We start from the raw sequence: 461,373 nt of genomic DNA, 5'->3' as shown, positions 1-461,373 counted from the left end.
TGCGTCATATTCCCCCTCAACAAATTCCCAAAAGAAGGGCTGACCTTGTTATTCTCACCCCTCACCTTCATCCCTCTTTTCCTCTTTATCCTTTGTTATTGATCGAATGTAAAGCTGTCCCTCTCACAGATAAAGCTATGCGCCAAGTCGTAGGTTATAATCAATTTCTTAAAGCTTGTTTTATTGGATTGGCAAATCAAGACGAAAAAAGACTTGGTTGGTACGATCCTCAACAAAAAGATTATCAAGCTATTACAAATATTTTTTCTTACCCTTCTCTTCTGCAGCAAGCAAAATTATCCCTTATCGATCCGAACCATAATAAATTAATATTTGATCCTTCGGAACTAATAAAATGAGCAGATGAAAATTAAGCTTTAGAAAGATTTTGTGGGAATAATGGCGACGATTCAAAAGGCCCGTTGAATCTGGGGACCCGGCCCGAGCAGATGAAATTCTATTCAACAAACATCCCATACTAACTTGAATTTTTTAACCGTAATAAATAAAAATATATTTTCTTTTTGTTCCAGCTAGATAACTAACTTTATCCATCCCTTGTTCAACAAACTGAAAATTGTTCATTTAAGTGATGGAATTGAAATCAATACCTTTACTGGTTTTTTACTATTTAAAAATTTTTTTTCAACTACCAATTGATAAGAGCATTTCTCTTTTTAACTTTAATTACATATTTAATTTTACTAAAATTGATTGTATATAATATAATTAAAAACTATTTAGCTAATTTAAAGGATAATTATGCATATTTATAATACAAGATTTAATCCTAGTAATTTCATTGCCAATACGAATATTCATACTTACTATCGATCGAACAATCGTTTAAAATTTTCTGAACGAATTAGTTTATTATGCAAAAAAATTTTTCAGTCCTCCCTGCACCCATTCTTTACCTATATCAATAGAGATCAATTTCAGTCTCAATGGAGAGAGATTTTTTGGGGGCGAAAGGAGATTGTTATTTCTAAAAGAACTCGCACTCAGGAAACTTTTGATAATCCTAAGGATGAAAACAAACTCTTAGTAACTTCTTTAGCTGCCATAGAAGAAATTGGGACATCCACAATTCAACCTTCCAATCCTCTGCCTTTCCCCCAAGAAGAATTTAAACTGAGCTTTCAGGATGAAACATCTCTAATCATCCCTAGTTCCCAACTATCTTTGTTAATGGAAAAATCGCCCTATTTTAAGAGTCTCTGGTCGGGAAATTTTCAAGAAACTCTTCGAGATCCTCTTACTTTGACACAAAAAGAGTTTATTCATCTGCTTAACTGCCTAATGGATGCTAATTTTAAAGTTTCTGAGGAAGATATCCCTTCTTTCATTCAACTAGCCGATTATTATCAACTGACGGAAGTTGTGAAGAATTTAGGGGAGCAGTTGCTTGACATATATAAATCCAAGAAATTTGAGCTATTTAATTCTAGCGAAGATAGCCTAGTGGAATTAAAAGAAGTTTTAAATTTTGCGCGGCAATATCAATTAAACACTTTAAAAAATTATTTAGAACTCACAGTTGTGAGTTCATTATTAAACCAGACTTCCCAATTAACGGAATTTGAAAAAATTTTAAAGCATTTCTCAAATGAGATAGAAAGACTCGATTTTTTAGAGAATGATTATTTGACTGACACCCATCTCTTAGTTTTAAAAAATTGTAAAAATTTAAAAGAACTTTATCTTCAAAGATGCCACAATCTCACGGATGCTGGATTAGCACATTTAGCCCCCTTACTGGCTTTGCAACATTTAGATTTAAGTGAATGCAATAATCTTACTGATGCTGGATTAGCGCATTTAACTCCCTTAATGGCTTTACAGCATTTAAACTTGAGCTATTGTAAGAATCTCACTGACGCTGGATTAGCACATTTGACACCTTTAGTGGCTTTGCAGTATTTAGATCTAAGTGGATGCGATAATCTCACGGATGCTGGATTAGCGCATTTAACTCCCTTAATGGCTTTGCAGCATTTAGGTCTGAGTGCATGCGATAAGCTCACTGACGCTGGCTTAGCGCATTTGACACCCTTAGTAGCTTTACAGTATTTAAGTTTGAATGGATGCGATAAGCTTACTGACGTTGGATTAGCGCATTTGACACCTTTAGTGGCTTTAACGCATTTAAATCTGAGTTGGTGCGATAAGCTCACCGATGCAGGATTAGCACATTTAACTCCCTTGGTGGCTTTACAGCATTTGAACCTGCGTTGGTGCCGTAAGCTCACGGACGCCGGATTAGCGCATTTGACTCCCTTAGTGGCTCTGCAGCATTTAGATCTAAATAGATGCCCTAAGCTCACGGACGCTGGATTAGCGCATTTGACTTCCTTAGTAAATTTACGGCATTTAAACTTGAGCTATTGTAGAAAGCTTACTGACGTTGGATTAGCACATTTAACTCCCTTGGTGGCTTTACAGCATTTGAATCTAAGTTGTTGCCGTAAGCTCACGGACGCCGGATTAGCGCATTTAGCCTCCTTGCTGGCTTTACAGCATTTAGATCTAAGTGGATGCGATAAGCTCACTGATGCTGTGCTGGAATAACGCATTTGACTCCCTTAGTGGCTTTACAACATTTGAATGAGATTATGCCCTAACCACACGTGCTGGAATAACGCATTTTACAACTTTGGCTTTAAAGCGTTTGGACCCGCGTTGGTACAAAAAATCCCAGTGACATTAGATACAAAAATATTATTCGCTCTGAAAAAGCTAATAAAATTTTAAAATTACTAGTGCTGAGCGGTGAGTAAAACGCGCAATCGTAATGGACAAAGTATATTCCTATTTTGCTAGGTTAGAAACGTTGTTTACGTGTTTTGAATGCTTGAAATACCACATGTAATCTATTTTATTCTTTAAGAAGCAAGGAAGATTATATTGATCTAAAATGCAACGAAAACGCCTTAGCTCTTGCTTGTACCCCCTCTTTACATTTATTTTTCGTTACTGCTGATTAACTCATGAATTAAATTTAAACCCACCGTAGAATTAGTATGGATTTTTTAACCGTCATAGTTAAAGTATATTTGCTTTTTGCTCCAGCTGGATAAATAACTTTATCCATTTTTTGTTCAACAAACTGAAGATTAGTTATTTAAGTGACGAAATTAGATATTTCTTTGCGGATTTTTCATATTTGAACAAAATTCCTTCAACCATCGATCGAGCAATTTTCATTTAAATCTAATTGCCTATTTTAATTTCACTAATATTGATTGTATTATATAGCTAAAAATTATTTAGCTAATTTGGGGGATAATTATGTATATTCATAATCCAAATTTTCATCAACCTACTCTCAATGCCAATGCAGACATTCACTTTTACTATCCATCAAACGATTGTTTAAAATTTTCTAAACGAATAAATTTATTATGCAAAACAATTTTTCAGTCCTTCCTGAACCTATTCTTTAACTATATCAATAGAGATCAGCTTCAATCTCAATGGAGAGAGATCTTTTGGGGGCGAAAAGAGATTGCCACAACTCGTCCAGAATCTAGTGTATCTTTATCAAGCTCGACTCAAACTCCAGTTTTTGTCCTCCCTTCTTCAGAAAAGGCTCGCACTCAGGAAACTATTGATAATTCTAAGGACGAAAACAAACCCTTAGTAAATTCTTTAGTTGCCATAGAAGAAATTGAGGCACCCACAATTCAACCTTCCAATCCTTCGCCTTTTTCCCAAGAGAAATTTAAACTAAGCTTTCAGGATGGAACTTCTCTAATTATCCATATTTCTCAACTATCTTTGTTAAGGGAAAAATCACCCTATTTTAACTGTCTTTGGTCGGGAAATTTTCAAGAAACTCTTCGAGAATCTCTCGCTTTGACGCAAAAAGAGTTTACTAAACTGCTCAATTGCCTGGATGACGATTTTAAAGTTCCTTTGAAAAAGATCTGTTCTTTCATTCAACTGACCAATTATTATCAACTGACAGAAGTTGTGAAAAATTTAGAAAAACAGCTGCTTGATGCATACAAATCAGATAAATTTGAGCTATTTAACTTCCATGAAGACAACCTAATAGAATTAAAAAAACTTTTAAATTTTGCGCAACAATATCAATTAAATACTTTAAAAAATTACTTAGAGCTCACAGTTGTGAGTGCATTATTAAACCAGACTTCTCATTTAACAGAATTTGAAAAAATTTTAAACCACTTTTCAAATGAGATAGAAGCACTTAATTTTTCAAAGAATGCTCATTTGACTGATGCTCAACTCTTAACGTTAAAAAATTGTAAAAATTTAAAAGTGCTTCAACTTCAAGCATGCCACAATTTTACCGATGCTGGATTAGCACACTTGACTCCCTTAATGGCTTTACAGCATTTAAACTTGAGCTATTGTAAAAATCTCACTGACGCTGGATTAGCACATTTAGCTCCCTTAGTGGTTTTACAACATTTAAATTTATCTAGTTGCCATAATCTCACGGATGCAGGCTTAGCGCATTTGACACCTTTAGTGGCTTTAACGCATTTAAATCTGAGTTGGTGCAATAAACTCACCGATGCAGGATTAGCACATTTAACTCCCTTAGTGGCTTTAACGCATTTAGATTTGCGTGAATGCGATAAGCTTACTAATAGAGGATTAGCGCATTTGGCGCTCTTATTGACTTTACAATATTTAGATCTGAACTATTGTAGAAATCTTACTGACGCTGGATTAGCGCACTTGTCATCCTTAGTTGCTTTACAGCATTTAAAGCTATGTTGTTGCGTTAGTCTCACTGATGCTGGATTAGCGCATTTGGCTCCCTTAGTGGCTTTAACGCATTTGGATCTGAGTTGGTGCTTTAATATCACTGACGCTGGATTAGCGCATTTGACTCCCTTAGTGACTTTACAGCATTTAGGTCTGAGCGGGTGCCGTAGACTCACTGATGTGGGATTAGCACATTTGACTCGCTTAGTGGCTTTACAGCATTTAGGTTTGAATAGATGCGATAATCTCACTGATGCTGGATTAGCGCATTTGACTCCCTTAATAAATTTACAGCATTTAGATCTGAGTGAGTGTCGTAAACTCACTAACGCTGGGTTAGCGCATTTGACACCTTTGGTGGCTTTACAGCGTTTAGATCTGCGTTGCTGCAATAAGCTCACTGGCGCTAGATTAGCGCATTTTAAATTCCTAGTAGCTAAACCACATTTGGATCTGCGTTGGTACAAAAACTCTTAAAATGCTAAATACAGAAATATTATTCGCTTTTCTAAAGCAAATAAAATTACAGATTTCCTAGTGATGTCTAAAGAATAAGGTTTCCATTCTTAGCCAGTAAAGTGTATTCTCCATTTTGCTAGATTAGAAAGAGTTATTTACATATTTTGAATGTTTGAAATACCACATTTAATCTATTTTATCCTTTAAGAAGCAATGAAGATCATATTGATCTAAAATGCAACGAAAACGCCTTAGCTCTTGCTTGTATCCCCTCTTTACATTTATTTTTCGTTATTGCTGATTAACTCATGAATTAGATTTAAACCCACCGTAGAATTAGTATGGATTTTTTAACCGTCATAGTTAAAGTATATTTGCTTTTTGCTCCAGCTGGATAAATAACTTTATCCATTTTTTGTTCAACAAACTGAAGACTGTTCATTTAAATATGAAATTGGAACCAATTTCTTTGCTGTTTTTTCCTATTTGAATAAAATCTTTTCAACTATCGATCGATAAGAGCAATTCTCTTTTTAACTTTAATTACATATATAATTTCATTAATATTGCAATATTTTTTATATATAATATAATTAAAAATTATCCAAATAATTTGGAGGGTAATTATGCATATTCATAATCCAAGTTTTAATCGGCAAACTCTCATTGCCAATGCAGATACTCACCTCTACTATCGATCGAATGATCATTTAAGGTTTTCTGAACGAATAAATTTATTATGCAAAACAATTTTTCAGAACTTTCTGAACCTATTCTTTAACTATATCAATAGAGATCAGCTTCAATCTCAATGGAGAGAGATCTTTTGGGGGCGAAAAGAGATTGCCACAACTCGTCCAGAATCTAGTGTATCTTTATCAAGCTCGACTCAAACTTCAGTTTTTGTCCTCCCTTCTTCAGAAAAGGCTCGCACTCAGGAAACTATTGATAATTCTAAGGACGAAAACAAACCCTTAGTAAATTCTTTAGCTGGCATAGAAGAAATTGAGGCATCCACAATTCAACCTTCTAATCCTTTGCCTTTTCCCCAAGAAGAATTTAAACTGAGCTTTCTGGATAAAACATCTCTAAACATCTCTAGCTCTCAACTATCTTTGTTAATGGAAAAATCGCTCTATTTTAAGAGCCTTTGGTCAGGAAATTTCAAAGAAACTCTTCGAGATCCTCTCACTTTGACACAAAAAGAGTTTATTCATCTGCTTAATTGCCTGTTAGATGCTAATTATAAAGTTCCTTTAAAAAAAATTTGTTCTTTCATTCAATTAGCCGACTATTATCAACTGACAGAGGTTGTGAAGAATTTAGAACAACGGTTGCTTGACGCATATAAATCCAAGAAATTTGAGCTATTTAACTCTAGCGAAGATAGCTTAGTGAAATTAAAAGAACTTTTAAATTTTGCGCAGCAATACCAATTAAACACTTTAAAAAATTATTTAGAACTCACAGTGGTAAGTTCATTATTAAACCAGGCTTCTCATTTAACAGAATTTGAAAAAATTATAAATTACTTTGCAAATGCAATAGAAGGGCTCAATTTTTCAGAATATGCTTATCTAACAGATATTCATCTCTTAGCATTAAAAAGCTGGGAGCTTACTGACGCTAGATTAGCGCATTTGGCTCCCTTAGTAAATTTACGGCATTTAAATCTGAGTGGGGACATGTCCAATCTCACGGATGCTGGATTAGCGCATTTGACACCCTTAGTCAATTTACAGCATCTGAATCTGCACTGGTGCGATAAGCTCACTGACGATGGATTGGCGCATTTGAGGTCCTTAGTAAATTTACAGCATCTGAATCTGCACTGTTGCAATAAGCTCACTGACGCTGGATTGGCGCATTTGAGGCCCTTAGTCAATTTACAGCATTTAAATCTGAGCAAGTGCCCTAAGCTCACTGATGCTGGATTGGCGCATTTGACACCTTTAGTCAATTTACAGCATTTAGATCTAAGTTGGTGCCCACTGAATTTCACCGGCGCTGGATTAGCGTATTTGGCTCCCTTAATAGATCTACAGTATTTAAATTTATGTTGCTGCAATGAGCTCACTGACATTGGATTAATGCATTTGACACCCTTAGTCAATTTACAGCATTTAGATCTGAGTGGATGCGATAATCTCACTGACGCTGGATTAATGCATTTGACATCCTTAGTAAATTTACAGCATCTGAATCTGCGTTGTTGCGATAATCTCACTAAAACTGGATTAATGCATTTGACTTCCTTAGTAAATTTACGGCAGTTAGTTCTGAGTTGGTACTCGCCCGATCTCAATGAAGCTGGATTAGCGCATTTAATTCCCCACTTTGAGGCTTCACAGCCTTGGGACGACCTTTATCATTACAGACATCTTCTTCAAGCTAAATTAGCATATACTAGCTTTTTACGTAGAGGACAGTGGGGTTTGCCTACATTGATAAGAAAACACTCGATGCCTCTGAATTAGCGCATTTTAAATTCCTAGTAGATAAATCACATTTAGGTTTGTGTTGGCACAAAAACTCTTAATGATGCAGAATACAGAAGTATTATTCCCTCAGAAAAAGCTAATAAAATTTAAATAGCAAAAGTCCTCTGCACGATTTAAAACATTTATTTTCCACAACCCATGTTTGGCATGACATGAGAGGTCAAAATGGATTTAATCAACTTTTATTATCGTTTAGATGATTTCTTGAAAGTCCTTTGAGCAAAAATGGGATAAACACCTAATTGATCCTGGCAAGACAAAGCGAAGGCCCTAATCTGAATGATCAATTCCAGAGAGGGTGACAATTGTTATTTTATTTCATCAATCGAATGATCGAGTATTTAAGCACTTTTATGGTTATCTTACTAAATACTTAGTTAAAAAATTTCCAAACTTAATGAGTACTAGCCACTTTGTTTATTTAAAGAAGAACTTTTTTGTTCCTCTATTTGCTTTTCTTCTGGACAAAAGAGGAGAAATCACAGGAATTGTTTTTATTGATTCTATATCGATAGATATTTGCCATAATAAACGCATTAAACGGAAAATGATCAATTAAAAAATATTTTTCAATTTGAACAGACACGCCACAGAAACGCCGAAAATTTTTTAATTAATTATTAGCCAGGATTACCCGCCTATACTCATCAACCTAAAAAGCCATCTATAAACTTAGCAGAGCAGCATTGCCTGTTGTTAATGGCTGCCTAAAAACCCAAAATTCAGTTTATTAACCTCCTTCAATTGAATAAGCAATTACTTAAAATCAAAGATTCATAGATGACAGGGCAAAAAATAGTTTACTTATGAAGATTTGATTTAAAATCTTACTGATCGAAAACGTAAGCGATTCCTTTTCGTCTACCCCAAGCTACCAGAAAATCATCCAAAGCATATGTGACATGGGTTAACTCATTTGTAGAAAACGCTGGATCTATACAAAATACTTCTTGTTTTTTTGAATCATACCCTTTCACCACTAATAAGTGTCCTGACTCATAAGGAAGAGCACTGCCTTTTAATGGTCCTTTTACGCTTACTACAACAGGATATCCTTTACGTAATTGATCAACAATTTGGTTAAAATTTGTAAAGCGAGCTACAAAGCAATTCCAAGGATTTCCGAGTTTGTGGGAAGCTTGTGCAGTGTTTAAAATCCAGCTCCCATATATATCGAATGCAGAGTCTATAACGGTATCTGCAAATTCAAGCGGTGAGAGATTCAAAGAATTTGATAAAAACCGTATTACAGCAGTTGTAGAAGTTGGCGAGCATAAACGCAAGTGACGTTCATCGGGTAAAGTAATTTGAGAAAGTCCAGCAATTTCTAAGTTAATGAATATATTTTCGAAAGCGGTTGCAATAACTTTATGTGTAGTATGATCTGTAGCAGAAATATGCAACGTTCTAAATTGCTCTAAAGAAGCATTATCTTTCGCTATTACACGAATTCGGAATCCGTTCGCTTTATTGCCTTTTAGAACCTCAACAATATTTTGACAGACTTGTAAGTTTGCTTTAGATAATTTTTTTTTAAATGTATATTGATCATGGGCACCCCAAAACGCATAATCAAGCCATGGAGACCATTCTTTAATAAACAAACTTACTTGAATTAAGTATGACCCCTCTACTGGCCTTTTTGCATCCCAAGATACAATTAATTCATCAAAAGAATTTAATAGCATTTCTTCCCAAACAAAAATATCTTGTTTTTTCTCCGTTACCAAAAGAGATCGATGCATTAATTCATTGGTATAAACTGAGGAAGTTAATAGTATCATTAAAATTGACCAAAAAAAAATATTTTTCATCAAAAGCCTTGCATTCTAAAAATAAAAAACAAAATTAAAATATATATAAAACTATAGGGTTATATATATATTTTGAACTTCTTTTTGTTATCTTAAAACTTTTTTAAGTATACGTTTAGGTGGAATTCATGGGTCGAAAGGGAATAGAAAAACATTTCAGATAAAAGAAAATACAGAATTTTAAAATAGAAAGTGTTTTTTTACGTTTTTAAGAAGAATCAATTTTTTAAAAAATTGATTAGAAATGCCCTGCTCTATGAATATCTATAAAAATTCTCCGATGTGCTTTAATTATTGAAAAAAGGCTTGTATATAATAGGGTAAGGTAGGCTTTTATTAAGTATTCCCGAGATGGCGTTCTTCAGCAAAAATTTTTTATCATTCTGGCTTTCAAAAAATTCTCAGATTTGAAGAATACGGGTAACTAAGTTTATGAAGTACTGGTGTTTGTTATAAAGTGTCCTTCTTGTCTATAAATTAAATTCCTATATTCTGCACAGCTTCGTAATTTATTAACGCGACTAGAGCATTGATTAATCTCTATCAAAAAATGAACAAAAGGCATCCATAAATGATGTGCATAGCTTTTAAAAACCGTCCTCATTTGATAGAAGAACGTTTTAAGTCGATTTAATCTAAAATGGATTCACACATTAAAGTTTGCCTTGTTAGAATGAAGAATTAACTAAAGGCTTAAACTATCTCTAACCTTGGTAAAAAACTTCTTGTTTTCAGGTATAGTTATTTTAATCGCTGGCATAGCTGAAAAATGTTACCGTCAACATCTGTAAATGTTTGCAACTTAACCTCACCTGGTATTTCAATAATTCCATCAATCAGGTTGACTTGTTTGTGTTCTAATTCTTCACGCGCTTTTTCAATATTATCCACTGTAATTGTTACAATTGCATTAGTTCCAGGCTTATAGCCAAAATCAGCATTAGCCTGAGCTAGGCCTAAACGTGCTCCTTCCTTGCCTGAAAGCTCGGCCCATCCAAAATGTTCATTAAACTCACGAAGTTCAAAACCCATAATTTCTGTGTAAAATTTAATAGCACTATTAATATTCGAGACAGTAATCCACGCGAGCTGCATACCAATAGGGTTCATAATATTTCCTTTAAAATTTTTTGAGCTTAAAAAAACCGAATGTTTCTTAAGAAACATTCGGTTAGGGATTTGCCGATGACCGGACTCGAACCAGCACTCTATTGCTAGAAGTAGATTTTGAGTCTACCGCGTCTACCATTCCGCCACATCGGCAAATATTGATGTTAATATCATACATATCTGCTCAATTTTGTCAAAAGAATTACCATCGATGAAAATTACCGAATGCTTGACTCCATGAATAATGCACTTTTTGTTTAGTTTCCCAGTCGTAGCGAACTTGCACACAGAGATAAGGGTAAGAATGACGATTATCGAAGTCTCTTCCTTCACTTTTTTTTATCAACTTTAAAAAAATCTCTTGATTGTACCATGGTTTGGTAGAAACCTTACTGTCTCCTTTTTCATAACGTTTAAATTCTTGAAAATCTTTTAACCCCTTATATTTAGGCATCTCTTGATAATAATTCAAAATCAATTCAATAATCTTTTCAGGCTGATACTCAAGCCCTTGAACGTAAAAATCGACTTCTGCACCAATGAGATGTTTATTAAATTGATACGAGGGAGAAGAATCCACATACACATTATGATCAGGGCAGCAATGACCACATGTAATTACAACTCGTTTATTTGTTTTAACCTGAATGTAATTTAATAAATCAATTAAGATAGGATAAATAAATTCTTTTTGATTTTTAAGAGGAAGACTATGTTTTTGTGGACCCCCACAATCATAATAACGGACTAGTTCTTTTTCTTTTTGAACTAGACGTACAGGATTTAAACTCGTTCCTTTACAACGAAAAAAATCTTTAGTAATTTTTGGATAAGCACCAGATTGATTTTCTTCCCAAGGATAGGTTTTACGTTTAACAAAAATCATTGGTTCAACTTGAATCTGAGAATCTTCGTGGTGACGATAAATATATTCTCCAGTTAATGAAGAAGGAGTAGCTGTGGATTTAGAGGAAGAAGAACAACTAGTAAGAAAAATAAAAAAAATAACCAGAAATTTTAAGGGTAATAGATTTAACTTATTAGCTATGATAACTTGAAACATATGACAATTTGCCCATTTATTTTTGGAATTTGTTATTATATCATTTTTAAAATAAACACTTCTCAAGAAGGTAAATTTCAGTAGATTTATGAATTGGATTCAACATTATCAACTTTTTTTATTTGATTTCGATGGACTTCTGGTCAATACCGAAATTTTACACTTTCAAGCCTATCAAAAAATGTGTGAACAAAGAGGATTTAAAATTACTTGGAGTTTTGAGCAATATTCAGGATTTGCACACCACCATGCCAATGGCTTAAGGGATGCTATATACGCTCAATTTCCAGCCCTTTATCAGCAAGAACCTGAGTGGAACATTTTATATGAAGAAAAGAAAAAAGCTTTTATGAAACTTTTACAAGAAGGCCGTGTACAATTAATGCCAGGTGTTAGCGATCTTTTACTGGCATTAAAAGAAGCTAATATTAATCGGTGTGTCGTTACTCATTCTGCTTTTCAACTTATTAAAACTATTCGAGAACAAAACCCTATTTTAAACTCCATTCCTTATTGGATAACAAGAGAAGATTATATTCACCCCAAACCTGACCCACAGTGTTATTTAACCGCTATCGAAAGATATGCTGAAAAAGAAGATAAAGTAATCGGTTTTGAAGACAGCCCAAGAGGATTAAATGCTCTTTTACAAACACAAGCGAAAGCTGTTTTAGTTTGCCCTCCTAATTCCCCTTACTTAAATGAAGTATTAGCTCCGGAATTAAGCTATTACCCAAATTTTAATACGATTACAGAAAATAATCATCCTTAAAAAAATTAAAATTAATCCAAACATCCATTTTCATTTTCGTAAAAAACTTGAATAAGAAAAAGTCCTTCAGGTGGAGCAGCAAGGCTTGCCTGACGACGATTTTTAGCAGCAAAAATCTGATTAATTTCTTCTATAGCTCTTTTATGTGAAGCAACATCCATTAAAGTTCCAACGATGTTTCTTACCATCTTATACAAAAATCCATCCCCTTCAAATTCTAATCGAAGGCCTCCTTCGTTTGGTTTGATATCTAAACGATAAAGAGTTCTTACTGGATTTTTAGCTGCAGTTCCTCTGTGAGCTTCATTAGCAAATGAGGTAAAATCATGAGTGCCCGTAAATAAAATAGCCGCTTTTTTTAATATATTTACATCTATTTTTCTTTGGAAATGCCAGCTATATAAACGTTGAAAAGGGTCCATCACTTTATTTAAATGCAAATAATAATGATATTCTTTTCGAATTGCACTGTACTGCGAATGAAACCGAGGTGAAACAGGCTCAACTGCTTTAATACGAATATCGCGCGGCAATAATCCATTTAAGGAAACGTGAAGGCGTGATAGATCGATATAGTCTTGAAAATGAAAATGAGCTACTTGCCCTTTGGCATGAACTCCAGCATCCGTGCGTCCTGAACCTACCAAAACAACTTTTTCTTTTTTTAAAAGAATGCAAAGAGCTTCTTGAATTTTTTGTTGGATGGAAGAAGCATTAGGTTGGATTTGCCATCCACTGTAGTTCGTTCCATCGTAAGCTATCGTTAATTTATAGCAATGCATGATTTTTTAAAATACTTTGAGCGATCAGAAGATCTTCTGGTGTTGTAATTTTAATATTAAGATAAGATCCCTCAACCACTTTGACTGGTTTATCTATTAATTCCACTAAGGAAACATCATCACTTACAGTTAATTCATTTTTTTGAGCAACAGAAAAACCGTCATAAAGAAGTTTTAGCCTCACAATTTGAGGTGTTTGCATTTCCCAAAGAAATGCGCGATTTGGAGTATTGACGATAAATTGCTTTTCTTCACAAATCTTAATCGTCGCTTTTACTCGTACACCCAATACAGCAGCCCCCCATTTTTCCGCTTCCGCAACAGTTTGTCTAATCCGATCGATTTCAATAAAAGGACGGGCAGAATCATGGATACAAACCAAGGGATTGCCAGCTATTAATTTAATTCCATTCCATAAAGAATCTTGTCTACGCAATCCTGGTCTCGCAAAAATAAGAGGCTTATTCAACTTATAGACTGTAAAAAGTTGTTCGTATTGAGGTTCGCAAACAACAATCATTTGCTCAATTTCAGGCATTGAAGCCAATTTCTCAAAGCTATGTAAAGCAATAGGTTTTTCTTGAATAGTTAGATATTGTTTGGGAATAAGATTTTTCATTCTGGTTCCCATTCCACCAGCTAAAAGAACAACTGTAAAAGGAATTAGTTGATGTTCCATCTTATCCTTGTTTTAAAGTCATCAAAGTCAACTCAGGCGTAGCAAACCAACGAAAATGGATAACACTACCAATTCCACGATTGATGTAAGCCCATTTTTTATCCACGATTTTAAGCCCTCGCTTATATTTTTTGTTCTCAAGTTGAGTAAATTTACTCCAAAAAAATGGAAGGTTAACCTGACCTCCATGCGTATGGCCTACTAATATAAGATCTCCGGGATATTTTTTAAGGATTTCAATTGTATCTGGATGATGAGAAAGGATAACACCTGGATACGCCTTATTGTATTTCCGAAAAGCTTTTTCAGGATCAAAGCGACCCAAAGAATACTCGCCGAGACCACAAATATTCAATTGCTTATTCTTGTGAGAAATAGTTATTGTTTCATTATCGAGCATTTGAAAAGGAGTTTCTTTCAGCAGTTCGCAAAGCTCTGCATGAATTAGGGTTGATTTTGCAGCGTCAGTCACCTTTCCTGTTAAGCGAATAGAACTCAATAAACGTCCAAACCCTTTTCCGATATTTGAAGAAGAGGAAGGATATTCCACATCATAATCCCCTTTTTCATTTATGGTCACAAAGCGGTCATAATCATGATTACCAAAAATGGTAAAGCAACCCAGGGGAGCCTGTAATTGATTTAAAAAAAATTTTAATTGTTCTTTCTTTTCGATTTTTGAACGGCATATCCAGTCTCCCGTAAAAACAATAATATCGGGTTTCAATCGTTTAATTTTATTAATTAACTTTTTTTCTAATCTTTTTGAAAATAAGTTGTTCCAGTGTAGATCACTAAATTGAAGAATAGTCAGCCCACTTAAAGACGAAGGAAGATTAGCAATAGGCAATGTCAACTTTGAAACACCTAATAATTGTGGTTCAATAAAGCGAGGCCAAATTCCTATAATAGACACGATACACCAGAAATCCCAAAGCCATTCACTCCATGTCTTTTTAGTATTCATAACCATTCCATAAACATCGCTTAAAATTATTCTATGATTTTGCCTAATTGAAATTTCGCTATTATAGCGGGGAATGGAAAATAAATAAAAGGTAGACTAAGTAAAAAATGCGTCTGTAAATTTATGTTTACAGACGCATGATTAATTTACTTAAAGCTAAAAAGGATGACCGGAACCAAACAAATTTTATTGTTTAGTACTAGACATTTCAGGTTCTTTTAAATGCTTGGCAATTTTGCTAGTCATTTTAAACATATCAATTGATTGATCTGATCCCAATACTTTACCAAGTTTGGCATCGGGATTGATATTACGTTTATTGGTTTGATCTTGTAATTTATTTTTTTTGATATAATCCCATACACGTTTGGTCACTTCAGTTCTTGGCATAGGGCCATTTCCAACGATTTCAGCAAGAACTTCGCTAACTTGCACGGGTCTCATAAACGCAGAATTTTTTTTGTCTTTAGTATCTTTTGTCATCCTAAATCTCCTTTGATATTGATGAACACTATTAAATGAGACACTGAGTCATCTTATTCGAATTCTTTTATTATCTCTGTTGGATTTTCTAGTCAAAACATTTTGTTTAGCAAGAATAAAAATCCAAAATGCAGATTAAAAAAGTACTTTAACAGAAAACAAAGATCCTTAGATACTCAAAACAAAAGAATTTTACTGTTAAATGGCAAGTCTCTCTTCTATTTTGATTTATAGGCCTCTTCTAATCAATAAATAATTTTTAACATGGTATAAAATTTATAATTAGGGCATCCTTTCACGTTTCATTGTTAAGATCTGATCGGAATAGGGTTTTAGAAGGTATATTGTTGGAGCAAAATGAGTGTAAATTTAGAGCAGCAAATTCGAGATTTGCAATATTTGGTAACCAAACTGCAAAAAACGCAATCGACATTTGAAAAAAATCAAATCTTCAATAACCTTTCAGTTGTCATTGATTTTCTTCAAGCAAACCCTGCCCTAAAAAAAATGATAAATACCTTAAGTCCTGAGGGAGAATGTGCACTCAAATCTTTGATCGCGATCGGTCAAGGCCCTATTATTCTCCGCGATTTCATTGACCAAGATGAAAAATGTCTTAATCTATTGAAAAAATTGATGCACCAACTTGTTAGGATTGATGAATTTTATGCTTATATGGGAGGAATTGCTGGTTATCATTTAACAATCTTATCCATGATTTCTTCTCAAAAAACAAAAAAAAATCCCATTCTCAACAACGTTAATTATATTAAGCCAGAAGGACTTTATTTAGGTAAAGAAACACCCCTAGTTAAACAAATGATTACAACAGGGATAGAAAATCTAGATAAAATTGCTGAAATTTACCCAGTGGGTGGAGCGGGAGATCGGCTTAATCTTATTGACGAAACTACCTCAACTCCACTTCCCGCAGCTGTTTTACCTTTTTTAGGGAAAACACTACTAGAAGGATTAATCAGAGATTTACAAGCAAGAGAATATCTTTACTTTAAACTTTACAATCGGCAAATCCAAACGCCTATCGCCATGATGACCTCAATGGAAAAAAATAATCATGCGCATATTTTAGACATTTGCCAACATTCAAACTGGTTCGGTAGATCTGCGGAACTCTTTCATTTTTTTATTCAACCTCTTGTTCCTGTTGTTACAGAAGAAGGAAATTGGTCTTTATCAGCTCTCTTAACTTTAAACTTGAAACCTGGAGGACACGGAGTCATCTGGAAGTTAGCTGAAGAACAAGGAGTGTTTGCTTGGCTACATGAAATCGGAATTCATCAAGCATTAGTCAGACAAATCAATAACCCCCTAGCTAGTGTGGATAACTCAATCTTTGGTTTAATCGGCATTGGCTGTAAAAAGAAAAAAGCTTTTGGTTTTCTTTCTTGCGAGCGCTTACTTAATAGTGCCGAAGGCACAAACGTTGTTATTGAAACCTACTACCCAGACTTTTTTGAATATCGCTTAACGAATATAGAATATACAGATTTTACTTTACGTGGCATCGGGGAAGAACCTGCTGAAAAAGGAAGTTCTTTTTCGATCTACCCCACAAATACCAATATTTTATTTGTCCATATTCCCGCTATACAAGATGCATTAAGGCTCTGCCCCATTCCCGGACAATTAATTAATATGAAAGCTAAGGTTCCTTATATAGATGCACAGGGAATTATTTCTCAAATTTCTGGTGGAAGACTTGAATCGACCATGCAAAATATTGCCGATTACATGATGGATCGCTTTCCGAACCCATTATCAAAGGAAAGCTTAAAAAAAGAATTAAAGACCTTTATCGTATTTAACGATCGCTGTAAAACCATTTCTACAACAAAAAACACTTATAAACCTGCAGAATCGCCTATTTCCACTCCTGAAAATGCTTACTATGATGTTTTATTAAATAATCAAAGATTATTAGCATCCTATTGTCAAATCACAGTCCCTCCTGAGCAATTTTTTGAAGATCAACTTCAAAATGGACCTTCTTGCCTATTTCTCTTTCATCCTGCATTAGGTCCTCTTTATTCTATTATTCAACAAAAAATAAGCTTTGGACGTCTCTCAAAAGGTTCGGAGCTCCAAATCGAATTAGCAGAAGTAGATTTAAAACAAATTGATCTTGAAGGAAGTTTAATTCTTGAATCTTCTACACCACTTGGACAGTATAATGAACAAGGTATTCTCCATTACGGTAAAGAACCCCGCTGCTCCCTTCATCATGTGACAATTAGAAATCGAGGAATTGATTTTCAAAACACACAACAATTTTGGAAAAATGATCTGGTTAGGCATGAATGTATGAAAGTGGTTTTGAAAGAAGGGGCAGAGTTTTATGCTGAGCATCTTACAATAGTTGGGAATCAATGTTTTGAAGTTCCTGCTCATCATCGTTTAACTTTGAAATCGACTTCTGGAAATAATTGGATCGAAGAATTGACTCCAATCCAACAACCAACTTGGACATGGCTTTACCAAATCGATTCGAACAATACCATCCAACTCACTAAAAAATTTAACTCAAATTTTTAGATTTTCAGCTTGAACTTGGGCTTGGTAAAGCAATGGAGTAGGTCACGTTTTGGTTCATCTTGCTTACTGCTAATTGAACATTTTCTAAAGCTTTTTTTAAATCAGTATATTCTTTTTGATAAGTGTTTAAATCTTGTTCTGTTTTCTCGATTAAACTTTTAATAAATAATTCATATCTAGGAAGCCTTTGGACCATTGTAACAGCTATCGATTCGAAATGATTATTCAACTCTTCTTTTAGTTTATCGTTCAATTTTTCTTTCAATTTATTCGAGGGAAGCTTTCTCAAACAACTCAAATAGCGATTATAATAATGAGGAACGTTAATAAATGTTTGATAATTTAACCCCATCAAAATTCCTATAATCGTTTGAAAATTTGATTTGGTTTGAGATTTGTGTTGTAAAGCTTGAATGAAAAATTCAGAATAAAGCTTCAGTTTGTGAGCTTCCCCTAACAAATTCTCTAAAACTTGTTTGATTTGCAGTTCTGATTTATCAAGAAATTTAAAAAATTTTCCTTGGTGTACAATCATTTCTCTTAAATTTTCTAGTTTTTCTAAATTTCCAAAAAAGGTTTGTTCTGTCTCTATGATTTCTAAAAGAATTGAAGCGATTGCTTCATTCTTCTCTTCGATGGCAATGATGGGACTAGTTTTTTCAACCTCAGATTTTTTTATTGGTATTATTTGTAAACAGGTAGAAGAGGGAGTGTTTTTTATATTTTTTTCTTTCTTTATACTTGATCCAAAAAAAATAGGCAGAGAATCAGATCTTGCCTTTCTTGTATGAATGGGCGAACTATCATTTTCCAATTCACTTTTGGAAATTTGCTCTATTACAGGCTCTTTATTTGAATCTTTCCTAATAAGACCAGGCATAATTTTGTCACCAATTTGTTCTTGCACAAGTTTGACTCGACTCTGTTGCAAACTCGGTGATGAGTGAGTGGAAGAGGAGGAAACTGATCTTCCTTGTAATTCGCCTGTTGGGTTCGATGCTCTGTCAAAATTGACATTCTCAATGAGATTTAAGCTTTTGACTTCTTGCGATGGATGCATTTTTAACCTATTATTTTATTAAAAATAGTTTAAATTAATTTTATATTTTAAATTAAAAAAAATAAATTTTTCAATACAAAACAACCAATAAAAATAATAGTTTATTCACTATAAATATTTTTGTTTTTAAAAAATTCAAAAAAAGATATGGTTATTATTTTTTAAATGCGGCCATGGCGGAATTGGTAGACGCGCTAGATTCAGGTTCTAGTCGGGGTAACTCGGTGGATGTTCGAGTCATCTTGGCCGCAATTCTTTATTCATTCAGATATCTATTGTTCTTTTACCCCATGCAATTCGCTTGAAATGTTTCCTTAAATCCATTAAATTTGATTCTCTCCCAACCATTTTGGAAATCAATCATCTATGCATTGCCACAATTTAAACAATATCCGCAATTTCTCAATCATTGCTCATATAGATCACGGAAAATCTACGCTTGCTGATCGTCTACTAGAGTTAACTAATACAGTTGCTGCCCGCGATATGCAAGAGCAATTGTTAGATGACATGGATCTGGAAAGAGAAAGAGGCATTACGATCAAAGCCCACCCTGTCACAATGTATTATAAAGGGAATGATGGGCAAACTTATCAAATTAACCTCATTGACACTCCAGGCCACGTTGACTTTACTTATGAAGTTTCGCGTTCTTTAGCGGCCTGTGAAGGAGCCATCCTTGTTGTTGATGCAGGTCAAGGCGTGCAAGCACAGAGCCTAGCCAACGTACATTTAGCTTTGGAAAGAAATCTAGAAATTGTTCCTGTTATCAACAAAATTGATCTTCCAGCAGCCGATGTAGAAGGAGTGCGTAAACAAATCGAAGATGTGATTGGATTAGATGCCTCAGATGCAATTGGTTGTTCCGCAAAATCTGGTTTAGGTGTCAAAGATGTTCTTGAGAGAATTCTCACAGCAGTACCTCCTCCCCAAGAGCCAAAAGACAATTTATTAAGAGCGCTTGTTTTTGACTCTCACTATGATGTTTATCGAGGTGTCATGGTTTATATTCGTGTCATGAGTGGAGAAATCAAGCGGGGCTCTCTCATTAAAATGATGGCCACCAACAAAAACTTTGAAGTATTAGAAGTGGGAATGTTTACCCCTAAAGAAAAACCTGTTGAACAACTCCGACCCGGAGAAGTCGGTTATATGATTGCCAATATCAAAACCCCTTCTGATGTCAAAATTGGCGATACCATTACTCTGCAAAAATATCCTGCCCCTGAAGCACTTCCAGGTTTTAAAATCATTTCTCCCGTAGTCTTTGCAGGAATCTATCCCATTGACGCAACGGAATTTGAAGGGCTCAGAGATGCATTAGGTAAGCTTCAATTGAATGATTCTGCTTTGCATATTGAGCAAGAAAGTAGTACAGCACTTGGTTTTGGTTTTCGATGTGGATTCCTTGGGTTGCTACACTTAGAGATAGTTTTTGAGCGAATTCAAAGAGAATTTAACATTGATATTATTTCTACAGCTCCTAGTGTCATTTATCGTTTTACACTTGATGATGGAGTAGTCAAAACTGTTGACAACCCCGCTCATTACCCAGATCCCACATTTATTCGAATGGTCGAAGAACCGTGGGTAAAATGTCACATCATGATTCCATCCGAATATTTAGGAGCTATCATGAACCTAGGAATGGATAAACGAGGAGTCTGCACGAAAACAGAGACCATGGATGCTCGTAGATTATTATTAACATATCGTCTTCCTCTCAATGAAATCATTACAGACTTTAATGACAAGTTAAAATCGATTACGAAAGGTTATGGATCTTTTGATTATGAATTTGATTGCTATGAACCAAGTGAAATAATCAAACTTGAAATTCGTGTTAATGAAGAACCTGTTGATGCCTTTTCTTGCTTAGTACACAGAACTAAAGCAGAGAGTAAAGGACGAGCTATCTGTGCTAAATTAGTTGAAGTTATTCCCATGCAGCTCTTTAAGGTTCCTATTCAAGCAGCTATTGGCGGAAAAGTTGTGGCGCGAGAAACAATTCGAGCAATCACCAAAAATGTCACAGCAAAATGCTACGGGGGAGACATTTCTCGTAAACGTAAATTATGGGAAAAGCAAAAAAAGGGTAAAAAACGGATGAAGGAAATCGGAAAAGTAAACATTCCTCAAAGTGCCTTTATGGAAGTATTAAAAGCTGGAGATTAATTTTGGAGAGTTGGCAAAAGATAAATCTATTCGATCAAATCCATTTACGTTATTCTTTTGCAAATTTCTAGAGGGTCTATGTTGATTGATCACGCTGTTATACCATTGCAAGAAAGTTCTAGCTATTTCTTGCCATCGCAACTAGAGAGTTTAAATTTTTCTCGTATCCCACAACACATCGCCATTATTCCTGACGGCAATCGACGTTGGGCAAGAAAACGATTATCCAGCTCAAATGAAGGACACCGAGAAGGAGCTGATATTTTAATGGAAACCGTTAAAGCAGCAAAGGAACTTGGAATTAAAGCAATTACATTCTATACATTTTCTACTGAAAACTGGTCTCGTTCATTTGATGAAATTTCTGCTCTCATGCTTTTATTTGCCTCTTATCTAAGCGAACAATGTGATTCAATGATTCAAAATGGAATTAAATTAGAAACCATCGGTGAGCTTGATCCTCTTCCTGAATTTTTAAAAGACACTTTGAAGGAAACAAAAAAAGCTACTTGTGCATGTGATCAAATTGATTTAATTCTTGCTATGAACTACGGTTCTCGCAATGAACTACAACGGGCTTTTACGAGGATATTAGATGAAGTCGAACAGGGAAATTTGAAAAAAGAAGAAGTGAACGAAACAACTATCGCTCAATATTTAGACACCCATCAATGGCCAGATCCTGAGCTATTAATTCGAACAAGTGGTGAAATGAGAATTAGTAATTTTCTTCTTTGGCAAATTTCTTATACAGAAATTTATATTGCACCTGTCCTTTGGCCAGATTTTACTCCTAATCATCTTCTGGAAGCCATTGTCGATTATCAAAAAAGAGAAAGAAGATGGGGAGGCGTATAAATTGGCAAATCAGTTTAAACAACGAGTTGTCACAAGCAGCGTGACTATTTTCTTAGTCATTATCTCGATTTATTTTTCTCATGTTCCTTACTTTAAACCTATTTTTGTATTACTTAATGCAGCAATTATCTCATTGGCTCTTCTCGAGTATTATCAATTGGCACATTATAAAGGATTTCAACCTTTAAATTTATTAGGTGTGGGAACAACAACAGCTTATGTCATCAGCAGTTTTTACGCTGGACAAGAACCCAATTTATCTGATCTTCCTCTTTTTGTTTTATTAGGCTGTCTTCTACTATTTTTTTTAGCCTATTTTAATAAACAGTTAGAACCCTTAGGTAATATTGCTGTCAACCTATTCGGAATTGGCTATGTCGTCATCCCTTTGACATGTGCTTTGCAAATCAATTATTTTTCATCTCCTCATATAACTGATGGACGTTTGTGGCTCGCCTATGCACTTGCTGTTACCAAAATGACAGATGTTGGTGGATATATAAGCGGAAAAATTTTCGGAAAAATCAAATTAGCTTCTCATATTAGCCCCAAAAAAACTATCGAAGGTTCCATTGGAGGTTTAATATTGTCTCTTTTGACTAGCCTAGCTTTTTATTATTTTGTATTCCCTTTTAAACATCCAATCTCCTTTTGGCAAAGTATATGGCTAGGAATAGTCATCAGTGTACTTTCTCAATTCGGAGACTTATCTGAATCCATCTTAAAGAGAGACGCTGGGGTCAAAGATAGCAGTCAACTACCGGGTTTAGGGGGCATCCTTGATATGACAGATTCTCTTGTTTTTACCTTGCCTTTAGTGTATCTTTGGCTAAAAGTTTCATGACATGAGTAAAATCTTTCCTCTATAATATGAGGATATTAAATATGAGAAATTTATGATCATTACTATTGATGGACCTGTTGCAACAGGAAAAAGTACAATTGCAAAAAAACTTGCGGAATCTATTGGTTTTATTTTTTTTGATACAGGCGCTATGTACCGTGCTCTTACATTTGGAATCTTAAAAAATCAAATTGATCTTTCCGATCCTGACACTCTTCAAAACTATCTTGACCACTTTCAATTTGATATCAAAGTGATTCATCATGACAGGCATTATTTTGTTGATAAAGAAGATGTCTCCAAGCTTATTCGCGGAAAAGAAGTCACTTCATCTGTTTCTAAAGTCTCTGCCATTAAAGCTGTTCGAGAAAAACTCATGGCAATTCAACGCGAGCTTGCGGAGGGGGTAAATGCTGTGTTTGAAGGTCGCGATATGGGAACTGTTGTTTTTCCTAATGCGAACATCAAAATTTTTCTGACTGGACGCAATGATGTGCGTGCGAAAAGACGGTATGATGAATTAACCTCAAAATTCCCCGAGGAAACAAAAGAACTTACTTTAGAAAAATGTTTGGAAGAAATCACTAAACGAGATAACTATGATTCTACTCGTGAATATTCTCCTTTATGCCAAGCAGAAGACGCTTTTGTTATCGATACTTCTGATTTAAGCATCGATGAGGTTGTTTATAAGATATTAGAATATAAAGACACCATTAAGACGAAACGGCCAAGTTAGACTTTTAACACAAAATGAATCCATTATATAGATTTTCCAATTTTATCCTTCGGTTAGGCTTTCGCTTTTTTTACCATTTTCGATTATTTGGAAAAGAAAATTTACCGACTGGCAAATCCATTTTAGCTCCTAATCACACCTCTCTTATGGATCCTCCTTTGATGATGCGAACAACTTGGCCCGAAGAGGTTCATTTTTTAGCTCATACCCATTTATTTACTTTTTTTTCAAAAACGCTTTTAAAAGCATTTAATGCTCATCCCACTAAAGACCTACATTCCTTTCGAGTCTTACAACAACTTCTTTGCCAAGACAAAAAAGTTGTTATTTTTCCCGAAGGAGGGATTTCTAGAACAGGAGAATTGATCCCTTTTCATACAGGACTTGCTAGACTTGCTCTTCGTACGCGCTCTCCCATTATACCCACATACATTTCAGGAACATTCCAAGCTTGGCCAAGAACACATTCTTTTCCTAGCTTTGGACACCCCATTGTTTGTGTATTTGGAAAGCCGATTGCTATAGAACCTTTTCTTAAATCGAATGCTAAAGAAGCTAGCCAAGAATTGACAACAGTCGTCAGACACAAAATTGAAGCTCTCAAACAATGGTCTGACAATGGCTGTATAGGAAACATTCCTAGCTAAAATTCATAGGATTAAGCGTTGTACGAACCTGAACTCACCTTTCCACCGGTGCCTGACCAATCTGTATGAAAATATTGTCCTCGAGCCCGATCTCCTCGTTCATAGGTATGAGCCCCAAAGAAATCTCTTTGAGCTTGTAAGAGATTGGCAGGTAATTTTGCTGTGCGATAACCATCGTAAAACACCAAGGCAGTATTAAAACAAGGAGTGGCAATTCCAAGCTCAACTGATTTAGAAACGACTTTTCTCCACCCTTTTTGCCGCTTTTGAATTTCTTGAAGAAAGTATTCATCAAGAAGTAAACTCTTGAGGTTTGGATTTAGTTTAAATGCTTCTTTAATTTTGCCCAAAAATTGACTGCGGATAATACATCCACCACGCCACATTAAGGCAATTGCCCCATAATTAAGCTGCCATTTATATTCTGCTGCCGCTTGTTGCATTAACATAAAACCTTGAGTATAACTAATGATTTTTGAGGAATAAAGAGCTTCTCGAATTGCTTGAATAAACTCTTCCCTATTTCCTTCAAATTTGGCATCAGGCCCTTTCAATAACTCGCTTGCAGCTACCCGTTCATCTTTTAAAGCAGACAAACATCTTGCAAAAACTGCCTCTCCAATTAATGTTAAAGGCATTCCTAAATCCAATGCATTAATCACTGTCCATTTTCCTGTGCCTTTTTGACCTGCAACGTCTAAAATTTTATCTACAAGTGGTTTTCCGTCTTCATCATTCACTTTAAATATTTTCGAAGTGATTTCGATTAAATAGCTATCCAAATCTCCTTTATTCCAATCTGCAAACACCTGATATAATTCGTTTTGATTAAGATGAAGAGCTTCTTTCAACAAATAATAAGCTTCTGAAATCAGCTGCATGTCGCCATATTCGATCCCATTATGAACCATTTTAACGTAATGCCCAGCTCCTTGATCGCCTACCCAATCACAACAAGGTTCCCCTTCAACTTTAGCACTGATGGATTGAAAAATTTCTTTAATATGTGGCCATCCCTCAGGATTTCCTCCAGGCATAATAGAAGGACCATGACGAGCTCCCTCCTCTCCTCCAGAAATTCCCGTTCCAATAAAAATAATTCCTTTTTCTTTCAAACTATTACAACGGCGATTTGTGTCTGTAAATAAGCTATTTCCTCCATCGATAAGTATGTCACCTTTTTCAAGATAAGGAAGACATTGCTCAATAAAATTATCGACAGGTTCACCTGCTTTAACCATTAGCATCACACGGCGTGGCCGTTTCAACTGACTAATCAAATCTTTTAATGAATGAGCCCCAATGACTTTTGTGCCTTTTGCTGGCCCATCTAAAAATTCATCTACCTTGGAAGTTGTCCTATTATAAACAGCAACCGTGTATCCATGATCGTTCATATTAAGAACGAGATTTTGTCCCATTACGGCTAGACCGATTAAACCAATATCTGCTTGTGTCATGTGCATGTCCTTCGTTAAGAGGTTATTAATGCGGATTTTGAATAATAAAAGATTAAAAAGATAATGTTTTTTGCCATCCAATTCTATTTAATAAAAGTGATAGAGGCTTAAGCAATTAATAAAAAGGTACAACCAAATCCTATCTGTTTCAAAATAATTTAAAATCTTAACACCTATTTTGACAACATACGCAAGGTAAAATTACCCATCGAAGGAAAAATTGCTTTTTTTGGTTTTTTTTTGATTAAAAACCTTTATTAAATTTTTGAATATACTTTTCACAAGTTTTTTATTTACAATCAATTAAAAAAATATCCTGATGTTCCTTAATTCTATTAGCAAGGATATTTATCTTAATTTATGAAAAATGATAAACTGCTTTGACATTTGCTAATGTGAAGAACATTCAGAGCTGAGTAATTTTTTTGACTTTTACATTTGAATATTGGATTAAATGTTTTCCATTATGTTCTCGTAGCTCAGGTGGATAGAGCGGTTGCCTCCTAAGCAACAGGCCGCGCGTTCGAGTCGCGCCGAGGACAATTCATCAAGGAGAATTACTTCAGTTTGATCAAATCTGCTTCACACAAACTTTTTAACCACTTATGCTTGGTTTTATCGTCAATATACGAATTTTTTCTCGAATAAGCAATCCGATACAAACCTCGTGGAGTTCTAATAAGTCTGACAATTTCATTTTCAAACTGATTCGTTTTATTAAGAGGGATAAAAGACTCATAAATTACATCATTATCTGTCACCTGTATAGGAGTCAATTTAGCCTTGCCCCCATAATTTTTTCTCATCAATTCTTTAACAGCATTCATACTGCTCAAGGCTGTTTTAAAATCTCGATTTAATATTTTTTTGGACATAAACGAAATAGTAAAAATTTGCGACCAATGAGTAACAGTTTCATTTAATGGGACAGACTCAATAATATACTCGTCAATACTCACCTGATGATTATCTATTTTCCAATAGTTCCTCTCTTCTTTTGGTAAATGAATACTGTATAACTCTTGAAAAGTCGAAAATAAGTTTTTTAAGGATTGAATAGCTTTTTCATTTCCTTGCAATGCCGCTTGTGAAATCCAGTATAGAGAGGTAAGAGAATTTCTTTCGACTTTCAAGCCTATTTGATACATCTTTCCTAAAGTCAGTTGAGCCTCAACTTGGCCTTGCTCCGCCGCTATTTCAAGCCATTCAACGCCTTTAAGACAATCCTCTTTTTCGCCATTCATTAATAACATGCCAAGCTTGTACTGGGCGTTCATATCCCCTTCAAGAGCTAAAGAAGTTAATCTTTCTTGAAGTGTTTCCCGAATAGGCAAATTAGCCGTTTTATTCAAATTTTTTTCTTCTAAAAACCCTTGTGAAGCACTAACTAGCCAGCTGTAAGACAATGTAAATAAAATAAGTAACTTATTGAAAGAAAATGACATCATTGACTCCTTTAATTAGGATAAAATGAGAATCTAATTATTAATCGATTAAAATTTAGAGAATTAAAAATAACAATGATTCACTTGCAATGAATAATTACTCAACTAAAAAAGCAATTTTAATCCGGTCAAAAGAGATCAATTGTATGACTTAAATTTGAGATAGGGGTCTCTAAAGTTAAACGCTTAGCTAGTTTTTTAAATTTTTTTGGTGCACTGATCTCTTTTTTATTTTCAGTTTTGCCTATTCTTCTGACATATTCGTCAATTCCCTTGGCGATGCCCAAAGCAATTTTTTTTAGATAGGCCGGATCTTTTAATTTTTTTAATTCTTCTTCATTTGTAACAAAGCCTCCTTCAATTAGCACTGCAGGCATATTCGTCTCACGAATGACAGCGAAATTTCCATGCTTAACTCCACGAGATTTAGCTTCTGTTTCTGTTAAAACAGTTTGTAAAATGAGTTGAGCTAACCGTTTAGATTTACGTGCGCGTTCTTTATCATCAGATTGATAAAAAAAGACTTCTACCCCTTGAGCTTCGCTACTAGGAGCTGAGTTATAATGGACGCTGACAAACAAAGTAGGTTTCCGTTTATTAGCTATTTGCGCTCGTTTATCTAATGAAATAAATTTATCGTTCTCGCGCGTCATAAATATCTGATATCCAAGTTGCTGCAAATAACTACAAACAAATTTCGCAGTGACTAAATTCAACGATTTTTCTTGATACCGAGGTTTAGAAATAGATTGAGTCCCCACATCATGCCCTCCATGACCAGGATCAATCACAATAAAAGCTTTTTTTATGAGAAGTGGCTTACTAATGCATTCTAACACTTCTTTAGAATAAAGTTGCTTAATAGGATTAGTCTTAGGCAAAGGAAAATTAGCTTTATAAGGTGGTTGAGCGTATAGTGTATGGCCAATTAATATTAGACTGAAATTCAACCATTGTATAATACGAAACATGCATGTCTCTTAAAAAAAATTAAGTAAATCATTTATTTTGCTGCAGACATATCTCAGCAGCAACTTTTGCATCATCAAACTCAATAATTTGATGAGATAAAATTTGATAAGTTTCATGCCCTTTCCCAGCAATCAAAATCATATCACCTGGTGAGGCGATTTCAATGGCTTTTTGAATAGCCGCTCTTCTGTCTATTTCTACAATAAAAGAATTTGGATTAACAAAACCTGTTACAATTTCTTGGCAAATACTTATGGGGTTCTCTGAGCGAGGATTATCTGAAGTAACGATGCTTAAATCAGAATATTGCTCTGAGGCTATTGCCATTTTAGGCCTTTTACTGGGATCTCTATCGCCTCCACAACCAAATATTGTTAAAAGACGTCCCTTTTTAATTTCGGAAAGTGTTTTTAAAACATTACTTAACGCATCGTCGGTATGAGCAAAGTCAATGTAAATATCTAGCTCTAAATTATTTAAAACTTTTTCTAAACGCCCTTTCACATTGGGAATACATGCCATTTTTTCTACTATTTCTTTCAAAGGAATATTTTGAGTCAGCAATACACCTATCGCGGCTAAGCAGTTATAAATATTAAATCGACCTAAAAGAGGCCAAAAACATTCAATTGTTTGTCCTTGATAAGTCAAATTAATAGATGTTCCTTGCGAACTTAATTTAATATGACTTGCTTGTAAATCAGCCGGCTTATCTATTCCGTAAGTCAGGCGATGAGCTTGACATCCTTTGACTATTTGTTCGCACCATGGATCGTCAATATTCACAATTGCCCATTTTTCATTTCTTTTTTTGGTCGGTTGCTCACCCAATCCCTCAAATAAACAATTTTTAGCTGCACAATAATTTTCCATTGTCAAATGGTAATCCAAATGATCGAGAGTTAAATTGGAAAACACTGCAACATCAAAATCAATATATTCTACTCTTTTTTGAATAAGGGCATGTGAAGTCACTTCCATTACAGCGGATTTTGTACCTGACAAAGACATTTCATAAAGCATTTTATGATTTTCAATAACGTCAGGGGTTGTTCGTGTTGCCTGGTATCGATGAGATCCAACGATATATTCAATTGTTCCAATCAAACCACAAGGACCGTGAAAAAGATCTAAAAGATATTTAATAATAAAAGATATGGTTGTTTTACCATTTGTCCCTGTTATTCCTACCATAAATAACTCTTCAGAGCTATTTTGATAGTAATCGCGCGCTAAAATAGATTCGATTTCGTTAGGATTGGGATGAATAATTTGCACAACTTTTTTTAGGCAAGGATCAAAAAGATCTGTTAAGATCGCACATGCTCCTGATTGAATAGCTTCTTTTATATAGGAGTTGCCATCAAACATTTTTCCTTTTTTAGCAATAAATAGATTTCCTGGACTAAGGGATTTGGAGTTAGCTGTCAATCCAGTCAACAACACTTCTTGGGAGCCTTTAAACTGGCAGGATTCAATGTTTCTAAACAATTCTTTTAACTTCATTTTAAACGCTATGCCCTAATTTTCGGAGATGTTATTCCATTTCTTATATATTTCTTGCAATCTTCTCGTTTCATTCATCCAACTGGCCTTTTCCGGATTGCTTCTTGGATCTCCATAAGGATAGCCGTAAGGATCATCTGGAGGAATTCCAAGATAAGCAAGAGAACGCGTTGCAATTTCTCGGAAAACATTTGCTGTGCAATTACCTCCATTATGATTTTTTCCCACTCCTGGAATGTAACCATATTCTGGCTCATCCATCGTCACAACTAAAACAAAAGCAGGGTGTACAGCAGGAGTAAAACCAGCAAGAGTAGGGCAATATAAACGCTCCGAATAAACACCATCAATGATTTTCTTGGCAGTACTAGTTTTACATACTTCCGTATAACCAGGCACATCTGCTTTGATAGCTGTCCCTCCAGGCTTTGTCACATAACGCATAGATTGGACAACTCGTTTAACAATATCCTCTTCTAATACTCGCGGAAATTGTGCAATTCGTTCTTTCTTTGTGTGATCGACTAAAATTTGCGTTTGAGCATTACGATCTTTTTTAACAATTTGTCGAATGATCGTAGGTTTGACTAGAAATCCCCCATTTGCCAACACAGAATAAGCTCGAAGAATTTGAATGCTATTGACTTGAATATTATGCCCTATTGCTAATGAAAAAGGAGTAGGTAAAGACCATTCCAAAGCTCCACTTGGATGATACTTCCCCGGTGTAGGTAAAATCCCAGGACTTTCCGCAGGTAGCTCGATAAAAGTTTTTTGACCAAATCCAAATAATTGTTGAAGTTGTCTGCGGTACCACTCATTGCCAAGTCTACCCACGATCTTTTCTGCTAATCGACCCATATAGATGTTTGACGATTTTTGCATTCCCATATCCATATTCAAAAAGTAATGTACTCGCGTGTCTGAAATAGGCTTAGATCGCCCAGGAAAACGACCGTTACTGGTTGCTATTTTTTCTTCGGGAAAAAAAAGCTCTTTTTCTCCTTTTTGTCTTAATACTTGATTGGCTTTTAAAGCTAAAGCGATTGTAAAAGGTTTGAAGATTGATCCAGGCTCATTTGCATCTGTTACAGCTTTCACTTTCGTATGTTCAATGAGTTGAGGATCATTAAAAAACTGTTGGTAATCAGGAGGATTAAAAAACGGATATTGAGCTAAAGCAAGAATTTCCCCGGTGCGAGGATCCATCATCGCAGCCCAGCCCCCTTTGGCTTTACATCTTTTGACACCTTTTTCCACTTCTTCTTCTGCAATAGCTTGTAAGCAAGAATTAATTGTTAAGTAAATATCCGCACCGTGTTCCGGATAATCAATAACTTCCCCTGTTTCTAAAGAATTTCGAGGAGAGCGCATTAAACGTCTTTTTCCTTGTTTTCCCTGCAGATAGGAATTAAAAAAAAGTTCTAAACCTCCTGTTGGAAGCGCTTGGCGAGTTTTTTCATCTTTTTGGTTTTGGATAGTATGTAAAACATTACCTAAAACTTTCCCATAAGGATACGAACGTTGATAATCTTTAATGAAAAAAAGAGCATTCCGAGGAATTTTATGTATTTTAGCGTATCCTTGCCACCATTTAAGCAAATTTTGATGCGTTTCTTTATCGAGCCACATAGCCAATTTTCGACTCCGACTTGATTTGTCTAACTGCTTTTGTAAATGGAATTTTTCAGAAATTGAAATATCAAGAAAAGCCATTAAATGGTCGGCGATTTCCTCTTTTAGCGGAATCGGAATTGATTCTGGATCAGCATATAAATGAAATTTTGGAACATCGATCACAAAGGGTTGTGGAATAGCGGGATGATTTTTTTTAATAAAGGGATTAGAATAAAAACTTCCTCTAATAAAAGGTTCTTTAACAATAAAAAAATGCTGCTTTTGAGCCTGAATAGCCCACTTTTTTCCTTCTAAAATTTGAATATGGTAAAATTGAATAATTAGAAAAGAAAACAAAATAAAAATAAATAGCGCCACATAAAGAAGGCGCCTTTTTTCAGAAGAGTTGGGAATTTTTTTTAAAGTCATGTTATTAATGAATTTCTATAATACTTTCTTCAGGGATCAATAGAACATCGGTTAAGGGAGGGTATTTCAGATGTCCAAATTCCGGTTTATTGGCCAACTCCATTAAATGAACAGGGCTTTCAAATCTTTCAATAGCATAATAAAGTTCTGCATTTTTTTCCTGAACCTCTTTTAGCTCTTTCGTAACTATAGGAATTGATAATCGCAATTCAGTCAACTCATTCAATTTATCGATATATTTATAAAGAGTTAATCCAGCAAAGAAAATACAAATCCATAACCTAATTAGAAGACCCATTTGTTATCCTACCCTTCCAATTTTTCAGCAATTCGAAATTTAGCACTCCGACTACGCGGATTTTCTTTAATTTCTTTTTCATGGGGGCAAATTGGTTTTCGATTCACAAGTTTCGCTACAGGTTTTTTATCACGAAATAAACCACTTCCTAAACCTGTCGTTTCCCATTTATCACTGGCCGCCAATCGCAATTCATTTTTGACAATACGATCTTCTAAACTATGAAAGCTAATCACAGCGACTCGTCCACCAGGTTTTAAATAGTCAAATGTTTTCGAAACTAACTGCTCTAATACATCTAATTCTCTATTCACACAAATACGCAAAGCTTGAAAAATGAGAGTAAGCGGATTAATCCCTTTTTTGGGATTCCAAGCAAAAGCAGGTTTGAGAAGATTAGCTAAATCTGTTGTCGTCAAAATCTGTTTTACCTGCCTTGCCTGCACGATTGTACGAGCTGCTAAACGCCATTTTTTTTCTTCTCCGTAATCACGAAAAATTTTTCCTAAATCATGTTCTGACCAGGTATTGACAATATCAGCGGCAGTTAGCTTACCTTCAGGATTCATACGCATATCTAAAGGGCCATCTTTAGAAAAACTAAACCCCCTTTCTGGCTGATCAAGCTGCATTGAAGAAACACCTAAATCAACCAAAAGCCCATCCATGGAAGAAAAACCAATTTCTTTTAAAAAAATATCAAACTGAGAAAAATTTCCTTGTTTTAAGAGAATTTTCTGTTTCCATTTCTCAAGTCTTTTATTTGCAATATTTAAAGCATTGGGATCTTGATCAATCCCTAGATAGAGCTCAATTTCTGGATGATGTTCAAGGATTGCTTCTGCATGTCCACCAGCTCCTAACGTTCCATCTATAAATACTTTCAATTGAACAGGTTGGAATGCTTCAATCACCTCTTCTAATAAAACGGATCGGTGGGGATAAAAAGGAATAGGCATAGTTACACTTGTAAATTTAACATAAACATTATAATTAAGGTTCTATTAGAAGATCAACGAAACCCCTTAACTTCTTCAAATTTATTTGCTAATAATCTACTTTTAAGGACAAAAACTCAGCAAATGTTACTCTGAATTTATACCATTTTACTAATAAATATTAGTATTGTTAAAATAAAATTAACGATTAATTCATATTTAAGGACTGATACTCATGACAACTATCGACCAATTAGATATTGGAATTTATGTCCAATATGCTAGACGCACGCAGTTGATTGAGCAAATTAATCAGCAATATCATTTAGATGAAGCATCATCTATTCCCCCACAAATTTTACTCGTCGATATTTATCCTAAACTATCTGAAATGGATTTGTTATTAGGAATTGTACCTATTCAAACTCCTTGGGCTTACTTTTTTCCCCCACCTCGCTTTCGCTTTCAACGTCGCTCTCCTTTTGGTTTTTTTCGAGTAGCGCCTAGCCTAGGTTCTTTTGAAAAAGAAGATGAGGACGAACGCAAGCTAGAAGAAGTCGAATGCGAAACCGAAGAAGATTTAAAAGAAAAAAAAGCGATTAAGAGTTGCTTTGATCAAATTGATAAGATTAATAATTGGTTAAGTTTTATTGTTGGTCGAGTTGGACAGTTCTTACAAGGATAAACATGGGCAAAATTAATTGGCTAAATAAACTTGGCTGGACTGAAGAACACATTGAAGATTTACGTTATACGGGTTACTCTTATGTGAGACAGGGCAAGTACAATATTGCCTTAGCTTTTTTTGAAGCATTAAATGTCTTGGATCCCGAAAGTGCTTATGATGCACAAACACTTGGTGCCATTTTTTTAGAACTGAATGAACCTGCCAAGGCTCTTAAATCTCTAGATAGAGCCCTCAAATTAGAAACTGATCACGGCCCTACTCTCCTCAATTTAGCTAAAGCTTTTTTTATGCTAGGAAAAATAGAAGAAGCTTTAAAGCTCTCTCATATTTTAAAAAATGAACCTGATCCCTCTATCTCTAATGTTGCTAAAGCTCTTATTTTAGCCTATAGCTAAAATGACAAATAGCAAGACAAAATAACATAATTAACTACTAGATTTTTTTTAAGTCATTAACTTCACAATATTTAAAAATAAAAATTTTAAGTAAGCTCACTCGCCAATTAGAAATAAAACCAAATTTAAATAATTTATTTTAAAATTGATTTGAGTATCTCGCAGATTCGATCTACATCCTTCGTGGTTAGCTCTGGATAAAGAGGTAATGTTAAAGTTTGTTTATAATAAGCTTCCATATTTGGAAAAAGGTTTTGCCAATCTTGATTGCGATTTTTAAAAATAGGATGTCTATATAAAGGAATATAATGAACCTGCGTTCCAATTCCCTGCTGTTTCAACTTTTCCATTACACTTTCACGTGTTGTCTGATAGGCTTCAAAATCGATTTGAATGACAAATAAATGAAACGCCGTTATGTCATCTTGAGAATTTGTGAATAGCTTTAAATGAAGGAAGTCTTTTAGAGCTTGGCGGTAATGCTGAATGAGAAGGCGACGTTTTTCCACAAAAGCTTTCAACCTTTTTAATTGGCTAAGACCCAAAGCCCCTTGCAAGCTTGTTACATTAAAATTCCCTGTAATCGCATGAACTTCATAATAGCCGGGCATTTGCGCATTTAAAAGGTAAGGGTTCTCTCGCTCAATTCCATTATCTCGAAATAAAAGTAAACGATGATAAAGGCCAGGGTCATTAGTTGTCACCATTCCCCCTTCCCCTGTTGTGATTGTTTTAGTTGGATGAAAACTAAAAATAGTCATATTACTGTAAACACAACTTCCCACTTTTTCTCCACTGGGATAAAAAGACCCAATGGCATGAGCAGCATCTTCAATCACAACGGCATTAGGTTGGCAAATCAAATAATCCAAAGCCTGCATATCGACTGCAAGGCCTGAAAAATGGACGGGAACAACAATAAAACGTCCACGACTAAGTTGGATGCTAGACATTTTTTTGATTTGAGAGAGATCTAAATTTCCTGTTTCTCTGTCAATGTCGGTAAAATGAATTTGTAATTTTTGCTGTAAAGGAATTCCAACAGTTGCAATAAAGGTATTGGGCGAAGAAATCACATAATCATAAGGTTGTAATTCGGCTGCAAAATAAGCAGCCATAAGCGCGGCTGTTCCATTAGTGAAGGCAACTGCATAACGCACATTACAATCATTTGCTATCGCTTCTTCAAAAGCTTTAACAGGAGGGCCTCGAGTAATTGCATCTTCTTTCAAGGCATTCATTACACTCTCAATATCTTCTTGCTCGATAGTCTGTTTTGCATAAGGAATAAATGAAAATTTCGTCATAGTTGTCGTTTCCTAGCTGAACTGATTTGATGATCTGCTTGAATTTTAAGTTTTTTTCTTTATTGCATCTGCTTTTTAAACTCTTAATCCAAAATTCATAGAATCAAGATGCCAAAAGAAGAATTGTGGAAAAAGCAAAAATTGATCGTTAAAATTTTATTTTAATCTCTTTTATACCACTCATTAGTCCCTCATTTTTCCTTTAACGTCCTAGTTGTGGAAAAACTAAAAAAATATTTTACACTCCAATTTTTAGGTTTATCAAAGAGATTTTTTTCTTTCCTGCCTGTCATTTTGATAATCAACGGTTTACTTATAAAATGGAATAGACCATCAAGAAAATTACTTGCCAGCTAAGATTAGCTCATGGTAAATTCTTTCATGAAATCACCCCAGAATGTGCTGTGGAAACGTTGTTCATAACTTTTTTAAGGAACAAAAATATGCTAACTAGCGAAACACAAAATGTCTGGACACAGTTTTTACAATTTGTAAAAACACGCTGTTCACCAGCCGCTTTTGGAAACTGGTTAGCTCCTATTCGAGTGATTGATTGTTCGACGGAAGAAGTCACTCTAGAAATTCCAAATATTTTTGTACAAGAATATTTGCTCTCGAATTATAAAAAAGATTTATGTGCGTTTTTGCCAGTCGATATGTCAGGTGAACCTGCCATTCGATTTATTATTGCTCCACCGCAAAAAAAAATCATTCCACCCAACCATTTTTCTATTTCTTCTTCTCAAAAAGAAGAGCAGTCGCCCAATTCTGATGTTAAACTCAATAATAATTACCGTTTTGAAAATTTTATTGAAGGTCCAACTAATCAATTTGTCAAATCTGCTGCAATGGGAGTTGCTTTACGTCCAGGCCAATCATATAATCCTCTTTTTATTCACGGAGGAGTGGGATTAGGTAAAACACATATTTTACATAGTATTGGACATTATATTAAAGAAAATCACAAGAAGTTGCGCGTACAATGCATTACGACAGAAGCTTTTATCAATGATTTAGTAGATAGCTTAAGAAATAAATCTGTCGATCGAATGAAAAAATTCTATCGATCAGAAATTGATGTATTGCTTGTGGACGATATTCAATTTTTACAAAACCGATTAAATTTTGAAGAAGAGTTATCCTATACTTTTGAAGCTTTAAAAAATAAAGGAGCTCAAATTGTTATCACAAGTGATAAACCTCCTTCTCTTTTAAAGCTTTCGGAACGAACAATTGGAAAAATGGAAGGGGGTCTTGTAGCTCATATGGGAATTCCCGAACTCGAAACTCGGGTAGCCATTTTACAGTATAAGGCTGAGCAAAAAGGTCTACATATTCCTCATAAAGTAGCTTTTTTTATTGCTGAACATATTCATAATAACGTTCGGCAATTAGAAGGAGCAATTAACCGATTAAGCGCACATTGTCGTCTTCTCGACTTAAATATTACAGAAGAACTTGTTTCGCGAACTCTACGTGAAATGTTGCAACAAGCTCCCAGAGAAAAAATCTCTGTTGAACAAATTCTTAAAAGTGTCGCTGCTGTATTTCAAGTTCGCGTCAGTGATTTAAGAGGATCAACTCGGACAAAAGATATCGCTCTTCCTCGTCAAGTCGCTATGTATTTAGCTAAAGAAATGATCAACGAATCTTTAATCATGTTAGGAGCGTCTTTTGGCAAAACTCACTCAACAATTCTGCATGCTTGCAAAAACATTGAGAAAAAAGTCGCTAGTGATGAAACCTTACGACGCCAAATTGGCATGGTACGTCGAAATATTGAATCTTAATTATTAGTTAATTTTAATGATTTCTTACAATATTCATACACTTATATAAACGAACTAAAGATAGACATTAAATGCGTTATCTCTAAAATAAAAGCTACATTTGTTGTCATCCATCAATTTAGTGAATGTTTGATCATCCATTAAAGATAAGCTAATCATCTAGATTTTGGATTTATATATTCGAAATCATTTAAGTTTTTGTTCACTTGAATTTTTAGACTTTAGCGAGTTCATTATGTATCGACTATTAAAAAATAGAACTAAAAAAACTGGCCTCTCCCCCGGATCTTTAATTCCCATAGGAGAAAAACCGCCCCACGAAATTAAACTTTCCATCATTGAATATTCTGAATCAGAGTTTATTGAAAAAGAAAACGTATCTATAGAGGAATGTTTAGATCATCTTACAACTCCTAATATGACTTGGATTCAAGTGTTTGGCGTTTATGATCCTGCCAGCATTGCGTCGATTGGCAAACGTTTTGATTTACACGCACTTATCCAAGAAGATATTCTTAATACTTCTCAACGCCCAAAACTTGATATCTACCAAGACCAAGTTTTCATTGTTGCAAGATTTTTAAAATATAATCAACGAGATCATCAAATCCAAGACGAGCAAGTCAGTCTTATTTTTGGACAAAATTTACTCATTTCTTTTTTAGAACAAGATAAAGATGTTTTTACTTCTGTTAAAGAAAGACTTCGACAAGGTAACATTCGCATACGCAAACAAAAGGCAGATTATTTGGCTTATGCTTTGTTAGATACTATTGTGGACCATTATTTCATCGTTTTAGAAAAAATTGATACCAATTTAGATCATTTAGAAGAAGAACTTGTCCGTTCTCCAAAACCTGGTACTTTACAAAGCATTCAGCGAGCTAAACAAGAAATAGCTGTTTTGAAAAGATCTATTTGGCCTATGCGGGAGGTAGTTAATCGTTTTCAACGTATTGAACCTCCGTTAGTCAATGCGCATACACAAATTTTCTTAAAAGATGTCTATGATCATATTATTCAAAACAATGATATCATTGAAGGGTTTCGTGATGTAGTCTCAGGAATGTTAGATATTTATTTGTCTAACATCAATATTCGCTCAAATGAGATCATGAAAGTTTTGACAATTGTTTCCACAATTTTTGTTCCTTTAACGTTTATTTCAAGCATCTATGGAATGAATTTTGATAGCATGCCAGAATTACATTATCCATTTGGATATCCGTTGATTATGTTGTTCATGCTAACTTTGAGCTTATTGATGTTGCATTACTTCCGACAAAAAAAATGGATTTAATCATAAACAGTTGTACGACAAAAAGTTAAAGCATAAAGAGAACCAGGAAAACCTTCACTTAAAGCCTCCGCACATTTATGAAGAGTTGTTCCTGTTGTCATGACATCATCGATGAGTAACACCCTCTTATCCTGAATCTGAAACGTTTTTTTCAACTTGAATACTTGTTTAAGCTGTTTTCTTTGTCCTAAATTCAAAGAGGCTTGTCCGTAATTACCCGAAGTATATTTAAGACAATTGAAAAGAGGGATGTGAAGAATTTTTGCCATTTCTTCAGCTAATAAAAAACTTTGATTATATCCTCTTTTTAACCAATGAGAAAAAGACATAGGAACAGGGATTACGATATCAGGCAATGGCCACTTTAATCGATCAAATTGAGTCATTAAAAATGCTGCCATCCCCTTCGCCAAATGAGGTTGATTTCCATATTTTAATTGTTTGACAAGCGTTTGAGCTGGACCAAAATAATCAAAAGCTGAAGCTTGGCGTAAAAAAAGTGAAGGAAAAGCCTTACATCTTTCACATTTATGCACGAAGGTATTATTTTTTAAATCAAAACAAATGGGGCATCTTTCTTGGGGATTAATCAATTCTAATAGAGAAGCACAAGCATAACAAAAAACAGCTTGGCTAGGTTGTAAACTTTCTTTACAATATAAACAGGTAGCGGGAAAAACAAAATGGATCCAGGATTTTTTAATCTCCTGCCACCAATACATTTTTATTCCTCTGCCTGATTCAAAACATGACGATTTTTTCGATAATGATTTAAATCAATTTTTGCAGGATCAAATATTTCTCCTATCCATTCATTATAATTGTTTGCGAGGTAAGAAGAAATAGAATAATAATAGTCTGGGTACTTTTTTTTGATCCATTGATCAATCTTCCAAGCGACCTGCTCTAAATCTTTTTTATAAAATTTTCGTTGCTTAATCAGATCATCCCGTGTCAATTTGCCGGCATCTAAATGAAAAGGGTTTTCTCCAATAAATCCTGTGTTATCGATCACAGAATGATCTCGATCATAAATCCCTTTTTGATACTCTTGCATATACATAGTAAAAATTTTTGAGATAGCTTGTTTTGCCTTTTCTTGATTTCCTTGTTCTAATAAACTCGTTAGATGATTACCAAGTGTCTCCCCTTTACGTTGAATTAAAAAAGCGACAGAATCTAAATCTACTTTATGAATAATCCCCATTTTATCCTCGAGAGTTACCTTATAATTCAAAAAATTTGTAGGTAATAAATGGAGATAAATTAAACCTGATTCAAGTTTGTTTTGTTGATATGCAATATCATAACCATTAAACACACTCATCAATTTTTTTTGCTTGCGCTGAAGATAAAGCTGTTTGTAGTGATTAAAAGGTGGTAAGGAAGGAAGAAGTTTTACTAAAAAATGTGGTTTAAAATTTTTAAATTTAAAAAATTTTAGAACATATTGGTGATCTGCACTAACAAAGGCATAAGACTGAGCTCCTTTGCCAAGATAAGTATATTTTTGATCTAATATAGCTTTCAAAGACTTTTTTTCATGTTCCGATAAATTGGATGTCTTCCAGAAAGGTGTAAAATCTAACTGATGAGTGATATGAGCAATTCGAAAACCATCAGTTAAAGAATTGTAAAAGTAGATTCCAAGAAAGCTGAGAAGGAAAATTAAAAAGACAACAAACCATTTATTTAAAAACATTTATTTTCTCTATTAAATTTTATTTATTTTTGTTTTGCAAAATTATAAACGAAATTTAATTTTATTAAATATTTATTTACCAAACAAAGCTGCAGCTCCTTTTTTTGAAGTTTTTGCTTGCTTTTGCAAAGAATAGGTTGGCTTTTTTAGATTCCCTTGAACAGAGACAGTAAATAATTCAGCAATTTTAAAAATCAGATTATATTGTTTCATTCGAATCAAAATAGATAATTTTCCATCCAAATCTATCCAGGAAGGCCTTTCATGATTAACCAAGTAAAATTTAGATCCTCTTCCTTCGCTATAAACATCTTTAAGTCGAGTCAAATAAAGGCGATTGCCGTACATCTTAAAGAAAATTGTTCCGTTCACTGGGTTTAATACCTGTGGATCTAAACCGAGTCTTAAGATGATCTCAGCTGGAATTGCTAAAAGAGGAGTATGAACAACATTTTTAGGTGATGAATTCAGAAAATGAAAACGACCTTCGGCTTGCCAAGTTGAGACATCACCTAAGTAACCTTGAAATCCTTCTAAATCTAATCTTTTGACTAACAAAGATTTAAATTTATGTGCAAATGTCACTGTTTGTACTTCTTCTTTTAACAAAGCCGGTTTGAAATTTTTTACAGACAGTTGAGGAAGGCAAAATTGCCACACATTATTTTTATTTTGAAATACTGTTAACTTGGAGCATTGAAAAATACCTGCAGGATCTTCTATGCGAAATTGACTGATTTCTAATTTTTTAGGTTGATAGTTAATGATGGCTTCAACTTGCTTAAAAATAAATCCTTTTAAAATCGCTTCATCAGCAGTTAGTTTCCCTTGAAAATAAAATGACTCTAATAAAGATGGGCCTCCTTTTTTATTTAACCAATAATGACCAACCATTTTATACTGAGGGCCCAGCATAAGTTTTTGGATTTTTTTAGATATATCATAAGTTAGTAAAGGATCGATTAAGTTAAAATTTAAGCCAATTGTTCCTTTTAGAGCAAACCATTGCGAAGAAGACTCTTCACAAACTTCTACAAGGTTTACATCTAATCCACAAAAATGTCCCTTTATTTTTTGAATATGAAATTCTTTGTTTTTATTTCGATTCCAAGAAATTTTCAAAGGGAAACAAGTCACTTTTTCATCAACGAAAAAACATTCTCCTTGATTAAGCTTTGGCCAAACAGCCGTCCCTTTAATTTGAAATGCACATCTCTCTTGTTGGGTGTCTGCGGAAAATGTCAACAAGTTGTTATCAATTATAAATTGAGTATTTTTTAAATCATATAACTGGCTATTTAAGAAATAAGCCCCATTTTCTAGATTCACTTGAAATTTTTGACGAGAAGGGCTCATTTTAAAAGCACATTTCCCAACTAAATTGCCTTCTTGCTTACAATTTGATAGCAGTTCTAAACTATTTTCCTCGATAAAATCAGGAAAATGACGATATAAAATGGCAGAAAGTTCTTTCAAAGTCTGAGAAGGAAAAAGAAAATCACACTGTTCGCATGTCCAATCTTTTTTTATTGGATTGAAATAAAGCATTTTAAAATTACATTCAGCCAATTGTCGAAATTGTCGATTCAAGTTGATAGGAAGTTCGTGAATGAGAATTTCATTTTCTTCTAAAAAATCGATCTGAATCGGTCGATTAATTTCAAAAGAACAATTACGAACAGAAAGTGCTCTTGCCGTGCCTTTTAAATATCCCATCATCGAATGACAATATGAGTCAGATAGAAGATCGAACTTAAGCTTTCCTTTTAGCTGTAACTGTCCTCGAGGGTTCCAATTAATAGCAAAATTTTTACAAATAGACCATTGCTCTATTCTTTCTAAATTAAGCTCTAATAAGTTCACTTGAAGATTTAACAACCCCTTATCAGGAATAAATTCTCCTTCTAAACCCAAAACGGTGGATTCAGAATCATTTAATCCAAAAAAATTAATTTTCCATCTGTCCTCTAGTTGTAAAAAATCAACAGATAAATGGATATTATCCCATTGAATTTGATCAATGGTCCATCGCCGGTTAGCTAACTTTCCTGCCAGAAAAGCTTTATGAACTGGACGAGAGATAGAATGTATAGAATTACTTTCTAGTTGATAAGAAAAGCTATTTTCTGACTTATCATAATGCCAACTAAAATCTGCTACCCCTTCGACAGGTTCTAATTGATCTATTTTAGCAATGAAAGAAGCTGGTAAAAAAAACAATCCTGATTTTTTAAATAAACATAAATTTTTTATAAGGGGATGAATTTTAAAATGAGATGCAAACTCAAAAGAAGATAAATGTCCCTCTGATGAAAATTCACATTGAAATTTTTCTGGGTAAATATGACCCAAATGCGATAAATCAGGATTGATAACAATCTGTTTACCTCCCCCTATTGTTTCTCGAGTGATAGCAACTAAACGGGCTAGTTCATCTTGCTCTTTTTTCACACAAATGTCTAAATCAATATCAATATAGGATTTATTTAAATTTTTTAGAGAGAGATGATGCCCGTTTAAATCGCATTCTTGAACTACTTTTGGTCTTCCAATGAGTAATGTCCCTTGAATATCAGAGAGAGTTAAACAAGATTCAGAATGCAAATAATCTACATCAGCATAAAGTCCTTTTAAAGATAAATTTTCTTTTTCGAAAGGAAAATACCCATCTAGTAAAGCTCCATTAGCTCTTGCAAATAGATGATAATCATTTGGGAAAAATTCAAATTTTAAAAATAATCCTTCCCCTTTCCCTATTAATTCTCCATCAATTCTCATTTTTGTAACAGGGGAAGAAATATGAAGCATTTCTAAAACATGCTGTATTTGAGAAATTTTACCACTGAAAATCGGACAATGAATTTTTAAATTAAATACTTCTGGGGCTGGATCTTCATAATCTAATGCCAAACAGCCAGCGAATTGAATATCCTGACACTCTCCTTCTAAAGAATGAATATGAATTGTTTGATTTTTAAATAAGACCTTACCTTGGATATTGTCAAAATGTAGCCCAGTATTTTTGTCTAAATAGGTAGCACATCGAACAGGAAGCATTCCTCGATGATGTAACGACCTGAAATTGAGCTCATGAAAACCTAAAAGTTTTCCAGGGACCGATGAATGTAATTGCTTAGATTCAATTAATAAATTTTCATTTTCAATCACTAATTGATCGATATCATAATTAATTGTCAGAAATTCTTGATTAATAGAACCTTTGACTTCAGCATTTCCTCTTACTTCTACAGAAGCTGGCTTGAATATAAAAGGCGCAACATATTCTTCAAGATCGACATTATGAGCATAAAACCAACCAAGCGGGGCAAATTCCCGTTCAGGATAATCAGCAATTTTTTTTAATTCTCCTCCAAAATGAATAAGCTGCGCATTTTCAGGGTTTTTCTGCCAAATGTTAGCAATACCTGTTAAATCGACATTTGAAGCTTGTTTCTTGATATCAGCTACAATAGCTAACTGATGATGATTTAAATGATTGTGAATTCCTTGTTTCAAATGTTGAGGAAAAAATTTTGCTAGATCTTGCATTTCTCCATTTAAATTGATTTTAATAAGGTTCTCCTCTTCTCCCCACTCAATATCCATGTCTCCTTGAAGACCTGCAAATTGCAGGGATGCCAAAGCATGAGGAATAAGCCCTTTGACTACTTTTAAATGTGTCTGAATAGACGTCAAAGAAGGAACTTGATCTAAACCTAATAATTGAATATTTCCATTATCAATATGCAATTCGGTATTAATGGTTCGCCATATTTCTGGGACCAAGGGCTGAATAGATCCATTACCTTTTGCATGTTTCAGAGAAAATTCAGCATTAAAATTAGAAAGTTTAAACTTCAAATCATCTACTTGAAGATGGTTAAATTGAATGTTTTCTAGATTTTTTTTAATGAGATGTGCTTCAAGAGTAGCCTGAAAAATCCCACTTTTTAATTCAATATTTGAAAGTTTAGGCCAGTACATACTCAAAATTCTTTGTATGAAACCAAACTCCACATGCGAAAGATTTGTTAACTTAATTTCAATTTTTTTAGGATCTTGAGATAATTCATCCAAAAAAAAATAGACATGACCTTCTTGTTGGCTGGGAGAACGACAAAATAAATCCAGCTTGAAATTTAGGTGGCGTCGGGAATTTAAATTCGCTTCACCAATGAGATTGAAATCACATTGTTCTTGTTGATAAAGACCATTCGCTTTTAAATCAACAACCATTTTTTCTAAACTATCGATAGAGATACGCCCTAGAATGTGGTTTATAGACCAATTGTCAATCTGCTTTGACTGGTAATTTAAGTGAGCGGGCTTTAAAAACTCAACATGACCAACGGTTGTTAAGACGTCTTCCTCTTTATTAGGATGACTATTTTTTTCTAGATGTAACCAGGCTCGTTGAATATTTCCTTTTAAATTAGCTGTAATGTCTGTAAACGCTAATTGATCAATATACAAATCTCCTGTTAAGTAAGGACGTGAATAAGGAACAAAAATTGCTTCTATTTTTCCATCTAAAATTCCTGAGCAGACTTGCCAATGATTCAATCCTTTCCATACCGTCTTAGCTAAAGAAAATAAACTAGTCGCCTCAATTTCATGACATTGCAAGTTAATTTGCATGAAATTTGAGTGATTTAAAGTTTCTAAAATTAAATAGTTATTATTTTTTTCTGAATCTTGAAAATAAGCTTTAACATATCCACCGTCTTTTTGATTGAATGCTAAATCAAATTGCATTTGATGCGTTAATTGAGAAGAGTTCCAAATCAAAGCTCCTTGATTAATCTTCAGATTTGCTTGGAGATTAATCCAGGTTGTTTTTTCAGTCCATGAACGCAATCGAGATAATTGGTTATCTTGTTTTTCTTTTAACCTATAATTTGGTTGATCCAGAGTGATAAAAAAATTAACTTGTCTATTCCAAAGATCTAAATTGTAATCTAAGACCATTTTATCAGCTGAAAACTGATCGTCTTCTGTATGTAACTCAAGCAAAACAATTTGATTTTTATGTAAAATAAATTTTTTAAACTGAAGCGGGGTTTCAAAATAACGCGCAGAATAATTTTGAATCATCCATTTTAAAATGGATGATTCAATCGTTTGATAAAACAAAACTATCCCTACCACACAAGCGACGAATGTAATAAGGCAGACTTTTTTAAACATACTTTAAAACTCAAAAACTTAGAATTTTCCAAAAAGGAAAACTTGCGTTCAAGTGACTGAAAAAAAGGTTATTGTAACTTATTTACCACTAACACTCAATAGAGCTTGATCAAATGCAGGAAACAATTGTTTACAAAAGATAAAAAAATTGAAGGGAAAGTTCACATTCCATATTGTTGAATGTAATAGCAAATAGCAACAGCAAAGAAAGCATATGAATTTACCACCAAAAAAATTGGTTATTGGTCCTCACACAGTTTGTCTAAGTTGGAATGAAAATTTACCAGTTGTTAAATATCAGAATCGAATTTATCCTCACATCTGGCTTTTAGTGGAAGCATTACCCGAACTTTCAGACCCTCTCCATTTAGTTTCTTTTGCACAACTTTCAAACTTTTTGTGGAAAGGAGGAGAGTTTGAATATATTGAATGTATTAAAACATATCAAAATAGTTACAAAGAGCGCATTGGACTCGAACGCGCTCAACCCACTATTTTTTTTGAACATCGCTTAACAGATTATAAAATCTTTGATGTTTCTATCATGCACAAACCTAAAATTGAATCGAATCAACTTGTTTATTTTGCTTATCAAGTTTCCACAGGTCTTCCGTATAGAGTCGTCTGCCCTTTTCCTTATAAATCTACCACCGCAACTATCCACTATCAAATTTTGCCTATTATTGAATAAATTCATCCCAAAAATAAATTTCCATCATTCAAAAATTTTAACAAATAAGAATTTTTAAAGATTTTTTACGATCTAATATAACACGAAAAATAATCGTTACAATTTTCGTATTGCTGTTCATTATTTTTTTATTTGCAAGATCCAGCTAATTTGATAGCCTGACACAAAGTACAATAGAAGTTTTGAAACTCAAAACACACCAATGTATGCAATCTAAAAACAATTTTTATACTTATATTGTTAAAGATTAGAAGGATGCGCGAATGCTAAGACGACTGTTAGATTATCAACTTTCTTTGACCGAAAAAGGAAAACCCCTACATAAGTTACGTCCTTTAATTGAAGCGACAGATACCTTTTTATACGAAGCTCCTTTAAATACGAAGAAAGGACCTCATATCCGCGATGCAGTAGATATTAAGCGTTGGATGATGATCGTCATTTTTTCTCTCATTCCTTGTCTCTTAGTGGCAATTTGGAATACAGGTTTGCAAAATTTCATTTATACAAGTGGTGATTTTAAACTGATGAATGAATATTTATCAGGATCTAATTCTTTACAAGGCTACATAGACTTCGCTTTGAAAGATAATCGTTTTTTAACCATTATCAAAATAGGGCTGACAACATTACTTCCCATTATCCTTATTTCATATGCCGTGGGTGGATTATGTGAAGCTTTATTTGCTATTCTAAGAGGTCATGAAATCACAGAAGGACTTCTAGTCACGGGTATTCTATACGCATTAATCCTTCCTCCTACAATCCCTTATTGGATGGTGGCAGTCGGGGTAGCAGCAGGAGTCATTTTAGGAAAAGAAGTCTTTGGTGGTTCGGGTATGAATATCGTAAATCCCGCTCTTGCTTGCCGAGCTTTTTTATTCTTCACCTTTCCTGGAAAAATGTCCGGTGATGTTTGGGTTGGAACAAATCCTACATTGGTACGTGAAAGTTTACTTAAAATGAATCATGATGCTCACACAGGAAGTTTAGATGGCTATAGTCAAGCGACTCATCTTGCTCGATTTAATGTAACTCCAGAGATCAAACGCATTCATGTAGACGCCATTGCTTCCAATGATTTAGGAAATCAAGTCCATTCCTTCCCTATCATTGAAAAACAATTTAATCAATGGAAAGAAGTCGGACAACATCAAGCCACTTTAACACAACTCGAATCTGATCAACTTAGACAATTTGTTACATCCCCTCTTCAGGATGGAGGATTAGGATTAGCATCAGGAAATTATGAAGATGCCTATCATTTTGCCTCCTTAAACTACGGTCTTGGACATAATAGTGACTGGCATTGCTTTTTAGGTGATAAATTAGGTTGCATGGGAGAAACCTCTGTTTTCGCCTGCATTTTAGGAGCTATTCTCCTAATTTGGACAGGAGTAGGTTCTTGGCGTACTATGGTAGGTATGACATTGGGAGCTTTTATGACAGCATTACTCTTTGAATTTGGTACACGTCTATTAGGAGCTGAGGGAGGAGCATGGAATCCAGCTGCTTTTACATTTCCGGCCTATAAACATTTGCTTTTAGGTGGATTAGCTTTTGGGATCGTTTTCATGGCTACAGACCCTGTATCTTCGCCTTCTAGAAAGTTAGCTAAATGGATTTATGGAGCATTTGCTGGAATGATTGCCATTGTCATTCGAACTATTAATCCCGCTTATCCTGAAGGAGTTATGCTAGCGATCTTAATGGCTAACGTATTTGCTCCCTTAATCGATTATTATGTAGTCCAATATGAAAGGAACAGGAGTTTACGACGTGTCAGAGCCTAATCAAAAACTTCGAATGAGCCAAAATCAATATACGCTCATTTTCATGGTTATCTTAAGTTTGGTCTGTGCATTGATCTTGTCAGTACTAGCTAGTTCTTTAAAAGGCCCTCAAGAACTTTCTAAAGAATTAGATCGAAGCAAACAAATGCTTATTGCTGCTCGAATCATTAGCCCTTATGGATATTTTTTAATACAAAACGAGAAAGGTGAATTTCTTCCTGCTAAATTCGTAACAGGAGGAAGTTTAGAACAAATTGATCGCGAAATCATCCCTACTGGAGAACAGATTTTAGAAATTTATAAAAATCGCATTCAACCGTTTTTAACTAATTCTAAAGGGGAAATAACAACTTTCCAAGAAGCTAAAATTGACGAATCTCAATATGTGGCTCAATACCGTAAAACAGGATACTATAGACAACCATGGAAATTGATTTACAAAATTTTCCCCAACAAAAAAAATTCTAAAGATATAGATGAAAACTCTCCGATTGAAGGTTATGTAATTCCGGTGAACGGAATGGGACTTTGGGATGCAATTTATGGCTATTTAGCCATTAAGCCAGACGGAAATACAGTCATTGGAATTTCTTGGTATGATCAAAAAGAAACTCCTGGTTTAGGAGCAAATATTGCGGATGCTCCTTGGCAAAGCCAATTTCCAGGTAAGCACATTTTTCAAGAAAGTGCTGATGGAAAAACAGATTTTCAAACCGCAACACTTGGAATTACTGTTGTTAAAGGAAAAGTCAGCGAAGTCCTGGGAAATTCGCCCAAAGCTTTAAGTGCAGTAGATGGTATGGCTGGAGCCACACTAACCGGTAATGGAGTTACAAACGCATATAAAAATGTCTTAGCAGCTTACAGGCCTTTTTTAATTAAATCTCAAGATAAATTTGCTAAAATTCAATCACAATAAAGGGAATTCATGAGCCAGCCCGAACCTCCAGTTTCGAGTTATTTTACCTCGCAAATTTGGTCTAGTAACCAAGTTTTAGTAGCTGTTTTGGGAATTTGTTCTGCCTTAGCGATTACCAATCGATTAAGTGTTGCCATTACGATGGGGCTTTCAGTATCATTTGTCACAGCTTTTTCCTCTCTTTTTGTTTCCTTACTGAGAAAAATTACTCCAGACAGTGTTCGCATGATCGTTCAATTAGCAATTATTTCCGTTTTTGTCATTATTATTGATCAGTTTTTACAAGCTTATTTTTTTGGTATTTCTAAAGTTTTAAGTGTATTTGTTGGATTAATTATTACAAATTGCATTGTGATGGGAAGAACAGAAGGAATGGCGAAAAATGTAGGGCCTTTAGCAGCTTTTTTAGACGGGTTAGGTGCTGGAACGGGCTATGCCATTGTCTTATTCATTATTGCTTTTATTAGAGAATTATTTGGATTTGGCCAACTATTTGGTTATCAAGTTATCCCTCAATCATGGTATGCCACAGCAGCAAATCCTGACGGCTATGAAAACTTTGTTCTAATGGTTAGTCCTCCGGCAGCTTTTTTTCTGATCGGTGGTCTCATTTACGTATCTAAAAAAATGCAAGGTAATGCTTAATACCATTTATTGAAAAGAGGAGACTTTGTCATGTGGATGGGACCCTACAGCGTGCTAAACCTTTTTGGTTTGTTATTACAAGCTGTATTTATTGAGAACTTTTTACTTGTCAATTTCTTAGGAATGTGTACCTATTTAGCCTGTTCTAATAAGCTAAAAACAGCTAATGGATTGGGTATCGCTGTTGTTTTTGTATTGACAGTTTCTGGAGTTTTAAATTGGTTTGTGCATCGTTTTGTGACAGGCCCGGGAGCTTTAACCTGGCTAAGTGCATTCGGAATAGATAGTTCTCAAGTCAATCTCGGTTTTTTGGAGTTTCTACTATTTATCTCTGTGATTGCAGGTTTTACACAAATCCTCGAAATCATCATTGAAAAAGTCTCTCCCGCCCTTTATATGTCGCTTGGACTCTATCTTCCTCTCATTGCAGTCAATTGTGCGATTTTAGGAGCTTGCTTATTTGCAGTGACTCGAGATTATCCTTTTTTCCCTAACCTTATTTACGTCTTTGGTTCAGCTGTAGGCTGGTGGCTTGCCATTGCTTTGATTGCAGCTATTCGAGAAAAAATAGCGATATCTAATGTGGTTCCCGAATTAAAAGGAATGGGGATTACTTTTATCATGTCAGGATTAATGTCTATGGCATTTATGGGGTTTACTGGTATCAAGCTTGCTGATCCTTCGCCACCAGAAGCTACTTCTGAACAACCTTTAAAAGAATTGGCGTTATCGGATGATTCTTCCTCTCAGGAAACATTGACGTTAAGCAAATAAGAATTATCTTAAAAACAGTCCAAAGGATTATTCGTCATTTTTTACAAAAAATTGCCTAAATATTCTTTCAAATTATGCCGAAGGCAAAAGTTTTCATCATAAGAGCTACTTTGTAAGTAACGCTTCTTTTAAAGCTTTTTTTAAATAAATTTAGTTTCTTGCTCCGTAATAGACGGAATGCCGAAAACGCTATGAGATCCAGCCAGAAGCAATTAATAATGCTGCTAGAGGATCTATCGATTTATCGTAAGCTTTTTTATAACAAGCATACCATCCTTCATAAAACCAAAACATCTTGCCAAAGTACCAATTAAATTGATTTTCTGCAGAACCGTCAAAGAAATGAATTTTATATAAAAATTATGATTTTAATAAAAAAATGCACATCAAATTTTTGTTATTAAAAAATATTTAATTAATTTAATCTGTTTTTTGCAGGTTTTGACTTTATTCCGCCTAAAAGTAAAATGCTTCTTAAGTTAGCTAACTGTTAAACTTAAAAACATTTAAGCTTGACTACAAAAAAATGACCAATTTTTACAATGTCCAAAATTAATTGGAGGAAATTATGATAAATAATGTTTTTAACTCTTTTATAGAGCTTTGTAAAGATTTTCAGGTTAGTGAACAAAGTCTTTCTTCCGTTTCCGATTCAGTTGCAGAAGAAGCAGGTCAAAAATTTTTTAAAAACATTGGTTCTCCTTCTTGTCATTATCAAGCAAAATTTCTGAGCGAAATATCAGCTCAAATTCCTACCCACCTTAGCTTAAGCCTTTATAAATTTTATTTTTATCAAATTAAAGATATTTCTGATCCAACAGATCCTACGATATTAATACAACTTAATCAAATTACTCAACTTGCCGATAAAGCAATTCACGATTATCAAGAATGCATTAAATTAATGGAAAAGGGCATGGGCCGAGAAATGTTTAGATTTTTACCAATGTCAATGTTAAATTATTTGTATGGACCTGAATTTGTGAAAATAACGATTGAATCAGACCTAAATTGTCAATTGGAAGAATTGATAGACCTCTTTATAAGTCATGTGCCTGAAACGAAGTTGGAAAATTTTCGCTTAGTCATCCAAAAAATGCGTAACATTGATTTACCATTTGATTTATATGCTATAGATGATTGTGAGCAGAAAACGCGAACGATAATCCCCGTTGAAATTTTTGCGAGAGTTCATCATCGTGCAATAGAAGACATAAAGCGTTTATTTCAACACCACACTGATAATTTCTTAGAAAAAGTTTTAATTGCCAGAGATTTAGAGACAATCGAGCTTTTCCAAAAAAATACAGAAAGAGTTAAAAGCTTATGAATAATATCAATTCTTGTGATTCTAGCACTATTGTTGAGCCTTGCTACACTTGTAAACGTTTTGAATTTGATGATCCAAAAGATTATCAAAAACAATTGATCCGAACAATTATCCGGGTACTCGTACCTATTGATAGAATAGGTAAATGGAGTTGGTATTTGGTCAAAATATATAGCATTGCCCGACCTATCTTTAAAATCTTATTTCAAATATTTGAATTTATCAACCGATGTGCTTGTTTGTTAGCAAAAGGGCTTATCTCAATAAAAACTAAATTAGTCGGAATCGATCTCCATATACATTTATTTACAGTTGTTAACGTTCAACAACCTTGTTGTTCACACATAGCACATCGTTATACCGAAAATGCTTTATCAGTTTAGACAAAAAATGATATCTATTCTAAGGTAAAATATTGTTTCCCCTATTTTCATCTTTTTGATGATAAAAAGTGTATACTAATAAAATTTAACCAAGCTAAAAACTGCTTTGACATTTGTCAAAAAAACCTTTGAATTTTATAAGTATTTTTTTTTCCGTAGTCGATTACGATAAAATTCATTCCTTTATTTTTCATTTCATCCAAGCCTTACTTCTGAAAAACACCGTAAAAAGCTTTGCAGCTAACAAATTAATCGCCTTCTTGTTTAACCACTAAGATTTTTCAAGCCTTACTTGCTTTTATAGTTAATTGAATTTAATCGTGCATATAGATATAGTTTGAGTTAAAAAGTTATGGCATATTCCAAAGTTTTAAGGCAAAAAGCACTCAACTATTTAGAAACTGGACATTCTGCAAAAGAAGTCAGACAAGTTTTCGGTATAGCGTTAAGAACAGTGTTTAACTGGCTGAAACGCCAAAGAAATGGATGTTTAGAAGATAAACCAAGAAAAAGACACCCCATTAAAATTGATAATGACCAACTAAAGAGCTATATTAAAAAATATCCTGATAGTTATTTGAAAGAGATAGCGAAAGAATTTAATGTAGATCCTTCCTCTATATTCTATGCTTGTAAAAGGCTTAAAATCACTTTAAAAAAAGGCCTTATTTTACAAAGAAAGAGATTAGAAAAAACGTGAGGAGTTTAAAAAAGAATTAGAAAAGATAGCAGAAGAAGATTGTGTTTATCTTGATGAAAGTGGAATCAATGAGTATCTACAACGTCTTGAAGTTTTCTGGGCAAATTTTAAACAATTAGCCCGGTTAAGTTTAAACAAATTATCAAACCTTGCAAAAGCCAATAATTATTCTTTTTGTCAAATATGCACTTACGTGCACAATTAAATTCAATTACATATAATTTAAATTATTCTCTTCTTTGTGCAATTTCTGGCTAATTTTGAACCTCAGTTTTCGTTTTTAGCATTTGTGCTTCATTACAAAATTGCAGTAAATGAAATGACTGAGCATTTATTCAAAATAGTTTTCATTCAAGATTCGTTTAGAGTTAATCGTAGTGAACCAACTTCTTTCTAGTTTTTAATGATTTATTCTTTTGAATAATTTTTTTTCTGAGCTGTTTCGCTTTGTTTGATTAAATAGCATGGATTTTTTCATTATATTATTTTTTTTATAATGCAATACTATAGAGAAAAAACCCCTTTTTAGAATATTTGAAAGATGCTTTTTATATTAAAATGGTAATTTAAATAAAAAAATGCGCATCATTTTTTTTTATTAAAAAATATTTGATTAATCTAATCTGTTTTCTGCAGGTTTTGATTTTACTGCGGATAAAAGTAAAATGCTTTTTAAATTTGATAACAGTTAAAATAAAAAAGACATTTAAGCTTAGCTCAAAAAAAACGTTGAATTTTAAATTAGTAAATAGAGGAGGTAATTATGACAATCAATCTTTGTATCGATTTTTGTAACTCGTATATAGAGCTTTGTAAAGATGTTCAAATCGATGAATCAGGCTTTCCTTCCTCCCCTCCTTCTACGGTCGACGCTGCCGCACAGAAATTTTTCAATAAAATAGGTTCCCCACCCTCTTCTTTTTGTAAAATGAAATTTTTGGCTGATATATCGACGCAACTTCCCATCTACCTTAGTTTTGGCCTTTACAAATTTTATTTTTATCAATGCAAAGAAATTTCCTACTTAAAAGATGTTAACGCATTATCAATACAACTTGACAAAACTAAACAAATTGCGGATAAAGCTATTAAAGAGTACCAAGAATGTATTAAATTAGTGGAAACAGGCGTGTATAGAGAGCTACTCAATTTTTTTCCAGCTTTTATGTTAGATTGTTTTTATGGAAAGGAATTTGTAAACCTAACAACAATAATCGAAGCAGATTTACTTCCTTCGCCAAAGGAATATGCGAATTACTTTCTTAATCAACTACCTAAAACAAAGCTAGAAAATTTCCGTTTAGTCTCCGAAAAAGAACGTAATATTGGTTTAACATATGACTCATGGACTATCATTGATAGTGAACAAAAGAGCGAAATAACAATACCAGCTGAAATTTTTGCGAAAGTTCATTATCGTGCGATGAAAGATATACCTGATCTCTTTCGTCAATATGCTGATACTCCCTTTTATCAAAATTTGGTTGACAATCATTTTAAAACATGGGAAATTTTGAAAATTCATCGTAAAAGGGTAGAAGCGTATGAACAACATCAATCCATATAGTTCTAACACTATACCCCCTGATTCCCTATCACCACAACTATCAAATCTTATAGTTTTTAAAAGACCTCGCTTGAATCAGGAAATTGCTCAAGAAAAACTTCTTTTGTTAAAGTTAGTCACTATTTCCCAACCTATCTTCGAAATTTGCCGTGCTAACCAAGAAATTGCTCAAGAAAAACCTTTTTGGTTAAAGATAATCGCTATTGCCCAGCCTATTTTTAAAATCTTATTTCAAATATTTGAATTTATCAACCGATGCGTCTGTTTCTTGGCAAAAGGGCTTATTTCAATGAAAACTAAATTAACAGGAATTGATCTCCATATTCATTTATTTACAGTCGTTAATGTTCAACAACCTTGTTGTTTACACATGATAAATCGTTATTCCGAAAATGCTTTGTCAGTTTAGGCAAAAAAATGATATCTATTCTAAGATAAAATATTGTTTCCTCTATTTCCATCTTTTTGAGGATGGGAAAAAGCATATTATTAGACTGTAATCATTTAACCTTTTTGACGCGCATGAAAATAGCGCTTAAACCTCATAAGCATTTTTTCTTTATTTTTATAAACCCAATATCCTGGAACTGGAAATACCCTTTGAAATATCGCACTTTTTGTTGATCTCTTCCATTAATCGCTTAAATTTTTCTGCTTCTTGAATCCAATATTTCAATTTGTGTCTTTGTTTTAGTTCTTTTACATTTTTTCAAATTCCTTGCACATCTTACTTTGGCTAGCTGATTTGATTACTTGTGTATCCCTTCTATTTCTTCTTGTGTAAGCTCTTTGCCAGCTTTAAATGCTTGTGCAAGCTAGTTGTCGTCTTGCCTAAGTACTCTAGTTTCTTGTTTGATAATTTCCATTTCCTCATAGCAGCTTTGGCTAAGGGCAATAAAATCAGCATCAATCCAAAACTCAGGTTATTTATCGTGTCAAAATCGTGTTTTGTATAGTAAGTTTATCTTGGATAACTCAAAACTAAATTAGTTTGTCTGAAATCAAATCTTATGACTTTAGAACAAATTTTTTATTTTAACGAATATAACAAGTATTTAGAAAAAATTGGATTTGTTTGCTGAAAATAAAAGGAATTAGTGTAAAGGTTTTATTTATAGGTTGCAAAAATGATTGAGGAGTGTAAATAAAATTTTGTTTTTCCCATCTTTCTTAAACTTCGAATAAAGCAAAAAAACTTTCTTTTGTATTCAAAAAAAATTATTTACAAACCGATTTTTTAATAAACAAGCTTTAAATCAACAGAATCTCACCCAAAATCCTTAAATCTTGAAAGGTTTTGATGAGCAATTAACAAATCTTCAACACGGCAAAAATGATAAAATTTTCTGTCGAATAAATTCTTAATCTCAATCTATTTTGTTGAAGAAATTAATTAACAAGAGTATGCCTTTCTTATTCGGAATGACGCGCTTGAAAACTCGGGTTGAATAAATAGAGAGGATAGATGTTCTCCAAATTCGTTAAAATTTTAGCATCATATCCTTTTTTTATATTCTTCGTGTTGAAAACTTTTGGATTTCCTACTCTTTCATTTTTACACGCCGAAGTAGATGAAAATAGGGAAAGCAATCTCCCCATTTTAGACTTGAATCAGGCCGTATATCGCGTTTTAACCGCTTCACCTTCTCTACAAATTGCCAAAAAAGAATCCTCTGCTAAATACTCTTCAGTTAAACAAGCCCAGCTCGCTCCTAGTCCCGTTCTGAGCTATGAAGTCGAAAACTTCTCTGGTCGACGCACCTGGAAAGGTTGGAATCATCGAGAAGAGAGCTATATTTGGTCTCAATTATTTGAAACTGGGGATAAACGGCAAATACGAACGCAAGCTGCATCTTATCGCTATTACGCAGCTATGGTGGGTTATGATATTTCAAAACTTGTCCTGCTAAACCGTCTTCATCGCGCTTTCATACAAGTAGCTGCCAACCAGGAACTTTTAAAAAACGCAATTCAACAATCACAAATTGCTAAAGAAATGCTAGACATTGCCACAAAAAAAGTGGAGGCTGGTAAAGTTTCTTTAATCCAACAAAATAAAGCACAAGTGGCTTATTCTCTAACATTAATTAACTCTGAAAAAGCTCAAATAGATTTAAAAAATGCCAAACGAAGATTATCTTTGCTTTGGGCTGAAACGTGTCCTGACTTTAAAACCGTCTTATTTCCCTTTTTTGACCTCGAAATGCCGAAAGAACTTCAAACTTACATTGAAGATCTTTGCAATCAACCAGAAATTACTCAACTGCTCTATCAATTTCAAAATGCAAAACATCATTGGCGATTGGAAAAAGCGAATCGTATTCCTGATGTGACTATGCAAGTAGGATATAAAATCAATTATGAAGAAAAAAATCAGGGATTAATTGCCGGAGTATCCATCCCTATTCCCATTTTTAACCAAAATCAAGGCAACATCTCAGAAGCCTATTTTGAAATGTTAAAAGTTGATGAACAGAAAAGATTGCTAGCCCTTACTCTCCAGTCTAAATTGTCTATTATTCATGAAGAATTTAATCGCTCTTACTTAGAAGCCCAAGAAATACAAAGCAAAACTCTTCCTTTAGCGAAACAAGCTTTTGAACTAGCGCATAAAGGATATTTAGAAGGAAAATTCGAATATTTGGACGTATTAGATGCTCAAAGAACATTGTTTGAAATCACAGAAAACTATATTCAAACATTAATCAATTACCACACCAAACGTGCCGATATGGACTATTTAAACAGTCAACTGGATTAACTTTATGAACAGAAACTCCTTCCGTTATTTTATTCTGTGTATGTTACTTTCATCAGTTCAATTATTTTCTCATTCTCAAGAAGAGCACGAAGAAAATTCTGTTTATTTGACAACAGATCAAATCAAACAACTTGGTATCAGGATAAAAAAAGCAGGAGCTGGAACCCTCTTTTTATCAATTTCTACACCCGGAAAAATTATTCTTCAACCCGATCAATTAGCTCATATCGTTCCAAAAGTTTCTGGAATTACTCGTGAGGCTAGTTATAACCTTGGTCATTTAGTCAAACGTGGAGACATAATGGCCATCTTAGAAAGTAGTGACATGGCAGACTATAAAGCGGCTTTTCTGGCTGCTTTAAGTCGCAAGAAATTAGCTCAATCGAGCTTAAAAAGAGAAAAAAAGCTTTTTCAAGAAAAAATTTCTTCAGAGCAAGATTATCTCAATGCTAAGAATGGATATGAAGAATCTTTCATTAATCTTCAGCTAGTTAAACAGAAACTGCAAGCATTTGGTTTACTTTCAAGCGAAATAGAGGAATTAGCCATCCAAAGTGAGCCTAACTTGAGACTCTACTCTATACGCTCTCCTATCGATGGAACAGTAATCATGAGGCATATTACAATAGGAGAATTCATAGAAAATACAAATATCATTTATGAAGTAGCTGATCTTTCTAAAGTATGGGTTGAAATTGGCATTTATCCTAAAGATTTGTATAAAGTGAAAGCTGGACAATCGGTTGTCGTTACAATACCTAGTGAAAATAAATTGGCGCAAGCTAGACTCATTTATGTCAGTCCTATTGTGGCAGATGAAACAATTGCAGCTAAAGCGATTGCAGAACTTGATAATCAAACAGGAGATTGGCGTCCGGGAGTTTTTGTCAAAGCTTTAATCGAAACGGATCAACTGCCCTGTCCTCTCGTAGTTCCCAATGATGCGATTCAAATGATCGATGATCAACCAATCTTATTTGTCGGTTCTAAAAACGAATTCGAAAAGCGAATTGTTCAGCTTGGTCAAAGTGATGGAAAAAATACAGAAATTCTTTCTGGCTTAAAACCTGGGGAATCCTATGTTGTAAACAAAACATTTCTATTAAAAGCTGAATTAGGAAAAAACTCAGCTGAACATGAGGATTAGGGATGATTGAAAAAATCCTTCGCTATTCCTTATATCATCCACTTAAAGTTATCCTTTTCACTTCTTTAGTAGCTTGCTATGGAATTTTTTCTTTTTTTAAATTACCCATTGATGCTGTACCTGACATTACTAATAATCAAGTTCAAATCAATACCATTTTAGGTGGTTTATCTCCTGTTCAAATAGAAAAGCAAGTCTCTTATTTGATTGAAACAGCTTTAGCAGGTATTCCTGGCCTTCAAATGACAAGATCTTTATCACGAAATGGTTTTTCTCAAGTTACAGCTATTTTTGATGATAACGTCAATATTTATTTTGCTAGGCAACAGATTAATGAAAGATTAAATGAAGCGATTAAAAATCTTCCCGAAGGTGCTGAAATTCACATGGGTCCTCTTTCTACAGGACTTGGCGAAATTTATATGTGGACAGTTGATTTTATCCCTCGTTCTAAAAAAAATGAGAATAGAAAACTCGCAGGATGGATGGTTGATGGTTCTTATCAAACCCAAGAAGGACAAATTTTAAAAAATGAAGAAGAAAAAGCTTCTTATCTGCGCACTATACAAGACTGGATCATTAAACCTCAATTGAAGAGCATCCCAGGACTAGCTGAAATTGATTCGATCGGAGGGTATGTTCTGCAATATCACATTGAGCCCAACATCGAAAAAATGATTGCATTGGGATTAAGTTTTGATAACCTTATTCAAGCCGTACAAAAAAATAATTTAAGTATTAGTCCTGGCTATATTGAAAAATTAGGAGAAGGATTACTCGTTAAATCAGATGAAAGATTAAACAATCCTAAGGAAATAGAGACAATTGTTGTTGCCACACGAGAAGGTATCCCCATTCGCATTCGAGATATTGCTGATGTAAAAATTGGGAAAGAAATGCGCACAGGAAGTGCAACTCACAATGGCAAAGAATCAGTTATTGGAACCGCTCTCATGTTAATAGGTTCTAATAGTCGCACTGTGTCTCAAGCTGTTGAACAAAAACTTTCTGAAATCGCTCGCACGCTTCCTCCAGATGTAATCATTACTCCTGTGCTCAATCGGACAAAGCTTGTTAATGCCACCATTGATACAGTTGCGAAAAACTTAAGCGAAGGAGCCATTCTTGTTATTGCGATTTTATTTGCTTTTTTAGGACATTTTCGAGCTTCATTAATTACTGCCTTAGTCATTCCTTTATCGATGTTGATGACAGCAATTGGAATGGTACACACACAAATCAGTGGCAATCTAATGAGTCTTGGTGCCATTGATTTTGGACTTATTATTGATGGAGCTGTTATTATTACAGAAAATTGTTTAAGAAGACTTTCTCTCAAAAGAAAGACCATCAATAGAGATTTAACTAAACAAGAACGAACTGAAGAGGTTTTAGCCGCAAGCCAGGAAATGATTCAACCGACCGTGATTGGACAAGCTATTATTATCACTGTTTATGTTCCTATTTTAACATTATCAGGGGTAGAAGGAAAAATGTTTTATCCGATGGCCATGACAGTAATTATGGCTTTAATTTCGGCATTTATTCTTTCCCTTACATTTGTGCCGACAATGATTTCTCTTTTTGTGAAAGGAAATATGCAAGAAAATGAAAAGGGGTTTGTTCATTTCATAAAAAAAATATATCAATCCGTTCTCGAAAAAGTGTTGCATTTTCCCTTAGCCACAACTTTGTCATCATTAATAGTTGTTTTTATCTCACTCATTCTTTTTTTCAGGCTTGGCGAAGAGTTTATTCCTACTTTAGATGAGAGAGATCTAGCCATGCATGTTATGCGTATTCCAAGCACCTCATTATCCCAGTCAACAGAAATGCAAAAGGACGTAGAAAAAACACTTCTTACACTGCCAGAAGTTTCATTCGTATTTTCTAAAACAGGAACTGCTGAAATGGCTTCTGATCCCATGCCTCCCAATGTTTCAGATACTTTTATTATTTTAAAAAAGCGAGAAGAATGGCCTAATCCGAAACTGACTAAAGAAGATTTAATTCATAAAATTGAACAATCTGTTCAATTCGTTCCTGGCAATAATTATGAATTTACACAGCCTATTGAAATGCGTTTCAATGAGTTAATTTCAGGAGTTCGCAGTGACTTAGCTGTGAAGGTATATGGAGATAATTTTTCTTTGTTGGAAAAAACGGCTGAGAATATTTTCCAAGTCTTAAAAGAAATTCCAGGAGCGGCTGATATAAAAGTGTCTCAAATGAGTGGTCTTCCGGTTTTAGATATTAAAATTGATCGAGAGACAACAAGTCGATTGGGGTTAAATGTTTCAGATATTTTAGAAGTCGTTTCTATTGCTTTAGGAGGAGGAAAAGCAGGTCAGTTATTTGAAGGAGATCGCCGATTTGATATTATTGTAAAACTTCCTGATTCATCACGAGAAGACCTTACTACAATTAGTCAACTACCCATTCCCCTAAAAATGGAATCTAAAAAAGCTTATTTTTCAAATATTTCACTTGGTGAAGTTGCTTCTTTAAATATTCAAAATAACCTCAATGAAGTCAGACGTGAAAATGGAAAACGATTTATTACCATTCAAGCCAATGTTCGAGGATCGGATCTAGGAACATTTGTAGAACAAGCGAAGCAGGAAATTCGAGACAAAGTCAAAATTCCAAGTAGTTATTGGTTAGATTGGGGCGGACAGTTTGAAAACCTCCTTTCAGCTCGCAATCGTTTATTTATAGTCATTCCAATTGCTTTAATGTTAATTTTTATTTTTCTCTATTCTGCATTTAACTCTGCCCGTTATGCTTTACTTGTTTTTACAAGCGTTCCTTTAGCATTATCAGGAGGGATTTTGGCTCTATGGATAAGAAACATGCCCTTTTCTATTTCTGCTGCAGTTGGGCTTATCGCTCTTTCTGGCATCGCTGTTTTAAATGGGCTTGTTTTAGTTACCTCAATTAATCAACTCCGCGATACTGAAAGCCACATTGAAAAAGCCATTAAAAAAGGGGCTCTTCAACGCATCCGCCCCGTTCTAATGACAGCCTTAGTCGCTTCATTTGGATTTATCCCGATGGCGTTAGCATCAGGAACGGGAGCAGAAGTGCAAAAACCTTTGGCAACTGTTGTGATTGGAGGAATCATTAGCGCTACCATTTTGACACTTTTAGTTCTTCCAGCATTATATAAACTTTTTGCAGCTAAACAACGTTACAGAGATATCAATTATGTGGAATGAACCCAAAATTTTATGGCTAATAGCAGGTACCTTATTTATTGCTGTCTTTGAATTTCTTTCATTAGGGGGCATTCACCTTCCTAAAGAAATTGCCTTACCTTTTTTTCTTACCTTCACTCTTTTTTTTGGGCGAGAAACACTTTGGCATGGTTTAAAAGCGTTATTTAATTTGAATTTTAAAAGTATTAACTTATTGATGTTCATCGCTGTTGTAGGAGCTTTCTATTTAGGCGAATATCCCGAAGGAACCATTGTTATTATTTTATTTACATTAGCAGAAAGATTAGAAGATGTGGGCATTGCAAAAAGTCAGTCTGCTATCGACTCCTTTCTCAATAAAATACCAAAAACAGTCTTCATCAAAGATCAAGAGCTCCCTATAGATATTTCTCAAGTCAAAATTGGAACAGTTGTTTTAATTAAACCGGGCCAAATGATCCCTCTAGATGGAATCGTTAAATCAGGAAGTTCCTTTGTAGATGAATCAGCGATTACAGGGGAGCCTTTGGCTAAAGATAAACGAACAGGAGATGAACTATTTGCAGGAAGTTTGAACAAACAAGGTTTTATTGAAATGGAAGTTTCTAAAACCGCATCGGATTCAACCATTGAAAAAATTCGAGAATTAACTTTTCATGCCACTAAGCACAAAGCTAAAACGCAACAATTTATTGAAATTTTTTCTCAATTTTATACCCCTTTTGTGATTTTATTAGCGACTTTTTGGACATTCTTTAACTGGCAAGTTTTGCATCAACCCTTTAATCAAGGGCTAGCAGATGCTTTAGCTCTTCTCGTTATCGCTTGTCCTTGTGCACTCGTCATTTCAACACCTATTTCTATCTTTTCTGCAATCGGCCATGCCTCTTCAAAAGGAGCTTTAATCAAAGGAGGAAAATATCTCGAAGCTATGGGGCAAGTGAATGCCATGGCAATTGATAAAACCCGAACCCTCACAAAAGGCCAGCCTATCGTCACTCATGTGATTCCTTTTGGAAATCATTCTAAAGAATTACTTTTAAGTTGTGCAGCTGGCATCGAAAAATTATCTGAACATCCTCTCGCTCAAAGTATAGTCCAAGCCGCTCAAATAGAAAATCTTACCCCACATCCTGTCGAAAACTTTGAAAGTTTTATTGGGAAAGGTGCCAAAGCGGACTGCTTGATTTGCGATGATAAACATCATTGTATCGGAAAATTGGAATTCATTTTAGAAGAACATCATTTGCCTCAAGACTTTATAGATCTCATCGATGCCTATCAAAAAAAAGGAAAAACGGTTGTTGCAGTCAGTACTCATAAAAAAGTCGAAGGGATAATTGTTCTGGAAGACGAAATCAGATCAGATAGTGCGCAATTTATTGCTGATTTAAAACAATTACAAGTTTATCCCATTATGTTAACTGGAGATCATTTAAATGTTGCTCATTCTATCGCTCAACAAGTGGGGATTCAAGTTGTTAAAGCAAATCTTCTTCCTCAGGACAAATCAAAAGCTATCGAAGAATTATTAAAAGAGTATCGCACAGTTGCCATGTTTGGGGACGGAGTCAATGATGCACCTGCACTAGCGCTTTCAAGTGTTGGTATTTCAATGAGTTCGCTTGGCAGCGATACAGCATTAGAAGCAGCCTCTATCGTCATTTTAAATGATAATTTATCTCTCATCCCTTATCTGATTAAACTTGGTCGAAAAACCCTTTCTACAATTAAAATAAATATTACTTTTGCTTTGTCCGTGAAAATTCTTTTTATTATTCTTGCTCTTTTAAGTATATCTAACTTAGCTTTAGCTATTTTTGCAGATGTTGGGGTAACATTACTTGTCATTCTGAATAGCTTGAAATTAATGAACTTTAAACCAAAATCTAGTCAGAGCTGAATGCATTCAGTTTACTAAGCCCAGATAAGGGTAAATCAATGAAAATGCTCTGGTGCTCTTAAAAATTCATTTATTATTAAAACGCTCTAAACAGAGTGTTAATAGCAAGTATAACAAAAAGAGTGATTGACTAAGAAAAAAGCAATTTTCCAATGATAACAAGCCCTAAAGGTTAGCGAGCCTCTGCTATTGAACCAAATTGCTAAAACTATTGAAATCACTCCCATGATCGCTGGTAACTGTTGTCATTATGATGGGCCTAAAGCGAACAAGACAGGCATTAAAAATAGATTCTTTGTTAGATTGATGGATGCTTAAAAAATCGTCGAAATAATTTACACGGAAACTAAAAAATTAAAAAACTTTGCGAAATGTTAAATTAATACGCGTCGATCCCGTTAAATGATGATGCCCACTTTTTAAAGGAAGAATACCATGGTAAGCCAACCGTAGTTTACCTCCCCAAACAACTACATCTCCATGTATAAGTAATAATTTTTGGAGAGGATCGGTACGATTGAATCCTCCAAATTGAAAAGTAGCAGGCAAGCCGAGTGAAACAGAAACAATAGGTGAATCCAAATCGTCTTCATCTTTGTCCTGATGAAGAGACATTTTCGCTCCGGGAACATAGCGATTAATCAAACAAGCGCTAGGAACAAAAGAAGAATAACCAGCCCTTTCAGCAGCTTCTAAAGCAAGTTCTAAAAAAAGAGGTGGAATCTTTGGCCATACAAGCCCGCTTAAAGGATCAAAGGATTGATAGCGGTAACCCGCTTCATCTGTCACCCATCCTAACAAACCACAATTTGTCATAGCGACAGATAGATCAAATCCTCCAGATGTTTTCATATGACGAAACGGTGCTAATTGAGTAATTTCCTGTACTGAAGATAACAAAGATTTGTCTATTTTTTTGGCCAAACCCGCAAACAAAATAGCACCTTGACCTAAAATCATATCTTTTCTTTGATTTTCAAATAAATCTTCTTTCATAATCATGAAAAATACATAGGTATTCAAATGTCTTTAAATATGGGTCAATGGATAGGCGTTTTATTAGGGCTTATTGTCATTGCATTGATGAGTTATACTAGTATGCGCTATTTAGTTTTCTTAATTAAAGGAAAAAGATATCGTTTAAGTCATTTGCTAAGAGGTTTCAGAGAAAAAATTTGGATGACGTTTGGTCTGGGTTTTTTATTTTTTGGACTTTACCTCGGTATTGTCCTCTTAGGATCATTCTTGATTGACCGAGAAAATGGGCAGCTATTGTTTCATTTATCTTATCAACATCCGATTGAATTCATCTATTTAGGATTGTTTATTTTTGCCACCATTTCACTTCTCATTTATCTAGTCCGCATGTTTATCAAATATCTCTATTTAACGCGAAGCAAAGGCTCATAAATCAATCAGCTTGGTGTTTTAAAATAGGCCTTTTTGCTGCTAACACTTCATCTAGACGACTAACGGATTGTTGATGAGGAGCATTTTTTACAGTTTGGGGATCTTGGTGAATCTCTGCTACGATCCTTTCTAAAATTGAAACGAATTGATCAAGAGTGTTTTTAGATTCACTTTCTGTCGGTTCAATGAGCATACACTCTTTAATAATCAAAGGGAAATAAACGGTTGGTGCATGCACGCCGTAATCTAATAAACGTTTCGCAATATCTAATGCCCTAACTCCTTTTCCTAAGTAGTTATCGGCCTGTACTACAAATTCATGCATGCAAAATTGTTCAAATGGAATGTTAAATAATTTCGAGATTCTCTTTTTTAAATAATTAGCATTGAGAACAGCTACTTCAGCAATTTTTCTTAACCCATAATGACCATGCAATTTGGCATACAAATAAGCTCTTAAATAAATAGCAAAGTTACCGTGAAAAGACGCTATTTGTCCTATGCTCATCGAATCCTTCCACTTGACCACATAATGATCATTCTCTTTTTCTACTCTTGGATTAGGAAGAAAAGGTTTTAAAAGATCTCCACAAAGAACAGGTCCAGACCCTGGACCTCCTCCACCATGAGGAGTTGAAAATGTCTTATGAAGATTGATATGCATCACATCAAATCCCATGTCTCCTGGCCGCGCAACATTTAAAATGGAATTAAGATTGGCCCCATCGTAATACAGAAAACCACCAACTTTATGAACAATTTCAGCTATCTCCTTAATTACCGAACTAAACAAACCAAGCGTATTAGGATTTGTTAACATCAGCCCTGCTGTTTTGTCTGAAACAAGACTTTTCAAATGATCAATATCTACATCCCCTTGAGCATTTGTTCTTAAAGAAATTGTTTTAAATCCCGCCATTGCTGCTGTAGCCGGATTTGTGCCGTGAGCATTATCTGGAATAAGTAATTCATTTCGTTCAAAATCCCCGTGATGTTGATGGTAGGCAGCAATCATTTGAATACCAGCAAACTCCCCTTGAGCTCCTGCATTAGGAACCAATGAACCTGCCGTCATTCCGCTGACTTTACATAACATTTGAATGAGTTCGTCAATGATTTGCAAATTACCTTGTACGGTATGATCTGGAGCTAATGGATGAACCCTAGTAAAATTAGGCAAATTTGCACACCATTCATTGATCCGAGGATTCAATTTCATCGTACAACTACCTAAAGGATAGAAATTTGTATCAATTCCCATATTACGTTTAGCAAGAACTGCAAAATGACGAGTTAAATCAATCTCAGAAACTTCAGGCAGTGGAACAGAGGTCTGTCTTAAAAACTTCTTAGGTAAAGAGAATTCTTTTAAATTTTCCCAAGAATAAGGAAGACTGTAAGCCTTTTGTTTAAATTGTGATTTTTCAAAAATGGTTTTTGTCATAACGTTTTCACAAAATGAGATTTTAAAAGAGTTCTTTACAAACTTTAATGAATTGATCCAATTGAATCTGATTTTTCGTTTCCGTTACAGCAATCAGTAAGCATGTTTTTAAAGAAGGATAATATCGTTTTAGTTCGATCCCAGGTTCAATTCCATTTAACCGAAAAAACTCTAAAACTTGATTAGAATCTTGCTTAAAATCAACAACAAACTCATTAAATGAAGCTCCTTGATTCCAAACATTAATTGTAGAAATTTTACCTAAGTGAAATTTCAAATAATTTGCTCTTTGATAATTCGTTAATGCTAATTCTTTCACACCCTCTTTGCCATACCAGAGCATTGCCACTAAACTAGCTAAAGCTGCTAAAGCTTGATTAGTACAAATATTGGAAGTCGCTTTTTCTCTTCTAATGTGCTGTTCTCGTGCTTGGAGTGTTAAAACAAAACCACGACTCCCTTGAACATCTAATGTTTCCCCAACAATCCTGCCTGGCAATTGTCTCATTAACTCTTGTTTACAAGCCATATAGCCTGCATAAGGTCCTCCAAAAGAAAGAGAAAGTCCAAATGGTTGACAATCACCTACAGCAATATCTACACCTAATTCTTTAGCTGAAGACAACAGTCCATAAGAAATAGGATTTGCACAAAGAATTGTTAAGGCTCCTTGAGATTTAGCCATTTCAGTAATAGGTTGAACATCTTCTATGCAACCAAAAAAATTGGGGGATTGTAAAAGAATCGCAGCTGTTTGATCATTTAAATACATTTTTAAAAAAGAGGCATCTAAAGTTCCTTCTTGTAGAAAAGGAACAGTAATTAATTCACAATCTTGACTTTTGAGGTATTGTTCAATAACTTTTTTATAGTGGGGATGTAAACTGTCAGAAAGGAGAATTTGTCTCCTTGTTTTATGATGTCTAAGAGACATTAAAATTGCTTCAGCACAAGCAGAAGCTCCATCATAAACAGATGCATTGGCAACATCCATTCCCGTCAATGCACATATAGCAGATTGAAATTCAAAAATAATTTGGAGCATTCCTTGAGAAGCTTCGGCCTGATAAGGAGTATAAGCAGTTAAAAATTCAGATTTACTACAGACAGCTCCCACTAAGGCTGGAATATGATGTTCATAGGCTCCGGCTCCTAAATAACTGACTAAATTAGGAAAAGTATTACGTACCGCTAATGACTCTATTAATTGAATTCCCTCATATTCAGAAAGCCCGTCATCTACGCTAGGAGCTTGCAAAATCAACGAAGAAGGAATTGATTTAAATAATTCTTCAACATTTTGAATCCCAATTTCAGTTAACATGGCTTCAATTTGAGGAGTTTTATTTGAAATAAAATCCATTTATGCTCCGTTTAACATCGCACGATAATCCTTTTCATCCATTAATAAGTCTAATTCTGAGGAATTAGATAAACGAAGTTTAAATAACCATCCTTCTTTTTCGGAAGACTGATTAATGAGTTCAGGCTGAGTAGATAAACTTTGATTCACTTCAACGATTTCTCCACTAACAGGAGAATAAACATCAGCGGCCGCTTTAGTAGACTCTAAAACCACCACCTCCTGTCCAGCAGTAACTTTTTTATGTAGAGTTGGCAGTTCAACATAAACAATATCACCGAGTTCTTTTTGCGCAAACTGCGTCACACCAATACGAGCTACATCAGTCGATTCTAAAACAACCCATTCATGAGAATCTGTATATTTCATCTGTTTTTCCTAATAAAAGGCAATTGAACCACTTCAGCGTGGCATTGTGTTTGCCGAATTTGTATTTTAATATCTTGTTTGATTTTGAGTGGTGTATCTACTAAAATTAAAGCAACGGCTTCATTTAAAGAAGGAGATATAGAACCTGAGGTAACCTCTCCAATTCTAATACCATCTTTAAAAATAGGATAGCCTTGTCTAGCGATACCAGGTTCTTTTAATTTGACCCCATATGCCATTCGCTTTATGGGTGTTGCCTCAAGGCTTTTTAAGGCTTGCTTTCCTAAAAAATCAGTTTTATCAAATTTTACTGCCCAAGCAGATACACTTTCAGTTGGGGCAATGGTATCTGATATTTCGTGCCCGTATAAAGCAAAACCCATTTCTAAACGAAGTGTATCCCTTGCTCCAAGCCCAATAGGTTCAATTCCAAAAGTTTTTCCTGTATTAAGCAGGCGATCCCATAAGGAGATTATTTGTTCATTTGTACCATAAAATTCAAATCCTCCAGCTCCGGTATAACCTGTACGCGAAAGAATCAAAGGTTGATCTAGTTCTTGGATCGACGTAAACGACATAGGTTTTAATGATAAGTTTCCTGGAAAAAGCATGTCGACTAATGGAAACGAGAAGGGTCCTTGTAAAGCAAGTATCCCAGAATTTTCAAATTGAGGTTGAATAGTCACTTGAAACTCAGCTGCCTGCTTTTGCATATGAGCTAAATCTTTTTGGCGGTTACTTGCATTTACAATGACAAAAAAATAGGTCGAAGAATGACGATAAATGATAACATCATCAATAGATCCTCCTTGAGAGTTACACCAAACAGTATAAGTAGCTGTGTTTGATCCTTTTCCCATAATGCGATTCGTGGAAAGGTAATCTAAAAAACGCTCTGCATCAGGTCCTCGAACATCGATTTTTCCCATATGAGAGACGTCAAACAACCCAACTTTTTCTCTCACAGCTTGATGCTCTGCTAAAATACCTTTGTAATGAATAGGCATGCTCCATCCAGCAAAATCAATCATTTTACCCTGAAGATTAAGGTGGCGAGAATATAAAGCAGTTTGCATTATTTTAATTTGGATTTTGGTGTTACTTAATAAGCTTTACCGATGCCCATAAAGAGGGTTGTTGATCTACTTGAAAATCTTCTGAAACAACCGAGAAGTGTTGAGAATGACCACCAACGCGATTAATTCGATAGGTAAAGCCTAAACGATCAAATTGTTTGGGATCATATCCATATAAACATTGCTTTGGAATGAAAATTTTTAATTTATATGAATCTTTCGCTAATTGTGCCTGACTATGTAGGAGTTGCGAATCACACAAAGGATGGCTATCTTCTGTTCGAAAATGCGTTTTTTCTCCACATCTATTTCCTTCTAAAGGTTCAGCAAGAAAATAAAAATGATGACAAAACCGGGTATTGAATCCTGCGGATTTCAAATCTCTTGTATCAATAAACAACTCGACACTGTCCCCTTTCGTTAAATCAGGATAGGAAGATCTTGTGTAGGGTTGGTCAACCTGGATTTGCCAAGCAATACCTTCTTCGTGCCATCCCATAGCAACTTTAGAAAACAAATACTCATGAGTTAATGATGAAGTGTCTGGTAAACCAAATGACGGCCACGTAGGCACCTGTTCTTTTTTTGCTAAGTGATGACAATCACAGGATAAAGCAAAAAACTCAATAGGATTCAAAGAAAAAGATTCATTTTCATCCATAAAACTAGAATTTCCCTTTCGTGTAAAAAAGAATCAGGAACCATCATTGTTATATGATTCCTGATTCTTAATATTTAAAAATCAGGATTTGCTAATGCTGATTCGTCTGTTGAAGTCTCTTGGGAAACTTGAAGGTAACTTAATGAAATAGCATCTTTAGCTTTAATTTTATCTAAGATGTGGTGCATTAACACTTTTTGAGCATCTATTGATAAAATGGCTTGAGCTTTTTTAGTTTGCTCAGCAATAGCAACTTCCTTTTTAGAAACATCTTCCCCTTTTTCTTTAACTTGGAAAAATGCTAAATCTCCATTAACTGGAGTGGATAAATTGGACCAAGCCGTTACAGGAAGAATAAAAGCTTCTTCTGTATTGATACCATCTTTTTGATCTTGACGAGTTAAAGAGACATTTGTCCGTTCTAATAACCATTGATCTTTTAAGGATGCAGGTTTTTGCTCTAACTCTTGGTTTTTTACATATAGAGTTGCTAATGAAGGATCTTTTTCTAGTCTCGCTTTAATATGTTGAACATAGGAGTAAAGTCGAAGAGACGCCGCTTGATCTTTACTCCAATTTGCAGTTTCCTTCTCACTAGCTAAGAGAGTTTTCTGAGCAGGTTGTAAAGCTATTAAAACCTTACTAAAATAATCGTCTGCAACTAATTCTCGAACACTTTTAAAAGGTTTCCATTCTTGATTTTCTTTTTGATAAGTGCTAGGATTTTGCTCTCTGATTGCCAAGTAATATTTTTCTAAAGCTTTCATACGTACTTCATCCATCGTTCCATCTTGATTGGCTTCTTCAAAAGTTAAAATTTCAGATTGAGGAGCACGATTTAATACTTTAATCTGGTAGTAATTTTGATTATCAGCTGTATATGCTTTCAAGTCATCCGTAGGAGCCGCCCCTAATATAGCATGATCTAGTAATTGCATAAATTCTTGGCGTTTTTCCTTCTTATCCAACCCTGTAAAAGGAATTTTACCACCAGTTGTTCGCAGTCCAACATTCATTTTTTGAGAATTCACTTTAGATAAGCCTTCAAGAATCCACTCTGGATGAGAGCGAACTATAGCCTCTTTTGCAAACCTATCGACTTTCGAACGCGTTGTTTTATCTAAGTCATCTAAAACACTAAAACGTTCTTCACGAGTGATTGCTTTTCTTAAAGCTAAATCTGGAAATTGAGCTTTAAGTATTTCCCAATTCTTATCATCAACTTCCCAACTCCATAACTCTTTAATTCCAATACGAGCCTGTAAAGCTTTTTGAGAAACTTGAGCGACCTCTAATTCGTAACGTTTTTGAACAAGTTCGGGATAAACACTTTCTACTTCTACTACATCTAAAAATTCTTCTGGAAGTGAAAGTGAATCTTTACGATCTCCTTTACCAACAATATTTAAATAGACTTCAAATTTTTGAAGCGAATCATAATTAGCAAATTTTAGAGCAGCAGGAAGACGATATAAATCAACCGTGACACTTTCATGCGAATAATTATTAATACTTGATAAGCTAACGTATCGACTAAGGCAGAGTGACCCGCATCTTGGAAATAACGACGAAATAAAAGTACCTGCCTCCAAACTTTGATTGCTCTCGCCTGATCCATATTCAAGAGGCGTAACTGCTCATTGAAATATTCTTCTGGAGAAGGTACTCCAATTGAAGGATTATTTTGATTTTGTTGATAGCTGATTTGAGTGTTGCGAATCAAATCTGCAATTGCTTCTGATTTTGTAACTTCATAACCCTGCTGTTCTGCTAAAAGCGCGGTATTAATAATAAATTCGCTAACGAGTCGAGTAAAGTAAGGGGTAAACCAATCTTCAAGTGTGTGGTAACCAAATAAAGAAAGATTTATTCGATCTAATTCTTGATCAGGAGTTAACCAGTTATATTGTTTTTCTTGATAACGCAAAACTTGCCTAAGCATTGCAGGGGAAAATTTCTTTTCTGCTAAAAACAACTTAACACGGCTATCAAAAGCTTTAGGACTCACGTTATCATGAGTCGATTGCAAAATTTTAAAATGCTCATTCATTTCAGGAGAAAAATACCCCCAAGCATTTTCAACGCTTAAAAAAGGTGCTTGTGGATGCGTGTAAAGAGTGAATTTTTTTTCTTTTTCGAGGCGCTTATTCAAGGGATCTTTCATTTCATTTTGATATGCTTCAACAAGTTCTTGCGCTAAGCCTGTTTCGAGAAAATCTTTACGAATGACTCCGTCATTGAGAAAATTGGGTCCCCAAACTCCGTTATATAAACGTTTATCTTCATTATCAGTAGCTAGAAAAATTGCCATTTCATCTACTTCAGCACGAGTAATTTCTTTCCCATCGACAGCTTTAAAAGCGACTTGTTCACGCCAGGAGTTTGTTCCAAGTGCGCTGTAGGTACCAAAAAATGAAAATGAAATAATAATTACAACTGTAATTACAAAGAAAAAATACCTTTGGTATCTCCGGAAAAAATCGAGCATAATTAAGTAACTCCAGATTTAAATCATTAGCAAAATGTGTAAGGATTGAATTTTACAGTCTCATAAAATCTGCATTGTAAAGACTTTTACAAACACAAAAAAACTGCAAATTTTTTATTCTTAAAGAGAATATATTATATCAAAAATACTCTTTCCTCTAAACAATTTTAATGTCTGAAGCAAGACAAGAAAGTTGGGATACATATATTGAAAAAATAGTAACCATTTAATTTTTCATTTTGCCTAAAATAAACCATAAAAATTAAATCAATTAAAGAAAGTTTAATTAATAAATCAGTTTGATTTAAATTATCAGAGTAAATAAAATATTTCTCATAATTAACTTTATGAGTAACAAAACAATGACATCTCTTGCAAACTTTATATCTGACAGTTGGAACAATTTCTATGAACTAAATGTCTCCTATTATCATTCTCCGGAAGTAAATATAGAAGCTAATATTGATGATTATTCTTTTGACTCTCGCGAACCTGAGCAAGCAAAGCTAGTTGCAGACATTTTAGATTTCCATCTTGAAGTCAATGGTGCTAAAATCGGAGATTTTCTAAAAAAATCCTCTATTATTACCCCTCTAGACAGATATCTGCTTAAACAAAATCAATTTGAACTTTACTCATCTTGCGATGATGTAGCAGGAGTTGTTCTTGGACATCCTCTGATTCCTAATTTTCTCATCAAACAAAATTTTTCTATCACGACTTCTTTTGCACATCAAGGATCGGGAAAAATATTTAGATTTTGTTCTGCTGCCCGCGTTCCTTTTTGGCTTTGTCGATTTAAAGACTGGCTTTCACAAGATCGAACGAAAAATATCCGAGTTCCCAATGATGTGTTAAACCCTTTACGGGTTGTAACAATGAAAAAAGCTAGACAATACATAAAAAAACAGCATCTAGATCGGATTGAAGCGTGTAAAGAATACTTATTTCGCCTTCCTGATACCGCAACAAATGCACCAATTCATAAGAAATATGTTGTCATATCAAAAAAAGTTTCTATTCTCAATCCATATGACAATATCCAAAAATTTATTGATTTAGCAAAAAACAATCCAAATGAACTAGCTGAAATTCTTAAACAAGTCTGTTTAGTTATTAAGCACACTCATCTAACAGACATGCATATCAATAATATTCGATTTGCAGGCGATGGAAGTAATAAAGTTTATATATTTGACGGCGAGCCAATTGGAGGTCTTTCAGATATTTCTGAACCAGATGTCAAGAAACTATTCAAAGGTACTGACTTCGCGTTCTTTCCTATTTTAGGTATGAGAGTTTTACAAGAATCTTTGAAAGTTGCTTTTTCTGATTATTGCTTTAAAAATAGAGACTACTATGAAGTTCAAAATATTTTTGACAAAGTGATTGATCCCATTGTTGAGTCTATTACTCAGGATAGAATCCGTTATTATACCAAAATCATTATCAGTATTATCTGCCCAGCCGTTCCTTTATTTGTTATTGCTCGCGGCATATCTAATTATGTAGTTAATCATTTCCGCACTAATGATCCCATATTTTTTTTAGCTCATGATCGCTTAGTCAATTCCATCTGAATCAAATCCCTTAGAGTTTGTCGAGCTTGCCTCAAGTCCTGAGCAGTCCAAGCTTCAGTAAGCAAACAATAAGATTGTTGTTTTATTGCACTAGTAACTTCTTGATTTTTAAGAACATTTTTTAATAATTCTTCTGGCAACAAGGCTAAAGAAAGACTTCCTTGGTGTAATAATCCTTGTTTGGTTCTTCTTTGGGCAGCGCCCCCTACTTTTTTTCCATCAATAATTAAATCGTACTGAGTAGGTTTCGCCATGCAAAATCCTTGATAATCAGCTTTATGAGATGAAATTTTAGATAAAAGCACAGGAGTCGCTTGTTTATCTTTAAAACCTGCAATTGCATGCGCAATCTGACGATTCACAAGGGCATAATTTTCTAAGGTGTTAACAGAATAACCTGGATAACTACTTGGCAATAACACAGAAAACGCGAGATCGGTTAAATGAAAAATAATCCCACCTCCAGTAGGACGGCGGGCTAAACCGATCTGATAATTTTGTAATGCCTCTAAATTCAAATATTTTTGCGGATCAATAAAATAACCGTAAGTTAAACAAGGAGCACTCCAATCATAAAGATGGAGAATAGGAAGACTTTCTTGCTGAAGATTTTTTAGTAATTCTTCATCTTTAGCCATAATGGCTTGCGGAGACAATTTGCCAGAATCAATTAGTTGCCATTCCACGAGATTAAACTCTAACGATAAACGATCGGATGTAATCGATCGTTCAATTTATCATTAAAAACATATCCTAATTGTTTAAGAAAATGAGTATGAGGATCACTTACCTGTAATTGATAATGAGAATGGTTTTGCGTATAAACAATTAGAAAATAACGATAAGCAGAATGCGCATAAAAATTACGCCAATTCACTAGAGCATTTGGATTAAAATAAATAGCATGGCCTGCTTGCCTTGAATAAATATCTATTCCTTCAATAGAGAATTGCTCTTGCGAAAAAAGCTCACCTTTTTCTCCAAGACATATCATTAAACCACAAAGGACGCCACTTACGCCACTAATCGATTCTAAACTTAGAGTTTGTTCAAGAAATTGTGCATAAATTCTTTGTTGTTTAGAACTAAATTTAGTTTGGTAATGAGCTGGAAATAACTGGTCATATCCTAAACGCAAAGGTTTTTTTTCAATTAATTCAGAAGCTATTTCAGCAAATTTTGGCTGGCAAACGATTTTTTTTAGCTCTTCATTTGATCGCCACAAATCTCTTCCTTGAGAAAATACGCATTCAGAAGAAAGAAGTTTTAGACGTTGAGGAGTCACTTTTAAACGTTCAGTCAAGACTCGATCTATTGCCCGATTGACAGTTGATACTTGTTCTTCTGATAAAAAATCTTCAAATTCTATCAAACCATTTTTTTGAAAAAAATCTCTATGTTCTTTAGCAATAGCAAATTTCATAAAATAAAATTATAATAATGAGGTAATATAATGCGTTCAATTATAAGTGACTAACTGAATCGAATAAGGCTAGCAGAAAAAAGGATTGTTGCCTAGAATACTTTACATGAATCCAATTGAACATGTAATTAGACAAGCTCCTGCCATTGAAGCCAAATTAGGCTATACTTTTAAAGATCCACAACTCCTCGTGCTTGCATTTGTACATCGTTCATTTATCAATGAAAATCGAGAAGTTAACCAACACAACGAACGTTTGGAGTTTTTAGGAGATTCTGTACTGGGTATGTTAATTTCCGATTATCTTTATTGCAAACTCCCCAAAACTCCAGAAGGACAACTTTCTTATTTACGCTCTCGCCTCGTCGAAGCCAGCTCGTGTGTGCATTACATTCAATCCCTAGATTTAAGTGGCTATTTACTACTTGGAAAAGGAGAACGCATGAATGATGGAAGAGGTAGAGAATCTATTTTGGCAGATTTATTTGAAGCTATCATTGGAGCCATTTACTTGGATGGAGGTCTCCAAGCAGCAAAGGATTTTCTTTTTAAAAACTTCCATCAGCATATTGAAATAATATTAGCGACCCCTCTACGTAATTGGAAAGCTCTATTACAAGATTATTGCCAAAAAAATTATCAACAAACCCCTCTATATCAAGTTCTACACGAATCAGGTCCTGATCATAGTAAAGTTTTTCAAATTTCTGTTTGGATTCAAGATAGAGAATTAGGTAGAGGAAAGGGAACATCCAAAAAAGAAGCTCAGCAAGCTGCCGCTGCTGATGCTCTTTCACGAGTTGAACTTCCTTAATGTTTTTCTTAAAGGTACGTTTAAATGGCTAAGCAAAAAACTGTCTGGTATTGCTCTGAATGTGGGCACAAACAACTTAAATGGTTAGGACAATGTCCTTCGTGTACAAACTGGAATACTTTTCAAGAAGAATTAGAATTATCTTCTCTTCCTAAACGTTTTGAGTCCCAAACTGCTATTACAACCCGCCCCATCAAATTGAAAGAAGTAAAACTCCAAGAAACACCACGTATTCAAACGAAGATTGGAGAATGTGACCGTTTATTAGGAGGAGGTCTTGTTCCGGGTTCGCTCACTTTAGTGGGAGGTGATCCAGGTATTGGAAAATCCACCTTGATGCTACAACTTTCTTATGCTTTAGCCAAACAAGGACTTATTGTCTTATATATTTGTGGAGAAGAGTCTGTTGATCAAACCTCTTTAAGAGCTAATCGATTGGGCATTCAAACAGATAATCTATTTTTACTTTCGGAAACCAATTTCTCTTTAATAAAATCTCAAATCGATCAACTTAACCCTGATGTTTTAATCGTCGATTCGATTCAAATCGTTTATAAAAGCGAAATTACTTCAGCTCCAGGATCGGTGACACAAGTACGTGAAACTACAACAGAGTTTATGCATTTAGCTAAAGGACGTGGAATTTCAACATTTTTAATTGGACACGTCACAAAATCTGGCGAAATTGCAGGTCCAAGAGTTTTAGAACATCTTGTGGATACGGTTCTTTACTTTGAAGGTGATAAACAACACCATTATCGAATGATTCGAGTTGTTAAAAATCGGTTTGGCCCTACAGATGAAATTGCAGTCTTCCAAATGAAACAATCAGGGCTGGTTGAAGTACCCAATCCTTCCGAAATTTTTTTAGAAGAACGAAGAAAAGATAGCATAGGATCTGTCATCATACCTACGTTAGAAGGCTCTCGCCCTATTCTTATTGAAGTACAGGCTTTAGTGACGCAAACAGTCTTTAGTACTCCTTCACGAAGATGCACAGGATTAGATCAAAATAGACTTGCTCTACTACTTGCTGTGCTTGAAAAAAGGATGGGATATCAACTTCATAAATGTGATGTTTTTGTTTCTGTCGCAGGAGGTCTAAGAATTATAGAACCTGCCATCGATCTAGGCCTTCTTTTGGCTTCGGCTTCTTCCATGCGTAATTCAATCATTGACCCTGAAACAACTGTCGTTGGAGAAGTGGGTTTGGGAGGCGAGATACGAAGCGTTTCGAGAATTGAAAGTCGACTTAAAGAAGCCATTCATATGGGATTTAGACGTTGCATTATCCCTAAAAGAAACGCTAAAGGAATTGCTGAAGATATTCTTCGAAAGATTGTGGTACAAGGCGTAGAATTTGTTGAGGAAGCGATCGATGCTTTACTCAAATAATTCCCAACCCTATTCTATCTCTGTCGGGGCTCGTTCTTCACCACTCTCACGTGCGCAAGTACAAGAGATTTTAAAAGCACTTAGATCTTTTTATCCTTCTATAGAATTTACCATTTCTTATTTCGACACAATAGGTGATCTGGATCAAAAAACTTCATTGCGAGACCTTGATAAAACCAATTTTTTTACCAAAGAAATTGATGAAGCTATTCTTCAAAAAAAGTGTCAAATTGGCATCCATTCGGCAAAAGATCTCCCTGATCCAATTCCAGATGGCCTTCAACTCATTTGTCTAACAAAAGGTGTCGACTGCAGTGATGTCTTGGTCTTGCGCGATGGAGAAACCTTACAAACTCTTCCTCCTCACTCGCGAATTGCGACTTCTTCTATAAGAAGAGAGAATATAGTCAAATTATTAAGAAACGATTTCATTTTTTTAGATTTGAGAGGCACCATTCACCAAAGACTAGCTTTGCTTGAAAAAAAACAGGCAGACGGTGTTGTGGTGGCTGAAGCTGCACTAATCCGGCTGGGTTTAACGCATTTGAATCGTATTCGCCTACCAGGAACAACGGTAGAAGGGCAAGGCCAACTGGCCATTATCGCACGAAAGGACGATGCAAAAATGCAAACTCTTTTTGCCTGCTTAGATGTGAGAAAAAATTGAGAAAAATCTTATATACAGGTTTAAATCCCGCTCATTATCACTCCACTGACCAATTAACTCATTGTCCTTTAATCAAAATTATTCCTCGCCCTTTGACTGATCCCTGCATTCAAAAAGCTTTTCGCGACTTTCACCTTTTTACGCATCTGATTTTTACTTCTAAAACGAGTATTCATCTCTTACATGATCATCTTTCTCATTTCGGTTTATCATTAGACGATTGGAAATCTAAAACTTCGATAGCTGTTGGTCAAGTCTCGGGATCTCATTTGCGAGCCCTTGGTATTCAACCTGCGCTAATTGCTAAAGAAGAAACGGCAGAGGGACTTATCATTGAATTGCATCCCCTTTCTCTTCAAAAAGCCAGCTTCTTTTGGCCCCATTCTGCCCAAGCTCGTTCTGTTTTAGTTGATTTTTTTACTGATCGTCACTTGAATTATTACGCTTGCCCTTTTTATGATACTCAATTTCGGCAACCTGAATACATCCCTTCATTAGAACAATTTGACGAGATAGTTTTTACAAGTCCTTCAACTGTTCACGCCTTTGCAAAAATATTTGGCTATTTCCCCATCGATAAAAAATATGTCACAATTGGTCCGATCACCCTACAATGCCTCCAAACTTACATACCCCAACTGAACAGTTGATTTTTGGTCATTTTTAAGTCTCATTTATTGCTTAATTTTCTCTATTTGTTCAAAATAATATTATTTTAACCAAATGCAAGTTTTGAATAAAAACTAATTTAAGCATACTAATGAAATAAACAAGTGCAAATTTCTTATTATAAGATGGTTAATTATTCCTCTCCATTAGAAAACGTTAACAACTAGCTAAATGCTTTTATAAGGAGTCCATATGAATCAACAAAAATCACAAGCTTATAAACTTCCCGATCTTTCTTATGATTTTAATGCTTTAGAGCCTGTCATTAGTGCAGAAATTATGTCTCTTCACTATACCAAACACCATCAAACTTATGTAACAAATTTAAATAAAGCTTTAGAACAGTATTTGGAAGCCGAAGCCAATAATGATTTATCTACAATGATTGCTCTTCAATCAGTCATTAAATTTAATGGAGGTGGGCATGTCAATCATTCGATTTTTTGGACGAATCTTGCTCCAAAAAATAAAGCTGGAGGAATGGCACCAGAGGGAATTTTAGCTGATGCGATTAATAAAGAGTTTGGATCTTTACAAACCCTAATTGAACAATTAAGTGCGAAAGCAATCGCTATTCAAGGCTCTGGTTGGGGTTGGCTCGGCTATGATAAAGCTAAAGATCGTTTAACTCTTGCCACTTGTGAAAACCAAGACCCCCTCTCTACAAAAGGTCTCATTCCTTTACTCGGTATCGATGTTTGGGAGCATGCTTATTATTTACAATATAAAAATGTCCGGGCTGATTACGTAAAAAATATTTGGAATATCATTAATTGGAAAAACGTAGCGGAAAGATACCAAGCTGCTAAAACTAAATAATTTTTTTAATTTTTATTGCAGTTAAATTTCTAAAAACGCTCTCCATAAAACATTCGAAAATTAGCTGAATCATTGGCTAATTTTCGAATTCATATAGAAAAGCTCTTGAGTTATACAAGATAGTTTATTAAGATAATTGAAATCATATATATATCTACCCAAATTTTCAATAAATACTATATTTCTTATAAAAATTAATTGAGATACCAACGATGGGATTATTCTCTCGGGACAAGCCAAAAATTAAAATCCAAACCACCAAAAAGGATGGGTTTAGTGGATGGTTAAAATGTACGCATTGCAATGAGCTAATCCACGCTAATGAATTAGAACAAAATAGCAACTGCTGCCCAAAATGTGATTATCACTATCGTCTTTCAACTGAAGATCGTATTAAAAGTTTAAGTAATCCTAATACTTTTAAACCGTTATTTCAAAACTTACAACCTGTTGACACTCTTAATTTTGTTGATACAGAACCCTATCCCAAAAGACTTGCAAATGCTCAGGAAAAATCGACTAGCAATGAAGCTGTTGTTGTCGGTACGTGTATGATAAATAAACATAAAATTGCTCTAGGAGTCTTAGATTTCAGCTTTATGGGCGGCTCCATGGGATCTGTTGTAGGTGAACGGCTCACTCGTCTAATTGAACATGCTTTAAAAGAAAAACTTCCTTTAATTATTGTTTCGACCTCTGGCGGAGCTCGTATGCAAGAGTCGATTCTATCTCTTATGCAAATGGCCAAAACCTCAGGAGCACTTGCCAAGTTACATGAAGCGCGTATCCCCTATATTTCTGTTTTAACGAATCCAACAACTGGGGGCGTGACAGCCTCTTTTGCTTCTTTAGGTGATATTATTGTTGCAGAACCGAATGCTTTGATTTGTTTCGCAGGTCCACGAGTTATTGAGCAAACTATCGGTCAACGACTCCCCCCAGGAGCCCAAAAATCAGAATTTTTACTTGAACATGGAATGATTGACTGTATCGTCAAACGGCCTGAACTCAAACAAAAATTGGCCGAACTTATTGACTTTTTAAAAGGAAATTTTTCTGAAGAAAATGAGCCTTCCCCCCCTCCTAAAAATTTAATTAAAAAAACTTCTCCTTTAAAAGATAAAAATTAAGTATTTTCATGACCCAATCTTATTCAAATACGTTGACTATTCCTACTCTAATTGAAAATGAAGAGCTACTTCCCTTCTATATGACTCCCGAAGCAGCAGGAGCTGATGTTAAAGCCTATTTGAAAGAGTCGCTAGAGATTCCTCCTGGACAGTCTGCGTTAATTCCCACAGGCATGCGATTGGCTATTCCTGAAGGTTATGAAATTCAAGTTCGCCCGAGAAGTGGTTTAGCATTGAAACATCAAGTGACAGTTTTAAATACTCCCGGAACAATCGATGCAGACTATCGAGGAGAGATTAAAATTATTTTAATTAATCATGGAACTAACGCATTTATTGTTGAACCTGGAATGAGAATTGCTCAATTAGTTCTAGCTCAAGTCTTACGAGCAAATTTTGTTTTATCCGAAGAATTAGAATCTACTCAACGAGGAGTGGGAGGATTTGGCCATACCGGTTAAGCCTTCTGAGATTGAACATGAAAAAAAAGCCTATTTCTAACTATCTCGATTCTAATTTGGTCGTTTTTTTAAACACTCCTACACGCAATGAAGCTTTAAGAGAGCTTGTTCATGTCGCTTATGAATCAGGCAAGTTGGATAATGAAGAATTATTCTACCAAGCAATTATTGAACGAGAAAAAATTGTTTCAACTGGTATTGGAATGGGGGCTGCTATTCCACATGCTAAACTCCCTTCCTATGATCGGTTTTTTATTGTGATTGGAATTCTTCAAAAAGCTGTCGAATGGCATGCTTTAGATGGCGGACCTGTTCGTCTTATTTTTCTGATTGGAGGACCCGATGATAAACAAACCGAATATTTACAATTATTATCTAACTTAACTCAAGCTATTAAAAATGAAGAGAGAAGAAAGAAATTATTGACTCTTTCAAATCCAAAAGAAATTATTGAATTATTTCAAGAGACTTAAAGCTTGCTAAATAAAACCATTCATTGAATAATTAGAAAAGAAATAATTTTAATTTTGTTGTAGATTTTTTTGTGCTATTCGTTGAACTAAAAATGAAAATCTACGGTTAGTTTGTTGATAAAGTTGTATGCCTAATAATAATAATCCATCAGGCAAAGCTTCTTGTGAACATAACCTAATGATTCATCTAATCTTTCTGCGAAGCTTAAAAAATCTCTTTGTCTTATATAAGTGTATAATCCGATAGATATAGTAAGAGTCTGTTTATTCCTATAAACATTCTCAAAATATTATTTAATAAATATTAAGTGAGGAAGTATGACCCAGGATTTAAAAATTAGGGATGTTGCCGATTTATTGAATGTATCAGAAACAACAATTCGTCGTTGGGTTTCAGATAGAAAAATCCCTTCTTATAGTATCAATAAACATCATTATTTTTCTCGCACTGAAATAGAAAATTGGGTGATTTCTCATAAATTCGATAAAAACCAGAGTAGTTCTCCATTTACACAATCAATCAAAACAACTGTTGCAGAAAAAAAACCTGCTACAGGTGGAAGTAAACAATTTAGTTTGTTTAGAGCGATTCATAAAGGTGATGTTCTATACAATCTATCTGGTAAAACAAAAGAAGAAATTATTCGCAAGACAATGAAAAAAACGGCTAAAAATTTAAACGTCGACGCTGAAGTCATGACTGAATTATTATTAGACCGTGAAAATATGATGCCTACCGCTCTTAATAATGGCGTTGCAATTCCTCATACAAGGGATTCTTTACACGCCCAACATGATGCCATTGTTGTTGTATTTTTAGATAAACCTCTTGAATATGGCGCCTTAGATGGTAAACCTGTCAATACATTATTTTTCTTATTTGCTGCAGATGATAAACGCCACTTACATTTATTAGCTAAAATTGCTCATTTAAGCAGCCAACCAAAAGCTTTAGAATTTTTTAAAACAAAACCCTCTAAAGATAAACTACTAGCTTTTATTAAAGATTGGGAAAGTCAAATTTCACAAATCGTTTAATTTTTAATTTCATCAAACGCTATCTTTCTTTTTAAAGGTTCCTTTCAACTAATTGAAAAGGAACCTTTTTTATTTAATAATAATTAATATTCAATTAATGTATTCTTAATTTAAATGTCACCTCATGCCAATTAACTAACTACTAAGAGTGACATTAATAAACTCAATTTTGGTTTTTTAGGCAACCACTGACAACAGGCGATGTTGTTTTTGCTAAATTTATCGATGGATTTTTAGGTTGGTAAGTATAAGCGGGCAATCCTAGCCAATCGATTAATTAAAAAATTTCCGGCATTTTTGTGGTGTGTCTGTTCAATCTGAGAAATATTTTTATCGTTTCAATAATAGCTCGTTTTCTAAGAATTTTATCTGTCAATTTCATAAATTTCTGATTCAGATTCAGATTTTATGGTCGCCAATCGTTCAAGGTTTTGTTTCAAAGGCCGCTTTGAAAGTTCTTTCGAAATAATCCCTTATCACCCAATAGCTTCTCCAAAATCCCTTTCGATAAGGTTTCGGCAATAGAGACATCAGCAACATGTCTAGTTAATTCGAAAAACCAAAATCTCTTCTTTTTCATTGATTATGAAATGTCATTTAAATCCAAAAAACATCCTGAGGCTGTTTTTCCTCTTTTGGCCAAATCTTTGAGGATCTTATTCCTTTTCATGCGTTTATAATGGCAAACATCTATCGATGGAAAATCAATAAAAGCAATTCCTGTGACTTCTCCTCTTTTGTCCAGAAGATAAGCAAATAGAGGAACAAAAAGGTTCTTCTCTAAATAAACAAAGCAACTAGTGCTTATTGAGTTTGAAAATTCTTTGCCTAAGTAATTAATAACATATTCATAAAAGTGCTTAAATATTCGATAACTTGATTGATGAAATAAAATGACAATTGTCATCATCTCTGGTATTGATAATTCAGGTTGAGGTCTTCGCTTTGTTTTGCCATGGTCAATTACCTGAGTTTCTTCGTTCTTTGGTTAAATCTTCATAAATAATTTTAAATTTTTAATTTGTTTTAGCTGTTTTTTTTGATAGTATCTTTACAACGTGAATTTTTGTTAAATCAAAGGATAGCCAAGTCATGCAAAGCACTCATCCTCTCTCATCCCTATCTTTTAGTGAACAGCCATCGAATTTTCAGTACTTAGATAGACTTGATGCAATTGCGATAGCTATCACAAAGAAAAAATATTCTCAAGCTGTCAAAGAGTTAAATGTTTTCATGGCTTATTTGCCGCCTCAGGTAGAAAAAGAGGTGCTTGAAAAAATTTATGATTACCTGTTCACGCTCATTCCCCTGATAGAGGCTCCTCAAGAGATAGAAAAAATTGTAATTCTACTGCTCAATTTGACAGCTGATTCTTGTTTTGCAGAAAACCAACAAATGCTAGCTATTGCACTAGCCAAATGGAATTATAAAAAAGGAAAACAAGAGTGGCAAGAGAATAAACAACAGACTTTTTTTATTAATGCCCTTCACTACGTAGGAAAAGCTCAAAACATCTCGGTAGCTTCCCCAGATCTTCAGCGTTTAGCATCGCGACTGTTCAAAGCCGCTTCAACATCCCTTGGCGTTTTTAAAGAGCGCTTAGAACAAGCGGTGGGAAAAAATGATAGTGAACAAGTTGTACGACTGGTCAACAATCTCAAAATACGCTTTGAACCGATTTGCTGCCCAAGTGAAAAGCATGCTTTGATTAAATTATTCTATAAACAAGTGGATGCCGTTGCCTTGTATACGGTAAAAACATGGGGGCTAGAGCGGATACAGGCAAGTGGTTTGGATACGCTGGATAAAATAATGCTCCCTTACTTAAGGGATATCCCTTCTCACACGAATTGTTTTATCACAGCTAGATATCAAGAAAAATTGAATAATTTTCGCAAAATTTTTCATAAGCACTATCAGGCAATCAATCCGCAACAATTTACGATTGAAGAGGTACGCGCTTTGCAAAGAGAAGTTTCTGCGTACTTGCTCTCTTTTCTGCACGCTTTAGTCGAGGATGCCATTGCCATTTTAGGAGATCCTCCTTGCTTGTATGATTTACGGGCTATGGGTTCCCTAGCCAAAGAAGAGATCTGCCCTTATTCAGACTTGGAATGGTGCATTCTCATTGAAGCAATTGAGTATCAACCTTACTTTGTGAAATTAGCTCACCTGTTAGAACTACAAATAATAGCCTTGGGAGAAGATCCAGCGCAAGGATTACCCGTTTTTACTTGCATCGGGGCTAAACACCGCTCTGGTTTCCATATCGATTCTGGCGGCAACCCAGCTGTTGTCACTGATCTTATTAACACATCCGATGGATTGGCTCAAATGCAAAAAAGGGAGGAGTATTCCTCAACTTCCCCTAGTAATACGCTGCGCAAAACAATTTCTTTTCACCAAAATACCCATAAGCTCTTTGAATTCTACCAAGCGCAAATGTGCATCTATCTCGATGAAAAGTTGTCGCAAGCAAAAGAAATCAGACGCAAATGTCAAACGATACAGCTGCTAACGAATCGGCTGCAAACCTATGAGGAAATTTGGTATGATCCTTTTAAAATCCCGTTTATTGATCTAAAAAAACACTACTCAGAGCTGCTTCATCACCTTTTAAATGATCTATCTCTTTACTTTGGCATGGAGGAAGCCAACACGCTCGATCTCATTGACGCGCTCGTGAAAAAGGAAATTTTCACGGCTGAAAGTGGTTATTTATTGCAAGAAGCAGTGGCAGCTGTTTACCTAAAAAGAGTGGGTCTCCATTTTACTTGTGGGGAACAAAAAGAAGAGGTTAGTCTAGAAAATTTTCTTAGTGAACAAGAGGTTCTGGCAAAAATTTATTGGCTTGTATTGCGCCCTCTTTACCGTAAACTAAAGTTTTGCCTCTCCAATCTAGACTCTCATCAACTCAACTCTGGCATTTTTAAGTTAAACTCTCATTTTCAACGCATTGAACTTTTGAAAGAAGCGTTTTATGGAGAGGAATTGCACCCCAATACAATAGAAAATCTCAAGCCCTGGATGACGCATTTCGTCCATCATCTCGTTTCTAGACAACGAGCTAAGGCGTTTGATCTGAAACAGTTTCGACTTTGGCATGATGCTTACTACCAAAGGTTTTCCCGAATCACCTTCACCGAACCTCTAAGAGAAATCTATCTTAAAGTCTTGGACAGTTATCCTTCGGAGGAAAACTTGGCTACCTTAAGTGCCGATCTTGCTTCTATTCCCAACCCAAGTGGAGTTAGACAAAGCTACCGTTTAGAAGAAGAGCAGTTCCAACAAGCAATTCTAGCCATGACAACTGATCATCCAGACGGCTCCTTCCAAGTCAAAATCCGTTGCCCGGCAGTACCCCATGCCCGGTTTCTCAAACAGGTCGTGTGTGAACAAATTTTAGAAGAAACGGGAGAGCTTAAGCGGCAGTATAAAAGTGCTCACGCTGTTGCAACTGCCTCTTATAATGGATTTCAGCTGCATTTTAAACAAAAACCGACGCATCCTCTAATGGAATATGCCATCCATGCGCTGACGGCACGCATTGCGGGGCACTTAAGCCCTCCGACTGAGCTGGCACGCTTTGAAGTCGAATTGGAAGGAAAAACAAAGATCTATCCCGTTTTAATTTCCAAAACAATACAAGGGCAGACGTTAGAAAACGTAGAACAAGAGCTAGACGTTAAGCAACTGACCTGGGCTTGCCTCTGTGCCTTATTGACACGACCTGGGGATGGTCGCTTTTCTAACTATGTCGTCGAAGAAGAGACGCAGCGCATTTTCTGTGTCGATAACGATGTTTCTTTTGTTGAGCCCGTTATTCACCATTTCGTCGGAAATAAGGTTTACTTTTCTTCCGCTCTTTTTTGTTTACATGCTAAATACCGTCTAGATCCTGAAGTATTGCAAGCTTTCCTTCGTTTAGATCCTAACCTCATCCTCAATAGTTGGCTCCAAGACTTAATCCAAAAAGATGAGGCCTACCGCACCCTTCACCTTTTTACCCCCGAAGAAGAAAAACAGTTATATGAAGAAAACTCGGAAGATCGCTTTAAGGGAACGCTTCTTTTGCGTAGCGGCACGGTGGCAAATTTACTCGTGCAATTTTATCATCTGCAAGACTGCTTACGCCATGATTTAACAAGCAAAAAGAAGCTTACAGCTATCGATCTTTTATCCTATCTTGTCAGCTTGCGTGACAGTCAAAAGCAAACCCTAGATCGCTGGGTTCATCATAAATATAAGCAAGCCGTTGCTAGCAGTTTAATTCCCAAACAAAGGCTACAAAACGCCATCAATCGCAATGTTGAAATTTCTCTCACTTCCGCCCAAGCCGATGCAGCCAGCTTTGGTAAGCCCCCGACGTTTGAAGAAATCCAACAGCGTGAAGAATACTCTCCCGAAAAAGCCCAAGTCGAGCTTTTTACGTTTACTTTAAGTCGCTATACTTCAAATATTGCATTCGGGACAAACAAAGAAGAAGAATGGATTGAAGCAGATTTTAGACAGATGGTCAAAGGGAAGACACCTGATCGAGAGCGGCAACGCTTTGTGTTAAATGGCTTAATCATTTTAATGAACAATAAAGATCCTAAACCACGAAAAATCACTCTGATGAACTGCGCCGTTTTAGATCTGACCACGTTAAAACCTTTCTTGCATGTTGAACTCGACTATTTAAATGTAAGCGGCTGCCCACTTATTAAAGTAGAAACCATCCAAGAAATCGAAAAGTACTCTCCTAACCTCAAATCGCTCTATTTAAACCGTTGCACTCAACTCCATGCGCTTGAAAAACCAAACTTTCGCTTCGCATCAACCTATTTGCAGTTTGCCAAATTAGAAGAATTGCAAATTAGAAGGTGCAAGGCACTTGTCTCGATTCAACTAGATGCTCCTCTTTTACACACCTTAAAAGCCGATAAAAATCCTCATTTAAAAATGCTCTTTTTCAAAACAACGGCTCCCTATGTCAAAGGAAGTTTTACAAGATGTCCAGCCTTAGATTTAAAAAAAGCCAAAGAAGAAGGAGTGCGTAGAGTCTTAAAAGAAATAAAAAATCTAGAAATTGACTCCGGGATATTACTCCAACTTTATATGAATGATCCTAAGTTCGCCTCTGTTAACCTCTCTAATCAGAAAATAAGTGATAGAGGAGCAGAAGTACTTGCTCATTCTCTTGCTTCCAATACGACTCTTAAGTCACTCGATCTTGACAGAAACCAAATCAGCGATAAAGGAGCCGAAGCAATTGCTCAAGCTCTTGCTTCCAATGCGGCTCTTGAGACACTCTGGCTTAACGGAAACCAAATCAGCGATAAAGGAGCCGAAGCAATTGCTCAGTCTCTTGCTTCCAATGCGGCTCTTTGGAAACTCTCTCTTAACGGAAACCAAATCAGTGATCAGGGAATGGAAGCTTTTGCTCAAGCTCTTGCTTCCAATACGATTCTTATGGATCTCTCTCTTAACGGAAACCAAATCAGTGATCAGGGAATGAAAGCTTTTGCTCAGGCTCTGGCTTCCAATACGTCTATTAGGGTACTCTCTCTTAACGAAAACCAAATCAGCGATAAGGAAATGGAAGCTTTTGCTCAAGCTCTGGCTTCCAATACGTCTATTGGGGTACTCTCTCTTAACGGAAACCAAATCAGTGATAAGGGAATGGAAGCTTTTGCTCAGGCTCTGGCTTCCAATACAACTCTTAGGACCCTTAGACTTGATAATAACCAAATCAGCGATAAGGGAATGGAAGCTTTTGCTCAGGCTCTGGCTTCCAATACGTCTATTGGGGTACTCTCTCTTAACGGAAACCAAATCAGTGATAAGGGAATAGTAGCTCTTGCTCAGGCTCTGGCTTCCAATACGATTCTTAGTGAACTCTCTCTTAACGAAAACCAAATCAGTGATCAGGGAATGGAAGCTTTTGCTCAGGCTCTGGCTTCCAATACAGCTCTTAGGGCACTTAGACTTGATAATAACCAAATCAGCGATAAGGGAATGGAAGCTTTTGCTCAGGCTCTGGCTTCCAATACGATTCTTAGTGAACTCTCTCTTAACGGAAACCAAATCAGTGATCAGGGAATGGAAGCTTTTGCTCAGGCTCTGGCTTCCAATATAACTCTTAGGGCACTTAGACTTGATAATAATCAAATCAGCGATCAGGGAATGGAAGCTTTTGCTCAAACTCTTGCTTCCAATACAACTCTTAGGGCACTTAGACTTGATAATAACCAAATTAGCGATAAAGGGATGGAAGCTTTTGCCCAGACTATGGCTTCCAATACGTCTATTAGGGTACTCTCTCTTAACGGAAATCAAATCAGCGATCAGGGAATGAAAGCTTTTGCTCAAACTCTTGTTTCCAATACGATTCTTATGGATCTCTCTCTTAACGGAAACCAAATCAGCGATAAGAGAATGAAAGCTTTTGCTCAAACTCTTGCTTCTAATACGGCTGTTGGTTGGTTCCGGCTTAATGGTCAGGTAATAATCAATAAAAGGTTATAAACAATTAATCAAGCTCTTAACTCCAAGGTAGCTGCTATTCTTGTAAATTACTATCTTAGCAATAAAAAATTTCTAACGACATATACAGTTTTTTGTGAGTACTTACATTCAAATTTTTATACAGAAAAACTCTAGGGCGATTGGTTATAGCGTTGACTTGAATTTTCATTCATTTGTGATAAAAGCATTCCTTAGACTGGCCCCTATCAAAACAAGCAATGTCTTTTGAATATGTTATTAACTACTTAGGCAAAAAATTTCCAAACTCAATGAGCACCAGTCGCTTTGTTTATTTAGAGAAGAACCTTTTGTTCCTTTATTTGCTTATTTTTTAGACAGAAGAGGAAAAATCACAGGAATTGCTTTTATTGATTTTCCGTCGATAGATGTTTGCTATAATAAACGCATGAAAAGAAGCAAAGTCTTCAAAGGTTTGGCAAAAAGAAAAAACAACTTCAGGATGATTTTTCGGATTAACTAGACATGTTGCTGATGTCTCTATTGCCAAAACTTTGTCGAAAGGGGTTTTTGGGAAACTATTGGGTGATAAGGGGGTTATTTCGAAAGAGCTTTCAAAGGGATTTTTGAAACAAGGTCTTGAACGATTGGCGACCATAAGAACTAAATCAGAAGTTCATGAAGTTGTCAGACAAAATTCTTAGAAAACGAGCTATCTTTGCAACGGTCAATGATCCATTAAAAAATATTTCTCATTGAACAGATATACCACAGAAATGCCGGAAATTTTTTAATTAATTATTGGCTGGGATTGCCCGCTTATACTCATCAACTTAAAAAGCCATCGATCAATTTAGCAGAATAACATTGCCTGTTGTCAATGGTTGCCTAAAAACCCAAAAATTCAAGTTGATAGCATTCTTTTTAAACACTTGTAACTTTAATTATTCCTATCCTATTTGGAACTTATGCTTTATCAAAATAAAATAAATTAGCTTCACGAATAAGAAACTGCAGTCTCCAAAAATCAGGCTAATAGGATTAATTTGAGGAGAGAATCGCAAGTGGACCATATTTAAATAAGAAAGTCTGATAAAGATGTTTCAAACAAGAAATATTTAATTGTATAGAGTTTCTTGAGAAGAATCAAATTCTAGGATTAACTATCTAAAAATGGATTTTACAAAAAATACTTATTTAAATGAATATCGAAACTTTAAGAGATAACTAAAAGGTCAATATTGGGGGTAAGAACTTCAGAAACTTCTTGCACAATATTACCTCTGAGCATCTGTAGCAACGTACTGTGTCGCGGCCTACCTAAAATAATTCTAGACACTTGCAGTTTTTCGGCCATATCGACAATTGAGTTAACAGGTGAAGCACTCACAACATAAAAAAATTTAATTGTCATTTCATGAGAGCTTTCTTTTGCATAATCAAAAATTCGGCAAGCCTCATGATCATCAAGCCAAGTCCGATTTTTATCTTCATCTGTCACAATTTTTTGTTCCCTAATAAACAAGATATAAAGAGGTTGCCCCTGTTTTTTGGCTTCTTGAAGAGAAAAATTTAACGTTTTGCCTATAGTTCTAACAGCGCATAAAATTGCTCCATGATGTAAAGAAGCTCGCGTATCATCAGTGTATAGTGAAGCATGCTTTAGGGTCACCTTTTTTGATGCCCACTGTTTTTGCCGATGTTCAATCACCAATGCGCGTAACACTAAACCAACAGCCATGATATAAATCGCAAAAAAGCGAGCGTTAGGTTTATCTATCAAAAGAGTGATTTCAATGATAATCATCACAAAAAATGTTAACGACATGAAACTTCTCTCCCATTTACTCATGGGAATTGTGGAATCATAAGCATTAACGCCTAAATTAGTCGCAATGGCTCCTACAAATCCCACAGCATAAAGATCCGCTAAAGCAGCAACATCATGTACAAAAATAAGAACAAACGAAGCAGCACCTGTTGCAATTAAGAGTGGAACAATAGGAACTCCAAAGGCATTAAGTTTTTGAAATACAGCAGGCATTTCTCCATCACGAGACATCACAAACATTAATGAAATCAGTGCATTAATAGCTGTATTAACCGCGGAAAGGAGCAAAATGGCAAAAGCTAAGCTAATAGCATAACCAACAAAATAACCAATCGATTCAGATCCCCATTGATTCGTTACAAAATAATTTCCCATATAACGAAGCATCGCATCACGAATATTGGTTCCATCAGGTGTCACAATATGACCATCAATAAACTGTAAATGTGGAATTGCATTCATGGCAAGGCCAAATAGGCCTGTAAAAAGACAAACTTCGATCATGACCCATAAAATAGCTTTTTTAGATGTCTGATGGACTGAAGGATGAGCATCTGTACTGCCTAAATCAAGCTTCATCACACCTGTTGTATTAGCGATGGCCTCTACACCCGATAATGCAACAATAATTCCCACAAAGCTATTCCAGTTTTTGAGAATCCCCCCTTCAAGAGGTTTGATAGAATCAATCGCATCTTTCAAAAAAGGGAGAGACAAAAGGGCTAAAATAAGAACTGTTATAAAAGTAAAAACAGCAATTCCTAAGGCAAGATTACCTGTATGGCGCGGCCCAAAAAAATTAAAAGCTCCAATGCATACAATAGAGCCGATTGCCCAATAAGCGGGATGCTCTACACCCAGGTATTCAAAACAGGATAAAGAACTTAGTCCTGCAGTAATGAGATAATCAGCAATTAAAAAAAAAGCTCCTATTAGAGCCAATACTTCCGATTTCCTTCTCGCTGAAGCATAAACTCCCCCTCCTGTGGGGCTAAATTTACAAATCGTAATATAGTTAATTCCTACAAAAGCAATTAACACACAAACAGCTAAAATCAGCCAAAATGAACTATAACCTGCTATCGCAAATGCCAATCCAATGACATAAGCTTTACTTGTTCCCCAGTCTCCATATAAGAGAGCTGCTGCTTGAAAGGGGCCAACGTTGCGAGGTCTTTTAGTAATTGATGTTTGCATGATGATATTTTATCAAGTTTAAAAAATTTTATCATAATCAAAAAAATATTGATTTGAAGTATTTTTACATTTTTAAGTTGAAAATTGCAGCTGATAAAAATTTTTACCGAAGTCTCTTTGACTGATTAGTCCTTAATGCGCTCTTTTTTAAACCTTTTCTTTCAGTTAACATGTAATCTTTAACCGTAAAAATTGATAGACTAGGATTAAAAAAATTGGTTCGTTTTAAATTATTAGCTTATTCCCCATATATTCAGCATAAAATGATAAACAGTAGGGATAAAAGCTCGCGGTTTTCCCACTTGGAGAAACCTTAATTTTTGAATAAAAAGTAAGAGAGCAAGTAGATTTTAGTGAATTCAAAGGCAAGCCTTAATGGCTTGCCTTTGCGTATAGATTCTAATGGAAGAAAGTATGAAGAAGTCGACTTAAATCATGATAAGTTAGAAAAATAAAAAATCCGATTAACAAAATGGCAAATGGAATGATCAATTTTTCTATTGTTTTAGATTTTAAGCGACGCCCTGTGATCAATTCATAAAGAGCAAAGCAAATAGTTCCTCCGTCTAATACTGGTAAAGGTAAAAGATTTAAAAAGCCTAGATTCAAGCTAATTGCTCCTAACCAAAATACTGCTTCTTTCCAACTAACCATGGAATGATCGTGGACAACTTGCACAATCCCAATCGGACCGCTCATCCATTTCGGATTTAAAGATCCTGTAAATAAAGCTTTCAGGGTATGCCAAATTTCTTCGAATACCTTGTTAAATAAAACTAAAGGATTAGGGTTGTAATTAACTGATTTATCCTTGACAGCAGGTAGTCCTAAAAGTAGTTGATTATCTCTATTTTCAAGTAAAAGTCGGGCATGGGCTCTTTTTTCAGGATCTTCAATACTTTCAATTTCTTTACGTTGCGCTTCTAATTCTGCAATAAATGCGACTTGACTTTCTTCATTTAAATCAAAATTCTTTCGCATTTTTGGTACAATTGGGTCGAGTAAATAAAGGTTTCCGATAGATTTAGGTTCATTTGTTAAACCTATTTGAGAAACAAGTTTTTCTAAATCGTTTGGGTTAAATTCTTCATCAAAAAGCTGATCAGCTAATTTCCATGAAGGAACTAAAGTAGGCTGTTTCGAACGCTCGACAATCACGTTGACTCGTTTTTGTTGTAGTCGAGATAAAATTTCAAATGAATAGCTCACTTGAATACCATCTACAGCTAAAATAATATCCCCTACTTCTAAAGGAGTTTCCAAAATTGAAAACGGATTAGAAGGAAATGCCTCTAACTCTTTTTCCTTATCGATAAATTTCACAAAACCTTCCACTACACATTCATTGTTAAGGTTGTAAGGAATCGTAAATAATTTTTGAATTTTTGTTCCGTTTAATTCTGCTTCAAATTGCCAATCGATCAATTCTTCCCTTACTTCTGAATCCAGCTTAAGTTCTTCCACACGAATTCTAGGGATACGACGCAAAAGTGTTTCTTGTCCGCGTTGGATAGTCACCAATGCCTTAGAATCATTTAAAATATGAGAAAGTTGTTGAAGGGAATAAACTGGTAAGCCATCTATCCAAACAATTCGATCGCCATATTCAATTCCGCTATATTTCATAGGAGACCCTTCTGGCAATGGATTTTCTTCCCCATTAGAGAAACGATCATACACAACATAATTAGCAGAATTCAAAATTCCGGCTGTCAAAATGTCTTTTTCAAGAGCACTAGGATGAGGATATGTTTTGACAGTATAACGAAAAGGAGTTTTTTCTTTTGTCATAAAATTGACATAATTACCAGCTATTTCAATATCACTCGTTGAAGTCATTGGGGCTGACAAATGGTCTTTTGAGCCTTGAAAAATTTGTCCGTTGTAACTTGTAATTTCATCACCAGGTCGAACTCCTTTTACATATAATTCAGATTTCGGATCTATCCAACCAATTTTACTAGTATATTCACTAAATTTTTTCTCACGCCCACCGGCCAACCAAAGAGCACTAAAGGCTAACAATGCAAATACGATGTTCACGAAAGGGCCCATAAAAGCTACTTTAATTCTATCCCATGGGCTTTTTCCAAAAAAACCATCTTGGATGTCATAAAGGTCTTTTTGATCAGAGATATCCATGCCAGCAATTTTGACATAACCTCCAAATAACAACCAACCAACTTGCCATTTGACACCATCTCTTTCCCACGAATAAATAGGTCTTCCGAAGCCAATCGAAAAAGTCTCTACTTTCATTCCCAATCGACGAGCCATATAGTAATGGCCTAATTCATGGATAAAAATCAAAAAGCTTAAGCCTAGAATAGCTAAGATCACATAAAGAATACTGACAACCATAATAATACAAACCTTATATTAAAAACGGGTTATATCAATCGAAAATATCTATTTCGTTGATATTAGTTTAGACCTTGCAGCCTCTTCCCGAGCAAGAGCATCTACTGCTAAAATCGTTTCTAAAGAATCAACCGAAATCGATGCATGTTGATCCATAAGTTTTTCTAATTGAATTCCAATATTTTTCCAGCTCAATTCCCCTTTTAAAAAACGCTCTACGAGCACTTCATTGGCAGCATTCATATAACACGGAAGAGTCCCTCCGCATTTCAATGCTTCATAAGCAAGAGCTAAACAACGGAAAGTTTTTTTATTGGGCTCAAAAAATTCTAATTTACTATTTTTCATAAAATCAAATGGCTTAAAGAGACCCGGAGCTCGGTCAGGATACGTCAGCGAATATTGAATGGGAACAATCATGTTTGGCTCGCTCATTTGAGCCAACATAGAACCGTCGCAAAATTCCACAAGACTATGAATAATACTTTGGGGATGAACAATAACATCAATTTGTTCTGGCGATACATCAAATAACCAAAATGCCTCAATAACCTCTAAACCCTTGTTCATTAAAGTTGATGAATCAATTGTGACTTTAGGCCCCATACTCCAAGTTGGATGATTTAGAGCTTGCTCAACTGTTACAGTTTCTAATTGTTCTTGAGTCCAAGTTCTAAAAGGTCCTCCAGAAGAGGTCAAAATAATACGCTGGACTGACTTAAGAGCCTCTCCATTTAAACATTGAAAAATGGCGCTATGTTCGCTATCGATCGGTAAAAGATTAATGTTTTTCTCTTTTACTAATTTCATGATTATTGCGCCGCCAGAGACGAGAGCCTCTTTATTCGCTAAACCAACATCTTTTCCTGCTTTAATGGCTTCAATAGTAGGTTGAAGCCCCATTGTCCCAGTCATAGCGGAAATAACAAGATCTGCCTCAGAATAAGAAGCAGCAGCTAATAGACCTTCCATCCCTGCCAATACCGTTTTTCCTGGCAAACGCTTTTGTAATTCATAAGCCTTAGCATTATTAAAAACAGCAATAATATCAGGACAAAATTCTTTCGATTGAGCCTCTAATAAATCAATATTTTCTCGAGCAGCAATCGCGACGACTTTAATCCGTTCTTTCAAATGGCGAGCCACTTGCAAAGTGTTTTTTCCAATTGAGCCTGTGCTACCTAAAATGGCAATATGTTTCATCTTCGATTCTTTTTTTAATATTTTGCTAGTATAGCAAGCTGTACGAAAAAGTCAATGAACCTCTCTTGTTATTTGATAATACACTACTCTGAAACAGAATGTCTCATTTTGTTATGCTGAACCCAACGAACAAACAGCCCTTGCTCAGGTGCTATGATTAAAGCAATGAGATAAATCATTAGAATTAAAGTAACGACAACGCCAGACGTGGATAAGGCTATTCCATAAACAGTTAAAATATGTCTTGTTAAAGCAACTCCTGAGAAAGCTGTTAATATGCCAATCAACACAGCATAAGCCAGCAATGTACGAAGACGATGAGTGAAAAGGCGAGCTGTTAAAACGGGACCTGTCATAAAAGCTAAAACTAAAATGACTCCAATGGCTCGAAATGCTGTAATAGAGGTAATAGAAACCTGAGCCATTAATAAATAATTGAATAAGTTTGGAGAAAAACCGAGTGCAAAAGCTAAATATGGATCAAAAGTTGTCAACTGAAAAATCTTAAAAAAAACAGTGATCAAAATAAGATTAATGATTAAAACAAGATAAACCCAATAGATGTCTTTTGAATGAAGCGCATCAGCATTACCCATGACCGCTTCTGTCCCTATATGAGCATCTCGAATTAAAACAGTCACAAGAATAACTCCTAAAGCAAAAAAACTTGTAAAAACAAGGCCTACGCTCGCATCTTCTTGTAAACCACCTGTTTTAATCAAAAACTCTGTTAGGAAAGCTGTTAAAAAACCAGTTACTAAAGAAGCAATCAACATGGCTTGCATAGTAATCAAACCATGCCCACTTGTAGATGCGGCCGAGCTAAAAAAATAAGCTAGCACAATTCCAATCAAGATTGTATGCGACAATGAATTAGCTAACATAGTCATCCGCCTGAGTACCAAAAAAGTCCCAATCAGAGCAGATGATGCTGCTACACCAGATAAAACCAAGATTTGAATTTCATCAGACACTAAATGATCGAAAGGTAATTGCCCGATTATCCCTTGCATCAGTCTAACTAGCAATTGCCAAAAAAACTCCAAAAAATTTTTATCGTGGTATGGATTATAAAATGAGGTATTAAACAACATGCATCCCTTCCTTAGATGGAATAGGTTGTCTATGAGGATCGTGCTTAGGATCATGTAAAAGTTCAGTTAATTCTTTTTCTAATTCTGGAGTTAAAATATGTTCCATTTCTTCGGCATTATGATGGACTCTTTCTGTTCGTGCCCCTAAATATTCCACTAAATAAACTTCCCATAAACGATGTAACCGTATAATTTTAGCTGCTCTTAATTGTCCATCTTGAGTCAGTTGATAAGTATTATCTCTATTAAACTGAATCCATCCATTATGTTTCATTCGATGCAAAACAAATATTAAGTATAAAGGCGAAGAAGGCTGATATTTGATTAACTGGTCAAAACGAACAACAATGTCCGGACTCAACCTCCAAATTGTTTTCAGTAAATTTTCGCATGTGCATTCATAATGAAAATAACCAATTCTAATAAGCCGGATCAGTAATCCTCGTTCGGGAGCGAATAATAAGGCTAATAAACAAATAAACGAAGCCACAATGACAATCATAGGGCCTGTTGGTAACACGAGACGTGAAGAAGGATAATAACTTGCAAGTAAATCAGTTATTTGGACAGATAGATAATTGCCCAAGAAACCGCTTAATAATCCAAAAAATCCTGAAAGAATGAGCATCATTGAAAATTTGTTTGTAAATTGTCTAGCTGCAACTGCCGGAGCGACAAGCATCGCCGACATCAAAACTACACCCACAGACCTAATTCCAATAATAACCGTCAACGTAAGTAAGATAAAAATGAGAATTTCAATTGTCCTAACGTGAATACCTAAGCTTTTTGCATATTGTCTATCAAAAGTTAAAATTTGTATTTCTTTATAAAGCCAGCTGATTATCGTAATAACGACTAGCAACAAACTCCCATAAACCATAATATGAATATCTGTCATGGTAGCGGCTTGACCATACAAATAAGTGGAGATCTGTTTATACAAAGATGTATAGGTGAATTGTACTTCACTTGTCAGCATCAACCCCACCCCAAAAAAAGTCGAAAGAACAAAACAAAGAGCTGCATCACTTGTCACTTTTATTTTTTTTTCGAGAAATTGTACGAAACCCACTCCGACTAAAGAGGTTGCAAAAGCTCCTGTTAAGGTAAACAAAGCTAAACGTAATTCATCGGTTTCTTCTACCGAAAAAAAACCTGCTAACAAAATTCCTATAATCACACCAGGATAAGATGCATGAGATAACGTTTCTCCTGCGAGAACTTGTTTTCGTAAAAAAATCACAACTCCAATCATGCTTGCCGTTAAACTCATTAACATACAACCTATCGTTGGAGCTCGTAAAACAGGATCAATGAAAAAAGAAAATGGAGAGTACACGTTATTCCTTAGCCTGAATTTTTAATCCTGTTTGTTTTTGTAACGACAGTTTTAAAGCTTCATCAAATAAAGCGTAGCTTTTCCCATAGGTGGCATGCAAATTTTGTGGAATAAAAACATCTTCGACAGGTCCACAAGTAATAAGTCTAATATTTAACATTATTACCCAATTAAAATAACTTTCTACAGTACTTAAATCATGATGAACAACAAAAACCGTTTTGCCCTTCAAACGCAGCTGTTGTAATAATTGTATAATAACGGTTTCTGTAGTTAAATCCACTCCAGCAAAAGGTTCATCCATAAAATAAATATCGGCTTCTTGCAGCAAAGCTCGGGCTAAGAACACTCTTTGCTGCTGTCCACCCGATAATTGACTAATTTGACGATCTGCATAGGCGCTCATTCCTACAATATTCAAATAATGTTCGGCTGCAATTCGATCAGCTTCCCTTGGCCGGCGCCATAAACCTAAACGTCCATAGCGTCCCATTAATACAAGTTCTTTCACAGTCACAGGAAAATCCCAATCTACAGACTCTTTTTGAGGAACGTAAGCAATCCGTTGACGAACCTGTTTTAGTGGTTGTCCAAAAAATTCTACATGTCCAGAAATAGGTTGAATTAGTCCAAGCACAGCTTTAATAAGCGTACTTTTACCTGCTCCATTTGGCCCCACAATGCCCACTAACATTCCTTGTGGAATTTTTAAAGAAATATCCCATAAAGCTGATGTTTTACCATAATTAACTGACATTTGAGTAACTTGTAAGGCTGGTAAAACAGAAACTGGGTTTGGTAAAGTTTTATTCATTCCATCACTTATCGAATGAAATATTTTCATTCATATACCTGGTTAATATTTTAGCATTATACTTAATCATTTTTAAATAACTATCTCCATCTGAACCTGGTTTCCCCATAGCGTCTCCGTATAAAGGACAGCAAGCCATTTCCACACGAAGCCCTTCTTCCTGGCCAGCTTGAACAATTTTTCGAATAGAATCCCGACTCACATTAGATTCTGGAAAAACAACAGAAATATGATTCTTTTTCAGGTAATTAATAATCATTTTAATATCTGTGACACTTAGCTGACTTTCAGGAGCAAGCCCTTCAGGGGCAGCAAATCTTTTACTCCACTCCCCTGTTTCTCTTTCATTACCTTCAGCTAAATAAGCTCTAGTAAAATAATTAAATGCATCATGGCTCGTAACCATGAAGCGTTTTTCAGCTGGAATCTGCCCTATCATTTCTTTCACTTCTTCATGAACTTTCAACATTTCTTTTTGAAATTCATTGGCGTTTTTACGAAATAGGTCGGCATGTAAAGGATCTTGCTCGCTCAATCTTTCAACAATTAAAGGAATTGTTTTCAACCATAAAGAAATATCCATCCATAGATGGGGATCTTTTTGTCCATTGACATAAATAATAGCTAAAGGATCTTGCTTCTCAACCCAGTCTCCAAGAGCATAAGCTTTAGGATTTTCAACTAAATGATAATGCAAACTAGGTCCGTGCTCCAAACCAAGCCCATTATAGAAAATCAGATGAGCAAACATTAATTTTTCATCATCTCCTTTTACTAATTGGTAAGAATGAGGATCTAATTCTCCTTGAATGAGAGTGAATGTGTCAACTCGATCACCACCGACTTTTTGTACCAAATCATTAATCATCGCTGTTGTGCTTAAAACTTTGATTTTATCATTTGCATGGATCCATTGTTGGAATTCAGCGTGCCTTTTAGAATGTGTAACTTTAGAACAGCTTATTAATGCTAATAGTCCCACGAAACTTAAAACAACAAGAAGATACTGTCTCATTCTTTCTCCATTTGCCGAAGCATTTCAAAACTATAAATTCCCATGGAACATCCTGTATTGAAGTGAATTTGTAATGCATAGCGACCCACATTGCGAATTGAAAAAGCTTTAACATCTTCCTTAACACTTGTAAGATTCAACAATCTATTCCCCTTGTTTTTATCCCGACAATTCGCACACGGACATTTTTCTTGTAATTGACTCAAGCGAAATTCCTGTTTTTTTCCATCGCTCCAAATAACTAAAAAAGTATGATTATCTTTTTGAAGAATTTGATTAATAGCGATAGGTAAATTCATATATGTTTCATTTCCTTCCAAACAAGCTCGACATTTGACAAAGTCGTATTCATTTGATTTTGGATAGATTCTACTTGTTCAACAAGCAACTGAGCTAATTGAATAAACGCTAGAGTAACAGCTTTTTCAGATTGAGAATCCATGGAGAACAAAGATTTCCCTTTATCCCCACAAGTTCCCACCAAAGGATCTAAAGGTATCTGCCCTAAACAAGGGTAGCCAGTTTCGCGAGCTAACCGCTTCCCCCCCTCTTTTCCAAATAAATAAACAGGCTCATTTGAATGGGGGTCTACATAATAACTCATATTTTCGACGATACCAACAATTGGTACTTTAACTTGATTGAACAGCGACATAGCTTTCTGCACATCTAAAAGAGCTACTTCTTGTGGTGTCGTTACCAATAAGGCCCCTGTTAAATGAGATTTTTGACTTAGAGTAATTTGAATATCACCTGTGCCAGGAGGAAAATCTATCAATAAATAGTCTAGCTCACCCCAAGCTACCTGATTAATAAACTGAGAAATTAGTCTATTGGCAATAGGTGCTCTTACAGCAGTCGCTTCTGTCTCTTTTCTAAAATAAGCCATTGAAATCATTTTAATTCCGTTGCAGAGCGCAGGTTGAATGATTTCTCCTTTTTGAGAAGGTAAGCGATCTTCAGGCAACATTTTCCTGATGGATGGACCATAAAGATCTGTATCCATGATACCTATACGATATCCCAGACCTTTTAAAGCTAGCGCTAAATTAACAGTAACAGTTGACTTTCCTACCCCCCCTTTTCCAGCTGCGATACCGATAGTCGATTTAATAGAAGCTAAAGGTGGAATAGCTTGATACATTTCTAAAGGCATAGCTTACTCCCATAAACAATCCGTTAATTAATTTTTTTTATTCAGATGATCATGAAATATAGTGTAATTCATTGAATTTTGGTTGACTAGTAAAACTTATTCTCAAATATCTGAGAGTGTTTAAAAACTTTAATATTTTTAAGTACAATTTCATTTTTTTAATTTGATCTTTCTTATTCATTCACTCAGATGATTATAGATAATTATTGCTTCTATGCTTAGTCAGGAATTATACCGTTTAATTTTGAAATTAGATTATTAGAAAAAAACAGTTTTTCTGATTAATTTATCTTGCGCAAAAATTTATAATTTCTTAAATTTTCATTAATAAATTAAAGAGAAGCAATAATTTGCTTCGATAGAGAATTTTACAAATCTATAACAGATTTTTTCGATTAACTTGACTAAGCTTCGATGACTTAATACTTGTCTTAGTCAAAAATCAATATCCAAAAATAAATTGTCTAATAAAGGCTAGATTTGTAAATATCTCTTTATTTCCCAATAAAAAAAAGCGACAATGAAGTTATTCAATAGAAAGAAGTTAATTTTTTATACTTGTTTATTTAAAAATAATTTCAACAATATTCAAAAGTTCTTAAAATGATATTATTTGTTTTTTGATTTTAAACAGCATTCTAATGAAGTTAATAAAGTGAATAACTAAGTCATTTCGAATAAAATCTTGTGAAATTAATAACATGAATTTAATAGTGAATCGCTTATTTTAAATTTCACAATTGAAGCATTGATAAATTGTAACAATTATTGTTACAAAAGGTAATTCAAAATTGCCAAAGGGCCTTGTGGCATTGGCCCGAATTTTAAACCAATATTGAGGAAAAAAATGGATAATAAACAACTCGAGCAATTAATTCAGACTGCTACAAAAAAAGTAGGTGGTAAAAAGGAAAATGATATATGTCATTATTTACCAATCGGAACCGGAGGTTACATCCACCACTTTACTATGCGAAAAATGAAAACTGAGAATCCCCAACAGTTAGCTGATATGATTAATAAATACATTATTAATAGCAGTAATCCTCAAGAAGTTACTCCAAAACCCCGTGCTGCTAGAGGCTCTCGCAAAAGAAGGGATTTATTTACTTTTTCTAAGCAAGATTTAGAAAGAATGCTTAATATGGCACGGATTGCTGGCGATAAAGAAATGGTCCGTAAATTGACGCCTAAGAAAGATTTAAGAACAGTAAAAAGAGAATTGATCTCTTCTATCCGTCACGGCAGAATCGAACCAGAACTATGGAATATGTATGTTGAAGCGATGGCTGCACAAGCCAATCTAGCTACTATTCCCTCTAATGCAGCGCCTGCATCGATCTAAAAAAACTCTCATTTTTTCTCTTTTATCAGCCCTTATTTTTGATAGGGCTGATTTTAAAATCTCATCCGCAAAAAATCAATCAAATGTTTATTATCAATAAAATTAATTTTTTTATCTTTAATAATTTATTTACTTGGAAATCATTTTGATTATTAATAAATACTTTTGATATCTTTCCGTATATCCTATTAAATCTAGGGTTTTCAAAGACAGAAGCGAAAAAAATTAAATAAAGTCATAGGTTTCGAATAAATAAAAGCAAATTTAATTTAATAATTTTTAAATCGTTTTGATATGAACTCTTATATATTAGCTATTAATATCCCCTCTTCTATTCAAAGGCAATTAGCTCAAATCTGTTATGGCATCCCTAATGTAAATTGGTTGGATTCCAATGAATTTTATTTGCAGCTTCGCTCTTTTGGACAGCTTTCTTTAGAAAAATTAGAAGAAATTCAAAAATGCTTAAATTCTCTTTTTTTTAATTCCTTTTCCTTGCAATTGAAAGAAATAGGACATGATCATTTTAAGTCTCAGCAGGGAACGATTTGGGTGGGAGCTAACCCAATTTTAGAGTTAATTGAGCTGAAAAATCAAATAAATAAGCTTCTTAAAGAGTTAAATCTTCTCCCAGAACGCCATCCAAATTTAAAAGTTTTTTTAGGTCATTATTATAAAGTTCATGCCGATAGATTGTTAGAATATTTGATGAATCACTTCTTGTTTCAAACACCTTTTTTCACGGCTACTAAATGCTCACTTCTTCTTATTAAAACAACAACAAAAAGAACTTTCATGGAAGTTATTGAAGAATACGAAGCAGCCTCGCCAGCAACAGGAGAAGATTAAAGAAGGATGTTTTAAAATCGGAGGAATTTACAAAGGAATTTAAAAAGAAAAACAAAGAGGCTTTAATAACCTCTTTGTTTTTTAGTACTTTAAGCACGTTTGACAGAAGACTCCGTATGTTGATGCTCTACTTCTTTATTATGGAAGTACAGCATAACCGGGGAAGCAATGAATAGCGAAGATAAAGTTCCTACCAAAACACCTACTGTCATCACTAGTGAAAAGGCAAAAATAGATTGCCCTCCTAATAAAACAAGTGCTAAAAGCACAAGCAAAGTTGTTCCAGATGTCATGATCGTACGACTTAATGTAACATTCAAAGCATGATTAATGATTTCTCTGAATGACAAGCGACGAAGAGTCTTCATATCTTCACGAATTCGATCGAATACAATAATCGTATCATTTAATGAATAGCCGATAATTGTCATAATTGCTCCCACGACCTGTAAATCAATTTGCACAGGAAATCCTATCGCATGGAAAAGTGCTAAAATGCCAAGTGTAATAATCACATCGTGAACGAGCCCAATTACTGCTCCAATTGCGAACTTAAACTCAAATCGGAAAGTAATATAAATTAAGATCGCTATTAATGCTGCGCCAAGTGCAATAATAGCATTATTTCGCATCGTATCAGAAAATTGTCCACTCATGATAGTCCAATTTTTCTGAAGAGTCGTTAACTGAGACTGTTGAACATCTAATCCATGAGATTGAAGCGTTTCAACAACCCAGCTCAAACGAGGATCTTTTTGATAATCAAAAGCATATTTACTATCTGGATTGATTTCAGGCATCTGATAAAAAGGATGCCCTTTTTCATCCATACTCGTTCCTAGTTGAATGCGCAATTGATTAGGTCTGCTTAATTCACGTACTTCGAAATCCCTGCGTGAAGCCCCCTTATCTAAGAAAGCATTGATAGCTTCTAAACGATAATTAGGTTTTTCTGCCTTCTCCGCAACATCTAGTGTTAGAGAGTAACCTCCAGTAAAATCCATTCCAAAAATAGTTTTACGTTCAGAAACAAGAAAATAAGTGCCTATTCCCATCACGATTAGCGAAATCACGATAGCCTTCTTAGCTTGCTTTAAGAAGTCAAAATGTGTTTCTTTCAAGAACTGGGCCATTGATAATTGCTTATGCTCAGGCTTTTTAACCCACCCAGCAAAGAAGTAGCGAGTCATAAACAAGGCTGTAAACATAGAAGAAATAATACCAATGATCAATGTCACAGCAAAGCCCTTAATTGGTCCAGAATCGAACTGAATTAAGATAATAGCTGCAATAATTGTCGTAATATTTGAGTCAATGATAGCACTAAAAGCTTTGCGGTAACCTGCTTGAATTGCGGAAGCAATCCGACCAGTCACTTTAAACTCCTCTCGGATTCTTTCAAAGACAAGAACATTTGCATCAACAGCCATTCCAATTGTTAAAACAATTCCTGCAATTCCAGGTAACGTCAAGGCTGCTCCTAAATTTTGCAATACACCCCACATAATAAAAATATTAAGCAAAACTGCACAAGAAGCAATAAAACCTGCAAAATGATAGTAGCCGATCATAGCTATCACAACTAAAGCTAAAGCGACTAAAGAAGCGACAATCCCTTTGGCTCTTTCTTCACGACCAAGTTCTGGGCTTACATTTTCTTCCGACAAAATACGTGGCGTAAAACTTAAAGAACCAGCTTTTAAATCTGCTGCAAGTTGGGTCACTTCTCGCTGAGAAAAACGACCGCTAATCGTTCCTCCATCACGAAGTGCTGCATTTAATGAAGGAGCTGTAATAATGCTACCATTAAGAATAACAGCCATTCTCCAACCACGCCCGTTAGAATAAACCTCTTTAGGTGTTCCTGCAATTTTATCTTCTGCAAATTGTGAAGTCCAATTAAAAAAATTGTCTCGAGGGCTGCCACTTGCATGCTCACCTGAATCGAAAGAGCGTTTAATTCCAAATGTTAAAATATTTCCTTGTGTTGCATCATAACCCGGTTGGATGTTTTCTAAGTTAGATCCTTCCAAAGCAAAATTATGAAAAACCACTAGTAAAGGATGTGTTTGATTATCCCACTCCGCAGAATCTCCACCTCTAAACATGGCCAGGGTTGAAAGCGACTCATCAAAGGCTTGAGTAACCACGCGATTTTTGGGATTAGCTAAACGCAATCCATTTTCATAAAGAATTTTTGCATGATCCGTTCTTGGACGCATAGTGATAGTAGATTCCTCATCTCCACCTAAATGCTGCCAAGCAATTTCGTTGATGCTTTCTATATCTCTACGATTTGTTACAACGGCTTCGTTCCAAATATCTTGTAAAAACTGATTGACAGCTCCAGCAAGGGCTGTATTTAAAGGCCCAAATTTTTCGTTGACAATATGAAAATACATTGCAGAAGCTTTTACTAATTCAGAAGCGGACAAGTTTTGAGAACCTGGAAAATCTAATAATATATTAGAATTTTCAATTCGAATCGTTCTTTCTGCTACACCCATTTTATTGATACGTGTGTAAAGTTCATTGACGGCTTGTTTGAGATCTTCTGGATTTGTCACAGTTCGACCATTTTGATCTAAAAGACCAATGCGGACTGTTTTCCCACCAGATAAGTCAAGACCCCATTTAAGAACTTTTCGATCATCTCCTCTAAAGAATTTTACTACGCTCAGTTTCAAATTTTCCCAATAAACATTTTTAGTTGGTGCTGGAACTGTGTATTTGCTTGTTAAGTTCAAATCAACTTGAGCAGCATTATAAGATTCTTTCCATTTCAGAAGGTCTTCTTGTATACGATCATCAATTTTGTTGATAGTTAACAAACGTTGCTCTACATCAGAAAAGTCTAAGACAGCAAAACGTTTACTTCCCTTGGCTTGAAAATCTTCGCGAGAAGCTTTTAAAAGAGTGCTATAATAATCATTCAATTCAAAAATATAATCTTTATTAAATTCTTTTGGTAAATTAAAGGCTGAGCCAGGATAACCAATAAAACCCATTTGCTGTAAAAGGGTATTGAGTTGGTTAAAATCTGTAGCTAAAACTTGATTTTCTTCCGCTTCTGGAGCTTCCTGATACTTCTGAACAAGAGCATCCATTCCTTTTGCGATTACATAGATTGATCCAGTTCGGAAGCCTGTAGGCGCTGCAGCTAAATACATAGCAGGAGCATAAACCACAAGACCTAGCTTTTGATCTTCTGATTTCTCTGTTTGATAATCATTATAAGAACGAATCGGATAAACATCTTTAATCAAATCTGCATGGGCTGGAGACCAAGAAAGAATAATTTGATCTGTGACTTGCTGAGCTATTTTATCTGCTAAATAGCCTAAATTGAGAGTCAAATAACTTTGACTATTTGTTAGATTATCAAAATTTATAACAAAACTTTCTTCATTAGGTTTAAATGTTTCATCTGATAAACGGGCAATACGTGCAATATCATTGATTAAATATTGGTTAATTCTGTCTTTGACAAATGCATCTTTTTCAGTTTTTCCTTCTGAAAAATGCAAAGATTGTACATCGTCATACAAATTGACTAACAATAAACCACTTTCCCAGTTAATTGTTAATCCTTTGATAAAAGGATGATAACCCGTTAAATCGACAATTTGCATTTCATGGTTGGAGTTTTGTTTTAACAACTGCTGAATATTTTCATTTGTTAAAGGCTCTTTCCCTTTTCGAAATTCTTCGTTTTCACGCATAATCGTAACAGCTGAATCCAGCGCTTGAATTTGATTATTTGAAACTGCTAGATTTTGTGCAGCTTCAGCTGAAAAATCTCCATATAAACTAGCTTGCTTTTCTTTAATTTTTTTACTAAGTGTTTCCATCTTAGCAATAAATTTAGTATTTAATCCTTCACGTTCTTTAGAGGATAGTTGAGAAAATGTTTCGTAGTAACGTTTTGTAATCGGATTATTTTTTCCTAAAATATTATCTACATCAACAATTTCTTTTGCTAATGTGATAATTATTTCGTCATAACTAGGATCATTACCTACTTCACTAGTTGTTGCAAACATTTGCAAAGCGGTTTTACTAGGTCCTGCAATTGCTAGAGCGACTTGAGTCACTCGATCATCAATAACTTCACGGTAAAGATCTGCGATTTGGTGATCATGACTATACTTTGGAGTAAATTGAAATAACTTATCCATGTCGCTCGCATCTAATCGAACAGCAACGTTACGTCGAACCAACACTTGAGTAGGATCGACATTAGCTGTGATAGAACTTAGCTCAAGCTGATTAGGTACAAATGGAATTAACGCTCCAGCTCTTGGTAAAAATCGCTTAAATAACTCAGCATCTTGTTCATTTTTAAATGAAATTTGAAATAATCCATTATTTGTTGTAACTAAATCAATAGAGATTGGTTTAATTCCTAATAAACGACAAAAAGAATATAACCATTCTTTTGAATCCACTTCTGTTTGATTCACTCTTTCCACAATCCCGGATGCAACGTGCTGTGCACGCGGAGCATCAATCGAAGATTTCAGAGGTTTCGAGTAAAAAAATAAGGTGGGGAGAATGTTATAAAGCGTAATTGCCAAGACGGCAACAATCAAATAGAATTGCCAACGCTTCTGTTTTTCCATATTTTCATGATTCCTTCTATGATTGTGAATTTCCTTTTGAAATCTATGAAAGCCTCGCCTAAATGAGGTTTTCAACTCTAACTCAAAATGAAATTAACTGTGAATGAATGTGGGACATCAAAAAGCGCCTTTACAAAGTGAAGGCTCTCTAAGACAAAGGAAAAGCATAACAAATCATTATGCATTCTGTCTACATAAAACCAATTTCATTAAACACGGATTTTACCTATAAAATGGCGAATGGAACACTGAGAGATTTAATCCATGATCTTTGCTCAATTCAAAATAGAGAATTTCGAAAATGAATTAACGATCAAGAAATAATAAACTGTTCTGGCCTATTAAAAATTTCTTACATTCTCTGAATTTAAAATAGAAAATAAAAAACCCTCCTTTTTTATAAAGGAGGGTATGAACAAGCATATTTTTAAGACATCAAATTTAGCTAGTAGCTATTTCCGATGTTTTATCAATATTTTTCTCAATATTCTGCTCAGCAGTCAATTGAGTAAATTGTTTGCTTAATGAACGGGCAGCCACAATCCAGGCAGCAATAATAACCATCAAAATCGCGCCAATATAAGGTGTAATAGTTGCTAACGTTCCAAATGCAAGTAATCCCATTTGAATAATAGATCCGCCAGATTTTCCTAAACGAGCTCCTACTACGTCAACTGCGGCTTTACCTTTTACTTTAGATTCATCATCTAAAGGAATATAAGCCATTTCTTTTGTTGGATCAAATAAAGAGTATTTAGCAGATTTGCTCATAATATTTTGAGCCGCACCAAAGATGACAGCTAAGAATAGTGGAGTAGTTCCTAAGGCAGCAATATATCCAGCTAGGTGATCTTTAAAAATCACGAATGAGAAAAAAGCAATCCCGGTGACTAATAAAACAACTGGAGTAATTAAAGCTGCAAATCCCCAACCTTTATGACGAATTACGTTACCACCAACGAATAACATCATCAAAATTGTGACGGCACCCGTCATTGTTGAGAACCATCCCATGAACGTGCTGTAATCATTTGGATTAGGATATTGAAGTTTCACCTGGCTCTTCCATGTAATTTCTACTAAGTTAATAGAAATACCGTAAGCAATAACCAATATCGCCAAACAAAGGATATACTTAGAGGTAAAGAGGAATTTGAAGCTTTCTCCAAGAGACATTTTAGCTTTTTTCTTTTTACCAGGAGCTTTTTCTTGATTTAAATCATAAAAACGTGGATCTGTTAAAACTGCACGATTAATCCACCAATAGATAGCTAAAATTGCTAATCCGGCAATGACGACCATACCCATTAAATAATTTAAAGAAATTTGCCATGCATCAACATTTGCAGGTAAATGCTTGCGAATATCTGATACATATACAATAGCAGGACCTGAAACTAAAAGTGCCAAATTAGCACCCAAACCGAAAAGGCTATAAAAACGTTTAGCTTCATTTACACGGGTAATTTGGTTAGCAAATCCCCAAAAAAGAAGAGATAATACAACGCTTCCCCAAAGTTCAGCTAAAATGTAAAAAATCGAATACATCCAGTTTTCATATGCCGCCGCAAGCCCGGTCCAACCGCCAGGTAAATAAGCTTTTAAAGCTTCAGCAGAAGCATGAGGCATTAAAACTTCTCTAGCTGGATACATGACAAAAGCAAATAAGCCGAAGAAAATGATAAAAGGTAAAAGCGTAACGTAAAATAAATTTTCTCTGCTTAGCGTATTGCTAAGCTTGGCATAAATGATCATAAAAAGGATAGCTGCAGGGACAACACCAAAAGACTTCAAAAATGGAATGGCTTCCGCACCTGCAGAGGTCACGATTAAAGTGTCTTTTGTATCTCTTAAAATTGTGTAATTGAAAGAAATAAAAAAGAACATAAAAAACATTGGAAGAAGTTTTTTAAGTTCATAACCGTGTACAGGCCAAAAGAATGCCCTCCACTTACCAAAGTCTTGTTTCGCATCTTGCGACATAGTAAAACCTCGAACTAGTTTATTGTTTGCAAATTTTTGATAATAAATTGTGAGTTTTCATAATTTTGTGTAAAAACATTACTAATGTATTCAGGATTATCAAGCCATTTATCTAAAAAAGCAAGAAAAAACTACAAACAACCTCCTTACGTATTAAAAACATTAATTGTATGGAAAATTATCTTTAATACATTGAGATAGATTAAATTATATTAAAAAAAATTTAGCTCTTATGAGAATGAAAGCTAAATTCAGTAACAGAATCATTTTTTATATCGAATTTGTGTTTCGCCCTATTTATTGATGATGAGAACTCAACGATCAAGTCATGAATAATTTTTCAAGTAATTTTTTTTAATATTCAATTACAATCTTTTAAATTTTTTTTATAAGTCATTTTTAAAATGGCAATTAATTGAATTTAGAATTTTTCGTTGTACCGTGTCGTTCTGGCAGATTAGCTAAAATTCCAGATCGAAAGGGAGCATTTTACTTGGATTTTTCAAATACTTTTTAAACCTAACTTCGTGAATTATTTTTCTCCTGCTTTAAAACGATTAACAATAAAAATAGATTAGCGGTCCATCCTTGTTTGACAACTTTTAGTCGATTTCATGTTAAATGATTTCACTTGACAAGGGAGTTTTGAAAGCTACAATGTTGAAACAGAGATCAACAGTTCATTGACAAATCTAGCTTTAGTCTTATAAATTAAAGCAAAACTAAACCTTGATGCCGCATCTCTCAGGCAGGTTAAAAAATTACTGATTTAATCTATTTATCTTTTAGACTATTGTATAGAAAATGATTTAGATGAACGAACGAGATAAGTTATATACATGTGTATTAGCCAAACTCTAACGAAAAACACTCGATTTATAGAAACGGAGCTAGATTTTAATGCATTTCACAACAAATGTCCAAGAGGATCCAATATGGGTTTATCCCCCAATGGACGAAGCATTAAAAGAAAGCATTGTTAAAGAATTTAAACTTCACCCTGTTATAGCACAAATTTTGGTTTCCAGAGGATTTACTTCTTTTCAACAAATTCACGATTATTTATATGCTAAATTACCAGAATTGCACGATCCTTTTTTAATGGCAGAAATGCCTCAAGCGGTTGAACGAGTTTGTCGTGCTATCCGTGATCATGAAAACATTCTTATCTATGGCGATAATGATGTTGATGGAATGACTGGAACTACTTTGTTGACCGAATTTCTACAAGATTTAGGCGCAAATGTTTTCTTCTATGTATCCAATAGAGGAGCGCTTCGACAAAGTTTAATCGTCGAAGCTTTAGAATATGCTCTCATTAATAATTGCAAATTACTTATTACTGTAGATTGCGGTATCACCGCTGCTGTGGAAATAGCTAAAGTAGCTGCACAAAACGTCGATGTGATTATCACTGATCACCACGAACCGACAGATAAAATTCCTCATTGTGTAGCGACTCTAAACCCAAAACTTGTTAACAACCCTTATCCGAATCGAGATTTAACAGGAGTTGGCGTCGCTTTTAAACTAGCTCACGGAATCACTAATCAACTGACATCTGAAGGAAAAATTCCTCCTTCTAAGATTGATTTGAAAAAATATTTAGACTTGGTAGCATTAGGAACTATCTCTGATATGGGTTCATTGCTTGACACAGAAAATAGAATCTTAGTTCGCTATGGTCTTCGTCAGTTGCGTAAAGGCAAACGAATGGGTCTAGCAAAACTTTTTTCTATTTGTGATGTCGATCTCAATGATTTAAATACATTTACCATAGCCTCAAAAATTGCACCTCGTTTAAACAGTTTAGGACGTATTGCTGACCCTCGTAAAGGTGTCCAAATGTTACTTGTAAAAAATGCTGATTTAGCAGAAAAGATGGCATTAGAGCTAGACCTTAATAATATCGAAAGGCAAAAAATTGAAAGAACAATGTCTTCCGATGTAGATAGTACTATCCAACAAATACCTGCTATTTTATCTAACAAAGCAATTGTAATGGTTTCTGATAAATGGCATCCAGGTGTCATTGCCATACTATCGACACGAATTTCAAAACAATACAACAGACCGACTGTGATGATTGCTATCGATAAAGGAATTGGAAAAGGTTCTATTCGCTCTATCCGCGAATTCCCCCTTCTACCAACTTTAAAAGAATGTTCAGATATTTTGATCAATTTCGGTGGACATGATTTCGCTGCAGGATTAACTATTAAAGAAGAGCATGTTGAACAATTTAAAAATCATTTTATTGCTTCGGCTAATAAAAAGCTTGCTGATACAGATGTTATGAGTAAACTTTATCTTGATGCAGAAATTAAATTTAGTGAACTAACTTTTGATTTTATTGAATCAGCAAGGCTGTTAGAGCCATATGGAAATGAAAATCCTCAACCCATTTTGTATTGCGACGCTTGGCAGACCTGGCCCCCAAAGATTGTTGGTAAAACGCATTTGAAGCTTTATTTAGAACAAGGAGATAGAGTTCTGGAAGGTGTTGCACTTGGAAAAGCAACTTATAGCCAACAACTAAGGAAAAAGAATTTAAAACTGCGCATTGCTTTTACCCCTCAAATTAACAAATCCAGTATTCAATTACTCATTCGTGATTTCAAAGTTTTAGAAGAAGTGCCTACCACTTTTACTGAATTGGAACCCACTCAATATCAAAATTTATGACCCATCTATTGACTATTCATACTCAAGTTGAGGGAGAAATTACAGCGCTTGCTTTTGGAGGTGCAGGAATTTTAAGATATCATGGATTTGTAATTTTTGTTCCTTTTACTGCTCCTGGCGATCAAATTATTTGTCGTATCATCGAAATAAAAAAATCTTTTGCAGTAGCAGAACTTGTCAAACTCAAACAACCTAGCTCTTTAAGAGTTCAGCCCCCTTGTCCATATTTTGGGAAGTGTGGAGGTTGCCAACTTCAGCATTTAAACGAACAAACACAATTAAACTATAAACTTACTGCCATCACTGACACTCTTAAACGAATTGGTCATCTTAAAGTACCTTCTGTTGAAATGAATACTGCTCAATTGAATTGGGCTTACAGGCGACATATTACCCTTCATTTAAAATCCTTTAATCAAAGTTTTCAAGCAGGTTATATAGCAACAGATCATTTTTCTCTTATTTCAATCGATACATGTCCTATTTTTAATAACCTTCATGACCCTATCATTAGCATATTACAAAAATTTATTAGTACTTTGCCTAATCCCAATCAGCAAGATGGCCGATTGACATTGTTAAAAAACCAAAATTCTCAATATATTTTATCATTTCAATTTTGTTCATTGAATGAACTTAATCGAATTCTGTTTCAAGAGGCTTTAGAAAAATATCCTATTTTTTCGGGTATTCTAGTAACTTCTCCCAAGAAACAGTGGATAATAGGTAACCCCTACTCTGAACAAAAAATTGAAAATTTAATTTTTCGGTTTACTCCTCAAGCCTTCATACAAAATCATCCTGAACAAAGCCTTTATATTTATAAAAAAATTTGTTCGTTAACGATACAACTAAAATCAAAAAAAATTTTAGATCTTTACTGTGGGTTTGGAATTACCTCTTTACTCCTTGCTAGTCAAGGACATTTCGTAACTGGCATTGAATATAATTCTGACGCCATTCGATTTGCGAAAGAAAATAGCAAGTTGAACCATTTGCCTCATGTCGAATTTCTCGAAGGAGATGTAGAAAAAATTTTACCTATTTGTTTAAAGTCTCAAAAATGTGTAGATTTAGTTATTGTCAATCCTCCAAGAATTGGCTTATCTAAATCAGTAATCAAAATATTAATGAGTGCCTTACCTGAAGACATGATTTACATCTCTTGTATGCCCTCTACTTTAGCTCGTGATTTGTCTATTTTGTGCGAAGATTTATATGAAATTCACGAGTGTACTGCGTATGATATGTTTCCACAAACTAGCCATGTCGAAACACTTGTTCATCTTAAAAAAGTATAACCTCTCAATTTTTTAAAAAAAAGAATTGAAAGGTTATAAAGTTGTTGCTCAATCAATGCATTTAGATTTTTTGAAGAAGAATGACTTAACTCAGCAATAATTCATTGCCGGCTGCTTAGAAGCTAGCTGAAATCAGCTAGCTTGACGACGATTTTTTTTCTGCATGAATTTTTCTTGATATTCTTTCATACTATCAGAATGAATAACCCATGCAGCCCCTTTTCGCTCTGCTTTCAGCAAACCAATACGAGTCGCGTAATAAATTTTTTGTGCAGGGACACTTAACAATTCCGCTACTTGATTAACAGAATAATATCCTTTTAGATTATCAAATAATAATTCACCGTTAAAAGTAGATTTCGTTCTAGAATATTTTTGACGACGGTAATCTTCTAAATCTTCTAAGCTAATTGTCCAACGAGTTGTCTCTTTAGTAGCTTTTAATTTATTTAATTTAATGGCAACATAAATAGCTTGTCTTGTTACTTTATTTAATTTAGCAGCTTCTGTAATTGAAACTACTTTTTTATCATCAGTTTTATTCTGAGACATAATATTACCTCCACAATATATTAAATATGTAATTTCCTTTTTTTTTAATAAATTTATAATTTATTTAAGGAAAAATAATCTTTACATAGTAAAGAATTTAAATCAATGATTTTAAATTATTTTTGAATCTTTTTAAATTTAATTTTAAACAAATATAAACAGATAATTAATTAATAGATTAATAAAATGAGTATAATTATGGGAATAAACGATTTTTAACAGCCAGAAATCTTAATTGGAAAACGCTCTTAATATACAAAAAGTTTTATTATTAATCAATTTATTTTTTTATTTATCTGACTCAAAAGAGGTTAGTAATAGCAAAAAAAGAAATAAGCATGAAAAATTTAAGTTCTCTCTAAAAGGATAAATTCAAATTATTGAATTTATCCTGGCTATTTTCTACAAGAATAATCATCCAAAACTCGCCTAATAATAAGTTTTTGGTTATGATTAAAACTTTATCTCCGGCTTATCTTAAAAGATTGAGGAAATTTTAATGTACAAATTTTTAATTTGTTTAATTTGTTTAACAACTTTTGTTTTGGAAGCCAAATCACCTGATTTGAGTCCTAAGGAAGTCACGTTTAAAGCAAACGAAATTATGAAAGCTCATGCTTCGCAAAAACAACTTTCCCCCACTCTTACTCGTCGAATTTTAAATAACTATTTAGAAAATTTAGATCCTAATAAAACTTACTTCATTGAATCAGATATTTATGAATGGACTCATCCAACAGATGAACTCCTCACAAACATTATTGATGATTACAATAACAGTAATTTTTCTACTTTTGAAAGTATTCATACTGCTCTAATTAAAGCTATTTTAAAACGCCGTCAACTAGAAAATAAAATAGACTATCAAAGCTTGCCTAAAAATGTTCGAGCAGAAGAATTTAAAGATATTCCATGGGTTCAGACTGAAGAAGAGCTTATTGAACGTTTAAAACGCATACGAGCTTTACAAATTGAAACTGCAGCAAAATTAAACGATCATATGAAGGAAAATGCTCTTCAAAGAATCGGCAAACGACAAGCAAAATACGAAGAAGAGGCATTAAATCCAAAAGAACAAGAAAAGCAACCTTTAATCTTATCTAACGTTTTAAAAGCCACAGCATCTGCTTTAGACGCCCATACAGCTTATTTTACACCTGGTGAGGCTGCACAATTTATGATTAATGTTCAACAGCGTTTATTCGGAATTGGCGCTCAATTGCGTGATGACATTAATGGATTTACTGTAATAAAAATTATTGAGGGTGGCCCCGCAGCCTTAGGTAAAGAACTTAAATTAAAAGATCGCATTGTTGCAGTCAATGGGGAACCTGTTGTCGGAATGGATATTACAGACGCAGTTGATTTAATTCGAGGGGAAGAACATACTCCCGTTATTTTGACAGTCATTCGAGAAACGACAAGTACTGCCGGTGAAAAAACTGAAGAAAAATTGGATGTGACTATTTTAAGAGGAGAGGTTATTTTAAAAGAAAGTCGTTTCAAAAGTTCTTACGAACCTTATGGAAATGGGATAATCGGTTATTTAAAATTATACTCTTTCTATCAGGATCGAGATAGTTCATCCGCAACAGATTTGGAAGAAGAAATTAACAAACTTAAAAAGAATCAAAACATGTTTGGTCTTATCCTTGATTTAAGGTATAATTCAGGAGGCCTTTTATCTCAAGCTGTTGCCGTAACAAGTTTATTTATTACTAAAGGGATTGTAGTCTCCATTAAAGATGAAAACGGGAAAATTCAACATTTAAGAGACTTAGATGGAACATCAACTTGGGATGGCCCACTCATTATTTTGGTGAATCGCATGAGTGCTTCAGCCTCAGAAATTGTGGCGCAAACACTACAAGACTACGGTAGAGCAATCATTGTTGGAGATGACCATACATATGGAAAGGGATCGTATCAAACATTCACTTTGACAACAACCGAACACGAACAAGTCAATCCCCAAGGGGAATATAAAGTCACAAGAGGGCGTTATTATACCGTTTCTGGTAAAACCCCCCAATTATCAGGTGTATTATCTGACATTCCTATACCAGGTGTATTATCAGAGTCAGAAATTGGAGAGAAGTACACCAAATATCCTCTTGAAAACGATCACATCAAAGCAAATTTTGATGATGATCTTTCGGATGTTCCCTTTTTACAGCGAGATAAAATTCGTAAGTTGTATAAATTTGGTCTTCAAGAGAAGTTAGACACTTATCATCCATATTTTGAAGTATTAAAAAAGAATTCTTCCAAACGCTTAGAAAATGACCCTAATTATCAAAATATGCTTAAAGAAATAAGAAAGAAGGAAAATAGTGATATAGAAAGCATGGAAGACTTTGGTCAAAATGATTTACAATTAGAAGAAGCTTATAAAATCATGAAAGACTTATTAATTATGATGCAAGAAAAAGGAATTCCTCTTATTTCTTCAAAATTATAGGAAAGTTCTTTTTAAATATAGAAACTTAATAAGATTGCAAAAAAACAAAATCGTTTATAAACATTTTATTCATTACTAAAAAGATATTTTATGCGCGTTAACAAAATTTTTGGAAATACTTTTATCATTCTTGAATTAGTTGAAAAAACCTTGAATGTTGCAGGCTACATTCCAGGCATAGGAACAGTCTCTGCTTATGTCAGAGGTGGGCTGGCGAGTATTGAAGCCGTATCAGGAATAGGTCTAACAATTATTGGATTTATTGCAAACTCTCAAGGTAATCCAGCCAGTTCTATTTATTTAACTACGGGTATCACTTTTATTGGGCATGCGCTTTTAAATGGTTTTCGCGCTTCATTTGAAAATCAGCCTTTCATTCCACTTGTCACAACCTTACCTTATGATATTGGCTCTTACTTATTGTTAGGACGTCGAGTTTTTCCATATTTGAAATAATTTTTCAGACGTTTTACACATAAGATCAATACTGAATCCATGACCAGCATTAACCCAACCTCGTTAAATTAAACAATAATGTTAATTTTTTATAGGTTGAAGCTCATTAGGTAAATATTGCGGATAAATTTTCCTAATCAAAAAAAATAAATAAAGCATGTTTTTTTAGTCTTTTAGATTTAAAAGATATCGTTTTCTCCTTATTATATTTGTAAAAAGAATTGTTAAATACAAATTCACCCACTATTTATTAAACCTTCTTATTTAGAAGGGTCACTACAGATTTTAAAGAAAAGGCCTTAGTTTTATGTCAGTTCGCGTGCGCATTGCGCCTTCTCCAACAGGTGATCCCCACGTTGGAACAGCCTATATGGCTTTGTTTAATATGATTTTTGCACGTCATTACAATGGAACATTTATTCTTCGTATTGAAGATACAGATCGGGCTCGTAGCCGACCAGAATATGAAGAAAATATTTATTCAGCCCTCAAATGGGCAAATATCCAATGGGATGAAGGCCCTGATATTGGGGGTGCTTATGGTCCTTACCGACAATCAGAAAGATTTGATATTTATAAACAATATGCTGAAGAACTTTTATCTAAAGGGAAAGCCTATAAATGTTTTTGCACTGCTGCTGAACTTGATGAAATGAGAGAATTGAGCGCTAAACAGGGTGGAAGACAAGGTTATGATAGACGTTGCAGACACCTGACTCCTGATGAGATAATTGAGAGAGAGCAAGCCGAGCTTTCGTATGTTATTCGTTTAAAAGTCCCTTTAAACGGTGAATGTGTTTATGAAGATGCGATTAAAAAACGAATGACCTTTCCTTGGGCTGATATAGACGATCAAGTTCTTCTCAAATCAGATGGTTTTCCCACCTACCACCTGGCAAACGTTGTCGATGATTATCTTATGAAAATTTCTCATGTGATTCGAGGCGATGAATGGATGAGTTCTACTCCAAAGCACATCTTGCTATATGAATCCTTTGGATGGACTCCTCCAACGTTCTTGCATATGCCTCTTTTATTAGGTAAAGATGGTAAAAAATTGTCTAAACGAAAAAATCCGACTTCCATTTTTTTTTATAGAGATAGCGGTTATTTATCCGAAGCTTTCATCAATTTCTTAACATTGATGGGCTATAGTATGACTGGCGATCAAGAAATTTATAGCTTAGATGACATTATACGAGAATTTGATTACAAGCGGATTGGCGTCTCCGGAGCTATTTTTGATGTGCAGAAGTTAGACTGGGTGAACCAACAGTACCTCATTAAAAATATTCCTGTTGAGCAACTTTGGGATAGGATCAAAGAATGGAGCTTTAACGATGAATTTATGCAACGCCTAATGCCTCTTTGCCATTCTCGCATTAAAACTTTTGGCGATTTTATGGATCTGTTTAACTTTTTATTCATCAATCATCTTCATTATAATGATGCGATATTTGTCGTTAAAGATCTATCTAAAGAACAAATTTGCTACTTGATTCAATCTTTAATTTGGCGTTTGGATGAATTAGAAAATTGGAACGGAACAGGTGTTAATCAAGCTTCCAGAGAGATTGCAGAAATATTTGGAGTCAATCATAAGAAAATTGTCATGCCAATTCTCTTTGCTAGTTTGATGAGTAAAACACAAGGTCCTCCTCTCTTTGATTCCGTCAACCTTTTAGGGAAAGATCGTACACGTGCGCGACTGCTTAAAGCGATGGAATATTTAGGAGGAATTTCAAATAAAAAAATGGCCAGCCTCAAAAAGGCCTGGCAAGAAAAAAGCGGTCAACCGCTCATGATCAAGGATTAAAAATTCTTTTAATTAATGCTGGATGAATGAGATTTAATTCAGCATTGATTTATGCAAGTATAGGAGAGATAAAATGGATATGACTGCACATGCTTTTTCTTTTTTTCAAGTGTCTTCTCAAGTCTTAGAAGGCTCCTATGGACTATTTTTACAGATCTTAAGTATTGTTCTTTTTTTACTATTTTTTAATTTTCTTATTAAAGTTGGTTTAACTAAATTAAAAAAACGTTTTTTAAGTCAAAATAAAATTTGGTCTTCTAGTTTTGTTTCAGCGATAGAAAAACCCCTTAATTATTATGCTTGGTTTGTTGCTTGTATTTGCGCTCTTGACGCAGCAATCAATCGATTTTTAGAACATCATCTTTTTAATGTACATGTCATTCTAAATCTAGGGGCAGTTTTAGCCATCGGTTGGTTTCTCTTAAGATGGAATAATAAAGTTTTACAAGACATGCTGAGTATGAGCTACCAGCACCGCATTAATCTTACTCCTGCTAAATTAGATTTGATTAGTAAGCTAGCGACTATTGTTATTATTTTTTTAACAGTTTTTCTAGCCATGGATGTTACGGGTCGCGACATGCAAACGGTGATTGCATTTGGAGGAATTGGTGGTTTAGCCATTGCTTTTGCGTCGCAACAAGCCATTGCAAATTTTTTTGGCGGAGTCATGGTCTATCTCACACAACCTTTTAGCATCGGAGAACTCATTAATATTCCTGAAAAAAAAATTGAAGGACATGTGGAAGAAATTGGTTGGTACATGACACGTATTCGGAATCTAGACAAACGACCTATTTATGTTCCCAATTCAGTTTTTACACAAACGATTGTCATTACTCCTTCTCGAATGAGTCATGAACGTTTTTTTCATACAATTGGATTGCGCTATAGTGATATCGATTCTATTAAACAAATAGTTGCTGATATCAAATTAATGCTTCTTAAGCATCCACAGGTAGATCATGAACAAAGAGTAGATGTTTATTTTGTAAGCTTTGGAGATTTTGCTTTAAATATTAGTATTTCTGCTTATATTCATTTAGGCCAGGCAGATTTCCCCAGTATTCGGCAGGATATTTTATTAAAAATTGCCGACCTTATTCGAAGTCACGGAGCCTCTATTGCTATCTCTCCACAAACTATTCAGATAGCATCCGGAATGCAATTGATTCCTAATGTGGAACCATCAAAACCATCATTATCCACTTCTTCTTAATCAACACGTACAACAAGTGAGAACTTTAGTAGTAGTAGCTATAAACAGCCAAAAAAGTTACAATTAGTCTTATATATACTCAACCACTTAATTTTTTTAATTTTATGCTAATTTTTACACCATCAAATGTTCTGTCTTTTTTAAGAGGGCCACTCGCACTGGCATTTATTGTTGATCATCCTTTTTATAGAAGTTTAGTAATCATTTTAGCCATGTTAACAGATAGCTTAGATGGATATCTTGCTCGTCGATTTCGAATGACAAGCCAGATTGGAGCTTTCTTAGACCCTTTGATGGATAAGATATTTGTTTTTACAGTTGCTCTTATATTTATGTATGAAGGGAGATTGGAGACTTGGGAAGCCTTGACCTTAATTTCGCGAGACTTCGCTGTATTATTGTTTGGGCTTTATCTAGCTATTAAAGGAAATTGGGCATTTCGATTTCGCTCTATCTGGTCTGGTAAAGTGACAACAGCTTTACAATTTTTTGTTTTATTAGCCTTAACGTTTCACTATACGATTCCTCACTTCGTATTTTATTCTTTCATTTTGCTAGGTTTTGTAGCTCTATGTGAACTATACATCGTTGAAAAAAAAGAATTAAAGATTAAAATCGCCCGTCCTATGTCCCTATAAACTAAATTAAACCAACAATTCAATTTAACATGGATAAATTCTCTTACGCACTATAAAAGTATTAAATAAATTAGCTTTTTCGAATTGCAAAAATCAAAAAGAGCAGAATAGCAATTTTCATTTATGTATAATCGAAGATTTACTTACAACAAACCTCCAATTAAATGATATTTGAAAATAAACTCATATATATAGGGATATATATATATCCACCCTTAACGCTTGTTTTTTAGTAAAATTTGCTGCACCAAAACATGATATTATTAAGATGCAGCTTTTAAGGGATGTAAAACTTGCTCTTCACTCGTTCTTGGAGTAGATTCACCAATATCTTCTCGAGCCTTTTCCCCAATAATAGCAGCAAATTGCTTACCTAATGAACGTACGCAGAGCATCCAAACAATGATAACGCCAATTAAGATCACAGCTACATAAGGAGCGCTGGAGCTAACAGTTGCAAAAATCATCAATAAACTTTGATGAATTAAGGAACCGCCCGATTTACCAAGACGAGAACCCACACCATCAATCGCAGCTTTTCCTTTCAATTTACTTTCATAATCCAGAGGGATAAAAGCCATTTCTTTTGTAGAATCAAAAACAGAATACTTACAGGCTTTACTCATGCAGACTTGAGCTGCACCAAAAAAGACGGCTATAGTTAAAGGTGTCGTTCCTGTTAATATATAAACAGGATCAGCCAAATCATTTCGAAATAGCATAAAAGCAAAAAATCCCACACTTGTGACAAGCATAATAGTCGGTGTTACTAGAGCTGTCCGTGTCCATCCAAACCGAGTAATCATTGTAGACATAAATAAGGATGTGATTGTGGCAATAATTCCGACTGCTGATGTCATGTTATTCATATAGCGATTATAATCAAGGGCTGACGAATAAAGTTGGCGAAGCTGGTCTTTCCATACAATTTCAACTAAGTTAATGACAAGATTATAAGAAATAACTAAAACTGCAATACAAATAAGATATTTAGAATTAGCGAGATAGGTAAAACTTTCTCGGATCGATAATCTTTTTTTCATTTTTTGAATGCGTTTTGCTTCATGGAATTCTTGGAATTCTGGGCCATTGAGTACATTTTTATTCATCCAACGAAAAATAACCATGGCTATCGTTCCACTTACAATTACAGCAACCATGAGAATATTTAAAGTCTGTTCCCAACTTTGATCATTAGAAAGAAGATTGGCTATGATTCCTGCTATCGTCGCGGCAAAACTTGCAATGACACCAAGCATACTATAAAAACGACGAGCTTCAGTCATTTTTGTGATTTCATTCGCAAATCCCCAAAAAAGGACAGTTAAAACAATACTGCCCCAAAGTTCACAAATTACATAAAACAAAGTAAATGACCAATTACGGAACATGGCAATTAATCCTTTAAATCCCGCTGGTAAAATCGTTTCTAAGTAATCGCATAGTTGATGAGGATGTAGTACGTCACGTAAAGGATAAAAAATATAAGTAAACGAACCAAAAAATAGCAAAAATGTAGAAATGACAATATAAAAAACTTTTTCTTGGCTAAAACGGTTAGACAACTTAGTAAAAATTAAAGTAAATAAGACTGCCGTGGGTAACAGCACCCATACTTTAATAAATGGAATAACTTCAGCCCCTGAAGCCTTAGCAGTCACAACAATAGCATCTTTAACATTGCGTAAAATACTATAGTTGAAACAAATCAAAAATAGCATCAACATCATCGGCAGCACTTTTTTGACTTCATGGCCGTGAATAGGCCAAAAAAATGCCCTCAATTTACCAAACTCTGATTCTTGTTGAGACATTTTAAACCTTTTGTTATAAAATAGTATATTATATTTTTTATTAATTCTCAACTATTTATTTAATTAATAAAAAAATAAAAAGCACATTAATAATAAATACTACTAATGTGCTTTGATTTTAAAATTATACAGCTTTCTGTTCTTTCAAAATTGTGTCTGAAAGAATATTAACAGCTCGAATAGGAGTCATCAATGTCCCAGAAGTTTCATTGTTTTCTACCTGACTTGTCAATTCATTAAATTGTTTACCTAAAACGCGAATTGCCATTGCCCAGACTAGAATTACGGCGAACAAGACGATAGCTACATAAGGGGCACTTGCATTAATTGTAGAAAACAAAAGTAGAAGGCTCTGATGAACCACAGATCCACCCGATTTTCCGAGGCGAGAACAAACTCCATCAATCGCCGCTTTTCCAACGAGTTTGGATTCAGGATTTAAAGGAACAAAACTCATTTCTTTAGTGGCATCAAATACAGAGTATTTAGCTCCTCGACTCAATATGTTTTGAGCAGTTCCAAAGAAAACCACTAAAACCAAAGGAGTTACTCCGGAAAAAGATAAGAAAATTTCGGGAGATGCCTTTTTAAGGAAGAAAAAGGAGAAAAAGCCCAAACTTGTTACAGCTAAAATGATAGGTGTAATTAAAGCAGTAGTGGTCCACCCAAATTTGCGAATCGCATTTCCTGATACGAAAAGGGAACTTAAGGTCGCTACTACCCCAATAATGGATACGATATGATTCATATATAAAGTATAATCATTAGGATCAGGATATAGCTCTCGGACTTGATGTTTCCATAAAACTTCTGTGAGGTTAATAACTAGGTTATAAGAAATAACAATAAGAGCAATACAAAGTAAGTAATTAGAGCGAAGAAGATAGGAAAAGCTTTGCTTTAGAGAAAGCTTACCTTTAGCTTCTCCTTCTGTTTTAACCGAAGAAGGATCATAAAAACGTTTATCGGTTAAGACTTCTACATTCATCCAACGAAATAAAGCTAAAACTAAAGCACCCGATAATAAAATTAAAGAAACCATCATCACTAATGATTGATACCATGGATCACTACCAAGGATTCCCAAATCGTTCTGCTTATTAAATTGACAACAGTACACAGAAGCTTGTCCTGCGAAAATACCCGAAAGATTAGCACCTACCCCAAACAGACCGTAAAATCTTTTTGCCTCACTAATTTTAGTCACTTGATTAGCAAAACCCCAAAATAAGACAAATAAAACAGTACTTCCCCAAAGTTCTGACATCACATAGAAAATAGTAAAAGTCCAGTAACGAAACATCGCAACTAGCCCTTTAAATCCAATCGGTAAAATTGTTTCAAGATAGTCAGCAGTTGCGTGAGGATGGATAATATCTCGAATAGGATAGAGAATAAAAGTGAAAATAAAAAAATAAGATAAAAAAAGAGAAGTGATAAGGTAAAAAACGATTTCTCTTGACAGGCGATTAGACAACCAAGTGAACAAAAGGGTCATTAAAATAGCTCCAGGGAACATAGCCCAAACCTTTACAAAAGGAATGACCTCAGCACCTGAAGATTTTGCAGTTATAAGTAGTGAGTCTTTTAAAGTACGTAATATGTTGTAATCAAAAGAAATAAAAAAGAATATTAACAACATTGGGATGAGTTTTTTAAGCTCATAGCGATGAACGGGCCAAAGATTGCTCCGCCATGGACTAAATTCACGGGACCCTGTTGGTGTCTGTGACATGCTAACCTTTTCTTATGATTAAGATCGGCAACTTTTTATCCTTAAGTTTCACAAATAAGGATACTCGCAAGCTTCTAACCTTTCAGTTTATTTACAGGTTAGATTCTAAATTTTCTCTTTACCTCATTTTTAGCTAAATGAAAAACCTTAGATCTAACTTTATACAGTTTTAAGCCTATTTTATCAAGCCATTTCTGATTTGCATAAAACCGTTATTTATCAATAAATTAACTTGATATAAATTATATTATTTAATAATAATAAAAACAAATTATTTATTAAACTATATTTAATTTTTGCATTAAAAATAAAAAAAATCGAAAATAAAGAAAGGGAAAATGATTTTAATGATCATTAAGAGATTTGTACAGGATAATAAAAAATAAGGAGTTTGGAAGAACTGGACAACTGGTCGTAATAGAAAGGATAGCTATATCACACCGAGAGTTAAAAATTAAACTTCTTAGCAGTGTTATATTTTTTTGACTAGCTGTAGTTCAAATAAATTCGAACTCTAAGATTTATTTATCTGATAGAGCTTCAATCCCAGGTAATTGCCCAAATTCTATATATTCTAAAGAGGCACCCCCTCCAGTTGAAAGATGGTTTATTTGTTTAGAAACCCCAGCTTGTTCTATAGCAGCTAAGGAATCCCCTCCCCCAACAATAGTAATCGCGTTGACAACAGCAAGAGTTTGAGCAATAGTTTGAGTCCCTTTAGAAAAAGCAGGAACTTCAAATACTCCTAAAGGGCCGTTCCAAAAAATCGTAGCTGCTCTGTTCAATTCTTCTTGATAAAGTTTAATAGTGTCTGGCCCAATATCTACCCCTTGATACCCATCAGGAATTCCTTCTTTAACTGAAATAATTCTCGTTTCAGTGAAGGATTCATCCATTTTTTTAGCAATGACCAAGTCTATGGGTAGTAAAAGGCGGCAGCGAGACTGTGTCTCAACACCTAACAATTCACGAGCGACAGCAACGAATTCGCTTTCGTAAAGCGAATCCCCAATAGGTATTCCTTCAGATTTGAAAAAAGTGAAAGCCATCGCTCCCCCTATTAATAAAACATCTGCTTTAGACTGTAAAGCTTCGATGACTTTAAACTTTGTGGAAATTTTTGCACCTCCTAACACTGCACAAAAAGGACGTTTAGGATTCGTTAAAGCACAACCTAGATAAGAAATTTCCTTTTCAAGTAACAAACCCGCTGCTGCACGATTGGGAAAAAATTTTGCAATTTTTGTTGTCGAAGCATGAGCACGATGAGCAGTTCCAAAAGCATCATTGATATAAACATCTCCCAACTCTGACAAAGCACTTGTAAAATTAGGTTCATCATCAGGCCTTTCTTCGCCTTTGTGAAAACGTAAATTTTCAAGCAATAAAACTTCTCCTGATTTTAGCTGACGAACCATCTGTTCAACGTCTAATCCACAACAATCTGCAGCCATTTTTACAGGCTTATTTAATAATTCTGATAAACGTTTAGCACAAGGAGCCAACGAAAATTTAGAATCAAACAAACCTTTAGGACGACCGAGATGGCTCATCAAAATAACGGCTCCTTCTTGATCTAAAACATATTGAATTGTGGGAAGAGAGGCTTGAATACGACTATCATCTGTAATCAAACCTTTTTCTAAAGGGACGTTAAAATCGACACGAATTAAGGCTTTCTTGTCTTTCAAATTTAAATCGCGAATCGATAATTTATCCTTCACCCTCACCCTCCTTAATTCATTTATGAAATGAGTTAATAACTTAAACGAAAAGTTCTGTCAAGTTTCTTATTAACAGACAAAAGACTAATGAAGAAAGTTCTATTTCTTATGATTTTCTAAGTTTTCTTTGACCATTTCAAGAAAATAAAGATGAATAGAAGGGTTGACTGTTAACTCCGGATGAAACGATGCTCCTAAATGATGCCCTTGCCGAACCAAAATAGGCTCCCCTTCATAAGAAGCAAGAATTTGCACGGGAGTTTCACTTGTTCGAATACGTGGAGCTCGAATAAAAAAAGCAGGAAAACATATTTCGTCTCCTGGTTTTAAATAAACAGACACATCCACTTGAAAAGAATCGACTTGCCGCCCAAACGCATTTCGTTCGACAGCAATATGTAACAGTCCAAGCGGCATCATTGCAGAATTTTGAACGTGAGAAGACATTAAAATAAGGCCAGCACAAGTTCCAAAAACAGGTTTATGGATCGCAAAATGAACTAATAGCTCTTTAAGATTTGTTGTTTCAAGTTGTCGCATCATCACAGTAGATTCCCCACCAGGAATAATAAGAGCATCACAAAAATCTAACTCATTTCGAGTTTTAACTTGGATCGTTTCTATACCAAGAGAATGAAGCATTTCTTGATGTTTAAAGAAATCTCCCTGTAATGCTAATATACCTATCAGCATGCTCTACCAACCTCTTTGAGCCATCAAATCTTCTCGTTTAAGTTGTCTAATATCAATCCCTTTCATCGCATCAAGAAGATCCATCGAAAATTGAGCTAATTTTTCAGGATTTTGAAAAAATGTGGTGGCCCCGACTATTGCACGAGCTCTTTTTGCAGGATCTTCTGATTTAAAAATTCCCGATCCTACAAAAACAGATTGTGCCCCTAATTGCATCATCAAAGCAGCATCTGCTGGAGTGGCAATTCCACCTGCAGCGAAATTAGGCACAGGGAGCACACCAGATTTTGCAACCATTTGGACTAAATGAAAGGGGGCACCTAATCGTTTAGCTTCTGCCATGAGTTCCGAAGAATCCATCAGCATTAAATGCCTGATTTCTCGATTAATGGCCCGCATATGTCGAACAGCTTCGACAACATTTCCTGTGCCGGCTTCCCCTTTCGTTCGAATCATTGCAGCCCCTTCACCAATTCTTCTTAAAGCTTCCCCTAAATCTCGACAACCACAAACAAAGGGAACTTTAAAAATATGTTTATCGATATGGTTTTCTTCATCAGCAGGCGTTAAAACTTCGCTTTCATCAATAAAATCAACTTGTAATGACTCTAAAATTTGTGCTTCTACAAAATGTCCAATTCGACATTTAGCCATAACAGGTATCGAAACTGTTTCTTGAATTTTCTGGATAAGTTCAGGATTTGACATGCGGGCGATTCCGCCCTGAACACGAATATCAGACGGAATTCTTTCTAAAGCCATAACGGCAACCGCCCCAGCATCCTCTGCAATTTTAGCTTGCTCTGAGTTCGTGACATCCATGATCACTCCTCCTTTCAACATCTCTGCCAAGGCAACTTTAATTTCAAATGATCCTTTTTCAGTTTGATTAAATTGTCCCATGTCTACCCCTATGCATTAAAGTTTTAAGAAAGGATTACTGGATTGATTAAACTGATTTCCATGTTTACGTCTTTTTAACTCGGTTCGTACAGAAAAAAGCAAATCTTGATCAAAATCTTTATTGCAAACCCATTGTAAATATTGCAAGGGAATTTCTTTAAGAAGCCGTCCTTTATGTTTACCAAGAGGCATTGTGTTCATCAAAATTGGCTTTGATAAAACTTCAAAAAGTTGTTCTGTAGTTCGATAACGCTTCGATAAATGTTTAAATACTTCTTTATTGACAATTACGTCACTCATGGCACGATGAGCTCCTTCAAGCGGAATATTAAAGTGCTTGCGTAAATATTCAAGAGAATTAACAGGGCTTTCTCCATAAAGTCGGGCCATTCTTAAAGTATCTAAAAATCGATTTTTTCTGATTTTGCAAGGGATGCCATGCCTTTCCGCTGCAACTGCCAGAATTTCAATATCAAATCCTACACCATGACCAATAATAATATGATCGCTAATCAATTCTAAAATTTGCGGTAGAACATGATTAATTGTCGGTTTATCTTTTACCATATCTTGAGTAATATGATGAATAGCTATAGACGTTTCAGGTATCGGACATTCAGGATTAATAAGGCTTTCCATTTGTGCATAAACTTGGTTCCCGTCAAAACACATGACAGCTACTTCAATAATACGATCTTGTTGAGGATCTAAACCAGTTGTTTCACAATCAATGCAAATAAATTTATTTTTTTCTATATCGGGCATAGTCTCTATTCTTGTTTATCTTCATCATTCAAAGCATCTTGAATCATTATCATGAGCTCTTTTCTACCCCGATTTTTAGGGACTGAATAATAAAGGTGGTGTAAATTCATTAAACTTAGCGTATCTAAGATTTTTGTCGTATTGAGCCTTAATTCTTTCTGATTAACTTTATCAATTTTCGTTAAAACTAATATAAGAGCTTTCTCGTGATAAAGAACCCACTCTAAAAATTGAATGTCTTCTTCATTAGGAATGCGTCTAATATCCAACAAAAATAAAATAAGTTTTAAACTTTCCCGACTTTCCAAATAGGAGCGAACCATGGGTCCCCATTCTTTTCTAACAGAAGGAGGCACTTTAGCATAGCCATAACCGGGCAAATCAGCGAAAGCAATCTGATCATTTAAGCTAAAAAAATTTAAAGCTTGCGTTTTACCAGGTGTGGCAGAAGTTTTCACTAGATGCTTAGCTTCAAATAAATGATTGAGTAGGCTAGATTTTCCTACATTTGATCTTCCTACAACTGCGACTTCGGGAAGAATATCACCAGACGGAGAACGGATTATAGGATAATCTTTATTCAAAATAGCAGTTTTAATAAACTTAGCCTGAACCGCCTTTTTCATTTTGTATCCTTCTCAATAATCTTAATTTCTCTGCGGTTCTCTGTTTGATGAGTTAATATCACAAATAAGCAATTAGGAGGGAGTATCGAATGAATTCGTTCAGACCATTCCACACAACAAATTCCGCCAGATTCAAAATATTCATCAAATCCCATGCTCAGAAACTCATCTACATCTTTCAAGCGATATAAATCAAAGTGGTAAACAATTTGCTTTCCCTCATAAATGTGAAGATAAGAAAAAGTTGGACTTTGCACAATATTTGGATCAAGTTGAGATGCTCCTGCAACCAAACCTTTAATAAAAGTTGTTTTGCCAGCAGCTAGATCACCAAAAAAACAGATGACAGAGTTGGCGGGCAATGTTAAACCAAAATTAAATCCAACTTCTTGTGTTTCTTCAGCAGAATTTGAATAATAGTGTATTAATGTAGACATAGAGCATCACAAATCAAATTAAGCAAACAATTCATTGCATTAATCTTCTGCTTCTACCCAACGCTCAACGTATGGCAGAAATTCATCAAACTCCGCTAATGCTTCCACAAATGATGCGATTTTATCTTCTACTAAATGTTTTTGAATAAAGGCCAAAAAGTGATCCTCAATTTTAAATTTATTTTGAATTTGTACTTCGACTAAAGACAATTTTTTCAAATAATTTCGTTTAAAGTCTTCGATCACAGCTTCTTTACTATTGAAGAGTTTCCCACTTAAAACCGAAGAGTAAACAACTTTCTTAATGGCATCTCTGCGTGATTTAGTTTTATCGATATAACTTTTGATGACCTCTGGATCTTCTGAAACAAAGAAACGTTTGACTCTCAAACCGCCAATCCTTTCAGTATTTTCTGGACATTTAGATACCCAATCGTAAATAGCATCTTGAGGGTTTGGATGCGTGTTATCTCCAAATACTTTTCCCGTGAATGGGCAAATGTAAACTTTTTTAGTTTCCTCATTAACACTTGCATGACCAAAACCAATTTTAATTTCTGTTTCATGCCAAAGTTTTCCTTCCCTTTCTAGGTTTTTGATACAATCTTCCGCACTTTGATAGATAATTTTATCTTTAGGAAAAAGTACGGGTTGTAGTTGGAATTTGCTCTCAATAAAATGCAGATAGGTATTGATTAATTCAGCTGGGCGATTTTCATCGAGAAATTGTTCTAACATTTTTTTTTGTTCATCAGTTATAACAACTTTTGTCATGAAAACCTCTACCGGAAATTTAAGATTAAAATTATACTTTTGAGCGAACTATTCTTTTCTTTATTGGTTTTAAAAAATCGGTTTTAAGCCTAATTTTAGACCAGTATGAATGAATTAAAAAAAAGATTTTTTGCGTTCATTGTATAAACTTGTGATTACTGCTAATTAGATTAGCTTGTAAAATATTATCATACAAGACAATTTTCATCTATCTCACAAGGAGAATTTGATGCAAAAAATTCGGAAAATTTAAACTTTGAATAATTAAAACTCAAGGGGTTGATAACATCTGCAAACTTTAATCTTACTTGTATGTTACCACTTAGAATTAGCTTAAAACACTATTTTAACTGTCTGCACCAAATTGATAATTTAATGCTGGTTTCTTTCATTTTTAAGGATTAGTACTCAAAATTTCGTTAGCTTCTGATTCTGCGAGCCGACTGATAATCAATTCTGACTCTAAATAAGAGATATGCATCACATCACCAGGTAAATACTGAGCATGCAAAATTGTTTTTGCTATTAATGGTGTTAATTCATTTTTAATCAATCTTTGCATAGGTCTTGCGCCCAGCGCAGGATGATATCCCTTTGTTTGAATATAGTCTACAACGAATTCATCAAAATAAACTTTAACTTTTTTTTGTTTTAAAATATTTTGCGCTAATTGATTTAACTTAATTTGGGCTATTTCTTTCATCATTTCCCGATCTAACCCTTGAAAAATGACTGGTTCAATTCGATTGTAAAATTCTGGAGTCAAAGCATTAATGAGATAAATCTCAATTGTATCAAGGGCTTTCTCATAAGAAAAAGGATGAATATTTAAGATGGCTTGGCTGGCAAGGTTTGTTGTAGCAATAAACACACAATTGCGACAATCAACCAATTCGCCGACACCACTCGTAAAATAACCTTCGTCAAATATATGTAGAAATAGAGCTCTTACTTTTGGATCAGCTTTTTCAATTTCATCTAGTAAAACAACAGCATGAGGGTTCGCTAAGATTGCATTAGAAAGAAGCCCTCCGTGTTCAGAATCTTTATAACCATTAGGAACCCCTATTAATCGATTAATTCCTACCTGAGATTCGTATTCTGACATATCAAAACGAAGTAATTTAGTTTCATCCTGAAAAAGCTGTCGTGCAAGCTCTTTAGCAAGCTCTGTTTTACCCACTCCCGTCGGACCTACATACAAAAACGAAGCAATAGGTTTATTTGGATCATTAATTCCTGCATAATAACACAATAATGCATTAGCCGTATTTTTAACAGCTTGCGACTGCCCAATCACTTTTTCTCTTAAATTATTTTCTAGTTCTAATACGTTAAAAGGAGATAAAGGTTTAGGATTGACGACTTTAGGTGTACTTGACCAAGGCCACCAAGCTTGTAAATGATCAATTTCTTGTAAAGATAAAGTTAGTTCTTTCTCTTCAGTGGTTATGGATAAATTTTCTGCTTTAATTAAAGAGACAGCTAAAAAGCTAATTACTAAAAGAATCTTTTTCATTTTTAAATCCTTTTTAATATTCAATAATTAGTTTAAACAGTTTAATTATTTTATATCAATTGATAAAAATTTAGTAAAAATCAGATTTTGAAAGGATCTTAATCATTGGATTCTCGAACGTTTTTGGATATGTGTAAGTGACTTGAGAAATAATTCTACAACAGGCATGATCATCAAATTTCTAACTTCATTTCCGAATTAACTTAAAATTATCTTAACAATTATGAATACTCTTTTATCAGTTTTAGCAAATCTTTTTCAACAAGCCACAGCTAATGCGTTTCCAGATCTTTCTGTTTTGGATCCCAATTTTCAACCTGAAATCACTCCAAGTACTCAAGAAAAATTTGGCCATTATCAATTTAATTCCGCGATGAAGCTCGCTAAGCTTCTTAAAAAAAATCCTAGACAAGTTGCAGAAGCTATTGTCAATCAATTAACCGACTCTTTGCCCCCCCTATCAAAAATCGAAATTGCGGGGCCTGGTTTTATTAACATGACTTTTTCGACAGATTTTCTTTCTAAGAATCTCGATATTTTATTACGAGATGCTCATTTTGGAATTCCTTTTCCCGAAAAACCAGAAAAAATTATTATTGATTTTTCTTCTCCCAATGTTGCCAAAGAAATGCATGTGGGACATCTTCGCTCAACAGTTATTGGAGATAGCCTCGCACGTCTATTTGAATTTCTGGGTCATCATGTTATTCGCCTCAATCACTTAGGAGATTGGGGAACAGCATTTGGAATGCTAATTGCCTATATGAAAGAAGAAGCTCCTAATGTTTTGTCCGGAGAACAAAAGACAGACTTGACTCATTTAGTGAGCTGGTATCGCTCTTCCAAAAAAAAATTTGATGAAGAACCCGAATTTAAACGTCGTGCACAACTTGAAGTAGTAGCATTGCAACAAGGTGAACAAAAAGCTCGGGAAGCTTGGCAAATGATTTGCGAAATCTCCCAAAAAGCCTACCAAGAAATCTATCAACTTTTAGATGTCAAAATCATAGATCGAGGTGAATCGTTTTACAATCCTTTTTTACCAAACATCGTCTCTGATTTAGAAAAAAAGGGATTAGTTAAAATTTCTGATGGGGCAAAATGTATTTTCTTAGAAGGGTTTCAAAATCGTGAAGGCGAAAATCTTCCTTTGATGATTCAAAAATCTGATGGGGGCTATAATTATGACACAACGGACATGGCGGCCATTTATCACCGCATTTATCATGAAAAAGGAGATCGCTTAATTTACATCACTGACGCTGGGCAAGCTACCCATTTTCAAATGATTTTTAAAGCCGCCGAAAAGGCGAAGTATCTTGACACAACACAAATTCGAGTTGACCATGTCCCCTTTGGATTGGTTTTAGGAACAGATGGCAAGAAATTTAGAACTCGCTCTGGAGAAACTGAAAAATTAATCGATCTTCTTAGGACAGCTATTAATTGCGCGGATAAAATTTTAAGTGAAAAAAATCCAGAAATGGAAGAATCGGAGAGACGTCATCTAGCCAAATCACTTGGAATCGGAGCTATTAAATACGCGGATTTGTCTTGTAATCGCGTTGGAGATTATACATTTAGTTACGATAGAATGCTTCGTTTTGAAGGAAATACGGCAGCTTTCTTAATGTATGCTTATGTGCGGATTGCTGGGATCAAACGTCGACTCAAAGCAAATCTTCCTGCTGTTTTAGAAAACACGCATATAAACTTAGAACACTCGACGGAAATTGAATTAGGGCTCCATATACTACGTTTTCATGAAACACTAAATTTAATGGCTAATGATTTACTTCCTAATCGTTTAACAGATTATCTTTATACACTCGCAGAGAAATTCAATGCTTTTTTTAGAGATTGTCGCGTGGAAGGGACCCCTCAGCAAAACACACGCCTACTTTTATGCGAAGCTACTGCCAAAGTTCTCAAACAAGGATTAACCATTCTTGGATTGACAACAGTTGATAAAATGTAGAATTGAATGACTAAAATGATAATTGAATAGGTGTTTTGTGAGCTTCTCCAGCAATCTCTCTTACATAGCGAGGTATTGCATATCCAGATAAGCGTTTGGATAGCTCTTGAATTAAAGCTGCCCCTTCTTTTTCTCCTAATTCAAAATGAGAAGCTCCTTTTACTCGATCTAATTGGTGAAGATAATAAGGAATAATTCCATGATCAGAAAGGAGCTCGCAGAGTTCTTCTAAAACCTCTATCCGGTCATTTACTCCTTTTAATAAAACTGATTGATTAAGTAGTACGCAACCTCTAAGGTGAAGAGCCTTCAAACGCTCAAAGATATCCTCATCTAATTCTAAAGGGTGGTTACAATGAATGACAAAAAATATCTGTTTAGGACAGTTTTCAATGATATTTAAAAATCCTTTATCTATTCTTTCTGGAATACCAATTGGAAAACGTGTATGGAAACGAATTCGCTTAAGATGAGAAATTCCATTTAACTCTTCGAATAATTTAGCCAAAATATCATTAGATAAAGAAAGAGGATCCCCGCCGCTTAAAATAACTTCATGAATGGATGAATCTTGCCGGATGAGGTCTAATTCTTTAAGAAAAGTCTTATCATGAGATTGATAGGAAAAATTTTGTCTAAAGCAATAACGACAATGCATAGCACAAGCACTTGTACAAACCAACAGAACACGTCCCCGATATTTGTGCAACAATTGAGCTGTGCGGCGACATTGTTCATCTCCCACAGGATCTTGAACAAAGAGATTATGATTTTCAAATTCACTTTTGAAAGGTAAAAATTGTTTTACTAGCGGATCTTCTAAACTCCCTTTTGTCATTTTTTGCGCGAGACGATAAGGAACATTAATTGCAAAGGTAGGTTTATCTAAAAGCTGTTTTCTTTGCTCAAAATTTAAAGCTAAAAAATCTGCTAAAATTTTTAAATTCGTGAAATTCTTTCTCTGGATAAGGCGCCAAGATTCTGGGGAATTCAAGTCAATAAAGCATTGGGATTTTGAAGCAATCAAGTTAAAAGTTGTTTTTACACTAATCATAGAATTGGTTAAAGAAATGTTTAAAGAAAAATATCAAAATAAAAAGGACTGCTACAAAATAGCATTTAACAATTCTAAAATAATGATTTTAAATTATCGTAAGTTTATTAGATTTTTTTAACATCCAGTGTTTGAAGACAAACTATTCATTTATTTTAATTCACCTGCAATTCGGCAAATAAAGGAAGTTTGGAGGAGTTTTCAGGCATCTCTTTTACGTTTTTTTCTTCCTCAACCAAACTGACATTGGCTCCAAGATCAGCTAATTTACCAATAAAGTTTTCGTAACCACGTTGAATAAAAGGAAGTCCTGAAATTGTACTTGTATCGTTAGCAATTAAAGCTGCCATAATATAAGCAAAACCAGCTCTTAAATCTGGAATGCGAATTTCCTTTCCAACTAATGGTGTTGCCCCTTTAATAATCGCACTATGGCTAAAACTTTGTGAAGCAAATCGACATGATTTACCACCCAGGCACTGCCTAAAAGGGGTAATATCAGCACCCATTTCTTTTAAAGTATCTGTATAGCCAAAACGATTTTCATAAACTGTCTCATGAACCACAGATGTGCCAGAAGACTGCGTTAATAAAACGACAAAGGGTTGCTGCCAATCTGTCATAAAGCCTGGGTGGACATCTGTTTCCAGATGTAAGCCTCCTTGTAAAGGTCCATCATAGAAAAATTCAATCCCATTGCTACGAACATCGAATCCTCCACCTACTTCTCGAAGCTTATTAAGAAAAGTAATCATATTCAAATGCTGAGCCCCTTCTACAAACACTTTTCCCTTTGAGCTAATCGCTGCCATACCCCAAGAAGCTGCCTCAATTCGATCTGGAATAACTGTGTGTTCGACTTCATAAAAACGGCGAGTACCTTGAATTCGAATTGTTCTATCGACATCAATTGTAATAATGGCTCCGAGTTTTTGTAAAAAGAGAATCAATTCAACAATTTCAGGTTCAATTGCAGCATTTTTAATGACAGTTACACCCCGTGCAGTGATTCCGGCTAAAATCGTATTTTCTGTCGCCCCAACTGAAGGATAAGGCAATGTGATAAGCGTTCCTTTCAAACCATTATGAGCATGCGCGAAGTAGGCCCCTTCCCGTTTCATTCCTCGATATTCAATGACTGCTCCAAGCTGCTCTAATGCTTGAATGTGAAAATCCACTGGCCGTTGTCCAATAGGACATCCTCCAGCTGTAGGAACTATAATATCTTGGTCTGTTCTTCCTAATAAAGCCCCTATCATCAAAATAGGAATGCGATTAGATCCCGAAAATCTTTGTGGAATATAGGAAGTTTTAAGTTCTTTTGTAATGACTTCCATGATTCCTGCTGCGCGATCCCATCTCACTTCCATGCCAATTTCTTGGCAAAGTGAAACTGTTACTTCAACATCCCCAATATTGGGAACATTATAAAAAGTGCATTTTTTATCAGATAAAAGAGAGGCGACCAGCAATTTGGTCATGGCATTTTTTGCTCCGGCAGCTTTGACTTGCCCTTTTAAGGGAATCCCACCTGTAATTTTTAACACATCCATCCCTATTACCTATCACTTTTTAATTGAGAACAAGCTTATATCATTTATTAGAAATAATGTCATTAATCCGAATAAAAAGGATAATAAATTATTATAAGTCAAGGTAGAAATTTTCACTTAACAAAAAATTTTCTTTTCCAAAATATGTAAATTATTTAGCCATTTTTTTTATACATATTAAATAACATCTAAAACAAGCTTTCTTTTAAAAAATTGGTAAGGAATTTTTTCCTGCTCTTTAAAAATTTCTAAAGGTAAAAGAGAAGGTTGTAAATCTTGAAGGGAGGCAAATCTTAACCGAATCGTTTGATTGGGGAACCATTTTCTTTGTAAGCGTAAAGCGACTAAAGACATTGTTTGTCGAGCATTTATTTCCACAACTGGATAAAGGTGGATTTTAGCTCCCGAATGATAGAGAAAAGCATCAATCCCTACATTTCCAAAAAAGCCTTTTTTGAATAAATCATCTAAAACTCTCTGTACAAAGTGATAATGTTCCAAAAGTTCTTTAAAAAAAATTTTAAAAAGCTTTTTTTCATCACCGGCTAAAGTTCCTAAATACATCCCTCTTTGATCGGTTTCAAAGACGGTTGAGCCTAATAATTCATGAGATCCATTTGAATGAATTACCCACTGAGAACTGAAATCAAAAAAACGCTCAAGCCAAGGTTCTGCAATAATGACTCTGCCAGCTTTCCATTCCTTTTCACAAAAATTCAATGTAGCTGGTGTTAGAGTCGATTGTTTAATCAACCGATTTCCTTTTCCAGATAATCCAAAACATGATTTGAGTACTTTTTCACCCTTAACTTGCTCAAACCACTTTTCTAACTGAACAGAATTTTCTATCAAAGCAGCTTTTGAAAGAGTAGTGTATTTAAAGCTATAAGCTTTGCTATTAATTTCTCGTATCATTTCCCAATTAATTGGAAAATGATAATAAATTTCTCTTTCTTCTGCCCAAATTTGAGTTTGCTGAGAAGCACCCCAAACTCGACCAACCTGTTTTTTAAATGCGCATTTATCTTGCCAGTTAACTAATTTGGCTAAAGGTTGATTTTTTCTCCAACTTAAATTGTGTAAATAACATAAGAATTGTTCCGATGGAAAAGTGGAAACAGCAATGAAATCATCTGAACAAGCGTATAAAAGAGGAATAAATTGAAGCTGTTGACATAAAGGGTATTGCTCCCAGTTTTGAGATATCGTTTGCCTAGGGTTAGCCAATTCAAATTCAAAATCAGTATTATTCAAATAAACAGGCATAAAATATTTCTTTTTTACTTATCATTACTTTAATTTATGGTAGCATGATAAAAGAATGTTTAAATTTTTCTCTTTCACTTTAAAGAATTCCTGTGAGAAAATTCCGTTTAATTCAAAAAATTTTATGAAATTAAAACCCTTAGCTATGTAAATTTCTGGTTATCTAAAGGAGATTTTATGACTGTGCGTACTGGTATTGGGCAAGATAGCCACCGTTTTTTACCTCAAGACTCATCTAAATTGTGCATTATTGGAGGAATTATTTTTGATGATGCCCCAGGTTTTAATGCTAATTCTGATGGAGATGTCGTATTTCATGCAATTTGTAATGCCATTACATCCTTAACAGGAATTCTTATTCTAGGAAATATCGCTGATGATTTATGTCTGAAAGATGGGATTACTGATAGTGAAATCTATTTAATCAAAGCGATGAAAACTTTAGAAAGGCAAAAAGTTACTCATGTTGCGATTACTATAGAAGGAAAAAAACCCAAATTTAAGCATCGTCTTCTTGAAATGCGCCAAAATATTGCTCGTGTCATGAACCTTGATATTACTCAGGTAGGAGTGACAGCGACTTCAGGTGAAGGATTAACCGATTTTGGATGCGGAGATGGGGTTCAAGCATTTGCTATTGTCACAACGACTGAATAATTAAAAAAATTAATTATTTTTTATGACTACTAAATTTCAAAAAAGCTTTCTATTTTTTTAAAAAAGATAATGTTTTTTGAAATGATTTTATTTCGGAGATTCTCAATGGACTGCTTCCGACATGCAAGACATTCCTATTTTTGTTTTCCGGGGCGAATCACGCATCATTTTTAGGAATGGTAGGTGGAATGGCAATTAGAGCAAGAAATGTTCATCAAATGCTCCGATATTTAAAAAATACCCTGAAACAGTCATAAAATAAAATCTTGAATCACTACTTTAAAATAGTCCCGATCAAAACGTTAATACACATCTCTTAAATATTTTTTTTGTTGCCGTAGGCGTTTCACATATTCACGAGCTTCTTGAAAATCTTTTTTACCAAATTCTTGAATAATTGCAAGGAGAGTTATCTCAACATCCTTTGCCATTCTCTCTGCATCACCACAAACAAAAAGATAAGCCCCTTCTTCAAGCCATTTAAATAACTCTTCCCCATGTTCAAACATCTTATGTTGAACATAAACTTTTTCTTCCTGATCTCTCGAAAAAACAGCATCTAATCGTAAATGTCCATGTTGTTCAAATAATCGCCAATCTTCTTCGTAAAAGAAATCTGAAGAGCGATTCCTTTCACCAAAAAACAGCCAGTGTTTTCCTTTGGTTTGGTGGTGCAGTACCCGTTCTTGTAAAAATGCCCGGAAAGGAGCAACACCTGTTCCAGGTCCAACCATGACAAGAGGAGCGTGTAAATCTTCAGGTAATCTAAAACTGTGAGAAGGCTGAATAAAAACAGGAACCTCAGGATTATGCAATTTCACTAATTCACATAGATAATGAGTACAAACTCCCCTTCTTTTATGACCATTTGTTTCATATTCTAAATGAGCAATTGTTAAGTGCACCTCTTCTCCCACATATTTCTGAGAAGAAGAAATAGAGTAAAAACGGGGTAAAAGAGGCATTAGCAAATCAGCAAGTTCTTGAGGAGTGAAATGCACTTCTACATGAAATAATAATAAATCCCAAACTTCATGTAAAGCCAAGTACGCTTTCAATGCTACTCGATTATTTTCATCTAAAAGCAGTTCTAATTGGTGTTTTTTGTCTAAATTTGTTTGCCTATTATATAACTCTTTTAAGAGTTTCTGACTTACGTCCGTGATATTTCCTTGTTTAGAAAAGAAATCTCTTAAAGAAATTGTTTCACCAGTTTGTTTTGATTGAATGTATTCCTCGCCACTGGCTCTTGCTGCAATTAATGTTTTATTAATAAGTTCTGGATCATGTTTGGGATAAACTCCAATACTATCCCCTGCTTCATAAGTCAACTGAGATCCTCGCAAATCAAGAACAAGATGTTGCGTATTTTTTTGAGATCCAGATTTTGATAGTTGGTATCGATTTCTAATCGTAGCTAAAAAAGGATTTTGTTTATTATATGTAGAATAATTCATAAAATCCTTTATTTTCTAAGAGTTTTCCAATCTTCGGCTGAAGAGGCGGGCTCACTTCTTCCACCTAAATACTTCACCAGAAAATCTTCTGCCGCAGCTGCAAATTTCAATCGATTTTCCGGCCTTGCAAAACCATGGCCTTCGTCAGGAAATAATAAATATTCAACAGGTAAGTTTTTCTCTCGCATCGCTTTAACAATTTGATCACTCTCTGACTGCTTTACCCGAGGATCATTGGCACCTTGCGCGATTAAGAGAGGTTTTTTAATTTGGTCAACTTTAAAAAGAGGGGAACATGCTTTTAAAAATTCGGCGTCTGTATCTAAATTCCCTAAACGAAGCTCCATTTTTGCTTTTAAAGGAGCCCAATAGGGAGGGAGTGTTTGCAAAAGAGTTACGAGGTTAGAAGGGCCGACGATATCAACCCCACAACAAAATTCATCAGGAGTAAATGCCAGCCCTACCAGCGTAGCATACCCACCATAACTACCTCCATAAATAGCTACTTTATGAGGATCAACATATCCTTGGTCAATCATCCATTGCTTTGCATCCAGTAGATCAGTGTGCATTTTTTTAGACCACTCTCGATTTCCCGCATTCAAATAATGTTTGCCGTATCCACTTGAGCCTCTGTAATTCAATTGCACGACAGCATAACCGCGATTAGTTAACCACTGAACAGTTGGATTTAATCCCCAAGAATCCCTTGCCCAAGGACCTCCATGAACAAGTAAAATCATTGGCAAGTTTCTAGGTTCTTTTCCAGACGGTAAAGTCAGGTAACCGTAAAGCTTCATTCCATCTCTTGCCGATAAGGAGATAGGTGACATGGCACTTAGAGTGAAATTCTCCAAGGAACTTTGAGCACTAAAAAGAAAGGTTAAAAATTTAGATTGCCTTTCATATAGATAATAACGAACAGGGCGCTGATCAGACAAAGAAGCAACAACCCACTTTTGATTGGCTAGATCTGAGTTAATAATCTTGAAAGGAGTATTTAATTTCGTTGATAATAAAGAAAAATCAATTTTGACGGCATTGTCTAAAGCTTTCCATTCAAACTTTTCCTTATCAAATCCTACTGCTTCAAGAGCATAAGTTGTTGGGTGAGTCATCAAAGTGGATAAATCGTATACGGGATCATCCACAATTAAATTTTGTTTTCCTGTCGTCAGATCAACTAATAAAAGACCTGCCGTATTTCCCTGCAAACTAGAGATTAAATAAATTGATTGATTATCAGCTGTAAAACCGTAAACTTCCCCGTTAATTTCACTAGCATCAAGTTTCAAAAATTCTTTCCAAGATTGATCTTTACCCTCTCTTGTTCTAATTAGCATTGATCCATCATCATTATAGGATTGAGCAATCCGAATACAAAGATTGTGATCTGCCACCCATCTAATGACATTTGCCTGATTTTCCGTATCAAGCTGTAAATTTCTCGTTTGCAAATCGAGACGATATACGTCAAAGAGTTGAGGATTGCGCAGGTTCAATTGTACTAACAAATCTTGGGGGAATTTAGGATCGTATTGCACAATTTCAGCTTTCACGCCTTCGTATGGAGTCAAATCTCTTGTAAGATTAGATTGAATATGCGTTTGATAAAGATGCCAATTTTCATCCCCATCTTTATCTTGCTCGTACAAAATATGGTCCCCGTCAAATTGCCATAAAAATGAGCGGATTCCTCTTTTTTTATCTGTCGTAACTTGTCTGTCTTTTTCTGCTGTTTTTAAATTTTTTAGCCAAACATTTAAAACGTTTTGTGCATCAGGCGCTAGATAAGCCAAATATTGACCATTTGGAGATAATCGAGGATTTGTTTTCTCAGGATTTCCAAATAGAAGATGTCTTGGAATTAAAGTGGTCGACTCCTGAGATGAAATTGTTGCATTTGTCATACTCCAACCAAACAAACCCACTAAAATAATTAATTTCCAAACTCTCATAAAAAACCTACTTTTTTGCATCAGAGAAATATTCTACTGCCTTGCTTGATTATACTCAACTAATTGACAAGCAAGAAAAATAGTACGAAATTTGATATCTCAAAAAAAATTTTAATTTTAGCAAGACTCCTATAAAATATAAATGTTTTAAGATTAAAAGTTTATATTTATTTACAATAATTATTCGCAAAAGTAACGTTTTAAGTGTACTTGAGCATAAAAACAAATTCCTTGTTTACTTTCCTAAAAACAGGTAATTGTTTATAACAATATTTTTTTATTTCACTCATCAACTAACAAGTAAGACAAATTATTTTATCACGTACTTGTAAAAAGGTTTGGTATTTATGCGCGACTCTATTTTTTACTCTGCTCTTAAAGCACTATTCGTCGCTTTTTGCGCTATTATTGGGATTTGTTTGGGCTTTTTGGCTATAGGAATACTGATAGGATTGTCTGGAACCTCAAAAGATAGCCAAATTAGCTTTGTGAATACAGAAGAAATTTTACCTAATGCTAAAGGTAAACGAGAAGTTGTGGCAAGTGATGCACCCGTCATTTTACAATTGAACATTGATGGAATCATTGGAACAGAAAATTTAAATACACAGACGATAAGACAGCAGCTAATCGAGTCTCGGGAAGGAGCTTATAAAAATAATCGCGTCAAAGCCCTTCTTCTTTATATTAATACGCCCGGTGGAACTGTTGCTGATGCAGATGGAATTTTCCAACTGCTCGCTGATTACAAAAAAAAATATCAAGTCCCTGTTTATGCTTACATCGATGGTTTATGTGCTTCAGGAGGTATGTATATTGCTCTTGCAGCCGACAAAATTTACGCTAGTGACATTAGTTTGATTGGAAGTGTGGGCGTTATTGCCCCTACATTTATGAATGTCACAAAATTATTGGACAAATTGGGAGTTGAAACACTTACCATTTCAGCGGGTAAAGATAAAGACGCGATGAATCCACTTCGCCCTTGGAAACCAGGGGAAGAAGACAACTATAGACAAATTATTGATTATTACTATACTCATTTTGTTGATCTTGTCTCTTCTCATCGCCCTGCTCTTTCTAAAGAAAAACTCGTAAAAGATTATGGAGCTCATGTTTTTCCTGCTCCAAATGCTGTAGAAAAAGGGTATATTGATGTAAGCGGAGCTACAATCAGTGAAACCCTCAAAGAACTATTAATGACAATTGGTATTGATAATGACCATTATCAAGTGATTAGACTTGAAAACAAAGGATGGTGGAAAGGATTGTTTTCTTCTCAGTCCTCTTTGCTGAATGGGACAATTAAACATGAAGCTTCTGTATCTCCTGTCATCAACCTTTTGTTGCAAAATCAATACCTTTACCTTTATTATCCCCAATAAATTTAAGGCACTAATGATTTATCATGGATAAACTCTATATTCTAGATGCCTCTGGCTACATTTATCGTTCTTATTTCGCGATTCGACAAATGACCAATGCCAGAGGTGAATCTACCAATGCTCTTTTTGGTTTCATCCGTTCAGTTTTAAAATTAATTAAAGATTTTAATCCAACTCATCTTGTAGCTGTTTTTGATGGACCTAACAACTCCCAAAAAAGAACAGAACTCTATCCTGCCTACAAGGCTCATCGAAAAGAGATGCCTAAAGATTTGCTTTACCAAATTTTATGGTCGCAAAGATTTTGTCAACTGATGGGGATTCCAGAATTAATGGTTCCAGGTGTTGAAGCTGATGATACAATGGGCAGCATTGCCAAATGGGCTGCAACCCTCAACACCACAGCGTATATATGTACTAGCGATAAAGATATGTGCCAACTTGTCAGCAACCAAATTTTGATTTTGAACACTTTTAAGGATAATTTAATTATTGATGCTAATGGTGTGAAAGAACAGTTTGGTGTGATGCCTGCACAAATGATTGACTACTTAGCAATAATAGGAGATGCATCCGACAACATTCCAGGCCTTACGGGCTTTGGACCTAAAACTGCTGCCGACTTACTAGAAAAATTTGGTTCATTAGATTATATTTTAGAGCATCCTTTGGAAGTTTCAGGCAAAAAAAAACAAGACACGCTAATATCTGAAAAAGAAAAAGTTTTGTTAAGTAAAAAACTTGTTATTGTCGATACAACTGTTTCCTTTCCCAACCAAGAAGATTTTTTTAAATTAACATCCCCTGCTTATCAAAGCTTAAAAGAATTTTACGCGGAAATGAATTTCTCTTCTTTAATTCGAGAGTTGGAAGCTGTAAAAAGTGGGATTAGTTTTTCAGACCTAGAGAGTCAAAATGAGGTAGTTTATCAGCTTGTTAATGATGAAGAAACCTTAGTTAACCTTATTTCCTATCTATCGCAGCAAAAAGAAATTTGTCTAGATACTGAAACAACGGATCTTCGTCCTTTAGAAGCCCAACTTGTCGGAATTGGTTTAGGTGTAGAACCCAAAAAAGCTTGGTACATTCCCTTGAACGGGCAATTAAATGGTGATTTCGTTTTAAGTCAACTTAAACCACTACTTGAAAATCCTTCAATTGGTTTTTATGGACACAATTTTAAATACGATTATCATGTTTTAAGAAATCACAATATTTCTGTTGCAAATATAAGTTTTGATACGATTTTAGCCTCTTATCTTCTCAATTCTCATAAAAGACAACATTCATTAGATCATTTGGCTCTAGAATTATTTGATAAGGTTAAAATCGCTATACAAGAATTAATCGGGAAAGGAAAAAACCAGCTTAACATGAAGAATGTGGCTTTAGATAAAATATGCCATTATTGTTGTGAAGATGTAGATTATACCATTAGACTTAAAAACATTTTGTTATCTCAATTAGAGGAGCGAAAATTAACTTCTCTTTTATTTGATTTAGAACTTCCTTTATTGTCCGTTCTTGCACAAATGGAAAGAAATGGGATTTTTATTGATACGGCTTATCTAAAACATTTATCCCAGTTTATTGGGCAAGAAATTCATTGCTTAGAACAAAATATTTATGCGTTAGCAGGAGAAATTTTTAACCTCAACTCTCCCAAACAACTCAGTCAAATTTTATTTCATAAACTCGGAATCAAACCCCCTAAAAAAATTGCCACAGGTCACTCAACAAATGCGGAAGTTCTAGAAATTCTCAAACATGTTTATCCAATTGCCGAAAAACTTCTTGAATATCGGACTTTAGAAAAACTTCGCTCAACTTATGTTAACTCATTACCCCTTCAAGTTAACGCTAAAACTGGACGTATTCACTGTAATTTTAATCAGTCTATGGCAGCAACAGGTCGACTGTCTTGCCAAGACCCAAATTTACAAAATATTCCTGTCCGCACTGAAGTCGGTCGTCAAATTAGAGAGGCATTTCGACCTGAAAAAGAAGATTGGAGCTATTTGTCAGCAGACTATTCTCAAATTGAACTTCGTTTGCTTGCTCACTTAAGCGAAGATCCTGTGCTAATCAAAGCTTTCTTATCCAATGAAGATATTCACAAATATACCGCTTCTTTAATTTTTGATGTTCCTCTTCAACAAGTTTCCTCTGAACAACGTTATCAAGCTAAAGCGGTTAATTTTGGTTTGATTTATGGACAACAAGCGTTTGGCTTAGCTCATGAACTAGGAATTGATACAAAAACTGCTGCTGCTTTTATTCAACGTTATTTTGAGCGTTATGGAAAGGTCAAAGAATTTTTAGAAGCTTGCAAACAATCAGCAAGAGAGACTGGCAAGGCTGTAACAATGTATGGGAGGGAAAGACTGCTTCCAGAAATTAGAAGTCAGAATGCCATGATTCGAGCAACAGCAGATCGATTTGCAGTAAATACCCCTATCCAAGGGACGCAAGCTGATTTGATTAAAATGGCCATGCTAAAAATCAATAAACTTCTTATACAAGAAAAGAAAAAAGGATTTATGATTTTACAAATTCATGATGAACTTATTTTTGAGGTTCCCAATCAAGAGTTAGAATCCATTTCTCATTTAGTTAAGAATACCATGGAAAATATTATAAATCTAAAGGTACCGTTGATTGTTAATATCCATATTGGCAAAAATTGGAAAGAATGTTAAAATTAAGAAAAGTAGCCATAACAGGCGGTCTTTCATGTGGTAAATCTTCAGTTTGCCGTATCTTAAAAGAACTTGGGGCTTACGCTGTAAGCGCTGACGAAATTGTCCATCACTTATTGTCATCCGATGTAAACGTTAGCCAAAAGGTTGTTGATTTATTAGGAAAATCTATTCTAAAAAACAATCAAATCCATCGTTCTTTATTAGCAGAGCGAGTTTTTCAAAATTATCGACTTTTAACCGGTTTAGAAAAAATTCTGCATCCGGCTGTGTATGGCGAAATAGAACAACAATATCAAAAACAACAGGATAGCAAAAATCAGTTTCCTTTCTTCATTGCGGAAGTTCCCCTCTTATATGAAAGTGACGGTGCAAAATTTTTTGACACTATTATTTCGGTTGTTGCTGATCCAGAAATCAGCCTTCAGAGATTCAAAACACATACTCATAAGAGTGAAAAAGAGTTTCAAAGCAGAATGGCAAGGCAGATATCGCCATTAGAAAAAGCTATTCGAGCCGACTATGTCGTCTTAAATAATGGAACTTTATCAGAACTTCAACAATCCCTGAGAGAATTATACCAAGAATTAAAAATATATATTTAACTATTAACCATTTACATTGGAGTCTTATTTTTAATGGACCCAGAGAACAAAGAGAACACTTCAGTTGATACCTCGTTGACATGTGAGGACAATTCAGTTGATAAGCAAAACCCTGAACAATATCATCAACAAATCGTTCAGGAAAGATCTCAACAACCTGAGATAATTACTAAAATTGCCGATATCCAACGGATGAATATTGATCAGCTCAATCAATATGGCAAAAAAATTGGCCTTAAACACCTTGGCTCTTTAACTAAGTCTCAGATGGTATTTGAAATTGTCAAAGCAATCTCTGAAAATCCAAATGAAGTTTTATATGGAGAAGGTGTTTTAGAAATTCTTCCAGACGGTTTCGGTTTCCTTCGTTCTCCTAACTATAATTATCTCCCTTCGGCTGAAGACATTTATGTTTCTCCTGCACAAATTCGGCGTTTTGATTTAAAAAAGGGAGATACTCTTTGTGGAACAATTCGACCACCAAAGGATAAAGAGAAATATTTTGCATTACTCAAAGTCGATAAAATCAATGGTCGACCACCAGAAAAAGCAAAAGAGCGAATCTTATTTGAAAATTTGACCCCGCTTTATCCTAATGAACGAATGGTGATGGAAACATCCAAGGAAAAGTTATCCACACGAGTATTAGACCTAGCCGCTCCTGTTGGTAAAGGTCAGAGAGGTTTAATCGTTGCTCCACCAAGATCAGGTAAAACCATTCTTTTACAAAATATTGCCAACGCGATCGCTTGTAACAATCCTGAAATTGTACTAATCGTTTTGCTTATCGATGAACGCCCCGAAGAAGTAACAGACATGCAACGTATTGTGCGCGGCGAAGTCATTTCTTCCACTTTTGATGAACCTCCTGAAAGACACGTTCAAGTCGCCGAAATGGCGATTGAAAAAGCCCGTCGCTTAGTGGAACATGGAAATGATGTTGTCATTCTTTTAGACTCGATTACTCGTTTAGCGCGCGCTTATAATACTATCCAACCACATTCTGGTAAAATCTTAACAGGTGGTATTGATGCAAATGCTTTACATAAACCTAAACGTTTCTTTGGAGCTGCTCGTAATATTGAGCAAGGCGGTTCTCTAACAATCATTGCAACGGCTTTGATCGACACAGGTTCGCGCATGGATGAAGTCATTTTTGAAGAATTCAAAGGAACTGGTAATATGGAATTAGTGCTCGATCGCCGCTTAGCTGATCGTCGCATTTATCCAGCTATTGATTTGATCAAGAGTGGAACTCGTAAAGAAGAGTTACTTTATCATCCTAATGAATTAGAAAAAATTTATCTACTTCGTCAAGCTGTTGCCGACTTAGCTCCGGGAGATGCAATGAACCTTTTATTAGGGCGCTTGAAAAAAACAGGTAGCAATGTGGAATTTCTTCTCTCCATGAAAGATTAATCTCTCAAAGGGTCTGAACTTTAACTTCAGGCCCTTTTCATAAAATTTCTCTCTACAAATAACGATTGTTTACATTCGATTTTGAAACAAAATTAATCGATGGCATTGACGACAAAAACCTGTCTTATTATGCTTTCCCATATCTCTTAACAGAAAATGGAGTGAAGTATGAGTAAAAAAGAACAGCATAACCAACCGCCTTTTTTTCGTCCCTTTTTAATTATCTTATTAATCGCTGCATCTGTTGGTGGTTGGTGGGCTTGGGAAAACAGTACATTAGTAGCAGACTGGAAAGATCGCCTTTTGCATTACGTGGATAATCAAGATATCTCAACCCTTGAATCCAAGTATTCTCCCGAACAAATTATTAATACTCATCGACAAGAACTAGTCGATAGTGATCGTAAAACACTTCAAGAACCCATTCAAAAATATTACCCCTATCTACTTTTAGATGTGAAATACACAGAAGATCAAAGGCCTCGAGAAGGAGTTGTTCTTTGGGGATTAACTAATGGAGAAATTGTTCTTAATAGTGATACATGGGAAACGACACATGGGTTTAAAGATTGCTTAGATTGTGGAGCTTCTAAAAATGATTTTAAAATTATCCAAGCTCTAGCTCGACGTCAAGGAGCTTTAACTATAGATGAACTTCAAAAAGAATTAAAAATTGAAAAAGAAATTTTTGAACCTTGGATTGAAAGCGCTAAACAAAAACATCTTATTATCCAAAAAGGACAAATTTTACAGCTTCATTTTGAAAATCCACGTTTTTTAGTCCTTCCTCAAACCAGGCTAAAACAGCAAATTGTTTCAAAACCTGTTACTAATGATCAAAAAGCTAGCAAAACTTATACACGTAATCAAATCGTCAATTTAGCTCAAGTGGCTTTTGGAAACGATTTCAAAATTAGAAATGAAAAAGAAATTTTCTTACCTGTTTACCGTTTTGAGGTCCTTAATCCAGACGGTTCAATTTCAGCATCAGAATGGAATGCTTTGACTGGCCAACCTTTTCAACCTGCTTCATTTAGTCAACGAGTGCAATAGCTAAACGGAAACTCAAAAAATTTTGATGAGTCAAACCTTGAAAAGGTTTGACTCATCATAAACGATCTTCGTTAAAATTTAATTCTAATAAATAAAAAATAGTTTTTTAAAAAAAATTTATTTTAAAACAAACTTCACCATTTATTGAATTAGCAAAGATTAATATTTCGTATTGTGCTTTTACCAAGCAAGAACTAAAACTGGACTAATACTCGATTTCTTTTTTCTGAGAAAGACGTTGTGTCATTTTTTCAATTAACTCTTGTAAACCTTCGCCATAAACAGCTGAAATTTTAAAAAGCATATCGGATGAAATAGAGAAGTTTTTTTCAAATTCTTGAATATGAGAAGGCGAATCTTCTGTATCTATTTTATTTAATACCACTAGATAAGGCCTTTCTAATAATTCAGGATTATAAGCTCCAATTTCTTCACGGAGAATTCGAAAATCATGAGAAGGGGTTCTTCCATCAATGCCTGATGCATCTAAAATAAAAATAAGAAGTTTAGTCCTTTCAATATGCCTTAGAAACTCTAATCCCAAACCTCGATTATGGCTAGCTCCTTCAATAATTCCTGGAATATCAGCAATATAAATGCGTTTATAATTATCTAGTTCAATAAATCCCAAGTTAGGTTGTAGTGTAGTAAAAGGATAGGCTGCTACTTTCACTCTTAATCCTGCTAATGAGGAAATCAAAGTTGATTTACCTGCATTTGGAAAACCAACCAATCCTACATCTGCAATTAGCTTTAGCTCCAGCTCTATGTGATGAATTTCACCAAGTGTTCCCTCTGTACAAATATTAGGAGCTTGATGAGTAGGAGTCTTAAAGCTGTCATTGCCTCTTCCTCCTCTCCCACCTTTGCAGAGCACAAATCTTTCTTTATCTTCTACAAAGTCATGTATGACTTTACCTGATTTGGCATCTTTAAGGAGAGTACCGCAAGGAACTTTCAAAATCAAATCTGTTCCATTTTTTCCCTGGCGGCAATTCCCTCCTCCATCTCCCCCACTCTGAGCTTTTAATATGCGACGATGGCGAAACCAATCCAAAGATGAAATTTGAGTATCTGCTTCTAAAATAACAGAACCTCCCCGCCCCCCATTTCCTCCAGCCGGACCACCTTTAGGAATATATTTTTCTCTACGCCATGCCACAACACCATTTCCGCCTTTGCCAGCTATCAATTCAATGATTACACGATCAACAAACATGATCCCTCTAGGAGTAACAATAAGTAATTAATATAAATTTGACAGATAAAGAAGAAAAAACAAAGAAAGTTTGAAACCTAGTTAAGCTAGGTTTCAAATCAAAAGAATCGAGAGGAGATTATGCACCAGTTTCGATTGAAATATAAGTTTTGTTAGACTTACGAAAGGCTACAACTCCATCTGCTAGAGCAAAAAGAGTATCATCTGTTCCACGGCCAACATTTTTAGCAGGATGCCATTTTGTACCGCGTTGTCTAACAAGAATGCTTCCAGCTCTAACAACTTCGCCTGAACCGACTTTGATTCCCAAACGTTTTGAATGAGAATCTCTTCCGTTACGGGTTGACCCTTGACCTTTCTTATGAGCCATGATTTCCTTCCTTTCCTTTACGCTTGCTTCCAATACCAGTTATTTTAACACGTGTATAGTGCTGGCGATGACCCCACTTACGACACTGATTATGACTAGGCTTGTATTTTAAGCTTGTCACTTTTTCCCCTTTAACTGTTCCTACCACTTCGCCGTAAACAAGAAAATTTGGAATACCCGGTTTGCCAATCTGTGTCTTCGCACCGTCAAAAGCGAATAAGACTTCTCCAAACTCAACTTGAGCGCCTGGGTCGGTATTGAGCAGTTCTACATCAATGATGTCTCCTTCTTGCACACGATACTGCTTTCCACCTGTTTTAATAATGGCGTACATTGTGAACCCCTTAACAATAAATAATCAGTCTTCTGATGTTTAAAAAATCAATAGAAAACGAAGTTTACCCTAATTATCGTTTGAAATCAATCAGAAAAAAACTTTCATCTAATTTCAACACGTTTATTATTTTTCTCTTAGCCGATCATAATATTTTAAATATTCGTCACTTACATTGCACTAGATTGCTAATGAAAAAACTAAGCTTCCGATTCTAAGTTAGTTAAAAAACATTTCCTTATCTCAATTCAACGGAATTTGCATTTTTAACAGTCAGACTCAAATTTTCTTATTTTTCATTCATTATGGCAGCCATAATATAAGTATAAAAGTCGAGAGTTGACTAATGAGTGAAATAAAGAAGAATGGCCAGAACTGGAATCGAACCAGCGACACAAGGATTTTCAGTCCTCTGCTCTACCGACTGAGCTATCTGGCCAAACTTAAAGAAAGTACTTTATTGAATGGTTGTTTTTTGTGCAACGTTTTTATACAAGTTTCTTTTCTTACCTTTTATCAAGCCTCCTGAATCTGTATCAGGAGGCTTGACACCTCTATTTTTTCTTTTCAATAGAATAGAGAACAATCATATCTTTAATTACGTTGACAGCTTCTTGCATTTGCAAATCGTCAACCCCAAAATTCTTAGCTTTTTTCCCAGTTGATAACCATTCCGACTCTTCATCCTGCTCTTCATTTTCTAGGTCGAGCGCTTTTCCTTTTAGAAATAATTGGTAGTTTTTATTATGTGCTAGTCGATATTCGCTATTTTTTCGGAGTGTGGGAATTAAATCTTTCCATTGATCAGTACGTTTCTGAATGGTTGGAACATAATATTTCAAATACCACGATTTAACATCCGGAGCGATGTCAGATAAATTGTCTTCATAAGCATCAGAAATGAAGTCGGAAGTGAGAGAGCTAGAATCTACTTCCCCAATATTTTTAAGACTCCAAGGTCCAGGAGCTATGACATCGGCTTTTACCCCATTTTTTTGAGGAGTCTTTCCAGAAACTGTATAATATTTTCCAACTGTTACTTTAAAATAAGACGTACTTTGATCATCGGTTACGGTTTGGGTTTGAATGGTCCCTTTCCCATAGGTATGCTCATCTCCAACCACAATTGCGACACCATAATCTTGTAACGCCTGAGCCACAATTTCTGCTGCAGAAGCCGTAGCTTTAGAAATCAAAACAACGAGAGGTCCATCATAAGCTATTTTTCCATCCACATCGCGATAAAAGCGCTCTTCACCAGTGGAGTACTTAGAAATAACAATGACCCCGTTAGTAATAAAAAGGCCTGCTACTTTAACAGCTTGCGAAAGAAATCCGCCACTATTTTCTCGAAGATCTAAAATCAACCCTCTTAAATTACCTTTTTTTTCTAATTCTATAATCGCGTCTCGAACATCTTTTTCACTGGAAATTCCATTTCCTTGATAAAAAGAATGAAGAGTAATTTTGCCAATAATTCCATTGCCAAAAGTTTCTTCGCTAACATCAACTCGATTATTGTTTAAAACAATTTCTTCTTTTTGAAGTTCTACTTTAAAAATTTTATCTTCTATCTCATCTTTTTTTTTTCGTTTGAAAGACAGCTCTACTTGTGCTTGTTTAGATTCATGCAACATTTCCATGACTTTATCAAAAGAAAGTTTTTCTGTTGGAATTCCATCTACCCCTAGCAAAATATCTCCTGCCTGGATAACTCCACTTTTTGCGGCTGGCCCACCCTCTAACATTCGAGATACAATAATTTTATCTCCTTGATCGCGTAAAACTAGTCCAATTCCTTGAAATTCTTTTTGCAATCGAACTTTCATGTCATAAGCTTCGTGAGTTTGATAAAAAGTCGTGTGAGAATCTAAACTACTTGCAAGGGCTTTTAAAATATGAATCGTCAATAAATTATCTTGTTGTGCGTAAGATAAAGGTTTCCCCTGATCATCTTGATAAAGATATTGATTTTCGAATTCTGTTAAATGATTTTCATAAGTTTTCAAAACAAATTCTTTTTTAGAACTTGTAGAAAGCTCTCCATGACGACTTTTATATAGGCTAATAAAATTTTCTAAATTTTCTAGCAGCCGTTTTTTTAATTCTTTTTCATCCTTAGCAAATGATCTTTCTTCAATTCTTTGAACCGAGGGCCTTGTTGTTTGAAACAAGGCTTCTTTATCTTTAATTTCTATTTCATGACGAAGTTTTTTTGAACGCTCAATAGCATTTTGAAAAACTTTGTTTATTTGCTCGAAAAATTCAAAATTGTTTTGTTTATATTGTTCCACTAATTCATCAAGTTGCTTTTGAGTTAAATGCGCATAAGGAGCTATTTCGCTCTCTAGTAGGTAAATACGTTCAGGATCGAATTGATTAATAAAAATCGCTATAGAGCTATTCAAAATTTTACTTGTCATGGTTCGCTTATCGACATGCTGGCTTAAAATCTGGCTCATGATTCGATCGATATCACTAGATTTTAATAAATCTTGCTCTCGAGCTTCTAGAGAAACTAAGATAGTCATCAAAGTTACAAACCATATCTTCAACCAATTTTTATTCATAAATAACGCTCCTTGAAACAACTATTTTTACCAAAAGGAAATGATCATTGACTTTTAATCTTATCCACTCTCAATTCAAAATTTCCAGTATATTCAAATGTGATGGATTTAAGAGATCGGCAAAAACTTTAGGCATCTTTAAAATTAGCCAAAATATCTACCAAAAGCGAGTTATGCAAGAAGTCTATTAAAACAACAATCGTTTTTTTGGAGTATTTATTAAAGTTAATTTTTATATACAAATATATAAAAAAAATTGACACTTTAAAAGTTAAAATAAAATTTTATAAATTATAAACAACAAAAAAATATTAATATTTTTATAAAAAAAATAGAGAAAATCAATTTTATAATAATAATTTAACTGATAATTTTCTTACTATAATTCATTGAAAAATCCGTAACATTTAACAGCTGGACAAACTAAAAATCCTAACTTTTTTAACTCTAATAAATTAAAAGTTATAAACTATATTACTATTAATGAAAATAATACTTATTTTATGTAATGATTTAAGAAACAAAATAAGCTTGGATTTACTGCCATTACCTTTTCACCTGAATTTCTTTTAGATGCTATAACCTCTATTCTTTAAACAAAACATATTCAAACAAAATTTAATCATCTTTCTTCATAAAATTTCCCTTAAAGAACTGCTTAATCTATAAGATTACAATGCCTGTCGCTTTGAAATCATCAAATTAGTTATCAAAAATTAAGGCTAATATTCCCAACTGTATCTAATTTTATTGAAGAAGAAATAGCTATTCAAAAACAAATTATCAAAGAATTGGAATTAATACCTGAAACAATCAGTTTAATTTATCACATATGCGAGTATTTAATAAAGTCGCGGAAGAATTTGGCATTACATTTGTAGCATTTGGGGAGATTTTTATTGGATTCGCATGCCAAAAATCTTTTATTGATTGGAATGACGATAGCGATTTGTTATTCCTTTTAGGAGAAAAAAATAGCCTATAAAATACTTAATTCGAATTTTTATGAAATCAAACCCGAAATAAAAACTTTTGAAAAGTACGGTTTAAAACTAGCTGGTTATTGGAGGAGGTTGAACATTGTGTCTCATTGATTATCCTTCGTTTGCATATCCATTTTATCCAGATAAGCCTTCAACAAGACAATTTTATTGTCCTTCTTCTGTAAATATTTTTATATCCAAAAAAAACTACATGTTCAAAGAATCGCATTCCATACAAAAGCAAATACTTTTTTAATCGGTAATGAAGTTGTAAACTTGGGAACCTTACGTAACTTTTAAACGTGAAAACCCCTAGAGACTGGATGCTGTTTAACCCAATTAAGTTGCTTATTATATATTCATTCACTTGAAGAAGTTGAAGGATTTATTAGCCATATCTAGTATTTCGTGTGGAAAACACAAGTTATTATTGTTACAAATCGCGTAGCATAGGAAAAGTTATTCGCCTCCACTTAAATTTAGAATTGATAATTATTTACTTGTCAAACATGTTAAAATTTATTTTCAATCAGGCTGTAAAAAATTTCTTAGTTACTTTTATCTTTTTTTTTATCCAATTAAGAAATGGCAGTTAATTTTTCGCTTTTAGCCAAATCTTTCACGATTAGACTTGCTACATCTAATTTTAGATACATGTTAAATGTTTAAATCAACACAATCTCAGTAGCATAAGAAATCAGATTTAGGTATTTTATTCTGCAAATACTAGAAAATATAGATTTTTGTTTATGATTCAAACTTACAATCGTTTCTCTTTAGAAAATTTTGAAGGACCCCTAGAGTTTCTCCTTTCATTGATTCAAAAAGAAGAAATCAATATTTATGATGTTTCTATTCAAGAGCTCACTCAACAATTTCTAGAAAAATTGAAAGAATGGGAAACTCATTATTTAGAAAAAGGAGCCGAATTTGTAGGAAGCGCTTCTTATTTAGTTTGGTTGAAAAGTAAAATGTTGCTACCAATTGAGGAACTTTCTTTAGAAGCAGAAACAGTTCAGGAAGATCCTCATTTTGAAATTATTCATCACCTTTTGGATTACTGTCGTTTTAAGCAAGCTGCTAAAGAACTTTCAGCCAGACAGGATAAGCAACTAGCATGCTATTTCCGGGGAACTTCAGAGAATGCGTGGAAAAAACCTTTGGGATTAAAAGATATTTCACTAGAAGAATTATCAATTTTATTTAAGGAAATGACCAAACGTGCAGAACGAGTGAAAGGAAAAATTCTAGAAGAAAATTGGCGTGTAAGTGATAAAATTCGCTTCATAAAATTACAACTACAAAAACAATCTTCTTTTCCTTTTGATTATTTATTTTTATCAGATATGCCTCGCTTAGAATTAATTGTCATCTTTTTAGCTATTTTAGAATTGATGAAAATTGGAAGTATAGGTATTGGCAAAAATCCCGAATCTCAGGTTTTGGTATATCTTAAGCAAAAGGATGATAAATGAGTAAAGAGTGGAATTTTTTTCAGGCTGAATTTGCTTTTCCTTCGTCTCGAGATCAAAAACCATCTCCTACTACTTCAACCTCTATTCATGAAAAACCAAATCTCAACGTTGAAATCTCAAATGAATATCATAAGCAAGAACCTTCTGATGATATCGAAGAAATAATTCAACTCGATCATCAAATACAACAAACCATTAAAAAAGTCATTGAAGCACTGCTTTTCACAAGTTCCGACCCTCTTCCACTATCTAAAATTCGTGAAATTACAGATACTCTTTATCCTTTACGACCTAAGCAATTAAGGCAAATTATTGATTCTTTGAGACAAGAATTCATTGCTCATCAACGTGCTTTCAAATTGGAAGAAATTTCTCAAGGTTATGTTTTGCGCACACATGAAGAATATGCCCCCTATTTAGATATTTTACATCGGCAAAAAAGAACGGAAAAAATTTCTTGTGCTGCCACTGAAGTATTGGCGATTGTTGCTTATCGACAACCTATTACAAGACCTCAAATTGACGCGATTCGAGGTGTTGATTCTTCGGGCATACTTAGTCAATTAATTGAACGTCAACTAATTGAAATGGTTGGCAAACTTGAAGCCCCAGGTCGCCCCAGTCTGTATGGAACTACTAAAGAATTTCTCAAACATTATGGCTTAAAAGATCTAAGCGAATTAGAAAAAATTAAATCATAATATTTAAGTAAATTATTTCCATAAATCTTCTTATTATTTTTTTCTAAAAATGGATGAACATTTAGATGAAGTTTAATTAAAATAATATTATTAAATTAAAACATAATATTCATTACATATTCTATTTTTATAATTTTTTAACTTTTATATAATTAATAAAAAATTAAATTGATAGCCATGTCTTTTTATTCTATCAAGCTTAATTCTATTCACACTACTTAATCCTACTCACAATAATTATTACCGGAACTTTAAAAAGTAACACCCTATGATTTATGGAAATGTGGGAGGAATGTTTACTTCTATTATTGTTGCAATCATAGAGTATATCGGTCGATCTATATCTGAAACAATTTAAAAGAGCGTAAACAAAGCAAGGCAAGCAGCAATAGCTGCAAAAGTAGAAAAAAATGAGCGTTCTCTTTTAAGTTCATCACAACAACGATCAAGGCATAAAGAAATTTTTAGAATTTCTTCCATGCTTGAACGAATGAAAAGCTAATTTTCAATTCCATCAGTTATCATTCTTTATCTTTGTCAAAAATCATTTAGTTTTCTATACTTAATGGGTATCTCTTATTAAATTGATTTTTAATGAGGGATTTTATTAACCCTATTATCAGGAGAAGGCAAACATGCCGACAATTCAACAGCTCATTCGCCAGCCACGTGCTCCGAAAAAGCGACGAAGCAAGTCACCTGCACTCCAAAAGTGCCCACAACGACGTGGTGTGTGCTTGCAAGTAAAAACAAAAACTCCAAAAAAACCAAACTCTGCTTTACGTAAAGTAGCATGGGTACGCCTTTCTACCGGTCAAGAAGTTATTGCTTACATTGGAGGGGAAGGACACAATCTCCAAGAACACAGCATTGTTCTCGTACGTGGTGGTCGTGTAAAAGATTTACCAGGGGTGCGTTATCATATTGTACGTGGTGCATTAGACTGTGCGGCTGTTAAAGACCGTAAACAAGGAAGATCCAAGTATGGGGCAAAACGTCCCAAGAGTAAGAAGTAACACTAGGATATTGCATCAATGAATATCCTGGTTCGCGATTAGCGTTTTTGCTACATAAACGCCAATCACGCGCAGGTGTTAAGGGATTAAGATCCCTGATTCCAGGTGAATCAACGAGATCTTCTATTATCAAATTAGATTTAATCGCTCATTTTTTGAGGAAATCATGTCAAGAAGACACAGTGCAGAAAAACGACCGACAGAACCTGATCCGTTATACGGCAGTACAGTTTTGTCAAAATTTATTAATAAAGTGATGGAAAGTGGTAAAAAGTCGACTGCCCGTCGCATTGTTTATAATGCTATAGAAAAATTTTCGAAGAGAATAAAAGCAGAAAATCCTCTCGAAGCATTTGAACAAGCTCTAGAAAATGCTAAACCTTCCTTAGAAGTTAAATCTCGCCGTATTGGGGGAGCCACATATCAAGTACCTATCGAAATTCCTGCTAACCGTCGTTCATCGATGGCTATGCGGTGGATTATCGGACATTCTAGAGGAAAAGCAGGCCGTTCTATGGAAGATGCTTTAGCTTCTGAACTTAGCGATTGCTATAACAACCAAGGTACGACAATTAAGAAGAAAGATGACACCCACCGCATGGCTGAAGCGAATAAAGCTTACGCCCACTATAAGTGGTAATAAGGAGACTACATGGCAAGACCTGCTAAAGAGCATCTTAAAAATTTGCGTAATATCGGGATCATGGCTCACATCGATGCTGGTAAGACGACAACCACAGAACGTATCCTTTATTACAGTGGACGTTCACATAAAATAGGTGAAGTTCATGAAGGTGCTGCAACTATGGACTGGATGGCTCAAGAACAAGAGCGTGGAATCACAATTACTTCCGCAGCCACAACCGTTTTTTGGAAAGACGCAAAAATCAATATTATCGACACGCCTGGACACGTTGACTTTACAATTGAAGTTGAACGGTCATTACGCGTTTTAGATGGATCTGTTGCGCTTTTCTGTTCTGTTTCCGGTGTAGAGCCCCAATCAGAAACAGTTTGGCGTCAAGCTGATAAATATGGTGTTCCACGTATTGCATTTGTTAATAAAATGGATCGTATGGGCGCAGATTTTTTTGATGCAGTTAAAACAATGCGTGAAAAATTACATGCAAATGCTATTCCGGTTCAGTGCCCAATCGGTGCAGAAGCTGATTTCAAAGGAATGGTTGATCTTGTAAAAATGAGGGCTTATCTTTTCCATGACGAAACTCTCGGAGCAGATTGGGATGAAACAGACATTCCAGCCGATCTCCTTGAAAAATGTAAAAAGATGAGAGCCGAGCTTTTAGAGGAACTCGCTACTCTTGATGAAGATGATGAAAACTTCATGCAAAAAGTGCTAGAAAACCCTGACTCTTTAACAGAAGATGAGATTAACGCTGCGATTCGTAAAGGCGTTTGCCAAAACAAGTTCAATCCAGTCTTGTGCGGTTCAGCTTTCAAAAATAAAGGGGTTCAACAGCTTTTAGATGCGGTTGTCGCTTGGATGCCCTCGCCCTTAGACAGAGGTCAAATCAAAGCTCACGACCTAAATACGGATGAAGAAATTCTCTTAACACCAGATGATGAACAGCCACTTGCTGCTTTAGCGTTTAAGATTATGACTGATCCTTATGTCGGCCGTTTAACTTACATTCGTATTTACAGCGGTACTTTGACAAAAGGAACGTCTTTACTTAACACCACAAAAGGTGGAGAAGAAAGAATTTCTCGTCTTCTTGAAATGCACGCAAATAAACGAGAAGAAAAAGATGAATTTCACACGGGTGATATCGCTGCTTGTATCGGTTTGAAAAAGGCGACGACTGGAGATACTCTTTGTACATCAAAAAGACCTATTTTGCTTGAAAAAATGGAGTTCCCTGAACCTGTAATTTCAATGGCTATTGAGCCAAAATCTAAAGGGGATCGGGAAAAGCTTGCAATGGCTTTATCTTCATTATCAATTGAGGACCCTACTTTCAGAGTCACAACAGATGAAGAAACAGGTCAGACGATTATCGCCGGAATGGGTGAGCTTCACTTAGAAATTTTGCACGATCGTATGAAACGTGAATTCAACGTTGAAGCTAATGTTGGTAAACCACAAGTAGCCTACAAAGAAACAATTACTATACCTGGTAGCAGCCAAACTAAGTTTGTCAAACAGTCAGGTGGTCGCGGACAATATGCGCATGTCGAGCTCGAAATCCGTCCTAATGAAAAAGGAAAAGGAAACGAGGTCGTCAGTAAAATTGTGGGTGGTGTCATTCCAAGAGAATATATTGCACCAACAATTAAAGGGATCGAGGAAGGATTATCAACAGGGGTTCTTGCCGGCTTTAATTTGGTCGATGTTCTCGTTGATATTGTCTTTGGATCTTACCACGATGTTGACTCTAACGAAATGGCGTTTAAAATTTGCGGATCGATGGCTTTAAAAGAAGCGGCTCGCAAATGTAAGCCTGTGATTTTAGAGCCTATTATGAAAGTTGATGTAACAACTCCAGAAGCTCACATGGGAGATGTTATTGGTGACTTGAATCGTCGTCGTGGACAAATTGTTGGTCAAGAAAACCATAAAGGAGCTGTGATTATTCACGCTGAAGTTCCTTTGAGTGAAATGTTTGGTTATTCGACATTGCTGCGTTCGCTCTCTTCTGGGCGTGCTACCTACGTAATGGAACCTAGCCATTTTGAGCGTGTTCCATCGAAAATTCAGGAAGAAATTATTAAGAAGTAAGAGTTTTAAGGTTATTTATGGCAAAACAAGAAAAGCAGCCTAAATCAGCAAGACAAAAAATTCGCATCAGACTGAAAGGTTATGATCAACGTCTGCTAGATCGTTCAACAGGTGACATTGTCGAGACAGCCAAGAGAACTGGTGCTGCAATAGCAGGCCCAATTCCTCTCCCTACAAGCTGTGAAAAATTTACGGTTCTCCGTTCTCCAAACATTGACCGTAAATCTCGCGAGCAATTTGAGATTCGTACGCACCGTCGCTTAATCGACATTCTCAATCCTACGAGTAAAACAATTGATGCTTTAAAAACATTGACTCTCCCTGCAGGGGTAGACATTAAAATTAAAGCTTAATCGTTTGAAGTAATTGAGTTTTCAGCTTCAGAGGCCGGATAATCCGGCCTCTTTTTTATCTTGGCTATTCATTATTCATCTGAATTTTGCCTAAAATTATCAAATTTTATTGCAAAATGATTTGAAAAAAGTGTATTTCTGGAACTCCAAAATCTATTTAACCCTCGAATCTTTAGAAATTTTCATTGTTTTGCTTAGAAGATCTATAGCTAAATTCATTATTCTGCTAGGATCTGGTTAAAATTATCTCTCAAAAATAAGCTTAATCCAGAGCGGTTCATGACTACCAAAAATACTTTTTCACAAACAAATTTGTATTATTTTCTTCGTCAATTTTTCTTATTAATCACTCTCATGGGGTTGGTCACAAGCTGTGAATCAAGACGCGTCATTGTAAATGGATTAGAAGAAAAAGAAGCTAACGAAATACTCGTTTTTCTATCCAATAAAGGAATCAATGCCAATAAAGTTCAAGCAGTTTCCGAAGGTGGTGGTGGTGCAAAAGGAGTTTTATGGAATATCAGTGTGGAAGAAGGGCAAGCTAATGAAGCGATGGCTTTATTAAATCAAGTTGGATTACCAAGAAGACGAGGACAAAACTTACTTGGTATTTTTGCTAATACCTCTCTAGTTCCTTCAGGCATGCAGGAAAAAATCCGCTATCAAGCTGGGCTTGCCGAACAAATCGCAAGTACCATCAGAAAAATCGATGGCGTACTAGATGCCGATGTTCAAATTTCTTTTCCTGATGAAGATCCACTCAATCCAAATGCACCTAAACAAAAAATCACAGCTTCCGTTTACGTCAAACATAATGGTGTTTTAGATGATCCTAATGCCCACCTAATTACACGTATAAAGCGTTTAGTTGCTGGCAGTATTAATGGTTTAGATTATGATTATGTCACTGTCATTGGTGATAAAGCCCGTTACGGAGATTCTGCCTTAGGAATAATGGGTAATCTTGGAGAAGATGATAGACAATACGTGAATGTTTGGTCAATTATTTTGGCAAAAGACTCTTTATCACGTTTTAGAATAATTTTCTTCTCCTTCACCATATCTTTGGTTGTTTTGTTATTAACACTCATTTGGCTCCTCTGGAAATTTCTTCCAGTCTTGAAAGAAACTGGTGGTTTTAAAGAATTATTATCATTTCACCCTATCCTTTTAAATAAGGCGAAAAAGAGTGATACCATCGAAGCAGAGACTTCAGAAAAACAAAAAAATGAGCAATCTAATAAAAAAGAGACAGAAGATAACACCCTAAATCAAGGAGTTGATGAAACCTAAGCGTTTCATTGATTAAAAGGATTGTTATGGATAAAAGAGGCTGGATGATGATGCGTATTTTCATCAACCGATACCATCTCAAAGGGGGAGAGATATTATTAAAATATCTTTCCACAGAAGAAGCTCAGGCTTTGCAAAGTCAAACAATTCGTTCTACTGATTTAAGCCCTCTTCTTTATCAACCTCAAAATTTGTTGAGAAGAATGCATTATTCATGGATTGCTCCCCTTCTTGAAAATTTTCCTGAACGTCTCTATCCTTTAGTTAAAGCAGCTTTAACAAGTGAACAAGCGTCAGGCCTCCAAAACGCGCAATCACTTACCCTATCAAAACCCGTTAAAACATTTATCATCAATCAACTTTATAGCTTTTTAAAAGCTGATGAGCGTCTCCCCTATGATTATCTCCCTGAGACAGATTTATCAGAGCTTGGAACCTGGAATAAAGATAAATTGACACTTTTAATTGATTTTTTGGGCTTACATGATCTTGCCGTCGAAGTTCGACATATAGTAGATAAAAATCATCTAAAAAATATTTATGCCTGTTTGACCCCAAAACAATTCTATTATCTAAAAGTTTGTTTACATCAGAAAGAAGTTTTATCGGTTCCTAAACTTGGCATAGACCCTTCTCTGAAAGATTGTACTAAACTTAAACGTATTATCCATCAAAGAGGTCTTTTCCGTTTAAGCAAAGCTTTATGTGGGCAACATCCTGATTTTATTTGGTATCTTGCTCATACCTTGGATACGGGTAGAGGAAAGCTTATCTTGAATGCTTATCAAAAAGAAAGTATTGATAAGGTTACTCCTTTTTTAAAAGGACAAGTCATCAATCTTATGAATTTTTTTAAAAGTGAGTCCATGTGAGTAAAAAGTTTTTCACCTTAATTTATGGGGAACAGATTCACGCAGCCCCCAAAACAAAGATTATCCCAAGCGAATCTTTTTCTAAACTTGCGGATGCCTCAAGTGTTTTAGAACACATTAAAGAAGACGCCGAAAAATATCGATTGCAAATCGCTAAAGAATGCGAAGAAATTAAAGAACACGCAGAAAATTCAGGCTATGAAGAGGGATTCAAAAAGTGGGCTGAACATTTAGTCAAACTGGAGAAGGAAATTGAAAAAGTTCACAAAGAATTACAGCAACTCGTTCTCCCTGTTGCATTGAAAGCAGCCAAAAAAATCGTGAGTAAAGAAATTGAACTTTCTTCTGACATTATTTTAGATATTGTAGCAAATAATTTAAAAGCCGTTACCCAACACAAACACGCAACTATCTATGTTAATAAAAAAGACCTCGATATTTTAGATAAAAACAAACCTCGCTTAAAAGAAATTTTTGAGAGTTTAGAAAGTTTATCTATTCGTCCGAGAGATGACGTCAAGCCCGGTGGATGCATTATTGAAACCGAAATAGGAATTATTAATGCTCAGCTAGATCATCGTTGGCAGGTTTTAGAAAAAGCTTTTGAAAGTTTAGTCAAAATTCCTGTAGAACAATCTCCCATAGAACCTCCCGCACAAAGTAGTTAAGGTATTTTCCATGTATAAATATAAACACATTTCCTTTAAATCCCTTCTTTGTTTGCTAGGGCTTCTCGTTTTATTTGGGCTAGCACCAGATACTGTTTATTCGCAAACTAATTCCACTTCTACTTCTCCAACGACGAGTACAACTCAATCAACAATTCCAAATTCTTCAGGAAGGTCTACAACAAGTGTCAGAACGACGCCGCGCCCCTTAAAACCTATTCCACGCCCTGCTTACAAACCAGAAAAACCAACTCCGCTAACTGACGAACAAAAGGCTTATCAAGCCACAGAGGCACAAATTAGTGAATTAAAACGACCCTCATTGATTACACAAGCTGTTTTACTATCCTTGCTTTCGCTCCTTCCCTTCATTATCATGATATTAACTTCATTTTTAAAAATTGTTGTGGTGTTGTCTTTATTAAGAACAGCTTTAGGTGTTCAACAAGCGCCTCCTAACCAAATTATCAATGGTGTGGCATTTTTATTGAGTTTATTCATCATGTATCCCACAGCAATAAAAATGTATGATGCTGCACAAACTGCTATCAATCAACCAAACGTACCCGAATCTTTTCTTTCCCCAGGCTCTTCTACTTATGTGATCGAGGTTGCTTCTGCAGCCAGCGGACCCATGAAAGAATACCTAAAACGAAATAGTTCTTCTCGCCATCAAGCTTTATTTTATAGGTTGGTGTATAGAGGTTTGCCTGAAGATTATCGTGAAACTTTAAAACCCGATGATTTTATTGTTCTTGTTCCTTCCTATATAACAGGACAATTGAAAGATGCTTTTGAAATTGGTGTGTTAATTTATATCCCATTTTTTGTAATCGATCTTGTCACCTCAAACATTCTACTGGCGATGGGAATGATGATGCTATCACCTGTGACAATTTCAATGCCTTTAAAGCTCTTTTTACTTGTGATGTTAGATGGTTGGACCATCCTCATCGAAGGCTTAGTCAAAACATTTCAATAGCGGAGTAAAAATTTATGTTTCAAAGCCAAGTGGTTCAACTTGCTTACCAAGGAATGCTATTGATTCTGATTTTATCTGCTCCTCCTATATTAGTGAGTATGTTTTTTGGAATTATTGTGGCTATCTTTCAGGCTGCCACGCAAATTCAAGAGCAAACCTTATCCTTTACAATTAAACTAGTTGCCGTGACGTTAACTTTGATGTTTCTTGGGGGGATGGCTTGGAGCCCAAATCATGTCTTTTGCCAATGACATCTTTGTTAATTTCCCTCAATGGAGTGTCCAAAGTGCTCGTTAAAGCATCAGAAACTTTTCAATTTCAGGATGTGAGCCGTCATGACCGATGACTACGTGACACTTTATATCAACACGGCTTTTTCTGTTTATGATCCGCTGGCTTTTTTTTCTTTGTTATTTCTTTTTTTTGGTCGTATGTTGCCAATCATTGCACTTGCCCCCTTTTTTGGAGCCCGAGTTCTCCCTCACCCCGTTAAAATTACGCTAGCAATTTCTTTTTTTGTAATTTTTTTACCTCAACTTATTTTTGTTACAACGACACCCATCACATTTAATCTTTTACTTGTTCTTTACTTTTTTAAAGAACTGTTTGTAGGGTTGTTGTTAGGATACCTTATCAGTATACCCTTTATCATCGTGCAAAACTGTGGAATTTTAATTGACCATCAAAGAGGAGGATCTAGTTTAATGATCAATGATCCGACGTTGCAAAATCAATCCTCCCCTTTGGGAACACTTTTTAACCTCGTTTTGATTTATCTTTTTTTTATGATCGATGGTCCTTTCATGATTTTAGATATTATTTCTCAATCCTATTCAATTTTACCTCCCGATAAATTTCTAACAGCCAAATTTTTTACAATGAATTCAAATATTGTCATTGATGTTATGAAAATAGTGGGAAAAGTCATGATCTTGAGCACCCAGCTAGCGGCTCCTGCTTTAATCATGATCCTGATGACTGACTTTTTCTTAGGAATAGCCAACCGATTGGCACCTCAAGTTCAAATTACTTTTTTAGGAATGCCTCTTAAATCACTTCTTGCTTTAGCAATTGTTTTTTTTGGTTGGCAATTATTTTTAAAACAAATAGTAGACGAAAGCTATGTTTGGGTTAATTATCTCTACAAATTGCTAGATCAGTTCCAACCCGCCTACTAAAGATAAATCCACAGCAGCTTTTTAAATTCTAAAAGAGAAATCGAAACCTTTGACTAGTTTGCTAATGCTTCAGTAAGCAAAACAATTTTATTGATTAGACTTAACTTTATCAAAGGTTATCCGGATTTTCTAATCGCGAAAATTAGTTAAAGAAGGCACTTAAAAAAACTTTACACTCTATTTCTTTTTACAATTTACGTATTAAGTTTAACCAAAGCAAAGAGTTTTAAATTCTTAAATTTTTTTTAGAAGGAAAACTAGCCTAGCTTTTCTACTTTCTCAAATGTGCTCTTAAACTGGCTTAAAGATACATTTGATGAGATAGGTTGATTAGGTAAAATATAGGCCTTGATTTCTGGATTTACTTGCAAATCTTCTAGTTTCAAAATGTCTACAAACGTAAGAATTAACTCTTCTTCATCTATTTTTTATTGAGATTTTCTATTTTTTTGAAACTTTGTTCTTTTTCCCTCCTTCCTATTCTTGATAGAATAGCGTCTTTTTTAAAAGTATTTTTTGTCGTTTACAAGCCTAAAAACTGCTTGTATAGTGACACCAAAATGAGCGGAGGTCTCTCTTAAATAGGCTATCTGGATGAGACTTAATAAACTTTAATAAAACTTCATCCTTTATTTTCTTAGGACAGGTAACTCTTATTTTCGGCGTCAAGTTTCTTTTTTTATTGAAGGTTTAAATAGATTGAAGCTGCCAAGGTTTTAAAATGCGCTAATCCAGCGTCCGTGAGCTTACGGCACCTCTCCAGGTTTAAATACTGTAAAGCGGTTAAGAGTGCCAAATGGGCTAATCCAGCGTCCGTGAGCTTACCGCACTGACTCAGATCTAAATCTTCTAAAGCCACTAAGGGTGTCAAATGCGCTAATCCAGCGCCCGTGAGCTTACTGCACCAACTCAGATTCAAATGCTGCAGAGCCACTAGAGATTTCAAATGCGCTAATCCAGCGTCCGTGAGATTACTGCAATCACTCAAGTTTAAATACTGCAAAGCCACTAAGGGTGTCAAATGCGCTAATCCAGCGTCCGTGAATTTAAAGCATCCCCTCAGATTTAAATGTTGTAAAGCCACTAAGGGAGTCAAATGCGCTAATCCAGCATCAGTGAGATTATTGCACCCATCCAGATCCAAATGCTGCAAAGCCACTAAGGGCCTCAAATGAGCTAATCCAATGTCCGTGAGATTATCACACCTTTTCAGATTTAAATGCTGCAAAGCCACTAAGGGCCTCAAATGCGCTAATCCAGCATCAGTGAGATTACTGCACCCATCCAGATCCAAATGCTGCAAAGCCACTAAGGGCCTCAAATGCGCTAATCCAACGTCCGTGAGCTTACGGCATCCCCTCATACCTAAATGTTGTAAAGCCACTAAGGGAGTCAAATGCGCTAATCCAGCGTCCGTGAGCTTACCGCACTGACTCAGATCTAAATTTTCTAAAGCCACTAAGGGAGTCAAATGCGCTAATCCAGCGCCCGTGAGCTTACCGCACACACTCAGATTTAAATGCTGTAAAGCGGTTAAGGGAGTCAAATGCGCTAATCCAGTGTCGGTGAGATTATCGCACCAACTCAGATTCAAATGCTGCAGAGCCACTAAAGATTTCAAATGCGCTAATCCAGCGTCCGTGAGCTTACAGCACCCCAGTTCTAAATGTTGTAAAGCCACTAAAGGTCTCAATGAGCTAATCCAGCATCAGTGAGATTATTGCACCCATCCAGATCCAAATGCTGCAAAGCCACTAAGGGCCTCAAATGCGCTAATCCAATGTCCGTGAGATTATCGCACCCTTTCAGATTTAAATGCTGCAAAGCCACTAAGGGCCTCAAACGCGCTAATCCAGCATCAGTGAGCTTAGCACACCCCTTCAGATCTAAATATTGTAAAGCGATTAAGAGAGTCAAATGAGCTAATCCAGCATCCGTGAGATTATCGCACTCACTCAGATTTAAATGCTTTAAAGCCTCTAAGGGTGCCAAATGCGCTAATCCTACATCCGTGAGATTGCGGCACGCTTGAAGTTGAAGCACTTTTAAATTTTTACAATTTTTTAACGTTAAAAGATGGGCATCAGTCAAATAAACATTGTCTGAAAAATGGATTGCTTCTATTTCATTTGAGAAATGGTTTAAAATTTTTTCAAATTCCGTTAACTGAGAAGTCTGGTTTAATAATGCACTCACAACTGTGAGCTCTAAATAATTTTTTAAAGTATTTAATTGATATTGTTGCGCAAAATTTAAAAGCGTTTTTAATTCTACTAAGTTGTCTTCGTAGGAGTTAAATAGCTCAAATCTCTGTGATTTATACCCATTAATTAGCTGCTCTTCTAAGCTTTTTACCACTTCTGTTAGCTCATAATAATCGGCTAGTTGAATGGAAGAAGTGATCTCTTCCAAAGGAACTTTAAAATTAGCATCCATGACACAATTAAGCAGATGCGTAAACTCCTTTTGTGTCAAAGCGAGAGGATGTTGAAGAGTTTCTTGAAAATTTCCTGACCATAGATTCTTAAAATAAAGGGATTTTTCTCTTAACATGGCTAACTGAGAATGAGAAATATTCAGAGAAGTTCCCTCTTGAAAACTTAGTTGAAGTTCTTCAGATGAAGATGAAAGATCGGGAACTTGAATCGTTGGTGCACCAGTTTCTTCTAGATTAGCCAAAGGATTGCCTAAGGAGTTATCTTCATTTCTAGGAGGATCGCTAATTACTTGAGATTGATAGTCAGAAGTGGTCATTGTATTGACAAGATAACTATAACTTAGAGTAGGAATATTCAAAGCGACCGTCCAAATGGGTTAAATAAATTTTAATTTATAGATGTTTTAACAGTATTATTTATAGATAAAAAATTATTGCAATAGTCATGAGATAAAATAGTTAGTCACATTTAAAGAAAAAAATTTACCTTTATCAATAGAGATTCATTAAAAATTAGGTAGTGCTAAATAGGTAAAGCTATTCCAATAAACTGATTTAATTGAATAGAGTAATTTTTCTAATTCAAGCAGAGAAAAACAATGAAATGTACACACTGCGGATCAGAATTTTCGCTGTTTAGAGCGTGGCAAACAAGTGGAGCGAAAACAATGAAGCTAAAATCATTAACGAACAAACAAAGAAACTTGTCAGAAAACCTCTTTTGGAAAGGGTGTCTCTACATAGAGTTTATCGATACTCAAATTTTAATTAATGATCGGCTCTGTACGCTTCGTAACAGGATCATGAAATTGTAAAACTATGGACCTTCTTAAAAAAATATAAAGACTTTAGAGGCAAAATATCTGCTACTTATACTCAGGGAGATGTTTTAGAGATTCCTTTATCTCAACTAATTGTGGATTAAACTAGCTTATTTAATTATAATTATAAAAAATACTTTACAAGTACACTTTATGTTAACGCTTTTATTCATCTAAGGAACATTTCATAATGAAATTCCCATTTTATAGAGTATTAATTTTTACCATCCTAGTAGTAGAATCGGCTTATGCTGCTCCGTGGATCATCTCTCATAGGGGTGGAGGAGAAAACTTTCCTGAAAACACACTTCTCGCTTTTTCTAAATCCATGGAAATTGGATGTGATGCCATTGAAATAGATGTACAAGTAACAAAAGATGGTGTTGTTGTCGTTTATCACCCAGAAGATTTAAAAAAATGGACAAATGGTTATGGAGCCATCTCCTCATATACTTGGGAAGAAATATCAACTCTCAATGCTGGCTACAACTATAAGCCGGAATGCGGGTATCCATTTAGAGATAAAAACTTACATATTCCAAGAATAGAAGAGGTGTTACATCATTTTCCAAAGACTTTAATCATTGTAGATATGAAGTCTTTACCTACTGAGACTCTAATCAAAGCCCTAATACGAGCAATTTCTGATGAAGAATCGATCCGGCTTATTTTTTACTCAACTAATGCCGAGCATATCGATTTATTAAACTTTTACAAAGCTCATTGGATAACGTTTGAAAAAAGAGATCTTACCCGACAAAGATTTTTAGAATTTAGCCAAACAGCTCAATCTGCTCTACCAATTGACTCAGTTTGGATGGGTTTTGAGCTTAAAAGAAAAATGATGGTTACAGAAACATTCACGCTAGGAAATGGAAATAGTACAGTAGAATTTCATTTGTGGACACCACAACTCGTTTCCTATTTAAGAAATTCTACTACGAAGTTATTTTTGGTGTTATTCGGGATTAACAAGAAGGATGAATGGGAAGAGGCCCTTACATTAAATGTAGACGCCGTATATACAGATAATCCTTGTAGAATTGTAGACATGAAAAAGAAGATCGAAAAAGTTAATTAAAAGCTGTTTTTAGATTTTCTAAACAAAAGAATCCTATCGAATACGCCTTTAGAATTTTTAGAGTAATAGTCCAAAAAGTTAAAAAAAGCAGCAGATATAGTATTTTAAAAGAAGTAGTAGTTCCTCCTCAACATTACGCCCAATTAAATATAAAAACTTCAAGCTATTCTGTTCGTGCTGAAATGACTAAATAAATTATTTTTTATCAAATAATTCAAAAACAAAGGAATAAAAATGGCAGAATTATCGCACGCTTTTAATAGTCCCTCACCATATCAACCAACACAAGTTCTTTCATATACTACAGAAGAACTTTTGCAAAAAGGTTACCTAGCTATTCCCTGCAGTACCCAAGAAGAAGCAAAACTTTGTTTAAAAATCAATGCAGTAGTAGAAACAATAAAAGAATTTTATTGGATGAATTTTCAACTAATAGGTGTAAATGTGGATAAAGAGGGAGCTATTCCACCGTTTTTTATTCATTATCCTAAAGAAAATGCCTATTATGCTCCTAAGCTGAAACATTTCGCTTTTGATAACAAATTTGCTTCTTGCCTAGATATTGTGTGTCATGAAATGACACACGCCGTGATAGCGTATCATAATCCATTACAATATAAAGGAGAATCAGGAGCGTTAGATGAAGCAATTGCGGATGTTGCTGCTATAGCGTTCAAACAATATGAGAGTACGAGTCAAAATGATTGGCAAATTGGTAATTTGCGTAACTTAAGCAAAATCCCTGAAAAATTTAAGTCTTCTCCTACATATAGCCTCGGCAATGATTTCGGCTATGTGCATGATAATAGCTTGATTATCAGCCATACATTTTATCTTGCTTCAAAAAATCTGTCTCATGATTCAACTCATTGTAAATTACTCTTTAACATTTGGTTTAAGTCGATGTTAGCTCTTGGAGATAAAACTTTTAAAGGATTTAGAGCTAAGACAATCAAAGTTGCTAATGAGAATATTCATACAGTCGGTAGGATTGTTATTAACGCTATCTCCGATGCTTGGGAACAAACCTCACCCCTTTTTCCGTAAAATGTTAACAAATTTAGTTGGTTGACTTGGGCCCTGCTAACATTCTAGACAAATGACATAAAACGTATTAAAAAATGGGAAATTAAAAAAGCTACCAACCGAGTTGACAATTTTTTTTCCATAAACAATGAACAATGACAAGCTTCCGACCCTGCTTGTTCTGATGCTTACCCTAGCTCGGTTATATAGCAAATTCAAAATCGATAATAACCATTAGTCCTCTAATGAAAACTAAAAAAAGACTTTGTAAATTTTCTTATTTTATTTTATTTTTAATTTTTTCTAATGATATACAGCTAATAAATTAGAGAATGTTACGTTGTTAGTGTTAGTTAAACAAAAACTATCTATCATGTGTCGTTGAATTTAGCCTTGAAAAGCTTCCAATGGACTCAAAAAATCTAAAGATTAAATGCTAAGTGATAGAAAAATTATTTAATTGATGATAGCTGAAACATTTATAGAACTGATAAAGTTTAGACTGTGTCATGAAGGATTTGGGCAGATAGATATTATTAGGCGTGTATCTAATTATTTTCTTTAATTTTAAAGCCAGTTTAACGTAAACAGGCTAAGATAAAAAATTGTTTTTTTATAGATCTAAACTAGGGAATTTTTTATGAACGTTACATTAAACAATGAAGGGGCACAAGAAAACAACTCTTCAATTCAAGAAAGGTTAATTTCATTAACACTTGAACCTAGTCATAATACACAACTTCATAAAAACATCCATTCTATCGTCATTTCTACAGTTCAAAAAATTGCACAAGATTATGAAGCTCGTCTTCAAGGTTATAAAAAGAATGTTAGTTGTTTAGATGGAGGTATTTGGATGCCAAATGCCTACTTTAAAGCGCTAAAAGAAAAAAACCAAATAACTCGTTTAAGAAAGATGGTTTCTAAAAATTATTTTTACCATTTTTACTCTAAAGATTTTGAGGCTATTCCCTCAGCTGATGCTATACATAAAACAGGCTTTGTCAAATGTCAAATCAGAATAAAAAAAGGTGTTAGCCCTTCAGAGGCTTTAAAATCGGCACAACGAGGTCCAACCCTAGTGGATTGTGCAACGGTCTGTCAGCTTGGTCAATACCAAGCTTTACTCGAAGTGTTAGGGGAAGAAAAATTTAATTATTTATTTGGTCATGAAACAGGAAGCCCGTTAGTTTTGTGTAGTTACGCTATAGATAATCCACTTATGCCATTCTTGACAAAATACATAATTAAAAATAGCGAAAAATGCCCAATAAACGAAGTAAAATTAGAAAAAGGCTGGCGAGTAGTTTTCAATAATGTATCGAAATACAATATAAAGCATGGAATGAGAGGCGATGCCGTATCTTTCGATGTGATTTGCCTTGACCCCACACCTGGCCAAGAAAAATTTATTGGTCTGGGGTTAAAGAGTGAAGGAATAACAGAAAAAGAGCTTGAGCAAGTCCTTATTGAAGAATACAATACTAAACCGATAGACTTAGAAGCTGTAAGTGATGAATTAGCAAATAAACTTTTTTCAGGTGGTAAACCTGTTTTTAAAATACGCTGTGATTTATCAGATTCTCAAAATCCACTTCCAGATGAAGATTATAAAAAGCAGATGGCAATTTATAGACCAGATTTATCAGAAAAAATTGTAGAAAAAAACATTGTTTACCTTAAAGAATTAAGAGAACCATTAACAATGGAAAGTGCCGCGGATGATTCAGAGTTTGGTTTTGATCCTAATTCCAGACTGGATTTCGATATGGATTTAATTCAAAGACTAGAAGAAATGACTATTCAAAACATTAAAGCTATTACCAAAAAAATTTTTAAGGACTGATTTATTTTTTTCTAACAATTACGCTACTATAATTTAAGCAAATCTCACCTACTTTTTAAGCATATAAATAAAAAAATGGTTACAAAAGGGAAAGAGCTTATTAAATCGTGTACGTAGTCGAAAATAAAAAAATTTTGTGATAATTGTTTGAGTAGTTCAATATAAAGACAATTACAAAAATTTGTCACCTGAACCCTTTTTTTAAAAGACTTTATTTTTATTAAATATAAACTATCTAAAATAGCAATGGGATGGCTAAGAAGAGAAATTATTTTTTCTTTAGTGGCTTGCGAATTAGAGGTATAAAAAGAATTTTTCTTTAATCTTGAAAACTAATTTAAAAATATGGAAAGAAGGCTCAATTACTTTTCTCCTGCTCTAGATAAACGCTCGGCAATGGTTTTCCAAAGCCCTTCTGAAGGAAAGTCCATGTCTACCCAAGCAATTTTTGCTTTCTCGAAATCGAGCTGACGTAAGACGGCATAGAGGTTTTCTGCAACCTCATGAGGGTTGGAGAGCGAACCTAGATATAAAACTCGCTTTTCAACAGGGTAGGATTTTTCTGTAAATCCCACAATAAAATCAGCTTCTGTTATCTGTTTTTGGTCCCCTAAAAATAGGGTTGCTTGAGGAGCATAATGACGGAACATTTGTCCCGGAGAAATAATTTGATCGTTTTTAACTATTTTTTGATAGATGGGCTCATAACCTAAAATAGGTTGAAAAACAGTAGCTGATAAGGCTCCTAGACGTGCTATTTCCCACTGAGAATTTCGATAATGTAAAATTGTCGATTCAACACCTTCTTGACAGGGCCCTCCATCTAAGACGGGAAAATCTAAGCCAAAATCCATTTCTACATGTTTTACATCGGTAGAAGAGGGCTTTCCTGATAAATTTGCAGAAGGCATGACCAAAGGACCAACAGCTCGGATGACATGCAAAGTTAAAGGATGAGAAGGCATTCTAAAAGCTGCTGTTGGAAGCCCTGCTCTGACAATGGAATCTACTAAATCTAATTGAATTGGAACAATGAGCGTGAGCGGACCCGGCCAAAAGGCATGGGTTAACGCGTCAAAATGGGGAGGTAGAGCGATCGCATACGCACACACATCTATAGGATTGGCAACATGAATGATCAAAGGATTTACTAGAGAGCGTCCTTTTATCTCGAAAATTTTTTTGATTGCTCCAGGGCAAGTCAGCCTAGCTGCTAACCCATAAACTGTTTCTGTCGGCATTGCGACTAATTGATTCGCTAACAATTTCTCAATCGCTTCTTCCACATTAATACGCATAAATTTTATTTTAACCGCTTAATAATATCACTTAAAGCTAAATGTAGCCGGTCAATTTCATCAGCCGTATTATAAAAAGCAAAAGATACCCGTGCTGTGGCAGGAATATTAAAAAATTGCATAACAGGTTGTGCACAATGATGTCCGGTACGAATTGCAATTCCTTTTAAATCTAAAAATGTTCCTATATCTAAAGGATGAATTTCTTCGATCACAAAACTGATTAAAGAAGTTTTGTTAACTGCTTGACCAATAATATGAAGATCTGGAATCTGCATCAATTTCTTGGTCGCATACTCTAACAGGGTATGTTCATAAGTTTGAATACGCTCTATCCCAATTTGATTAAGATAATCTAAAGCTGCCCCCAATCCCATGACCTCTGCAATCATAGGAGTGCCTGCTTCAAATTTTAGAGGAAGTTGATTATAAGTTGTTTTAACAAACGTCACTTTTTCAATCATATCTCCTCCTCCTTGATACGGAGGCATTTGATCGAGAATTTCCGCCTTACCATATAAAATACCGATGCCGGTAGGTCCCATTAGTTTATGACCTGAAAAAACAAAAAAATCTGCGTCTAAATCTTGCACATCAATTTTAAGATGAGGGGCACTTTGTGCACCGTCTACGAGAACTTTTGCCCCTGCTTCATGCGCTTTTTTAATAATTTCTTTAATGGGATTAATCGTTCCAAGAGAATTTGCCACATGAGTGATAGCGACAAGGCGAGTTTTTGGGCTTAGAAGCTTTACATACTCATCAAAAAGTAGTTCTCCCTTTTTATTCATAGGAATAACTTTTAGAACAGCTCCTCGATCTTCACATAAAATTTGCCAAGGCACAATATTTGCATGATGCTCCATGGCACTAATCAAAATTTCATCACCTGGCTTCACAAAAACCTTGCCAAAGGAATAGGCAACCATATTAATCGAATCTGTAGCGCCTCGAGTAAAAACAATTTCTTCTGTATTGGCAGCATTGATAAAACGTTGAACTTTTAAACGTGTGTCTTGATAATTTTCAGTGGAATGAATGGCTAATTCGTAAACAGCACGGTGAACAGTTCCATAATGATTCCGATAAAAATCACTCATACAATCAATAACAGCGCTCGGTTTTTGAGTTGTTGCCGCAGAATCGAAATAAATAAGAGGATGTCCATGCATCATTTTATTCAACATGGGAAAGTCTTGCCTGAGCCTGTTAACAGCAGATTTTTCTAAAGGATTCATAATCAACCTTTTGTTAGATAACGATGCGCCCTTTGAGAAATTGCTTCTTTAATAGAATTGATAGGAATCATTTCGATGACTTGTTCAGCAAAACCATAAATTAATAAATTTTTAGCAGCCATTTCAGGAAATCCACGGGTTTTCATATAAAAAAGCTGTTCTGCATCCAGTTGACCGACAGTTGCTCCATGAGAAGCTTTTACATCATCTGCAAAAATTTCTAAATTAGGTTTGCTATCTGCATGGGCATGATCACTTAATAACAAATTATTATTCAGTTGAAAAGCTTCTGTTTTTTGCGCTTTTTGTCGAACCATAATTTTTCCTTCAAAACTTGATCGACTAAAGTCGTTTAATACAGCTTTAAAAAGCTGGTAAGAGCGGCAATTTGGTGCTTGATGATCAATAAAAATGTGTGTATGTACTTCTCTTTTATCTTCTAACATCGAAATTCCATTCAGCAAAACTTCTGCATTTTCTCCAGAGAGAGAAATATGATAATCATTACGAACTGTCATTCCCCCTTCAGTAATACACACTGTCTTGAACGTCGATTGTTTTTTTAGATGTGCTCTAACGGCTTCAAAATGCCATGCCTGAACGTGCTCCTCATTCAAAATTTGCGTGTAGTGAACATATGCTTGATCTTCAACAAGAAAATCGGTGACTTGATTAATAAAATATCCATTCATGGATTTTTGATGAATAGAAGAAACAAATTTAACTTCTGCCTGAGCTCCAACACAGACATTTATTCTTGGCATCAACATCAATAATTGACCTTGCGCTTGCACCAAATGCAAAATTTGAATGGGGGTTTCGACAATAGTTTTAGGGGGAATATAAATAAACGCCCCCTGATGATGCAAAGCACTATTGATTAGAGCAAATGAGTCATTTTCTTCTTTAAGAGATTTCGACCAATAATTATTAAAAAAAGTTCCAAATGTCTGATTTGCTTCTTGTAAAGTAGAAATTATTACCTGCGAAGGTAAATTTTTTGTCTCCGAAAATTCGGAACAAAACTGACCATTGATAAAAACGAGAAATGAGTGTTGGCATTCAGGATAAACCAAAGAAGCAATTTGATCTTTAGTGATGCTCTCTTCTTTAGGAAATTCATAATTCTGAGAAAATAGATGTCTAAGCTTAATATAGCGATAAGCCTCCGACTGCTTTGTTGGTAAACCTCGCTCTAAAAATTGACTCCAAGCTTTCTGACGAGCCTTCTGCAAAGGATCTCCTTGATTAATGGCATCCAAATGCTTTTCCAATAAACTTGTAAAGATTTTTTGCTCTAGGCCCAATTCGAATGTCATGAGACAACCCCCTCTTTCGGTGATTGAACGAGCCAATCATATCCTTTACTTTCCAATTCGAGAGCAAGCTCAGGCCCACCTGATTGAACAATTTTTCCACCTAACATGACATGCACAAAATGAGGTTTAATATAATCAAGAAGCCGTTGATAATGAGTGATCAATAATAAACCCATTTCAGGATTCATTAATTGATTGACTCCTTTTGCCACAACGCGCATCGCATCAATATCTAAACCTGAGTCAGTTTCATCCAATAAAGCAAGATTTGGGTTTAAAACCGCCATTTGTAAAATTTCATTCCGTTTTTTTTCGCCGCCCGAAAAATTTTCATTTACATTACGCGATCGAAGTTCTGGCTTAATTTCCATTTGCTTCATTTTCTCGTTTAGTAACCTTTCAAATTCAGCCGTTGTCAGTTCTGATTTCCCCTCAGCTTTAAGTTTGGCATTCAAAGCAATTTGAAGAAATTGGCTATTACTAACACCAGGAATTTCAACAGGATATTGAAAACTCATAAACAAACCTAAATGAGCGCGTTCTTCAGGTTCTAACTCAAGTAAGTTCTGTCCTTTAAACCAAACTTCCCCCCCTGTTACTTCATAAGCAGGATGGCCAGCTAATACTTTTGCCAAAGTCGATTTACCTGCCCCATTTGGGCCCATAATCGCATGAATTTCTCCCGTTTTGATATGAAGATTAACCCCTTTTAAAATCGGAGTTCCCTCTACGGTTGCTGTTAATTCTTTAATTTTTAGCATGATTCATTCCTAATCTAATATCTAAAGATTTTTAATCTCTCTTTCATTCTATTTTAGCGCCAAAAGCACTTTAATAAGTAAACTGAACAGCGCAATAAATTCACTGATTATCCAACAGAATTTTCTAATTTAATTGCGAGAAGTTTTTGAGCTTCAGTCGCAAATTCTAAAGGAAGCTCTTGAATAACATCCTTGCAAAACCCATTGACAATCATATTCACAGCATTTTCTTTTGAAATTCCTCGAGATTGAAAATAAAAAAGCTGCTCTTCATTCATTTTAGAGGTAGAAGCTTCGTGCTCAACTTGACTAGAGGCATTTCCAACTTCGATGTAAGGAAAAGTATTAGCTGAGCATTTATCTCCAACCAACATCGAATCGCATTGAGTGTAATTACGCGCATTAGTTGCTCGAGGAGCTACTTTTACCAAACCTCGATAACTGTTATGAGAAAGGTCAGCTGAAATCCCCTTAGAAACAATCGTAGATTTTGTATTTTTTCCTAAATGGATCATTTTAGTTCCCGTATCAGCTTGCATTTGCCCATTAGTCAATGCGACAGAGTAAAATTCTCCAACAGAATGATCTCCTTGTAAAATACAGCTAGGATATTTCCAAGTAATTGCAGCGCCTACCTCAACTTGCGTCCAAGAAATTTTAGAGTTGACACCGGCACACCTGCCTCGTTTAGTAACGAAATTGAATACCCCACCTTCGCCTGTTTTTGGATTTCCTGAATACCAGTTTTGAACCGTTGCATATTTAATTTGCGCGTTATCAAGGGCTATTAGTTCAACGACAGCGGCATGAAGTTGATTATTAGTAAAAGCAGGTGCTGTACACCCTTCTAAATAACTCACGTAAGAGTTTTCCTCAGCAATGATCAAGGTTCGTTCAAACTGACCCGATTCCTTATCATTAATGCGAAAATAGGTAGACAACTCCATCGGACAATGAACTCCCTTTGGAATATATACAAAAGATCCATCGCTGAAAACTGCCGAATTAAGAGTAGCAAAATAATTATCCCCAATTGGAACAACACTACCAAGATATTTCTGAATGAGCTCTGGATGGGTATGCATTGCTTCTGAAATAGAGCATAAGACCACTCCCGCATCCTCTAATTTTTTCTTAAAAGTTGTTCCTATAGAAACCGAATCAAAAACCATATCAACAGCAACGTTGCTTAATCGTTTTTGTTCTTCTAGAGGAATTCCTAACCTTTCAAAAGTTTTGATAATTTCAGGATCAACTTCACTTAAATCATTTAAAACAGGTTTTTTTTTGGGAGCTGAATAATAAGTGATATCTTGATAATCAATTTTAGGATAATTAACATTTGCCCAAATTGGTTCTTCGGACTCTAACCATCGCTGATAAGCTTTCAATCGGAATTCTAATAAAAAAGCGGGCTCATTTTTTTTTGCAGATATCGCGAGGATCGTTTCTTCATTCAATCCCTTGGGAAGGCTTTCGGTTTCTATTTCTGTCACAAACCCATATTTATAATCGGATGATTCGTGACTAAATGGCGACAATTCTGCATTCATTCTGATCCTTTATTTATTTATTAAATTGTTTAATGTCATTAGATCCACAAAATGAGGTCTATTAACCTGAACTTTGGGTTATTAAGAAATTACTTCGATAAAAATAAACACAAATTTTAATTGTCTATTTCACGTAAACAAATAACAAAATTTAAAAATAAAATTTTGTTTATTTATATCTTCAATCACAATAATTATTAAGATGATTTCAATAGTATTTATCAAAGATCATAACGAATCTAAAAAGGAGTGTCAATTTGTATTTCCTTTCGGAGCCTCAAGAGTTTGACTAGAGATCAAAGATTTTAACCATCGAATATTTAAGGACTGCATATAGGTAAAAAGGAGATTTCATTCGACGGTATAGCTTCATCTCGTTGCGAGCCGATATCAATCGAAAATGACGAGCGACTTTTGTTCGATCCTTCTTCCATCCTCGGCAATGATAAGCCTTTAATTGCGGATCGAATCCTAATACCCAACCTTGTTGCCTTAATCGCACCGAAAGATCAATATCTTCTTTGTACATATAAAAAGAAGGGTCCATGATTTGATTAGGACCTAGTAGAACGGATTCCAAGGCCGAATAACGACAAAACATAAGGGCTCCGCAAAGCGCTGGTACAAATTCAAAACCCCCTTTCCAATCTTCTCGATAACGCTCTCCTTGGTAGCGATCGAACCATCTTCCATACCAACTGCGAAAAATTCCCGACGAATCGATGTTTCCTGTTTCTTGCTGAAGCTCTAAATCAAAGCCCAAAAGCCAACCTGATAATGCCGCTACTTTCTCAAATGCTTCTTTATCCATCAAGGCAAGAGCGTCTTGAATAAAGTGGGGAGTTAAAAAGGTGTCTGGGTTTAAAAACAAAAGATAGTCAGTATCACTAGGGATATAAGACAAGCCGATATTATTACCTTGGCAAAATCCGACATTGTTTTTAAGTAAACAAATTTTAACCGAAGGATCGGATAAATAATCTAATTTTAAATAAGAAGCATCTGTTGAACCACTATCAATAATCACAATCAAATCAAGCAAGCGAGTTTGTGCAAATAATGCTTTCATACACAAAGAAAGGCATTCTTGGCTATTATGTGTAACAATAATAGCAGCACAAAATTTTTTTTGGTTCAAATTCTCACTCCTTAACTCAGCCATTTTATTTGCTAAATCATATCTGAATCAACAACAATAAAAGTTACTTTGTGCTTATTATCTCGGCTCAAACGAGCATAAAAATCTAACTCTTCAACTTTTTCTTTACTGACAGAAACTGCAACAGAATTAAATAGAGGGATTAAACTCTCTGCCTCAGCGCTTATGGGGAATGCGGGGCTAACACCAATGATATAATCATATTGTTTTTGCAATTCTTGAATCAAATCTTCAAATGATTTTGAACTCAGTAACTCAGCAGAATAACGGCTCATTCCTCCTGCAACAATTTGATCTCCATAAACTGTTTTTTCAATTGAAGGGAATTCAATTTGCCCTTCCAAATATTGTAAAAGTCCATTCGAAGAAGTTTCAGCTTGACCAAAATTTAATAAAATTCGGATGATTTTTTTACCTTTTTTCACAAATAAATTAGCAAGATCTGAAGAATAATCAGGCCCCATTCCTTCTATTAAAAGTAACTTGTTGATTCTTATGGAAGATCCCTCTAAAGGAGAAACAAGAAAACTTCTTAATCGTCTTAAGGTTTCTAAATCATCATTAAAGATCATATTTTGAAAACCCTCACAATAACTAGAAGACAAAACTCCAGAAACATGGTGTCCGAGCAGTTTCAAATTATCCTGGGAAATAGTCAGCCCTTTTTTTAACGTAGATCCAAGAGTTAATCCCGCTCCGAGCATCCCACCAAATAAACTCCCCAAAAGAGCAAATGGGATTAGTTTAGGTGTCACCGGATGGACAGGAGTAACAGACAAGTCAATGGGTGCCGATTGAATCATTTCCAAGTTATGTGAAATATTTTTAGATTCCACCATTTTTGCAATTTCTTCGACAATTAATCGATTGGTTTGCAATTCTTGATCAATTTGTTGCTCTGCTACCCATTTCTGAGGTAGGCCACCCATCTCTTTATGAATATTCCTCAAATGTTGTCTAATTAACACCCTTTCTTGACGCAAGTTTTCCAAACGAGATTCAACATAATCTTTTAATGTATTTTCTAAGAGCGACATTTGTTGATGAATGAGCTCTAAACTCACGTTTTGCAAAACATAGATTTTCTCATTAATCAATTTTTTATTCAGCTCCATCAATTCAATCATTTGTTTAAGATGTAAAGTTAAAAAAGTTCGTTGCAATGCTAATTCATTCTTCAAACGTTCTTGTTCTTTGACACTCTGATTGTTTTGATCTTTTAACGTTAAGACTAAATGACTGGCTTTTTTAATCATTTCCTGACTAATTGGATCAATCAAACCGGCACTTAAAGAAGTAACTTCGAAATTTTCATTTTCCATTTGAGTAATAAAGAAAAGATTTTGCCGAATCGTAGCTTCTAAATCGATCAATCGTTTAGAATAATCTACATAAAGCTCTTCAGCAATTTTTAAATTGATTCCTTGATATTCACCCGACGAACTTTGCTGATGAGTTAATCGAGTTTGTAAAATCTTTTCATACACAGAAAATAAACGCTCTAAATTGCCTAAATAATAAAGAAAATTTTCTCTAGATTTTTGCCACTCAATAGGGTCTATGTTTTCTAAATCGTTTAACCGCTCAAACCAATTTTGAATCAAAAATCTAGGATCACTCAATAGCAAAGAAGGGCTTGGTGGTAAGTTTTGATGAAACCTATCCATTACATCTTGTAGGTCTACCATATGCTGTTGAGTTTCTTTAAGCTCATCTAATTGCTTGTCTAAAGAAAAATGAAGGCTATCCTTTTTCAGAGCTGTCTTTTTTTGCAGCTCTATTTCCAACCCATCTCGCCTTTGTTTCAAATGGCGAATTTCAGTTAATACTGTATTAATGGTTTGAGAATCCCCTTCATGGAGCCGATAACTATCATAATAAACATAGTTGCTGGATTGAACGTTCTCTAACCTTTTTAATTCCAGCTCATTAGCAAGCAATTTATCTCTATATTCATGTTGACTTTTTGCTAAAAAATCCATTTCTTTATTGGAATCTACAAATCCCGAATTGAATAGATCATCTTTTAAAAAATCTGCATGTTTCTTCATTAAATCAGCTAATTTCTCACCTAACTGGTTTTGTCTGTCTTGTAAATAATCAATTTGTATTAAAGCGAGGCGATCATGGTTTTTTTTCAAATAGTTTTGATAACATTCCATTGTGGTATTGATAAATATACTCGAACGATGACGATCACGATCCATATAGGAGAGCTTAAGAACGCCTTTATCTGTTTTAACTGTTTCAACTTCTAGTTTTTTAGACAATTCATCGCAGGTAGCAACTAAAGGTTTTACCGTTAAAAAGAAGGTTTGCGAAGGTTTAAGCTTATCAGAAACTTTTGTCAGGGTAAAGCTCAGTTGGTTTGATATAAAGGGTAATTCGAATTCTCCTTTGTTTTCAGTTATTTTTGAGTTTGAAGGAGCCTTGACATGGAATGAATCATCGTCATTTATAGTAATTGTCAAAGTTAAAGGAATTTCTCCAGAATAATTGAGAGACGATAATTGAATGGGGCAATGAATATCAGGTAAAACAGGATGAGAAGATTTAAAAAAAGCTCTTTTAAAGATTAATAAGTTATTTTTAATGTTACTTCCCCAGCCTTCCATTTCACAATCTTGCTGAAGATGGCCTTGTAAGTGCAATTTTTCGACAACATCCTGTAAAATTTTACGTGATTTAAATAAAGAACTAGCTTCGTTTTCTTGCGTGTTAGAATCACTTCCTAATAATTCAATTAATGAAGTAGAAATATTTCCAGATTTATTACTTTTTTCTCTAAATGTTGCCTCTGCATTATAAACTACAGGTCTAATCAAGGTAAAAAGAACCCCTAAAACCCCAAAAAATAGGGAAAAATACAAAATACGTTTTTTAGACCTTCGAAATAAAGATAAAATATCTGACGATGTAATAAGAAGTTTGTCATCTTTATCTGTTGTCTTACTCATTTCTAACCTAATCTACATATCTTAAAGTACTTATTATATACAAAAACAATTACTCATCTCCAAGCGATCAATTTCTAAAAAGCCTGTAAGTTCCATAAGCTGCTTGAACCCCTAAGCAGCTTGGCAGTAACTGATCAATAAACCTATTCCATTGCGTAATGGGTTTCTCAGATACATAAACCGTATCTCCTGGCATCAAGAGTAAACTATCATTAGGTAGATGAATAATGTGATTCCAAGAAAGAACGTAAATTTTAGGGTTTTGTAAATTTCCCCTAATGACTTGGATACAATCACGATTACCTGTAAAAGGAATACCTCCAGCAGAGACAAGTGCTTGTCGTAAAGACATAAAACCATAAGGAAGATTAACAGCCATCGGATGTCCTACTTCGCCCATCACCATAACTGTCGAGTCACTTGGAGCGGCAATAAAAATACGATCTCCTCCACGCATAACAATATTTTGACTCATATCCCCTAAATTCATCAATTTATAAATATCTATGGGAAGCTGCTTTCCTTCTCTCACCACATAACTTTTAAAAAAATTGGCATTATTGGGTACTTTAGCTAGTGCTAAAACTTCATATAAACGAATTTTTCCATCGACAGCAATGACAGGAGTGGCTACAGCTCCTGTGAGTTCAACTTTTCTGGAAAGTCTATTTCGATAATTCAAGAAAACTTCAACGTCTTGAATTTGTTCTTGATAGCAAAGCTGTATTTTCTGTCTAGCCTCTTCAAGCGATAAACCTGCTACTTCAACGGATGGGATATCTGGAAAATCGACCCTGCCTTCACTAACACGAAAGCCTATTGTTGCATTAATAAATTGAATAGCATCCATCACATCGCGTCGTTTCGGATGATAGATCGCAATATTCAAAATATCATCTTCAGAAATGACATCTTGATATTCTTCCATTGCATCGCAATCTAATTCCTTAACGTCTGATCCTTCCATATCCAAAATTGCCAACTTCCCCTGGCGAATTTTATAAGAATCAATCACAAATTCATCTGCACCAAACACGTCATAATTATGACAAGGTGTACTACAAGAGCTGAGAAAAAAAAGGAGGGAGAGGAGGCAAAATGCAAGATATTTCATCATAGAGGTTACAAACTTTAAAACTTTAAACTTTTAGGAGTTATCTTTCTTAGCCTATTTTATATTAAATCAAAAGCATTTTCTCTTTCTAAACCGCTTTAACCCAAGCATTTTTTGTTATGTCTTTTTATTAGTCAAAAATTATTTTAACTCATGATCGGTCATTAATCGTAAGCTCAAACTAATAAGGTGAGATAGCGAAGATATCCTTTTCAAGATTGGTGGGTTATGCTTTAATCATCAACTGACACATTTGAGTTTAGATTATATGGCACGTTTTTTTGATAAACAACTCTCTTTAATCATTCTTATCTTTTTGATGCCTCTCTTTTTTCTCCCTAAAATCAACCTCTTAACAGTTGGTTCCGAAACGGCAGGTTTGAGAATTGATGATCTATTTCTCCTTTTCTTTGGCACACTGTTAATTTGGGCTCACCTTCTTTTAGATAAACGCTTGTACATGATTGAAATTTGGGTGCTCATTTTAACTTTATTTGGCATTCTGTCATTTGCTTCTAATCGGTTTTTAATTTCGCTTGGATATCATTTTTTAGATGCAAAAATTTTTTACGCAGTCCGCCTGCTAGAATATTTTTTATTTTTCTACATTGGAACTTTGGCTTTTCGATTTCATTTGAGTAAAGGCTTTATACAAGCGTTCTTTTTATGGAATTTTTTCCTAATGACTTTACAAAAGTTAAATTTAGCAGGAGCTATCACAAATTTAGGATACGAAAAAGATGTTTCAACAAGGGTGCAAGGAATCGCCTCTTTCCCTTCCGAGATGGGATTATTACTTAATCTATTATTTTGCTACATGATATATGATGATAGCTATCGATCGAAAATCATTCAGATATTCCCTCCTTATTATCGCTATTTTCTTCGCAAAAGCTATTTATATGTTCTGTTTATCGTCATTGGCATTTTTGTGATATTTACAGGTAATCGTATTTCTCTCCTTGCCCATTTGATCTGTTTTTTAGGTAAACTCAAACAGGAAATTAATTGGAAATCGATTGGATCTTTTGTTTCTTTGACAATTGCTTTTCCTCTTTTAATGGGAATCATTATTTATATGGTGATACAAACAGATTCTATCTATAGCCGTAGCGCCAGCCTACTTTCTATAAAAAATATTCATTTAGCACAAATTGTTTGGGATAAAATTGATCTAACTCAAGATCCCATTAGCAAAAAATTGATAGAGACTGATGAATATGATATGAGCTGGTGGCTGCGCATCCATAAATGGATTTTTGTGACTAAAGCTTTTGTCAATCATCCTGAAGTTTATTTACAAGGATTAGGACCTGGATTTGCCTGGTCGGCATTAGATGGAGGAATATTAAGAATCATTGTAGAGTATGGCCTAATTGGCTCTCTACTTTTTTTCAATTTTTTTAGATCTATTTACAAAATTAACCAACAAATGAAATGGATGACAATTTCTTTACTCATCAATATGATTTTTTTTGATGCTCACCTCGCTTATAAAACAATGAGTTTTTACTTATTTGCCGCTGGTTACTGCTTTGAATCTAAGCATAATCACTCTTTAACTGCTAGCTCTACTCGTGCTAACCAGTTAAAACCTGAATTAATATTCTTTTCTTAGTGACAATCTGAGCACTTTAGTTGCCTAATGAGATAGAACAACATTTTATGTTGGGTAAAAGATAGCAATCACATAACTTCTAAACAAACCTGAAGGAATAATGCCAAGTTGGCAACTCAATAGAACTTCTTGCCCATTTTTATTTTTAGCAAGCAATCGAATTTGCGACTCGGCTGCCGTTGTAAGAGCAGCTAATCCTCTTCTCCATTCGTTCAATCCTTCTTGAATAATTTGAGCAAAATCTGAAATGAGCTTATCTGCACTCCATCCAAGCAAGGCTTTGGACTGTTGATTGGCAAATAATAATTTTTGATCTTTCTGAGAAAATACAACAATCAACCCACCTTCTTCATTTTTTAAATTGTCAAAAAGACGCCGCTGATCAATAGCATAGTTAGAAGTTGAAAATTCTCTATAACGAGTAGTTTCATTATTGTAATAATTAGCCCCAGTCATTTTTTGAGCCATATTTATACATTTTTTCAATAATGCACTAGCCTCAATTGTCGTTTTGACCCAATAACCGTTTTTAAGATCTAACGAAGGAATGATAGAAGTATGAGTGGGAAAATCATCGAAGTCTTCAATAAATGGTCCATTGGAGTTATTTTTAAACAATTCTTCTTTTTTAGAAGTATTTGATTCTGTTTCATGCAAATATAATAGAGTTTTAATTTCATAACTCAAATCATGCACCTTTGTATCAAGATGAAAAATTTGATCTTGTCTTTTTTCCATTTCGCTACGCTGATCTTCTATTGTCTGCTGTAAAAAGTTAATTTGTAATTGTTTTTGCTTTAATTGTTCTTCAGAAAAAAGTTTATAGTCTGCAAAATCTTGTTGAGTTTGCTGAGTTTGCGATATAAGGGATTGATTTTCTTCAACTAATTTTTGAATTTCAGATTGCTTAAGAGCTAATTCTTCTTCCCTTTTTCTTTGTTCATCGTTGAGGTTTTCCAGCGAATTTAATAAAGTCACCTCTTCTTTAGTTGTAAAAGAAGGAGCTTCTTCCAAAGGCACTAATGTAAATGCGGGATCCAATGCCGTCACTTTATTCTCTTTTTCAGAAGTAAAACTGCTTTGAGAAGAAAGGATCGCTGACTCTCCCTGCCACTTCGTTTTTAAGCCTATTTCCCAGTAATAAGCAAGCAAAATTAGACAAATAGATCCAATGGCAACTAGAAGAAGTCCTAAAGTAAGGATAGACCAACTTTTCTGATGGGGCATTAACCCTATGCTATAGGTAACAAAAAATAATAAAGGGAGAAGATAGAAAAAAATAACGGCTGCAGAAAAAAACTGTCGATTTGTTGTTTTAAATTTCATACTAAAAAATACGATTTCCTGATTCATTATAAATCCAACTATACACAATCGATATTAAAAGGGACATGAGACTTCTTTCCAAGCTTGTTTTGTTTGCAAAAAAATTTTCTCCTATTTTCTCTAATCATTATAGCTTCAATAAATTGATAGCAAATGATTTAATAAATATCGTTTTAAGTTGCACACTATTCTCTCCCTTGTTATGTTCTTACAATATAGAAAACAATTTCAAGTTTGTAATTGATTATTAAAAAAAATGTCTAATATTGATGCATTTTGCACCATATCAAACATTTAAATTTATTATTAAATTTCATTTTTTATAGTATTTATTTTAACTTTCCCTAATATTAAATAATCAGAAAATATGTCCGATCATGCACAATTTGACATCGTCATTGATTCCTCTGGAATTCAAAAAGAATACTTAAAAGATCTCTATCGCTATCGAGAATTACTTTATTTTTTTACGTGGAGAGATATTATTGTTCGTTATAAACAGACAGCACTTGGGATTTTATGGGCTTTATTTCGTCCTATTTTAAATATGTCTGTCTTTGCTTTAGTATTTGGCAAAATTGCTAATCTACCTTCTGACGGAGTAAATTATCCTCTATTTGTCTTGGCTGCAATGCTACCTTGGTTACTTTTTGCAGGTTGTGTGATTGATACTAGTAATACTTTAGTGAATAATGCAGCAATGATTTCCAAGGTCTATTTTCCTCGTATGATTCTACCCATTAGTAATATCCTCGTGAATTTTTGTGATTTCATTGTGACTCTCTTGCTTTTATTTATTTTATTTTTATTTTCAGGCGCATTAACGACTTGGACAATAGTACTACTTCCTATTTTTATCAGTTTGAATTTGATTCTTTGTTTAGGAATAAGCCTGTGGATGGCAGCCGTTACAGTCCGCTTTAGAGACTTTCGTTTTTTAATTCCTTTTATCGTCCAATTCGGTTTGTTCATTTCTCCGGTTGGTTATGGAAGTTTTTTAGTGCCAGAACCGTGGAGATGGCTTTATTTTCTTAATCCGATGGCAGGTATTATTGAAGGCTTCCGTTGGTGTTGTTTAGGCATATATCATACCGATCTTCCTTTAGCCTTGCTTTTATCTAGTCTGATAAACTTCATTTTGTTAATCACCGGATTTAGATATTTCCGTAAAATGGAACGTATTTTTGCAGACATTATTTGAGTAAACTATGAATATCGTTGAAATCGAGCAGTTATCTAAAAAATATTTAATTTCTCATGAAAATCAAAATCCTTACGCTTCTTTAAAAGAAATTGCTACTGATTGGTTTAAAAATTCTTTTAAACGTTTAACTTCCCCTTCAACTTCTTTTGTGGAACAGTGTGAAGAGTTTTGGGCAGTCCAAGATATCAATTTAAATATTCAGCAAGGAGATCGAATTGCTCTGCTAGGGCGGAATGGAGCGGGTAAATCAACATTACTAAAACTAATTTCGCGCATTACAGAACCTACAACAGGCAAAATCAAAATCCGAGGGCGTGTTTCGTGCTTGTTAGAAGTGGGAACAGGGTTTCATCCTGATTTAACAGGTCGAGAAAATATTTTTCTGAACGGCGCAATTATGGGAATGAGTTATCAAGAAATACAAACTAAATTTGATGAAATTGTTGATTTTGCCGAAATAGAAAAATTCTTAGATACACCAATCAAAAAATACTCTAGTGGTATGTATATGCGGCTTGGATTTGCTATTGCCGCCCACTTAAATTCTGATCTTCTAATTGTCGATGAAGTTTTAGCTGTAGGAGATGCACAATTTCAAGAAAAATGCATAAAAAAAATGAATGAAATGGGAATGCAAGGAAGTACTGTTTTATTTGTGAGTCACAGTGTGAGTTCTGTGCTTTCTCTATGCAATAAAGGAGCCTTTCTCGAAAAAGGAAGACTGAAAGCTCTGGAGCCAATTGAAACCTGCGTTAACCGCTATATCAACAGTTGTCCCGCTGCAGGACTTGAGTGGAAAGGAACCTTGGGAGATGAGCATGTTCAATTTTTTCAAACAAAATTATCCACTCCTAAATCTAGTTCGGCCCTTTTTTACCACGATGAACAAGCAATTATCAGCATCGATTTTGAAATTTTGAAAACTCAACCCGACCTTATTTTAGGAATTAGTATTTTAAATAGTCGCAATCAAATTATTGCAAGATCTCGCCTTTGCGATCATGATGAATATTACGATCTCATTTCAAAAATGGGGCGCCATCATTTAAACTACGCTTTAGATCCCAGCCTATTCCATCCTGGCGAATATCAAATCCGATTAGAATGTTCTATTTTAAACAAAAAGAAAATCCTACAAGGTGAAATTTTATTGAAATTTATTGTTTATTCTTCACAAATCCAACAATCCAAATATGAATTTGGAACTGACAAAGATGGAATTAGCTTAGGAAATCGTTGGTTCCTGTCAAAGCACTTATAAAGCCATGACTCAAGGAAGTGATCGTTTTCAATTTTTGGATGGACTCAGAGGAATAGCAGCTTTATGGGTCGTTCTCCTTCATTTTCATACGCTCATTAATGAAAGGTCTACTAATCAATTTTCTTGGGTTCTTAATCAAATATTGCCACATGGACATATAGGAGTTAACATTTTTTTTGTCTTGAGCGGTTTCGTTATAGCTTATAGCATTAGACAAAACATTATTACCTTTCCTTTCATTGCTCGTTTTTTTATTCGGAGATCTATTCGCTTAGATCCCCCGTATTGGGCAGCTTTACTCATTTTGACTGGGCTGATTTTAGCCGGACCCTTTTTCTTTCAAAGAGGGATAGAGTATGTACCTAGCTACCAGCACCTGTTTCTCAATGCTTTTTATATTCACAATTTTTTCGAGTTAAAAAGTATTTTACCTGTTGCTTGGACACTTGCCTTAGAATTTCAATTCTACTTTGTCTTCGTTTTTCTTCTTAAATCTGTACAATCTTTAAATATTCAAATGAATCATTCTGAATTCAACTATTCTACAAAATATGCAACAGGTTTATTTTGGTTTTTATTCATCTTATCCCTCATGCAGATGTCTCATATAGGATTATTTTTGGAATTACCTGGTTTTTTTCTGCCTTTCTGGTATAGCTTTTTTATTGGTTCTTTGCTTTGTTGGGCGATGTTGAGCTTAGTATCCGAATTTCAGCTTTTTTTATTCTTTACTGCCATGCTTCTTTTTTATGTGATTGGAAAAAATGAAGATATTTTGATCACTTCAGCTGTCGCTTTATCTATTCAATTATGCATAAAGAAAAATAAACTCCACAGCTACTTAAGCTCTTATCCCTTTCAATACTTAGGTAAGATTTCTTATAGCTTATACTTGACTCACTGGTGCGTCGGGACTAAATTGATCAGTCTTATTTCCTATGCTTTAAATACAGGTATTAACGAAATCCCAGCTTCTATTCTTCTTATAATGGGTACTCTCCCAAGTCTTGCGGTTGCTCACATATTTTATCATTACATTGAACAACCTTGCCTGCATTGGAGCCGAAAAATTAAATTCGAAACTATTTTTCCACTTCAGAATTTCCGAGCCACAAAAGAAAAACAAGGTCCATGAGGATGGTTCAGCTGGTCAAAATTAATATCAATACGGTTATAGCCAAAATGGTAGCAACAATTAAGTATATCTTCCCTAGTTAACCACTGACTTGTATTAGCCGGTCCCCCAATAAACGTGGACCATTTTCTAGCTGAACCATATCGATAGAGATACGTTGAGTAATTAAATCCTTCGTAAGTGGCTGAAGTCGCGGCTCCAAATCTTTTTCTTAATAAGAATTTCTTGCAATGTTCTTCTTCATAATAATGAGTCCAAACATATAACTGCGGACACTTATCTGCCATTTTGGCAAGAAGTTCAACAGGTTGTTGCATGTGATAAAGAACGCCCACAGCCAAACCCAGATCAAACTGGCCAGAAGATTGCCGCAAATATTGCATAAAATCTCCGAAGAGGAATTCAGCCCGATTTAATTTTAACACCTCTTTAACTATTAAACATCTTAAATAGGCTCTAGGATGCGCTTCAATAGAAACAATAGATTGAGCTCCTGCATTTTGTAAAATATACGTATGCCCTCCTTCAAGAGGACCTAACTCTAATACCTTTTTATTTTCAACACCTCCTAAAAGATTTATGCACCATTTGACTCCCAAGTCATCAAATAAAGGTGTTTCTCCAGCTTGAAGCTCATGAAATGGGGGTGGAAAACAAGATCGCCAATCATCAGGGAAAATATTTAAAGCATTTTGAGGATGAGGGAAAGCATCGCAGTAGCGATTAAGGCTAGATTTTTGATTTGCAAATAGGGCTTGATAAACATCTGTTATTCTATTTTGGAAATGTTTAACCCTTCTTCGTATCCCTTTAATATATCTTTTCATTATTCCTCGATGTAAGAGTCTTTCCTTTTATAGATAAAAGCCAATATAATAGTTGCCTATAATTCTTTTGTTAGCCTTTGAATGTTAAAAGATCCTAATGACAAACTTTTTCAAGCAAAAAACGAAAAATACTTTGGTAAGTTTGCTCAATTCTTCTCTTTATCCTCTTCAATAAATACTTCATTTTTTTTTGTTTTGCTTGAACTAATTGAGCTTTTTCTTTTTCTTGTGCTTTTTGGTAATAAGCGCTTGTAGAAGACGTATTACCTAAGTCGATTAAATCACCGAAGAAATAATAAGAACAATTTTTCGCTCTTTGTTTAATAAGATAAAGACAATCTTCTTTTAATTCTTGAGCGTTAATCAAGGAAAATTTTGAAAAATCAACGGGTAATGGAGACATCTTATATAAACGTAAACCATTTTGTATGTAATCAAATTGATCATAAAAAATTCCCTTTCCTTCACGATCCATATTCGTAAAATAATGAGGTAAAAACCGGAGAGCTTGTTCCGCGGCGCTCAAACGAAATTGATTATAAAGTTTGTCATGTAAAACCCAAACGACAGACCATCCCATTTTCTGATAATCGTGATTCCGTTTGCTTAATTCTTCAGCCGTAATGGGAGAATACTGAATTTCAAAAACTATTTTTTTAGATAGCCATACAACATCAGCAATACGACCAATTTCAGGCAGCCGGTATTCTAATTGGCAATCTCCTTTTGGCAAACAAGTATAGAAATGATTTTGAATATGTATGTGGATGATTCCTTTCCGATGAAGATGGCAAGCTCGATTAGGTTCTAAATGATAAAAATGGCGTTGGCGAAGCGCACCTCCTCTAGATCGCAGATGACCATTACATTCAATACATCGATAGTTTACTTTTTTATGGGCATGATAAGCATGAATAATCTCATTTTTTTCATTTAACGCATAAATTTGCATAACCACCAAGATAATTTTCATTCAAGTAAACAATTTTATCATCTAAAACTTTCATTAATTAATGGATAATCCTTGTGATAAAATAGATTTCTTGCATAACTTAACAGCTTTAGAGAAATTTCAAAGTATATTCGAGTTTAATAATTTTTTCATTATGTTCAAAATTCATGATAAAAGATTTATTAAGATATTTTTCAAAATTGATAAATTGAAAATACACCATTATTTTTAAATATGAATGTTTGATTTATTACGTTCGAATCTGAAATTTTTCGCACAACCTTGATTATTTTATCTAATGCCAAATAAGCAAATTTTATTGAGCTTAGCGAAAACTCGCTTTAAAAAGGCAAATTTGTTAAACTTACTCGTATTTCTTACTTCTTCTACTTTAGGAAAGCATGAACAAAACGAACTTCAAAAATCATTTTTCTCAACAACATCAGCAAAAAATTGATGAGCTTGTCGCTATTTCAAAAGACCAAGGTTTTATTACTTATGAGGAGATCAATGAAATTCTCCCTATGTCTTTTGATTCCGCTGATCAAATTGATCAGATCCTGATTTTCCTTAGCGGAATGGACATTCAAGTTCTTAACCAATCTGAGGTAGATCGTCAAAAAGAGCGCAAGAAAGAAGCGAAAGAATTAGAAAGCATGCCAAAAAGATCAGAAGGATCTCCTGATGACCCGGTGCGCATGTATCTTAAAGAAATGGGTTCGGTCCCTCTTTTAAGCCGGGAAGAAGAAGTTGAAATTTCTAAACGCATTGAAAAAGCTCAAGTCCAAATTGAACGCATTATTTTACGCTTTCGGTACGCAACCTCTGAAGCCATTGCTATAGCTAACTATCTTCTTACTGGTAAAGAACGATTTGATAAATCTATTACCGAAAAAGAAGTCGTGAATAAACAAGAATTCATGAATCTGCTTCCTAGAATATGTCAGTTATTAAAAGAAGAAGATCTCATTTTAGAAAGATTATTAGAGCAAATTAATGATCCTAATATCAAAAAGAATGACCGCTTAAAGCTAATTGAAGACATTGAAAAATGTCGTATCCGCATGCAAGCCTACCTACGCCGACTGCATTTAAGACACAATATCATCGACGATTTCGTCGAAGTTATTCTACGTGCTTATGATCGCTTCCTTTTCCTAGAAAAGGAAATTCAGGAACTTACACCTCGTGCGGAAAGAAATAAGTTTGCTGGTGCAAAGCTTGCCGCTGCTCAACGAAAACTCAACAAACGAGAACTTGCAGCAGGGCGATCTTTAGATGATTTCAAAAAAGATGTGAAAATGCTTCAACGCTGGATGGATAAAAGCCAAGAAGCTAAACGGGAAATGGTAGAATCTAACTTAAGGCTCGTTATTTCTATTGCTAAGAAATATACAAATCGAGGCCTTTCTTTCTTGGATCTCATTCAAGAAGGAAATATGGGGCTCATGAAAGCCGTCGAAAAATTTGAATATCGTCGCGGATACAAGTTTTCTACTTATGCAACATGGTGGATCAGACAAGCTGTCACAAGGGCTATTGCCGATCAAGCCCGTACCATCCGTATTCCTGTTCATATGATTGAAACAATTAATAAAGTCTTACGCGGCGCAAAGAAATTAATGATGGAAACTGGTCGCGAGCCAAGTCCTGAAGAATTAGCTAAAGAACTAGGAATTACTGCCGAAAGGGTGAGAGAAATCTATAAAATTGCTCAACATCCTATTTCACTTCAAGCCGAAGTGGGTGATGGAGGTGAAAGTCAATTCGGAGACTTCTTAGAAGACACGGGAGCTGATTCTCCTGCAGAAGCAACGGGTTATTCAATTTTGAAAGATAAGATGGGAGAAGTCCTCTCAACACTTAGTGATCGAGAACGAAAAGTCCTTATTCAACGATTTGGTTTATTAGATGGTAAACCTAAAACACTGGAAGAAGTAGGTGTAGAGTTTAATGTTACTCGTGAACGTATCCGCCAGATTGAAGCAAAAGCTCTACGCAAAATGCGACACCCTATCCGTTCTAAACAACTCAAAGCCTTCCTTGATTTATTAGAAGCAGAATAAATTAATATCCTCTCTTAATAAAAGAGGGGATATTTGTCTTGTAACCTTAGGCTCCATTTTTAATATGTCTCATTCTCAATTACAAAGCCGAGGTCTTCAATCAGAGAAAATTCTTTCACTTCTTAAACCTGATGGATTACTTGCTAATAGCTTAAAAGGCTTTGAATTTCGTCCCCAGCAACAGCAGATGATGACAAATATTATCGAGGCGTACAATAATGATTCGATTGCTCTCATCGAAGCTGGAACAGGAATAGGTAAAAGTCTAGCTTACTTGATTCCGGCTTTAATTTGGGCAGCACGTTTCAATGAACGCACTGTCATCTCGACCAATACCATTACTCTTCAGGAGCAGCTTTTATCAAAAGACATTCCAAACCTTTTAGACGCACTTGATTTGAATTTGAAAGCGGTACTTGTTAAAGGAATGCATAATTATCTTTGTATTCGTAAACTAGAAGATGTTCAGATGGAAATGAGCATTGTCTCTTCAGAAGAAGCCCAAGAAATTGAGAAAATTGAGGCTTGGCGCCAACAAACAGTTGATGGATCGCGCTCTTCACTTTCTTTCGCTCCGACTCATTCTGTTTGGGAGAAAGTTGGAGCAGAAAATGAAGCGTGCTCTCATCATGAATGTCCTCATTACCAGCAATGTTTCTTTTTTAAAGCTAGACGCCAAGCACAAGATGCGCACATCTTAATTGTGAATCACCACCTCTTATTTGCTGATCTTATGCGCCGAGCAGACACTGCCAATTACAGCGAAACAAGCATTCTTCCCACCTATCGCAGAATTATTTTAGATGAAGCTCATCATGTTGAAGATATTGCTACAGAATATTTTGCTTCACATTTACATCGTATTGAGTTGATGCGCACAATGGGTCGCTTAGGTTCTGAAAGGCATAGTCAACAACCAGGTAAACTTCCTATTTTAAAAGAGAAACTGCAACTTTTATATAATAAAACTCCACCGCGAGAAATTAGTCAAATCGTGATGCGCTTGACAATAGATTTACCTGCTCTTCGCCATGTCATCCATGAACAAATTAACCAAACATTTGATGCCTTTGCTCACTTTATTGAAGCGATCAAAAACCCTGCCTCTCGGTTATTAGGCGAAGAAGTGTCTTTAAATGAGCAGAAACTACGCATTTTGAACGAACATATGAACCACACAAAGTGGAAAGAGGAAATTCATCCCTCTGCTAGTCAGCTTATCGATTCTCTTAAAAACTATCGTCTAAACATTACTAATTTAGAGGCTGAACTTAAATTAATTGAAAATGAACGATTGCAAGAACAAACTAAAAGTATTCGGTTAGATATTCAAGGTCTTGCCAATCGGCTAGAAACTTCAATTTCTTTGCTTAATCACTTTATTTTGCCCCCTTCTTCACCCAATAAAGTGCGTTGGATCGAAGCTCACAAATTGAAATCTTTAATCAATGTACACTTAGTAGATGCAGATTTAGACATTTCGAAATCGCTAGCTGAATTTGTATTTAGCAAATTTCCTACCGTTATTTTATGTAGCGCGACATTAACTTCTAATCAACAATTTCAGTTTATTCGTAAGCGTTTAGGATTAACCGATAAGCACCTTCCTTATAGACAAATTGAAGAATATATTTATGATTCTCCTTTCGACTACCATAAACAAGCACTACTAGCTGTTCCCACGGATATGCCTCCCCCATCGCACCCAGATTTTAATTGGATTGCTTTTGAAAACATTTGGAAAGCTATTCAAGCTAGCCGTGGACAAGCCTTTGTCCTTTTCACCTCTTACTCTATGTTGCAACAGTGTGCGGAGAAATTATCAGCTCGTATGCATGAGCATGCATATGTCTTATTTAAACAAGGGGAAGAAGCGAGGCAGACGTTATTACATAAATTTAAAACGACAGATCGAGCCATTTTATTTGGTACAGATTCTTTCTGGGAAGGAGTGGATGTCGCTGGTGATGCACTTCGATGTGTCATTATTGTCAAACTTCCTTTTAGAGTTCCTACTGAGCCGCTCATTCAAGCACGCACAGAAGCCATTATCGAAAAAGGAGGAGAGCCATTTTTTGAATATTCCGTTCCTCAGGCAGTTGTCAAATTTAAACAAGGCTTTGGACGATTGATTCGCAATCAATGGGATCGAGGATGTATTGTCTGTTTAGATACTCGATTAGTTACAAAAGGATACGGAAAGCAATTTTTAAACAGTCTTCCTGCCTGTGAAAAAGTTTTTATTAATAGCGAGCAGTTGTGGGCAAAAATGGGAGATTTTTATCGAAAAACTTACCATTTGGTCAAACAAAATCCATTCTCCTAAGTCATCTAGGAATCAATCAGTATTAAAACTTAAGCCTTAGTGCAGCTTATATAGACTTGTTCATTGCGGTTGATGAAAATTTTATTCAATCGAACTTCAAAAAAAAGGTGGCTTATTCTGTCGATTGGATATTTTTAAAAATATACTTGAACGCTGCGGCCAAGTGCCTCAAATAATGGAAGGAGGAAAATGCAGCCCATACTATCAAAAAATCAGCGAAACTAGTTAATCGATTAAAAACTTCTATTATTAAAATAAAAAAAATTGAAATAGATTTTAAAAAATTAAATAATTTTTAACTATTAATTCATATTTTTTTTGAAATTTAATTCACTTTATTATACAATTTTTTTATTAAAAACAATTACGGAGACATAACAAAATGAATGGGCCCATCTCTTTTCAAACTAGACTGACAGGAAACCAAGCATTTTATGATCACTCTGACTACATAACATCTACTAAGGAAGACTTTAATTTCCCTCACGCTTTGTCTACTACTTATCGATGGAATGCGGAACATAAAATTATTCGAATTATTAAAGACGTTTTTTCATTAATTATTTTTCCCTTTACTATCATGCATATTATCGCCGGCAAAATAGCCCTACTTCCCGCCTCCTCTCCTACTTTACTTGAACGTTCAGAAAATTTTGCTCATAAGGTAAGAATGGCCATTGATCTCCAAAGTTCATGGAAATATAAACGTTTAACAATAAAAGTCGATGGCTATAAGATTGATGCCATGATCATGGGCCAAAAAGAAACGTTGCATAACGGAAGATGGGTGCTAGTTTCTAACGGGAATGCAGAATTTTATGAGACTAAATTGCTCGATGGACAATTCAAAAAACTTCTTTTTCAAATTAATGGTAACGCCATCTTTTTTAACTATCCGGGAGTCGGCGCCAGCTCAAATTTACCCAATAAAAATGCCATGACAAAAGCTTATCAAGCGCTCTTACGCTTTTTAGAAGATCAAGAAAAAGGAATAGCAGCCAAAGAAATTATTGGATATGGACATTCCATTGGAGCAGGAGTTCAAGCAGAAGCCTTGAAAGGCCACGCATTAAAATCAGGAATAAAATATGTCTGGGTAAAAAGCCGAACCTTTTCTGATTTAGCAACTACTGCTGGCCTCATTACCAATAAAGCCTTGGGGCTTTTAGTGAAAGTCATAGGATGGAATATTGATTGTGTAGAGTCTTCTAAAACATTACAAGCTCCCGAAATTATTCTACAAACAGCCTCTGTCGCTAATTATCAAGAATTGACGAATAGTTCAAAAATTATCTACGATGGAATCATCCCTGAAAATGCAACATTAGCTAAAGTCTTATTGGATCAAGGGTGCTCAATAAGTAAGAAACGTATTATTGGTGTCCCTGAATCGCACAATGAAGAACTAACTGAGCTTCAATATTTAGCAAATAGTATTAACCAAATGCTTGCTTAATCTTTGAGCCAATCAGGCCAATGTTAATTCGATTTGTTGATAACGCCGCATCTGATCTCGCCAATCTGCGGCTTCTTCAAATCGAAATTCTTTGGCCGCTTTTTTCATTTCTTTTTCGCATTCTTTAATTTTTAAACGCACTTCATCCAAGGTTAAATAATGATGCGCCTCTTCTGCTGCTTTAAAAATTTCTTCTTCCAGTTTGGTTGGATGAGTGACTTGATCTTCTTCAGATTCCATTAATACAGAAATTTCCCGTTTCACCGTTCGGGGTGTAATGCCATGCTGCTCATTATAACGCATTTGTAGAGCACGCCTAGATTCTGTGATTTCTAGAGTTCGTTTAATAGATTTAGTGATTTTGTCAGCATACATAATCACCCGACCTTCTGCATTTCGCGCCGCTCGACCGCAAGTTTGAATTAAAGAAGTTTCACTGCGCAAAAATCCCTCTTTATCGGCATCTAAAATAGCCACAAGAGAAACTTCAGGAATATCCAATCCTTCTCTTAAAAGATTGATTCCTACTAAAACATCGAATACCCCTAAACGCAAATCTCGAATAATTTGTACACGTTCAATTGTATCAATATCCGAATGAAGATATTTAGCTTTCACGTTTAAATCATTGAGATAAGTCGTCAATTCTTCCGAAAGCTTCTTTGTGAGTGTGGTGAGTAAAACACGCCCTCCTTTACTGACATGGGAACGGATTTCTGCTAAACAATCGTCTACCTGACCAGATGCAGGACGTATTTCAATGATGGGATCTAAAAGACCTGTCGGTCGAATTAATTGTTCGACGATCTCCCCTCCAGCTTCTTGAACTTCCCAAGCACCGGGTGTTGCAGAAACATAAACAACTTGATGAATCCGTCCGTAAACCTCTTCAAAGCGCAAAGGTCGATTATCAAAAGCAGAAGGTAACCGAAATCCAAAATCGACCAAAGTTTGCTTCCGTGCGCGATCTCCATTAAACATCGCATGGACCTGAGGAAGTGTTTGGTGAGATTCATCAATAACAAGTAAATAATCTGAAGGAAAATAATCTAATAAACACGGGGGTGGCGCACCTGGCTGACGCATGCTAAAATGACGAGAATAATTTTCGATTCCTTTACAAGTTCCCACTTCTTTTAACATTTCTAGATCGTACATTGTCCGTTGCTGAATTCGCTCTAACTCTAAATATTTTTTTTCCGTTTCATAAAATTGCCTTCGCTCATCAAGTTCTGCTCGAATAGTTTCCATCGCTTTTAACCGAATTTCTTCAGGCGTAACGTGGTGAGAACTTGGATAAATAGTAATAGAAGCGATGCGTCGTTTAACTTTACCTGTTAAGGGGTCAATTTCGCTGATCTGCTCAATCTCATCCCCAAACATTTCAACTCGAATGGCTAAATCTTCTTCATAAGCTGGAAAAATATCTAGTACATCACCTCTCACACGAAACGTTGATCGAATAAATTCGAAGTCATTTCTTTTATATTGCATTTCTACTAAATGGAGCAAAATATCATCTCGTCGTCGCATTTGTCCTTGAGAAAGTGTCAAATTCATTCCTCGATAATACTCTGGAGAGCCCAAGCCATAAATGCATGAAACTGAAGAAACAATAATTACGTCGGAACGCTCAAGGAGCGAGCGTGTCGCACTTAAACGCATTTTGTCTATCTTGTCATTAATCGACATGTCTTTTTCTATATAGGTATCTGTCCGAGGAACGTAAGCTTCCGGTTGATAATAGTCATAATAAGAAACAAAATACTCTACCGCATTGTGAGGAAAAAAAGCCTTAAATTCTTGATAAAGTTGAGCTGCTAAAGTTTTATTATGAGCCAAAATTAATGTTGGACGTTGTACCTTGGCAATCACATTCGCCATTGTAAACGTTTTTCCAGACCCTGTAATTCCCAAAAGAACTTGCGAACGTTTGTTTTGCAAAATGCTTGCCACTAGTTGATTAATGGCTTCTGGTTGATCTCCGCATGGTTCAAATTCTGTGTGTAATTGAAAAAGTTGGCTTGGATTCATAATTTCCTTAAATACCTATGCTTGGGCCCTTCTCTAAAAAATTAGAGATATTTCTAAAATAAGTGAAAATATCTATTTCGATATTTCTATACTCTCTTGATAAAATCAACAGAAAGAAACTTTAAATGGGAAAATAAAAAAATTATTTATTAGACAATAAATTTAAGGCATTTTCAAATTCAAAAGTAAGCATTTCTCTCTAATTGCCTACTTTTGCACGATGATCAAAATTTGAATTAAGGTAAATCTACTGCACAATCAAGTAAATTTGATTGTTTTCTTTTAAATTCCTGATATTTTTCATCTGTTTGATGTCGAGAAAGCTTTTCATACTTCTTATAATAGGACGCCGCCTCGTCCAATCTATTTAATTGATCTAATATATGAGCAGCCTCTAGATAGTAAGTAGATATATTCGTAGCATACCAGGTCCAAGATGTTTTTTCTTTTTCAATAATTAAAAGGAATTCATCCAAGGATTTTTCAAAGTTGTGTCTGTTTTTTAAATATTTCGCATAATCCAATCGCATGGGAATAGAATCGGGATTTAACACTAATCCTTTTTGGTAAAAAGCTTCGATTTCGTCTAATTTATTTAATTTTAGTAATTGGTTGGGAAAAATATTTTTTAAATCTAAATAAAGTTGCGCATCTGCTTTTTCCAGGGCTTGAGCTAATAAATCCGCGGATTTTTGAATTAAGAAAAATTGTTCTTCTTCTTTTAAATACTTTGACCAGTCATTGAGCATTAAACCATAACTTTTTATTAGTTGCGGTTGAGTCAGATAGGCATGTTGATAATATTCATCTTCTTTTTTAAAATAATTACAAATTTTATCTTCTTGTCCTGTTATGCTTAGCAAATTAAAATATCTACTTCGTAAACCAGAATGTTCTAAATAATTGGCTCGCATGTTGGAGTTATCCAATTCTATTTTGTAAAGCTCAATAAGAATATTTTGAATTTGAGTAAGCTTGTGTTCATCAGGATTAGCCCAATCTCTTAAATAATCCATGTAATATTCTAAAGAGTCTATTGTAGGGTATTTCTTGCAAAGTCTTTCTAAAAAGTTTTGAAGATCTTTTTGTTTATTAAGCTTTTGTAGTATCTCAATATATAAATTTTTTATGCCACTTTGCATGCATTCATCAGAAGCAGAGAGTAATCTGAAATAAATATTAGCTTTTTCCTCATCTGATTTGTCTGAAGTATATAAAAAAGTTCCATAAGATTGAAAATTCTCTACAGAAGGATATTTTTTACATTTAAATTTGTGCAAGGCTTCAACAGCAACGGTTCTATTATCGCCTCTTAAGAGACAATCTTCATAATCTTCTAACTGAGCATTCGATAGAATAGGTCGTACTTTTTCGTATAATCGAATCACTCTTTCTATCTCATTTTCATATTTTAAAATACTAATGATTCGAAAAATCGTGCTAGTATCTTGAGAATGATTTTGATCTAAACTTTCTGCATACGCTTCTAAATCGTCCCAATTTTCATTTTTTTCTAAAAGGTCCACATATTTAGCTTGGATTTTTGAAAGGTGAGGATGCAATTTTAAAATTTCTTTGCATTGTTCAATTGCTGTATTAAATTGATTTTTTTCTTCTAAAAAGCGCGCTAAAAACCATTTTAAAATGGTATTTTGTGGTTGCTCTGCTATTTTTCCTAATAAATAATTTTCACATGTTTCATCTACTTCTTCTCGTCTTATCCTGCCATTATTAATTAAAATATGGTGTAGTAAATACACATACTTGTCATACTGTATGTGATAATTTAAAGTTTTTTCCAGTTCATTCAACGCATCTTGCATTCGATCTTGGCAAGTTAACCATTCAATATATTCTTCATGAAGAAAAAAGTTGGGATTATTTTGTAAAAAAGTTTGATAATAAATTTCAATCTCCTTTTCTAGCTTCAACTCTTCTAAAGCTTCAATGTATTTTGCTCGGCTTTCTCTAGAAAGAGGTATGCCTAAATTGATCATCCTTTTATATTGTTCAACAGCCTCACTAGTTTTTTCAAAGTAGAATAAAGCTTGAGCATATTTCGTTCTTAAACATCCGTTTGTCGGCGCTAATTTGGCAGCTTTTCTAAATTGACTAAGGCATAAGTTTATTAGTTTTTCGTCAATGACATCTGCTTGTTGAATTTTGGCATATAATAAATATCCATAAGTGATTAAGTTTTGCGGATTGTCTGGTTGTCTTTTGATGGCTTTTTCAATTAACTTTACTTGTTGATTTTCATCTGAATTTTGGATAATTTCCGTGAGAAAATAATGATTATCTGAATCAATTTCAAATGCTCTCTGATATCTTTCAATAGCTTTTTCAGGCTGATGTAATTGATCGCAAGCAAATTTATACTCTTCTAAAAGAATTTGATCGCACGGTTGCAAATCCAAACCTTCTTCCAAAAAATGGAGAATTTTTTGTTGACTCGTTCTACAAGCTAAATGAGAATATGCAGCGATGCGAAGTTCAGTATTTTTAGGATTTATTGCTAAACCTTTTTGATAACGATGGATAGATTCATTAAGTGCATTTTCTGTCTCATCATGGAAGGATTTACCAAGAAGCTTTAAATTGTCAGGTTGTAAGTCTAAACCTGTTTGATAAATGACTTGAGCTTTTGCCGGGTCGATTACGGATAATAAATTTCCATAACGAAAATAAACTTCTACAGAGTCTGGACTAATCGCTAATGCTCGTTCACCATAAAATATTATTTTATCATTATTTGCATGCCAAAATTGGTTTTGCAAAAATTCTGCATACCTTAAAAGTAAATGCACGTTATTTGGCTGTTGGTCCAGACATCTTTGATAAATCTCTTGAGCCATTTCTTGAAGATATCTAGGCAATATATTTGCATAACTCGTGTGGAAGTCGATATTACTAGAATCGACTTGTGCGTTTTGGTACCAGTCCACCGCTTCTTGAGTTTGATTTAAATGCATTATCAAAAATTTCGCATATTTTAGAAGCAGAAGTGGATGATGCGGCTGCCGTTGTAAGCCTGTTTTGTAAATATCGAGTACTTCATCCCTAATTCTTTCTCCATCATCTAGCAAAGTAGATTTTGAATTTTTATAGCGTTTTATTAACAACTTTGCATACGTAATTCGCAGGTCTACATTGTCAGGATTTTTTTCTAAAGCTTTTTTGTAATCTCTTTCCGCCTCTTTATCTTCAACATCAAATTTAGCATGATTGAAAAGGAGAGTTTTACTGTTAGGCGCAAGCTTTATCCCTTCTTCATATAACTTTCGCAATTCTTTTGTGTGTTCTTCCCCTTGTTTTTTTAATACTTCCGCATATTCAACTCGCAAAGGAGCATTTTTAGGATCAATTTCTAGACATTTTTGATAGAAAAGGCCTGCTTCAAAATATCTTCCTTGCTTTTCAAGTTTCTTTGCTTCTTGCGCTAAAATGTTTGTGCCCAAAAAAGGAGGATATAGCGATGTTACTTGACTAACACCATTAAGCCCACTAACTTGTGAAGATCTACTAGTATCTTTCAAATAAATATTGGTATTTTTAGAACTATTCCAAAATTGACTCCAGGAATGGCTTAAATAAAAACGAAAAGAAGGAAATAATAAAGGTAACAATAGACAAGCAAAAGCCATAGCGGCAATTCCCTTGATGGCATAGGCTACACGCACCCATGTGGAAGAATTGGTTTTGATTTCCCCTATTTTAACATATGTATGGCCTTCATGAGTTTTTTTTGGAGGAATGACTGCCGTTTCTATTGGCTCGAATGTAAATTTCAATAATTGACTAAGATTATTAATAAACTCAGCAGGCATAAAACATCCTTAAAATATTAATAAAAATAATATTTTAATTTATAATTAATTTATTAATCAAAATATAAAAATATTAATTTTTCATATTTACATTCTTTAAGTTTTTGATCTCTTGCGACATAAAAAATTTTGCTTCAACCTCTTCTTATTAGTTACACGACTCCAGTTTGCCCGTAATTGAAAAAAAGTTGGTTTGGTTTTATAAATTCTTTACCTATTTGTTTCGAAGCTTCTAGCAATAGAAAGAAAACTTTAAGCAGAAAAAATAAGGGATGTATTCATCAGTTGATAGATTTGAAATGGTTTTGAATTTCAAAAGTAAGCAATTCTCTAATTGCCTACTTTTGAATGTTGATCAAAATTTGAATTAGGGTAAATCTGCCGCATTAGCTAGCAAATCTGATTTTTGTTTTTTAAATTCCTGATATTTTTGATCTTTATGATATAGACTAAGTTCCCCATATTTTTTATAGTAGGAAGCTGCCTCTTCAATTCTATTTAGCTGCTCTAACGTATGAGCAGCCTCCAGATAATAAATAGATATATCCCATACGTTTCTAGATGCTTTTACTTTTTCAATAATTAAAAGAAATTCAGTCAAAGCCCTTTCAAAATTTTGGTTGTCTTTTAAATATTTCGCATAGTGCGATCGCATGGGAATGGAATGGGGATTTAATGCTAGTCCTTTTCGGTAAAAGTTTTCTATTTTATCTAATTGATTTAATTTTAGTAATTGTTCTGGAAAGATATTTTTTAAATCTAAATAGAGCTGCGCATCTGCTTTTTCTAGAGCCTTGGCTAATAAATCGACCGATTTTTGAATTAATGAAAGCTTTTTTTCTCCTTTTACATGCGCTGACCAGTCAGCAAGCATTAATCCGTAATCTTTTAATAATTGTGGTTGAATGGTAGACTTACGTTCATAGTATCTATTTTCATTTTCAAAATAATTATAGAGTTGAGTTTGCTGTCCAGTTCTAATTAACAAACTAAAATAGTTTTGCCTTATTTGAGAATATTTTGAGTAATTTTCTCGAACACTGGAATCACTTAATTTTTCTTTGTAACAGTCAAGCAGCTTATTTTGAAGTTGAGTAACCTTGCGTTCATCAAAGTTAGGTTGTACTGTTAAATAATTAATATAATGCTCTAGATTGTCAATTGTAGGATATGTTTGACATAAATCCTCAAAAAATTTTTGGATTTTATCTTGTTGATTCAATTTTTCCAAGACAGAAAAATAATTTTTTTGAAGACTTTTACTCTGTATGCTTTCAGCATTAGTTCGTAATAATCTTAAATAAATTTCAGCTATTCGTTCCTCAGGTTGTTTATCAATTAGAAAACATCCGTAACTTTCCAAATTTTCTATCGTCGGATATTTTTTGCATTTAAATTCATGCAATGCTTCAAGGGTGGTTCTATCATCGTGACCTCTATAGAGAAAATTTTCATAATCATTTAACTGAGCATTTGATAAAACAAGTAATATTTTTTCATATAAGCGAATTACCCTTCCAAATTCATCTTCATCTTTAAAAATGTTGATGATTTGAACAATCATACAAACGTCTTGAGGATGATTTTGATCTAAACTTTCCGCATACACTTCTAAATCATCCCAGCTTTCTTTCTTTTCTAGAAGCTCCACATATTTAGCTTGAATTTTCGAAGCATGAGGATGTAATTTTAAAATTCCTTTGTATTCCTCCACCGCTTTATCAAACTGATTTTTTTCTTCTAAAAAGCGCGCTAAAAACCATTTTAAAATGGTATTTTGTGGTTGCTCTGCTATTTTTCCTAATAAATAATTTTCACATGTTTCATTGAATTCTTCTTGCGCTATCTTACCCCTATTACTTAGAATATCGGTTAATAGATGTATATACTTATCATACTGCATTTGATAGTTTAAAGTTTTTTCCAATTCATTCAACGCATCTTGCATTCGATTTTGGCAAATTAACCATTTAATATACTCTTCATGAAGAGAAAGATCGGAATGATTTTTTAAAAATTTTTGATAATAAACTTCAATCTTGCTTTTCTGATTCAATTTTTTTAATATTTCAAAATACTTTGCACGCATTATATCAGTAAGAGAAAGATTCAAATCTAATATCCTCTGACATTGCTCTGCTGCTTCCTCATATCTTTCTATCTGTTGTAATATTTCCGCATAAAACAATACCACATCTAGGTTTGTCGACGCCAATTTGAGAGCATTTTTAAGTTGGCTGAGACCTAAGTTTTGCATTTTTTCGTTGATGGCAGTACTTTGGCGGCTTTTCCCGATTAAAAAACCTCCATATAGGAATAAAATTGGTGGATTTTCCGGCTGTCTTTGAACGAGTTTTTCAATTAATACAAGCCTTTGATTTTCATCTATAAACTTGATGAATTTGAAAAAAAACTTATTATTATCCGAATCAATTGCAAATGCTCTTTGATACCTTTCAGCTGCCTTTTCAGGGTAATTCAATCTCTGACAAGCATTTTCATAGTTTTTTAAAAGAGTTTGATCACAGGGTTGCAAATCTAAGCCTTTTTCCAAAACAGAGAGAGATTTTGCAGGGTCTATAGAAGATAATAAATTTCCATAACGAATATAAACTTCTACAGAGTTTGGGCTAATCGCTAATGCTCGTTCACCATAAAATAATATTTCATCAACATTTATATCCTGAACACAATCTCGCAAAAACTTCGCATAACTTAAAAGTAAAAGCGCGTTACTTGGTTGTTGGTCCAGACATCTTTGATAAATCTCTTGAGCCATTTCTTGAAGATATTCAGGCAATATATTTGCATAACTCACATGAAAGTCGATATTGCTAGAATCGATTTGTGCGTTTTGATAACAGTCCACCGCTTCTTGAGTTTGATTTAGTTGCTTTATCAAAAATTCTGCATATTTTAAAAGCAGAAGTGGATGCTTCGGTTGCCGTTGTAAGCCTGATTTGTAAATATCGAGTACTTCTTCTTTAATACTCTCTCCACCATCTAGCAAATCAGATTTGGTATCTTCATAGCGTTTTATTAATAATTTTGCATAAGTAACTCTTACCTCTGCATTGTCAGAATTTTTTTCTAAAGCTTTTTTGTAATCTCTTTCCGCCTCTTCATCTTTAATGTTAAATTTAGCATGATTGAAAAGAACGGTCATATCATTAGGTAAAAGCTTTAGCCCTTCTTCATACAGCTTTCGCAATTCTTTTGTGTGTTCTTCACCTTGTTTTTTCAATACCTCCGCATATTCAACTCGCAAAGGAGCATCTTTAGGATTTCCTTCTAGAAATTTTTGATAGAAAATAGCAGTCTCGAAATACCTTCCTTGCTCTTTAAGTTTCCTTGCTTCTTGAATTGAAATGGTCGCGTTAGAAGAAGGCACATCCGTCACAGGAAGGTCAGTTATTGATTTAGCCTTATTGAGTCCACCAATTTGTGAAGATCCATTACTTTCAGTTGCAGGTAATAAGATTTCTTTTAAATAAATGCTGGTATTCTTAGAACTATTCCAAACTTGACTCCAAGAATGGCTTAAAGAAGAACGAAAAGAAGGAAATAATAAAGGAAGTAATAGACAAGCAAAAGCCAGGGTGATAATTCCCTTAATGGCATAAGCTACACGCACCCATGCGGTAGAATTGGTTTTGATTTTCCCTATTTTAACATACGTATGACCTTCATGAACTTTTTTCGGGAGATTGTCTTTATTTTCTAAATGCGAGTATGGAAGATTTAATAATTGGCTACGATCATTAATAAACTTGGCTGGCATAAAATATCCTTAAACTATTAAGATAAAATAGGAAGTTTATTTTAAGTCTAAATTATTAATCAAATTAATAATTTATTAAGATTGATAATTAGATTTTTTAGATTTTTTTAGCTTTTTTGTAAATTAAGAGTAACTTTGTTTTTTAATTTTACTTATCAGTTACCCAACTCAAGTTTGTCTGTAATTGAAAAAATAGGTTTTTGTTTTATAAATTCTTTGCCTATTTATTTCGGTAATTCTAGCAATAGAAAAAAATTTAAGCAGAAAAATAAAGCATACATTCCTTAGTTGATGAATTTGAGATGGTTTTAAAGTTTAAAGTAAGCAATGTGAAAATTGCTTACTTTTTTATGCTAATCAAAACTTGAATTAGGATAATTCTGCTGTATCGGCTAGTAACTCTGTTTTTTTATTTTTAAATTCATAAAATTTTTCCAAAGCATTTGGGTCATGGGCATCATCTTGAAGAAAATTTTCATAAATTTCTAATTGCTCATCCGATAGAATAGGCAACATTCTTTCAGATAATCGAATTACTCTGGGAACCTCATTTGCATATTTAAAAATATCCTTAATCAGATACAGAATCCGAGCATCTTGAGCTCGGTTCTGGTTCAAACTCTCTGCATATGCTTCTAAATCATCCCAGTTTCCATTCTTTTCTAAAAGCTCTACATATTTAGCTTGAATTTTCGAAGCATGAGGATGTAATTTTAAAATTTCTTTGTATTGCTCTATCGCTTTATCAAACTGATTTTTTTCTTCTAAAAAGCGCGCTAAAAACCATTTTAAAATGGCATTTTGTGGTTGCTCTGCTATTTTTCCTAATAAATAATTTTCACATGTTTCATCTATTTCTTCTCGTGTAATCCTAGCCCTATTACTTAGAATATCAGTTAGTAGGTGCATATACTTGTCATACCGCATTTGGTAATTTAAAGTTTTTTCCAGCTCATTCAGTGCATCTTGCATTCGATCTTGGGAGATTAACCATTCAATATATTCTTCATGAAGGGAGAGTTCGAAATGGTTTTGTAAAATTGTTTGATAACAAACTTCAATCTTACTTTCTTGATTCAACTTTTTTAAAGTTTCAAAATATTTTAATCGCATTTCATTAGTAAGAAAAAAATCTAAATTTATTATTTTCTGATATTGCGCTGCTGCTTCCTCATATTTTCCTAGCTCTTGTAATGCCTGAGTGTAAATGAGTATGAGAGTTATATTCATTGGATCTAATTTGAGAGCATTTTCTAATTGACTGAAAGCTAAATTTTGCATATTTTCGTCGGCAACACTATTTTGGCGACTTTTCTCGATTAAGAAATATCCGTATAGGCATAAAATTAGCGGATTTTCCGGCTGTTTTTGGATGAATTTTTCAAACATTGTAAGCTTTTGACTTTCATCTATATAATCGGTAAAATAATCGATAAATCTGAAGAAAAGCTTATTATTATCTGGATCGACTTCTAGCGCTCTTTGAAATCTTTCAACAGCCATCTGAGATTTTTGCAATTGTTTGCATTTATTTTCATAGTCTTCCAAAAGAATTTCATCGCAAGGTTGCAAATCTAAGCCTTCTTCCAAAATTAAAAGAGCTTCTTCTCTGTTACTATCCCAAATAAAATTTACATACTGTATGCGTAGTTCAGCGTTATTGGGATCTATTGCTAAAGCTTTTTGATAAATGGCTTGAGCTTTTATTGGGTCTAATCGAGATAATAAATCTCCAAAACGTAAGTGAACTTCTACGGAATCTGGGCTCTTTTCTAATGCTGTTTCACCATAAGCTATTATGTCCTCACTGGCTACCCAACAGAATTTTTCCAAAAATTCTGCAAATTTTAAGAGTAAAAACGCATGGTGCGGATATTGCTGTAAACATTTTTGATAAATTATTTGAGCTTTGATCGGATTTTTTGCACCTAATATATCTGCATAACTCATGTGAAAGTCAATATTGCTAGAATCGATTTGTGCATTTTCATAACAATCCTCTGCTTCCTGAGTTTGATTTAAATGCTTTATCAAAAATTTTGCATATTTCAGAAGTAAAATTGGATGCTTCGGTTGTTTTTTTAAACCCTCTTTATAAATATTATGCACCTCATCCTTCAAGCTATCGCCATCGTCTAGCAAAACAGATTTTGAATCTTCATAGCGTTTTATTAACAACTTTGCATACGCAATTCTTAATTCTGTGTTGTCAAGATTTGTTTCAAATGCTTGTTTGTAATCTCTTTCAGCTTCTTTATCTGCAACATCAAATTTAGCATGATTGAAAAGAATGATCATATTATTAGGTGCAAGCTTTAGTCCTTCTCTATATAGCTTCCGTAGTAAATTTTTTGCTCCTATACCTTGCTTTTTTAATACCTCTGCATATTCAACTCGCAAAGGAGCATCTTTAGGATTTACTTCTAAAGATTTTTGATAGAAAAGAGCCGCTTCAAAATATCTTCCTTGTTCTTTGAGTGTCCTTGCTTCTTGCGTTAAAATAGTTACCTTAGAGGAAGATTCATTTGTTGCAGAAGAGGCTAATAAAGCTTTTTTTAAATAAACACTTATATTTATATGGCCTTTATAAGCTATTTTCCAGGAATGGCTTAAAGAAGAGCGGAAAGAAGGTAATAATAAAGGAAGAAGGAAACAAGCAAAAACCAGGGTGGTAATTCCCTTGATAACATAGGCTACGCGCATCCATGCGGAAGAATTAGTTTTGATTTCCCCTACCTTAACGTAAGTATGACCCTTATGAGTTTTTTTTAGGAGATTGCTTCTATTTTCTAATTGTGAAAATGAAAGCTTTAATAATTGGCTACGATCATTAATAAACTCTGCTGGCATAAGGCCCCTTGAATTATTGATATAAGCAAGTAAATTTAATTTATTAACAAATAATTAATCAAATTAATAATTTATTAAGTTTTATTTAGTTATCCTTGAAGCTTTTTTTTCCGATCCCTGGCCACGCGAGAGATTTTATTCCAAGTACCCATCAACCCCATCGCGCTTCGCATTTCTTTGATTGTCGCTTGAGAAATGTCATGCATCTTTTCTGTTCCCTCATAAATAATTTCTTCAACAAGTCCCCTATCTTCTTCAAAAATTTTCCGTTTTTCGCGAATCGGATCTAAAAATTCATTAATCGCAATAATCAATTTTTCTTTTACTTCTACATCTCCTACCCGCCCTTCCCGATACCGTTTCTTAAGATCTTCAATTTCATCTTGCCGACAGTTAAACAACGTATGGTAAATAAAGACTGGATTGCCTTCTACTGTTCCTGGCATATCTGCGCGAATGCGATTCGGGTCTGTAAACATTCCTTTAACTTTTTTCTCAACAGATTTTGCATCATCTGCCAGGAAAATTGTATTTCCTGCCGATTTGCTCATTTTCCCTTTACCATCTGTTCCCACAAGAGTAGGAGTTTGACTTAATAACACTTCAGGTAAAGGAAAGACATCTCCATAAAATTGATTAAAGCGTCTCGCTATATCACGTGCAAGCTCAATGTGAGCTTCGTTATCTTTCCCGACGGGAACTAAATGAGCCTTTGGCATTAAAATATCGGCTGTTTGCAATATAGGGTAACCAATAAGACCAAATGGCATATTGTCATTATCTAGATGAGCATTTCGAGCCATTTCTTTGAGACTTGGCAAACCTATTAAACGATTAAGTGAAATGAGCATCTCAAAAATTAAATTCATCTCATAAACGGCAGGAATAGCGGACTGAAGATAAATCGTCGACTTCTTGGGATCGATTCCACACGCCAAATAGTCTATCACCATTGTCCGCACATTTTCACGAACCTGTAGAATTTCTTCTTTAGAAGGTTTTGTCGTCAACGTGTGAAGATCAGCAATAATAAAATAACATTCATAACTATCTTGTAAAGCAATTCTATTTTTTAAGGAGCCGACATAATGTCCCAAATGCAGAAGACCTGTTGGACGGTCTCCTGTTAAAATCCGTTTTTTTTCTGTCATATGATATATTCCGTTTATCCTACACTTTATTAAAAATTTCCATTCCAATCACGCCTAATGACACAAGTAATGCTAAGATTAAAGCTATTTTGCCTCCAGGAGCTTTAAAAGTTGAAGGCAATTTTAAATGATAACGTCCACGCCAAACCATTAAAATAGGAATCAAGCCAAGTAAGGTAACAACTCCAAATGCCCCAGCGTATTCTAAGGCATTTAAAAACGCCCGTGGATCTGTTAAAGTTAGAAGAAGAGGAGGAATAAATGTCAGTAAATAAAGAACAAATCTTCCTTTATTTGATTTTTGAATTTTCAATCCGTCAGATAAAAAATCTCGCAAACTCAATGAGACCCCTAAAAATGAAGTTAGAATGGCAAAAAGGGAAAACAACCTTGCTAAAAGAGAAAGTTCAGAGTGTTCAAGTAATTGACTCATTAAAGTGGCCCCATCTAAACCTTTTTCATATCCCATTAACAACCCATTTTCTCCCTGCAATGGAATAATTCCAAGTGTTAGCAATTCCCAGCTAACGTAAATCAAAAGCGGGATTGCACCGCCGATTAAAATGACATTTCTAATTTGCTTGACATCTCGTTTCAAATAGTCAGTCAGGGTAGGAATAATAATATGAAAACCAAATGAGGTTGACACAATAGGGACTGCAATCCAAAGCGCATCCCACCTTTGATGTTTTAAAAGAATCGGTTGTATATGAGATGATAAAAAGAAGACCATGCAAACATAAGTCAAAACTAATCCGCCCATCAAAATTCGATTAACATAATCTACTGAACGAGCTCCTTTATAAACAAAAAAACCAAAAATTCCCAACAAAGGAAGAGGCCCTATCCAGCTTGGCAGATTCCATTCAGTAACTTGCCTTGCAAAATCAACAATGATATGACCTCCCCCCGCTACATACGCAGTTGTCAATGTATATAAAAGGAAGAGGTAAATCATCCAACTAATCGCTTGTCCACCTCTTCCAAGCGTTTTTTTAGCCATCGTAATCAGATTAGTATGCTCTCCCATCCATAAGTTAACCTCTAACATCAAAAGGGCTGTGAAAGTCATAAAAACCCAATAAATCACAAACAGAACAATCGAAGGAATAAACCCTGCAAATCCTGTTACAATTGGAAGAGCGAGCATCCCTGCTCCTATTGTCGTTCCAGCAACAAGGAGAATACCGCCTAATAAACGATATTTATCATTGGTCATTTCGCTACATCCTGAGTATTTATTAAATAAGTTGAAGGGCCATAATCCATAGAGAAAATAGAATGACGCCAATTAAAAGTGGCCTCCCTCCGGGAACAATTTGAGGTAAGTTAATCTTTTTTGTATAACGACCTTTCCAAACCATGAGAGCCGGCAAGATACCAAAAAGAATCACGGCTCCAAATCCTCCAGCATAATTTAAAGCCGACAAAAAAATCCTAGGGTAAACTATAGAACAAATAAGTGGAGGAACTAGTACAAGTCCTGCTAAAAACATTTTACCTCCGGCAGTTTTTTGAATATTTAATCCATCTGCTAGAAAGTCAACAAAACTAATAGCTACGCTTAAAAAAGAAGTGACTATTGCAAAAAAAGCAAAACCTTGTGCAACATCGAGAATCCAAGAAATTCCTACCACATCTTTTAAAGCTTCTGTTGCTATTTCCCCTTTATCTAAAGCTTCTTTAAATTCTCCAAGAGGAACCAATCCTAAAATCAACCATTCCCAAGCTAAATAAATCACTAAAGGAATGGCGCTTCCAATCAAGATAGCCTTTAAAAGAGTTTTTCGATCGCTGTTAAGATAGGTTGTTAAACTAGGGATCAAATTATGAAACCCAAACGAAACAATAACTGCTGGAAGAACTAAAGTCGCGGCATTCCAATCTTGATGTTTTAAAAGAGAAGCATCTATATAAGGAATTCCCGTTATCATTAAACAAACATAAGTCAAAATTAACCCACACATTAAAAATCGATTAAACCAGTCAACAGCCCCAATACCTAAATAAATGAGCACTCCAAAAAGTAAGCAAAACAAAACACTTCCTAACCCTTGGGGAAAAGAGTGATTGAACCCTTGTTCAACTAAATCTGAAACTAAAGATCCACTTGCCGCTACATAAGCCACCATTAGCGAATAAAAAAGAAAAAGAAAAACAAACCAACTCACACCTTTTCCTACTTCTCCCAAAGTTTTTTCTGCCATCGTAATAATACTAATTTCTTGGCCAAACCATAAATTCACTTCTAACAACAGAAGGCCTGTGCAAACCATAAAAGCCCAACAAGTCATAAACATGGCGACACTAGGGATAAAACCAGCCATTGCGCTCAACACTGGTAAGCCTAACATTCCAGCTCCAATGCAACAACCAGCCACTAATAAGATTCCTCCTAAGAGACTTCCCTTTTGGGTTGCATAAGTTTTCATATCTACCTTGTTTATGTTTTTTATTGATCACTTTAAAAAAGAGGGAAATGCAAAAGAATGGGCATTAACGCCAAGCAAAGAAAAAGAAAGGAAAAAATGTGTACAAATGAAATAAGAGCATCATTATTGAATCGAAAATTTTTTTTATCGTTATATTAAATCACAAATGTCTACATTTTTTTTAGAATTTGGAAAAATTTTATCAAAAAGTTTGTTTTTTATCCATTTGAAACTTCTCCCTTATACCATATCAATCCTTCAATAATCGTTCGAAATTGATTAGAAGATCCATACTCAGCATGTAAAAAATAATCTCCGTTGTCTTGCTTTTCATAAACCTCAAACCCTTCAAAATTATTATTACCTTTAAACTCCCAGGCAACTGTATTGTCTTGTCGCAAACCTTTTCCGTTTACTTTTCCTGCGAATTCATTTTCAAATGAAATTTTAAAAGAATGAGGATGAATATTATAAAACGCAAAGGTATTAGTCACAGGTTCTTCAATTCCTAGCATTTCAACAATTTGTACAGCTCGAATGAAATCTATTGACTCTTGAATAATATGCCATCGTGTATAAAATTTGATAAATTCTTGCGAAGCACTAAAAGTAATTTTCCCTTCTCCTAGCCATAAACCTGGGGTAAAAATAAATTCAGGTTGAGTCATTGAACCTCTAAAATTAAAAATAAATTTGTCAGTCAAATAGTTATCATTTATTAAAACATAAACCTTCGGCTATAAATACTTTGTAAAATTCCTAAAGCCATCATCGTGGAAAGAATAGAAGAGCCACCATAAGTCACCAAAACAAGAGGTACCCCTGTAATTGGAAGAAATCCACACATCATTCCAATATTGACTAATATGTGCATCGCTAAATAAACAGTCACCCCAGCTGATAAAAGCCTCCCAAATGGATCTTTAGCAACTGCACTTACTTGAAAACTAAAATAAATCAAAGCGTAGTAAAGAACCATTAATAACAGCAATCCCAGCAAACCAAACTCTTCCCCGAAAGCTGGAAATACAGAATCTGTATAAGGGGCTGGAAGCCACCCCCTACCGCTAAACTCACTTTTTCTCCATCCCGTCCCTGTGATTCCCCCCAATGCAATAGCAGTAGCAGCCGCTTTTTGATGATGAGTGGCAGGATCAAGTCGATCGAATTGATAATCTTTTAGTACTTTTGTTGCATAAGGACGCAATGTTTCATGGGGTAGAACCCCTAAAAAAATCATTGCAACAAGACATAATCCCAGTCCTCCGCAAATTGTCATTGCTTTAATAATCGAAGGCCTTAAATCTCCAAAATAAAACATCACAAGTGTAATGGGAAATAAAACTAAAGCAGTTCCCAAATCAGGTTGTTTTAAAATGAGGATAAATGGAATTCCCACGATAATCGACGCATAAAAAGCAGTTCCCCAAGAATCGGCGACTGATCTACGTCTTTCTAAAAACCAGCTTAAAGTAATCACAACGACAAACTTCGCATACTCTGAAGGCTGAAAACTGATATTAATAAAAGGAATACGATACCAGCGATTCACTTTTTGAATCGAATCAGTAAAAAAAAGTCCTACTAAAGAAATTAATACTAAAACGTATAAAATCCAGGTCCATTCTCGTAATTTACGATAGTCAAAGCCCGCAAAAAAGAAATAAACAACAACTCCAATTGCGAACCATTGAAATTGAGATTTTACGATAGGTGTGACAAATAACTCTTCCGCATGATCTGTTGAAGGGTCAATTGTATAAGATGAGACAACTAACAAGCTGATAATCATCAGACTTAAAATAACGGGAATAACCCTAAAGTCTAATCGAGCAAGATAACGAGGACTCCACATTTAAATATCACTATATAAATCGATAAAGTAGTAAGATATCACGAAAATAGGTGAATCCACAAGGCAAATCATTTATTATGATAAAATGCTAGATTAAACATAGTTAATTTTTTGAAAATTTGTTGGCTTTTTGAGTAAAAATAATTTTATCAAAATGCTTATTCCGAATTTGCTCTATTTTTAATGATCATCTATTTTGTAAAAACCTCATGAAATCATCTTGCTTGCATTACCATTTTGAAACCATAGGTTCCACCAACACTTGGGCAAAAGAAAATGTGGATCAAATAGATCCTGAGGGTGTCACTCTCATTTCTGCATCCGAACAAACTTTAGGAAGAGGTCGCTTTAAAAGACGCTGGCAATCTCCTATTAATCTAAATATTTATGCAACTTTTTGTTTTTATATTGATTCTAATCGTTCCGATTTTGGACATCTTCCACAACTTTTAGCTTTAGCTGCCATCCAAGTTCTGGAGGATTTAAATTTTCATCCAGCTTTAAAATGGCCTAACGACATTTTGCTCAACGGAAAAAAAGTCGCGGGAATTTTATGTGAAACAATGATGTTAGAGCAAAAACGGTATATGATTAACGGCATAGGACTAAACGTTAATATGCCGACAGAGCTGCTTAACAAAATTGATCGGCCTGCCACTTCTCTTTTTAAAGAGCGAGGACATGAATTTGATCTTAATATTCTTTTAAAACAATTAGACGTCAAGTTTACAAGTTATTTATCTCATTTTCTAAAGCATGGTTTTGATGCATTTTTTCCTTCTTTTCAACTACGTTCAACCTTTAAACAAGGTCAATTTATTCAATTTAACCACAATCAAACCCTACTTGAAGGAATTTTTGAAAGTTTACATCCAGATGGCTCAGTACAAATTAAATTATTGGATGGAACTTCAAAAAAATTTTATTCTGGAGAATTTATGTTTGAAGATTTCATATAAATTTTATAAAGACATTAAAAACTAATTAAATAAAAGTTTTATTTATAATAAACAAAACAAATTTGACAATTTAGTTATTTAAGAATAAAATATTTTCTTGAAATAAGATAGATGTGACTTATGAATTTTTTTAACAGATTTGTATTCGACAGTTAGTCACATGAAAAAAAGAATTATTGGTTTAAGTGGGCAATATTATTTATCTAGAAGTTTGGTTAAAATAGCTAGCGGCAGTGCTTAATTTAGTAAAAGCGACTGTTAAAGCGGCATTTATAGAATTAATAAGTGTCAGTCTCAATTTGTATGGTCTTAAGAAACGATTTTTTTAAAATAGAACAACCAAATGAGATTACTTTAAACAAGTTTTTGTTAAATTTTTTTGTCAAAGTTGATTTGAATTAAATTATTATTAATAAAGAAATATGATGAGGTATTATGATTCAAGGGTTTTATAACACTGTAGTGGCAGATGTTGAATATTTAAAGGTTTTCTTTCAAAAAAATCCTGAGCAAAGGTCATTTGATCTGAAAGTGAATTTGATAGCACTACGTTTTTTAAGTTTAGGCTTAATGGCTGTCGGTGTAATTAGAACATATACAGCTCTAACTTCAGCTTCTCCAGCAATTTTTAGAGCTGTTAGTGGATTTTTTGTTTTTGCTATTGGACATGATTTGTTTGTCATAAGTCAAAATATGACAAAAGATGATGAAAATAAATTTGTCGGTTTTACAAATACCCTTATGAGTTCATTGAGAGATCTCGGCCATGCATTTAATGGCAATTCTCAAAGAGTTGGAGAAGGAAGGGTATCTATTTTGACACGTAGAACATTTTTCCCCTCGTTTTGGAATTGTATTCTTCAAAATTCTTTTTCTACAAATACCCAAACTTCGAGATAAATTCAATTAGGATTGAATGAAGTAGAATTTACGAAAATCCATCGCAAATTCTACTAATGGTGATGAAAAGTGGATAAGTCTGGTATTACCATAAGGCTTGCATGTAGCTTAGCCCTTATTATCTGTTGAATATAAGATAATGTTGTTCCTGTCGCCGAAAAACAAGAAGTGCAAGAACCTTGATACGCAATATGAAGTTCCCAATCATTGACTAAATCTAAAACTACTACTCCTCCAGCATCTAACTCAATATAAGGTCGTACATCTCGATCTAATACTTCTTCAATCAAATTAATTTTCTGTTTTAAAGAAAGCTCAATCCATCCAGGATACCCCCCTTCTAAAACTTCTCCAATATCCAAAGGAGTCGGAGAAGCCACATAGCTAGAAGCAAGAGGAATGTCTAAACATTTTTCTGCCGCATTTTCCATCGCCCCTAAAATAATATTTAAATGTGGTGATGCCTCTTTAGGAAAAGCTGCTTCATCGGGTTTATCTCTTACTTGTTTATCGAGGAGATCTACACTAATTCGCTTAGCTTGATCATAATTTTTACCGATCACAAGTTCACATGCAACTTCAGCAGCTCCGATAAGTGCCGATTGTCCATAAGCTTGAAATTTAGCATCAACAATAATGCCATCATCGGGGTCGACAAGCCAATATAAAATAACAGAATTACCATCTGCTAATTTTCCTTCCCGCCCTTCAATTAAACGCATCGCTCTTTCTTCTGATTGTTCTTTATTAAAAAAACCCATACATCGTGGTTTATCAATTTTAGCTAGTAACTTTTTGCTATAACGTGTCCACGGAAAACTTTGAGTGAGTGTTTGCAAAGTCATATTAAATTTTTCTCTCTGTCTCAAATAATTTATAAGAAGTTCGATTCAACTGCCAAGCACTTTCAACAACCAATTCAATAGCTCGATCAATTTCTTCCTCTGTTGTATAGCGAGATAAACTAAATGAAACGGCGCTATATGCTAAATTTTCTTCTAGGCCACAAGCGCTTAATAGTAAGCCAAGTTGTTGAAAATTTCCCCCTCCAATATTCGCATAAACTCCTTTACGATTAAGATTGAACAGTAATGCCTCATTAGCAATGCCGGGAAACAAAAGAGTTGTGCAATGAGGCAATCGTTCACATTCTTTAAAACAAATTCTGGCTTGAGGATAAGCTTTCACAATTCCTGTTTCCAACTTATGTTTGAGTCTTGCTGTCTCAGTACAAAGCAAATCACGACATTCTAAAGTTTCTTTGGCAGCATAAGCTAGAGCCACTAATGATGCCATATTTAAACCTCCAGCCCGTAGCCCAGCTTGATCAGAACCTCCAGCAATCAATGGAGAACATTTAATTCCTTGTTTAATATATAATCCCCCCGTTCCTTTGGGAGCATGAAGCTGATCTCCATTAAACGTCATAAAATCTACAGAAAGTTCATCAAACTCATAAAATAATTTACCCAATACATGCGTGGCATCTAAATGAAGACGGATGTCACGCTGTTTACAGAGCGCAATTATTTCTCCCAGTGGCTGGACAACTCCTGTCAAACCATTAGCCCAAGAAAGAGAAATCAACGCAGTACGCGGTGAAATAGCCTCGGCTAGAGCTTCTGCAGTTACAATACCATATTGATTCGATTCAATTATTTTTGCAACGCAACCTAAGGGCTCTAAGCGTGCCATTGCCATTAACGCTGGTGCTTCATCAGCATTAGAAGTTAAAAATTGATTTTTGCCACTTGGGAGCGTGACATCTCTATAAACGGAAGAAATCACCTGATTAACAGCTTCTGCTCCTGAAGAGGTCAATACAAATTGATCTGCTTCTTGAGCTCCCAAAAATGCATAAAGAATTTTATAACACTCTTTCAAGACTGGGTAAAGCTCTTGACCTTTTTGATGCGGTGCTGAGGGAAGACCCCAACGATCTGTTAAATAAGGCATCATTTGGCTAATTGATAAATCAGATGGACGACTAGTTGTACTGTTATCTAAATAAATAGGCAATTTAACCATGCTATTCTACTTTTGTTGTTTAATATATTCATCGTGATTGAAATCATAGATCACAGGCACCCCTGTTGCCAGTTCCAACTTAACGACTTGATCTGTTGTCAGCCCATCTAATTTCATGATAATCGAACGCAGGGAATTTCCGTGTGCAGCAATAAAAATATTTTTCTTCTCTTTCAAATGAGGGACAATGGTGTTTTCAAAATAAGGTATGGTCCGAGCTGCTGTCATTTGTAAACTTTCTCCATTTGGAGGGGGAACATCAAAACTTCGTCGCCAAATATGCACCTGCTCAGCTCCATATTTTTTAGCCATTTCTTCTTTATTTATTCCTTGTAATTCTCCATACATCCGCTCATTCAATTCCCAAGCACGAATGACAGGTATTGTCTGAGATTGAGATTCGGAACTATAAATACTTGCCCATTCTTCTAGTCGCCCCTCACCTGTGTGAAGAATCACAGGGACTTTACCAGATGTATGAACAGACATTGCCAACATTGCTGTCATTTGAGCACGAATTAAGGAAGAAGTAAAAATTAAATCAATAGGGTAATTTTTGATTTGTTTTCCTGCCTCTATAGCCTCTTCAATTCCTTTAAAAGACAGGGGAATGTCTACCCAACCAGTAAACAAATTTGCTAAATTCCACTGAGATTGGCCGTGACGCATCAAAATTAATTTAACCATTTACCTTTACTCCATCTAATCAAGAAATTTTCTTCCCCATTTTATTGATTTTTAATTTTTTAAGAACTATTATTAATAGTTCTTTCGTAAAAAGGAAGAAATAGAAAAAAGAATGCCATTTGAATCATAATTCATACTAATAAGAATTTACAAATTCTGCTCAAAAAATAGACGATTCAGTTTTATTCAATGTAATAGATCATTTTCTATAGGATTCATCTGAATCTAAAATTCAGATATCATCTTATTAACTATTAGTCAGGACTTTTGTGGAAACAAATCGATTAAGTAAAGTATTAGCTGCCGCAGGAATTGCTTCACGAAGAGCTTGTGAAGAATTGATTTTTCAAGGTCTCGTAAAAGTTAATGGGGAAGTCATTAAAGTTCCTCAAACAAAAGTTAATCCCGAAATCGATACAATTACTGTACGGGATGAAGTAATTAATAGAAAAGAAGACAAAGTTTACTACTTACTAAATAAACCTCCTGGTTATATCTGTTCAGCACGAAAAAGTGGTCAAACAAAAATTATATTAGATCTTTTTCAAGATGAGGACCACAGACTTTTTACTGTGGGAAGATTAGATAAAGATACGCAAGGCCTACTCATTGTCACAAATGATGGCCACTTTGCAAATCAAATTATTCACCCTTCTGCCAATATTCAAAAAGAATATTTAGCAAAAACAGATCAAGAAATTTCTCATGAACATCTGATTGCTATTGCCAATGGAACTCTTGTAGAAGGAGTATTTGTAAAACCGATTAGAGTTCAAAAAGTACGTAAAGGAACCATTAAAATCATTATTGGAGAGGGAAAAAAACGAGAAGTGAGAATGCTTTTAAGTGCTGCAGGTTTAAAAGTACAAGAGCTTACACGTATTCGACTTGGTGGTTTACATTTAGGTCGCTTGCCAATTGGAAATTGGCGTCCCTTAACTGAAACTGAAAAAAAATCTATTTTTTCTAACTAAAATACTATGAAATCAAATAAATTACCCTCTACAGATTTCGAAACAGTGATGCCGCTGCTTATTAATGCTTGGCGTCGTTTTCATAAATTATCTGGCCCAGCTGACGCTTTGCAAACAAGAGAATTTCGCAGTGTTGTCTCAGCAGTCCAAACTTTGCAAAAAGGTTTAGAAACAGGGCGGGATTTAGTTGGACAAGACTATTTTTCTAAATCAGATCTTTTAGGTGCTTATCTTCTTTATCAATGGCCCATCCATTATCAAGAAGGATTGAGCGTCATCAATGAAATTCCCCAAACTCCCGTTCGCGTCTTAGATATTGGTAGTGGGCCTGGCGCGTTTTCTTTTGCCGCTCTTCACCATGGAGCAAGAGAAGTGATTGCTTTAGACAAAAATCAGACGGCACTTCAATTAGCAGCAGACGTCTGCGGAAGATATGGTTATCCCTTAACCATACGACGACATGATCTCAAAAACGATGATTTGCCTGTGGATGGAACTTTCGATCTAATTATTGTAGGACACTGTTTAGAAGAGTTATTCCCCGACACTCAAAAAAACTGGTTTGAAGCTCAAAAAACATGGATTCACTCCCTTTTAGAACGTTTGACCCCACAAGGACATTTATTGCTTGTTGAAAGCTCTTTACTGCATTCTAATCGCCGTTTATTAAATCTTAGAGATCACCTAGTTAAAGATCAAATAACTGTGCAAGCTCCATGCGTTTGGCGTGGAGAATGTCCATCTTTACAAACTAAAAACAGCCCCTGCTATGCGCAAAGAGAGCTGGAAAAACCTTATTTATTAAAAGAAATTCAACGAGCTGCCCAAATTAACTTAGGATCACTCAAAATGTCCTACGTCATTTTTAGAAGCCCACATGTCCATTGGCCAGACTTGCCACCTAAACAATTTTATCGTATTATTAGCCCCCCTATTGAAACACGAACAGGGACTCGTTATTATTTATGTGGAACAGATGGCAAAAAAAATTTAGGAACTCACCTCACTAAGCACCCTCTAGAATCAAAAGCTTTTGAATATTTAAAAAGAGGCGAATTGATTTCTATAGATCAAGCTTTAGAAAAAGGGAATTTATTTGATATTGTCGTTGGCACTAGGATTAAAGTAGAAGCTGCTTTAAATAAACCCTTGCCTGAAGAAAATTTACAAGATATTCCTGAATAACTATAAATCTTTGCAAATTTAAAATTTTCTTAATCTAATATTTATAGATTGCCTCTATTTTTATTTTCATTTATCAAAATTTTTTTAAAAATTAATTTCCAAATGAAAAGTTTAACGGACCGACCATACGTGATGAAAAACGAAGATGGCAAAAATCAAATTCCCCCTCATTCTTTGTCTCATGTTGTTGATATCCTAAAGACTGCAATTAAGAAAATCGATATTTTTACACAACCTGAAGCGTCTAGTTTAGAAGTCAAAGAGGACGGAAGTTTAATTGCGAAGAAAAAAAACCGCCTCGAAAAATTTCTAGGGTTTGCAAAGTCTTTTATGGGGCCCTTATTGTTTGCAACAATACGCCATCAACAAGAAAAAAAACTATATGATCTCAAGCAACAAATTTTGCAAGCAAGAGACGTTTTACAAAGTCACTCCTCATTAATTGAAAAATTAAAAACTGGAGATTCCTCACAGCAAAAGCTAGCCAATTCCGCTTTAGAAGCCATCCAACGTTATAATTCAATTTTAAAAAAAGATTATAAATCTTTAGCAAGATATGACTTCTATAATTATGAGCGTAATAATCTTTTATCCGATAAAGAAATTAAAGGACAACTGATTCAATTGCCTCATACCGTTTCTATTAAATACGACGCAAGTGTTTATTCCGATAAAACTAAAACAACTTTGAAAGAATTAGGAATAGCATTTCAAGCTAACTCTTTTAAAAAAACGCATGCCGTTAAGCAAACTACGCATAAAAAAGCTGAACAATTCATGCTTGATACATTTCGCATGAAGGCGATTCGGATGATACAATCGCATCTTCCGCAATCCTATTCAACTGCTGAAATTTTACAACTCATTACTCAAAGCCCTATTAACTTGGAATTGGAAAATGATCTTGTATTAATAAGACAGCAATTAACTATAGGTCCAGGGTCTATTATTATATTATTTGGATCATTTAAGCAGTCTTCCGATTTAATGAGCATGCCTATTATTGATCATATTCAACTCTCTTCGGAATCCACACATTCCGGGTTTCCCTATCCTTCTCAACACTGTGGATGGGCGTTAATAGATGAGTTAGTGCATGCCTATACTCTGAGAACAGAGCAAATCCCCTTATATAGACAAATTGAATCTCGCAAAAAAAAACTTTCCCAACTCTTATTATTTGATCCTGATTATATTGCTAAAAGCTATCAACAATTCAAACTCAAGCGAGAAAATTTTGATAAAAATAAAGCGATTATTTTACCTTTGCATAGGCAATTACAAGAAGCTATTTTAAAAGGTTGTTTTCTATTTACCGAAAACAACAAAAAAATACTCTCCATTTTTTATGAAAAAATTCATTCGTCTGTTTCTCCTTTCGATCTTCTCACATCTCTTCAAGAAGAAATTACAAGGAAATTTATTCAATATCCAGCTAAGCTACTGGAAGACGAGTGGTTAGAAGGCAATCAAACTCTTCTTCGTAAAGGAACTCCAGCTGAAAGATTCCAACAAGCTAAGACCATCCTAGAAACAAGCCGAGAACAAATGATTTCTGATATTTCAGATTTAGAAGAAAATGACATATCAGCTTATATCCGTCTTATCGGTTCGGCGCTTGGCAAAGCCTCTCAAAATATTCTTCTACAATACTTTTCTGAAAAAATCGGTTACGCCCCTCCTATGCTTAGCGATTTTGAAAGAAAGGTTCAGCTTTGTGCGTTCGAACAATTATTAGTTTTTCTTGATGATATGGAAAAACCTATTGACCCAACTACTGATTTTATTCAAGATTTGATACAAAAAACTCAAAAAGATTTGGCAATTTTTACACAAACAATAGATGAATTACCCGCGGAAGCTTTAATTAATGAGTTAGAAATTTATTTTAATTCTAGATATAATAGTATAGTTAAATAAAACTAAAATTTATTATAAAAATAATTCTATGTTTTCTTCTAATCTAAGGAAATCCTCTTAAAAACTCTCAGCAATAATGTATTAAAACTATGGCTCAAAATCCCTTTTCCACTATACAACAGAAAATCCATTTTTTATCAATGTTAGTATATTAACTAAGACCTAAATAAATCACATTTATTATCGCGATCTAAAAATAACATCTTCCCTTCAAGTTCACCTCAAATAGAAGCTTGGAACGTATTTGCTCCTATTTCATTAATTGCTAATCAAATTTTTTCTACTAAAAGTAAACTAAATAAAACTCCTCGTTTAAGTCAGGCACATTCAAAATTTTATCTATATTGGAAGAAACCACAACTGAAAAATGTGAAGAAGAATTGCCAAAAAGAATAACCCCCACCCTTGGCAGAAAAAAGTAATAAAGAATAACTTGAAAAAATTTTATATTTCCCGACAAAACTCTTAAGAAAAAGAAAAGCGACAACTCTACTTGAAGTAAGTAAAGAAAAAAATTTATAGGTTTTCTAAAGGCAAATCAGGAGAAAAAATTACCACCTTAAATAAGGTAAAAATTATTTTTAAAAAGGAGAAATATTTATTCCTTTTTAAGAGGATATAAAGAGACTAAAAATTTCCAACGAAAATTATTAACTGCTTGATTTTGTATAAAGGTTTGCATTTCTGTTCGAGAAGAGCGTGCAAACATTCGAATTTCCGAATCTAATAAACGATAGAGGAAATGGTTAGCTACTTGTTTATTTGGCAAATAGATTTCCAATACTTTTCGACACTGGTTAATGAGGTATTGCTTGCGAAATAAACGTCCTAAAGCTAATCCAACAAAAAAAATAGGGATTAACTGCAATCCTAGCATAAAAGTTGTGGCTAAAGAGATATTAGTCATGAGAAGAGCTAAGTTTGCTACCAAAATAACACCTAAAAGCAAAATAAATAACAAACTTTCTTTTGAAGATTGCACGATAGGTCCTAAAAAACGACGTAGGCGAGAGGGAGAAGATTGATAGGCTAATATTTCTTCAAATTGCGGTTCTGTATACATCATGCGACCTACGTGAGCTAATTCATGAACCAACAATTCTTTGCGATTATAAATTCCTAGGTAATTCGACCGCTCCTTAAATTGAGCTCGTAATTGCAAAAAAGCTGCTGTAGGAGTTTGCTCGTCTAATTGAAAAATCCACGCGCAACCAGCATGCCAGGGAGCTAATTGATAGTTGTTAAAAAAAAGAGGGGGCCAATGAGGTGCTATTCCATAAATTTGCTTAGTCTCTTTGGCTGCTTCTTGCAACATAACTTGGGATGCAAGATCGCTTTCTTCAAAGGGAATATCAGGTCCGGTATTTTGAATGAGTTTTTGCTTTAAATTTTCGCAAAAAGCAACACGTTGATTAAAATTTACTTCAGATTCTTCCGGGCCAGGGATAAATCCTTCTTGATTCCATCTTTCCCAATCATTGTGTTTATTTAAGTTACTCATAAAAATTTCTTAATTTACTGTCAAAATTTTAACATTTAATTTCATAAGTTTATAATGAATAGATCGATAGAAATCAAATATCCCTTATTGAAATCCCCTTAAAAAATCACCATTGAAGAGAAAAATGACATTTTACTTGAAAGACGAGTGGCTTTATGGCAGGCTAGAACTGTTTATTTCCCAAAAATGAGCAGATTTGAGGATCCGTTATGCTAACAGATGATTATGAAGAGTTCACTGAATCGCAAATTCAAACATTAAAGCGATATGTTACCAATACATCTAGTCATGTTTTCGCATTGAGAAATTTACCCGAAGTCATTAAAGGCGCGCTTTTTTCGCGTTATTCGCGATCTAGTCTGGGATTAAGAAGTTTATTACTTAAAGAATTCATTTCTAACAATGATGAAACGGCATTTGAAGATATTGTTGGAGTAGCTTTCAAAGAAGAAGAGAAACAACAAACTCATCAAAGTGAGGCCATTAGAAAAGCGCAAGCTTTTTACGATCGAATTTTAGATGGTTATGGAGATGACTCAATTGGCGAATTAGGAGGAGCTCATCTAGCGATTGAAAATGTTTCTATGATGGCCGCTAAACTGATTGAAGACCATCGTATTGGAGGATCTCCTCTTGAAAAATCGACTCGCTATATTTATTTTGATCAAAAAGTGAATGGAGAATACCTTTTCTATCGAGAACCAATTTTAATGACTTCAGCTTATCGCGATAGTTATGTGCAAACCTGTAATATGTTATTCGATACGTATAGTCGTTTAATTCCTCCAATGACAGCTATTATTGAACAACGATTCCCCAAAGATCCCTCTATTTCTAAAACCGCTTATACAGCCGCGTTGCGAGCTAAAGTTTTAGACTGTTTACGAGGCTTACTACCTGCCGGAACCCTTACCAATATGGGAATTTACGGAAATGGTCGGTTTTTTGAACATCTTATTCACAGAATGAACTGTCAAAATTTGGCAGAATTACAAGATATCGCTAAAAGAAGTCATCAAGAGCTTTCTAAAATCATTCCTTCGTTTGTACGCCGCTCAGATCCAACCCATCGTACGCATCAAAGTTACGCCCAGTTTTTAGAAACAATGCAATCGGAACTTAGACTAATTGCCGAGCAATATCTTGGTAAATGTGATCGATCACTTCAACCCGGAGTTCGTCTGGTTTCTTCCGATCCAGAAGCTGTCACTAAGGTCGCCGCTGCTCTTCTGTTTTCACTAGGGGACAAAGGATTTGCAGACATTTGGAATCAATGTAAGCGGTTGTCCGATGAAGAGCTCGCGCGAATTTTAGATGCCGGTTGTAATGCACGTGAAAATAGGCGACAAAAATCTCCAAGAGCTCTCGAACATGCTGAATTTACTTTCGAAATCATCTCAGATTTTGGCGCTTATCGAGATTTACATAGACATCGCATTTTAACGCAAGAACGACAACTTCTTTGTTGCGACTACGGATTTTATATTCCTCCAGAAATTCAAAACACTCCTTACGAAGAAGCATATTGTCATGCACTCAACCAAGCTAAAGAAGTTTTTGATTTGATTTCAAGCGAACTTCCTGAAGAAGCTCAATATATCGTTCCAATGGCGTATAATATTCGTTGGTATTTTCATGTGAATTTGCGTGCACTTCAGTGGCTCTGCGAATTACGTTCTGCTCCAGCAGGTCATCCAAGTTATCGCCATATAGCTCAAACAATGGCTAGACTAACCTGTGAAGCCTTTCCTGCTTTCGAAAGATTTTTTAAATTTGTCGATTACGAAGGATACGAATTAGGAAGACTCGATCAAGAACAAAGAAAAATTGATAAACAACAATCTCTTCTTATTTAATCTGTGATTAAACGTAAGACTAAGTTGCAATTATTGATTGAAGTGACAAATTGAGCTAGCTCCTATTTATTATTTCAAAAATGTTTAAAAACATCCATGCACTTCGATCAAAAACTTCTCAGTTAATTTTTATTTCTATTCTTATATTTAATGATGGTAACTTACTAAATAGAATTTAAACAAAACAACTTTAAATTAATAAATTTATTTAAAATAATTATAGAAAATTTAATTATTTTTATTTAAATTTTATTTGTTTGTTTATAGATTTTTCGGGTAGTGCTAAATAGTTAAGGCTATTCTAATAAACAGATCTAATTGGATAGAGTAATTGTCCTAATTCAAGCGGAGAAAAGCAATTTATTTAAGAGGAAAGTCGGCTATAAATTTTAATTATATATGATTTCCTTTTTAATTTATAAAAATATAAACTTTAATTTTAAACTAATTTAGTTGGTTTTGTTGAGAAATAATAAAGCCAATTTTTATTGCTGCCTGAGCATTCCCTTGTTCAGTAGCAAGTTGATAATACCTTAGAACTAGTTGACTGGATTGTTCAACTTCTTGCCCCTTTTTTACAGAGTTCCAAGCTCGTATTGGGCATCTGCATCACCTTGATCGGCAGCGAGTTTAAAATATTTAAAAGCTTCTTGATCTGATTGTATAACACCTCGTCCATTGGAATATCTGACTTCGAGGTTGTATTGAGCATCTGCATCACCTTGATCGGCAGCGAGTTTAAAATATTTAAAAGCTTCTGTATCTGATTGTGTAATACCCTGCCCATTGGCATACCTGACTCCAAGCTCGTATTGGGCATCTGCATCACCTTGATCGGCAGCGAGTTTAAAATATTTAAAAGCTTCTGCATCTGATTGTGTAATACCCTGCCCATTGGCATATATGACTCCAAGATTATATTGAGCATCTGCATCACCTTGATCGGCAGCGAGTTTGTAATATTTAATAGCCTCTTGCTCTGATTGTGTAATACCCTGCCCATTGTCATATATGACTCCAAGGTTATATTGAGCAACTGCATGACCTTGATCGGCAGCGAGTTTAAAATATTTAAAAGCTTCTGTATCTGATTGTGTAATACCCCGCCCATTGGCATATATGACTCCAAGTTTATATTGAGCTTTTGCATCGCCTTGGTCTGCCAAAAGTTTAATTGGTAAAAATGAGGGAGAAGAAGAGTAAATAATTTTACTTTTTTTACCGCTCCAAAAAGACTTCCAATCTTCTCGAACATTTTCAGAAAAAAGCCCCAAGCCTAACGTACATAAAGTCTTAAAAGTTATATATATTCCAATTCCAATTCTACGCATTAAAGGGTATGTTTTTTCAAAGCTTCCTAAAAGGATATATGTTTTACCATTGTTTATTGTACTTTGGCTTAATTTTGGATCTGGGCTAGAAGAAAGAGCAAAGTAGTTGCTAGGAGCATCGCCATCTATATATTTTAATTGCATAGAATTCTATTTTTTAATTTATTAGTAAACTTTATAATATTTTGTTTTTTCTTATTAATAATAAGATATATTTACATAATATACAATTTAATTTTTATATTTAATTATAAAATTATAATTAAATATAAATTTAAGGATATTGCTAAATAGGTAAGGTTCTCAATTATCTATGGTAATCACAAATAAAATATTTTATTAACCCAATGGGATTAGTTAGCTTTTTAGAAAATAAAAGTGTTTTCCTTACAAGTCTTGCACACCTTTGTCTGAGAGTACAATTAATCTTTCAAGGTAGCTTGTCTGACCAGATGGCTTGCTAACTGGTTGATGTTGGCTCCAAGAAATGGTTTCATAATAGACATTAAATTTATCAGCGAAATAGAGAACTTATTTTTAAGGATTCAGGCAGTTTTGCAAAAAGAAGCCCGGCGGTTTTTTTATCTCGAGGATCCACTAGCCTAGCAAGCACTTGGCAATTTTTTTATGGAAGACAAGCCATAACCACTGGTCATTTTCAACTCATCGTTCTCATGACAACTGACTTGGGTATTTAAATCTTCCCTCAAGTAAATCATTGATAATGAAATTCATAAAATCTAGCAGCCATGGCATCCTTACCTCAAAAATTCTACCAACTCTATGAAGAAACACCCTTTCTCAAAGAGCTTTTCTGGCAAGTTCTTTTATTTGTTCGTTAATGTTTTTAGCTTCATTGTTTTTTAACTCTATTGATTATTAAAATACGAGGATTTATTGATCGAGATGATCCCAACTGTGAAGAATTCCTTTCATATCCTCTTTCAACATTGCATTGAGTTGCGGCTGGGTAACCATTTGCCGAAATTCTTGTCTTAAATGCTCATCTTGTAAACCTATGCAAGCTAAAGCCAAATAAGTGGAGAGGCAAGGTCTTTTTTGAATATCTTCGTTTTTTAATAAATTAAAACATGTATTTGCAACTTCAGGATTTTCTTTAAAAGCAAGTAAACCAATCGCAGCACGTTCATTATCTTCATTCAAAGGTTTCCCACAAACAACTTTTAATAAAAAAGCCTTTGCAGGATCCCCAATTGCTTTGAGCGCTCTAAGTATTTGTTCATCTGCAAAAAAATCTCCTTGACCAAGCGCTTCAAATAAAGAAATAATGGCTCGTTTATCTCCAATTTTACCTAAACATTTAACTATCAAAGAGGGTAGCAATCCATAGCCAGGAAAAATTGGATCATAAAATTGCTCATTGCCCAAACATTCAATAAGAAGAGGAACAATTTTATCTTTCTCTGCCACAATGGCATTCACTTCTTTTTCTGCTTCTTCGTCTTCAGATAAAATTAAATCAGCAATCAATCGAGGAAAACGATTTTGTTGATTTTGAATTTCATAAATAGAACGTAAATTTTGATACGCTGCTCTCGCGTCAGCCACTTTTTGCGCTTCCGATGCTGTAAAAAATAAAGCTGCTAAATTTTCTTTCATTTCAGCTTCGAGAGTTGCCAATCGTTCAATCCTCTCAATTGTAAAGTCAGGCTGAATTCCTTTTCCTTCTCCTTTATAATAATCTAACATGACAGAAAAGAGACCGCCAAAATGAGCGTCTCGATGCATCAAAATTTCATGATCCATTGCATCTACTAAAGGATAATGTTCAAATGGTTCGCCTGATTCTTGCATCATTCACCTAATTACTATTCGCTGTTAACAATTGCTTCTTTTTGATTTGCACGCATAAGAACTAAATTTGCGTTATAGCTAGATCTAACAAAAGGTCCACAATAAAGATGAGGTATTCCTATACTCAATCCATATTGTTCATATTTTTTAAATATATCAGGATGAACAAAAGATTTTACAAGGAGTTTTTGCCGATTAGGTTGTAAATACTGTCCAATGGTGACAATTTCACATCCTACCCTTTTTAAATCTAATAATGTTTCAAAAATTTCTTCTTCAGTCTCACCTAACCCCACCATTATCCCTGATTTAACCTTAAGTTGGGAGTGATATTTCTTTTGGGCAGCTTGTTCAAGTACACTTAAAGTTCTTTCATAAGTGGCTTTATGTCTAACACGTGGAGTTAAACGGCGAACTGTTTCAATATTATGATTAAAAATTTCAGGTTTAGCTTGTAAAACAAAGCTTAGAGCCTTTCGATTTCCTTCAAAATCCGAAGTTAAGACCTCAATAGTTACATCTTCATTAGTTTGCCTAATCGCCTCAATGACCTCGACGAGATGAGAACTTCCTCCATCAGACAAATCATCTCGTGCTACCATTGTGATTACAACGTGCTTTAATCCTAACTGTTGGACAGATAAAGCAACTCTCGACGGTTCACTTCGATCTAGGGGTTTAGGATTTTTTGAAAAGTCTATATCACAAAAACCACAGTTACGTGAACACTCTTTACCCATTACAAGAAATGTGGCAGTTTTTTTAGTCCAACATTCTAAGAGATTGGGACATTTAGCCTCTTCGCAAACAGTGTGTAAGCGATTTTGGTTGATGACTTGCCCAGTAATTTGAAGTTGGTTTCCTTTAGGAAGTGGCCGGTGCAACCATGAAGGAAAGCGGCCAAGCCCTACCACACCATCTCCAGTATTTTCAGGATTATCTGGTAGGATATTTAAGCGACGAGTTTTTGGAGAGTTTTCCATCACAGCAGTCCTTTAAAAATTGAATCTTATCCCTTTTTTTGCGTTTTAGGGGGTAAATGCAAGGGTAAACCTTCCCCTAGTAGTGCTGATTCTAGCCAAGCTTCCGGTAGAGTAGGATGGGCATGGATGGTTTCTGCCACACATTCCACGGTCAATTCGTTCGCAATAGCGAGAGTCATTTCTGCAATCATTACAGAGGCTTCATAACCAACAACTTGAGCGCCAAGAATCTGTCCTGATTTTTCTTCGACAACAATTTGGGCAAATCCTTCTGCCTGTAAAGCAGCTTGAGATTTTCCAAGCGCCTGAAAAGGAAAGCTCGCCAACTTAGCTTTATATCCTCTTTTCGTCGCTTCTTCAAGTGATAATCCGACTGTTGCGATTTCAGGATGAGTAAAGATTACGGAAGGAATCGCGTGATAATACATACGACTACTTTTTCCACAAATTTGGTCTGCTGCTATAAGGCCTTGGTGAGAAGCAACGTGAGCTAACCACCACTTCGATGCAATGTCCCCTACCGCGTAAATACCATCAACGTTTGTTTGCATTTTATCATTGACAGCAATCATCCCATTTTCTTGAACTAAAATACCTGCTTTGTCAAGTCCAATGTTTTTAGTATTGAGAGAACGACCTACTGCGACTAAACAACAGTCAGCAACGTAATGTTTTCCTTCTTCTACTTGAACTTGTATTCCCATCTCAACTTGTTCAATTTTTTGAACTTTTACCCCTGTTTCTACTTGAATACCTCGCTTAATAAATGCTTTTGTCAATGCTTGTGATACTTCAATAGCCTCAGACGAAATTAAACGTGGCAACAATTCTAAGATTGTCACATGGACACCAAGAGTGGCATAAAGAGAGGCAAATTCACAGCCAATGACTCCCCCTCCAACGATAATAAGTTTTTCAGGAAGAGTTTTCATGGCTAGCAGTGAGGTAGAGTCATGAATGCGTTCATAGTCAAATGGGAAAGCTGAAATATTACGCGGTTCTGATCCTGTCGCGATGATAATTTGATCGGCGGTAATACTTGTATTATCCTGACCTTTGATTTTAATTTCTCGAGGGGAAATAAATTGTCCAAATCCTTTAAAAACAGTAATTTTATTAGTTGCCATAAGCCCTTCTAAGCCTTTACGCATCCGTTCAATCACTCGGTCTTTATGGAAAGCAAGTTGAGCATAATCGATATTAACTTCACCCACATGAATTCCAAATTCTTTCGCTTCATGGATGCGATCAACAACTTCTGCTCCAGCAATTAGAGCTTTTGAAGGAATACACCCCCTATTTAAACAAGTACCACCCAATTCTTTGGCTTCAATCAATGCAACAGATTTACCTCGTTGTGCTGCTCGAATCGCAGCTGGATAGCCGCCAGGGCCTCCTCCAAGAACAGCCACATCGAATTTTTTTATTTCCATCATTCTCTCCTTCGATAAACTTGTCACTAGAGTTAAAACTTCCTAAATTTTTAATTAGCATCAACTCCAAAATGAGATGTTTAGCATATACAATTGTCAATTCAGAATCATCATACTTCTTTGAAAAATTTGGAAATAAATGCATCAAACAAGAGGAAAATAAGATCTCAAATAGTCTTTCCATATAAAAAACTTATTATTAAAATAAAATAAGGATCTAAATCTACTTCTAAGTTAATAAAAACAAAAAAAGAAAGAAAAAAAGTCTTTTAAAAGTGCATTTAAAAGACTTTTCTAAATAATAATATTAGAATTCGATTTTTCATAAAAAATAATTCTAAAAATTAGCTATTTTTGCTGTTTTCAACAATCTTTAAAGGCTAAAAACAACTTTTTTATTTACTTAAATTAAATTAAGTCAAAAAACACAATCGCCTAATTAATAACAACTTAAGTTGGATATGCAATTCTATTTAATTTGGACTTGACAAAATTTATATGAAATTTTTCTCTAATGCTTGCGTTTTGATAAAGAAAAAGATAATATGTCAATAGGTGTTTATAATCCTTCTACATGGAGATCGGAGCATCCCAATAATAAGTTAAAAAGTTAAATATTTATATAAGATTAATAGGGCGTTTTAATGAGCGCAGTACCTAAAAAAAAGTTATGTTGGAATTGTGAAGGAAATGTCGCAAAAAACGTAGATAATTGCCCCTACTGCGGAGTATATATTCACGCTGTAGATGAAGAAAACTCAGGTTGGAGACCATCTTACCACTCATCGGAAGAAGAAGAAGAAATTCCGACTCCTCTCTACCAAATCCAAGAAAATGAACAAAACGAATTTCAATCTAAGGAACAGACCGAATTAGCTGAAGGATCGTTTGTTACGATAGAAATGTCTTGGACTCTTCTCAAAAAAGACATTTTACCTACTTTATTTTTGATGTCAGGATCTATTTTTTTCTTGTTTGGAGTCGTCCTGCTTCTTTTTTCACAAGAAGGAACTCTTACCCTGCAATGGAAGAGCCATTATTGGAGTGTTTTTTTAGGTCTTAGCCTCCCTTTTATTTTTTTAGGTTGGAGATTTTTACAGACGCTGGAAAATGAGTAGTATTTCCTGAAATGACCCTCTAAATTTTATTATTTTGCAGATAATAAATCTGGATGAATTTATAAAAACTCACTCAAGCTTGATCATTAAGACCATAGGACCCACAAAGTTATGGTTGCCGGAATAATAGCCATTCCTGTGAATAAAAGTCCGTAGTACGTATAAGTTGAAAAAGTAACAGAATACCCATTCTTTTCCAAAAAACTCACTGCGACTATATTTGCTGATGCACCAACAGGAGTGATATTTCCTCCCAAACAAGTTCCAATAAATAAAGCAAACATTAAGAGAGACAAAGAAAAATCCGTATTATCCGCTACCTGTTGCACGACAGGAATCATGGCGAGAAGATAAGGGACATTGTCGACAAATGCTGATATGATTAAAGAAATAAAAATTAAAAAAAAATAAACCATCAATAGATTAGGAGGAACATGACTCACAATCCACTTTGCTAAAGCGTCCATCCACCCCTCTAAACGAACAGCTCCGACTAAAATAAATAGAGCCATCAAAAAAAAAGTTGTCTTCCAATCTAACGTCTTGAGAATCTGTTCTGTAAATACCCATTTAGGGCCTAAATGATGCCAGATCAATCCTATTATAGCCAAACCCATTGAAAAAGATCCTACCATCCAAGAAGAATCTGGATCAAAAGGAGAGCCAATAGATAATCCTACAATCAAAATCACTAACAATAACGAAGGAATCCAAGATTTCACCTTTTCGAGTTTGATCAATTCAGCAGGTTGTTTAAAATTTCTGAAAAGATAAAAAGCCAACCACAGTGTAAAAAAAGCACCCACTTGCACAATAAAAAAAATACCAGGCTTTCCTAAATAAACAAAAAAATCACCAAAAGTCATTTTCATATAAGTGCCTAAAATCATACTAGGCGGATCCCCAATCAACGTTGCTGTTCCCTGTAAATTGGAAAACATGGCTAATAAAATCAGCGGTTTTACAGGTGAAATTTTTAATTTTTCGCAAAGCGCCAAGGCAACTGGGGCAATTAACAAAACAACAGCAACATTTTCAACAAACATAGAAATAATGCTTGATAAAAGAAAAATACTAATTAAAGCGCTTCTTACTGTTTTTGAACGGTCAACTAACCATTCCGCAAACACAGCTGGGACTCGCGAATACAGAAATAACTCTGCCAAAATCAATGTCCCCATGAAAAGCCCCATAACGTTCCAGTGAATTTCATGAAAAGCCGCTAACAACCCTATTTGTTGTAAAATAATTAAAGCAGCAACGCCTATTAATGAAAACATCGCTTTATGCTGAGGAACTAAGACAAAGCTAATATAGCAGGCTACAAAGATCACCAAAGAAATCATCATGCCTCAATCAATTAAATAAAAATTTGTTATACACAAAATCACTTCTTGATTAAAACATAAATTGTCATCCGATGTTTTAAAAATACTCTTATAACCACGATTTTACTATTAAGGTATATATGATTTTATTTGAATTTGATGAAGAAACTCCCTTTTTTCCAATCAAACGTTTTAAAGAAATTCATGATATTCAAATTAATCTTCCAATCATTCAAGATGAGTTGATCGAAAATAAAGTTTGGCTCCGATGGGGTAGTGATACCTATGATCAATCAGGTCATTGTCAATTTCTAAGCGGGAATTGGACTGTTTTTCCCATCTATTTTGGGAACTATTCAGGCCACGGAATGGAAGTCAGTGCAGGCTTAACTCTAGAGCAAAGGGAACAAGTATTAGATTCTCTTCCTATCCGATTTCCTAAAACGACAGCTCTTCTAAAACATTTCCCTAGCATTAATTTCGTCGCTCTTTCAAGGCTTCATCCTCACAGCAACTTAGCCCCTCATCGACACAACAATCCTCTCTCATTTATTTGCCATTTAGGATTAATTATTCCTGCTGAAGAACAATGCGGATTAAAAGTCAAAGATCAAACCTTCATTTGGAAAAAGCCAGGTGATGGGATTGTTTTTAATGACAACTTAGAACATAGCGCTTGGAATCATTCTAATGAAGAACGTATCATTTTGTATATTGACTTCAGAAGACCGTTAGAAACATTTAAAAAATAGTTACTAAGTCCTCTTTTCCGCTTTAAATTTAATGCTGAAAGAATGGGGTCTAATGAATGCGACATCAAAAATTTGTTGAACAAATTCCTGAAAATTTATCATTTGAGGTAATTCTAACTTTTGAAAAAAACATTCTCAATGACATTCCTATTGAGGATATAGATTCCATTGATAAAATTAATAACTTTTCGAATAAAAATTTAATTTTAAACACTATATGTAATGAAAAATTAAGCTGTGATGCTCTTACTAAAAACTTATTTATTTTTAAGAAAAGGTAACAAAGAAATATTTATTGAACTTTTAAGCTTTTTAAATGCCTGTCAGGCTGATGGTTTAAAAGCACAATTGTTTTGCATTTTTTAGCTTTTTAATTCTTCTTTAAAAGTAAATCCATTAATCAACGAATACAGATTTTTTAAATAGAAAAGCTTTTTCGATTAATCGAAAAAGCTTTTCTATTTTGATGTTATACAATTTCAACCTTATTACAACATTTTTTAAATTTCTTGCCACTTCCACAGGGACAAAGATCGTTGCGACCAACACGTGGGCCTACTACGATTGGTTCAGGCTTATTCTCTTCTATCTTTGATTCTTCTTGCGTCTCTTCATCCGCTGCCATTTCTTGTGAAGGCTGCTCATTTTGTAAGTCTACAAAAAGAGAGCGATTGGTTTCTAAACGGAGGCCTGATTGAAGAAGCTGTTCCAAAGTTTGTTGAGGAGCAATAATTTCAAACCTAAACATAGAACGCGCTACTTCGGTTCTTAAATTGCGACTCAATTCATCAAATAAGGCAAAAGCTTCGTGTTTGAACTCTGTCAAAGGATCTCGCTGCCCTACCGCTCTTAATGTCACGTCAGAACGTAAGTGGTCCATACGTAAAAGATGCTCTTGCCACATTTGATCAGTTTTACGGATCATTAAATTGCGTATAGCAGTATGAGCTGGAAAAGGAGACTCTCCCATTGCAATCAAATGACCTGGAACTTTTGCATTCTCGCTTGCAATCTTTTCTTTTAAAGCCTCAACTACTTTATCGGCTGCCATTTGCTCTATTTCTTCTATCTCTAAATGTTCCTTATCAAAAAAATACTCATCAAAAGTAACAGGAAAAAGATGAAGAAGCCATTGACGATATCCTTCTGGATTCCATCCCCCTTCTTCTGAGCGACTTTTAAAAAATTGATCTGCGCCCATTGAACACACACTTTCAATAATTTCAATAGCGACCGGTTCAATATTACCAACTCCAAGGATTTCATTGCGGAAAGCATATATCTCTTGTCTTTGTTTATTCATGACATCGTCATACTCTAAAGTATGTTTACGCATAGTATAATTACGTTGTTCTACCCTTTTTTGGGCTGTTTCAATAGATTTATTAAGCATTCCCGCTGAAATAGGCTCACCCTCAGGTGGACGAAACTTTTGTAAAACACTTGTGATCCTAGGAGAAGCAAATAAACGGAGTAATGCATCTTCAAAGGAGATATAGAATTTAGAATTTCCTGGATCCCCTTGTCGCGCACAACGACCTCTTAACTGTCTATCAGTACGACGAGATTGATGACGCGTAGTTCCCATAACATACAAACCACCTAAATCGGCGACTCCTGGTTCTAACTTAATATCCGTCCCTCGACCTGCCATATTAGTTGCTATGGTTATAGCGGCACGTTTCCCTGCTTCAGCAATAATTTCAGCTTCTCGTTCGTTTTGTTTAGCATTTAAAACGGTATGCTCAAGCCCATTTTGCTTAAAAATACGAGAAAGTTTTTCAGATACTTCCACAGATTCTGTTCCTATCAAAATAGGACGCTCTTTTTCATGTACTTCTCTGACTTCTTTCAAGATAGCATTATATTTTTCTCTTTCAGTCATGTAAATTTCATCATTGAAATCAACACGTCGATTAGCTCGATGCGTAGGTATTTCTAAAACATCGAGCTTATAAATTTCTTTAAACTCATTAGCTTCTGTTGTTGCTGTTCCCGTCATCCCAGACAATTTTTCATACATGCGAAAAAAATTCTGCAAAGTAATTGTCGCATAAGTTTGCGTTTCTTTTTGAATTTCTACACCTTCTTTTGCTTCAATTGCTTGATGCAAGCCATCTGAAAAGCGTCTTCCTGGTTGAGGGCGTCCTGTATTCTCATCAATAATAACGATTTTATTATCATGAATAATGTAATCGACATCTTTTTCCATTAATAGATGAGCTCTCAACAACTGACGAAGGTTATGTGCTCTTTCTTTGCGTTTTGCGTCTTCTTCTTTAATTTGCATTTTACGAGCCATCTTAGATTCCGCATCAAGAGATAAGTCCTCGTCAACTTTGATGTATTCATCACCGATATCCATCATAATAAAGTCTTCTGGACTTCCAATTCCATTTGTATAAGTCTGCCAAGCGTTAATTCCCTTGTCAGTCAATTCATACTCATTACCTTTTTCATCAATAATCATATAAAGTTCTGCCAAAGTCTGAGTGCGCTCCTCTTTATTTTGCTCAGCATGATAATAAAGATCCCATTTATCAATAGCGGCTCGGATATCTGGATTTTCTTTTAAACGTTTGAGAATTTTATTTTGCGGTGTTCCTTTTCCAACTAACCAAAGTTTTCGATAAGCTTCTTGTTCAGACTCTTCTAACTTCTTATCTTTTTTTCCACTTCCTAATGCTTCAACTTCCTCCACTACTTTACGAGCATCAGAAGCTAATCGATTACATAAATCACGCTGTCGTCTAACAAGTTCCGCCACTCCTTCCTTTAACTCGTCGTACATTTGGCGGCTATCTGGAACTGGACCTGAAATAATTAAAGGCGTTCTAGCTTCATCAATTAAAATCGAATCCACTTCGTCGATAATTGCAAAGTAATAGCCTCGTTGAACTTGATCTTCTTTTGACATAGCCATCGAATTATCACGTAAATAGTCAAATCCAAATTCAGAAGCAGTTCCATATACGACATCGCTTTCATAAATTTCTTTACGTTTTTCGATAGCTACACTATTAGTTAAAGCGCCTGTTGTTAATCCGAGCCATCGAAGAACAGTTCCCACCCATTCACAATCTCGCTGCGCTAGATAATCATTAACTGTAATCAAATGGACTGGTTTACCAGTAAGGGCGTTTAAATATAAAGGCATCACTGCTGTTAGAGTTTTACCTTCGCCTGTGTGCATTTCTGCAATAGCTCCATTATGCATAGCGATTCCACCTAGGACTTGCACATCATAAGGAACCATATCCCAACGTTGGTTATAACCAGAAACATGAATTTCTGTTCCGTTTAAACGTCGACAAACAGCTTTAACAACCGCATAGGCCTCTGGTAAAAGCTGGTCTAACATTTCTCCATTTTTGAGACGCAGACGAAATTCAGCCGTTTTAGCTTTTAATTGTTCATCACTCAAAGATTGAAATTTCTGATCCCATTTGTTGACTTCTTCAACTTGTTTTCGGTATCTATTCAATAGGCGGTCATGAGCACTGCCGAAGATTTTTTTGAGGAATCCAAACATATCTATACATCTCTTTTAAATTGACATTGTATATAAACAAACGCTATTTTTAGTTTGATATCTCGAAAATTTCTGCTAAAAAATCAACGGTTTGTTCGATAAAAAGGAAAAGTGGTTTAAGAAGAATAGTAACAACTATTTTCAAGAACCGATTCTTTTAAGTTACCAAAAAAACTGCATTTCCAGGAGAAAAACTCAAAATTCAGGTTTTTAGATCTTAAAAATCTTTTACATCCGCTAAAGAAACATGTCTTAGCGACATAGAAAGATCAAATGAATAATAATAGAGAATAAATCTTTTCTTTCAAAGCTTTTAATCCTCTCGTAAAGACTTGTCAAATAAGGCTCTGAAGAAGTAATCTATTTTTTTTACAACCAAAGTATAAGGAGTGCTCTATGAGATCTTCTAATCCTGCTCTTGCTGGGAATCCATTTTCAGGATTTGGCATTGCGTCCAAATCCAGTGCCATGACAATTCGTGGAACAATCAACAAAACAGCTATCTTACTCCTACTAGTATTTCTTCCTGCCATCTGGGTTTGGAAAACTTTTTTTAATGCTGGACAAAATCCAGCTGCTATTCAAACTTGGATGATGGTTGGCTTGATCGGCGGATTTGTTTTATCTTTAGTCACTGTGTTTAAAAAAGAGTGGGCTCCATTATCAGCGCCCTTATATGCTATTATGGAAGGTCTATTCTTAGGAGGAATTTCAAGTATTTTTGAAACTTCTTATCCAGGAATTGTCATGCAAGCAATAAGTTTGACACTTGCTACTTTACTTGCCATGTTAGTTATTTACCAAACCGGACTAGTTAAACCAACTGAAAATTTTAAACTAGGAGTCATGGCCGCTACAGGAGGAATTGCTCTTGTTTATTTAGTCGCTATTGTCTTAGGATTTTTTGGAATCAATGTTTCTTTTATTAACGGAAGTGGTTTATTTAGCATTCTTTTTAGCTTGTTTGTCGTAGGAATTGCTGCTTTAAATTTTATTATTGATTTTGATTTCATTGAACAAGGGGCGCGAGCCAACGTTCCTAAATATATGGAATGGTATGGGGCATTTGCTTTGATGGTAACGCTTGTTTGGCTTTATATTGAAATGTTACGTTTGCTTGCTAAACTTAACGATCGTCGTTAATTCTCAATCAGTCGTCGATGTAGGCTATCTACATCGACTTACTTATAATAAAGATAGTCATAGAAATCGGCTTCATTAGTCAACAAAATACTATGATAAAATTTACAAATTGGTTGCACCGCATCTAACACCTCCTGATTTCCTATTCCAGGCATATAAATCGCATCCAAATTAGGAATGAAAGTTTGCTGCTCTAACATTTTCAAGCCAATGAGATAATCATTTATACTAAACCCCTCTTCCGAAACGCGAAAATAAATGAGGCGACGTTTAAAAAGAAGTGCTTGCACAGCGCAATATAACCCTTTACTTTGATAAGGTGGATTTCCCAGATATTTATCTAAATCTTCTAATCCTTGACAAAGATAAGCCGTGCGAAACTCTCCGCGTTCAGCCTCTCCAAATAAAACGATTGTATAAATTGTATCCATCAATTTACCTTAGAAAATCTGAAATCGATTACTATCTTGATAAAGCGCTGTCGATTCTAATTCTGCCTCAATAGCTAATAACCGATTGTACTTAGCAATTCGGTCAGATCTAGAAAGAGAACCTGTTTTGATTTGTCCTGTATTAGCCGCTACACTAATATCGGCAATGATACTATCTTCTGTTTCGCCAGATCGATGAGAAATAATACAAGCATAATTGTTAGTTTGAGCCAAACGAATTGTTTGCAGCGTTTCGGTTAGTGTTCCGATTTGATTAATTTTCACTAAAATTGCATTCCCCACACCAAGTTCAATTCCTTTTTCCAGAAATTTGGGGTTGGTGACAAAAATATCATCTCCTACAATTTGTATTTTTCGTCCTAATCTTTCAGTTAATCGTTGCCAACCACACCAATCTCCTTCAGCTAACGCATCTTCAATTGAATCAATTGGATAATTTTGACAAAGGGTTTCAAGATAGGCAATTTGCTCTTCAGCGGTTCTTTCCGCAAATACTTGATTCTTTTGTTTCTTTTTCTTTTCAAAATATTGCTTAGTAGTTTTATCATAAAATTCCGAAGCTGCACAATCCATTGCTAGAACCACTTGTTTACCAGGTTGATAACCAGCTTTTTCAATCGCTAATAAAATCAATTCTAAAGCCTCTTCATTTGAGGAAAGGTTAGGTGCAAAACCCCCTTCATCTCCAACAGCTGTCACATGCCCAGCTTTTTTAAGTATTCCTTTTAACGTGTGAAAAATTTCAGCTCCCCACCGAACCGCTTCACGAAGAGTAGAAGCTCCAACAGGTCGAATCATAAATTCTTGAAAATCAAGAGAGTTATCAGCATGAGCCCCTCCATTAATAATATTCATCATGGGACATGGTAAAAGATGGGCATGAACCCCTCCAATGTAGCGATATAAAGGGAGATTTGCTGTCAACGCTCCCGCCCGTGCTAAAGCTAGCGAAACACCTAAAATCGCGTTGGCTCCGAAATGACCTTTATTGTCTGTCCCATCAGCTTCAATTAACATCCGATCTAATCTTTCTTGATCATAGACCTGCTCTCCAACCAGAATTTGTGCAATTGGACCATTAATATTAGCAATTGCTTTTAAAACTCCTTTACCAAAGTAATAATTGAGATCCCCATCACGTAATTCTAATGCCTCATTTTCTCCTGTAGAAGCTCCAGAAGGAACAGACGCTTTAACCATGACATTTTGATCTGTAATTAGTTCAACCTCAACAGTTGGATTACCTCTAGAATCTAAAATTTCTCTTCCTTTTACAGATCTTATATATGACATAATTCCTCTTCAGTTATCTTCTAATATGCTTCTCATTACTAGTTTCCATTAATACTTGATAAGACATATAACGAACAAAAGAAATATGCTCTTCTTCAACTGCCTGACGAACCGCACACTGTTCTTCATGAGAATGGGTGCAATCGGGAAATTTACAATTTAAACCACATGCATGAATTTCAGGAAAATAACCTTCTACTTCACTTTTATCCAAATCCCATATGCCAAAACTTTTAATTCCCGGGGTATCAATACACCATCCTCCAAATTCCAATGGAATCAATTGAGTCGTTGTCGTTGTGTGAGAACCTTTTTTTGTTCGTTCAACAGTTTCCCCTACGCGCAGATCCAAACCTGTCATAGCATTAATTAAAGAAGATTTTCCTACACCAGACTGCCCAGAAAAAACAGAAGATTTTCCCAACATAGCCTGACGAAGAAGATCTAAACCTTCATTTTTAGCGGCACTAACTGAAATGACAGGTACTTTAGCTACCGCATAAGCTTTTAATAGCTCTTGATAAAGATCTTTTTCTTGTTCTCTTAATATTTGATCTTCATCATCCGCATCAAAAAGATCTACTTTATTAATCACGATTAAAGGATCCATGTTTCCTTTATGAGCAGCAATAATATATCGATCGATTAGAGAGGGTTTTAAAGGAGGATTAACCACGGAAACCGTAATAATTACTTGATCAATATTTACAGCAATTAATTGTTCTTTTCGACGAGAAAGATTGTCTGCCCGAGAAAGAATTGTTCTGCGAGGTTTTACACTGGCAATGATTCCCTCTCCTTCGTGCGTTTTCTCAAATAAAACAAAATCACCTACGGCAACAAGATTTTTAGCTTGTGTCTTATCTCGTTTAAGCAAACCTTTCAAGACACAGCTAATTCGTTCACCTTGATAATCAACTAAAATTCCTTGCGGAATAATAGAAACAACTCGTCCCTCTAGCCATTCTTGCTTACTAATTTTTTGTTGATGCCCTTTTTCAAGGTTCTTTAAATATTTTTCTTGATCTGTTTTTTTATATTTTGACCGATCTTTCGCTACCGCTAACTTTCTTTGCATGCGGCTTTCTTTACGTGGTTGGAAATAATCTTCTTCAGGATCTCTCCAATAAGAGCGATCATCATCTGCATTACTCATTCAACAATTCCAAGTTAACATGAATTTTGGATAAGGGATGACACTGTATTCTTTATCTAAAAATTCATTTGATTTAAAGCATATAATAAAATTCCGCCAGCTACTGCGACATTTAATGACTCCATTTCTCCAGACATGGGAATACAGATAGGCTCAGCAAATTTAAACACTTCTGGAGAGGGTCCATGAGCTTCATTACCCATGATCAAAATTTTTCGTTTTTTAGAGACCGTTGATTTAAGAATTTGGCCTTTCAAATCTGCAACCAACGTTTGGAAGTTACCCTGTTTCGCTAACAATTCCAATTCGTTGATATTTCCTCTTCTCAACGGGATTTTAAAATGGGCTCCCCGTGCTGATCTTAAAACTTTTTCATTGTAAGGATCGCAACTGGTAGGGAGTAAATAAATTCCGTTCCACCCAAAAGCCAGTGCTGTTCGCATCAAAGTTCCCAAATTTCCTGGATCATTAATTCCGTCTAAAACTAAAATATTTTGAGCTTGCTTAAGAGAAGAAAAAGGAGGCATTTGTATCTCTGCAATCACTCCTTCCGGAGTACTATTCCCAGAAATTTTTTTCATAATTCCCTCAGTGACTTGCCATTTTTCGAAACCTTCAAAGGTTAAATACGGAGCATAGGCCGAAGTGTAAATAATCTTTTTAACGAAAGAAAGAACTTCTCGAATTGGCTTACTTCCCTCCAAAATTAATGCTTTATGTTCTAAACGATAACGACTATTTTCCCTTAATTTAACCAAATGTTTGACAAAAGGATGTTGTAAACTAGTGATAAAATGAGGTGTCATATTTTCCATAACATTGTTTGTTTTAAAGCGTTCAATACCGTTTGCGAATCTTGATAATCATTATTAATAGCCAATTTCTCAGCTTCTGTTAAAAGTATACCCATCTGCTTACCTGCCGAAATTCCATTAGCTTGTAAAAGTGCAGAAGAAATCAAAGGTGTTTTTTGTTGAATTCGTTCAATGTGGGATTTTAACTTTTCAAAACGGTTTTTAAGTTGAATCAACAATTCATTCCCTTTATTTAAGGGAAAAGTTGCTGCAATCACTTCTACTACAATAGAGAAATCAGGATTAGCTAAAGCATGAGCCCAAGGATAAAGATCTTCCAATCCGTTTTCTTTTTCTTTTTTAATTAGCTGGTTTAAATCTTCAAAATAGTGAAGAAGCTTAAGATCACGATTTGTGACCTTAAGACGTTTAGCCACTTCTATCTTTTCTTCTCGATTCAGCCTAGGCATCAATACTATCAAATAAAAAATAGTCGCACAATTTTTAGGGAATCGTTTATAGGCTTCTACTAAATGCCTCAATTCATTAATTGGTAATCCTTTTAACTCTGGAAAAATGACATCTAATAAAGTCAATCTATGCATCTCTACAATAGCCTGATCAAAACATGGATACATAGCCATCTTTTTAAATTCTTGCCAAATTCTTTCGATCGCTACAGCTGGGAAAAGCTGCTCGGCATTTTCAAAAATAGCTTGCTGAGTTTCAAGTTCGATGGCGAATCCAAAACGCGCAGAAAAGCGAAATGCTCGTAGCATTCTTAACCGATCCTCTTGAAATCTCTCATGAGGATTTCCAATCGCTCGAATAAGATGCCTTCGAATATCCTCTTGTCCATTCACAAAATCATAAATAACTTCTTTCAAAGGATCGTAAAACATTCCGTTAATTGTAAAATCACGCCGCAAAGCGTCTTCTCGTGCTGTTGAAAGAACAATACCTGATGGGTGTCTCCCATCCACATAATCTAAATCTTTGCGAAACGTAGCCACTTCAAATTGATGGCCTTCCCAAACAACAATGACCACCCCAAAAGCAAGCCCTACCAACAACGTATTAGGGAAAATATCCATAATTTGTGCAGGAGTCGCATCTGTGGCAATATCAATATCTTCTGATGGATGTCCCATTACATAGTCTCTTACCCATCCACCAGCAAAATAAGCTGTATGTCCTGCTTTCACCAATTTAGTTACGATAATTTTAGCTTGTTTAAAAACATCCATGAGATATCTATATCTTTTAAACGTGTAAATTTAATGATTATAAAAGTATAATCATATCAAATATCAGAAATAAATCTGCAAATTCCATTCATTTAATTATTATTTTTTGAAGATCATTTTTCACTGATATTTGATCATATCAATTTAAAAGTAATTCTCAAAAATTTTTCGCTACATTGGATAACTAAAATTTTCTAAAAAAATGCGATTTTTGAATAAGATTTAAAAGTTTCTGATTTAGTTTTAAAAGGCCCATTTTCAATCGAATCAGGCAGGCTTATGGCTTCGTTACCTAAAATCCATGTTTTAACTGAACAAACTATTAATCAAATTGCTGCTGGAGAGGTTATTGAAAATCCCGCTTCGGTAGTCAAAGAATTAGTTGAAAACTCCATGGATGCTGGAGCAACAGAGATTTGCGTTGAAATACAGGGAGGAGGGCGACAACTTATCCGTATTTCTGATAACGGATGTGGAATGAGCGAAGATGACGCTCTTTTGTGTTTAGAAAGACACGCTACATCCAAAATAAAAAATGTGGACGATATTGAAAATATTCTTACTATGGGATTTAGAGGAGAAGCTATCCCTTCAATCGCTTCGATTTCGAAATTTTCACTTCTTACCACACCTCAATCAGGCGTTAGTTCAATTGATAAATTAATGCAAGGGTCTTTGACAATTGTCGAAGGTGGGCGTATTCAATCACATGGGAAAGCGACTCGTTCTCCTGGTACAACAATTGAAGTTAAATCACTTTTTTTTAATGTGCCAGTCAGACGTAAATTTCAACGCTCACCTAATTATGATACACAAGAAATCGTTAAAATTCTGACAAATTTGAGTTTAGCTTATCCAAATATTGCTTTTGAGCTAATTAGCGATCAAAAATCCATCTTGAAAATGCCTCTTATTTCAATCGATATTAATCATCAACAGCAATTATTAAAAAAAATCGAAACATTACTAGGTAAAGAATTTTCTCATTCTCTCTGCCCTCTTACTTTTTCTTCTCCTCCTTATGAAATAGAAGGCTATATTGGGCTACCTTCTATTCATAAACCCAACCGAACCAGTCAATACCTATTCATTAATCGCCGCGCTGTTTATTCTCCTCTTATTGGGGTAGCTATTCGAGAAGGATATGGAACTATGCTCGGTACAAATAGGTATCCCGTTTTTATTTTACATCTCCGCCTTCCAGGCTCACTTTTTGACGTTAATGTACACCCACAAAAAAAAGAAGTGCGCTTAAGACAGGAGCAAAAACTTAAAGAGACTTTAATCAATGCTGTTCAAAAAGCCTTAAGACAAGAAAATCCCCATCAAGCCTTTTCCGAAATGGCTAACCAAGTTCAAAATGAAACTTGCGTTTATCCTTGGTCAGCCCCCTCTTTTCAAACTCCTTTTCAGGTCAAAGAAGAGTCATGGGAATTCAAACCTAATCACAAATTTTCTACATCGATCGATGAAAACCCCACTTTTATTAAAAACATAGAAAATTTAGAGTTAAAAAATGAAACTTTTAATCCCTCTTCTTTTATCCAAACTAGGTCTCTTCCTACTAAAGAAGAACCAACTTTTTTTATTTCCCATCAACAAAAAGCGCCTAAAGTATTACAAACTTTAACAGGCTATTGTTTGTTAGATGCTTGTCAAGTAAAAGGAACATTTAATAGCAATCAAGAATTGAATGGACTTCTATTGCTCGATCAAAAACAAGCCTATTCGCGTATTAAATATGAAAAACTGCTTTTTAATCTCAAAGGAAAGCAAGCTATTCAGCAATTAATTGTCCCTCTGACGTTCCAATTTTCTATTCCAGAAACTACGTTATTAAAGACACACTTAGAAAGTTTAAATCAGTTAGGTTTTTCGATGCGTGAATTTGGAAATCAAACATTCGTGTTAGATGCTTTTCCTTCTATAATGTCTGAACAAGAAATTGAAACTTGTTTGTTAGAAATGATTCAAGATTTGTCAACTTTACAACAGAGTCAGCAACTCCAGATAAAAATAACAGAAAAGCTTGCGTTAACTGCTAGCCGTTCTTCTTTTTCTAAAAATATCCAATTATCAATCGATGAAGGTCAAGGATTAGTCGATCAACTTTTTATGTGCGATATGCCTTATCTTAGCCCCTCAGGATCTCCTATTTTTGCCTATTTTAAACTTCAAGAGCTAGCTGATTTATTTCGAAAATATTCTTATTTCCCTTCTCAAGATTCAACTTTTTAAATCTATAAAAAATAAAAAAAATTCTCCATCAAAATTTCTAAAGAAACTCCAGAATTTATATTTCGTATAAAAGGTACTTTTTAAATAGTTTTTAAAATTATAAATTTTTGATAGCTAGCTTCCAAACTCAACAGTTATGTTGAGTTTGGAGTTAAATTATAAAATCCTAATAATAGTGATTGCACAAGCTGTTGGAGGACTACCTTCCCCAACTGGAGCGATAAACTGGCCACCAGGATTAGCGACAGCTTGGATAATAAGATCTTGGCCACTTGTCGCATTCAATAAAAAATTTGTAGTCAATGGAATGGTGTCTGCTGTTAGTTCTCCACTCAATTCCCCAAAAACCTGGCTTCCTTCAACTTGGGAGCCATTAAAGGTTGCCCAAAGAGCGCATGTGGCATCCATTACATTTAGAGTAAATTGTCCTCTCACCTGAACTAAATAAATTCCTGTTTGTTTACAAGTGAACGTTGTGTTAGTTGGACGCACCCAACCATCTAAAATTGGACAAACATCAAAGCTCAAATTAACTGGAGATGGATTTACCGATTGTGTCTCTATTCCATAGGCAAAAACATAATTATTGCCAAAAGCTGGTCCACTAGCACCAGTTAATCCCGTTGCTCCTGTCAAACCTGTGGCTCCTGTCAAACCTTTAGACCCTGACATACCATCAGCTCCTGGGAAACCATCCGCTCCAGTTAATCCTGTAGCTCCTGTCAATCCTGTGGCTCCCGTTAAACCAGTTGGTCCTGTTAGACCTGCACCTTCACCTGTTGGTCCCGGAGGGCCTTGTGGACCTGTTGCTCCTTGAGGTCCAGGAGGACCTTTAGGGCATTTTTTGCTATGACAGGAATTTCTTAAAAGATTAACAACATTATCTAATGTTTTTGGATCTTTTTCCAAATTTTTAGTTAAAGATAATAACTCTAATTTTTCACATGAATTGGCATAAATAGCTTCGTGAAGAGCCAAAATGATTTTATCATCTCTTTCTAAAGTCTCAATGGAATTGGCATCAGTGACAGTTTTTACATAGATACCTTGATCTTCAATTAAATATAGACTAGTTACGCAAGGTTTATCTGACTGCTGCTTAATTTCTTTAATGACAATGTTAGTCCCTGATGGATGGTAATAGGTGATTAATTTACCATCAGGCTCATGGATAACAAAAAACTCTTCCGATTGGTTCAAAGCAGGGAAAATACCAGTATCATTGGTATACAAATCTTCATAAAAAAAATCGGTCTGCGCTTGTGCACTATTTTCTAACGGGTAAAATCCAGTAAAGAGGATCAGGATTTTGAAAAAGAATTTTTTGGTGTTCATAAAAAACTTTATTGTTGAATACATAAATGATTTATAATCAATAATTTAAAATAAATACAAAATATTTACCAGTTTTTCACTGTAGTTTTTTTTAAAAATTATTTGCAATGATTTTTTTTAAATTTAATTTTTAATGTCAGTTGCAATTAAAGCAATCCTTGGATTCTGAAAAGGTCGTTTTGAAATTAGTGCTCTTATTTTTCTTTTTCCCGAGTTTATAAACTTTCAGTTTATACAAAGAAAAGTTTCAAATGTGCTTAGTAAATTTTGATGAATTAGAGGCACTTTAAATAAAAAAGGGTTTAGATAAATTTTTATCTAAACCCTTTGAATGAAATCATTAAGATAAATGATTATTATTGGCCCACATTCCAACGAATGAAGTTTGTAACAGCTAATTCTTTGCCAACTACTTTGCTACGTTGATTTACTAAATCTGTAATGCTTAAACTATCATCTTTGATGTATTTTTGGCGCACTAAACAATTAGTATCATAGAATGCATTAATTTTTCCTTCTACGATTTTATCGACAATATTAGCAGGCTTTCCTTGAATTTGACCTTTTGCAATGTCTTTTTCACTTGTAATAATTTCTTGCGGAATTTTTTCTGGAGATAAGTAGTCAGGTGCAGTAGCCGCAATATGCATCGCAATATCTTTAGCTAAGGCTTCTTCTTGATTACTACCAGTAATTTCCACCATCGTTACAATTTTTCCGCCTAAATGCGAATAAATACCAAATGAACGCTCTGGGCTTTTCTGTAGAGTCATAATACGTTTGATCTGAATATTTTCACCAATCGTTTGAACGATTGTTGCTCTGTATTGGTCAACAGTCAAAGAAGATTCTTTTGAATACTTTTGCTGTAAAAATGCGTCTAGAGAAGAAGGATTAGTATTTGCTACTTCACGAGCAATGTTTTCAAGAAATTCTTTAAATCTTTCGTTCTTCACAACGAAATCAGTTTCAGCATTGACTTCAACAATTGCTATTGTTTTTTCATTTTCAGCTGTACCGATCATACCTTCTTTCGTTTCGCGGCCTTCTTTTTTTACTGCAGAAGCCATTCCAGCTTTACGAAGATTGGCAATTGCCAACTCCATATCACCATTTGCTTCTTCTAATGCTTCTTTACATTTTCCCATGCCAACGCCAGTGCGTTCGCGCAGTTCTTTAATCAACGCAGGAGTTACAGCCGCCATATTATTTTTCTCCTCTTGCACCACTCTTAGCTTCTTGAAAATCTTGTTCACGATACTTAGAAGATAAAGTTTCTTCTTCGGCTTCTTCAGTTTGTTCTTCTTTACTAGCATAAACTTTAATATCATTTTTCTTATCAATAATAGCTTTTGCTAATGTTTCAAGAATCAACTTAATGCTTTTTAAAGCATCATCATTACAAGCAATAACATGTTCGATTGGATCTGGGTCACAATTTGTATCGACTAATCCCATGACAGGAATACCCAATTTATTAGCTTCTGCTACCGCTAAATGTTCTTTACTTGGATCAACAACAATGACTAATCCAGGTGGTTTACGCATAGATCGTACACCGGATAAGTTTTTTTCCAATTTAATTTGATCTTTCGTTAACAAAGAAATTTCTTTTTTAGTTAAACCTTCGCCGCCAGTAGAAATTCTTTTTTCAATACGCTCTAGTTTTTTAACAGATTGGCGAATAGTTGAAAGGTTCGTAAGCATTCCACCTAACCATCTTTCGCAAACGTAAAACTCACCACATTGTTCAGATAATTCACGTAAAACAGCTTTTGCTTGTTTTTTTGTTCCGACAAATAAAATAGATTTATGCTTAGCAACAACATCTCTTACAATGTCTACTGCATTACGGATTTGTTGTAATGTTTTTGCAAGATCTATGATGTAAAGACCATTGCGTTCTTCGAAAATGAAACGCTTCATTTTCGGATTCCAACGGCTAGTTTGGTGACCAAAATGGGCCCCTGCTTCTAGCAAATCTTTAATGGAAATAGGTAGTGTTTGGTTTTTATTCTGAGCCAAGCCTTGTCCCTTTATGTTGACGACGGCATCTTGCTGATACGCAAGATTTCGGTCTTGGTTAAACATGTTTTTATTGATAAATATGGCCTCGATCGAAGCTCATAAAGATTATAATACCGGTTTGGTACGAATCTATAGCGCCTGATCAGAATCGAACTGACACTCGTAGCTTGGAAGGCTACTGTTCTACCATTGAACTACAGGCGCGTGGAATGAGCAATATTATTCCTATTTAATTATTTTTATGCAACAGGCTTTTTTCAAATTCTTATCATTAACTTAAGTTTAATTCTGATATTTCAGCTTAAGTTCCCGCCATTTTTTAATCATTTGAGCAGCTAAAGGAGCCGCTTCTTTCCCATATCCCCCATAGCGTAAATAGACGACAATAACAAGTTCTGGTTGACCGAACTCATCTTTAAAAATAAAAACATTTTTATGTTTTTCACTTTTCCCTTGGTCAAAGGCTATACTGCCAAACCAAACATGCGTATAAATGTTTGTTCCTTCTGCTAAATCTAAATCAATATTTTCTACAGATTCAGAAGTACTTGTTTTTCCAAGAAGTTGGTCTTTCATTTCAGTAAATTGTCGAATAGCTTCAGGATGCTGTTTGTAAATTCTTGTCAAACTAGAAAGATTGTCTTGGTGAGATTTCATAGCAGCGGCTTTTAATCCTTTTAAAAGCATCTGTCTAACAATTTCAGGCATAAAAATTTCTCGTTTAACTTCAGTGGCAATAATTTTTACTAAACTTTCCTGATTTTGATTAGAAATTGCTGTAAAAAGAGGAAAATCCAATCCCACTAAAGCAAAACTATTCTGATAAAGAAAATGGGGAGGGCATGAAATTTGATCATTTCCTCGCAAAGGTTCTCTACCTGCAGTCAAATGCACAATTTTAGGTTTCAAAATCTTTCCTCCATTTGCAATAGCAGCTAACATCACAGCCGTTTGCAAAGGAGTTACAACAAGAGAGTGTTGGCCTATTGCCATAGCGTATAAACCAGTTCGATTTGATTCCAGGTCAGTCGGAACCTTGCCTGAAATTTCAGCAGATAATTCAATTCCAGTACGACTTCCAAAAGAAAAAAGACGTGCTGCATCAGCCAAATCGGTGGGATGATCTAGATGTTCTGCCGCTAAAAGAGAAAAATAAGGATTGCTAGAAACTTCTAAAGCTTTGATAAGGTCTAACTTGCCTGTATGCCGATGTGCTAAACTTCGCGGTAGCCGTCCTCCTTTATACAATTGTGGAATAGGCTTCCCCTCATCTGTATAACCAATATAACGGGTATTTCCAATATGAAAAATCTCATCGATCATTGTTAAAGGATTTAAATCATGAAATGTCACAACTTTTTTATCTAGTTTTTGGTAACGTTGAGTTAACGCCGCATAAGCTGTCACTAGTTTAAATAATGATCCTTGAATTGTTGCTTGTCGATAAGCATGAGAACGAGCATATCCAAATCCATAAACTGGATAAAAAGCCATTGCTAAATGCTTTTCTAATAGCTCTTTTTGGTTTCTTAAATACCGATATTTACCAAATAGAGGACGTTTAAGCTCGTCATATGAACGCATTGTTTGTAAATAACTAACAAAATTATCCGATGCTAAGTTAGGCAATTTTTGCAAATGGTCAAATTCTTTTTTCCATTCAACAGCTTGATGAGCCCCTTGGATTAACTCTTGATGCCATTTTCGGAAATGGTCAAGATAAATCATTAAATGCGTATTTTCTGTTAAAATTTGTTTTCCATTTAAAAAAGCTTCGATTAAATCCCACTGATAGGTTAACCAAAAATTCTGAAAAAGTTTATTTTCTTCTTGATCTAAATAATCTAAATAAGGCTTTGGATAAATTTTTGCCGACTTCTCCTCTAGCCGCTTCTGTTTTAAAAAAGATTTTTCTTCGTGGATACGCCAATCTTTAAAATCGATATCATGAAATAATTCTTTTGTCATTTCTTTGACAACTGACTGAATTTTGACAAAGCTTCCCGTCCAATCTCGAAAATTGGCTAGCGATTGATCTTTAACTTCCCTTAAAAGATCTTCTGAAAAACGAGTTTCATCTAAAGCAAGCCGACATAAATCTATAAACAAAACTTTATCATAATTTTGTGAAAGCTCTTCTAAATAGGGATCTAAATCTTTTTTAATGAGCGCAGCTTCATCCTGATGTTTTTGAAAATCAATTAACAATTTTTGCTTTTCAGATAACTTTAAAATAGGCTTAAAAGCTTCATGATTTTCATCTGCATAAAGACAGTTAAATAAAGTATAAAGATTCCAGTCAGGATAAAGAGCACGCAAAGCTTCGACTGATCTTTGGAGTTGAATCGCTTGGCCAATGGTTTGCATATGGTCCATTTTAGATCTTAACAGACTCTTTGCTGGAAGAATAAAATCTAGGTACGTTTGCCAAGTTAATATTTTTTTTTCATCATAAAATGTTTGCGTCAATTGATCATAACGCTCTCTTTGCAACGGTAAAGTTTGATTCCAAAGATCAGCTAAATATACGTCATTTTCAAACCAACGATTAATGTTTTCTTTTTTTTGCTTAAAATCACCTCCTTTTCCAAATGAAATAAAATCATTAGGATCAAAACGAGGGTAAGAAGCCAATGCGATAATATCCCCAGAATAAGGTTGCATTGCCACAATAGCTCCTCCCTTTATCCAAGGCTCTTTTTGTGCAATTACTGTTTTTTTTACAGGTCCTAAAGCTGACTTACGTACTAACCTTAATTCTTCATTTTGTGCAAGTAATTGTTCGGCATACTCTTGCAATTCAGCAGAAATCGTTAAAAGTATTCTGTGACCCGACAAAGGGGTTCTTGAACCTGGGAGTTCCCACAAAAAATTTCCTCTTGAATCAGAATAGTAGTTCCGTTTGCCATAAAAACCTCTAAGATCCTCTTCATAAATACCTTCTATTCCAGTTTTACCAATATAATCATGAATCGTATAGGCTTTTTCTTCTAAATCTTTAAGTCTTTTTCGAGCATGAAAAGAGCTTGAAATACCCAAGGGTAACTCGGTTTCTATCCCTTCTTCCCGTTCACGAATAAAAGTTTGTAATCCTTTAATTTCGTGAAAAATTTTTTCATATTCTTGTTTATTAATCGCTCCCATATATCCAATAATATCAGCCCCTACTCTTCCTTTAGGATAGTATCGCTTAGATAACAAACGAGTATGTATCCCAGGCCAATCCTTTTCTAACATTTTAAGGCGATAAAATTCCGATTCGCTTATTTGCTCTTTGATGACAAAAGGAACTTGTGCATAATAAGAAGCTTTAGAGTGAATCAAATCTTCAATGCGTTCAGCATCTAAATTTAATTCAGAAGCTAGTAATTGAGCTAAATCACGAATATATATTTTTCTTTTGAAAATCTTGACTCTTTTTCCTTGTGCATTTTTTTGCCATTCAAAAGATGGAATATCTTTTAATTGAGAATAAAGAATAGTGGCTTGATACTGTGGGCGGTTAAGAGCAAGAGGAAGGTTGAATCGATCTCGTATAGTTGCTCGCGTTGCAGGTTCAATGACAACTTTTCGTTGCGGCTTTTGAGACTCTTCCAACTTTTGATCATATTGAATGACAGCTAAATTCCAAACTCTAATGATAATCAAAATCATCGCTATCAAAATACAATTCAAAATTCGATTAGCTTTAGTCGGAATATCATAATGATTAAAATCAATTCGTTTTTGACGACGAAAGCGAGACACGATTTAATCCTTAAATAAAAACGAAGATTTTAAAAATTTTGCCAAGCTTGCAAAAGTTGATTAACCTTAACTAGATCTTCGGGGAAATCTATTTCTGCACATTGATTGATTTCAATTAAGACGGGTTGAACAACTTGTCCTTTCTTTATACATTTCTCAATAGCCTTTTCAAAATAATCTTGATTTTCACAAATATTTAGAGACTCTTTTAACAAATTTAAGTCTCTTTTTTTGTAAAAATTAATGCCAAGAGCTTCCCCTTCAGGAAATTCAACTGTTTTAGAAATTTCTATAATCTGGCCGTTTTTATGAGTCCGATACTTAACTTCTTCCTCCGCTACTTTCGTACGATTCACAATCATGGCTGTTTGATCAAAATCCAGAAGAGTTTTTAGGATAGAAGGATAAAAAATAACATCTCCATTTATCCATAAAACGTCTTCATCAATTTTTTTAAGGGCTCTTGCAAGACTCTTAGCTGTGTTTTCTTGCTCGAAGTCAGGATTATAAACATACAGAAGTTCAGGAAAAATATCCATGATCTTTTCTTTCTGATAACCAACGACAATGAAAACTTGATCTAATGAAATATAGGTTTTTAAAGCATTTAATTGATACTCTAAAATTGTTTGACGATTGATTAAACGAGTTAAAGCTTTAGGATCATGTCCTTCCGAATGATCTAATCGACTTCCTTTTCCTGCTGCTAAAATTACGACTTTCATAAGGAATTTTCCATAGGCTTGACAGATGGTTGCTCTCTTGTCAACCAAGTTTCTCCCTTACGAACAACAGGCAAAATAAGTTGTGAAGGGTATTTTTCTCCCATATAAATGGTATTGTGTGCAGATTTAAATTCTCCTCTCTGGCTGCCAATTAATCCCACATTAAGATTTTTTTCGTAGCGCGGATAGTTAGAACTACTAATAGAAATTCGAATTGAATGTCCTTTCGCAAAAACTAAACTTGTGGACCATAAGTCGAGATCTACTTCAACTGGTTGGTCTGGCTTTAAGTCAATTTTTGAATCATTTTGATAACAAAATACTCCTAAACGTATACCCCCTTCTGAAATCAAAACACTTTTACCATCCGGATAAACGTCTGTAAGATGAACAACAATGTCTGAGTCTTGTTGATCTGAGGTAACAAACAATTTTGCCGATAACTTTCCCGTTATTTCTAGATCTTCCTTCAGAGGATGTGTTGTAAATACAAGGATATCCTTTCTTTTTTCAATATTTTGTTGATCTACAGGACCTGATTCTAAAAATAAATTACGCCCACCTCTAGTGGGAATAGGGTTAGTTGGGTCATACGTATAAGCTAAAAGGCCTAGAGAGGGAGGAGTTTGTTGAAGTGTGTGTTGAGAAGTTAAATAAAAAGCTGTAGCCACAGTGGGTACAGGCCATACCTCAGATGTACGCCAAATATTTCCGCTTGAAGTTGATCCATCAAATGGCCCCATCACATAATAAAGGACGGGCGGTAGAGATTCAACTTCATTTACTTCTCCCTTTAAATAATGATCAAACCAACGTTTTGGAGAAATATCCATAGGAGGATTTTCCCCTGCAACAGGGATTTTAAAATCACCGAAATGATTAGATAAAGGCCAAAAGTGTGTCCAAGGGCCAATAATTAATTTTTGTTTTCCTTTAGCCCCTTCTTCACCTTCTCGTTGTCTTGCTTCAAATGCATCTAAAGTTCCTTGTAAGAAAGTATCATACCAACCTGCGACTAACATTCCGGGGATTTTCACTCGATGGGCCATTTCAGAGGTATTTAATTGTTTCCAAAACTCGTTATAGAAAGGCCGTTGAGAAACGTAATTAAGAACACCAGTGTCACGAGCGTAATAACCAAGCCAACTTTCAGCTTGATGCTTGAGCAAAAGTCCTCCAGGAAAAAGTCCATGATGATATAAACTCGCTGCAGCTACAATAATGTATTGGCAAACCAAATGCGGAGGTTGAGTGGGAGCCAGGAGTAGTTGCGTGATTCCTACAGCTGAAGAACCCCATGTTCCAATTTTTCCATTCGTATAGGGACTTTTAGCCAGCCATTCTACCGCATCATATCCATCTTGCAATTTTCCCCATCCATCTGACAAAAAAGGAAATGTTTTTCCTTCAAGATCTAATACACTACGCGTATCTTGAATTGCAATCACATATCCTGCTTTTGCCATTGAGGCGAAACTTTTCCATGTCGAATCGCGACCAGCAGGGCTTCTAATCAAAATGCAAGGAAGATTTCGAGCTTCTGGAGTTGGCAAATAAAGATCTGTGGGAAGAGATACTCCATCTCTCATGGGAACCATGATTGTTAAATCTGGTTTAAGCTCCTCAGACCCTAAAATATTTAAAAGAAATACAAAAATACATGTATATAAACGAATCATCATCACAAGCTTGTTTTGTAGATAAATTTAAAATCTATAAATACACAAAATCTCTTGTTTAACATCAACTTTATCCAAATTAAGTTATACAAGAGATTTTATATTTTAAGGTCTAAAGTTTTCGGTTATCAGTAATCAGCAACTTACGCTTTAGCGGCAGCACGAGCGGCTAAACGAGATTTTGTGCGGCTAACTTTATTTAACTTAAAAACACCTTTTTTCGCGCATTTGTCTAAGATACTATACACTTCATCTAGTTTAGCTTTAGATAAAGTTTCATCACCTTTTACTAAAGACTCTTGAAAAGAACGTACAGCTGTTCGAACACGTGATTTGTAAATTTTGTTGTTAAGGCGCTTTTTCTTGTTTTGCAAATCGCGCTTAAGCGCTGTTGGCCGCTTTACTTTCTTTGCTGCTACTTCTTGTTTTGCCATTTTTCCTCTAAGGGTTAATAACTTTTCATTTGGAGGATTTAATTATAGGAAATGCAACTTAATTCGTCAAAGATTACTTAATTTATTCCAGAGTTGCCAGTTTAAAATTTATTGGCCAAATATAATAACTGCCTTTATAAGGAGTTAATAATGCCACAGAAACATCGAGAGATGTCTTAGTTAACCCTTTAGCTTTCTTTTCGCCATTTTTATTGAATTAATCCCAAGCTAAATCATTTTTTAGATCGCAATTCATTCCTCCTGCACTCAGAATTAAAGCTATTCTTCTTTTAGTCGGTTGTTATTAGTCAACGTTCCCCTGTTGCTGCAAAACAATATCAAAATCAAGCTTATTTTATTTGCATCCAATACTTATTAAAATATTTTTTTTAATTCATTACCTTATTTCATCTGTTTTCTCCAAATAGAAACGATAAAGCAAATAAAATAGTCGAAACTTAAAATACAATTATCTTGGAAAAAAGTTTCATTCCTAGCAAAATGATGCCCTTACTAACCTAAAAATTTAAAGAATTTATGAAATTAACTTGTCAGACCAATCTCCCGATTTTTGAAGCTTTAGCACTTCTTTCTCCGCAAAGTTCTAAAAACACTCTTCGTTCTTGGATCAAAGAAGGTCGAATTGAAGTGGATGGAATTGTTGTAAAAAATAATCATTTTGAAGTTTTAGAAGGACAAGTCATAAGCCTAAACCAAAGAAAAAAAATCGTCGGGAGTGGCATTCAAATTCTCTACGAAGATGCTGATTTGGCCATCATTTATAAACCGTCAGGACTCTTAAGTGTAGCAACAGCTTTCGAAAAGGGTGAAACTACTCACGCTTTGTTAAAAGCTCATTATAAACCTAGAAAAGTCTTTGTTGTTCATCGTTTAGATCAAGATACTTCAGGTGTCATGGTTTTTGCTTTCAACGAAAAGACTTGTAATGGGTTGAAAGATTTATTTGAAGTTCATGATATTAGCCGCTCTTATACAGCTATTGTAGAAGGTCAATTACTTTCCCCTTCGGGAACTTGGAAAAGCTATCTTTATGAAGATAGCCAATATTTCGTTCATGAAACCGAAGATGAAACCTATGGTCGTCTAGCCATTACCCACTACCGAACTTTGAAAACATTAAAAAAATATTCTTTAGTTGAACTTACTTTAGAAACAGGACGAAAAAATCAAATTCGCGTTCATTGTCAATCTGCTGGACATCCAGTTGTTGGTGATAAAAAATATGGAGCTCATACCAACCCCTTAAAAAGACTCTGTCTACATGCTCATTTATTAGCTTTTAAACATCCCATCAGTAGAAAAATCATTCGTATTGAATCCCCGATTCCCGAAGAATTTTACCGATTGATTCCCAAATGATTTTACACCGTAACCCTATTTGGATTGCATTTTTTAGTCTTATCATTATCGTTACGTTTTTTTACACAATTAATGCTATTTTAGATTTCTATCATTATCAGCGCTTGAACTGCTCCCTTCCAGCAAACGAAATTAAATGGTCAATAAAAAAAGTTAATGATGAAACATTTGTTCCCAAAGGATTTTATCAATTCACCTACAAAGGAGAAAGAATTTCAGGTTACACTTCTTTTCAACAACATTATCTCAATCCATTCGCAGCAAAAGAAGCTATTGATAGGCTAGCAAATGCTAATTTACAAGTTTGGTTTGATTCTTCAGCTCCTAATTTCTCTACTTTGGAAAAAAATTTTCCTTTCAAAAAAATTTTTTACACTCTCATTTTGTGGGTCCTTATCTTTTACTTACTTTGGCTTGACCGTCGAGTAATTTTATATAAAAATTAAATTTTTACTTTGTTAAAAAAGATTTCTTATTCATGATGCACATTTAAAAGAATCTAACCGATAGTTGTTTGCTCCATGAATATAATTAAACTAGAAAATCGAACTGAAGACGGAGAAAAACTAGAGGCTACTTTTGCTCCTGACCATGGACTAAATCTCATCAGCTTCAAAAGAGGAAATATTGAAGTCATTGAACAATCGACTTGGAATCTTTTTGAAGAGCGATTTGCTGGTTTAGGAGCATTAATTGGTCCACACTTTCATCGCCGACGAGCAGAAAGCCTTCCTAAAATTGCAGATGAAACACTTTTTCCCCACATTGGTAGAGTCAAGGCAAAAGGGACTCAAGACCCATTTTCACATGGTATTGCTCGTTATGCTCCTTGGCAAACGACATTTACTCAAACTCAATTAAATGGCCTGCTAACAGGAAAAGATCTCTGGAATGGGGTTCTTCTTTCCACATTAGAAGGACAGAATTTTAAGTTTGAATTACAAGCTGATTTAACGACGACTGGACTTTCTCTACAACTTTCTATTATTAGTGATACAAATTCCCTTGTAGGTATTCACTATTACTACTCTCTTCCCAACCATCGAGGGAAAATAACTAGTTTTGTGCAAGATAAAGTGAGAATAGAAGATTGCCTTCAATCGATTCCCTCATTTTGGTCATTTGATTTGAAACAACAATTAGTTTTTGATTTAAAAGAAGAAGCAGATTTTACTTTTAGGCCTTTCCCAGACCCTTTAATGGGAGAAATTTTATTAGAAACAGATACTTATTCTTTAAAAACACGTTATCAATCTGTTTGTGAAGAAAATTGTTGGCAACTTTATCATCCTAAAGACGCATCATTTGTGTGTATTGAACCAATTAGCTCTCAAAATCCTAAACATCCTAATTTGAACATTAGTCAGCTACAAATTTATTTAGAAATTTTACCCCTTTCTTAAGAAGATATAAGATAATAAAAACATGACTGAAAAAGAACCTACAACTACTAATCAAGATTTTTCTTCTCTTAATCTAGATCTTCTCAATAAGAAAAAAAGAAATAAAGTTTTATTAAAGATTTTTTTTGTTTTTTTATTATTAACTATTCTAACAACTATTTATTGGTATTTGTTCATCCGTTTTCATGAATCGACAGATGATGCTTATGTCAATGGTAACATTGTTAATTTGATGTCTCCTGAACAAGGAACCATTACAGCTATTTATGCAGATAATACAGATTTTGTAAAACAAGGCCAGCTACTGATAGAACTTGATCCAACACTCTATCAATTAGCTTTTGAACAAGCTCAAGTTGAGCTAGCTTTAGCTGTCAGGGAAGTTCAACAACTTTATGAAACTGTCCAACAAAAAAAAGCCGCTCTTGAATTAAAACAAGCCGATTTAAAACGAGCCCAAGAAGATTTTGAAAGTCGTAATTCCTTAAGAAATACTGAAGCTATTTCGATTGAAGATCTCAATCATGCACAAGCTAATTTAACTGTTGCACAAGCTGCAACGAACTTATCAAAACATGAATTAAATAGCGCCATTGCTGCTATAGGCTCAACATCATTGGAGAATCATCCCAATATTCAGAATAAAGAAATTGCACTGAAGCAAACCTATGTCAATTTAAAGCGATGCAAAATTTTAGCTCCCGTCTCAGGTTTTATTTCTCAAAGAAAAATACAAGTAGGAGAATGGGTCTCAACAACACGCTCTCTATTGAGTATTATTCCTCTCGATCAAATTTGGATAGATGCCAATTTCAAAGAAACAGAATTGCGTGATATTCGAATAGGACAACCCGTCACTGTTAAAAGTGACATGTATGGTTCTTCCGTGCTTTATCATGGTAAAGTATTAGGAGTATTAGCTGGAACTGGAAGTGTTTTTTCTTTAATACCTCCTCAAAATGCTACTGGAAACTGGATCAAAATTGTTCAACGTGTTCCAGTTAGAATTTCTCTTGATTCTAACGAACTTAGACAATTCCCCCTGTTTTTAGGTCTATCCACCTATGTTGTTGTCGACACGAAAAATCAACTAGGCGATCGATTAGCCTCCAATCCTGTTTACAACCCCATACTTACAACTTCTGTTTATGAAATTCCTATGCAGCCTGCTCAAGAACTTATTGATAGTATTATTCAAGCTAATTTAAACCACAAATCTTGATATGCCAGTTAAAACTTTAAGCCCAGCGGCATTAATTATTTTAACACTTGCATTAGGTCTTGGAACATTTATTCAGGTTTTAGACAGTTCAATTGCTAACGTATCAATTTCTCACATTGCCGGTGATTTAGCAGTTAGCCCTAACCAAGGAACATGGGTAATTACTTCATTTGCCATTAGCAACGGAATCGTTTTAGCTATCACAGGTTGGTTAGCAGCTCGTTTTGGACGGGTTCGTTTATTCATTTGGTCCACTAGCCTTTTTTCAATTACTTCATGGCTTTGTGGTTTGGCTTGGGATTTGAATGTACTTATTCTTTTTCGAACATTACAGGGAGCATCTGCTGGAGCTTTAATTCCTTTATCACAAGCTTTATTGTTAACAAATTATCCGGAAGAAAAAAAAGGAGTCGCACTTGGCTTTTGGTCGATGATCGTTATTGTAGCCCCTATTTTAGGACCAATTGTAGGAGGATATATTACAGATAATTATGGTTGGCCCTGGATTTTTTATATTAACATTCCCATTGGTTTTTTATCGGCTTGGATGACAGGTCTTTTAATTCAAGATCCTCCTCACGAAGGAAAATCTAAAGTTCCTCTTGACCTGACTGGTCTTTTACTTTTAACCATTGGCATTAGCTCATTGCAAGTTTTTTTAGATAAAGGGCAAGAATTAGACTGGTTAAACTCTTTGACTATTCGTGTCCTTATCGTGACTTGCGTAATCGCTTTTACAATTTTTATTCCATGGAACTATTATGCGAAACATCCAGTCATGAATTTTTCTTATTTTAGACATCGTAACTTTACAATTGGAACAATTTTGGGAGCGATAGGATTTCTCATGTTTTTTGGAAGCGCTGTCTTACTTCCCCTTTGGTTAGAAACAGAAATGGGTTACACGGCTTTTTGGGCAGGATTTGCTGTTATGCCAATTGGAATAATTCCTCTATTTTTATCTTCTACAATCGGAAAAAGTGTTAGTCGATTTGATCCAAGAATCATGACAACATTTAGTTTTATCAGTTTTGGACTAACATTCTTTTGGTTTAGTGAATTGACCCCTTCTGTCAGTTTATTTAAATTGATGCTTCCTCGCTTTTTTCAAGGAATCGGTCTCAGCTTCTTTTTTATCCCTCTTGTAACAATTTCATTGTCTCCCATTCCTAATCACGAATTAGCGGGCGCCTCAGGAATCTTTAATTTTATTCGATTAATTGCTGGAGGAGGATTCGGAACGGCTTTGTATGTTACTTTATGGGATCGTAGAGAAATTTTTCACCATAGCCGTTTAACAGAAGCAACGACAATCTATGACCCTTTAACATGGGAATTTTACGAAAATTTAAAACAATCACTTAGCTTAAGTCAACCTGAATCCAATCTTATTCTGGAAGATTTATTGTCCGCTCAATCGTATTTATTAGCTGTTAATGATGTCTTTTGGCTAACAGGATGGGTGTTCTTGGCCTGCATTCCTTTAATTTGGTTATGCAAAAAAAATACCACAAATAAAACTCAGCAAGTCGCCATGGATTAATGGGATCTCTTTCGAAAAAAAGTCTCTTCATTTAACGATCGGCGTAATTAAGCTCTATCCATCTTCGATAACTACCCGTTTGGATATTTTTTACCCATTGTTCATTTTGTATGTACCATTGAATAGTCTTATGGAGACCTTCTTCAAAACGGAGGGAAGGAGACCAGCCAAACTCATTTTTGATTTTAGAACAATCAATAGCATAACGCAAATCATGGCCAGGCCGATCTTTAACATAAGTGATGAGCTTTTCAAGTTCAGAAACTTCTATTTGCTGAGTAATTGCAATTTGTCTGATGATTTCATGTATCAAATCAATATTTCGCCATTCTGCTTCTCCACCAATATTGTAAGTTTCCCCACTTCTTCCTTTTTGAAGCAATAAGTAAAGAGCCTTAGCGTGGTCTTCTACATACAACCAATCACGCACATTAACTCCCTGTCCATAGACAGGTAAGGGTTTACGATCCAAACAGTTCAAAATCATGACTGGAATCAATTTTTCAGGGAAATGATAAGGTCCATAATTGTTACTACAATTAGAAATGCAAGTGGATAAATGATAGGTATGATGATAAGCGCGAACAAGATGGTCAGATGAAGCCTTCGAAGCCGAGTAAGGAGAGTTAGGTCGATAAGCTGTTTCTTCTGTAAAATAACCTTCTGCCCCTAATGTTCCATATACTTCATCTGTTGAAACGTGGTGAAAATGAATGTGAGGATTTTTTCTCACCACTTCTAATAAAGAAAAAGTACCTAAAATATTTGTTTCAATAAACACTTTTGGCCCTAAAATACTACGATCTACATGACTTTCTGCCGCAAAGTGAATAATTGTATCAATTGCATGCTCTTGACAGACATGTTCAATAAATGCTTCATTACAGATATTGCCTTGTTCGAAAATATAACGAGGATCGCTTGAAAGGGAAGCTAAATTTTCTAGATTTCCCGCATATGTTAAAGCATCAAAATTGATACAAGTTCCTTTAAATTCAGTTTCAGGGGCAAGTAAATAACGAATAAAAGCTGATCCAATAAAACCTGCTCCTCCAGTCACGAGAATATTTTGAACTTTTCTTGGTTGCATAATTAGCTCACCTGTTGCCTATCTTGGAAATTTTTATATATCGTCAAATAATCTTTTAATGCCTCTTGCCAGGGACGTGGTTTCCATCTAAGCACAGACTCTATTTTTTGAGTATTTAAAGTAGAATAAGCAGGTCGTTTGGCCTGTGTCGGATATTCATGAGTCATAATAGGTTCTATTTGACAATCCCTTTGAATCAATTGAAATTCCTTTCCTTGTCTATAAATCTCTTTAGCAAACTCATACCAGTTAGTTTCAGAAGAGTTAGCAAAGTGATAAATTCCCGACTTATCCAAAAATTGTAAAGCAACTTCAGCTAAATCTTGCGCATAAGTCGGTCTTCCCATCTGATCGCAAACAATCTTGATCTGTGCTTTTTCATTCATCAATCTTAACATTGTTTCAACAAAATTTTTGCCTGGTAAGCCAAATAACCAAGATGTGCGAATGACACAAGAGCGATCAAATTCATCTAAGAGTTTGATTTCTCCAGCTAATTTACTTATCCCATAAGCTCCAATGGGAGCGCAAGCATGTTCTTCGGTATAAGGCAAGTTCTCTTTTCCATCAAACACATAATCAGTCGAGAAATGAATGACATGCGCATTCTGGTGCCGAGCTGCAATTCCAAGATGGTGTGGTCCACAGGCATTGACGAGATAAGCTTGTTTGAGATCTGTTTCAGCTTTATCAACTTTTGTGTAAGCCGCACAATTGATGATATGAGTGATTTGTTCTGTTCTTACAAAATCTAAAACGGCTTCTAAATTGGTAATATCAATTTTTTTATCATCATTGGCAACAAAAGACAGTTGCCGTTTGTTTAATAAACGTTTGAAATGAGAACCAAGCATACCCGATGCGCCACATACCCAAATCTTTTTCATTTTCTAATCTCAGTTAATTGAAGCATGCTTTCACGAAAGGAAGGAGATTGTTTATCTCTTTCAGAAACTATTGGTTGCTCTATAGGCCATTGAATATTTAATTGTGAATCATTCCAACGAAAACCTTTTTCATAGAGAGGATCATAGGGAGTGCTCACTTTATACATTACATGGGCTTCTTGACTCAAAACGCAAAATCCATGCGCAAATCCCACTGGAATAAAAAGTTGATGGTGTTTTTTATCATCTAAAATAATCCCTTCCCACTGTCCAAATGTAGGAGATTCAGGACGAATATCAACAGCCACATCATAAATTTTTCCCACAGCCACTCTCACAAGTTTTGCCTGACCTGGAAAAGATTGGAAATGCATTCCACGAATGCACCCTTTTTGAGAAAAAGAATGATTATCTTGTAAAAAAGTCTCTTGAATCCCCATTTTTTGATAGAGGGGTTGCTGAAAACTTTCTAGAAAAAAACCTCTATTATCTTTAAATACGTTAGGCTTCACCAATTTTAACCCTTTAAGTTGCAAATCAATGATTTCCATAGTAAGGTCCTTTTTCTGCAATTTCCATTAAATAACGTCCGTACAAGCTTTTCCCGAGTTTTTCACCCAACAATTTTAACTGGGCTTGAGAAATAAATTTTTGATTGTAAGCAATTTCTTCTAAAGAAGCAATGCAGTGTCCTTGTCTTTGCTCAATCACCTGAACAAACTGACTTGCTTGCATAAGGCTTTCATAAGTCCCTGCATCTAACCAAGTGTATCCTCTTCCCATCACATGAACACATGCTTGATCTCTATTTAAATACTCTTGGTTGACATCTGTGATTTCTAATTCTCCTCGTGCAGAGGGTTTTAAGCCATGAGCTATGTCTACGACTTGATTATCATAAAAATAAAGACCTGTCACAGCAATAGAAGATTTCGGAATTTTAGGCTTTTCTTCGATCGACAAAATTTTACCCTGCCCATCAAATTCAACGACACCATATCTTTCAGGATCTTTTACCTCATAGCCAAATAAAGTAGCCCCCTCTTTTTTCTCTTTGGCACTTTTTAAAAGATTGCTCAAATGGCTCCCATAAAAAATATTATCTCCCAGCACCAGACAAACAGAATCCTTTCCAATAAAATCTTTACCAATAATAAAAGCTTCGGCGAGACCGTTTGGTTTTGGCTGCATCTCATAGGTAAAACGAACACCTAAGTGAGATCCATCCCCAAGCAGTCGTTTAAAAACAGGCATATCTTCTGGAGTGGAAATGATCAAGATATCTTTTATTTCGGCTAATAATAAAACTGAAAGGGGATAATAAATCATCGGTTTGTTGTAAACTGGCAGTAGCTGTTTAGTCACTCCCAATGTTAATGGATGCAGTCTTGTGCCACTTCCTCCGGCTAGAACAATTCCTTTCATATTTCTCCCTTAACAATTTCTACCGATAGTGAATGCTATTGAGCGCTTTTTGTTGCAGACGATATTAATTCAGTACCGAATTTTTAGAGTAGAAAATTCATGAATTTTAAGCTTAAGGCTGATTCAAAAAAATAACACTCATCGCAAATTAAATTTTTATGACTAAATAAACGTAAAAATTGATTGATAAAATAAGAAACCCCACAAATATAGCAAGCAGAGCCTCCCGCCAATGCCAATAATAAATTTTCTATTAGAAACTTGAGACAGGATATGCTTTTCATTTGTACCTACGGCCGCCTAATTTCAATTTTATCTGTGCTTTCAAATATGTTTGTTAGCGTGATATTCATAATCCCAACTCCCTCCTACTAAAAGAAAAATGGCAGCGATATTTTCTAAGACCTAATTAATTGATTGGGCAGTTGTTAGTTGAAACTAAAAATACTTAAATTTTCCTTTTTAAAAAAAATGATTCTTAAAAAAATTCTAAAAATTTTATGAATTTCAAAAAATAATTTGAAGAAATTTGGTCAAAAAATAAAAACAAATTAATTTTTAATAAATAATTTACGCAATGTTGATTTGATAAATTCCAATAAATGTTATGAGTCAAGTAAGACAATATGTACTCAAAAAAATTTAAATTTAAATTAAGCTTTTGCTTCAGATATTTATGACTTCATCTCCAGAACACCAACGTTTACTAGAGCATCATCAACGTCATTCGAATTGGAAAAAATGGGGGCCTTACTTAAGTGATCGTGCTTGGGGAACTGTGCGTGAAGATTATAGTGAAACCGGAAATGCGTGGAATTATTTCCCTCATGACCATGCTAGAATGCGAGCCTACCGTTGGAATGAAGATGGAATTGGAGGAATTTCGGATCGGCATCAATACGTTTGTTTTGCAGTTGCTTTGTGGAATGGAAAAGATCCGATTATTAAAGAACGTTTTTTTGGCTTAAATCCTCAAGAAGGCAATCATGGTGAAGATGTCAAAGAGTATTATTTTTACCTAGATAATACTCCGACTCATAGTTATATGAAAATGCTCTATAAATATCCACATCAAGCTTACCCGTACGAACAGCTTATTCAAGAAAATCAAAGGCGCTCTTCTCGTGATCCCGAATATGAACTAATCGATACAGGCATCTTTCAAGATAAATGCTATTTCGATGTCCAGATAGAATATGCAAAAGCAGGGCATGAAGATATTCTTATTCGTCTATCGATTACTAATCAAGCGTCTGAAGCTGCTCCTCTTTACTTATTACCGACTGTTTGGTTTCGAAATACGTGGAGTTGGGGATACCCCGAAGGTCCCATGGAAGATATACCGACGAAGCCTTTTTTATTTCAAGAACAAGAAGGCAATCGTTCGTTTATTAAAATCGAACATCCTGCTTTACGCACCTATTATCTTTATGCTCAAGACAATCCCGATTGGATTTTCACAGAAAATGATACAAACTTTGAACGTTTAATGGGAAAACCCAATCCAACACCTTATGTGAAAGATGCTTTTGACCGTTATTTAGTCCATCAAGACAAAACAGCAGTAAATCCTGCTAAAAAAGGTTCCAAAGGCGCTGCATTATATAAATCGATCCTCCCTGCCAAACATACAGAAATTTTTCACCTCCGTTTATGTAAAAATTTCCTTAAACACCCATTTGAAGGATTTAATGAGATCTTTTCATTAAGAAAACATGAAGCGGATCTTTTTTATGAACAAGTTCAAAATCAAGCCTTAGATAAAGATGCAAAAAATTTACAAAGACAGGCCTTTGCGGGACTTTTATGGTCCAAGCAACTCTATTATTATGATATTGAACAATGGTTAAGAGGAGATAAGCAAATTCCTCTGGAGCGTCAAAATGACCGTAATCAAGGTTGGATTCATCTTGTCAACTTTGATGTTATTTCAATGCCCGACAAATGGGAATATCCGTGGTATGCCAGTTGGGATCTTGGATTTCATTGTATCTCACTGGTATTGATTGATCCAGACTTTGCCAAACGTCAGCTTATTCTTATGACAAGAGAATGGTATATGCATCCGAATGGTCAACTTCCCGCTTACGAATGGAACTTTAGCGATGTCAATCCTCCCGTTCTCGCTTGGGCAGCCTGGAGGATTTATAAAATTGACGGGAAACAAACAGGAAAACCTGATCGAAATTTTCTAGAAGCCATTTTTCATAAACTTTTGCTTAATTTTACCTGGTGGGTTAATCAAAAAGATGAAAAAGGAAATAATGTTTTTCAAGGAGGCTTTCTAGGTTTAGATAACATCAGTATTTTTGACAGAAGCTCCCCTCTTAATGATGCTCGCATTGATCAAGCGGATGGAACAGCTTGGATGAGTTTTTACTGCATTTTAATGATGAAAATTTCTATCGAGCTGGCCAGAACAAATCCCGTTTATCAAGATTCTGCCACAAAGTTTTTTGAACACTTCTTACGTATCGCCAGTGCCATGATCAAACCCGAGCAAAAGGGATATTCGCTATGGTGTAATGAAGATGGTTTTTTCTATGATGCTCTTCACACAAGTAATGATGTCATTCCTTTGCGTATTCGATCATTAGTTGGTTTATTACCCATTTTAGCTGTTGAAACGATTGACCGTCGAATTCTGGATGCTTTACCCATTTACAAACAGCGATTAGAATGGTTCTTGAAAGAAAGGCCGGACTATACAAGTACACTAGCTTCAGTAGAAGAAACGAGTACAGGAGCGAGACACCTTTTATCTATTTTAGATAAAGAACGTCTTGTTCAAACTCTGGGCTATTTATTTGATGAAAACGAGTTTTTATCGGAATATGGGATTCGCTCTCTTTCTAAATATCATGAAAAGCACCCCTACTCATTAAAAATTTGGAATCAAGAACACTTTATTAGTTATCATCCCGGAGAGGCAGAATTTCGCCTTATTGCCGGAGGTAACTCCAACTGGAGAGGCCCCATCTGGTTTCCTATTAATTATCTTTTAATTGAATCATTACAAAAATTCTATCACTACTATGGAGATTCACTTAAAGTCGAATTTCCGACTGGATCGGGAAATCTCATGAACCTAGGAGAAATTTCTAAACAACTTTCTAATCGCCTTATCTCTTTATTTTTAAAACGTGCTGATGGAACGCGACCTATCTACCAAAAAAATAGCCCCTTTAATCACGAAGAGGATTGGCAGAATCTTTTTCTCTTTTTTGAATTTTTCCATGGGGATACAGGAGAAGGGCATGGAGCAAATCACCAAACAGGATGGACAGCTCTTATCGCCAAACTTTTACAACAATGCTAAACTTCTACAACAATTGGGTGAAGAAAATTAATGCTATTTTGTCAAACAATTGGCCAAACCTTCTGTTTGATCTCAACTCACTTAAACAAACATCGTACAGGTTGCGGATAAAATAGATTAAAAAATTTTAGTTTTAAAGCTTCTATAAAAAGGGTAATCGGCTAATGCTAAAAGTTCTTGATCGCCTAGACTATCCCCATAAGCATAAAGTTGATAAGTTTCTTTAGGGCCAAGGTAATTCGTAAGACGTTTAGTTTTTTCAACTCCCCAACAATTTTTTCCTTTTAATTTTCCTGTCACATTCCCTTTAGAATCTACTTCTAATGTCGAAGCAAGAATTTCTTCAAACCCATATCTTTCTGCCCAAGGACGTAAATAAAGGTCAATAGATGCGCTCACAAGAATGCAACGATGGCCTTGCCTTTGATGCCATCTTAGCCTTTCAATAGCTTGAGCGTTTAAATAAGCATCTAATTTTTTGTCTGCATAACGTTTACAAACAGCCTTAAGCTGTCGCATAGGTATACCTTTGAAAAACTGTGTTAAAATTTTTTCTTTTATTTCTTGTCTAGAAAGTTTGCCAAAAAAAAATTTTAAGAAAACGGGAGCTAATTGAATTATTTTCCATGAAGCTTGAAAAAAACCTGTCTGTTCATAAAGAAAAGGAAGCAATGAATCACGATTTGTCAATGTTTTGTCAAAATCAAAAGCTGCTACTACCGAAGGATGAATCATGAAAAACCAGAAAAGAAAGTTTTAAAATATAAACTCACAGAAATTGTCTTTAATTTTTTCCACGTTACTTTCTGTGATAAAAGTAGTATGTCTGACTATAATTGGAATTTCAAGCAAAGAAACTGTAAGAATGGCTCCTTATTCTTATACTTTATATAAAAAACAAATAGACTCGAGAAAAAAGAACAGATATAAAAAAAACAATTTAAAATAAGGAGGAATCTTTGCCATTGACGATTGACTATCTAGCTTTAGTTATCTTAGGAATTTTCCTGTTTATGGCATATTGGCTTCAGCAAAAATGGCAAACTCCTTATCTTCCTTCTTTAGCATTTTCTGATTTAGAATCAATCGATCGTTCTTCTAAACGGCGCCAATTCTCTCATTTACCCTACAGACTTTATCAATTAACCTTATTTTTTTGGTGCATAGCTTTTATAGATCCTCATTTTTTATTTATTAAAAACGATCCATTAGCACAACCCTCTTTACCAATTCCTACAGAAGGAATTGCGATTTATTTGATCGTCGATCAATCTAGTTCTATGAACGAAAAAATTTCTTCAAACAGTTTTTTTGAAAGAGGAAGGTCTTTTACTAAAATTGATCTACTTAAAGTAATGGCTGGTCAGTTTATTTTACATCGTCCTTCAGATTTAATCGGACTCGTTGCTTTTGCTAGAGTTCCTAAAATCTTATCTCCTCTGACCCTAGATCATGAACTACTTATCAATCAATTAAATGATTTAAAGGCCATCAATTCCATGGAAGAAGATGGAACAGCAATGGGCTATGCGATTTATAAAACAGCTCATTTAATTGTTGCTACAAAACATTTTGCACAAGAATTACAAAAAAAGGGTAAGCCTGCCTACGAAATTAAAAATGCTATTATGGTTGTTTTAACTGATGGGTTCCAAGATCCTAATCGATTGGATTATGGTAATCGATTACGCACAATTGAGCTTGATGAAGCCATTGCTTATGCTAAAAATGCAGGAATTCATCTTTATATTATTAATGTAGATCCAAAGTTTTCCTCCCCACAATTTGCGCCCCATAGGCGACAAATAGAGACTTTAGCAGAATCAACAGGAGGTCAACTTTATTTAGCCAATCAAGAGAAAGACTTAAAACGTGTATTTGATACTATTGATCGATTAGAAAAAAGTTCACTACCTCTGGATTCATTTAGCTCTTCCCCAGTGATTAAACATCGAGTATCGTTTTATCCTTACTTCATTGCCGCTGGATTAAGTTGTTTGTTCTTAGCTATTTTTTTAGAGAGTACTTGGTTGAGAAAATTTCCATGAATATACAAATTTTGAATAAAAAAAATGAAGATCATGTGGCATTTTTTTTTATTTCAAAACGAAATTTTGTAAAGTTTCAGTGTTTATTCAAAATTTGTGTTGAAAGAGGTGTTGATGTCTATCCGTAATCTCTTTTTTGTTTTTCCCCAAGCAAGCTTTCTAATGTTATTTTTGTTGCCTTTATTATTTTTGCAAGGTTGTCTCTTTTACTATCGACAAAAACAAACAATAGCGTTTGCTTCTGACAAAGTCTTAAAAACTTTGTTAATTCCTCGTTCAAAATTTGTCCATCTCTGCAAAATGATGATTTGCTTACTTTGTTGGCTATTTGCTTGTTTAGCTTTAATGAATCCTCAAAGCAACCTTCGCTACCTCTCTTTTGCGGGAGGAATTCCTTCACAAAAAACGATTGATTTGGCTAAACAAATTCATTCGCATGAAATTATTTTATTAGTAGACACCTCAGCTTCGATGGATGTAAAAGATAATCCAAATGGAGAAACGCGATTAGAACGTGTAAAAGATATCATGGATAACCTTATTTCTTTATTAACAGGACAAACGGTATCCCTTTATGCTTTTACCTCTACTTTAACTCCTATGGTCCCTTCAACAAACGATTATTTATTTACACGGATGATGATTAAAGGCTTATCCATTAATGAAGGAGATGTAGAAGGAACGAACTTTGAAACAGCTCTTACTTTACTCAAGAAAAAATTATTTGAACTTCCAAAAGAAAAATTATTGACATTGATTTTATTTAGTGACGGAGGTGATGAACAATTTGAAAAATTAGAAGATCCATATAAGCAAAAAGCGATTCAAAATATCTTAAGTATTTTTCCCGATTCAATTAAAGATCATTTATATTTCTTGACAGTTGGCATGGGATCATCTCAACCTCAACTTATCCCGCACGTGCTTTTTGAAGGTAAACCTGTTTATTCTAAATTAGAGCCCTTTTTGTTAGAACAACTTGCTACCCACTATCAAGGTAAATACTATCTCGCTGAATCCTGGACAAATAAAAACTTAACGGAAGAATTAAATAAACAGCTTTTAAACGAATCCGTTCGTAAACAAACCGAACCGGCTCAATCTCTCGAAAGAAAAGTTCGTCTTGCAAAACGAGACGAACTTCTATCAGATTTATATTATCAAATTCCTCTAGGAATAAGTATTCTTCTTCTTCTTTTATACTTAATTTTACCTGATGCACGGCGGCCATGAAAAAACGAATTTTTCTTCTTTATATGGGATTCTTATATTTTCAAGGATTGGAATCTAATGAATCCATTTCGCAATTGGGGAGCCAGGCAAAGGCATTTGCCGAAACACGCGATTTAAAGCAAGCAAGCCAACTTTATGAAAAGCTTTCCACACAAAGCTTACCTGATTGGCAACAAGCCCTTATTTTATACAACTGGGGAACAGTAAAAGTTCTTCAGCAAGAGTGGGAGGCTGCCCTAAAAATTTTTAATCGAATTGCCCTTTCTTCAATTTCTTCTCCCCAACTTTTACGATCTGTAACTCTCAATCGAGCTGCTGCACGTTTAGGACAAGCGAAGCTATTATCCGCACAAAATGATACAAATTCATTAGGAGAAAGACGCTACCTCATTTGGCAAAGTTTAAAAGAATTAGAAGCCGCAAAAGATATTGATTGTCGTATCCAAAAAGTTGAACAAAATCTTTCTGACTGCTTAGTAGTTCCAATAGATATTCATATTCTTCAAAATAAAGGGGTGTTAGCACTCAATCAGATTAATAAAGAGCTCAAAGATCAATTTTTTGCTAATCTTGATTTAGCTTCTTTATTGGCGATTCTGCGACAAAGTCTTGCTACAGCTCTTCATTTTTCCTTATTTTTTACTAAGCAGATAATTCCTCATGAATTTAATGCTGCTTATTTAAAATATTTTACTTTTCAAATGAAAACAATAGAACCCCTTTGGGATGGTTTAAAAAAAATTTCTTTATCTGATGATCAGCGAAAAATAATCACAATTGCTTTCGAAAACTTCACAAATGCTTTAGATGCTTCACTAAACAGCAATTGGGAAAATGTTCAGAATCACCTCCAATTTTCAGAGGATTCTCTTCAAAAATTTGCTTCGCAATCCGATTTAGAAACTCTTATATTACGCTACCGGTTAACGCTTTTAAATAGGATTGATGAAGTCATTTTAAAAGTTTTGCTAGATACACAAACTTCTTTTGATAAAAAAGATTTCCTCAAGCAATCCTCACAATTTTTAAAAAAAGCCATTGAAGAAATTCAAATTAATCGTCCTTTTATTTCCCGTTTTTATGTCATTTGTGCTTTGAGTGAGATTGAGAACTTACAAGCTGAGGAAAGTGAAGAAAGATCTTGCAAACAAATCCTTCAACAAGCTCTACAAAACGCTATCAGAGGAAATGAGCTCACACAACTTGTCACACTATCTGAAGATTTTGCAAACAAGGAAATCATGCTAAAAGATGTTCAAGCTAAGCAACATCAAGTAATTCAGCAATCCTTATCTTTTATTCCAAACGCTTTAAAAGAAGAAAAAATGAATTTTAACGCAGGAGATTCCAAAATAGCTTGTCAAAAACAACCCTGGGAACAAGTCATTCCTTTATTTGAAAATGGATTACTAGCAGCTAAGCAAACTGAAATTTGGATGAAAAGTTTTCCTTTACAATTTTTTGCTATTTTAAATGAGCAACAAAAAACCATTATTAATTGGCAACAAGCTTTAAAACTATTAGAAAATTCTCCTTCATTTTCAGAGCAAAGCCCTAATCCTAATCCAGATCCTTCTCATTCCAATAGTAAGCCAAAAACAAGTCAAGACATTCAAGAAACCCTTCGACTTCTCCAAGAAATGCAATCAAATGATCAACCCCAAAAAGGTCAATCTTCTAAAGAGAGACATTCATGGTAAAAAAATGATCAAAGCTTTATGCATTTATTTTCTTTCCTTTATGTCAACTTTATCAGCCGTAAACATAAAGGTTGAGGCTTCTATTGATTCTCAAAACAATCAAGAAAATCATCCCCTTTCAGGAATAATTAGTATTACTCATCAAATTCAAGACGAAATTGATTCTAATTCATTTCAAATAGAGGGAAAGCCTCTTTCAGTTACTTTTATTAAAAATGTAAATGTTTCTGAAGAATTACCCAAAACTATTGTATCTTTTTATCATTTCACTCTTTCTCCGCAAGCTAAAGGACTGTATGTTTTACCTCCTATTTCAGTTAAAATAAGAGATAAAATTCAAAGTAGCCCACCCAGTTCTTATGAAGTGAAAGAGCTGAAAAGTTCACTTTTAAACCCAAAAAATTCTAAATTTTCCTCTGCTTCTATACAATTAAAACGTTCCTCTGCTTCTAATGCTTTGATTTTCAAATTAGAGGCAAGTATTAAAGGCCCTACTTTACTGTATCCAGGCCAACGTACCAATTTATTTTACCGCATTTCTTATAATCAAAGTGTTGAATTAACAGAGTCTCTTCTTCCTTTCATTCATGCTGACGCCTTTAAAAAAATTGGGGATGCACATATTAGAGACTTTCAAAATGGTGAGATCACAGTGCAAGAAATTTCTCAAGAAGTGGAAGCAAACCAAATAGGAAGTTTTAAGTTAGGGCCTTCTTCAATTTCGGGTTATAGTTACCAAACTAATTTTTTCGGTAAGAAAAATTATCAACAGCCACTCCTCAAAGCGGAGGCTCCAGCTGTCTACTTGCAAGTAAAGCCCTTTCCTTTGGAAAACAAACCCTATTCTTTTAATGGAGCATTGGGTGTCGTTGATGTTAAAATCAAAATGAGAACATCTTCTGAAAGACAATTAGAAGATAAAATTTTGATAGATATGTATATTTCTGGCGTCGAAAATCTAGAAGATTTTCGACTCCCAGATTTTTATTGTCAGCCTGGATTTAGTGGTTTTTTTCAATTCAATGACCTCCCTCTGACAGGAGAAATAAAAGAATCTTCAAAATATTTTCAAATCGAACTTATTCCCGTTTCTACATTTATTAATACGATTCCTTCTTTTGAAATTTCCTCTTTCGATCCTGTAACGAGCCGCTATATCCTTAAAAGAACGGATCCTATTCCTATTGATCTTAAAACAATGCCAATGGCACCTTATCCCACAATTTCTTTGGAAAAAGAAAATGAAATCCCCAACGAAAAAATTCTGTGGAATTCTTCTTCATGGCCACTTAGCCCTCTTGAAATCAAAGATTCACAAAATTTGCCTAGATTGAGCCATAATTGGACGCAAACTCCATGGATTTTATTAGTAATTCCTTTGGGAATCAGTTGGCTAACCCTTCAATCATATTGGAAAAAATTATGGGATTTAAAGCCTAAAAAAATCAAAAAGCAAAGTTTAATTCTTTTAGAGCAAGCTTTAAAAATCAAAAAAAACTCGGAAAAAGAAATCTTGCAGTTGCTTGAAAAAGCTACTTGGTGGAAAGTATGGGAAGAAGGCATTCTCCCTATAAAAGTTACTTCTTTAGAAGATCTTTCTACTCAAGGGAAAGCCGGAAAAATGAGACAGTTTATTTACCAGTTGCAGTCTTTACAGTATGGCCCAAGTACAGGGATGGAAATAGCTGATATTAAAGTACAAGCCCAAAAATTATTAAGTTAAGCTTTGAATTCATTTATTTTAAATTGAGATGATAAGGACAAAAATGACAGATCCTCAACCTTCTGTAGATGAACGAATCCTTCTCGCTCAGGAAAGGACTCGTTTAGCTGCCGAAAGGACTTTTTTAGCATGGCTTAGGACTGGGTTAACTGGTATTGGAATAGGGATTGCAATTGCGCGATTTGTTTTTTTTCAAACTACCTCTCACCAAAAAACAGCTCATCTAATGGGACAGTTCCTTATTTTATGGGGAATTTGTATTTTTCTTTTTGCTTTAAATAGTTATCGGAAAAGTCTGAAAAAAATTGGTTTTTCAAATCCTATTTCAGACCACCCTTCATTCTTCGGTTTAGGTTTAATTACAGCAGCTTTGATTCTTTTTTCTTTCATTCTCTTTTGGATTATTATAGATAAACCATGATGTTTCTTGTAAGTTTCCTTTTCTTCTTTTTTCCTTTAGAAGCTTATCAAGAAGCCTCGCTCCAACAGGCCAATCAATACTATGAAAATGGCCTGCGAGCATCTACTTTTCAAGAAAGAAAAAACGCTTTCAATCAAGCCCTTCATTTGTATTTAAGCGTCGAAAATGCACAAGGAAGTTCTAGCAAACTTAACCAAGCGATTGCTGATACTTACTTCCAACTCGAAGAATATCCTTGGTCTATTTTGTACTATGAACGTGCTAAAGAACAAAATCCTCGCAATTCAATTATTCAAGAGCATCTTTATATTACTCAAAACAAGCTAGGATTAACACCTATGAAAAACTCTAGAATTAATGATTATTTACTCTCTTCCTATCTTTCTTTTTCTGATAAAGTCTATATGTTTTTTTACTCTTTTCTTTCTTTTGTCTTTTTTATGACAATTTTTATTTGGATTCGAACGCAATTTACTAAAATTCTTTCTTTCTTGACAGGTAGCTTAGTCTTATACAGCTTATTAAATTTAATTATTTCATTATATATTATTCCAATTTATGCTATTTTTATTACTTCTACTGGTTTATATCGCGCTCCTAGTTTGGAAGAACCTCAATTGTCTACAATACCTTTCCTTGCAGGGCAAAAAATCCAAGTTATTGATATAGCTCATCAAGGTAACTGGCTAAAAGTAATAGACGATAATCATCAAATTGGCTACGTACCCAGTCAATCAATTCGAATTATTTAAGAGCGTTTTTAATTGATTATGATGAACAATTAAAAAATGCTCTTAAAATTTAGCTTAATAAATATGAGATTTTTATTAACTGTTTTGTTATAATAAATTTGGACCTTTTCGAGTTAACAAGTTACAGCTAAGTTATTTATTATTTTATACTTAGTCTTAAAATAATCTAAAAACTTTTCATATCGAAAAATGAATCTTTTTAATTTCAATTTCTTCACATTTTAAATTAATTAATCATATGACAGCAATAGAAAGACGCGCATTATATAATCTATTACGTATGAACTGGCTTAATAATCCTCAGATGAAAGTCGATCATTGGCAAGTAGACGATTATCGCATTTTTTCAACTGAAACATTATTTGAACGATTAAAGAAATTAAACATTAATCTCGATAAAAGTAGTTTTATTGCTTATGCCGATGAGTGCGAATCGCCCGAAGATTTGACAGAACAATTAGTGGGAGATCGGGAGCTTAAAGCTCAAAACGAAGATCAGGTTTATTTATTAATTTTTGAGCTTTGGAGAAGGCTTTTAAGTGAAAAACCTTCTTTATCAATTATATGTAATGAGCTTGATCAACTCATTTATCAATATGATCAAGGAAAAGTTGAAAACTCTACGTTACTACAAGATCAACTAAATCAATTTATTACTCTTTTAGATGAAAATGCAGATCAAGGAATTCCTCCTCAAGAAGTTTTTACCGGAGTTTCTACCTATTGTGCAAATGACATTGAAACTTTCCTTTACGATTTTATTTCTGAAAGAATTGAAGAAGAAAATGAAGCTTATGCTTTAGATTTATTAGACGATTTTTCTACCTATTTAGGAACCAATAAGTGGTTTGATTTATTGCGGGCAAGACTTTCGAGTCTTTCTAATCGAAAAATCGCAACTAAACAACTTTCTCAACTTTTAGAAGATTATTTAGATAAGCAAGATCTTGAGTTTAACTTAGAGCTGCTTTCATTTATGACAGAAATTGGGGATCCATATACATTTAAAGAAGTTTTACAAAGCACGCTTCCTCTTTTGCAGACGGAAGAAGATTTTCAAGATTTTTTATTTATCTGTGCAGACTATTGTCACCGACTCGATCAAGAAAACAAAGAAAAATCTATTCATATTCTTATCCATCAACGGTCAAATAAAGAATTACTCCATCCTTTCAATTCCAATGATCCTGCTCTAAAAATTTTATTACAAATTTTTGAGTAATCATCCAAGTTTTAAATTTAATTGTGCGATCAGTCCTCAAAAATTGATTGATCACTTTTTCACAACTTTAATTTTCTTAACTGACTTATATTTAAATAATTATGATAAAATCCCTCAAAAGTTGCTAATTACTTCGCTATCAAGACTTTCAAATCATCTTACTTTTTTTTCATTTATTCGAAATGCTTCAATATCAACAGCTTAAAAAAGGCTTCAGAAGACACTCTGAATAGGTTAAAATAAATTCTGTATCTTGACTTTATAGTTGAAAAAATAGATAACAAAAGCAGTTTTACTACAACCCGTTGTAATTTTCTGAGTAAGCAACTACAAGATCTTGTATTAATAATTAAAAGAGATAGAGGACCACTATGACCAAACCAACAGCTCGAGCGATGGCTACCGCTTTACGCACTTATCATCGCCCCGTCAAAGAAGGGGATACACAACTAGAAAATTGGGATCAGGTTGTTGAACGCGTTATTTCTCACCAACGATGGTTATGGGAACGAGCACTAGGGCGCACTCTTAACGAAGCTCAAGAGGACGAATTAGAAGAAATTCGCTCTCTCATTTCAAACCGACAAATCGCACCTGCGGGCCGTACTTTGTGGTTAGGTGGGACTGAGCTAAGTCGCACGCGCGAATCTAGCATGTTTAATTGCTCATATACACATGTCGAAACAGTTTATGATGTAGTGGATGTTTTATGGTTGCTCCTTCAAGGTTGTGGTGTTGGATTTAGACCAATTACAGGAACTTTAAATGGTTTTAGAAGACCTCTTCAAGAAATCAAAGTTATTCGTTCAAATCGAACTGAAAAAGGCGGTATTCAAAATAACGTTGAAACTTATGATCCAGAAACACATATATGGACGATTAAAGTTGGAGATTCTGCCATTGCTTGGGCAAAAGCTGTCGGTAAATTGGTAGCTGGTAAATTTCCTGCTCAAACTCTTGTTCTCGATTTTTCAGAAATCCGTCCGGCGGGAACCCGTTTAAAAGGTTATGGTTGGATTTCTTCTGGAGATGAACAAATTGCTAAAGCTTTTAAAGCTATTGCGAAAATTTTATCTGATCGATCGGATCAATTATTGACCCGCATGGATATCCTCGATATTGTCAATTGGCTGGGAACTATTTTATCTAGCCGCCGCTCAGCCCAAATTGCTTTATTTGAATACGATCAACCAGAATGGGAAGATTTTGCCATCGCTAAAAAAGAATGGTGGATAAAAGGCAATGCTCATCGTCAACAATCTAATAATAGCCTTCTTTTCCGCTCAAAACCAAATCGAGAAGAATTAGAAAGAGTCTTTCAATTAATGTTGGATTCAGGAGGATCTGAACCTGGTATTATTAACGCCGCAGAAGCTGAAAGAAGAGCACCCTGGTTTAAAGGATGCAATCCTTGCGTCGAAATACTTTTGGGTAACAAAAGTTTTTGTAATTTGACAGAAGTCAACGTATTAGCTTTTAGAGGAGATAAAGTTGGATTAGAAAGAGCTCTTTACCTTGCTGGTCGTATGAACTACCGCCAAACGATGGTTAACCTACGAGACGAAATTTTACAAGAAGCTTGGCACCTTAATAATGACTTCTTACATCTTTGTGGGGTAGGATTAACTGGTGTAAGGGCACGTCCTGATTTGACAGCTTATGATTTTAAACGAATGCGTAATATTACAGTTAGTGCTGCATACAGCATGGCGAATGAACTCAATTCCCCCTTACCAAAAAATGTGACTTGTATCAAACCCAGTGGAACCATAAGCAAAATCATGGGAACAGAAGAATGGGGAGAAGTACCTGAAGGTATTCACATGCCACTTGGAAAGTATTTATTTAATAACATCACTTACTCTAAGCATGACCCTCTAGTCACAAAATTCCGCGCAGCCGGTTATACCGTTATTGAAAAACCCTATGAACCAGAATCTGTGTTAGTCAAATTTCCCGTTAAATTTGAAAATGTGCCTTTCACACGCACAACGGTGACAAGAAAAAATGGAAAAATAGAAGAAGTAGAAATCAATACCGATTCAGCTGTAGCTCAGCTAGAACTATACAGCATTCTTCAAACGACTTGGTGCGAACAAAACGTTTCGAACACCATTTCTTATGATCCCTCTGAAGTTCCCGCCATTATTGACTGGTTCATGAAAAATTGGGACTGCTACGTTGGAGTGTCATTCTTATTTAGAAACGATCCAACTAAAAATGCTGAAGATTTAGGCTATGCTTATCTGCCTCAAGAAGTTGTTACAAAAGAAGCATATGAAACGTATTGCGCAAAATTGTCAGATATTGATTACTCCGGTATTCATATTCGCGATGATGATTTAGCCGAAGCCTGTGCTAATGGCGCCTGCCCTATTCGATAATATTCTTTTAGACGATGCTGCTGCAAAACCAGCATCGTCTATCGATATATAAACAAAAGAAAGAAAAAGCCGATATTATTTTAAGTTTTAGTCTAATTTGTTTATTTTAATTGATCTTATATAAATTCAGCTAAAAGCCAGTATTTCGTATTTCAAAAAAATTGATCTTTCAAAGTTCATTCATATTTATTTGCATCTAAAATTTGCCCCAGATGGTGCCCATATCTTAATAATATTACACTCGCAAAAAACACTTGCTCACTTATTGACACTTTCAAACAGATGAATTTCAACAATTTTTAAACAGAAATAAGAACCTTTACAATAACATGCATCTCCCATCTATCTTTTGGTTATTTTTAGCTTCATCCAAAATAGAACAGCCAATTTGCTTTTTATCAATTGCGGCAAAGAGAAGAGATAAGATGTGAAAAAAATCGCTTACTTCAAGTTAATTTTTTTGGTCAAACCGAAGGTCGATTTTTTTGCCAATGGTCAGATACGTTTTTAAAACTGAAATAGTTAAAAAGGAGAAAGATCTGCTATTTTAATAGGTTTAAATTGGTGAAGATAATCACAAGCAACTAACTGATAACGGATATTGTTATGCATACCAAAAATTTCACGGTCAGCTTTAACATTGTGTAAATGCCCAAATACACAAATATTAATGTGATATTTTTCTAATAAACGACTTACCTCTGTTTCTTCTAAATTCGCTCCAATAGGAGGATAATGAGTCATGGCAATACGCAACTTTGCTTGAGAATGCATCGTTTTCAAGCTTGTTTCCAGTCGCTTTAATTCGCGTTCATAGATTTTTTGACTTTCCTCTGAATGATCTTCGTCATTAATTTTTTTGATACACGCAAAATCCTTAAAATCAATCCACTCATTAAAACTGATTCCTGGAATGTCCCAAAGGCGAGCTCCTGCAATATTTACCCCATTCCAAAAAAAACTATTATTTTGAATCAAATGACAAGAAGGGGGCAAAATCGACTGAATCTTGGATAATGATCCCCACCAATAGTCATGATTTCCTTTAAGCAATACTTTTGTCCCTGGAAGCTGACCAATCCAATCAAGGTCCAACCGAGCTTCTTCTAAGCGCATAGCCCAAGAAATATCACCTGGAATTAAAACCAAATCATTTTCAGCAACCAATTCAAGCCAAGATTGTTTAATTTTGTCAGTATATTCTTCCCATTGTGGGCCAAAGATCCTCATGTGTTTATTAGGGGCACCAAAAGGAAGATGAAGGTCAGCAATTGCCCAAATTGAGAACATATTAACCTAAAAAAATTAATCACTCACTTAAAAAATACGTTCGGTGAGTGATGAAATAGATAATATTAATTATAAAATAAATCCGTCTGGAAGGACTGATCCGCGTGGAACAACGATGATACCATCTCTAATAAAAACAAGCTCACTTTCGTAGCGAGTCAACTGTTGCTTATTAATCAACTGGACGCCTTTTCCAATACGAACATTTTTATCTATAATAGCTTTTTTGATAATACAATTTTCTCCAATCTGAGGTTCAGACGGAAGTTTACAATGATCATTTACAGGAGAAACATAATAATCATTTCCCATTAAATAAGAATCACGAATGATTGCCCCAGAACCAATGACTGTTCGCGGACCTAAAAGGCTATGAGTAATTTCGTCTGCTTCGATAATAGAGCCTTCACAGAGAATACTTTTTTGAATTTGGCAAGTAGTAAATTTAGCAGGTGGTAAATCATATCGATATGTGTAAATAGGACGTGCCTCATTGTGAAAGTTAAAAACAGGGTTGGTTTCAGTTAAAGCAAGATTGGCCTGATAAAATGTTTCAATCGTTCCGATATCTTCCCAGTACCCTGTGTAAAGATAGGCTGAGATTTTCCCAGAGGCAACTTTTGTGGGAATCAAATGTTTACCAAAATCTTCTCGAATATCTTCAGAAAGAAGCTCAACTAATGCCTTTCGTTTGAATAAATAAATTCCCATTGATCCCAAATAAACTCGTTCGCCTGTCGGCGCGACTCCTGCTTTTTCAAGAATATTCGATGGACTTCGCAATTGTTGTAATAAATCGTTATCTTGCGGCTTTTCATAAAAAGATGTAATAGAATTTTGTTCATCAACTTTTAATATTCCCATCCGTTTAGCATCTTGAGTATTGACTGGGATAGTTGCAACAACAACATCGGAATCATTTTTTTTAGCAAAATGAACCATTTCCTGAAAATCTATATTATAAAGTTGATCTCCCGATAAAATTAAAAAATATTCAAAAGGACTTTCTAAAAGATAATCAATATTTTGACGAACTGCATCAGCGGTTCCTTGAAACCAATTCTTCTTGGAAGGTTTTTGTTCTGCTGTTAAAATTTCAATAGAACCAGCGCCTGGTCCTTGCATGTATGTTTGAAAAACATGTTGATGCAAAGAAGACGAAAGAAATTGCGTCAGTAGAAATACTTTTTTGCAACCTGCATGTAAAGAATTAGAGATAGGAACATCAATGAGTCGATATTTCCCACCAAAATTAATAGCTGGCTTGCAACGTGCTAAAGTTAGGGGGTGTAAACGTGTTCCTTCTCCCCCACTTAAAATTAAACTAGCCACTTGACGCATATCAACTGATTGAGAATCAGAAGTTTCTACAACTTGAGAAGAACGCTGCCTTAACATTGTTAATGTATTCATTTTCTCGCCCATGGGGTAAAGTTCGGTCAAAAAATGAACCGTAGCATAGCTTTTATTAAAAGCAAAGACTATCAAGTTTAAATTTTTTTTTCTCTCTGTAAAAAGTAAAATAATTTCAAAAAACGAGAAATGAAAAATGTAAAAAATGTTTTTGTCTGGTATTTTATTCATCTCATATAAAACTCGTGTTTCTATAGGGAAAAAATTGACTCATCAACTATGATGACAATTTGTTTTATAATTGAGATATAGGCTGTGTTCATGTTCGATTTTTCTAAGCTAAAAGATAAAATAAGTCAGTTTTTTGCTTCTGCAAAAAGACTTTATTGGTTAGCTTTAGCAATCGTTTTAATTCTTATTTTTTCTCTTATGCGAGGGTGTTCTTCCTCAGATTTGACAAAACCCACTTACTCCATCGGTCAAGATACACAATGGTCAACTATTGATGTGATGAATAAAGAGAGACAATTATCGGCTTTCAATCTCGATTTACTTACATCAATTGCCAAAGAAGAGAGAACTCCCTTCAGTTTGCAATCTACTCCTCGAAACTTTTTGATGAGGCGACTTGAAAGTGGAGATTTAGATGGTATTATTTCAAGCCTTTCTCCTACACCAATTAATCAGTCTTTATACGCATTTTCAGAACCTTATTTTCCTTTAGGTCCTGTGCTTATTATTTCTTCGCAAAGTCCTTTGAAAGGTTGGAATGAAAAAGCGATCAAGCTCATCGGTATACAATCCGGCACATCAGATAAACTTAATTTGGAAAAAGATCCAACCATTCAACTGCGTTTATATGACAATATCTTAAATGCTTTAGCAGACTTGGATGATAGGCGAATTGATGGAGCCATCTTTCCTGCTATCCCTGCTTATGTTTATACTCAAACCTTTTATGAAGGAAAATTGAAAATTGTTACTGCTCCTCTTACAAATGAGAGTCTACGCCTGGTAGCCTTAAAAACAGAAAATGGACAAGAATTGATCAAATTATTTAATAGGGGCTTGAAAAAAATTCGAGACAATAACACTTATCAACAACTTCTTGATCGTTGGGGTTTTCTAAATGTCGAGAAAATGGATCATCAGCCTTAATCTTTATCTTTCTCTGCTATTAAAGGCTCATTTGTTTTTGCTCTTTCATTTGAATCGATAAACAATTTTTTAGTCATTTAAAAAATTCAAATTCAATATTTCCTGTATTCAACTCCAGATTAATGGCGAAATTCATAAAAAATATAAAAATATGATTAATATTTAATTTTCTATTTAGAATAAAAAAATATTAATTTTTACAAACAGAATAAATATTTGAAAATTAAACATGACAGAAGATCAATCATAGTGATTGAATATTTATGAAAAAATAAATATGCTTTGCAACTGTAAATCTAAATATATTAAAGTTTTATTTTAAAAATTCAATTATTAAGCTTAATTTTAAATAAAGTATAGGTAAAAATGTCTAGTCCTCATATTCAACCTGTGCCCCCGTCAAGTTCTAATCCTGCATCAACTTTAGATCCGAAAAGAACTTTGCCAAAAAAACCTACTGCTCCTTCAACAAAAAAAAGTGGTGGTATTTTTAATCCATTCGGCTTCAGTAAACCTTCTAGTAGCTCCAGTTCGACAACAAAAAAAGCAGAATCGATTTTTACAAATGTTAATCCAATAACTCAATCGAGTAAAGCCAGTGCTCAAAAACCTCTGGCAAATAGGCGTTCTTCTATTTCTTCAACCAAAACTGAATCAGGACCTTCTGATTTTATAGACAGAAAAGTAAAGAGAGCTTCTTCAAAACAATTACCACTGACTCAAGAAACGCAAAGTTCTGAAGTTGTTTCCTTAGAATCTGTTCAATCAGAACTCCACAACTTCGCAAAAAACTTTACCTCCACCTTATCGCTAATCAGACAAGAATTACAACAAGAAGTGGATGAGTTACCAGAAGAATTTAAAAATCGCATAAACTTTGCTACTGGCTTTGCGCTTGCGGATTCAGATAATGGCTTAGATGAAAGTAAGCTGGCCCAAAAGGTTTGGAAGCGTCTTGATAGCCAGTGGAAACAGCTTGCCAGTCACGTTAATACTTCTCAAAATTCCGCTAAAAGTCGACGGCTAAGTTTCAGCCCTGATGATGAAAGCATTAAAAAGTTAACAGAAAGCGTTTCAAGGGGAATTCCTTCAAGATCAGATGTTGCAAAAAACTTAGAAAGTATAAAAGATGAAACGCAGCATGGAAATTATATTTGCAATGTTTATTACAAGCCTTTGTGTATTGATGATCTTTCTGAAAATAGTGAGATAAACGAAGTAAATCCTGGCTATTTAACCTCTGCAAAATGCCCCACAATTACTCTATTTACCTACATGCAGCATTTACAACTAGTAGCTCAACACTTTTCTAATTTGAGTAACATACCACCAAAACCTTCTTTTAATGATAAAAATCTGAAGGACTTAATCACAAAATTTATAGAAAGTTTAAACAATAAATTCAAAAAAACACCTCGTGACATTGTCCGTTTTTGTCAACAATTGGGAAGAAGTGTTCATCTTTATGTTGAAAAACTAGAAAATACCCTTTATATCACTTATAAAGAACCTGTTAATAAAGCTGGGGCTGATTATCAGCAAATTGCAAATCGTATTCTTGAAACTATCACTAGTAATGATAAAGGAAGCTGGGATGCAGATATGCGAAGAATTTTATGCAGCTATGGATTGCATATCAAAGGACTTGCTCTACCTCCAGGATTAAATTGGGAAAAAGAATTACAAGAACACTATTTTTATTCAGATAAGCTAAATCTTCCCGATGAATTTAAAACATGGCTTAAGCAGCAATTTAATGAGAAAAACTGGGACTTCAGTGATGTCGAGAAAACATTAAGCAATCTTAAGAGCGTTCATCACAAAGTCTCTAACAGGTTAAAGAAAAGTTTGAAAACTTTCTTAACGTTATTAATGCAAGGAGTAAAATTAAATCTTCAACAACAAGAATGTATAGAGCTTTTATCTATCATGGGATCTGTAGAAAAAGAAAAAGTTAGCATTTCCACTATCTTTACAAGATTTAATGAAGTATTTAGCAAAATCTCAGAAAGCCAGAATAGTGAAATTAAAAAACTTCTCCCTTTTTTACAAATTTTAAGACAAGATATGCTCATTTCTATTCATAGAGAAACTGAGAATGCCTGGCGTTTCATTCGGGGTATAGAATCTAAACTCATTACAGACTTACCAGAATCGAATAAAAAGGTAAATATTAAATGGGACGATTTTGGAAGTAAAATATGCATTTCTCGTGACGCACAGTTAGAAGGGCATCCAGAATGTATCTTAAAATCTAGCATCACTATTTCATCAACGGAAGAAGGAGCTTGGATTGTTCTACCTAATTTAGAAATTACTTCTCCAAAAATCTCTGATATTAGCTTTAAAGAAAGATACATGGAATTAATTGTGACATTAAAAGCCATGGGTCTTCCGTATAGCGAAATCATTGCATAACCCTCACCTTATCGATGCTGAAGTTCCTTCAGCATCGATTGTGCGCTGCATAATCGTAGCGCACACGATCTAAGAGCTCTTGATCAATTGGACAAGGCTCAATTCCCCAAATCAGTGCTGCATAGTTATGAACCGAAAAATCAGTAGAAAATTTTCCCATCCCAGCAATATTATGTATGGCATATTCAGCCCACTTTTTCGGTTTTTTATATAATTCTTCCACTTTCAGCTGTGTATCATAAAAACTTTGAAGGTCTTTTAACATGAAATAGCGATCAGGAGCACCTCCGTAGTGCATTTCGATTAGTTTATGATAAAGATCACTAAATATTTGATGCTCTTCTTCTGTTTGAGCAAAAGAGCGATCTCTTAAAGCATCCACAGCTTTTTTGATTGCGGGATTATTATCATAAATTTCTTTCGAAGAATAAGAATTTGTCATTTTTAATTGGGCAATTTGCTCTGCTGTACAGCCAAAAGAAAAAGGCCACCACTCAGGAGTGACCTCTTCTTCCATTTCGATGTTGGCGCCATCTTGCGTTCCAATTGTCAATGCCCCGTTCATAGCCATTTTCATATTACCCGTTCCAGACGCTTCTGTCCCAGCTGTAGAAATTTGCTCTGAAAGATCTGATGCAGGAATAACGATTTCGGCTTTAGTTACATTGTAATTTTCTAAATAGACAATTTTTAAAAATGGTCCTACAATTGGATCCTGGTTAACTTTCCGAGCAATACAATAGATCAACCGAATAATATCTTTTGCAGTTTCATAACCAGCAGCTGCCTTTCCCCCAATCACGACCGTGCGTTTGATTCTTTGATGATTGGGATTTTGTGTGATCTCTTGATAAAGCATGATTAAGTGTAACGCATTCATAAGTTGTCTTTTATACTCATGAATTCGCTTGATTTGGACATCAAAAATTGAATCAACATCGAGGAGAGGAGGAGGAGAAATAATAATTCCATTTGCATCCCTCAAACGATTTTCTCTATTGATATATTCTATAAACTTAAATTTATTTTTCTTTTTAATCGCTAGAAATTCCAGTTGCGATTCTGGATCTGAGGCAAACTTCGCTAATTCTTTAATTGTCAAAAAATCTGTAATCCATTTGTCACCAATCCTTTGAGTAATAAATCTAGCTAATTCAGGATTACATTCCAATAACCAACGTCTTTGGGTAACCCCATTTGTAATATTAACAAACTTATCAGGAAAAAATTCATAAAAATCTTTAAAAACCGAATTTTTTAAAATCTCCGTATGAAGTTTTGCTACTCCATTGACTTTATGCGAGCCTACAATGGCTAAATTTGCCATTCGTACTTTATCATTTTCGATGATGGATAATCGTCTGATTCGTTCTTCGTCTTGAGGATAGCGACTTCTAATCGCATTACAAAAATCGAGATTGATTCGTTCTATAATTCGACATTGACGTGGAAGTAAGTAATAGAAAAGAGCTTTATCCCATTGCTCTAGCGCCTCACTCAATATCGTATGGTTCGTATAACCTGTGCAAGCCTCTGTGATTTCGACTGCTGTTTTCCAAGGTAAATCATGATCTTTAGTTAAAATGCGAACCAGCTCTGCAATGACTAGTGAGGGATGAGTATCATTGATCTGAATGCGTACTTTATCGGCAAATTGCCTTAAATTGTTATATTGCGCCAAGTGATGGCGAACAATATCCTGTAGCGAGGCTGAAACTAACAAAAATTCTTGTTTTAATCGGATCCTTTTTCCAATATCATTGTTATCACTTGGATATAATACATCAGTTAAAGTCGTATTTTCTGCTGCTTGATCAAGCCTCCCTGCATTATACTTTTGTAACAGAAAATTCCGCGGAGAATCTTTAGTAGACCATAGACGTAAGGTCACAACTGAGAAATTAGAGTTTTTGCTATAACCAACAATTGGTATATCATAAGGAAGAGCCCCTACTTCTTCAGCCTCTGTGAGGCTTAAAATTTCATCCCCATGGATATTGTACGTTGTTTGAGGTTTTCCACAAAACTTGACATGCACTCTTCTTAAATCCCGTCTAAATTCCCAAGGATTTTCATTTAAAAGCCAGCAATCGGGAGCTTCAATTTGTGCGCCATTCCAAAGTTGTTGCTCAAAAATTCCATATTGATAACGCAAACCATAAGCCTGAGCAGGATAGTGATGCGTGGCTAAAGAATCGAGTAAACAAGAGGCTAAGCGACCAAGACCGCCATTACCTAAACCAGGGTCTTCCTCTTGCTCAACAATGCTTCTTAAATTCCGATTCATTTTCTGTAAGACAAGCTTAACAACATCTTTTGAACATAAATTTGTGATATTATTCACAAAAAGTCTTCCAGGTAAGTATTCCATCGAGAGATAATAAATTTGGCGAGATTGATTTTTGGCAATTGTACGAGCTGTCGCCTGCCAATTAATCATTGTTTCTTCCCTGATCGCATAGCATAAAGCTCGATAAAATTCATTAGCATCGGCCTCTTCTGCTGTTCTTCCAATCGTACTAATTAAATAAGATTTGACTCTGCGAATTAATTCTTCAGCTAGTAAATCTATATTTACTGTACTCATGAAATCCCCCTTTCTAAAATAGAAAAATTCAAAACTAGTTACCAAAAATTTTAACTTAGCATATGATCTATTTATCAGCGAGTATTGAAGGTTTAAAAAAATGCACCGCTCTCAAAAATTTCAATTTGTCTTTTATGGAATTTTGGCTTTATTTACAGGGCTGATGATTTATGTCACCTATGTAGCTTTTACACGCCTTTCAGGTTCAGCGGGTTTAGACATGGCCCGTATTCAAAAAGTACGCTATGATTCGCTTCAAGATAAACAAACATCTATAAATGATCCTGTTTTTCTTCATCACGAACAATAATGACTTTATTTTTTACTCTTTTTCCCCTTTACTTGTTTGGAAATGTGCATTGTTTAGGAATGTGCGGTCCTTTAGTCCTGTTACTTGGAAAACATCATCATCGATATTTTTACTTCATAGGTAGAATCCTTTCTTTTAGTTTAGCAGGCTTAGTTGCAGGAGAGGCTGGAGCAGTCACTCAAATTTTTCTCAAAGACTACTATTTGGCAGAAATTATAAGTATTTTTTTTGGAGTCTTGATTATCTATTGGGGACTAAACTTGTTATTTAATTGGAATTTTTTTAAAAGTATCACGCAATGGAATTTATTACAGACAATCAATTTGACTCTTTCTCAACTGATGTTGAAAAATAATTGGAAAGCGACCTTTTTTTTTGGTTTTTTTACAGTGATGTTACCTTGCGGTCAAACCCTCGTTGTTTTTTCAGCTTGTGCTTTAACGGGAGATGCATTCATTGGCCTAGGAAATGGATTTGCCTTTGCTATTTTAACAACACCTTCGCTTGTTTTGGCTATGCATACTTATAAATTTTTTAACCAACTAAAGCAATATTCCAATATTATTTTAGGATTAAGCTCGATTTTCGTCGGAATTTTAGCTTGTTGTAGAGGATTTGCAGAACTGGGGTGGATTTCACATTTTGTCTTAAATCCTGACTCTTCACCCCTTTATCATATAGTGATTTTCTAATGAATAAAGAGCCTATTAGTTTATATATCTTCCGATTTATCTTAGGGTTTGGGTTATTCGCGTTCATGGCTATGTTGTATTGGTCATCTGCTCTGATTGAAAACCAGTTAAAATTTTTAAGACAAGACCTGATTCAAATCAAAAATGATATTTATACCGTTCGTTCTGAAACAGAAAAAATTCGTACGGATATCTTAAAAACACTTATTAATCACCCTTTAAGCCAAAACAGTTCTTCATCTGAAACAGCCAATTTCCCTTTAACAATAAACAAAAAAGCTGCGCAGGGTGAAAATCTTCTTAAAGTAGATCCTTTTTATCAAATCACCCTCCCTCGATTACTAGGACCTCAATTTACCCCGCAGGGAGTTCGCAAAGAGGCAACGTTCAGAAAACCGGATCATCTCCACCCTTTTAGCCCCTGGTTAGAAGTTTCTTCATGGAACGATCTGTGCTCTATTTCATTAGCTTCCCAAGAAGTGGGTAAATATGAAACAATGGCTCCAGAAATGGCTGAAAGAATAGAATTAAGAACTAATGAAAAAGGTCTTTCCGAGTATTGGGTATTTCTAAGGCAAGATGTATTTTGGGCTCCCCTTCAACAAAATCAATTTGCTGAAGGGATTATTTTAGCCCCTCATTTTTTACGCCGACACCCAGTCACTGCTCATGACTTTAAATTTTACTTTGACGCAATCATGAATCCATACGTGGAAGAAGCCAAAGCCGTTTCCCTTAGAATTTACTTTGGAGATATTGAAGAAATTAAAATACTCGATGATTACACTTTCATTGTGCGATGGAAAACGGAAAAAACCGTAGGAGAAAATGGAAAAGAAGAACTAAAAATGAAATATCTGTCAAAATCTTGGACAGGATCTTTATGTCCTTTAGCTTCCTTTGTTTATCAGTATTTTGCGGATGGCACAAAAATTATTGAAGAAGATAGCCACCCTAACACTTACCAAACTAATTCTATCTGGGCACAAAATTTTTCCCATCACTGGGCAAAAAATGTCATTGTCAGTTGTGGTCCGTGGTTATTCGATGGCATGACCGAAAGGGAAATACGATTCAAAAGAAATCCTGATTATTTTAATGCTTATGCTGCCCTAACCGAAGCGCTAGAATTCAAATTTAAAAACTCTCCAGATGGAATTTGGGAAGAATTTAAAACTGATTCTTTAGATTTATTTGAAATTCCTCCTAATCAGCTTGCAGAGTTAGATCGATTTTTACAAAGTGCCCCTTATGCCAAACAAAAAGAAAATGGATCGGGAATTCATCGATTGGACTATATTAGTCGAAAATATTATTACATTGGATGGAACCAAGCTAACCCCTTATTTAAAAGCAAAAAAGTTCGACAAGCTTTGACGATGGCTATTGATAGAGAACGCATTATTCGTCAAAATTTAAATGGAATGGGAATGCAAACAACGGGAACCTTTTTCCCTTTTTCTCCCTCCTATGACGCGACATTAAAACCCTATCCTTACAATATTCAAAAAGCTTTGGAATTATTAAGAGAAGATGGATGGTACGATAGTTCAGGAACGGGTGTCTTAGAAAAAGTCATTGACGGTCAACGCACCCCTTTTAAATTTACATTGACATATTTTGTCAAAAGCCCAACAAATAAATCAATTTGTGAATACATTTCGACTGCTTTAAAAGAAATTGGGATTGTTTGTAAAATTGAGGGGGTAGATGTAGCAGATTTATCTGCTATAGTGGACGATAAAAGTTTTGATGCTATTTATATGGCTTGGGCTCTTGGATCGCCTCCTGAAGATCCAAGGCAGCTGTGGTATTCAACAGGAGCCAAAGAAAAAGGCTCTTCAAATCTAATTGGTTTTGTCAATCAAGAAGTAGATCATATCATTGACAAATTAACTTTTGAATATGATGTCGAAAAACGTATTGAACTTTACCATCAATTTGATCGCATTATTTATGATGAAGCTCCCTATACATTTATTTATACTCCCAAAGAGACTCTTCTTTACCGCGATTACTTGCAAAATGTTTTCATCCCTGCTGAAAGGCAAGATTTAATCCCGGGAGCTAATGTAGGCGAACCTATTGCAAACTTATTTTGGATTAAAGATACTTCTAAAAAACAAGAAAAATACCTTGGGAACTAAAAGATGTGGAATTATGTCTTAAGACGATTTCTTCTTCTTCCACTAACCCTTTTCTTTATTGTTTTAATAAATTTTATCATTATTAATCTCGCTCCAGGTGACCCCGTTTCTTTTGCAGAAATCTCACAAGAAGGAGCCACTCGAAGAGAAGATCGATCCATAGCATGTGGTGGTGATGAACGTTATTTGCAATTTAGAGATTTCTACGGCTTAACGTTGCCTGTTTTGTTTAACAATTGGCCCTCTTTATCTCAAGATTATGTTAAACAAACATTGTGGCAGCTTGCGAATCGGAAACTGACTCCAGAAAGTTTGAATGAACTTCCCGTTAAAGATTATGATGCCATACGAGTCACTTTTGGAGATCAATCGCGTTATCTCATGTCTAAATTGATCATTATTTTAGTTGATCCCGAGACTTCAGAAAACGTTCGCAGATTAGCTTCTCATTTTTTTGTGAGAGGAGGTTCTAGGCAAGGTTATATTGGATCTAACATTAACCCTGAACAAAAAGCCTGGAATAAAAAAGTCGCTGAAGATAATCAATATCTGCGCACTCTTCTTTGGCAATCTTCTGCATCCCCTTTAGAAGTATCTAAAAAAATTAAACTCATACAAGAATGGTACGAAAAAAATAAAGCTTTTTATCGTTTAGATCCGTCAAAAGAATTATGGAAAATATTTTTTACCGAAACACGCTTCACAAGGTATATGAGTCGCATTCTTCATTTAGATTTTGGCACATTGCGTAATGATTCAAGTAAGCCTGTTCTTACCGAAGTCACGAAGCGATTTAAATATTCTTTAACCCTTTCACTTTTGCCCATGCTCATCACTTTTGTATTGTGTCAATTTTTTGGATTCATTATGGCTTATAAACACAATCAATGGATTGACTATACCCTTAATCTTATTTTTCTAGTTTTATATGCCATTCCTATTTTTGTAGTGGCTCCTTTTTTAATCGAAAAAGTTGCCTTGCACAATACATTTCCTTTTACAGATATTCCTATTCCGATTAGTGGTTTTACAAATCCCGATCGAATCTATCATCAGGAAAATTCTTATCAGCGTCTATTTGATATCATTCAACATATTGCTCTTCCAATTGTAGCGGTTATGTATGGGAGTTTAGCCGCAGAATCTCGCTTATCGCGCACAGCCGTTTTAGAAGTTTTAAGACAAGACTACATTCGAACAGCTAAAGCAAAAGGCGTACCTCCTTTTAAGATTTTATTTAAACACGTAGGACGTAATGCCGCTATTACGATTGTTACCTCATTAGCAAGCTCTCTCGGCATCTTGTTAGGAGGGTCATTAATTGTTGAAACCCTATTTGATATCAATGGTTTTGGAAAATTTTTTTATGATGCCATTATCAATAGAGATTATAATGTCATTATGTTTTCGACTTTGGCTGGATCATTTTTAACATTAATGGGCTATTTGTTAGCCGATTTAGCCTATATGTGGTTAGATCCTCGCATTACTTTAGACTGATATTTGGTATCCTTATGCATCATCATTCTTCTTACACTTATTGGCAGACTGTTTGGAAACAATTTAAACAAAATCCTCTCGCCATATTTGCTTTAATCGTTGTGTGTTTATTTTGTTTAGCGGGTATCTACGCTCCTTTTTTAGCTTCTAGTAAACCTATTGTTGTCCAATATGAAGGAAATTGGTACTTCCCTCTTTTTCGCTATCTCTTTTTTCCTGGTTTTTTCACAAAACCCCTTGATATTTTCTACAATTTACTCATTTTCACTTTACCACTTTTTATAGCCACTTGGTGTTTATTAAAAAAACGACACACTTACCGCCTATGGACTTTTATTTTTTTATGCCTTCTACAAATCATTTTGTTTTTAGGGATTTTATATCATAATGATCAAGACCCTTCAGCAAGCTTAGAACTTAATGAGAAAAGACAGCAATCTATTCAAAAACAACTCGATTTAAAAAAAGCAAATCCACTTCTAGCGCCTTCTTTTACTCCGAATTGGGAAAAAGAGTTATCGTATATGACCCCTTATGCTAGGCTTAATTTGGTTTTACGTTATCAACAAAGACTTAATCAAGATCAACGATTAAAAGCCGAAGCTCATGCATTTTTGACTGTTGAAAAAATGAAAAAAAATGAGAGTTACTCAATTGCCTCTTTATGGCAACAAGAAAAACGACACGAAAAACAAGAAATTGAAAGGCAACAAATTTTAGTCACTCAAAATCAAGCAGTTTATCCGCAGGCTAAGGCACATATAAACGCATTGATGGATAAATGTCAAACAAGCTCTCTCGATCACTTACCTTCTTGGCAAACATGTAAATACTTAACCAAAATTTCTCCTCAAGAGAAAGAGAGCTTACTAAATTCAAAAAACATTGTTGACACTTACGAACGTGCGCAAAGTCAATTGAATTATCTTCATGATAAACAAGTATGGCTTGAAAACCAAATACCCAAGCTTAAGTATGAAATTATGCCTTTATTGCGCCCTTTTCATTGGGAAGACGATGCAGGAGGAGAACAAGCTTTGAACAAACACATAAGTTGGTGGGAATTAACACGAGTCAATCGCAAAGACATGGTCGCTGCTTTAATTTTTGGTATCCGTGTTTCCCTTTCAGTGGGCCTTCTTTCTATCGTGATTGCGCTACTGATTGGAATTCCAGTTGGAGCCGTTTCAGGTTATTATGGAGGCAAAATAGATATAATCATATATCGATTAATTGAAATCTGGGAGTCAATGCCAACCTTTTTTATGTTATTAATGATTGTCGCTTTTTTACAAAATAAATCGATTTTCTTAGTGATTGCCATCATTGGTCTATTTGGATGGACAGGATTTAGCCGTTTTATTCGCGGAGAATTTTTTAGACAGAAACAACTACCATATGTCGAAGCTTGTCATGCACAAGGATTTAGTAATCGGTATATCATGTTTTCTCATCTTCTTCCCAATGCAATCCCCCCCTTACTTACTCTCGTTCCTTTTGCCATTATGGGAGCTATTACCAGCGAGACAGGGCTTTCCTTTTTAGGTTTAGGAGAAGAAGGATCTAGCTCCTGGGGAGTTTTAATGGATGAGGGACGAACTGCTTTTCCTTCTGAAAGTTATTTACTTTGGCCCCCTGCCACTTTACTTACTATTCTTCTAGTGGCAATCGCTCTTGTTGGTGACGCATTAAGGGATGCACTCGATCCTAAATTACATTCGCATGATATATAAGCTGATTCAAAAAAAATTGATAAAGAATTTCAAATTCTTTTTGAATTTTTGCTGATATTGAATAAATCACTCTAATTGTGTTATTTGTTCAAATATCTTTAACGAACAAATTAGGTACAATCGTCTTAACTAACTCAGGGTGCCTACGACTAGGGTAAAGGAACAGAAATTATTGTTGGAAATTCCTTATGCATTCCTGGATAATAATAAGCTGAAAATGTCATTGCAAGTGAACCAATCAAATGCTCTTCTCCATTAAGAACAGCAATAGCTTGATATTCTCGTAGCGTCCAATCATTTCGCACAAAATCTAAAATGGAAGGCAGTAGATGAGGGGTAGAAAAAGAAATAATCACGCTTTTACCCGGATCAATCGAAGGAAATGTTTGTTTTTCAGTCTGGAAAAGAATGCTGCCATTTTCTTTATCTAAAGGTTTTGCAAATCCATAGCACAAATAGATATCACCTTTAGGGCTTGCTTGAGATCCCTTATTTTCAACAATAACAGATAGTTGAACAGGAGTTCCTGGCTGAACTTTTTCTGAGGAATTTGGATCGATGAGTTTAGAGGCTTGGATTTGAATAGATCCTTGCAAAATTGCATCAGATATAGAATGATTCGTTTGACCATAACTATAACCAATTCTTGCGAATAAAAGTAAAGTAGCTAAAAAGCCTAGCCCTAGCTTAAATAACAAGCGCGTTGATGGTAGAGAAATTTTAGACATTTTTATCTCCTTCGATTAAACCAATTCTCTTGTCTATTTATCCAAATATTGCTTGGATCGGATAAATCAATATAATTGCTAACAAAGCTCCAATAGGAACCGTCACGATCCAAGAAACTAAAATATCACGGGTCGTTGTTAAATTAACTGCTTCAAGACCTCTAGCAAACCCCACTCCCAAAACAGCACCCACAAGCGTGTGCGTTGTTGAAATAGGTAAACCAAACCTAGAAGCAATGACAATTGTTGTAGCCGCTCCAAATTCAGCAGCAAAACCTCGACTAGCTGTTAATTCTGTAATTTTTTTTCCAATTGTCTCAATAACTCTCCACCCCCAGGTTGCTAACCCTATAACAATTCCACTTCCACCTAATGCAAGAGCCCAAGTAGGAACGGGAGCATCCACAGCAAATAAACCAGTTGTCAAAATAGCTACTGCAGCTGATAAAGGACCTATAGCATTAGCAACATCATTAGCTCCATGTGCAAAAGCCATCATACAAGCAGTCATAATTTGCAAATAAGCAAATATTTTTTCCACTTGAACATATTCAACATGTGTATGATCTGTATTAATTTTTGATTCAAAAGTTTTTGAAAGGGCCTCTACTTCTTCTAATAATAATCCTGCAGTGTATTGAGCTTCTCCAGCAGACTTCATTCTAAATCTTTGCAGATGTTTACGAACCTTTTCCAAAGAATGTAAAGCTTCAGAATTGTAAGGAACAGAGAGTTTTTCTTGGGGAATAATAGGAATTCGGCGTACTAATAAATAACTAACGAAAGAACCCATCAAGCCAATCGCAAGTGTCATCAAAATTTTACTTGTTAACGAAAATTCTACATTTAAATTATGCAGCCCTTCAAAAATAAGAACCACAGCTAGAATAATGGTAACCACAAAAACTAAAAATGGTGTTAAACGACGCGTTTCTTCCAGAGGATTTAAAGCATAAAAAATTCTTTTTCTTAAAAGAGAAAAAATATAGTAAGCAATAATCCCTCCTAAAATAGGAGAAAAAATCCAACTGGTAATAATATAACACACTTCTTTCCAGTATACGGCCTTTATCCCTCCAAAAACAGTACCAAAGCCTACAATCGCGCCAACAATTGAATGTGTCGTTGAAACAGGCCAACCAAAATAGGATGCTAATTGAAGCCACATTCCTACAGAACCTAAAGAAGCAAGCATTCCAAAAACTAGCAGTTTGGGATCATAATTAAAAACATCTGGATCAATAATCCCACTTTGCACAGTTTTAGAAACATGGGAACCAAAGAAAAAAGCGCCGCAAAATTCTAAAACAGCGGCAATCAGAACAGCTTGGCGCAAAGTTAATGAACCTGAACCAACAGATGTTCCCATAGCATTGGCAACATCATTAGCTCCTATGCTCCAAGCCATATAAAATCCGGTGATCAAAATCAAAATGAGTAGCGCAGTATCCATAACTCCTTATTGAATCTCTTACTTATTCCTTTAGCAACAAATGGTCATAAGATTTATTTCAATTCTAAAACCATTCTAACGCGATTTGCCAAGTTTTCTGAAAGGTTAGAAATTGACGCTAAACTTTCAATTAAGCGTTGCCATTGACTAAAAGTAAGATAAGTCAACGCTTCTTCGGACTGAAATATTTTTTTTAATAATTGCCTTTGAATAAGATCAACCTCATGTTCTTTTAAAGCCACGTCTTCCACCATTGCTCTAACCTTTTCAGCTTCTTTTCCTCCAAAGGAAGATTCAATCAATTCATGTAATTCATTGATAATAAGCTTAGCTCCATCAAATGTTTCAATATTTTTGAGCAAAAATTGCTTAAACTCTTCTTTAAAACTTGGTAGAATTTCTAAGGGTTTAAAAGTAGCGACTACTGCGATATCTTCAACAGTATCCGCGATACTATCTTGGATCGATAAAATATCTAATAAACTTTCACGGCCAATCGGAAGGTATAAACTTTTTGGAAGATGATTACGAATATCATTTTTCATCGTGTCAGCCTGATGCTCAATTGCCGATATTTCATTGGCAATATTCTCAATTAATGGTTGATCACGATTTTCAATTGCCTCATAAAGAAATGGCAATTGATGGACGCAACAAGCAACAGTTTCCATATGAGATTGCAAAGGGGCAAACGGAGAACGGCCAAATAAACGTAAAATCGTCAGCATAAGTGATTTTTTTCGCTTGTTAGAACAATTTAGGTCATTGAATGTAAAAGTCGGCATTGATTAAATGACTTACCTATACAAGTATAGATGATTTTGAATTCTAAATCGAGGGAAATTCCCTTTTATCAAAACTTCTAATCTCTCTCATTTATTATTTTGATAAATAATAGAATCCTCACCATTATAAACTTTTCGCAAGGCTAATATGAGGATTAATGTCTAATCAACCACCAATTTTACAAGTTCGCAATCTAACGATTCAGTTACGCAGCGGCAAAGATTGTTGGAATGTTGTCGATAGGCTTGATTTTGAACTATATTCTGGCAAAACTTTAGCGCTTGTAGGAGAATCAGGCTGTGGTAAATCAATGACAGCCCATTCTCTTCTTCGTATTTTGCCAACCCCTCCAACCTTGCCCATAAAAGGAGAAATTCTTTATCGAGGCCAAAATTTGATTCAGCTAATGGAAAAAGAGATGCGTCATATCCGAGGATCAAAAATTGCCATGGTCTTTCAAGATCCTATGAGTGCGCTAAATCCTGTTTATACCATTGGTAATCAATTAATTGAAGTAGCTTATTTTCACCTCAACCTTGATCCTGACGAGGCATGGGTACGAGCTAAAGAATCTTTAGAAGCAGTTGGAATAAACGATGCAGAAAGTAAACTTAATGCCTACCCACACCAACTATCAGGTGGACTCAAACAACGCGTAATGATTGCGATGGCGTTAATGTGTGAACCAGATATTTTAATTGCAGATGAGCCAACGACAGCTTTAGATGTCACTATTCAAGCACAAGTATTATCACTAATTCGCAATCTTCAAGAAAAAAACGGGATGGCCCTTCTTTTAATCACTCATGACATGGGTGTTGTTGCAGAAATGGCCGACGAGGTGATCGTCATGTATACAGCACAAAGTGTCGAAAAAGGGCATGTAGAAGATATTTTTTACCACAAAGCGCATCCTTATACTTTAGGTCTTTTTGAATCTAAACCTTCTTTACAAGGTAAGCAAGGTAAATTAAAGCCCATTCCCGGACAAGTACCTTCTTATAAAAAACTCCCAAAAGGGTGTCGCTTCCATCCTCGTTGCCCTTTTGTTATGGAAAAATGTCGTCAGGGAGAGGTCCTTAGTTTTTCTCTGCCAGATAACCATATAGTAAAATGTTGGTTGTATGATAGTTCTTTAGAAAGTCAAACCAAACTTAAAAATTCTCCATTGGAGAGGCCATGACAGAATTTTTACTTTGTGTCAAAGGGCTAAAAAAATATTTTCCAATCATGGCTGGTTTATTTCGAAAAGAGATTGAAGTCTTTAAAGCCGTTGATGATATTGATTTTTCAATTAAAACAGGTGAAGTATTAGGAATGGTTGGTGAATCCGGGAGCGGAAAAAGTACTGCTGCTAGAGCAGCTGTGCGACTCATAGAACCGACTGAAGGGCAAATTTTATTTTCGGGGCAATCTCTTCGAGATCTCTCTAAAAATGAACTAAAAAAAATAAGAAAAAATATTCAAATAGTTTTTCAAGATCCTTATGCCTCCTTAAATCCAAGAAAAACAATCCTTGATAGTATAGGAGAAGCTCTTTTCTATCATGGCATAGTAAAAACTAAAGAAGAACAAATTGAAAAAGTAGTGGATGTTTTACAAAAAATTGGCCTTTCTCCTGATATTATGAATAGGTACCCTCACGAATTTTCAGGAGGTCAGCAACAACGTATTTGCATTGGACGTGCGATTGCCTTGAATCCAAAATTAATTATTTGTGATGAAGCTGTTTCTGCTTTGGATGTTTCAATTCAGGCACAAATACTCAATTTACTCATCGAATTAAAAGAAACTTTAGATTTAAGCTATTTATTTATTTCTCACGATCTTTCTGTCATCAAACATATTGCTGACAACATTGTTGTGCTTTATAAAGGAAAAATAATCGAAAGTGGCTCCAATATACAAATTTTTGAAAATCCCCAAAGTACTTATACAAAAGAGCTTCTTAACGCAATTCCTAGACTTCGCCCCCGTCAATCCAAAACCAAAAATATTACTTAAGAATATCTGCGGCGTAACGCTTTAATCCTTGTCGAATAATTTGGTTCATTTCAATTTTAGAAGGATCTACAAATGTAGCCAAATCAAAATCCTCAGCATCAACTTCTAATAAACCTAATTCCACTGCAAGGTCATAATCTTCTGCTAAAACTGCTTTTACAAGATGCATAATTGAAACAGAAAGAGGATTCACTTTATCGTATAAAGTACTATCGATAAAAGCACGCTCTTCACCATGTTGACTTGTTGTAAAATCATATTCCCGTTGAGAGTTATCTAAATGACCTGATAAATACGTTTTACTAAACGTATATTTATCAATTCCTAAACGGAAGAAGTGCATAAATTCCCGCTTGATGTTTTCAGGAATAGCGCAAAACACATAATCATAATAACCAAGGAAATCTTCTGCGGATACTTGACGCCCATTTAACGGATTACCAGAAATAAACCTCACCACCCCTTTAGCAACGCGACCTGCAATCAGGGAAGAAATAGGGAATCCTTCGCGAACTTGAAAAAATCCTGTCTTACCTTCTAAAATACCTGTCCCAGCTATACTTATCACCCGATTAACCAAATATTCACCGCGAAGTAAAAAATAACCAATTGCAACAACAGTATGTACATCTAAGGTCCAAATAACATCTTGAGGAGAATAAATAGGATCAATATGTTGAATGTGTAAAGAAACATTTCCAATAGGATGAGGCCCTTCTACAGTATGCTTTTGAACACCTTCCGCATTAAAAAAAGCTGGCTCTAAATTATCTTTTTGATAAATAAGATGAACCGCTCCATTTGTTAATTTTGCTAACGTTTTTAAACCTTCTTGAAATTCTTTCTCATATCCTTTTACCTGCATGTCTGGTGGAGGAGTAAAGGGAGCTGATTCCACAGCCTTAACAAAAATACTACGAGGAATTTGCTGAGGATTTGCTAAAAAATTGAATGGTCTTTGCCGAATCCGAGCAAATAGCCCTCCTGTCATTAAAGCCCCAACAAGTTCTTCTCTAGATGCTGTATTTAAACTTAAAAGAGGATGTTTTTTAACCTCTTCGTGATTAGAAGTTTCTACCACAATATCGAGAAGTCTTCTTTTAAGCCCCCTTCGAATTTCCCGAACGACCCCTCCTGCTGGAGAAACAAAATAGCGCCCCGGTGTATCCTTATCTTCTGCTAAAGGCTGTCCTAACTTTACTTTTTCACCAACTTGAACCAATAATTTAAAACGCAAATCTTCAAAAGGATTGAAATCAAGAGCAATTTGAACAGGATTTTTCAATGCATGTGCTTCTCCACTCGCCACTAAAAGTTTAGGAATTCCTTCCGGTTTTCCTTTGATGGGAATATCTAATCCTTTAGTGATTTTTATATGGCTCATGAATTTCATTCATCCTTAAAATTCGATTAAAAAACAAAAATTAATTGAAAAATGGGTTTTAAGCAAGCGCAACGTCATACTCAATTTTTACTTTGCTTTGTCTTTACTTAAAAGTTTAACAAAATTCTTCTCTTTATAAGAGTAAAACATTCTCAGCAATATGGGAGCAATAATTGTTGTGATGGTAATGACAATAACCATTGAGGCGTAAATATCATCGTTAAAAATTTTCACATTCTTTCCAACTTCCGCAAAAATTAACCCCACCTCACCCCGTGGTATCATCGCTAATCCGACAGCCCATTTCACCCATTTAGAATCTTTAAATAATAAAAATCCTGACGCAAATTTTCCTAAAATTGCCGCTGCTAAAATCGCTAATGATAAAGACCAAATAAAGAATGAGCTCCAATCAATGGCTCGCAAATTTAAGGATAATCCAATCGTTACAAAAAAAATAGGGGTAAAAAGGTGAACAATTGGTTTCATTTGTTCTTCTACACGATGAGCAAAATGAATGTTTTGCTGCATAGAAAGAAATGGAATAAAAAATTGTCTTGAAAGGGCCAAACCCGCTGCAAACCCACCCAGTAATGCCGGTGCGCCCATTTGATGAGCAAGCCAAGCAAAGAATAAAATCAATGAAATGATAATGGTGGGAATTAATCCAGGAGTTGCACTTTTAACGTCATAATATTTAACGATTTGCGATATCAACTTAGCAGCAATCGGTGCAAGGAATAAAAATAAGAAAACTAATATAATGATTTTACTAACATTTAACAGATCTATTTCCCCACTTACAGAAAATTCATAAAGCATAGAAAGAATAATAATCCCTAATATATCATCAACAACAGCTGCTCCTAAAACGATTTGAGCTTCATCACTCGCATGCTTCTTAAGATCTGTTAATACTCTAATAGTGATCCCAATACTTGTTGCAGTTAACGTACTGGCAATGAATAAAGAAGTGAGTAAATTCAAATAAAATATATTGTAGCTAATCATAAATCCCGCGGCAAAAGGAAAAATAATCCCTCCTAATGCTACAAGAAAAGGTTTAAAACCAGTTTTAGCTAATCTTGATAAGTCAGTTTCTAAGCCAACTTCAAAAAGCAATAAAATTAAACCAATTTCTGACAAAAGTTTAATGGTGTCTGTGGGAGCAATCAATCCAAATAAACTTGGCCCTATCAAAATACCTGCAAAAAGTTCCCCTATGACAGAAGGAATATTACACCTCGAAGCAATTTCACCTAAGAAACGAGCTGCAAACAGAATGATCACTAATTGCAGAAAAAAATTTTGAATTAACACCTTTCCTCCTATTGTTTCTCCAAAAATTAGTATAATTCTTGCTTTTAAGCAATTTGCGTCTTATGCTTTTTCTTCCTATACCATTCATCAGAATAATTTATTTATTTTAGACGCACATTGATGAAAAAAATAAATTTTCATGCCCTAAATTAATCAATAGATGAAAAGTGTAAATATCACGAGTCGTTATTTCAAAGTTTATTAAGTTAAAGTAAAGTGTCAAGCCGTTTCTTCTGATTATGCTCGATTATCAAAAAATCTTATCTTCTCTTATCCCCCTTTTTCTTATCCTAACATGCTCAAACGTTTATTCTTTAGAGTTTGTTTGCGATGATCCTCAAGCTAATTTGATGGAAGATCTTGAGGTAGTGGAGTATTGGAATAGACGACAAAATGAACGCTTACCTGTGACATATAATCATCTCTTACAAGGTGGTTATTTTGCAATGCCTTCTGCAAGAATGGGACAAGAAGGCGAAATTGGTACTGGCTATGCTTGGGTTCCTCCTTATTACTCTTATAATTTACGTTTTCAGTTGGTCGACTTTTTGGAAATATCGGGAAACTACCGGGTTTTTAGAGGAGTAGATGACCCTGTATTAACACCTTTAGGATTTGGAGATTTTTCTGATAAAGGTGCTAACGTTAAACTATCTTTATTTAGCCCAGAAGCAAGTCATTATGATTTACCTGGATTAGCCATAGGAATGGAAGATTTTTTAGGAACACAAGCTTTTAAAGCTTATTATATTGTTTTAACACAGGTATTTCTTAAGAATAATCTGGAAATTAGCTTAGGTTATGGAGCTCATCGTATCCATAAATGGTTTGGGGGTATGACTTGGTTTCCTTTTAGGCAAACAAAATGGACTTATTTTCAAAACCTCGCTTTTATTTTAGAATATGACGCTATTCCTTATAAAGATGAGACGCTAGAAAGGCACCCTAAAGGGAGAATTAAACATACTCATTGGAATATCGGTATTAAATATCGCCTTTGGGATAGTATCGATTTATCCGTCTCTTATATTAGAGGAGATGCTATAGCCTTTAGTGCTTCCAGCTATTATAATTTTGGATCAACAAAAGGAATGATTCCAAAAATCTCAGATCCCCTGCCTTATAAATCACCTGTTAACACGCAAGCAATAGGAGCTTTAAGACCTGATGATGCCATCGTTCAAGATTTGACGTATGCAATGCGTGATCAAGGAATCGATTTATTAGAAGCTTGGTTAAGCAATGAACAAGAAAAACTCACATTGCGACTAAAAGTGTGCAATATGGCTTATCGAGAAGAACAACGCTTCAGAGAAAGATTATATGCTCTTCTTGGAGCATTAACACCTGAAAATATTGATGAAGTTATTGTTGTTCTTGATGCAGTCCCAGCACTTATTCAAGAATATCACTTTAACATGGAGTATATCAGACTTTACAAAGAACAAGCCATAGGTGGCTATGAATTGGGCATTTTAACCCCTATGCATGAAGTTAGTTATCCAAATCCCTTTAAATCTAAACTTCTCTTCACAAAGAAACGAGAGTGGTTTAATTTAGAATTGCTTCCTAAAGTTCATACTTTATTTGGAAGTTCGCGGGGTAAATTTAAATATGCGCTTGGTCTTACACTAGCTTTGAATGGCTTTCTTCAAAACAATGTTTACTATTCTATTAAATTTGGATATTTTGCCCTGTCCAATTTACACGATATTCATAGTGTTGATCGCTTAAACCCTTCTCAATTGATTAACGTTCGAACGGACATTATTAACTATTTTCAACAAAAATCTATCACAATCGATGAGGCTTATCTCGAAAAAATTTGGAATTGGGGTAGTGGATGGTATACCAGAATTTCATTAGGTTTGTTAGAGCAAGAGTATGGTGGTGTGGGAACAGAGTGGCTTTATTACCCTGTTAATTCTAACTGGGCGATTGGAATGGATTTTGCTATCTTAAAAAAACGTACTCCACATGGTGTCGATTTTACCAGTAAAATTCGTAAATTAGATGGGTTTACCCCTCATTATTTAAAGTTTATTGGCTCTCAATATTTCCTGAATATTTATTATGATTGGAAAAATACAGGATTAGAATTTAAGATAAGCGCTGGAAAATTCTTGGCAGATGATTTTGGAGTCCGGACTGAAATTTCCCGCTATTTTCCAAGTGGCTTGAGGATTGGCTTTTGGGCAACGTATACTAATGGTCATGATGTCATCAATGGACAAACTTATCATGACAAAGGACTTTATTTTTCTCTTCCTCTTGATATTTTTTATACAAAAAGTAGCCGCTCTAAATGGGGGTACGGAATGTCTGCTTGGCTAAGGGATATTGGTGTCAGAGCTTATACCGGAACAGAGTTATATCTTATGATCAATCAAAATCGCCAGTAGAGATAATAGATATAAGATTGCTCGAATCATCTAATTTGATTTTAGTTCAAAATTGCTTTTGAAGATTTTCAGCTACTCGACGAGCTGCGTAAGTTAAGATAAAATCCGCTCCAGCTCTTTTTATGGAAAGAAGTGATTCTTCAAATACTTTATCAGCGTCTAACCAACCATTTAATGCTGCAGCCATTACCATAGCATATTCTCCACTGACATGATAAGCACCAACAGGTAAATGCGTTTGCTCTTTAATTTTTGCTATAATATCTAAATAAGCCAAAGCTGGTTTGATCAAAATGAGATCGGCCCCTTCCTGTTCATCCAGTTGGCATTCTAGCATTGCTTCTCTTGAATTTGCGGGGTTCATCTGATAGGTTTTTTTATCTCCAAATTGAAGAACAGAGTGAAGAGCTTCTCTAAATGGAGCGTAAAATGCTGAGGCATATTTGGCTGCATAAGACAAAATACCTACTTGCTGATAACCTTCTTGATCAAGAGCGTGTCGAATATAGCCAATTCGCCCATCCATCATATCACTCGGAGCTACAACATCTGCTCCAGCTTCTGCTGCCAAGATAGACATTTGAGCTAAAATAGGTAAAGTTAGATCATTATCAATTTCCCCTTTTTCATTGGTTATTCCATCATGTCCATGACTTGTAAAAGGATCTAAAGCCACATCCATCATCACACAAAGATCGGGAAAATTTTCTTTTAAAGTTTGAATTGCTCGACAAAATAAATTTCCTGACCTAACAGCTTCTGAAGCAAAAGAATCTTTTTTGTCGCCCTCAATGTAACAAAATAGATCTACAGCGCGGATACCTAATTGATAAAGGGACTTTACTTCTTTTAACATTTCGTCGATCGAATAACGAAAAATGCCTGGCATGCTTTTAATGGCTATTTGTTGTTGTTTACCTTCTAAAACAAAAAGTGGAGCTATTAGTTGACTTGGATGTAAATGATTTTCTTGAACAAGACCCCTTATAGCGGCTGTACGTCTATTTCTTCTTGGCCTTTTAATGATATTGGATTGTAAAAAAACAGGAGGGAATGAAGAAAAAGTTTTATTTTCCATCAAAAAAACCTATAGATAAAAACGTATTAATAATTTCATGCAAAGCAACAGTTCATATATTTTCATAATTTAAATAGAGATGGTTTTAGGGATCATACCATCTTGGATAGATAAAGTAAGTTTTTTAAATTTAAAAATAAACGAATATGTGTTTTTTTTGATTTAATATTATAATAAATCCAAAGTTTAGGTTAATAATCAAGAAAATTTTTTAGGATCAAATTATGAATCTTCCCGTTTCAGTCCGGCAACAAGTGCCTTCATTCAAAGCATTTGATGAACAAAATCAACTCTTTTCTTCAACTAATTTATTGGGGCAAATTTATGTTCTATATTTTTATCCCAAAGATGATACCCCTGGCTGTACGTTGCAAGCTTGCCAATTTAGAGATATCAAAACTTCTTTCGAAAAATTTGAAACACGTATTATTGGAATTAGCCCCGATTCCTTAAAATCACATGAAAAATTTAGTCACAAGTATCAACTCAATTTTACTTTACTGAGCGATTCTTCCCATGAAATGTGTGACTTATTTGGAGTTTGGCAAGAAAAAAAAATCTTTGGTAAAACAAAAATGGGAGTTATACGATCTACTTTCATCGTAGATGCTAAAGGTTTAATAAGATGGATTGAAAGTCCTGCTCAAGTTGATGGACATGCTGAACGTGTTTTAAAGGCAATTCAAATATTAAAGAATGGTGAAATGATATGACCTCTTCTTTTCCCATTAGTGTCACTATTTTAACAAAAAATAGCCAAAAATATCTAAGAGAAGTCCTACAAGCTTTGGAAGATTTTGATGAGGTTGTAATCTGTGATACAGGGTCGCAAGATGAAACTGTTTCGCTTGCTAAACAGTTTACAAATGTCGCAATTTATCATGAACCATTTAAAGGTTTTGGACCTACGCATAATACAGCTTCAAACCTAGCTAAAAATGATTGGATTTTATCAATAGATAGTGATGAAGTTGTCACAAGAGAGTTAGCGATTGAAATTTCCGAATTACAGCTAAAATCCAAACATGTGTATTCGTTTCCCAGACGCAATGAATATCGAGGAAAATGGATTAAAGGGTGTGGATGGAGCCCAGATAGGCAAATTCGACTTTACAATAAACAAGAAACACATTTTACTAATGTTCAAGTCCATGAAGCCATTATCGCAACAGAGCTGACTCACGTTCATCTTCAATCTCCTTTGAAACACTACTCATATGATCAAATATCTGACTTTCTCTCTAAAATGCAATCCTATTCTACTTTGTTTGCAGAACAATATAAAGGACGCAAATCTTCTTCATTTGTGAAAGCCTTATCACACGGACTTTTTTCGTTTTTTAAAAGCTATATTATTAAAAGAGGCTTTTTAGATGGGCAGGAGGGATTCGAAATCAGTTTTTATAATGGCTCAACAGCCTTTTATAAATATTTAAAACTTGCTGAAATTAATCGATATCTAAAGAAAGAAGGCTCTGAAAAATGCGACGGTGACCTGAAGAAAAAGCTTTCTGCTTAAGAGACTTCGTATCTAGCCATTCCAGATCTTTTACAGGAGACATTTCTAGACAATTGAAAACACAAGGGTCTAACCTCGCTTGATAACGAGTAAAGCCGTGTTCAATAGAGGATAGTGATTGCAAAAGATGTACAGTTAAATTCCAATGCAACTTGATATTTTCTTGTAATTCTTTAAATGTAATTCCCTCTTGAGAGACTTCAAAAAAGGGAAACTCGTAAAGATCGGACATAATTTCTCCTTTTTTTCCTTTTTTTACTAAAAAATAATCCCCACATTTCACTATCGCAACAGCTCTATACAAATATTGTGTTTTAATTGCCTTCGTTTTAATAGGAAGTTTATCGCTTAATCCATGCAAATAACTTTGACAATTACTTTTTAATGGACATTCCTGACATATCGCTTTACGGCTACAAATTGTCGCTCCCAATTCAATTAAAGCCTCAGAAGATATCCAAGACTCTTCATCTGGCAAAATAGATTCTGCAAAATCCCGCAATTTTTTTATCGTGGAAGTTTTCGCGATATCTTCTTCAATTTGAAAATATCTAGCTAAAACACGTAAAACATTTCCATCAACAGCTGCTTTTTTTTGATGAAAAGCAAAACTTAAGATAGCTCCAATAGTATAAGGTCCTAGTCCTTTAATTTTTTTTAATTCCTTTTCATCTGCTGGAAGTTCACCTTGGCAATGTTCAACTAAATATTGAGCTCCTTGATGTAAATGACGCGCTCGCGAGTAATATCCAAGCCCTTCCCAAGCTTTAATTACTTCTTCTAAAGATGCTATAGCTAAAGCTTCAATAGAGGGAAATGCTTGCATCCAACGATTAAAATAGGGAATGACAACGGCAACTTGCGTTTGCTGCAGCATGACCTCAGAAATCCAAACTGCATAAGGTGTTGGATTTTGTCTCCAAGGTAGATCTCTTTTTGAAGACAGGAACCATTTTTTTAATTTTTCATTAGGGAAAGAAGAAGACATTAAAAAGAATCAAAGCTAAGTAGATTAGTGAGTGAATAAATAAATTATTGTGTTTGGAAACAATAAACAAGTAAATAAATTTTTTTTCATTTACTTGTAAAAATTGTACCATTAATAAGCAATAAACTCAAAAACAACTATTCAGGATTTTGAGAGCGTATTTTTTCTAACATAGAAGGTAATTCTTGAATTAAAGTGATCGCACGTTGGTCCCACGTATGATCTTGCATAATTTTTTCACGTCCCTTACTTGCGATTCGATTTCTCTTTTCATCATCGGATAAATAAGTGCGAATTTTTTGATTAAGTTCTTTCCATTTTCGAGGGCCAAACATTAAAATATTTTCTTCATCAACAAATTGTTCTCGAATATAAGGAGTATCTAAAGTCAACACAGCGGCTCCGCTCGCAAGACCACTAAAAATTCTTTCATGAGCACCTTGTTTGATTTCTGGGGTACAATTTAAAAGAATTTTAGATTGCTTCATTAATTCAAGAGCTTCACTAAAAGGAACAGGAGCGTGAATTTTAACATTATCTTTTTGACCTAGGTATTTCTTCCAGCCTCCGATGTGTGGTTGAGATCCGAAAATATGAACAGTTGCCCCATCAATAGCTTGGATAAGTTCTACACGACTTTTTCCTCCAACGTATACCTCTAAATCATCTAAAAGTAATTCAAAATTAATTTGCCTTGGATCAATAGCTTTACCTGCTCGCAAATGTTGATCTAAAGTTTGAATTAAGGCCTGCATATAGGATATCTGTTGCTCATTGAGTGTTAACTCCGCCGCCTCTTCTAATACCTGAATAAGTTCTGAAGGATATTTTTCCTTCCACTCTTGACGTATGGCCTCATAATCAATAAAAGAATTTAGCATTAAAACATCGTAAATTGGCTTATGTGCAAAAGAGGGGGCTGACGTTTTACTCACTGCATGAGGCAAAAAAAGAACATGCGGAACTTTAAAATCTCGAAATGTTTGACAAAAATTGCGATCAATACAACCAATAATAGTGTAAGAACTTTTAGCTAAAGAAAAAAAATGATGAGGAGCATCGGTTAAATAAGCAACGTGAGGAATTTTGATCATATCTGCTAAAAAATGTCCTTCTTCATCAGGTAACAATCCATTAAAAGATAAAGTACAATCGGGAGGATCATTTAATAATTCTTCTAAAAAAGAACGAGGATCATCTTTTTTAGCCTCAATAATCCGGCAAATAATACCTTGTCTATTTAAGGCATTATTAAGTTCTTTTAAAAAATAATTTAACACTCCGTATTGCGTCGTGATTGAAGAAAAAAGATAGACTTTTTTTAAATTCATAGTGGTTCCTCTGTCTACAACAAAATTTTGGATATTTCGAATACCTTAACTTCAATTGATTTGCTAGCCTGAATTAAGAGGTTAATCTGAAATTGAACAAGCGAAAAGAGAATTTTCAGAAAAAAATTTGAAATTTCAAATTGATCGACAAAAATTTACCCTATCAATTTTTAAAAAAGTATAAAAAGCCAATAACAATAATAATGAAAAAAGAGTATAAAACAACGCTGGAATGCTTTTTTGAAAATCTCGCTAAAATTTAGTCCCGCTTATTTAAGATCCTCAAATCCACGCTTAGCTACTGCTTCACCTAATAGGAATAAAAAAACACTCTATCTTATTGCATGGAAATCCAATTACGGCGAGCTCCAATCGTTTTGCCCCGACGCTCTCGCGTTAATTTTGAGTTTTGCTCTGTCTTCGCATTTGAAATGGAAGCTGCTTGTAAATCTTTTCCTGTTTTTAGAGTGTTCATCAATTTTTGACGGTCTCTTTGAACTTTTTCCCATTCATCCACGGTAAAATTATTGGGATTATCTAAATAAGTTTTAATCTGTTTAGAAGTCCAACCCGATTTTTGAAAAATATCATCTAGCTTTCGATCAATTTCATCATGTAAAATTTTCACCTTAGAAATCATGTTTTCCACATCTGAAAGCGTCATTTTATCGGGGTCGAATTGATCCAACTCGGTTAAAGGACTAGATTTATTTTCTAATCCAAAAAGAGTGGATTCTTTTTTTTTGCTTTTTGACTTATCTGGGAGAGCCATAATCACCTCAATGCTTGTATCAATTTATAGCTTAACATAAAAAAATTATTTGATACATAGCTCAAATCGAAAATTTGATAAAATATTTTTTTCTTAACTTTTTTTCGCACGAAAACTTCGAAATAAGAGGAAATTAAAAGATTCTTCTCTTTAGAGAAATTTAATCAAAAAGGGCATGAAATTCAAAAAAAATATTCAAAATTGAGATTATTATACTTTCAAAAGGTTTTTATAAACTAACATTGAAATTAATAAACTGAAAAGGTTATATTTGCTTCACAAATCGCTTATAAAAAATGAAAAAACAGTCTTGGACTTAGAGAATTTGAAAAATTGATTGGTTGTTCAATTTCGCTTTCATCGTTGCGATCCCAAATAGAAACTACTCTTATCTGTAAAAAGTAAAGATTTGTTTATAGTAAAAGGAATGAGAAAGCGTGTGTGTTTGATTAATATTCTCCACTCAACATCAACCATGACATCTGAAGATTCTCTTAAAATGGAGACATAACTTAAGGTTCGGTAATGGGGTATTTGAAGGAGTTTTTGACGCAAATCAATAATCGGGATTTTCATAAATTTCTCGTTTTATGGGAGGAATATTGCACAAGTGATACGGTAGATTTCGAAGAATTTAGCCAACTTTTAAAAGCAATTAAATCATCCGATTTAAGCAAACACTTTGGACAAATAATCGAAACAGCCCTCCCTCTTTGGAAAACAATAACTGACCCTGAGCAATCTTACGAAATTTTGCGATTACTCATTGACATACAAACTACCAACCATCCCACTTTAATAGATTTAACATTAGAAACCCTTCAAAAATATCATGGTAATCATCCTAAATTTCAAGAGAGATTAAAACTTGCTGGATTAAGAGACAAAGATCAATTCCAGGGGGCCATTTCTAAATATGATTTAATTAGTCACTTAGCAAAAGGTAATATGGTTTTCCATAATGCTGGCTGGGGAACAGGAGAAATCATGGATGTCTCTTTTGTTCGGGAGCATTTGGTCATTGAATTCGAAAATATTTCAGGACGTAAAGACCTCTCTTTTGCTAATGCACTTAAAACCCTAGTTCCTTTATCCCCTAAACATTTTTTAGCAAGACGTTTTGCTGACCCCGACAGTTTAGAAAAAGAAGGACGTGATAATCCTGTTAAACTTATTAAACTTCTTCTTCATGATATTGGGCCAAAGACGGCAGCAGAAATAAAAGATGAACTTTGCGTACTTGTTATCCCAGAAAAAGATTGGACAAAATGGTGGCAAGGAGCCCGTGCAAAAATTAAAAAAGACCCTATGATCGAAACCCCTGATCATTTAAGAGAACCTTTCTTGCTAAGAAAAGCTGAGTTATCCACGGAAGAACGTCTTAAAAATGCTATGCACAATAAAACAGAAGTAGATCAAATTATTCAAACTACCTATACTTTTGTGCGTGATACAGCCAATGCTTTAAAAAATACAGACACAAAAAAATCTTTGCAAACAAAACTAACAGATCTTTTAGAGCTTCCCGATCTAAGTGAAGTACAATTGTTACAAATTCATTTATTGCTTGAACAGTTTTTTGTTAATAAATCATCTACAGAAGAAATTTGTAAATTGATACAAAGCACTAAAAAAATTGAATCCCTTATCCAAGATATTGACATTGTTGCCTTTAAAAAACGTGCATTAGTTTATGTTAAAGAACAAAGATCGGATTGGCCCTCACTTTTCTTAACTTTACTTTTCGAATTACCCCAAGCTCAATTACGAGATTATTTATTAAAAGAATTAAATCAAGGTCTCACTACTAAACCAGCCTTAGAATCTAAACTCCAAGAATTGATTGATAATCCGAGCCTATCGCCAGAATTGTTTGTTTGGTATTTCCAGAAACTTCTAAGCAAAGAAGAAAATTTACCCTTTCAATCAAAGTTAGGGCTTGGCCAATTTTTTGAATCTTTCTTTATTCTGTTTAGTGCTCTAGAAAACCGACCTGAATATAGAGATCTTTCTAAAAAAATGTATTCCATGTTATCAGGGAAACGATACGCGCTTGTACGGGAACTTTTACAAGGTACAAGCTTAGAATATACGAAAGAGATTTTACTTTTAGCTTCTAAATGTCAGTCTTTAACAGATCATGATATGACAATTTTACGCTCTTTAGCAGGTGTTGTTCATCCTTCCCTCGCTTCTTCCAAACCACGCAAAGGACAAGCAAAAACAGATGATGAAGAAATTTGGACTACAGAAGAGGGATACTTAAAAATTCAAGATAGAATTCGTCAAATCGGAACAGTTGAAGTTGTAGAAAATGCGCGAGAAATTGAAGCCGCTCGAGCTCTGGGAGATTTACGCGAAAACTCTGAATTTAAATTTGCTCAAGAACGCCGCGCTAGATTACAATCAGAGTTAAAAACACTATCGGAACAATTCGGACGTGCTCGAATTATCACTCCTGATGATATTCTTACTGATGAAGTAGGAATTGGTAGTGTCATTGATTTAATTGATAGTCAAGGACAAAAAATTAGATATTCAATTTTAGGGCCTTGGGACGCAGATCCGGAAAAAAATATACTTTCTCTCAATTCAAAATTTGCACAAGCAATGATAGGAAAAAAAATTGGGGATCAGTTTCAATTTAAAGATGAAACTTTCAAAGTTTTAAGCTTACATAGTTATTTAAGGTCTTAATCTATAGTTTATCTTTTCAGTTCAGAAATTTGCAAAGATGTTATCCATTTTTGCAAATTCCTCGAATTTCTTGAATAAATCCGCCTTTGCTTAACCAAGAAAATGAGTTTATTTCTGTCATTTGGTATTAATTCTAATGCATGTTATAACTGCAGTATAAACCCAAATTTAGGTCATAACGCCAAACCCTGCTCTTCCTAACCTTAAAAAATTGGTTCCTATGGAAATTCTTCTGGCAACTACTAATTTGCATAAAATTCGTGAATTTAAAGAAATGTGCAAAGCTTTTGCTCATCTAGAAATTTTATCTCTTCATCAATTTCCAGCTTACATGTGTCCAGAAGAAGTGGGAACTAATTTTAAAGAAAACGCTATTTCTAAAGCGGAACATGCAGCTAAACACCTCAATAGATGGGTTCTTGCTGATGATTCTGGTTTAGTTGTTCCCCGGTTAAGCGGAAAACCAGGTATTTATTCTCGTCGGTTTGCTGGATTAGAGGCAACTGATGAAGAAAATCGTAAAAAACTTCTTTTAGAAATGAGACAACTAATAAATAAAGAAGATCGTACAGCTTATTATGAATGTTGTTTAGCGCTGTCTTCTCCAACTGGTTTACAAAAGTGCGTTCAGGGAATTTGTGAAGGGTTTATTCTCAATGAAGCTAGAGGACGGAATGGATTTGGATATGACTCGTTATTTGTAAAAAACGATTACGAAAAATCTTTTGCCGAGATCGACGAAGCCGTTAAAAACCGTATTTCTCATAGAAGAAAAGCTTTTGAACGACTCTCTGCATTTTTAGAAAATCTTCGGGATTAAATAAATGCATTATTATATTGATGGATACAATTTCCTTTTTAGATTAGTTCATGCTTATGAGAATTTGCAAAGTTCTCGAGAGCAATTTATTTTAGATTTAGATAAAAAAATTTCTATACTCAAAATAGATGTTTCAATTGTGTTTGATGGAACTTTTCAAGAAGGAGAAGGAACGCGTTCCCACTTCAATAACGTTGAAATTTTATTCACCGCCCAGGGAGAAACAGCAGATGAATTTATTTTAGATGCTCTTAAATATTCTTCTCAACCTCAACAAGAAATTATCATTACTTCAGATAAAAAACTGGCAAAGTTAGCCCGAAATAAACAGGCTCAAACAGAAAGCGTAGAAAATTTTATTCAATGGTTAAATAAAGCTTATAAAAATAAACTAAAGAAACTGACAAATCGCTCTAAATTTTTTAATCCAGTTACTACTCCAAAAACTTCAATTCCTTCTAATCCTTCTAATCCTAAAGTCGATCAAAAAATTGAAGGTTCAACTGATTATTATCAGCAAATTTTTGAAAACGAGTATCAAAAACTTCTAAAAAAAGAACCGGCATTGGACAAAAAAACGCCTTCAAAATCCAGAAAGCCTAAAGAAAAAGAAGACCCTTTCCCCAAAATTCCACCCCTTGCTATTGATGCTCCAACTCAAATGGAGCGATGGGAAAAAGTTTTCGAAGCAAGATTAAAACATTTTTCATATCAAGACGTCGAAAAATCCTAACAACTTTGCGGTAATTCTATGGCGTGTTATGGTAATAATAAATTTGTAAAATCGAACTAAAAGATAATGGAAAAGTTTGAAGATCATTCAATAACCAAAACTTCAGTTTAGTAAGAATTTTGATTTCATTTTGCTTGTTAGCAGATTGGACAGTCAGAAATTCAAATCTTTATAAAATAAAATGAGAGATCTTTTTTCTTGGAGATCAAGATGACATCGAAAGGATTGGTATGAAAAAAATTGGCTACCTTGGATTAGGGGCTTGGGGTTATTGCCTAGCTTCTTTACTAGCTTCAAAGGGGCATAAAGTTGTCTGTTGGACAACAAAACCTGAATTAGCAAAACATCTAACGGATACGAGAGAACATCCTCTTTTAGCAGGTCATCTATCAAAAGGAGAAATGACTTTCACAACAGATATGTCTGAAGCTTTAAAAGATGTGGATATGATTGTTGAATCAGTCACCTCTGCAGGTTTACGCTCTGTATTTGAACAAGTACGCTCTTTAGGATTACCTAATTGCCCTATTGTCATTACTTCCAAAGGGATTGAGCAAGATACAGGAATGATCCTACCAGAAGTCGTTATTGAAGTTTTAGGTGAAGAGTTTAGATCATTGATAGGTTTTTTAAGCGGTCCTAGTTTTGCACAAGAAGTCATTCGTGAACTCCCAACTTCTGTCGTTGGAACGGGTTACACGGTCGAAGTCATCCAAGAGATTTGTGAAACATTTATGACCCCTACTTTTCGAGTCTATCCTAACACTGATATTTTAGGAGTCGCATTTGGAGGAGCTTTAAAAAATATTATTGGCATTGCTTGTGGGATTTCCGATGGCCTAGCATTGGGATGCAGCTCCAAAGCAGCTTTAATGACGCGAGGTCTGCACGAAATTCGAAAATTATCCGTTGCATGTGGTTGTAAAGCAGAAACATTAAATGGGCTAGCAGGAATGGGTGATTTATGTGTGACTTGTAGTTCGCCTATTAGTCGCAATTTTCGTTTTGGTACACTTTTAGCCCAAGGGCTATCCACAGAACAAGCAAGAAATCGAATTGGTATGGTTGTAGAAGGAGCTTATACGTGTGTTTCAGCATTGCAATTAAGTAAACAACATAAAATTATCATGCCAATTTCTGAAGCCGTTTATAATATTATTCAAGGGACTATTAAACCTATTGAAGCTGTGAGTGCATTAATGAAAAGAACGATCAAAGAAGAGCATTTATAAAATCATGCAAGTCTTATCAGCCCAAGCGGTATCGGAATTAGAAAAATCAGCTATTAAGCAGGGTTTTAGTGCATTAGATTTTATGGAAAAAGCTGGATATGGGATTGCACTCGCCATTAAAGAATTTATTCTTAAACATCCTCTCATCAATCACATTGTACTTCTTTGTGGGAAAGGCAATAATGGCGGAGATGCCTACGTAGCAGGTTGTTATTTATTAAATTATGGATATAGTGTCTCATCTATTCAATTAGAATCTTTAGAAAATTGTTCTGAACTCTGTAAAAAAAATGCGCTGCGTTTTGAAAACCTTGGCGGAACGATTTCTCAGCAGATCCAATTTGACTCAAACCAGCTTCTAATCGACGGTTTATTTGGAACAGGATTCAAAGGAAAAATTCAAGAGCTTTATACAAAATTAATTGAAAAAGCCAATCAAAGTCATGCTCCTATTTTATCAATTGATATTCCTTCAGGATTGAATGGATCCACAGGAGAAATAAATGGTTTAGCCATTCGAGCGAATGAAACAATATGTCTTGGCTTCCCCAAAACAGGATTTTTTTTACAACAAGGTTGGAATGTAGTTGGTCAATTAAAATTCGTAGATTTTGGTTTGCCACTCAACGTATTTTCAAAAGAAAATGCTAGTTTTGTTTTATTAACAAAGTCTTTCATTAAAAATTTATTACCCAAACTTGTACGTAATCGGCATAAATATCAAGCTGGTTACGTCATGGGTTTAGCAGGTTCGCGCTCTATGCCTGGCGCCGCATTGCTGTCTTCTTTAGCTGCCTTAAGAGCTGGAAGTGGTATGGTACATCTGTTATATCCTGAAGACATGCGATGTGAATTAAATAATAGTCCTTATGAGTTAATTAAAACGCCTTATGCATTGGGAGACACTCAAAAAGTTTTACAGGAACTTCAAAAAGCTAAGGCCATTTTTGTCGGACCGGGTCTTGGTCTTACACAACCCATCGATCATTTACTAAGGAGTTGTTTACCTCATTTAAACGCTTCTTGTGTTCTAGATGCTGACGCTCTGACTTTATACACAAAAACTCCCTTTTTACTTCCGAAACGAACTATTTTTACTCCGCATACGGGAGAAATGCAAAAGTTACTACAAGAAACCTCTCACCTGATATTAAACGAAAACATCCTTAAAAAATGTCAGCAATATGCAGAGCAACATGACATCACTCTCATTTTAAAGGGAGCTCCAACATTTATTTTTCATCCTAATCAACCGATTTATGTTAACCCAACAGGCAATTGTGGAATGGCAACGGCTGGAAGTGGGGATGTCTTAACAGGAATTATCGCTTCTTTTCTTTCTCAAGGCTTGGAAAGCCATCAAGCAGCCCTTTTAGGAGTGTTTTTACATGGCTTAGCTGGTGATATAGCTAAAAGCAAAAGACTGACAGAAAGAGGAATGATTGCCTCTGATTTAATTGATCATTTGAATCTGGCTTATCATGCCCTTGAACAATCAGTTTAAATGGTCGATGCCGAATTCGAGTTCTTTTTCCCTGCGAAACGACACTAGGATGTAAGCAATATTAATCAAATATTAAGGTAGCTTATTAGAGAAAAATAATCTCGAATATAAACACGCGAGTTTTCAAGACACCTACAAAAGCTCATTAGATTTAAGACTTTCTGGTTACACAAAGCAAATCTAAACAACTCCTACTTACAAGACTATCCTCTTAGCTTTTACCTTTTGTTGCCCAAATTAAGATAGTAAAAACAATAATCGCTTTTTTTCAGAGTTTGTTATTGAGAGCCAAAGCTTATTGCTGGCCTTTTACTCAGTAACTATATTAATCTTCGATCGTTAATTGTTTTCCAATGCAAAGCAGACCTTGTATATCTAAAGGAACAGGTTTTAGAGATTAAATTAATATAAGTGAATTTAATTGCAATTTACAGCTTTAACAAATGAAAGCTCAATCTCCAGCAAGTTTTTATATTCACAAAACCTACCTCTCGGTAGGCTTTAAACAAAGTATTTTGTTATTCAGCATTGACTAGTTAACTTTAATTCAATACTGTGATTGCAATTGAAAATAAGTTCCATCTAAATTGCCTTTATTAAGACCTCTAGAATTTGTTTCATGCATATCGGTGAAAGGAAGGTCTACTTCTCTTTTAATGAATGCTAATTCACGGCTTTTCGTATACGGTTCAAATCGATCATTTGTCCAATCAATACCTCGGTTTTTTTGGTCAAAAGCATAAAAATGAGCACATCCGGCTTGTAACGAAATCAAACCTACATATTGTTCGTCAGCAAAACGACCGTAAAAACTTTCAAAATTGATTTTCAGATCAAGATCATCAGCTGTAAAAGGAAAATGTTCTACTTCGTAGCTAATAATAGAATTATTATTAATTCTATAAAGAAGCTCTTCAACCAATTCTACCAATAAGAGACGAGCGTCATAAACAGTTAAAAGTCTCTGAGAAGAATAATGTAAAGACAATTTTTTGATATAATCTTCATAAGATACCCACGAATCTTCTAACTCTAAATGTTTATCTATTTTCATCTTAGCCGAAAAACTAATCACAATTTTTGATAATTCTTCAGAATCAATTTTTTTTACCCAAGGACCAGTTCCTATCACTTTTGTTTGGCAACTGGTTAAAATCAAAATAGCTGTACAAACCAACCAAAGTGTTAAACGATGCATAAAAGATCCTTTTGTCTTTTCAAATTAGACTTTTCCGAAATTAATTAACGCGCTAAACGATTTTTGAGCAAATCCACCCAGAAATTTAGGTTGATATTGCAAATTAATCGAATAGAGAAAATAAAAAAATAAAAAAATGCAAATTTATATTGAATCTCAGAAATTTGAGCTAAGAGCAAGACTTTTCCTCTTGGTGAATTTCCGTATTGACATATATCGAATCGAAATAAATTGACATATAACCGGCTAACCTTATAACGACCAATCAAAAAATACTTTGATAATAAATAATGAATAAAATCCCTAATTTTTTATAAATTATAGTAGTTTTTATACCATTTCACAAATCTACAAAGGCCTTCTTCAATAGAAATTTTAGGTTGAAAGCCAAGTTGTTTCGTGCTTTCCTGGATATCAGCAAAGGTAGCAACAACGTCACCAGACTGCATGGGCAGCCATATTTTATGAGCTTCAATCCCCAGCTCTTTTTCTAACAATAACACAAAATATAATAATTCAACTGGTCTGTGATTACCTAAGTTAAAAACGCCTAATGAAATTTCAGTATCTATGGCTCCGATGGTTCCTTCCACAATATCATCCACATACGTGAAATCTCTTTGCATTTTACCTTCATTAAAAATTTCAATAGGTTTTCCTTGAACAATGGCGTTTGCAAACGAGAAATAAGCCATATCTGGCCTACCCCAAGGCCCATAAACTGTAAAAAAACGTAGCCCAATTGAAGAGATTCCAAATAGATGATGATAAGTTTTAGCCATTAATTCATTAGTTTTCTTAGTCACTCCGTATAAGCTTGCTTGTTGATCGGTACGATCTTCTAAAGAGAAAGGAACTTTCGTATTTAGGCCATAAACGGAAGACGAGGATGCGTAAATTAATTTTAAATGGGGATGAGAGCGGCAAATTTCTAGAATATTTAAAAATCCATCTACATTGGTTTTAAGATAAGTGGCCGGTTCTTGTAATGAATAACGAACACCGGCTTGTGCAGCTAAGTGGATCAAATGGGTCGTTTGATGCAATAGGATACTATTTTGCAGCTTTTCATAGTTTTGAATATCCCCTTCAATAATTTCAATGCCCAATTTTGATAACTTTAATGCTCGATCGCGTTTTAACTGGGTATCATAATAAGGATTAAAATTATCATATCCAATGATACGATCTCCTCTTTTTGCAAGTTTTTGCGCGAGGTGAAAGCCAATGAATCCGGCTATTCCTGTAATAAAAATTTGTTTTCCCATTTTAAACTTTGACAATCCTCTCCACATTATTTCTATTTATTTCTGGCTTCCAATAACGTAGTAATAACGCATTGGCGATCACAGAAACAGAGCTCATTGCCATTGTTCCTGCCGCAATCATTGGATTAAGTAGTCCAAAAGCTGCCAAAGGAATCGCAAGAACATTATAAATAAATGCTAAAAATAAATTATATTTCATTTTACGCATGGTTTGCTGGGAAAGATCTATAGCGTCCACTAAACTCATTAAATCATTTCGTATTAAAGTAATATCAGCGACTTCAATAGCAATATCGCTACCAAAGGCAAGAGCAAAACTCACATCAGCTTCTGCAAGGGCTGGAGCATCGTTAATTCCGTCTCCAATCATTCCTACTTTTCCACTATTTTTAGCTTCTCGGATAATCTGCATTTTATCGTCTGGAAGCAATTCAAACCGCGCATCTTCAATCCCCAATTTTTTTGCAATAGTTTCAGCAACATATTTTCGATCTCCAGTTAAAAGGATGGGATAAATTCCTTTCAATTTCAACAAACGAATTACTTCCATACTTTCCTTTCTTAGCTCATCCATGATGGTAATCATGCCTAATAATTGATGGTCTGTCCAAACAAAGACCAGTGATTCTCCTTGTTCTTCAAGAAGAGAAAAAGCAGGGTCGATTTCAATTCCCATTTCTTTTGCAAAGTTAGCAGAGCCTAAATAATAAACCTTTTCATCAATTGTTCCTGTAACTCCTTTTCCAATAAATGAATTAAATTCTTTGACAATTTTTAAAAGAATTCCCTCTTCTTTGGCCTCATTTAATATAGCCTTAGCTAAAGGATGGGAAGAGCAATTTTCAAGCGAAGCTGCTATTTGTAATACGTCATTTTTAAGATATTTGGCATTTGGATAGATTCCCATCACAGAAGGAATTCCTTTCGTTAAGGTACCGGTCTTATCTAAAAATAAAAATTTGATTTTTTCAGACTGCTCGATCGATGAAGCTTGTTTAAAAAATATTCCGTATTGTGCTCCAACCCCACTTGCTACCACAAGAACTGCCGGCGTGGCTAATCCTAAAACACAAGGGCATGCAATCACTAGAACAGAGACCGCATTAATCAATCCATTTGTAAAATCACCTATTAGAAATGTCCAAATTAATATCGTCAAACAACTGATTAGAAGTACGCAGGGAACGAAAACTGCAGAAATTTTATCCACAAATTTTTGAATAGGTGCTTTCGAAGATTGAGCTTTTTCTACAGCTCGAAGTATCTGAGCTAAAATTGTATCGGATCCAACTGAAGAGGCCTGCCCTTTCAAGTAACCAGTTTCATTGATTGTCGCTGCATAAAGTTTCGATCCCTGTTTCTTATAAACCGGCAAACTTTCTCCCGTTAACAAAGATTCATTGATGGAAGACTCTCCTTCTATCACCCATCCATCAACTGGAATATGATCTCCAGGACGTACCATAAAAATATCACCTACTTGAATCGAGGCAACATCAACCTCTATAATTTCACCATTTTTTTCAATACGAGCAATTTTAGGCTGTAAATGATATAAACGCTCTAGTGCTTTAGAGGTTTTTCCTTTAGTGACGGCTTCTAACCAACGTCCAAATAAAATCAATGTAATAATGAGCGCGCTACTTTCAAAATAAAAAGAGTAAGAAAGTTTTAAAAGATAAACATAAAAGCTAAATAGATAAGCCGCAGTTGATCCCAAAACAACCAAAACATCCATATTAATTTGCCAGTTTTTAAGAGCATAAAAAGAGGATCGATAAAATGTTCCTCCACACCCAAATTGTACAAGGGTGGCTAAAAAAAATTGCCATGTTGGAGGAATGGAAAAAGCATATCCTAACATCATCGCCAACATCTGAATCACAAAAGGCAAAGACAAAACAGCAGCGATCAAAAAGGTTTTAAAAGTATTTTGAATTTCTTTTTGCTTTATTCGTCTATCTTCATCTAAAGAAGGCCTAAATGAATAACTCTCATATCCCATTTTTTTTATATGCTTTTCTAGTGAGGCAAATGAAACTTTGTTTTCGTCAAAAATAATATCAGCTTGACTAGTCGAATAATCAACATGAATCTCTTGTAATCCAGAAACTTTCTTCAAACTGTTTTCAAGATTTTGCGCGCATGAAACACAGTGCATCCCTCGAATTAACAATTTTTTTTTCTCCATTCTATCCTCAGTCTTAATTAATCTTTTATTCCAAATATATCTAACAGCCGATCTAAATCATCAAGGTTATAATAATCAATAGAAATACGTCCTTTCTTACCTTTTCCTTGTATGACGACCTTTGTTCCTAAATTTTGCTGAATTTTTTCCGCCAATTGTTCTAAATAAAAATCCCTCGTAACATAGCTCAATTGTTGTTTTTTTGCTTTTTGGTTAATTCTAGCCGCCGCTTGTTCAGCTTCTCGTACATTAAGAGTGTCCCTTAAAATCAAATCATGTAATAGTTTTTGCTTATCTTCTGACTCTAAAGCAAGAATAGCTTTAGCATGCCCCATACTAATTGCCCCTTGCCAAATACTAGTTTGAATTGTCATAGGCAAAGTCAATAAACGAAGATAATTAGCCACTGTTGATCTTTTTTTACCGATTTGTTGTGAAAGGCGTTCTTGGCTAAAGTTGAAATCATCCATCAGTTGTTTAAGGGCTTTAGCTATTTCTAAAGGATTCAAATCTATGCGTTGAATATTTTCAATTAAAGCAGCTTGCGCTGATTGAGCATAAGAAGTTTTTCGAACTAAAACAGGGATAGATTTTAAACCAGCAATTTGAGAAGCTCGAAATCTTCTTTCTCCTGCAATGAGTTCATATTTTTCAGAATCCCCAAGCATACGAACAAGTGGCGGATGAATGATGCCCACCGCTTTAATGGAGTCTGCCAGCTCTTGTAGTTCCTCTTTCTTAAATTCACGCCTGGGTTGGTAAGGATTTATTTGAATTTGAGAAAGAAGCACTTCTCTCAAATCATCTCTATTTTCTTTTGTCGTCTCTTCATGCATGTTTTAATAAATTATTATAATTATAGAATTTTGAAAAAAATTATTAGTCTGAGTTTTAATATAAAGTCTTCAAACTTTGATTTGATAGGTGATAGCTAATAAAGGACTTTTAATTTTACAAGAAATAGCTGAAAAATATCATGCTTTTATTTATAGTTTTTTAATCAAAAAGATTATCTATAAGAATTTACGCTTTGCATGTGCAGAAAAGGTTGTTAACAAATTTTTTCACAACAGTTCGTTAAACAAAATTTAAACCAGTGATACTTATGAATAAAAAAACGACATTTTCTCCTTTTCAATCACCAAGCTTATCTGATGATTGGGTTGATCATCCTTTAATTTTGTGGATATCTGATCGCAAACATTTTTTTTTATGGGGATTATTGGGCTTATTTGTCGCTTTGCTTTTTATCTACCGTTTTTTATCTTTACAAACATTAAACGCTGAAAACGACTTTATACAAGCTGCGAATGCTTTTCAACAAATTGAACAAAATACAAGCTCTTCCGACATTAAAAAAACTCATATTCAAGAGCTATTAGCTATTATGGCTCGCCATCCTGAACTCCATGCTAAATATGATGGTGCTTTAGCCCAATATTTCATTATTCAAAATCAACCATCAGATGCAAAACGGTTAGCTAAATCAACGTTTGAACGAGTAAAACCTGATCAACTAAATTTATATGTAAATTACGCAAAAACCTCATTACTCATTAGTGAAGGATCTTACAAAGAAGCATTAATGCAAGCGAATGAACTACAAAAACAATTATCCCTAATTCCTGAAAATGTTGTGCTTTCTGTCTATAATCTAATTCGATTAGCCCTTTTATATGAGCAATTGGACCAAGCTTCAGAAGCAGTTGCCACTTGGGATCAATTACTCGCACTCAATCGAAATAAAGATTTTTTGGAAGCTGAACTCGTCACAACAAAATTATTTCAAGCAGGGCAAATAAATTTAGAACAATTTGTTGAAGGAAGAAAAAACCAACAAAAATCATAAATTAAAAAATTAACATTTATCAAAAACAATACTTTGGATGAAGCAAACTTGCAGATTTAATCTTTATTTGATAAATGAAAATAATAATTATTATTTTTTGTTCAGATTTGTTTTAAATTTTTATCTTTAAAGCAAAGCAGAGCAAATCCTCTTGTCTAGTTTTGGTAGATGGGAGTGGGGACCCTTGTATTTCTCAAAGAGTGGAACAACGGAGCACCAAAGGAGGTGACATTAGGCTATCATTGCTCGAAGCCACAAGTCTGGGAATTTTTTCGAAGCCATAAAAAAAATAAGACTCGTAATAAGCGAGATAAAGATCAATTTGAGAGGACGATGAGTTAGCTTTGGTGATATCAGCTATAGCTCTCTTTGTTCTGGCTAAAGATGCTAGTTGAATTAATACAATTAAGCGTCCCATAAACCAAAAAAGGAGTGTCATTCAGTGACGGCTTAAATTCGTTCTCGATTAACTACCTTTCAAAAGGTAGATGGAGAATAATTGTGAGCAATTATAACAGCTCGCTCGCGTTAGAAGATGTTCACGAATATGCAAGAGTAGATTCAGAATTAAATTTACTCGTTCCGGCGCGACATCTATCCATAGGTACTAATTCAGCAGACACTCAACCACTTTACCAAGTGGTTAAAGTCAGCGGAACTATTACCGTTTCTTTCTAGTAAAGAAAACTTGCGGCTAATCGATGATTAGCCGCTTCTTTTTTATCATTAATTTTGTAGAATTATCAATCTACATTCAAATTCTTAGCAAAAAAAAATTTAACGAAGTTTTTGATTTTCAATTAAATAAATTCGAAACGTAAGGTTAATATGTTAAACTCATCAAACTATGTCATTCAAAGCCATTGTTTAGATGATTTAAAATACTATTTAGAGTCTTTATCTTACTCAAAAGTTGTCATCATAACTCATCCTCAGTTATGGGTAATGTATGAGCAGAAAATAACGGAGCAGTTGTTTAAGCTCAGCTGGAATTTTTCCGTTTTACTGATCCCTGAAGGTGAAACGAGTAAAAGCTTAAAACAAACAACAAGATGCTGGCGACATTTTATCAAACACCAACTAGATCGATATTCTCTTGTGGTCGCTTTAGGAGGCGGTGTTATCTGTGATTTAGCGGGATTTGTAGCCTCTTGCTATATGAGAGGAATCGATACGATTTATCTTCCAACTACCCTTCTTGCCATGGTTGATGCTAGTATCGGTGGAAAAACAGGAATTAACACAAGTAAATCTAAAAATATTATAGGATCATTCCATCTACCTAAAAAAATTTTAATAGATCCTTTTACTTTAAAAACACTTTCAAAAAAGCATTATCAAGCAGGTTTTGCAGAAATTATTAAATATGGAATGATTGCCTCACCCTCACTTTTTGAATTTCTTGAAAATTCTTGGTCCCTTATAGAACAAAGAGATGAAGGATTACTCGAGATTATCATTCAACAATCATGTGCAATTAAAAAAAAATATGTTGAAGCTGATTTTAAAGATTTGGGAATAAGAGCCCAGCTGAACTACGGCCATACATTTGGTCATGTAATTGAAATGATGAGCCGTTATCAATATTTACATGGGGAAGCAGTTTCTATTGGAATGAGCTGCGCTGCTTATTTAAGTTGTCAAATGGGTTTAACAACGCAAGAAACTATGCAAAGGCAAGATGCACTTTGTCAACAAGCTCAATTACCTATTCATTTACCTCATTTTCCGCTTACACGTTTCACTTATTTAATGGCAAAAGATAAAAAGGGACGAAATGGTTCTATTAATCTCATTCTGCCTGAAAAAGTTGGTAAAGTGACACAAATTTTTGATGTAGACCCTCATTTAATAAAAAATACTCTGTCAACAAAAATGACAAAATAATAGAATTTTTTCGAAATTTTTAAAGAAAAAAAGAAAGAACTAGTCTTAACACATAAAGATTTTTCAATTTCTATTTTCAAAACAATCTAATTTTTCATTTTAAAAATAGTGGCAATGTATGAAGAATATTGAGGGAATTTGGAAGAATTAGAAGCCTTAATGATTTTGACGGATATGCCGTTAATTGGACCTGTCAAAGTGCGTTTTTTAGTAGACTATTTTGGTTCTGCAAAAAAGGCTCTTTCTGCTTCAATAACGGAACTGAGCCATTTACCCGGATTTAAACAAAAAATTTTAGATCAATGGCAAGAACACATCCGGTCTAAAAAACATTTTGCTAATCTTCAATTAGTAGAAAAATTCCACACGCATCTTATTTCTTTTAAAGATCCTTCTTACCCCAAGCAATTACAAAATATTCCTGATCATCCCCCACTTTTATACCTAAAAGGAGAATTAAAGCCTCAAGATAATCAAAGTATAACTATCATTGGGACTAGACAAGCCACTCTGTATGGATTGGAAATGGCAAAAAAACTTAGTTACGAGCTTGCCCAAGCAGGCTTTACAATCGTAAGCGGCTTAGCCAGAGGAATTGATACAGCTGCACACATAGGAGCTTTAGAAGCTGGAGGTAGAACATTAGCCATTATCGGTTCGGGATTAGCAAATATTTATCCTCAAGAAAATCATTATTTAGCTGATCAAATAGCAAAAAAAGGAGCTGTTATTTCTGAATTTTCCATGTCAACACCTCCTCACCGCAGTCATTTTCCTAAACGAAATCGTTTAGTGAGTGGAATGAGTTTAGGCACACTGTTGATAGAAGCTCCTCAAAAAAGTGGAGCAATCCTCACAATTGAAAATGCTCTTGAACAAAAAAAACATATCTGGGCTTTACCTGGAAGAGCTGACCAAGTAAATTTTCGAGGAAATCATGCCCTAATTAAAAACAAAAAAGCAATATTAGTTGAAAATATCGAAGATATAGTACAATGTCTTGATACCTTCTGTTTTACAACGCCAATTGAACAAAAACATTTAGATCTGGTGCATTTACAACAAGAAGAGATCCATTTACTACAAAAATTGCCAGTCGAAGAATTATCTATAGAAGAAATTGTTAAACGAGCTCAACTCCCTATTCAACAAGTTAATAGCTTGCTAATGAGTTTGGTCTTAAAAAAAATAATTAAAGAATTTCCTGGTAAATTTTATAAAAAAATTTAATAGAATGAAGAGACATCAAAGAGAGCTTTAGTTTTACAATAAAATTTAACATATGCTCTTCAATCACGGAGTTATGACAACATGGGTAAAGCGCTGATTATCGTCGAATCACCCGCTAAAATTAAAACGTTGAAAAAATTTCTTGGCACAAATTTTATTTTTGAGTCGTCGATCGGCCATGTTCGCGATTTACCTGAAAGAGAATTTGGAATCGATATTGAGAATGACTTCGAACCTAAATATACGATTATGCCTAACAAAGAAGAAGTCATTTCAAAGCTTTTAAAAGCAGCTAAACAGTGTGATGTCGTTTACCTTTCTCCAGATCCTGATAGAGAAGGAGAAGCTATTGCTTGGCACATTACTCAAGTTCTTCCTCCTAATACAAATATTAAAAGAGTCTCTTTCAATTCTATTACAAAAGATGCTGTTGTTAAGGCATTGGAAAATCCTAGAGAAATTGATATTGCCTTAGTAAATGCCCAACAAGCGAGACGATTATTAGATCGCATTGTGGGATATAAAATTTCCCCTTTACTCAATAGACGAATTCAACGAGGGCGAGAAAACTTCTTATCGGCTGGAAGGGTTCAGTCTGTTGCTTTAAAGTTAGTGGTGGATCGTGAAAAAGAAATTGAAGCTTTTAAACCTATCGAATATTGGAATATCGGAGCCATTTTAAAAACTAATCAAGAAGATCGCCTTTTTCGAGCTGCATTGTACTCTGTCGATGGAAAACGATTTGAGAAAGAACCCATTGAAGGAAAAGAGATTACAATTATTAACAATAAAGAAGCAGCTGACGCGATTTTAAAACGGATGAAACCCGGTCCTTATCAGGTCAAAAAAGTTGAACGTAAAGAAAAACGACGTTTTCCAGTTCCTCCTTTTATCACTTCTACTCTTCAGCAAGAAGCTAGCCGACACCACGGTTTTTCTTCCGCTCGTACGATGAACATTGCTCAAGGGCTTTATGAAGGTGTTGATCTTGGATCTGACGGACCAGAAGGTTTAATCACTTATATGCGTACAGACTCAGTTCGCATTTCTCCAGAGGCCGTTCAAGAAGCGCGCGAATTCATAAAAAAGCAATATGGTAGCGATTTTATTCCATCGGATCCTAAACAATACAGTACTCAAAAAAGCGCGCAAGATGCTCACGAAGCAATCAGGCCTGCCAGTTTGCAAAATACACCTGAAAAAGTTCAGCCATACCTAACTAAAGAACAATTTTCATTGTACCAATTGATTTGGCGACGATTTTTAGCTTCTCAAATGGTCGCTGCTATCTACGATACTGTTTCAGCTGATATTTTAGCTGGTGAAGGAATTTTACTCAGAGCGACAGGTTCGATTATCAAATTTCAGGGCTTTTTAGCTGTTTATGAAGAAAAAAATGATGACGACGAAAAAGATGATGAAAATCGAATGTTGCCTAAACTGGAAGAAGGACAAACGCTTTTCCTGCAAGAATTAACTTCCGAGCAAGCTTTCACAAGACCTCCGCCTCGTTTTACAGAAGCTTCTTTAGTAAAAGAACTAGAAAAATCGGGTATTGGAAGACCATCGACTTACGCTGCAATTATGAATAAAATTCAAAGTCGGGATTATACGGTTAAAGAAAACGGAAGGCTCAAACCCACGGAACTCGGTCAAATTATTGCTCAAATGTTAGAAACTAGTTTTCAAAAAATCATGAATATTGGCTTTACCGCAGCTATGGAAGACGATTTAGAGCGTGTAGCCGAAAATATGAAAGATTGGAAAACCCTTATTCGAGATTTTTGGGAACAATTTAACCCCACTTTGGAAATAGCTCTTAAAGAAGCATTTGTTCCTAAAGTCATGACCGAAATTGATTGCCCGAAATGTAAAATTGGCAAGCTACAAAAAGTTTGGGCTCGTTCTAAGTATTTCTTTGGATGTTCTCGTTATCCTGAATGTGATTATTCTTCCCCTGTGGAAGAAATTACATTTAATAAAGAAGATTATGCTACTGACTTTGATTGGGAGCAGCCTTGCCCTAATTGTAACTCTGAAATGAAAATTAGACACGGACGTTACGGAGCATTTTTAGGTTGTACAAAGTATCCTGAATGCAAAGGTATTATCAATATTCCTAAAAAAGGTGAGGAAGCGCTATCGCAGCAAGATCTTCCTTCTTGCCCAGCTATCGAATGCCCCGGCCATATGGTAGCTCGAAAATCTCGTTTTGGTAAAATTTTTTATTCTTGCTCGACTTTCCCCGAATGTGATGTCATTGTTAATAATTTAGAGCAGGTAGAAAATAAATATCCCAATCATCCGCGCACACCCTACGAGAAAAAAGGAAAAAAAGCTGCAGCTAAAACAGCTACTAAAGAAAAAACAAAGAAAACTGCAAAAGCTAACGCTTCAAAAGCGACTAAAAAAATCAAATCGACCCCCGATAAACCAAAGAAAGTAAGGCAAATGCCTGTTTATCAAGTTTCTCCTGAATTAAGAGGGATTATAGAGGTTTCAGAAATAACCCGTGGCGACATGACGAAAAAAGTTTGGGATTATATTAAAACACACCAACTTCAAGATACAAACAATAAACGGCTAATTATACCAGATGCCAAGCTTTCGCAAGTTTTTGGAACAACACAACCTGTAGACATGTTTAAAATGGCTACTTTATTAAGCGCTCATCTCAAAAAATAATTAAATGCCAGAAAAAGAAAACAAGAAGTTGGAGCGTAACGGAGTCGAACCGTTGACCTCAACAATGCCATTGTTGCGCTCTACCAACTGAGCTAACGCCCCAAAAGAAAAGCAATGGTAATGATCTTGTTTTTTTTGATCAAATAAATAATTATTCTTCATTTGAGTCAGCCTTTATATCGCAATTGGTTTTAAAACAAATTACATTATTCATAATGCAATGAAATTATATCTAGCATGTCGACAGTAATTTCTCATTTAAATTCATTTTTTACATTAACTGACAAGACTTTTAATTGAATTGGATATTTGCCTCAGCAAACATTTCCTAAGCTTCATCAATGGTCCACGACTTATCGTTCTCGATATGGCATTGCTCAAATAATCTTAGGGTTTGCCCTTTTTTCTATTGGAAAGGCTGGTAGTCAATTAAATTGAATACACTCAAATTATTTAGGTATTTATCAACAGACCATGTCCTTAAGTTTGTTGTACGCCAAGCCTGGTGCTTTTAATTTTTTGCGTGCGAAATTGGAAAGTCATACATGGGGAAAAATAACTTTCGCTTATGATTTTTATGGCCGCAAATTTTTGCCTGCTCTCTCCCCTCAATATGACATTCAATTAAGAACTTTTGAAAAAATCAAAAATGTGATGGATGGCCTCTATTTTATCACTTTTTTTCCTCCACGAATTTCATATCGATTTGACTAAAGTTTGCAATGAAATTCCATTTTTTCAATATTCTTTATTCATCCGATATGTTAAAGCTCTTGTATAATAAAGGTTTTTAAAAAATTCAGGAAAGTTCTGCATTCGAAGTAATTAGACATTTAGATAAACAATTGACATAGCTTTATTATGTCATTTGAGATAAGGGATCCCATGCCTTTTTTTAATAATATTTCTCTTTTGCCACCAGACCCAATTTTAAATCTTTCTATAGACTTCTCTCTTGATCAAAATCCTCAAAAAATTAATTTGAGTGCAGGAACTTATAAAACTGCAGATGGGCATTCGCTAGTTTTCACCAGTGTCCGAAAAGCAGAAATTGATCTGCTTCAAAAACATCTCAATAAAGATTATCAACCGATAGAGGGAAATAGTGTTTTCCTAAAAAATTCTTTAGAGCTGTTATTTGGTTCAGACCACGCTTTGTTTACCAATAAAAAATTTTTTGCTGTTCAAACCGTTGGAGGAACAAGCGCTTTAAGATTAGGAGGAGAGTTTTTAAATAAGCTTACTTGCCAAAAAATTTTTATTTCTCAACCATCGTGGCCAAACCACAAACAGGTTTTTGAAAAAACAGGTTTAAAAATTGATTCCTATCCTTACTTCGATTTTAATGCATACAAATTAAATTTTTCAGGGATGTGCCAAGCCATCCGCCAAATGCCAACTGGAAGCGTTATCCTTCTGCATGGTTGCTGTCACAATCCATCAGGGGTCGATCCAACTTTTGAACAATGGAAAGAGCTTTCTCAGCTTATTAAAAAACATGAACTCATTCCTTTTTTTGATATCGCTTATCAAGGATTTGGGAAAGATTTAGAACTCGATGCACAACCTATTCGGTACTTTGCTAGTGAAGGCCATGAAATGTTGATCGCTTACTCTTTTTCTAAAAATTTTGGTTTATACGGGGAACGAGTAGGTTTTTTGACTGTTGTGACATCTCAACAAAAACAAATACCATCTATAGCTAGTCAATTAAAGGTTTTAATTCGTGCTAATTACTCCAATCCTCCTCTTCAAGGAGCTCGAATTGTTTCTACAATCTTGAGTTCACCAGAATTAACCGAAGAATGGAAAATAGAATTAAAAAATATGCGTGACCGAGTTGTTGAAATGCGGAAAACATTTATTGCTTCTTTGTTAGTCAAAGGAGAAGATAAAAATTTAAACTACTTGCAACAACAAATTGGTTTATTTGGTTTTTGTGGATTAAATTATTCCCAAGTCAATCGTTTGCGGAAAGAATTTGCTATTTATATTCCTAGCGACGGACGAATCAATATTGCAGGATTAAACACTCAAAATATTGAATATGTAGTCAATGCAATTTCATCTGTTATGGAGTAGTGAAGGCTCCCGCTTACAGGTGAAAGCTTCTAAAATCCATTCTCAGGCCAACTAATCCGAAGGATAAAATATTTTGCACTGCGTTAAAATCTCTTAAAGCCTTATTTCACATTCAGGACAGCAATGCGTTCTTTCGCCCAATGTTTTTTCGATGATCGCATTGAATGCAACCTCATTTTGTATAGAAAACTGCATTTATCAAATTGGGTTTGTGGTGCCTTAGCCTGTTTTTACCGGATATAAAAGGAATTGAAATGTTTTTCGAATAATTATAAATCCATGCTACAATTTAGCTTATGAATCAGGCAACAAGTTTAAAAACAGAAAGAATATGTATTTTTCTCATGCTTGTGCATTTAGTCTTTTTAAACGGAGTAAAAGAAAACCTGCGTATCTTTGTTAACTATTCAACTAAAGTAACGATTTCTTTTTTGGTGAATAACTTAAAAGGTGTTTCTTCAAGGTTGGTTCAAAAATGAACTATCCAAACATTCAACAGGCATAATAAGATAGCGATCTTGTGGCTTCAGGCTATTTTTAAGGACATGTAAAGGAGTTACTTTTTACCGCGTTATTCGCAAAATATTGAAAAGAAATAATCTCCGAAAGTTTAAATAATGTGATTCATCTCGACCTTAAAAAATCCGAATTCCCTCACAACTTGGTGAGATAAAGACATTAAGTTGAAACAAAGGTAATCATCTTTTTTAAAGTTATAAAACGTTTATATATATATTTTTTTTTTGAGCTTTGATATTAAGTGAACAAAAAATTTGCCATTTCCTATCTTATTATCTTTATCGCTTTAATTTTTTCTCTAAGCCTTTCAAGACCGATTTCTGACAAGCTTAGAGGAGAGTCCGTCGCTCTCCTGGCTCCTTTGTGGAACAAATTACTTTATATTAAACATTTTATTTTACACCCATTTGAAGCTCCGCCTTCCAAAACAACTTTTACTCTCCAAGAAGAAAATCAAAAACTTGAACTTACAAATCAATTGTTGAATAATGATTTAAAAACTCTTTACGAACTATTAGATCAACAGCAGTCTTTACAATTTCAATTAAATAAATTAGCTACTGAATATCCTCAAGAGCTTCGAGCTTTACAAAAACAACAAGAACATACTAAACAACAATTTTTTACCAATCTTCAGTTACAAATCCAAACCAAGCCTGCTCGTGTTATATTTCGTTCTTTAGATACTTGGAACCAATCTTTGTGGATTAATGTTGGAGAATCTGATAATCCCCCAAATGATAAAATTATAGCTAAAAACAGCCCTGTGTTAGTAGGACAAACAATTGTTGGTGTCATCGATTATGTAGGAACTCACCAATCTCGCGTTCGATTAATTACAGACACAGGTCTAACCCCTTCTGTAAGAGCAGTTCGCGGTGGTGAACAAGAGCTATTCCTTGCTGAACAAATTGAATCTATTTTTATTCAATTACAACGAAAAAACACTAAAATTATTTCAAAAGAAGACTCGGATCAGATTGCTAAGTTTTTATCTCATTTAAAAACAGTTTTAAAAACTCATAAAAAGACTTGGTATCTTGCTAAAGGTCATTTACAAGGAATTAAACGACCAAATATACGAGGACAATCGTTTATTTTAAAAGGAACAGGATTTAACTATGATTTTGCTGACGAGGAGGGTAATGGAAGAGATTTAAGAACAGGTAAACCTTTGAATCAAGAAGGTACTGCTGTTCCCCTTTTAAAAATGTATGATCTTTTAGTCACAACAGGAATGGATGGAGTTTTTCCAGCAGGTTTGAAAGTAGCCACAATTAGTAAAATTCATTTACTTAAAGAGGGAGATTATTTTTATGAGATTGAAGCTATTCCTTTAAGTGTGGATTTAGAAAGTTTATCTTTAGTATTCGTCATCCCTCCCGTTGGATATATAAAAAACTTAGTTAATTAGGAACACTTGTTTTATGCAACCTTCTATAGGTATTGTTATTCCCACTTTTCAGGCCGCCAAACACCTTCCTCTCTGTTTAGGACCTCTCATCCAATCTCGCCTAAAACCACGCATTCTCATTATTGATTCTTCTTCCACAGATGAAACAATCTCTATTGCGCAAGCCATGGGTGTTGAAACACTTACTATTCCACAAACTGAGTTTAATCATGGATTAACGAGGGAAAAAGGCAGACAATTTCTCAATACAACCATAACAGTCATGATGACACAAGATGCCTATCCAACATCTGCAAGTATGTTAGAAAAATTAATTAGTCCTTTACTTCTCGGAGAAGCTTGTGTTTCTTACGCAAGGCAAATACCTCACCAGAGAGCAGGTTTTTTTGCCAGCTTTCCACGTCAATTCAATTACCCTTCAGAAGGTCATATCAGAAGCATTAAAGATGTAAAGAAATATGGAGTCTATACTTTTTTTTGTTCTAATTCTTGTGCCGCTTATTTAAACGCTGCCTTAGATGAAATTGGCGGTTTTTCACCTGTTTTATTCGGCGAAGACACAGTTGCGGTTGCACAACTCCTGCAAAGAAATCATCGAATTGCTTATGTTGCAGAAGCTGAAGTGCATCACTCGCATGACTATACACTTAAACAAGAATTTTACCGTCATTTTGATATTGGTTATGCCAGAACTTCTTACCAACATTTATTGGAAAAGGGGGGGAAAGATGCAAAACGAGGATTTCATTATTTAAAAGCCCTATTGAAGACTTTAAAACAAAAACAACCACACTTTATTCCTTATGCTCTTTTACAAACAGCAGTAAAGTTATTGGGATATCGTTGCGGCCAAGCATCTCTTTACGCCCCCCTATGGTTGAAGAAATCATTAAGCAGTCAAAAATACTATTGGAAAGAATAATGCAGACAATTTTAATCTCCAAACCTCAAATAAAACTAGTTGGAGTTAGTGTTAGAACTAGCTATAAACAAGAATTAGATAAAATGGAAAGCGCTATTTTTCCTTGTGTAAAACGCTATTTTCACGAAAAGCTTGCTGATAAAATTCTTCATAGAATAAAGCCGGGGACAACCTTTTACGTTTATACAGATTATGAAAGTGATTATAAAGGCTCTTATACCTATTTTATAGGAGAAGAAGTTCTCTTATTTGATGATCAACTATCTACAGAATTTCAAACACTACTCATTCCTATGCAGCAATATGCAAAATTTACAACGGCGCCAGCTCCCATGCCTGATGTGATTGTGAATGCATGGAATTATATCTGGAAAATGTCAGCCTCAGAGCTAGGCGGAGAGCGCCGATATAATGTAGATTTTGAAATTTATGATGAAAGAGCCACCGATCGTCAAAATATTGTTTTAGATATTTATGTGGGAATTAAACAGCTTACCTAATTTAAATATGAATACTTATTTATATAAGTGAATTAAAATTTCAAATAGATAAAAAATTAGAGGAAAACATTAAAGAATTTTTTATTCCTTTCACTTTTATTTTAATCTGAAGATATATAGCTATTCAATTGAAAAATGCTGGATTGCTAGCCTTAGTTAAAACAAGTTAAAATTTTTAAATTAAAAAATAATTTTTATTTTGCTGAAAATTACAAGATTTTCCTCATATATTTTTTTCAAATAAAATCAGTATCAAGGGCTATATGAATTTTACTTCTGCCGTTTTTCAAGATAGGCTACCAGTACAGTGGAGTACTCTATCTTCAAATATGAAAATTCTTGTTAAAGAGTTGGCAGAAACTGCAAAAGAAACTGTTAGCTTACCTTCGCTAAAAACTAAAAAAGCTTTTTTTAAAGCGATTCAAGAAAAGCAGCGCAATTTAAGAAATTCTTATCATAACAGCTTTTGGGGCCATGCTATTAAGCATTTGGAATGTTTTGAAGATTGGGAGTTTACATACCTAAATAACCCCTCCATTTATGTAGAATTCTTAAATAGTCAAAGAATTACCCATCAGGCCGCACGCACACAATTAAAAATATACGAAACTGCTCATAATATTGCTCAAATAATCCTGCAACATAGCAGTAGCTTTCAATGGAAAAAAACCTGCGCTTTACAACTGATGGTATGCGACATGTGGAATACGTTTGTTGCTTCATCTAGTTTCTGTACGGCTAGCCATTGTTTACCACCCATTGCTAAGTGGGCAGAAGATGAGATAGGTCATTGGGCACTTTTCAAGCATTCTATTAAAAAAGAGCGTGCTATTTCTATAAACGGACTAGAAGACTCTATTCCTATTGTTTCTTTTCCTTTATCTTATTCTTCTAAAGGAATATTAAGTTGGCTTGTATTAGCCCGTGAAACTGCTCACACTATTTTGGAAACAAATCCAAAAGCTAAAAAAATTTTATCAAATGCCATTAAGAAAGACATTTATCAAGCTTTGGAATATTACCCAGAGGATATAAAGAAAAATTGGGCTAACTACTGGGGTAACAGGTTTAGCGAGATCGGTGCTGATGTGATGGCTATTCTATATATGGGTCCGGCTGCTGCAATTGGCTTAATTGCATTTTTGAGATGTCATCGACCCGATCAGACTTTATCTAATAACATAGATTTAAATGATTCTCATCTGGCCGGTACTTTAAGAGGATTGCTGGTTGCTCATGCAGTCTCTTACCTAAATATCTCAGTGTTCGCAAAAACATGTTGGGTAGATTATTTACTTCATGAGGTAAAAAAGAATTTTGACAAAACAAATTGGGAGTTTGCGAATATTTGTGCTAGACAAGCAGCTAAAACAATCATGCATACTCCCATCATTGGCAATCTATCACTAAAAGATATCAAATGTTGGAGTAACGAAGATGAAAATCTTGTTGCTTACTATTTAGACGGCACAAGCTTAAGCAAAGAGTTTATTCATTATAAGGCTCCTCATATTATTGCTAGTGCTAATTTACATCTTCTTTTAAAAGTGCAGTTACATGTTTCAAATGATGGCCGAATTGGTCATATATTTAATCAAATGATTGACCATCTATACAAAAAAGGGCAAGCGCAAACAAAAAATCGAAATTGTTTAAGTTGTTCTATTACTCAAAGAGATATTTTTCCTTATTGTCCAGCACCGGCACAAGAAACAAGTCATTCCAATCCTATAGCGAAAGTTAAAAAAATCCAGGCTAAAAATGCAATAGATCCATTGATAGTTGTAGCAATAGTAGTCATATTTTTTGGAGTAATAATACTCACAGAAAATAGTAAAAAAGAGTAATAGCATAGCTGAGCAATAAATGGCTTGAGGCTCATCATGCAAAAATCAAGTTAGATTCAACCTTGCATGTAGTTAAAAAAGGTTACAGGCCGTCTCTGTTGACCTGCTCCAAAATTTAAAACATTGGGAGTAGGTCATCGCCCGCTAATTTTCTCCTTTAAAGCAAGGTCAACCTATCAAGTAAATTGGGTTTGATGCATTGAAGCAAGACCATTTTATCTAATTCGCATTTTTAATCATTTTTCAATATAGATTTTGATGTGCTAAAAAGGATTTTACTTATAAAAATGTTTAGTGACACTATTCAATCAAAGACACCTATCGCATCCTTTTTTCAAAATCAAAATTTAATCATCCTAAACAATAGGTTCTCATGCAATTGTTGGATGAAATAAATATAAAAGTTGGCAAAGAACTCTCGAGCAATGCCAATCGAATTGGAAAAACACAGAGTGTGGAAGAAAGCTGATGTAAAACGTTATCCTCTTGCCTGAATTGGCCCTCTGTCAATCAAAATCTGATTAAATTATAGGTTAAAAAAACAAATAGACACCTTTTTTAGATCTAATAGCTATTTTCTTTGGATAAGTGCTCTTATGCTAATTATAGCGCTTGAATGTCATGAATCAACGAATCTACCTGCTTTTGCCCTTATACTACTTAAGTCGTTCAGCCAATAAAACGATTCATTTCTGTGGTACAAATCAACCAACAAAAAAATTCTCTTTTACAGGTCACTTTTTGTCATTCATTATTGACTAAGTTATTCGTTAGAGTTTGACGCACGTGTCGATGCAATCCAGCATATGTTTATGAGCATTTAACAGCGAATATTTGTAAGGAAACTTTAAAAAAACTTTAGTATTCAAAAAAAATAATTAAAAACTTTAATTTATTATTAATAATATATATTAAAAAAAATTAAACAAACTTAATATTGATTTAAAATATATCATCTAATATAATTTATTGTATAGTTACATTAACAATAAGGAAATTATATGTTTGTTTTGCCATTTTTATCTAGTCCATGCGGCTATAGTCTACAAGCTTATAAAAGTACCTGTATTGAAATACCTATAATAGTAATAGACGGCCTTTTTAATCAGAAACGAGTTTATAGAGGGTCGCAAGAATATAATCAGCAAATTAAATCTTTCCCTGGATATAATATTAAAACTGAATTACAGCCATTTTTTGATCGAATAGGGATTAGACAGGATATTATCGTTATAGAAAGACTTAATCTAGGGTTCTGCGGAGCTCAAGGTACGAATTTTTTTACTAAAGGCGATGCTGTCATCTGGGTAGCTCCTAAATTTCACAAGGTAGATAAAGGTGCCTGCCATTGGGTAATGAAACATGAGGCCTGCCACATTAAAAATAACGATTGTTTCACTATGCCCTTGATACCTGCTATTTGCTCAATAGCTGCAGCCACATTTTCTGCTTTCATGATGCCTATCATTCCTGCATTATTAATAACTATGAGTGTAGGGTTTATTGCTCAAGCCATATTTTCTCAATATCGTGAAGGAAAAGCAGATGATTTAGCGATAACTGAAAGTTCTGTTGAAGAGTTGAAAGGCGGAAGAAGATTATTAATGAGTTTACAACAAACTAACTTGGAAAGCCGCACAACTATATGGAAAAAACTCGTCATCTCCTCTAGTGGTGAAAACAGATTTGATTTTTTGCATCCTTCAACTGCAAGTAGATTAAAAAAGATAGAACGTGCTTTACAACAGAAAGATGTGCAAATCGACGAAGGAGAAGAAGTAGAAAAAATTGTTAAATTAAAAAATCTAATGGTTGAAATTAATTTAAAAATAGAAAAGGAATTGAAAGAGTTAGGAACATTTGGATTAATGAAGGCAATGCAACAATAAAATTCATTATGTTTTCTCAACTAACGTCTTGTTCATCTTAAACTTTTCTCCCTTCCTCAGCAGGTAAGCTTTTACTTACGAGCTTATCTGTCCTATAACTAGTATTCTAAAAACATCGTATCAGCTAAATAGCAAGGAATTATAACATTTAATCAACAGACAGGTTTTCTGGTAAAATTAGAAACTGTTTAATAGATTAATAAACCACTTAGCCATATTTAAAAGGCCATTTTTAACAGAGTGACAGCAAAACATTCTATGATTAAACTAGCAATCGAATATAATGGTCAAAAAATTTACCCTATTTTTAACAGAAAAAATAGCCAGACAAATAGGTAAAATGCTTATTAATTTTATTGCTGCAAGAAAAAAACAGATCGGTTTTTGATATGTGAGAAGCAGTTAGGCTGGTTTATAAAAGCGATTTAACATCTCTCATTTCTTTTCTTTCTAGTTAAGTAAAGATTTAATTACAAAGCTGTAAAAGAGCTGCTGAATTTTGTAGCAACACTTTGATTTTATTCGTGTTAAGAATTAAGGTGATTATTTTTTGATCATGAGAACATAATGAAAGAAAAATTATCAAAAAATACCAGATAAACTGAAAATGAATCACTCATCTAAAATAGAATAGGTTTAATTTGTTTACAATTAACAATTTCAATTAAGGAGATTTATGATTCATTCACACATTCCTTCTCCCGAGCGATGCTATCATAGCAACCAAGATATTTCATGCAAAACAGGGCGACTTAATAAGTCTGTTTCAGCTCCTGCATTATTAGAAGCTAAAGTAAAAGCTGTCTGTAAAGATGCCTTTGCAGAATGGTTGCATATCCAAGATCCTGACATTCCAATTGAAGTATTAAATGAGCTTCCTACAGAAGAAATTGCCATTTGGCGAGTATTAGCTCCTCTGAACTCTCATAGCTTTTTTGATAAATGGCTTGATGATAAGATTAGTAATTTTTATTCCAACAAAATGGAACAAGAATTGAAAGTCATTTATCAAAAATTCAAAACGCAAAGCAATTTAAAACCAGCTACAATTGAGAGTATTGATCATTTAGCTAGGAATATTCTTAAACAATATAGTAAAATAATAGAAGTTCAAGCAACGGATGATGCTTTTTTAATGCGCTATTTTGCAAAAGAGTTAAAAATTCCTTCTGATTCCAAACTCATACGCTTAACAATTGAGCACGCTAAACCATCTATTTGCAAAATTATTAGCGAGCGACTTGGTTATCTATACAGCGACGCGCCAAGAGAATGTTTAAAAAAGATCCTTACCCATGATTATCCTGATCAAATTAATCAAGTTAGCTACTTGGTAAATATCTGGGGTAAAAACGGGCGAAAATTAGCTCCTATCTGGGACCAATAATTTCCATCTTACTAAGAGTTACCTTCTTATAGCCTCTTGACATATTAATCGCGACCAACTTGAGTCAATAATTTTAATCCATTGTATCAAAAAGTTTAGACTTTTTGCATACATGTTGAATTAGATAAAAATGCTGACTAGTTTATATTATTCCTCGGAAATATTTTTAGGATTCTTCTGCAACATTCAGGTGTAATAATTTAATCTTAATTTGAGTATTAGTCTTATCATTCATACATCTAGAAAGAGGAAAATTATAACTTTATAGCATCAAATCCAGAAATTTTTATAATATTAGGACTCATAAAATGAGGTTAAAACATGTGCGGGCGTTTTACATTGACTGCAGAGGCTATTAATCTATCCGAGCGTTTTGAAATCCCTTTGAAAGAATTCACATGGCTTCCTCGCTTTAATATAGCTCCTTCCCAATCATGCCTTACGATTTTCATAGAAAATCAACAAAGACAAATCGATTCAATGGTTTGGGGATTAATTCCCCACTGGAGCAAAGAAAAAAGATCTAATTATCAAATGATTAATGTGCGTTCTGAAACATTAAAAAGTAAACCCTCTTTCCAAAATTTATTTAAAACTAGGCGTTGCTTAATCCCTGCGGATGGTTTTTTCGAATGGAAAGCCACGAGATCAGGAAAAATTCCATTTCGAATCACGTTAAAAAATGGTGATTTATTTGCTTTTGCTGGAATATGGGACATTTGGAAGGATAAAAATGGAGAAGAAATCAAAAGCTTTGCAATTCTCACCACAGCTTCCAATTCAGTGGTGAATCCTATACATAATCGCATGCCTGTTATTCTACAAAAAACAGATGAAGCTATGTGGTTAAATTCTTCTAATCAAATTGCTCTCGAGCAAATTCTGCAGAAAACTTATCCATCGAATGAAATTATTTCGTATGAAGTTTCAAATATTGTAAATTTTTGGAAAAATGACTATCCAATTTGTATTCAGCCTATTTGATTCACGCCTGCATAAATATAATAATAAAGCAATTGTAAAATAAATTATTGTTTGCAGAAGCCCAAGCAATTTGCAGATATATTTGAAAAAGACTCTCTCAGCTCGAATCACTTTTGCTTTTACAAAAGTTTTAGTAACCTTTTGTTTATTCCTAACTTTACGCGAATAAGAGGAAAATTGTGTCAAATAAAGGGTGACGAATAAGCACCGTTATGTGGGATTTAGCAAAGTCTCAAAGATGAGGTTCATATCCGCACAATTAAGTTTTCATGAAATTAAATTTGATAAATAGGCAGCACTAAACTTTTATGACTTTTTCCAATATGCGCTCTAAGAATCCTTATTGCTGTAATAATCACAAGTAACGTAATCGTTCTCATCTTTCGTTAATGCATGTGTAATTAATTGTACAAGTAAAAAAAATCTTTGTTCATAAGCAAATTGACGTTCAACTTTTGAAATAATGGAAGATACTTTTTTTCTGACCATCTATACTCCAGTGTCCTCGATTAAATAGAGGTTATTGATCTAAATTAGAGATGTATACGAAATTTGACAAAAGCCTATCAAAATGTCTATGTGTTCAAAAGGCCTTTGTATCTTTTTCACAAGGAATGTGCCGAAAACATTGTGTTACCCTATCAATTCATTGGATCTCAAAAAGTAGCGATCCCAACGCATTTTTTAAAGTTTTGACACTAGAAGATTGACAAGGAAGACAAGAAGTTAAAGTCTCTAATTTTAACTAATCAACCCATTTGTTCCCTTCAATCAATTTAAAAGTGCCCCTGAAAAAAAGAAAGTTGGGATGAATTAAATTTTTCAAATTCAATTTATTTTTCAAAAACTCTTTGTAAATTATTTTAAGAAATTTTAATACTATGCAATAGGTACCATTAGTACTCTGTTATTCCATTTTGTTGAGCAAGTGATTAGTCCCAATAGTGTAGCAATGCTCAATCCATCTTTTAAGATTATCACGATAAAGAACTAACAAGAAAAAATAAAAGTTTATGTTTCAACTAACGGTATTTTATTGAATACATCTTTAAATTTTTAGAGTGACAGTTTAAAAAAATGGCATTTCCTCAAATTTAAGCTACGATGAATATATAAATTTTTAAGTTTACTTGGTCGTTGCTAAAAGGAACCAATAAGTTTATTTTCTATTCAATAAATCAAAGAACCAAGGAATAAAAATGGGTGCAAATTTGTCAGAAACTTATAATAATTTCTCACCTTATCAAGCAACCCTGGTTCTTTCATATTCTGAACAGGAATTTTTGCAAAAAAATGATCAAATTTTTGCTTGCAGAACCCCACAGGAAACAAAACTTTGTAGAAAAATTCAACAAACAGTAGAAATAGTAAAAAAATTTTATTGGGATACTTTTAAACTAGTCGATATAGACGAAGAAAGAATAATTCCGCCATTATTTATTTATTATCCCAAAAAAAATGCCTATTATGCTTCAAAGCTGAAGCATTTCGCTTTTAATAACGAATTTGCTTCTCAGCCAGATATTGTGTGTCATGAAATGACGCACGCTGTGATTAAACATAATAATCCACTTGACCATAAAGGAGAATCGGGAGCATTAGATGAAGCAATTGCAGATGTCGTTACTATAGAATTTAAACAAAAGGTAGGTTTAATTGATAATTTGTGGAAAATTAGTCATCTTTGTGACCTAAGCACAGAACCTGAGCCATTTAAACCTGCAAGTACGTATACTCACGAAAATGATTACGGCCATGTGCATCAAAATAGCTGGATTATCAGTCATACATTTTATCTAGCTTCAAAACAACTGAGCCATAATTCAATAGATTGTAATGAACTCTTTAAAATTTGGTTTAAGTCGATGTTAGATCTTGAAGATAAATCATTTAGGGGGTTTAGAGATATGACAATCAAAGTTGCTAGAAAAAAAATTTTTCATCGTCGTGAATTTGTTAAAGAGGCAATTATAGATGCTTGGGACCAAACCTCCCTTCTTTTCCCAAAGGAAAGATCAAATTTCCCCAGTTTAAATTATCCTGGTAAGATTTGAGAAAAATTGACCTTGAGCTGATTAAAAAAATGCCAAATCTAAGAAAATTACTAATCTAAGTTGGGAACTTGCCTTCAGTAAACAATAAATGATGCCATTTATTATAACCCAATTTTAGTGATAGCATTTTCAGCCCCCATATTTACTAACCGTTTATATCTTCTAATTATAGTTAATTTTTATGTCTCTTTTGCTTCATGATAACATGTTCAGGAACACCAACCATCGCAAAGCAACAGCGGTCGGCAAATCCAACTCTTAACCTATTTCCTGAAAATAGTTCTCTTCTGTCAACCAAAGCAACAGATTGAGAAGTCAAACTTTATTGATTAATTAGAAGAATCTATCCAATTTTATAATGCCCCTATAAACAAATTTGATAATTGCTCTGCCAAATTGTTCATTCAAACAGCTTTCTAACATACACACAGAATACTTCTAACCAGGTAAGTCATTAAATAATGATTCAATCCCTAAAAAACTGTTCATTTAGGAATAAAATTTAATAAAAAGTTTAAACTTATATAGATAAAACTATATTTCTAACTGCCATCTGTTACTTAGATAAAAGCGGTCAAACAAGTTGTTGCTGAATATATTTATCAATTTATCAGATGTTATAAGATAAAAAAAATGAGAGAGATTTAAAGCAAAAGTTAAAGCCGAAATACTTGCAATAGCCTTGATTTTTGGCACAGACTAAAAGAATAGCAAATTTTTTTTAACACGATTGGCTATAACGTAGCCTTAACAAAAAATGTTTCAAACTTTGTGAAAGTAATTATTTATAAGAAAATAACACCTAGTAACATATGCTAATCCATTTCTAGCTTGACTATTTCTCTTCATAATATAAAAATATTTTTAAAATTTTATTTACTTAATGAGTTGAGCTATGAATCCAGAATCTGTTAAAGGCAGTACTCCCTACTACCCTCTTTATCCTCAAATTCCACCCACACTATCCCCATTAAATCAAGTAAAAGATTTAGTTGAGGCGTATAAAACAAAATCTAAGACAGAAGAGAATATACTCGTCAGTGCCAAATCGCTCCTCGAAGAGATCAATCAATTAGAAGATATAGGTGTTCAACGTGAATGTTTATGTCGCCTGCTAAAATTAGAGATAAAAGAAGTACAAAATTTGATAAAACGAGGACTAGCGCTTCTTTTTAATTTTAAAACATTGACCTACGATATTCAGCATGATCAAGCTCAACAGTTAATCGAACTTGAAGCAATCGTCAGTGAAATCATGGAAGTAAAGTTAACATCTAATGAACTTAATTTGATCATTCCTATCTGCTCGATCTATCAAAATATCCTAGAGCATCTGTGGTTGCTTCCCCATCTCGAATTTGGCAATCACTGCGCTAACCTCCTTATTCAAAACAAAAACGCCATTCTAAGCAAAATGGAGCGATGGAAGGGTAGCCTTGACCAATTGGTTAGCGATGAAAAAATTGAACCGTTTATCCCAAAAAACCTAGAAAAGTCTGTTTTAAGGCTTTTCGAACCGTTACCTGAAGCATTCGCAAAAGAAATTAAGGAACAAAAATTTGCCATTCATAAAAGTGGAGAAATATCTTTAGCAATTTTAGAAATCATATCAGAATTTTACGGGAACCAGCGTGATTTTCCTCTCGCTATTTTCTATGCAGAAGTTTTTTTAAACTTTTTAATACAGGAACTTCCGAAAATATCCCAAAAAGAAGGGTTTCTTGTTAAAATCATGCAGACTCAGGGAAGACTTGCAGACTGGTATCATTCCCATAGGCAGTATCCAATGGCATTTGATCATAGTAAAAGGGTATTAGAAATAGCGCTTGAGTTGGATAATTATAATGCGATAATTATCTCTTTAAAAAAGATAGGTTATCTTTACGTAGCGCAAGGACAACATGATCTCGCGCTCTCTTTTTATCAAGGAGCTCTGTCTATAGTGCAAGCGCTACAAGACCCTGAAAATGAAAGGATGTTTTTTGATAGCTTGGCAGAAGTTTATCTTACTATCCATAATAATACAGAGGCGATTCGATGCTATCAAACTGCACTAGAATTAGCAGAAGAAAAAACTGAACAAGCTTTAATCTACTCTAAAATTGGTGGAGCCCATGCTAGGGTCAAACAGTACAAAGAAGCTGAAGAAGCTTATGAAAAAGCGCTTGAAATTCTTCCTCAAGGTAACAACCCTATTATCGCAATAAGAGTTCATCAAAACTTAGCCATATTTTTTAATAATTTTGCCCGATATGGAAAAGCTATTTACCATGTAAAAAAAATTTTAAAGCTAATCCAACATCCGTTAGTTCAATCAGTTCAAGTAGATGAATTACAAGCACAAGAAAGTAAATTTTCCGCGTTAATAACTCTTGGAAACATTTACGGTACGATGAGAGATCATACGAGACAAATCGATTATTGTACGCAAGCTGTTAAGTTCGCTGAAGAAATAGATGTTCATTTAAACAACTTGGGAATAGCATATGCCAATCTCGGCAGTGCCTATTGCGATGAGGGAAATTATTTTGAGAGCATGAAATATTATAACAAAGCATCAAAAATCTTAAAAGGTGACTCTAATCGAGCCGAATTTTTAGAAAATATTGGGCAGATACTTTTTTTCTCCGGTAAGTTTCCTGAAGCAATTAAATATTATAAAGAAGCCAATAAGATTGGTAATCAATTTACGAAAAAAAACAGCCTCCTTGTCCTAGGTATATGTTATAGTTTTCTGGGAAACAAAGAGCAGGCGATTCAATGCATTGAAAAATTTATTTGCTTATCTCAAGCCTCGGAAGATCGTCTTAGCGAAGCGTTAGGCTTTCATAATTTAGGGACAGTATATAAAAATTCTGATCTTGAGCTAGCAGAAGAGAATTATCGTAAAAGCATTTCCATTTCTGCCGCATTACATCAAGAACTTAAAAATCATCACCAGTGGCAGATCACTTTTTTTGAAGGGCAAGCAAAGACATTCTTAAGCCTCGAGAGACTTCTCCTAAAACAGGGTAAAACTGAGGAAGCCTTGCAAATCACAGATTTTAGACGTTCGCGTGTTTTAGTTTCCGCTCTGACAGAAAAATTCCAATTCCAGAAAAATAACTCTTTTTTTTCTTCTGGACTCACATCTCAAAACATGCAAGCCCTTGCTTACAAGATGAACACTTGCTTTATCGTTTACTCTTTTGCTTCCAAAGATATGGACAGCATCACTATTTGGGTTATTCCTCCTCAGGGTGAAATAACTTGCCAGCAACTGCCCTTAGGAATTTTGAAAGAAGAGTTTGAAGAAGCGACTTACGTTTTTCAAACGTTTCCTTTTATCATTGAGCCAACAGTTGCTAAAAGAAGACCTTTTCTGCGTCCGAAGAAAACGCGTAGCTCCACTACACATGCTTTTCTAGATGAGCTAACCCGAGGAGATCCCGATGAGAGTGCAAACTCTACTGTTTTGCAATCTTTTAAAGAACGCCTTTCTCTTTGGTATGAAGCCCTCATTGCGCCAATTGAATCTTATCTTCCTAAAGACCCTCAACAAGTCGTCACCATTATTCCCGATGGTTTTCTCTTTCAAACTCCCTTCGCTGCCTTCTTAGATAAAGAAGGAAAATATTTCATAGAAAAACATCCCATTTCCATTGTTCCTTCGATTGGAATACTAACTTTATTAGATGAAATTCCTAAAAAATTCTCAAAAAATTCTCTCGTCATTGGAAATCCCACAACACTCTATTCAAAAGACTCTTTACCATTTGCAGAAAAAGAAGCGCAAAAACTTGTCTCTCCTCTCCTTAAAACAGCTCCAGAAAGAATTCTTTTACAAGACAGCGCTACTGTTCAACACATTGTAGAGGGAATGCGGGATGCGCGCTGGATTCATTTTGCTTGCCATGGATCGACAAGTGCAAAGCCTGATGGAAAGCTTGATCCTCATTCCGTTTTCGAAGGTCTTTTCAAGCTTGCTCCCGACGAAAAGCATCCTCAAGGGTATCTCCATGCGCAAGAAATTGCGGCTCTTATTCTTCATTCGGACTTGGTTTTCATGAGTACATGTTTTTCTGGCAGAGGCAAGCTTCACGGGGAAGGAAGCGTTGGTCCCGTTTGGTCCTTTCTTGCCGCAGGCGCTTTGTCAACAGTCGCAACTTATTGGCGACTACCGGACAGCGATCTAACCCTTCAGATGGTTGACACATTTTATCGCCACCTTTTAGGCATAGAAGTGGAAAAACTCAATAAGGCCCAAGCTTTGCAAAAAGCCATGCTATTGGCCATTGAGCAAAAGCGAGAAAAACCTCATCTATGGGGAGCTTTTTTCTTATCGGGACTACATGAATAAATAAGAGAAAAGAATTTTTAAAATTTTATTTATCTAAGGATTGAGCTATGCACGTAGAGTCAGTTAAATTTAGCACTCCCTATTATCTTCACTATCCTCATTTGTCCACGATACCCGTATTAGATCATGTAAAGGGCTTAATTGAGGCGTATAAAACAAAATCCAATCTAGCAGAGGATATATTCGTTAATGCCAAATTGCTTCTTAAAAAAGTAATTCAATTGGAAGATATTGGTGTCAAGCGTGAATGTTTCTGTCGCTTGTTAAAATTAGGGATTGAAGAAGTACAAAATTTGATAGAACAAGAACTAGCACCTCTTTTGAATCTTGAAACAATTCTCTATGACATTCAGCATAATCAAGCTCAGCAATTAATTGAACTTGAAGAGATCGTCAGTGAAACGATTGAAGCTAAGCTAACTTCAAGTCAACTTAATTTTTTGGTTCCTGTCTGCGAAATTTATCAAAGCATCTTAGAACACCTGTGGTTGCTCCCCTATTTTGAATTTGGTAATTGCTGTTCTCACTTACTTATCCAGAATAAAGAAGTTATTTTAGGCCATATGGATCGCTGGAAGGGTAGCCTTGATCAATTGGCTGGTGAGGAAAAAATCGAACCGTCTATCCCCGAAAATTTAGAAAAGGCTATTCTACGAATTTTTGAGCCATTACCTGCAGCTATCGCAAAAGAAATCGATATGCAAAAATCTGTTATTAAAAAAAGCGAGGGAATACCTTTAACACTTTTAGAAATCATAGCAGACGTTTATCTTTCCATTGATGATAATGACGAGGCAATTTCATGTTATCAAACTGCATTGAATTTGACAGAAGATCAGTCCGCACAAGCCTGGATTTATATGGGAATTGGTCGTGCTCATGCCAACGCCCAACAACATCAGCTAGCCGAAGAGGACTATAAAAAAGCTCTTTCTTTTTGCCCACAAGTCGACGTTCTTCTTGCAATCAAAATTCATGGAAATTTAGCCGCCTTATTTAATAATTTTGGTCCATATGAAAAAGCTATTTTTCATGCTAAAGAAGCTTTAGAGCTAACAAAACATCCGTCAGTTCAAAAAAATGAATTAGATGCATTTGATAGCAAATTTGGCGTGGCAGTTCTACTTGGAAACATCTACGGTACGTTTAGAGACTATGACAGAGAAATCGATTATCAAACGCAAGCCTTAAAAATGGCTAAAAAATCAGATTTATTTTCAAATTCCTTGGGAACAGCATATAGCAACCTTGGCCGTGCCTATTGCCATAAGAAAAATTTTCCTAAAGGCATAAAATGTTATAACAAAGCATTAAAATTAACAGAAGAATCTCTTGCACAAGCTAATATTTTATTGAGTTTGGGAAATGCTTCTTTTAATTCTGGTGAATTTGAGGAAGCAATCAGAAATTATAAAAAAGTGGATAAGATTGGTAATCAAGATACAAAAAAAGCCAGCTTCCTAGGCCTAGGTCTATGCTATCAAGCGTTAGAAAACGAAGACCAGGCAATTCAATGCATTGAAAAATCTATTTGTTTATCTAAAAAGACAAAAGATCGCCGCAGCGAAGCAATAGGTTATCATAATTTAGGGATAGTATATAAAGAGTCTAATCCTGGGCTAGCAGAGGAAAAGTATCGCAGAAGTATCGCCATTTATACTTTATTACATCAAGAGCTTAAAAATCACCACCAGTGGCAGATTACCTTTTTTGAAGAGCAAGCGCTGCCTCTTTTAAATCTTGAAAGTCTTCTCTTAAAACAAGGGAAAACTGAGGAAGCCTTGCAAATCACAGACTTTAGACGCTCGCGTGCTTTAGTTTCTGCTCTTACATTAAAATTTCAAAAGGACGACGCATTGTCTTCTTTCGGACTCACAGCCCAGGAAATGCAAGCCCTTGCCCAAAAACTGAACACTTGCTTTATTATTTATTCGTTCCCTTTCGAAAGCACGGACAGCATCACTGTTTGGGTTGTACCTCCGCAGGGTGAAATAATCTGCCAGCAGCTGCCTCTTGGAATTTTGGCAGAAGAGGTTGAAGAAGCACCTTACATTTTCAAAACATTCCCTCCTATTTTTGAGCCAACAGTTGCTAAAAGAAGGCCTTTTCTTCCACCAAAAAAAACTCGCAGCCTCACTACTCATTCTCTTCTAGAGAATTTAACCCGGGGAAAATCGGGTGATCAATCGAATGCCACAGACTTACAACAAACTTTTAAAGAACGCCTTGCCCTTTGCTATGAAACACTTATTGCTCCACTTGAATCTTATTTCCCCAAAGATCCTCAACAAGTCATCACCATTATTCCCGATGGTTTTCTCGCTCAAATTCCCTTCGCTGCTTTTTTAGATAAAGAGGGAACCTATTTGATAGAAAAACATCCGATTTCCATTGTCCCTTCCGTTGGAATACTCAAATTATTGGACAAAATTCCTAAAGATTTCCCAAAAAACTCCCTCGTGATTGGCAATCCCAAAACACCTTATCCAAAAGACACAATACCATTTGCGGAAAAAGAAGCTCAAGCTATTGTCTCTCCCCTACTTAAAACATTCCCGGAAAAAATTCTCTTACAAGAAAAGGCCACAGTTCAGAGCGTTTTAGAAGGGATGCGAGATGCACGCTGGATTCATCTTGCCTGTCACGGATTGACAGGCACAAAGCCAGAAGAAAAGCTCGATCCCCATTCCGTTTTTGAAGGGCTTTTTAAGCTTGCTCCTGACGAAAGCCATTCTAGAGGCTATCTACATGCGCAAGAAATTGCGTCGCTGACCCTTCGTACAGAGCTAGTTTTTATGAGTACTTGCTTTTCTGGCAGAGGCAAGCTTCACGGAGAAGGAAGCGTCGGTCCCGTTTGGTCCTTTCTCGCAGCTGGAGCGTTGTCAACGGTCGCGACTTATTGTGAACTACAAGATAGTGATCTGACGCTTCAAATGGTCGACACGTTTTATCGCCATCTTTTAGGAATAGGAGTGGAAAAGCTAAACAAAGCCCAAGCTTTGCAAAAAGCCCTGAAAATGGCCATTGAGCAAAAACGGGAAAAACCTCATCTATGGGGAGCTTTTTTCTTATCGGGACTACATGAATAAAGATTTAGGAATTGTTAATTAATTTATATTTAGTTTATTTATTTTAATAATTTTAGATCCAATCATATTATTTTAGTTTGACTATTTACATGATTTTTTAAAATTATCTATATATTTTCATAAAACATGGAATTAAAAATATTATTAAATTTTTAATTATCAGGTAATTTTAATTAGTTAATAATATGAAAATTAACTTGTTTTTAATATTTATATTATTTAAGATTATAATTCGAAAATATTTTAACAATTTATTTATATAATTAGATAATTTATGAATATAGAATCAGTTAAATTCAGCACTCCTTACTATTCTCCTTTTTTCCAAAATTCGCAAATATCTATATTAGATCAAGTAAAAGTTTTAATTGAGGTCTATAAAACAAAATCTAGGACAGAAGAGAACATAATTACAAGTGCCAAATTGCTCTTCGAAGAAATCAATCGATTAGAAGATATTGGTATCAAGCGTGAATGCTTATGCCGACTGCTAAAATTGGAGATGGAAGAGGTTCAAAATTTGATAATCGAGGAAGTAGCAGATCTTTTTTTTATTACAACATTGTCCTATGATATTCAGCATAATCAAATTCAACAGTTAATCGATTTTGAAGAAATCCTTAGTGAAATTATGGAAGGAAAGTTAAAATCAAATGAACTTAATTTTATAATTCCTATCTGTGTGCTATATCAAAACATTCTAGAGCACTTATGGTTGCTTCCCCACCTCGAATTTAACAATTACTACTCTCACCTACTTAATCAAAATAAAGACGCCATTCTAAAGAATATGGAGCGCTGGAAAAACAGCCTTTATCAATTGGCTAGCGAGGAGAAAATTAATCGTTTTATTCCAAAAAATTTAGAAATGGCTGTTCTAAGGCTTTTTGAACCTTTACCTAAAGCTGTTGCAAAAGAGATTGAGAAACAAAAATCTAACATTCATAAAAGCGGAGAAATATCTTTAACACTTTTAGAAATCCTAGCAGATTACTATGGGAATCAACTGGATTTTAATCGCGCTATACCCTATGCAAAAATCTTTTTAAAACTTCTAATACAGAAACTTCCGAAAATATTCCATAAAGAAGAATGGATACTTGTTAAAAGTATACAAATTCATACAAATCTTGCAAATTGGAATCGACATCTTAGGCAGTATCCGATGGCTATTTATCATAGTGAAAAAGCATTAGAAATAGCCCACGAGTTATGCCATCCTTATGTAATAATTATTTCTTTAAAAGGCATAGGACTCACTTACGCAGCACAGGAACAAAGCGAGCTTGCACTTCCTTTTTTTCAGAAAGCTCAAGTTATAGCGCAAACGCTACAAGATTCTGAAGATAAAAGCCAAATTCTTAATGGTCTTGCATACGCTTACCTCTTTATTAATAAAAATGATGAGGCAATTTCATGTTTTCAAACTGCATCGAATTTGATAGATAAGAAATCCGAACAAGCCTGGATTTACTCGGGGATTGGTCATGCTCATGCTAAAGACCAACGCTATCAGCTGGCTAAAGAGACCTATCAAAAGGCACTTGAATTACTTGCACCAGATGACTTTGTTCTCGCAATAAAAATTCATGAAAGCTTAGCCATATTATTTAATCATTTTGGCCAATATGGAAAAGCTATTTCCCAGCTGGAAAAAGTCTTAGAGTTAATACAGCATCCGCCAATTCAAGTAAATGAATTAGATGCCATTGATAGTAAACTAAGAGCGTTAACAATTCTTGGAAAAATCTATAGCTCGATTGGAGATTATGCAAGAGAACTTGATTACAAAAGACAAGCTGTAAAAGTCATTGAAAAATCAATTTTATTCTCAACGTCTTTAGGAACAGCATATAACAATCTCGGCAATGCGTATAACCATGTGAAAAATTATTCTGAGAGCATAAAATACTACATCAAAGCACTGAAAATAACAGAATATGGCCCTAATCAAGCTAAATTTTTAGTGAATTTAGGACATGCTTTTAATTTTTACGGTAAGTTCGCTGAAGCGATTATATGTTATAAAAAAGCGAATAAGATTGATGACCCAGATATAAAAAAACACGGCCTCGTTGGTCTAGGTCTATGCTATGATGCCATGGGAAACACAAAAAAAGCAATTCAATGCATTGAAAAATCTATTTGTTTATCTCAAGAATCAGAAGATCGCCGCAGTGAAGCGGTAGGCTATCACTACTTAGGAGAAATATATAGAAAGTCAGACCCTAAGCTAGCAGAAGAGAATTATCGCAAAAGCATCGCCATTTCTGCCGCATTACATCAAGAGCTTAAAAATTATAACCAGTGGCAGATTACCTTTTTTGAAAAGCAAGCATTACCGCTATTAAGACTGGAGAGATTTCTCCTACAACAGAGCAAAATCGAGGAAGCTCTGCAGGTTACAGATTTTAGACGTTCCCGTGCCTTAGTCTCTGCTCTGACAGAAAAATTTAAATCCCAAAAGGATGACTCTTTAATCTCTTCTGGACTCACAGCTAAAGAAACGCAAGCTCTAGCCCAAAAGCTGAACACTTGCTTGATCGTTTATTCTCTTTCTCCTGAAGACATGAACAATATCACTGCTTGGGTTATTCCTTCTCAAGGAGAAATAATCTGCCAACAACTATCTCTTGGCAATTTAACAGAAGAGGTCAATGAAGCAACGCAGGTTTTCAAAACGTTCCCTTTTATTGTTGAGCCAACAGTTGCTAAAAGAAGACCTTTTCTGCGTCCGAAAAAAACTCGTAGTTCCGTTACGTATGCTTTTCTAGATGAGCTAACCCGAGGAGATCCCGATGAGAGTGCAAACTCTGCTGTTTTACAATCTTTTAAAGAGCGCCTTTCTCTTTGGTATGAAGCTCTCATTGCTCCACTTGAATCCTATCTTCCCAAAGACCCCCAACAAGTCGTGACTATTATTCCCGATGGATTTCTCGCTCAAATTCCCTTCGCTGCTTTTTTAGATAAAGAGGGAACCTATTTGATAGAAAAGCATCCCATTTCCATTGCTCCTTCCATGGGAATACTTAAATTATTGGATGAAATTCCTAAAGCTTTTTCAGAAAATTCTCTCGTGATTGGCAATCCCACAACATCTCCTCAGTCAAATGACACGTTACCATTTGCGGAAAAAGAGGCTCAAACCATTGTCGCTCCCCTGCTTAAAACAATTCCAGAAAGAACTCTCTTACAAGACAGCGCCACAGCCCAGCGTGTTTTAGAGGGAATGCGGGATGCGCGCTGGATTCATCTTGCCTGTCATGGCTCGACAGGGACAAAACTAGAAGAAAAGCTTGATCTTCATTCCGTTTTTGAAGGGCTTTTCAAGCTTGCTCCCGAAAAAGAGAATCCTAATGGCTATCTCCATGCGCAAGAGATTGCAGCGCTTAGACTGCGTACAGAGTTAGTTTTTATGAGTGCTTGTTTCTCTGGCAGAGGCAAGCTTCACAGGGAAGGAAGCGTTGGTCCCGTTTGGTCCTTCCTTGCCGCAGGCGCTTTGTCAACAATCGCAACTTATTGGCGACTGCCAGATAGTGACCTAACCCTTCAGATGGTTGACACATTTTATCGCCATCTTTTAGGCATAGAAGTGGAAAAACTCAATAAGGCCCAAGCCTTGCAAAAAGCCATGCTAGTGGCAATTGAGCAAAAACGAGAAAAGCCTCATTTATGGGGAGCTTTTTTCTTATCGGGACTACATGAATAAACAATTAGAAATTATTAACTAAAGAGGTTTTTATGATAGGTAATACTAATTTTCAAAGCGTAACAGATCTTCAAAGCATAACAGAAGGAGCCTATAGAATTTACGGCTGTCTGACAGATGGACAGTTTAACTATAAGAAGGCAATACAAGAGTCAAATAATCTTTATCAAGAAGGGGTCCAATTAGCCATTGCTGAAGTGAATACAAAGCCAATTATTGAAGAGATTGTCTCCCCGGTTGTCTGTACATTAAATGACATCGTTTCTTTGGGATCTACTCAACATCTAGTCTCTTTTCATCAATCCCTGAGCAAGACTTATCGTATTTTTATAGAGCTCACTTGGTATCGGTGTTGGTGTCAGGGTTCTTTGCCGACCTTAAACGAAACTCGAGACACAATCATGGAAAATTCTAAAAGGATTCTCTCTGTTTTGCCAAAAAAGGAAATTGGCGCACGATTTGAATACCGCTGTGCGGAGCAAGCAGCAAAATGTTTAGTCCCTGTTAAAAGTATTTGGAAAAAATTTTGTAACCATCTTCTTAATATTGGAGAATCGGCTGAAGGGGTCTCTTTCTTTGGAGTTATAAAAGGTTTTCAAGAGCTTAATAAAGATGTCAAAAAAGATTGGCTTCAAGCATGGTATCCCTATATTCATGAACTACGATGGCTTTCTGCAAATATTAAAACTCAAGAAGACTTTGAAAATATTATTGAAACAAAACTTGAAGAGTTTCAGGAAAAGGGAAAGAAATACACTGTCTGCTTAGCCCTCATTTTCGTAGATTTAATCAAAAATCCTGAAGTGACCGAAAATGTCCGAAAATTAGCCGCCAAAGGTCTTGCTGATCTTTTTCTTCTTAAAGACCAGGATAGATTATCAACTCTTACAGAATTCGCTTTAGAAAAATTTCCGCAGGTTAAGCTCTTTCAGAAAACTGTCAAAAATGAAGATCGCTATTGGAAAACACGTTCTTTGATTATGCAAAGCCTAGAGGAATTATCTAAAGACGATGCTCATAAGGATTATATTCAAGATACTTTAAAAAGTTTAGTTAAAGTTCAAAATGAATCTATCCATATCGAAGAAAAAAATGAAATTCAAAAAAGCCTCAAAATATTAAAAGAAGACCATGAAGAATTCCAAAAAGCGATTGAAGAAGACTTAGCAATACTAGCAGCTAAAAAAGGAAAAAAACAGCGGGGTGAAGGCGATATTGAAAAATTAGAAGCAAAGCTTGAAAATGACCTGGAGGAAAAAGGAAACGTAGAGCGCGATCTTGAAGCCATGCATTTAGTTGAAAAGGCATTAGAAGAACTTCATGAAGAAGAACAAGAATATGAAAATCGCCTTGCAGTAATTTGGAATTCATATAACCAATAATCAAAGAAGATTTACTTGAAATCTTGCCTTTTGTTTCGAGGAAATAGCTAAAGTAGTTATTTCTGAGAAGCAAAAGGAACGAAAGAGCTTTAAAAAGCAATTTCATTAAACTCTGATCGTATGCTTATGTGCCACATTTAGCAATCATCTATTCATCAAATTTGATGATTAATTTACCAAGTTATTTATCTAATCTTCTTTAAAACCAGTAACAATGATGTAACTTTATTCAAATACTTATCTATACAAGAAAAAGTTTTAGTAGGTTCTACTGTTCAATTTGTACATTGACTATTTCTCTTTATAAAATAAAAATATTTTTAAAATTTTATTTACCTGATGAGTTGAGCTATGAATGTAAAGTCAATTGAATCTAGTACTTTTTTCTACTACCCTCCTCCTTTTTCCCAAAGTCCGCCCAAACTATCCACCTTAGATCATGTAAAAAGTTTAATCGAGGCCTATAACACAAAATTCGTTACGGAAGAGAATGTAATCATCAGTGCCAAATGGCTTCTCGAGGAGATAGGTCAATTAAAAGATATTGGTGTCAAGCGTGAATGCTTATGTCGCCTGCTAAAATTAGAGATTGAAGAGATACAAAATTTGATAGGGCAAGAACTAGCACCTCTTTTTGATTTTAAAACATTTTTGTATGATATTCAACATGATCAAGCTCAACAATTAGTTCATCTTGAAAAAATTGTCAGTGAAATCATGGAATCAAAGTTAAGCTTAAATGAACTTAATTTTCTGTTTCCTATCTGCATGATATACCAAGACATCCTAGAGCATCTATGGCTACTTTCCTATCTCGAATTTGGTAATCACTGCGCTAACCTACTTATTCAAAATAGCTAGCGAGGAAAAAATTGAACCGGTTACCCCAAAAAATATAGAAAAAGCCGTTCTAAGGCTTTTTCAGTCCTTACCTGAAGCTATTGCAAAAGAAATTGAGAAACAAAAACCTATCATTCATAAAACTGGAAAAATGTCTTCAAGGATTTTAGAAATCATGATACTAGTTTGCAGCGACCAAGGAGATTTTCCTCGCGCTATTTTTCATGCAGAAGTTTTTTTAGAATTTCTAAGACAGAAACGTCCTGAAATGTCCCAAAAGGAAAAATTAATTATTAGGATCATGCAGATTCATAGAAATCTTGCAGTCTGGAATCAAATTCTTGGACAGAATCAAATTGCTATTTTTCATGAAGGAGAAGCATTGAAGGCAGCGCAGGAACTACATAATTCTCCTGCAATAATTACTTGCTTAAAAAATATAGGCTGCCTTTACGTGAAGCAAGGAAAAAATGAACTTGCGCTTCCTTTTTATCAAGAAGCTCAAGCTATAGCGCAAACGCTACAAGATCCTAAAAGTGAAAGCAAAATTCTTACTGATCTTGCAGACGCTTATCTTTCCATCGATAAAAATGATGAGGCAATTTCATGTTTTCAGGCTGCATTGAATTTGGCAGAAAATAAATTTGAACAAGCATTAATTTGTATCGGGATCGGTAACGTCCATGCTAATGACCAATGCTATCAGCTGGCTAAAGAGGCTTATCAAAAGGCACTTCATTTTTGCCCACAAGACAACGTTTTTCTCGCAATAATAATTCATGAAAAATTCGCGAACTTTTTTGACAATTTTGGCCGATATGAAAAAGCTATTTCCCATGCTGAAAAAATTTTAGAGCTAATCCAACATCCATCAGTTCAAAAAAAGGAATCAAAAGCACTTGATAGTAAGCTAAGAGCGTTAACAATTCTTGGAAACATCTATGGTACGTTTGGAGATTATGCAAGAGAACTCGACTATCATACGCAAGCTTTAGAGATCAATGAGAAACCAAATTTTTTTTCACAGTCTTTGGAAATAACATACGGCAATCTTGGTAACGCGTATGGCAATGTGAAAAATTATTCTAAAAGTATAGACTACTATAATAAAGCATTAAGAATAACAAAAGATGTCACTTTGCGGGCCAAGATTTTTTTAAATATGGCGAATGTTTGGGGTGAACTTGGTAAGTTTGATAAGACAATTGAACTGTATGAAGAAGCTAATAAAATTGGTAATCTAGAGATAAAAAGACACAGTCTTCTTGGCCTAGGTGTATGTTATGATATCATGGGAAACAAAGAGCAGGCGATCCAATGCATTGAAAAATCTATTTGCTTATCTCAAGCATCAAAAGATCGCCTTAACGAAGCGGTAGGCTATCATAACTTAGCCGAATTATATACAAAGTTTGATCTTGGTTTAGCGGAGGAGAATTATCGAAAAAGCATCGCCATTTCTGCCGCATTACATCAAGAGCTTAAAAATCATCACCAGTGGCAGATCACTTTTTTTGAAGAGCAAGCAAAGACAATTTTAAGTCTGGAAATTCTTCTCCTAAAACAGAGCAAAAACGAGGAAGCTCTGCAGGTTACAGACTTTAGACGTTCCCGTGCCTTAGTATCCGCTTTGACAGAAAAATTCCCATTTCAAAAGATTGATTCTTTGACCTCTTCTGGACTCACAGCCCGAGAAATGCAAGCTCTAGCACAAAAGCTGAATACTTGCTTTATTGTTTATTCTCTTTCTCCTGAAGACATGAACAATATCACTGCTTGGGTTATTCCTTCGCAGGGCGAAATAACCTGCCAGCAACTGCCTCTTGAAATTTTGGGAGAAGATATTAAAGAAACGACTCATGTTTTCAAAAAATTCCCTTTTATTGTTGAGCCAACAGTTGCTAAAAGAAGACCTTTTCTGCGTCCGAAAAAAACCCGTAGTTCGGCTACGTATGCTTTTCTAAATGAGTTAACTCGAGGGGATCCCGATGAGAGTGCAAACTCTGCTGTTTTGCAATCTTTCAAAGAACGCCTTTCTTTGTGGTATGAAGCTCTCATTGCTCCACTTGAATCCTATCTCCCCAAAGATCCCCAGCAAGTCATCACCATTATTCCCAATGGATTTCTCGCTCAAATTCCCTTCGCTGCTTTTTTAGATAAAGAGGGAACCTATTTGATTGAAAAACATCCCATTTCCATTGCTCCTTCCGTGGGAATACTCAAATTATTAGACGAAATTCCTAAAGATTTCTCAGAAAATTCTCTCGTCATTGGCAACCCCACGACACCTCATTTAAAAGACAAGTTACCATTGGCGAAAAAAGAAGCTCAAACCATTGTCGCTCCCCTGCTTAAAACAATTCCAGAAAGAACTCTTTTACAAGACAGCGCTGTAGCCCAGCGCGTTTTAGAGGGGATGCGGGATGCACGCTGGATTCATCTTGCCTGTCATGGCTCGACAGGCGAAAAGCCCGAAGAAAAACTCGATCCCCATTCCGTTTTTGAAGGTCTTTTCAAGCTTGCTCCCGATAAAGAGCATATTCAAGGGTATCTTCATGCGCAAGAAATTGCGACGCTTAGACTGCGTACAGAACTGGTTTTCATGAGTGCCTGTTTCTCTGGTAGAGGCAAGCTTCACGAAGAAGGAAGCGTTGGTCCCGTCTGGTCCTTTCTTGCCGCCGGCGCTTTGTCAACAATCGCAACTTATTGGCGACTGCCGGACAGTGATCTAACGCTTCAAATGGTTGAGACGTTTTATCGCCATCTTTTAGGCATAGAAGTGGAAAAACTCAATAAGGCCCAAGCCTTGCAAAAATCCATGTTAATGGCTATTAGACAAGAACGTGAACAACCTCATCTATGGGGAGCTTTTTTCTTATCGGGACTACATGAATAAATAAGAGAAAAGAATTTTTAATATTTTATTTTTAAGGAATTAACCTATGCATGTAGAGTCAGTTAAATTTAGCACTCCCTATTATCTTCACTATCCTCATTTGTCCACGATATCCATATTAGATCATGTAAAAGGTTTAATTGAGGCATATAAAACAAAATCCAATCTAGAAGAGGATATATTCGTTAATGCCAAATTGCTTCTTAAAAAAGTAATTCAATTGGAAGATATGAGTGTCAAGCGTGAATGTTTCTGTCGTCTGCTAAATTTGGAGATAGAAGAGGTTCAAAATTTAATAGCAGAGGAGGTAATGCCCCTTTTCAATCACAAAACAATTTTGTACGATATTCAGCATGATCAAGCTCAACAGTTAATCGATCTTGAAGAAATCATCAGCGAAATCATGGGAGTAAAGTTAACATCCAACGAACTTAATTTTATGATTCCTATCTGCATGCTATATCAAAGTATACTAGAGCACCTTTGGTTGCTTCCCTATCTCGAATTTGGCGATCACTGCTCTCATCTACTTATTCAAAACAAGGACTCTATTCTAAGCCATATGGAACGCTGGAAAAACAGCCTTGATCAATTGGCTAAAGAAGAAAAAATTAGTCCATTGATTCCAAAAAATTTAGAAAAGTTTGTTTTAAGGCTTTTCGAACCATTACCTGAAACTGTCACAAAAGAAATTGAGGAACAAAAATCTGCCATTCATAAAAACGAAGAAATATCTTTAACACTTTTAGAAATCATAGCAGATTTTTACGGAAACCAACGCGATTTCCCTCTTGCCATTTTCTATGCAGAAATTCTTTTAAATCTTTTAATACAGGAACTTCCGAACACATCCCAGAAAGAAGAGTTTCTTGTTAAAATCATGCAGATGCATGGAAATCTTGCAGACTGGAATCATTTCCTTAGACGGTATTCAATGGCTATTGATCATAGTGAAAGGGTATTAAAAATAGCGGTCGAATTGAGTGATCATGATGCGATATTTATTTCTTTAAAAAAGTTAGGTTACCTTTACGTAGCGCAAGGACAACATGAGCTCGCGCTTTCTTTTTATCAAGAAGCTCTGACTATAGCGCAAACGTTACAAGATTCTGAAAGTGAAAAGCAGTTTCTTGGTGCCCTTGCAGAAGTTTATACTCACATAGGTAATAATGAAGAGGTGATTCGATGTTATCAAGCTACTCTAAAACTAGCAGAAGAAAAAACTGAACAAGCTTTAATCTACTCTGGGATCGGTGAAGCCCATGCTAGGGCCAAACAGTACAAAGAAGCAGAAGAAGCCTATGGACAAGCGCTTGAAATTCTTCCTCAAGGTAACAACCCACTTATGGCAATGATAGTTCATAAAAAATTAGCCACATTTTTTAAAAATTTTGGTCGATATGGAAAAGCTATTTACCATGCAGAAAAAATTTTAGAGCTAATCCAACGTCCGTCAGTTCAAGTAGATGAATTACAAGCACAAGAAAGTAAATTTTCTGCGTTAGTAATCCTTGGAAACATTTATGGTGCGCTTGGAGATCACGCGAGAAAAATCGATTATTGTACGCAAGCGGTAAAGTTCGCTGAAAAATCAGATGTTCGTTTAAACTACTTGGGAATAGCTTATGGCAACCTCGGCAGTGCCTATTGCGATGAAGAAAATTATTCTGAGGGCATAAAATATTATAACAAAGCATCAGAAATCTTAAAAGGTGACCTTAATCAAGCCATGTTTTTTAAAAACATTGGGCAGATTCTTTTTTCTTCCGGTAGGTTTTCTGAAGCAATTGAATATTATAGAGAAGCAAATAAGATTGGTAATCAAGATACGAAAAAAGACAGTCTCCTTGGCCTAGGCATATGTTATGATGCTCTGGGAAACAAAGAGCAGGCGATTCAATACCTTGAAAAATTTATTTGCTTATCTCAAGCCTCAGAAGATCGCTTTAACGAAGCGTTAGGTTATCATAATTTAGGGATAGTATATAAAGAGACTAATCCTGAGTTAGCAGAGGAAAATTATCACAAAAGCATCGCCATTTCTGCCGCATTACATCAAGAGCTTAAAAGTCATAGTCAGTGGCAGATTACTTTTTTTGAAGAGCAAGCAAAGACACTTTTAAGCTTGGAAAATCTTCTCCTAAAACAGGAGAAAACTGACGAAGCCTTGTAAATCACAGATTTTAGACGTTCGCGTGCCTTAGTCTCTACTCTTACAAAAAAAATTCAACTTCAAAAGGAAGATTTTTTAACTTCTGGAGTCACAATCCAGGAAATGCAAGCTCTTGCCCACAAAATGAACACTTGTTTTATTCTTTACTCATTTTCTTTCGAAAATACAGATGACATTGCCACTTGGATTATTCCTTCTCAAGGCGAAATCGTTTGTCAGCAGCTTTCTCTTGGAATTTTGACAGAAGAGGTCAAAGAAGCAGCGCAGGTTTTCAAAACGTTCCCTTTTATTGTTGAGCCAACAGTTGCTAAAAGAAGACCTTTTCTGCGTCCGAAAAAAACTCGTAGTTCTGCTACGTATAATGTTCCAGATGAGTTAACTCGAGGAGATCCCGATAAGAGTGCAACCTCTGCTGTTTTGCAATCTTTTAAAGAACGCCTTTCTCTCTGGTATGAAACTTTGATTGCTCCACTTGAATCTCATCTCCCCAAAGATCCACAACAAGTCGTGACGATTATTCCCGATGGTTTTCTCGCTCAAATTCCATTCGCTGCCTTTTTAGATAAAGAGGGAAAATATTTCATAGAAAAACATCCCATTTCCATTGCCCCCTCTATTGGCATACTCAAATTATTGGATGAAATTCCTAAAGATTTCTCAGAAAATTCTCTCGTGATTGGTAATCCCACAACACCTCATCCAAAAGATTCGTTACCATTTGCGGAAAAAGAAGCTCAAGCCATTGTCGCTCCTCTGCTTAAAACAACTCCGGAAAAAACTCTCTTACAAGACAGCGCTACAGTCCAGCGCGTTTTAGAGGGGATGCGAGATGCACGCTGGATTCATCTTGTTTGTCATGGTTCGACAGGCGAAAAGCCCGAAGAAAAGCTTGATCCTCATTCCGTTTTTGAAGGTCTTTTCAAGCTTGCTCCCGAACAAAAGAATCCTAATGGCTATCTTCATGCGCAAGAAATTGCGGTGCTTAGGCTGCGTACAGAGTTGGTTTTTATGAGTGCCTGTTTCTCTGGTAGAGGCAAGCTTCACGGGGAAGGAAGCGTTGGTCCCGTCTGGTCCTTTCTTGCCGCAGGCGCTTTGTCAACGGTCGCGACTTATTGGAGACTGCCAGATAGTGATCTAACCCTTCAAATGGTCGACACGTTCTATCGCCATCTTTTAGGCATTAGAAATGGAAAAGCTAAACAAAGCCCAAGCTTTGCAAAAAGCCATGATAATGGCTATTAGACAAAAACGTGAACAACCTCATCTATGGGGAGCTTTTTTCTTATCGGGACTACATGAATAAACAATTATAAATTGTTAGTTATTTATAGTTTGCTCATTTATCTTTATGAAATAAAAATATTTTTAACAATTATTTACCTGAAGGGTTGAGCTATGAATGTAAAGTCAACTGGATACAGTACTACTTATGATTCTCTTTTTTTCCAAAGTTCGCCAATCATATCCACTTTAGATCATGTAAAAGGTTTAATTGAAGCCTATAAAACAAGTTTCACTACCGAAAAAAACATCATTATCAGTGCCAAATTGCTCATTGAAAGGATAAGTCAATTAGAAGATATTAGTATCAAAAGGGAATGTTTCTGCCAACTGTTAAAATTAGAGATGGAAGAAATACAAAATTTGATACTACAAAAGATAGTGTCTCTTTTTGATTCGGAAACATTTTACTATGATATTCAGTACAATCAAGCTCAACAGTTAATTCATCTAGAAGAAATTGTTAGTGAAATCATCGAATCGAAATTAAATTTAGGCCAAGTTAATTTTCTATTTCCTATCTGTATGATTTATCAAGACATCTTAGAGCACCTGTGGCTGCTTCCCTATCTCGAATTTGGCAATCACTGTTCTAACCTACTTATTCAAAATAAGGACTCTATTCTTAGCAATATGAAGCGATGGGTAGCAAATCTTTATCAATTGGTTAGTGAAGAAAAAATCCAGCCATTTATCCCAAAAAATGTAGAAAAGTCTGTTCTAAGGCTTTTCGAAACTTTACCTGAAAGTGTTTTAGAAGATATAAATATGCAAAAATCTATCATTAATAAAGGCAGAGAAGTACCTGCAAATTTTTTAACAGTCATGGCAGAGTTTTACGGAAGCCAAGGTGATTTTCATCGCGCTATCCTTCATACCAAAGCTTTCTTAGAAATTTTTACACAAAAAATTCCGAAAAGGTCAGAAAAGAAAGAATCACTTGTTCGTATCATGGAACTTCATGGAAAACTTGCAGATTGGAATCAACTTATTGAACGGTATCCAATGGCTATTTTTCATGGCACTGAAGCATTGAAAGTAGCGCAAGAGTTACACGTTCCTTATGCAATAATTATTTGTTTAAAAAACATAGGCTCCCTTTACGTAGCGCAAGGACGAGGCGAGCTAGCACTTCCTTTTTATAAAAAAGCTCAATCTATCACGCAAATTCTAAAAGAACCTGAAGTTGAAAATCAGATTCTTGTTGAACTTACAAAAGTTTACCTTTCCATCGGTAAAAACGATGACGCGATTCAATGTTATCAAGTTGCATTAAATTTGACAGAAGAGAAATCCAAACAAGCTTTGATTTACACTGGGATCGGTCACATCCATGCTAACGCCCAAAACTATCCGCTAGCTAAAGAGGCATATCAAATTGCCCTCAAGATTATTCCTCGAGGCGAATTTATTAAAGAAATCCAAATTCATGGAGGCTTAGCGGAATTATTTAATAATATTGGTCCATATGAAGAAGCTATTTTCCATGCTGAAAAAACTTTAGAGCTAACACAGCATTTGTCAATTCAAATAGATGAAATACAAGCATTAGATAGTAAATTTAGGGCGTTAACAGCTCTTGGAAAGATTTATAATACTTTTGGAGATTATGAGAGAGGATTTAGTTATCATACGCAAGCTTTAAAAATCGCTAAAAAATTAAACTCTTTAAAAACTCCTGGGGAATTAGAATCATTTTTAGACTGCTTGGGAACAGTATATATGAATCTCGGTAGTGCTTGTAGCAATTTAAAAAATTATCCTGAGGGAATAAAATATTATATTGAAGCATTAAAAAAAGTAAAGAAGACCTCTACGCGAGGATTGATTGTATTAAATTTGGGAGAAATTTACTTCCTCGCTAGTATGTTTGATGAGGCACTTGAACAATATAAAGAAGCCAATGCGAGTGATAATCCCGAGGTAAAAAAATCCAGCTTCAATGGTTTAGGTCTATGCTATGATGCTATGGGAAACATAAAACAGGCGATTCAATGCTTTGAAAAATTTATTTGTTTATCTAAACAGTCAGAAGATCGCCGCAGTGAAGCGGCAGGTTATTATCACTTAGGGGAACTCTATAGGAAGACTGGTACTAGGCTAGCAGAAGAGAATTATCGAAAAAGCATCGACGTTTATGCTTTATTACATCGCGAACTTAAAAATCATAGCCAGTGGCAAATTACCTTTTTTGAATTACAAGCCAAGCCACTTTTAAGGCTAGAAAGCCTTTTATTAGAACAAGGTAAAACCGATAAATCTTTACAGATTACAGACTTTAGACGTTCCCGTGCCTTGGTCTCGGCTCTTACAGAGAAATTCAAGTGCCAAAAGGACGACTCATTATCTTCCGGAGTCACAGCTCGGGAAATGCAAGATCTAGCCCAAAAGCTGAACACTTGCTTAATCATCTATTCATTTCCTTTCGAGAGCACGGATAATATTGCTGTTTGGGTTATTCCTTCTCAAGGCGAAATAACCTGTCAGCAACTATCTCTTGGCAATTTAACAGAAGAGGTCAAAGAAGCAGCGCAGGTTTTCAAAACGTTCCCTTTTATTGTTGAGCCAACAGTTGCTAAAAGAAGAACTTTTATTCGTTCGAAAAAAACTCGTAGTTCTGCTACGTATAATGTTCCAGATGAGTTAACCCGAGGAGATCCCGATAAAAGTGCAACCTCTGCTGTTTTGCAATCTTTTAAAGAACGCCTTTCTCTCTGGTATGAAACTTTGATTGCTCCACTTGAATCTCATCTCCCCAAAGATCCCCAGCAGGTCGTCACCATTATTCCTGACGGATTTCTTGCTCAAATTCCCTTCGCTGCCTTTTTAGATAAAGAGGGAAAATATTTCATAGAAAAACATCCCATTTCCATTGCCCCCTCTATTGGCATACTCAAATTATTGGATGAAATTCCTAAAGATTTCTCAGAAAATTCTCTCGTGATTGGTAATCCCACAACACCTCATCCAAAAGATTCGTTACCATTGGCGGAAAAAGAAGCTCTAACCATTGTCGCTCCTCTCCTTGCAACAACGTCAGAAAAAACTCTTTTACAAGACAGCGCCACAGCCCAGCGCATTTTAGAGGGGATGCAGGATGCGCGCTGGATTCATCTTGCCTGTCATGGTTCGACAGGCGAAAAGCCCGAAGAAAAACTCGATCCCCATTCCGTTTTTGAAGGCCTTTTTAAGCTTTCTCCCGAACAAGAGAAACCTAATGGCTATCTCCATGCGCAAGAAATTGCAGCGCTTAGATTGCGTACAGAGCTAGTTTTTATGAGTGCTTGTTTCTCTGGTAGAGGCAAGCTTCACGGGGAAGGAAGCGTTGGTCCCGTTTGGTCTTTTCTTGCTGCAGGCGCTTTATCAACGGTCGCAACTTATTGGCGACTGCCGGATAGTGATCTGACACTTCAAATGGTCGACACATTTTATCGCCATCTTTTAGGAACAGGAGTGGAAAAGCTAAATAAGGCCCAAGCTTTGCAAAAAGCCATGTTAATGGCTATTAGACAAGAACGTGAACAACCTCATCTATGGGGAGCTTTTTTCTTATCGGGACTACATGAATAAAGAAAAAAGAAATTTTACGGTATTTTGTCTAAAAATTTTACAAACTTTAAGCAGAATTTACTAATCATTATCAAATTAGATAACGAATATACCAACTTATTTACCCAGAAAGCTTTCTGCTTTATGTGTGGAGATTTTTCTAATAAGATAAACGTTAAATGCTAACGAGGTCTTCGGAAAAACAGTACATTTAGAAATAAAAACTTTATATATTTTTTAATAAAAATACATACAGAAGAACAATGCTATTCTCGAATAGTTCTAAACTAATATTCGTTAAAGGAAACAGTATGGAAACAGACAACACAAACTAAAAATTAAAATTCCATTTTACATTGGTAAATCTATATTTCTAGCAGCCGTCTCTGCTATCTAAATAGTAACAATGAAAAATCTTTTACTGGATATGATTAATAATTTTTAAAATTTTTTTCAGTAATTTTCTTTAATTCCTTCTGCATTTTTTGCTTTATTGTTAAACTTTTTATTCGATAGCCTTTAGCTTTTATCTTGACCACTAAACTTAGTTTTTCTTTTTTATACTGTTAAGCGTAGTCTTCTTTCATCAAAATATTGATGGGATCCAAGGACCATTGAGCAATGGTTGCAAAATTAAGCCTATTTCCCATTTTAACATGTTAATTTTGTTTTGAAATGTCATATTTCTTTACTTTCACACATCATTCTTTTAACGTAAAAACGCCAAAATTTAACCTCAAAATATATTTAATGATTAAAAAATAAAAAGTGGTTAGCCATTGGATGTAATGATCTAAAATTAAATGACTTAAAATTTATCTAAGGGAAATATTTATATGATGCCAATTTCTGGTGGTGCACAATTTTATTCTATCTTTAACTCTAATGAAATTAACCGGGAAATAAGGATTTATGAATATCTACAGAACCAACGCTCCCCAATAATATATTTTGTAAAAAACCTTGGTGACGCAATCTATTCCATTGTAGGAATTCATGGTTCATTTAAGGGAAATTGTTTTGCTATAGCTCCAAATCTTCTATTGACATGTCGACATTGTTTGGAAGGAGAAATTGAAATTAGAGGAATTTTTGGACCAATAGAAGTTGTTTTTGATGGATCTAACTATGGGGTAGATTTCGCCATCTTATGGATAAAAGAAGGTCGATTCAAGCCAGTCATTTTAGATTTGAACACAGGCGTAGGAGATTCGGTTCAAATATATCGCAAGTTAGAAGGTTCATCTTTAAATATGTACGCGAGGTCTTTTACTCCTGTGAGTGGACCTTATACTATGCGAGAAAATTTAGCCTCTCCTCAAACAAGTCCTGAAGAATCGGGAGCTCCTAAAATGTTTCTACAGAATGGCTATGTCCATGCTATGCACCAGGGAAATAGTGAAGGGCTAACAATGAATGCACTTTACGCAATACTTGAACAAGCACAAAAAGGAGGCGACCGTAATGCTGACTACATACTTTCAAAAATTAAAGTAGTAGATTCAAGTTATTTAAATTGGTCACCCTTAACAGTAAAACCAGGAGATATGGAAGAGGAGAAGCTAAGGATAAACGGTCATGTAAAGTTTACTGATCCAATTAAAAAACAACTAGTCATTGCTAAGTTTTTTTATACAGAAATAGGCGAAGGGAAAGGCAATAGATGGATCAGGATTCACAAGGAAGGAGTAGCAGATTCTCAAATTACTTATGCGATTTCCCCTAATCCTCATTATAATGTAGCATACAATAAGGAAGGGCAGCCTGAGTTTTATCATATATTAACAAGGGTAATAGGAAATGATTATTTATTAAATAATGTTTATCCCACTCAAAGAATTATTAAAGTATTTAAAGAAAGTTTTACCCTTATCCAAGACGTTGGATGATTTTTAACCTAACTCAACTTATAAAATTAGATTTATTGGGTTTTCATTTGCTCCGCAAACGAGAACCTACATATTTACTCTTTATTCATAATTTTTTTATCAATTTTCTAAATATCATAAGTTAGTTACAGAGCTATCAGAAGCTTTTTTTTCCTATGCGACTTCAGCCACATAGCAGCTGATTTAATAAAAATCAGACTTACCATCTTTCCAGTCATCCAGTACTATTTAATTATATTTCTCAGCTCATTCATTATGCAAAAAATAAACTGAGTAAAATTTACAAAGAAAAAGATGAAAAAAAACACCCTTGAAAGCAATCGTTAGCAATTATTTGGAGACAGGTAAACTTTAAATAATTGTAATTTGCTGATTTTGTACTCTCCATATTTTACATGAAAAAATGAAAGTTTATAATTTTTGTAAAACATCATAATCATCGTTACAAAAATTCCAAAAAAACTAATTATTTCGTGTACTTTCTCCTCTTTCTTTTCATTTTAACATAAATTAAAAAACTGCAGTTAAGAGATATAATTTGATTAGACAATTGCCATCTATTTATCATTTTTTTAAAAAAAGATTGATAAAAAAAAGGGAAAGTTTTTGTATTGCTCATATAGATATCCTTTGATAACTATGAATAAGCAGTTATATAACAATTACTTTTCTAAATTAAATTTAAAGCTTTGTTGTTTATCTAGATTAAGTAAGGTAAAGCGTAATAAAATACGGTTTTTATCTCATTTCAGAGAAACATTTTATTTTAAATTTTATAGGAGTGTTAAATATGTCAATAAATTTAAATTCTTCAATGTGTAATCCCATTGATTCTTTAAATCAACCAAAAGAAGTTGTATGGGAAGAAAATGTATGTGAAATGAATAATTGTTCTCTTACTTCCGAGAATAAAATTTCTGTCATAGCCAAGAATATGCTTCCTGTTGAAGAAGAAGTAATTTTTACATCCTTTAATTGCCCTATTACTCTCAGCCCATTTGTAGATCCGGTTGTAGATGAATGTGGACATACATTTGAACAAGAAGCAATCATGCAAATTTATAACAGAGCAATTGCAAGAGGAACTCCATTTACATGTCCTATGGACCCTAGTAAAATTCTAGATGTGAACAAACTGGTTAAAAATTATAATTTAGCTAGTGCCCAAGAAGAAGTAGAAGAATTTACTAAAAAGTATACTTCTGAAAAAAAAACCTCCCTTGAGTTAATGAAAGAACTTATGCAAGAGCATAAAATAGAAAAGCGAGAGCATAAATTAGAGATACAAAAATTACTAGAAGATCATAAAAGTTTCTTAGAAGATTTTAGACCTCTTGCACGCGACGCAAAAGAATCTTTAAATACAAGTGCTAATATTTTAAACCAGTGTTCTATTCTTAAGGATAAAAATACCATTTTGGAGAAAAAAGTTAAGAATTTTGAGACAATGAGTGCAGCAGATAGACTATTTTCATACCTTTTTCCTCGTTATAACGATGCTATTTCCACAAGAAATATAACGCTTAAAGAACAAGAGCTTCTTAATAAATCTACGATAACTGATACAGAAATTGAAGCTGAAGGAAGAAAGTTAAAAGAACTAAAAAATAAGATAGAAAAATATTATCCACCAGTAGAGACAAAATAAAAATTTTTGTTTTGGTTAATCTAAATTTGAAAAAAATTTCAAATTTAGATTAACTCAAGCTTGTCCAAACCTTGCTCAATTAGCTATGAATCATTATCAATCCATTTTTTGCCTAGAACTTGTGCCAATGTCAATCCAAATGAGAATAAAAAATTTAGGGCTATATCGTTAGTTATAACAAAGCGGACAGAACGTAATTTTTTTATGTTATTTCACAAAAGTGATTTATTTTAAAATTTAGCGAAGTATTAAATATGCCAGCACATTTAAATGATTTAATCTCCTCTTGCAGATTACTCTCCTGTAAATCACAAAGAAATTTCTAAAATCATCATTTAGTTAGTGCGCTGGAAAAATGGGCAGGTCAATTTTACTAGACCGCGATATACTGTTTTAAAACAAAATCCCTGAATTCATGAAAGAACTTATACACCAAAAACTAGAAGTAATGAAAAGATATAAAATAGAAATGAGAAAGTTAATAGCCCATCATCATAAATGATTTCTTAGAAAATCTCAAATCTACTTCATCAAAGTCAAAAGAAGTTTTTTAATGTCTGTGCTAATTCCAGTCGAAGAAACATAGACGAAAGTTATAAAGACAATTTATTCATCAAAGAATTTAACAATTCAAAAGAACATAGTGAAAAGGAACTATTTTGAGAAGGTATTCAAAGATGACTCATATAGCTTATTTTTGTTTAATCTTTTCACCATTAGTCTGCAAAAAATTCTCACTAACTATTGCTAAAAAAATATTTTTTTTAGCCTTGATTCGATGAACTTAGGCAACTTTGATATATTATCTTTGATATTAAAGATTAATGTTTTGCATTTAATCCATATCAATTTTTACTGATTCTTTAACAGCCCTATTAATCAATAAAATTAAAATTTCTTTCAAATTTAATTGGGTCTTTATTGCAATAATATTCACTCATATTTTATATTAAAAAATTAAATACATTATTTATACAATTTGGATGGTGAATTTGACTATTCATAATCTAAGGTTTACTCCTAAAATTACTTTCTCCAATCCAGCTACCTACTACTATGAATCGAATAACTGTTTAAAGTTCTCTGAACGTGTTAGTTTATTTTGCATAACAATCTTCCAGAGTTTCCTAAACCTATTTTTTGGTTATCTCAAAAAAGATCAGCTTCAAACTCCATGGAGAGAAAACTTTTGGAGCAGAAAAGAAATTACCATTCCCAAATTTATTACAAGTCGCCCTCCATCATCTGATATATCTTTAACAAGAATCCGCTCTCAGGAAACTATTAATAATCTTGAGTACGAAAACGAAGTTTTATTAGAACCTTCAAATACCCTAGAAGGAATTGAGGCATTTGCAATTCAATCTTCTAGTCTTTCACCTTTACCTCAAGTATTTAAAGTAAGATTTCAAAATAACACTTTTCTAAACATTACAAGTTCTCAAAAATCTTTGTTAATGGAAAAATCGCCCTATTTTAGGGTCCTTTGGTCGGGAAATTTTAAAGAAACTCTTCAAAATCCTCTCGTTTTGACACAAAAAGAAGAGTTTACCAGTCTACTCTTTTGTCTAATGAATGCTAATTTTAAAGTTCCTGTGGAAGACATTACTTCTTTCATTCAGCTAGCAGATTATTATCTACTGACAGATGTTGTGAAAAATTTAGAAGAACAGCTGATTGATGCCTATAAATCAGAGGAACTTGACTTATTTAATTTCAACGAAGAAAACCTAGCAAAATTAAGAGAATCCTTAAATTTCGCGCATCAATATCGCTTAAGTGCTTTAAAAAATTATTTACAGCCCATAGTTGCAAGTTTATTATTAAACCAGACGCCTCATTTAGCAGAATTTAAAAAAATTTTAAATTACTTCTCAAATGAGATAGAAAAACTCAATTTTTCAGAAAATGCCCACTTGACCGATGCCCATCTCTTAGCGTTAAAAAATTGTAAAAATTTAAAAGCACTTCATCTTCAGGCCTGCCACAATCTAACTGACGATGGATTAGCAAGTTTGACATCCTTAACAAATTTGCAATATTTGAATTTAAGCTGTTGCGATAAGCTCACCAATAAAGGATTAGCGCATTTTAAATCTTTAATAGCTTTACAGTATTTGAACCTCAGTGGATGCGCTTTTATTACTGACGCAGGATTAGCGCATTTAAAACCCTTAGTAGCTTTACAGTATTTGAACCTCAGTGGATGCGCTTTTATTACTGACGCAGGATTAGCGCATTTAAAACCCTTAGTAGCTTTACAGTATTTGAACCTCAGTGGATGCGCTTTTATTACTGACGCAGGATTAGCGCATTTGACACCCTTAGTAACTTTAAAACATTTAGATCTGAGCTGGTGCAATAGTCTCACCAATGCTGGATTAGAACGTTTAGCATCCTTAGTGGCTTTACAACATTTAAATCTGAGCGGATGCATTTATCTTACTGAAGCTGGGCTAACACATTTGACGTCCTTAACTAATTTACAGCAACTAAATTTGAATCATTGCGAACATTTCGCTGATGTTAGATTTAAGTTAACGCATTTTAGAACTTTATTAGCTAATCCAAATTTAATTTTGATTTAAAAAACCATTCTTATAACGATCTGAATTAGCACATTTGACATCCTTAAAAGCTAAACTGTATCATAGAAATAGCTAAATTATTGATGAAGTTCCTAAAGATTTTTCAAAGAATTCTCTCGTCATTGGGAATCTTACAACACCTTACCCAAAAGACACATTACCGTTTGCGAAAAAAGCTCAGGCAATTGTCCCTTCCCTCTAATTAAACAACCCAAGAAATTTTTTTTTACAAGGTAGCACCACAACCCAGCGCGTTTCAGAGGGGATGCAGGATTCGCGTTGGATCCATCTTGCCTGTCATGGTTCGACAGATGCAAAATCAAAAGAAAAACTTGATCCCCATTCTGTTTTCGAAGGACCTTCGAAGCTCGCTCCCGACAGAAGCCATTCTTATCGCGTCGCTTATTCTTTGCTAAAAAAATTGATTTAATACTCAATTACAAATTACAGCTGATTAAATTAAAAATGAAAGATTTTGTTATGCATATGCTAAAAGGTATAATCGATCGCTGCAGACAATAAAATAAATCTAATAAAATTTTATTCTTTACCTTCCTAGAAAAAGCCACTCTATTTTCGATCATAGGTTTTCTCCTTTTTTCTTTTGGATCCAATTTTAAGCTATTTTAAGGCTTAAAACAAAAATTGTTGCAGCTGCTAATACAGCTCCCCACCTATATAGCCATAACACGTTGCCTTGAGTCATTTGATTGATCCATGGTAGTTATGTTTTTGGATGCATATAAATTTATGTTTTATTAAGTTGAATTAATAAATTACACTATGTTTCATGCTAGACAGATTTCAAAGTTTACAAAAATAAAATTTATTTCGTAAATCTTTCGTGGAGGTATTTCATGTTTGTGAATAGTACCACTTCTTTATCTTTTCCCTTGCCCTTACACGCACCGCAATCACAACTTGATGACATTGCTCTATTGGTCAATGAATATCTTCAAGACCCGTCTACTAAAGAAAAAGTGATAGAAAAAGCTAGAGAAAAAATAACTTTATGGATGGAATCATCTAGAGATGAGATCGATGTTGTAAGAGAGGGACTTTGCAAGCTTCTTAAGCTTCAGATTGAAGAGTTACAATCAGAAATCATTAAGACAATATGTGCGGCGATGAGTATTGCCTTTTTCTTAGATGATATCTCTCAATTAAAAATTCGCTTTTTTATTGACTTAGAGCAAGAAGTCAGTGCTTTACTTGATACTCATGTTCATCATAAAAAAGATCGGGAAACATTGTCTTTTTTGCTAGCTCTATACCAAAATATCATTTATTGGTTAGCCTTACATGCACTTTTAATGGAAGATCCAACTTCTCAGCTTGCCATTACACAAGTGAATTTATCCACTAAGGAATGGTTCTTTTTACTTTTAAAAGAAAAAGATGAAGAATCTTTCACGATCACTGCTAAAGAAATTGCCAACACCCTAGAGCAAATTCAAAAACCTCTCTCTTCTTCTTTACTAGAAACGATAGAAAAAATGAAGTCCGAACCTAAACTCGCATTTCTCCAAATAGGCACCCTATGCACTAAAATGGGTAATTGGAAACAGGCGACTGATTGTTATAAGTATGCCCTATTAAGGTGTGAGAGTATACGACCTTTAAGACAGTATTTTTTAAATCAAATGAATAGTGAATTTTTTGCAGGTAGTAAAGATCCAAGAGCAGTTGAAACTCTATGCAAATTGTTGAAAATAGCCCAAGAAGAAAAAAAGAAAGAAAATCAAATTGATCTATATATTGCACTTGGAGAATTACATTATAAACAACAAAATGAGAAACAAGCCCAATTTGACTTTCAAAAAGCCTTGGAAGTTGCGCAATCATTAAGCAAAGATGAGCTAGTAAATACTCACAAGCTTCTTTCAACAGTTTATTTTAGAAATGGAAATTGTCCACAAGCAGCAAATTCTCTTGAACAGGTTCAATTGCTGAGTGAGGATAAAGATATAACTTTATGGACTAGGCTAGGCGTAGCGTTTATCGTTAAAGACCAATATTCAGATGCTTTGTGTTTCCTCCAAAAGGGATTAAAAATAGCCCGAAAGCAAGAAAATAATAGCCTACAGCTAGCAAAAATTCACAAAGAATTAGGAGGGTTATACATGTATTTGGGTGATTTTTCGAGGGGTAAATACCACTTTGAAAAAGCCTTAAGAAAGTTTCAATCTTCAATATTTGAAGAGAAAGAAATTCCTAACTCTTTTGGGGCCGAATTAATAGAACAACTAGCCTACATGGATAATAGCTCTGGAAAAAAGGATTTAGCAAGAGCTGGATATAGTTTTGTTTCTATGTTTCATCCCCGTGATGAAGATTCTCCAAAAACATCTTCAGATTATTATAAGAAAGGCCATTTACTTCTTTCCCAAAGAAATTTTCATGAAGCTATAAAACAATATGAAAAAGGTTTAAGACTAGATCAAGAGCATTTAGAAACGATTGATGATCAACTAACATTTGGTTTAGTTGAAGCGTGTTTGGAGGCTAAAGAACATATTAAAGCGATCGAATACCTGCAAAAAGTTATTCCTCTCTATCACGCCCAAGAAGAGCTGAGCACGAAGGCGGAAGCTCACTATAGCTTGGGGTTATTCTATATCCTTGAAAATGATTTGAATGCAGCGAAAGAGTGTTTTAAAAATAGCATCGATGACTTTTTCATTATCCAAAAGAAAATAGAATCCAATAAAGAGTGGAATATTACTTTTTTTGAACGCCAAGCCAGAGCTTATTTGGGATTAGAATTTGTTTTAATCAAGCAACAAAATAAAGGGAAAGAAGAAGCATTGAGTTTCAGCGATTTTAGACGTTCACGTACTTTGGTATCTGCTCTTACAGAAAAATACAAAGTTCAAAAAGATCACTCGTTATCTTCTTCTAGGCTAAAGTCTCAAGAAATGCAGACTTTTGCCCACAAGTTGAACACTTGCTTTATCATTTATTCTTTTGTTTCCGAAAGTACAGACCTTAAAAATGCAAGCACAGACTATATCACTGCTTGGGTTATTCCTCCTCAGGGCGAAATAACCTGCCAGCAGCTTCCTCTTGGAATTTTAACAGAAGAGGTCAAAGAAACAACGCAGGTTTTCAAAACGTTCCCTTTTATTGTTGAACCAACAGTTGCTAAAAGAAGACCTTTTATTCGTCCAAAGAAAACGCGTGGTTCCGCTACGTATACTTTTCTAGATGAGCTAACCCGAGGAGATTCCGATGAGAGTACAAACTCTGCTGTTTTGCAAACTTTTAAAGAACGCCTTTCTCTTTGGTATGAAACCCTCATTGCTCCACTTGAATCCTATCTCCCCAAAGATCCCCAACAAGTCGTGACGATTATTCCCGACGGATTTCTCGCTCAAATTCCCTTCGCTGCTTTTTTAGATAAGGAGGGAACCTATTTGATTGAAAAACATCCCATTTCCATTGCCCCTTCTATTGGCATACTCAAATTATTGGATGAAATTCCTAAAAATTTTTCAGAAAATTCTCTCGTCATTGGTAATCCTGCAACACCACATTCAAAAGACGCATTACCATTGGCGGAAAAAGAAGCTCAAACCATTGTCGCTCCTCTCCTTGCAACAACGTCAGAAAGAACTCTTTTACAAGACAACGCTACAGCCCAGCGCGCTTTAGAGGGGATGCGGGATGCGCGTTGGATTCATCTTGCCTGTCATGGGTCAACAGGTGCAAAACCAGAAGAAAAACTTGATCCTCATTCCGTTTTTGAAGGTCTTTTCAAGCTCGCTCCCGACGAAGAGCATATTCAAGGGTATCTCCATGCGCAAGAAATTGTGCCACTTACCCTTCGTACAGAATTGGTTTTCATGAGTGCCTGTTTCTCTGGCAGAGGCAAGCTTCACAGAGAAGGAAGCGTTGGTCCCGTCTGGTCCTTTCTTGCCGCAGGTGCTTTGTCAACAGTCGCAACTTATTGGCGACTGCCGGATAGCGACCTGACCCTTCAGATGGTTGACACATTTTATCGCCACCTTTTGGGTATAGAGGTAGAAAAATTAAACAAAGCCCAAGCATTGCAAAAAGCCATGCTGATGGCCATTGAACAAAAACGAGAAAAGCCTCATCTATGGGGAGCTTTTTTCTTATCGGGACTACATGAATAAATAGTTAGGAATCGTTAATTAATTTGTATTTTAGCTATTCATTTTTATTTCATAAAAATTTTAAATATTTATTTGATTATTAATAAATTTTTAGACAAACATTTATTTTAAATTGATTATTTATATAGGTATTTAAAAAAATAAATTTATTAACATTTTTTAAAAACGATGAATTAGAAAAAAAATAATAATTTATTAATTATAATCATTTTAAATTAATTCATAATATAAATATTAACTTGTTTTTATTATTTTGTTTATTTAATATTATAAATCGAAAATATTTTAACAATTTATTTATATAAGTAGATAAGTTATGAATGTAGATTCAGTTAAATTTAGCGCTCCCTACTATCTTCACTACCCTCTTTTGCCCACAATATCCCTATTAGATCATGTAAAAGGTTTAATTGAGGCGTATAAAACAAAGTCCAGTTCAGAAGAGGATATATTCTTCAGTGTTAAGTTACTCCTCGAGGAGATCAATCAATTAGAAGATATTGGTATCAAGCGCGAATGCTTATGTCGTCTGCTAAAAATAGAGAGGGAGGAGATACAAAATTTGATAGTAGAAGAGGCAATGCCCCTTTTTAACCACAAAACAATTCCCTATGACATTCAGCATAATCAAGCTCAACAATTAGTTGAACTTGAAGAGATCGTCAGTGAAATCATTGAAGCAAAGCTAACTTCAGGTCAATTTAATTTTTTGGTTCCTATCTGCGAAATTTATCAAGGCATCTTAGAACACCTTTGGTTGCTTCCCTATTTTGAATTTGGTAATCACTGTTCTCACTTACTTATCCAAAATAAAGGTGCTATTCTAAGCCATATGGAACGCTGGAAAGACAGCCTTGATCAATTAGCTAGCGAGGAAAAAATTAATCGTTTTATTCCAAAAAATTTAGAAAAGGCTGTTTTAAGGCTTTTTGAACCCTTACCCAAAGATATCGCAAAAAAAATTGAGGAAAAAAAATCTGTTATTCATGAAAGCGGAGTAATATCTTTAATGCTTTTAGACATCATGATGAAAATTTGCAGCGACCAAGGAGATTTCCCTCGCGCCATCTTCCATGCAAAAGTTTTTTTAAAAATGCTAAAACAGAAGCTTTTAGAAATATCCCAAAAGGAAGAAATACTTGTTAGAAACATCCAGAAGGGAGAAATACTTGTTGGAATTATGCATATGCATGATAAAATTGCAGGCTGGAACCAATTCCTTAAGCAGTATCCAAGGGCTATTGATCATAGCAAAAAAGCACTGCGAATAGTGAAAACATTAGGCACCCCCTATGAAATCATTACTCATTTAAAAAATATGGGTTATCTTTACATAGCGCAAGGAAAAAATAAGGACGCGATTCCTTTTTATCAAGAAGCTCTGTCTATAGCTCAAAATCTAAAGGATTCTGAAAATGAAAGTAAGATTCTTGGTTGCCTTGCAGAAATTTATTTTGTTATCGATAATAATGCAGAGGCAATTCGATATTATCAAGATGCACTGAAACTAACAGAAGAGAAATCTGAACAAGCTTTAAACTATTCTGGGATTGGTGAAGCTTATGCTAGCGCCCAACAGTATAAAGAAGCTGAAGAAGCCTATAAAAAAGCGCTTGAAATTCTTTCTCAAGTTAACAATCCTTTTTTCGCAATAATAATTCATGAAAGATTAGCCACATTTTTTAAAGGACTTGGCCGATATGAGAAAGTTATTTACCATGCTGAAAAAATTTTAGAGCTAATCCAACATCCGTCAGTTCAAGTAGATGAATTACAAGCGCAAGAAAGTAAATTTGATGCGCTAACAACTCTTGGAAACATTTATGGTACGCTTGGAGATCGTGCGAGAGAAATCGATTATTTCACGCAAGCTGTCAATTTCGCTGAAGAAATAAAAGTTCATTTAAACCACTTGGGAATAGCATATGCCAATCTCGGCAGTGCCTATTTTTATGAGGGAAATTATTTTGAGGGCATAAAGTGCTATAACAAAACATCAGAAATTTTAAAAGTTGACTCTAAACGCGCCAAGATTTTAAGAAATATGGGGCAGATACTTTTTTCCTCCGGTATGTTTTCTGAAGCAATTGAATATTATGAAGAAGCCAATAGGATTGGTAATCAAGATACGAAAAAAGACAGCCTCCTTGGCCTAGGTGCAAGTTATAATGCTCTGGGAAACAAAAAGCAGGCGATTCAAAACATTGGAAAATTTATTTGCTTATCTCAAACCTCAAAAAATAGCCTTGACGAAGCGTTAGGTTATTATAACTTGGGGTTAGTATATAAAGAGTTTGATTTTGGGCTAGCAGAAGAGAATTATTGCAAAAGCATCGAAATTTATTTTTTATTATACCGCGAACTTAAAAATCATAGCCAGTGGCAGATTACTTTTTTTGAAAAGCAAGCATTGCCGTTCTTAAGACTGGAGAGCCTTTTATTAGAACAAGCTAAAAACGAGCAAGCTCTGCAGGTTACAGACTTTAGACGCTCTCGTGCTTTAGTCTCCGCTTTGACAGAAAAATTCCAATTTCAAAAGGATGACTCTTTAATCTCTTCTGGACTCACAGCTCAAGAAATGCAAGCTTTTGCCCACAAGATGAATACTTGTTTTATCGTTTATTCGCGTTGTTTCGAAAACGCTGATAGTATTGCTGTTTGGGTTATTCCTTCGCAGGGCGAAATAACCTGCCAACAACTATTTCTTGGCAATTTGGCAGAAGAGGTCAATGAAGCAACGCAGGTTTTCAAAACGTTCCCTTTTATTGTTGAGCCAACAGTTGCTAAAAGAAGACCTTTTATTCGTCCGAAGAAAACTCGCAGTTCCGCTACATATGCTTCTCTAGATGAGCTAACCCGAGGAGTTCCCGATGAGAGTGCAAACTCTGCTGTTTTGCAATCTTTTAAAGAACGTCTTTCTCTGTGGTATGAAGCTCTCATTGCTCCACTTGAATCCTATCTCCCCAAAGATCCCCAACAAATCGTGACGATTATTCCCGACGGATTTCTCGCTCAAATTCCCTTCGCTGCTTTTTTAGATAAAGAGGGAACCTATTTGATTGAAAAACATCCGATTTCCATTGCTCCTTCCATGGGAATACTCAAATTATTAGACGAAATTCCTAAAGTTTTCTCAAAAAGCTCTCTCGTGATTGGCAACCCCAGAACACTTCATTCAAAAGACGCATTACCATTGGCGGAAAAAGAAGCTCAAACCATTGTCGCTCCTCTGCTTAAAACAACTTCAGAAAGAATTCTTTTACAAGACAGCGCTACTGTTCAACACGTTGTAGAGAGAATGCGGGATGTGCGCTGGATCCATCTTGCCTGTCACGGATTGACAGGCACAAAGCCAGAAGAAAAGCTCGATCCCCATTCAGTTTTCGAAGGGCTTTTTAAGCTAGCTCCTGACGAAAGCCATTCCAGAGGCTATCTGCATGCGCAAGAAATTGCGTCGCTGACTCTTCGTACAGAGCTAGTTTTTATGAGTGCTTGTTTCTCTGGTAGAGGCAAGCTTCACAGGGAAGGAAGCGTTGGCCCCGTTTGGTCCTTCCTTGCCGCAGGCGCTTTGTCAACGGTCGCGACTTATTGGCGTCTGCCAGATAGTGATCTAACCCTTCAAATGGTTGACACGTTTTATCGCCACCTCTTGGGCATAGGGTTGGAAAAACTAAACAAAGCCCAAGCCTTGCAAAAAGCTATGCTAGTGGGCATTGAGCAAAAACGAGACAAGCCTCATCTATGGGGGGCTTTTTTCTTATCAGGACTACATGAATAAATAATTAAAATTCCCCTAGTCAATTTATATCTTGACTATTTCTATTCATAGCATAAAAATATTTTTAAAATTTTATCATCTGAAGGGTTGAACTATGAATGTAGGGTCTCTTGAATCCATTACTTGGTACAATTTTCTTTCTTTCCAAATTTCAAAAATATCTCTTTCAGATCATATCAAAGGATTAATTGAAGCCTATAAAACAAGTTTCACTACCGAAAAAAATATCATTATCAGTGCCAAATTGCTCATTGAAAAGATAAGTCAATTAGAAGACATTAGTATCAAGAGGGAATGCTTATGTCGTTTACTAAAAATAGAGATAGAAGAAGTGCAAAATTTGATAGTAGAAGAAGCAACGTCTCTTTTTGATCTTAGAACATTTTTGTACGATATTCAGCATGATCAAGCCCAAGAGTTGATCCATCTTGAAGAAATCGTCAGTGAAATCATGGAAGTAAAGTTAAAATCCAATGAGCTTAATTTTGTAATTTCTATCTGCTCAATCTATCAAGGTATCCTAGAACATCTATGGCTACTTCCCCATCTCGAATTTGGCAATCACTGCTCTAACCTACTTGTCCAAAATAAAACTTTCATTCTAAGCCATATGAAGCAATGGAAAGGTGGCCTTGATCAATTGGCTAACGAGAAGAAAATTGAATCATTTATTCCAAAAAATTTAGAAATGGCTGTTTTAAGGCTTTTCGAACCTTTACCTGCAGCTGTCGCAAAAGACATTGAGGAACAAAAATCTGTCATTCATAAAACTGGAAAAATGTCTTCATGGATTTTAGAAATTATGATGAAAGTTTGCAGCGACCACAAAGATTTTCCTCGCGCCATTTTCCATGCAGAAGTTTTTTTGAGCCTTCTAATACAGAGACTTTCGGAAATATCTCAAAAAAAAGAGTTGCTTACTTCAATCATGAAAATTCATGAACAACTTTCAAGCTGGAATCGACTTCTTAGGCAATATTCGACGGCTATTGATCATAGTGAAAAGGCATTAAAAATAGCGCAAGAACTATGCAATCCTTATAAAGAATGTATTTATTTGAAAGATATAGGCTTCCTTTATGTGAGACTAAGAAAAAATGAGATTGCACTCTCTTTTTATCAAAAAGCTCTGTCTATAGCGCAAACGCTACAAGATCCTAAAAGTGAAAAGATGTTACTTGGTAGCCTGGCAGAAGTTTATCTTATTATTGATAATAGTACAGAAGCGATTCGATGTTATCAAGCTGCGTTAAATTTGGCAGAAGAGAAATCTGAACAAGCTTTAATCTACTCTTGGATCGGTGGAACCCATGCTAGAGTCAAAAAGTACAAAGAAGCTAAAGAGGTCTATGAAAAAGCGCTTGAAATTCTTCCTCAAATTAACAACCCTCTTATGGCAATAATAGTTCATCAAAACTTAGCCAAATTTTTTAAAAAATTTAGCCGATATGGAAAAGCTATTTACCACGCAGAAAAAATTTTAGAGCTAATCCAACATCCGTCTGTTCAAGTAGATAAATTACAAGCACAGGAAAGTAAATTTGGTGCGTTAACAATTCTTGGAAGCATCTATAATACATTTAGAGATCATGCGAGGAAAATCGATTATTATACGCAAGCTCTAAAATTTGCTGAAAAAGCAGATGTTTACTTAAACAACTTGGGATTAGCATATCTCAATCTCGGCAATGCGTATTGCGATGAGGGAAATTATTCTGAGAGCATAAAATATTATAACAAAGCATCAGAAATAATAGGTGATGACTCTAATCGAGCCGAGCTTTTAATAAATGTGGGGCAGTTTCTTTTTTCCTTAGGTTGGTTTGCTGAGGCAATTGAATTGTATGAAGAAGCCAATATGATTGGTAATCAAGATACCAAAAAAACCAGCTTTGGTAACTTAGGTCTCTGCTATAATTTGTTGGGAAATACAAAAAAGGCAATAGAATGCATTGAAGAATGTGTTTGTTTATCTCAACAGTCTGAAGATCGCCTTAACGAAGCAATGGGATACCATAACTTAGGAGAAGTATATAGCAAATATGACCTTGGGCTAGCAGAAGAGAATTATCGCAAAAGCATTTCCATTTATGCTGTATTGCATCAAGAGCTTAAAAATCATCAACAATGGCAGATCACTTTTTTTGAAGAGCAAGCAAAAACTCTTTTAAGCCTGGAGAGCCTTCTCCTAAAACAGAGCAAAATCGAGGAATCTCTACAGATTACAGATTTTAGACGCTCGCGTGCTTTGGTCTGCGCTTTGACAAAAAAATTTCAATTTCAAAAAAACGACTCATTGTCTTCTGGACTCACATCTCAAGACATGCAAACTCTTGCCCATAAGTTAAATACGTGCTTTATCCTTTATTCGTTTTCCGTCGAGAACACAGACAGCATTACAGTTTGGGTTGTACCTCCGCAGGGAGAAATAATCTGCCAGCAGCTGCCTCTTGGAATTTTGAAAGAAGAGGTTGAAGAAGCACCTTACATTTTCAAAACATTCTCTCCTATTTTTGTGCCAACAGTTGCTAAAAGAAGGGATTTTATTCCACCAAAAAAAACTCGCAGTCTCACTACTCATTCTCTTCTAGAGAATTTAACCCGGGGAAAATCGGGTGATCAATCGAATTCCCCAGATTTACAAACTTTTAAAGAACGCCTTGCACTTTGCTATGAAACACTTATTGCTCCACTTGAAGTTTATCTCCCCAAAGATCCTCAACAAGTCGTCACCATTATTCCCGATGGTTTTCTCTCTCAAATTCCTTTCGCTGCTTTTTTAGATAAAGAGGGGAAATATTTCATAGAAAAACATCCCATTTCCATTGTTCCTTCTATTGGAATACTCAAATTATTGGACGAAATTCCTAAAGAATTTTCAGAAAATTCTCTCGTCATTGGCAACCCCACGACACCTTATCCAAAAGACACGTTACCATTGGCGGAAAAAGAAGCTCAAACAATAGTCTCTCCCCTACTTAAAACATTCCCGGAAAAAATTCTCTTACGAGAAAAGGCTACAGTTCAGAGCGTTTTAGAAGGGATGCGAGATGCGCGCTGGATTCATCTTGCCTGTCACGGATTGACGGGCACAAAGCCAGAAGAAAAGCTCGATCCTCATTCCGTTTTCGAAGGGCTTTTTAAGCTGGTTCCTGACGAAAGCCATTCCAGAGGCTATCTCTATGCGCAAGAAATTGCGTCGCTGACTCTTCGTACAGAGCTGGTTTTTATGAGTACTTGCTTTTCTGGCAGAGGCAAGCTTCACAGAGAAGGAAGCGTCGGTCCCGTCTGGTCCTTTCTCGCAGCCGGAGCGTTGTCAACTGTCGCGGCTTATTGGGAACTACGAGATAGTGATCTAACTCTTCAGATGGTCGATACATTTTATCGCCACCTTTTAGGCATAGAAGTGGAAAAACTCAATAAGGCCCAGGCCTTGCAAAAAGCCATGCTGACGGCCATTGAGCAAAAACGAGACAAGCCTCATCTATGGGGGGCTTTTTTCTTATCGGGACTACATGAATAAACAAGAAAAAAATTTTAGAGCTTATTAAAAAATGGTTAATTGAATGTTTTAGAAATTATTACCTTAAGGAGGTTTTTTATGATAAATAATACTACTCTTCAAAGTTTAACTGAGGGAGCCTACAGAATTCACAGTTGTCTAAAAGATGGACAGTTTGACCATGCACAAGCGACACAAGAGGCAGATAATCTTTATCAAGAAGGAGTTCAATTAGTTATTGCTGAAGTCAATTCGAATCCTATTTTTAAAGATGTTGTTTCCCCTGTTGTCTGTAGATTAAATGAGATCGTTTCGTTAGAAGACACTCAACACTTAGCTTCTTTTCATCGATCCTTAAGTAAAGTTTATCGCCTCTTTATAGAGATCACTTGGTACCAATGTTTGCGCCAGGGTTCTTTGCCAACCTGGAACAAAACTCGCGATTCAATTATCACAAATTCTAGAAGCATTCATTCCATTTTGCCAGAAAAAGAAATTGGCACACGGTTTGAATACCGTTGTGCGGAACAAGCAGCTAAATGCTTAACAGTTGTCAAGAGTATTTGGAAGAAATATCCTAATCATATCCTTAATATTGGGGAATCAGCCGAAGGAAGTTCTTTCTTTGGAGTTATAAAAGGTTTTCAAGAGCTTAATAAAGATGTCAAAAAAGACTGGCTTCAAGCATGGTATCCCTATATTCATGAACTACGATGGCTTTCTGCAAATATTAAAACCCAAAAAGATTTTAAAAATATTATTGGAACAAGACTCAAAGACTTTCAGGACAAAGGAAAAAAATACACTGTGTGCTTAGCCCTGACCTTTGTGGATTTGATTAAAAATCCTGGTGTGACTGAAAATGTCAGAAAATTAGCCTCTGAACAGCTTGCAAACCTTTTTCTTCTTAGAGACCAGGATAGATTATCAACGCTTACAGAACGAGCTCTAGGAAAATTTCCAAATGTTAAACTTCTTCAGAAAACTGTCAAAAATGAAGATCGCTATTGGAAAACTCGTTCTCTGATTATGCAGAGTTTAGAAAAGTTAGCTGAAGATTCGGCTTATAAAGAATATATCCGGGATAGTATAAAAAGTTTAAGAGAGGTTCGAACGCATTCTATCCACGCCGAAGAAAAAGAGGAAATTCAGAAAAGTCTCAAAATATTAGAAGAAGACAAGGAAGAATTTCAGAAGGCTATTGAACAAGATGAGTCAAGCCTGGCAGCTAAAAAAGGGAAAAAGCAACGAGGCGAAGATGATATTGAAGAATTAGAAGCAAAGCTTAAAAACGACATAGAGGAAAAAGGAAATATAGAGCGCGATCTTGAAGCCATGTATTTAGTTGAAAAGGCATTAGAAGAACTTCATGATGAAGAAGAAGAGTATGAAAATCGTCTTGAAGCAATTTGGAATTCCTATAGCTAATAATTAGAAAAGATTTGCCTGAGACTTTGTCTTTTGCTTCGAGGGAATAGCTAAAGTGGTTATTTCTGAGAAGCAAAAGGATTGAAAAAGGGTGGAAAAAATAGGTTTATAAACTTAAACAATCTGCCTGTGTATAACTTTTAGCATTATCTATTCAACAAATTTGGTAATTGATTTACCAAGTTTTTATCTAACTAAACTTCTCTAATACCAGTGACAATGCTCTAGCTTCATCCAAGAAAAATATTCAGAGCTTTCTCTATCTAAATAATTAGCTATACGAGAAAAAAGTTTGGTAGATTTTGCTGTTCAAATTGTACATTGATTATTTATCTTTAATAAAAATATTTTTAACATTTTATATATCTAATGAGTTGAGTTATGAATGTAAGATCGATTGAATCCAGTAGTCAGTATAATTCTCTTTCTTTTCAAAATTCGCCAATCATATCCACATTAGATCATGTAAAAGGTTTAATTGAGGCTTATAAAACAAAATCCAAGACAGAAGAGAATATAATTACATATGCAAAATTGCGCATTGAAGAGATCGTTCAATTGGAAGATATTGGTGTTAAGCGGGAATGTTTTTGCCGACTACTAACATTGGAGATTGCAGAAATACAGTATTTGATAGTAGAAGAGGTAGCGCTTTTGTTTGATTTTAGAACGTTTTTCTATGACATTCAGCATGACCAAGCTCTACAATTAATTCAACTTGAAGGAATCCTCAGTGAAATCATTGAAGCTAAATTAAACTTAAATCAGCTTAATTTTCTGTTTCCTACTTGCATGATATACCAAGACATCCTAGAGTACCTCTGGTTGCTTCCCTATTTTGAATTTGGTAACCACTGTTCTCACTTAATTATCCAAAATAAAGACGCTATTCTAAGTCATATGGAGCGCTGGAAAGACAGCCTTGATCAATTGGCTAGCGAGGAAAAAATTAATCATTTTATTCCAAAAAATTTAGAAAAGGCTGTTTTAAGGCTTTTCGAACCCTTACCTGAAGATGTTGCAAAAGAAATTGAGGAGCAAAAATCTGTTATTCATAAAAGCGGAGAAATAACTTCAAGGATTTTAGAAATCATAGCAAATTTTTACGGAAGTCAAGGAGATTATCCTCGCGCTATCTTCCACACAACGATTATTTTGAAAATTTTAACGAAGGAATTTCCGGAAACGTTCCAAAATAGAGAAGAGCTTATTAAAGTCATGCAGATACATGGAAAACTTGCAGTCTGGAATCAAATCCTTAGGCAGTATCCAAGGGCTATTTCTCACAGCGAAATGGTATTAAAAATAGCGTACGTGTTGGGTGATCCTTATGCGATGATCATTTGTTTAAAGAAGATAGGCTCCCTTCACATGGAGCAAGGACAAAGCGAGCTCGCACTTCATTTTTATAGAAAAGCTCAAACTATCACCATAAAGCTACAAGATCCTAAAAGTGAAAGCCAAGTTCTTGTCGATCTTGCAGACGCTTATCTTGTCATTGATAAAAATGAAGAGGCAATTCAAAGTTATCAAGATGCCTTAAATCTGACAGAAGGGAGATCCGAACAAGCCCTAATCTACATTGGAATAGGCCAAGCCCATGCTAACGCTCAACGCTATCAACCAGCTAAAGAAGCATATCACAAGGCACTTGAATTTCTTCCCCAAGACAACTTGTTCCTCGGAATAAAAATTCATGAAAACTTAGCCGCCTTATTTAATGATTTTAGCCGATATGAAAAAGCTATTTCGCAGGCCGAAAAAATCTTAGAGCTAATCCGACATCCGTTATTTCAAGAAGAGAATTCGGAAGTACTTGTGCATAAATTTAATGCGTTAACAGCTGTTGGAAGCATTTATGGTGCTATTGGAGATTACAAAAAAGAACTTGAATATAAAATGCAAGCTTTAGAGATTGCTAAGAAAGTATATTTTTCTTCAGTTTTTTTGGGAATAGCATATACCAATTTAGGTAGTGCATACTGTCATATGGAAAATTATCCTGAGGGCATAAGCTACTATATCAAAGCATTAGAAATAATAGTAGAGACTCCTAAGCGAGCCAAAATTTTAGTAAATGTAGCACGAGCTTTTTATTACTTCGGTGAATTCGATGAAGCAATTAGATATTATAAAGAAGCCAATGCGATCATCGATAATCAAGAAATAAAAAAATACAGCTTTAATGGCTTAGGTCTATGCTATCGAGCGTTAGGAAACAAAGAGCAGGCAATTCAATGCATTGAAAAATCTATTTGCTTATCTCAATCATCAAAAGATCGCCTTAGCGAAGCGCAAGGGTATCATAATTTAGGAGAAGTATATAGGAAGACTGATCTTGAGCTAGCAGAAGAGAATTATCGCAAAAGTATCGAAATTTATGCTTTGTTACACCACGAGCTTAAAAATTATAGTCACTCGCAAATAACCTTTTTTGAATTGCAAGTGCTGCCACTCTTAAGATTGGAGAGCCTTCTCTTAAAGCAGAAGAGAATTGAGGAAGCTCTGCAGGTTACAGATTTTAGGCGCTCCCGTGCCTTAGTATCCTCTTTGACAGAGAAATTCCAATTTCAAAAGGTTGATTCTTTAATCTCTTCTGGACTCACAGCCCAAGAAATGCAAGCTCTTGCCCATAAGATGAAGACTTGTTTTATTGTTTATTCTTTTGCTTCCAAAAGCAAGGATAGTATCACAGCTTGGATTATTCCTCCGCAGGGCAAAATAACCTTCCAGCAGCTTCCTCTTGGAATTTTGACAAAAGAGGCCAAAGAAGCAACGCAGGTTTTCAAATCATTCCCTTTTATTGTTGAACCAACAGTTGCTAAAAGAAGAACTTTTCGTCCTCCGAAAAAAACTCGCAGCTCTACCACCCATGATTTATTGGATGAGTTGACCCGGGGAGGCGAGGATGAAGAGAATCCAGACCCTGCCATTCTAGAATCTTTTAAAGAACGCCTTTCTCTTTGGTATGAAACCCTCATTGCTCCACTTGAATCCTATCTCCCCAAAGATTCCCAGCAGGTCGTCACCATTATTCCTGACGGATTTCTCGCTCAAATTCCCTTCGCTGCTTTTTTAGATAAAGAGGGAACCTATTTGATTGAAAAACATCCGATTTCCATTGCTCCTTCCATAGGAATACTCAAATTATTGGATCAAATTCCTAAAGTTTTCTCAAAAAGCTCTCTCGTGATTGGTAATCCCAGAACACCTCAGTCAAAAGACACGTTACCATTTGCGGAAAAAGAAGCTCAAACCATTGTCGCTCCCCTGCTTAAAACAACTTCGGAAAGAACTCTCTTACAAGACAGCGCCACAGCCCAGCGCGTTTTGGAGGGGATGAAAGATGCGCATTGGATTCATCTTGCTTGTCATGGCTCGACAGGCACAAAGCCAGAAGAAAAGCTTGATCCTCATTCCGTTTTCGAAGGGCTTTTCAAGCTTGCTCCCGATGAAGAGCATATTCAAGGGTATCTCCATGCGCAAGAAATTGCGGCGCTGACTCTTCGTACAGAGCTGGTTTTTATGAGTACTTGCTTTTCTGGTAGAGGCAAGCTTCACGGAGAAGGAAGCGTCGGTCCTATCTGGTCCTTTCTCGCAGCCGGAGCGTTGTCAACTGTCGCGACTTATTGTGAACTACGAGATAGTGTTCTAACCCTTCAGATGGTCGACACATTTTATCGCCACCTTTTGGGCATAGGGTTGGAAAAACTAAATAAAGCCCAAGCCCTGCAAAAAGCTATGGTAATGGCTATTGAGCAAAAACGAGAAAAGCCTCACTTATGGGGAGCTTTTTTCTTATCGGGACTACACGAATAAATATTTAAAAATTGTTAGTTATTTATAGTTTGTTTATTTTTTTATAAAAATAGTTTTACTAATTTATCAATCTAAGAATTTGAGCTATGAATGTAGGGTCTCTTGAATCCAATACTTGGTTCAATTTACTTTCTTTCCAAATTTCAGAAATATCTCCTTCAGATCATGTCAAAAGATTGATTGAAGCCTATAACACAAAATTTACTACCGAAGAAAATATAATCCTTAGTGCCAAATGGCTCCTTGAAGAGATCAGTCAATTAGAAGATATTAGTATTAAGCGCGAATGCTTATGTCGTCTGCTAAAAATAGAGAGGGAGGAGATACAAAATTTGATAGTAGAAGAAGCGAAGCCCCTTTTCGATCTTAGAACGTTTTTGTATGATATTCAGCATGATCAAGCTCAACAGTTAATTCAACTTGAAGAAATCACCAGTGAGATTATCGCATCAAAGTTAAGCTTAAATGAACTTAATTTTCTATTTCCTATCTGCATGATCTATCAAGACATCCTAGAGCACCTGTGGTTACTTCCCTATTTTGAATCTAACAATTACTGCTTTAATCTACTTGCCCAAAATAAAAATTTCATTCTAAGCCATATGGAACGATGGAAAGATGGCCTTGATCAATTGGCTAACGAGGAGAAAATTGAATCGTTTATTCCAAAAAATTTAGAAAAGGCTGTTTTAAGGCTTTTCCAACGCTTACCTGAAGCCGTTGCAAAAGACATAGATAGACAAAAATCTGTCATTAACAAAAGCAAGCAAATAACTTCAGACTTTTTAGCAATCATGGCAAAAATTTATAGCGACGAAAAGGATTTTTATCGGGCTATCCTCTATGCAGAAACTCTTTTAAAAATTCTAAGAAAAAAACTTCCGAAAATGCTCCAAAACAAAAATTTGCTTATTTCAATCATGCTGATTAATGAAAAACTTTCAATCTGGAATCAACTTCTTGGGCAGTATGAAAGGACTATTTTTTATAGCACAGAAGCATTGAAAATAGCGCGAGAGTCAGGCGATACTTATAAAGTATTTATTTATTCAAAGGACTTAGGCTTCCTTTACTTCAAGCAAGGACAAGGCGAGCTCGCCCTTTCTTTTTTTACAGAAGCTAGATCTGCAACACAAATTTTAAAAGACTCTAAAAGTGAAAGCCAGATTCTTGCTAATCTTGCGGAAGCTTATCTTTCCCTCAATAAAAATGTAGATGCAATTCGGTGCTATCAAGATGCATTAAATTTAACAGAAAATAAGTCTGAAAAAGCCTTGATATACACGAAGATAGGTCGCGCCCAGGCTCATGCCCAACGTTACCAGTCAGCTAAAGAATCCTATCAAAAGGCGCTTAAGTTCCTTCCACAAGAAGACCTTCTTCTTGCAATAAAAATCCATGGGGATTTAACTGCATTTTTTAATGATTGGGGACGATATGAAGCAGCTATTTTTCATGCTGAAAAAACGTTAGAGCTAACAAAACATCCGTCAGTTCAATTAGATACCTTGGAAGCATTGGATAGTAAATTCCACGGATTAACAGATATTGGAAATTTCTATGGTACTATAGGAGATTATGAAACGGAAATTGATTATCTTACGCAAGCTTTAAAAATCTCTAAGAAATTAAATCCCTCCTTCCTGGGTATCTTGGAAATAGCATATAGCAATCTCGGCAGTGCATATAGTCATGTGAAAAAGTATTCTGAAAGCATAGAATACTATATCAAAGCATTAAAAATAGCAAAAGGGCCCATTACACGAGCTAAGATTTTAACAAATTTGGGAAATATTTTTTATAAATGCGGTATGTATCCTAAGGCAATTGAACAGTATAAAAGAGCTAATGAAATAAGCGATAGTCTAACAGTAAAAGCAAGCCGCCTCAATGGCTTAGGTCTATGCTATGCTGCTATAGGAAACGAAAAAAAGGCAATTCAAACCTTTAAAAATTTTATTTGTTTATCTCAACAATCAGAAAATCGTCGCGGCGAAGGAGCAGGCTATCAAAACTTAGGAACATTATATAGAAAATCTGATGTTAAGCTAGCAGAAAAGAATTTTCGAAAAAGTATCGATATTTATGCTTTATTACATCAAGAATTTAAAAATTATAGTCACTGGCAGATTACCTTTTTTGAAGAGCAGGCAATCTCCCTTTTAAGCCTGGAGAGCCTTTTATTAGAACAGGCTAAAAACGAAGAGGCTTTACAGCTCGCAGATTTTAGACGCTCGCGTGCTTTGGTTTCCGCCCTTACAAAAAAATTTCAATTTCAAAAGAACGATTCATTGTCTTCTGGAGTCACAGCCCAAGAAATGCAAGCTTTTGCCCATAAGATGAATACGTGCTTTATCCTTTATTCGTTTTCTTTCGAGAATAGGGACAATATCATTGTTTGGGTTATTCCTTCTCAAGGGGAAATAATCTGCCAACAACTATCTCTTGGCAATTTGACAGAAGAGATTAAAGAAACAACTTACGTTTTTCAAACGTTTCCTTTTATTGTTGAACCAACGGTTGCTAAAAGAAGACCTTTTCTTCGTCAACAAAGAACTCGTAGTTCGCTTACGTATGCTTTTTTAGATGAGCTAACCCGAGGGGATTCCAATGAGAGTACAAACCCTGCTGTTTTGCAATCTTTTAAAGAACGCCTTTCTCTGTGGTATGAAGCTCTCATTGCTCCGCTTGAATCCTATCTCCCCAAAGATCCCCAGCAAGTCGTCACCATTATTCCCGACGGATTTCTCGCTCAAATTCCCTTCGCTGCTTTTTTAGATAAAGAGGGAACCTATTTGATTGAAAAGCATCCCATTTCCATTGCTCCTTCCATAGGAATACTCAAATTATTAGACGAAATTCCTAAAGATTTCTCAAAAAGCTCTCTCGTGATTGGTAATCCTACAACACCTCAATCAAAAGACTCATTACCATTGGCGGAAAAAGAAGCTCAAACGATTGTCGCTCCTCTGCTTAAAACAACTCCGGAAAAAATTCTTTTACAAGACAGCGCTACTGCGCAGCGCGTTTTAGAGGGGATGTTAAATGCGCGTTGGATTCATTTTGCCTGTCATGGATCGACAGGCACAAAACCCGAAGAAAAAATCGATTCCCATTCCGTTTTTGAAGGGCTTTTTAAGCTAGCTCCCGAACAAGAGAATTCTAATGGCTATCTCCATGCGCAAGAAATTGCGTCGCTGACTCTTCGTACAGAGCTGGTTTTTATGAGTGCTTGTTTCTCTGGTAGAGGCAAGCTTCACAGAGAAGGAAGCGTTGGTCCCGTCTGGTCCTTTCTTGCCGCAGGCGCTTTGTCAACAATCGCAACTTATTGGCGTCTGCCGGATAGTGATTTAACCCTTCAGATGGTCGACATATTTTATCGCCATCTTTTAGGCATAGAAGTGGAAAAACTCAATAAGGCCCAAGCCTTGCAAAAAGCCATGCTGTTGGCCATTGAGCAAAAACGAGAAAAGCCTCATCTATGGGGAGCTTTTTTCTTATCGGGACTACATGAATAAATAATTAAAAACTGTTAGTCAAATTAAAACTTGACTATTTCTCTCAACAAAATAAAAATATTTTCAATATTTTTTTAAGGAATTGAGCTATGCATGTAGATTCAGTTAAATTTAGCACTCCCTACGAACTTCACTATCCTCTTCTTCCTACAATATCCCTATTAGATTATGTAAAAGGCTTAATTGAGGTATATAAAACAAAATCCAATTCCAAAGAGAATATCATTCTCAGTGCAAAATTGGTTATCGAAAAGGTAAACAAATTGACAGATATTGGTGCCAAGCGTGAATGTTTATGTCGCATGCTAAAATTAGAGATCGAAGAAGTACAAAATTTGATAGGACAAGAGGTAACGCTTCTCTTTGATTGGGAAACATTTTATTATGATATTCAGCACAATCAAGCTCAACACCTCATTCAACTTGAAGCAATCGTTAGTGAAATCATAGAAGTAAAATTAGAATCCAATGAAATTAATTTTATACAAGATATTTGCACGATCTATCAAGGGATCTTAGAGCACTTGTGGTTGCTCCCCTATCTCGAATTTGGCAATCACTGTGCTAACCTCCTTATTCAAAATAAAAACGCCATTCTAAGTAAGATGGAGCGCTGGAAAGACAGTTTTGATCAATTGGCTAGCGATAAGAGAATTAGTCGTTTTATTCCAAAAAATTTAGAGAAGGCCGTTTTAAGGCTTTTTGAGCCCTTACCTGAAGCTGATGCAAAAAAAATTGAGGAACAAAAATCTGTCATTCATAAATGCGGAGAAATGACTTTAAGGATTATAGAAATCATGATGAAAGTTTGCAGCGACCAAGGAGATTTCCCTCGCGCCATTTTCCATGCAGAAGTTTTTTTAAAACTTTTAGGACAGGGACTTTCAGAAATGAAGGAAGAAAGGCTTGCTCCAATCATGCAGATTAATAAACAACTTTCAATCTGGAATCAACTGCTTAGGCAATATCAAAAAGCTATTTCTTATAGCGAAGAAGCCCTGAGAATAGCGGAAGCATTAGGCGATTCTTATAAAATATCCATTTATTCAAAATATATAGGCTCCCTTCACGTGAAGCAAGGACAAGATGATTGCGCACTTCCTTTTTATAGTAAAGCTCAAACTATTGCCGAAACGCTACAAGATCTTAAAAGTAAAAGTCAAATTCTTACTGATCTTGCAGGCGCTTATCTTGACATCAATAAAAATGATGAGGCGTTTTCATGTTCTCAAGCTGCATTGAGTTTGACAGAAAATAATGCTGAAAAAGCCTGGATTTACACCGGGATCGGTCGCGCTTATGCTAATGCCCAGCAGTACAAGGAAGCTAAACAGGCTTATTACAAGGCACTTGAATTTCTTCCCCAAAGCGACTTGTTTCTCGCAATAAGAATTCATGAAAACTTGGTTGGCTTTTTTAATGATTTTGGCCGATATAAAAAAGCTATTTCCCAGGCTGAAAAAATCTTAGAGCTAATTCAGCATCCATCAATTCAAGAAGAGAATTTAGAAGCACTTGAGCATAAATTTAATGCGTTAATAGCTGTTGGAAGCATTTATGGTACTATTGGAGATTATCCAAGAGAAATTGATTATCAAAAGCAAGCTTTAGAGATTAATGAGAAATCAATTTTTTTTCCACAGTTTTTAGAAATAGCATATAGTAATCTTGGTAATGCATATTGCCATGATAAAAATTATCTTGAAGGCATAAAATATTATAGAAAAGCATTAGAAGTAGCAGAAGAGGCCCTAATACAAGCTAAAATTTTAGTAAATTTGGGACATGCTTTTTTTTTCCTCGGTAGATTTCCTAAGGCACTTGAGCTGTATAAAAAAGCCAATACGATTGATAATCCAAAAGTAAAAAAAGACAGCTTTTATGGCTTAGGTCTATGCTATGATGCTATGGGAAATACAAAAAAGGCAATAGACTGGATTGAAGAATGTATTTGTTTATCTCAACAGTCTGAAGATCGCCTTAACGAAGCGATGGGATACCATAACTTAGCCGAATTATATAAAAAATTTGATCTTAAGTTAGCAGAGGAGAATTATCGCAAAAGTATTGCTGTTTATGCTGTATTGCATCAAGAGCTTAAAAGACACAACCAGTGGCAGATTACTTTTTTTGAAGAGCAAGCGGGGACATTTTTAAGCTTGGAGAGACTTTTTCTAAAACAAGGTAAAACTGATGACGCCTTGCAAATCACAGATTTTAGACGTTCACATGCCTTGATCTCCGCTCTGACAGAAAAATTTAAATTTCAAAAGGATGACTCTTTAATCTCTTCAGGACTCACAGTCCAAGAAATGCAAGCTCTTGCCCACAAGTTGAACACTTGCTTGATCGTTTATTCTTTTGCTTCCAAAAGCACAGACTGTATCACTGCTTGGATTATTCCTCCGCAGGGCGAAATCATCTGCCAGCAGCTTCCTATTGGAATTTTAACAGAAGAGGTCCAAGAATCAACACAGGTTTTCAAAAAGTTTCCTTTTATTGTTGAGCCAACAGTTGCTAAAAGAAGACCTTTTATTCGTCCGAAAAAAACGCGTAGTTCCGCTACGTATACTTTTCTAGATGAGCTAACCCGAGGAGATCCAGATGAGAGTACAAACTCTGCTGTTTTGCAATCTTTTAAAGAACGCCTTTCTCTTTGGTATGAAACCCTCATTGCTCCACTTGAATCCTATCTCCCCAAAGATCCTCAGCAGGTCGTGACGATTATTCCTGACGGATTTCTTGCTCAAATTCCCTTCGCTGCTTTTTTAGATAAAGGGGGAAAATATTTCATAGAAAAACATCCCATCTCCATTGCCCCTTCTATGGGAATACTCAAATTATTGGATGAAATTCCTAAAAATTTTTCAGAAAATTCTCTCGTCATTGGTAACCCTACAACACCCCATTCAAAAGACGCATTACCATTGGCGGAAAAAGAAGCTCAAGCAATTGTTGCTCCTCTCCTTGCAACAACTCCGAAAAGAACCCTTTTACAAGAAAATGCCACAGCCCAGCGTGTTTTAGAAGGGATGGTGGATGCGCGTTGGATTCATCTTGCCTGTCATGGGTCAACAGGCGCAAAGCCAGAAGAAAAACTCGATCCTCATTCCGTTTTTGAAGGGCTTTTTAAGCTTGCTCCGGATGAAGAGCATATTCAAGGATATCTCCATGCACAAGAAATTGCGTCGCTGACTCTTCGTACAGAACTGGTTTTTATGAGTGCTTGTTTCTCTGGTAGAGGCAAGCTTCACGGAGAAGGAAGCGTTGGTCCCATCTGGTCTTTTCTTGCCGCAGGTGCTTTGTCAACGGTCGCAACTTATTGGCAACTACCGGATAGCGATCTGACGCTTCAGATGGTTGACACATTTTATCGACATCTTTTGGGCATAGAAACGAAAAAATTAAACAAAGCGCAAGCTTTGCAAAAAGCTATGCTAGTGGGCATTAAGCAAAAACGAGAAAAGCCTCACTTATGGGGAGCTTTTTTCTTATCAGGACTAATCGAATAAACAATTAGAATCTACTTATTAAAAGATTAGCCACCTAGTAAATAGCTAATCACCAACTAAATTAAATTTGTCCCTATTCGAGAGCAATAATTTTTGACTTTACATATAAGCAAACTTTATTGAGTTGGATAGTCTAGATTTTTGGAAACGTTGTTTTCATTAAACCTTAGAAAGGATAATTAATTGGTTTTATACGACTGGAAAATATGCGCTAGATATGTTTGTGGGTAAAGCTATTCTTAAAGGAATTATGGCGATTAAAAAATTAAAATATGTCAATCGAATATGCAATCTAGAAACAATGGTTATCTCTAATGCTAATAAAGAAAACAATTGTTTCCGCTTCTTTAAAGCATGTATCTGAGTAAAAAATTTAAAAAAAATACAAATCTATTTTAACTAATTTATATGCAAAACTTGACGTCTGAATTTAGTCGCAGCGTAATACTGCAGGTGATTTACAAAATAATTTCGTTAAATACTTCCTCTATTATTTCAACTTTACTCACAACAAGTTTTAAAATGGATACAAGAGCAAACAGAAAAGCCTAATGACTTTAGCCCTGTTTATGGTTAACGAATTCAGTACCGATTTTTCAACGAAAGTTATAGTTAATTATAGAATATAAAACAGATAATCCTGCAAATATAGCAACACCAGTTTGAGCAATAAGTTTTAAACGATACATGGCAATAATAGTGATTGTATTTACAATCAAACTTGTAACTGCATAAGCACGATTAATAGAAACTCTCGCGCAAAAACCTGTTTTATAACTAAAAAGAGCATGACATATTGAAAGCGACACATCAGCAATTTTAGAAACAGCAAAAATGAGGGCACACATTTTTGGAGAAGTATTTGCAACTTTACCATAAATGTATCCAGCAGCTGCCCAAGCAGGAACGGTAATGTGTAATATAGACGTATTCCCAGGACCCATAGTAGCTTCCTCTATTTAAATACTTTAAATAATAACAATCAAAATTTATTAAAGCAATTTTTTTAATATTTCCGCGTTCAATAGCTTTTGCATATCTTGAAATTGAACGAAAGCTAGGATTCTAAAAGCAGCTCAGCTTTCAAAAGATTGGATTAGCTAAAATGCCTGCGTGCGCGTTAATTTTGGAGGATTACCGCGCTATGTATCGAAGGCATTTATTTAAGCCCAGATCAATATGATGACTTGTCAAAGGTGTTAGAAGAAATAACCCGCCATCTGGTCAATACAGAGAGTCATTTAAGATTAGGTTGCTAAATCAAAAACAAAAGAGGTTATTTATATCCCCCTACAATTGATGGGATGGAAAGAAAAATACAAGTTTCTTAAGCAAAAGACTATAAGGTAAAAAGCTGTGAAGTTTTACTTGTTCTTATTTGCCTATTTTCTTTTCCTGTTTTGACTTTTGTGAACTTTTAAAAATATTTTTTGCATAAAAAAACCTATCTTTAAAATCTTATTTCAAATATTTGAATGCAAGTAGCAGCTATTATGCATGTTTGCTAGAAAATCTCTTTTTTATCACAACAACTCTAACGAAGCTATAAGGGTCTTGGATACACAGAGAGAACGTCTTAAATTTGTTACTTTTTATATTTTAAACGATTAATTTTTAATTACAAATTAATTTGTAAAAATTTCGCATGTGTATTGTTTTGTTTTTTAAATAAGTAATTTATAAATCATACAACTAATTTGGATGGAAATTTTGAATAAAGTTAATCACAACCTTAATCCTACTACTCTCATAGCCTTTTCAGACAATCATGATTACCAACAATCCAATAAAGCTTTAAAATTTTCTAGCCGGATTAATTTATTATGCAAAACAATTTTTCAAACTTTGTTACATTTAATATTTGACTGTTTCGATAAAAATCAGCTTCGATCTCAATGGAAAAAGATTGTATGGGATCAAAAAAAAAGTGTCATTTCTAAGAATGTTATCATACGTCCAAGATCTGATGTATCTTTACCAAGTACAAATTTAATTCCCCCATTATCATCCAGTTCTTTAATGAAAACGAATGCTTATCTAACGACCTTGGATAGCGAATTAGCACAATTTTGCAAAATCTTTGAAATTTACAACACAAGGATTATCAGCCTAGCAGAAAAGAACCTTCACATATTGCCTAGTTCTTTTGGAAATTTAAATCAACTTAACCATCTAGATCTTACAAATAACCAACTTCAAACCCTACCCAATTCTTTCGAAAACTTAACGAATCTTCGGTCTCTTAATCTTTGTAATAATCAGTTCAGCGAGATTCCAGATTGCCTTTTCCGTTTACCATCCGCCTGTGATATTAATTTAAAAGAAAATCCTTTAAGCCAAGAAATACTTGATCAATTAAATCAAAGAGTGAATCAAACAAATTATCAGGGACCTAAATTTCAGGTATCCAGTCCAACACCTAGCTTTTGCAGTGAACTTATGGATCAGATTATCCCGAGATCCGAACCTATATTATTAGATGACGCACTAGCACAATTTTGTAGATTTTTTGAAATTCATGATACTAGTATGATCAGCCTAACAGAAAAGAACATTCAATTATTGCCTAGTTCTTTTGGAAATTTAATAAATCTTTTCTTCCTAAATCTTATAAATAATCAACTTCAGACACTGCCAGATTCTTTCGGAAACCTAACAAATCTTCAATTTCTTTATTTATACAATAATAAACTCGAATTGCTCCCTACTTCTTTTGGAAATTTAAACCAACTTAACAAACTCAATCTGGCAAATAACCAACTTCAAATATTACCTCAATTTTTTGGAAATCTAACAAACCTTACTAAACTTTATCTTAACAATAACAAACTCGAATTGCTCCCTACTTCCTTTGGAAAATTGACTCAACTTAAAAAACTTCAAATTGCTTATAATCAACTTCAATCGCTACCCGAATTGTTTACAAATCTGATCAATCTTCAAACGCTTGATCTGAATAATAACAATCTTCGAACGTTACCTGACTCTTTTGGAAATTTAAATCGGCTCCACGTCCTAAACCTGAGCAATAATCAACTGCAAGTCCTACCCCATTCTTTTGGAAATTTAACTCAACTTAGAGATCTTCACATTGCCTATAACCAGCTTCAATCGTTACCTGGGTCGCTTACAAATCTGGTCAATCTTCAAACGCTTGATTTGAATAATAACAATCTTCAAACATTGCCTAATTCTTTTGGAAATTTAAATCAAATTAACTACCTAAACCTTGCAAATAATCAATTTCATTCACTTCCAGAGTCTTTCGGAAACCTAACAAAACTTCAATGTCTTTATTTGTATAATAATCAAATTCAAATATTGCCTGAAACATTTTCAAACTTAATCAATCTTACTGAACTTCATCTTAACTACAATCAACTTCAAACATTACCTGAAACATTTACAAACTTAACAAACCTTCGAAATCTTAACCTTACTGGAAATAATTTTGAGACTATTCCTGAATGCCTTTTCCATCTATCATCTGAATGCGAAATTTATTTAGAAGCCAATCCTTTAAGTCGAGAAATACTTGATCAATTAAATCGAAGGACAAGCCAATCAAACTATCAAGGGCCAAGATTTCATGTATCAATTTATACCCCTAGCTTTCATAATAATCAGACTAATCAAATTTTTCTAAACTTTGAATCAATCTTAAAAGAATGGTGTAATAAAAATTGCCAAACCAAATTACTGTCTAATTTACCTCAAACAGCCAAAAACAATCTCTTAAATTGGTTTTCAAGGGTAAAAAGCACTCCTTTTTATACCTCCAATCCACAAGCCGCTAAAGAAAAAATTTCTTCTTTTCTTGATTGGATGGCAAACGAAAATAATTTAGATTATTTGCAAGTGGCTTATCAAATTTTGGCCGATGCGACAAGTACATGTGGAGATCGTATGGCAACAAGTGTAAATGAGCTGATGCTTCATATGCGATTATGCCAGAGTCAAAATTTAAGCCCTGAGGAATTAAAAACATTGATTATTGGTTCAGCCAGATTAAATAAACTATTTAAGATTGCGCAAAAAACATCTGCTTCCCAAAGAATGACCGATCCTATCGAGGTTCATCTGTGCTATCAAATTCATTTAAAAGAGGCTTTAGAATTACCGATTGAAACAAATTCTATGCTTTATGAAAGGATGGCGTGCTTATCCGAGCAAAATATTCAAATAGCTAAAGAACGTATTTTAAGGAAAACCTCAACATTTGAACAGCAAACAAACATTTTAATGGCTAGTTCATTTTGGATGAACGCAGTTAAATCACAACTCAGTACATCTCATATTGAAAAATTACGGGCCTTTTATAACCTAAATTTAAACTCCAATGATTCGCAATTTATCACTATCGACTCTCTTTTAAATAAAATTGAGTTTGAATCGCGTCAATCCATTTATGAGCAACTTGCTGAACTTTGTGAGCAAGTCAAGGCAAATAAAATGAATGAGATTGATATTGAAGATGGGGAAGCCGTCTCTGCTTATTTTTCACAATTTCACATCAATGAAAAAACAATTTGGAATCCAGCATATATTGCAACCTTAGCTTTCCTCAGCTAATATTTTCTGTGAATATAAATAAAATTTATGGAGCTTTTAAATGAGTTTATTTTATGTAAAATGATTCACTTAATTTTTTTCTTGTATTGGTGTTACATATCTACTAATGGAATTCTTATTTTAATAAAAATAATGCTCAATTATACGAATTTGAAATTAAATATTTTAAAACTTACGAACTCATCATTGGTATTTGTGGTGTGAATAAAACACCTACAGCTGACCAGGCTTGAAAAATTATACGTGACATACCAAATTCACTAGCTTTCCTTATAGTTCTGTGAGCAAATGATGCAAAAGTTTCATCGCTTTTTAGTGTCGTGTCCTGAGCAGCTTTAAACCAAATTTGAGCAATGATCCCCCATGTTCTACCACCTTCTAATTGGTTTGCTAGATAAAAAGCATAACTTGGAATACAGCTATTATTATGTACATAGCCATAATCATTTTCTTTTACATATATAGGAAAATTATGTTCATTAAGGTTTACTTTGTAATTTCGGGGTATTTTAGATGGAATAGATAAATCGCGAAGGCTTCCAATCCACCATGTTTTAGAACTTTGTAAATTTTTTTCATCGATCAACCAGTGTTTAAAAGCGATTCCAAATACATCTGCTAACGATTCATTCAATGCACCTGATTGTCCCTGATAATTAAGTTTGTTGTAAATAACGGCGTGAAAGTATTCATGAGCAACAACTTCTTCTGTTACTGCAAAGTTATCATTAAAATTAAACCAACTTATCTCATTGATATTTAAAGTAGGGCAACTCCACAAAGCATTCTTTTCTTGCCAATTGATGTAAAGATCAGTAATAGTACCTTGACCCTCAATTCCTCTTAATCCAAAAACATCCTCAAAAAATTCGTAAACTTTCTTTACGGTGCTATAAAGTTTTGCAGCGACAGGATCTATGGAAGTTGCACCTTGATTATTTTTACAAACTTCTCGCCCATAATACATGGTGTAAATTTTAATATTCGGCTCAGGATAATCCCATTCTATTCCGTAATGAGATTTTATTTGTTCCATGCTATTAGGATTTGAATAAGGTCGTCGTGGTGGATTAGAAGAATAATTTTGCCTAAAAGGAAACTCTGAAAAGTTCATATGTATTACTCCACCATTTTATAATTATTTTTATAAAATGGAACTATATTTTAATGAATTATTTTTATTAAACTTGCATATATGTTATTTTTTAAAAAATTTATTTTATTATTTAATTTAAAACATTTTCATATATCAACAAAAATAAACTTTATCACTAGTTGAGTTATTAATCCACAACTCAAAGAAAAAGCATTCAGCTCCTTTGTATTTCTCTTGTTCAAAAAATTAAGTTTATGAAATATACTTTTAAAATTATAAAAATAATTATAAATGCTTAGAAAGCGATATTTGAATATAAAAAAGTGCTAACAGGAAAGAATCAAAACAACCGTTTAAAAGCAATGATCTAAAAATGTTTTCTACCCTGTTTATTCTAAAGTTTTAGAACCTGTACGCCAAGTTTCAAATCTAGGAAATTTTGCCAAGGTCTGCCAAAATTAATCAGTATCAGGTCTTATTAATTATATTAAAGCGAGATAAGTTTGATTATTTGTTTAGCCATAAAAAGGCTTTTCCCTAGTTTTAACTAGTTACAATTTAATTTACGTCATAGTTTTCTTAACCCCATGCACATATTAAATAATCTTGAAAAAAGTACAAAACCGAGAAAAGTTTGTAAGGCTAATGGGTAGTTTTCCACGATGTAGTTCATTACATTATTTTTTAAATGAAGAGAAATTACTACACTGTAAAATTTTTATTTGACATATTCATATTTAGTAGGCAAAAAAAAGTTTTTATAAACATGATCATTTGGGGGTTTTATGCACATCGCTTATTTTTCTAAGAAAATTTTTTATGTTGGTTTACAACTAACCTTAGTAACGATCACTTCCCTTTACGGGAATTCTTTACCTTCCACGATTGTCCCTAACCCACAAAATTCTAATGCTTCTTCAGCGCCGCAAAACATTCCACGTTATGAGCGAGAAGAAATTGCTTTTGCAGATCGGAATGAAGATAAAACCCTTTATGAGAAAAATTTAAACTTAGGAAATTGGGATTACAAAGAAAACTGGCGTTATGATAAGCAAGCTTTTTATAATGGAGAAACACAATCGGATGCCTATGATCAAAGGCATCCAGGTCTACGTGGAATAGGCTATGATGCGACTGATCGTTCAACATATCACCCTCAATATGAAAAAAATAGTAATTGCACAGCTCCTACTTATCGAGAAGGATATTATAAAAGAGCGCCTCAAGAAGATGGGAACAATTATTGTGCACAGCCTTCAAATAAAGGTTACTCAGACCAATCAGCTTACCCATACAGTACGACACAAAATTTTGACTCACGAACCAATCAATACACCAATCCCTCAGATAACTTTTATCAGCAATAACCTTTATTACAACCGATAAGCATTTTAATGGCTAGTCGATGTTGAACTAACATCGACTAGCCATGCTATAAATATGCATAGGTAGTCCATGAAAGATTGTTTCTTTCCAAAAAGCCATCCCGCTCGCTTAGCAACTCCAAGGCTACGAAAGTTTTGAGGATCAATAATTGAGATTAATTTTTTAATTCCTAATTGATCAAATGCATATTGGCACACAGCCAATACGGCTTCTGTTGCCAATCCTCTGCCCCAATAATTAGGGTGAAAGCGATACCTTAGTTCTATTAATTGTTCTTGTTCAATGGATTGGTTAATTAACCCCACAAATCCGCCAAATTGACAATCTTTTTTTTCTCAACGGCATATAGACCATATCCATATTGAGTATAATGATCGAGTATTCGCTTTTGCAAATAAACTTGAGCCTTTTCTTTTGCTATAGGGCCACTCAGCGAAAACTGCATAACTCTGGATCTGCCATCAAATAGGCAAAAATGTGGAGATCAATTGTAAATTGCCTCAAAATAAGCTGTTTTGTTTTTAACTCCATTCCCCTAACAATAATTCCTCTGTTTGTAACAGCTTAATAGTTATACTCTGTTTAAAACGGCATATTTTGCCACGAGAGTTTTGACACTATTGTCTTTTGTAAAAAAAATTTTATATGTTAACCCCATCGAGCCTTCATAAGCCTCCTTGATTTGCCCAATTCCAAAATCTTTATGAAAAATTGTATCGCTGGGAGCAAAAATTTCGCCGCTAGGAAGCGGTTTTTCCACATACGTAACACGTTCTTTTTGCTGATTTTGTAAAGCATGCTTAGAAATTATTTGGGATTGTTGACATTTTTCTAGATATTCTGAGGGCAGCTCTTTAAGAAATCGACTTGGCCTTTGAAAGCGAAGATTTCCCCATAAATACCTGGTATGACAGAAGCTCAAGTAAAGATATTCTTTTGCTCTTGTAATACCCACATAACAAAGACGCCGTTCTTCTTCCACATCTTCACGGTTATTTTTAGAATTCACATGAGGAAATAAATCTTCTTCTAGCCCAACTAAAAATGTAGTAGTAAATTCAAGACCTTTGCCATTGTGGATAGTCATCAAACTTAAACGTTCGACAGCTTGATTAGCTTCATCTAAACTTGATTTTAGAGAAAGTTCTTCTAAAAAGGCCTCTAATGAAGGATCTGTCGCAGAAATTTCCCATTCAACAGCTTTAGTAATCAATTCATCCAAGTTCTCTCTACGGTCTTCGTAGGACTCTTTATCTTCCATCAAATAGTTCAAATATTTTGTTTTTTCAATCGCTGCTAAAACAAGTTCTCGTACAGACCCAGCTTTACTTAAAGTACGTAGTTCTTGGACAATTGCTAAATACTCAGTTAAACCTTCTCTCTGCTTGGCTGTTAATCGAACAATAGATTTCATGGGAGTATTTTTTAATAATGCCTCGCAAAAAGCGTAAATCGTCATTCTTTCTTCATTAGCGCTCTGCCGAATTTTTTCAATTGTCGTTTCTCCTAGGCCTCTTTTAGGTAAATTAATTGTTCGAGCAAAGGCTACAAAATCTGCACCAGATTGCGCAAAACGCAAAAATGCCAAAATATCTTTAATTTCACGCCTTTGATAAAAAGAGATCCCCCCCACAATGACATAGGGTATTCCACGATAAAGCAAGTAGTCTTCAAAAACCCTTGATTGGGCATTCGTTCGATAAAAAATTACCATTTCACTGAGTGAGATCTGATGTTCTTTGTGATGATAAGAAATCTGCGAAGCCACAAATTCAGCTTCAGCTCGATCATCATCTCCAATAAAGAGTTTAACTTTCTCACCAGCACCCAGTTCACTCCATAATTCTTTCTCAAAACGATTCGTATTATGACTGATTAAAGCGTTAGCAGCATTTAAAATATTGGTACGGCTACGATAGTTTTGCTCTAATTGGATAACTTTAGCACCTGGATAATCTCGCTCAAAATTTAAAATATTCTGAACATTTGCTCCTCTCCAAGAGTAAATAGATTGATCAGGATCACCGACAACGAATAGATTACGTCTTTTTTCTACAAGCAAGGTCGTCATGGTATATTGAACAGCATTAGTATCTTGATATTCATCAATTAAAACAAAGGGCCAGCGATCTTGGTAATAATTAAGAACAGAGGGATATTCACGCCAAATTTTAGCTGTTAAAAAAAGGAGATCATCAAAGTCAACTGCTTGATACTCTTGAAGCTTTTTTTGATAAAGTGCATAGACATGAGGAAAGGCTTCATCAAAATCGGAAGTTACCTCTTTATCATAGTGTGGATTAGGTTGTTGCAACATATTTTTCGCTTGAGAGATCATTTGGCGAAAAGGCTTGGCATCTACTTTTTTGTCTTGCCAATTCAGTTCCATTAAACAGGCTTTGACTAATTTATTAACATCTTCTTCGTCATAAATTGTAAAATCACGTTGATATCCCAATACATGAATGCTTTCCCGTAAAATTTTTGCTCCTAAACTATGAAATGTACAAATGAGAACATGATGTTGAGTCAACTTACAAACGCGTTCTCTCATTTCTTGAGCGGCTTTGTTTGTAAATGTTACTCCTAAAATATTAGAAGGAGAAATTCCGTTTTCTATCAAATTAACAATTCTAGAGGTAACAACACGCGTTTTTCCAGATCCCGCCCCCGCTAATACTAATACTGGACCTTCTAAGGTTGTCACAGCATCTTTTTGCTCTTTATTTAAATTAAATAAATTATCCATCACAACAACAAGCTCCACAAGGTAAACAGGTTTTTCCTTTATGACCGGGTAATGGATGTCTATATTCTTTTTCTCGCTCGGCAAGGTTTCCATACCTGTGATAATCAAAACTTAAACTTACTTCTCTTAAAAAATGAAGAAGTTCTAATCGTCCATTGGCCATTACTTCCCCTCTATTTAAATGACAAGCTGCATTCGCTAAAGTATTTTCTAAAGATTTAGAGAAAGGGCTTAACACACGCATTCTTTTGATCTCACCTCGCTCTAATCTTTCGATAAAGGTCGATTCAGCCTCCAATTTAAAAGAAATGAAAGGAGGTAAACGTAAAGACTGGAATTTTTGGTAAGTCTCTTGATTATCTGTACTCAACATTAAAGGGGTAGAACAAATAATAGAGGCTGCTATCAAACGTAATAAGTCTACTAAACGATCAGGTGATTGTACCCTAACCGAAATTTGATTATGCGGGCGATAAGTTTGTAAATTATCTTGCCCTCTAACTAAACTAGGATCATGAGATCGAGAAAAATATAAATCATAATAGAAAGCATAATTTTTCATACTTAAACTAAAAATTTCATATTCTTCGGAACTCAAATACTTTAGTCTCTGAACATTTTTTAGAAATGCCAGAGGCATTTCTTTTAACTCTTTTTGCTCTGTAGGTAAGTTTTTTTGAGAAGTTTGCATAAACTGCACTAGATAATTAGGACCTCCAGCTTTCGATCCTTTTCCAAAACTGCTTTCTTTACACCCTCCAAATGGTTGTCTTTCAACAATAGCTCCTGTCATAGTCCTATTAATATAACAATTCCCTGCCTCTATTTTTTGAAACCATTGCTTCTGCTCTCTTTCATCTAGGGTATGAATACCTGCTGTTAAACCGTAGCCTGTTTGATTCATCATGTGTAAGGCTTCATCGAAATTTTCTGCTCTTACAAGCCCCAAAACAGGTCCAAATAACTCTGTATTATAGGTAAAATTCCCTGGTTTTACACCAAGCTTAATTCCCGGACTCCACAGATAAGGATTTTGAGGATCTTGCTTAGGTTGTACAAGCCATTCTTCCCCTTCCTCTAACTGCGTTAAACCACGTAACAGATTGGGGTTAGCTTCACGAATTAAAGGATTAACTTTAGATTTTAATTTCCACGGGGAACCGATTGATAAACTTTCTACAGAATCTTTTAATTGCTGACGAAAGTGAAGATTATCATAAGTCTCTGCTTCTACAATAGCCAAACTACATGCGCTACATTTTTGTCCTGCATGACTAAACGCCGATTGAACCAAATCTTTAATCGCTAAATCACGATCAGCCATAGAGGTTATAATCATTGTGTTTTTACCACCCGTTTCGGCCATTAAATCCAAATCTGCCCTTAAGCGTAAAAAAAGTTTTGCAGTTTCTGTCGCACCAGTTAAGACAACTGCATTCACTCGAGAATCTTGAATTAAGGCGCTTCCCACAGGTTCATCTTCGCAAACAACAAATTGTAACACTTGCTGGCTAATTCCCGCCTCCCAAAAAATTTGAGCTAAATGCCAACAAACTAAAACAGACTCAAAAGCAGGTTTTAAAATTACCGTATTGCCAGTAACTAATGCTGCTAAAATACCGCCAGCCGCTATCGAACATGGAAAATTCCAAGGAGGAGCAATGACAACAACACCTTTAGCACTCCACTTGACATCTTCCAAATACATCCATTCTAATAAATTGAAGCGATAATAATTAGCAAAATCGATCGCTTCGGAAACTTCTATATCTGCTTCAATCAATGTTTTAGCCGTATCAGCAATCATAGCTCCAATCAAATCAGCACGATGCAGCTCTAAACCTTGCGCTATTTTTATTAATAAATTGGCCCGTTCTTGAGAAGTTGTCGCAGACCATTTTAAATAAGCATTTTGGGCAGCGTCTAAAGCTTCATCAACTTGTTCTTTGGAAGCTAACGCATAGCGATACAAAATTTTTCCAGGAAAAGAGGGATCTTCTCCAATTCCCCAGCGATTTTCTGAAGTATAGTGGAAGCCATTAATGACTAAAGGAACATCTGGATGTTTTTTATTTTTCCATTGATCAATAATTATTTTCGCCCATTGGCGATTGTGAGATAATGACCAGTCAGTATCTGCCACATTTTGGAAACATTTTCGTTGATTGAGCAAACGATCTTTATGCAATCTATTTTGTAAACGCCTAGGTTGATCGGAAACTTGTTCGTAATTTTGACAAGCTTGTTTAAACAAATGAACTTGATTATTCCAATCATCAGTGCCAGGCCTTAAATCAAAAGCATGTCGTAAGAAGTTTTCAGGAGCTGTATTTTCATCTAAACGTCTGACAAGATAAGCAACGGCGCTTTGAAATTCTTCTTTAGTGGCAGTTGGGCAGTAAAGAAGCATGTCATCTGCTAAAGTTTGAACAACTCGTCGAATATGATCAGCCATTCCCTCCAGCATTTCAAAGCAGACTTCTTTTTCAACGTGATTTTCAGAACGGAGTAATAAAGCATAAGCGATATCAAATAAATTATGACTAGCAATCCCTAAATGAGCTGCCTGAGCACGTTGAAACTCGCATCCATACGTGACCATTCGTTTATAATTTGCATCTACATCTGCTTTAGTTGTGTAAGGAGCCTGTGGCCATAAACGAACAGCGGATTCAAATTGCTCCATCGCTAAATTAGCACCTTTTACAAGGCGGATTTTGATAGGAGCTCCCATCCGATTAACTCTTTGCATCGCCCACTGCGTTAGCTCTTGTTGAATTAAAAAGGAATCGGGTAAATAGCTTTGCAAAACAATTCCGCCTTGATATTGAAAAAACTCAGGCTCATCTAAAACTTTTTTAAAAAGTGCGACTGTTAGGTTTAAGTCTCGATATTCTTCCATATCTAAATTAACAAATTTCGATATGACTTCACCCGTTGCTCGTCTATATTTATTTTTAATTGCTGCTCGATACAATAAGCGAAGTCTTTCAGATAAAATTTCTAACGTTTCTTCCCAAGCCAGTAAATGGATTTGGCTATAAATAGTAGAAATTTTAATAGAAATATACTCGATCAAAGGATTTGCTAAATCATCCAGATAAATTTGCAAACGACGCCTGGCTTCATCTTCTCCTAAAATTGCTTCACCTAGATGATTAAGATTAATTCTTACTCCCTCTTGACACCTCTTTTTCATGTGTTTAGCAAACGCTTGAGGCTCTCCTGGTAAAATAATATGCCTTGTTTCTTTCTGAATCAGTCGAATAGTAATAGGAACTGCTAAAGAAGAGAGAATTTTACCAACTAGGCTAAAAGCTTTTAAGGCTAGTCGTTTTTTATCCGATAAGTAGATGGGGATTCCATATTTGTGAATGACTTGCGCAAGCTGATCAGCCACTCTACTATTTTGAAGACTTCTAAAACACTGGTCTGTTAAGACGGTTGTAAAAATCTTACCAACGGAATCGTTCATCATTCCAGCAAGTTCTGCTTGTTGCCTTTTTTCAACTTTTGTTTGAATATATTGCGCCTCTTTTAACATTTTAGCTGCTAACGAAATCGCCAGATCTTGCCTTTCTTGTAATGAAAGTTTTTTTCCTTTGACTGAATGAATTTGAAATAAGGCATTTTCAATCAAAGAAGACTTTTTCATGTTCTAACCCAGGTTTGATAGAGGATTAATTGATCCTTTTGCAACGCAAAACCAAGCGCTCTTTATAACAAACTTATCTCTTTAAAAAAAGCGTTTCGTATACTGAATTATTTCCAATGTACTTCTTAACCCATTACCTGAAAATTTGTAGTGAAAATGGTGTATGCAACCAACAAATGTCAAGAAATTGAGAATTTAAAATGGCAAGTGTTAGATATTCAAATTTGTATGTTTATTCTTGAGATTTGCTATAATTTTGAGTTTTTTAATCAATAGATTGTTTACTTATGCAAATCCTACGAACTTTATTCCTTTTTTTTATATTTATTGTAATTCCAACCGTTGGATTTACACAAGTTACAGTAGGTATTGATTCTCTGTTTGATTCTTCTTACGTAGAATTAATCAAAGGTAAACGTATAGGATTAGTCACAAATCATACCGCAATCAATCATGAGGGTGAGACAACCATCAATTGTTTAAAAAAAAATGCTTCTTTTTTTGAATTTAAACTGCAAGCTCTGTTTGCTCCAGAGCATGGTTTACAAGGAATTCAATATGCAGATGAAATCGTTAAAGATTCTTGTGAAACAGAGATTCCTATTTACAGTTTACATGGATCTACAAGACGGCCAACACAAGAGTCTTTAAAAAATCTCGATGTTTTAATTTATGATATTCAAGACATCGGTTCGCGTTCATACACCTACATTTCTACCCTATTTTATGTGATGGAAGAAGCAGCTAAACTCAAAATTCCAGTCATTGTTCTCGATAGACCGAATCCCATTAATGGCTTAACAATTGATGGGCCCTTACTAGAAGAAAAATGGCGTTCGTTTGTGGGGTACGTTAATATTCCTTATTGTCACGGACTGACAATCGGAGAATTAGCCTCTTATTTTAATGGAGAATATAAAATTAACTGTTTACTCAAAGTTATTCCCATGAAAGGGTGGAAAAGAGAGATGACATTTAATGAGACAGGACTCATCTGGATCCCAACTAGCCCTCATATTCCCGAAGCAGAAACTTCTCTTTATTATCCTATCACTGGGTTGCTTGGAGAACTTCAACTTGTTAATATTGGTGTAGGCTACACTCTACCTTTTAAAGTTGTTGGGGCTCCGTGGATTAATGCAGAAAAATTTGCAAAAAAACTTAATGAACAAAAATTTCCAGGCGTCCGTTTTCACCCCTTTTACTATCGCCCTTTTTTTGGTCGCTTTGCTCATCAAAATTGTCAGGGTGTTTTAATAATCTTAACTAACCCCAAAAAATATTTACCTGTCTCTACCCAATATTTGCTTATTGGCATGTTAAAAAGTTTATATCCCAAAGAGTTTCAAGCTGCATTAAATCAATCTTCTCATAGACAAGACATGTTTAATAAAGTCAATGGAACGGCAGAAGTGTTTAGAATCATTAAAGAAGAGCAATATATTCTTTGGAAATTACGCTCTCTTCATGAAAAAGAACGGGCCTTATTTGTGAATAAAAGAGCTTCTTACCTCCTCTATTGAACCCTTCCATTTAGCAAAACTAGCAATTACAACAAGTAACTGCTAAAATTTTATTTCAGCTCCTTGACATAAATCGTTTTCAATCCTAAAATGCTTTTTTTCAGAGTCAATAAAACAGATGAAAATAACAGGAGAATAGACATGACAACTAAGACTAAAATTAAACCTTTGGGAGATCGCGTTGTAGTTCAACGAGCAAAAGCTGCTACTTCAAAAGGCGGCATTCTTCTTCCTGATTCAGCGCAAGAAAAACCAAGAGAAGGACATGTCATTGCCGCAGGTCCTGGTAAAATGAGTGAAAGCGGACAACTTGAACCTATTTCTGTTAAAGTTGGTGATCGCATTCTTTTTGGAGCCTACGCTGGTACAGAGGTTAAAGATAATGATGAAGATTATTTAATCTTATCCGAAAACGATATTCTAGGAATTTTATCTTAATCTTTTTAATGCAAGGACCCGTTTATGGCAAAATTATTACAATTTAACGAAGAAGCCTTAAAATCAATCTTAAAAGGTGTAAAAACGCTTGCTAAAGCCGTTAAAGTCACTTTAGGCCCAAAAGGGCGCAACGTTGTCATCAACAAAGGATTTGGCTCTCCTCTTTCTACTAAAGATGGTGTCACAGTCGCCAAAGAAGTTGTTCTCAAAGACAAATTTGAAAACATGGGTGCTCAATTAGTTAATCAAGTTGCTGCTAAAACATCTGATGTAGCAGGAGATGGAACAACAACAGCCATTGTTTTAGCTGAAGCCATTTATTCTGCTGGTGTCAAAAACGTGGCAGCCGGTGCAAACCCAATGAGTTTAAAAAGGGGAATAGATCAAGCTGTTGAAACAATAACTCGCTCTCTAGATCACCTTTCTACGCCAGTAAATACAGCCCAAGAAGTTAGACAGATTGCCACAATTTCTGCTAATAATGATGGCGAGATCGGCCGTATTATTGGAGAAGCAATGGAAAGAGTGGGTAAAGATGGAATCATCACTGTTGCTGAAGCAAAAGGAATTGAAACACATGTAGATTATGTAGAAGGCATGCAATTTGATAAAGGATACGTTTCCCCTTACTTTATCACCAATGCAGAACAAATGAGTGTTGAGCTCTCAAACGCAGATATTCTAATCACAGACAAAAAATTATCCGCAGCTAAAGATATTATTCCTGTCTTAGAAAAAATTATGGAAAAAGGAGCACGCCCTTTGCTCATTATTGCCGAAGATATTGATGGAGAAGCTCTTGCAACTCTTGTCGTCAATAAACTAAAAGCAGGGATGACTGTTTGTGCAGTAAAAGCACCAGGTTTTGGGGATCGACGTAAAGCTATGTTGCAAGATATTGCCATTTTGACAGGAGGAAAAGTCGTTTCAGAAGAAGTAGGTCTAAAATTGGATGAAGTAGGACCAGAAGTTCTTGGAAGAGCAAAGACTATTAAGGTTTCAAAAGAAGAAACAACGATTATCGATGGAGCTGGACAATCAAATGAGGTGAAAAGCCGCCTTGCTCAAATTAAAGCTGAACTTGCGAATGCAAGTACTTCTAAATATGACAAAGAAAAATTAGAGGAACGACTAGCAAAAATGGTCGGCGGTGTTGCAGTTGTTAATGTCGGAGCAGCGACTGAAACAGAATTAAAAGAAAAGAAAGCGCGTGTGGAAGACGCATTACATGCCACACGGGCAGCTGTTGCGCAAGGAATCGTTCCGGGTGGCGGAGTCGCTCTTCTTCGCGCTGTTAAATCCCTTGAAAAATTGCAACTTACAGGCGATGAAGCGATAGGCGTAACCATTATTAAGCAAGCCGCTTTTGCGCCAGCAATAGCTATTGCTAATAACTGTGGGAAACAAGGAAATTTGATTGCTGAAAAGATTTATGAAGCAACAGGTTCTTATGGATATGATGGTTTAACCGACGAATTTAAAGATTTGTTAAAAGCAGGAGTAATAGATCCTGTTTTAGTCACCAAAAGCGCGCTAATCAATGCAGCTTCTATTGCAGGACTTTTACTTACAACAGCTGCAATGATTACTGATAAACCCCAACCTAAATCTCAACCTGCTGGCATGCCAGGCATGGATGGCATGGGTGGTATGGGAATGGGTGGCATGGGTGGTATGGGCGGCATGGGAATGATGTAAGCTTCTCACCCATTTAAATAATCCATCCCTTTGAGATACAAAGGGATGGATTTTAAATATTCTTGTTAAAAAAATCCTTCAGAGATTACCGAAAGAATAAAGAAAGCTAATCACTTCGTGATCTAAATGCTTTAGATAAACTCTGAAGTTTAAAACTAAGTATAAACTTAATCAATTTAGCAACAGGACTATTCAGTCAAAGGTTATTATGCCCCATTACGATTATTGCTGTACAAGCTGTGGCTATCAAGAAGAAGTTTTTCAAAAAATTAGCGAAGAGCCTTTAAAAATTTGTCCCTCTTGTCGACAAAATAATTTTCAAAGACAGCCTGGAGGAGGAGTAGGACTTCATTTTAAAGGGACAGGATTTTATATTACGGATTATCCTTCATCATCAACTTCAGATCAGAGTTGTCCTTGCGGAAAAAATTCTTCTTGTTCTTCGGAACCTAAAAACTAAAAGCCAACGATCGCTTTTAATCTAATTATTTGGCTTATCTAGTTGCCGATCAAATACTTTGAATGATGTAAATCTATTTTTATTCTATCAAATAAAAAAGAAATAACTCTTAAATCTATTTTTAATTTAAATATAATAAATAACAATTATATAATATAAAAAGTGTTCATGACAAGAAATGTGACCCATGAATCATTTGGATAAAACTTTTAAACAGGAGAATAGATATGGGATTAGGAAGAATGGCACTTCTTTGGATTTTAGGCGTGCCCGTAGGAGTAATAGCCATCCTTAAACTATTGGGTTTAATCTAAATCTGTGCCGCTCTGCGCTTATTAATTTTTCCACTAGGTAGATTATCGTCACATCTCATCTTTGGAGTAGGTAGAGGAAATGAAGAGTCTGAGCGGCGAAAAAAAGAATTAAAAAGTAATAAAATTATTGTTACGCAAAAAAGCATCGAAATTCCTTTGACGCTATTTTGATTGGAACGTTGATTGTTATTATTATTTTTTTGTATTGTCTCAGAAAATTTTGAAAAAATCTCTTTTGCAATTTGCTTCACACGGTTAGCTAAATCAAACTTGAAATAGTCTTTCGATCTGTTAACAAAATCAGATAAAAATTTTGGTTGATTCACTGAAAAATTTAAGAAAGTGCTTGTTAAGAGCATATAACCACCTTACTAGTTAATAAAAACTATATCAATATCTTTTATTTATTACAATAAGACCCTGCTTTTTTTATTTACCAAAAATCTCATTCAATTGCTGCCCATAAAAAATAATATCAATATAAAAACATTGAGCCATTTTTAAATAGATAAAGCTCTTGTTATCCTTATTTATCGCAACAGTGAAAATTTGTGGCTATTTTTTTAAAAAAAATTATCTTTATAAGATATCAAGAAAAACAGACTAGTTTTCTTCAACTATTCATCAGGGAGATCTAGGCAAATGAGAATATTGCCATTGCCATTTTAAAAAGTTTAAAATGAGATGAAGGTACTATATTTATGATATTTATTCCGACGTTTCCACAAAGAAAGTGCTATTTCAGGATAAACAGCAAAAAGAACTTAAAAATCTTTTAAAATGCCTTAAATTAAAATCGAAGTTTACCACTTCTTTAATTTAACACTCAAAAACAAAGCCTAGCCATCCCTCTTTTTCTTTTTCTTCCTTTAATCTCCACCCCCAGTTTTTTGTTTGCTCAAAGTAGACGTCTCGCTCCTCTTGACGTATTCCGGAAATTAGACGTAAACCCGGTAAGCGATGCAAAGAGGAAAGGGCATTCCAGGCAATTTTTTGTTCAGAAAAAATCATATTCATCACAATCAAAGGAACTGTAATAGAATGAAATTGAAATTCTTCTGGTAGCATAAAAATACATTGAGATTCCATTTGATTAAACTTAGCATTTTCTTGAGCGTGTCCAATGGCTGCTGGATCGATGTCCACTCCATATGCAAACGAAGCACCTAGAGCAAGGGCAGCTAAAGTCAAAACACCACTTCCACTTCCAATATCGATGACACTTTGTGTTGTTAAATATTGACTCATCAGTTCTAAAACAAGTAAAGTCGTTGGATGAGATAAATCTCCAAAACCCGGGCCAGGTTTGAGTAAAATGGGCTCAGCTTTCCTTCCAAATTTGTCAAAAGAAAGGTGGACCGACCCATTTTTAAAATCTAAACCATACAAAGCCCATTGTGATTCCCAATCAATTTTAGGTAATTGTACCTTTTCAATTTCTTTAATCCAAAAATAAGCGGAAACCTCATTCACAGAGTTTAAATAAAGATAAAGAATTCCCCTACTCTCTTCTTCTTCCCCATAGGCTAATTCGAAAGCATTTTCTTCCAAAATTTCCCAGGCTTGTTCCAATGTTAGATCATTCTTCAAGGTAATTTTGTAAAGCTCCTTCATTCCGATTCTCTTTTTATTTATTCATTTTTCATGCTTAGCAAAATTTTTAGCAAAGTAATGATTATAGAGAGAAAATGAATTCTTTAATATTTTTCTTGAAGGGCATTTTTCACTGTTTTTGGTATTTAAATTAATTTTTAAGTTTTCTCCCCAAACTTAATGAAAACTTGCAACAGAATGTAAATCTTTTTATAATGCTTTCATTATATTAATTAAAATTATATTAGATTTTTATGAATAATATCCGTTTTGTTATATTTTTTATTTTTTCTCTAATTTCATTATTAGAGGCTACTGATCCTTCCGTTCCAACACCTTTGGTTAACTCTATCAATGTCATAAGTGGACATTTAGAAGGAACAGAACCTTCGAGAAACAAACATGAATTTTATACACAAGGAATTAATAGAGTAAACAACATAACAGTTAATCTCCCCAGAGGGGATTTCAGGATAGGTAGAGTTAAAGCTCAGGTTCTGGACGAGGAAAAAGGAACTTGTATTTACTTTTTTTACCAACCAGGTTTAACAGAAATTATTGATCAGCAAGCAAGAAAAACCATCTATCGTTATTCAAACAATTTGATTCAGAGTGTAGAGCAATATCAGGCTTCCTCTGGCTCATCTGATTTATATAGACAAGAAAAATTCTTTTGGAAAACTGACCTAAAAATTCCTTTGATTAGCAGTAGAGTCTTGGCGGACGAAAAGGGACAAGCTATACACTGCACCCAATTTAGCTATAATGACCAGGGTCAACTCATCCGACAAACACTTTATGGAAATTTATCAGGCTCCTGCTCTATTCCATTGCTCATCCAAGCAGACGGTATCCCCAGTTTTAATGGAATTGAAAGTTATTCCAGTGTTTACCGCTATTATCCTTCTCACCCAGATCTTATTTGGATGGTTCGAGAAGATAATGGAGCTACAACAACATACCATTATGATTTTAAAACTAAACGGTGTGAAGCCAAACTCCAAGGAAACCAAGCAGGGTTACTTTCTCGAACATTTTATTGCTACGATGATTTAGGATTGCTTTGCCAAACTATCTTAGATGATGGACAAAACGAATCCGCTACTGACTTGAAAGGAGTGACTCACCGACGTATTATAAATATTCAATCTTGCCGAGATGGAATAGCCTTTTCTCAACCTTTAATGGTAGAAAATAAATATTTTGATCTCTTAGATGAGCAAGAAAAATTGTTAGATCGAACCCGCTACACCTATTCTTCCGAGGGAAAGCTTCTTCAACAAAATTTTTATGATGCTGACGACAATCTCCGTTATCATGTTAGTTATCATTACGATGAAGAAGGACATCTAAAATCTACAGAAGATAGTCGAGGGGAGATTGTTGAAGCTCCTTCCTCTCTTTTTCAAGATAAATTTGATGAAGAGGGGCACCGCATCTCCTCCGTCGATAGCTACGGAAATGAAACCGCGTTTGAATATGATTCTTTTGGACGATTAATCAAAACTCATCTTCCTACAGTTTTAGATGAATATGACAATCCGGTGCAGCTGAAGCTAGAACAATTTTATGACATTTCCGACCAAGTCATCGAAATGAAAGATGCGGAAGGAGGTATTACAAAAACAAGTTATACGGCAAGGGGGAAACCTTCCCGTATTCAATATCCCAATGGTTTAGAAGAAATTTACGTCTATCACTTAGATGGGGAATTGAAAGAAAAAATTAACAAAAGTCGCGTTAAAACCTCTTTTATCAGAGATTTGAGTGGAAGAATTAGCCGTGTAGAAGAAAAATTATCAGAGGGTTTTTTAATACGTGCTCTGAATTATTCCTACTTAGGTAACCTTGTTTCTACAATAACAGATGAAAAAAAAGATCATATCATTCGATTTGAATATGACGGAGCAGGTCGTCAAATTCGTTCTCTTCATGAAACAGCAGATGGAACAAAGCGAATTGAATGGTTTTACGACGCCTGTGGCCAGCGTACAGAAACGCGAGAATGGTTTAGTGCATTAGACTCAGATTTTGTCACCAAAATAGAAGAAAAAGATGCTTGGCAGCAAACAGTTGCGACAAGACTCGAAGATTCTCAGGGCTCTGTTCAGCAAAGAATAAAACATTCTTTTCCAATAAAAGAAACTTTATTTTTGCAAGAATCAGTGACGCAGAACCAATTAGGTCAATATGTTAAATTAACTGAAACAATTGATGAAAATGGTGTTCGAGACATTAAAATATATGATGCTCTGAATAGATTGGAAAGTTGCTTACAAATTAATTCTCTTGGAGAAAAAATTAGAGGATATCAGGTCCGCTACAATAAAATTGGAAAGAAGGTTTCAGAAAAACATCAAATCATCGCAAATGGAAAAGATAGCGGTCAATATATCATTAAATGGGATTATGATGAAGATGGAAAGCTTGTAGCAATTCATGAAGCAGCCGGTTCGTTCCAACAAAAAATTACCCGTTATCAATATCATGAAAGTGGTAAACTCGCAACAGTTATTAAACCTGATGGCAAACAAATTCACTACTATTATGATGAAAACAATCTTTTAAGCTCATATCAAGCCAGTGATAATTCATTTGCCTATCGTTATCAATATGACCAAAATAAGCGATTAATAGCCATCGAAGATTTGGTCCATCAAGGGATTCAAACACGTCAGTACAATGCCTTTGATCAAATCATTGAGGAAAATTTAGGAAAACCTGAAACCACTCTCTCTTTTGATTATGATTTAGCCGGTAGAAAAACCAAAATCGATTTACCAGATAACTCAAGCATCCATTATCGTTATGAAGGATCTTTATTAACTTCTGTAGAAAGATATCAAGCAGATCGACAATTACACTATCATCACGATTATTTTTATGAGATCCCTTCTGGAAAAGTTCAAAAAAGTCATCTTATTAAAGACATAGGGGTACTCTCTTACTACTATGACGAGCATGACCGTTTACAAAAAACCCTATCTCCTTGGTGGTCAGAAATATTTGAGCAATTAGACCAAAAAGGACGTTTAATGGCAGTAACCATTAAAGATTCTTTGAATACTTATTCTCAAACATATCAATATGGTGAAGATCATCAATTGGTCGAAGAAACCGGAGATGGAGAACTTCATCATACTTATCAATATGACTCTTTATTTAATCGCTTAAAATTTAATTCAGAACAATGGAAAACCGACTCTCTAAATCAATTGATTGAAACCCCCTTAGCTTTTTATCGTTATGATTTAAATGGAAATTTGGTCGAAAAAAAAGGGAAAGAATCTGTTTATTATGAATATGATGCTCTAAATCGTCTTATTCGTGTCTCAACTCCGAATGATTTTGCTATTCACTTTATTTATGATTCGTTTGACAGGTGTTTACAAAAGCAAAATTACCACTGGGATGCAGACAATTCTAAGTGGATATTAGCGGATTCAAATTTCTATCTCTTTGATGGTCAAAAAGAAATTGGTTGTTTAAATACCGAGCGGCAGTTAACTCAATTAAGAGTTTTGGGAATAGGGAAAGGGGCTGAAATTAATGCTGCTGTAGCTCTTGAGCTAAATAACAAGATCTATGCTCCTATTCACGATCATCAGGGCTCGATTCGTTGCTTAATTGACACGGAAACTAAAGAAATCGCGGAGTTTTATCGCTATTCTGCTTTTGGTTCAGAAAGTATTTATAATACCTACGGAGAAAAGTTTACTATTTCGCAAATTGAAAATCCCTGGCGATTTTCTAGTAAGCGAATTGAAGAAAAAACAGGGTTGATTGGATTTGGGAAACGTTATTATGATTCAACTATTGGAAGATGGATAACCCCTGATCCTCTATTTTTTTACGATACACCTAACCTTTATACGTTCGTTCGCAATGATAGTATTAATCATTACGATCTATACGGACTTTTTTCTATTTCTGAAATTTGGGATTCTACTATTCCTTTTTTCTTTGATGCGTTTAGACAAATTCAGACTTCGGCCCATCATTTCAAAATTAAACTCCATAGTGAATTGAAATTGCCTGAGTCTTTTGCCAATACTTTTGAGAAAATTAACAGAAATATTTTTGGCAATACAACTTACATATTAATGGGCCATTCTTACGAAAAAACAGAGATAAACACCTATGGAGAAAATGAAATTAGCGATAAGGTACGAGTCACTTTTATTAATGGAATTTTAACCACTTATCAAGATATGTTGAGCAATTTAGAACTCATCTCAGAGTCACATGGAGGGGTAAAAGTGCATTACATTTTTCGTCCTACTGAAGGATGGACCTGGGATGTGAGCCGTGCTATAATGGTTAAACTAGCTTTTAACTTAGGCTTCCGCTCTATGCATGCGCATTTACTTGCTGCTCAATGGCGTTCCTTAATTCATGAAATGGGAGGTGTTAGTGGTGGAGGAACCATTATTCACTATGCCCATAGTTTAGGAGGAACAGAGACTGAACGTGCGCGAGATCTTTTAACACCTGAAGAACAAAAAATGATTCGAGTGATTTCATTTGGCTCGGCAACGCTTATTCCCAATAACGGTTTTCAAAGTGTCAAAAATATCGTCAGTGTCAATGATGGTGTCAGCACATTATTTGAACCATTTGGACATTTCCGTAATTATTTCGATCCAGATACGAATGTACAATTTCAAGGAGATTTTTCTCCTTTATTTTGGGGAGGCTGGCCTGGAGATCATTTTTTAAGCGGTCCAACTTATTCTCCGTTTATTCAATTTTATGGTAAACAATTTTTAGCAGAATTTGCTCCAACGTAAAATGAATGCGATTTTTTTGATTCAAAATTGACATAGACAAGGCGAATTTGAATAGCCATCATGGAAAGTTTCAGATAACATTGTCTAAAAGTTCTTGAAAAAAAGAAAGATCCTAATTATAATTTCGTCTTCTTTGCACTGGTAGCTCAATTGGATAGAGTACCCGGCTACGAACCGGGCGGTTAGAGGTTCGAATCCTCTCCGGTGCAATGTTTATACAACCTTTTCCTTCGGGGCCTTTTTCTACTAACGCCTATCTTATTGCTTGTTTGTCTACGCAAAAAGCGATTATTGTTGACCCTGCTCCAGAATCAGCAAATCTTCTCCTTGATTGTCTAAGGAAACATCATTTTATCCTACAATCTATTTTACTCACCCACTCCCATTGGGATCACATCGCTGATATCAATTCCATCAAAAAACTCTATGACATCCCCATTTATGTGCACCCTTTGGATCAACTGAATTTAGAAAAACCTGGTTCGGATGGTTTGCCTTGTTGGCTTACTATTCAACCTGTTAAAGCCAATATTTTTCTAAACGATGGAGATCTAATCCCTGTTGGTCAATTAACTTTTAAAGTCATTCACACTCCGGGACATTCTCCGGGAAGTGTTTGCTTTTATGAAATCTCACAATCCAAATTATTATCAGGAGATACCTTATTTAAAGGATCCATTGGAAATATCTCTTTTCCTACCAGCCAACCAGATTTAATGTGGACATCTTTGGACAAGCTAGCGCAATTACCCCCTTCTACATCTGTTTATCCAGGACATGGTCCCATGACAACAATTGGAAATGAGAATTGGCTTCCTAAAGCCAAACAATTATTTCAGTAAAAATAATACTTAAAAAACTTTTTAAAATTTAAAACTCCTTTTTTTGCAGGATTTTATTATTAAATTTTGAAGAAATGTGGGAACATAGGAACAGCATTTGATCAAATAAACCGAGTTTAAAGTTTTTAAAATCGAAAATTTTGGTTAAACAAAGAGAACTCTAAAAGTGAGGTGATTATGGGATTATTAGTTGGCAAACATGCTCCAGATTTTAAAGCAAAAGCCGTCGTGAATGGTCAAATTGTAAACGATTTTTCTCTGTTACACTTCAGAGGACAAAATGTCATTTTATTTTTTTACCCTTTAGATTTTACTTTTGTTTGCCCAACAGAACTACATGCATTTCAAGAAAAACTTGAAGAATTTGAAAAAAGAAATGCACAAATAATTGGATGCTCTGTTGACAGCTGTTATAGCCATTTAGCGTGGTTGAATACCCCTAAAAGTAAAGGAGGAATTGAAGGTATCGATTACCCTCTAATTTCCGATCTAAACAAAACCATTGCACATGATTATGATGTGTTAATTCCTCATGAAGGCATTGCTTTCCGTGGCCTATTTTTAATTGATAAAGAAGGAATTGTCCGTCATCAAGTTATCAATGATTTACCCTTGGGACGCTCAGTTGATGAGGCGCTTCGTATTTTAGATGCTCTTCTTTATTTCGAAAAAAATGGAGAAGTCTGTCCAGCGAATTGGCAGCACGGCCAAAAGGCTTTTAAACCTTCTAATGAAGGGTTAGAAGAATATTTTGCGACTGTTCCTGTTAGTCGTCCAAAAATCTAAAAAATAATAACCTCTTTCTTTTACAACTCAGAAAAACCCAGCATTCGAGTTTTTCTGGGTTATTTTCAAGGAAATTGGACGCTTTAAAATTCAAATCTCTTTACAGAGTTTTGTATCCTTAAAACTTCTGAATAAGAGTTCCCATTTGCTGTCCCATCAAACAGCGTATTTCATAACCAGATTGGGTGGCATCTAACAAGTCTTGATCAAATCGAATCCTTCCTTTTTGAAATAATAAAATTAACGAAGATCCTCCAAATTCAAAGTATCCCTTTTCATCGCCTTTTAAAGCAGGTTGAAATGGACAATAGGTTTGTTGAATGCTACCTACATTTGTCGCTCCAATTTCTAAATAAAGAATTTTTCCAAAATGTGTGGTTGCTAACTCGCAAATAGTGCGTTTATTTTGTGTAAAAATATTGAGATTTTTTTTAATCGCTAAAGGGTTGACAGAGTAAAGATATCCATTAAGTAGCCGCGTTTCGCCTGGGATACAGTCACAGGGGAAATGAAATCGATGATAATCTGAGGGACAAAGTCGGACAATCACCATACTTCCTCCCTGATATTTCTGAGCTAACTCTTTATTTTCTAATAGCGAAGCTAAACTAAACTTTTTGCCTTTTACAATAAATCCATCAACTTGATCTATATCTTGATAAAAGTAATAGCGTCCATCAGCAGGCATAGAAACGATTTTCTCTCCTAGTGCAATAGGGCGGAACTCGGGCTTTAAACGACGAATAAAAAAGTCATTAAATGATTTAAAATGGGTTAGAGGCATTAAAAATTCTGAAATATTTACATCAAAATTTTTGATAAAGGGTAGAATTTTTTTTACACTAGAAGGGCGTTTTTGTAAAAGTCCGTAACAATGAGAAATAAAAGGCCATTTTGCCAATGGAGGTAAAAGAAAAGGTTGTATTAAGCGACTTAGTTTGCTATCTCCATAAAGAAAACGAATGACAGCTCCTTTGTAAACTTTTTCAATTTGTTTTTTTCCCGTTAAACGATCCACGTAAATAATGTCAGACATGGCGCCCACTCCTCAACTTATGCAAATAATTCGATGCTAATTGATAATCAAATAGATGCATCAAAAATAGATTTAATATAACATATTTCTCATTGTTATATCAAGAATCACAAATACAAATTTAAAGCATCATGGAATTTATTCATCAACCCTATTACCCAGGTGAAACAATTGCAGCAATTGCAACCCCTCCAGGTGAGGGAGGAGTAGCGATTATCCGCATTTCAGGCGATCAATCTCTTGAAGTAGCTGCTAAAATTTTTTCAGGCCCCATTTTCAGCTATCGCTCACATACTGCACATTACGGGCAAATTTATAATTCATCAGGCGAACATGTCGATGATGTTTTGGTCCTTATAATGCTTGGTAAACGCTCTTATACAGGAGAAAATACTGTAGAAATTCATTGTCACGGAGGAAGTTTAATTACTCGCAAAGTTTTAGAAGTCGTTTTAGCAGCCGGAGCTCGAGCAGCATTGCCTGGTGAATTTACTTTTAAAGCTTACATGAATGGTAAAATTGATTTAGCTCAAGCCGAAGCTGTTCAAGAACTCATTTGTGCAAAAAATGAAAAAGCCCTAGGCGCGGCAGAAAGTCAACTAAAAGGTTCTTTATCAAACCGGGTATTGGCCTTTCAATCAACCTTAACTCAAATTGCAGCGATTTTAGAAGCCTGGGTTGACTTTCCTGAAGAAGGATTAGAATTTGCCACCATGGATGAATTGGATCAAGACTTAGAAAGGACTGCTAAAGACATGGAAAAGTTAGTGAATTCTTTTCACAATGGAAAAATTTTACATGATGGCCTTTCTATTTGCTTGATTGGATGCCCAAATGTAGGTAAGTCTTCTTTGATGAACGCTCTGCTAGATAAGGATCGAGCTATTGTTTCCCCCATTCCTGGCACCACTCGAGATGTTTTAGAAGACCATCTACGTCTGAATGGACTACACATCAAATTGAGTGATACGGCAGGGATTAGAGAAGCTAATGAAAGCGTTGAACAAGAAGGCATTCGTCGTTCTAAAAAAGCTATGCAAGAAGCCGATTTAATTTTACTCGTTTTAGATGCGCATAAAGGATTGGAAAAAGAAGATCAGGAATTATTAAAACAAGTCCCTTTTCATAAAACAATCGTCATTTGGAATAAAATTGATCTCAATCCAAGAAATCTTCCTTGCTTAGAGGTTCCTTTTCTTGTTCATTTATCTGCTAAAGAAAAAATAGGATTAGAAGAGCTGCATCAAACAATTGATACCATTATTTGGCAAGATGGCCCTCCTTCCAAAGAAGAAATCCTTATTACAAATGTTAGACATAAAGAAGCTCTTATCGAATCGATTGAATCTTTAAGACGTGTAAAAATAGGTCTTCGACATCAAGTTTCACCTGAATTTCTAACTTTAGATATGCGCCAATCTTTATTAGAACTCGGGAAAATCATTGGAACTAATATCTCTGAAGATATTCTATCAGCAATTTTTTCTAAATTTTGTATAGGAAAATGAATAAGCATACAATAGCAAAAAATATTCAGCGTATTCTCAATGAACTTTACCCAGCTCCTGCAGTTCCTTTAAGTCATCATGACAGCTATACCTTACTTATCGCTGTTCTTTTATCCGCTCATTGCACCGATGCACGAGTTAATAAAGTAACCCCTATTTTATTTAAAAAAGCAAGCACTCCCCAAGAAATGGTGAAACTATCCATTAATGAAATTGAATCTATTATCCATTCATGTGGACTCGGATTTCGTAAAGCGACAAATATCTGGGAACTTTCGGATCGGCTAATCAAAGATTATGAAGGAAAAGTTCCGGCTTCATTTGAAGCATTAGAGTCGCTACCTGGGGTCGGACATAAAACAGCTTCTGTCGTCATGTCTCAAGCATTTCAGGAAGCCGCTTTCCCTGTGGATACTCATATTCACCGTTGCGCTCGAAGATGGGGATTAAGCAATGGGAAAAATGTTAAACAAACAGAAAAAGATTTAAAATCTCTTTTTCCCAAAAAAGATTGGACTCGTCTTCATTTACAAATCATTTATTTTGCAAGAGAACATTGTCAAGCCCGCTCACATCAAACTCCCATTTGCCCTATTTGTTCTTGGATAGTAGAAAATCCAATTTGATATCCTAGGCATAAGCTCCAATTCATACGTGTTTCAAAGCAACGGTAATTAATTGAGCTAAGTCAATTTCTTCTGGAAGTTCTTTCATCCCTTGTTTAATCGCTTTTTGGGCTGTGGTTTGATTATAACCAAGATTTATAAGGGCCAACATGGCATCTTGAACAGATTTGGATTTGGGATCTTGCGTTAAAGGCTCTATATGATCAGACGTATCTAAATGCCCAATGGCAGCTAACTTATCTTTTAATTCTACAATTAAACGCTCCGCAGTTTTCTTGCCAACACCTGGGACACGGCAGAGTGTAGATAAATCTTGTCGCATAACAGCTATTTGAAGCTCGCTCATCGAAAGATGTCCGATTAAGCTTAAAGCCATCTTAGGACCAATACCTGTAACATTCATTAAAATTTCAAAAATATCGCGTTCTTGGTAACTTAAAAATCCATAAAGCGTGTGAGAAAATTCTCTAACTACATAAGTGGTATAAAATTGAACTGGCTCCCCAATTTGGGGAAGTTGCCCTAATAGGCGACAAGGGATAAAAAGTAAATATCCTACACCATGAACATCAACAATAGCTTGAGAAGGATTGAAAAAAGCTAATACTCCTTTTATATATGCAAACATAGTATTTAATTTAGCTCCTCAAGTTTCATATTGACTTTGTTTTAAAATGGGCATTTGTGCATGGCAAATAGCTAATGCCAAAGCATCTGCAGCATCTTCTGGCGTTGGAGGAATTGATAGATTAAGTAACCTCTGAACCATGCCTTGAACTTGATATTTGCTTGCTCTTCCTGTCCCAACAACAGCTAATTTAGCTTTTGAGGGAGCATATTCATAAATAGGAATTCCTCTTTTTTTAGCAGCAATCATGATAACACCTCTTGCCATTCCCAATTTCATAGCACTTTGAACATTTTTAGAAACGTATTGTGTTTCCACAACGACAGCATGAGGCTGATGTTGATCGATTAACTGTTCAACTCCTTGACATATGACTAAATAACGCTCAGACAATTTATAATGAGAAGGAGGGCGAATACAACCGTAATCGACAGGAACATACTGATGGCCTTCAATGCGAATGACTCCAAAACCAGTTATTTTTGTCCCAGGGTCTAATCCTAAAATAATAACTTGATTGCTCATGAAAGGGAATTTGGTTTTGGTTTATCTTGCCTAAATTTCATACCAAACAAATCATATTTTTCTTCGTCTTCTTGGCTTGGATGTTGAACGGACTCGGGCTGTTCTTCTTCACTATTATTTTGTTGATTTGACTTATCTACTAATTCTTGCATGGTGTGTAAAAAATTCTGAGAGGAAGGTCCACCCATGAAATTCCCTAAATTGGCGATAAGGTTTTGCATTTGTTGGTGTTTCTCTTCAATTTTCTTCAATTTCTTAACGCAATTTTCACTTTCTTGCCATTTGTCATACATGCAAAAGTATTTTTCTTCCCATTTAGAAACTTGGCTTTCAGTGCTTTTTAAAGCATCATGTAATTGTTCTTGAAGTTTTTTCTCTTGTTTTTGAGAAATTCCTAAACTAGCCTGAAGCTGATTAATTTGAATTTTGAAGTTTTCGTTATTTTGAGAAATTTCTTCTAACACTCTTTGTTGACCTTCAACTTTTTCAGATAAAATAGCCGCTTCTTTCAATTTTTTTGCTAAATGTTGCTGAGCAATTTTAAAGCGAGTTTCGCTTTCATTCACTAAATGATTCATTTCATGTAGATGTGTTTCTTGGTTTTCTTTATCACGCAATAACTGAAAAATTTGCCCTTCTTTTTCCGACAATATTTGATTTTTTTCTTTCAAAAGCTCACTAAAACGTATGACTTCTTGTTCAGATTTTACACGAATATCTAACGCCTCTTCTAAACTTTCATTCAGTTGGTTCCATTCTTCTTTCAACAGCTCATATTTTTCTTGAATCTGCATTTTTTCTTGAGAAGAAAGTTCCATTTGAAATAAACGTTCTTTTAATTGTTCCTGTTTTTCAAGTGTGTGATTTAATAAATTTTCTTTTTCCTTTAGACACTCCTCAAGCTCTTTTTTACTTTGATTCAAGTCTGGAATTTGGATTTGAAAAGCCGCTAAATTAGAAGATTGATGCTCCAATTCTATTTGCAATTGTTTAATTTGATGTTCAAGTTTGACTTTTTCATTTAAAACTTCGACATAATGCGTCTCTAAAGCCTTTGTATCATAATTACCTTGCTTGAGAGTTTGTTTAATTTCTTCTAGTTCTAAGCGAAGTTGGTAGGAAACAGTATGAGAAGCAATCACTTCTGTTTGATGTTCGGCAATTTCTCGTTGCGATAATAAGTGCTTAAGATGTTGAATTTCTTGCTCATATTTTTGATAATTTTTTGAAGCTAGGGCTTGCATTTCTTGAGTTCTTAAATTCGACTCGCTTAATTCTTCGCGCAGGCGCTCTGTTTCTTTACCACTAGCTTCCTCCTCTCTTTGATTCGAATGAATAATTTGCATTTTATTCGACGCATGAACAGCCTGATCGTTTTGAAATCTTAATTCTTCTTGAGTTTGTTGAAGAAGATTTCTAAGAGAAATAAATTGGTCTCTTAAAGCATCTAATTCTTCATCATGATTACTTTGCAATTTTTTAAATTTTGCACTAGATTGAAGTAATTGTTCTTTTAATGATTGACTTATTTTTTCCTGGCTAAACAATTGGTTTTGAAGTTTTTTTATCTCTTTTTCACTTTGTTGTTTAAGCGTAACTAATAATCTTTTCAAATGCAAAATTTGTGCAGCCTCGTTTAAAGAGTTAACTTCATTAGAGGAAGAGTCAGAAGAATCATGATCTTTTGTTTGCATAAGTTTTGCCAAAGAGATATCTCTAAAATTAAAGTGAATTTAGCTGTAAAGATAAGAGTTTAGCCTTAGAAGATCAATGGTTTTTGTATGTTTAACCCATGATAAAAATAAATCTATAAATTCAAATTGCTAAATAAAAATTTTGATTTGAATAGCATAGCTGCAATGGAGTTTTTCACGTTTAATTGGCTAATGGCCTTTTTGAAAATGATTCATCATAGTCACATTTTAAAGCAGGTTTCGAAATTTATTTCTGTTTTTTGATATAAGTAAGACTTTAAAATTCGTCGCTTGAATTAAAAAGGAAAATCGCTTTGTCAAAAAAAAATTTTTTATCTTTAAATCCGCAAAACATCATTATTCGTATGCCTAATTGGCTAGGAGATCTGGTGATGGCAACACCTATCCTTGCTGACTTAAAAAACTATTGGCCCCATGCAAAATTAACAGTCGTCTGCCAAGGATTATTGGGAGCTGTCATTGAACATGATCCACATATCCACCATGTTATTTCCTTTGAACGTTCTAAAAGTTGGAAGCAATCACAAAAATGCAATGAAAATTTGTTAATTTCTTTGAAGAAAGGAAATTATGATTTAGGTATTTTACTCACAAATTCATTTTCTTCTGCTTGGAAATTTTGGCAGGGAAACGTTAAAAATAAAATCGGATATTCTACACATTGGCGTAGTTGGTTGCTTGATCATGCCATCCCTTTTTCACCTAATTATACTCAACAACATCTTGTTGTAACCTATAAACAGTTATTAGAGCCTCTGGGTATTTCGCTCTCTAATAACTCCCCAACGCTTTACCTCACAAAAAAAGAATTAGAGAATACTCAACAACAATTGATTTCTCATAGGGTTGAACCTCAAGATCTAATCATTGGCATCAATCCTGGAGCTGCCTACGGGTCAGCAAAATGTTGGTTACCTGAAAGGTTTAAAGATCTCACAGAAAAATTATTAACCAATCCTCGTACAAAAATTTTATTTTTTGGAGATAAAACAGGAACTCCTCTCGTCAATGAAATTTGCCAAGGGTTGCCAGACCGCGTCATTAATTTGGCTAGTAAAACTTCTATCAGAGAATTAATGGCCTATATCAAGCTTTGCCATGTCTTTTTAACAAATGACAGTGGACCTATGCATGTAGCTGCTGCTTTAAATACTCCTCTTATTGCTTTATTTGGATCCACAAGTGATATCGCAACAGGCCCCTATCAAGGAGGAACGGTCATCCATAAGCATGTTCCTTGTTCACCCTGTTATCGAAGAGAATGCCCCATTGATTTTCGGTGTATGAAACGCATTGAAGTCGAGGAAGTTTATCAGTCAATTTGTTCTTATCTTCCTCTTTAATTCATCAGCGAAGTTAAATTTTACGAATCTAACCTTTTAATTTTTTTTGCAGATTTATCGGTTAAATTGGCTAAAAAAATTAATTAAATTACAGTAATGGAGTATTCGTAATCTCAGTAAATAATTCGATTAAACTAGCAATCATTTTAGTCTAATTTCCCGCCATTTTCAAAAAAGGGTGTTCATACGTTTTGAAAAAAATTTGGATATTTAAAAAATATAGATAAATTTACAGAGCACAGTCAGTAAAGTATAACCAAAACTGTCATTGGAAGCATTTAACTAAATATTTATTCGTTGAATAAGCTATTTAATAGAAATCTGGCCTAGTTTTAATTTTCATCAATCTATGAAATAACCGGCAGTTTACAAATTCCTGTTTTAATTTTCTTAACAATTGGTATAACTATCTTGAATTAGAAACTAGATCTTTTATTTCAATAAAATTTTCTTCAATCATGCTAGCAAAAAAAGCAAATGATCCTCTTCTAAAATTTTGGACTCTCTTATCAAAACAAGAACAACAAAATTTAACGCTTCAAATAAAACAAATTAATCGCACTCTTCTCGATCAACAAATAGCTTTAATTAACCCATCTAAATCAGTTGATTCTTTTATTGAACCATTTAAAGATTATGCGTTTGCAGGAAATGAAAAGCTGCAATTAAAAGGTAAGCAACTCCTTCAAAACGGAAAGATGGGGTGTATTGTTCTCGCAGGTGGGCAAGGAACCAGGCTTTGTTTTGAAGGCCCTAAAGGACTTTTTCCTGTTTCTGTTATTAAGCATAAGTCATTATTTCAACTTTTAGCAGAAAAAACTGTTGCCGCGAGTAAACAAGTTAACTTTCCTTTATCTCTCGCCATTATGACTTCACCAAAAAATGATCAAGCAACTAAACAGTTTTTTGTTGAAAATGACTATTGGGGTTTATCTAAAGGTCAAATTTCATTTTTTTGCCAAAGTACCCTCCCTTTGCTAAATGCAGAAGGGTCTCTATTTTTAGAAACCAAAAGCCGTATAGCCGAAGGGCCTAATGGCAATGGGCATTGTCTACATGATTTTTATCAATCGGGCTTATACGACGTATGGAAACAACGGGGTATTGAATACATTAATATTATCTTAGTGGATAATCCATTGGCAGATCCATTTGATGCAGAATTACTTGGTTTCCATCATCAACAAAAAGCTGAAATTACTATTAAATGTACTGAAAAGCACGAACCTCAAGAAAAAGTCGGAATTCTTGTTAAAGAAAATCACCGAGTAAAAGTGATTGAATATTCTGAATTACCTGATCAGCATAAAAATGCTAGCGAAGCTAACGGTCGTCTTCAATACTGTTGTGCAAATTTAAGCTTATTTTGTTTTTCCATGTCTTTTATTGAAAATACGCTCCCAAATCACCCCTTTTTGCCTCTACATAAAGCTTGGAAAGCAGCAAAATTTGTGAACGAGCAAGGAGTTACTACACTGTCTTCCCATCCCATCGCTTGGAAATTTGAAACTTTCATTTTTGATTGGTTACAATATTCTAAAAAAGTTTTCGCTTTATTATATCCACGTCACCACTGTTTTGCTCCTTTAAAAAACTTTCAAGGAAATGACTCATTAGAATCTGTTCAAAAAGCACTTATCTATCGTGAAAAAGAAATTTTAAAGTCGATTACGGGTTTAGAACCTTCTTCAAACTTAATAGAATTAGCAGCTGATTTTTACTATCCGACAGCAGATTTATTAAATAAATGGAAAAATCGTTTAGCAAAAACCTTGTATGTAGAACCTTAAAAAAGGTGGCAAAATTAGTTTTTTAGTGCACAAAAATTTCATCTATACAAAGCAAAACTTTTGCTAATCATTAACAGACTTGAATTGGAAGCTCGAAAGTACTGCATAGATAGAAAAATAGAAATTTTCTTCTTTTCTGTGCTCTAACATTAAAATATTAAATTTTATGTTATTTTAACGCTTAGTATGCGTTCCCCATTTTTCATGCATGAAAACTTCTAAAGGGGAAAATACCACTTTATCAACAAGTAAGCCAACAGCAATAATTACAAACATCACTCCAATGACTGCATCCATAGCGTGAAGCTCTCGGCCATAGTGCAATAAATTACCCAATCCAAAACCTGTTAAAATGGTAATATAAATTTCTGCAGCCATTAAGGATCGCCAAGCAAAAGCCCATCCCTGCTTCATTCCGCTAATAATAAATGGCAACGCTGCGGGCACAATTACTTTAAACCAAGTGTGAAAGCCTTGAGATCCTAATGTGCGTGCCGCTCTGACATAAAGAGGAGGAACATTTTTAACCCCTGCATCAGTTGCTAAAGCGATAGACCATATAGATCCCATAATAACAATAAAAAACATCGCTTTTTCTGTTTGGCCAAACCACAATATGGCTAAAGGTGCCCAACAAACGCTGGGAAGCGTTTGCAAGCCAAGTGCTAAAAAACCAATTGTATCTTCAAATAGTTGAAAACGAGCATTTAACAGCCCTATAGGAATTCCCACTAATAATCCGACAAGGTATCCTTGAATAAGTCTTTTTAAAGTAACATAGCTCGCTGAAATTAATGTGCCATCTTGTAAGGAACTAATTAAATAGTGCAGTACTTGAAGAGGCGAAGGAACTAAAACAGGTGACCAAATTTCAGCGTAAACGAGTAATTGCCATAGGACAGTTAAAGTTAAAAAAAATAAACTAGCATGAAAGATTCTTTGTAAATTCATATTCTTTCTATTAAAGGCATTTGATTTTTTAATATATGCGTAATTTCACTAGCAAATTGGGCTACTTCTATACTTCGAATATCTCTAGAACGTGGTAATCGAATAAAAAATTCTTGTTGAATACGTCCTGGATGGGAAGAAAATAAAAATAACTTATCCCCTAGACAAACCGCCTCCGCAACGTTGTGTGTAACAAAAACAATTGTTTTCTTTTGTTGTTCCCAAATTCTTTGGATATCTTCGTAAAGTTGTTCCCTTGTAAATGCGTCTAAAGCAGCAAAAGGCTCATCCATTAAAAGGATATGGGGATCTGGAGCTAAAGAACGTGCTAAAGCAACGCGTTGTTTCATTCCTCCTGATAATTCATGTGTGTGTGCGTAAGCAAACTTATCTAGGCCAACCAATTTTAAATAACTATGAGCCAATTCTTTTCTTTCTTTTGCTGTCAGTCCGGGCTTTAATTTTAATCCAAATAAAACATTGTCAATCACATTTAACCACGGAAAAAGAGCTGACTCTTGAAACATCACTAATCGATCACTCCCAGGTCCGGTAATTTCTTTACCTTCGCAATAAATCTTGCCTTGATCAGGAAATTCTAATCCTGCAATTAAATTTAATAACGTACTTTTACCGCAACCTGAAGGCCCTACTAAACAGACAAATTCTCCAACATTTACGCTTAATGAAACACGCTCAAGAGCTTGCACATTTCCCGATTTCGCTTTAAATGTTTTACTAACATTATCGATAATGATTTCTGCAAGGGTGAGTTCAACTTCTGTCATGAATTAAACCTTTGGAGTGATCAATTTCTTCCAATACCTCAGCAAGAAGGCGAAGATCATACAATCCTTTAAGTTGGGGCTGTTGCTTAAAAAAACCAATCTCATAAGCCCAGTTAGCATAGCGATATAGAGAAGCTTGAATAGGTGCATACGTTAATTCGATTTTTTCCCAAGCCCGATCTATAATTTCTTTCGCTAAATTTCTAAATACTTCTTTTTTTAATTCTTGGTTAAAAAAAACTTTAGCTTGCTCACTGTTTTCCTGAATCCACTCCGTTAATTTAATATGAGCTAAAATCCACTTTTTGACTAAATCTGGCCGATTTTGTAAAAAATTTTCAGTACTAACTAAATGCGTCGTGACATACTTTCCACCAGTTTGCTTCCAAAGAGAACTTTCTTCTAAAAAAACCTCTCCTTTAGCTTCTTCAACCAATCGGCTTGCCCAAGGTTCAACTGCCCAAGCAGCATCTAAATCTCCTTGGTGAAAAAGGGTGAATTGATCCACATTTTCCATTGGAATAACCGTGACCTGTCCCCCAAATAAGTTAAATTCAAAACCATTCGAATAGAGCCAAGCCCTAGCTGCCACATCTTGAGTATTCCCTAACTGAGGAGTCGCAATTATTTTTCCTTGAAAATCTGAAATTTTTTTAATTCGATTCGATTGAATAATCAATGAAGCACCCCCGCTGCAAGAACCACAAACAACGCGAATTGTTTTTCCCTTTGCTTTCAGGTAAGCATTAATTGTTGGACTCGGGCCTACATATGTTAAATCTAATGAATCTGCAAACAGAGCTTCCATTGCACTCGATCCCGCTTGATAAACATACCATTGAATCTCTACATCCGGACCTAAAAAGCTTTCAAACCATCCTCTTTGTTCTCGACTTAACCCATGACCAATGACAGCTTGCGCATGAGTGATGGTCGCAAAATGTCCCACTCGTATGACTGTTTTTTCTTTTAAATGTTCCTGAGCAAAAAGCTTAAAATAACACATTAAGCAGAAGCAAAGAATAGAAACTACCTGCATGGCGAACAACCTATGTTTTATTCCAACACAACAAATTTTCACGCTCGTTGGACGATGCGATCTAGTTCGTTACCATACCCAATTCAAGAATTTTTCCTCTAATTTTTATGAAGCTGTCAACCATTAGCCTGAATGCAAAGGGTTTATATCTCAAAAATCTAAGTTTTTAAAAGTTTAAAACTAAAATCTCAAATTAATTAATTATTTAAAGCATTTTGGCATGCTTTTTTCATTCAATTTAAAATAAAATCTATTTTTATAATTTAATTATATAATTAAATAAGTTAATTGTTTTTATTATATAATTATAATTAACAAATTAAACATGGTTATTATTATGCCAATTGAATTTGTTAGTACAAATCCTTTAGAAAAAATACAATCAAACCCTCAAAATACAGAAGAAATTAAATTAAAAAATAACAATTTTATATTACCTAATGGAAAACAATACTTTATTAGTAAATTTAAAATAGATGGAAAAGAAATTGAAGTTAGTAAACTTAGTTCTGAACAATTGCAAAGTATTGCTTTAATAGCAGATAAATTATTTAAATCCGTTTCTTCTTTAAACTTAAAAAGAAATGACCTGAATTCTATTGGGATCATGGCGACCCCTAATAAAACCACTGCAGTCACTGTTAATTATAAAGATTCAACCGACACTCAAAGTGTGAAAGAAGAAAAAGTCAATCGATTAATTCATCAAGAGTTCAAGAAAAAATTTCCTAGCTGCTTAGCTGAAAATATTCAAAGAGTTAAAACAACTCAAACAATTGCGCAACATCAAATTCAATTTTCAAGTGCCTATGGAGACGGACAAGAATTAGATGGGATGCCAGGTAATGAAGAACCCCTCACTAAAACTTCAGCACGTTTAATTGGACCAAAAACATTGCCTAGCGAACAAGTGATCACTCACACTTATTCTATCGATGGACAAGATTATGCGACTCAATACATCACAAGAGACACAACAGTCGATCAAACAATTGAATTCTGTAAAAATATGATTTCTCATTTAAGGGTAAAATTGGAGAAAGCTTCAGAAGAAGACAAAACAAAAATTATGTCCAAACTCCGTTTGTATGAAAATTCCTTAAATAATGCTAAAAAATTTCGAGAAAATGAAGATTGGTTAAGCTCGGATTATTTTCGAGGACAGATCCGTGAATCAGGCTTTGCTCAAGCTACAGAATCTTATGTCTCAGCCCCCGTCAATATGCGATATCAAGAACTGCAAGTTGATGGAAAAAAAGAGGTTGGATTTTATAGGGTGGGAATCATGTCTGATATGCGAAATGGTTTCTATAGTTTATCCGATTTAAAATCTTTTAAAAATGAACCAAAAAAGGTAAATGATTTAATCCAAAATTTATCAAAAAAATTGAATTCTAAGCTTACAAATGATCAACGAGTCTCTATTGAAAATGCTCTTAATAATTTAAAAATTATGAGAGGAAGCCCATCTTACATTGATATAGTATATCAGGAACGTAAAATGATGATTGAACAACAAATGGTTCAACTCATTGCAGGTCAAGTCCGCCAAAATCCTCAAAAAGTTTTAGAAGCCTTTGAAGCAGGAAATAGTTTTGATTTGGTGCATGTCGCTCTGCTTAACCAAAGAAAAAGTGAAATGGGCTCTACGGGTTGGGTACATGATGAACGGGTAGAAATGGAAGATATGCAAGAAATTTTCGCAGAATTTAACGGAAAAAAATTGTGTTTTAATGGAACGGGACCTTTGATCGATGGGGATATGGTTTATCTTCCTTATCAAATCAAAGCTTCAGAAATTGTCACAATTCCCTTAGCAACGGCCTTTTTTAATACATCTGTACAAGGCAATACACATAACAATAAAACACAATTAAAGATAAATACCCAGCAGCTTCGACAATTACTTATCTCCCATCCACATTTATTTGATAAATTTCCGGAGATTAAAAAATCACTATTAGAAGATTCATCCACAAGTTATACACTTGCAGAAGAATTAATCATGGTTCTTCTATCCTCTAAAACTTTTTGCGTTTCTTTAGGTTGTTTAAGTGCTAAAGATCGAACTGGTCTAGTCGCTGAACGTTTAATGTTAAGACACCTTCACCCTCATCTTCCTTCAAAGAGAAAACATGATTTTGATAAATCCATTTTTGATCCTAATGGGCCAGCAGTTAGAGTTGTTACAGACAATACCCCTAAATTTAAAGTATTGAAAGTGAATCCTCGCGCCTCCCTTCCACAAGGTTTTAACTTCTTGGATCGAATAAAAATGGTATATAGTCTATTAAAAGCATCTTTTTAAACTCCTATTCTCTTGACACTGACTTTATCTTGCCGTTTTATGAAAAAGTTATTCCAATTGTTGCTAAGACATAAAAAAAATAAAATAAGGTGCAAATTAAAGCAAATATTCCAAAAATTGCACCGTTCCGGGTTCTTTTAGTAGGGCGTTTATCAAAAAAGATAGCCCACAACATCAAAGAAAAACCATATACATACATAGCAATATAAATATAAAAAGTTGCAATATCCACAAAAAACTCACTTTGAATGATGTAGGTGTCTTACAAATATTTAGTTTATTAAAAAATCTCTAAAATAAACCACAAATAAAATCCAAAATCGATGTAATGAATTCATTGTCTCACACTTTAAGTCTGTTGCTAAGACTACTTTGATACCAAAACAATTGGATTTGGCGACATCAAAATTCATGAACTTATGATTACTTATATGATGGCTTAATTGATCCATAAAAAACTTTTTGATTCTCTTGGCTAATGCCGGATTAGTTATTTTTCATTGCGGCACAAGACAGGCAATTTTGAAAACAAGAATTTGTAGATTTTCGATCTTAATTTAGCCAGTTGCGGACCAAAAAATTAACTGACAAAGCAATAATAATAACTGTCGGATCGGTTAGTTTAAATGAAGATTTTATTCAAATTTTTCAAAACAAATCCTCAAAAACTTACTAAGCTATCTTTAGTTTATTTAATCGAGGGATTAGAAAAAAAGAATGTTGATTTGATAGCGATTGGAAGAGCAAGACTTGGTGATGCTTCATAGCCCAAAAAAGTTTTAAATGAACAATTTACTCTTATAAATTCTTTTTCATCAAAGTCTTTAACAACCCTTGTTTGAAATAAATTCTTTATTTAGCACAAATTTTTTGTTCTCGTATTTTTAAATTATTGTGGGTGAGGTTAATCAATTTAATTTAATTAAATAAATTTTTCCAGACGCGTTTGAATCCCAGATAAGCGAAAACTTTGTTGAGAAATTGTTTTTTCAATTGTGAAATCGGTTCCCCACACCTCAATATGTTTACGAGCCCTCGTAACGCCAGTATAAAAAACTTCTCTACCAAAGCATTCCGATCCTTCAGGTAACATTAAAATGACTCTCTCGAATTCGCTGCCCTGACTCTTATGGACAGATAAGCAATAAGCTAATTCATACTTAGGAAGTAAACAAGCGGGTAAACAACGCATATTTTCTCCCTCATCTTTAGAAGGAAATAAAGCATAATCTTCGCTCGTTATTGATTTTAAAGGTAGTTTTCGAATTAACACACCAGTTTCGCCATTGAACAAATTTTGTTTGTAATCATTCGTGACAATAATAATAGGAATTGCTAACCACCCTGGTGATAGTTTTATTTGGCTCACATGATTCCAAATGAGCTGATTAATGCTATCTACTCCAAAATACCCTTTTCGCATAGGTGATAAAATACGAATGGTATTAAAAAGCTCTAATATTTTTTGATTATCGTGAACTTTTATAGATAAAGGAAAATGATTCATAACGTGCTGGACAAATTCTTTTTGCGCTTCTCTTCTATCTGGAGACAAATTTAAACGAGAAATCCCAGCAATCTGTGTTTCGTTAAGCATGCTCAACGTTTCTTGACCCTTTCCTTGATTAATATAATGCGCCAATGAAACAATAGAGCTTAATTCTGTGCGTAAACAAACTTTCAGTTCTGTACAGGGAATTTTTGTTTTTAATTTCGTCAAATCAGCAAATAAACTTCCTGCTTCCACAGAAGGTAATTGATGCTGATCACCGAGTAAAATCAGTCGCGAGCCTTTTTTTAAAGCTTCAAATAAATAAGCCATCATTTTGACATCGATCATCGAACTTTCATCTACAATAATCAAATCCGCTGCTAATCTTATACCAGATTCATTTCTTGAGCGATTATTAATTCCCAATAATTGATGCAAAGTTTTTGCTTTTAAAGGAGGAAAATCTTTTAACTGCGCGGTGACTAAACTCAAACTTTTTTGTAAATTTGCAGCAGCTTTACCCGTCGGTGCTGCTAAAGCAATTTGGCAGTTTTTTTTCTGACATTCTTTTAAACTATCCCAATAAATTTGAATAAAACGGCCAGCCGTAAAAGTTTTTCCGGTTCCAGGTCCACCAGTAATAAGTGAAAGAGACGATAAGCATCCTGTTAAAATTGCTTGAGCTTGTTCCAATAACAATTTTTTTTTCAACACACATTCATTAAGGTGTTGTTCAAGAACAACTCGATTTAATTCAAGCGTTGGGGATGTTTGTAAATGTTTGTTTAAATTTTTTAGAAAAACTGTTTCCAAAACCCAATGTTTTTGCAAATAAAAATTGCCTTTATGCATACATATGGGAGTATTCGGATAAACAGAATTTTCAAGGCTATCCATAGCTGTCACAAAATTAACCGGAATATTTTGTGATCCCTGCAAAATTGAATGGGTTAAATTCTCTAACTCTTCATTAGATAACGGTGCTGCCGCTTCATTCGTCCAAAGTTGTTTTACCGTAGGAAATAAAGTCTGATTCCTGATTTCCACGCATAAATGCCCCTCTTGAGCAGCCATCAAAAGATGGCAAATAAACAACACAAGGTTTTGATTGATCCATTGATCTTTAATAATTTCTAAAGTTAAAAGATAGTTTAAATAAGAAAGTTGATTTTTACTTAATAACTGATTAACGAGGGGCCAATTCGGTAAGTCTTGAGCTCTTTTTGTGCCCAACCAAGGAGCTAACTTATATGATTCTAAAAAATTTTGCTTTGCGAATCCTCTTTCCATTACCTTCACTCGTAATTTTTAGGCGAGAAAATTTTTATTAGATCCTGCGCGTCACAAAAATAAATTCCTGATTGTTTATTAGATTGAATTCCTCTTAAAAATAAGTAAAAAAATCCGCCAAAGCATTCTTCAAATGCTCGTGTTTCCACCAATTTTAAATATCGTTTCAGTGCTTCAGTATAAATTTTAGCTTGTACGAAATAATTATGGTCCAACATAGCTTGATGTAAATGAAAAAAATCATAACACTCGTTTGATGATCCAAGCCAATTACTTTTCCAATCGACAATATAATATTTACCTTTATGAACAAAAATCAAATCAATAAAACCTTTAATTAATCCTTGCCCTTCTACCAATCCCTCTATTGCTAAATCACTTTCATACGGAAAAAGAAAAGTCATTTCACGAACCAATTTCGATGGCTCAATATCCGCTAAACAAAAGGGGGAAGAATAAATGCCTAAATCTACATTCAGGACTTGATAGACTAGTGCAGCTAAAACATTTTCCCAAGGTCGGTACATTTCATTTTGGATCCATGGACGAATCAAAGGAAGAGTTTCAACAGCTAAGTTTATCCCTTTAAAATCACGAAACGAAATTTTTTCTAATAGCTCATGAATAAGAATACCTGTTTCACTGCTTGCTGGTAAGGTATGTTCAGTTTTAATAGAATTGTTGAAATCGTGAGGAGGAGTCTGCGATAGTGAAAAAGAAGAGATTCGATTTAAGCTTGAAAAAGAACTCATTAATAAGGGTGTTGTTAAAATAGAAATAGACTTAGGTGGCTCAAGATCAATAAAGGGAACAGAATCCTTCTTATTTTTTTCTAGAAAAATTTCTCTGTGAATCGAATAGGTCATGTCATTTTGAGAACCTATTTCCTCCATAAATTTAATAAAACTTTGACCATTGAAATGTCGGATGCGGTCATAAAGGGTCTCATAGCTACACTCAGTCTGTCCGAGTCTACCTAAAAGAAGATCTAAAGGAGATGCCTCACCATATTTAATTTGCTCAGAAGGAATATGGAGACTTATCGGAATATAAAGCTGATATTTCGCGCGCGTCATGGCAACATAAAGTTGCCTCATTTTTTCTGCGTCAATTTCTTCGCAATAGTGAAGTCGCTGTTCACTTGATTCTTCTAAAGGAATTAAAACAAATTTGCCTTCTTTTTCAATAGGAATCAATTCATCTTTGAAAGAATTACGTTGAATTAAACCTAAAGCAAAAACGATATCGAATTCTAAACCTTTACTCACATGTAATGTTAAGATCTTAATTCCATCTTTAGAAGGATCTTGAAACCGCTTAACTCTGGGATCTTCATTTTCATCCCATTTTTGAAATTGATCTAAAAATGGAATCAACCCTTCAGGACCATTCCATTCATGATATTGATGATTAATGACAATTTCAGCAATTTGCTGTAAATCATGGTAAAAATCAACACCTCCCTCCTTCGCTAATAATTGTTCCAGAATAGAAAGTTTATTTTTCCCCCAGCAACTTTGTAAGAAACGATCATAAAAGATGGAGAATCCCTGCTCTATCAAAACTTGCTTTAAAGATTGAATCACTGACAAAATCGATTCTAAATTCGAAGAATCATGCAACTTTTCATGAGACCAACCAATCAAAGAATTGCCTAACAGTGTCCTAAGAGTCCCTATGTTTTGCGGATGAAGAACAGCTTTAATAAGATCTATTAAGGCGTTCAATGCAGGTGATTCAGCTAAACTAGTCCCTCGTTGATTTAAATAAGGTAATTGATAGGAGTCAAAATATTCGGCGAGACGTAACGCTTGATAACGATCCCTTACTAAAACAGCAAATTGGCTATAGGCCAATGTTTTTTGCTTCCTTAAGCGTCTAATTTCTTGTGCAATAAAAGGGAAAAATACTTTTTGTTCTAAATCTTGTATGGTTGAATTCTTTTTATTGCTTCCATCCCCCATAAAAAAGTGGACAGCTCCTTTTTCATCCTCAAATAAACGTGTTTGATTGAAAGTAGAAGCAAAAACAGGTTGATAAGTTAAATGAAAATTTGTTTTAGGAAGAGGAATAAACTTTGGAGTATGATCTGGAGAAAATAGGACATTCAAAGCATTCACTAACGCTGGTTGAGAACGATAATTTACATCAAGAGAAAAACAATGCTCATGCCCGAGTGCTTGCGCAGCTGCCAAATAAGTATAAATATCTGCTTGCCTAAAAGAATAGATCGATTGTTTAGGATCACCGACTAAATATAAATAACCTTTCCAAGTTTTATCTTGAGGAAGAAATAAACGTCGAAAAATTTGCCATTGTAAAGGATCTGTATCTTGGAATTCATCAATAATAGCCGCTTGATAAATCATTTGAATTTGTTTTAAAAAGTTTTCTTGCCCAATTGCCCAATCCATTTTTCTTAATAAATCGTCCGGGGAAAGCTTTTCCTCTTCTCTTTGGTAATTGCGCAATAGCTTTTGGCAGGCTTTGGCAAGTCTAGCTATTAATATAGATTCATCCCGTGCTAAATAGACGACTCTCTCTAAAGTGTGATGCAATAAAGCTGTAAAACCTGGATAATTTAAGCGAAAGGATGCTGCAGGATTTTTAAGTAACTTCGGATCTAAGGCTAGCACCCATTCTAAACCATCGCAAATTAATTGATCAAAGTTTTCAACAGTCCACTCAGTTTGATCAAACAAAGCAACAAATCGAGAAATTTTAATTAATGTATCAGCTTTGGATTTGGCTCCTTTATAATTCCGAAAAAAGGGAGCTTGCTCTTGAAAATCTTCCATTAATAAAGAAGAACTTATGGAATAAGTTCTTTGTAAATTCTGCATGCCTTCAAGAAACTGTTGATAAATTTGTTGAAATGTAGGCAGTTCTTCAAACTCATAGCCACTTTGAATAGCTCTTAATAGTTTTTTTTGATCAGGATCATGTTTTAAAATAATTTCAAGTTGTGCAGGGCTAAAATTTTCTAAACGAATCTCTGTTCGAAAAAAATCTTGAATGACCGCTAAAATTTCTGACGGAGGAAAAGTTTCTTCCCCATAACTCGCATGAAAGCCTATATCACTTTCAATTGCATACTGCCTGAGCATGCGCGCACAAAAAGCATGTATTGTAAAAATTTGCGCTTGATCGAACTCAAACAACGCTTGCTGTAACTTTTTTTTTGCTTTTAAAACACTTTCTATTCCTGCTTCAATGACGGCCTTTAAATAGTCCGGAGTATTTTCTAATACATTTGAATGACTTAACCATTCATTAAATACTTCTAAGGCATATTCAATATTCAATCTAATACGTAGTTTTAAATCTCGGGTCGCAGCTTTCGTAAATGTGACGACTAAGATTTTACTTAGCGGTAAGGCTTCTTGTTCTAGCTGATTTTCAATTAATAAACGGACTACAATATTTTGAATAGAAAAAGTCTTTCCTGTTCCTGCAGATGCTTCAAGTAGGTAATGTTGATGAAGGATTAACTGCCTATCTAACACATTAAAATTCTTCATGCATCTTCCCCTTTCTTCTTTTTAGGAGGATACCATAATTGAATCAAATCTCCGGCTAGTTGTTTACCGATCTCTTGCCAAGATTCGATTAAAATTTTCGGGCAAGGTAGATGGTCTTTATTAAAAACCCACCTTAATTCTTGATTTAAAAAAGCTCCAAAAGAATTTGAAAAGACCTGTTTCATGTAATTTTGAATTGCCTGTTCATCCCCTTCAATAAGGGAAGGAATCCAATCAGGAAAGAGCGGAGAAAAATTGCGCATAGATAGTGCATAATAATTAATCAAATGCTTTAAATAAGGAATGCTATCTTTAAAAAAAGCCTTTTTGACCTCTGAAGATTTTGAAAGAATAAGGTTTCTTTCAATCGCCTCAATATTAAAAGTTGTAGCATAATTAAAAAGCAGAAATTGGGGCCATGCTTTCCAAGCATCTGAAAATCCACTTCCTTGACTTAAAACAACAAGGCCTTTTTTAGAAACAAAGGGCAACTTTCCAATTATAGAAATTTGATATTGATCAGAATAATTCAGTTGAAGAGCTGGAAGTAACCATTGATCTTTTTGAATTTGGCAAGGTTCGGAACAACTAGTACAAAATTCGATTTGAAAAAGTTCGGAAGGATTAATACCATGTTTATACAATCTTTGATGCACTTCATCTATTTCATCTTTGAAACGTTTTGTCGCAACTGTTTTGAACATTCCCAAAGGAAGTTTTCCTTCTTTATCTGCAATCTGCATCACTTTTTCAAATGGTTCCTTTAATGCAAATTGTTTGAGCTGATATTTATTTAAGGCTGATAATCCAAGCTCTTCTTGGTTTTTAATAATCCGATCTTCATAGCCCTCCAAATAAATGTCTAACCCTCTATTCAAATAAAATTTAACAGGTGAGCGAACTAACGTATTTAAAGTTTTTAAATCAATCACTGTGTGAGAAGGAAGGATATCTTCAAGAGAGTAGTTACTTAAAATAAATTGTTTAAGTAATCGATGAGAAGGAGTTTTATGAGTTTGGTAGTATTGTTCAGCAATTCTATAGTCGAATTGTGAGTAATTATTTAAAATAGAATTTGGTTTGAAATAAGAGACGTCAAATGCATCAAATGGATGTTTACTTACACATTGTTCAGAAATTTTTTTATTTTGAATGAGATAATATTTATCCAAATAGGTGAAAAACTCTTCAATAATCAAACTTGGCTGCAATACTTTGGAATCTTGGTAGGTATATCCTTGATAACTAACGATGAAAACGTCTGTAACAGATTGAAGAGCCTCTAAAAATAAATAACGATCATAATCTGTAGAGTTTGGGTTATAGTCAAGATTGTCTTGCCCAACCATTAAATTCAATGAAGTATGATAGCCTGCGCGGGGAAAAGCTCCTTCTTGCATTCCTAGTACTGCGATTACTTTGGCAGGAATAGAACGAAGAGGCATCATGGAACAAAATCGGATGGTTTGCAGGTGGCTTTCTCGATAAGTAATTCCTCTTTGTTGTAAAAGATTGTTCAAATGAAATTTAATAGTTTGGAAAGAAAATTTTGTTTCTTTAAAAGTTTTTGCAGAATCACCTAAAAGCTTAAATTGAGATTTTAATTCTTCGTAGTCTGCTATCGACTGAGAATCTTCAAATTCACACTTAAAATAAGTGTCTAATAAACAAGAGAGATAACAAGACCATTCTTCCATACACATTTGAGAGCGATCATGTAATGGCGATAAATCATCTCGTAAAGAATGCAACAATCGAATCCACCTCTCCATTAATTCTGCTTGAGAAAAGTCAATTCCTTCACATGGAATAGAATCAAAAGAATGAGAATCGGCAGATTTGACAACTGTTGTTAATCCAAGTAACAAACGAGTTAAACCAAAATTCCAGGTTCCAACTGAGCTAGAATCTACCATCTCTTTCTCACAATGATGCCTCTGAAGTAACTCATTTCGATGTAGCCAATCTTCTCCCCAACGGATGCCTGCTTGTTGAATCCATTCTTGAATGAGATAATAATCACTTTGAGTCAATTGATGACATCGTTGAAATAGACGGTGCCCAAACAACTGTAATAATTCACTCACTTCCCAACGACTTTCACTTAACCGAATCAATTGGAAAAAACCTTGGACGATTTCACTTTGTGCTTGCATGCCCAAATCAAGAATTTGAAAATCTAATTGACTTTCTTCTAAACCAAAAACACTTTGAATGTAAGGGACGTAATCAGAAATTTGAGGAGCCATCACAATAATGTCATTGGGTTGCAAAGTAGAATCTTTTTCAAATAATTTTAAAAGATTGTGATAAAGGATTTGTATTTCACGTCGAATCGAGGGAGCAATGTGCAATTGGATTGAATCATCTTTTCGTTCAAAATTAAAAGGAGGCTTTCCTTCAGGGTTACGCATCATCAATATATCAGCTTGAATTGCATGAAGAAGAGTCAAAGGTTGTAAAGACTCCTTTAAAAAAAGATCTTCTTGAAAAAATATTTCATCATTCAATTCACTCACATGACTTGGAAGGATATAACCAGCGTGAGTAGTAGCTTGACTCTCCTCAATTTGATAAGCCATTTCTCTTCCAAGTTTTCCAAAATTAGCTAAAAGGGGATTTCGATCTCTTAAAAGTTCTTCTAATTGTAAAACTTGAGAAGCCTTCGAGCCTAATTTCTGCTGCCAGTAGGTTTGCAAATATCTTGTCTCGTTATCGGAACGAATATCACTCCAAAAAACTGCGCATGGAGAAAGTAAATAATAGTAAATAGGGGCAACATTCGCCAGCTTCGATAAAAATTGAAATTCAGCTTTAGAAATAAAACTGATTGAGAAAAAATGGACTTCACACTCAGGAAAAAATTTAAGTGTTTTTTGGAAGGCTTTAGTCCAATAAGTCCATCCTTGATTGCCCCCAAAAAGGCTTTTCCATAAACGACTCTGCCAACCTCTATGTTCTGATTTTTCCCATTTAGAGACTAATGAATAAGCATATTTTCCATACTCTTGAAAAATTTTAGCTAAATGATAGCTTAAACCTGTCAATCGCTTTTCCATTTTACGTGTTAATTTAAGATTTTCGCCCACCTGCTTAGAATTTAATTTTAAATAATAAATCAAAGTTAACCAGTCTTGTTGTTCTTCATCACTTAACCGATGATAATCTTGCAAAACAGTTAATAATTCTTTTTCAATGGCCAAAGATAGCTCTAAAATAGAAGGTATCTTTTCATTTTTTAATTGAAAATAGTGAATGAGTGTTTCAAAAGCCTGATTAAGATATAGAAATTCAATTCCAGCTGCTATTCCTAAATCAGGGTCTTGCGCCATTTTTAAAGTTAGCCATGTTTGCATGGCTGGTCCATAAACAATCACAAGTCGCTTTTTGAAAGGCGTTTGCTTAAAACCGAAAAGATTATTCTTCAGCTGCTCGTAGAGGATTGATAGCTGGTTACTAAAAAAAACTTCTAAATCGCTCACAAAGGGCTCACTTTTTGGTGTATCAACTGTTAGGGTTAGAAGTTTACATCCTTCCTTGCATACAGTTTTGTTGAATCCAACATAAAATTTTAGCAAGAACATATGAATGTAACAAGCTTATACACCCAAACTTTAAGTTTTTTTATCTAAATGGGAAGGTTAGAAATACAGAAAGGTTAACCATACTTATTCGACCATAAAACTTATTTTTTAAAGTAAGATATCTCTGTTTCATCTGTATAAAAATAATGGCTAGTCATAAAATAAAAAATTAAATCACTATCTGTTTAAAATTACCAAATAATTAGTAACAAATAATTGTAAAATCTACGCATTGATAACGTTAATTTAAAAAAACAAGTATTAAATTAAATAAATTATCAAAACATTTTAATCTATTAATAAAAAGCTTGAGCCTAATGGTTCAACCATCCATACTCTTATAATAAAGATAAATTTTTCAAAAAATTATTTCATTTTGCAGAGATAAAGAGCACTGTAAATTTTAACCTGAACACGCGGGTATTAGAAAAGAATTACAGGAAGAAAAGTAAGCTTTGAGCAATAGTCAATTTTTATGTTCAAGTAACAAACTAAACAAATTTGCGTTATAAGAAAAATATTTAATTTTTTTAATAAAGATAATACAAACTTCTTAATTAAGAGTATATGCTAAACTCATTTTTACAACGATTTTCATCTTTTACTTATTTAAATGTAACCCAATTTTTAGGGGCTTTAAACGACAACATTTATAAGTTATTGATTGTTTATTTTTTCATTCAATTAGAAGGAATGGAGTATAGTCACCAGATTCTAGCCTCAACCGGTGCTACCTTTGTCATCCCTTTTTTACTATTTTCGGCGCTTTCAGGAACTTTGGCAGATCGTTTCAGCAAACGAGATATCATCGTTACAACAAAAATTTTAGAACTGGTAATTATGGCTCTTGGGGTATGCGCTTTTGCTTTTCAAAGCAAATGGGGTTCTTATGCAATTTTATTTTTATTGGCTACCCAAAGTGCGATTTTTGGCCCCTCAAAATATGGAATTGTCCCAGAACTAGTCTCTAAAGATAAGATTTCTAAAGCCAACGGTTTAATGACCTCATTTACATTCCTTGCAATCATTTTAGGCACATTTTTATCTTCTTTCCTTATTCAAATTAGTGGACGCAATTTTATTGTTTCTTCGATTTTCTGTACCTTTATTGCTTTAGTTGGTCTTGTGGCTAGTTTTTGTATTGAACATACACCACCTGCAGGCTCCGAAAAGAAAATTCAAATTTTTTTCTTAAAACAAATTTTTCAAACCTTGAAGTTTGCCCGCCAAGAAATTTCTTTGCTTCCAGCCATTTTAGGCGCTGCTTATTTTCTTTTTGTTGGTGCATTTACTCAACTTAATATTATTCCTTTTGCTGTCCAATCTCTTCAACTTTCAGATATTCAAGGCGGCTATTTATTTTTTTTAACAGCTTTGGGAATAGGAACAGGAGCTTTGATTGCAGGCAAAATTTCTGGAAGAATTGTAGAACTAGGGTTAGTTCCTATTGGAGCGCTTGGTATTTCGGTATGTGCATTTTTCTTGGATATATATTCAGAAAATATCTGGGCAGTTATTCCAATTGTGACTTTACTAGGAGTCTTTGGAGGGATTTTTGAGATTCCTCTCGACTCTTACATTCAAGTTGCTAGTCCTAAACAAATGCGAGGACAAATGGTTGCAGCTACAAATTTTTTAAGTTTTATCGGGGTCCTTTTAGCTTCTGGGTTGATTTATCTGAATTCAGAAATTTTTCAAATTTCAGCTGACAAAGGATTTAGTTTAATTGGATTTATTACTTTCGGAATTTTTATTATTTTTATGTTTCAATTTTTTGATTATTTGACTCGCTTTATTGCCTCGATTTTATCCAAGCTGCATTTTAGTACAATATTTAAAGGCAAAGAAAATATTCCTGATTGCCCAGCAGTTTATGTTTGTACGCATACAGCCTGGAATGATACTTTACTCATTCTAGGGTCACAAAGGCGAAGAATTCGGTTTTTTATTGAGCAAGAACAACATCATTCTCCTTGGTTAAGGCGTCTATACGGACTACTTCGGGTTGTCTTTATCCCTGATATTGAACCTCTCGAAAAGAATCAAGCTTGTTTAACTGAGATTCGCAATACTCTTAAAAAAGGAATCTCGGTATGTATTTTTGTTCAAAGTTGGGATATTTATTCTGAAGTAGAAAAGCTCAAACACTCTACCCCTTTTAACCACATTATCGAAGAAGCTAATTATCCGATCATTCCAGTTTACATTCAAAAAGGAATTAAATCTCCTCGTTTCCAATTTTTAACAAATTCATTAAAAAAATTCAGGGTACCAGCTTCTGTCGTTTTTGGAGATTTAATTTACACAGGGCATCAATCTATTTTAAAAAGTAAACATGAGCATGACCTCTATTTTGAGGATTGATTGCCTGAATTGTTTAGCTTGAGTCTAGGAAGCATGAAGCAAAAGAAAGGACTGGAAAGAATAAGCTTTCGAAAACTCTTTTGTGCTAAAAGGATTAATTTAAATATTTTCAAATATAAAATGATCATCTTTTAAATTTTGCGCAATGTATGAAAATTTATATTTTAAACTTTTTTCCTCCGTTTTTTTGCGAATTTTTTACTCACCTCCCATGGCTCAAAGCTACCAAAATGCATTTAATCACTCTCATCTAGCAAAATCGATAAATACCTGGCTTCCCTTCTATCTGCTTTTTTTAATTTACATGAAAATTCAAAATGGAAGTGCAAAGATTCACCTTCTCAAACACTTTCAATAAAAAATAACAGCGGATTTTAGGTAAAAGGAAGAAATAATAAATTTCGAATAGCAGGAAATAATATTTAAGTTAATACACGTCTTTTTTAGTCCATTCTAATCCTTTTTCTGATCTTTCGCATTAGGCGTGCCAGAGTTATTTTAGAGCGATCTATCCAAACTCAATTTACTTCTACATTTGTCCCTGAATTTTTTAACCACAAATTTTTCTCATTTCGAGGGCTTATTATGTTATTCAGTTATTTTTAAATAAAAAAATTGAATAAAGGACAGGTTTTTTAATGGAAAAAGAAAAGAATTAAAGAAAAATTCACAAAAAGAATTCGTAGCAAGATGAGTTTATGCTCCTTTATTGGATACAAAAGAAACATTTGAACAATTTTTTATTGGTGCGAAACTTCAAGAATATATGAAGATCTTAAACTTTATCTCAACCCTTTTATGGCATTTAAAATTAATTGGTAGGCAAAAAATTTCTGAGGAATCTGCCATTATTTCGCGTCTATAAGCTATTTTTTTAATTCTATTTGAATTACAAAGCTAATTAACCAGAGTTTGGAAGTTTTTCATGAAACTTGGTTTTTACTAATAACGAATCGGTTTTTGAGCGTGAAAGCAAAATTTTAACTTCCAAAAGAAAATTTATAAATCTCGATAATCAGTAACTCATTCATTTTGTTTTCCATCTCCTCTTCATCCGCTGTTAAGATTAATAGCTAACCATGAGGTTTGTCATGATAACAAAGTTGCCCCCTACTAGTGAATCTAACAATAGTTTATCTGACGAACTATTAGAAAAAATAAATGCCTATTGGAGAGCTGCTAATTATTTGTCTGTCGGGCAAATTTATTTGCTCGATAATCCCTTACTAAAAAAACCCCTCTCTATTAAAGATATTAAACCTCGTTTACTTGGGCACTGGGGAACAACACCAGGATTAAATTTTATTTATGTGCATCTCAATCGAATTATCAAAAAATTTGATTTAGATATGATTTATTTGATCGGCCCTGGACATGGAGGACCTGGGATTGTAGCGAATACTTATTTAGAAGGAACCTATAGCGAATATTATCCTCACATTTCCCAAGATGCCGAGGGAATGCAAAAATTGTTTAAACAATTTTCTTTTCCTGGAGGAATTCCAAGTCATGTAGCTCCGGAAACTCCTGGATCAATTAATGAGGGGGGAGAATTAGGTTATTCTCTTTCTCATGCATTTGGTGCGGCTTTTAATAATCCTGATTTAATCGTAGGATGTGTTATTGGTGATGGAGAAGCTGAAACAGGCCCCTTAGCAACCGCCTGGCACTCTAATAAATTTCTCAATCCAGCGATTGATGGAGCTGTGCTTCCTATTTTGCATTTGAATGGCTATAAAATTGCAAATCCCACTATTTTAGCTCGTATCAGTCAAGAAGAACTTAAAAGCTTGTTTGTAGGTTACGGTTATAAACCCTATTTTGTCGAAGGATCAGATCCTCAATTGATGCATCGCCTCATGGCCGAAACGCTTGATATGATAATAAAAGAAATCCAGGAAATACAAACAAACGCTAGAAAAAATGGAATCGTCAAACGTCCAATTTGGCCAATGATTATTTTACGCACACCTAAAGGTTGGACAGGACCAAAAGAAGTAGATGGTAAAAAAACGGAAAATTATTGGCGATCTCACCAAGTTCCTTTTTCAGATATGAAAGAAGAACATATTAAGCTTTTAGAAGAATGGCTAAAAAGCTATCGTCCGGAAGAACTTTTTGATGAAACAGGTAAATTATTCCCAATTTTAGCCGAATTAGCTCCAAAAGGCAAGCGAAGGATGGGAGACAATTTCCATGCAAATGGAGGATTATTAAGAAAAAATTTACGACTTCCAGATTTCCGTTCTTACCAATTAGAAGTTGTCACTCCAGGAGTGGTCGAAGCAGAGTCGACTCGTATCATGGGATCTTTCTTAAGGGATGTTTTAAAGTTAAATCCTCACAACTTTCTTGTAACTGGTCCTGATGAAACAGCTTCAAATCGTCTTACTAATTTATTCGAAGTTACGCAAAGAAGGTGGCTTGCAGAATATTTACCAGAAGACACTGATGGGGGAAATTTATCTTTAGAAGGGCGCGTGTTAGAAATTTTAAGCGAGCATACTTGTTTGGGATGGTTGGAAGGATATATCTTAACAGGGCGTCACGGCTTTTTTTCTACCTACGAAGCATTTGCTCATATTATCGACTCCATGTTTAACCAACATGCTAAATGGCTGCAAACAACACTCACAATACCTTGGCGAGCTCCTATCCCTTCAATAAACATTTTATTAAGTTCTCATGTTTGGAGACAGGATCACAATGGCTTTTCTCATCAGGATCCAGGTTTCATAGATTTAGTCATGAATAAAAAAGCTGCCGTTGTCCGCGTTTATCTTCCTCCTGATTCTAACACTCTTTTATCGGTAACAGATCATTGCCTAAGAAGTCTAAATTATATCAATGTGATTGTCGCTGGAAAACAACCAGCTTTACAATATCTAAGTATGGAAGCAGCAATCAAACATTGTACAGCAGGCATAGGAATTTGGGAATGGGCTAGCAATGATAAAGGAGGGGAACCAGATGTTGTTCTCGCTTGTGCAGGAGATATCCCAACCCTAGAAATTTTGGCCGCCGTTGATATTTTACGACAAAGCATTCCCACTTTGAAAATTCGAGTGATTAATGTTGTGGATTTAATGACTTTACAACCCAAAGAAGAGCATCCTCATGGTCTTTCTAATACAGACTTTGATGAAATGTTCACGACCAATAAGCCCATTATTTTTGCTTATCATGGTTATCCTTGGCTCATTCACCGTTTAACTTATCGACGTTCAAACCATTCTAACATTCATGTCAGGGGTTATAAAGAAGAAGGAACAACGACAACTCCATTTGACATGGTCGTATTGAATGAAGTTGACAGGTTTCATTTAGTAGGCGATGTAATTGATCGAGTCCCAAAACTTGGATATTTAGCGGCGTATACTAAACAAGAGATGCGTCATAAATTGATCGAACATAAAGAGTATATTCATCAATTTGGAGAAGATATGCCTTCAGTAAAAAATTGGAAGTGGCCTTACGGCAAAGAATGAGAAGGATTTAGAATAAAAATTTCAAAAACCTCTCTTCAAGGAAAGGTTTTTGAAACAATTAGGTCATTAAAAAGCGTAAATTGCCTCTAATTCAAAATCTGAATAACTATGACGTCCACCTATCCTACTGTCTTCTGCTCGACTAAATTCATAGATTGTGTCGATAGAAAAGTTATCTGTAATGGCGTATAAAAATTCAAATCTCCAACCCTTAAAATTGGCATTACCACGTGCAGGATAATAATAACCATTTTGCGAAGAGTAATCACTTGTAGAAGGCAAATGACTAGTTTCTATATAATCTGCAAAATCGTCATTAACAAGATTTCCACGTCCGATACTTCCTACATCAAAATCAGAAACAGCTTGCGCTTGTACGTAAATATATTCTATATCAAGAGCCCAGTCACCTTCTTTATGTACCTGCCCAATATAAACTCCTCCATAAGCAGCTAAGTTTTTTTTCTTATGATGAGTAATTGCTTTTGCTTTTGCTGCATGGTTGATTAAAAAACCACCATAGAATTCTACTGGAATTCTTTTACAGTAAATTTCAGGCTCAATCGTGTAAGCAAAACTAATTTGAGAATTAGTAAATTGAGTTCCTAATGGATTATGAACGTGACATCTATTGATTCCAGTCTTTTTCCAATCAATAAAAGAATAACGAAGATCCAATCCTGTATCAAAAAGATTTAAAATCCCAATTTCTGTCACATAGCCAAAATGATTGACTCTTTCGTCGACCACAAAAGCGGCTCCTTCCCAATACCAATCCATCACTTCATCGATTGCACTTGCAAATTTCAATAAAACACCATCAAAGCGGCTAGAAAATTGGATTTCTGAATCAAAGACATCATCTAATTTACGGCGTCCAATTTCCATATCAAATCGATGCTTACCATCTGCATAAACGTTATAACCAATATAAGCACGTTTCAAGTTAATCAAATTCGATTCTCCACTTCCTTTTCCGCAACATTGCATATTGCGAGGGAGCGATTTGATCACTTCACTTCCGTGTTTATTATAAATGGGGAATTTCCCAGAACAATCGTTACGTCCTCTTAAACCAGCTGGATTGTCAAATTGAAGGTGTGCTTGAGCCCAAGATCTGCCAAACGAATATTTTAATTTGAAATTAAATTCAACGTCAAAGTCATTATGAGAAATCGGTAATCCTTTTGCATCGACATGAGAACCACCACGTAAACTTCTGTAATCTTCATAAAACTTACTAGAGTCATCCGCGTATAAAGCAACCCCTTTCTCTCGGATTGTACGCCATTCAAAGCGGATATCACCACTAATATCTAAATTCTTGGATTTCTTTTTTATATCAATATTGTCTTTAGATTGTACAAACTCTCTTAGAGATTGATCGTCGTTTTCATTTAATTGACGCTCAAAAGAGGTTTCTTGTTGCTGAGCAAAGATAGTCGCAGATGTAAACCCTGCTGCCATCAAAATAGGCATCAGATACTTTACAAGTTTCATATTGGCTCCATTTTATGTTTTTAGGAATATAGTCGAAGATTCCAATTAGTTTTTTCTATAAGAAAATTTATGAAATTGAAGAGATGAATAAGGAGAAAAGAAAATTCATTATTTAACATTAATTCACAAATTTTTGCTGATATCTTTAAATTTTTAAAAGTAAAAGTCAATAGTAACTTATTCGAGAGATAGACGTGAATAGATTAAGCATCTCTATGCTAGTAACTTATAATCATTCAATTTGAAATTTCATTATCTTTTTTTAAAAATTTGGTGGGAAAATAATTTTGATTATAGTTAGGGTTTTGCAAACAAAATTAAATTAATTCTAACTTACATATTTTTATTATTATTTTTGTAATACAAACTATACGTAGGAAAGTTAAACTTGTCCATATTCGGTTGGCTTTATATAAATTCCCCATTTTAGATCTGTGCGGGTTCCATTTACCCATTCTTTCCAAATAGACATCGGATATCCAATAGAACCTGTATAATCAACTCGCCACAATTCTAAACGTCCTGTACCAGGATTCACAACAAACCCAAATTCATCTTTCACCCAATTTGTATCTGCAAAGATAATGGGAGCTGGCATAGCAAAACCAAGTTTTTGACAAGTAAAACTAATATGCCAATGATAATCGATTGAAAAAGTTGTTTGCATTTCAGAGAGGCAAATCAATGCTTTACAAATATCTTGCAACTGATTAGCGCTCATGACGTACTGAGATTTAGATAAAGAAATTTGATCAAAATAGCTCAAAATTTCATCTGCTTTTGAGGAGGTTATGCCTGGTAAAAGAATTAAAATTTGATAAATTTTTTCTTTCAGCTCATAAATTGAAAAATAAGGAAGTCTAGAATATAAAAGGCTATCTAATTCGTCTGCTGATAAGATGGATTTTTTACCGATATTTAATCCTCTATCTTGTTGCAAAGTATCTACAATAATTTCTCTAAAATATAGGGGATTTAAAGGACCTGTCAAATTCTGAAAAACAGCTTTAAAACGAGGTTGAAAATTTTCCGGAATCTTTTCTATTAATTCTTGTAAAAATGAATGGATCATATTGTGATCTAAAACAATTTTTTCAATAAAAAACTCAGCCGGTTTAACAAATTTATCTCGAACGGATGTATACGTAAATTCATCACCTATCCAAGCATCCTTAAAAGGAGTTAAATTGGGTTTTAATAAAAAAGCATGTGTAGGTGATTGAATTAGCATAGATTGCCGCCTTCCTTCTAAGTAAGGCTCCATCTGCTTTCGTGGAATATGCTTTAAAGTATCGGCAAAAAAAACGAGTAATTCCATCTCACTTTCTACCCATTTCGCCCCTTCCTGTGGCTTGTCTTCTATTCGATAATAACAACTAACAAGCGTATTCATCGTTCCTCCAGAGGTATAAACCCAAGGTTTTTTTTCTATTTGGTCTAAATGGTCAAGAGGATTTTGAGGAATGGGCATACGATGAGCTGCTGCCATGCGATAAAAAGCTGTTTCTAAAAACTCTTTAGTTTTTACGTGATTAACAATAGCTGTAACAACTTCACCAAGATCTTTTTCTAACCCTAAATTTTGTAACATGGAGGCAATTTGAGGTTCTGTTGCGACAAAAAAAGATGTTAATGAATCAATAAAATCTGTTTGATTTTTGATTCTTGTCCATTGTGAAGAATTGCTTCTTCCGTGCTTATAAAGCAACCTGAATCCTGCAGGACTATCATCAAAAGGACCTGTCAACACTTCTTGCATATCTGCATCGTAAACTTCTTGGAAATACTCTCTAAACAACTCTAAATAGATTTTATAAAGAGATTCATAAAGATTAACTAAAGCAGAAGCGCGCTGATGAGCATCGTCTCGTTGATCTTGGATAAAATATAATTCATTAGCTCTGTTTTGATATTCCATTTTCAACCACTGAGCTTCTTTCTCACTGGCATGCCTAATGCGTGATTCTAAAGTTTTGACATGCGTATACATCATCTCATACTCATATTGAGCATCTTGAACAAGTTTATTTGCTTGATCTAGTTTATATTGAATCTGCTCTTGGATACAATGTCCAATTCCTCCTTGCTCGTGGGAACCCATTCCTAAACTGGCATACAAATTCCAAGTCGTAAACTCTAATTTAGTTTCGGAAAAAGAAGCTAAAGTAAATTCCCAAGTTTTTAGTAAGGCATTATCAGCTAAAGATTTAAAAGCATTTTTACCTATTTCAAACAAATAAAGAAAATTAGCACATTTTTCTCCAATTCCTCCTGTTTGTTTACCAATAGCAGGTATTTGCATTAAATTACTTTGAATCATGCCTCTAGGACGCTCTTCGTAATCTTTAATTTGTTGTTCTGAAAGTCCTATAGACTGCCTTAAAATAGTTCTTAAAATCACTTCTGCTGTCACTATGCAATAATTAGTGTGACGCGAATGTTGTAAAATGATTGGATCAATCCAATCTTTAAGCCTTTTGATTTTATCTTTAAGCTTTTCATTTTTTTGAAGTAATCCAACAGCTTCAAAAGCGACTATTAATCCAGGAGAATACCAAATCTCAGGCGAGATTTTTTTAGAAGAGATAGAAAGGAGCAAAGGTTTTTTTAAATCCCCACTTCCCCAACTTGCACTAATGGGAACTGAATATTCTGCTCCCCCAAATGTACGTTTTAAACGGCCTGTCGCGAGTAAATCGGTCATATCCTGCAAAAATTGTTCGGGCTGTTCATTTTGAATAATTTCAGCCGGTGCGGTTGCAAAACAAGATCCAACATTTTGCCGTAAATAACATAACCAGGCAGCTAAAACAGCTCTTTTTGCATGCGCATCTGTAATAACGGTTTGTGAAGGAATTTGCAACGTTTGCTTAATAATGTCTTCAGCAATTTTATTCGATAAAGGTTTTGAAATTTTTTTTAAGGATCGGACTAGCTCTTTATTAGTTAACAAAAATTGTAAAACTTTCAAGATATGCTCTTGACGTTTAGAATCATATTGTCTGTTAGGTCCAAGAGAATATAAATGGGATTTAAATTTTTGAATAAGCGTTGGCAAGACCGCGAAATTAATTTCACCTTTATCATCGATTAAAAGGGCCGCTAAATGGCCTGTTCGTAAAATGTTGCGAACAGAACAACTTTCTTGAATTTGCGAACGATCTAACCGTCGAGAAATTTCTTCGTATTCTTCAACTATATAAGCACAAATTTTATCCGCTGCTAATCTTTCTTGCTTTTTTTGTTTAGCGATTAAAGCAAAAATTCGTGGATAAAAAAATGGATGATTAAGAGGAGCTTTGACTAAGCTTAAAATTGTATTAATTTTTTCTTTATTCACTTTCTCACACAATAAACGTTTGATCAATCAAAAAGCAGGAATACAAATTTGTGCATTAGCGGGAGTTTTTTGTAAATTTACAATATTTTTCTTTATATAGGAAATACTCTCACCCGAGTATTGGAAAAACTCCCAAAAATTAAATCGATCACTATTAATAAATTTGGAATGAACATAATTTTGGAAAATTTATTGGGATACTTGGCGTGATATCAAGACCGATGCCTAAAAAATTTCATACAAAAACATCTAATAAATTTGAAATTAGAGTGTTAGAAATTCTAGTAGCAATTGTTTTTAACAAATTAGTTATTTGCAACTTACATTAATTTTAGAGGTAAGGCTGATAAACCCGCTTTCAGCGTTAAATTTAAATTCCCAAAGTTGATTTCTACTCTATCAGGCAAACTTTTACCCATTTTATTTCTAAACAAATTAGCATGAGAACCTATTTCCTCATCTATCCAATAGACCAGTAAAACGTCTGGTTTTACATGGCATTCTGTAATAATCAACCCCATCATCAGATAAGGAGTGGTCAATGTATTTAGGATTAAGTGTTTGTTTTTTGAGCAGAGCGGTAACGACAGTATTAAGTTCGCCAATTATGTGCTGTTGGTGTTGAAATTTCTTTAAATCTTTTTTGAACTTAGTCGAATTTTTAAGCTGAAGTATTCGATTTCATCCCCACTGCTTTCCAAAAGTCTTCTAGGGATTCGTGGCTTTCTATGTTTTCACCTCTCTTAGTTTTTCTTAAAACTTGCGCTGTCTCTTCATTAAGCTCATGGCTTTTGTTGCAATCATGGCCGGCACATTTGGGTACCTCTTGTCAGGCAAAAGATAAAAAATATTTGTTAATAGCCATCTACTTTTTTGCTGCTAACATTTTAATAATATACATCTTCTCTTCTGTTATACAATCTACGCTTAATCTAGCTTTATGAGTCTGTCCCATAAGAACTTCCTTTTGTGATAACTCTATTATACGCAAAATCAACGTTTGTGAAAATTCAGTTAATTAAATACCCAGTTAAATTTAATTTGACTTTATCATTGATCAATTCTT

At 34.8% G+C, this 461,373-nt stretch carries 313 protein-coding genes, 7 tRNA genes and 8 pseudogenes (1 of these 328 only partly in view); 177 read left to right on the top strand and 151 right to left on the bottom strand.

From position 1 onward, the window contains the following. From PC_RS01650 to PC_RS10840, 5 genes and pseudogenes are all read left to right on the top strand, one after another. A protein-coding gene (locus PC_RS01650) for a type I restriction enzyme HsdR N-terminal domain-containing protein (RefSeq protein WP_052278626.1) crosses the window boundary here: on the top strand, positions 1-359 show its 3' portion. It extends 157 nt beyond the left edge of the window; 359 of the gene's 516 nt are visible here — the last part of the coding sequence; its start codon lies off the left edge, out of view; its stop codon occupies positions 357-359. A 403-nt stretch (positions 360-762) separates the two neighbouring features. Continuing rightward, a complete protein-coding gene (locus tag PC_RS10845) occupies positions 763-2,571 on the top strand; it encodes a leucine-rich repeat domain-containing protein (protein ID WP_011174886.1) in 1,809 nt (602 codons plus the stop codon). 720 nt (positions 2,572-3,291) lie between these two features. Then, on the top strand, positions 3,292-5,220 hold the full coding sequence (locus PC_RS09810; RefSeq protein ID WP_011174885.1) for a leucine-rich repeat domain-containing protein: 1,929 nt from the start codon (positions 3,292-3,294) through the stop codon (positions 5,218-5,220). A 608-nt stretch (positions 5,221-5,828) separates the two neighbouring features. Beyond that, a complete protein-coding gene (locus PC_RS09805) occupies positions 5,829-7,679 on the top strand; it encodes a hypothetical protein (protein ID WP_011174884.1) in 1,851 nt (616 codons plus the stop codon). Between the two features lie 189 nt (positions 7,680-7,868). Then, a pseudogene (locus PC_RS10840) lies at positions 7,869-8,414 on the top strand (transposase family protein). A 116-nt stretch (positions 8,415-8,530) separates the two neighbouring features. Here PC_RS10840 and PC_RS01625 read toward each other — a convergent pair. From PC_RS01625 to PC_RS01610, 4 genes are all read right to left on the bottom strand, one after another. Further along, a complete protein-coding gene (locus PC_RS01625) occupies positions 8,531-9,517 on the bottom strand; it encodes a peptidase C39 family protein (protein ID WP_011174882.1) in 987 nt (328 codons plus the stop codon). Positions 9,518-10,258: 741 nt separating this feature from the next. Further along, positions 10,259-10,627, bottom strand: coding sequence for a VOC family protein (locus tag PC_RS10235; protein WP_011174881.1), 369 nt, complete (start codon positions 10,625-10,627; stop codon positions 10,259-10,261). A 70-nt stretch (positions 10,628-10,697) separates the two neighbouring features. After that, positions 10,698-10,780: transfer RNA gene (locus tag PC_RS01615), tRNA-Leu, on the bottom strand. Positions 10,781-10,829: 49 nt separating this feature from the next. Then, positions 10,830-11,690: a hypothetical protein gene (locus PC_RS01610; protein WP_052278625.1), complete on the bottom strand. Its 861-nt coding sequence runs from the start codon at positions 11,688-11,690 to the stop codon at positions 10,830-10,832. Between the two features lie 88 nt (positions 11,691-11,778). Between PC_RS01610 and PC_RS01605 the strand changes: the two genes are divergently transcribed. Next, on the top strand, positions 11,779-12,462 hold the full coding sequence (locus PC_RS01605) for an HAD family hydrolase (RefSeq protein ID WP_011174879.1): 684 nt from the start codon (positions 11,779-11,781) through the stop codon (positions 12,460-12,462). Between the two features lie 11 nt (positions 12,463-12,473). On the opposite strand, the gene truA is transcribed toward PC_RS01605, so the two are convergent. The 4 genes from truA to PC_RS01585 form a co-directional block, all read right to left on the bottom strand. Then, entirely contained in the window at positions 12,474-13,244 is a 771-nt protein-coding gene (gene truA, locus PC_RS01600; RefSeq protein ID WP_011174878.1) for a tRNA pseudouridine(38-40) synthase TruA, read from the bottom strand. Beyond that, positions 13,231-13,923: a 2-C-methyl-D-erythritol 4-phosphate cytidylyltransferase gene (gene ispD, locus PC_RS01595; protein ID WP_011174877.1), complete on the bottom strand. Its 693-nt coding sequence runs from the start codon at positions 13,921-13,923 to the stop codon at positions 13,231-13,233. Before ispD ends, truA begins: the two co-directional genes overlap by 14 nt. 1 nt (position 13,924) lies before the next feature. Beyond that, the gene (gene lpxG / locus PC_RS01590) at positions 13,925-14,890 is read right to left on the bottom strand and encodes a UDP-2,3-diacylglucosamine diphosphatase LpxG (RefSeq protein ID WP_011174876.1); all 966 of its coding nucleotides are present in this window, start codon (positions 14,888-14,890) and stop codon (positions 13,925-13,927) included. A gap of 186 nt (positions 14,891-15,076) precedes the next feature. Continuing rightward, on the bottom strand, positions 15,077-15,373 hold the full coding sequence (locus PC_RS01585) for an SWIB/MDM2 domain-containing protein (RefSeq protein ID WP_011174875.1): 297 nt from the start codon (positions 15,371-15,373) through the stop codon (positions 15,077-15,079). 357 nt (positions 15,374-15,730) lie between these two features. On the opposite strand from PC_RS01585, the gene PC_RS01580 reads away from it, so the two are divergent. After that, entirely contained in the window at positions 15,731-17,926 is a 2,196-nt protein-coding gene (locus PC_RS01580; RefSeq protein WP_011174874.1) for a UTP--glucose-1-phosphate uridylyltransferase, read from the top strand. A 4-nt stretch (positions 17,927-17,930) separates the two neighbouring features. Here PC_RS01580 and PC_RS01575 read toward each other — a convergent pair whose 3' ends face one another. Further along, positions 17,931-18,986 (bottom strand): RhoGEF domain-containing protein, encoded by a 1,056-nt coding sequence (locus tag PC_RS01575; RefSeq protein ID WP_011174873.1) that lies wholly within the window; start codon positions 18,984-18,986, stop codon positions 17,931-17,933. A 167-nt stretch (positions 18,987-19,153) separates the two neighbouring features. Between PC_RS01575 and PC_RS01570 the strand changes: the two genes are divergently transcribed. The 6 genes from PC_RS01570 (at position 19,154) to PC_RS09795 (ending at position 24,249) form a co-directional block, all read left to right on the top strand. Next, positions 19,154-19,237, top strand: a tRNA-Leu gene (locus PC_RS01570). A gap of 115 nt (positions 19,238-19,352) precedes the next feature. Next, the gene (gene lepA / locus PC_RS01565) at positions 19,353-21,161 is read left to right on the top strand and encodes a translation elongation factor 4 (RefSeq protein ID WP_011174872.1); all 1,809 of its coding nucleotides are present in this window, start codon (positions 19,353-19,355) and stop codon (positions 21,159-21,161) included. Positions 21,162-21,239: 78 nt separating this feature from the next. Then, positions 21,240-22,019, top strand: coding sequence for a polyprenyl diphosphate synthase (gene uppS / locus PC_RS01560; RefSeq protein WP_044044726.1), 780 nt, complete (start codon positions 21,240-21,242; stop codon positions 22,017-22,019). Between the two features lies 1 nt (position 22,020). Then, on the top strand, positions 22,021-22,863 hold the full coding sequence (locus PC_RS09800) for a phosphatidate cytidylyltransferase (RefSeq protein ID WP_052278624.1): 843 nt from the start codon (positions 22,021-22,023) through the stop codon (positions 22,861-22,863). Positions 22,864-22,915: 52 nt separating this feature from the next. Beyond that, positions 22,916-23,602 (top strand): (d)CMP kinase, encoded by a 687-nt coding sequence (gene cmk, locus PC_RS01550; RefSeq protein WP_011174869.1) that lies wholly within the window; start codon positions 22,916-22,918, stop codon positions 23,600-23,602. A 14-nt stretch (positions 23,603-23,616) separates the two neighbouring features. Then, positions 23,617-24,249, top strand: coding sequence for a lysophospholipid acyltransferase family protein (locus PC_RS09795; protein ID WP_011174868.1), 633 nt, complete (start codon positions 23,617-23,619; stop codon positions 24,247-24,249). Between the two features lie 11 nt (positions 24,250-24,260). Here PC_RS09795 and gnd read toward each other — a convergent pair whose 3' ends face one another. Further along, positions 24,261-25,709, bottom strand: a complete 1,449-nt coding sequence (gene gnd / locus PC_RS01540; RefSeq protein WP_044044724.1) for a decarboxylating NADP(+)-dependent phosphogluconate dehydrogenase — start codon at positions 25,707-25,709, stop codon at positions 24,261-24,263. 468 nt (positions 25,710-26,177) lie between these two features. On the opposite strand from gnd, the gene PC_RS01535 reads away from it, so the two are divergent. After that, positions 26,178-26,251 (top strand) — tRNA-Arg (locus PC_RS01535). 15 nt (positions 26,252-26,266) lie between these two features. On the opposite strand, the gene PC_RS09790 is transcribed toward PC_RS01535, so the two are convergent. The 6 genes from PC_RS09790 to rsmH form a co-directional block, all read right to left on the bottom strand. After that, the gene (locus tag PC_RS09790) at positions 26,267-27,154 is read right to left on the bottom strand and encodes a tetratricopeptide repeat protein (protein WP_052278623.1); all 888 of its coding nucleotides are present in this window, start codon (positions 27,152-27,154) and stop codon (positions 26,267-26,269) included. Between the two features lie 128 nt (positions 27,155-27,282). Then, positions 27,283-28,125: an N-acetylmuramoyl-L-alanine amidase family protein gene (locus PC_RS01525; RefSeq protein WP_011174865.1), complete on the bottom strand. Its 843-nt coding sequence runs from the start codon at positions 28,123-28,125 to the stop codon at positions 27,283-27,285. 28 nt (positions 28,126-28,153) lie between these two features. Then, positions 28,154-29,632, bottom strand: a complete 1,479-nt coding sequence (locus tag PC_RS01520; RefSeq protein WP_011174864.1) for a UDP-N-acetylmuramoyl-L-alanyl-D-glutamate--2,6-diaminopimelate ligase — start codon at positions 29,630-29,632, stop codon at positions 28,154-28,156. 15 nt (positions 29,633-29,647) lie between these two features. Continuing rightward, entirely contained in the window at positions 29,648-31,678 is a 2,031-nt protein-coding gene (locus PC_RS01515) for a peptidoglycan D,D-transpeptidase FtsI family protein (protein WP_011174863.1), read from the bottom strand. A gap of 4 nt (positions 31,679-31,682) precedes the next feature. Next, positions 31,683-31,976 carry a hypothetical protein gene (locus tag PC_RS01510; RefSeq protein ID WP_011174862.1) on the bottom strand — a complete coding sequence of 98 codons (294 nt, stop codon included), beginning with the start codon at positions 31,974-31,976 and terminating at the stop codon, positions 31,683-31,685. 8 nt (positions 31,977-31,984) lie between these two features. After that, positions 31,985-32,935 carry a 16S rRNA (cytosine(1402)-N(4))-methyltransferase RsmH gene (rsmH, locus tag PC_RS01505; protein ID WP_011174861.1) on the bottom strand — a complete coding sequence of 317 codons (951 nt, stop codon included), beginning with the start codon at positions 32,933-32,935 and terminating at the stop codon, positions 31,985-31,987. Positions 32,936-33,149: 214 nt separating this feature from the next. Here rsmH and PC_RS01500 point away from each other — a divergent pair, with 214 nt between their 5' ends. Together PC_RS01500 and PC_RS01495 are read left to right on the top strand one after the other, a co-directional pair. Beyond that, positions 33,150-33,599, top strand: coding sequence for a DUF5399 domain-containing protein (locus tag PC_RS01500; protein ID WP_011174860.1), 450 nt, complete (start codon positions 33,150-33,152; stop codon positions 33,597-33,599). Positions 33,600-33,601: 2 nt separating this feature from the next. Then, positions 33,602-33,997 carry a CDC27 family protein gene (locus tag PC_RS01495; protein WP_011174859.1) on the top strand — a complete coding sequence of 132 codons (396 nt, stop codon included), beginning with the start codon at positions 33,602-33,604 and terminating at the stop codon, positions 33,995-33,997. A gap of 134 nt (positions 33,998-34,131) precedes the next feature. Here the strand turns inward: PC_RS01495 and PC_RS01490 are convergent, their stop codons facing one another. Beyond that, positions 34,132-35,304 carry a DegT/DnrJ/EryC1/StrS family aminotransferase gene (locus PC_RS01490; protein ID WP_011174858.1) on the bottom strand — a complete coding sequence of 391 codons (1,173 nt, stop codon included), beginning with the start codon at positions 35,302-35,304 and terminating at the stop codon, positions 34,132-34,134. Between the two features lie 443 nt (positions 35,305-35,747). Between PC_RS01490 and dnaA the strand changes: the two genes are divergently transcribed. Together dnaA and corA are read left to right on the top strand one after the other, a co-directional pair. Beyond that, entirely contained in the window at positions 35,748-37,094 is a 1,347-nt protein-coding gene (gene dnaA, locus PC_RS01485; protein ID WP_044044722.1) for a chromosomal replication initiator protein DnaA, read from the top strand. Positions 37,095-37,329: 235 nt separating this feature from the next. Next, positions 37,330-38,394, top strand: a complete 1,065-nt coding sequence (corA, locus tag PC_RS01480; RefSeq protein ID WP_044044719.1) for a magnesium/cobalt transporter CorA — start codon at positions 37,330-37,332, stop codon at positions 38,392-38,394. On the opposite strand, the gene PC_RS01475 is transcribed toward corA, so the two are convergent. From PC_RS01475 to PC_RS01465, 3 genes are all read right to left on the bottom strand, one after another. Further along, positions 38,391-39,116 (bottom strand): ComF family protein, encoded by a 726-nt coding sequence (locus tag PC_RS01475; RefSeq protein ID WP_011174855.1) that lies wholly within the window; start codon positions 39,114-39,116, stop codon positions 38,391-38,393. The two genes, corA and PC_RS01475, sit on opposite strands and share 4 nt — an antisense overlap. A gap of 2 nt (positions 39,117-39,118) precedes the next feature. Next, positions 39,119-40,096: a hypothetical protein gene (locus PC_RS01470; RefSeq protein WP_011174854.1), complete on the bottom strand. Its 978-nt coding sequence runs from the start codon at positions 40,094-40,096 to the stop codon at positions 39,119-39,121. 72 nt (positions 40,097-40,168) lie between these two features. Further along, positions 40,169-45,283: a hypothetical protein gene (locus PC_RS01465; protein ID WP_011174853.1), complete on the bottom strand. Its 5,115-nt coding sequence runs from the start codon at positions 45,281-45,283 to the stop codon at positions 40,169-40,171. 214 nt (positions 45,284-45,497) lie between these two features. Here PC_RS01465 and PC_RS01460 point away from each other — a divergent pair, with 214 nt between their 5' ends. The 14 genes from PC_RS01460 (at position 45,498) to PC_RS01395 (ending at position 63,093) form a co-directional block, all read left to right on the top strand. Next, positions 45,498-45,974, top strand: coding sequence for a hypothetical protein (locus PC_RS01460; protein ID WP_011174852.1), 477 nt, complete (start codon positions 45,498-45,500; stop codon positions 45,972-45,974). A gap of 263 nt (positions 45,975-46,237) precedes the next feature. After that, positions 46,238-47,767 carry a Na(+)-transporting NADH-quinone reductase subunit B gene (locus PC_RS01455; protein ID WP_011174851.1) on the top strand — a complete coding sequence of 510 codons (1,530 nt, stop codon included), beginning with the start codon at positions 46,238-46,240 and terminating at the stop codon, positions 47,765-47,767. Beyond that, a complete protein-coding gene (locus PC_RS01450; protein WP_011174850.1) occupies positions 47,754-48,686 on the top strand; it encodes a Na(+)-translocating NADH-quinone reductase subunit C in 933 nt (310 codons plus the stop codon). The genes PC_RS01455 and PC_RS01450 overlap by 14 nt, the downstream gene beginning before the upstream one ends. Before the next feature lie 9 nt (positions 48,687-48,695). Next, a complete protein-coding gene (locus PC_RS01445; RefSeq protein ID WP_011174849.1) occupies positions 48,696-49,331 on the top strand; it encodes an NADH:ubiquinone reductase (Na(+)-transporting) subunit D in 636 nt (211 codons plus the stop codon). A 30-nt stretch (positions 49,332-49,361) separates the two neighbouring features. Next, on the top strand, positions 49,362-50,105 hold the full coding sequence (nqrE, locus tag PC_RS01440; RefSeq protein WP_011174848.1) for an NADH:ubiquinone reductase (Na(+)-transporting) subunit E: 744 nt from the start codon (positions 49,362-49,364) through the stop codon (positions 50,103-50,105). A 568-nt stretch (positions 50,106-50,673) separates the two neighbouring features. Further along, on the top strand, positions 50,674-51,435 hold the full coding sequence (locus tag PC_RS01435) for a hypothetical protein (protein ID WP_011174847.1): 762 nt from the start codon (positions 50,674-50,676) through the stop codon (positions 51,433-51,435). Then, positions 51,432-51,818, top strand: a complete 387-nt coding sequence (locus PC_RS01430; RefSeq protein ID WP_011174846.1) for a hypothetical protein — start codon at positions 51,432-51,434, stop codon at positions 51,816-51,818. The genes PC_RS01435 and PC_RS01430 overlap by 4 nt, the downstream gene beginning before the upstream one ends. 352 nt (positions 51,819-52,170) lie before the next feature. Continuing rightward, positions 52,171-52,518: an IS630 transposase-related protein gene (locus tag PC_RS01425; protein WP_011174845.1), complete on the top strand. Its 348-nt coding sequence runs from the start codon at positions 52,171-52,173 to the stop codon at positions 52,516-52,518. 763 nt (positions 52,519-53,281) lie between these two features. Then, entirely contained in the window at positions 53,282-54,085 is an 804-nt protein-coding gene (locus PC_RS01420) for a hypothetical protein (RefSeq protein WP_011174844.1), read from the top strand. Next, positions 54,063-54,494, top strand: a complete 432-nt coding sequence (locus tag PC_RS01415) for a hypothetical protein (protein WP_011174843.1) — start codon at positions 54,063-54,065, stop codon at positions 54,492-54,494. The genes PC_RS01420 and PC_RS01415 overlap by 23 nt, the downstream gene beginning before the upstream one ends. 1,056 nt (positions 54,495-55,550) lie before the next feature. After that, positions 55,551-56,846, top strand: a complete 1,296-nt coding sequence (locus tag PC_RS01410; protein ID WP_052278621.1) for a TolC family protein — start codon at positions 55,551-55,553, stop codon at positions 56,844-56,846. Between the two features lie 4 nt (positions 56,847-56,850). Further along, complete coding sequence (locus PC_RS01405; protein ID WP_011174839.1) at positions 56,851-57,993, top strand: efflux RND transporter periplasmic adaptor subunit; 1,143 nt, start codon at positions 56,851-56,853, stop codon at positions 57,991-57,993. 2 nt (positions 57,994-57,995) lie between these two features. Further along, entirely contained in the window at positions 57,996-61,211 is a 3,216-nt protein-coding gene (locus PC_RS01400; protein WP_011174838.1) for an efflux RND transporter permease subunit, read from the top strand. Further along, a complete protein-coding gene (locus PC_RS01395; protein WP_044044715.1) occupies positions 61,201-63,093 on the top strand; it encodes a heavy metal translocating P-type ATPase in 1,893 nt (630 codons plus the stop codon). Before PC_RS01400 ends, PC_RS01395 begins: the two co-directional genes overlap by 11 nt. Before the next feature lie 354 nt (positions 63,094-63,447). On the opposite strand, the gene alkB is transcribed toward PC_RS01395, so the two are convergent. Then, on the bottom strand, positions 63,448-64,095 hold the full coding sequence (gene alkB / locus PC_RS01390) for a DNA oxidative demethylase AlkB (RefSeq protein ID WP_044044713.1): 648 nt from the start codon (positions 64,093-64,095) through the stop codon (positions 63,448-63,450). Between the two features lie 21 nt (positions 64,096-64,116). Between alkB and PC_RS01385 the strand changes: the two genes are divergently transcribed. After that, a complete protein-coding gene (locus PC_RS01385) occupies positions 64,117-64,503 on the top strand; it encodes a hypothetical protein (protein WP_011174835.1) in 387 nt (128 codons plus the stop codon). Between the two features lies 1 nt (position 64,504). Here PC_RS01385 and gcvPB read toward each other — a convergent pair whose 3' ends face one another. The 6 genes from gcvPB to PC_RS10230 all read right to left on the bottom strand — a co-directional run bounded on the left by gcvPB (position 64,505) and on the right by PC_RS10230 (position 71,904). Further along, positions 64,505-65,947 carry an aminomethyl-transferring glycine dehydrogenase subunit GcvPB gene (gcvPB, locus tag PC_RS01380; protein ID WP_011174834.1) on the bottom strand — a complete coding sequence of 481 codons (1,443 nt, stop codon included), beginning with the start codon at positions 65,945-65,947 and terminating at the stop codon, positions 64,505-64,507. 22 nt (positions 65,948-65,969) lie between these two features. Next, positions 65,970-67,310 (bottom strand): aminomethyl-transferring glycine dehydrogenase subunit GcvPA, encoded by a 1,341-nt coding sequence (gene gcvPA / locus PC_RS01375; protein ID WP_011174833.1) that lies wholly within the window; start codon positions 67,308-67,310, stop codon positions 65,970-65,972. After that, positions 67,311-67,679, bottom strand: coding sequence for a glycine cleavage system protein GcvH (gene gcvH, locus PC_RS01370; protein WP_011174832.1), 369 nt, complete (start codon positions 67,677-67,679; stop codon positions 67,311-67,313). Beyond that, positions 67,676-68,755 (bottom strand): glycine cleavage system aminomethyltransferase GcvT, encoded by a 1,080-nt coding sequence (gcvT, locus tag PC_RS01365; RefSeq protein ID WP_269474200.1) that lies wholly within the window; start codon positions 68,753-68,755, stop codon positions 67,676-67,678. Before gcvT ends, gcvH begins: the two co-directional genes overlap by 4 nt. Positions 68,756-68,777: 22 nt before the next feature. Continuing rightward, positions 68,778-69,416: a DOMON domain-containing protein gene (locus PC_RS01360; RefSeq protein ID WP_011174830.1), complete on the bottom strand. Its 639-nt coding sequence runs from the start codon at positions 69,414-69,416 to the stop codon at positions 68,778-68,780. Between the two features lie 1,450 nt (positions 69,417-70,866). Then, positions 70,867-71,904, bottom strand: a complete 1,038-nt coding sequence (locus tag PC_RS10230; RefSeq protein WP_011174828.1) for a SurA N-terminal domain-containing protein — start codon at positions 71,902-71,904, stop codon at positions 70,867-70,869. A 347-nt stretch (positions 71,905-72,251) separates the two neighbouring features. Here PC_RS10230 and PC_RS01350 point away from each other — a divergent pair, with 347 nt between their 5' ends. Continuing rightward, positions 72,252-73,484: a hypothetical protein gene (locus PC_RS01350; RefSeq protein WP_181679014.1), complete on the top strand. Its 1,233-nt coding sequence runs from the start codon at positions 72,252-72,254 to the stop codon at positions 73,482-73,484. Here PC_RS01350 and PC_RS01345 read toward each other — a convergent pair. Together PC_RS01345 and PC_RS01340 are read right to left on the bottom strand one after the other, a co-directional pair. Continuing rightward, entirely contained in the window at positions 73,457-74,170 is a 714-nt protein-coding gene (locus tag PC_RS01345; protein WP_044044709.1) for a lipoyl protein ligase domain-containing protein, read from the bottom strand. The genes PC_RS01350 and PC_RS01345 overlap by 28 nt on opposite strands. Positions 74,171-74,181: 11 nt before the next feature. Continuing rightward, positions 74,182-74,907 (bottom strand): phytanoyl-CoA dioxygenase family protein, encoded by a 726-nt coding sequence (locus PC_RS01340; RefSeq protein WP_044044707.1) that lies wholly within the window; start codon positions 74,905-74,907, stop codon positions 74,182-74,184. Between the two features lie 106 nt (positions 74,908-75,013). Between PC_RS01340 and rnc the strand changes: the two genes are divergently transcribed. From rnc to PC_RS01295, 9 genes are all read left to right on the top strand, one after another. Continuing rightward, positions 75,014-75,721 carry a ribonuclease III gene (rnc, locus tag PC_RS01335; RefSeq protein WP_044044698.1) on the top strand — a complete coding sequence of 236 codons (708 nt, stop codon included), beginning with the start codon at positions 75,014-75,016 and terminating at the stop codon, positions 75,719-75,721. A gap of 24 nt (positions 75,722-75,745) precedes the next feature. Next, entirely contained in the window at positions 75,746-77,116 is a 1,371-nt protein-coding gene (gene radA, locus PC_RS01330; protein ID WP_011174823.1) for a DNA repair protein RadA, read from the top strand. Further along, on the top strand, positions 77,100-77,783 hold the full coding sequence (locus tag PC_RS01325) for a hydroxymethylbilane synthase (protein ID WP_181679013.1): 684 nt from the start codon (positions 77,100-77,102) through the stop codon (positions 77,781-77,783). Before radA ends, PC_RS01325 begins: the two co-directional genes overlap by 17 nt. Next, the gene (locus PC_RS01320; RefSeq protein WP_011174821.1) at positions 77,780-78,433 is read left to right on the top strand and encodes a uroporphyrinogen-III synthase; all 654 of its coding nucleotides are present in this window, start codon (positions 77,780-77,782) and stop codon (positions 78,431-78,433) included. The genes PC_RS01325 and PC_RS01320 overlap by 4 nt, the downstream gene beginning before the upstream one ends. A 211-nt stretch (positions 78,434-78,644) precedes the next feature. Then, entirely contained in the window at positions 78,645-79,271 is a 627-nt protein-coding gene (locus tag PC_RS01315; RefSeq protein WP_011174820.1) for a Fe-Mn family superoxide dismutase, read from the top strand. Positions 79,272-79,483: 212 nt separating this feature from the next. Beyond that, positions 79,484-80,401: an acetyl-CoA carboxylase, carboxyltransferase subunit beta gene (gene accD, locus PC_RS01310; protein ID WP_011174819.1), complete on the top strand. Its 918-nt coding sequence runs from the start codon at positions 79,484-79,486 to the stop codon at positions 80,399-80,401. A gap of 8 nt (positions 80,402-80,409) precedes the next feature. Further along, positions 80,410-80,862 carry a dUTP diphosphatase gene (dut, locus tag PC_RS01305; protein ID WP_011174818.1) on the top strand — a complete coding sequence of 151 codons (453 nt, stop codon included), beginning with the start codon at positions 80,410-80,412 and terminating at the stop codon, positions 80,860-80,862. Positions 80,863-80,879: 17 nt separating this feature from the next. Beyond that, positions 80,880-81,335, top strand: coding sequence for a PTS sugar transporter subunit IIA (locus PC_RS01300; RefSeq protein ID WP_044044696.1), 456 nt, complete (start codon positions 80,880-80,882; stop codon positions 81,333-81,335). A 318-nt stretch (positions 81,336-81,653) separates the two neighbouring features. Then, a complete protein-coding gene (locus PC_RS01295) occupies positions 81,654-82,373 on the top strand; it encodes a PTS sugar transporter subunit IIA (RefSeq protein WP_011174816.1) in 720 nt (239 codons plus the stop codon). Positions 82,374-82,550: 177 nt separating this feature from the next. On the opposite strand, the pseudogene PC_RS10835 reads toward PC_RS01295, so the two are convergent. Then, positions 82,551-83,343, bottom strand: a pseudogene (locus tag PC_RS10835) (IS982 family transposase); the annotation flags it as partial. Positions 83,344-83,465: 122 nt separating this feature from the next. On the opposite strand from PC_RS10835, the gene PC_RS09775 reads away from it, so the two are divergent. Together PC_RS09775 and PC_RS10830 are read left to right on the top strand one after the other, a co-directional pair. Then, positions 83,466-88,883 carry a hypothetical protein gene (locus PC_RS09775; RefSeq protein ID WP_011174814.1) on the top strand — a complete coding sequence of 1,806 codons (5,418 nt, stop codon included), beginning with the start codon at positions 83,466-83,468 and terminating at the stop codon, positions 88,881-88,883. A gap of 224 nt (positions 88,884-89,107) precedes the next feature. Beyond that, positions 89,108-89,706: pseudogene (locus PC_RS10830) on the top strand (transposase); the annotation flags it as partial. A gap of 351 nt (positions 89,707-90,057) precedes the next feature. Here the strand turns inward: PC_RS10830 and PC_RS01275 are convergent. The 9 genes from PC_RS01275 to PC_RS01235 all read right to left on the bottom strand — a co-directional run bounded on the left by PC_RS01275 (position 90,058) and on the right by PC_RS01235 (position 100,854). Beyond that, the gene (locus PC_RS01275; RefSeq protein WP_044044694.1) at positions 90,058-91,869 is read right to left on the bottom strand and encodes an amino acid permease; all 1,812 of its coding nucleotides are present in this window, start codon (positions 91,867-91,869) and stop codon (positions 90,058-90,060) included. 399 nt (positions 91,870-92,268) lie between these two features. After that, entirely contained in the window at positions 92,269-94,230 is a 1,962-nt protein-coding gene (locus PC_RS01270; protein ID WP_011174811.1) for a site-2 protease family protein, read from the bottom strand. A 48-nt stretch (positions 94,231-94,278) separates the two neighbouring features. After that, positions 94,279-95,433: a 1-deoxy-D-xylulose-5-phosphate reductoisomerase gene (locus PC_RS01265; protein ID WP_011174810.1), complete on the bottom strand. Its 1,155-nt coding sequence runs from the start codon at positions 95,431-95,433 to the stop codon at positions 94,279-94,281. A gap of 83 nt (positions 95,434-95,516) precedes the next feature. Next, positions 95,517-96,527: a metal ABC transporter permease gene (locus PC_RS01260; protein WP_011174809.1), complete on the bottom strand. Its 1,011-nt coding sequence runs from the start codon at positions 96,525-96,527 to the stop codon at positions 95,517-95,519. Further along, complete coding sequence (locus PC_RS01255; protein WP_011174808.1) at positions 96,517-97,869, bottom strand: metal ABC transporter permease; 1,353 nt, start codon at positions 97,867-97,869, stop codon at positions 96,517-96,519. Before PC_RS01255 ends, PC_RS01260 begins: the two co-directional genes overlap by 11 nt. Before the next feature lies 1 nt (position 97,870). Beyond that, positions 97,871-98,683, bottom strand: coding sequence for a metal ABC transporter ATP-binding protein (locus PC_RS01250; RefSeq protein ID WP_044045330.1), 813 nt, complete (start codon positions 98,681-98,683; stop codon positions 97,871-97,873). 4 nt (positions 98,684-98,687) lie between these two features. Continuing rightward, entirely contained in the window at positions 98,688-99,698 is a 1,011-nt protein-coding gene (locus tag PC_RS01245) for a metal ABC transporter solute-binding protein, Zn/Mn family (RefSeq protein WP_011174806.1), read from the bottom strand. Next, the gene (locus PC_RS01240) at positions 99,695-99,997 is read right to left on the bottom strand and encodes a DUF971 domain-containing protein (protein WP_181679012.1); all 303 of its coding nucleotides are present in this window, start codon (positions 99,995-99,997) and stop codon (positions 99,695-99,697) included. The genes PC_RS01245 and PC_RS01240 overlap by 4 nt, the downstream gene beginning before the upstream one ends. Beyond that, positions 99,994-100,854 (bottom strand): Mrp/NBP35 family ATP-binding protein, encoded by an 861-nt coding sequence (locus PC_RS01235; RefSeq protein ID WP_011174804.1) that lies wholly within the window; start codon positions 100,852-100,854, stop codon positions 99,994-99,996. The genes PC_RS01240 and PC_RS01235 overlap by 4 nt, the downstream gene beginning before the upstream one ends. A gap of 847 nt (positions 100,855-101,701) precedes the next feature. On the opposite strand from PC_RS01235, the gene PC_RS01230 reads away from it, so the two are divergent. Both PC_RS01230 and PC_RS01225 read left to right on the top strand, forming a co-directional pair. Continuing rightward, positions 101,702-102,199, top strand: coding sequence for a hypothetical protein (locus PC_RS01230; protein ID WP_011174803.1), 498 nt, complete (start codon positions 101,702-101,704; stop codon positions 102,197-102,199). Between the two features lie 294 nt (positions 102,200-102,493). Further along, positions 102,494-103,048 carry a 2'-5' RNA ligase family protein gene (locus tag PC_RS01225; protein WP_044044692.1) on the top strand — a complete coding sequence of 185 codons (555 nt, stop codon included), beginning with the start codon at positions 102,494-102,496 and terminating at the stop codon, positions 103,046-103,048. An 89-nt stretch (positions 103,049-103,137) separates the two neighbouring features. Here PC_RS01225 and PC_RS01220 read toward each other — a convergent pair whose 3' ends face one another. Together PC_RS01220 and PC_RS01215 are read right to left on the bottom strand one after the other, a co-directional pair. After that, a complete protein-coding gene (locus PC_RS01220) occupies positions 103,138-107,670 on the bottom strand; it encodes a protein translocase subunit SecDF (RefSeq protein WP_011174801.1) in 4,533 nt (1,510 codons plus the stop codon). A gap of 441 nt (positions 107,671-108,111) precedes the next feature. Further along, positions 108,112-109,653, bottom strand: coding sequence for an NTP/NDP exchange transporter (locus tag PC_RS01215; protein WP_011174800.1), 1,542 nt, complete (start codon positions 109,651-109,653; stop codon positions 108,112-108,114). Between the two features lie 900 nt (positions 109,654-110,553). On the opposite strand from PC_RS01215, the gene recJ reads away from it, so the two are divergent. Continuing rightward, a complete protein-coding gene (gene recJ / locus PC_RS01210) occupies positions 110,554-112,338 on the top strand; it encodes a single-stranded-DNA-specific exonuclease RecJ (RefSeq protein ID WP_011174799.1) in 1,785 nt (594 codons plus the stop codon). Next, positions 112,335-113,639 carry a 23S rRNA (uracil(1939)-C(5))-methyltransferase RlmD gene (gene rlmD / locus PC_RS01205; RefSeq protein WP_011174798.1) on the top strand — a complete coding sequence of 435 codons (1,305 nt, stop codon included), beginning with the start codon at positions 112,335-112,337 and terminating at the stop codon, positions 113,637-113,639. Before recJ ends, rlmD begins: the two co-directional genes overlap by 4 nt. Positions 113,640-113,771: 132 nt before the next feature. Here the strand turns inward: rlmD and PC_RS01200 are convergent, their stop codons facing one another. Then, positions 113,772-114,191 (bottom strand): helix-turn-helix domain-containing protein, encoded by a 420-nt coding sequence (locus PC_RS01200; protein WP_011174797.1) that lies wholly within the window; start codon positions 114,189-114,191, stop codon positions 113,772-113,774. A 499-nt stretch (positions 114,192-114,690) separates the two neighbouring features. On the opposite strand from PC_RS01200, the gene tsp (PC_RS01195) reads away from it, so the two are divergent. The 5 genes from tsp (PC_RS01195) (at position 114,691) to PC_RS01175 (ending at position 120,781) form a co-directional block, all read left to right on the top strand. Further along, positions 114,691-116,652 (top strand): tail-specific protease Tsp, encoded by a 1,962-nt coding sequence (gene tsp / locus PC_RS01195; protein ID WP_011174796.1) that lies wholly within the window; start codon positions 114,691-114,693, stop codon positions 116,650-116,652. A 90-nt stretch (positions 116,653-116,742) separates the two neighbouring features. Continuing rightward, positions 116,743-117,108: a hypothetical protein gene (locus PC_RS01190; protein WP_011174795.1), complete on the top strand. Its 366-nt coding sequence runs from the start codon at positions 116,743-116,745 to the stop codon at positions 117,106-117,108. A gap of 307 nt (positions 117,109-117,415) precedes the next feature. After that, entirely contained in the window at positions 117,416-118,924 is a 1,509-nt protein-coding gene (gene gltX / locus PC_RS01185) for a glutamate--tRNA ligase (protein WP_011174794.1), read from the top strand. 73 nt (positions 118,925-118,997) lie between these two features. Next, the gene (locus tag PC_RS01180; RefSeq protein ID WP_011174793.1) at positions 118,998-120,143 is read left to right on the top strand and encodes a mechanosensitive ion channel family protein; all 1,146 of its coding nucleotides are present in this window, start codon (positions 118,998-119,000) and stop codon (positions 120,141-120,143) included. 104 nt (positions 120,144-120,247) lie between these two features. Beyond that, a complete protein-coding gene (locus PC_RS01175) occupies positions 120,248-120,781 on the top strand; it encodes a CDP-alcohol phosphatidyltransferase family protein (protein ID WP_042280882.1) in 534 nt (177 codons plus the stop codon). Between the two features lie 263 nt (positions 120,782-121,044). On the opposite strand, the gene PC_RS01170 is transcribed toward PC_RS01175, so the two are convergent. The 10 genes from PC_RS01170 to PC_RS01125 all read right to left on the bottom strand — a co-directional run bounded on the left by PC_RS01170 (position 121,045) and on the right by PC_RS01125 (position 131,771). Continuing rightward, a complete protein-coding gene (locus PC_RS01170; RefSeq protein WP_011174791.1) occupies positions 121,045-122,595 on the bottom strand; it encodes an NTP/NDP exchange transporter in 1,551 nt (516 codons plus the stop codon). 124 nt (positions 122,596-122,719) lie between these two features. Continuing rightward, a complete protein-coding gene (locus tag PC_RS01165) occupies positions 122,720-124,330 on the bottom strand; it encodes an NTP/NDP exchange transporter (RefSeq protein ID WP_011174790.1) in 1,611 nt (536 codons plus the stop codon). 521 nt (positions 124,331-124,851) lie between these two features. Further along, positions 124,852-126,060 (bottom strand): phosphoglycerate kinase, encoded by a 1,209-nt coding sequence (locus PC_RS01160; RefSeq protein WP_011174789.1) that lies wholly within the window; start codon positions 126,058-126,060, stop codon positions 124,852-124,854. A 93-nt stretch (positions 126,061-126,153) separates the two neighbouring features. Beyond that, on the bottom strand, positions 126,154-126,747 hold the full coding sequence (gene pdxT / locus PC_RS01155; protein ID WP_011174788.1) for a pyridoxal 5'-phosphate synthase glutaminase subunit PdxT: 594 nt from the start codon (positions 126,745-126,747) through the stop codon (positions 126,154-126,156). Between the two features lie 3 nt (positions 126,748-126,750). Beyond that, positions 126,751-127,650, bottom strand: coding sequence for a pyridoxal 5'-phosphate synthase lyase subunit PdxS (pdxS, locus tag PC_RS01150; RefSeq protein ID WP_011174787.1), 900 nt, complete (start codon positions 127,648-127,650; stop codon positions 126,751-126,753). A 15-nt stretch (positions 127,651-127,665) separates the two neighbouring features. Further along, positions 127,666-128,415 (bottom strand): putative quorum-sensing-regulated virulence factor, encoded by a 750-nt coding sequence (locus PC_RS01145; protein ID WP_011174786.1) that lies wholly within the window; start codon positions 128,413-128,415, stop codon positions 127,666-127,668. Positions 128,416-128,420: 5 nt separating this feature from the next. Then, positions 128,421-129,041, bottom strand: a complete 621-nt coding sequence (gene yihA, locus PC_RS01140; protein WP_011174785.1) for a ribosome biogenesis GTP-binding protein YihA/YsxC — start codon at positions 129,039-129,041, stop codon at positions 128,421-128,423. Beyond that, positions 129,038-129,478: a tRNA (adenosine(37)-N6)-threonylcarbamoyltransferase complex ATPase subunit type 1 TsaE gene (gene tsaE, locus PC_RS01135; protein WP_011174784.1), complete on the bottom strand. Its 441-nt coding sequence runs from the start codon at positions 129,476-129,478 to the stop codon at positions 129,038-129,040. The genes yihA and tsaE overlap by 4 nt, the downstream gene beginning before the upstream one ends. 39 nt (positions 129,479-129,517) lie before the next feature. Next, positions 129,518-130,252, bottom strand: coding sequence for a DUF2709 domain-containing protein (locus PC_RS01130; protein ID WP_011174783.1), 735 nt, complete (start codon positions 130,250-130,252; stop codon positions 129,518-129,520). Positions 130,253-130,646: 394 nt separating this feature from the next. After that, complete coding sequence (locus PC_RS01125) at positions 130,647-131,771, bottom strand: AAA family ATPase (RefSeq protein WP_011174782.1); 1,125 nt, start codon at positions 131,769-131,771, stop codon at positions 130,647-130,649. A gap of 223 nt (positions 131,772-131,994) precedes the next feature. On the opposite strand from PC_RS01125, the gene argS reads away from it, so the two are divergent. Further along, complete coding sequence (gene argS / locus PC_RS01120) at positions 131,995-133,749, top strand: arginine--tRNA ligase (protein ID WP_011174781.1); 1,755 nt, start codon at positions 131,995-131,997, stop codon at positions 133,747-133,749. 10 nt (positions 133,750-133,759) lie between these two features. Here argS and PC_RS01115 read toward each other — a convergent pair whose 3' ends face one another. The 3 genes from PC_RS01115 to PC_RS01105 form a co-directional block, all read right to left on the bottom strand. Then, positions 133,760-134,803: a KamA family radical SAM protein gene (locus PC_RS01115; RefSeq protein ID WP_011174780.1), complete on the bottom strand. Its 1,044-nt coding sequence runs from the start codon at positions 134,801-134,803 to the stop codon at positions 133,760-133,762. Positions 134,804-134,958: 155 nt separating this feature from the next. After that, positions 134,959-136,356: a UDP-N-acetylglucosamine 1-carboxyvinyltransferase gene (gene murA / locus PC_RS01110; protein ID WP_011174779.1), complete on the bottom strand. Its 1,398-nt coding sequence runs from the start codon at positions 136,354-136,356 to the stop codon at positions 134,959-134,961. Positions 136,357-136,533: 177 nt separating this feature from the next. Next, a complete protein-coding gene (locus PC_RS01105) occupies positions 136,534-137,622 on the bottom strand; it encodes a hypothetical protein (protein WP_011174778.1) in 1,089 nt (362 codons plus the stop codon). Positions 137,623-137,799: 177 nt separating this feature from the next. On the opposite strand from PC_RS01105, the gene ispF reads away from it, so the two are divergent. Further along, entirely contained in the window at positions 137,800-138,279 is a 480-nt protein-coding gene (gene ispF / locus PC_RS01100; protein WP_011174777.1) for a 2-C-methyl-D-erythritol 2,4-cyclodiphosphate synthase, read from the top strand. Positions 138,280-138,581: 302 nt separating this feature from the next. Here ispF and PC_RS01095 read toward each other — a convergent pair whose 3' ends face one another. Together PC_RS01095 and PC_RS01090 are read right to left on the bottom strand one after the other, a co-directional pair. Beyond that, complete coding sequence (locus PC_RS01095) at positions 138,582-139,736, bottom strand: ferredoxin reductase domain-containing protein (protein ID WP_011174776.1); 1,155 nt, start codon at positions 139,734-139,736, stop codon at positions 138,582-138,584. 8 nt (positions 139,737-139,744) lie between these two features. Next, positions 139,745-141,694 carry a S9 family peptidase gene (locus tag PC_RS01090; protein ID WP_011174775.1) on the bottom strand — a complete coding sequence of 650 codons (1,950 nt, stop codon included), beginning with the start codon at positions 141,692-141,694 and terminating at the stop codon, positions 139,745-139,747. Positions 141,695-142,041: 347 nt separating this feature from the next. Between PC_RS01090 and PC_RS01085 the strand changes: the two genes are divergently transcribed. The 5 genes from PC_RS01085 (at position 142,042) to PC_RS01065 (ending at position 148,855) form a co-directional block, all read left to right on the top strand. Then, positions 142,042-143,079: a S49 family peptidase gene (locus tag PC_RS01085; protein WP_011174774.1), complete on the top strand. Its 1,038-nt coding sequence runs from the start codon at positions 142,042-142,044 to the stop codon at positions 143,077-143,079. 23 nt (positions 143,080-143,102) lie between these two features. Then, positions 143,103-145,778, top strand: a complete 2,676-nt coding sequence (polA, locus tag PC_RS01080; RefSeq protein WP_011174773.1) for a DNA polymerase I — start codon at positions 143,103-143,105, stop codon at positions 145,776-145,778. Further along, a complete protein-coding gene (gene coaE / locus PC_RS01075) occupies positions 145,772-146,383 on the top strand; it encodes a dephospho-CoA kinase (protein WP_011174772.1) in 612 nt (203 codons plus the stop codon). Before polA ends, coaE begins: the two co-directional genes overlap by 7 nt. A gap of 33 nt (positions 146,384-146,416) precedes the next feature. Continuing rightward, positions 146,417-147,802: a transcription termination factor Rho gene (rho, locus tag PC_RS01070; protein ID WP_011174771.1), complete on the top strand. Its 1,386-nt coding sequence runs from the start codon at positions 146,417-146,419 to the stop codon at positions 147,800-147,802. Positions 147,803-147,970: 168 nt separating this feature from the next. Then, positions 147,971-148,855: a hypothetical protein gene (locus PC_RS01065; protein ID WP_181679011.1), complete on the top strand. Its 885-nt coding sequence runs from the start codon at positions 147,971-147,973 to the stop codon at positions 148,853-148,855. Between the two features lie 205 nt (positions 148,856-149,060). Here the strand turns inward: PC_RS01065 and obgE are convergent, their stop codons facing one another. The 5 genes from obgE to tsp (PC_RS01040) all read right to left on the bottom strand — a co-directional run bounded on the left by obgE (position 149,061) and on the right by tsp (PC_RS01040) (position 153,348). Then, positions 149,061-150,074 (bottom strand): GTPase ObgE, encoded by a 1,014-nt coding sequence (gene obgE, locus PC_RS01060; protein ID WP_011174769.1) that lies wholly within the window; start codon positions 150,072-150,074, stop codon positions 149,061-149,063. Positions 150,075-150,192: 118 nt separating this feature from the next. After that, a complete protein-coding gene (gene rpmA / locus PC_RS01055) occupies positions 150,193-150,444 on the bottom strand; it encodes a 50S ribosomal protein L27 (protein ID WP_011174768.1) in 252 nt (83 codons plus the stop codon). Further along, positions 150,434-150,778 (bottom strand): 50S ribosomal protein L21, encoded by a 345-nt coding sequence (gene rplU / locus PC_RS01050; protein WP_011174767.1) that lies wholly within the window; start codon positions 150,776-150,778, stop codon positions 150,434-150,436. The genes rpmA and rplU overlap by 11 nt, the downstream gene beginning before the upstream one ends. Before the next feature lie 366 nt (positions 150,779-151,144). Beyond that, positions 151,145-151,217 (bottom strand) — tRNA-Phe (locus PC_RS01045). A gap of 115 nt (positions 151,218-151,332) precedes the next feature. Next, the gene (tsp, locus tag PC_RS01040; RefSeq protein ID WP_011174764.1) at positions 151,333-153,348 is read right to left on the bottom strand and encodes a tail-specific protease Tsp; all 2,016 of its coding nucleotides are present in this window, start codon (positions 153,346-153,348) and stop codon (positions 151,333-151,335) included. A 1,732-nt stretch (positions 153,349-155,080) separates the two neighbouring features. Here tsp (PC_RS01040) and PC_RS01035 point away from each other — a divergent pair. The 12 genes and pseudogenes from PC_RS01035 to PC_RS00980 all read left to right on the top strand — a co-directional run bounded on the left by PC_RS01035 (position 155,081) and on the right by PC_RS00980 (position 165,609). Then, positions 155,081-155,806 carry a segregation and condensation protein A gene (locus tag PC_RS01035; protein WP_039356216.1) on the top strand — a complete coding sequence of 242 codons (726 nt, stop codon included), beginning with the start codon at positions 155,081-155,083 and terminating at the stop codon, positions 155,804-155,806. Beyond that, positions 155,803-156,507: an SMC-Scp complex subunit ScpB gene (gene scpB, locus PC_RS01030; RefSeq protein ID WP_011174760.1), complete on the top strand. Its 705-nt coding sequence runs from the start codon at positions 155,803-155,805 to the stop codon at positions 156,505-156,507. Before PC_RS01035 ends, scpB begins: the two co-directional genes overlap by 4 nt. Positions 156,508-157,142: 635 nt before the next feature. After that, the gene (gene rpsL, locus PC_RS01025) at positions 157,143-157,523 is read left to right on the top strand and encodes a 30S ribosomal protein S12 (protein WP_011174759.1); all 381 of its coding nucleotides are present in this window, start codon (positions 157,143-157,145) and stop codon (positions 157,521-157,523) included. A 166-nt stretch (positions 157,524-157,689) separates the two neighbouring features. After that, a complete protein-coding gene (gene rpsG / locus PC_RS01020) occupies positions 157,690-158,163 on the top strand; it encodes a 30S ribosomal protein S7 (protein ID WP_011174758.1) in 474 nt (157 codons plus the stop codon). A gap of 12 nt (positions 158,164-158,175) precedes the next feature. After that, on the top strand, positions 158,176-160,263 hold the full coding sequence (gene fusA, locus PC_RS01015; protein WP_011174757.1) for an elongation factor G: 2,088 nt from the start codon (positions 158,176-158,178) through the stop codon (positions 160,261-160,263). A 17-nt stretch (positions 160,264-160,280) separates the two neighbouring features. Then, positions 160,281-160,616 carry a 30S ribosomal protein S10 gene (gene rpsJ / locus PC_RS01010; RefSeq protein WP_011174756.1) on the top strand — a complete coding sequence of 112 codons (336 nt, stop codon included), beginning with the start codon at positions 160,281-160,283 and terminating at the stop codon, positions 160,614-160,616. 279 nt (positions 160,617-160,895) lie between these two features. Next, positions 160,896-161,909 (top strand): type III secretion system inner membrane ring lipoprotein SctJ, encoded by a 1,014-nt coding sequence (sctJ, locus tag PC_RS01005; RefSeq protein ID WP_011174755.1) that lies wholly within the window; start codon positions 160,896-160,898, stop codon positions 161,907-161,909. Between the two features lie 26 nt (positions 161,910-161,935). After that, positions 161,936-162,781, top strand: coding sequence for a hypothetical protein (locus tag PC_RS01000; protein ID WP_011174754.1), 846 nt, complete (start codon positions 161,936-161,938; stop codon positions 162,779-162,781). After that, positions 162,778-163,449, top strand: a complete 672-nt coding sequence (locus PC_RS00995) for an HrpE/YscL family type III secretion apparatus protein (RefSeq protein WP_011174753.1) — start codon at positions 162,778-162,780, stop codon at positions 163,447-163,449. Before PC_RS01000 ends, PC_RS00995 begins: the two co-directional genes overlap by 4 nt. A 10-nt stretch (positions 163,450-163,459) precedes the next feature. Further along, entirely contained in the window at positions 163,460-164,431 is a 972-nt protein-coding gene (gene sctR, locus PC_RS00990) for a type III secretion system export apparatus subunit SctR (protein ID WP_011174752.1), read from the top strand. A 14-nt stretch (positions 164,432-164,445) separates the two neighbouring features. After that, positions 164,446-164,728 (top strand): annotated as a pseudogene (gene sctS, locus PC_RS10825) (type III secretion system export apparatus subunit SctS). 38 nt (positions 164,729-164,766) lie between these two features. Further along, the gene (locus PC_RS00980; protein WP_011174750.1) at positions 164,767-165,609 is read left to right on the top strand and encodes an EscT/YscT/HrcT family type III secretion system export apparatus protein; all 843 of its coding nucleotides are present in this window, start codon (positions 164,767-164,769) and stop codon (positions 165,607-165,609) included. A gap of 679 nt (positions 165,610-166,288) precedes the next feature. On the opposite strand, the pseudogene PC_RS10820 reads toward PC_RS00980, so the two are convergent. After that, positions 166,289-168,405 (bottom strand): annotated as a pseudogene (locus PC_RS10820) (hypothetical protein). A 262-nt stretch (positions 168,406-168,667) separates the two neighbouring features. Between PC_RS10820 and PC_RS10815 the strand changes: the two are divergent. The 4 genes and pseudogenes from PC_RS10815 to PC_RS00950 form a co-directional block, all read left to right on the top strand. Continuing rightward, a pseudogene (locus PC_RS10815) lies at positions 168,668-168,800 on the top strand (IS1 family transposase); the annotation flags it as partial. Between the two features lie 257 nt (positions 168,801-169,057). Further along, the gene (locus PC_RS00960) at positions 169,058-169,948 is read left to right on the top strand and encodes a glycerophosphodiester phosphodiesterase family protein (RefSeq protein WP_011174746.1); all 891 of its coding nucleotides are present in this window, start codon (positions 169,058-169,060) and stop codon (positions 169,946-169,948) included. 234 nt (positions 169,949-170,182) lie between these two features. Next, positions 170,183-170,995: a M4 family metallopeptidase gene (locus PC_RS00955; RefSeq protein WP_011174745.1), complete on the top strand. Its 813-nt coding sequence runs from the start codon at positions 170,183-170,185 to the stop codon at positions 170,993-170,995. 619 nt (positions 170,996-171,614) lie between these two features. Further along, entirely contained in the window at positions 171,615-172,820 is a 1,206-nt protein-coding gene (locus PC_RS00950) for a hypothetical protein (RefSeq protein ID WP_011174744.1), read from the top strand. Between the two features lie 362 nt (positions 172,821-173,182). Here the strand turns inward: PC_RS00950 and PC_RS00945 are convergent, their stop codons facing one another. The 8 genes from PC_RS00945 to PC_RS00910 form a co-directional block, all read right to left on the bottom strand. Then, the gene (locus tag PC_RS00945) at positions 173,183-174,118 is read right to left on the bottom strand and encodes an L-threonylcarbamoyladenylate synthase (protein WP_011174743.1); all 936 of its coding nucleotides are present in this window, start codon (positions 174,116-174,118) and stop codon (positions 173,183-173,185) included. A gap of 5 nt (positions 174,119-174,123) precedes the next feature. Then, entirely contained in the window at positions 174,124-175,356 is a 1,233-nt protein-coding gene (locus PC_RS00940; protein ID WP_011174742.1) for a cysteine desulfurase, read from the bottom strand. 2 nt (positions 175,357-175,358) lie between these two features. After that, positions 175,359-176,675: a Fe-S cluster assembly protein SufD gene (sufD, locus tag PC_RS00935; RefSeq protein ID WP_181679010.1), complete on the bottom strand. Its 1,317-nt coding sequence runs from the start codon at positions 176,673-176,675 to the stop codon at positions 175,359-175,361. Continuing rightward, a complete protein-coding gene (gene sufC / locus PC_RS00930) occupies positions 176,672-177,436 on the bottom strand; it encodes a Fe-S cluster assembly ATPase SufC (RefSeq protein ID WP_011174740.1) in 765 nt (254 codons plus the stop codon). The genes sufD and sufC overlap by 4 nt, the downstream gene beginning before the upstream one ends. A gap of 107 nt (positions 177,437-177,543) precedes the next feature. After that, on the bottom strand, positions 177,544-178,989 hold the full coding sequence (sufB, locus tag PC_RS00925; protein ID WP_011174739.1) for a Fe-S cluster assembly protein SufB: 1,446 nt from the start codon (positions 178,987-178,989) through the stop codon (positions 177,544-177,546). A gap of 289 nt (positions 178,990-179,278) precedes the next feature. Continuing rightward, positions 179,279-180,127, bottom strand: a complete 849-nt coding sequence (locus PC_RS00920; protein ID WP_011174738.1) for a glycosyltransferase family 2 protein — start codon at positions 180,125-180,127, stop codon at positions 179,279-179,281. Between the two features lie 32 nt (positions 180,128-180,159). After that, positions 180,160-183,105, bottom strand: coding sequence for a Wzz/FepE/Etk N-terminal domain-containing protein (locus tag PC_RS00915; protein ID WP_011174737.1), 2,946 nt, complete (start codon positions 183,103-183,105; stop codon positions 180,160-180,162). 67 nt (positions 183,106-183,172) lie between these two features. Continuing rightward, positions 183,173-184,120, bottom strand: a complete 948-nt coding sequence (locus PC_RS00910; protein ID WP_232086046.1) for a polysaccharide biosynthesis/export family protein — start codon at positions 184,118-184,120, stop codon at positions 183,173-183,175. A 367-nt stretch (positions 184,121-184,487) separates the two neighbouring features. Here PC_RS00910 and PC_RS00905 point away from each other — a divergent pair, with 367 nt between their 5' ends. Continuing rightward, positions 184,488-185,837 carry a hypothetical protein gene (locus PC_RS00905; protein ID WP_052278619.1) on the top strand — a complete coding sequence of 450 codons (1,350 nt, stop codon included), beginning with the start codon at positions 184,488-184,490 and terminating at the stop codon, positions 185,835-185,837. Positions 185,838-185,882: 45 nt separating this feature from the next. Here PC_RS00905 and PC_RS00900 read toward each other — a convergent pair whose 3' ends face one another. Then, on the bottom strand, positions 185,883-187,190 hold the full coding sequence (locus PC_RS00900; protein ID WP_011174734.1) for a hypothetical protein: 1,308 nt from the start codon (positions 187,188-187,190) through the stop codon (positions 185,883-185,885). A 340-nt stretch (positions 187,191-187,530) separates the two neighbouring features. Here PC_RS00900 and PC_RS00895 point away from each other — a divergent pair, with 340 nt between their 5' ends. From PC_RS00895 to PC_RS00885, 3 genes are read left to right on the top strand one after another with little or no spacing between them, the layout of a single operon-like run. Next, a complete protein-coding gene (locus PC_RS00895; RefSeq protein ID WP_011174732.1) occupies positions 187,531-188,364 on the top strand; it encodes an ABC transporter permease in 834 nt (277 codons plus the stop codon). Positions 188,365-188,371: 7 nt separating this feature from the next. Next, positions 188,372-189,628, top strand: a complete 1,257-nt coding sequence (locus tag PC_RS09765; protein ID WP_011174731.1) for an ABC transporter ATP-binding protein — start codon at positions 188,372-188,374, stop codon at positions 189,626-189,628. Between the two features lie 4 nt (positions 189,629-189,632). After that, entirely contained in the window at positions 189,633-190,763 is a 1,131-nt protein-coding gene (locus PC_RS00885) for an acyltransferase family protein (RefSeq protein ID WP_011174730.1), read from the top strand. On the opposite strand, the gene PC_RS00880 is transcribed toward PC_RS00885, so the two are convergent. Together PC_RS00880 and PC_RS00875 are read right to left on the bottom strand one after the other, a co-directional pair. Continuing rightward, complete coding sequence (locus PC_RS00880; protein WP_011174729.1) at positions 190,724-191,590, bottom strand: class I SAM-dependent methyltransferase; 867 nt, start codon at positions 191,588-191,590, stop codon at positions 190,724-190,726. The genes PC_RS00885 and PC_RS00880 overlap by 40 nt on opposite strands. A gap of 94 nt (positions 191,591-191,684) precedes the next feature. Next, positions 191,685-192,542 carry a competence protein CoiA gene (locus PC_RS00875; RefSeq protein ID WP_052278618.1) on the bottom strand — a complete coding sequence of 286 codons (858 nt, stop codon included), beginning with the start codon at positions 192,540-192,542 and terminating at the stop codon, positions 191,685-191,687. A 401-nt stretch (positions 192,543-192,943) separates the two neighbouring features. On the opposite strand from PC_RS00875, the gene PC_RS00870 reads away from it, so the two are divergent. The 3 genes from PC_RS00870 to PC_RS00860 all read left to right on the top strand — a co-directional run bounded on the left by PC_RS00870 (position 192,944) and on the right by PC_RS00860 (position 198,390). Beyond that, entirely contained in the window at positions 192,944-194,608 is a 1,665-nt protein-coding gene (locus tag PC_RS00870) for an RNA polymerase sigma factor (protein ID WP_011174727.1), read from the top strand. Between the two features lie 64 nt (positions 194,609-194,672). Next, positions 194,673-196,934 carry an ATP-dependent DNA helicase gene (locus PC_RS00865; protein ID WP_011174726.1) on the top strand — a complete coding sequence of 754 codons (2,262 nt, stop codon included), beginning with the start codon at positions 194,673-194,675 and terminating at the stop codon, positions 196,932-196,934. 382 nt (positions 196,935-197,316) lie between these two features. Next, positions 197,317-198,390 (top strand): CPn0927/CPn0928 family alpha/beta hydrolase fold protein, encoded by a 1,074-nt coding sequence (locus tag PC_RS00860; RefSeq protein ID WP_011174725.1) that lies wholly within the window; start codon positions 197,317-197,319, stop codon positions 198,388-198,390. A 12-nt stretch (positions 198,391-198,402) separates the two neighbouring features. Here the strand turns inward: PC_RS00860 and uvrB are convergent, their stop codons facing one another. From uvrB to PC_RS00815, 9 genes are all read right to left on the bottom strand, one after another. Then, entirely contained in the window at positions 198,403-200,424 is a 2,022-nt protein-coding gene (uvrB, locus tag PC_RS00855) for an excinuclease ABC subunit UvrB (RefSeq protein ID WP_011174724.1), read from the bottom strand. Positions 200,425-200,660: 236 nt separating this feature from the next. Continuing rightward, a complete protein-coding gene (locus tag PC_RS00850; protein ID WP_011174723.1) occupies positions 200,661-204,251 on the bottom strand; it encodes a tetratricopeptide repeat protein in 3,591 nt (1,196 codons plus the stop codon). A gap of 367 nt (positions 204,252-204,618) precedes the next feature. Then, on the bottom strand, positions 204,619-208,032 hold the full coding sequence (locus PC_RS00845; protein WP_011174722.1) for a tetratricopeptide repeat protein: 3,414 nt from the start codon (positions 208,030-208,032) through the stop codon (positions 204,619-204,621). 369 nt (positions 208,033-208,401) lie between these two features. Next, entirely contained in the window at positions 208,402-210,882 is a 2,481-nt protein-coding gene (locus tag PC_RS00840) for a tetratricopeptide repeat protein (RefSeq protein WP_011174721.1), read from the bottom strand. Between the two features lie 89 nt (positions 210,883-210,971). Further along, complete coding sequence (gene trpS / locus PC_RS00835) at positions 210,972-212,033, bottom strand: tryptophan--tRNA ligase (protein ID WP_011174720.1); 1,062 nt, start codon at positions 212,031-212,033, stop codon at positions 210,972-210,974. A 19-nt stretch (positions 212,034-212,052) separates the two neighbouring features. Beyond that, positions 212,053-213,252: an amino acid permease gene (locus tag PC_RS00830; protein ID WP_011174719.1), complete on the bottom strand. Its 1,200-nt coding sequence runs from the start codon at positions 213,250-213,252 to the stop codon at positions 212,053-212,055. A gap of 22 nt (positions 213,253-213,274) precedes the next feature. Continuing rightward, the gene (locus PC_RS00825; RefSeq protein WP_011174718.1) at positions 213,275-214,465 is read right to left on the bottom strand and encodes an amino acid permease; all 1,191 of its coding nucleotides are present in this window, start codon (positions 214,463-214,465) and stop codon (positions 213,275-213,277) included. Positions 214,466-214,683: 218 nt separating this feature from the next. Continuing rightward, the gene (locus tag PC_RS00820) at positions 214,684-215,133 is read right to left on the bottom strand and encodes a hypothetical protein (protein WP_044044681.1); all 450 of its coding nucleotides are present in this window, start codon (positions 215,131-215,133) and stop codon (positions 214,684-214,686) included. Between the two features lie 50 nt (positions 215,134-215,183). Next, complete coding sequence (locus tag PC_RS00815; RefSeq protein ID WP_011174716.1) at positions 215,184-216,320, bottom strand: FtsW/RodA/SpoVE family cell cycle protein; 1,137 nt, start codon at positions 216,318-216,320, stop codon at positions 215,184-215,186. Between the two features lie 209 nt (positions 216,321-216,529). On the opposite strand from PC_RS00815, the gene PC_RS00810 reads away from it, so the two are divergent. Beyond that, positions 216,530-217,279: a biotin--[acetyl-CoA-carboxylase] ligase gene (locus PC_RS00810; RefSeq protein WP_052278617.1), complete on the top strand. Its 750-nt coding sequence runs from the start codon at positions 216,530-216,532 to the stop codon at positions 217,277-217,279. Between the two features lie 435 nt (positions 217,280-217,714). Beyond that, positions 217,715-218,179, top strand: coding sequence for a hypothetical protein (locus tag PC_RS00805; protein WP_011174714.1), 465 nt, complete (start codon positions 217,715-217,717; stop codon positions 218,177-218,179). 53 nt (positions 218,180-218,232) lie between these two features. Here PC_RS00805 and PC_RS00800 read toward each other — a convergent pair whose 3' ends face one another. Genes PC_RS00800 through PC_RS00790 form a run of 3 tightly spaced genes read right to left on the bottom strand, consistent with a single transcriptional unit; the run spans position 218,233 to position 220,894 of the window. Further along, on the bottom strand, positions 218,233-219,024 hold the full coding sequence (locus PC_RS00800) for an iron-sulfur cluster assembly scaffold protein (RefSeq protein ID WP_011174713.1): 792 nt from the start codon (positions 219,022-219,024) through the stop codon (positions 218,233-218,235). A 1-nt stretch (position 219,025) separates the two neighbouring features. Then, entirely contained in the window at positions 219,026-220,207 is a 1,182-nt protein-coding gene (locus PC_RS00795; RefSeq protein ID WP_011174712.1) for a cysteine desulfurase family protein, read from the bottom strand. Between the two features lie 6 nt (positions 220,208-220,213). Next, complete coding sequence (locus PC_RS00790) at positions 220,214-220,894, bottom strand: 2,3-bisphosphoglycerate-dependent phosphoglycerate mutase (RefSeq protein ID WP_011174711.1); 681 nt, start codon at positions 220,892-220,894, stop codon at positions 220,214-220,216. A gap of 269 nt (positions 220,895-221,163) precedes the next feature. On the opposite strand from PC_RS00790, the gene PC_RS00785 reads away from it, so the two are divergent. The 3 genes from PC_RS00785 to PC_RS00775 all read left to right on the top strand — a co-directional run bounded on the left by PC_RS00785 (position 221,164) and on the right by PC_RS00775 (position 224,973). Next, positions 221,164-221,868: a pseudouridine synthase gene (locus tag PC_RS00785; RefSeq protein ID WP_011174710.1), complete on the top strand. Its 705-nt coding sequence runs from the start codon at positions 221,164-221,166 to the stop codon at positions 221,866-221,868. A 6-nt stretch (positions 221,869-221,874) separates the two neighbouring features. Beyond that, positions 221,875-223,053, top strand: a complete 1,179-nt coding sequence (locus tag PC_RS00780) for a small ribosomal subunit Rsm22 family protein (RefSeq protein ID WP_011174709.1) — start codon at positions 221,875-221,877, stop codon at positions 223,051-223,053. 132 nt (positions 223,054-223,185) lie between these two features. Continuing rightward, positions 223,186-224,973 carry a hypothetical protein gene (locus PC_RS00775; RefSeq protein WP_044044673.1) on the top strand — a complete coding sequence of 596 codons (1,788 nt, stop codon included), beginning with the start codon at positions 223,186-223,188 and terminating at the stop codon, positions 224,971-224,973. A 598-nt stretch (positions 224,974-225,571) separates the two neighbouring features. Here the strand turns inward: PC_RS00775 and PC_RS00770 are convergent. Beyond that, positions 225,572-226,474 (bottom strand): hypothetical protein, encoded by a 903-nt coding sequence (locus PC_RS00770; protein ID WP_011174706.1) that lies wholly within the window; start codon positions 226,472-226,474, stop codon positions 225,572-225,574. Between the two features lie 209 nt (positions 226,475-226,683). Here PC_RS00770 and PC_RS00765 point away from each other — a divergent pair, with 209 nt between their 5' ends. Further along, the gene (locus tag PC_RS00765) at positions 226,684-228,330 is read left to right on the top strand and encodes an FAD-dependent thymidylate synthase (protein WP_011174705.1); all 1,647 of its coding nucleotides are present in this window, start codon (positions 226,684-226,686) and stop codon (positions 228,328-228,330) included. A gap of 575 nt (positions 228,331-228,905) precedes the next feature. On the opposite strand, the gene PC_RS00760 is transcribed toward PC_RS00765, so the two are convergent. The 5 genes and pseudogenes from PC_RS00760 to lpdA form a co-directional block, all read right to left on the bottom strand. Beyond that, positions 228,906-229,805, bottom strand: a complete 900-nt coding sequence (locus tag PC_RS00760) for a tetratricopeptide repeat protein (protein WP_011174704.1) — start codon at positions 229,803-229,805, stop codon at positions 228,906-228,908. Between the two features lie 163 nt (positions 229,806-229,968). Continuing rightward, positions 229,969-230,525: pseudogene (locus tag PC_RS10810) on the bottom strand (IS1 family transposase); the annotation flags it as partial. Between the two features lie 30 nt (positions 230,526-230,555). Then, a complete protein-coding gene (locus PC_RS00755; protein ID WP_181679009.1) occupies positions 230,556-231,479 on the bottom strand; it encodes a HEAT repeat domain-containing protein in 924 nt (307 codons plus the stop codon). An 11-nt stretch (positions 231,480-231,490) separates the two neighbouring features. Further along, on the bottom strand, positions 231,491-232,459 hold the full coding sequence (gene lipA / locus PC_RS00750) for a lipoyl synthase (RefSeq protein ID WP_044044671.1): 969 nt from the start codon (positions 232,457-232,459) through the stop codon (positions 231,491-231,493). 26 nt (positions 232,460-232,485) lie between these two features. Then, entirely contained in the window at positions 232,486-233,895 is a 1,410-nt protein-coding gene (gene lpdA / locus PC_RS00745; RefSeq protein ID WP_011174701.1) for a dihydrolipoyl dehydrogenase, read from the bottom strand. A gap of 641 nt (positions 233,896-234,536) precedes the next feature. On the opposite strand from lpdA, the gene PC_RS00740 reads away from it, so the two are divergent. Then, entirely contained in the window at positions 234,537-235,010 is a 474-nt protein-coding gene (locus tag PC_RS00740; RefSeq protein WP_011174700.1) for a hypothetical protein, read from the top strand. A gap of 86 nt (positions 235,011-235,096) precedes the next feature. Here PC_RS00740 and PC_RS00735 read toward each other — a convergent pair whose 3' ends face one another. Beyond that, positions 235,097-236,359: an ArsB/NhaD family transporter gene (locus PC_RS00735; protein WP_232086045.1), complete on the bottom strand. Its 1,263-nt coding sequence runs from the start codon at positions 236,357-236,359 to the stop codon at positions 235,097-235,099. A gap of 119 nt (positions 236,360-236,478) precedes the next feature. Here PC_RS00735 and PC_RS09760 point away from each other — a divergent pair, with 119 nt between their 5' ends. Together PC_RS09760 and PC_RS00725 are read left to right on the top strand one after the other, a co-directional pair. Then, a complete protein-coding gene (locus tag PC_RS09760) occupies positions 236,479-237,090 on the top strand; it encodes an aspartyl/asparaginyl beta-hydroxylase domain-containing protein (RefSeq protein ID WP_011174698.1) in 612 nt (203 codons plus the stop codon). Between the two features lie 56 nt (positions 237,091-237,146). Further along, entirely contained in the window at positions 237,147-237,371 is a 225-nt protein-coding gene (locus PC_RS00725; RefSeq protein ID WP_011174697.1) for a hypothetical protein, read from the top strand. A 188-nt stretch (positions 237,372-237,559) separates the two neighbouring features. Here the strand turns inward: PC_RS00725 and secA are convergent, their stop codons facing one another. After that, a complete protein-coding gene (gene secA / locus PC_RS00720; protein WP_011174696.1) occupies positions 237,560-240,622 on the bottom strand; it encodes a preprotein translocase subunit SecA in 3,063 nt (1,020 codons plus the stop codon). A 396-nt stretch (positions 240,623-241,018) separates the two neighbouring features. On the opposite strand from secA, the gene PC_RS00715 reads away from it, so the two are divergent. Further along, on the top strand, positions 241,019-241,765 hold the full coding sequence (locus PC_RS00715) for a Bax inhibitor-1/YccA family protein (RefSeq protein WP_011174695.1): 747 nt from the start codon (positions 241,019-241,021) through the stop codon (positions 241,763-241,765). A 38-nt stretch (positions 241,766-241,803) separates the two neighbouring features. Here PC_RS00715 and PC_RS00710 read toward each other — a convergent pair whose 3' ends face one another. Genes PC_RS00710 through PC_RS00690 form a run of 5 tightly spaced genes read right to left on the bottom strand, consistent with a single transcriptional unit; the run spans position 241,804 to position 246,707 of the window. Next, positions 241,804-242,196, bottom strand: coding sequence for a hypothetical protein (locus tag PC_RS00710; RefSeq protein WP_039356034.1), 393 nt, complete (start codon positions 242,194-242,196; stop codon positions 241,804-241,806). A gap of 9 nt (positions 242,197-242,205) precedes the next feature. Continuing rightward, positions 242,206-243,510 carry a phosphopyruvate hydratase gene (gene eno / locus PC_RS00705; protein ID WP_011174693.1) on the bottom strand — a complete coding sequence of 435 codons (1,305 nt, stop codon included), beginning with the start codon at positions 243,508-243,510 and terminating at the stop codon, positions 242,206-242,208. A gap of 13 nt (positions 243,511-243,523) precedes the next feature. Beyond that, the gene (rsgA, locus tag PC_RS00700; protein WP_039356028.1) at positions 243,524-244,666 is read right to left on the bottom strand and encodes a ribosome small subunit-dependent GTPase A; all 1,143 of its coding nucleotides are present in this window, start codon (positions 244,664-244,666) and stop codon (positions 243,524-243,526) included. A 56-nt stretch (positions 244,667-244,722) separates the two neighbouring features. After that, positions 244,723-245,472 (bottom strand): TrmH family RNA methyltransferase, encoded by a 750-nt coding sequence (locus tag PC_RS00695; protein WP_011174691.1) that lies wholly within the window; start codon positions 245,470-245,472, stop codon positions 244,723-244,725. Continuing rightward, the gene (locus PC_RS00690) at positions 245,469-246,707 is read right to left on the bottom strand and encodes a CCA tRNA nucleotidyltransferase (RefSeq protein WP_011174690.1); all 1,239 of its coding nucleotides are present in this window, start codon (positions 246,705-246,707) and stop codon (positions 245,469-245,471) included. Before PC_RS00690 ends, PC_RS00695 begins: the two co-directional genes overlap by 4 nt. A gap of 279 nt (positions 246,708-246,986) precedes the next feature. Between PC_RS00690 and mutL the strand changes: the two genes are divergently transcribed. After that, positions 246,987-248,945 (top strand): DNA mismatch repair endonuclease MutL, encoded by a 1,959-nt coding sequence (gene mutL / locus PC_RS00685; RefSeq protein ID WP_011174689.1) that lies wholly within the window; start codon positions 246,987-246,989, stop codon positions 248,943-248,945. A 156-nt stretch (positions 248,946-249,101) separates the two neighbouring features. On the opposite strand, the gene PC_RS09755 is transcribed toward mutL, so the two are convergent. The 8 genes from PC_RS09755 to rpsT form a co-directional block, all read right to left on the bottom strand. Next, the gene (locus PC_RS09755) at positions 249,102-250,280 is read right to left on the bottom strand and encodes a collagen-like protein (protein WP_052278616.1); all 1,179 of its coding nucleotides are present in this window, start codon (positions 250,278-250,280) and stop codon (positions 249,102-249,104) included. 356 nt (positions 250,281-250,636) lie between these two features. Further along, positions 250,637-251,485: a translation elongation factor Ts gene (tsf, locus tag PC_RS00670; protein WP_011174687.1), complete on the bottom strand. Its 849-nt coding sequence runs from the start codon at positions 251,483-251,485 to the stop codon at positions 250,637-250,639. A gap of 1 nt (position 251,486) precedes the next feature. Then, entirely contained in the window at positions 251,487-252,305 is an 819-nt protein-coding gene (gene rpsB / locus PC_RS00665) for a 30S ribosomal protein S2 (RefSeq protein WP_011174686.1), read from the bottom strand. A 136-nt stretch (positions 252,306-252,441) separates the two neighbouring features. Further along, positions 252,442-252,512, bottom strand: a tRNA-Gly gene (locus tag PC_RS00660). 78 nt (positions 252,513-252,590) lie between these two features. Continuing rightward, positions 252,591-256,055, bottom strand: a complete 3,465-nt coding sequence (locus PC_RS00655; RefSeq protein WP_011174685.1) for a penicillin-binding transpeptidase domain-containing protein — start codon at positions 256,053-256,055, stop codon at positions 252,591-252,593. Positions 256,056-256,084: 29 nt separating this feature from the next. Then, complete coding sequence (locus tag PC_RS00650; RefSeq protein ID WP_044044664.1) at positions 256,085-256,780, bottom strand: phosphocholine cytidylyltransferase family protein; 696 nt, start codon at positions 256,778-256,780, stop codon at positions 256,085-256,087. Continuing rightward, a complete protein-coding gene (locus PC_RS00645) occupies positions 256,777-258,462 on the bottom strand; it encodes a CocE/NonD family hydrolase (protein ID WP_011174683.1) in 1,686 nt (561 codons plus the stop codon). The genes PC_RS00650 and PC_RS00645 overlap by 4 nt, the downstream gene beginning before the upstream one ends. A gap of 140 nt (positions 258,463-258,602) precedes the next feature. After that, positions 258,603-258,893 (bottom strand): 30S ribosomal protein S20, encoded by a 291-nt coding sequence (rpsT, locus tag PC_RS00640; RefSeq protein ID WP_011174682.1) that lies wholly within the window; start codon positions 258,891-258,893, stop codon positions 258,603-258,605. Positions 258,894-259,430: 537 nt separating this feature from the next. Here rpsT and PC_RS00635 point away from each other — a divergent pair. From PC_RS00635 to PC_RS00615, 5 genes are all read left to right on the top strand, one after another. Further along, positions 259,431-260,273: an RluA family pseudouridine synthase gene (locus PC_RS00635; protein WP_039356000.1), complete on the top strand. Its 843-nt coding sequence runs from the start codon at positions 259,431-259,433 to the stop codon at positions 260,271-260,273. Next, positions 260,270-260,719: a hypothetical protein gene (locus tag PC_RS00630; RefSeq protein ID WP_011174680.1), complete on the top strand. Its 450-nt coding sequence runs from the start codon at positions 260,270-260,272 to the stop codon at positions 260,717-260,719. Before PC_RS00635 ends, PC_RS00630 begins: the two co-directional genes overlap by 4 nt. Positions 260,720-260,794: 75 nt before the next feature. Continuing rightward, positions 260,795-261,676, top strand: a complete 882-nt coding sequence (locus tag PC_RS00625) for an aldose epimerase family protein (RefSeq protein ID WP_011174679.1) — start codon at positions 260,795-260,797, stop codon at positions 261,674-261,676. 22 nt (positions 261,677-261,698) lie between these two features. Beyond that, positions 261,699-262,898, top strand: a complete 1,200-nt coding sequence (locus PC_RS00620) for an HlyD/EmrA/EmrK family protein (RefSeq protein ID WP_011174678.1) — start codon at positions 261,699-261,701, stop codon at positions 262,896-262,898. 1 nt (position 262,899) lies between these two features. Beyond that, the gene (locus PC_RS00615) at positions 262,900-264,441 is read left to right on the top strand and encodes a DHA2 family efflux MFS transporter permease subunit (RefSeq protein WP_011174677.1); all 1,542 of its coding nucleotides are present in this window, start codon (positions 262,900-262,902) and stop codon (positions 264,439-264,441) included. Between the two features lie 31 nt (positions 264,442-264,472). On the opposite strand, the gene rfbB is transcribed toward PC_RS00615, so the two are convergent. The 4 genes from rfbB to rfbA are packed head-to-tail and all read right to left on the bottom strand — an operon-like array spanning position 264,473 to position 267,843. Further along, the gene (gene rfbB, locus PC_RS00610) at positions 264,473-265,531 is read right to left on the bottom strand and encodes a dTDP-glucose 4,6-dehydratase (RefSeq protein WP_011174676.1); all 1,059 of its coding nucleotides are present in this window, start codon (positions 265,529-265,531) and stop codon (positions 264,473-264,475) included. 2 nt (positions 265,532-265,533) lie between these two features. Then, positions 265,534-266,418, bottom strand: coding sequence for a dTDP-4-dehydrorhamnose reductase (gene rfbD / locus PC_RS00605; RefSeq protein ID WP_011174675.1), 885 nt, complete (start codon positions 266,416-266,418; stop codon positions 265,534-265,536). Beyond that, positions 266,415-266,969: a dTDP-4-dehydrorhamnose 3,5-epimerase gene (rfbC, locus tag PC_RS00600; protein WP_011174674.1), complete on the bottom strand. Its 555-nt coding sequence runs from the start codon at positions 266,967-266,969 to the stop codon at positions 266,415-266,417. Before rfbC ends, rfbD begins: the two co-directional genes overlap by 4 nt. Next, positions 266,956-267,843, bottom strand: coding sequence for a glucose-1-phosphate thymidylyltransferase RfbA (gene rfbA / locus PC_RS00595; RefSeq protein WP_011174673.1), 888 nt, complete (start codon positions 267,841-267,843; stop codon positions 266,956-266,958). Before rfbA ends, rfbC begins: the two co-directional genes overlap by 14 nt. Positions 267,844-268,519: 676 nt before the next feature. Between rfbA and PC_RS00585 the strand changes: the two genes are divergently transcribed. Further along, a complete protein-coding gene (locus tag PC_RS00585; RefSeq protein ID WP_044044660.1) occupies positions 268,520-271,162 on the top strand; it encodes an MGH1-like glycoside hydrolase domain-containing protein in 2,643 nt (880 codons plus the stop codon). A 117-nt stretch (positions 271,163-271,279) separates the two neighbouring features. Here the strand turns inward: PC_RS00585 and PC_RS00580 are convergent, their stop codons facing one another. Next, on the bottom strand, positions 271,280-271,897 hold the full coding sequence (locus PC_RS00580) for an HAD-IB family hydrolase (RefSeq protein ID WP_011174670.1): 618 nt from the start codon (positions 271,895-271,897) through the stop codon (positions 271,280-271,282). A 224-nt stretch (positions 271,898-272,121) separates the two neighbouring features. Here PC_RS00580 and PC_RS00575 point away from each other — a divergent pair, with 224 nt between their 5' ends. The 8 genes from PC_RS00575 (at position 272,122) to nrdJ (ending at position 282,645) form a co-directional block, all read left to right on the top strand. Further along, a complete protein-coding gene (locus PC_RS00575) occupies positions 272,122-273,210 on the top strand; it encodes a vWA domain-containing protein (protein ID WP_011174669.1) in 1,089 nt (362 codons plus the stop codon). A 114-nt stretch (positions 273,211-273,324) separates the two neighbouring features. Next, on the top strand, positions 273,325-274,443 hold the full coding sequence (locus tag PC_RS00570) for a vWA domain-containing protein (RefSeq protein ID WP_044044658.1): 1,119 nt from the start codon (positions 273,325-273,327) through the stop codon (positions 274,441-274,443). Further along, positions 274,440-276,143: a hypothetical protein gene (locus PC_RS00565; protein ID WP_044044656.1), complete on the top strand. Its 1,704-nt coding sequence runs from the start codon at positions 274,440-274,442 to the stop codon at positions 276,141-276,143. Before PC_RS00570 ends, PC_RS00565 begins: the two co-directional genes overlap by 4 nt. 4 nt (positions 276,144-276,147) lie before the next feature. After that, complete coding sequence (locus PC_RS00560; protein WP_044044648.1) at positions 276,148-277,866, top strand: BatD family protein; 1,719 nt, start codon at positions 276,148-276,150, stop codon at positions 277,864-277,866. Positions 277,867-277,909: 43 nt separating this feature from the next. Continuing rightward, positions 277,910-278,287, top strand: coding sequence for a YidH family protein (locus tag PC_RS00555; protein ID WP_011174665.1), 378 nt, complete (start codon positions 277,910-277,912; stop codon positions 278,285-278,287). Next, complete coding sequence (locus PC_RS00550; RefSeq protein ID WP_011174664.1) at positions 278,284-279,039, top strand: SH3 domain-containing protein; 756 nt, start codon at positions 278,284-278,286, stop codon at positions 279,037-279,039. Before PC_RS00555 ends, PC_RS00550 begins: the two co-directional genes overlap by 4 nt. Before the next feature lie 238 nt (positions 279,040-279,277). Beyond that, positions 279,278-280,261, top strand: coding sequence for a hypothetical protein (locus tag PC_RS00545; RefSeq protein WP_011174663.1), 984 nt, complete (start codon positions 279,278-279,280; stop codon positions 280,259-280,261). Positions 280,262-280,632: 371 nt separating this feature from the next. Continuing rightward, positions 280,633-282,645, top strand: a complete 2,013-nt coding sequence (gene nrdJ, locus PC_RS00540; protein ID WP_011174661.1) for a ribonucleoside-triphosphate reductase, adenosylcobalamin-dependent — start codon at positions 280,633-280,635, stop codon at positions 282,643-282,645. Positions 282,646-283,167: 522 nt separating this feature from the next. Here the strand turns inward: nrdJ and PC_RS00535 are convergent. Together PC_RS00535 and PC_RS00530 are read right to left on the bottom strand one after the other, a co-directional pair. Further along, positions 283,168-283,935 (bottom strand): metallophosphoesterase, encoded by a 768-nt coding sequence (locus PC_RS00535; RefSeq protein WP_011174660.1) that lies wholly within the window; start codon positions 283,933-283,935, stop codon positions 283,168-283,170. Between the two features lie 69 nt (positions 283,936-284,004). After that, positions 284,005-285,348, bottom strand: a complete 1,344-nt coding sequence (locus tag PC_RS00530; RefSeq protein ID WP_044045308.1) for a sugar phosphate nucleotidyltransferase — start codon at positions 285,346-285,348, stop codon at positions 284,005-284,007. A 261-nt stretch (positions 285,349-285,609) separates the two neighbouring features. Between PC_RS00530 and PC_RS00525 the strand changes: the two genes are divergently transcribed. Both PC_RS00525 and PC_RS00520 read left to right on the top strand, forming a co-directional pair. Beyond that, complete coding sequence (locus tag PC_RS00525) at positions 285,610-286,446, top strand: ABC transporter substrate-binding protein (RefSeq protein WP_011174658.1); 837 nt, start codon at positions 285,610-285,612, stop codon at positions 286,444-286,446. A 366-nt stretch (positions 286,447-286,812) separates the two neighbouring features. Further along, complete coding sequence (locus PC_RS00520; RefSeq protein WP_011174657.1) at positions 286,813-288,864, top strand: hypothetical protein; 2,052 nt, start codon at positions 286,813-286,815, stop codon at positions 288,862-288,864. 28 nt (positions 288,865-288,892) lie between these two features. Here the strand turns inward: PC_RS00520 and PC_RS00515 are convergent, their stop codons facing one another. Then, positions 288,893-291,451: a glycogen/starch/alpha-glucan phosphorylase gene (locus tag PC_RS00515; RefSeq protein WP_044044641.1), complete on the bottom strand. Its 2,559-nt coding sequence runs from the start codon at positions 291,449-291,451 to the stop codon at positions 288,893-288,895. Between the two features lie 100 nt (positions 291,452-291,551). Between PC_RS00515 and PC_RS00510 the strand changes: the two genes are divergently transcribed. From PC_RS00510 to PC_RS00490, 5 genes are read left to right on the top strand one after another with little or no spacing between them, the layout of a single operon-like run. Next, positions 291,552-291,761, top strand: coding sequence for a hypothetical protein (locus PC_RS00510; RefSeq protein ID WP_011174655.1), 210 nt, complete (start codon positions 291,552-291,554; stop codon positions 291,759-291,761). Then, on the top strand, positions 291,761-292,453 hold the full coding sequence (locus PC_RS00505) for a sulfite exporter TauE/SafE family protein (RefSeq protein WP_011174654.1): 693 nt from the start codon (positions 291,761-291,763) through the stop codon (positions 292,451-292,453). Before PC_RS00510 ends, PC_RS00505 begins: the two co-directional genes overlap by 1 nt. Further along, positions 292,453-294,600 carry a peptide-binding protein gene (locus PC_RS00500; RefSeq protein ID WP_011174653.1) on the top strand — a complete coding sequence of 716 codons (2,148 nt, stop codon included), beginning with the start codon at positions 292,453-292,455 and terminating at the stop codon, positions 294,598-294,600. Before PC_RS00505 ends, PC_RS00500 begins: the two co-directional genes overlap by 1 nt. Before the next feature lie 3 nt (positions 294,601-294,603). Further along, positions 294,604-296,100 (top strand): ABC transporter permease, encoded by a 1,497-nt coding sequence (locus PC_RS00495; protein ID WP_011174652.1) that lies wholly within the window; start codon positions 294,604-294,606, stop codon positions 296,098-296,100. A gap of 14 nt (positions 296,101-296,114) precedes the next feature. Beyond that, entirely contained in the window at positions 296,115-297,833 is a 1,719-nt protein-coding gene (locus tag PC_RS00490) for an ABC transporter permease (protein WP_044044638.1), read from the top strand. A 149-nt stretch (positions 297,834-297,982) separates the two neighbouring features. Here PC_RS00490 and PC_RS00485 read toward each other — a convergent pair whose 3' ends face one another. Genes PC_RS00485 through PC_RS00475 form a run of 3 tightly spaced genes read right to left on the bottom strand, consistent with a single transcriptional unit; the run spans position 297,983 to position 300,742 of the window. After that, complete coding sequence (locus PC_RS00485) at positions 297,983-298,561, bottom strand: hypothetical protein (protein ID WP_011174650.1); 579 nt, start codon at positions 298,559-298,561, stop codon at positions 297,983-297,985. A 37-nt stretch (positions 298,562-298,598) separates the two neighbouring features. Next, a complete protein-coding gene (locus PC_RS00480) occupies positions 298,599-300,014 on the bottom strand; it encodes an inorganic phosphate transporter (RefSeq protein ID WP_011174649.1) in 1,416 nt (471 codons plus the stop codon). Between the two features lie 53 nt (positions 300,015-300,067). After that, positions 300,068-300,742: a TIGR00153 family protein gene (locus PC_RS00475; protein WP_039355889.1), complete on the bottom strand. Its 675-nt coding sequence runs from the start codon at positions 300,740-300,742 to the stop codon at positions 300,068-300,070. A 215-nt stretch (positions 300,743-300,957) separates the two neighbouring features. Between PC_RS00475 and PC_RS00470 the strand changes: the two genes are divergently transcribed. After that, a complete protein-coding gene (locus PC_RS00470) occupies positions 300,958-301,983 on the top strand; it encodes an ABC transporter ATP-binding protein (RefSeq protein ID WP_011174647.1) in 1,026 nt (341 codons plus the stop codon). Beyond that, on the top strand, positions 301,980-302,804 hold the full coding sequence (locus PC_RS10805; protein WP_011174646.1) for an ABC transporter ATP-binding protein: 825 nt from the start codon (positions 301,980-301,982) through the stop codon (positions 302,802-302,804). Before PC_RS00470 ends, PC_RS10805 begins: the two co-directional genes overlap by 4 nt. Here the strand turns inward: PC_RS10805 and PC_RS00460 are convergent. Continuing rightward, the gene (locus PC_RS00460; RefSeq protein WP_039355881.1) at positions 302,797-304,188 is read right to left on the bottom strand and encodes a Na(+)-translocating NADH-quinone reductase subunit A; all 1,392 of its coding nucleotides are present in this window, start codon (positions 304,186-304,188) and stop codon (positions 302,797-302,799) included. The genes PC_RS10805 and PC_RS00460 overlap by 8 nt on opposite strands. An 87-nt stretch (positions 304,189-304,275) precedes the next feature. Beyond that, positions 304,276-305,508 carry a cation:proton antiporter gene (locus PC_RS00455; RefSeq protein WP_011174644.1) on the bottom strand — a complete coding sequence of 411 codons (1,233 nt, stop codon included), beginning with the start codon at positions 305,506-305,508 and terminating at the stop codon, positions 304,276-304,278. A 239-nt stretch (positions 305,509-305,747) separates the two neighbouring features. On the opposite strand from PC_RS00455, the gene PC_RS00450 reads away from it, so the two are divergent. Beyond that, positions 305,748-307,910 carry a YjbH domain-containing protein gene (locus PC_RS00450; RefSeq protein WP_011174643.1) on the top strand — a complete coding sequence of 721 codons (2,163 nt, stop codon included), beginning with the start codon at positions 305,748-305,750 and terminating at the stop codon, positions 307,908-307,910. Positions 307,911-307,956: 46 nt separating this feature from the next. Here PC_RS00450 and hemB read toward each other — a convergent pair whose 3' ends face one another. Further along, positions 307,957-308,988 (bottom strand): porphobilinogen synthase, encoded by a 1,032-nt coding sequence (gene hemB, locus PC_RS00445; RefSeq protein ID WP_181679007.1) that lies wholly within the window; start codon positions 308,986-308,988, stop codon positions 307,957-307,959. A 224-nt stretch (positions 308,989-309,212) separates the two neighbouring features. Here hemB and PC_RS00440 point away from each other — a divergent pair, with 224 nt between their 5' ends. Both PC_RS00440 and PC_RS00435 read left to right on the top strand, forming a co-directional pair. Further along, a complete protein-coding gene (locus PC_RS00440) occupies positions 309,213-309,701 on the top strand; it encodes a peroxiredoxin (protein WP_011174641.1) in 489 nt (162 codons plus the stop codon). After that, a complete protein-coding gene (locus PC_RS00435) occupies positions 309,698-310,507 on the top strand; it encodes a glycosyltransferase family 2 protein (protein WP_044044630.1) in 810 nt (269 codons plus the stop codon). Before PC_RS00440 ends, PC_RS00435 begins: the two co-directional genes overlap by 4 nt. On the opposite strand, the gene mutY is transcribed toward PC_RS00435, so the two are convergent. The 4 genes from mutY to PC_RS10800 form a co-directional block, all read right to left on the bottom strand. After that, on the bottom strand, positions 310,437-311,495 hold the full coding sequence (gene mutY, locus PC_RS00430; protein WP_011174639.1) for an A/G-specific adenine glycosylase: 1,059 nt from the start codon (positions 311,493-311,495) through the stop codon (positions 310,437-310,439). The genes PC_RS00435 and mutY overlap by 71 nt on opposite strands. Before the next feature lie 137 nt (positions 311,496-311,632). After that, entirely contained in the window at positions 311,633-312,826 is a 1,194-nt protein-coding gene (locus tag PC_RS00425; protein WP_011174638.1) for a glycosyltransferase family protein, read from the bottom strand. 337 nt (positions 312,827-313,163) lie between these two features. Continuing rightward, positions 313,164-313,598, bottom strand: coding sequence for a hypothetical protein (locus tag PC_RS00420; protein ID WP_044044628.1), 435 nt, complete (start codon positions 313,596-313,598; stop codon positions 313,164-313,166). 357 nt (positions 313,599-313,955) lie between these two features. Next, a complete protein-coding gene (locus tag PC_RS10800; RefSeq protein WP_181679161.1) occupies positions 313,956-314,174 on the bottom strand; it encodes a hypothetical protein in 219 nt (72 codons plus the stop codon). Here PC_RS10800 and PC_RS00415 point away from each other — a divergent pair. From PC_RS00415 to PC_RS00395, 5 genes are all read left to right on the top strand, one after another. Continuing rightward, complete coding sequence (locus PC_RS00415) at positions 314,145-316,295, top strand: GreA/GreB family elongation factor (RefSeq protein ID WP_232086044.1); 2,151 nt, start codon at positions 314,145-314,147, stop codon at positions 316,293-316,295. The two genes, PC_RS10800 and PC_RS00415, sit on opposite strands and share 30 nt — an antisense overlap. 220 nt (positions 316,296-316,515) lie before the next feature. Next, complete coding sequence (gene rdgB / locus PC_RS00410; RefSeq protein ID WP_011174635.1) at positions 316,516-317,115, top strand: RdgB/HAM1 family non-canonical purine NTP pyrophosphatase; 600 nt, start codon at positions 316,516-316,518, stop codon at positions 317,113-317,115. A 4-nt stretch (positions 317,116-317,119) separates the two neighbouring features. After that, complete coding sequence (locus PC_RS00405; RefSeq protein ID WP_052278614.1) at positions 317,120-317,848, top strand: NYN domain-containing protein; 729 nt, start codon at positions 317,120-317,122, stop codon at positions 317,846-317,848. A 230-nt stretch (positions 317,849-318,078) separates the two neighbouring features. Then, positions 318,079-319,080 carry an NAD(P)H-dependent glycerol-3-phosphate dehydrogenase gene (locus PC_RS00400; RefSeq protein ID WP_011174633.1) on the top strand — a complete coding sequence of 334 codons (1,002 nt, stop codon included), beginning with the start codon at positions 318,079-318,081 and terminating at the stop codon, positions 319,078-319,080. Positions 319,081-319,084: 4 nt separating this feature from the next. Further along, complete coding sequence (locus tag PC_RS00395; protein ID WP_011174632.1) at positions 319,085-320,584, top strand: bifunctional ADP-dependent NAD(P)H-hydrate dehydratase/NAD(P)H-hydrate epimerase; 1,500 nt, start codon at positions 319,085-319,087, stop codon at positions 320,582-320,584. A 547-nt stretch (positions 320,585-321,131) separates the two neighbouring features. Here the strand turns inward: PC_RS00395 and PC_RS00390 are convergent. The 4 genes from PC_RS00390 to PC_RS00375 form a co-directional block, all read right to left on the bottom strand. Then, positions 321,132-321,782 carry a hypothetical protein gene (locus PC_RS00390; protein WP_011174631.1) on the bottom strand — a complete coding sequence of 217 codons (651 nt, stop codon included), beginning with the start codon at positions 321,780-321,782 and terminating at the stop codon, positions 321,132-321,134. A gap of 311 nt (positions 321,783-322,093) precedes the next feature. After that, positions 322,094-323,050 (bottom strand): NAD-dependent epimerase, encoded by a 957-nt coding sequence (locus PC_RS00385; RefSeq protein ID WP_039355857.1) that lies wholly within the window; start codon positions 323,048-323,050, stop codon positions 322,094-322,096. A 1-nt stretch (position 323,051) separates the two neighbouring features. Then, positions 323,052-325,241, bottom strand: a complete 2,190-nt coding sequence (locus PC_RS00380) for a heavy metal translocating P-type ATPase (protein WP_011174628.1) — start codon at positions 325,239-325,241, stop codon at positions 323,052-323,054. Positions 325,242-325,258: 17 nt separating this feature from the next. Continuing rightward, the gene (locus PC_RS00375) at positions 325,259-326,077 is read right to left on the bottom strand and encodes a ParB/RepB/Spo0J family partition protein (RefSeq protein WP_044044617.1); all 819 of its coding nucleotides are present in this window, start codon (positions 326,075-326,077) and stop codon (positions 325,259-325,261) included. A gap of 269 nt (positions 326,078-326,346) precedes the next feature. Between PC_RS00375 and PC_RS00370 the strand changes: the two genes are divergently transcribed. From PC_RS00370 to topA, 5 genes are all read left to right on the top strand, one after another. Further along, entirely contained in the window at positions 326,347-327,090 is a 744-nt protein-coding gene (locus PC_RS00370) for a tetratricopeptide repeat protein (RefSeq protein ID WP_044044616.1), read from the top strand. 501 nt (positions 327,091-327,591) lie between these two features. Further along, positions 327,592-327,768, top strand: a complete 177-nt coding sequence (locus PC_RS10795) for a hypothetical protein (protein ID WP_155117067.1) — start codon at positions 327,592-327,594, stop codon at positions 327,766-327,768. A 150-nt stretch (positions 327,769-327,918) separates the two neighbouring features. Then, positions 327,919-328,977, top strand: coding sequence for a 3-dehydroquinate synthase (gene aroB / locus PC_RS00360; protein WP_011174623.1), 1,059 nt, complete (start codon positions 327,919-327,921; stop codon positions 328,975-328,977). Positions 328,978-329,115: 138 nt separating this feature from the next. Further along, the gene (gene dprA / locus PC_RS00355) at positions 329,116-330,207 is read left to right on the top strand and encodes a DNA-processing protein DprA (RefSeq protein ID WP_011174622.1); all 1,092 of its coding nucleotides are present in this window, start codon (positions 329,116-329,118) and stop codon (positions 330,205-330,207) included. 81 nt (positions 330,208-330,288) lie between these two features. Beyond that, on the top strand, positions 330,289-332,892 hold the full coding sequence (topA, locus tag PC_RS00350; RefSeq protein WP_011174621.1) for a type I DNA topoisomerase: 2,604 nt from the start codon (positions 330,289-330,291) through the stop codon (positions 332,890-332,892). Positions 332,893-332,921: 29 nt separating this feature from the next. On the opposite strand, the gene PC_RS00345 is transcribed toward topA, so the two are convergent. Further along, positions 332,922-332,994, bottom strand: a tRNA-Ala gene (locus PC_RS00345). 372 nt (positions 332,995-333,366) lie between these two features. Between PC_RS00345 and PC_RS00340 the strand changes: the two genes are divergently transcribed. From PC_RS00340 to PC_RS00200, 29 genes and pseudogenes are all read left to right on the top strand, one after another. Continuing rightward, on the top strand, positions 333,367-333,606 hold the full coding sequence (locus tag PC_RS00340) for a hypothetical protein (RefSeq protein ID WP_011174620.1): 240 nt from the start codon (positions 333,367-333,369) through the stop codon (positions 333,604-333,606). A 171-nt stretch (positions 333,607-333,777) separates the two neighbouring features. Next, a complete protein-coding gene (locus PC_RS00335; RefSeq protein ID WP_011174619.1) occupies positions 333,778-334,974 on the top strand; it encodes an amino acid aminotransferase in 1,197 nt (398 codons plus the stop codon). Positions 334,975-335,734: 760 nt separating this feature from the next. Then, the gene (locus PC_RS00330) at positions 335,735-336,907 is read left to right on the top strand and encodes a rod shape-determining protein MreC (protein WP_011174617.1); all 1,173 of its coding nucleotides are present in this window, start codon (positions 335,735-335,737) and stop codon (positions 336,905-336,907) included. A 13-nt stretch (positions 336,908-336,920) separates the two neighbouring features. After that, a complete protein-coding gene (locus PC_RS00325; RefSeq protein ID WP_011174616.1) occupies positions 336,921-337,829 on the top strand; it encodes a glycosyltransferase family 2 protein in 909 nt (302 codons plus the stop codon). Next, entirely contained in the window at positions 337,829-338,329 is a 501-nt protein-coding gene (locus PC_RS00320; protein ID WP_044044612.1) for a GyrI-like domain-containing protein, read from the top strand. Before PC_RS00325 ends, PC_RS00320 begins: the two co-directional genes overlap by 1 nt. Before the next feature lie 263 nt (positions 338,330-338,592). Next, positions 338,593-340,176 (top strand): hypothetical protein, encoded by a 1,584-nt coding sequence (locus PC_RS00315; RefSeq protein ID WP_011174614.1) that lies wholly within the window; start codon positions 338,593-338,595, stop codon positions 340,174-340,176. A gap of 1,001 nt (positions 340,177-341,177) precedes the next feature. After that, entirely contained in the window at positions 341,178-342,065 is an 888-nt protein-coding gene (locus PC_RS00310) for a M48 family metalloprotease (RefSeq protein WP_011174613.1), read from the top strand. A 676-nt stretch (positions 342,066-342,741) separates the two neighbouring features. Next, the gene (locus tag PC_RS00305; RefSeq protein ID WP_011174612.1) at positions 342,742-343,452 is read left to right on the top strand and encodes a hypothetical protein; all 711 of its coding nucleotides are present in this window, start codon (positions 342,742-342,744) and stop codon (positions 343,450-343,452) included. 321 nt (positions 343,453-343,773) lie between these two features. Beyond that, entirely contained in the window at positions 343,774-344,436 is a 663-nt protein-coding gene (locus PC_RS00300; RefSeq protein WP_011174611.1) for an SOS response-associated peptidase, read from the top strand. A 1,199-nt stretch (positions 344,437-345,635) separates the two neighbouring features. Beyond that, complete coding sequence (locus PC_RS00295; RefSeq protein WP_011174610.1) at positions 345,636-346,490, top strand: M4 family metallopeptidase; 855 nt, start codon at positions 345,636-345,638, stop codon at positions 346,488-346,490. Between the two features lie 895 nt (positions 346,491-347,385). Then, complete coding sequence (locus PC_RS00290; RefSeq protein ID WP_011174609.1) at positions 347,386-350,829, top strand: CHAT domain-containing protein; 3,444 nt, start codon at positions 347,386-347,388, stop codon at positions 350,827-350,829. A 47-nt stretch (positions 350,830-350,876) separates the two neighbouring features. Beyond that, positions 350,877-353,918 (top strand): CHAT domain-containing protein, encoded by a 3,042-nt coding sequence (locus PC_RS00285; protein ID WP_011174608.1) that lies wholly within the window; start codon positions 350,877-350,879, stop codon positions 353,916-353,918. 274 nt (positions 353,919-354,192) lie between these two features. After that, positions 354,193-357,627: a CHAT domain-containing protein gene (locus tag PC_RS00280; RefSeq protein WP_011174607.1), complete on the top strand. Its 3,435-nt coding sequence runs from the start codon at positions 354,193-354,195 to the stop codon at positions 357,625-357,627. 32 nt (positions 357,628-357,659) lie between these two features. Next, positions 357,660-359,009 (top strand): hypothetical protein, encoded by a 1,350-nt coding sequence (locus tag PC_RS00275; protein WP_011174606.1) that lies wholly within the window; start codon positions 357,660-357,662, stop codon positions 359,007-359,009. A 351-nt stretch (positions 359,010-359,360) separates the two neighbouring features. Next, the gene (locus tag PC_RS11910) at positions 359,361-359,870 is read left to right on the top strand and encodes a hypothetical protein (RefSeq protein ID WP_011174605.1); all 510 of its coding nucleotides are present in this window, start codon (positions 359,361-359,363) and stop codon (positions 359,868-359,870) included. Further along, on the top strand, positions 359,830-362,745 hold the full coding sequence (locus tag PC_RS10785) for a CHAT domain-containing protein (RefSeq protein ID WP_011174604.1): 2,916 nt from the start codon (positions 359,830-359,832) through the stop codon (positions 362,743-362,745). The genes PC_RS11910 and PC_RS10785 overlap by 41 nt, the downstream gene beginning before the upstream one ends. Before the next feature lie 46 nt (positions 362,746-362,791). Further along, a pseudogene (locus tag PC_RS10780) lies at positions 362,792-366,221 on the top strand (CHAT domain-containing protein). 92 nt (positions 366,222-366,313) lie between these two features. Further along, positions 366,314-369,769, top strand: a complete 3,456-nt coding sequence (locus PC_RS00250) for a CHAT domain-containing protein (protein ID WP_011174601.1) — start codon at positions 366,314-366,316, stop codon at positions 369,767-369,769. A gap of 815 nt (positions 369,770-370,584) precedes the next feature. After that, entirely contained in the window at positions 370,585-371,637 is a 1,053-nt protein-coding gene (locus tag PC_RS00245; RefSeq protein WP_011174600.1) for a trypsin-like peptidase domain-containing protein, read from the top strand. Positions 371,638-372,427: 790 nt separating this feature from the next. Then, positions 372,428-373,285 (top strand): NSE2 family E3 SUMO-protein ligase, encoded by an 858-nt coding sequence (locus PC_RS00240; RefSeq protein ID WP_011174599.1) that lies wholly within the window; start codon positions 372,428-372,430, stop codon positions 373,283-373,285. 983 nt (positions 373,286-374,268) lie between these two features. After that, positions 374,269-375,873, top strand: coding sequence for a BTB/POZ domain-containing protein (locus PC_RS09750; RefSeq protein WP_079890382.1), 1,605 nt, complete (start codon positions 374,269-374,271; stop codon positions 375,871-375,873). Positions 375,874-376,138: 265 nt separating this feature from the next. Beyond that, positions 376,139-376,303, top strand: a complete 165-nt coding sequence (locus tag PC_RS10775) for a hypothetical protein (RefSeq protein WP_155117066.1) — start codon at positions 376,139-376,141, stop codon at positions 376,301-376,303. A 427-nt stretch (positions 376,304-376,730) separates the two neighbouring features. Continuing rightward, a complete protein-coding gene (locus PC_RS00230; protein WP_011174596.1) occupies positions 376,731-380,012 on the top strand; it encodes a CHAT domain-containing protein in 3,282 nt (1,093 codons plus the stop codon). A 316-nt stretch (positions 380,013-380,328) separates the two neighbouring features. After that, positions 380,329-383,790: a CHAT domain-containing protein gene (locus PC_RS00225; RefSeq protein ID WP_011174595.1), complete on the top strand. Its 3,462-nt coding sequence runs from the start codon at positions 380,329-380,331 to the stop codon at positions 383,788-383,790. A 94-nt stretch (positions 383,791-383,884) separates the two neighbouring features. After that, positions 383,885-387,313, top strand: coding sequence for a CHAT domain-containing tetratricopeptide repeat protein (locus tag PC_RS00220; RefSeq protein WP_011174594.1), 3,429 nt, complete (start codon positions 383,885-383,887; stop codon positions 387,311-387,313). Positions 387,314-387,391: 78 nt separating this feature from the next. Further along, positions 387,392-388,720 (top strand): hypothetical protein, encoded by a 1,329-nt coding sequence (locus PC_RS00215; protein ID WP_011174593.1) that lies wholly within the window; start codon positions 387,392-387,394, stop codon positions 388,718-388,720. A 381-nt stretch (positions 388,721-389,101) separates the two neighbouring features. Next, a complete protein-coding gene (locus PC_RS00210) occupies positions 389,102-392,539 on the top strand; it encodes a CHAT domain-containing protein (protein WP_011174592.1) in 3,438 nt (1,145 codons plus the stop codon). An 86-nt stretch (positions 392,540-392,625) separates the two neighbouring features. Continuing rightward, a complete protein-coding gene (locus PC_RS00205) occupies positions 392,626-396,057 on the top strand; it encodes a CHAT domain-containing tetratricopeptide repeat protein (protein ID WP_011174591.1) in 3,432 nt (1,143 codons plus the stop codon). An 89-nt stretch (positions 396,058-396,146) separates the two neighbouring features. Further along, positions 396,147-399,569 carry a CHAT domain-containing protein gene (locus tag PC_RS00200; protein WP_011174590.1) on the top strand — a complete coding sequence of 1,141 codons (3,423 nt, stop codon included), beginning with the start codon at positions 396,147-396,149 and terminating at the stop codon, positions 399,567-399,569. 596 nt (positions 399,570-400,165) lie between these two features. Here the strand turns inward: PC_RS00200 and PC_RS00195 are convergent. Then, a complete protein-coding gene (locus PC_RS00195; RefSeq protein WP_011174589.1) occupies positions 400,166-400,513 on the bottom strand; it encodes a hypothetical protein in 348 nt (115 codons plus the stop codon). A 766-nt stretch (positions 400,514-401,279) separates the two neighbouring features. On the opposite strand from PC_RS00195, the gene PC_RS00190 reads away from it, so the two are divergent. Beyond that, positions 401,280-404,141, top strand: coding sequence for a leucine-rich repeat domain-containing protein (locus PC_RS00190; RefSeq protein WP_011174588.1), 2,862 nt, complete (start codon positions 401,280-401,282; stop codon positions 404,139-404,141). A 172-nt stretch (positions 404,142-404,313) separates the two neighbouring features. Here the strand turns inward: PC_RS00190 and PC_RS00185 are convergent, their stop codons facing one another. Further along, entirely contained in the window at positions 404,314-405,255 is a 942-nt protein-coding gene (locus PC_RS00185) for a M4 family metallopeptidase (protein ID WP_011174587.1), read from the bottom strand. A 767-nt stretch (positions 405,256-406,022) separates the two neighbouring features. Here PC_RS00185 and PC_RS00180 point away from each other — a divergent pair. Further along, positions 406,023-406,604, top strand: coding sequence for a hypothetical protein (locus PC_RS00180; protein ID WP_011174586.1), 582 nt, complete (start codon positions 406,023-406,025; stop codon positions 406,602-406,604). Positions 406,605-406,628: 24 nt separating this feature from the next. Here PC_RS00180 and PC_RS09745 read toward each other — a convergent pair whose 3' ends face one another. The 4 genes from PC_RS09745 to PC_RS00165 form a co-directional block, all read right to left on the bottom strand. Further along, positions 406,629-406,928 (bottom strand): GNAT family N-acetyltransferase, encoded by a 300-nt coding sequence (locus tag PC_RS09745; protein WP_011174585.1) that lies wholly within the window; start codon positions 406,926-406,928, stop codon positions 406,629-406,631. After that, entirely contained in the window at positions 406,919-407,068 is a 150-nt protein-coding gene (locus tag PC_RS10770) for a hypothetical protein (RefSeq protein ID WP_181679005.1), read from the bottom strand. Before PC_RS10770 ends, PC_RS09745 begins: the two co-directional genes overlap by 10 nt. Before the next feature lie 126 nt (positions 407,069-407,194). Next, positions 407,195-409,372, bottom strand: coding sequence for an ATP-dependent helicase (locus tag PC_RS00170; RefSeq protein WP_044044603.1), 2,178 nt, complete (start codon positions 409,370-409,372; stop codon positions 407,195-407,197). Beyond that, positions 409,365-413,027, bottom strand: coding sequence for a bifunctional proline dehydrogenase/L-glutamate gamma-semialdehyde dehydrogenase (locus tag PC_RS00165; RefSeq protein ID WP_044044602.1), 3,663 nt, complete (start codon positions 413,025-413,027; stop codon positions 409,365-409,367). Before PC_RS00165 ends, PC_RS00170 begins: the two co-directional genes overlap by 8 nt. A 287-nt stretch (positions 413,028-413,314) precedes the next feature. Between PC_RS00165 and PC_RS00160 the strand changes: the two genes are divergently transcribed. The 4 genes from PC_RS00160 (at position 413,315) to PC_RS00145 (ending at position 417,146) form a co-directional block, all read left to right on the top strand. Then, positions 413,315-414,550, top strand: a complete 1,236-nt coding sequence (locus tag PC_RS00160) for an exo-beta-N-acetylmuramidase NamZ family protein (protein WP_011174582.1) — start codon at positions 413,315-413,317, stop codon at positions 414,548-414,550. Positions 414,551-414,691: 141 nt separating this feature from the next. Beyond that, positions 414,692-414,988, top strand: a complete 297-nt coding sequence (locus tag PC_RS00155) for a co-chaperone GroES (protein ID WP_044044600.1) — start codon at positions 414,692-414,694, stop codon at positions 414,986-414,988. 24 nt (positions 414,989-415,012) lie between these two features. Then, on the top strand, positions 415,013-416,686 hold the full coding sequence (groL, locus tag PC_RS00150; RefSeq protein ID WP_011174580.1) for a chaperonin GroEL: 1,674 nt from the start codon (positions 415,013-415,015) through the stop codon (positions 416,684-416,686). Between the two features lie 208 nt (positions 416,687-416,894). Then, entirely contained in the window at positions 416,895-417,146 is a 252-nt protein-coding gene (locus PC_RS00145) for an FmdB family zinc ribbon protein (protein WP_011174579.1), read from the top strand. Positions 417,147-418,279: 1,133 nt separating this feature from the next. Here PC_RS00145 and PC_RS00135 read toward each other — a convergent pair. Then, positions 418,280-419,074 (bottom strand): 50S ribosomal protein L11 methyltransferase, encoded by a 795-nt coding sequence (locus PC_RS00135; RefSeq protein ID WP_011174577.1) that lies wholly within the window; start codon positions 419,072-419,074, stop codon positions 418,280-418,282. 233 nt (positions 419,075-419,307) lie between these two features. Here PC_RS00135 and PC_RS00130 point away from each other — a divergent pair, with 233 nt between their 5' ends. The 4 genes from PC_RS00130 to PC_RS00115 all read left to right on the top strand — a co-directional run bounded on the left by PC_RS00130 (position 419,308) and on the right by PC_RS00115 (position 425,471). Further along, complete coding sequence (locus tag PC_RS00130; RefSeq protein ID WP_011174576.1) at positions 419,308-423,843, top strand: RHS repeat-associated core domain-containing protein; 4,536 nt, start codon at positions 419,308-419,310, stop codon at positions 423,841-423,843. A gap of 135 nt (positions 423,844-423,978) precedes the next feature. Further along, a tRNA-Arg gene (locus PC_RS00125) sits at positions 423,979-424,052 on the top strand. Next, positions 424,053-424,685 carry an MBL fold metallo-hydrolase gene (locus tag PC_RS00120; RefSeq protein ID WP_011174575.1) on the top strand — a complete coding sequence of 211 codons (633 nt, stop codon included), beginning with the start codon at positions 424,053-424,055 and terminating at the stop codon, positions 424,683-424,685. Positions 424,686-424,862: 177 nt separating this feature from the next. Further along, entirely contained in the window at positions 424,863-425,471 is a 609-nt protein-coding gene (locus PC_RS00115; protein WP_039355713.1) for a peroxiredoxin, read from the top strand. A gap of 118 nt (positions 425,472-425,589) precedes the next feature. Here PC_RS00115 and PC_RS00110 read toward each other — a convergent pair whose 3' ends face one another. Continuing rightward, positions 425,590-426,507 (bottom strand): phosphatidylserine decarboxylase, encoded by a 918-nt coding sequence (locus PC_RS00110; protein ID WP_011174573.1) that lies wholly within the window; start codon positions 426,505-426,507, stop codon positions 425,590-425,592. Positions 426,508-426,638: 131 nt separating this feature from the next. On the opposite strand from PC_RS00110, the gene mnmE reads away from it, so the two are divergent. Both mnmE and nth read left to right on the top strand, forming a co-directional pair. Beyond that, positions 426,639-428,015: a tRNA uridine-5-carboxymethylaminomethyl(34) synthesis GTPase MnmE gene (mnmE, locus tag PC_RS00105; RefSeq protein ID WP_011174572.1), complete on the top strand. Its 1,377-nt coding sequence runs from the start codon at positions 426,639-426,641 to the stop codon at positions 428,013-428,015. Beyond that, positions 428,012-428,641 carry an endonuclease III gene (gene nth / locus PC_RS00100; RefSeq protein ID WP_044044595.1) on the top strand — a complete coding sequence of 210 codons (630 nt, stop codon included), beginning with the start codon at positions 428,012-428,014 and terminating at the stop codon, positions 428,639-428,641. The genes mnmE and nth overlap by 4 nt, the downstream gene beginning before the upstream one ends. Before the next feature lie 22 nt (positions 428,642-428,663). On the opposite strand, the gene ruvA is transcribed toward nth, so the two are convergent. The 3 genes from ruvA to PC_RS00085 are packed head-to-tail and all read right to left on the bottom strand — an operon-like array spanning position 428,664 to position 431,488. Further along, positions 428,664-429,269: a Holliday junction branch migration protein RuvA gene (ruvA, locus tag PC_RS00095; RefSeq protein ID WP_011174570.1), complete on the bottom strand. Its 606-nt coding sequence runs from the start codon at positions 429,267-429,269 to the stop codon at positions 428,664-428,666. 18 nt (positions 429,270-429,287) lie between these two features. Continuing rightward, positions 429,288-429,794 (bottom strand): crossover junction endodeoxyribonuclease RuvC, encoded by a 507-nt coding sequence (ruvC, locus tag PC_RS00090; protein ID WP_011174569.1) that lies wholly within the window; start codon positions 429,792-429,794, stop codon positions 429,288-429,290. Further along, positions 429,791-431,488, bottom strand: a complete 1,698-nt coding sequence (locus tag PC_RS00085) for a coiled-coil domain-containing protein (RefSeq protein ID WP_044044592.1) — start codon at positions 431,486-431,488, stop codon at positions 429,791-429,793. Before PC_RS00085 ends, ruvC begins: the two co-directional genes overlap by 4 nt. Positions 431,489-431,802: 314 nt before the next feature. Here PC_RS00085 and waaF point away from each other — a divergent pair, with 314 nt between their 5' ends. Then, on the top strand, positions 431,803-432,852 hold the full coding sequence (gene waaF / locus PC_RS00080) for a lipopolysaccharide heptosyltransferase II (protein ID WP_011174567.1): 1,050 nt from the start codon (positions 431,803-431,805) through the stop codon (positions 432,850-432,852). Between the two features lie 458 nt (positions 432,853-433,310). Then, positions 433,311-434,642 (top strand): UTP--glucose-1-phosphate uridylyltransferase, encoded by a 1,332-nt coding sequence (locus tag PC_RS00075; protein WP_011174566.1) that lies wholly within the window; start codon positions 433,311-433,313, stop codon positions 434,640-434,642. Between the two features lie 174 nt (positions 434,643-434,816). Here PC_RS00075 and PC_RS00070 read toward each other — a convergent pair whose 3' ends face one another. The 3 genes from PC_RS00070 to PC_RS00060 are packed head-to-tail and all read right to left on the bottom strand — an operon-like array spanning position 434,817 to position 437,420. Continuing rightward, the gene (locus tag PC_RS00070; RefSeq protein ID WP_011174565.1) at positions 434,817-435,593 is read right to left on the bottom strand and encodes an ABC transporter permease; all 777 of its coding nucleotides are present in this window, start codon (positions 435,591-435,593) and stop codon (positions 434,817-434,819) included. After that, a complete protein-coding gene (locus PC_RS00065; protein ID WP_011174564.1) occupies positions 435,590-436,381 on the bottom strand; it encodes an ABC transporter ATP-binding protein in 792 nt (263 codons plus the stop codon). The genes PC_RS00070 and PC_RS00065 overlap by 4 nt, the downstream gene beginning before the upstream one ends. After that, positions 436,368-437,420, bottom strand: a complete 1,053-nt coding sequence (locus PC_RS00060) for an ABC transporter substrate-binding protein (RefSeq protein WP_044044586.1) — start codon at positions 437,418-437,420, stop codon at positions 436,368-436,370. The genes PC_RS00065 and PC_RS00060 overlap by 14 nt, the downstream gene beginning before the upstream one ends. A 337-nt stretch (positions 437,421-437,757) precedes the next feature. On the opposite strand from PC_RS00060, the gene PC_RS00055 reads away from it, so the two are divergent. After that, positions 437,758-439,728 (top strand): hypothetical protein, encoded by a 1,971-nt coding sequence (locus PC_RS00055; RefSeq protein WP_044044584.1) that lies wholly within the window; start codon positions 437,758-437,760, stop codon positions 439,726-439,728. 922 nt (positions 439,729-440,650) lie between these two features. Here PC_RS00055 and recD read toward each other — a convergent pair. Genes recD through PC_RS00035 form a run of 3 tightly spaced genes read right to left on the bottom strand, consistent with a single transcriptional unit; the run spans position 440,651 to position 449,513 of the window. Then, positions 440,651-442,510, bottom strand: coding sequence for an exodeoxyribonuclease V subunit alpha (gene recD / locus PC_RS00045; protein WP_052278613.1), 1,860 nt, complete (start codon positions 442,508-442,510; stop codon positions 440,651-440,653). A 5-nt stretch (positions 442,511-442,515) separates the two neighbouring features. Further along, the gene (locus tag PC_RS00040; RefSeq protein WP_052278612.1) at positions 442,516-446,031 is read right to left on the bottom strand and encodes a UvrD-helicase domain-containing protein; all 3,516 of its coding nucleotides are present in this window, start codon (positions 446,029-446,031) and stop codon (positions 442,516-442,518) included. Then, a complete protein-coding gene (locus PC_RS00035; protein ID WP_044044581.1) occupies positions 446,028-449,513 on the bottom strand; it encodes an exodeoxyribonuclease V subunit gamma in 3,486 nt (1,161 codons plus the stop codon). Before PC_RS00035 ends, PC_RS00040 begins: the two co-directional genes overlap by 4 nt. A gap of 669 nt (positions 449,514-450,182) precedes the next feature. On the opposite strand from PC_RS00035, the gene PC_RS00030 reads away from it, so the two are divergent. Then, positions 450,183-451,979, top strand: coding sequence for an MFS transporter (locus PC_RS00030; protein WP_052278611.1), 1,797 nt, complete (start codon positions 450,183-450,185; stop codon positions 451,977-451,979). Positions 451,980-453,070: 1,091 nt separating this feature from the next. Next, the gene (locus tag PC_RS00020; RefSeq protein WP_011174555.1) at positions 453,071-455,467 is read left to right on the top strand and encodes a phosphoketolase family protein; all 2,397 of its coding nucleotides are present in this window, start codon (positions 453,071-453,073) and stop codon (positions 455,465-455,467) included. A 66-nt stretch (positions 455,468-455,533) separates the two neighbouring features. On the opposite strand, the gene PC_RS00015 is transcribed toward PC_RS00020, so the two are convergent. The 4 genes from PC_RS00015 to PC_RS10200 all read right to left on the bottom strand — a co-directional run bounded on the left by PC_RS00015 (position 455,534) and on the right by PC_RS10200 (position 460,982). Further along, positions 455,534-456,967 (bottom strand): hypothetical protein, encoded by a 1,434-nt coding sequence (locus tag PC_RS00015; protein WP_044044577.1) that lies wholly within the window; start codon positions 456,965-456,967, stop codon positions 455,534-455,536. Between the two features lie 382 nt (positions 456,968-457,349). Further along, positions 457,350-460,307, bottom strand: a complete 2,958-nt coding sequence (locus PC_RS00010) for a hypothetical protein (RefSeq protein WP_044044575.1) — start codon at positions 460,305-460,307, stop codon at positions 457,350-457,352. Positions 460,308-460,627: 320 nt separating this feature from the next. Next, entirely contained in the window at positions 460,628-460,822 is a 195-nt protein-coding gene (locus tag PC_RS00005) for a type II toxin-antitoxin system RelE/ParE family toxin (RefSeq protein WP_181679004.1), read from the bottom strand. Next, entirely contained in the window at positions 460,764-460,982 is a 219-nt protein-coding gene (locus PC_RS10200; RefSeq protein ID WP_079890455.1) for a type II toxin-antitoxin system YafQ family toxin, read from the bottom strand. The genes PC_RS00005 and PC_RS10200 overlap by 59 nt, the downstream gene beginning before the upstream one ends. Positions 460,983-461,373: the final 391 nt, after the last annotated feature.

Source organism: Candidatus Protochlamydia amoebophila UWE25, assembly GCF_000011565.2.
Lineage (GTDB): Bacteria > Chlamydiota > Chlamydiia > Chlamydiales > Parachlamydiaceae > Protochlamydia > Protochlamydia amoebophila.
This window is presented reverse-complemented; position numbering and strand designations above follow the sequence as displayed.

Bases quoted from the DNA above. Each gene is read 5' to 3' on its own strand.
- rplU (WP_011174767.1), bottom strand. From the start codon at position 150,778: ATGTACGCCATTATTAAAACAGGTGGAAAGCAGTATCGTGTGCAAGAA.
- PC_RS00710 (WP_039356034.1), bottom strand. From the start codon at position 242,196: ATGGATACAATTTATACAATCGTTTTATTTGGAGAGGCTGAACGCGGA.
- PC_RS01315 (WP_011174820.1), top strand. From the start codon at position 78,645: ATGAATCAACAAAAATCACAAGCTTATAAACTTCCCGATCTTTCTTAT.
- PC_RS00740 (WP_011174700.1), top strand. From the start codon at position 234,537: ATGAGCGCAGTACCTAAAAAAAAGTTATGTTGGAATTGTGAAGGAAAT.
- PC_RS09765 (WP_011174731.1), top strand. From the start codon at position 188,372: ATGAATATCGTTGAAATCGAGCAGTTATCTAAAAAATATTTAATTTCT.
- rpsL (WP_011174759.1), top strand. From the start codon at position 157,143: ATGCCGACAATTCAACAGCTCATTCGCCAGCCACGTGCTCCGAAAAAG.
- PC_RS00875 (WP_052278618.1), bottom strand. From the start codon at position 192,542: ATGCAAATTTATGCGTTAAATGAAAAAAATGAGATTATTCATGCTTAT.
- PC_RS00380 (WP_011174628.1), bottom strand. From the start codon at position 325,241: ATGGAGAAAAAAAAATTGTTAATTCGAGGGATGCACTGTGTTTCATGC.
- PC_RS01580 (WP_011174874.1), top strand. From the start codon at position 15,731: ATGAGTGTAAATTTAGAGCAGCAAATTCGAGATTTGCAATATTTGGTA.
- dnaA (WP_044044722.1), top strand. From the start codon at position 35,748: ATGCTAACTAGCGAAACACAAAATGTCTGGACACAGTTTTTACAATTT.
- PC_RS00285 (WP_011174608.1), top strand. From the start codon at position 350,877: ATGCACGTAGAGTCAGTTAAATTTAGCACTCCCTATTATCTTCACTAT.
- yihA (WP_011174785.1), bottom strand. From the start codon at position 129,041: ATGAAAAAGGCGGTTCAGGCTAAGTTTATTAAAACTGCTATTTTGAAT.
- PC_RS01515 (WP_011174863.1), bottom strand. From the start codon at position 31,678: ATGACTTTAAAAAAAATTCCCAACTCTTCTGAAAAAAGGCGCCTTCTT.
- PC_RS00115 (WP_039355713.1), top strand. From the start codon at position 424,863: ATGGGATTATTAGTTGGCAAACATGCTCCAGATTTTAAAGCAAAAGCC.
- PC_RS00325 (WP_011174616.1), top strand. From the start codon at position 336,921: ATGCAACCTTCTATAGGTATTGTTATTCCCACTTTTCAGGCCGCCAAA.
- PC_RS01235 (WP_011174804.1), bottom strand. From the start codon at position 100,854: ATGCCTTTAGAAATGTATCAAGCTATTCCACCTTTAGCTTCTATTAAA.
- PC_RS11910 (WP_011174605.1), top strand. From the start codon at position 359,361: ATGAATGTAAAGTCAATTGAATCTAGTACTTTTTTCTACTACCCTCCT.
- PC_RS00390 (WP_011174631.1), bottom strand. From the start codon at position 321,782: ATGCATCGTTTAACACTTTGGTTGGTTTGTACAGCTATTTTGATTTTA.
- gcvH (WP_011174832.1), bottom strand. From the start codon at position 67,679: ATGAAATATACAGATTCTCATGAATGGGTTGTTTTAGAATCGACTGAT.
- PC_RS00500 (WP_011174653.1), top strand. From the start codon at position 292,453: ATGAATAAAGAGCCTATTAGTTTATATATCTTCCGATTTATCTTAGGG.
- PC_RS01180 (WP_011174793.1), top strand. From the start codon at position 118,998: ATGGATATGACTGCACATGCTTTTTCTTTTTTTCAAGTGTCTTCTCAA.
- pdxT (WP_011174788.1), bottom strand. From the start codon at position 126,747: ATGCTGATAGGTATATTAGCATTACAGGGAGATTTCTTTAAACATCAA.
- PC_RS00435 (WP_044044630.1), top strand. From the start codon at position 309,698: ATGACCTCTTCTTTTCCCATTAGTGTCACTATTTTAACAAAAAATAGC.
- PC_RS10800 (WP_181679161.1), bottom strand. From the start codon at position 314,174: ATGAAAATCCCGATTATTGATTTGCGTCAAAAACTCCTTCAAATACCC.
- PC_RS01170 (WP_011174791.1), bottom strand. From the start codon at position 122,595: ATGTCTCAACAAGAATCAGAGTTTGGTAAATTGAGGGCATTTTTTTGG.
- obgE (WP_011174769.1), bottom strand. From the start codon at position 150,074: ATGTTTGTTGATCGTGTAATCATTGAATTGATAGCTGGCAAAGGCGGA.
- mnmE (WP_011174572.1), top strand. From the start codon at position 426,639: ATGGAATTTATTCATCAACCCTATTACCCAGGTGAAACAATTGCAGCA.
- PC_RS00860 (WP_011174725.1), top strand. From the start codon at position 197,317: ATGAATGGGCCCATCTCTTTTCAAACTAGACTGACAGGAAACCAAGCA.
- PC_RS00040 (WP_052278612.1), bottom strand. From the start codon at position 446,031: ATGAAGAATTTTAATGTGTTAGATAGGCAGTTAATCCTTCATCAACAT.
- trpS (WP_011174720.1), bottom strand. From the start codon at position 212,033: ATGACAGAAAAAAAACGGATTTTAACAGGAGACCGTCCAACAGGTCTT.
- alkB (WP_044044713.1), bottom strand. From the start codon at position 64,095: ATGATTATGAAAGAAGATTTATTTGAAAATCAAAGAAAAGATATGATT.
- groL (WP_011174580.1), top strand. From the start codon at position 415,013: ATGGCAAAATTATTACAATTTAACGAAGAAGCCTTAAAATCAATCTTA.
- rpsG (WP_011174758.1), top strand. From the start codon at position 157,690: ATGTCAAGAAGACACAGTGCAGAAAAACGACCGACAGAACCTGATCCG.
- PC_RS00840 (WP_011174721.1), bottom strand. From the start codon at position 210,882: ATGCCAGCAGAGTTTATTAATGATCGTAGCCAATTATTAAAGCTTTCA.
- PC_RS00405 (WP_052278614.1), top strand. From the start codon at position 317,120: ATGCATTATTATATTGATGGATACAATTTCCTTTTTAGATTAGTTCAT.
- PC_RS00630 (WP_011174680.1), top strand. From the start codon at position 260,270: ATGATTTTACACCGTAACCCTATTTGGATTGCATTTTTTAGTCTTATC.
- rfbB (WP_011174676.1), bottom strand. From the start codon at position 265,531: ATGCAACCAAGAAAAGTTCAAAATATTCTCGTGACTGGAGGAGCAGGT.
- PC_RS01465 (WP_011174853.1), bottom strand. From the start codon at position 45,283: ATGTTTAAAAAAGTCTGCCTTATTACATTCGTCGCTTGTGTGGTAGGG.
- PC_RS01225 (WP_044044692.1), top strand. From the start codon at position 102,494: ATGAACTCTTATATATTAGCTATTAATATCCCCTCTTCTATTCAAAGG.
- rdgB (WP_011174635.1), top strand. From the start codon at position 316,516: ATGGAAATTCTTCTGGCAACTACTAATTTGCATAAAATTCGTGAATTT.
- PC_RS01445 (WP_011174849.1), top strand. From the start codon at position 48,696: ATGAGCCAGCCCGAACCTCCAGTTTCGAGTTATTTTACCTCGCAAATT.
- PC_RS01085 (WP_011174774.1), top strand. From the start codon at position 142,042: ATGCGCGACTCTATTTTTTACTCTGCTCTTAAAGCACTATTCGTCGCT.
- tsf (WP_011174687.1), bottom strand. From the start codon at position 251,485: ATGGCGGCTGTAACTCCTGCGTTGATTAAAGAACTGCGCGAACGCACT.
- PC_RS00110 (WP_011174573.1), bottom strand. From the start codon at position 426,507: ATGTCTGACATTATTTACGTGGATCGTTTAACGGGAAAAAAACAAATT.
- PC_RS01220 (WP_011174801.1), bottom strand. From the start codon at position 107,670: ATGGAAAAACAGAAGCGTTGGCAATTCTATTTGATTGTTGCCGTCTTG.
- PC_RS00450 (WP_011174643.1), top strand. From the start codon at position 305,748: ATGCTCGATTATCAAAAAATCTTATCTTCTCTTATCCCCCTTTTTCTT.
- PC_RS01410 (WP_052278621.1), top strand. From the start codon at position 55,551: ATGTTCTCCAAATTCGTTAAAATTTTAGCATCATATCCTTTTTTTATA.
- gnd (WP_044044724.1), bottom strand. From the start codon at position 25,709: ATGACACAAGCAGATATTGGTTTAATCGGTCTAGCCGTAATGGGACAA.
- PC_RS00820 (WP_044044681.1), bottom strand. From the start codon at position 215,133: ATGACTCAACCTGAATTTATTTTTACCCCAGGTTTATGGCTAGGAGAA.
- PC_RS00770 (WP_011174706.1), bottom strand. From the start codon at position 226,474: ATGAGTAACTTAAATAAACACAATGATTGGGAAAGATGGAATCAAGAA.
- PC_RS00120 (WP_011174575.1), top strand. From the start codon at position 424,053: ATGTTTATACAACCTTTTCCTTCGGGGCCTTTTTCTACTAACGCCTAT.
- PC_RS01215 (WP_011174800.1), bottom strand. From the start codon at position 109,653: ATGTCGCAAGATGCGAAACAAGACTTTGGTAAGTGGAGGGCATTCTTT.
- PC_RS00495 (WP_011174652.1), top strand. From the start codon at position 294,604: ATGTGGAATTATGTCTTAAGACGATTTCTTCTTCTTCCACTAACCCTT.
- PC_RS01575 (WP_011174873.1), bottom strand. From the start codon at position 18,986: ATGCATCCATCGCAAGAAGTCAAAAGCTTAAATCTCATTGAGAATGTC.
- PC_RS01610 (WP_052278625.1), bottom strand. From the start codon at position 11,690: ATGTTTCAAGTTATCATAGCTAATAAGTTAAATCTATTACCCTTAAAA.
- PC_RS01300 (WP_044044696.1), top strand. From the start codon at position 80,880: ATGAAAAAAAAGCCTATTTCTAACTATCTCGATTCTAATTTGGTCGTT.
- PC_RS00015 (WP_044044577.1), bottom strand. From the start codon at position 456,967: ATGAAACTTGTAAAGTATCTGATGCCTATTTTGATGGCAGCAGGGTTT.
- PC_RS00560 (WP_044044648.1), top strand. From the start codon at position 276,148: ATGATCAAAGCTTTATGCATTTATTTTCTTTCCTTTATGTCAACTTTA.
- rnc (WP_044044698.1), top strand. From the start codon at position 75,014: ATGAATCCAATTGAACATGTAATTAGACAAGCTCCTGCCATTGAAGCC.
- rpsJ (WP_011174756.1), top strand. From the start codon at position 160,281: ATGGCAAAACAAGAAAAGCAGCCTAAATCAGCAAGACAAAAAATTCGC.
- PC_RS00810 (WP_052278617.1), top strand. From the start codon at position 216,530: ATGAAATCATCTTGCTTGCATTACCATTTTGAAACCATAGGTTCCACC.
- PC_RS00570 (WP_044044658.1), top strand. From the start codon at position 273,325: ATGTCTATCCGTAATCTCTTTTTTGTTTTTCCCCAAGCAAGCTTTCTA.
- PC_RS00275 (WP_011174606.1), top strand. From the start codon at position 357,660: ATGATAGGTAATACTAATTTTCAAAGCGTAACAGATCTTCAAAGCATA.
- ispD (WP_011174877.1), bottom strand. From the start codon at position 13,923: ATGGAACATCAACTAATTCCTTTTACAGTTGTTCTTTTAGCTGGTGGA.
- PC_RS01475 (WP_011174855.1), bottom strand. From the start codon at position 39,116: ATGTATTGGTGGCAGGAGATTAAAAAATCCTGGATCCATTTTGTTTTT.
- PC_RS00690 (WP_011174690.1), bottom strand. From the start codon at position 246,707: ATGGATGTTTTTAAACAAGCTAAAATTATCGTAACTAAATTGGTGAAA.
- PC_RS00960 (WP_011174746.1), top strand. From the start codon at position 169,058: ATGAAATTCCCATTTTATAGAGTATTAATTTTTACCATCCTAGTAGTA.
- PC_RS00180 (WP_011174586.1), top strand. From the start codon at position 406,023: ATGCACATCGCTTATTTTTCTAAGAAAATTTTTTATGTTGGTTTACAA.
- PC_RS00335 (WP_011174619.1), top strand. From the start codon at position 333,778: ATGCCTTTTTTTAATAATATTTCTCTTTTGCCACCAGACCCAATTTTA.
- PC_RS00650 (WP_044044664.1), bottom strand. From the start codon at position 256,780: ATGAAAGTCGTAATTTTAGCAGCAGGAAAAGGAAGTCGATTAGATCAT.
- secA (WP_011174696.1), bottom strand. From the start codon at position 240,622: ATGTTTGGATTCCTCAAAAAAATCTTCGGCAGTGCTCATGACCGCCTA.
- gltX (WP_011174794.1), top strand. From the start codon at position 117,416: ATGTCAGTTCGCGTGCGCATTGCGCCTTCTCCAACAGGTGATCCCCAC.
- PC_RS10230 (WP_011174828.1), bottom strand. From the start codon at position 71,904: ATGCTCGATTTTTTCCGGAGATACCAAAGGTATTTTTTCTTTGTAATT.
- PC_RS00870 (WP_011174727.1), top strand. From the start codon at position 192,944: ATGAACAAAACGAACTTCAAAAATCATTTTTCTCAACAACATCAGCAA.
- PC_RS00130 (WP_011174576.1), top strand. From the start codon at position 419,308: ATGAATAATATCCGTTTTGTTATATTTTTTATTTTTTCTCTAATTTCA.
- PC_RS00165 (WP_044044602.1), bottom strand. From the start codon at position 413,027: ATGAAAAAGTCTTCTTTGATTGAAAATGCCTTATTTCAAATTCATTCA.
- PC_RS00915 (WP_011174737.1), bottom strand. From the start codon at position 183,105: ATGAGTAAGACAACAGATAAAGATGACAAACTTCTTATTACATCGTCA.
- PC_RS01245 (WP_011174806.1), bottom strand. From the start codon at position 99,698: ATGAGACAGTATCTTCTTGTTGTTTTAAGTTTCGTGGGACTATTAGCA.
- eno (WP_011174693.1), bottom strand. From the start codon at position 243,510: ATGTCATATATAAGATCTGTAAAAGGAAGAGAAATTTTAGATTCTAGA.
- PC_RS01415 (WP_011174843.1), top strand. From the start codon at position 54,063: ATGAACAACATCAATCCATATAGTTCTAACACTATACCCCCTGATTCC.
- pdxS (WP_011174787.1), bottom strand. From the start codon at position 127,650: ATGGGACAATTTAATCAAACTGAAAAAGGATCATTTGAAATTAAAGTT.
- PC_RS00145 (WP_011174579.1), top strand. From the start codon at position 416,895: ATGCCCCATTACGATTATTGCTGTACAAGCTGTGGCTATCAAGAAGAA.
- PC_RS00490 (WP_044044638.1), top strand. From the start codon at position 296,115: ATGCATCATCATTCTTCTTACACTTATTGGCAGACTGTTTGGAAACAA.
- PC_RS00225 (WP_011174595.1), top strand. From the start codon at position 380,329: ATGAATGTAGATTCAGTTAAATTTAGCGCTCCCTACTATCTTCACTAC.
- PC_RS00805 (WP_011174714.1), top strand. From the start codon at position 217,715: ATGATTCAAGGGTTTTATAACACTGTAGTGGCAGATGTTGAATATTTA.
- PC_RS00505 (WP_011174654.1), top strand. From the start codon at position 291,761: ATGACTTTATTTTTTACTCTTTTTCCCCTTTACTTGTTTGGAAATGTG.
- PC_RS01275 (WP_044044694.1), bottom strand. From the start codon at position 91,869: ATGCAAACATCAATTACTAAAAGACCTCGCAACGTTGGCCCCTTTCAA.
- PC_RS00645 (WP_011174683.1), bottom strand. From the start codon at position 258,462: ATGATGATTCGTTTATATACATGTATTTTTGTATTTCTTTTAAATATT.
- nqrE (WP_011174848.1), top strand. From the start codon at position 49,362: ATGTGGATGGGACCCTACAGCGTGCTAAACCTTTTTGGTTTGTTATTA.
- PC_RS00200 (WP_011174590.1), top strand. From the start codon at position 396,147: ATGCATGTAGATTCAGTTAAATTTAGCACTCCCTACGAACTTCACTAT.
- PC_RS01425 (WP_011174845.1), top strand. From the start codon at position 52,171: ATGGCATATTCCAAAGTTTTAAGGCAAAAAGCACTCAACTATTTAGAA.
- recD (WP_052278613.1), bottom strand. From the start codon at position 442,510: ATGGAAAGAGGATTCGCAAAGCAAAATTTTTTAGAATCATATAAGTTA.
- PC_RS00620 (WP_011174678.1), top strand. From the start codon at position 261,699: ATGACTGAAAAAGAACCTACAACTACTAATCAAGATTTTTCTTCTCTT.
- PC_RS00520 (WP_011174657.1), top strand. From the start codon at position 286,813: ATGTCTAGTCCTCATATTCAACCTGTGCCCCCGTCAAGTTCTAATCCT.
- PC_RS00085 (WP_044044592.1), bottom strand. From the start codon at position 431,488: ATGCAAACAAAAGATCATGATTCTTCTGACTCTTCCTCTAATGAAGTT.
- scpB (WP_011174760.1), top strand. From the start codon at position 155,803: ATGAGTAAAGAGTGGAATTTTTTTCAGGCTGAATTTGCTTTTCCTTCG.
- accD (WP_011174819.1), top strand. From the start codon at position 79,484: ATGGGATTATTCTCTCGGGACAAGCCAAAAATTAAAATCCAAACCACC.
- hemB (WP_181679007.1), bottom strand. From the start codon at position 308,988: ATGGAAAATAAAACTTTTTCTTCATTCCCTCCTGTTTTTTTACAATCC.
- radA (WP_011174823.1), top strand. From the start codon at position 75,746: ATGGCTAAGCAAAAAACTGTCTGGTATTGCTCTGAATGTGGGCACAAA.
- PC_RS00790 (WP_011174711.1), bottom strand. From the start codon at position 220,894: ATGGTTAAATTAATTTTGATGCGTCACGGCCAATCTCAGTGGAATTTA.
- PC_RS00375 (WP_044044617.1), bottom strand. From the start codon at position 326,077: ATGCATGAAGAGACGACAAAAGAAAATAGAGATGATTTGAGAGAAGTG.
- PC_RS01520 (WP_011174864.1), bottom strand. From the start codon at position 29,632: ATGAAGTTAAAAGAATTGTTTAGAAACATTGAATCCTGCCAGTTTAAA.
- PC_RS09760 (WP_011174698.1), top strand. From the start codon at position 236,479: ATGATTTTATTTGAATTTGATGAAGAAACTCCCTTTTTTCCAATCAAA.
- PC_RS10845 (WP_011174886.1), top strand. From the start codon at position 763: ATGCATATTTATAATACAAGATTTAATCCTAGTAATTTCATTGCCAAT.
- rpmA (WP_011174768.1), bottom strand. From the start codon at position 150,444: ATGGCTCATAAGAAAGGTCAAGGGTCAACCCGTAACGGAAGAGATTCT.
- PC_RS01125 (WP_011174782.1), bottom strand. From the start codon at position 131,771: ATGAAAAAGATTCTTTTAGTAATTAGCTTTTTAGCTGTCTCTTTAATT.
- sctR (WP_011174752.1), top strand. From the start codon at position 163,460: ATGTATAAATATAAACACATTTCCTTTAAATCCCTTCTTTGTTTGCTA.
- PC_RS09755 (WP_052278616.1), bottom strand. From the start codon at position 250,280: ATGAACACCAAAAAATTCTTTTTCAAAATCCTGATCCTCTTTACTGGA.
- PC_RS01270 (WP_011174811.1), bottom strand. From the start codon at position 94,230: ATGGTTGTCAGTATTCTTTATGTGATCTTAGCTATTCTAGGCTTAAGC.
- PC_RS09790 (WP_052278623.1), bottom strand. From the start codon at position 27,154: ATGTCATTTTCTTTCAATAAGTTACTTATTTTATTTACATTGTCTTAC.
- PC_RS01090 (WP_011174775.1), bottom strand. From the start codon at position 141,694: ATGAGAGTTTGGAAATTAATTATTTTAGTGGGTTTGTTTGGTTGGAGT.
- PC_RS00760 (WP_011174704.1), bottom strand. From the start codon at position 229,805: ATGCAATTAAAATATATAGATGGCGATGCTCCTAGCAACTACTTTGCT.
- PC_RS00395 (WP_011174632.1), top strand. From the start codon at position 319,085: ATGCAAGTCTTATCAGCCCAAGCGGTATCGGAATTAGAAAAATCAGCT.
- PC_RS01190 (WP_011174795.1), top strand. From the start codon at position 116,743: ATGCGCGTTAACAAAATTTTTGGAAATACTTTTATCATTCTTGAATTA.
- sufB (WP_011174739.1), bottom strand. From the start codon at position 178,989: ATGAATGCAGAATTGTCGCCATTTAGTCACGAATCATCCGATTATAAA.
- PC_RS10775 (WP_155117066.1), top strand. From the start codon at position 376,139: ATGCAGGATTCGCGTTGGATCCATCTTGCCTGTCATGGTTCGACAGAT.
- PC_RS00845 (WP_011174722.1), bottom strand. From the start codon at position 208,032: ATGCCAGCCAAGTTTATTAATGATCGTAGCCAATTATTAAATCTTCCA.
- PC_RS00480 (WP_011174649.1), bottom strand. From the start codon at position 300,014: ATGGATACTGCGCTACTCATTTTGATTTTGATCACCGGATTTTATATG.
- PC_RS01385 (WP_011174835.1), top strand. From the start codon at position 64,117: ATGTCTTTAAATATGGGTCAATGGATAGGCGTTTTATTAGGGCTTATT.
- PC_RS01360 (WP_011174830.1), bottom strand. From the start codon at position 69,416: ATGGATGAAAATGAATCTTTTTCTTTGAATCCTATTGAGTTTTTTGCT.
- PC_RS01510 (WP_011174862.1), bottom strand. From the start codon at position 31,976: ATGGGTCTTCTAATTAGGTTATGGATTTGTATTTTCTTTGCTGGATTA.
- PC_RS00795 (WP_011174712.1), bottom strand. From the start codon at position 220,207: ATGGTTAAATTGCCTATTTATTTAGATAACAGTACAACTAGTCGTCCA.
- PC_RS00070 (WP_011174565.1), bottom strand. From the start codon at position 435,593: ATGAATTTACAAAGAATCTTTCATGCTAGTTTATTTTTTTTAACTTTA.
- PC_RS00980 (WP_011174750.1), top strand. From the start codon at position 164,767: ATGACCGATGACTACGTGACACTTTATATCAACACGGCTTTTTCTGTT.
- PC_RS00210 (WP_011174592.1), top strand. From the start codon at position 389,102: ATGAATGTAAGATCGATTGAATCCAGTAGTCAGTATAATTCTCTTTCT.
- PC_RS01065 (WP_181679011.1), top strand. From the start codon at position 147,971: ATGAGTAAAAAAGAACAGCATAACCAACCGCCTTTTTTTCGTCCCTTT.
- PC_RS09810 (WP_011174885.1), top strand. From the start codon at position 3,292: ATGTATATTCATAATCCAAATTTTCATCAACCTACTCTCAATGCCAAT.
- PC_RS00580 (WP_011174670.1), bottom strand. From the start codon at position 271,897: ATGATTCATCCTTCGGTAGTAGCAGCTTTTGATTTTGACAAAACATTG.
- PC_RS01460 (WP_011174852.1), top strand. From the start codon at position 45,498: ATGAATTTACCACCAAAAAAATTGGTTATTGGTCCTCACACAGTTTGT.
- PC_RS00800 (WP_011174713.1), bottom strand. From the start codon at position 219,024: ATGACTTTGCAAACACTCACTCAAAGTTTTCCGTGGACACGTTATAGC.
- PC_RS01490 (WP_011174858.1), bottom strand. From the start codon at position 35,304: ATGACGAAATTTTCATTTATTCCTTATGCAAAACAGACTATCGAGCAA.
- aroB (WP_011174623.1), top strand. From the start codon at position 327,919: ATGTTAAACTCATCAAACTATGTCATTCAAAGCCATTGTTTAGATGAT.
- ispF (WP_011174777.1), top strand. From the start codon at position 137,800: ATGACTGTGCGTACTGGTATTGGGCAAGATAGCCACCGTTTTTTACCT.
- PC_RS00290 (WP_011174609.1), top strand. From the start codon at position 347,386: ATGAATCCAGAATCTGTTAAAGGCAGTACTCCCTACTACCCTCTTTAT.
- PC_RS01420 (WP_011174844.1), top strand. From the start codon at position 53,282: ATGACAATCAATCTTTGTATCGATTTTTGTAACTCGTATATAGAGCTT.
- PC_RS00515 (WP_044044641.1), bottom strand. From the start codon at position 291,451: ATGAGTACAGTAAATATAGATTTACTAGCTGAAGAATTAATTCGCAGA.
- PC_RS00865 (WP_011174726.1), top strand. From the start codon at position 194,673: ATGTCTCATTCTCAATTACAAAGCCGAGGTCTTCAATCAGAGAAAATT.
- sctJ (WP_011174755.1), top strand. From the start codon at position 160,896: ATGACTACCAAAAATACTTTTTCACAAACAAATTTGTATTATTTTCTT.
- dut (WP_011174818.1), top strand. From the start codon at position 80,410: ATGACCCAATCTTATTCAAATACGTTGACTATTCCTACTCTAATTGAA.
- ruvC (WP_011174569.1), bottom strand. From the start codon at position 429,794: ATGAGCAATCAAGTTATTATTTTAGGATTAGACCCTGGGACAAAAATA.
- PC_RS00955 (WP_011174745.1), top strand. From the start codon at position 170,183: ATGGCAGAATTATCGCACGCTTTTAATAGTCCCTCACCATATCAACCA.
- ruvA (WP_011174570.1), bottom strand. From the start codon at position 429,269: ATGTTTGCATATATAAAAGGAGTATTAGCTTTTTTCAATCCTTCTCAA.
- murA (WP_011174779.1), bottom strand. From the start codon at position 136,356: ATGGATGTGTTAAAAATTACAGGTGGGATTCCCTTAAAAGGGCAAGTC.
- PC_RS00510 (WP_011174655.1), top strand. From the start codon at position 291,552: ATGCACCGCTCTCAAAAATTTCAATTTGTCTTTTATGGAATTTTGGCT.
- PC_RS00775 (WP_044044673.1), top strand. From the start codon at position 223,186: ATGAAAAACGAAGATGGCAAAAATCAAATTCCCCCTCATTCTTTGTCT.
- sufD (WP_181679010.1), bottom strand. From the start codon at position 176,675: ATGACATTCGAATTGGGCCTAGAGCAAAAAATCTTTACAAGTTTATTG.
- mutY (WP_011174639.1), bottom strand. From the start codon at position 311,495: ATGTCTTCTTCTTTCCCTAATGAAAAATTAAAAAAATGGTTCCTGTCT.
- PC_RS10235 (WP_011174881.1), bottom strand. From the start codon at position 10,627: ATGAACCCTATTGGTATGCAGCTCGCGTGGATTACTGTCTCGAATATT.
- PC_RS01350 (WP_181679014.1), top strand. From the start codon at position 72,252: ATGAGTAACAAAACAATGACATCTCTTGCAAACTTTATATCTGACAGT.
- PC_RS01400 (WP_011174838.1), top strand. From the start codon at position 57,996: ATGATTGAAAAAATCCTTCGCTATTCCTTATATCATCCACTTAAAGTT.
- tsaE (WP_011174784.1), bottom strand. From the start codon at position 129,478: ATGTCTACATTAATACACTATTATTCAAATTCTGCTGAAGAAACACAA.
- gcvPB (WP_011174834.1), bottom strand. From the start codon at position 65,947: ATGACAAAAACCATTTTTGAAAAATCACAATTTAAACAAAAGGCTTAC.
- polA (WP_011174773.1), top strand. From the start codon at position 143,103: ATGGATAAACTCTATATTCTAGATGCCTCTGGCTACATTTATCGTTCT.
- PC_RS00470 (WP_011174647.1), top strand. From the start codon at position 300,958: ATGTCTAATCAACCACCAATTTTACAAGTTCGCAATCTAACGATTCAG.
- gcvT (WP_269474200.1), bottom strand. From the start codon at position 68,755: ATGCAAACTGCTTTATATTCTCGCCACCTTAATCTTCAGGGTAAAATG.
- PC_RS01435 (WP_011174847.1), top strand. From the start codon at position 50,674: ATGATAAATAATGTTTTTAACTCTTTTATAGAGCTTTGTAAAGATTTT.
- PC_RS01230 (WP_011174803.1), top strand. From the start codon at position 101,702: ATGGATAATAAACAACTCGAGCAATTAATTCAGACTGCTACAAAAAAA.
- PC_RS01000 (WP_011174754.1), top strand. From the start codon at position 161,936: ATGGATAAAAGAGGCTGGATGATGATGCGTATTTTCATCAACCGATAC.
- PC_RS00030 (WP_052278611.1), top strand. From the start codon at position 450,183: ATGCTAAACTCATTTTTACAACGATTTTCATCTTTTACTTATTTAAAT.
- PC_RS00545 (WP_011174663.1), top strand. From the start codon at position 279,278: ATGACAGCAATAGAAAGACGCGCATTATATAATCTATTACGTATGAAC.
- PC_RS01585 (WP_011174875.1), bottom strand. From the start codon at position 15,373: ATGACAAAAGATACTAAAGACAAAAAAAATTCTGCGTTTATGAGACCC.
- PC_RS00880 (WP_011174729.1), bottom strand. From the start codon at position 191,590: ATGAAAAGATATATTAAAGGGATACGAAGAAGGGTTAAACATTTCCAA.
- PC_RS00525 (WP_011174658.1), top strand. From the start codon at position 285,610: ATGTTCGATTTTTCTAAGCTAAAAGATAAAATAAGTCAGTTTTTTGCT.
- PC_RS01250 (WP_044045330.1), bottom strand. From the start codon at position 98,683: ATGAATAAAACTTTACCAAACCCAGTTTCTGTTTTACCAGCCTTACAA.
- PC_RS00530 (WP_044045308.1), bottom strand. From the start codon at position 285,348: ATGAATACATTAACAATGTTAAGGCAGCGTTCTTCTCAAGTTGTAGAA.
- PC_RS00850 (WP_011174723.1), bottom strand. From the start codon at position 204,251: ATGCCTGCTGAGTTTATTAATAATCTTAGTCAATTATTGAAATTTACA.
- PC_RS00240 (WP_011174599.1), top strand. From the start codon at position 372,428: ATGTCAATAAATTTAAATTCTTCAATGTGTAATCCCATTGATTCTTTA.
- uvrB (WP_011174724.1), bottom strand. From the start codon at position 200,424: ATGAATCCAAGCCAACTTTTTCAATTACACACAGAATTTGAACCATGC.
- PC_RS00020 (WP_011174555.1), top strand. From the start codon at position 453,071: ATGATAACAAAGTTGCCCCCTACTAGTGAATCTAACAATAGTTTATCT.
- lepA (WP_011174872.1), top strand. From the start codon at position 19,353: ATGCATTGCCACAATTTAAACAATATCCGCAATTTCTCAATCATTGCT.
- PC_RS00370 (WP_044044616.1), top strand. From the start codon at position 326,347: ATGAATAAAAAAACGACATTTTCTCCTTTTCAATCACCAAGCTTATCT.
- PC_RS00945 (WP_011174743.1), bottom strand. From the start codon at position 174,118: ATGCGTATTAATGTGGAAGAAGCGATTGAGAAATTGTTAGCGAATCAA.
- PC_RS00695 (WP_011174691.1), bottom strand. From the start codon at position 245,472: ATGACACCTCATTTTATCACTAGTTTACAACATCCTTTTGTCAAACAT.
- PC_RS01105 (WP_011174778.1), bottom strand. From the start codon at position 137,622: ATGCCTGTTTATTTGAATAATACTGATTTTGAATTTGAATTGGCTAAC.
- PC_RS00815 (WP_011174716.1), bottom strand. From the start codon at position 216,320: ATGTGGAGTCCTCGTTATCTTGCTCGATTAGACTTTAGGGTTATTCCC.
- PC_RS00280 (WP_011174607.1), top strand. From the start codon at position 354,193: ATGAATATAGAATCAGTTAAATTCAGCACTCCTTACTATTCTCCTTTT.
- PC_RS01130 (WP_011174783.1), bottom strand. From the start codon at position 130,252: ATGACAAAAGTTGTTATAACTGATGAACAAAAAAAAATGTTAGAACAA.
- PC_RS00060 (WP_044044586.1), bottom strand. From the start codon at position 437,420: ATGCAGGTAGTTTCTATTCTTTGCTTCTGCTTAATGTGTTATTTTAAG.
- PC_RS00900 (WP_011174734.1), bottom strand. From the start codon at position 187,190: ATGAATCAGGAAATCGTATTTTTTAGTATGAAATTTAAAACAACAAAT.
- PC_RS01260 (WP_011174809.1), bottom strand. From the start codon at position 96,527: ATGTTGTTTAATACCTCATTTTATAATCCATACCACGATAAAAATTTT.
- PC_RS00885 (WP_011174730.1), top strand. From the start codon at position 189,633: ATGACTCAAGGAAGTGATCGTTTTCAATTTTTGGATGGACTCAGAGGA.
- PC_RS00300 (WP_011174611.1), top strand. From the start codon at position 343,774: ATGTGCGGGCGTTTTACATTGACTGCAGAGGCTATTAATCTATCCGAG.
- PC_RS01200 (WP_011174797.1), bottom strand. From the start codon at position 114,191: ATGTCTCAGAATAAAACTGATGATAAAAAAGTAGTTTCAATTACAGAA.
- cmk (WP_011174869.1), top strand. From the start codon at position 22,916: ATGATCATTACTATTGATGGACCTGTTGCAACAGGAAAAAGTACAATT.
- PC_RS01175 (WP_042280882.1), top strand. From the start codon at position 120,248: ATGCTAATTTTTACACCATCAAATGTTCTGTCTTTTTTAAGAGGGCCA.
- PC_RS00725 (WP_011174697.1), top strand. From the start codon at position 237,147: ATGCGACATCAAAAATTTGTTGAACAAATTCCTGAAAATTTATCATTT.
- mutL (WP_011174689.1), top strand. From the start codon at position 246,987: ATGGCTTCGTTACCTAAAATCCATGTTTTAACTGAACAAACTATTAAT.
- nth (WP_044044595.1), top strand. From the start codon at position 428,012: ATGAATAAGCATACAATAGCAAAAAATATTCAGCGTATTCTCAATGAA.
- PC_RS00055 (WP_044044584.1), top strand. From the start codon at position 437,758: ATGCCAATTGAATTTGTTAGTACAAATCCTTTAGAAAAAATACAATCA.
- lipA (WP_044044671.1), bottom strand. From the start codon at position 232,459: ATGGAAAACTCTCCAAAAACTCGTCGCTTAAATATCCTACCAGATAAT.
- PC_RS00215 (WP_011174593.1), top strand. From the start codon at position 387,392: ATGATAAATAATACTACTCTTCAAAGTTTAACTGAGGGAGCCTACAGA.
- nrdJ (WP_011174661.1), top strand. From the start codon at position 280,633: ATGACCAAACCAACAGCTCGAGCGATGGCTACCGCTTTACGCACTTAT.
- PC_RS01115 (WP_011174780.1), bottom strand. From the start codon at position 134,803: ATGATTAGTGTAAAAACAACTTTTAACTTGATTGCTTCAAAATCCCAA.
- fusA (WP_011174757.1), top strand. From the start codon at position 158,176: ATGGCAAGACCTGCTAAAGAGCATCTTAAAAATTTGCGTAATATCGGG.
- PC_RS00310 (WP_011174613.1), top strand. From the start codon at position 341,178: ATGTTTGTTTTGCCATTTTTATCTAGTCCATGCGGCTATAGTCTACAA.
- recJ (WP_011174799.1), top strand. From the start codon at position 110,554: ATGCATTTCACAACAAATGTCCAAGAGGATCCAATATGGGTTTATCCC.
- PC_RS01165 (WP_011174790.1), bottom strand. From the start codon at position 124,330: ATGTCACAGACACCAACAGGGTCCCGTGAATTTAGTCCATGGCGGAGC.
- PC_RS01625 (WP_011174882.1), bottom strand. From the start codon at position 9,517: ATGAAAAATATTTTTTTTTGGTCAATTTTAATGATACTATTAACTTCC.
- PC_RS00400 (WP_011174633.1), top strand. From the start codon at position 318,079: ATGAAAAAAATTGGCTACCTTGGATTAGGGGCTTGGGGTTATTGCCTA.
- rho (WP_011174771.1), top strand. From the start codon at position 146,417: ATGGACCCAGAGAACAAAGAGAACACTTCAGTTGATACCTCGTTGACA.
- PC_RS00195 (WP_011174589.1), bottom strand. From the start codon at position 400,513: ATGGGTCCTGGGAATACGTCTATATTACACATTACCGTTCCTGCTTGG.
- PC_RS09775 (WP_011174814.1), top strand. From the start codon at position 83,466: ATGCAAAGCACTCATCCTCTCTCATCCCTATCTTTTAGTGAACAGCCA.
- rlmD (WP_011174798.1), top strand. From the start codon at position 112,335: ATGACCCATCTATTGACTATTCATACTCAAGTTGAGGGAGAAATTACA.
- PC_RS00185 (WP_011174587.1), bottom strand. From the start codon at position 405,255: ATGAACTTTTCAGAGTTTCCTTTTAGGCAAAATTATTCTTCTAATCCA.
- PC_RS09805 (WP_011174884.1), top strand. From the start codon at position 5,829: ATGCATATTCATAATCCAAGTTTTAATCGGCAAACTCTCATTGCCAAT.
- PC_RS00385 (WP_039355857.1), bottom strand. From the start codon at position 323,050: ATGGGAAAACAAATTTTTATTACAGGAATAGCCGGATTCATTGGCTTT.
- PC_RS00295 (WP_011174610.1), top strand. From the start codon at position 345,636: ATGGGTGCAAATTTGTCAGAAACTTATAATAATTTCTCACCTTATCAA.
- PC_RS01295 (WP_011174816.1), top strand. From the start codon at position 81,654: ATGACCCAGGATTTAAAAATTAGGGATGTTGCCGATTTATTGAATGTA.
- PC_RS00535 (WP_011174660.1), bottom strand. From the start codon at position 283,935: ATGTTCTCAATTTGGGCAATTGCTGACCTTCATCTTCCTTTTGGTGCC.
- gcvPA (WP_011174833.1), bottom strand. From the start codon at position 67,310: ATGGATTTTATTTCAAATAAAACTCCTCAAATTGAAGCCATGTTAACT.
- PC_RS00485 (WP_011174650.1), bottom strand. From the start codon at position 298,561: ATGTCTAAAATTTCTCTACCATCAACGCGCTTGTTATTTAAGCTAGGG.
- PC_RS00425 (WP_011174638.1), bottom strand. From the start codon at position 312,826: ATGAATTTAAAAAAAGTCTATCTTTTTTCTTCAATCACGACGCAATAC.
- rpsT (WP_011174682.1), bottom strand. From the start codon at position 258,893: ATGGCAAAACAAGAAGTAGCAGCAAAGAAAGTAAAGCGGCCAACAGCG.
- tsp (WP_011174764.1), bottom strand. From the start codon at position 153,348: ATGAATAAAAATTGGTTGAAGATATGGTTTGTAACTTTGATGACTATC.
- PC_RS00315 (WP_011174614.1), top strand. From the start codon at position 338,593: ATGAATTTTACTTCTGCCGTTTTTCAAGATAGGCTACCAGTACAGTGG.
- PC_RS01525 (WP_011174865.1), bottom strand. From the start codon at position 28,125: ATGTTTCGTATTATACAATGGTTGAATTTCAGTCTAATATTAATTGGC.
- PC_RS00170 (WP_044044603.1), bottom strand. From the start codon at position 409,372: ATGGATAATTTATTTAATTTAAATAAAGAGCAAAAAGATGCTGTGACA.
- PC_RS00780 (WP_011174709.1), top strand. From the start codon at position 221,875: ATGAAATCAAATAAATTACCCTCTACAGATTTCGAAACAGTGATGCCG.
- PC_RS00075 (WP_011174566.1), top strand. From the start codon at position 433,311: ATGCTAGCAAAAAAAGCAAATGATCCTCTTCTAAAATTTTGGACTCTC.
- tsp (WP_011174796.1), top strand. From the start codon at position 114,691: ATGTACAAATTTTTAATTTGTTTAATTTGTTTAACAACTTTTGTTTTG.
- PC_RS00625 (WP_011174679.1), top strand. From the start codon at position 260,795: ATGAATATAATTAAACTAGAAAATCGAACTGAAGACGGAGAAAAACTA.
- coaE (WP_011174772.1), top strand. From the start codon at position 145,772: ATGTTAAAATTAAGAAAAGTAGCCATAACAGGCGGTCTTTCATGTGGT.
- PC_RS00635 (WP_039356000.1), top strand. From the start codon at position 259,431: ATGAAATTAACTTGTCAGACCAATCTCCCGATTTTTGAAGCTTTAGCA.
- PC_RS01340 (WP_044044707.1), bottom strand. From the start codon at position 74,907: ATGAAATTTGCTATTGCTAAAGAACATAGAGATTTTTTTCAAAAAAAT.
- PC_RS00895 (WP_011174732.1), top strand. From the start codon at position 187,531: ATGTCCGATCATGCACAATTTGACATCGTCATTGATTCCTCTGGAATT.
- PC_RS01430 (WP_011174846.1), top strand. From the start codon at position 51,432: ATGAATAATATCAATTCTTGTGATTCTAGCACTATTGTTGAGCCTTGC.
- PC_RS00550 (WP_011174664.1), top strand. From the start codon at position 278,284: ATGATGTTTCTTGTAAGTTTCCTTTTCTTCTTTTTTCCTTTAGAAGCT.
- PC_RS09795 (WP_011174868.1), top strand. From the start codon at position 23,617: ATGAATCCATTATATAGATTTTCCAATTTTATCCTTCGGTTAGGCTTT.
- rfbC (WP_011174674.1), bottom strand. From the start codon at position 266,969: ATGGAAATCATTGATTTGCAACTTAAAGGGTTAAAATTGGTGAAGCCT.
- PC_RS01035 (WP_039356216.1), top strand. From the start codon at position 155,081: ATGATTCAAACTTACAATCGTTTCTCTTTAGAAAATTTTGAAGGACCC.
- PC_RS01240 (WP_181679012.1), bottom strand. From the start codon at position 99,997: ATGAATTTACCTATCGCTATTAATCAAATTCTTCAAAAAGATAATCAT.
- uppS (WP_044044726.1), top strand. From the start codon at position 21,240: ATGTTGATTGATCACGCTGTTATACCATTGCAAGAAAGTTCTAGCTAT.
- PC_RS00765 (WP_011174705.1), top strand. From the start codon at position 226,684: ATGCTAACAGATGATTATGAAGAGTTCACTGAATCGCAAATTCAAACA.
- PC_RS00305 (WP_011174612.1), top strand. From the start codon at position 342,742: ATGATTCATTCACACATTCCTTCTCCCGAGCGATGCTATCATAGCAAC.
- PC_RS00940 (WP_011174742.1), bottom strand. From the start codon at position 175,356: ATGAATCCTTTAGAAAAATCTGCTGTTAACAGGCTCAGGCAAGACTTT.
- PC_RS01495 (WP_011174859.1), top strand. From the start codon at position 33,602: ATGGGCAAAATTAATTGGCTAAATAAACTTGGCTGGACTGAAGAACAC.
- rfbD (WP_011174675.1), bottom strand. From the start codon at position 266,418: ATGAAAAAGATTTGGGTATGTGGCGCATCGGGTATGCTTGGTTCTCAT.
- PC_RS01145 (WP_011174786.1), bottom strand. From the start codon at position 128,415: ATGCCCGATATAGAAAAAAATAAATTTATTTGCATTGATTGTGAAACA.
- PC_RS10805 (WP_011174646.1), top strand. From the start codon at position 301,980: ATGACAGAATTTTTACTTTGTGTCAAAGGGCTAAAAAAATATTTTCCA.
- PC_RS00205 (WP_011174591.1), top strand. From the start codon at position 392,626: ATGAATGTAGGGTCTCTTGAATCCAATACTTGGTTCAATTTACTTTCT.
- rfbA (WP_011174673.1), bottom strand. From the start codon at position 267,843: ATGAAAGGAATTGTTCTAGCCGGAGGAAGTGGCACAAGACTGCATCCA.
- PC_RS00460 (WP_039355881.1), bottom strand. From the start codon at position 304,188: ATGAGCCATATAAAAATCACTAAAGGATTAGATATTCCCATCAAAGGA.
- PC_RS01405 (WP_011174839.1), top strand. From the start codon at position 56,851: ATGAACAGAAACTCCTTCCGTTATTTTATTCTGTGTATGTTACTTTCA.
- PC_RS01605 (WP_011174879.1), top strand. From the start codon at position 11,779: ATGAATTGGATTCAACATTATCAACTTTTTTTATTTGATTTCGATGGA.
- PC_RS00245 (WP_011174600.1), top strand. From the start codon at position 370,585: ATGATGCCAATTTCTGGTGGTGCACAATTTTATTCTATCTTTAACTCT.
- PC_RS00420 (WP_044044628.1), bottom strand. From the start codon at position 313,598: ATGGCTCTCCCAGATAAGTCAAAAAGCAAAAAAAAAGAATCCACTCTT.
- PC_RS00250 (WP_011174601.1), top strand. From the start codon at position 366,314: ATGAATGTAAAGTCAACTGGATACAGTACTACTTATGATTCTCTTTTT.
- PC_RS00585 (WP_044044660.1), top strand. From the start codon at position 268,520: ATGACTTCATCTCCAGAACACCAACGTTTACTAGAGCATCATCAACGT.
- PC_RS00830 (WP_011174719.1), bottom strand. From the start codon at position 213,252: ATGACCAATGATAAATATCGTTTATTAGGCGGTATTCTCCTTGTTGCT.
- PC_RS00440 (WP_011174641.1), top strand. From the start codon at position 309,213: ATGAATCTTCCCGTTTCAGTCCGGCAACAAGTGCCTTCATTCAAAGCA.
- PC_RS00735 (WP_232086045.1), bottom strand. From the start codon at position 236,359: ATGATGATTTCTTTGGTGATCTTTGTAGCCTGCTATATTAGCTTTGTC.
- PC_RS00615 (WP_011174677.1), top strand. From the start codon at position 262,900: ATGCCAGTTAAAACTTTAAGCCCAGCGGCATTAATTATTTTAACACTT.
- lpdA (WP_011174701.1), bottom strand. From the start codon at position 233,895: ATGATGGAAATAAAAAAATTCGATGTGGCTGTTCTTGGAGGAGGCCCT.
- PC_RS00905 (WP_052278619.1), top strand. From the start codon at position 184,488: ATGGCACGTTTTTTTGATAAACAACTCTCTTTAATCATTCTTATCTTT.
- PC_RS01095 (WP_011174776.1), bottom strand. From the start codon at position 139,736: ATGAATTATTCTACATATAATAAACAAAATCCTTTTTTAGCTACGATT.
- PC_RS00230 (WP_011174596.1), top strand. From the start codon at position 376,731: ATGTTTGTGAATAGTACCACTTCTTTATCTTTTCCCTTGCCCTTACAC.
- truA (WP_011174878.1), bottom strand. From the start codon at position 13,244: ATGCATTGCTATAAATTAACGATAGCTTACGATGGAACGAACTACAGT.
- PC_RS00565 (WP_044044656.1), top strand. From the start codon at position 274,440: ATGAAAAAACGAATTTTTCTTCTTTATATGGGATTCTTATATTTTCAA.
- PC_RS01395 (WP_044044715.1), top strand. From the start codon at position 61,201: ATGTGGAATGAACCCAAAATTTTATGGCTAATAGCAGGTACCTTATTT.
- PC_RS00825 (WP_011174718.1), bottom strand. From the start codon at position 214,465: ATGAAAACTTATGCAACCCAAAAGGGAAGTCTCTTAGGAGGAATCTTA.
- PC_RS00220 (WP_011174594.1), top strand. From the start codon at position 383,885: ATGAATGTAGGGTCTCTTGAATCCATTACTTGGTACAATTTTCTTTCT.
- PC_RS01265 (WP_011174810.1), bottom strand. From the start codon at position 95,433: ATGAAACATATTGCCATTTTAGGTAGCACAGGCTCAATTGGAAAAAAC.
- sufC (WP_011174740.1), bottom strand. From the start codon at position 177,436: ATGCTAAAAATTAAAGAATTAACAGCAACCGTAGAGGGAACTCCGATT.
- PC_RS00340 (WP_011174620.1), top strand. From the start codon at position 333,367: ATGTCCTTAAGTTTGTTGTACGCCAAGCCTGGTGCTTTTAATTTTTTG.
- argS (WP_011174781.1), top strand. From the start codon at position 131,995: ATGAATACTCTTTTATCAGTTTTAGCAAATCTTTTTCAACAAGCCACA.
- corA (WP_044044719.1), top strand. From the start codon at position 37,330: ATGTATCGACTATTAAAAAATAGAACTAAAAAAACTGGCCTCTCCCCC.
- rsmH (WP_011174861.1), bottom strand. From the start codon at position 32,935: ATGCCTATTCCTTTTTATCCCCACCGATCCGTTTTATTAGAAGAGGTG.
- PC_RS00715 (WP_011174695.1), top strand. From the start codon at position 241,019: ATGAGATCTTCTAATCCTGCTCTTGCTGGGAATCCATTTTCAGGATTT.
- PC_RS00555 (WP_011174665.1), top strand. From the start codon at position 277,910: ATGACAGATCCTCAACCTTCTGTAGATGAACGAATCCTTCTCGCTCAG.
- PC_RS00755 (WP_181679009.1), bottom strand. From the start codon at position 231,479: ATGATGCAAGAATCAGGCGAACCATTTGAACATTATCCTTTAGTAGAT.
- PC_RS00950 (WP_011174744.1), top strand. From the start codon at position 171,615: ATGAACGTTACATTAAACAATGAAGGGGCACAAGAAAACAACTCTTCA.
- PC_RS00155 (WP_044044600.1), top strand. From the start codon at position 414,692: ATGACAACTAAGACTAAAATTAAACCTTTGGGAGATCGCGTTGTAGTT.
- PC_RS00475 (WP_039355889.1), bottom strand. From the start codon at position 300,742: ATGCTGACGATTTTACGTTTATTTGGCCGTTCTCCGTTTGCCCCTTTG.
- topA (WP_011174621.1), top strand. From the start codon at position 330,289: ATGGGTAAAGCGCTGATTATCGTCGAATCACCCGCTAAAATTAAAACG.
- lpxG (WP_011174876.1), bottom strand. From the start codon at position 14,890: ATGAATACTAAAAAGACATGGAGTGAATGGCTTTGGGATTTCTGGTGT.
- rsgA (WP_039356028.1), bottom strand. From the start codon at position 244,666: ATGAGTAATGCAGATGATGATCGCTCTTATTGGAGAGATCCTGAAGAA.
- PC_RS01500 (WP_011174860.1), top strand. From the start codon at position 33,150: ATGACAACTATCGACCAATTAGATATTGGAATTTATGTCCAATATGCT.
- PC_RS09750 (WP_079890382.1), top strand. From the start codon at position 374,269: ATGGTGAATTTGACTATTCATAATCTAAGGTTTACTCCTAAAATTACT.
- PC_RS00065 (WP_011174564.1), bottom strand. From the start codon at position 436,381: ATGACAGAAGTTGAACTCACCCTTGCAGAAATCATTATCGATAATGTT.
- PC_RS10770 (WP_181679005.1), bottom strand. From the start codon at position 407,068: ATGCAGTTTTCGCTGAGTGGCCCTATAGCAAAAGAAAAGGCTCAAGTT.
- PC_RS01455 (WP_011174851.1), top strand. From the start codon at position 46,238: ATGCTAAGACGACTGTTAGATTATCAACTTTCTTTGACCGAAAAAGGA.
- PC_RS00160 (WP_011174582.1), top strand. From the start codon at position 413,315: ATGCAAATCCTACGAACTTTATTCCTTTTTTTTATATTTATTGTAATT.
- PC_RS01325 (WP_181679013.1), top strand. From the start codon at position 77,100: ATGCTTTACTCAAATAATTCCCAACCCTATTCTATCTCTGTCGGGGCT.
- PC_RS01470 (WP_011174854.1), bottom strand. From the start codon at position 40,096: ATGTTTTTAAATAAATGGTTTGTTGTCTTTTTAATTTTCCTTCTCAGC.
- PC_RS00320 (WP_044044612.1), top strand. From the start codon at position 337,829: ATGCAGACAATTTTAATCTCCAAACCTCAAATAAAACTAGTTGGAGTT.
- PC_RS00135 (WP_011174577.1), bottom strand. From the start codon at position 419,074: ATGAAGGAGCTTTACAAAATTACCTTGAAGAATGATCTAACATTGGAA.